This window comes from Streptomyces griseochromogenes (genome assembly GCF_001542625.1).
GTDB lineage: Bacteria > Actinomycetota > Actinomycetes > Streptomycetales > Streptomycetaceae > Streptomyces > Streptomyces griseochromogenes.
Genome location: NZ_CP016279.1, coordinates 2162287 through 2623659 on the forward strand (window position 1 = coordinate 2162287; position 461373 = coordinate 2623659).

The window sequence follows — 461373 nt, forward strand, 5'->3', positions numbered from 1 at the left end:
TGGACCACGGCCGCCTTCGCGGCGCCGTAGCAGAGCAGCCCGGGACCGCCGGTGTCGACCGCTCCGGATGCCATGGTGACGATGCTGCCCCGGGTGCCGTGGGCGAGCATCAGCCGGGCCGCCTCCTGGCAGGCGTACAGCACGCCCTTGAAGTTGACGTTCAGCACCCGGTCCAGGTCCTCGTCCCGGGTCTCCAGGACGGGGCTGCTGTGCATGATCCCGGCGATCGCCGCCATGACGTCCAGGTGCCCGCAGGAGCGCACAGCCGCCGCGAGCCCGGTCCGGTCGGTGACATCGAGGACGTGGGTGCGGACACTGCCGCCGCGGTCCTCGATCAGCTTGGCGGTGCCGTGCAGTCCGTCCGCGTCCCGGTCGGCGCAGTGCACCGTCGCGCCCGCCTCGGCGAGCAGCAGGGCCGAGGCCCTGCCGATACCGCCGGCGGCTCCGGTGACGAACGCGGTGCGTCCGGTGAGGTCGTACGCCTTGAGGGGCATACAGGGACGGTACGAGTGGATCTGACGGTCCGTCAATTAGTCGGGCGGGGAGAGTGGTTGCGCCATCGCTGCGCCGCTCCCGGCGCCGGAGCCGGGCCCGTCTGGCAGGCGGGGCACCAGTAGGTGGGGCGCTCCCGCGATCCGTCGCCCTGGTCGGCCACCCGGACCGAGGTGCGGCAGCGCAGGCAGGGGCGGGGTGCGCGACCGTACACGAAGAGGTCCTGCCGGTGCACGCCCGTGGTCTGCCGCACCGGGCGGTCGCGGTTCGCCTCCAGCAGCTTCTTGGCCAGCACGGGCAGTTGGGCGGCGCGGTCCGCGGGCAGGGCCCCCACCGGCAGCCAGGGAGTCACGCCGAGCAGGAAGCACAACTCGCTTTTGTAGACATTGCCGATACCGGCCAGATTGCGCTGGTCGAGCAGGGCCTCGCCGAGCGGGCGGGCGGGGTCCGAGAGGAGGTTGGCCAGGGCACGCTCGGGGTCCCAGTCCGGGCCGAGCAGATCGGGGCCGAGATGGCCGACGACGCGCTCCTCCTCACCCGTGCGCAGGAACTCCAGCACCTGGAGGCGGTAGCCGACGGCGGTGCGGTCCGTGGTGCCGAGGATCGCCCGGATCTGGTGCGCCGGTCCGCCCCGCCAGCGCTCGTCCGTGCCGTACACCTTCCAGGCGCCCTCCATGCGCAGATGCGTGTGCAGGGTCAGGCCGCCCTCGAAGCGGGTGAGCAGGTGTTTGCCGCGCGGGGTCGTGCCCAGGACCGTACGTCCGGTGAGGTCGATCGTCGCGTACTTCGGTACCCGGAAGTCGCTGCGGGTCAGCACCTTGCCCGCGAGGGCCTCGTGCAGCCGCCTCGCGGCCTGCCAGACCGTGTCACCTTCGGGCATGCGTCCAGGGTGCCACGGTGGTGTGAGGTCCGGCGGCCGGGCGCTCAGGGTCTCAGGCGCAGGCCGCGTGGGGTCGCGATGAAGCCCGCTCCTTCCAGAAGGGTGCCCAGGGGGGAGGTCAGGGCCTGGGCACCGTTGACCCGCTCCACCGTGACCGTGCCGAGGGAGCCCGCGCGGGCGGCCGCGGCCAGGGCCTCGGCCGCCGTGCGCAGGCGTGGGTCGTCGGTGGCGGCGGCGTCCGGTTCGGAGGGCCAGGCCAGCAGCGTCTTGCCGCCGCGCTCCATGTACAGCGTCAGCTCGCCCTCCACCAGCACGACGAGCGAGCCCGCCTTGCGGCCCGGCTTGTGTCCGGCCCCTGTGGGCGGCTCGGGCCAGGGCAGGGCAGCTCCGTAGGCGTTGGCGGGGTCGGCGGCGGCGAGGACCACCGCGCGGGGATCGGGAGCCGAGGGCCGCGCGCGCCGGTCGCCGAAGCCGGTGTGCGTGCCATAGCCGTAGGGGAAGGCGGAGCCACCGCTTCGGGGGCCGCCGTAGCCCGGGGAGGCGAAGGGGTCGTCGGCCGGAGCCGGGTCGCGGGGCGAGACCTGGTCACCCGGGGCGGCGGGGTGCTCCTTCGGCGGTCGGCCGAAGTCGCCGGGGTTCACCGGGGGCCAGGTGAAGTCGCCGTCGAGGCCCGGGTGGGCGAACGCGCCGTCGGCCGGGTCGAAGGACCCCGGGGTGGTGTGGCCGCCGTCGACGAAGAGCGACGGATGTGTGCCGCCGCTGCCGAAGCCGTCCGAGAGGGCCGGGGCGGACAGTCCCTCGCCTCGCTCTCGGGCGTTGGACACGGCGCGGAGACGGTCGACGGCTCCGTCCATCGCGAACTGGGCTGCGCCGAGGCCCTCGACCACGTAACCGCGCCTGGCCTGACCGCTGTCCTCGAAGGCGGACAGCACCCGGTACACCGCCGAGAAGCCGCCCTCCACGCCCTCCGCGACGACCGCTCCCCGGGTGACCACACCGTGCCGGTCGAGAAGGATGCGCGCCCGCGCGTGGGCGCGCACGGTGGCGTCCGGTTCGGGCGCCGGGAGCAGGGACCAGCGGCCCGCCACCGTCGGCGGGCCGGTGCGGGAGGCGGTGCGGGCGGCGGCGGTCAGGGAGCCGTAGCGCCCGCGCGGGACGGCGCGCTTGGCACGGTGGGCCGTCGAGCCCGCCGTGCGTCCCGAGCCCAGCAGGGAGCGCATCGGGGCGAGCGTGTCGTTGGTGAGCCGTCCCGACCACGCCAGGTCCCACAGGGCGTCGGCCAGTTGGGGATCGGTCACGTCGGGGTGGGTGGTGACGCGGACCTGGTCGGCGATCTGCCGGAAGAACAGGCCGTAGCCGCCGGAGAGCGCGTCCAGGGCGGACTGGTGGAGCGCGGTCAGCTCCAGGGGATGCGGCGGTGGCAGGAGCAGCGGGGCCGCGTCCGCCAGGTACAGGGAGACCCAGCCGTCCTTGCCGGGCAGGGCGCCCGCTCCGGCCCACACCACCTCGCCCGCCGCGGTCAGTTCGTCGAGCATCGCCGGCGTGTAGTTCGCCACGCGGGAGGGCAGCACCAGCTTCTCCAGGGCGGATGCGGGTACGGAGGCGCCCTGCAACTGCTCTACGGCGCGCACCAGTCCGTCGATGCCGCGCAACCCATGGCCCTTTCCGATGTGCTGCCACTGCGGCAGGAACTGGGCGAGAGCGGCCGGTGCGACGGGCTCCAGCTCGTGCCGCAGCGCCGCCAGGGAGCGGCGGCGCAGCCGGCGCAGTACGGCGGCGTCGCACCACTCCTGGCCGATGCCCGCCGGGTGGAACTCGCCCTGGACGACCCGGCCGTTCGCGGCGAGCCGCTGCAGGGCGCCCTCGGTGACCGCCACGCCCAGTCCGAAGCGTGCCGCGGCGGTGACCGACGTGAAGGGGCCGTGGGTGCGGGCATAGCGCGCGAGGAGGTCGCCGAGCGGGTCCTTCACCGGCTCGGTGAAGGCCTCGGGGACGCCGACCGGCAGCGCCGTGCCGAGCGCGTCGCGCAGACGCCCCGCGTCCTCGACGGCCGCCCAGTGGTCCTGGCCCGCGATCCGGACCTTGATGGCCCGGCGGGCGGCGGCCAGCTCCCGCACCCATGGCTGCTCCGCGCCCCGCTCGGCCAGCTCGGCGTCGGTCAGCGGGCCGAGCAGACGCAGGACGTCGGCCACGCCCTCCACGTCCTTGACCCGGCGGTCCTCCGTCAGCCACTGCAGCTCGCGTTCCAGCTCGGCGAGCACCTCGGCGTCGAGCAGCTCGCGCAGCTCCGCCTGGCCCAGCAGCTCGGCCAGCAGCCGGGAGTCCAGGGAGAGCGCGGCGGCGCGCCGCTCGGCGAGCGGGGAGTCGCCCTCGTACAGGAACTGGGCGACGTACCCGAACAGGAGGGAACGGGCGAAGGGGGACGGCTCCGGGGTGGTGACCTCGACCAGGCGGACCCTGCGGGACTCGATGTCGCCCATCAGCTCGACGAGCCCGGGGACGTCGAAGACGTCCTGGAGGCACTCGCGGACCGCCTCCAGGACGATCGGGAACGATCCGAACTCGCTCGCCACCTGGAGCAGTTGCGACGCCCGCTGGCGCTGCTGCCACAAAGGGGTGCGCTTGCCGGGGTTGCGGCGCGGCAACAGCAGCGCGCGGGCGGCGCATTCACGGAACCGGGAGGCGAACAGGGCGGAGCTGCCGACCTGGTCGGTGACCATCTGGTCGACCTCGCCCTTGTCGAAGGCGACGTCCGCCGCGCCGACCGGCGCCTGCTCGCTGTCGTACTCATTGCCGGCCTTCACGGGCTCCTGGTCGAGCAGGTCCAGGCCCATCAGGTCGGCGTCGGGCAGGCGCAGCACGATGCCGTCGTCGGCGTGCATCACCTGCGCGTCCATGCCGTACCGCTCGGAGAGACGGGCGCCCAGCGCGAGGGCCCAGGGGGCGTGTACCTGGGCGCCGAACGGGGAGTGGACGACGACCCGCCAGTCGCCCAGCTCGTCGCGGAAGCGCTCGACCACGATCGTGCGGTCGTCCGGTACGTGGCCGCAGGCCTCGCGCTGCTCTTCCAGGTAGGACAGCACGTTGTCCGCGGCCCACGCGTCCAGGCCCGCCGCGAGCAGACGCAGCCGGGCGTCGTCCTTGGACAGCGAGCCGACCTCGCGCAGGAACGCGCCCACCGCGCGCCCCAGTTCGAGCGGGCGGCCCAACTGGTCGCCCTTCCAGAAGGGCAGCCGGCCCGGCACACCGGGCGCGGGGGAGACCAGGACGCGGTCACGGGTGATGTCCTCGATGCGCCAGGAACTCGTGCCCAGCGTGAAGACGTCCCCCACCCGGGACTCGTACACCATCTCCTCGTCCAGCTCGCCGACCCGGCCGCCGCCCTTCTTGGGGTCGGAACCGGCGAGGAAGACCCCGAACAGACCCCGGTCGGGGATCGTGCCGCCGGAGGTGACGGCGAGGCGCTGGGCCCCCGGGCGGCCGGTGATCGTGCCCACCACGCGGTCCCACACCACGCGCGGGCGCAGCTCGGCGAACGCATCCGACGGATAGCGGCCCGCGAGCATGTCCAGGGTCGCCGTGAACGCCGACTCGGGCAGCGAGGCGAAGGGCGCCGCGCGGCGGACCGTGGCGAGCAGGTCGTCGAACTGCCAGGTGTCCAGCGCCGTCATGGCGACGAGCTGCTGGGCGAGCACGTCCAGCGGGTTCGCGGGGACCTTCAGGGACTCGATGGCACCGGTGCGCATCCGTTCGGTGACCACGGCCGCCTGGACCAGGTCGCCCCGGTACTTGGGGAAGACCACACCGGTGGAGACGGCGCCCACCTGGTGTCCCGCGCGGCCGACGCGCTGGAGTCCGGAGGCCACCGAGGGCGGGGACTCGACCTGGACGACGAGATCGACGGCACCCATGTCGATGCCCAGCTCCAGACTGGACGTGGCCACCACGGCGGGCAGCCGGCCCGCCTTCAGGTCCTCCTCCACCAGCGCGCGCTGCTCCTTGGACACCGAGCCGTGGTGCGCGCGGGCGATCACCGGCGGCGCGCCCTGAGCCGCGCCCGAGCCGCCCATCAGCTCGGCCGGGGCGTGATGCTCCTCCAGGGGCTCGCCGGTCGCCCGCTCGTAGGCGATCTCGTTGAGCCGGTTGCACAGCCGCTCCGCGAGACGCCGGGAGTTGGCGAACACGATCGTGGAGCGGTGGGCCTGGACCAGGTCGGCGATCCGCTCCTCCACATGCGGCCAGATCGACGGCTTCTCCGCCCCCTCGTTGCCGTCGGCCGCCGGGGAGCCGCCCAGCTCGCCCATGTCCTCGACCGGGACGACGACGGACAGGTCGAACTCCTTGCCGGACTCCGGCTGGACGATCTCCGCCTTGCGGCGCGGTGAGAGATACCGGGCCACCTCGTCCACCGGGCGCACGGTCGCCGACAGGCCGATCCGGCGGGCCGGCCTCGGCAGCAGCTCGTCCAGCCGCTCCAGGGACAGCGCGAGATGCGCACCGCGCTTGGTGCCCGCGACCGCGTGCACCTCGTCCAGGATCACCGTCTCCACGCCCGTCAGCGCGTCGCGCGTGGCCGACGTCAGCATCAGGAACAGCGACTCGGGGGTGGTGATCAGGATGTCCGGCGGGCGCGTGGACAGGGCGCGCCGCTCGGCGGCCGGGGTGTCGCCGGAGCGGATGCCCACCCTGACCTCGGGCTCGGGCAGGCCCAGGCGCACGGATTCCTGGCGGATGCCGGTCAGCGGACTGCGCAGATTCCGCTCGACGTCGACCGCGAGGGCTTTCAGCGGGGACACGTACAGCACCCGGCAGCGCTTCTTCGGGTCGGCCGGGGGAGGGGCGGATGCCAGCTGGTCCAGTGCGGCGAGGAAGGCGGCCAGCGTCTTGCCCGAGCCGGTGGGGGCCACCACCAGCACGTCCGAACCTTCCCGGATGGCCTGCCACGCACCCGCCTGGGCCGCGGTGGGCGCGGAGAACGCCCCCGTGAACCAGCCGCGGGTCGCGGGGGAGAAGCCGTCGAGGGCTCGGTGTGCGTGGCTGACCATGCGTCCATCCTGCACCCGGCCACTGACAATCGCGCTGACCTGGGAAATCAGGGCGAAGCACGCCGATGGGGGCGGCCTGCGGGCCGGACGGGGCATGGGAGTACGGCGGGTTGAGCGGGTCCGGTGTGTCCGGCGGAATGGGCCGATTCGGTTGAGCGGGCGGGTTCGGTTGAGAGGGGCGGGCACCGCGAGCGCCGGGGAGCGGCCGGTCGCCCCGGCGGCTCGCCGTCTTGCCGCCTGTCACTCGGCGGCTCGTCCCTGCTGCCCGTCACCCGGTGGTTCGCCTCGCTGTCGCTGTCGCTGTCGCCTGTCGTCTGCCTCCTGTCTCTGTCGCCCGTCGTCCGGCGTTCGCCGACTCGCTGCCCATCGCCGCCCCTGCCGCCTCACGGCCCGGCAGGTGCTCGGGGACGGACGCGGTCGTGCTGGACACCTGGACACCTGGACGCCCGGGCGGCAGGGCTCGGCGTGGCCGCCGATGCGCTGACGCCGCGCGCGGGCTTCCCGTTGATTGTCGCGGCGGCCGTGGTGGTGACGACGGGGCGCGGGTGACCGGCGGGTGAGGCGGAGCCGCGGCCGGTGTGCGCGGAGTGCTGGAGGCGAAAGATCGTCTCCGGGTCGAACAGGTGCGGCTCACCCTCGCGGCGGGTCAGCCCGTGAAACGGGCGTGCGCTCTCAGGGTACGCAGCGCCTCGATCGTCGCGATGGGGCGCGCCTCCAGCGCGGGAACCGGCGCCCACTGGTGTCGGCGGAGGGGCCAGCCGCCGTCGTCCTGCTGTTCGGCGGCGAGGAAGTCCAGGGAGCGCGCCATCTCCTCGTCCGTGAACCACGCGCGCGCGAGCGACTGCGGGCTCTTCGCGAAGTCGTGCGGGAAGTGGCGCTCGCCCGGGGCGTAGCCGGGCGGGACCGGGTAGGTGTCGAGGCGGTCCGGTTCCAGCACGGCCAGGCGCTGCTCGCGCACCAGGCGGCCGAGACGGTCGGCGGCTGCCTCCGCGCGTGGGCGGTCGGGTGCGGAGTCCAGGAAGGCCACGGCGGCCCGCACCTCGTAGGGGTGCGGCTTCTCCAGGGACTCCACCGCCTGCCAGCAGAAGTCGGTGGCCCGGAACAGCCAGGCGTGCCACACCTCGTTGCGGTGCAGCAGGCCCACCACCGGCCCGGTGGTGAGCAGTGAGCCATGGGCGTCTTCCCGGCCGAGCGTGTTCGAGGCCGGGAGAGGGCCCTCCACGACCGGGGCGAACGGCGCCACCGGGTACCCGCTGTGGCTGGGATGGATCGCCGGCAGGGCGCCGTCCGCGGTGGAGACGGAGGTCAGATAGCGGCACACACGCTCCACGCGCTGCCCGCCGCAGCGCCCGACCGCGTCCAGGACGCGCAGCGCGTGACCGGTGTGCGGGGTCCGGCTCACGGGGCCGCGCAGATCGGGCTCCAGCGCGTGGCCGTACCCGCCGTCCTCGTTGCGGTAGGCGTCCAGCGCCGCCTCCACCGGATCGGCGGCGCCGTTCAGGAAGTGGTACGCGAACAGCCGCTGCTCCAGCACGCGTGCGGCGAGCCAGACGAAGTGTTCGGCGCGGAAGAGCGGGGAGCGCGCCGGGGGCGTGGAGGGGAGCGGGCAAGCTCCTGTATCGGACATGCGACAGACCGTAGGACGGAAAGCGGTCTCGGCAAGCGGCCCCGGACGGGCCCCACCCCCACGGGCGGGATACTGGAGTCATGCGGTTGACGGTCTTCTGGCAGCGGATGGCGGAACACTTCGGTACGGGGTACTCCGACACCTTCGCGCGCGATCATGTGATGGCGGAGCTCGGAGGGCGGACGGTGAACGAGGCACTGGACGCCGGCTGGGAGGCCAAGGACGTGTGGCGCGTGGTCTGCTCGGTCATGAACGTGCCAGGGGAGAGGCGCTGAGCGGCCGCCAGGAACCCGGGCGGGCGACGGGCTGTCGGCGGCGTGGGCGACACTTGGCCCGTGGCACCCACTGACGACACCGAGCCGGCCGTCCGGCACGCTGCAACCCCGACCGCTACGACGCCGCACGCCCGGCCCTCGGCCGACGGCGCCGCCGCGCCGGGTGCGCGCATGCCCCGCTGGCTGCCGCGCGCCATGGTGCTCGCACTCGCGCTCATCGCCGCGTTCCAGCTGGGCAGCTGGGCCTTCCACCAGCTGACCGGGCTGCTGATCAACATATTGATCGCGTGCTTCCTGGCCCTCGCGATCGAGCCCGCGGTGAGCTGGATGGCCGCCCGCGGCATGCGCCGGGGACTCGCCACCTTCCTGGTCTTCCTCGGCCTGACGGTCGCCGTCGCGGGCTTCATCACGTTGCTCGGCTCGATGCTGGCCGGACAGATCATCAAGATGGTCGAGGGCTTCCCGGAGTATCTGGACTCGTTCATCCGCTGGATCAACGAGACGTTCCACACGGACCTCAGACGCGTGGACGTCCAGGAGGGCCTGCTGCACTCCGACTGGCTGCGCAAGTACGCGCAGAACAGCGCCGCCGGAGTGCTCGACGTGTCCGCCCAGGTGCTCGGCGGTCTCTTCCAGCTCCTGACGGTCTCGCTGTTCTCGTTCTACTTCGCCGCGGACGGCCCCCGGCTGCGGCGCGCCCTGTGCTCCGTCCTGCCGCCCGCGCGCCAGGCCGAGGTGCTCCGCGCCTGGGAGATCGCCGTCGACAAGACGGGCGGTTACCTCTACTCGCGCGGCCTGATGGCGCTCATCTCCGGGATAGCGCACTACATCCTGCTCCAGGCCCTGGGCGTGCCGTACGCGCCCGTGCTCGGTGTCTGGGTGGGCCTCGTCTCGCAGTTCATCCCTACCATCGGCACCTACCTGGCCGGTGCGCTGCCGATGCTGATCGCGTTCACCGTGAACCCCTGGTACGCGGTGTGGGTGCTGGTCTTCGTCGTGGTCTACCAGCAGTTCGAGAACTACATGCTGCAGCCCAAGCTGACCGCCAAGTCCGTCGACATCCACCCGGCGGTCGCCTTCGGCTCGGTGATCGCGGGCACCGCGCTGCTGGGCGCGGTCGGTGCGCTGATCGCGATCCCGGCGGTCGCCACGCTGCAGGCCTTCCTGGGGGCGTATGTGAAGCGGTACGACGTCACGGACGATCCCCGGGTGCACGGCCACCGCTCCCGGGGGCCTGGCTCCCCCGGGCTGATCACGCGGATACGACGGCTGGCGGAGCGGCGGCCCGGTGCGGAGGAGACCTCCTCCTAGGGCACCGGGAGACGGTCGCGAGCACGGCACCCGGGGCGGACCTCAGTACGTCAGTACCGCCCACACCCCGGCCGCGACGACGGCCGCCGCGTAACAGCCGGCCGCCGCGGCCACGATCCGTCGTCGCGTCCGCTCGCCGGCCGAGGTGCGGGACAGCAGCCAGGCAAGCAGCGGCAGGACCAGCACGGCGTGCAGGCTCACCCCGTGCAGTGGCTTCAGCGGCGCCGTCGAGTGGTAGGCGGCGTCCTGGTGGCCGGTCCGGGTGAGGACGACTCCGCGCGCGATCATCGCCGTGCCCGAGGCCAGCGCCACGAGCAGGAGCGCGAACCCGGTCCGCACGGCCGGCGCCATGCCGGCCGGGCCCGCCGGACGATGCCGGAACGACGCGACGGCGAAGACGGTGAGCAGCGCCACCAGGACACCCCCGCCGACCGCGAGCGTCATGGACACAGCGGTGTCGAAGGGCGTCGCCATGTTCAGGTGCGAGGGCACCCGGCGCCACGCCTGAAGGGTGATGCCGCCGACCTCCACCACACAGTCCGCGGCGAAGACGACGAGCAGGACGGTGCGCAGCCGCGCACCGACGCGCAGATACGACGTGACCCAGGTGACCGCGATCAGGGTCACGCCGAAGGAGAGCCCGAAGGTGACGGGCTTGCGCCAGGAGACGGGGCCGTCCCAGGGGCCGCCGTCGACGGCGAAGACCACCAGGTGGGCGAGGCCGGACAGGACGAGGAGCAGACCGGTCGCGTGGCACAGGCGCTCGGCGGGCCGCGGAATCTTCATGCGCCAAGGCTCCCGGGAGCCTCACCCGCGGTCGTCGTCCGGCCGCAGACATCCGTCGTACGCCGCAGGGAGTAGCGGCGCCGGACGACACCCCGGGCTCGCCCGGGCGGTGCCCGGGGTGTGCGATGCCGTCGGCCGCGGACGAGACCGTCGGCCACGGTGTTTCCGTCCGTCAGTGGACCTGGCCGGCCTGGTATTCGCCGGCGGGCTGCTGGGTGATGACGTTTCCACGGTTGAAGGCGTTGATGACGGCGATCTGGGTCACCAGGTCGGCGAGCTGGGCCTCGTCGTAGTACTTGGCGGCATTCGCCCAGGCCTCGTCCGTGACGCCGCCGGCCGCGTCGGCGATGCGGGTGCCCTGCTCGGCCAGCTCCAGAGCGGCGCGCTCGGCGTCGGTGAAGACCGTGGCCTCGCGCCAGGCGACGACCAGGTGGAGGCGCACCGCGCTCTCCCCGGCCGCGGCGGCTTCCTTGGTGTGCATGTCGATGCATCCGGCGCAGCCGTTGATCTGGCTGGCGCGGAGCATCACCAGTTCGCGCGTCGAGGCCGGCACGGTCGACTCCGCGAGAGCCCTGCCCGCGGCGATGATGTGCTTGAAGGCCTTGGCGGCGACCGGGCTGGCCATGACGTTCAACCGAGCTTCCACGGTGCACTCCTGTGTCGTTGTCGGTGGGTACACCTCTTAGACAGGACAGCCCCGCGAGCTGTGAGGCGGGAGAATGTGACCTGCATCACCATCCTCGGGAGGCTCCGGGCGGCGCGTGGTGCGCTTGACACAAAAATCGAACATCCATTCTTATGGAGTCTCGGGCGAGGCTCGCGGCGGGGATTTCGACACGGTTCGTGTGGTGATGTCCCCCCGTTGTCCACAGGCCGGGCCGACGTCGGGGCGCATTGTCAGTGGCAGGCGTTAGCGTCTTTGACGTGAAGCGATCGACTCAAGCAAACCGGGTGGAACCCATGGCAGGAACCGACCGCGAGAAGGCGCTCGACGCCGCGCTCGCACAGATTGAACGGCAATTCGGCAAGGGCGCGGTCATGCGCATGGGCGAGCGGTCGAGGGAGCCCATCGAGGTCATCCCGACCGGGTCGACCGCGCTCGACGTCGCCCTCGGTGTCGGTGGCCTGCCGCGCGGCCGTGTCGTGGAGATCTACGGCCCGGAATCGTCCGGTAAGACGACCCTGACCCTGCACGCGGTGGCGAACGCGCAGAAGGCCGGCGGCCAGGTCGCCTTCGTGGACGCGGAGCACGCCCTCGACCCGGAGTACGCGCGCAAGCTCGGCGTCGACATCGACAACCTGATCCTCTCCCAGCCGGACAACGGCGAGCAGGCGCTGGAGATCGTGGACATGCTGGTCCGCTCCGGCGCCCTCGACCTCATCGTCATCGACTCCGTCGCCGCGCTCGTCCCGCGCGCGGAGATCGAGGGCGAGATGGGCGACAGCCACGTGGGTCTGCAGGCACGGCTGATGAGCCAGGCCCTGCGGAAGATCACCAGCGCGCTCAACCAGTCCAAGACCACCGCGATCTTCATCAACCAGCTCCGCGAGAAGATCGGCGTGATGTTCGGCTCCCCGGAGACCACGACCGGTGGCCGGGCGCTGAAGTTCTACGCCTCGGTGCGCATCGACATCCGCCGCATCGAGACCCTGAAGGACGGCACGGAGGCGGTCGGCAACCGCACCCGCTGCAAGGTCGTCAAGAACAAGGTCGCGCCGCCCTTCAAGCAGGCCGAGTTCGACATCCTCTACGGCCAGGGCATCAGCCGTGAGGGCGGCCTGATCGACATGGGCGTGGAGCACGGCTTCGTCCGCAAGGCCGGCGCCTGGTACACGTACGAGGGCGACCAGCTCGGCCAGGGCAAGGAGAACGCGCGCAACTTCCTCAAGGACAACCCCGACCTGGCCAACGAGATCGAGAAGAAGATCAAGGAAAAGCTGGGCGTGGGTGTCCGGCCGGAGGAGCCCGCCGCCGAGCCCGGTGCCGACGCGGCGGTCACCACCACGGCCGACGACGCCAAGACGGCGCCCGCCCCGGCGGCCACCAAGGCCACCAAGCCCAAGGCCGCCACAGCCAAGAGCTGACCCGTGACACGACGAACCGACTGGGCCGAGTACGAGTACGCCACCCCCGGTGTCCCACGGGGGAGGGGCACCGGAGGCGACACGAGCTCCGGCATGGCCGGTGACGACGGGTACGGGGGCGAAGGGCACACCGGAGGCGGCGGGTACGAGGACGGCGGCACGCACCCGGACCGTGAGCCCCACGGGGGTGGCTCGTCCGGCCGGGATTCCCGTGGCACGGGACCGCGTGACGGGCGCGGGCGCGGCCGTGGCCGTCGGCGGGGCGGCTTCGGGGAGCCGCCCGGTGAGAGCGAAGGCGCCCCTTCCTCGTCGAGGGCCGAGCGGGGGGAGTCTTCGGGGGACCCGGCTGAGCAGGCGCGGGCGATCTGTCTGCGCCTGCTCACCGGGGCCCCACGCACCCGCAAACAGCTCGCGGACGCCCTGCGCAAGCGGGACATCCCCGAGGACGTGACCGAGGAGGTGCTGTCGCGGTTCGAGGAGGTCGGGCTCATCGACGACGGCGCGTTCGCGGATGCCTGGGTGGAGTCCCGGCACCACGGCCGGGGACTCGCCCGCCGCGCGCTCGCCCGGGAACTGCGCACCAAGGGCGTCGACTCGGCGGTGATCGACGAGGCCGTCGCCCAGCTCGACTCCGAGCAGGAGGAGGTGACCGCGCGTGATCTGGTCGCCCGTAAGCTGCGGGCCACGCGGGGCCTGGACCGCGACAAGCGGCTCCGGCGCCTCGCCGGCATGCTCGCCCGCAAGGGCTACCCCGAGTCCATGGCCCTGCGTGTCGTGCGCCAGGCCCTGGAGGACGAGGGCGAGGACACGGAGTTCCTGGAGGACGAAGGGCTCTGACAGCAGGGCACCGGGCCGAGAGCGGCTGCCCGGCCGGCGCCCAGGGGGAACCCGAGCCCGTGCTTCGGTGAACTGGCCGGAGACCAGCGCCACTTGAGGGCGTGCGTCGGCTTCTCAGCCCCGCGTCCGCCTCTCAGTCCTGCGCCGGCTCCACCGGCAGATCCTCCACCGGCAGGCCCTCCTTGCGCCACGCCTGGAAGCCGCCCACCAGGTCCGTCGCACGGTGCAGGCCCAGCTGATGGAGGGAAGCGGCCGCGAGGCTGGAGGCGTAGCCCTCGTTGCAGATGACGACGACGCGCAGGTCGTGGCCGGTGGCCTCGGGGACGCGGTGGCTGCCCTGGGGGTCGAGGCGCCACTCCAGTTCGTTGCGCTCGATGGCGAGGGCGCCGGGTATCACCCCGTCCCGCTCACGCAGAGCCGCGTACCGGATGTCGACCAGCAGGGCCTCGCCGGTCAGCGCAACCTCGTGCGCCTCCCGCGCCCCGATGCGCCGATAGCCCGCGCGAACCCGTTCCAGCAGGTCGTCGATGCCGACCGCCCGCACGTTCGTACCGCCGCTCACTGCCAGTCCTCCGGGCGCTCGACCTGCTCCAGGCGCAGCACCTGGCCCGTGCGACTGTAGCGCCGGATCCGCGGCAGCGGCGGGTAGTAGGCGTGGACCGAGATCGCATGCCGGTCGGGCGACTCGTTGAGCACCTCGTGCACATGGTGGTGGCCGAAGGTACGGCCCTGCCCGGCGGGCAGCCGGCGCTCGCGGTCCACGCCCTCGGTGAGTTCCAGCGTCTTCCAGCCGTCGGTGGGCAGCCTGGCGGCCAGCGAGCACTCCGTGAGTTCGCCCGAAGCGGTGAGGAAGGCGCCGACCGAGTCGGCGTGGTCGTGCCAGCCGGTGCCGGCGCCGGGCGGCCAGCCGATCAGCCAGGCCTCGCTGCCACCCGGGCCCTCCAGCCGCACCCAGGTGCGGCCCTGAGGGTCGAGCGGAAGCGAGGCGATCAACTCGGTGTCGGCGGCCGTGCGTCGTACGAAGTCGAGAAGGTCGGTCTGGGTCGGCGCCGAGCCGGCCGAGCGGGCGGCGGCAGGGGACGCGGTGGGGGAGACAGACACGTACACCGTCCTGAAGAAGGTTCGCCGAACGGACGCACGAGGCGTCCGGGAAAGAAAGGGGGAGCGAATTCAGCAGGACGGGCGACACACGCAGCCCGCATAGCGGACGAGGTCCATATGGACCCTCCGCCACAGGCGCACACAGGTGTCGGTCACGATCCGGAGTACAGCACGCTGCCGCACTCCGGTCAACTCACTGTCACCATCCGGACAGAGGGTGACAGTGCTCACGGTCAGCGGGCGCCGGAGCCGGCCTCCGCCTCCTTCTTCTCCCGCTCCTCCTCCTTCACGGCGCCGCCCAGCGTCGCCTCCGCCGCCGCGTACAGGTCGGCCGGGCGGACCCCGCTCAACGCGGTGACCAGGTGGCCGTCGGGGCGCACGAGCAGCACGCTGTGCGCCGGCGCTCCCGGATAGGTCTCCGCCACCAGCAGCTCGGCCCGGTGCGGGAGCGCCGTCACCGCGGCCGCGAGGCGGGGCATGACCCCGGCGGACATCCAGTGCTTGCGGTCCCACACCCCCGTACCCGGCGCGATCAGTACGACGAGCAGGGCGCCACGGCCCATCCGGTCGCGCAGCTGTACGAAGGAACCGTCCTCCGCCGTGACCCGCACATCGGCGACCGGCGCACCGACGGGCGTCTCGACCGTGATCTCCCCCTCCAGCTGCCGGGGCGCGAGCGGCGAGTCGGCGTACGAGCCCGGCCTGCCGACCGGGCCGCGCCCCAGGTGACCGTCCGTCAGCAGCGCGTCGTGGCCGCGGGCCGCGCCGGGGACGTAGTGGCGCAGGCCGCCCGAGCCGCGCAGTACCGGCAGCACCTGGTCGGCAGCGCGCAGCCGGGCGGCGACCGCGGCGCGCCGCTCGGTCTGGTAGCTGTTCAGCAGGGCCTCGTGCGGGCCGTTGTGCCAGGCCGTGGCCAGCTTCCAGGCGAGGTTGTCGGCGTCCCTGAGGCCCTCGTCGAGCCCCTGGGTACCGAGCGCGCCGAGCAGGTGGGCCGCGTCCCCGGCGACGAAGACCCGGCCGGCACGCCACCGCCGGGCCAGCCGGTGGTGCACCGTGTGGACACCTGTGTCCAGCAGGTCGTACGCCGGTGTGGACTCGCCCGTCCAGCCCGTGAGGGTCTCGCGGATCCGGGCCACCACGATCTCGGGCGTGACCAGCTCCTTGCCCGGCGGCAGCAGCCAGTCCAGGCGCCACACGCCGTCCGGGAGGGGGCGGGCGGTCACCTCCCCGGCCGAGGGCCCGGACGACCGCCACGGCGGCATCCGATGGAGCAACGCACGGCCCTCCAGGGGAAGTTCCACGCGCAGCGCGGCGACCGCGTGCCGCTCCACCGCCGTACGGCCCGGGAAGCGGATGTCCTGCAGCTTGCGGACGGTCGAGCGGGGCCCGTCGCAGCCGACCAGATAGCTGCCGCGCCACCAGATGCCCTGGGGACCACGGGTGTGCGCGGCGACGCCGGAACGCTCCTGCTCGATCGAGTCGAGCCGGCTGTCCACGGCGATCTTGACGCGCGGCTCCTCGGCGATGGCCGCGCGCAGGGCGGTGGTGAGGACGTGCTGGGCGATGTGCAGCGGGGCGGCGGGGTCCCCCTCGTCGAAGGCGATCTCGCCGATCACCTGCTTGCGCCGCACCGACCGCCAACCGGCCCATCGCACACCATGGTCACCGAGGGCGACTCCGGTCAGCCGCTCCAGCAGCGCGGCCGTGTCCTCGCGCAGGACGACGGTGCGCGCCGGGCGTACCTCGTCCTTGCCGGGGCCCTCGTCGAGGACGACGGCCGGTACGTCCTGGCGGGCCAGCGCGAGGGCGAGCGTGAGCCCGACGGGCCCCGCGCCGACGACGATCACCGGGTCCACGACGCGGCGCCCCCTGCCCGTAGCGGTGCCCTGACGGACATGGGTGAACAGGTAGGTGGAGCGGGGTGCACGATCACAGAACGTATGCAACCCATTGGCAGAGTTTGCGTCAAGTGACCAGAGGCAGTGGCGATCATGCCACTGCCTCCAGATGGGTCAAGCCGCTTGAGTGATCGTCACCTTTCGGCGCCGGTCGCCGCCGTCCCCGCTATCGCCGCCGCGTCCTGGACCCCGATCACCGCGCCGGTCGACTTCTTGCGCCGCCGCAGCCGTCCCTCCAGCCAGCTCGCGAACGAGGTGAGCGAGAAGTTGATGGCCACGAAGATGACGGCCACGACGGTGAAGGAGGCGATGGTGTTGGCGCCGTAGTAGCTGCTCATCGTGCTCGCCGAGGAGAGCAGTTCGGGGAAGGTGAGGATGGCGCCGCCGATCGCGGTGTCCTTCACGATCACGACGAGCTGGCTGACGATCGCCGGCAGCATCGTGGTGACGGCCTGCGGCAGCAGGATGAGCCGCATGACCTGCCCCTTGCGCAGGCCGATCGCCAGGGCCGCCTCGTTCTGCCCCTTCGGCAGGGCGAGGATGCCCGCGCGGACGATCTCCGCGAGCACGGAGGCGTTGTACAGCACCAGGCCGGTGACGACCGCGTACAGCGGACGGTCGTCAGAACTGACGTCCGTGTACTGGCTGTACAGCTCCATCCCGAAGATCATCAGGACCAGTACCGGGATCGCCCGGAAGAACTCGACCACGGCGGTGGCCGGAACCCGCACCCACGCATGGTCCGAGAGCCGGGATATGCCGAGCACCGCGCCCAGCGGCAGCGCGATGATCATCGCCAGCGCCGCAGCCTTCAGCGTGTTCTGCAGGCCGGGCCATATGTAGGTCGAGTAGGCCTCGGTGCCGCTGAGGTACGGCTTCCACAGCGCCCATTCCAGCTGGCCCTTGTCGTCGAGGGACTTGTAGACCCACCACACGACGGCCGCGAGGACGACCAGGAAGGCCGCCGTGTACAGGACGTTGCGCCGCTTGGCGCGGGGCCCTTGAGCGTCGTACAGGACCGAACTCATCGCTTCACCGCCACCTTCTTGCTCACCCGGCCGAGAAGCAGACCGGTCGGCAGCGTCAGGCAGCAGAACCCGAAGGCGATGACCGCGGAGATCGCCAGCAGCTGCGCCTCGTTCTCCAGCATCGTCTTCATCAGGACCGCCGCTTCCGCCACGCCGATCGCGGCCGCCACCGTCGTGTTCTTCGTCAACGCGATCAGCACGTTGGTCAGCGGGAGGACGGCCGCGCGGAAGGCCTGCGGCAGCACGATCAGACCCAGCACCTGGGTGAAGTTCAGGCCGATGGCCCGGGCCGCCTCCGCCTGGCCGACCGGCACTGTGTTGATGCCGGCGCGGATCGCCTCGCAGACGAAGGCCGAGGTGTAGACGATCAGGCCGAGCACGGCCAGCCGGAAGCTCTGCGTGTCGACCTGGTCCGAGCCCAGGGTGACGCCCAGCGTGTCCTTCAGGCCGAGCGAGGCGAACAGGATGATCACCGTGAGCGGGATGTTCCGCACGATGTTCACGTAGGCGGTGGCGAAACCGCGCATGAGGGGCACCGGGCCCACCCGCATGCCGGCCAGCAAGGTGCCCCAGATCAGGGAGCCCACGGCCGACAGCAGCGTGAGCTGTACCGTCGTCCAGAACGCGCCCAGCACGTCGTACTTGTCAAGAAAGTCGAACACGATCTCCCGCGCTTCCGCGTGTAGGGATGCCCCGGTGCGCCGCTCTCACGGACGGCGCACCGGCGGGCACTGCCTCAGCTCTTGATGTCGCCGATCTTCGGAGCGGGCTCGTTCTTGTAGTTGGCCGGGCCGAAGTTCTTCTCCACGGCCGTCTTCCAGGAACCGTCGGAGACCATCTCCTCCAGCGCCTTGTTGATCTTGGCCTTGAGGTCGCTGCCCTTCTTGACGCCGATGCCGTAGTTCTCGTTGGTCATCTTGAAGGCGCCGAGCTTGAACTTGCCCTTGAACTGGGGCTGGGCGGCGTAACCGGCGAGGATCGAGTCGTCTGTGGTCAGGGCGTCGATGGCCTTGCTCTGCAGACCGGTCAGGCAGGCCGAGTACGTCGGGTACTGCTGCAGCTGCGCCTTCGGGGCCAGCTTGTCGTGCACGTTCTGAGCCGACGTCGACCCCGCCACCGAACACAGCTTCTTCTTGTTCAGGTCCGACGGCGACTTGATGGTGCTGTCGTCCGCGCGGATCAGCACGTCCTGGTGGGCCAGCAGATACGGACCGGCGAAGTCGACCTTCTTCTGACGCTCCGGCGTGATCGAGTAGGAAGCGGCGATGAAGTCGACGTCACCGCGCTGCAGCATGGTCTCGCGGTCGGCGCTCTTCGACTGCTTCCACTCGATCTGCTTGGCGCTGTAACCGAGCTTCTTGGCGACATAGGTGGCCACGTCGACGTCGAAGCCCGTGTAGCCCTGCGGGGTCTGCTGGCCGATGCCCGGCTGGTCGTACTTGATGCCGATGGCGATCTTCTTGCCACCGCCGGAGGAGTCGTCGTTCTTCTTGCCGCCGCCGCACGCGGTGACGGACACGGCGAGGGCGAGGGTGACGGCCGAGGCGGCGGTGACCTTGCGGAGCTTCATGGTGAACATCCTTTGAGTGGTGAAAGACGAGGTCCGTGACGGACGGGTGGCCTCAGGTCGTCGGCAGGGCCGGGTGCGCCTCAGTGGTGCAGGATCTTCGAGAGGAAGTCCTTGGCCCGGTCGCTGCGCGGATTGCTGAAGAACTGCTCCGGCGCGGCCTGTTCGACGATCCGGCCGTCCGCCATGAAGACCACCCGGTTCGCGGCCGAACGAGCGAAGCCCATCTCGTGGGTGACGACGATCATCGTCATGCCCTCACGGGCGAGCTGCTGCATGACCTCGAGAACCTCGTTGATCATCTCGGGGTCGAGGGCCGAGGTCGGCTCGTCGAAGAGCATCACCTTCGGGCCCATCGCCAGCGCCCGCGCGATGGCGACGCGCTGCTGCTGGCCGCCGGAGAGCTGCGCGGGGTACTTGTCGGCCTGGGTGCCCACACCGACCCGGTCGAGCAGGGCCCGGGCCTTCTCCTCGGCCTGCTTCTTGTCCGTCCTGCGGACCTTGACCTGCCCCAGCATCACGTTCTCGAGCACGGTCTTGTGCGCGAAGAGGTTGAAGGACTGGAAGACCATCCCCACGTCCGCCCGCAGCCGGGCCAGTTCCCTGCCCTCGTGCGGCAGGGCCTTGCCGTCGATGGTGATGGCGCCCGAGTCGATCGTCTCCAGGCGGTTGATGGTGCGGCACAGGGTCGACTTTCCGGACCCAGAGGGCCCGATGACCACGACGACCTCGCCGCGGGCGATCGTCAGGTCGATGTCCTGGAGGACGTGCAACGCGCCGAAGTGCTTGTTGACGCTCTTCAGGACGACCAGTTCGTCGGTCGCGGCCGCGTTTTCCTTGGCCACCGATACTTCGGTCATCGCTCTCGGGCTCCGTCCTCCTCGGGTTTTCGAGGACAGTAGTGAGAGGCTGTGACCTGCGTCATCACATCTGAGGGAGATCTGAGCATCACGATCCGATAGCAATCGGACACGTGTCGTAGCACTTGTGCCCGGTGTGCATATCGGCCGGATAACGGAAGCGATCGGCAACCGGAACCCTCTTGACGCCGTCCTTGTCCATCGGCGTGACTTCCTTGGTGCACGCGCGCGTGCACACGAGATACAAGCCGAGCGAGAACCATGACCGTATGACCGATGAACCGGAGGGGGCCGGGATGAGGCTGCTGCTCGTCGAGGACGACAACCACGTCGCCGCGGCTCTGTCCGCCGTCCTCACGCGGCACGGCTTCGAGGTCACCCACGCGCGCAGCGGTGAGGAGGCCCTGCAGGCTCTCGTCCCCGAGGGCGCCGGTTTCGGTGTGGTCCTGCTCGACCTGGGCCTGCCCGACCAGGACGGTTACGAGGTCTGCGGCAAGATCCGCAAGCGCACCGGCACCCCGGTGATCATGGTCACCGCGCGCTCCGACGTCCGCTCCCGCATCCACGGTCTGAACCTGGGAGCCGACGACTACGTGGTGAAGCCCTACGACACCGGGGAGCTGCTGGCCCGCATCCACGCCGTCAGCCGGCGCACCGCCCACGAGGAACCCGCGCCCGGCGGCGAGAGCGCCCTGAACCTCGGTCCGGTCCGCATCGAACTGCCCACCCGGCAGGTCAGCGTGGACGGTTCGGTCGTCCAGCTGACGCGCAAGGAGTTCGATCTGCTCGCGCTGCTCGCCCAGCGCCCGGGAGTGGTCTTCCGGCGGGAGCAGATCATCAGCGAGGTGTGGCGGACCAGCTGGGAGGGCACGGGCCGCACCCTGGAGGTGCATGTCGCCTCCCTGCGCGCCAAGCTGCGCATGCCCGCGCTGATCGAGACCGTACGCGGCGTCGGCTACCGGCTCGTCGCCCCGGCCGCCTAGCGGGCACGGGTGCGCACACGGCTCCTGCCGCTGCTCATCGTCCTGATGGCGGCCGTACTCCTCGCCCTCGGCGTCCCGCTCGCCGTCAGTGTGGCCGCCGGCCAGCAGCAGACGGTGGTCGTCGACCGGATCGACGACACGGCGCGCTTCGCCGCGCTCGCCCAGTTCGTCACCGACGGGCCGAGCGGACCCCGCCATGGGGCTCCGGACGAACGCCAGGAGACGCTGCGGCGGGAACTGGACAGCTACTACGGCGTCTACGGCATCCGCGCGGGCGTCTTCTTCCGCAACGGCTCGGCCATGGGCAACGCCCCCGGCGACTGGTTCGTACCCGCGACCGGGGAGGTGCGGGAGGCGTTCGACGAAGCGCTGCTGAGCCGCCGCAGCCACGATCCCCGGCAGGTGTGGCCCTGGCAGCGCAGCCGGCTGGTCGTCGCCTCCCCGGTGATCCGGGACGGGGACGTCGTGGCGGTGGTGGTCACCGACTCGCCCACCGGACAGATGCGTTCGCGGATCCTGCGCGGCTGGCTGTTCATCGGGGCCGGCGAGATCGCCGCCATGCTGCTCGCCGTCGGCGCCGCGCTGCGGCTGACCGGCTGGGTGCTCAGACCGGTACGGGTTCTGGACGCCACCACCCACGACATCGCCACCGGGCGCCTCAAGTCCCGGGTCGCCGCCGCCGGCGGGCCGCCGGAACTCAGAAGGCTGGCCCGCTCGTTCAACGAGATGGCGGACAACGTCGAGGACGTGCTGGAGCAGCAGCGCGCCTTCGTCGCGGACGCCTCGCACCAGTTGCGCAACCCGCTCTCGGCGCTGCTGCTGCGCATCGAGCTGCTCGCCCTCGAACTCCCTGAGGGCAACGAGGAGATCGCCTCGGTCCGCACCGAGGGCAAGCGCCTCGCGCAGGTCCTGGACGACCTGCTCGACCTGGCGCTGGCCGAGCACGCCGAGGCCGACCTCGCCGTGTGCGACATCGGCGCGCTGGCCGAGGAGCGGGTGGCCGCCTGGTCACCGGCCGCCGCGGCCAAGGACGTCCGGCTGGCCGGCAACTGCCCGCCGACCACCGCCTGGGCCGACCCGATCGCCCTGTCCAGCGCGCTGGACGCGGTGATCGACAACGCCGTGAAGTTCGCCCCCGAGGGCGGCACGGTCGAGGTCGCCGTCACCTCCGACGGCGACACCTCTACGATCGTGGTCACCGACACCGGTCCCGGCCTCACCGATGAGGAACTCGCACGCGTGGGCGACCGTTTCTGGCGCAGCGGCCGCCATCAGAACGTGAAGGGCTCGGGCCTCGGCCTGTCCATCAGCCGCGCCCTGCTCGCCGCGGGCGGCGGCTCGATGACCTACGAGCACCACGAGCCGCGCGGGCTGCGGGTGACGGTGACGGTGCCGAGGCACGGGGAGCCGGGCCAGGCGCCGCCCGAGGAGCCTCGCTAGGGCTTGACCGACCGGTAGTAGCGACGGGCGCCCTCCTGCAGGGGCAGCGGGTCGGTGTAGATCGCGGTGCGCAGGTCGACCAGCTGTGCGGAGTGGACATGGGCCCCGATGCCGTCACGGCTCTTGATCACCGTGCGGGTGACCCACTCGGTCAGCCGGGGATCCATGTCCTTGCGGGTCATCAGCAGGTTGGACACCGCGATCGTCGGCACCGCGGAGCCGTGCTGTACGGACGGGTACGCCGACTCGGGCATGTTGGTGACCCGGTAGTAACGGGCCGCGTCCCCGGCGGCGTGCAGTTTGGTGACAAGGCCGCCGTCGATCGGCACGAACGTGAAGCCGGACCTCTTGGCCAGCTCGACCAGCCCCTTGGTGGGCAGCCCGCCCGACCAGAAGAAGGCGTCGATCCCGCCCCGCTCAAGACGGGCCGGCCCGGTGTCTATGCCGTCCGCGACCGCGGTGATGTCCTTGCGCGGGTCGATGCCCGCCGCCCTGAGCACCCGGGTCGCGATCAGCCGCACCCCGGAGTCGGGCAGACCGATGGCGACCCGCTTGTGCCGCAGGTCGGCGACGCTGCGGACCTTCGAGCCGCGCGGCACGACCAGCTGAAGGTAGTCGTCGTAGAGCCTGGCCACCCCGCGCAGCCGGCCGGCGCCGGCGCGGTCCTGCGTCTCGTACGCCTCCACGGCGTCGGCCGCCGCGATGGTGAAGTCGGCCTTTCCGGTCGCCACCCGCTGGACGTTCTCCTGCGAACCGGCGCTGTTCAGCAGCTTCACCGTCAGACCCGGCATGTCCCTGCTCAGCTCGGTGCGCAGCCGCTCGCCGTACTCCTGGTAGACCCCGCGCGGCGTGCCCGTGCTGAAGACGATCGTTCCGCTCGGCGGCTTCTCGCCCAGGGGCAGCAGCCACCACAGCAGCAGTCCGAGGGTCACGACACCGACGGCCGTGGCCTGCAGCGCGCGGCGGCCGCTGAGAGGGGGGAACACCTTGGGCATGCGGGCGATCCTGCCAGGCCGTGCACGGGGCTGACCAGGGCCGGGGTCACGGCGGGGCGCCGGGGTGAGCGGGGCGGCGCTGTCAGTGGCGGCCGTTAGAGTCGCCGTATGAGCCATTCACCCGCCCACCTCGTCCGTGAGTTCCACCGCACCTTCGGCCTCGACGCCCGCGCCACGCCGAGCGAGGTGAGCCCCGAACTGGCCGCGCAGCGCGGGGAACTGCTCGCCGAGGAGGCCGCGGAGGTCGCCGAGGTGTCGGTCGAGGGCCCGCTGGACCGGCTCGCGCACGAGCTGGCGGACGTGGTCTACGTGGCGTACGGCACGGCCCTGGTCCATGGCATCGACCTCGACGCGGTGATCGCCGAGATCCACCGCGCCAACATGAGCAAGCTCGGCCCCGACGGGGAAGTCGCCCGCCGTGCCGACGGCAAGGTCCTCAAGGGCGAGCACTACCGGGCGCCGGACGTCTCGGCCGTCCTGCGCCGCCAGGGCTGGATACCGGGCGGCGCGGCCTGACGTCCGCGACGGCGCCTACGACGACAGGGAGCCGCCCGCCAGTTTCCACTCGCGGTGCAGCGAGCCCAGCGGAAGGCTCCGCTGCAGGACCGGCGTGCCGAAGATGGACAACTGGAGCCGCAGGGTGCCGGACAGGTCGACACCGCCGTACAGCCCCCAGGTGCCCTTGGCCTGCACGCCGCCGGTGCCCGAGTCGGCGGTGACCGAGCCGGCGGCCTCGCCGCGCAGGTACGGTGCCAGGTCGGCGGTGACGCCGACGGCGCCGTAGAGGCCCACGGACGCCTCGGCACCGAGGGCCGTCTTCACGCTTCCGTCGGTGGTCAGGGAGGCTCGTACGGGCGTGCTCTTCATGTCCGCCGAGCTGACCGGAGTCCACCCCTTGGCCAGGCCGAAGGTCCCGCCCGCCTTGAAGTCGCCCTTCAGGCTCTGCTGGACGTCGACGGAGACGTGACCCTCGGCGCTGATCTGGAAATAGCAGGTCAGGTCGAGGTTGACGACCACGGGTACGGGCCCGACCTGCAGGACGGGGTCGGCGTGCAGCTTGGCGAACGGGATCCGCAGCGGGGCGCCCGTGGTCGCGGCGGCCCGGCCCTTCACGGCCCACCCGGAGGTCCAGTCGCCGGAGACGCCGAGGTACGCCGAGCCCGGAGCCGCGGCGCTCCCCGTACCGCCGTAGGTGAAGTCGACCTGCGGGGCCACCTGGACGAATCCGGAGACCGAGGCGGTCGCCGACGCCGGGGCGTCCTTGGACGTCGGTACTTCGGCGCCGACGTCCAGCCGGAGGCTGCCCAGCGGCACGGTCGCGCCCTTGGGACCGACGTGCACGTCACCGGCCTTGGACCAGGAGACCTTGACGTCGGGCAGCAGCTTGTCGACGGCGAAGGAGGACGGGTCGACCGGCACCGTGCCCTTCGCCGTGTCGTCGCCCAGCAGCGAGTTCAGGGCCGCCGGTTCGGTCTGCACCTCCGTGCCGCGGTCGGTCTCGCCGATCACCTTGGTGACCCTGGCGAGCAGCCCGCGCGGCGCTCCGGGCGCCGGGGCGCTGGCGATGACGTCGCCCACGGCGGCGTCGTGCGGTGCCGCAGGGGAAGCCGCGGAGGGGGTGGGCGACGCGGGCGACGCGGGGGAAGCGGGGGAAGCCGAAGGGTGCTGCGAAGTCCCGCCGCGGGCCGGCCCCTTGGAGATGACGGCACGCCGGGTCCGGCCGTCGTACGAGCTGATGCTGAGCTCGGTCTTGTGCGCCCGCCTGCCCGAGCCGGCCGGGCCGGCCGTGGCCGTCGCCGTGGCGGAGGGCTCGGGAGCGGCCGCGACGGTGAGCCGGTGGTCCGTGGGGCCGTCGGCGGCCCGGACGTCCCGGCCCTGGCCCGCCGCCGGACGTTCGGCGTGCGGCGCCGGCGAGGAACAGCCGGCGGCGAGGAGGAGGGCGGTCACGGCGAAAGCGGGCAGGAGGGCACGCCTGTGCCTCGTGCGTCTGCGCAAGGTCGGTCCTGTGGAAGTGGGGGGTGACAGTGAAGAGGCACCGACAGCAGCCGGTTCTACCAATGGGTAAAACCGGCTGGTAACTCGGTGGTGAGCCATGAGCATGCCATGGCTGCCCGCACTGATCCCTCACAATTCGGCCACATCGCAACGTGACCTGAACCACGGCGAGTTCAGGCCGTGTAATGGCTGGATTCCAGACAGGCTTGCGAGTGAGAGGCGGACGGGCCCCGGCTGTCGTGGCCCGCACCCCGAAAGAGGCCGGCGAGCCCCGGCCGCCGTGTCCCCCGGTCGCCGGGGCGGGTCAGCGCGGCGCGCCCCCGTGGCCGGGGAGGCCGGTGCCGCCGAGTCTGGTCAGCAGGGCGGACAGCAGGCCGAGCTCCTCCTCGCTCCACGCCCGACCGGCGAAGATCTCGGCGGCGGTCTCCTCGGCCGTGGCCAGCATCTCCTTCAGGCGCAGCCTGCCGGTCCCGGTCAGCGACGCATAGGCCACCCGCGCGTCACGGGCGTCCGACTCGCGGGTCACCAGCCCGATCCGCTCCAGGGGTGCAAGCCCGCGGGTCACCCCGGACGCGGTCAGTCCCAGGGCCTCGGCAAGGTCGACCCGGCGCATCCGGCCGCCCGGCGCCTGCCCGAGGCGCAGCAGCATGGTGAAGTCGGCCAGGCTCACGCCGTGCAGCCCGCCGAGCCGGGCGTCGAAGCGCCGCACGAGTGCCGCCTGTGCCCGAATCAGCCGCAGCGAGGCGTCGAGGGCGTCACTCACGTCCGTCTCCGCTCATGGCCACTCCCTCTCGCCCGCCGGCCGGTGGCCCATTCATTGTCATATCCTTGAGTGCTCAAGTTTATGACCCGCTCGAACGCACGGCTCGTCGCTGTCGCTTCCCCAGAGGCGCCTGGGAGAGGTCCTCCGCGCCGGACCTGAGGTTCTTGAAGCCGTAGCCGCGCCCGGTCAGCCACGCCCTCGCCGTCTCCTCGGCCCGTTCGGTCGCCTCCAGGATGTCCTCCTCTTCCTCCCCGGTGTCGGAGAAGCGGAAGACGAAGGCGGTGCGGGCGGCGATGTCGTAACTGAGGTGCCCCTCGGGGGTGTAGGCGGCGTGCAGCACGTCGTGTTCGGCGGCGTCGGCCAGCAGGTCGGCCCGCTGTGCGGCGCTGAGGCCGTCGAAGACGCCGCGGACGGTGATACGAAAGGTGCGGGTACTCATTGCGCGACCCTAGGCACATCGGGCGGCGGGCCTCCACCGGGTTTACCGCTCGCCTCCGGTGCGCGCGCCGGTGGAGGGGGCGCTGTGATCAGTCGACCGGAGCGGGTGAAAGTGATCGATCTGCCGTCGGCGTTCGTGCGGACCACCGTCGAGCGCGAAGGAGAGCCCGGAGCCGCGTGGCTCGCGGAACTGCCCGGGATCGTGGACGAACTGCTGACCCGCTGGGGATGCGTGCCCGACGGCGCGGTCCTGCACGGCGGCGTCGGCGTGATCGTCCCGGTGCGCCGGCCGGCGGACGGGGAGGCCGCCGTGCTGAAGGTGTCGTTCCCGCACCCCGGCAATGTGCACGAGCCGGACGCGTTCGCCGTCTGGGGCGGGCGCGGGGCCGTGCTGCTGCACCAGCGCGGCGACGACCGGTTCGCGATGCTGCTGGAGAGGGCCGGCACGTCGACCCTGGAGCAACTGGCGGACGGCGACGAACTGGCCGCGGTCGCGGGCCGGATCAACCGCCGGCTCGCCGTCCCCGCGCCGCCCGGTCTGCCCCGGCTGCGCGAGCAGGCCGACGCCTGGGAGGAGCGGCTGCGTGTGGACGCCGAGGAACTGTCCCACGCGCTGCCTCCGCACGTGGTGGGCGAGGCCCTGGCGACGGTCCGGGAGCTGGCCCGTGCCCAGCCCGACACCCTCGTCCACGGCGATCTGCACGCCCGCAACATCCTGCGCGCCCGCCGTGAGCCGTGGCTGGCCGTGGACCCCAAGGGGTACGCGGGCGACCCCGCCTACGACGGCGGCACCCTGCTCAAGGCGCACGCGGTGACGCTCGTCGAGGCCGACGACCTGCCGAAGGCCGTCCAGCGTGCCCTGGACGTCTTCGCCGAGAGCGCGGAGCTCGACCGCGAGCGCGTGCGCCGCTGGGCACAGCTGCATGTGGTCCGGGCCGCCTTCCGGGGCCGCCGCCACGGCTTCCGCCGGGCCCGCCGGGGACCCCAGCTGGACCGGATCCTCGAATTCGCCGATTTCCTCGCGGAGTTGCTCACGCGCCCGCCGGCCGGGGCATGACCCCGAGGAGGGCGGGGAGCGACGGCTGCCGGCCCCGCTCCTCCTGCGGTCCTCCGGCGGCACCGGGGCCGGGCGACTCACCGGCGGCGACGGCGCACCGCTACTAGACTTCTGAGGGAAGCCCGGCCTTCCGGTGGTGTGGCCGGTGCGGGAAGGCGGTGGCGTTCCGTGCCGTATGTGGCTGTGAGCGCGCTGAGCCATCCAGGGCTGCTGCGCGAACGGAACGAGGACAGCCTCGTCGTCGGGCCCTGGACGCTGTGCTCCACGGTGACCGAGAGCGCGCAGACCCTGTTCTTCCCGGTCGGAACGCCCCTGGTCGTCGCCGTCGCCGACGGACTCGGCGGCCACCCCGGCGGCAACGTGGCCAGCGCGCTGGTCGCCCGCCGCATCGCGTCGGCGGGAGCCGCCCTGAGCAGCGAGGACGCCGTCCGTGACACCTTGCAGGACTGCAACCGTGCCGTGTACCGGGCCGCGGGCGGCGACACGGGAAGCGACCTGGCCGCCATGGGGACGACCGTCGCCGGCATCGTCGTACGGTCCGGCTCGCTGCTGGTGTTCAACGTGGGCGACAGCCGGGTCTACGCGGTCTCGCCGGACGGACTGCGCCAGCTGAGCGTCGACGACAGCCCTCCGCTCGCACCCGGGCAGCGCACCACGTCCATCGTCACCCAATGCCTCGGCGGCAGCCCCACCTACCGCCCCGTCCGCCCCCATGTGGCAGCCGTGCCGTCGTCGCCCGGTGACCGCTACCTCGTCTGCACGGACGGTCTGACCGATCCCGTGCCGCCGGAGGCGCTCGACGACGTGCTGCGCAAGCACGACGACGGCCGGGCCGCCTTCGAGCTGTGGAAAGCCGCCATCGAGGCAGGCGGCCCGGACAACATCACGCTGGCCGTCGCACGCGTCGCGGACGAGTGAGCAAGGCCCCGTACGTCCGTTCCCCGGCGAAGAGCACCGGGTCAGGGGCTCCCTGGGGAGCGCCTACCCTGGAGGGCATGACCAGCAGCAGCGACCGGAGCCCCGCAGTGGACGTTCACGCACCCAAGAGCTACGAGATCCGCACCTACGGGTGCCAGATGAACGTCCACGATTCCGAGCGATTGGCCGGGCTGCTCGAAGACGCCGGGTACGTGCGCGCCCCCGAGGGCACGGACGGCGACGCGGACGTCGTCGTCTTCAACACCTGCGCCGTGCGCGAGAACGCCGACAACCGGCTGTACGGCAACCTCGGCCGGCTCGCGCCGAAGAAGGCCTCGCGGCCCGGGATGCAGATCGCGGTCGGCGGCTGCCTCGCGCAGAAGGACCGCGACACCATCGTGAAGAAGGCGCCCTGGGTGGACGTCGTCTTCGGTACGCACAACATCGGCAAGCTGCCCGTCCTGCTGGAGCGCGCCCGCGTGCAGGAGGAGGCCCAGGTCGAGATCGCCGAGTCCCTGGAGGCCTTCCCCTCCACGCTGCCGACGCGGCGCGAGAGCGCGTACGCGGCCTGGGTGTCGATCTCCGTGGGCTGCAACAACACGTGCACGTTCTGCATCGTCCCGGCCCTGCGCGGCAAGGAGAAGGACCGCCGCCCCGGCGACATCCTCGCCGAGGTCGAGGCGCTGGTCGCCGAGGGCGTCTCCGAGATCACGCTGCTCGGCCAGAACGTCAACGCGTACGGCTCCGACATCGGCGACCGCGAGGCCTTCAGCAAGCTGCTGCGCGCCTGCGGCAACGTCGAGGGCCTGGAGCGCGTCCGCTTCACCTCCCCGCACCCGCGCGACTTCACCGACGACGTCATCGCCGCCATGGCCGAGACGCCGAACGTCATGCCGCAGCTGCACATGCCGCTGCAGTCCGGCTCCGACACGGTCCTGAAGGCGATGCGCCGCTCCTACCGGCAGGACCGTTACCTCGGGATCATCGAGAAGGTCCGCGCCGCCATCCCGCACGCCGCGATCACCACCGACATCATCGTCGGCTTCCCCGGGGAGACCGAGGAGGACTTCGAGCAGACGTTGCACGTCGTCCGCGAGGCCCGGTTCGCGCAGGCCTTCACCTTCCAGTACTCCAAGCGGCCCGGCACCCCGGCCGCGACCATGGAGAACCAGATCCCCAAGGAGGTCGTCCAGGCGCGCTACGAGCGTCTCGTCGCCCTCCAGGAGGAGATCTCCTGGGAGGAGAACAAGAAGCAGGTCGGCCGGACCCTGGACCTGATGGTCGCCGAGGGCGAGGGGCGCAAGGACGGCGCCACCCACCGTCTGTCCGGCCGCGCCGCCGACAACCGCCTGGTCCACTTCACCAAGCCGGAGCAGGAGGTCCGCCCCGGCGACGTGGTCACCGTCGAGATCACCTACGCCGCACCGCACCACCTCCTGGCCGAGGGCGCCGTCCTCGACGTCCGCCGCACCCGCGCGGGCGACGCGTGGGAGAAGCGCAACGCGGCCGAGGCCGCGAAGCCGGCCGGTGTGCTGCTCGGCCTTCCGAAGATCGGCGTTCCGGAGCCGCTGCCCGCCGCCACCGGCGGCTGCGGCTGCGACTGAGGGCCGAACTCGTCGTCCTCGTCCTCGCGGCCACCGGCGTCACCGACGTGCCGGACGAGGACTGACGCGCGGCCGTGCTGCGGTTACGCTGCCGATCATGCTTGTCGCCGCAGCCGTCTGCCCCTGCCCGCCGCTGCTCGTGCCCGAGGTCGCCGCGGGTGCCGCCCCCGAACTGGACGCCGCGCGCTCGGCGTGCGCCGACGCGCTCGGCGTGCTCGCCGCCGCCCGCCCCGACCTGCTGGTGGTCGTCGGGCCCGCCGAGCGGAGCGGGCGCGGCACCCACCCGCAGGGCACCCCGGGCTCCTTCCGCGGCTTCGGCGTAGACGTCGGGGTACGGCTGGGTCCCGCCACCGGCGCAGTCACCGAGGGGGAGCTGCCGCCCTCGCTGTCCGTCGCCGCCTGGCTGCTGGAGCGGACCGGCTGGGCGGACGCCCCCATCGAGGGGCTCGGCGTCGGGGAACCGCTCGCACCCGAGCGGTGCGCCGGCGTCGGCAGGGACCTCGGCACCCGGGCCGGACGGGTCGCCATGCTGGTGATGGGGGACGCCAGCGCGTGCCGCACGCTCAAGGCGCCTGGATACCTCGACGAGCGGGCGGCGCCCTTCGACGCCGAGGTCGCGCGCGCCCTGGGCGCGGCGGACGTGGCGGGCCTCCAGGCGCTGGACGCCGAGCTGGCGTACGAGCTGAAGGCCTCCGGCCGCGCGCCCTGGCAGGTCCTCGCCGGGGCGGCCGAGGGCGCGGATCTGGCGGGCGCGCTGCTGTACGACGACGCGCCCTACGGCGTGGGGTACCTGGTCGCCACCTGGTCGTAGAAAGACCCGCGGGACCCGGCCGGAGCGGGCCGGGCGCGGACACGGCGGACGGCCGGGAGCGGTGGTGCTCCGCGGCCGTCCGCCGATCCGCGTGCCGTTCAGGAAGCCGGGGGCGGGCCCTCGGGCCGGGTCGGCGTCGCGGCGTCGCCGGTCTCCGGACCCTCCCTGTGCGCGAGCCGGTCCATCGCCCCCTTCGCCTTGTCCGTACCGGCGTGGATCTTCTCGCTGTACTTGCCCTTGGTCCGCTCGTCCACGGCCTTGGCGGCCTTGTCGATGCCGTGCTGGACCTTGTCGCCGTGCTGGCGCGCGAGGTCCGACACCTTGTCCTCGGCCTGGGCGAGCTTGGCCTTCACACTGTCCTTGAGACCCATGGTCCACCTTCCCTCACGGGGACAGTCAGGTGCGGGCGCCCTCGCCGGCCTCACGGTCGGCGGCCTCGTCCGCGGACTGCTGCTTGGGGATCTCGGCACCTTCGGCCGCTTCGGTCTCGGTGGACCCGGCCGTCGCCACGCCCTCCTGACCGCCCTCGGCCTGACCCTTCGCCTCGGCAGCCTCAGCCGCTTCCTCCGCCTCGGCCCCGTCCGGCTCGGCACCGGCCTGCGCCTCGGCGGCCGACGCCTCCGTTGCCGCCTTCGACCTGCCGAGGAGTCGTGCAAAAACGCCCATGTTCACTCCATACGTTACTCGTGCGGGCGAAATCCCGCGTCAAACGGTGCGTCCGTTTGCGCCACCCGGGTCTCCGCGTCCGGAACCGGCGGGCGGCACCTCGGTGCAACGACCCGGGATCCCTCCCGTCACGTAACTCGTTCGAGGCATGTCCCCGAGGTTTGCGAGACTGGTGCGGTGAGCAGTGCACCCTCCTCCCCCCGCGTCATCGCCGTCGTCGGACCCACCGCGGCCGGAAAGTCCGATCTCGGCGTCTTCCTGGCCCAGCAACTCGGCGGGGAGGTCGTCAACGCCGACTCCATGCAGCTCTACCGAGGGATGGACATCGGCACCGCCAAGCTGACGCCCGAGGAACGTTCCGGCATCCCGCACCATCTGCTGGACATCTGGGACGTGACGGTCACCGCCTCCGTCGCCGAGTACCAGAAACTGGCCCGCGCCCGCATCGACGCACTGCTCGCCGAGGGCCGCTGGCCGATCCTGGTCGGCGGCTCCGGCCTCTACGTCCGCGGGGCCGTCGACAATCTGGAGTTCCCCGGCACCGACCCCGAGGTCAGGGCCCGCCTGGAGGAGGAGCTGTCGCTGCGCGGCCCGGGTGCGCTGCACGCGCGCCTGGCCGCCGCCGACCCCGAGGCGGCCCGGGCGATCCTGCCCAGCAACGGCCGGCGTATCGTCCGCGCGCTGGAAGTGATCGAGATCACCGGCCAGCCCTTCACCGCCAACCTCCCCGGCCATGACTCGGTCTACGACACCGTCCAGATCGGTGTCGACGTCGCCCGCCCCGAACTCGACGAGCGCATCGCACGCCGGGTCGACCGGATGTGGGAGGCGGGGCTCGTGGACGAGGTGCGCGCCCTGGAGGCGCGCGGACTGCGCGAGGGGCGCACGGCGTCGCGTGCGCTGGGGTACCAGCAGGTGCTCGCGGCGCTCGCCGGGGAGTGCAGCGAAGCGGAGGCGAGGGACGAGACCGTGCGCGCCACCAAGCGCTTCGCCCGGCGCCAGGATTCCTGGTTCAGAAGGGATCCCCGGGTGCACTGGCTGAGCGGTGCCGTGACGGACCGCGGGGAACTTCCACGGCAGGCCCTGGCGTTGGTCGAACGACCGGTCACAGCCTGATCACGTCATGGCATCGGGATGCGCCGCCGGTCAACTCGGCCCGCGGCGCCGTGCCATCATCGAGCTGCGATCGACCAAGTGGAGTCCTAGTTGGGAGGGCGCGTGGCGATGGAGGCCGGCCCTCGCGACACCGCACCAAGCGCCGAGCACGTCGGCGGCGGCGGCGAACCGGAACAGGCCGAGGTCCGTCTGACCGACGACGGCCCGGACGACACCCCGGTCGGCGTGACCGACGACGGGCCGACGCCCGAGGAGATGTACGCGGGCGGCCCCGAGGTCGAGGTAGAGCTGCGCCCGCAGCGGCGGCTGCGCATCTGGCAGCTCGCGCCCATCGTGGCCCTGGCCGCGGGCGGCTCCCTGATGTTCGCCTTCCCGCTCGCCTTCGACTTCGGCGACAGCGGCGCGGTGATCGCCATGCTGGGCCTGCTGATCTGCTCCTGCGCGGCGGGCTGGGGCATGATGGCCGCCCGCCGGGTGGGCTACACCTGGCCGGGACTGCCCGCGCGCGGCTCGGGCCGCCGCCCGGACTGGCGCGTCGTGATCGGATACGTGCTGCTGGTGGCGGTGGTCGCGATCCTCGCCGTCTGGCGCGTGGCAAGGCTCCGCTGAGGCGTGCCCCGGAGGGGCCTCGGGGCCGTGTTCGATGTGCGGCCGCCGCCGCGTGGGCGCGATCAACCCCCAGCGGCCCGCACCGTCTCACCGACCGGCACCTCCCATCGGCCCTCCCCGGCGACGCGTACGATCGAGGAATGAGCACGCGCACGCGGATCCCCTTCCTCAAGGGCCACGGCACCGAGAACGACTTCGTGATCGTCCCGGACCCCGAGAACGCCCTCGACCTCACCCCGGCCGCCGTCGCCGCCCTGTGCGACCGCCGCGCCGGGATCGGCGCCGACGGGGTGCTGCATGTCGTGCGGTCCGCCGCGCACCCGGAGGCCCGGAAGATGGCCGCCGAGGCGGAGTGGTTCATGGACTACCGCAACGGCGACGGCTCGGTCGCGGAGATGTGCGGCAACGGCACCCGTGTGTTCGCCCGCTACCTCCAGCAGGCCGGACATGTGGGCGAAGGCGACCTTGCGATCGCCACGCGCGCGGGTGTGAAGACCATCCACATCGCCAAGGACGGTGATGTCACCGTCGGCATGGGCCGTGCACGCCTGCCCGAGGGGGACGTCACGGTCGGCGTCGGCGAGCGCGGCTGGCCCGCGCGCAACGTGAACATGGGCAACCCGCACGCCGTCGCCTTCGTCGAGGACCTCGCGCACGCCGGCAACCTGTTCGCCCCGCCGTCGGTCGGCCCGGCCGGCGCCTACCCGGACGGCGTGAACGTCGAGTTCGTCGTGGACCGCGGCCCCGGCCACGTCGCGATGCGCGTGCACGAGCGCGGCTCCGGCGAGACCCGCTCGTGCGGCACGGGCGCGTGCGCGGTCGCCGTGGCCGCGGCCCGGCGCGACGGCGCCGACCCGGCCGTCACCGGCACCCCGGCGACATACACCGTGGATCTGCCCGGCGGGCGCCTGGTCATCACCGAGCGGCCCGACGGCGAGATCGAGATGACCGGTCCCGCCGTGATCGTCGCCGAGGGCGAGATCGACGCCGAGTGGCTTGAAAACGCCCTTCGCTGACCTGGTGAAACATCGGCCGCGGCGGCCCGGTACGCTCTGATCGGCGGTTCCGGGCGGCCGGGTCCGTTCGAAACCGCGGCCGACTGCAGGGCAGTTGGCGCAAACTCTAAACCTCTTTCTCGTCGCTCGATTGGGTGATCCGTTTCACGGTCGGCGAGAGGCGGTCGGCCGCGCGTGCTGGGCTCGATAGCATCAAGCACCGGCACGGACGGGGGAACGTTGCCATCCCTGAGCCGCGCACGCCCTGGGCTCCTGGGCTCCGTCCGCCGGTCGACGAGCCGGAGGTGCCCATGAGTGCGGAGGCCACGAACCCTGCGACCCCTGGCCCGGTAGCGCCCACAGCGCCCGCAGTGGCCCGCAGGAAGTCCCGGGCCCGGATCGACCTGCGCCGGCTCGGCCGGGCCGCGCTGCTCGGCCCCACCGCCCGCGGCAAGCTGCCCGACGCGATCGGCCACGTCGTCGAGGCGCACCGCGCCCACCACCCCGACGCGGACCTCGAACCCCTGCGCCGTGCCTACGTCCTGGCCGAGTCCTCGCACCGCGGCCAGATGCGCAAGAGCGGCGAGCCGTACATCACCCACCCGCTCGCCGTGACCCTGATCCTCGCCGAACTCGGCGCGGAGACCACCACCTTGACGGCCTCTCTGCTCCACGACACCGTGGAGGACACCGATGTGACGCTCGATCAGGTGCGGGAACAGTTCGGCGAGGAGGTCCGTTATCTGGTCGACGGTGTCACCAAGCTGGAGAAGGTCGACTACGGGGCGGCGGCCGAGCCCGAGACCTTCCGCAAGATGCTCGTCGCCACGGGCAGCGACGTGCGGGTGATGTCGATCAAACTCGCCGACCGCCTGCACAACATGCGCACCCTCGGCGTGATGCGCCCCGAGAAACAGGCGCGGATCGCCAAGGTCACCCGCGACGTTCTCATCCCGCTCGCCGAACGGCTCGGTGTGCAGGCCCTGAAGACAGAGCTGGAAGACCTCGTCTTCGCCATCCTCCACCCCGAGGAACACGAGCACACCAGGGGCCTGATCGCCGCGAACGCGGCCCGCCCGGACGACACCCTCGCCGAGATCGCCGACGAGGTCCGCGGGGTGCTGCGCGAGGCCGACATCCCGGCCGAAGTCCTCATCCGCCCCCGGCACTTCGTCTCCGTCCACCGCGTGGCCCGCAAGCGCGGAGAACTGCGCGGCGCCGACTTCGGCCGCCTCCTGGTGCTGGTGAACGAGGACGCGGACTGTTACGGCGTCCTCGGCGAACTGCACACCTGCATGACGCCCGTCGTCTCCGAGTTCAAGGACTTCATCGCCGTACCGAAGTTCAACCTCTACCAGTCGCTGCACACCGCCGTGGCCCGTGCGGACGGCCAGGTCGTCGAAGTCCTCATCCGCACCCACCAGATGCACAAGGTCGCCGAGGCCGGAGTCGTCGCGCTCGGGAACCCGTACGCCCCCGGGGCCGACGACCCGGCCGACGGCGAGCGCGCCGACCCCACCCGCCCCGGCTGGCTCTCCCGTCTGCTCGACTGGCAGCAGGCCGCACCCGACCCCGACACCTTCTGGTCCACCCTGCGCGAGGACCTCGCCCAGGACCGCGAGATCACCGTCTTCCGGCCCGACGGCGGCACCCTGGGCCTGCCCGAGGGCGCCACGTGCGTCGACGCCGCCTACGCGCAGTACGGCGAGGACGCCCACGCCTGCATCGGCGCCCGCGTCAACGGCCGTCTGGCGACCCTCAGCACCGTCCTGAAGGACGGCGACAGCGTCCAGCTCCTGATGGGCCAGGACCCGGCCTCCGAGCCCTCCCGCGAGTGGCTGGAGCACGCCCACACCCCGGCCGCCCGCATCGCCATCCAGCGGTGGCTGGCGACGCATCCGGGCGGGGGAGCGGAGGGCGAGACGGACGGGACGCCCGGGACGGCCGGGGGCGCGGGAAGGGACGCCGCCGCGACGAGCGGCCGGGGCACGGCGAACGCGGCCGCTCCGGCGAGCGGCGCGGCCGCCCGGTCCACCGGATCCGCCCGCTCCTCCCGCCCCGCCCGGTCCGCCGGGCCCGCCGGCGCCCACGCCGTCCGCCCGCGCGGTGCCGCCGTCCTCGCGGACCGGCCCGGAGCCGCCGTGCGCCTCGCCGGGTGCTGTACGCCCGTACCGCCCGACGAGATCACCGGCTTCACCGTGCGTGGGGGCGTGGTGACCGTGCACCGGGCGGGATGCGCGGCGGTGACGCACATGAAGAGCCGTGGGCGTGCGGAGACCGGCGTGCGCTGGGGAGAGGCCGCCGGGTGCCGGGTGACGCTGGTCGCTGAATCGTTCGGCCGCCCGCACCTGCTCGCCGACCTCACCGAGGCGATCGCCCAGGAAGGCGCCGAGATCGTCTCCGCGACCGTGGAACCCCCCAGCCAGCAGCGGGTGCGCCACACCTACACCCTCGAACTTCCCGACGCCGCCCACCTCCCGGCGCTCATGCGCGCCATGCGCGACGTGCCCGGGGTGTACGACGTGACCCGGGCCCAGCACCAGGCGCCGACTTCCTGAAAAGGACGCCGCGGACCAACCCGTTCGAGTGGGCCGGGAGCGCGTCGTCGCCGCCGCGCACGCGCGCGCTGGTAGCCGTGATGCATGCTGCTCAACCCCCGCCCGTGCCCGCGACGCCGGCCCGCCCGGCGCTGGAGGGCCGCCCTCCTCGCCTCCGCCGTCTCCGTCTGCCTCCTCGCCGCCACCGCCCCGGCCCAGCCCCTGGGCGTCGGAGACCGGCTCTTCCCGTACCTGGGCAACCCGGGATACGACGTGGCGTCGTACGACCTCTCCCTCACCTATGGCGGCACCAACGACAAGCCGCTGGAGGCCGTCACCACCATCGACGCCTGGACCACCGCGGACCTGGACCGCATCAACCTCGACTTCGCCCACGGCACCGTCAAGTCCGTGCAGGTCGACGGCCGCCCCGCCACCTTCACCAGCGCGGGCGAGGACCTGGTCGTCACGCCGGACAGACCCCTGCACGAGGACAGCTGGACGCGGATCACCGTGAAGCACACCAGCGAACCCGTCGCCGCCAAGGACCAGGACGGCGGCTGGGTGCAGACCTCCGACGGCCTCGCCATGGCGAACCAGGCCGACGCCGCCCACCTGGTCTTCCCGTCCAACGACCACCCCTCCGACAAGGCGATGTTCACCTTCCGGGTCACCGCCCCGAACGGCTACACCGTCGTCGCCAACGGCGTCCCGGCCGGCAAGGACCGGGTCGGCGACTCCACGACCTGGACCTACCGCACCCAGCACCCCATGGCCACCGAACTCGCCCAGGTGTCCATCGGCCGCTCCGCCGTCGTGCGCCGCGAGGGACCGCACGGGCTTGTGCTGAGGGACGTCGTGCCCAGCGCCGACCGCAAGGCGCTCGAACCCTGGCTCGCGAAGACACCCGACCAGATCGCCTGGCTGGAGAGCAAGGTCGGCAGGTTCCCGTTCGAGACGTACGGCGTGCTCATGGCGCAGGCCTCCACCGGCTTCGAACTGGAGACACAGACCCTCTCGCTCTTCGAGAAACATGTGTTCACCGAGCCCGCCTACCCGCAGTGGTACATCGAGTCGATCATGGTGCACGAGCTGTCCCACCAGTGGTTCGGCGACAGCGTCAGCCCGCGCACCTGGTCCGACGTGTGGCTGAACGAGGGGCACGCCACCTGGTACGAGGCCCTCTACGCGCAGGAGAAGGCGCACAAGTCCCTGGACGACCGGATGAAGGCCGCCTACGGCTCCTCCGACCGCTGGCGTGAGGCCGGAGGCCCGCCCGCGATGCCCAAGGGGCCCGCGCCCGGCCAGAAGATCAGCATCTTCCGCCCCAACATCTACGACGGCGCGGCGCTGGTGCTGTACGCCCTGCGCCAGGAGATCGGCGGGCCGGCCTTCGAGCGCCTGGAGCGGACGTGGGTCCAGGAGCACCGGGACTCCACCGCGTCCACCGCCGACTTCGTCCGTCTCGCCTCGACCGTCGCCGGCCGTGATCTGAACGGCTTCTTCAAGGCCTGGCTCTACGGCGACAAGACCCCGCCGATGCCCGGCCACCCGGACTGGAAGCCCACGGAACCGGCCAAGGAGGCCAAGGCGGGCAAGGGCCGGGCCCGGAAATAAGGCGGTGACGAGACGGGCCGTGCCGTGCGACCATCGTCAGGTCGGCGCGGCACGGAGCACGGGAATCCCCCGGGGTGCTCGCGCGTTCTACCCTATGACCGCCTGAGCGGCATTCCCATCGACGTAAGGATCCAATGACCTCCTCTTCTTCCCCTTCCCAGGACACCAAGCGCCTCGCGCACGACTATCCCGAAGGTCTTCGGGCCGATGCCCTGATGGAAGAGGACGTCGCCTGGAGCCACGAGATCGACGGCGAGCGGGACGGCGACCAGTTCGACCGCTCCGAGCGCGCGGCCCTGCGCCGTGTGGCGGGCCTTTCCACCGAGCTGGAGGACGTCACCGAGGTCGAGTACCGACAGCTCCGCCTGGAGCGGGTCGTGCTCGTCGGGGTGTGGACCACCGGTACCGCGCAGGACGCGGACAACTCCCTCGCGGAGCTGGCCGCCCTCGCGGAGACGGCGGGCGCGGTCGTGCTCGACGGCGTGATCCAGCGCCGTGACAAGCCCGACGCGGCCACCTACATCGGCTCCGGCAAGGCGCTGGAGCTGCGCGACATCGTCATCGAGACGGGCGCCGACACGGTCGTCTGCGACGGTGAGCTGAGCCCGGGCCAGCTGATCCAGCTGGAGGACGTCGTCAAGGTCAAGGTCATCGACCGTACGGCCCTGATCCTCGACATCTTCGCCCAGCACGCCAAGTCCCGAGAGGGCAAGGCGCAGGTCTCGCTCGCGCAGATGCAGTACATGCTGCCCAGACTGCGCGGCTGGGGCCAGTCCCTGTCCCGCCAGATGGGCGGCGGCAAGGGCGGCGGCCTCGCCACCCGTGGTCCCGGTGAGACCAAGATCGAGACGGACCGGCGACGGATCCGCGAGAAGATGGCGAAGATGCGCCGGGAGATCGCGGAGATGAAGACCGGCCGCGAGATCAAGCGCCAGGAGCGCAGGCGCAACAAGGTGCCGTCCGTCGCCATCGCGGGCTACACCAACGCCGGCAAGTCCTCCCTGCTCAACCGCCTCACGGGCGCCGGCGTCCTGGTCGAGAACGCCCTGTTCGCGACCCTGGACCCGACCGTGCGCCGCGCGGAGACCCCGAGCGGCCGGCTGTACACCCTGGCCGACACGGTCGGCTTCGTCCGGCATCTGCCGCACCACCTGGTCGAGGCGTTCCGCTCCACCATGGAGGAGGTCGGCGACGCCGACCTGATCCTGCACGTGGTGGACGGCTCGCATCCGGTGCCGGAGGAGCAGCTGGCCGCCGTCCGCGAGGTGATCAGGGACGTCGGCGCCACCCACGTACCCGAGATCGTCGTGATCAACAAGGCGGACGCGGCCGACCCGCTGGTCCTCCAGCGGCTGCTGCGGGTCGAGAAGCGCTCCATCGCGGTGTCGGCCCGTACCGGCCTGGGCATCGAGGAGCTGCTCGCCCTGATCGACAGCGACCTGCCCCGCCCCTCGGTCGAGATCGAGGCGCTCGTACCGTACACGCACGGCAAGCTGGTCGCCCGCGCCCACACCGAGGGCGAGGTGATCTCCGAGGAGCACACCGCGGAGGGCACCCTGCTCAAGGTCCGGGTGCACGAGGAACTGGCGGCGGACCTGGCGCCCTACGCGCCCGCGTCCGCGGCCTGACCCCGCACGGCACGAAGGCCCGCCACCCTCTCCCGGGTGGCGGGCCTTCGTCATGCGGGTCGTACCCGAGGTGCGGGCCGTACCGGCACCGGTGCGGTCACCGGCCGCCGTACGTCCTGCTCATGTTCTGGTAGAGCGCCTCGGCCGTCCGCCCCAGCTGCGGGCCCGCCAGCCAGGTGTTGTCCGACGGACCGATGGAGGTGTTGGACACCAGCTCGGTCTTGCCGTTCACCACGCGGAACCAGCCGCCGCCGGAGGAGCCGCCGGTCATCGTGCAGCCGATCCGGTACATCGTCGGCAGCGTCGGGCTCAGCGAGAGCCGGCCCGGCCGGTCGATGCACTTGAACATCTTCAGCCCGTTGTACGGCGGAGCCGCCGGGTAGCCCCAGGCGCCCATGCTCGCCGCCGCGGCCGCGGACGGCGCCGAGAAGTCGACGTCGAGGGCAGCCCCGACCGTCTCCTCCAGCGACTTCGACCCGGCCTCGGGCTTCACATGCAGCACCGCGTAGTCGTACGCCGCGCCCGCGCCGCCCGTCTCCGAGCCGCCCTGGATCCACTGGTTCGACGTCGACGCCCAGTCCGCCCACCAGGTGCCGTAGGGGGCGACCTGCGAGGCGTTCGCGTTCGCCAGGTCCGCCTCGGACTTGCCGAGGTCGTTGTACGACGGCACGAAGGCGATGTTGCGGTACCAGCCACCGTCCTTTCCGGCGTGCACGCAGTGGCCCGCCGTCCACACCAGGTTGGACTTGCCCGGGTGGTTGACGTCCTTGATCACCGTGCCGGAGCAGACCATGTGGCCCTCGGGCGAGTCGAAGAAGACCTTGCCCACGGGTGCCGCGTTGTCGTGGTACGGCGTCTTCTCCGGCCGGGCCTGCACGGGCCGCGGCTCCGGGTCGCTGACGCCCTGGTCGGCGGCGGCGTCCTTGGCGGTGACCGTCTTGTTGGCCTCCTTCGCGGACTTCATCCGCTCCGGCTTCCACAGACCGGCGATCACCGGGTTGACGAAGTCCTTGGCCTCACTGAGCCACTTGTTCTTGTCCCAGTCCTTCCAGCCGCCGTGCTGCCACTTGTCGACATCGATCCCGTGCTGCTTCAGCTTGTTCGCGATGTCGGCGGGAATGCGGACCTTGCCGCCGTCGTCGGCCTGCGAGGCCGAAGCGCCCGGCCGGCCGCTCGCCTTGTCGTCGCCGGAGCCGTTGCAGGCGGTGGCGGTGAGTGCCAGGACCGCGACGAGACCGGTCGCGGCGAGGACGGTACGGCGCGGACGCGCCGAGGACCCAGGTGTGGAACGCATGGTGCGATGACCCCCGATGAAATGTTGCTGACACCCCACTATGCCCGTGGAGTTGGGGACGGACGGCGGCGAGGCGGTGAAGGTTTCCGTGAGGCGCCGCGCCGCCGCCCATCCCCCCGATGTGCGGGTGAACCGCTCAGGCGCCTACTGCCCGGCGAACTTCTTGCTCACCGACTGGTACACGTTCTTGGCCACATCACCCAGCCGGGGACCGGCCAGCCAGCCCGAGGACACCGGGCCGATGGACGTGTTGGACACCAGCGCGGGCTTGCCGTCCGCGCCCGCCTCCACCCAGCCGCCGCCGGAGGAGCCGCCGGTCATCGTGCAGCCGATCCGGTACATCGTCGGGTCGTTCTTGGCGATCGACAGCCGGCCCGGCTTGTCCTGGCACTGGTACGCCAGCTGACCGTCGTACGGGGGCGCCGCCGGGTAGCCGGTGGCCGTGATGCTCTTCACCTTCGGCACGGCCGGGGCGTTGAAGTTCACCGGAAGCGCGCCGCCGACCGTCTCCTCCAGCGACTTGCCGGCGTTGCCCTGCTCCGGCGTCACATGGATGACGGCGAAGTCGTACGAGGCGCCCTTGCCGCCGGTCTCGCCGCCCTGGTCGATCCACTGCTGCGAGGTCTTGGCCGCGTCGGCCCACCAGACGCCGTACGGGGCGACCTCGGACCGGGAGGCGTGCTGCAGCTCGGCGGCCGGCTTGCCCTGGTTGTTGTACGACGGCACGAAGGCGATGTTGCGGTACCAGCCGCCCTTCTGGCCGGCGTGCACACAGTGGCCCGCCGTCCAGATGAGGTTGGACTTGCCCGGGTGCGCCGGGTCCTCGACGACCGTCGCCGAGCAGACCATGGTGCCCTCGGGGGAATCGAAGAACACCTTGCCCGACGTGGCAGCATTGGTGTGGTACGGCGGCTGGACCGCCCGCGCCTTCACCGGCTGCGGCGTCGGATCCGTCACCCCCTGGTCACCGGAGATGTCGTTGTCGTCGACACCCTTGTCCTTGTCCGGGTCGTTGGCGCCCCGCATCCGGTCCGGGTCCCACAGACCCTTGATGATCGGGTTGATGAAGTCGTTGGCCTCGCGCAGCCAGTCGTCCCGGTTCCAGTTCTTCCAGGCGCCGTGCTTCCACTTGTCGATGTCGATCCCGTGCTCTTTGAGCTTGTTCTTGATGTCGTCCGGGATCTTGATCTTTCCGTCGCCGGACCCGCCGGCGGTCGCGCTCGCGGTCGGCTGACCGTTGGCGTTGTCGTCACCGTCGCCGTTGCACGCGGTGGCCGTCAGCGCGAGCGTGGAGACGAGAGCGACCGTCGCCAGCACGGGGGAGGTCCGGCGCGGCGCGCCCCTCCCTCGGCGAACGGTGAACGACGGCCGTATGGATCGCATGGTGGTGACTCCCCCTGCTGTAAAGGAACTCGGCGCTTCGGCCCTGACAACGGGACCACACACTATGTGGTCGCTGTGGGGGAGTTCCGACGGTACGGCAACGGTTCGGCTACAAGCCGTCTGACCAGCCCGTCATCCCGGGACTGTCCTCGTCGTCGGCCACCCGATACCATCGGCGGCGCGCGCCGGGGGCGCGCACAACGGGGTCAAGCTCGTGTAGTGGTGTCCAAGTTCTGTGGAAGTGTGGAAGTGGCTGTGGTTGCGGGTCGAGTGGTGCGTTTCGACAATGTGCGGGGTTATGGATTCATCGCCCCGGCGCACGGCGGAGAAGATGTTTTCCTCCATGTGAACGACTTGATGATTCCAGAGGAATACCTCCGTTCCGGTCTCCAGGTCGAATTCGAGATCGAAGAGGGTGACCGGGGTCTGCGGGCCACGTCGGTCCGGCTCCCCGAGGGTGTGGACCACAAGTCCCTGAAATCCGTGCCGGTGCAGCACGGCACCGTGGGAGACGACGGAGAACCGTTGTGTGATGTGTTCTCCCAGGAGGAACTCAGCCGGGAGATCACGGAACTGCTGCTGGCCGCGGCACCCACGCTCACCGCCGAGCAGATCCTGCTCATCCGGCGCCGTGTCGTGGAATTCGGGCGCGGCCACGGATGGGTCGAGGGCTGAACCGGCCCGCGGCCACCCCGAAGCACCCCCTCTTGAGAGCGTGTTCAACCTCGTCGGGATCGCACTGCGCCGTGAATGCGGACAACGTTGCCGTGTCACCCGGCCGTGGTGAATGAGGTGTTCAACTGGCGCAAGAACCGTGGTGATGTGCGTTGTTACGATCCAGCGCAAGGTGTTGGGCAAGGTGCCCGGAGTTAGGGGTTTTGGGGATGGCTGTCGGTCGAGTGATCCGGTTCGACGGGATGCGTGGGTATGGATTCATCGCGCCGGAGCAGGGCGGGGAAGACGTCTTCTTGCATGTGAACGATCTGCTCATTCCCGAGGCGACGGTGCGCTCGGGACTCACGGTGGAGTTCGAGGTCGAGGACGGTGACCGAGGGCTGAAGGCCTCTTCGGTCCGGCTCGCGGAGACGCAGAGTCCGTCGGTGCAGGCAGTGGTGCCCGGCCTGCGGACCCCCGCGCCGTCCGTGGGCACGGCGGGCGAATCGTCGTCCGCGGAGGGCCAGGAAACGATGTGCGACGTGCTCGGCTCGGCCGAGTACACACGAGAGGTGACCGAGCTTCTGCTGACCTCCGTCCCGGAACTGACGGGGCAGCAGATCCTCGCCATGCGCAAGCACCTCGTCCTGTTCGGCAAGCGCCACGGCTGGGTCGAGGACTGACAGGACGAACGGACGGCCCAGGCGTCCGCATGCAGACCAGGGCCGGGTGCACCCCCCGTTGCACCCGGCCCTTCCCTTTTCGGTGCGAGCGAATCAACCCATGGAGAGGGGAAATGCCATGACGGAGCTGCCCACAGCCGCCCCGCCGGGGCCGGCGGGCACCGGGGGCGGGCCGAGCGGTCGCCAGGCCCTCGCCGAGGAGAACCCGCGCGACCCGCTGATCCGGCTCGCGCGGCTGCTGGACGAGGGATCCCTCACGGTCGTCCACGACAGTGACGCGATCAGCACGGCGGTGGCCTCCGGCCGGGTCCACGGCGTGGACGTCATCGCGTTCTGCACGGACGCCCGCGTGATGGGCGGAGCCGTCGGGTTCGACGAGTGCCGCCGCATCGCGGACGCCATCGATCTCGCTCTGCGGGAGAGCCGCCCGGTCATCGGCCTGTGGCACTCCGGCGGAGCCAAACTCGCCGACGGCATCGAGGCGATGGACGGAATCGGCCGGATCTTCGCGGCGACCGTCCGTGCCTCGGGCCGGATCCCCCAGATCTCCGTGGTGCTCGGCGCGGCCGCCGGCGGCGCCGCATACGGGCCCGCACTCACGGACGTGGTCGTCATGGCACCCGCCGGCCGGATCTTCGTGACCGGCCCGGACGTGGTGCGCAGCGTGACCGGCGAGCAGATCGACATGGAAGGTCTGGGCGGAACGGAGGCGCACGGCCGCAAGTCCGGAGTCACACACATCGTGGCCGACTCCGAGGAGGACGCCTACGCGCGCACCCGGCATGTGACCTCCCTGCTCGCCGTCCCCGGAAAAGTCGACCTGGAAGCGGTGGGCCCGGACCGTGACCTGCGGGCGCTGCTGCCCTCCTCACCCCGGCGGGCCTACGACGTACGGCCGCTGGTGACCGGCATCCTCGACACCGACCCCGGGTATCCGGGCGGCGGCACGAGCGAGCGGGGCTCCTTCGAGGAGTTCCATGCCAAGTGGGCGCCGAACGTCGTGACCGGCCTCGGCCGGCTCGCCGGCCAGACCGTGGGAGTCGTCGCCAACAACCCGTTGCGCAAGGGCGGTTGCCTGGACTCGCTGAGCGCGGAGAAGGCCGCGCGCTTCGTACGGCTGTGTGACTCCATGGGGGTCCCGCTGCTCAGCCTGATCGACGTGCCCGGCTATCTGCCCGGTGTGGCCCAGGAGTGGGGCGGAGTCGTCAGGCGCGGGGCGAAACTGCTGTACGCCTTCGCCGAAGCGGTCGTACCCCGTGTCTCGGTGGTCACCCGCAAGTCCTACGGCGGTGCCTACATCGCCATGAACTCCCGTTCCCTCGGCGCCACCAAGGTGTTCGCCTGGCCCGATGCCGAAGTCGCCGTGATGGGCGCCGAGTCGGCCGTGGGCATCCTGCACCGCAAGGCCCTCGCCGCCGCGCCCGAAGCGGAGCGCGAGGAGCTGCGCGCGCGGCTCGTCGAGGAACAGAAACGACTCGCCGGCGGTGTCGACCGGGGACTCGCGCTCGGGGTGATCGACGAGGTCATCGCCCCGGCACGGACCCGGGCCGCGGTGGCGGAGGTCTTCGCCGCCGAGCCCTGCCGACGCGGTACGCACGGGAACATCCCGCTGTGAGAGTCCGGACGAAAGCTGGAACCCGCAAGTCCAGAGAGTGAGGATGATCATGGACGACAACGGTGCACCCAACGTGTTCCTCACCGGCGCCCCCGCCGCGGCGGTCGCCGGCGAGGAGCGGCTGCACTACCTCCCGGATCTCGACGTGAGCAAGGTCAAGATTCCGCGCGGCAACCGCTACGAGCACTTCGAGGCCAGTTCCGAGATCACTCGCGTCGACGACCGCGAACTGCGGGTCTTCGTGTGGACCCACAGCACCTACGTGGCCGAGTGACGCGCCGCACAGGCAATCGCGCACCCCAGGGAGCCGGTGGTGGAAGAGGTACGAGCTGAGATCGTCGCCGTCGTGAGCGAGGTGCTCACCGCGGCCGGAGACGCCATCGCGGAGGGCGAGGCGCTGGTCATTCTCGAATCGATGAAGATGGAGATCCCCGTTCTCGCCGAGAACGGCGGCCGGATCATGAAGGTTCAGGTCGCCCCCGGCGACACTGTGCAGGAGGGCGACCTCCTCGCGGTGATCGGCCAGTAGACGGGACGACCGGGGCACGGCCCCGCAGGAGCACGACCCTCACGCCGAAGCCGTGCACCGTCCGAGCCCTGGGCGGTGCACGGCTTCGGTGTGGGGCCTCAAGGACGCGGGGCCCTTTTCCGAGGGCCGGTTGTCCGGACCATTGCCGGTGTGTCAGATTTCGAAGGGGCGCGCGTGCTCGCACCCCTCACTCGACCAGAAAGGAACCCATGAGCACCGAGACGCTGGAGTTTCAGGCCGAAGCGCGGCAGCTGCTGCAGTTGATGGTCCATTCGATCTACTCGAACAAGGACATCTTCCTGCGCGAACTCATCTCCAATGCCTCCGACGCCCTGGACAAACGGCGCCTCGCCGGTCTCAAGGACGAGAGTCTCAGGGCCGACGACCTCCACATCGCCATCGAGACGGACAAGGACGCCCGCACGCTGACCGTGCGGGACAACGGCATCGGCATGTCGCGCGACGACGTCGTGGGGCTCATCGGCACGATCGCCCGGTCCGGTACCGCGGAGACCCTGCGCAAGCTGCGGGAAAGCCGGGAGAGCCGCGAGAACGGCCAGAACGGCGAGAACAGGGAATCGGCCGAGCTCATCGGCCAGTTCGGCGTCGGCTTCTACTCGACCTTCATGGTCGCCGACAACGTCACCCTGCTCACCCGCAAGGCCGGCGAAGAGGCGGGTACGCGCTGGGAGTCGGACGGCAGCGGCACATACACCATCGAGACCGTCGAGGACGCGCCGGAAGGCACGTCGGTCACCGTCCACCTGCGTCCCAAGGACGAGGAGGACGCGCTCTACGACTACACCGAGGACTGGAAGATCCGGGAGATCGTCAAGCGGTACTCGGACTTCATCTCCTTCCCCATCAGGATGGGGGACGACACCCTCAACTCGATGAAGGCCCTGTGGGCGCGGCCGCGTTCCGAGGTCGAGGACGAGGAGTACCGGGAGTTCTACCGCCACGTCACCCACGACTGGACCGACCCGCTGGAGATCATCCAGATGCGGGCCGAGGGCACCTTCGAGTACGAGGCCCTGCTCTTCATTCCCTCGCGCGCCCCGCACGACCTCTTCCAGCGTGACGGCAGCCACGGTGTCCAGCTGTACGTCAAGCGCGTGTTCATCATGGAGGACAGCCGCGAGCTGCTGCCCGACCACCTCCGCTTCGTCAAGGGAGTCGTGGACGCGGCCGACCTGTCGCTGAACATCTCCCGCGAGATCCTCCAGCAGGACCGGCACATCCAGCTGATCCGCCGCCGCCTCGCGAAGAAGGTCCTGTCGACCATCAAGGACCTCATGAAGAACGACGCGGAGAAGTACCGCACGTTCTGGCGCGAGTTCGGTCCCGCCGTCAAGGAGGGCCTGCTCAGCGGCACCGAGGACCACAAGGCGATCCTGGACATCGCGTCGTTCGCCTCCACCGCCTCCGACGAGCCGACCAGCCTGGCCGACTACGTGGCCCGGATGAAGGACGGCCAGGACAAGATCTACTTCATGACCGGCGAAAGCCGCGCACAGATCGAGAACTCCCCGCACATGGAGGCGTTCCGGGCCAAGGAGTACGAGGTCCTGCTGCTCACCGACCCGGTGGACGAGATCTGGGTCGAGGCGGTGCAGGCTTACGAGGGCAAGGAGTTCCAGTCGGTCGCGCGCGGCGCGGTCGACCTGCCCTCGGACGAGGAGCTGTCCGAGGAGAAGTCCGGTGCGTACGCCGCGCTGCTGACGTGGCTGAGCGAGGCGCTCGACGAAGTGAAGGACGTCCGGTTGACGACCCGGCTCACCAACTCGCCGGCGTGCCTGGTCAGTGATGTCGACGGCATGACGCCGACCCTGGAGAAGATGTACAGGGCGATGGGCCAGCAGGTCCCGCCGGTCAAGCGCATCCTCGAGCTGAACCCCGAGCACCCGCTGGTCAGCGGGCTGAGGTCCGCGCACGAGGAGCGCGCCGACGACCCGGCGCTCACCGAGACGGCCGAGCTGCTGTACGGCACCGCGCTGCTCGCGGAAGGCGGCGACCTGGCCGACCCGGCACGCTTCGCCAAGCTGCTGGCCGACCGCCTCGCCAGGACCGTGTGACGTCCTGACCGCCCGCGGTCCCGATATGCGGATGGCCCCGCAACCACCCGGAACGACCGGGTGGTTGCGGGGCCATGAAACGTGAAGGCGGCAGCGGCGGCCGCCGTCCGTCAGCCGACGGTGCGAGCGCGTTCGGCCTGGAAGTGCTGCTCCAGAACCTGGAGGACCTCTTTGCTCCGGTCGCTGATGAAGAAGTGCCCACCGGTGAACACACGCAGATCGAGTGATCCCGTCGTGTGCTGGGCCCAGGCCTTCGCCTCGTCCAGGGTCGTCTTGGGATCGCTGTCGCCGGTCAGCACGGTGATCGGGCAGTCCACGGTGACCCCGGGCTCACAACGGTAGGTCTCCACCGCCTTGTAGTCCGCGCGGAGCGCGGGCAGCGCGGCCCGCATCATCTCCTCGTCACCGAGCAGCGCCGACGCGGTGCCGCTCAGCCGGCGCACCTCGGCCAGGATCGTCTCGTCACTGCGATGCGTGTTCTCCTCCCGGTACGTCGAAGGCGCCCGGCGCCCGGAGGCGAACAGCCGCACCGGACCGTGCCCGTCGGCCTCCAGACGGCGGGTCAGCTCGAAGCCGAGAACGGCCCCCATGCTGTGACCGAGGAAGGTGAGCGGGAGCTCCGGCTGGCGGCGGAGCACCTCGTATATGCGGTCGGCGAGTATCGCGAGGTCCTCGACGGGCTGTTCCGTACGGCGGTCCTGCCGGCCGGGGTACTGGATGGCGACGACATCGACATCAGGGCTCAGCGCCGCCGCCACCGGGAGGTAGAAAGGAGCCGACCCGCCCGCGTGCGGGAGGCATACCAGCCGAGCAGCCGGGTTTTTGGCCGGGTGAAAACGGCGACACCACAGTTCATCTCCGGGCGAAGGCTGAGACATGCCACTCCAGAAAGTAGTCACACCGGATCATTAAGTGGTACCAGAACATAGCGAATTGCCGGAACGCCTGCAAGGACGACGGATCCCGCCCTATCTGCGGTTACGCGCTCAACTGCCAGAATGGCGCAGTTGAACGGAGACCGGACTGCGGCCTTGATGATAGTTATCTCATCGAGGGCATGTGGCCGCCTGTTGCGTCGTCCCATGAGCCTGGTTACTGTTCCGAATTACGTGGCGACATTGAGAGGTGACGTACGTGGGGCACAAATTCTCCCTGGTTCTCAGCCGGCAGATCACCGACGACGAGTCGGCAGTCCTGCAGGAGGCTGGATTCTCCGACGCGACTTTCGTGACTGACTCACTCCCGACCAATGCGGACGTCGCCGTCACGAAGATTGATTTCGATGACGCGGCCGCGCCCTCCCTGGCCGAGGCGATCGAATCGGCCCTCGAGACGGTGAAGAAGGTTCCGGACCTCACCGTGCCCGGCCTCACCGTCCCGGCCGTGCCGCAGGCTCCGGCCGACGACTCCCGTGTCGTGGTCGGCGAGGTGGTCGAGGGATCGGCCGTCGAGAAGGCGTCCGAGAGGAAGGCGCCCGCCAAGAAGCGCGGCACCAAGAAGGCCGCCGCAGCGGACGAGGCATAGCCCGCCGCCATCAGGTGACGGACCGCCAAGAGCGGTCGCCACGAACACAGCGAAGCTCCGGTTGCCGGGGCGACTGTCCGAAGTCGCCCGGAACAACCGGAGCTTCGCTGCGTTGTCATACATCTGTCATGATCTGCCCGGTTCGGCAGTGGCCGTTCAACCGATGTGGCACGACGGTTGAACGCGCATCGGCGCAGCCCGCGCTTTCCATCTCGGGGTTGAACAGCGGGCCCGGTTGAACGCTGCGTTCCGATCACCCCGTTTCCCATAGCATATGCGATGCGAGTTGCGCCCCTTGGTCATCGTCGGCCCCCTGCCCGCTTATCGCGAACGACACCCCCCACCACCCCCCGCTCAGTCGTTCCAGGGCCGTGTCGGCCCCTCGGCAACTTCCCCAGTTCAAAGAATCCGCACGAATTAGCAAACCTGTCAGCACTTTTTCTGTCATGCAGTCGGGAGAGGAACGAGGCAATGGACGTTTCATTGGTGGACCTGGCCTTGGGGTCCTGGATCTCGGCGGCAATCGGCGTCGCGGCCCGGCTCGGTGTCGCGGATGTCCTTGAAGAGGGGCCGGCCACGAGCGCCGAACTGGCCAAGGCCGTCGGCGTGCAGCCCGACTCGATCACGCCCGTCATGAAGGCGCTGGTCATGGTGGGAGTCTTCGCGCAGGACGAGGAGGGCCGCTACACCAACTCTCCCCTCTCCGAGCAGCTGCGAACCCGCCATCCCCAGTCCATGCGGCACATGTGCATGCTGCTCACCGGCCTGTACGCACAGGGCTGCGGCGCGCTGCTGGAAGCGGTGCAGACGGGGCAGGGGGCGCTCAACGCCCGGTTCGGTGTCGGTCTTTACGAGTATCTGGAACAGGACCCCGAGACCGCTCGCATCTTCGACCGCGCCATGCAGGAGGCGGCCCGTCCGGTCGCGGCGATGGTGGCCGAGCACTACCCGTTCGAGAACGTGCGCACGGTGATCGACGTCGGTGGCGGCAACGGCGAACTGCTCAAGGGAATTCTCGCGGCTCACCCGCATCTCAAGGGCATCTGCGTGGACCGCGAGGACACCTGCCGGCGGGCGGAGGCCGCGCTGCGCGAGTCCGGCGACGAGGATCTCGTCGAGCGGCTGACGTTCCGGCCCGCGGACATCTTCGAGGAGTGTCCCGGCGGCGGCGACCTCTACATCCTGAAGAACGTGCTGCACGACTGGAGTTCGGAGAGCGCCGTACGCATCCTGAGCAGCATCAGCGCGGCCATGCGGGCCGGCGACGGGGAGCGCACACCGACCCTGGTGGTGATGGACCCGGTGCGTGAACACGACCCGGGCGCCCCGCTGCGTCCCCTGATCAAGATGGTGATCGGCGAGAAGAACACGCGCGAGCGCAGCGAGGCCGACATCCGCCGGGAGGCGGCGGAGGCGGGCCTCCAGGTCGTGTCCATCACCCCGCTGCCGCCGGACCTGAGCGCGGTCGCCTGCACTCTGGCCCCCTAGGGCCGCGGCGACCCGGTACGCGTGAACGCGCGCGGGGGGCGGCGAGTTCAACGGTCGTTGACCGCCGCCTGCGCCGCCCGCGGCCCGCTTCCGGTTCCTCCCCGGATCGGAATGCACAGAAGCCTCCTGAGCACAGAACTGGCTGAAAGTGCTCGTTCATCGAGTCTCCACAGTTTCTCCATCTCGGAAAACTCGGGCCCCTCTGTCCGCATGACCAGAGGACATGGCCAGGATTCGATGGGGGACCCCGCCGGTTTGCCTCTCTTTGGCGTGACACACCGGCCGGGCGCACCCCGTCGTGTGGGTTGAACGGGTTAGACTCGAAGCGTCCGGATGAGCCCGCAGGTGATATCGCCAACGCGCAGATGATATATGCCCTGCGGAGTTCACGGTAATGCCACGGATCTGTTCCCTGCAGTTCCGCTCTGTTCCACCGGACATGAGCTGAGAGAAATAAGAATAGCGTCAGGACTCAGTACTACCGAGCGTAGTGCCGGACGGGCTCAATGTAAGTCATTAAAGAAGTCGCAAATCCGTAGGCATAGCTTCCGTGTCGGTAGAGCGGACTGCTAACCTGTAGATGGCATCTAACAATCTGATAATAGCCTGACCAGCTATTGACTTACGGGGGTTTCGCGCGACGTTTCACATGTGCCTTGCGGGTTCCAGGCATACGAGATGAGTCGGATGAAGCAGCCGCTGCTTCTTTGCTGCAAATAACTCGTCGTAGTTGTCATGGGGGTGCAGTATGGGCCTTGTTGGCCGCAGTACTATTTCGACTGGCGCGGAGGAATGCCAGGATGTCGGGCCGGGGATCGTCTCGGTTCCGATTATCCAGGTGTTACCGGGTGACTCTCCGCGCTTGAAGGGTGAGGACAAGGTCCATGTATTACGGCTGGCGGCGATAGAGACCGCGCTGCCGCCCATACTGGTCGATCGAAGAACTATGCGGGTGATCGATGGGATCCACCGCTTGATGGCAGCCTCTCTCAAGGGGCACAAAGTGATTGACGTCGAGTTCTTCGACGGCAGTCGCGAGGAAGCGTTTCTGAAAGCGGTCGAGGCGAACGTCGAGCACGGTCTCCCGCTGTCGCAGGCCGATCGCACCGCGGCGGCGCTGCGCATCCTCAAGTCGCACCCCACCATGTCGGATCGTGCCATAGCCAAGTCGACCGGTCTCGGAGCCCGGGCGGTGGCGGAACTGAGGCGCTCGTCCGACTCCGTGCCGCATTCGAATTTCCGGGTGGGCCGGGACGGCAAGGTCCGTCCGTTGAACGGCGCGAAGGGGCGGCTGCGGGTCGCGGAGCTGATCAGGGAGAACCCGCAGGCTTCACTGCGTCAGGTGGCCCGGACGGCGGGGGTTTCGCCCGCGACGGCGCTCGATGTGCGGCGGCGGCTGGAGCGCGGTGAAGAACCTGTCCCCAGCCAAGGGGGAACCGCAAGTGCCGAGACGGAAACCCCGAGGGATCCCATGCCGGTTCCGAACGCGTCGATGATGGGGCCTCCGTCGACCGCCACACTCGAAAAGCTCATGCGTGATCCCTCGCTGCGGCAGAGCGAGTTGGGCCGGCGTCTGCTGCGGATGTTCAAGGAGAACGTGCTCGGCGCCAAGGAGATGACGGATATCTGTGCCTCGGTGCCCTCGCACTGTCTTGAAATGATCATACAGCTCTCCCGCGCCAACTCTCAGATCTGGGAAGATTTCGCCCAGGAGTTGAACAGACGAGCACGGATCGTCAACCCCGAATAGTGTGCTGCCCGGGTCAGTTGGGCGGTGACCGGCTGAACGGGGGAGGAACGAGGCCAGAGTCCACACCTCGACCATGCGGACTCCGGCCTCGTTCTTGCCCGTTGCCCGGTGGTCGACGACCATGCGCGGGCTCGGCATCGAACAGTGGCTGGATTTGTATCCGTCAACGGCACGGTGACACATCGGTCTTGGCGATCGCTTGACGATTGGCCGATATCGGTGGGGATTTGTGTCCGGTGTGATCGTCGTTTCGCGTTACGGTGCCGTGCTTCATCAGCTAACGTGAGGATCGGTACCGCGATATCCCCCCGCACGTCATCAGGATGTGAACACATGACAGACGAGCAGTCTTTGTCAGGCGACGCCACCGGCCACCCCGGTTCCACACCGGACATGAGGGTTTCGCACGCGGACCGGGACCAGGTCGTGGACATCCTGCGCGACGCCGCGGGCGACGGCCGGATCACCGCCGAAGAGCTCGATGAGCGCGTGGAGGCGGCCCTGACCGCGCGCACCGTCAAGGACCTGGCCGCGCTGACCGCCGATCTGCCGGCTCCTCCCGCCGAGCCGAGCACCCAGTCCAAGGACCTGATCAAGATCGACCAGCGCCTTGGCACCGTCGAGCGCACGGGACCCTGGGTGGTCCCGCGCCGGATGGAGATCCGGATCACCGCCGGTGACGTGAAGCTCGACTTCACCGAAGCCGTGATCAACCACGACCAGCTGACGATCGATGTCGACCTGGGTATCGGCGCCGACCTGCTGCTGGTGACCAAGCCCGGCATCCTGGTGAACGCGGACGATCTGACCGTACGCCTGGGCGACTTCAAGATCCGCCAGTTCCGCGACGAAAGCAATGCGCCGGTCGTCCTGCGCGTGGAGGTGACCGGCCGGATCCGCGGCGGCGACATCGCGGTCAGGCCCCCGCGGCGGACACTCGGCCAGTGGATGCGCGGCGAAAGCGCCATCTGAATCCGTCCGGCCGGCATCGGCCGGCACCCGAAAACATTTGAGCGCGGCTCCGCCCCGACCAACCGGTCTCAGTGACCGAGGTCACGGCGGAGCCGCGCTCGTTCTTTACGTTCTGCCTGTTCCCTGCAATGCTGGGCTGCCGTATTCCATTCCAGCCCGCCGATCAGGTGTTCAACTGCTACGTTGCGGCCCCTGCGGAGATGAAGCTACGGTTCTGTTATTGGTGATCATTGGGAACGTAGCTTATGGCAATGTGAGGCGACGACTTATTACGGTTCTCGTGAAGTCGAACATCGTTGACGAGATTCCCCGTCGCCGGTCGCGGCGATCGAATCGGTCCTTGCCGCGATAGGAAAGTACTGGATCTCGTGTCGGTCCTGGGCGCTCCGCTTCGGTGCGCCCACGTGCCAGTCTGCGAATCTTTCTGCGGTAATACACCTCGTGGCGTGCGTGTCAATTTGGCATATCCTCGGCAATCTGGGATGGCGGAAATAAATGGCCAACGAAGATAAGCTCCGCGATTACCTCAAGCTGGTGACGGCTAATCTTCGCCAGACCCGCCGCCGTCTGGCTGAGGTCGAGGAACGGAGCCAGGAGCCCCTCGCGATCGTGGGGATGAGCTGCCGGTTCCCCGGCGGGGCTCAGAGCCCGGAGAAGCTGTGGGAGCTGTTGGCCACGGGGACGGACGCCATCGGAGCGTTCCCGCAGGACCGCGGCTGGGACATCGAGACCCTCTATGACCCCGACCCCGATCACCCGGGCACTTCGTACGCGCGCCACGGCGGATTCCTCTACGACGCCGCCGAGTTCGACGCCGGCTTCTTCGGAATCAGCCCGCGCGAGGCACTGATGATGGACCCGCAGCAGCGGCTGCTGCTGGAGGTGTCCTGGGAGGCGCTGGAGAAGGCGGGCATCGACGCCGCCTCACTGCGCGGCACCCAGACCGGTGTCTTCGCGGGCGGCTACACCTCCGGCTACGGCACGAACCCCTCGGCGGAGGCGGGCGGTTCCGAAGGCCATCTGCTGACCGGCATCGCGACCAGCGTCCTGTCGGGGCGCCTGGCGTTCACCTTCGGCCTGGAGGGCCCGGCGGTGACGGTGGACACCGCCTGTTCGTCGTCGCTGGTGGCCCTCCACCTGGCCTGCCAGGCGCTGCGCGCCGGGGAGTGCTCGCTGGCCCTGGTCGGCGGAGTCACCGTGATCGCCACCCCGGCCGTGTTCGTCGGGTTCTCCCGGCAGCGCGGTATGTCGGTGGACGGGCGGTGCAAGTCCTTCAGCGCCGAGGCCGAAGGGTCCGGCTGGGCCGAGGGCGCCGGCGTCCTGGTCGTGGAGCGGTTGTCCGACGCCCGCCGCAACGGCCACCGGGTGCTGGCCGTGGTCCGCGGATCCGCGATGAACCAGGACGGCGCGTCCAACGGCCTGACCGCCCCCAACGGCCCCTCGCAGCAGCGGGTCATCCGCGCGGCCCTCGCCAACGCCCAACTGTCGCCCGCGGACGTCGACGTGGTGGAGGCGCACGGCTCGGCGACCAAGCTCGGCGACCCGATCGAGGCCGAGGCGCTCATCGCCACCTACGGCCAGGACCGTCCGGAAGACCGCCCGCTGTGGCTGGGCTCGGTGAAGTCCAACATCGGACACGCCCAGGCCGCCGCAGGTGTCGCCGGTGTCATCAAGATGGTGCTGTCGCTGCAGAACGAGCGGCTGCCCCAGACCCTCCACGCGGAAGAGCCCACGCCGCATGTCGACTGGTCGGCCGGCGAGGTGCGCCTGCTGACCGAGTCGAAGCCGTGGGAGACGGACAGCCGAGTGCGCCGCGCCGGTGTGTCGGCGTTCGGCATGAGCGGCACCAACGTGCACATCATCCTGGAGGAAGCCCCCACCGACAGCGGTGTGCCGGCGCAGGACCCCGCCGAGGACGGCGAGGTGGCCGAGGCCGCAGCCCTGGACGAGCCGGCCGACGAGGTCGAGCGGACCGCCGTGCCCGCGGTGGTGGAGGCCGACGGGACCGGCGCGTGGCTGGTGTCGGCGCGTACGGCCGAGGGGCTGGTGGCGCAGGCGGGCCGGTTGCGGGAGTGGGTCGCTGCCCGGCCCGAACTGAACATCCCCGATGTGAGTTGGTCGCTGGCGGTGTCCCGCTCGGTGTTCGAGCACCGCGGCGTGGTGGTCGGCTCCGACCGCGAGGAACTGCTGACCGGCTTGGAGAAGCTGGCTGCCGGTACGTCCGCGGGTTCGGTGGCATCGGGTGTGGCTCGGCCGGGTTCCCGGACGGTGTTCGTCTTCGCGGGTCAGGGGGCTCAGTGGGTGGGGATGGGTCGTGAACTGGCTGTTTCCTCGCCGGTGTTCGGGGCTCGGTTGGCGGAGTGTGAGCGGGCGTTGTCGCCGTATGTGGAGTGGTCGCTGAGTGATGTGCTCGCGGGTGCTCCGGGGGTTCCTGGGCTGGACCGTGCGGATGTGGTGCAGCCGGTGTTGTGGGCGGTGATGGTTTCGCTGGCCGCGGTGTGGGAGGCGGCGGGTGTGTCGCCCGATGCGGTGGTGGGTCATTCGCAGGGTGAGATTGCTGCGGCGACGGTGGCGGGGATGTTGAGTGTGGAGGATGGCGCCCGGGTGGTGGCGGTGCGGTCGCGGGCGTTGTCGGGTCTGTCGGTGCAGGGCTCGATGGTGTCGGTGGTGATGCCGTCGCAGGCGGTGCGGGAGTTGGTGGGGCAGTGGGGTGAGCGTCTGTCGGTGGCGGCGGTGAACGGTCCGGCGGCGGTGGTGGTTTCTGGTGAGCCGGGGGCGTTGTCGGAGTTCGAGCGGGAGTTGTCGGCTCGGCATGTGTTGCGGTGGCGGATTCCGGAGACGGATTTTGTGGCGCATTCGCCGGCGGTGGAGCCGTTGGCGGTGGTGTTGGAGGGGGAGTTGGCGGGGATTGCGCCGCGGGCTGGTCGGGTGCCGATGGTGTCCACGGTGACTGGTGAGTGGGTGTCGGGTCCTGAGGTGGATGCCGGGTATTGGTATGCGAATCTGCGGCAGATGGTCCGTTTCGAGGAAGCGGTCCGTGTCCTGATCACTGGTGGGTACGGCGCGTTTGTGGAGGTCTCCCCGCACCCGGTGCTGACCGCCGCCGTGGCGGAAACCGCGGAGGACGCGGGCAACACCGATGTGGTGGTCGTAGGAACTCTGGAGCGTGACAACGGTGGTGCGGCGCGGCTGTTGTCCGTGTTCGGGCAGGCGTATGTCGGCGGGCTGAGCGTGGACTGGAAGGCTGTTCTGCCCGCCGCGGAACAGGTCGAGCTGCCCACCTACGCCTTCCAGCACCAGCGGTACTGGCTGCGGTCGGCGGCCGCGACCGTGGCTCTGGCCGGCGCGGACGGTGCGAGCACGGCGGCCGAGGCGCAGTTCTGGGCCGCTGTCGAGGGCGGTGACCTGGCCTCGATCGCGGACACGCTGGCGATCGAGGACCAGCGGTACCTGAGCGAGCTGCTGCCGGCGCTGGCGTCGTGGCGGCGCCAGGAGCGGGACCGGTCCGCGACAACGAGCTGGCGTTACCGGGTGACCTGGGCGCCGGTCGCCGAGCCCGACGCCCGGGCGCTGTCAGGGACTTGGCTGGTCGTGGCCGAGCGGTCCGGCGACGACCTGACGCAGTGGTGTGTGGAGGCGCTCGCCGCCCGGGGCGCCGAGGTGGTGGTCGCCGAGGTGCCGGCCGGGACGGTGGACCGTACCGAGGTGGCGAAGGTCCTCGGTCAGGTGTTGCGGGACGTCGAGCCCGGCGCGGTGGCCGGTGTGGTGTCGCTGCTCGCGCTGGACGAGACGCCCGTGCCCGCGCACCCGGTGGTGGCCCAGGGCGTGGCCGCGACCGTGGGCCTCGTGCAGGCGCTCGGCGACGCCGGAGTGGGCGCACCGCTGTGGGTGTCCACGCGCGGGGCGATCGCCACCGGCTCCGACGAGGCACTGGCCAGTGCCGTGCAGGCGCAGGTGTGGGGCCTGGGCCGGGTCGCAGCACTGGAACACCCCGACCGGTGGGGCGGGTTGATCGACCTGCCCGCCGTACTCGACGACCGCGCCGGAGTCCGGCTGACGGCCGTGCTCGCCCGGGGCGACGAGGACCAGGTGGCGATCCGCGCCTCCGGGATCCTGGCCAGGCGGCTGACCCGCGCCCCGCAGACCCGCGGCTCCGCGCGGCGCTGGGAGCCGCGCGGAAGCGCGCTGATCACCGACGGCACCTCCGCGATCGGCGGACACGTCGCCCGCTGGATGGCCGGCCGGGGTGCTCGCCGGCTCGTGCTGACCAGCCGGACCGGCCCCTGCGCCCCCGGTGTCGCCGCACTGGTGGCCGAGCTGGCCGCCCTCGGCACCCGGGTCGACGTGGTGGCCTGCGACGTGAGCGAGCGAGCTGACCTGGCCGGGACGATCGCCTGGACCGGAACGGACGGTCCGGCCCTGTCCGCGGTGGTGCACAACGCGGAGGCGATCGACGACGGCCCCCTCGACGGCCTCGATATCGCCGAACTCGCCGCGGTACTGGCGGCCAAGGCGGCCTCGGCGGCCTGGCTGGACGAACTCACCGCAGAACTGGACGCGTTCATCCTGTTCTCCTCGGTCGCCGCCATCTGGGGCGGCGGCCAGCAGCCGGCCTTCTCCGCGGCGAACGCCTTCCTGGACGCGCTGGCGGAGAGCCGCCTGGCCCGCGGCGAGACCGCGACCTCGGTGGCCTGGGGCCCCTGGAGCGGCGGCGCGATGAGCACCGGGGACGACGGAGCCCAGCTGGAGCGGCGCGGACTGCGGCTGCTCGCTCCCGACCTGGCCGTACAGACGCTGGCCCAGATCCTGGACGGCGGCGAGGGACCGGTGACGGTCGCGGACGTCGACTGGGCCCGGTTCGCCCCGCCGTTCACGCTGCGCCGGCCCAGCCCCCTGATCGAGGGCCTGCCCGAGGTCCGGCAGGCCCTGGACGACGCCGGATCGGACGCGGCCCAGGGCGGCGCGGACGTCGACCCGGACGCGGGCTCCACGCTGAAGCAGCAGCTGGCGGGGCTGCCGACCGCCGATCAGGACCGGACCCTGGTCAACCTGATCAGGGCCGAGGCCGCCGCCGTACTCGACTATTCCTCCCCGGAGGCCATCGGCAGCAGCCGGGCCTTCAGCGAACTGGGCTTCGACTCCCTGACCGCCGTCGAACTGCGCAACCGGCTCGGCGCGCGCACCGGGCTCAAGCTGCCCGCGACGCTGCTCTTCGACTATCCGAGCCCCGCCGTACTGGCCGGATACCTGCGCGACGAACTGCTCGGCGTCCAGGCCACGAGCGGGACCGTGCCGATGACCACGGCGGCCCCGACGGACGACGATCCGGTGGCGATCGTGGGCATGAGCTGCCGCTTCCCCGGCGGGGTCAGGACCCCGGAAGAGCTGTGGGAGCTGCTGGACTCGGGCACGGACGCGATCGGGGCCTTCCCGCAGGACCGGGGCTGGGACCTGGACAACCTGTACGACCCGGATCCCGATCAGACCGGGACGTCGTACGTGCGCCAGGGCGGGTTCGTCTACGACGCGACCGAGTTCGACGCCGGGTTCTTCGGGATCAGCCCGCGCGAGGCGGTGGCGATGGACCCGCAGCAGCGGCTGCTGCTGGAGGTGTCCTGGGAGGCGCTGGAACGGGCGGGCATCGTCCAGTCCGCGCTGCGCGGCAGCCAGACCGGGGTGTTCGCCGGCGCGAGCTTCGCCGGATACGGCGTCACCGGAGCCACCGAGAGCCTCGAAGCACACCTGCTGACGGGCACCACGACCAGCGTGCTCTCCGGCCGGGTGGCCTACACCTTCGGCCTGGAGGGCCCGGCGGTGACGGTCGACACGGCCTGCTCCTCGGCGCTGGTCGCGGTGTACCTGGCCGCGCAGGCGCTGCGGTCGGGCGAGTGCTCGCTGGCACTGGCCGGCGGCGCCTTCGTGGCGGCCACTCCCGATCTGTTCGTCTGGACCAGCAGGCAGCGGGGGCTCGCCCCCGACGGCCGGTCGAAGTCGTTCGGCGCCGCCGCCGACGGCATGGGCATCGCCGAAGGCGCGGGCATGGTGGTGCTGGAGCGCCTGTCGGACGCCCGGCGCAACGGACACCCGGTGCTCGCCGTGATACGCGGCTCCGCGGTGAACCAGGACGGCGCGTCCAACGGACTGACCGCCCCGAACGGCCCCTCGCAGCAGCGGGTCATCCGGGCGGCCCTGGCCAGCGGACGACTGTCCACCGCCGACGTCGACGTGGTGGAAGCCCACGGCTCCGGCACGGTGCTCGGCGACCCGATCGAGGCACAGGCGGTGATCGCCACCTACGGCCAGAACCGGCCGGAGGGACAGCCGTTGTGGCTGGGTTCGGTGAAGTCCAACATCGGACACGCCCAGGCCGCGGCCGGCATCGGCGGACTCATCAAGATGGTGCTGGCGCTGCGGAACAAGCGGCTGCCCGCCACCTTGCACTCGCAGGAGCCCTCGCCGCACGTGGACTGGTCGGCCGGTGAGGTACGACTGCTGACCGAGTCGCGGCCGTGGGAGACGGACGGCCGGCCGCGCCGCGCCGGTGTCTCCTCGTTCGGCGTCAGCGGCACCAACGCCCACATCATCCTCGAAGAGGCCCCCGAGCCGGACGACGAGGAGACCCCCGCGGCCGTCGAGGGAGCCGGTGCCCCGGACGCCCCCGCGGTCATCGACGCCTCTGAGGCCTCCGCCTGGACCGTGTCCGGGCGGACCGCCGAAGGCATGCGGCTGCAGGCTGCCCGGCTCGCCGAGTACGTGACCGCGCGACCGGAACTGGACCCCGCGGACGTGGCCCGCTCCCTGGCACGGACCCGTTCCGTGTTCGAGTACCGGGCCGTGGTGACCGGCAGCGACCGCGAGGACCTCACGGCGGGCCTGGCCGCGGTGGTGGCCGCGGAACCCCGGCCCGGGGTCGTCATCGGGACGACCGCGGCGGCCGAGGAGGGCCAGGCGGTCTTCGTCTTCCCCGGCCAGGGCGCCCAATGGGCCGGAATGGGCCGGGAGATGGCGGTCTCCTCGCCGGTGTTCGCGGCCCGGCTGGCCGAGTGCGAGCGGGCCCTGGCCCCGTACGTCGACTGGTCGCTCACCGACGTGCTGGCCGGCGCGGACGGCGCGCCCGAACTGGAGCGCGCCGACGTCGTCCAGCCGGCCCTGTGGGCGGTCATGGTCTCGCTGGCCGCGGTGTGGGAGGCGGCGGGCGTGACACCCGGCGCCGTGGTGGGCCACTCCCAGGGCGAGATCGCGGCGGCCACCGTGGCCGGGATCCTGTCGCTGCAGGACGCCGCCAAGGTCGTCGCGGTGCGCAGCCGGGCGCTGTCCGGGCTCGGCACCGGCGGCGGCATGCTCTCCGTCGTGATGCCCGTCGCGGCGGTGCGCGAACTGCTGGCCCCGTGGGGAGAGCGGCTCTCGGTGGCGGCGATCAACGGACCCGCGGCCACCGTGGTCTCCGGCGAGACGGACGCCCTGGCCGAGTTCGGGGCCGAACTCTCCGCCCGGCACGTCATGCGCTGGCCGATCCCCGTCACCGACTTCGTGGCGCACTCCGCCGGTATCGAGGACCTGGCCGGCGAACTCACCGCGAGCCTGGCCGGAATCCAGCCGGGAGCGGGACGCGTCCCGCTGTTCTCCACCGTCGAATGCCGCTGGATGAACGGCCCGGAGCTCGACCCCGAGTACTGGTTCGCCAACGTCCGCCGCACCGTCCGCTTCGACGAGGCGATCCGCGAACTGGCCACGGCCGGGAACCGGACCTTCATCGAGGTCTCCCCGCAGCCGGTGCTCACCACCGGCATCGCCGAGACGATCGAGGACCTGGGGACGGCCGCCCTCCCGGTGATCACCGGAACCCTGGACCGCGAGGACAGCGGCCCCCGCCGGCTGCTGACCGCGCTCGCCCAGGTGCACGTGGGCGGCACCACCGTCGACTGGCAGAAGGTACTGCCCGACGCCGCGCACACGGATCTGCCCACCTACGCCTTCCAGCACCAGCGGTACTGGATCGCGGCCGCCGACCCGGCCACCCCGGCCGTCGCCGGCGGGGACGGCGCGGGAACCGAGGCCGAGGCCCGGTTCTGGGCCGCCGTCGAAGGCGGAGACCTGCGACAGCTGGCCGACACCCTCGCGGTGGACGGACAGCGGTCCTTCAACGAGGTGCTCCCGTCGCTGGCGTCCTGGCGCCGCCGCGAACGGGAACGGGACGTCACCGGGAACTGGCGCTACCGCGTCACCTGGGCCCCGGTCACCGACCCGGCACCGGCCACTTTGGCCGGGACCTGGCTGGTCGCGATCCCGGCCCACCGGACCGGTGCCACCGCGGACCTCGCCCAGGCCTGCGTACGTGCCCTCACCAAGCGGGGCACCCGGATCGAGGTCGTCGAGGTCGAGGCGGGCACGGCACAGCGCGAACAGCTGGCCGCCCACCTCACCCGGGCCCTGCGCAACGGCGCCGACGAGGACACCCCCGCCCACGCGGCCGGGGTGGTCTCCCTGCTGGCGCTGGACGAGACGCCGGCCCCGGCCTGGCCCGTGGTGCCCGAGGGACTGACCGGCACACTGACCCTGCTGCAGGCGATGACCGACGCCGGGATCGTCGCACCCCTGTGGATGCTCACCCGCGGGGCGATAGCCACCGGACCCGGCGAGGTGCTCACCAGCCCCGTACAGGGACAGACCTGGGGACTCGGCCGCGTCGTGGCCCTGGAACAGCCGGACCGCTGGGGCGGCCTCATCGACCTGCCCGCCGTGTTCGACGACCGGGCCGCCGGCCGCCTGTGCGCCGTACTCGCCGGCTGCGACGAGGACCAGGTGGCGATCAGGCCCGCCGGAATCCTCGGCCGCAGGCTGACCCGGGCCCCGCAGCCCAGGGCCGGACGGGACTTCACGCCGCGCGGCACCGTCCTGATCACCGGCGGTACGGGTGCCATCGGCGGACACGTCGCCCGCTGGCTCGCCGGCCGCGATGCCGAACGGCTCGTCCTGGCCAGCCGGTCCGGACCCGGTGCGGCGGGTGCGGCCGCGCTGGCGGCCGAGCTGGCGACGGCCGGGACCCACGTCGAGATCAGCACCTGCGACAGCGGCCTGCGCGCCGACCTGTCCGGACTCATCGACCGCATCGCTGCGAGCGGACCGCCGCTGACCGCCGTCATGCACACCGCGGGCGTGCTCGACGACGGCGTGCTCGACCGGCTCGACGCCGAACGACTGACCACCGCGCTCTCGGCCAAGGCCGCCGGCGCCGCCTACCTCGACGAACTGACCGCGGACCTCGACCTCGACGCGTTCGTCCTGTTCTCCTCCGGCGCCGCCACCTTCGGCGGCGCGGGCCAGGCCAACTACGCCGCCGCGAACGCCTTCCTGGACGGACTCGCCGAGAACCGCCGCTCGCGCGGCCTGACCGCGATGTCGGTGGCCTGGGGCCCCTGGGCCGGCGAAGGCGTGTCCCAGGCCAGCGAGGCGGCCCGGCAGCGGCTGCGCCGCAACCGCTGGGAGGTCCTGATGGACCCGAAGCTGGCGGTCAAGGCACTGGGCGAGGCACTGGCAGGCCCGGACACCGTGCTGACCGTGATGGACCTCGACTGGCCCAAGCTCGCGGCCGCCCCCGGCGCCGCCGAGATCCTCGGCGTGCCGTTCCTGCGCGACCTGCCGGACGCCCAGCAGCTGAAGGCGGCGGCACAGGCCGACGGCAACGCGCCCCAGGCCGAAGGCGAACTGGCCCAGCGGCTGACCGGCCTGTCCCGCACCGAACAGGACCGGATGCTCGTCGACACGATCCGGGGCGAAGCCGCCGCGGTACTCGGCTACTCCGGCCCCGACGACGTGGAACCCAGCCGGGCCTTCAGCGAACTGGGCTTCGACTCCCTCACCGCCGTCGAGCTGCGCAACCGGATCGCCACGGTCACCGGACTCCGACTGCCCGCCACCCTGCTGTTCGACTACCCCTCCCCGACGGTGCTGGCCGATCACCTGCGCGTGACACTGCTCGGCGCCCTGGCCCAGAACACGGCCGCCCCGGAGGCCCCGGCCACCGCGCCCGTCGACGGCGAACCGATCGCCGTCGTGGCGATGAGCTGCCGCTTCCCCGGCGGCGTGAACAGCCCCGAAGAACTCTGGGAGCTGCTGGCCGCACGCGGCGAAGGCATCTCGGGCTTCCCGCAGGACCGCGGATGGGACACCGCCGCCCTGTTCGACCCCGACCCCGCCAACGCCGGGACCACCTACGCACGCGAAGGCGGATTCCTCCACCAGGCCGCCGAGTTCGACGCGGGATTCTTCGGCATCAGCCCGCGCGAAGCGGTGGCGATGGACCCGCAGCAGCGGCTGCTGCTCGAACTCTCCTGGGAGGCGCTGGAGTCCACCGGAGTGGACCCGGCCTCGCTGCGCGGCTCGCGCACCGGCGTGTTCATCGGCGGATACTCGTCCGGCTACGCGGCGGCCAGCATGCAGCTGGGCGCGCGGGACGGCGCCGCGCAGCTGGAAGGCCACCTGGTCACCGGCAACGCGACCAGCATCATCTCCGGTCGGGTGTCGTACGTGCTCGGCCTGGAGGGCCCGGCGGTGACCGTCGACACGGCCTGCTCGTCGTCCCTGGTGGCACTGCACATGGCCGCCCAGGCGGTGCGCTCGGGCGAATGCTCGCTGGCGCTGGTCGGCGGCGTCTCGGTCATGGCGACACCGTGGGAGATGGTGGGCTTCGCCCGCCAGCGCGGGCTGGCGGCGGACGGACGGTCCAAGGCCTTCTCCGCGACGGCCGACGGCATGGGCATGGGCGAAGGCGCCGGAATGATCGTGCTGGAGCGGCTCTCCGAAGCCCAGCGCAAGGGCCACCGGGTGCTGGCGGTGGTGCGTGGCTCCGCGGTGAACCAGGACGGCGCGTCCAACGGCCTGACCGCCCCCAACGGCCCCTCCCAGCAGCGGGTGATCCGCGCGGCCCTCGCCAACGCCCGGCTGTCGGCCGCCGACGTGGACGTGGTGGAGGCGCACGGTACGGGCACCCCGCTGGGCGACCCGATCGAGGCACAGGCCCTGCTCGCCACCTACGGCCAGGAACGCGCCGACGAACGGCCGCTGTGGCTCGGCTCGGTCAAGTCCAACCTCGGACACACCCAGGCAGCCGCGGGCATGGCCGGCGTCATCAAGATGGTGCTGGCCATGCGGCACGGAGAGCTGCCCGCGACCCTGCACGCGGACGAACCGTCGCCGCACGTGGACTGGTCCGCGGGCGAGGTACGGCTCCTGACGGAACCGGTGCCGTGGCCGGCCGGGGAGCGCGCCCGCCGGGCCGGTGTCTCGGCGTTCGGCATCAGCGGCACCAACGCGCACGTCATCGTCGAGGAAGCACCGGCCACCGAGGCCGGTGAGCTTGACGCCGATGAGTTTGAGAACGGCGCCGGTACGGCGTCCGTGGTGGCGGGCGCCGGCGCGTGGGTGGTGTCCGGCCGGTCGGCCGAAGGCCTGACCGCGCAGGCAGGACGTCTGCGGGACTGGGTCACCGCACGGCCTGACCTGGACGCGGCGGACCTGGGCTGGTCGCTCGCCTCGACGCGGTCGGTGTTCGAGCACCGGGCCGTGGTGGTGGGCGCCGACCGCGAGCAGTTGATGACCGGGCTGGAGAACCTGGCTGCCGGGGTGTCCGCGGGTTCGGTGGTGGCCGGGGTCGCGCGTTCGGGTGCGCGGGTGGGTTTGGTGTTCGCGGGTCAGGGCTCGCAGTGGGTGGGGATGGGGCGCGGCCTGTATGAGGGCAGTCCTGTCTTCGCCGAGGCCTTCGATCAGGCGTGCGGCCTGGTCGAGTTGGAGTTGGGGGTGTCGGTTCGGGATGTCGTCCTGGGTGCGGACGGTGTCGACGAAGGCTTGGTGGATCAGACGCTGTATGCGCAGGCTGGTCTGTTCGCGTTCGAGGTGGCGTTGGCGGCTGTGCTGAAGGCGGCCGGTGTCGTGGCGGACGCGGTCGTGGGTCACTCGGTGGGCGAGGTCGCGGCAGCCTACGTGGCAGGCGTGTTGTCGCTTGCGGATGCCAGCCGTCTGGTGGCGGCGCGTGCTCGTTTGATGCAGGCGTTGCCTGCGGGTGGTGCGATGGCGGCGATCGGTGCCTCGGAGGCCGAGGTGGAGCCCGGGCTGACGGAGGGTGTGTCGGTCGCGGCGGTCAACGGGCCGGAGTCTGTGGTGATCTCCGGTGAGACGGCAGCGGTTGAACAGCTGGTGGAGCACTGGCGGGAGAAGGGCCGTCGGGTTCGGCGGTTGCGCGTGAGCCATGCCTTCCATTCGGCGGCGATGGACCTGGTGCTGGACGAGCTGGGTGAGGTTGCGGCGGGGCTGGAGTACCACCGGCCGCAGTTGGTGTGGGCGGGTGCTCTCACCGGTGAGCTGGTGACCGAGTGCGAGGGTGGGTACTGGCCGGCGCAGACGCGTCGGGCGGTGCGGTTCGCGGACGCGCTGGGTGCGTTGGCGGCCGAGGGTGTGTCGGTGTTCATCGAGGTCGGTCCGGATGGTTCGCTGTCCGCGCTGGGCCCGGATGCCGTTGCCGGTATCGGCGGCGACGAGGGCGTGTTCGTCCCGCTCCAGCGGCGTAACGAGCAGGGTGTGACGGGCCTGGTTGCGGGTCTGGCGCGGGCGTTCGTCCAGGGTGCGGTGGTGGACTGGGCCGCGGTGCTGCCGACCGGGCAGCGGGTGGACCTGCCCACGTACGCGTTCCGGCACGAGCGGTACTGGCCCCAGGGAGTGCTGGCACTGCCGACCGCGGGGACGGTCGCGGGTGGCGATGGCGCTAGCACGGTGGCCGAGGCCCAGTTCTGGGCCGCGGTCGAGGGCGGAGACCTCGCGCACATCGCCGACACCCTGGCCATCGAGGACCAGCAGCATCTGAGCCAGGTGCTGCCGGCGCTGGCATCCTGGCGGCGGCAGGAGCGGGACCGGTCGGTGACCGCGAACTGGCGCTACCGAGTGACCTGGGCGCCGGTCGCCGAGCCCGACACCGCCGAACTGACCGGCGTCTGGCTGCTGGTGACCGCGGCCGGACAGGCCGACGACGACCTGACGCGGGAATGCGTCCAGGCGCTCACCGCCCGAGGCGCTGACGTGGCGGTCGTGGAGACCACGGAAACAGCCGACCAGGAACAGATGGCCGCGCAGATCGGCAAGGTGATTCCGGAGACCGGGGTCGCCGGCGTCGTATCGCTGCTGGCACTGGACGAGACTCCGCTGCCCGCTCACCCGACGCTGGCGAACGGCCTGGCCGGGACCCAGACGCTGGTCCAGGCCCTGATCGCCCTGGCGGTCCACGCGCCGCTGTGGATTCTCACCCGCGGCGCCGTCGCGGCCGCGCCGGGCGAGGTGCTGGCCAGCCCGGTACAGGCGCAGGCGTGGGGACTCGGCCGGGTCTCCGCCCTGGAGCACCCCGACCACGGCGGTGGCCTGATCGACCTGCCGTCCGAGTTCGACGAGCGGACCGCGACCCGGCTGTGCGCGGTGCTCACCGGATGCGGTGAGGACCAGGTGGCGATCCGCCAGGCCGGGATCCTGGGCCGCAGGCTGACCCGGGCCTCGCAGCCCGGCGGCTCGGCCGAGCCCTTTGTTCCGCGCGGGAGTGTGCTGATCACGGGTGGTACCGGTGCGATCGGTGGGCATGTGGCCCGCTGGCTGGCCGGCCGCGGTGCTCAGAGGCTCGTGCTGACCAGCCGGTCCGGAGCCGGTGCGGCGGGTGCGGCGGCGCTGGCGGCCGAACTGGCCACGGCCGGGGCGCGGGTCGAGGTGATCGCGTCCGACACGGCGGACGACGCTGCGCTGACCGCCCTGATCACCAGGATCGGGGCCGATGGCCCGCCGCTGACCGCGGTGATGCACGCCGCGGGCGTGGCCCAGGCCACCGCGCTGGACGAGACCTCGGTGGAGGAACTCGCCACGGTCCTGACGGCCAAGGCCGCGGGCGCCGTCACCCTCGACCGCGTGACCGCGGACCTGGATCTGGACCTGGACGCGTTCGTCCTGTTCTCCTCCATCTCGGCCACCTGGGGCAGCGGCCTGCAGGCCGGGTACGCGGCGGCCAACACCTTCCTGGACGCCCTGGCGGAGAACCGTCTGGCGCGAGGGCTGACGGCGACCTCGGTGGCCTGGGGCCCGTGGGGCGGCGGCGGCATGACCGACCAGGAGGACGCGGCCCAGATGCAGCGGCGAGGCCTGCACCTGCTCGAACCGGAGCAGGCCGTCCAGGCCCTGGCACAGGTGCTCGACGGCCGGGACGGTCTGGTGACGGTCGCGGATGTGGACTGGGCGCGGTTCGCGCCGCCGTTCACCGTGCGGCGGCCCAGCCCGCTGATCGAGAGCCTGCCGGAGGTCATCGAGGCCCTGGCCGCCACAGCCGACGACAGCGGCCCGGCGGACCCGGAGGCGGGCAGCGCGCTGGCCCAGCAACTGGCGGGCCTGTCGCGGGCGGAACAGGACCGGCTGCTGACCGACCTGGTCCGCGCCGAGGCCGCCGTCGTACTGGGCCACGCCGGTATCGAGGCGGTCGAGGCCGACCGGGCCTTCAGCGACCTCGGAGCCGACTCGCTGACCGCGGTGGAACTGCGCGACCGGCTGAGCGCCGTCACCGGCCTGCGCCTGCCCAGCACGCTCCTGTTCGACTACCCCACTCCCGCCGCACTGGCCGGCTACCTGAGGGCCGGCCAGATCGAGGAGACCAGCCCGGCCCAGCCCGTGCTCGCGGAGCTGGAAAAGCTGGAAGGCATGCTCGCCGCGATTACCGGCGACGAGGACTCCGCCCAGATCACGAACCGACTCGAAGTCGTCCTTTCTAAGTGGAAAGAGGCTCGCGAGCGGAACGGAGAGGTCGGAGTTGCGGAGAAGCTCGAATCGTCAACCGACGACGAAGTCTTCGATTTTATCGGAAAAGAACTTGGAATCTACTGACGAGGCGAACGCCGCGACTTCCTCGACGAGGTGACGTAAGTGAGCGAAGACAAGCTCCGCTACTTTCTCAAGCGGGTGACCGCTAATCTGCACGAGACCCGCCAGCGTCTGCAGGAAATGGAAGCGGCAAGCGACGAGCCGATTGCGATCGTGGGCATGAGCTGCCGGTTCCCCGGCGGTGTGCGCAGCCCCGAACAACTGTGGGACCTGGTGGCCACACGGACCGACGCGGTCGCCGGACTCCCGCGGGACCGGGGCTGGGACCTCGGCGATCCGGACGATCCCGGGTCCGGTGCGAAGGTGCAGGCGGGCGGCTTCATCTACGAGGCGCCCGAGTTCGACGCGGGATTCTTCGGGATCAGCCCGCGCGAGGCCGTCTCGATGGACCCGCAGCAGCGGCTGCTGCTGGAGGTGTCCTGGGAGGCGCTGGAGCGTGCGGGTATCGACCCCGTGTCGCTGCGGGGCTCTGCGACGGGCGTGTTCGCGGGTGCGTCCGCGTCAGGCTACGGCTGGGTCTCGGGTCGGCAGGGCGAGCTGGACGGTCATGTGATGACCGGCAACGCGACGAGCATCCTGTCCGGCCGGGTGTCCTACACGTTCGGTCTGGAAGGCCCGGCCGTCACGGTGGACACGGCGTGTTCGTCGTCGCTGGTCTCCCTGCACCTGGCCTGCCAGGCACTGCGATCCGGCGAGTGTGAACTCGCCCTGGTCGGCGGCGCGTTCGTGGCGGCCACCCCGGTCCTGTTCACCGACTTCAACCGCACGCTCGGGCTGTCCCCCGACGGACGGTGCAAGACCTTCGCCGCCTCCGCCGACGGCATGGGCGTGGCCGAAGGCGCCGGAGCCATCGTCGTGGAGCGGTTGTCCGACGCCCGCCGCAACGGCCACCGGGTGCTGGCGGTCGTGCGCGGCTCCGCGATCAACCAGGACGGCGCGTCCAACGGCCTGACCGCGCCTAACGGCCCCTCGCAGCAGCGGGTGATCCGCGCGGCCCTCGCCAACGCCCGGCTCTCGGCCAACGACGTGGATGTGGTCGAGGCGCACGGCACGGGCACCCCGCTGGGTGACCCGATCGAGGCCCAGGCGGTGATCGCCACCTACGGCCAGGACCGTCCGGAAGACCGCCCGCTGTGGCTGGGCTCGGTGAAGTCCAACATCGGACACACCCAGCAGGCCGCGGGCATGGCCGGTGTGATCAAGATGGTGCTGGCGCTGCAGAACCAGCAGCTGCCGGCGACCCTGCACGCGGAAGAGCCCACGCCGCACGTGGACTGGTCCGCCGGTGACGTGCGGCTGCTGACCGAGTCGAGGCCGTGGGAGGCGGACGACCGGGTACGTCGTGGCGGCGTCTCCGCGTTCGGGATGAGCGGCACCAACGTGCACATCATCCTGGAGGAAGCCCCGTCCGAGGACGACGAGAAGCCGGACACCGCTGCCGAGGACGACGGCGAGCTGGCCGAGGCCGTCGCCCTGGACGAACCGGCCGATGAGGTCGAGCCGGTCGTCGTGCCCGCGGTCCTGGAGCCCTACGGCGCTGGTGCCTGGCTGGTGTCGGGCCGGTCCGCCGAGGGGTTGGCGGCGCAGGCGGGCCGGTTGCGTGAGTGGGTGGCTGCTCGGCCGGAGTTGGAGCCGGCGGATGTGGGGTGGTCGTTGGCGGTGTCGCGGTCGGTGTTCGAGCACCGGTCCGTGGTTGTGGGCGGTGACCGCGAGGAACTGCTGACCGGTTTGGAGAAGCTGGCTGCCGGTACGTCCGCGGGTTCGGTGGTGTCGGGTGTGGCTCGGCCGGGTTCCCGGACGGTGTTCGTCTTCGCGGGTCAGGGGTCTCAGTGGGTGGGGATGGGTCGTGAACTGGCTGTTTCCTCGCCGGTGTTCGCGGCTCGGTTGGCGGAGTGTGAGCGGGCGTTGTCGCCGTATGTGGAGTGGTCGCTGAGTGATGTGCTCGCGGGTGCTCCGGGGGTTCCTGGGCTGGACCGTGCGGATGTGGTGCAGCCGGTGTTGTGGGCGGTGATGGTCTCGCTGGCCGCGGTGTGGGAGGCGGCGGGTGTGTCGCCCGATGCGGTTGTGGGTCATTCGCAGGGTGAGATTGCTGCGGCGACGGTGGCGGGGATGTTGAGTGTGGAGGATGGCGCCCGGGTGGTGGCGGTGCGGTCGCGGGCGTTGTCGGGTCTGTCGGTGCAGGGCTCGATGGTGTCGGTGGTGATGCCGTCGCAGGCGGTGCGGGAGTTGGTGGGGCAGTGGGGTGAGCGTCTGTCGGTGGCTGCGATCAACGGTCCGGCGGCGGTGGTGGTCTCCGGTGAGCCGGAGGCGTTGTCGGAGTTCGAGCGGGAGTTGTCGGCTCGGCATGTGTTGCGGTGGCGGATTCCGGAGACGGATTTTGTGGCGCATTCGCCGGCGGTGGAGCCGTTGGCGGTGGTGTTGGAGGGGGAGTTGGCGGGGATTGCGCCGCGGGCTGGTCGGGTGCCGATGGTGTCCACGGTGACTGGTGAGTGGGTGTCGGGTCCTGAGGTGGATGCCGGGTATTGGTATGCGAATCTGCGGCAGATGGTCCGTTTCGAGGAGGCGGTCCGTGTCCTGATCACTGGTGGGTACGGCGCGTTTGTGGAGGTGTCGCCGCATCCGGTGTTGACGGGTCCGGTGTCCGAGACGGCCGAGGACGTGGGCAACGCGGATGTGGTGGTCGTAGGGACGTTGGAGCGTGACAACGGTGGTGCGGCGCGGCTGATCACGTCGTTGGCGCAGGCGTATGTCAGTGGGCTGAGCGTGGACTGGAAGATGGTTCTGCCTGCCGCGGAGCAGGTCGAGCTGCCCACCTACGCCTTCCAGCACCAGCGGTACTGGCTGGAGACACCGGCCGTGGCCGCGATCCCGGCGGGCGGTGACGGTGCGAGCACGGTTGCCGAAGCACGGTTCTGGGCAGCTGTCGAGGGCGGAGACCTGGCTCATATCGCTGAGGTTCTGGAGATCGAGGACCAGCAGCATGTGGGTGAGGTCCTGGAGGCGCTGACGTCCTGGCGCCGCCGGGAACGGGACCGGTCCGCGACCGCCAACTGGCGTTACCGGGTGACCTGGGCGCCGGTCGCCGAGCCCGACGCCCGGGCGCTGTCAGGGACTTGGCTGGTCGTGGCCGAACGGTCCGGCGACGACCTGACGCAGTGGTGTGTGGAGGCGCTCGCCGCCCGGGGCGCCGAGGTGGTGGTCGCCGAGGTGCCGGCCGGGACGGTGGACCGTACCGAGGTGGCGAAGGTCCTCGGTCAGGTGTTGCGGGACGTCGAGCCCGGCGCGGTGGCCGGTGTGGTGTCGCTGCTCGCGCTCGACGAGACGCCTGTTGTGGCCCATCCGGTGGTACCGCAGGGCGTGGCCGCCACGCTGGCCCTGGTGCAGGCGCTGGGCGACGCCGAGGTGGGCGCACCCCTGTGGGTGGCCACACGCGGTGCGGCGGCCGCCGCACCGGGCGAGGCGCTGACCAACCCCGTGCAGACGCAGGTCTGGGGCCTCGGCCGGGTGGTCGGCCTGGAACTCCCGGACCGGTGGGGCGGGTTGATCGACCTGCCCGCCGCACTCGACGACCGCGCCGGAGTCCGGCTGACGGCCGTACTGGCCGGATGCGGTGAGGACCAGGTGGCGATCCGCCCGAGCGGGATCCTGGGCCGCAGGCTGACCCGCGCCCCGCAGCCCACTGGCTCGGCCGAGCTCTTTGTGCCGCGTGGGAGTGTGCTGATCACGGGTGGTACGGGTGCGATCGGTGGGCATGTGGCGCGGTGGCTGGCCGGCCGTGGTGCTCAGCGGTTGGTGCTGACCAGCCGGTCCGGAGCCGGTGCGGCGGGTGCTGCGGCGCTGGCGGCCGAGCTGGCCGCGGCCGGAGCGCGAGTGGATGTCGTGGCCTGCGACGCGAGCGACCGGGCGGACCTGGCCGGGCTGCTGGCCTGGACCGGCACCGACGGCCCCGCGCTGTCCGCGGTGATGCACACCGCCGGCATACCCCAGGAGACCGCCGTACAGGACGCCGACCTGGCCGAGGTGTCCGCGGTACTGGCGGCCAAGGCCGCGGGCGCGATCCACCTGGACGAGCTGACCGCCGGCATGGACCTGGACGCGTTCGTTCTCTTCTCCTCGATCTCGGCGACGTGGGGCAGCGGTCTGCAGCCCGCCTACGCCGCCGCCAACACCTTCCTGGACGGGCTCGCCGAGCACCGCAGGTCACAGGGGCTGCCCGCGACCTCGGTGGCCTGGGGCCCGTGGGGCGGCGGCGGCATGACCGACGAGGAAGGCGCCGCGCAGGGCGTGCGACGCGGCCTGATGGTCATGGAGTCGGACCAGGCGGTCCAGGCGCTGGCACAGATCCTGGACGCCGGCGAAGGACTGGTGACCATCGCGGACGTGGACTGGGCCCGGTTCGCCCCGCCGTTCACGCTGCGCCGGACCAGCCCGCTGATCGACAGCCTGCCCGAGGTCAAGCAGGTGCTGGCCGGCGCCGGCGCGGACACGGCCGGCGGCGACGCGGTCGTCGGCTCGGATTCGAGCACGGCCCTGAAGCAGCAGCTGGCGGGCCTGCCGCGGACCGAACAGAACCGGCTGCTGGTCACCTTGGTGCAGATCCAGGCGGCCGCGGTGCTGAACTACCCGTCGCCCGAGGCCGTAGAGGCCACCCGTGCCTTCAGCGACCTGGGCTTCGACTCGCTCACCGCCGTCGAACTGCGCAACCGGCTCAGCACTGCCACCGGCCTGCAACTGCCCGCCACCCTGCTGTTCGACGCGCCCACGCCCACGGCCGCGGCCGAGTTCCTCCTGTCGCAGCTGGGGGTCGGCACGGGCAACGCCGAGGCCGTCCCCGTCGCCGCGGCGGCCACCGACGAGCCGCTCGCGATCGTCGGCATGAGCTGCCGCTACCCGGGCGGCGCGGCGAGCCCGGACGAACTGTGGAACCTCGTGGCCGCCGGAACCGACGCCATCTCCGTCCTTCCGGAGGACCGGGGCTGGGTCCTGGAGGACCGGCCCGACGCCGACGAGGGCTACTCCGGCAAGCCCGTCCGATCCGGCGGATTCGTGTACGACGCGACCGGATTCGACGCGGGATTCTTCGGGATCAGCCCGCGTGAGGCCATGTCGATGGACCCGCAGCAGCGGCTGCTGCTGGAGGTGTCCTGGGAGGCACTGGAGCGCGCCGGAATCGACCCGGCGTCGCTGCGCGGCTCCGCGACCGGCGTGTTCGCGGGCGCGTCCGCCTCCGGCTACGGCTGGAGCGCCGGGCTGGAGGGCGAACTGGACGGGCACCTCGTCACGGGTGTCTCGACCAGCGTCGTGTCGGGCCGCGTGGCCTACGTCCTGGGCCTGGAGGGCCCGGCGGTGACCGTGGACACGGCGTGTTCGTCGTCGCTGGTCGCGCTGCACCTGGCCTGCCAGGCGGTGCGCTCGGGCGAGTGCACCCTGGCCCTGGCCGGCGGCGTCATGGTGGCGGCCAACCCGCTCCTGTTCAACCAGTTCAGCCGGCAGATGGGCCTGTCGCCGGACGGCCGGTGCAAGCCGTTCTCGGCGGCGGCCGACGGCATGGGCCTGGGCGAGGGCGCGGGCATGCTGGTCGTGGAGCGGCTGTCCGACGCGCAGCGGCTCGGACACCGGGTCCTGGCGGTGGTGCGCGGCAGCGCGACCAACCAGGACGGCGCGTCCAACGGCCTGACCGCCCCGAACGGCCCCTCGCAGCAGCGGGTGATCCGCGCGGCCCTGGCCAACGCCGGGATACGCGCCGACGAGGTCGACGTGGTGGAGGCGCACGGCACGGGCACCCCGCTGGGCGACCCCATCGAGGCACAGGCACTGCTCGCCACCTACGGCCAGGAGCGCGCCGAGCAGGGGCCGTTGTGGCTGGGCTCGATCAAGTCCAACATCGGTCACACGCAGGCGGCCGCCGGTGTCGCCGGTGTGATCAAGATGGTGCTCGCGTTGCAGAACGAGCAGCTGCCACGGACGCTGCACGCGGACGAGCGTTCGCCGCATGTGGACTGGTCGGCCGGCGAGGTACAGCTGCTGACCCAGGCAACGCCGTGGCCGACGAACGGCCGACCGCGCCGTGCGGGGGTCTCCTCGTTCGGCATGAGCGGCACCAACGCGCACGTCATCCTCGAAGAAGCTCCCGAGCCGGTGAACGACGAGGCCACCGGGTCGGCGATCGACGAGGCCCCCGCGCTGCTGGAGGCCGACGGGCTCGCCGCGTGGCCGGTGTCGGGCCGTTCGGCACAGGGCGTGGCGGCGCAGGCGGGCCGGTTGCGTGAGTGGGTGGCTGCTCGGCCGGAGTTGGGGCCGGCGGATGTGGCGTGGTCGTTGGCGGCGACGCGGTCGGTGTTCGAGCACCGGGCTGTGGTGGTCGGCGCCGAGCGTGAGGAGCTGGTGGCGGGCCTGCAGAGCGTGGCCGCTGGTACGCCTGTGAGGTCGGTTGTCTCCGGGGTCGCGCGTTTGGGTGCGCGGGTGGTGTTCGTCTTCGCGGGTCAGGGGTCTCAGTGGGTGGGGATGGGTCGTGAACTGGCTGTTTCCTCGCCGGTGTTCGCGGCTCGGTTGGCGGAGTGTGAGCGGGCGTTGTCGCCGTATGTGGAGTGGTCGCTGAGTGATGTGCTCGCGGGTGCTCCGGGGGTTCCTGGGCTGGACCGTGCGGATGTGGTGCAGCCCGTGCTGTGGGCGGTGATGGTCTCGCTGGCCGCGGTGTGGGAGGCGGCGGGTGTGTCGCCCGATGCGGTGGTGGGTCATTCGCAGGGTGAGATTGCTGCGGCGACGGTGGCGGGGATGTTGAGTGTGGAGGATGGCGCCCGGGTGGTGGCGGTGCGGTCGCGGGCGTTGTCGGGTCTGTCGGTGCAGGGCTCGATGGTGTCGGTGGTGATGCCGTCGCAGGCGGTGCGGGAGTTGGTGGGGCAGTGGGGTGAGCGTCTGTCGGTCGCTGCGATCAACGGTCCGGCGGCGGTCGTGGTCTCCGGTGAGCCGGAGGCGTTGTCGGAGTTCGAGCGGGAGTTGTCGGCTCGGCATGTGTTGCGGTGGCGGATTCCGGAGACGGATTTTGTGGCGCATTCGCCGGCGGTGGAGCCGTTGGCGGTGGTGTTGGAGCGGGAGTTGGCGGGGATTGCGCCGCGGGCTGGTCGGGTGCCGATGGTGTCCACGGTGACTGGTGAGTGGGTGTCGGGGCCTGAGGTGGATGCGGGGTATTGGTATGCGAATCTGCGGCAGATGGTCCGTTTCGAGGAGGCGGTCCGTGTCCTGATCACTGGTGGTTACGGCGCGTTTGTGGAGGTGTCGCCGCATCCGGTGTTGACGGGTCCGGTGTCCGAGACCGCGGAGGACGTGGGCAACGCGGATGTGGTGGTCGTAGGGACGTTGGAGCGTGACAACGGTGGTGCGGCGCGGCTGATCACGTCGTTGGCGCAGGCGTATGTCAGTGGGCTGAGCGTGGACTGGAAGATGGTTCTGCCTGCCGCGGAGCAGGTCGAGCTGCCCACCTACGCCTTCCAGCACCAGCGGTACTGGCTGCAGCCTCCGGCCACGGCGATGTCGGTCGCGGGTGGTGATGGTGCCGGTACGGCGGCCGAGACGCAGTTCTGGGCGGCTGTCGAGGGCGGTGATCTGGCCCGGATCGCCGACACGCTGGCCATCGAGGACCAGAAGCATCTCAGCGAGGTGCTGCCGGCGCTGGCGTCGTGGCGCCGCCGGGAGCAGGACAAGTCGGCGACCGCCAACTGGCGCTACCGGGTGAGCTGGTCGCCGGTCGCGGAGCCGGACCCGGGTGTGCTGTCCGGGACCTGGCTGGTCGTGACGTCGGCCGGATCGGTAGACCACGACCTGACACGGGGATGCGTCGGGGCGCTGACCGCTCGGGGCGCCGAGGTGGTCGTCATGGAGACCGAGGCGACGGCCGACCAGGAGTGGATGGCCGGGCAGATCCGTACGCAGGCGCCGGAAGCCGGCTTCTCCGGAGTCGTGTCGCTGCTGGCACTGGACGAGACGCCGTTGGCGGCGCACCCGGTGGTGCCCGGGGGCCTGGCCGCGACGCTGGCCCTGGTGCAGGCGCTGGGCGAGGCCGAGGTGGGCGCCCCGCTGTGGGCGGTGACCTCCGGTGCGGTGGCCGCCGGGCCGGGCGAGGCGCTGACCAACCCCGTGCAGACGCAGGTCTGGGGCCTGGGCCGGGTAGTGGGCCTGGAACTCCCGGACCGGTGGGGCGGGTTGATCGACCTGCCCGCCGCACTCGACGAACGCGCCGGAGTCCGGCTGGCAGCGGTGCTCGCCGGATGCGGCGAGGACCAGGTGGCGATCAGGCCGGCCGGAATCCTCGGCCGCAGGTTGACCCGTGCCGCGCAGCCCCGTGGCTCCTCGGAGCCCTGGGCCTCGTACGGCACCGCGCTGATCACCGGTGGCACCGGTGCGATCGGCGGGCGCCTGGCGCACTGGCTGGCCGGGCGTGGCGCCCAGCGGCTGGTCCTGACCAGCCGGTCCGGACCCGCTGCCGCGGGCGTCGCCGCGATGGCCGCCGAACTCGCTGCCCAGGGCACGCGCGTGGACGTGGTGGCCTGTGACGTGAGCGAGCGGGCGGACCTGTCCGGGCTGCTGGCCCGGATCGGGACCGACGGTCCCGCGCTGTCCGCGGTGATGCACACCGCGGGCGTCGGGCAGGCCACCGCGGTGCAGGAGACCGACCTGGCCGAAACGGCTCAGGTGCTGGCGGCCAAGGCCGCGGGCGCGGCTCTGCTGGACGAGCTGACCCGGGACCTCGACCTGGACGCGTTCGTGCTGTTCTCCTCGATCTCGGCGACGTGGGGCAGTGGTCTGCAGCCCTCTTACGCCGCGGCCAACACCTTCCTGGACGCGCTGGCGGAGAGCCGCCTGGCCCGTGGGGAGACCGCGACCTCGGTGGCCTGGGGCCCGTGGGGCGGCGGCGGAATGACCGACGCGGACGGCGCCGCGCAGATGGTCCGGCGCGGGCTGATGGTCATGGACCCGGAGCACGCCGTCCAGGCGCTCGCGCAGATCCTGGACGGTCGGGAAACCCTGGTGACGGTCGCGGACGTGGACTGGGCGCGGTTCGCCCTGCCGTTCACGCTGCGGCGGCCCAGCCCGCTGGTCGAGGGGCTGCCCGAGGTCAAGCAGGCCCTGGCGGACGCCGGCGCGGACGCGGCCGGAGCCGGAGCGGCGCTCGACCCGGACGCGGGCGCGGCCCTGAAGCAGCAGCTGGCAGGCCTGTCACGCGCCGAGCAGAGCCGGACGCTGGTCAACCTGGTCCGGGCACAGGCGGCCGCGGTGCTGGACTACGCGTCGGCCGACGCGGTCGAAGCCACGCGTGCCTTCAGCGATCTGGGCTTCGACTCGCTGACCGCGGTGGAACTGCGCAACCGGCTCAGCGCCGCCACCGGCCTGCAGCTGCCCGCCACCTTGCTGTTCGACTGCCCCACCCCGACAGCGCTGGCCGACTATCTCTGGAACGAGGAATTCCAGGACGATTCGGCCCCGATTTCCCTCGTCGAGGAAGTCGACCGGCTCGGGTCGTTGCTGACCGGAGCGACTCCGGACGAGAACACGTATCAAATGATCACTGATCGCCTGCAGGGACTTCTTTCCCAGTGGAGCAAGGTCGGCGCTTCCGCGGAGCGTCAGGCGGTCGCGGAGAAGATCGGGTCCGCATCGGACGACGAGATATTCGATTTCATCCACAAGGAACTCGGTCGATAAGGCCGACAAGGGTTCCTGAAATGCGGACAGCAAGCTTGAACTTTCAGAGATTGAGCGAGTGAGGTTCAGTGGCCGACGAAGAGACTCTCCGTGATTACCTCAAGTGGGTAACGACCAACCTGCACGAGACGCGTCAGCGCCTGCGCGAGGTCGAGGAACGCAGCCACGAACCGATCGCGATCGTCGGGATGAGCTGCCGTTACCCCGGCAGTGCTCAGAACCCGGAGGATCTCTGGGGGTTGCTGGCCGCAGGAGGAGACGCGATCTCGGGGTTCCCCACCGATCGCGGCTGGGACATCGAGGAACTGTACGAACAGGATCCGGACGGCACCTCGCATGTGCGCGAGGCCGGGTTCGTGCAGGACGCGAGCGGGTTCGACCCGGGGTTCTTCGGGATCAGCCCGCGTGAGGCGGTGGCCATGGACCCCCAGCAGCGTCTGCTGCTGGAGGTCTGCTGGGAGGCGCTGGAGCGGTCGGGCATCGATCCCACGTCGCTGCGCGGCAGCCAGACCGGGGTGTTCGCCGGCGCCTCGCTGTCCGGCTACGGCTTCGGTCCGGGCACGGACGAGGACATGGACGTCCACCTGATGACCGGCACCTCGACCAGCATCATCTCCGGTCGGGTGTCGTACTCACTGGGCCTTGAGGGCCCGGCGGTCACGGTGGACACGGCGTGCTCCTCGTCGCTCGTGGCGCTGCATCTGGCCGTCCAGGCCGTGCGGTCGGGGGAGTGCTCGCTGGCGCTGGCCGGCGGCGTGACCGTGATCGCCACCCCGATCATGTTCACCCAGTTCTCCCGGCAGCTCGGGCTCGCCCGGGACGGACGCTGCAAGGCGTTCTCGTCGTCGGCCGACGGCATGGGCATCTCCGAAGGCGCGGGGATGCTGGTGGTGGAGCGGCTGTCGGACGCCCGCCGCAACGGGCATCCGGTACTCGCGGTGGTGCGCGGCAGCGCGATCAACCAGGACGGTGCGTCCAACGGCCTGACCGCCCCGAACGGCCCCTCGCAGCAGCGGGTGATCCGCGCGGCCCTCGCCAGTGCGCGGCTGTCGGCCGCCGACGTGGACGCGGTGGAGGCGCACGGTACGGGCACCCCGCTGGGCGACCCCATCGAGGCACAGGCACTGCTCGCCACCTACGGTCAGGACCGGGCCGAGCAGGGGCCGTTGTGGCTGGGCTCGGTGAAGTCCAACATCGGGCACACGCAGGCGGCCGCCGGTGTCGCCGGTGTGATCAAGATGGTGCTGGCACTGCAGAACGAGCGACTGCCGCGCACGCTGCACGCGGACGAGCGTTCGCCGCACGTGGACTGGTCGGCCGGCGAGGTACAGCTGCTGACCGAGTCCGTGCCCTGGCCTGCGGGGGAGCGTCCGCGCCGCGCCGGTGTGTCCTCGTTCGGGATCAGCGGCACCAACGCCCACATCATCGTCGAAGAGGCTCCGTCCGAGGACGCCGAGCCGGCGGAGGCGGCGGACGAACCCGCCGACGAGAGCATCGAGAAGGCCGAACCGGCCGACAAGCCCGCGGTGATCGAGGCCGACGGCGCCGGTGTGTGGATCGTGTCGGGCCGCTCGGCGGAGGGCTTGACCGCACAGGCGGGACGGCTGCGGGAGTGGGTCACCGCGCGGCCTGAGCTGGACGCGGCGGACGTGGGCTGGTCGCTGGCGGTCACACGGTCGGTGTTCGAGCACCGGGCCGTGGTGAAGGGCGACGACCGAGGAGAGCTGGTGGCGGGCCTGGAGAGGCTGGCTGCTGGGGTGTCTGCGGGTTCGGTGGTGTCGGGGGTTGCGCGTTCGGGTGCGCGGGTGGGTTTGGTGTTCGCGGGTCAGGGCTCGCAGTGGCTGGGGATGGGGCGCGGCCTGTATGAGGGCAGTCCTGTCTTCGCCGAGGCCTTCGACCAGGCGTGCGGCCTGGTCGAGTTGGAGTTGGGGGTGTCGGTCCGGGATGTCGTCCTGGGTGCGGACGGTGTCGACGAAGGCTTGGTGGATCAGACGCTGTATGCGCAGGCTGGTCTGTTCGCGTTCGAGGTGGCGTTGGCGGCTGTGCTGAAGGCGGCCGGTGTCGTGGCGGACGCGGTCGTGGGTCACTCGGTGGGCGAGGTCGCGGCGGCCTACGTGGCGGGCGTGTTGTCGCTTGCGGATGCCAGCCGTCTGGTGGCGGCGCGTGCCCGTTTGATGCAGGCGTTGCCTGCGGGTGGTGCGATGGCGGCGATCGGTGCCTCGGAGGCCGAGGTGGAGCCCGGGCTGACACCGGGCGTGTCGGTCGCAGCGGTCAACGGCCCGGAGTCTGTGGTGGTGTCCGGTGAGGTCGCCGCCGTGGACCAGCTGGTGGAGCACTGGCGGGAGAAGGGCCGTCGGGTTCGGCGGCTGCGCGTGAGTCATGCCTTCCACTCGGCGGCGATGGACCCGGTGTTGGATGAGCTGGGTGAGGTTGCGGCGGGGCTGGAGTACCACCGGCCGGAGCTGGTGTGGGCGGGTGCTCTGACCGGTGAGCTGGTCAGTGAATGCGAGGGTGGGTACTGGCCGGCGCAGACGCGTCGGGCGGTGCGGTTCGCGGACGCGCTGGGTGCGCTGGCGGCCGAGGGCGTGTCGGTGTTCATCGAGGTCGGTCCGGACGGTTCGCTGTCCGCGCTGGGCCCGGACGCGGTTGCCGGTATCGGCAGCGACGAGGGCGTGTTCGTTCCGCTTCAGCGGCGTAAGGAGCGTGACGAGAAGGGCGTGACCGGTCTGGTGACGGGTCTGGCCCGGGCGTTCGTCCACGGTGCGGTCGTGGACTGGAGCGCGCTGCTGCCCACCGCGAACCGGGTCGGACTGCCCACGTACGCCTTCCGGCACGAGCGGTACTGGACACAGGGCGTTCTGGGGCAGCCGGGACCCGGGTCCGTCGTGGGCGATGACGGTGCGAGCACGCCGGCGGAGGCGCGGTTCTGGGCGGCCATCGAGAGCGGAGACCTCGCGCAGGTCGCCGACACGCTGGCGGTGGACGGCGGTCGTCCGTTCAGCGAGGTGCTGCCCGCGCTGGCGTCGTGGCGGCGCCAGGAGCGGGACCGGTCCGTGACCGCGGGGTGGCGTTACCGGGCCAGCTGGGCGCCGGTCGCCGAGCCCGACCCCCGAGCCCTGTCGGGGGTCTGGCTGGTGGCGGCTCCGGCGGAGTCGGCCGGGCCGGTCGGCGCCGAACTGGTGCGGGGGTGCGTGGCCGCGCTGACCGCCCGAGGCGCCGAGGTGGTCCTGGCCGAGGTCGCGGCCGGGGTCGTGGAGCGGGCCGAGGTGGCGGCCGTCCTCGGCCAGGCACTGCAGGACGTGGAGTCCGGTGCGGTGGCGGGCGTGGTGTCTCTGCTGGCGCTGGATGACACGCCGGTGCCGGCGCACCCGGTGGTGGCCGGAGGCCTGGCCGCGACGCTGGGCCTGGTACAGGCGCTGGGGGACACCGGCGTCGGTGCGCCGCTGTGGATCCTCACCCGCGGCGCCGTGGCCGCCGGGCCGGGCGAAGCCCTGACCAATCCCGTGCAGACACAGGTGTGGGGCCTCGGCCGGGTCGTGGCCATGGAACACCCCGACCGGTGGGGCGGATTGATCGACCTGCCCGCGGTGGTCGACGAGCGGGCCGGGACGCGGCTGGTCGCGGTGCTGGCCGGGTGCGGCGAGGACCAGGTCGCGATCAGGACGGCCGGCATCCTGGGCCGGCGCCTCGTCCGTGCCGCGCAGCCTCGCGGCTCCGAGGAGTCCTGGACACCGCGTGGAAGCGTGCTGATCACCGGTGGTACTGGTGCGATCGCCGGGCATGTGGCGCACTGGCTCGCCGGGCGTGGCGCGCCGCGGCTGGTGCTGACCAGCCGCTCCGGCCCCGCCGCGAAGGGCGTGGCAGCGCTGGCCGCCGAGCTCGCGGCCGCCGGATCCGCGGTCGACGTGGTGGCCGGCGACGTCGGCGACCGGTCGGACGTGGCCGGATTGGTGGCCTGGACCGGGACGAGCGGGCCCGCACTGTCCGCGGTGATGCACACGGCTGGTGTGCTGGACGACGGTGTGGTCGACCGGCTGTCGGCGGACCGGATCGCGACGGTACTGGCGGCCAAGGCGGGAGGCGCGGCCCTGCTGGATGAGCTCACCGCCGACCTCGACCTGGACGCGTTCGTGCTCTTCTCGTCGTCGGCGTCCACGCTGGGCGCCGCGGGTCAGGGCAACTACGCGGCGGCGAACGCCTTCCTGGACGCCGTGGCTGAGAACCGGCGGGCCCGTGGCCTTGCTGGTCTGTCGGTGGCCTGGGGCGCCTGGGCGGGCGGCGGCCTCGCCGGATCGAACGAGCTGGTACGGCACCGGACGGCACAGGGCCCCATGCCGGCGATGGCCCCGCAGCTGGCGGTGCGGGCACTGGGCGAGGCCCTGGAGGGGCCCGACCCGGTCGTGACCGTGATGGACGTGGACTGGGCACAACTGGCCTCGGCGCCCGGCGCGGCGGACATCCGCCAGATGCCGCTGGTACGGGACCTGCCCGAGATCCGCCGGCTGGCCGCCGCGGGCGTGAGCACCGAGGGTGTGGTGCGCGGCGAGGGCGAACTGGCCCGGCGACTGGCCGGGCTGGGCCGGGCCGAACAGGACCGCATGCTGACGGACGTGGTGCGGGCCGAGGCGGCCGCCGTCCTGGGCTACCCGTCCCACGAGGCCGTCGAAGCCGGGCGAGCCTTCAGCGAACTGGGCTTCGACTCACTGACGGCGGTCGAGCTGCGCAACGGGCTCAACGCCGCCACCGGGCTGCGGCTGCCCGCCACCTTGATCTTCGACTACCCCACCCCGGTGGTGCTGGCCGCGCACCTGCGGACCGAGCTCGCCGGGGAGCTGGGCTCGGGAACGGCGGCCCCGCTGCCGACCACGGTCCAGCCGGTGTCCGACGAGCCGTTGGCGATCGTCGGCATGGCCTGCCGGTTCCCCGGCGGCGCCGGCAGCCCCGAGGCGTTCTGGGACCTGCTGGCCGCGGGCGGGGACGCGGTCGGCGGAGTGCCGCAGGACCGTGGCTGGGACCTGGACAGCCTCTTCGACCCCGACCCGGATCAGGCCGGAACGTCGTACGCCCAGCAAGGCGGGTTCCTCACCGGAGCAGGGGACTTCGACGCCGGCTTCTTCGGCATCAGCCCGCGCGAGGCGGTGGCGACGGACCCGCAGCAACGGCTGCTGCTGGAGGTTTCCTGGGAGGCGCTGGAACGGGCCGGCATCGACCCCGTCTCGCTGCGCGGCTCCGCGACGGGCGTGTTCGCGGGCGGCTACGGGTCGGGTTACGGCATGGCCGTGGCACTGACGGGCGACGGGGCATCGGGGCTGGAAGGCCACCTGATGACCGGTAACGCGACGAGCGTGCTCTCGGGCCGGGTCTCGTATGCGCTGGGTCTTGAGGGCCCGGCGGTGACGGTGGACACGGCGTGTTCGTCGTCGCTGGTGGCACTGCATCTGGCCGCTCAGGCGGTGCGCTCCGGTGAGTGCTCCCTCGCGCTGGTCGGCGGTGTCACGATCATGGCGACACCGTGGGAGATGGTCGGCTTCTCCCGGCAGCGCGGCCTCGCGATGGACGGTCGCTGCAAGGCGTTCTCGGCGGCCGCCGACGGCATGGGCATGGGCGAGGGCGCCGGAATGCTGGTCGTGGAGCGGCTGGCGGATGCCCAGCGGCTGGGCCACCCGGTGCTGGCGGTGGTGCGCGGCTCCGCGGTGAACCAGGACGGCGCGTCCAACGGACTGACCGCGCCGAACGGTCCCTCTCAGCAGCGGGTGATCCGTGCGGCCCTCGCCAACGCGCGGCTGTCGGCAGCCGATGTCGACGTCGTGGAGGCGCACGGTACGGGCACCACGCTGGGCGACCCGATCGAGGCGCAGGCGCTGCTCGCGACCTATGGCCAGGAGCGGTCGGAAGACCGCCCGTTGTGGCTGGGCTCGGTGAAGTCGAACATCGGGCACGCCCAGGCGGCCTCCGGCGTGGCCGGTGTGATGAAGATGGTGCTGGCGCTGCAGAACGAGCAGTTGCCGCAGACGTTGCACGTGGAAGAGCCGTCGTCGCATGTGGACTGGTCGGCGGGTGAGGTGGAGCTGCTGGCCGAGTCCGTGCCGTGGCCGGTGAACGGGCGGGTACGGCGTGCGGGTGTGTCCTCGTTCGGGATCAGCGGCACCAACGCGCACGTCATCCTTGAGGAAGCTCCGGCTGGTGAGGTCGGTGAGCTTGAGGGGGGCGTGGGCTCGGGGCTGGTGGTTTCGGGTGCGGGTGCGGGTGCCCGTGCGTGGGTGGTTTCGGGGCGGTCGGCGGAGGGTTTGGTGGCTCAGGCGGGCCGGTTGCGGGAGTGGGTGAGTGGGCGGCCGGAGCTGGATCCGGTTGATGTGGGTTGGTCGTTGGCGGTGTCGCGGTCGGTGTTCGAGCACCGGGCTGTGGTGGTGGGCGCCGACCGCGAGCAGTTGATGACCGGCCTGGAGAGGCTGGCCGCTGGAGCGTCTGCGGGTTCGGTGGTGTCGGGGGTTACGCGTTCGGGTGTGCGGGTGGGTTTGGTGTTCGCGGGTCAGGGCTCGCAGTGGGTGGGGATGGGGCGGGGGCTGTATGAGGGCAGTCCCGTCTTCGCCGAGGCGTTTGATCAGGCGTGTGGGTTGTTGGAGTTGGAGTTGGGGGTGTCGGTTCGGGATGTCGTCCTGGGTGCGGACGGTGTCGACGAAGGCTTGGTGGATCAGACGCTGTATGCGCAGGCTGGTCTGTTCGCGTTTGAGGTGGCGTTGGCGGCTGTGCTGAAGGCGGCCGGTGTCGTGGCGGACGCGGTCCTGGGTCACTCGGTGGGTGAGGTTGCGGCGGCGTATGTGGCGGGGGTGTTGTCGCTTGGGGATGCCAGCCGTCTGGTGGCGGCGCGTGCTCGTTTGATGCAGGCGTTGCCTGCGGGTGGTGCGATGGCGGCGATCGGTGCTTCGGAGGCCGAGGTGGAGGCGGGGCTGACGGAGGGTGTGTCGGTCGCGGCGGTCAACGGCCCGGAGTCTGTGGTGGTGTCCGGTGAGGTCGCTGCCGTGGACCAGTTGGTGGAGTACTGGCGGGAGAAGGGCCGTCGGGTTCGGCGGTTGCGCGTGAGTCATGCCTTCCATTCGGCGGCGATGGACCCGGTGTTGGATGAGCTGGGTGAGGTTGCGGCGGGGCTGGAGTACCGGCGTCCGGAGTTGGTGTGGGCGGGTGCTCTGACCGGTGAGTTGGTGGCTGAGTGTGAGGGTGGGTACTGGCCGGCGCAGACGCGTCGGGCGGTGCGGTTCGCGGACGCGCTGGGTGCGTTGGCGGCGCAGGGTGTGTCGGTGTTCATCGAGGTCGGTCCGGATGGTTCGCTGTCCGCGCTGGGCCCGGACGCGGTTGCCGGTATCGGCAGTGACGAGGGTGTGTTCGTCCCGCTCCAGCGGCGTAAGGAGCGTGACGAGCAGGGTGTGGCGGGCCTGGTTGCGGGTCTGGCGCGGGCGTTCGTCCATGGCGTGACCGTGGACTGGAGTCTGCTGCTGCCGACTGGGAACCGCGTTGAACTGCCTACGTACGCCTTCCGACAAGAGCGGTACTGGCCCCAGGGCTTGCTGGCCCTGCCGACTGCGGGATCGGTCGCGGGTGGCGATGGCGCTAGCACGGTGGCAGAAGCGCAGTTCTGGGCAGCGGTCGAGGGTGGAGACCTGGCGCAGATCGCCGACACGCTGGCGATCGACGACCAGCAGTATCTGGGTGAGGTGTTGCCGGCGCTGGCTTCGTGGCGGCGTCGGGAGCGGGACCGGTCGGTCACCGGAAGCTGGCGCTACCGGGCGAGTTGGGCTCCGGTTGCCGAGTCCTCGGGTGTGTTGTCTGGGACCTGGTTGGTCGTGGCCGGACAGTCCGGCGGTGATTTGGCGCAGGGGTGTGTGTCGGCGCTGGCCGGTCGGGGTGCTGAGGTAGTGGTCGTCGAGGTGCCGGCCGGGATGGTGGACCGGGCCGACGTGGCTTCGCTCCTCGGTGTGGTGTTGCGGGAGATCGGGCCTGGTGCGGTGGCGGGTGTGGTGTCGTTGTTGGCGTTGGATGAGGTGCCGGTGTCGGCGTATCCGGTGGTGGCTGGGGGTGTGGCCGCGACGTTGGCGTTGGTGCAGGCGTTGGGTGATGTCGGTGTGGGTGCGCCGTTGTGGGTGGCTACGCGTGGGGCGGTATCGGCTGGGCCGGGTGAGGTGTTGGCCAGTCCGGTGCAGGCGCAGGTGTGGGGTCTGGGCCGGGTGGTGGGTCTGGAACTCCCGGATCGTTGGGGTGGGTTGATCGATCTGCCTGTCGTGTTCGATGAGCGTGCCGGGGCGCGGCTGGCGGCCGTGCTGGCGGGTTGTGGTGAGGACGAGGTGGCGATTCGTGCGGCGGGGGTTCTGGGTCGTCGGTTGAGCCGGGCTGGGCAGTCGCGTGTCTCGGCTGAGGGTTGGGTGCCGCGTGGGAGTGTGCTGATTACGGGTGGGACGGGTGCGATTGCCGGGCATGTGGCTGATTGGCTGGCTGGGCGGGGTGCTGGGCGTTTGGTGCTGACCAGCCGGTCCGGGCCTTCTGCTCCTGGCGTTGCGGCCTTGGTGGCTGGGTTGGCTGCTCAGGGTGCGCGGGTTGATGTGGTGGCGTGTGATGTCAGTGAGCGGGTGGATCTGTCCGGTCTGTTGGCCTGGACGGCGGTGGACGGTCCCGCTCTGTCGGCGGTGATGCACACGGCTGGGGTGCTGGATGACGGTGTGGTGGATCGTCTGTCGGCCGAGCGGCTGGCGACGGTGATGGGTCCGAAGGCTGCGAGTGCGGCTTTGCTGGACGAGCTGACCGCAGAGCTGGATCTGGACGCGTTTGTGTTGTTCTCGTCGGCCGCGTCGACGCTGGGTGCTGCGGGTCAGGGCAACTATGCGGCGGCGAATGCCTTCCTGGATGCCCTGGCGGAGAACCGGCGGGCTCGTGGCCTTGCTGGTCTGGCGGTGGCTTGGGGTGCGTGGGCTGGTGGTGGTTTCGCTGAGGCCAGTGAGGCGGTTCGTGCCCGCGTCAAGCGGGGGGCGACGCCGCCGATGGATCCGCAGCTGGCGGTGCGGGCGCTGGGCGAGGCCATCGAGGGTTCCGACGCCGTGTTGACGGTGATGGATGTCGATTGGGCTCAGCTCGCTTCGGCGCATGGTGGGGCCGACTTGCGGGAGATGCCGTTGGTGCGGGATCTGCCCGAGATCCGTCAGCTGGCCGCTGCGGGCGTGAGTACCGAGGGTGTGGTGCGTGGTGAGGGTGAACTGGCGCAGCGGCTGGCTGGGTTGGGGCGGGCCGAGCAGGACCGGTTGTTGACGGATGTGGTGCGGGCCGAGGCGGCCGCGGTGCTGGGGCATGCCTCGGCGGAGGCGGTTTCGGACAAGCGGGCGTTCAAGGACCTCGGCTTCGATTCGCTGACCGCGGTCGAGCTGCGCAACCGCCTGAATGCGGTGACCGGGCTGCGACTGCCCGCCACGCTGGTGTTCGACTACCCGACTCCGGTGGTCCTTGCCGAGTATCTCCGGGGTGAGCTGACCGGTGAGCAGCCGGGTGCCGGCGCGTCGGTGGTCGCCGTGGCGGCTGCGGATGAGCCGTTGGCCATTGTTGGCATGAGCTGTCGGTTCCCTGGTGGTGCGGGCAGCCCGGAGGCGTTCTGGGACCTGCTGGCCTCGGGTGGGGACGCGGTGGGCGGCTTCCCGACCGACCGTGGCTGGGACATGGACAGCTTGTACGACCCTGACCCGGACCATGCGGGTACCTCTTACACCCAGGCGGGTGCGTTCTTGCAGAATGCAGGAGACTTCGATGCCGGTTTCTTTGGCATCAGTCCCCGTGAGGCCCTTGCCATGGATCCGCAGCAGCGGTTGCTGCTGGAGGTGTCGTGGGAAGCGCTGGAACGTGCGGGCATAGATCCGGGGGCGCTGCAGGGCAGCTCGACAGGCGTCTTCGCGGGTGGCTTCGCGTCTGGTTACGGCATCGGCCTGGCTCTCGCGGGGCAGGACGCATTCGGTGTCGAGGGTCATTTGATGACTGGTAACGCGACGAGTGTGCTCTCGGGTCGGGTGTCGTATGCGCTGGGTCTTGAGGGTCCGGCGGTGACGGTGGACACGGCGTGTTCGTCGTCGCTGGTGGCACTGCATCTGGCCGCTCAGGCGGTGCGCTCCGGTGAGTGCTCGCTCGCGCTGGCCGGAGGCGTCACGATCATGGCGACCCCTGCCACGTTTATCGACTTCTCTCGGCAGCAGGGGCTGTCGGCGGACGGACGTTGCCGGGCGTTCTCGGCAGACGCCGACGGAACGGGATGGGCCGAGGGCGCCGGCGTGCTGGTGCTGGAGCGGCTGTCCGATGCCCGCCGTAACGGGCACCAGGTGTTGGCGGTGGTGCGGGGCACTGCCGTGAACCAGGACGGTGCGTCCAATGGCCTGACCGCCCCGAACGGTCCCTCGCAGCAGCGGGTGATCCGCGCGGCCCTGGTGAACGCCCAGTTGTCGGCGGCTGATGTCGACGTGGTGGAGGCGCACGGTACGGGCACGACGCTGGGTGACCCGATCGAGGCGCAGGCGCTGCTCGCGACCTATGGCCAGGAGCGGTCGGAAGACCGCCCGTTGTGGCTGGGCTCGGTGAAGTCGAACATCGGTCACACGCAGGCGGCGGCCGGCGTCGCGGGTGTGATCAAGATGGTGCTTGCGCTGCAGCATGGGGAATTGCCGGCGACGTTGCATGCGGAGGAGCCTTCGACGCATGTGGACTGGTCGGCGGGTGAGGTGCGGTTGCTGTCCGAGTCCGTGCCGTGGCCGTCGGACGGCCGGGTGCGCCGTGCGGGTGTGTCTTCGTTCGGTCTGAGTGGTACCAACGCGCACGTCATCGTCGAGGAGCCCCCGGCTGTGGAGGCCGGTGAGCTTGAGGGCGGTGTGGGCACGGCACCGGTGGTGTCGGGCGCCGGTGCGTGGGTGGTTTCGGGCCGGTCGACGCAGGGATTGGCAGCTCAGGCGAGTCGGTTGCGCGAGTGGGTGACCGGGCGGCCGGAACTGGATATGGCGGATGCCGCGTGGTCGTTGGCGGTGTCGCGGTCGGTGTTCGAGCACCGGGCTGTGGTGGTGGGCGCTGACCGTGAGGAACTGGTGGCCGGGCTGGAGAGGCTGGCTGCTGGGGTGTCTGCGGGTTCGGTGGTGTCGGGGGTTGCGCGTTCGGGTGTGCGGGTGGGTCTGGTGTTCGCGGGTCAGGGCTCGCAGTGGGTGGGGATGGGGCGGGGCCTGTATGAGGGCAGTTCTGTCTTCGCTGAGGTGTTTGATCAGGTGTGTGGGTTGTTGGAGTTGGAGTTGGGGGTGTCGGTTCGGGATGTCGTCCTGGGTGCGGACGGTGTCGACGAGGGTCTGGTGGATCAGACGCTGTATGCGCAGGCTGGTCTGTTCGCGTTCGAGGTGGCGTTGGCGGCTGTGCTGAAGGCGTCCGGTGTCGTGGCGGACGCGGTGGTGGGTCATTCGGTGGGTGAGGTTGCGGCGGCGTATGTGGCGGGGGTGTTGTCGCTTGGGGATGCCAGCCGTCTGGTGGCGGCGCGTGCTCGTTTGATGCAGGCGTTGCCTGCGGGTGGTGCGATGGCGGCGATCGGTGCTTCGGAGGCCGAGGTGGAGGCGGGGCTGACGGAGGGTGTGTCGGTCGCGGCGGTCAACGGCCCGGAGTCTGTGGTGGTGTCCGGTGAGGTCGCTGCCGTGGACCAGTTGGTGGAGTACTGGCGGGAGAAGGGCCGTCGGGTACGGCGGCTGCGCGTGAGTCATGCCTTCCATTCGGCGGCGATGGACCCGGTGTTGGATGAGTTGGGTGAGGTTGCGGCGGGGCTGGAGTACCGGCGTCCGGAGTTGGTGTGGGCGGGTGCTCTGACCGGTGAGCTGGTCAGTGAATGCGAGGGTGGGTACTGGCCGGCGCAGACGCGTCGGGCGGTGCGGTTCGCGGACGCGGTGGGTGCGTTGGCGGCCGAGGGTGTGTCGGTGTTCATTGAGGTCGGTCCGGATGGTTCGTTGTCGGCGCTGGGGCCGGATGCCGTTGCCGGTATCGGCAGTGACGAGGGTGTGTTCGTTCCGCTTCAGCGGCGTAAGGAGCGTGACGAGCAGGGCGTGACCGGTCTGGTTGCGGGTCTGGCCCGGGCGTTCGTCCACGGTGTGGTCGTGGACTGGAGCGCGCTGCTGCCCACCGCGAACCGGGTTGAGCTGCCCACGTACGCGTTCCGGCACGAGCGGTTCTGGCCTCAGGGATTGCTGGCGCTGCCCACCCCGGGAACGGCGGGTGGGGATGGTGCGAGCACGGTGGCCGAGGCCCAGTTCTGGGCTGCCGTTGAGGGTGGAGACCTCGCGCACATCGCCGACACCCTGGCTGTGGATGGCGGCCGTCCGTTCAGTGAGGTGCTGCCGGCCCTGGCTTCGTGGCGGCGCCAGGAGCGGGACCGGTCGGTGACCGCGAACTGGCGCTACCGAGTGAGCTGGGGGCCTGTCGCCGAGCCCGACCCTGGTGTGTTGTCTGGGACCTGGTTGGTCGTGGCCGGACAGTCCGGCGGTGATTTGGCGCAGGGGTGTGTGGCGGCGCTGGCCGGTCGGGGTGCTGAGGTGGTGGTCGCCGAGGTCTCGGAGGAGGCCGTGGATCGGGCCGGCATGGCTTCGCTCCTCGGTGTGGTGTTGCGGGAGATCGGGCCTGGTGTGGTGGCGGGTGTGGTGTCGTTGTTGGCGTTGGATGAGGTGCCGGTGTCGGCGTATCCGGTGGTGGCTGGGGGTGTGGCCGCGACGTTGGCGTTGGTGCAGGCGTTGGGTGATGTCGGTGTGGGTGCGCCGTTGTGGGTGGCTACGCGTGGGGCGGTATCGGCTGGGCCGGGTGAGGTGTTGGCCAGTCCGGTGCAGGCGCAGGTGTGGGGTCTGGGCCGGGTGGTGGGTCTGGAACTCCCGGATCGTTGGGGTGGGTTGATCGATCTGCCGGTCGTGTTCGATGAGCGTGCCGGGGCGCGGCTGGCGGCCGTGCTGGCGGGTTGTGGTGAGGACGAGGTGGCGATTCGTGCGGCGGGGGTTCTGGGTCGTCGGTTGAGCCGGGCTGGGCAGCCGCGTGTCTCTGCTGAGGGTTGGGTGCCGCGTGGGAGTGTGCTGATTACGGGTGGGACGGGTGCGATTGCCGGGCATGTGGCTGATTGGCTGGCTGGGCGGGGTGCTGGGCGTCTGGTGCTGACCAGCCGGTCCGGGCCTTCTGCTCCTGGCGTTGCGGCCTTGGTGGCTGGGTTGGCTGCTCAGGGTGCGCGGGTTGATGTGGTGGCGTGTGATGTCAGTGAGCGGGTGGATCTGTCCGGTCTGTTGGCCTGGACGGCGGTGGACGGTCCCGCTCTGTCGGCGGTGATGCACACGGCTGGGGTGCTGGACGACGGGGTGGTCGACCGGCTGTCGGCCGAGCGGCTCGCCACGGTGATGACGCCCAAGACCGCGAGTGCGGCTTTGCTGGACGAGCTGACCGCAGAGCTGGATCTGGACGCGTTTGTGTTGTTCTCGTCGGCCGCGTCGACGCTGGGTGCTGCGGGTCAGGGCAACTATGCGGCGGCGAATGCCTTCCTGGATGCCCTGGCGGAGAACCGGCGGGCTCGTGGCCTTGCTGGTCTGGCGGTGGCTTGGGGTGCGTGGGCTGGTGGTGGTTTCGCTGAGGCCAGTGAGGCGGTTCGTGCCCGCGTCAAGCGGGGTGCGATGCCGGCGATGGATCCGCAGTTGGCGGTGCGGGCGCTGGGCGAGGCCATCGTGGGTCCGGATGCCGTGTTGACGGTGATGGATGTCGATTGGGCTCAGCTCGCTTCGACGCATGGTGGGGCCGACTTGCGGGAGATGCCGCTGGTGCGGGATCTGCCCGAGATCCGTGAGCTGGCCGCTGCGGGCGTGAGCACCGAGGGTGTGGTGCGTGGTGAGGGTGAACTGGCGCAGCGGCTGGCTGGGTTGGGGCGGTCCGAGCGGGACCGGTTGTTGACGGATGTGGTGCGGGCCGAGGCGGCCGCGGTGCTGGGGCATGCCTCGGCGGAGGCGGTTTCGGACAAGCGGGCCTTCAAGGACCTCGGCTTCGACTCACTGACCGCGGTCGAGCTGCGCAACCGCCTGAATGCGGTGACCGGGCTGCGCCTGCCCGCCACGCTGGTGTTCGACTACCCCACTCCCGTCGCACTTGCCACCTGGCTACGGACCGAAGTCGTCCAGGACGAGACCGCTTCGGTGCCGATACTCGCTGAGCTGGACCGACTCGAGGTCGCTCTCCGGGCTGACCTGGCGGACGAACCGGTGCGGGACGAGATCACCGACCGGCTGCGTCGGCTTCTGGAGGCCGTGGGCGCCTCATCCGCTGAAATGAGCAGGAGTCGGCGTGAAGCCGAACTCGACACCGCGACCGACGACGAGCTGTTCGCCCTCGTCGATGAACTCGAATGACCCGCACGATCCCGACGGCTCCGTGCCGGCCGGGTTCCCCCGCCCGCTATGCGCGGCCCTCCTCTTACCACTGCTGGACATCACTTCTGGGAGCTGAACGTGTCTGACGAGGACAAGCTTCGTACATACCTGAAGCGGGCCATCGCGGACGCCCAGGATGCCCGCGCCCGGCTGCGTGAAGTGAAGGCGCGGGCGGCGGAGCCGGTGGCGATCGTCGGGATGAGCTGTCGGTTCCCTGGTGGTGCGGGCAGCCCGGAGGCGTTCTGGGAGCTGCTGGCCTCGGGTGGGGATGCGGTGGGCGGCTTCCCGACCGACCGTGGCTGGGACCTGGACGGTCTGTACGACCCTGACCCGGAGCATGCGGGTACCTCTTACACCCAGGCGGGTGCGTTCTTGCAGGACGCGGCGGGTTTCGATGCCGGGTTCTTCGGGATCAGTCCACGTGAGGCCCTTGCCATGGATCCGCAGCAGCGGTTGCTGCTGGAGGTGTCGTGGGAGGCGCTGGAGCGTGCGGGCATCGCCCCCGGAACGTTGCAGGGCAGCCCGACAGGCGTCTTCGCGGGTGGCTTCGCGTCGGGATATGGGCTTGGCGTGGCCCTTGCGGGGCAGGACGCGGCCGGTGTCGAGGGTCATTTGATGACCGGCAACGCGACGAGCGTGCTCTCGGGTCGCGTGTCGTATGCGCTGGGTCTTGAGGGTCCGGCGGTGACGGTGGACACGGCGTGTTCGTCGTCGCTGGTGGCACTGCACCTGGCCGCCCAGGCGCTGCGGTCGGGTGAGTGCACGCTGGCCCTCGCCGGAGGCATCACCGTCATGGCGACGCCGGGCACCTTCATTGACTTCTCCCGGCAGCAGGGGCTGTCGGCGGATGGGCGATGCCGGGCGTTCTCCGCGGACGCCGACGGGACAGGTTGGGCCGAGGGCGCCGGTGTCCTGGTGCTGGAGCGGCTGTCCGACGCCCGCCGCAATGGGCACCAGGTGTTGGCGGTGGTGCGGGGCACTGCCGTGAACCAGGACGGTGCGTCCAACGGTCTGACCGCGCCGAACGGCCCCTCTCAGCAGCGGGTGATCCGCGCGGCCCTGGTGAACGCCCAGTTGTCGGCGGCTGATGTCGACGTGGTGGAGGCGCACGGTACGGGCACGACGCTGGGTGACCCGATCGAGGCGCAGGCGCTGCTCGCGACCTATGGCCAGGAGCGGTCGGAGGAGCGGCCGTTGTGGCTCGGGTCGGTGAAGTCGAACATCGGTCACACGCAGGCCGCCGCCGGTGTCGCCGGTGTGATGAAGATGGTGCTGGCGCTGCAGAACCAGCAGCTGCCGCAGACGCTGCATGCGCAGGAGCCCTCGCCGCACGTGGACTGGTCGACGGGTGAGGTGCGCTTGCTGTCCGAGTCTGTGCCGTGGCCGGCGGATGGCCGGGTGCGGCGTGCGGGTGTGTCCTCGTTCGGGATCAGCGGTACCAACGCGCACGTCATCGTCGAAGAGGCTCCGTCCGAGGACGCCGAGCCGACGGAAGTGACGGGCGAACCTGCCGACGAGAGCACCGAGAAGGCCGAACCGGCCGACAAGCCCGCGGTGATCGAGGCCGACGGCCCTGGTGCGTGGATGGTGTCGGGCCGATCGGCGGAGGGTTTGACCGCGCAGGTCGGACGTTTGCGGGAGTGGGTGAGTGGGCGGCCGGAGCTGGATCCGGTTGATGTGGGTTGGTCGTTGGCGGTGTCGCGGTCGGTGTTCGAGCACCGGGCTGTGGTGGTGGGCGCCGACCGCGAGCAGTTGATGACCGGCCTGGAGAGGCTGGCCGCTGGAGCGTCTGCGGGTTCGGTGGTGTCGGGGGTTGCGCGTTCGGGTGTGCGGGTGGGTTTGGTGTTCGCGGGTCAGGGCTCGCAGTGGGTGGGGATGGGGCGGGGGCTGTATGAGGGCAGTCCTGTCTTCGCCGAGGTGTTTGATCAGGTGTGTGGGTTGTTGGAGTTGGAGTTGGGGGTGTCGGTTCGGGATGTCGTCCTGGGTGCCGATGGCGTCGACGAAGGCTTGGTGGATCAGACGCTGTATGCGCAGGCTGGTCTGTTCGCGTTCGAGGTGGCGTTGGCGGCTGTGCTGAAGGCGTCCGGTGTCGTGGCGGACGCGGTGGTGGGTCATTCGGTGGGCGAGGTCGCGGCGGCCTATGTGGCGGGCGTGTTGTCGCTTGCGGATGCCAGCCGTCTGGTTGCGGCGCGTGCGCGTTTGATGCAGGCGTTGCCTGCGGGTGGTGCGATGGCGGCGATCGGTGCTTCGGAGGCCGAGGTGGAGCCGGGGCTGACGGAGGGCGTGTCGATCGCGGCGGTCAACGGGCCGGAGTCTGTGGTGGTGTCCGGTGAGGTCGCCGCCGTGGACCAGCTGGTGGAGCACTGGCGGGAGAAGGGCCGTCGGGTTCGGCGGTTGCGCGTGAGCCATGCCTTCCATTCGGCGGCGATGGACCCGGTGCTGGACGAGCTGGGTGAGGTTGCGGCGGGGCTGGAGTACCACCGGCCGCAGCTGGTGTGGGCGGGTGCTCTGACCGGTGAGCTGGTCAGTGAATGCGAGGGTGGGTACTGGCCGGCGCAGACGCGTCAGGCGGTGCGGTTCGCGGACGCGGTGGGTGCGTTGGCGGCGCAGGGTGTGTCGGTGTTCATTGAGGTCGGTCCGGATGGTTCGTTGTCGGCGCTGGGGCCGGATGCCGTTGCCGGTATCGGCAGTGACGAGGGTGTGTTCGTCCCGCTTCAGCGGCGTAAGGAGCGTGACGAGCAGGGTGTGGCGGGCCTGGTTGCGGGTCTGGCGCGGGCGTTCGTCCATGGCGTGACCGTGGACTGGAGTGTGCTGCTACCGGCTGGGAACCGGGTTGAGCTGCCCACGTACGCCTTCCGGCACGAGCGGTTCTGGCCTCAGGGAATCCTGGCGCTGCCCACCCCGGGAACGGCGGGTGGGGATGGCGCTAGCACGGTGGCCGAGACCCAGTTCTGGGCTGCCGTTGAGGGTGGAGACCTGGCCCGGATCGCCGACACGCTGGCGATCGACGACCAGCAGCATCTGAGCCAGGTGCTGCCGGCGCTGGCTTCGTGGCGTCGCCAGGAGCGGGACAAGTCGGTGACCGCGAACTGGCGGTACCGGGCGAGCTGGTCTCCGGTCGGTGAACCGGACCCGGGTTTGCTTACCGGACCGTGGCTGCTGGTCACCACGGCAGGGTCAGCCGACGACGACCTGACACAGAGGTGTGCGCAGGCGCTGGCCGCCCGGGGAGCCGAAGTGGTGGTCGCCGAGGTCTCGGAGGAGGCCGTGGATCGGGCCGGCATGGCTTCGCTCCTCGGTGTGGTGTTGCGGGAGATCGGGCCTGGTGTGGTGGCGGGTGTGGTGTCGTTGTTGGCGTTGGATGAGGTGCCGGTGTCGGCGTATCCGGTGGTGGCTGGGGGTGTGGCCGCGACGTTGGCGTTGGTGCAGGCGTTGGGTGATGTCGGTGTGGGTGCGCCGTTGTGGGTGGCTACGCGTGGGGCGGTATCGGCTGGGCCGGGTGAGGTGTTGGCCAGTCCGGTGCAGGCGCAGGTGTGGGGTCTGGGCCGGGTGGTGGGTCTGGAACTCCCGGATCGTTGGGGTGGGTTGATCGATCTGCCTGTCGTGTTCGATGAGCGTGCCGGGGCGCGGCTGGCGGCCGTGCTGGCGGGTTGTGGTGAGGACGAGGTGGCGATTCGTGCGGCGGGGGTTCTGGGTCGTCGGTTGAGCCGGGCTGGGCAGTCGCGTGTCTCGGCTGAGGGTTGGGTGCCGCGTGGGAGTGTGCTGATTACGGGTGGGACGGGTGCGATTGCCGGGCATGTGGCTGATTGGCTGGCTGGGCGGGGTGCTGGGCGTTTGGTGCTGACCAGCCGGTCCGGGCCTTCTGCTCCTGGCGTTGCGGCCTTGGTGGCTGGGTTGGCTGCTCAGGGTGCGCGGGTTGATGTGGTGGCGTGTGATGTCAGTGAGCGGGTGGATCTGTCCGGTCTGTTGGCCTGGACGGCGGTGGACGGTCCCGCTCTGTCGGCGGTGATGCACACGGCTGGGGTGCTGGATGACGGGGTGGTGGATCGTCTGTCGGCCGAGCGGCTGGCGACGGTGATGGGTCCGAAGGCTGCGAGTGCGGCTTTGCTGGACGAGCTGACCGCAGAGCTGGATCTGGACGCGTTCGTGTTGTTCTCGTCGGCCGCGTCGACGCTGGGCGCTGCGGGTCAGGGCAACTACGCGGCGGCGAATGCCTTCCTGGATGCCCTGGCGGAGAACCGGCGGGCTCGTGGCCTTGCCGGTCTGGCGGTGGCTTGGGGTGCGTGGGCTGGTGGTGGTTTCGCTGAGGCCAGTGAGGCGGTTCGTGCCCGGGTGAGGCGGGGTGCGATGCCGGCGATGGATCCGCAGTTGGCGGTGCGGGCGCTGGGCGAGGCCATCGAGGGTTCCGACGCCGTGTTGACGGTGATGGATGTCGATTGGGCTCAGCTCGCTTCGGCGCATGGTGGGGCCGACTTGCGGGAGATGCCGTTGGTGCGGGATCTGCCCGAGATCCGTGAGCTGTCTGCCGCGGGCGTGAGTACCGAGGGTGTGGTGCGTGGTGAGGGTGAACTGGCGCAGCGGCTGGCCGGGTTGGGGCGGGCCGAGCAGGACCGGTTGTTGACGGATGTGGTGCGGGCCGAGGCGGCCGCGGTGCTGGGGCATGCCTCGGCGGAGGCGGTCCCGGACAAGCGGGCGTTCAAGGACCTCGGCTTCGATTCGCTGACCGCGGTCGAGCTGCGCAACCGCCTGAATGCGGTGACCGGGCTGCGACTGCCCGCCACGCTGGTGTTCGACTACCCGACTCCGGTGGTCCTTGCCGAGTATCTCCGGGGTGAGCTGACCGGTGAGCAGGCGGGTGCCGGCGCGTCGGTGGTCGCCGTGGCGGCTGCGGATGAGCCGTTGGCCATCGTTGGCATGAGCTGTCGGTTCCCTGGTGGTGCGGGCAGCCCGGAGGCGTTCTGGGACCTGCTGGCCTCGGGTGAGGACGCGGTGGGCGGCTTCCCGACCGACCGCGGCTGGGACCTGGACAGCTTGTACGACCCCGACCCGGAACACGGCGGAACGTCGTATGTGCAGCAGGGTGCGTTCTTGGAGGACGTGAGCGGGTTCGATGCCGGCTTCTTCGGGATCAGTCCGCGTGAGGCTCTTGCCATGGATCCGCAGCAGCGGTTGCTGCTGGAGGTGTCGTGGGAGGCGCTGGAGCGGGCCGGAATCGATCCCGGTGCGCTACGGGGCTCGGCCACAGGCGTGTTCGCGGGTGGCTTCGCGTCGGGATATGGCCTCGGCGTGGCCCTTGCGGGGCAGGACGCGGCCGGTGTCGAGGGTCATTTGATGACCGGTAACGCGACGAGCGTGCTCTCCGGTCGGGTGTCGTATGCACTGGGTCTGGAAGGCCCGGCGGTGACCGTGGACACGGCGTGTTCGTCGTCGCTCGTGGCGCTGCACCTGGCCGCTCAGGCGATCCGCTCCGGTGAGTGCTCGCTGGCACTGGCCGGAGGCGTCACGGTGATGGTGTCACCGGGGACGTTCGTCGAGTTTTCCCGGCAGCAGGGGCTGTCGATGGATGGGCGGTGCCGGGCGTTCTCGGCGGACGCCGACGGGACAGGTTGGGCCGAGGGTGCCGGTGTGCTGGTGCTGGAGCGGCTGTCCGAAGCCCAGCGGCTGGGCCACCCGGTGCTTGCGGTCATACGTGGCTCGGCGGTGAACCAGGACGGTGCGTCCAACGGTCTGACCGCCCCCAACGGCCCGTCACAGCAGCGGGTGATCCGGGCGGCCCTGGCGAACGCTCAGCTGTCGGCCGCCGACGTGGACGTGGTGGAGGCGCACGGTACGGGCACGACGCTCGGTGACCCGATCGAGGCGCAGGCGCTGCTCGCGACCTATGGTCAGGAGCGGTCGGAGGAGCGGCCGTTGTGGCTCGGGTCGGTGAAGTCGAACATCGGGCACACGCAGGCCGCCGCCGGTGTCGCCGGTGTGATGAAGATGGTGCTGGCGCTGCAGAACGAGCAGCTGCCGCGGACCCTGCATGCGCAGGAGCCCTCGCCGCACGTGGACTGGTCGGCGGGTGAGGTGCGGCTGCTGTCCGAGTCCGTGGCGTGGCCGGTGAACGGCCGGGTGCGGCGTGCGGGTGTGTCCTCGTTCGGTCTGAGTGGTACCAACGCGCACGTCATCGTCGAGGAAGCTCCCGAGCCTGCCGAGACCGGGGTCTCCGTGGACAGCGGAGCACCGGCGGCCCCCGCGCTGGTGGTGGCCGATGGGCTCGCCGCGTGGATGGTGTCGGGCCAGTCGGCGGACGGGCTGACGGCGCAGGCGGACCGGTTGCGTGAGTGGGTAGCTGCTCGGCCGGAGTTGGAGTCGGCGGATGTGGCGTGGTCGTTGGCGGCGACGCGGTCGGTGTTCGAGCACCGAGCCGTGGTGGTCGGTGCCGACCGTGAGGAACTGGTGGCCGGGCTGGAGAGTCTGGCTGGTGGCGTGCCTGCCGCGTCGGTCGTGTCGGGTGTGGTGCGGTCGGGTGCCCGGGTGGTGTTCGTCTTCCCGGGTCAGGGGTCTCAGTGGCTGGGGATGGGTCGTGAACTGGCTGAGTCCAGTTCGGTGTTCGCGGCTCGTCTGGCTGAGTGTGAGCGGGCGCTGGCCCCGTATGTGGACTGGTCGTTGAGCGATGTTCTTGCAGGCGCGCCGGGTGCTCCGGAGCTGGAGTCGGCGGATGTGGTGCAGCCGGCGCTGTGGGCGGTGATGGTCTCTCTGGCTGCGGTGTGGGAGGCGGCCGGTGTGACCCCGGATGCGTTGGTGGGTCATTCGCAGGGTGAGATCGCGGCGGCGACTGTGGCCGGGATGCTGAGCCTGGAGGACGGCGCGCGGGTGGTCGCGCTGCGCTCGCAGTCGTTGCGGGTGTTGTCTGGTGCCGGCGGCATGATGTCGGTGACCGAACCGGCCGCCCGGGTCGAGGAGCGCCTGGTGCGCTGGGACGGCCGACTGTCGTTGGCCGCGGTCAACGGCCCGGCGGCGGTGGTGGTTTCCGGCGAGCCGATGGCGCTGGAAGAATTGAAGCGGGAGCTGGAGGCCGAGGGCGTACGCGCCCGGATGGTCGCGGTGGACTACGCCTCGCACTCCGCGCAGGTGGAGCAGCTGGAAGCGGAGATCACCTCCGTGCTCGCCATGGTGGCTCCGCGTGCGGGCCGGGTGCCGATGGTCTCGGCGATGACGGGCGAGGTGCTGACCGGCACCGAGCTGGACGCCGGGTACTGGTATCGCAGCCTGCGGGCATCGGTGCAGTTCGACAGGGCGGTACGCACCCTGGCCGGCATGGGCCACCAGGTGTTCATCGAGGTCTCCCCGCACCCGGTGCTGCTCGCGGCGATGACCGAGACGCTGGAAGAGGCCGCGCTGGAGGCAGGTCCCGGCGCACAGGCGGGGATCGTGTCCGGCACGCTGCGCCGCGACGACGGTGGAGCGGCACGTCTGATCACCTCGCTCGCCGAGGCCTTCGTCCACGGTGCTCCCGTCGACTGGACCGCGCTCCTCCCCGCCAGGCAGCGGGTGGAGCTGCCCACGTATGCCTTCCAGCACGAGCGGTACTGGCCCCAGGGAGTGCTGGCCCTGATGACTGCGGGATCTGCTGCAGGGGGCGACGCGGTGTCGCTTGGACTGGGTGCGGTGGGTCATCCGCTGCTGGGTGCGGCGGTTGAACTGGCCGGGGGCGCGGGGTTGGTCTGCACGGGACGGCTGTCCGTGCGTACGCAGCCGTGGCTGGCTGACCATGTCGTAGGCGGCGTGATCCTGCTGCCGGGCACCGGGTTCGTGGAACTGGTTGTCCGAGCGGGTGACCAGGTCGGGTGCGGTCTGCTGGAGGAGCTGACGTTGCAGGCGCCGTTGGTGGTGCCCGCCGACGGTGGCGGGGTGCAGGTCCAGGTCGTGGTGGCGGCGGCCGACGCTGATGGACGGCGCGAGGTCGAGGTCTTCTCCCGTCCGGATGAGCCCGGCACCCAGCAGCCGTGGGTCCAGCATGCCAGCGGTGTGATCGCCCCCGCCGAAGCCGTGCAGGAGGCCGAGGAGGACTTCGCGCTCTGGCCGCCGCGGGATGCGACCGCAGTGGACATCGCGGATGTGTACGCGGTGCATCTGGCCGACGTGTACGGCCCGTCGTTCCATGGACTTCAGGCGGTCTGGCGTCGCGGTGAGGACGTCTTCGCCGAGGTGGCGCTGCCGGAGGGCGTGGCGCAGGAGGCCGGTTCGTTCGGCCTGCACCCGGCGCTGCTGGACGCGGCGCTGCACGCGGCGCTGCTGACGGAGGCGGACGCGGCCGGCGAGGGCCAACTGGGCGAGGTCCGGATGCCGTTCGCGTGGACGGGTGTGGAGCTGCACGCGAGTGGCGCGTCGGTTCTGCGGGCCCGGCTGCGGCGAAGCGCGCAGGGCAGTTTGACGCTGACGGCGGCGGACACCACCGGCGCGCCGGTGGTCTCGGTGGCGTCGCTGGTGAGCCGTCCGGTCTCGGCGGACCAACTGCAAACAACTCATCGCGGTGTGAGCGATGCGCTGTTCAGTGTGGATTGGGTCCCGGTGTCCGAGGCCTCGCTCCCGGCCGGGGACTGGGCGCTGATCGGCACCGATCACTTCGCCCTGGCCGACGCGCTGGACACGGCCGGGGTGCCGGTCCGGGCCTTTGCCGATCTGGCCGAGGTCGCTGTCGCCATCGAGGCGGGGGAGGTCGCCCCGCAGGTGGTGCTCGTCTGTGCGGACACGGAGAACACCGGTGATGCCGCCCTGGCTGCCCAGCGGGCTGCCGGATCGATGCTGGGCCTGGTGCAGGAGTGGCTGGAGGAACAGCGCCTGGAGTCGGCCCAGTTGGTGGTGGTCACCCGAGGTGCGGTGGCCACGGCCGCTGGTGAGGGCGTGACGGACCTGGCGGCAGCGGCCGTATGGGGTCTGCTGCGGTCGGCCCAGTCGGAGAATCCGGGGCGTCTGGTCCTGGCCGATCTGCCCGTCACCGGCGACCACGCGGCCGTACTGCCGACCGTGCTCGGCAGCGGTGAGCCGGAGTTGGCGATCCGCGACCACCACGCCTACGGGCGTCGGCTGACCCGCCCGAAGGGTGACCTGGTCGTACCGGAGCCGGACACCGACGCACCTTCACGCACGGTACTGGTGACCGGTGGGACCGGGACGCTGGGTGGGATGGTGGCCCGGCATCTGGTGGTGACCGGCCGGGCTGGTGGTGTGGTGCTGGTGAGCCGCTCGGGCCCGGGGGCTGCTGGTGTGGCGGCTTTGGCTGGGGAGTTGGCCGGGCTGGGGGCGTGGGTTCGGGTGGTCGTGTGTGATGTGGCCGACCGGGATGCGCTGGCCGGGCTGCTGGGTCAGATCCCGGCCGATTGCCCGCTGGGGTCGGTCTTCCATGCCGCGGGGATCATCGACGACGGTGTGATCGGGGCGCTTACCCCGGAGCGTCTGGCGGCGGTGATGCGGCCGAAGGTGGACGCGGCCTGGTATCTGCATGAGTTGACCCAGGGCTTGGATCTGGAGCATTTCGTTCTGTTCTCGTCGGCGGCGGCGACGTTCGGTGCGCCGGGGCAGGGCAATTATGTGGCGGCGAACGCGTTCCTGGACGCGCTGGCGGCCGAACGACGCTCGGCCGGGCTGGCCGGGACGTCGTTGGCGTGGGGTCCTTGGGTGCATGAGGCGGGGATCGGTCGGGATCTGGGTGAGCGGTTGTTGTCGCGGATCAGTCGGTCGGGGATTGCGGCGTTGGGTGCGGATGAGGGTTTGGTGGTGCTGGATGTGGCGTTGTCTCGTGGTGAGGCGTTGTTGGTTCCGGCTCGTTTGGATTTGGCGGGTTTGCGGGCTCAGGCGGTGCGTAGTGGTGAGGTTCCGCCGTTGTGGCGGGTGTTGGCGGGTGATGTGCCGGTTCGGCGTGTTGTTGCGTCGGGTTCTGGTGTGGGTGTTGGTGGTGCGGGTGAGGGGTTGCGGCGGCGGTTGGTGGGGTTGTCGGGTGTGGAGCGGGATCGGTTGTTGTTGGATGTGGTTCGGGGGAATGTGGCTGCGGTTCTGGGTCATGTGTCGGGGGATGCGATTGAGCCTGGGCGGGCGTTTTCGGATCTGGGTTTTGATTCGTTGATTGCGGTGGAGTTGCGGAACCGGTTGAACGCGGAGACGGGTTTGCGGTTGCCGGCGACGTTGGTGTTCGACTATCCGACGCCGGTGGTGTTGGCGAGGTTGTTGCGGGCGGAGTTGACGGGTGATCTGCCGGTGGATGTGGGTGGGGTGGTGGCTGCGCGTTCGGTGGTGGTTGATGAGCCGGTTGCGATTGTGGGGATGGCGTGTCGGTTCCCGGGTGGTGCGGGTAGTCCGGAGGAGTTGTGGCGGTTGTTGGCTGCGGGGGCGGATGCGATTGGGCCGTTTCCGGTGGATCGTGGTTGGGATATTGAGGGGTTGTATGACCCGGATCCTGAGCATGCGGGGACGTCGTATACGCAGGCGGGTGGGTTTGTTCAGGATGCCAGTGGGTTTGATGCGGGGTTCTTCGGGATCAGTCCGCGTGAGGCGTTGGCGATGGATCCGCAGCAGCGGTTGTTGTTGGAGGTGTGCTGGGAGGCGTTCGAGCGGGCTGGTATTGATCCTGCGAGTCTGCGGGGCAGCCAGACCGGCACCTTCGTAGGCGGATACGCATCCGGGTACGTGGGGATCAGCCTGGAGGGCGAGGGAGAGTTCGAGGGTGCCGAGGGGCACCTGATGACCGGTAACGCGACGAGCATTCTGTCGGGCCGGGTGTCGTATGTGCTGGGTCTTGAGGGTCCGGCGGTGACGGTGGACACGGCGTGCTCGTCGTCGCTGGTGGCCCTGCACCTGGCCGCCCAGGCCCTGCGGTCCGGCGAGTGCTCCCTGGCCCTGGCCGGCGGTATCACGGTCATGGCGACCCCCGATGGGTTCCTGGCGTTCTCCCAGGCGCGCGGCCTGGCGGCGGACGGGCGGTCCAAGGCGTTCTCGGAGCAGGCGGACGGCATGGGCATGGCCGAGGGCGTAGGCATGCTGGTGGTGGAGCGGCTGTCGGACGCCCGCCGCAACGGGCATCCGGTCCTGGCGGTGGTGCGCGGCAGCGCGATCAACCAGGACGGTGCCTCCAACGGTCTGACCGCGCCGAACGGTCCCTCTCAGCAGCGGGTGATCCGCGCGGCCCTGGCCAGCGCCCAGCTGTCGGCCGCCGACGTGGACGCGGTGGAGGCACACGGCACGGGAACCAAGCTCGGTGACCCGATCGAGGCGCAGGCGCTGCTCGCGACCTACGGCCAGGAGCGGTCGGAGGAGCAGCCGCTGTGGCTCGGCTCGGTGAAGTCCAACATCGGGCACACGCAGGCGGCCGCAGGTGTCGCCGGCGTGATGAAGATGGTGCTGGCGCTGCAGAACCAGCAGCTGCCGCAGACGCTCCATGTGGAAGAGCCGTCGTCGCATGTGGACTGGTCGGCGGGTGAGGTGGAGCTGCTGGCCGAGTCCGTGCCGTGGCCGGTGAACGGGCGGGTACGGCGTGCGGGTGTGTCCTCGTTCGGGATCAGCGGCACCAACGCGCACATCATCCTTGAGGAAGCTCCGGCCGTTGAGGCCGCCGAGCTCGACGACGAGGCACCTGAGGCGGGCGGTACCGGGGCACCGGTGGTGTCCGGTGCCGATGCGTGGCTGGTGTCGGGTCGGTCGGCGGACGGACTGGCGGCGCAGGCCGGCCGGTTGCGTGAGTGGGCCGTGGCCCGGCCGGACCTGGACGCGTCGGACGTCGGCTGGTCGCTCGCGGTGTCGCGGTCGGTGTTCGAGCACCGGGCCGTGGTGGTCGGCACCGACCGCGATGAGCTGGTGACCGGCCTGGAGAACCTGGCCCGCGGCGGGTCCGCCGCGTCGGTCGTGTCCGGCGTGGCGCGGTCGGGTGCCCGGGTGGTGTTCGTCTTCCCGGGTCAGGGGTCTCAGTGGCTGGGGATGGGGCGTGAACTGGCTGAGTCCAGTCCGGTGTTCGCGGCTCGTCTGGCTGAGTGTGAGCGGGCGCTGGCCCCGTATGTGGACTGGTCGTTGAGCGATGTTCTTGCAGGCGCGGACGGTGCTCCGGAGCTGGAGTCGGCGGATGTGGTGCAGCCGGCGCTGTGGGCGGTGATGGTCTCTCTGGCTGCGGTGTGGGAAGCCGCCGGTGTGACCCCGGATGCGTTGGTGGGTCACTCGCAGGGTGAGATCGCGGCGGCGACGGTGGCCGGGATGCTCAGCCTGGAGGACGGCGCGAAGGTCGTTGCCCTGCGCTCGCAGTCGTTGCGCGTGCTGTCTGGTGCCGGCGGCATGATGTCGGTGACCGAACCGGCCGCCCGGGTCGAGGAACGCCTCGGCCGCTGGGAGGGCCGTCTGTCGCTGGCGGCGGTCAACGGCCCGGCCGCAGTGGTGGTTTCCGGTGAGCCGATGGCGCTGGAAGAGCTGAAGCGGGAGCTGGAGGCCGAGGGCGTACGCGCCCGGATGGTCGCGGTGGACTACGCCTCGCACTGCGCGCAGGTGGAGCAGCTGGAGAAGGAGATTCTCTCGGTTCTGGCCGGGGTCGCTCCGCGTGCGGGCCGGGTGCCGATGGTCTCGGCGATGACGGGCGAGATGCTGACCGGCACCGAGCTGGACGCCGGCTACTGGTACGGCAGCCTGCGCGCGTCGGTGCAGTTCGATGGCGCCGTGCGGACCCTGGCCGGCATGGGGCACCAGGTGTTCATCGAGGTCTCCCCGCACCCGGTGCTGCTCGGGGCGATCACCGAGACGCTCGAGGAGGCCGCGCTGGAGGCGGGCCCGGGCACGAAGGCGGGGGTGGTGTGCGGCACGCTGCGCCGGGACGACGGCGGAGCGACCCGTCTGATCACCTCGCTCGCCGAGGCGTTCGTGCACGGCGCGGGAGTGGACTGGACGGCCGTGCTGCCCGCCGGACAGCAGGTGGAGCTGCCCACGTACGCCTTCCGGCACGAGCGGTACTGGCCCCAGGGAGCGTCGGCGCTGTTGGCCTCGGGATCGGTCGTGGGCGGCGATGGCGCGAGCACGGTGGCCGAGGCGCAGTTCTGGGCCGCTGTCGAGGGCGGAGACCTGGCGCAGGTCGCCGACACGCTCGCCATCGAGAACGAGCAGTATTTGGGTGAGGTGCTGCCGGCGCTGGCTTCGTGGCGGCGCCGGGAGCAGGACCGCTCCACGACCGCGAACTGGCGCTACCGGGTGGGCTGGGCGCCGGTCGCCGAGCCCGACCCGGGTGTGCTGACGGGCGTATGGCTGCTGGTGACCGCTGCCGGGCAGTCCGAAGACGATCTGACGCGCGGATGCGTGCGGGCGCTGGCCGCCCGAGGCGCCGACGTGGTGATGGTCCAGGTCCCGGCCGATGCCGTGGAGCGGGCTGAGGTGGCGGCGGTCCTCGCTCAGGCGCTGCGGGACAGGGAGCCTGGTGCGGTGGCGGGTGTGCTGTCACTGCTGGCGCTGGACGAGACGTTCGTACAGGAGCATCCGGCGGTGGCCCAGGGCGTGGCCACGACGCTGGGCCTGGTGCAGGCGCTCGGAGACTCGGATGTGGTCGCACCGCTGTGGGCGGCCACCCGCGGAGCGGTGGCGGCCGTGCCGGGTGAGGTGCTGAGCAACCCGGTGCAGGCGCAGGTGTGGGGCCTCGGCCGGGTGGTCGGCCTGGAACACCCGGACCGGTGGGGTGGGTTGATCGATCTGCCCGCCGTACTCGACGAGCGCGCCGGAGCGCGGCTGGCGGCCGTGCTGGCCGGATGCGGCGAGGACGAGGTGGCGATCCGCCAGGCTGGGATTCTGGGTCGTCGGCTGAGCCGGGCTGCGCAGCCGCGTGTCTCCGCCGAGGGCTGGGTGCCGCGTGGGAGTGTGCTGATCACGGGTGGTACGGGTGCGATCGGCGGGCACGTGGCGCGCTGGCTGGCCGGCCGTGGTGCTCAGCGGTTGGTGCTGACCAGCCGGTCCGGAGCCGGTGCTGCGGGTGCTGCGGCGCTGGCGGCCGAGCTGGCCATGGCGGGCGCGCGCGTGGATGTCGTGTCCTGCGATGTCGGTGAGCGGGCGGATCTGTCCGGGTTGCTGGCCTGGACCGGGACGGACGGTCCCGCACTGTCCGCGGTGATGCACACGGCCGGTGTGCTGGACGACGGCGTGGTCGACCGGCTGTCGGCGGAACGACTCGCCACGGTGATGGCGCCCAAGACCGCGAGCGCGGCTCTGCTGGACGAGCTGACCGCGGACCTCGACCTCGACGCATTCGTTCTCTTCTCCTCGGCCGCCTCCACGCTGGGCGCCGCCGGCCAGGGCAACTACGCCGCGGCGAACGCCTTCCTGGACGCCATGGCGGAAAGCAGGCGGGGCCGGGGTCTGGCCGGTCTCGCGGTGGCCTGGGGGCTGTGGGGCGGAGGCGGCCTGGCGGAATCCAACGAAGCCATCCGGGCCCGGATGCGTCGGCTGCCCATGCCCGCCATGGATCCGCAACTGGCGGTGCGAGCGCTGGGTGAGGCACTTGAACAGCCAGACCCGGTGCTGACGGTGATGGATATAGATTGGGCGCAGTTGGCCTCGGTGCCGGGCGCGGCGGATTTGCGCCAGAGGCCTCTGGTGAGGGACCTGCCCGAGGTGCGCCGACTGGCCGCCGCCGGCGGCGGTGCGGGCACCGAGGGTGTGGTGCGGAGTGAGGGTGAACTGGCCCAGCGGCTGGCCGGGTTGGGCCGGGCCGAGCAGGACCGGGTGCTGATCGATGTGGTGCGGGCCGAGGCAGCGGTGGTGTTGGGGCATGCCTCGGCGGAAGCGGTGCAGGACAGTCAGGCCTTCAAGGATCTGGGCTTTGACTCGCTGACCGGGGTCGAGCTGCGTAATCGGTTGAACGCGGCGACGGGGTTGAGGCTGCCGGCCACGCTGGTATTCGACTACCCCACCCCAGTGGTACTTGCCACCTGGCTCCGGACCGAGATCATCCAGGGCGAAACAACGTCGGTGCCGATACTCGATGAGCTGGACCGGCTCGAATCGAGCCTTTCGGGTATGGGTTCCGATCGGAATATGCGTGAAAGCGTCACGAGGCGGCTGCAGACCATCCTGTCGAAGTGGATCGAAGAGCAGGGCGGATCGGAGTCCGAGAGCGAGGCGGTCGAACTCCAGTCGGCAACACCCGACCAGGTGTTTGACTTCCTCGATAAAGAACTTGGATTGAGTTAATCCCCTCGGACTTATTGACGGCAAAGTTAATTAAGGGGTCCCCGTGGAGAACCAAGAAAAACTCTTCGATTACCTTAAGAAGGCTGCAGCCGAGCTTCAGGAGACTCGTAAGCGCCTGCGCAAGCTGGAGTCGGGCGAGCAGGAGCCTTTGGCGATCGTCGGGATGAGCTGCCGGTTCCCCGGTGGTGCGGGCAGCCCCGAGGAGTTCTGGGAGCTGCTGGCCGCGGGCGGGGACGCGGTCGGCGGTTTCCCCACCGACCGTGGCTGGGACACCGACAGCCTCTACGACCCCGACCCGGATCAGGCCGGGACGTCGTATGTCCAGCAGGGCGGATTCCTGCAGGACGCGGCGGGTTTTGATGCGGGATTCTTCGGTATCAGTCCGCGTGAGGCCCTTGCCATGGATCCGCAGCAGCGGCTGCTGCTGGAGGTGTCGTGGGAGGCGCTGGAGCGGGCCGGCATCGACCCCAAGGCACTGAAGGGGAGCCCCACCGGCGTCTTCGCGGGTGGTTTCGCGTCGGGTTACGGGCTCGGTGTGGCGCTTGCGGGACAGGACGCGGCCGGTGTCGAGGGCCACTTGATGACCGGTAACGCGACGAGTGTGCTCTCGGGCCGGGTCTCGTACGCACTGGGTCTTGAGGGCCCGGCCGTCACGGTGGACACGGCGTGTTCGTCGTCGCTGGTGGCACTGCACCTGGCCGGCCAGGCACTTCGGTCGGGCGAGTGCTCGCTGGCTCTCGCCGGTGGCGTCACGGTCATGGTGACACCGGGGACGTTCATCGAGTTTTCCCGGCAGCAGGGCCTCTCGCCGGACGGGCGGTGCCGGGCGTTCGCCGCGGAAGCGGACGGGACAGGTTGGGCCGAGGGCGCCGGTGTCCTGGTGCTGGAGCGGCTGTCCGACGCCCGTCGCAACGGGCATCAGGTGCTGGCCGTGATACGTGGCTCCGCGGTCAACCAGGACGGCGCGTCCAACGGCCTGACCGCCCCGAACGGCCCCTCGCAGCAGCGAGTGATCCGCGCGGCCCTCAGCAACGCGCGCCTGTCCGCCGGGGACGTGGATGTCGTCGAGGCACACGGCACCGGAACCAAGCTCGGCGACCCGATCGAGGCACAGGCACTGCTCGCCACCTACGGCCAGGACCGGGCCGAGCAGGAGCCGTTGTGGCTGGGCTCGGTGAAGTCCAACATCGGCCACACACAGGCCGCCGCTGGTGTCGCCGGTGTCATCAAGATGGTGCTGGCGCTGCAGCACGGGGAATTGCCGCAGACGCTGCACGCGCAGGAGCCGTCACCGCACGTGGACTGGTCGGCCGGTGAGGTACGGCTGCTGACCGAGTCCGTGGCGTGGCCCGCCGGGGAGCGTGTGCGCCGGGCCGGTGTCTCGGCGTTCGGCATCAGCGGCACCAACGTTCACCTCATCGTCGAAGAAGCGCCCGCCGCCGAGGCCACTGAACTCGAGGACGGCGTCACCGAGGCACCTGAGGCGGACGCCGAGAGCACGGCGCCGGTGGTGTCGGGTGCGGGTGCCCGTGCGTGGGTGGTGTCGGGGCGGTCGGCGGAGGGTTTGACCGCGCAGGTCGGCCGGTTGCGGGAGTGGGTGAGTGGGCGGCCGGAGCTGGATCCGGCGGATGTGGGGTGGTCGTTGGCAGTGTCGCGGTCCGTGTTCGAACACCGGGCCGTGCTTTTGGGAGACGAGCGCGATGAGTTGGTGGCCGGCCTGGAGAGGCTGGCCGCTGGAGCGTCTACGGGTTCGGTGGTGGCCGGGGTCGCGCGCCAGGGTGTGCGGGTGGGTTTGGTGTTCGCGGGTCAGGGCTCGCAGTGGGTGGGGATGGGGCGCGGCTTGTATGAGGGCAGTTCTGTCTTCGCTGAGGTGTTTGATCAGGTGTGTGGGTTGTTGGAGTTGGAGTTGGGGGTGTCGGTTCGGGATGTCGTCCTGGGTGCGGACGGTGTCGACGAAGGCTTGGTGGATCAGACGCTGTATGCGCAGGCTGGTCTGTTCGCGTTCGAGGTGGCGTTGGCGGCTGTGCTGAAGGCGTCCGGTGTCGTGGCGGACGCGGTCGTGGGTCATTCGGTGGGTGAGGTCGCGGCGGCGTATGTGGCGGGCGTGTTGTCGCTTGCGGATGCCAGCCGTCTGGTTGCGGCGCGTGCTCGTTTGATGCAGGCGTTGCCTGCGGGTGGTGCGATGGCGGCGATCGGTGCCTCGGAGGCCGAGGTGGAGCCCGGGCTGACACCGGGCGTGTCGGTCGCGGCGGTCAACGGGCCGGAGTCTGTGGTGATCTCCGGTGAGACGGCAGCGGTTGAACAACTGGTGGAGCACTGGCGGGAGAAGGGCCGTCGGGTACGGCGGCTGCGCGTGAGTCATGCCTTCCATTCGGCGGCGATGGACCCGGTGTTGGATGAGCTGGGTGAGGTTGCGGCGGGGCTGGAGTACCACCGGCCGGAGCTGGTGTGGGCGGGTGCTCTGACCGGTGAGCTGGTCAGTGAATGCGAGGGTGGGTACTGGCCGGCGCAGACGCGTCGGGCGGTGCGGTTCGCGGACGCGCTGGGTGCGCTGGCGGCGCAGGGCGTGTCGGTGTTCATCGAGGTCGGTCCGGACGGTTCGTTGTCCGCGCTGGGCCCGGATGCCGTTGCCGGTATCGGCAGCGACGAAGGTGTGTTCGTCCCGCTCCAGCGGCGTAAGGAGCGTGACGAGCAGGGTGTGGTGGGCCTGGTTGCGGGTCTGGCGCGGGCGTTCGTCCATGGCGTGACCGTGGACTGGAGCGCGCTGCTATCGGCTGGGAACCGGGTTGAGCTGCCCACGTATGCGTTCCGGCACGAGCGGTTCTGGCCTCAGGGATTGCTGGCGCTGCCCACCCCGGGAACGGCGGGTGGGGATGGTGCGAGCACGGTGGCCGAGGCCCAGTTCTGGGCTGCCGTTGAGGGTGGAGACCTGGCGCAGATCGCCGACACGCTGGCGATCGACGACCAGCAGTATCTGGGTGAGCTGCTGCCGGCGCTGGCTTCGTGGCGGCGTCGGGAACGGGACCGGTCGGTCACCGGAAGCTGGCGCTACCGGGTGAATTGGGCAGGCGTCGCCGAGCCCGACCCCGTCGTACTGACGGGCCCCTGGCTGGTCGTGGTCCCGGCCGGATCGGCCGACGACGATCTGACGCGGGGATGCGTGCGCGCGCTCGCCGCCCGCGGCGCGGAAGCCGTCGTCGCCGAGGTGCCGGCCGGGACGGTGGACCGTACCGACGTGGTCGCGATCCTCGACCGGGCGGTACAGGACACGGGCGCGGTGGCCGGTGTGCTGTCGCTGCTGGCAGTGGACGAGACACCTGTGCCCGCTCACCCGGTGGTGGCCCAGGGCCTCGCCGCGACGCTGGCCCTGGTGCAGGCACTGGGCGACGCCGGTGTGGTCGCACCGCTGTGGGTGGCCACGCGCGGAGCGGTGGCCACCGTGCCGAGCGAGATGCTGGCCGGCCCGGTGCAGGCGCAGGTGTGGGGCCTCGGCCGAGTGGTGGCCCAGGAACACCCGGACCGGTGGGGCGGGTTGATCGACCTGCCCGCCGTACTCGACGAGCGCGCCGGAGCGCGGCTGGCGGCCGTGCTGGCCGGATGCGGCGAGGACGAGGTGGCGATCCGCCAGGCTGGGATTCTGGGTCGTCGGCTGAGCCGGGCTGCGCAGCCGCGTGTCTCCGCCGAGGGCTGGGTGCCGCGTGGGAGTGTGCTGATCACGGGTGGTACCGGTGCGATCGGCGGGCACGTGGCGCGCTGGCTGGCCGGCCGTGGTGCTCAGCGGTTGGTGCTGACCAGCCGGTCCGGAGCCGGTGCTGCGGGTGTTGCGGCGCTGGCCGCCGAACTGGCCGCGGCCGGCGCGCGCGTGGATGTCGTGTCCTGCGATGTCGGTGAGCGGGCGGACCTGTCCGGGTTGCTGGCCTGGACCGGGACGGACGGTCCCGCACTGTCCGCGGTGATGCACACGGCCGGTGTGCTGGACGACGGCGTGGTCGACCGGCTGTCGGCGGAACGACTCGCCACGGTGCTGGCGCCCAAGGCCGCGAGCGCGGCTCTGCTGGACGAGCTGACCGCCGACCTCGACCTCGACGCGTTCGTGTTGTTCTCCTCGGTAGCCTCCACACTGGGTGCCGCCGGTCAGGGCAACTACGCGGCGGCGAACGCCTTCCTGGACGCCGTGGCGGAGCACCGGCGGAACAGGGGACTGCGCGGGCTGTCGGTGGCCTGGGGCACCTGGGGCGGTGGCGGTTTCGCCGAGGCCAGTGAGGCGGTTCGTGCCCGGGTGAGGCGGGGTGCGATGCCGGCGATGGATCCGCAGTTGGCGGTGCGGGCGCTGGGCGAGGCCATCGAGGGTTCCGACGCCGTGTTGACGGTGATGGATGTCGACTGGGCCCAGCTCGCTTCGGCGCCGGGCGCGGCCGACTTGCGGGAGATGCCGCTGGTGCGGGATCTGCCTGAGATCCGTCAGCTGCCTGCCGCGGGCGTGAGTACCGAGGGTGTGGTGCGTGGTGAGGGTGAACTGGCGCAGCGGTTGGCTGGGTTGGGGCGGGCCGAGCGGGACCGGTTGTTGACGGATGTGGTGCGGGCCGAGGCGGCCGCGGTGCTGGGGCATGCCTCGGCGGAGGCGGTGCAGGACAGGCGGGCGTTCAAGGACCTTGGCTTCGATTCGCTGACCGCGGTCGAGCTGCGCAACCGCCTGAATGCGGTGACCGGGCTGCGACTGCCCGCCACGCTGGTGTTCGACTACCCGACTCCGGTGGTCCTTGCCGAGTACCTGCGGGGTGAGCTGACCGGTGAGCAGGCGGGTGCTGGTGGGTCTGTCGTGGTTGCGGCGGCTACGGATGAGCCGTTGGCCATTGTTGGCATGAGCTGTCGGTTCCCTGGTGGTGCGGGCAGCCCGGAGGCGTTCTGGGACCTGCTGGCCTCGGGTGGGGACGCGGTGGGCGGCTTCCCGACCGACCGTGGCTGGGACCTGGACGGTCTGTACGACCCTGACCCGGACCATGCGGGCACCTCTTACACCCAGGCGGGCGCGTTCCTGCAAAATGCGGCGGACTTCGATGCCGGGTTCTTCGGCATCAGCCCGCGCGAGGCCCTCGCCATGGATCCGCAGCAGCGGTTGCTGCTGGAGGTGTCGTGGGAGGCGCTGGAGCGGGCCGGAATAGACCCCGGTGCGCTACGGGGCTCGGCCACAGGCGTCTTCGCGGGCGGTTTCGCATCGGGCTACGGATATGGCGTGGCGCTGGCCGGCGAAGCGGCATCGGGCCTGGAAGGGCACCTGATGACCGGTAACGCGACGAGCGTGCTCTCCGGTCGGGTGTCGTATGCACTGGGTCTGGAAGGCCCGGCGGTGACCGTGGACACGGCGTGTTCGTCGTCGCTGGTGGCGCTGCACCTGGCCGCTCAGGCGATCCGCTCCGGGGAGTGCTCGCTGGCACTGGCCGGCGGTGTCACGGTCATGACCAATCCGGGGACGTTCGTCGACTTCTCCCGGCAGCAGGGGCTGTCGGCGGACGGACGGTGCCGGGCGTTCTCGGCGGACGCGGACGGGACCGGATGGGCCGAGGGAGTCGGCATCCTGGTGCTGGAACGGCTGTCCGACGCCCGCCGCAACGGGCACCGAGTCCTGGCGGTGGTCCGCGGTTCCGCGGTGAACCAGGACGGCGCGTCCAACGGACTGACCGCGCCGAACGGCCCCTCGCAGCAGCGGGTGATCCGCGCGGCCCTGGCGAACGCCCAGTTGTCGGCGGCTGATGTCGATGTGGTGGAGGCGCACGGTACGGGCACCACGCTGGGCGACCCGATCGAGGCGCAGGCGCTGCTCGCGACCTATGGCCAGGAGCGGCCAGAAGACCAGCCCCTGTGGCTGGGCTCGGTGAAGTCCAACATCGGACACACGCAGGCCGCCGCCGGTGTCGCCGGTGTGATGAAGATGGTGCTGGCGCTGCAGAACGAGCAGCTGCCGCAGACGCTGCACGCGCAGGAGCCCTCGCCGCACGTGGACTGGTCGGCGGGCGAGGTGCGGCTGCTGTCCGAGTCCGTTGCGTGGCCGGTGAACGGCCGGGTGCGGCGCGCGGGTGTGTCCTCGTTCGGAATGAGTGGCACCAACGCGCACGTCATCGTCGAGGAAGCTCCGGCCGTTGAGGCCGCTGAGCTCCAGGACGACACACCTGAGACAGGTAACACCGAGGGCACGGCACCGGTGGTGTCCGGTGCCGGTGCGTGGCTGGTGTCGGGCCAGTCGGCGGACGGGCTGACGGCGCAGGCGGACCGGTTGCGTGAGTGGGTGGCTGCTCGGCCGGAGTTGGAGTCGGCGGATGTGGCGTGGTCGTTGGCGGCGACGCGGTCGGTGTTCGAGCACCGGGCCGTGGTGGTCGGCACCGGCCGCGATGAGCTGGTGACGGGGCTGGAGAATCTGACCGCGGGGGTGCCTGCGGGTTCGGTTGTGTCCGGCGTGGCGCGGTCGGGTGCCCGGGTGGTGTTCGTCTTCCCGGGTCAGGGGTCTCAGTGGCTGGGGATGGGTCGTGAACTGGCTGAGTCCAGTCCGGTGTTCGCGGCTCGTCTGGCTGAGTGTGAGCGGGCGCTGGCCCCGTATGTGGACTGGTCGCTGAGCGATGTTCTTGCCGGGGCGGACGGTGCTCCGGAGCTGGAGTCGGCGGATGTGGTGCAGCCGGCGCTGTGGGCGGTGATGGTCTCCCTGGCTTCGGTCTGGGAAGCCGCCGGTGTGACCCCGGATGCGTTGGTGGGTCACTCGCAGGGTGAGATCGCGGCAGCGACGGTGGCCGGAATGCTCAGCCTGGAGGACGGTGCCCGGGTCGTTGCCCTGCGCTCCCAGGCGCTGCGAGTCCTGCTGGGCGCCGGCGGCATGATGTCGGTGACCGAACCGGCCGCACGGGTCGAGGAACGCCTCGGCCGTTGGGACGGTCGTCTGTCGCTGGCGGCGGTCAACGGCCCGGCGGCGGTGGTGGTTTCCGGCGAGCCGATGGCGCTGGAAGAGCTGAAGCGGGAGCTGGAGGCCGAGGGCGTACGCGCCCGGATGGTCGCGGTGGACTACGCCTCGCACTCCGCGCAGGTGGAGCAGCTGGAAGCGGAGATCACCTCCGTACTCGCCACGGTGGCTCCGCGTGCGGGCCGGGTGGCGATGGTCTCGGCGATGACGGGCGAGGTGCTGACCGGCACCGAGCTGGACGCCGCTTACTGGTACGGCAGCCTGCGGGCATCGGTGCAGTTCGACAGGGCGGTACGCACCCTGGCCGGCATGGGCCACCAGGTGTTCATCGAGGTCTCCCCGCACCCGGTGCTGCTCGCGGCGATGACCGAGACGCTGGAAGAGGCCGCGCTGGAGGCAGGTCCCGGCGCACAGGCGGGGGCCGTGTCCGGCACGCTGCGCCGCGACGACGGTGGAGCGGCACGTCTGATCACCTCGCTCGCCGAGGCCTTCGTCCACGGTGCTCCCGTCGACTGGACCACGGTCCTCCCCGCCGGACAGTGGGTGGAGCTGCCCACGTATGCCTTCCGGCACGAGCGGTACTGGCCCAAGGGACTGCTGTCCCTGTCGGCCGCGGGGCTGGCCGGAGGCGGGGACGCGGCCTCGCTGGGACTCGGCGCGGTGGGTCATCCGCTGCTGGGTGCGGCGGTTGAACTGGCTGGTGGAGCCGGGTTGGTGTGCACGGGACGGCTGTCCGTGCGTACGCAGCCGTGGCTGGCCGACCACGCCGTCGGCGGAGTGATGCTCCTGCCCGGGACCGGGTTCGTGGAACTCGTGGTCCGCGCCGGGGACCAGGTCGGCTGCGCCCTGGTCGAGGAGCTGACGTTGCAGGCGCCGTTGGTGGTGCCCGCCGACGGCGGCGGGGTGCAGGTCCAGGTCGTGGTGGCCGAGGCCGACGCCGATGGACGGCGCGAGGTCGAGGTCTTCTCCCGTCCGGATGAGCCCGGCAGCGGGCAGGCGTGGGTCCAGCACGCCAGCGCGGTGATCGCCACCGCCGGCGCGGCGAGCCAAGCCGAGGAAGACCTGACGGTGTGGCCACCGCAGGACGCCACACCGCTGGACATCGCGGATGTGTACGCGGTGCAGCTGGCCGAGGTGTACGGCCCGTCGTTCCACGGTCTGCGGGCGGCGTGGCGGCGTGGCGAGGATGTCTTCGCCGAGGTGGCGCTGCCGGAGGACGTGGCGCAGGAGGCCGGTTCGTTCGGCCTGCACCCGGCGCTGCTCGACGCGGCATTGCACGCGGGGCTCCTGGCCGACGGCGAGGGTCAACTCGCCGAGGTCCGGATGCCGTTCGCGTGGACGGGTGTGGAGCTGTACGCCAGTGGCGCGTCGGTTCTGCGGGCCCGGCTGCGTCGTGACGCCCAGGGCAGTTTGACGCTGACGGCGGCGGACACCACCGGCGAACCGGTGGTCTCGGTGGCGTCGCTGGTGAGCCGTCCGGTCTCGGCGGACCAGCTGCAGCCGGCCCAGGGTGGTGTGGGCGACGCGCTGTTCAGCGTGGATTGGGTCCCGGTGTCCGAGGCAGCGGTCCCCGCCGGGGACTGGGCGCTGATCGGAGCGGACCGTTTCGCGCTGGTGGATGCGCTGGGAACGGCCGGGGTGCCGGTCCGGGCCTTTGCCGATCTGGCCGAGATCGCTGCCGCAACCGAGGCGGGGGAGGTCGCCCCGCAGGTGGTGCTTGCCTGTGCGGACACGGACAGCAGCGGTGATACGGCGGAGACGGCTCGGCGGGCCGCCGGTGCGGCCCTGGGCCTGGTGCAGGAGTGGATGGAGGAACGACGCCTGGAGTCGGCGCAGTTGGTGGTGGTCACCCGAGGTGCGGTGGCCACGGCTGCTGGTGAGGGCGTGACGGACTTGGCGGCAGCGGCCGTATGGGGTCTGCTGCGGTCGGCGCAGTCGGAGAATCCGGGGCGTCTGGTCCTGGCCGACCTGCCCGTCAGCGGTGACGGTGACTCCGTGGCCGTGCTGCCGAAGATGATGGGCAGCGGTGAGCCGGAGTTGGCGATCCGTGGCCGCAGTGCCTTCGGTCGGCGGTTGACGCGTCCGTCGGGTGATCTGGCGCCGGTGGAGTGGTCGCCGGAGCCGGGCGTGGGCAGGCGTACGTTGCTGGTGACCGGTGGGACCGGGACGCTGGGTGGGATGGTGGCCCGGCATCTGGTGGTGACCGGCCGGGCTGGTGGTGTGGTGTTGGTGAGCCGCTCGGGCCCGGGGGCTGCTGGTGTGGCGGCCTTGGCTGCTGAGTTGGCCGGGCTGGGGGCGTGGGTTCGGGTGGTCGTGTGTGATGTGGCCGACCGGGATGCGCTGGCCGGGCTGCTGGGGCAGATCCCGGCCGATTGCCCGCTGGGGTCGGTCTTCCATGCCGCGGGGATCATCGATGACGGTGTGATCGGGGCGCTTACCCCGGAGCGTCTGGCGGCGGTGATGCGGCCGAAGGTGGACGCGGCCTGGTATCTGCATGAGTTGACCCAGGGCTTGGATCTGGAGCATTTCGTTCTGTTCTCGTCGGCTGCGGCGACGTTCGGTGCGCCGGGGCAGGGCAATTATGTGGCGGCGAACGCGTTTTTGGACGCGTTGGCGGCGGAGCGTCGTGCGGCTGGGTTGGCTGGGACGTCGTTGGCGTGGGGTCCGTGGGTGCATGAGGCGGGGATCGGTCGGGATCTGGGTGAGCGGTTGTTGTCGCGGATCAGTCGGTCGGGGATTGCGGCGTTGGGTGCGGATGAGGGTTTGGTGGTGCTGGATGTGGCGTTGTCTCGTGGGGAGGCGTTGTTGGTTCCGGCTCGTTTGGATTTGGCGGGTTTGCGGGCTCAGGCGGTGCGTAGTGGTGAGGTTCCGCCGTTGTGGCGGGTGTTGGCGGGTGATGTGCCGGTTCGGCGTGTTGTTGCGTCGGGTTCTGGTGTGGGTGTTGGTGGTGCGGGTGAGGGGTTGCGGCGGCGGTTGGTGGGGTTGTCGGGTGTGGAGCGGGATCGGTTGTTGTTGGATGTGGTTCGGGGGAATGTGGCTGCGGTTCTGGGTCATGTGTCGGGGGATGCGATTGAGCCTGGGCGGGCGTTTTCGGATCTGGGTTTTGATTCGTTGATTGCGGTGGAGTTGCGGAACCGGTTGAACGCGGAGACGGGTTTGCGGTTGCCGGCGACGTTGGTGTTCGACTATCCGACGCCGGTGGTGTTGGCGGGGTTGTTGCGGGCGGAGTTGACGGGTGATCTGCCGGTGGATGTGGGTGGGGTGGTGGCTGCGCGTTCGGTGGTGGTTGATGAGCCGGTTGCGATTGTGGGGATGGCGTGTCGGTTCCCGGGTGGTGCGGGTAGTCCGGAGGAGTTGTGGCGGTTGTTGGCTGCGGGGGCGGATGCGATTGGGCCGTTTCCGGTGGATCGTGGTTGGGATATTGAGGGGTTGTATGACCCGGATCCTGAGCATGCGGGGACGTCGTATACGCAGGCGGGTGGGTTTGTTCAGGATGCCAGTGGGTTTGATGCGGGGTTCTTCGGGATCAGTCCGCGTGAGGCGTTGGCGATGGATCCGCAGCAGCGGTTGTTGTTGGAGGTGTGCTGGGAGGCGTTCGAGCGGGCTGGTATTGATCCTGCGAGTCTGCGGGGCAGCCAGACCGGCACCTTCGTAGGCGGATACACGTCCGGATACGGAATCGGCGTGCCCCTGGAGGACACGGGGGTTGTCGAGGGCCACCTGATGACCGGAACCGCGACCAGCGTGCTGTCGGGCAGGGTGTCCTACACGTTCGGCCTGGAAGGCCCGGCCGTGACCATGGACACGGCGTGCTCGTCGTCGCTGGTGGCGCTGCACATGGCGGCCCAGGCTGTGCGGTCCGGCGAGTGCTCCCTGGCCCTGGCCGGCGGTGTCACGGTCGCCGCGACCCCGGCCGTGTTCGTCGGCTTCTCCCAGGCGCGCGGTGTGTCGGTGGACGGCCGGTGCAAGGCGTTCGCGGCTTCGGCCGACGGCTCGGGCTTCTCCGAGGGCGCGGGCATGCTCGTGCTGGAGCGGCTGTCCGACGCCCGCCGCAACGGCCACCGGGTGCTGGCGGTGGTGCGCGGCTCCGCGATCAACCAGGACGGCGCGTCCAACGGCCTGACCGCCCCGAACGGCCCCTCTCAGCAGCGGGTGATCCGCGCGGCCCTGGCCAGCGCCCAGCTGTCGGCCGCCGACGTGGACGTGGTGGAGGCGCACGGTTCGGCGACCACGTTGGGTGACCCGATCGAGGCGCAGGCGGTGATCGCCACCTACGGCCAGGAGCGGCCGGAGAAGCAGCCGCTGTGGCTGGGCTCGGTGAAGTCCAACATCGGACACACGCAGGCGGCCGCAGGCGTCGCCGGCGTGATCAAGATGGTGCTGGCGCTGCAGAACCAGCAGCTGCCGCAGACGTTGCACGTGGAAGAGCCCACGCCGCACGTGGACTGGTCAGCCGGTGAGGTCCGACTGCTGACCGAACCGGTCCCGTGGCCCGTCGGAGAGCGCGCGCGTCGCGCCGGCGTGTCGGCGTTCGGCATGAGCGGCACCAACGTGCACATCATCCTGGAGGAGGCCCCGACCGCCGACGATGAGACGGCGGACGCCCCGGCCGAACCCGCCGGTGCGGGAACCGATGAGGTCGAGCCGGCCGCCGTGCCCGCGGTCCTGGAGCCCGACGGCGCTGGTGCCTGGCTGGTGTCGGGCCGGACGCCGGAAGGCCTGGCGGCGCAGGCGGGCCGGTTGCGTGAGTGGGTTGTGGCCCGGCCGGAGTTGGAGCCGGCGGATGTGGCGTGGTCGTTGGCGGCGACGCGGTCGGTGTTCGAGCACCGGGCTGTGGTGGTCGGCGCCGAGCGTGAGGAGCTGGTGGCGGGCCTGCAGAGCGTGGCCGCTGGTACGCCTGTGAGGTCGGTTGTCTCCGGGGTCGCGCGTTTGGGTGCGCGGGTGGTGTTCGTCTTCGCGGGTCAGGGGGCTCAGTGGGTGGGGATGGGTCGTGAACTGGCTGTTTCCTCGCCGGTGTTCGCGGCTCGGTTGGCGGAGTGTGAGCGGGCGCTGTCGCCGCATGTGGAGTGGTCGCTGACCGATGTGCTCGCGGGCGCCCCAGGGGCTCCTGGGCTGGACCGTGCGGATGTGGTGCAGCCGGTGTTGTGGGCGGTGATGGTCTCGCTGGCTGCGGTGTGGGAGGCGGCGGGTGTGACCCCGGATGCGTTGGTGGGTCATTCGCAGGGTGAGATTGCTGCGGCGACGGTGGCGGGGATGTTGAGTGTGGAGGATGGCGCCCGGGTGGTGGCGGTGCGGTCGCGGGCGTTGTCGGGTCTGTCGGTGCAGGGCTCGATGGTGTCGGTGGTGATGCCGTCGCAGGCGGTGCGGGAGTTGGTGGGGCAGTGGGGTGAGCGTCTGTCGGTCGCTGCGATCAACGGTCCGGCGGCGGTCGTGGTCTCCGGTGAGCCGGAGGCGTTGTCGGAGTTCGAGCGGGAGTTGTCGGCTCGGCATGTGTTGCGGTGGCGGATTCCGGAGACGGATTTTGTGGCGCATTCGCCGGCGGTGGAGCCGTTGGCGGTGGTGTTGGAGCGGGAGTTGGCGGGGATTGCGCCGCGGGCTGGTCGGGTGCCGATGGTGTCCACGGTGACTGGTGAGTGGGTGTCGGGTCCTGAGGTGGATGCCGGGTATTGGTATGCGAATCTGCGGCAGATGGTCCGTTTCGAGGAGGCGGTCCGTGTCCTGATGACCGGTGGTTACGGCGCGTTTGTGGAGGTGTCGCCGCATCCGGTGTTGACGGGTCCGGTGTCCGAGACGGCCGAGGACGTGGGCAACGCGGATGTGGTGGTCGTAGGGACGTTGGAGCGTGACAACGGTGGTGCGGCGCGGCTGATCACGTCGTTGGCGCAGGCGTATGTCAGTGGGCTGAGCGTGGACTGGAAGATGGTTCTGCCTGCCGCGGAGCAGGTCGAGCTGCCCACCTACGCCTTCCAGCACCAGCGGTACTGGCTGCAGCCTGCGGTGTCGACCACGACTCCGGCGGGCGGTGACGGCGCGAGCACGGCGGCCGAGGCCCAGTTCTGGGCGGCTGTCGAGGGCGGAGACCTGGCCCGGATCGCGGACACACTGGCGATTGACGACCAGCAGCACCTGAGCCAGGTGCTGCCGGCGCTGGCGTCGTGGCGCCGCCAAGAGCGGGACAAGTCGGTGACCGCGAACTGGCGCTACCGGGTGACCTGGGCGCCGGTCGCGGAACCTGCTCCGGGCGTGCTGTCGGGACTCTGGCTGCTGGTGACCGCCGCAGGATGGACCGACAGTGACCTGACCAGGGGATGTCTGCAGGCGCTGACCGCCCGGGGCGCCGAGGTCGTGGTCGCCGAGGTGCCGGCCGGAACGGTGGACCGTACCGAGGTGGCCGCCGTCCTCGACCAGGTGCTGCGGGACACGGAGTCCGGCACGGTGGCCGGAGTGGTGTCCCTGCTCGCGCTGGACGAGACGCCCGTGCCCGCGCATCCGGTGGTGGCCCAGGGCGTGGCCGCGACCCTGGCCGTGGTGCAGGGCCTCGGCGATGCCGGGGTGACCGCGCCGCTGTGGGTGGCCACGCGTGGTGCTGTGGTCACCGGACCGGGTGAGGCCCTGGCCGGCCCGGTGCAGACACAGGTGTGGGGACTCGGCCGGGTCGTAGCGCTCGAACACCCCGACCGGTGGGGCGGGTTGATCGACCTGCCCGCCGTACTCGACGACCGCGCCGGGGCACGCCTGACGGCCGTCCTCGCCGGATGCGGCGAGGACCAGGTGGCGATCCGCCCGACCGGGATCCTGGGCCGCCGACTGGCCCGCGCCCCGCAGCCCCGGACCGGCCAGGCCTGGACGACGCGCGGGAGCGTCCTGATCACCGGTGGAACCGGCGCGATCGGCGGGCACGTGGCGCGCTGGGTGGCCGGCCGGGGTGCTCGGCGACTCGTGCTGACCAGCCGGTCCGGCCCCTCCGTCGCGGGCGTCGCCGCGATGGCCGCCGAACTCGCCGCCCAGGGCACGCGCGTGGACGTGGTGGCCTGCGACGTGAGCGAGCGGGCGGACCTGTCCGGGCTGCTGGCCCGGATCGGGACCGACGGCCCCGCGCTGTCCGCGGTGATGCACACCGCGGGCTTGCTGGACGACGGTGTGATCGACCGGCTGTCGGCGCCGCGACTGGCGACGGTCCTGGCGCCCAAGGCCAAGGGCGCGACCCTGCTGGACGAGCTGACCACGGACCTCGACCTGGACGCGTTCGTTCTCTTCTCCTCGGTCGCGTCCACGTTGGGAGGCATGGGCCAGGCCAACTACGCGGCGGCGAACGCCTTCCTGGACGCCGTGGCGGAGAGCAGGCGGGACCGGGGACTGGCCGGGCTCGCCGTGGCCTGGGGCCCCTGGGCGGGCGGCGGCGTGTCGCAAGGCACCGAGGCCGCCCGGCAGCGGCTCAGCCGCAACCGGTGGGAAGTCCTCATGGATCCGGACCTCGCCGTCCGGGCCCTCGGCGAAGCCCTCGACGGTCCCGACACCGTGCTGACGGTGATGAACGTCGACTGGACCGAGATCATGTCGGCGCCCGAGGCGGCGGCGGACCTGCTCCAGATACCCGCCATGCGGGATCTGCCGGAGATCCGCCAGCTGGCCGCGGCCGTATCGGATGCCGCGGCGGCGCAGGCGGACGGTGATCTGGCACGACGGCTCGCGGGATGTCACGGGCCGAGCAAGGCCGGGCACTGACCGAGCTGGTCCGGGCCAAGGCCGCCTCCGTACTGGGCCATCCGTCGGCCGAGTCGGTCGAGGCCGCCCGCGCCTTCAGCGAGCTGGGCTTCGACTCGCTGACCGCGGTGGAACTGCGCAACCAGCTCAGCACCGCCACCGATCTCCGGCTGCCGGCCACCCTGCTCTTCGACTACCCCAACCCCGTCGCTCTGTCGGAGTACCTGCAGACGGAGCTGCTGGGCGCCCTGCCCGAGGACACCGCGCTCCCGGCGGTGGCGCCGGTTCAGGCGGTGGCCGACGAGCCGATCGCGATCGTCGGAATGAGCTGCCGGTACCCGGGCGGGATCGCCAGCCCCGACGGCCTGTGGGAGCTGCTGACCTCGGGCGGAGACGCGATCTCCGGGTTCCCGGACGACCGGGGCTGGGACCTGGAAGGCCTCAGCGACTCCGGCGCGGGGCAGGGGCGCACCTCGTACGTCCAGGCCGGCGGGTTCGTTCAGGACATGACCGGGTTCGACGCCGGCTTCTTCGGGATCAGCCCGCGTGAGGCCCTCGCCATGGATCCGCAGCAGCGGCTGCTGCTGGAGGTGTCCTGGGAGGCACTGGAGCGGGCCGGAATCGCCCCGGAGTCGCTGCGTGGCAGCCAGACCGGCGTCTTCGCCGGAGGCTACGCGTCGGGCTACGGCATCGGCGCGGACATCGAGGGTGAAGCCCACCTGATGACCGGGACCGTGACCAGCGTGCTGTCGGGCCGGGTCTCGTACGCCCTGGGGCTTGAGGGCCCCGCGGTGACGATCGACACGGCGTGCTCGTCGTCCCTCGTGGCGCTGCACCTGGCCGCCCAGGCGATCCGCTCCGGGGAGTGCACGATGGCCCTGGCCGGCGGTGTCACGGTCATGGTGACTCCCGAAGGCTTCCTGGGATTCAGCCAGCAGAGCGGCCTGGCGATGGACGGCCGGTGCAAGGCGTTCTCGGCCGAGGCCGACGGCATGGGCATGTCCGAGGGCGTGGGCATGCTCGTCCTGGAGCGACTCTCCGACGCCCAGCGGCTGGGCCACCCGGTCCTGGCGGTGGTGCGGGGCACCGCGGTGAACCAGGACGGTGCGTCCAACGGTCTGACCGCGCCGAACGGCCCCTCTCAGCAGCGGGTGATCCGTGCGGCCCTGGCGAACGCGCGGCTGTCGGCCGCCGACGTGGACGTGGTCGAGGCGCACGGTACGGGCACGTCGCTCGGCGACCCGATCGAGGCGCAGGCCCTGCTCGCGACCTACGGCCAGGAGCGGTCGGAGGAGCGGCCGTTGTGGCTCGGGTCGGTGAAGTCGAACATCGGTCACACGCAGGCCGCCGCCGGTGTCGCCGGTGTGATCAAGATGGTGCTGGCGCTGCAGAACCAGCAGCTGCCGCGGACCCTGCACGCGCAGGAGCCCTCGCCGCACGTGGACTGGTCGGCGGGCGAGGTGCGGCTGCTGTCCGAGTCCGTGGCGTGGCCGGTGAACGGCCGGGTGCGGCGTGCGGGTGTGTCCTCGTTCGGTCTGAGTGGTACCAACGCGCACGTCATCGTCGAGGAAGCTCCCGAGCCTGCCGAGACCGGGGTCTCCGTGGACAGCGGAGCACCGGCGGCCCCCGTGGTTGTGGAGACCGCTGGGGTCGGTGCGTGGGCGGTTTCGGCGCGGTCGGCCGAGGGGCTGGCCGGGCAGGCGGGCCGGTTGCGTGAGTGGGTGGCTGCTCGGCCGGAGTTGGAGTCGGCGGATGTGGCGTGGTCGTTGGCGGCGACGAGGTCGGTGTTCGATCACCGGGCCGTGGTGGTCGGCACCGGCCGCGATGAGCTGGTGACGGGTCTGGGGAATCTGACTGAAGGCGTGCCTGCCGCGTCGGTCGTGTCCGGCGTCGCGCGGCCGGGCGCCCGGGTGGTGTTCGTCTTCCCGGGTCAAGGGTCTCAGTGGCTGGGGATGGGTCGTGAACTGGCTGAGTCCAGTCCGGTGTTCGCGGCTCGTCTGGCTGAGTGTGAGCGGGCGCTGGCCCCGTATGTGGACTGGTCGTTGAGCGATGTTCTTGCAGGCGCGCCGGGTGCTCCGGAGCTGGAGTCGGCGGATGTGGTGCAGCCGGCGCTGTGGGCGGTGATGGTCTCTCTGGCTGCGGTGTGGGAGGCGGCCGGTGTGACCCCGGATGCGTTGGTGGGTCATTCGCAGGGTGAGATCGCGGCGGCGACTGTGGCGGGCATGCTGAGCCTGGAGGACGGTGCCCGGGTCGTCGCGTTGCGCTCGCAGTCGTTGCGCGTGCTGTCTGGTGCCGGCGGCATGATGTCGGTGACCGAACCGGCCGCCCGGGTCGAGGAACGCCTCGGCCGCTGGGACGGTCGTCTGTCGCTGGCGGCGGTCAACGGTTCGGCCGCGGTGGTGGTCTCCGGCGAGGTGGCCGCGCTCGAAGAACTGTCACAGGAACTGGAGGCCGAGGGCGTACGCGCCCGGATGGTCGCCGTGGACTACGCCTCGCACTGCGCGCAGGTGGAACGGCTTGAGCAGGAGATTCGCTCGGTCCTGGCCGGGGTCGCTCCGCGTGCGGGCCGAGTGCCGATGGTCTCCGCGATGACCGGTGAAGTCCTCTCCGGCACCGAGCTGGATGCCGGGTACTGGTACGGCAGCCTGCGCGCACCGGTCCACTTCGACCGTGCCGTACGAATCCTGGCCGGCATGGGCCACCAGGTGTTCATCGAGGTCTCCCCGCACCCGGTGCTGCTCGCGGCGATGACCGAGACCCTGGAAGAAACCGCACTGGACGCAAGTCCGGGCACGATGGCCGCAGTGGTCTCCGGCACGCTGCGCCGCGACGACGGCGGAACAACCCGCCTGATCACCTCGCTCGCCGAGGCGTTCGTGCACGGTGCTCCCGTCGACTGGACCGCGCTCCTGCCCGCCAGGCAGCGGGTGGAACTGCCCACGTACGCCTTCCAGCACGAGAAGTACTGGCCCAAGGCGGCCGCATCGGCCACCGGCGGGGACGCGGTGTCGCTCGGCCTGGGCGCGGTGGGTCATCCGCTGCTGGGTGCGGCGGTTGAACTGGCCGGGGGCGCCGGGCTGGTGTGCACCGGACGGCTGTCCGTGCGTACGCAGCCATGGCTGGCCGATCACGCTGTCGGCGGCGCGATCCTGCTACCGGGCACCGGGTTCGTCGAGCTGATCGTTCGAGCCGGCGACCAGGTCGGGTGCGCTGTGGTGGAGGAACTGACACTGCAGGCGCCGCTGGTGGTGCCCGCCGACGGCGGCGGGATGCAGGTCCAGGTCGTGGTGGCCGACGCCGACGCCGATGGACGGCGCGGTGTGGAGGTGTTCTCCCGCCCCGACCAGCCCGGCACCCAGCAGCCGTGGGTCCAGCACGCCAGCGCGCTGATCGCTCCCGCCACAACAGTCGGACAGGCCGACGAAGACTTCACGGTGTGGCCGCCGCGGGATGCGACCGCGGTGGACATCAGCGGCATGTACGAAGCCCTCGCCGCCGGCTCCTACGGTTACGGCCCGGCGTTCCAGGGCCTGCGGGCGGTCTGGCGTCGTGGCGAGGACGTCTTCGCCGAGGTGGCACTGCCGGAGGACGTGGCACAGGACGCCGGCGCCTTCGGACTGCACCCGGCGCTGCTGGACGCGGTGCTGCACGCCAGCGCGCTGACTGGCGAAACCGAGCCGGGCGAACAGGGCCAAGTGCGACTGCCGTTCGCATGGACAGGTGTGGAACTGCACGCGAGTGGAGCGTCGGTTCTGCGGGCTCGGCTGCGTCGTGACGCGCAGGGCAGTCTGACGCTGACGGCGGCGGACACCACTGGAGCACCGGTGGTCTCGGTGGCGTCACTGATCACCCGTCCCGTCTCCTCGGACCAGCTGCGGACGGGCGATACCGGCGTGGCCGACGCGCTGTTCAGCGTGGACTGGGCTCCGGTTGCCGAGATCGCGGTCCCCGCTGGGGACTGGGCGCTGATCGGAGCGGACCGTTTCGCGTTGGTGGATGTGCTGGGATCGGCCGGGGTGCCGGTCCGGGCCTTTGCCGATCTGGCCGAGGTTGCCGCCGCCACCGAGGCGGGGGAGGTCGCCCCGCAGGTGGTGCTCGTTTGCGCGGACACGGAGAGCAGCGGTGATGCGGCGCAGGCGGCTCGGCGGGCTGCCGGATCGATGCTGGGCCTGGTGCAGGAGTGGATGGAGGAACAGCGCCTGGAGTCGGCGCAGTTGGTGGTCGTCACGCGAGGTGCGGTGTCCGCCGTGCCCGGTGAGGGCGTGACGGACCTGGCGGCGGCCGCCGTATGGGGTCTGCTGCGGTCGGCCCAGTCGGAGAACCCGGGGCGTCTGGTCCTTGCCGACCTGCCCGTCACCGGCGACCACGCGACCGTACTGCCGACCGTGCTCGGCAACGGTGAGCCGGAACTGGTCATCCGCGGCCAGAACGTCTTCGGTCGGCGACTGATCCGTCCGTCGGGTGACCTGATGGCGCCTGAGGGTCTGTGGCGGCTGGAAGGTGACGAGGGCGGGTCCCTGGAGGGGCTGGTGCTGGCTGAGGTGCCGCAGGTGGGGGAGCGGCTGTCGGCCGGGCAGGTGCGGGTGGCGGTGCGGGCGGCCGGGCTGAACTTCCGGGACGTGCTGATCGGGCTGAACATGTATCCCGGTGGCGGTCTGATGGGCAGTGAGATCGCCGGTGTGGTGACCGAGACAGGTCCTGGAGTGTCCCATCTGGCGGTGGGAGACCGGGTGATGGGGATCGCCTCCGGCGGGTTCGGTCCGATGGTGGTCACCGACGCACAACAGATCGTGCCGATCCCGGCCGGATGGTCGTTCACAGCCGCGGCGTCGGTTCCGATCGCCTTCGTCACGGCGTGGTATGCGCTGGTGGAGTTGGCTGGTGCGCGTGCTGGGCAGCGGCTGTTGGTGCATGCGGGTGCTGGTGGTGTGGGTATGGCCGCGGTGCAGATCGCGCGGCATCTGGGTCTGGAGGTGTTCGCGACGGCGAGTCCGGCCAAGTGGCCGGTGCTGGCCGAGGCGGGTCTGGACGCGTCGCACATCGCTTCTTCCCGTAGCGCTGGTTTCGAGGCGGAGTTCCTGGCTGCCACGGGTGGGGCGGGGATGGACATCGTGTTGAACTCCCTGGCTGGGGAGTTGACTGATGCCTCGCTGCGGCTGTTGGCGCGTGGTGGTGCGTTCATCGAGATGGGCCGTACGGATCTGCGGGATCCGGAGGTGCTGGGCGGTGACTTCCCGGGTGTGATGTACCGGCCGTTCGATCTGGGTGAGGCCGGGTCGCAGCGGATGGGGGAGATGCTCGGCCGGGTGGTGGAGCTGATGGCGGCTGGTGAGTTGTCGTTGCTGCCGGTGCGGGTGTGGGATGTGCGGCGGGCGCGGGAGGCGTTCCGGTTCATGTCGCAGGCCCGGCATACGGGCAAGCTGGTTCTGGCGATTCCTGCTGGTGTGGTTGTGTCTGGTGGGGGTGGTCGGTCGGCGTTGGTGACGGGTGGTACGGGCACGCTGGGTGGGCTGGTGGCCAGGCATCTGGCGGCGACCGGCCGCGCGGACGCTGTGGTGCTGACGAGTCGTTCGGGTCCGGCTGCTGTGGGTGTGGCGGCTCTGGTGGCTGAGCTGGCCTCGTCGGGAACGCGGGTCGAGGTGGTGGCCTGCGACGCCGCCGAGCGCGACGCGCTGGCCACCGTCGTCGAGGCCGTCCCGGCCGACTACCCGCTGAGCACGGTGGTCCATACGGCGGGTGTTCTGGACGACGGTGTCATCGCGTCGCTGACGCCGGAGCGGGTCGCGGGGGTGATGCGGCCCAAGGCCGACGGCGCCTGGAATCTGCACGAGCTCACCAAGGACCTGGACCTGGAGCACTTCGTGCTCTTCTCCTCGGCGGCCTCGGTGTTCGGTGCGCCGGGTCAGGGCAACTACGTGGCGGCGAACGCGTTCCTGGACGCGCTGGCGGCCGAGCGCCGTGCGGCCGGGCTGGCCGGAACGTCGCTGGCCTGGGGCCTGTGGGCCGAGGCCAGCGCGCTGACCGGGCAGCTCACGGACGCCGAACGGGCCCGGATCAACCGCGGTGGCGTCGCCGCGCTGAACGCGGAGGACGGCCTGGCCCTGCTGGACCTGGCTCTGGCCCGTGACGAGGCCATGCTGGTGCCGGCCCGCCTGGATCTGGCCGGGCTGCGCGCCCAGGCCGCCCGTAGCACCGAGATCCCGCCGCTGTGGCGGGCTCTGGTCAGCGGTGGTCCGGGCCGGCGGACCGCGGCCTCCGGCACGGCCGTCGGGGCGGACTCGCTGCACCAGCAGCTGGCCGGCCTGTCCGGTCCGGACCGCGACCGGATGCTGACCGACCTGGTCCGCACCCATGTCGCCGCCGTACTCGGACACACCTCTGCCGACGCGATCGAAGCCACCCGGGCCTTCACCGACCTGGGCTTCGACTCACTCACCGCGGTCGAACTCCGCAACCGGCTCAACACGGCCACCGGACTGCGTTTGCCCGCCACGCTCGTATTCGACTACCCCAACCCGGCGGAGCTGGCCGAATTCCTGGGAGAAAAGCTCCTGCCGGAAATCGGGGACGAGGCGGACCCGGCAGAGGCGAAACTCCGGAACGCTCTCGCGTCCGTTCCGATTTCCAGGTTCCGCGAGGCCGGGCTGATGGAGGCATTGATGCAGCTCGCCGGTATCCAGGACGACGCCTTGGCGAAGGGCGGAAACGGAGAGGTCGAAGACATCGACACGTTGGATGCCGAAAGCCTGATTCGCCTGGCCCTGGATAGCGAGACGGACTGAAGTTGATGATGCTCTACGCGTGGAGGCAGCGATGACTCAACCGGCTGACAAGCTTCTCGAAGCGCTGCGCGCCTCCCTGAAGGAAACCGAGCGGCTACGGCAGCGGAACCGGCAGCTCGCATCGGCATCATCGGCACCGTTGGCGATCGTCGGAATGAGCTGCCGGTACCCGGGCGGAGTGTCGAGCCCGGAGGAACTGTGGGAACTGCTGGCCACGGGCGGGGACGCGATCTCGGGATTCCCGGCCGACCGCGGCTGGGACGCCGAGGACCTCTATGACCCGGACCCGGACCACCAGGGCACGTCGTATGTGCTCGACGGCGGATTCCTGCAGGGCGCGCCGGACTTCGACGCCGACTTCTTCGGGATCAGCCCGCGTGAGGCCCTCGCCATGGATCCGCAGCAGCGGCTGCTGCTGGAGGTGTCGTGGGAGGCGCTGGAGCGGGCCGGAATCGACCCGGCATCGCTGCGGGGTTCGCAGACCGGTGTGTTCGTCGGTGTCGCTCCCTCCGACTACATCGCGCACCCGTATCTGCAGAACATGGAAGGCCTCGAATGGCATCTCATGACCGGTGCCACGGGCAGCGTGATGTCGGGCCGTATTTCCTACCTGTTGGGGCTGCAGGGGCCCGCGGTGTCGATCGACACGGCGTGTTCGTCGTCGTTGGTCGCGCTGCACCTGGCCTGTCAGGCGGTGCGGTCGGGAGAGTGCTCGCTCGCGGTGGCGGGCGGGGTCACGGTCATGTCCTCCCCGGCCGGCTTCGTCGGATTCTCCCGACAGCGCGGCCTGGCGGAGGACGGCCGGTGCAAGGCGTTCTCGGCCGCTGCTGACGGCATGGGCATGTCCGAGGGCGTGGGCATGGTGGTGGTGGAGCGGCTGGCGGACGCCCAGCGGCTCGGACACCAGGTGCTGGCGGTGGTCCGTGGCTCCGCGGTGAACCAGGACGGTGCGTCCAACGGTCTCACCGCGCCGAACGGTCCCTCGCAGCAGCGAGTGATCCGCGCGGCCCTCGCCAACGCCCGCTTGTCGGCCAGAGACGTGGACGTGGTCGAGGCCCACGGCACGGGCACCACCCTCGGCGACCCCATCGAGGCCCAGGCGCTGCTCGCCACCTACGGCCAGGACCGGCCGGAAGAACGGCCGCTGTGGCTCGGCTCGGTGAAGTCCAACATCGGACACACCCAGCAGGCGGCCGGTGTCGCCGGTGTGATCAAGATGGTGCTGTCGCTGCAGAACCAGCAGTTGCCGCAGACCCTGCACGTGGACGAGCCGTCGCCCCATGTGGACTGGTCGGCGGGCGAGGTGCGGCTGCTGACCGAACCCGTCCTGTGGCCCTCCGGAGAGCGTGCGCGTCGCGCCGGTGTGTCCTCGTTCGGCCTGAGCGGCACCAATGTTCACCTCATCCTGGAGGAAGCCCCGACCGAGGACGGCGAGACGGCGGAGGCCCTGGACGAACCCGCCGGTGAGCGGTCGGCCGCACCCGCGGTTGTCGAGACCGACGGGATCGGTGCGTGGGTGGTGTCGGGCCGTACGGCGGGCGGGCTGGCCGCACAGGCGGAGCGGCTGCGGGACTGGGTTGCCGGCCGCCCCGGACTGGACCCGGCCGATGTGGGGTGGTCGCTGGCGGCGACGAGGTCGGTGTTCGATCACCGGGCCGTGGTGGTCGGCACCGGCGGCGATGAGCTGGTGGCGGGGCTGGAGAGTCTGGCTGGTGGAGTACCTGCGGGTTCGGTCGTCTCGGGCGTGGTGCGGTCGGGTGCCCGGGTGGTGTTCGTCTTCCCGGGTCAGGGGTCTCAGTGGCTGGGGATGGGTCGTGAACTGGCTGAGTCCAGTCCGGTGTTCGCGGCTCGTCTGGCCGAGTGTGAGCGGGCGTTGGCCCCGTATGTGGACTGGTCGCTGAGCGATGTTCTTGCTGGGGCGGGCGGTGCTCCGGAGCTGGAGTCGGCGGATGTGGTGCAGCCGGCGCTGTGGGCGGTGATGGTCTCTCTGGCTGCGGTGTGGGAAGCCGCCGGTGTGACGCCGGACGCGGTTGCCGGTCATTCGCAGGGTGAGATCGCGGCGGCGACGGTGGCCGGGATGCTGAGCCTGGAGGACGGCGCGCGGGTGGTCGCGCTGCGCTCGCAGTCGTTGCGGGTGTTGTCTGGTGCCGGCGGCATGATGTCGGTGACCGAGCCGGCTGCCCGGGTCGAGGAACGCCTCGGCCGCTGGGAGGGCCGTCTGTCGCTGGCGGCGGTCAACGGCCCGGCCGCGGTGGTCGTCTCCGGCGAGCCGATGGCGCTGGAAGAGTTGAAGCGGGAGCTGGAGGCCGAGGGCGTGCGCGCCCGGATGGTCGCGGTGGACTACGCCTCGCACTGTGCGCAGGTGGAGCAGCTGGAGAAGGAGATCCTGTCGGTTCTGGCCGGGGTGGCTCCGCGTGCGGGCCGGGTGCCGATGGTCTCGGCGATGACGGGCGAGACCCTGACCGGCACCGAGCTGGATGCCGCCTACTGGTACGGCAGCCTGCGCGCACCGGTGTACTTCGACCGGGCGGTCCACATCCTGGCCGATATGGGCCACCAGCTGTTCATCGAGGTCTCCCCGCACCCGGTGCTGATGGGGGCGGTGACCGACACCCTTGAGGTGGTCGCGCACGAGGCGGGCCCGGGCACGTTGGCCGGTGTGGTGTGCGGGACGCTGCGCCGGGACGACGGCGGAGCGGCACGTCTGATCACCTCGCTCGCCGAGGCGTTCGTGCATGGTGCGTCGGTCGACTGGGCTGCGCTTCTGTCTGCCGGACAGCGGGTGGAGCTGCCCACGTACGCCTTCCAGCACGAGCGGTTCTGGCCCAAGGCGGTGGGACCGGTCCTCGGCGGGGACGCGGTGTCGCTCGGCCTGGGTGCGGTGGGTCATCCGCTGCTGGGTGCGGCGGTGGAACTGGCCGGGGGAGCCGGGCTGGTGTGCACCGGACGGCTGTCCGTGCGTACGCACCCGTGGCTGGCCGATCACGCTGTCGGCGGCGTGATCCTGCTGCCGGGCACCGGGTTCGTGGAACTGGTTGTCCGAGCGGGTGACCAGGTCGGGTGCGGTCTGCTGGAGGAGCTGACGCTGCAGGCGCCGTTGGTGGTGCCCGCCGACGGCGGCGGGGTGCAGGTTCAGGTCGTGGTGGCGGCGGCTGATGCCGATGGACGGCGCGAGGTCGAGGTCTTCTCCCGTCCCGACGAGCCCGGCACCGAACAGCCGTGGGTCCAGCACGCCAGCGCGCTGATCGCTCCCGCCGTGCCGGTGACGGGAGTGGAAGAGGACTTCGCGGTGTGGCCGCCGCGGGATGCGACCGCGGTGGACATCAGCGGCATGTACGAGGCCCTGGCCGCGGCTTCTTACGGTTACGGCCCGGCGTTCCAGGGTCTGCGGGCGGTCTGGCGTCGTGGCGAGGACGTCTTCGCCGAGGTGGCACTGCCGGAGGACGTGGCACAGGACGCGGGCGCCTTCGGACTGCACCCGGCCTTGCTGGACGCGGTCTTGCAGGCGAGCGCGCTGGCTGGTGAGAGCGGCGAGACCGCGCAGGGTGAGGTGCGACTGCCGTTCGCGTGGGCGGGTGTGGAACTGCACGCGAGTGGAGCGTCGGTTCTGCGGGCTCGGCTGCGTCGTGACGCGCAGGGCAGTCTGACGCTGACGGCGGCAGACACCACCGGCGCACCGGTGGTCTCGGTGGCGTCACTCATCACCCGTCCCGTCTCCTCGGATCAGCTGCGGACGGGCGATACCGGCGTGGCCGACGCGCTGTTCAGCGTGGACTGGGCTCCGGTTGCCGAGATCGCGGTCCCCGCTGGGGACTGGGCGCTGATCGGAGCGGACCGTTTCGCGTTGGTGGATGTGCTGGGATCGGCCGGGGTGCCGGTCCGGGCCTTTGCCGATCTGGCCGAGGTCGCTGCCGCCACCGAGGCGGGGGAGGTCGCCCCGCAGGTGGTGCTCGTTTGCGCGGACACGGAGAGCAGCGGTGATGCGGCGCAGGCGGCTCGGCGGGCTGCCGGATCGATGCTGGGCCTGGTGCAGGAGTGGATGGAGGAACAGCGTCTGGAGTCGGCGCAGTTGGTGGTCGTCACGCGAGGTGCGGTGTCCGCCGTGCCCGGTGAGGGCGTGACGGACCTGGCGGCGGCCGCCGTATGGGGTCTGTTGCGGTCGGCGCAGTCGGAGAACCCGGGGCGTCTGGTCCTTGCCGACCTGCCCGTCACCGGCGACCACGCGACCGTGCTGCCGACCGTGCTCGGCAACGGTGAGCCGGAACTGGTCATCCGCGGCCAGAACGCCTACGGGCGTCGGCTGACCCGTCCGTCGGGTGACCTCGTCGTGCCCGATGGGGCCTGGCGATTGGAGCCTGATGAGGGCGGGTCCTTGGACGGGCTGGTGCTGGCTGAGGTGCCGCAGGTGGGGGAGCGGCTGTCGGCCGGGCAGGTGCGGGTGGCGGTGCGGGCGGCCGGGCTGAACTTCCGGGATGTGCTGATCGGGCTGAACATGTATCCCGGTGGCGGTCTGATGGGCAGTGAGATCGCGGGTGTGGTGACCGAGACAGGTCCTGGAGTGTCCCATCTGGCGGTGGGGGACCGGGTGATGGGGATCGCTTCGGGCGGGTTCGGTCCGATGGTGGTCACCGACGCACAACAGGTTGTCCCGATTCCCGAGGGGTTGTCGTTCACGGCCGCCGCCTCGGTGCCGGTCGCGTTCCTGACGGCGTGGTATGCGCTGGTGGAGTTGGCTGGTGCGCGTGCTGGGCAGCGGCTGTTGGTGCATGCGGGTGCTGGTGGTGTGGGTATGGCCGCGGTGCAGATCGCGCGGCATCTGGGTCTGGAGGTGTTCGCGACGGCGAGTCCGGCCAAGTGGCCGGTGCTGGCCGAGGCGGGTCTGGACGCGTCGCACATCGCTTCTTCCCGTAGCGCTGGTTTCGAGGCGGAGTTCCTGGCTGCCACGGGTGGGGCGGGGATGGACATCGTGTTGAACTCCCTGGCTGGGGAGTTGACTGATGCGTCGCTGCGGCTGTTGGCGCGTGGTGGTGCGTTCATCGAGATGGGCCGTACGGATCTGCGGGATCCGGAGGTGCTGGGCGGTGACTTCCCGGGTGTGATGTACCGGCCGTTCGATCTGGGTGAGGCCGGGTCGCAGCGGATGGGGGAGATGCTCGGCCGGGTGGTGGAGCTGATGGCGGCTGGTGAGTTGTCGTTGCTGCCGGTGCGGGTGTGGGATGTGCGGCGGGCGCGGGAGGCGTTCCGGTTCATGTCGCAGGCCCGGCATACGGGGAAGCTGGTTCTGGCGATTCCTGCTGGTGTGGTTGTGTCTGGTGGGGGTGGTCGGTCGGCGTTGGTGACGGGTGGTACGGGCACGCTGGGTGGGCTGGTGGCCAGGCATCTGGCGGCGACCGGCCGCGCGGACGCTGTGGTGCTGACGAGTCGTTCGGGTCCGGCTGCTGCGGGTGTGGCGGCTCTGGTGGCTGAGCTGGCCTCGTCGGGAACGCGGGTCGAGGTGGTGGCCTGCGACGCCGCCGAGCGCGACGCGCTGGCCACCGTGCTGGCCGGGATCCCCGAAGACCTCCCGCTGACCACGGTCGTGCACACCGCCGGAGTACTGGACGACGGCGTGATCGCGTCGCTGACGCCGGAGCGGGTCGCGGGGGTGATGCGGCCCAAGGCCGACGGCGCCTGGAATCTGCACGAGCTCACCAAGGACCTGGACCTGGAGCACTTCGTGCTCTTCTCCTCGGCGGCTTCGGCGATCGGTGCGCCGGGTCAGGGCAACTACGTGGCGGCGAACGCGTTCCTGGACGCGCTGGCGGCCGAGCGCCGTGCGGCCGGGCTGGCCGGAACGTCGCTGGCCTGGGGCCTGTGGGCCGAGGTCAGTGCGCTGACCGGGCAGCTCACGGACGCCGAACGGGCCCGGATCAACCGCGGCGGAGTGAGCGCGCTGAGCGCGGACGAGGGTCTGGCCCTGCTGGACCTGTCCATGGCGCGCGACGAGGCCGTGCTGGTCCCGACCCGATTCGACCTGGCCGGGCTGCGCGCCCAGGCCGCCCGTAGCACCGAGATCCCGCCGCTGTGGCGGGCTCTGGTCAGCGGTGGTCCGGGCCGGCGGACCGCGGCCTCCGGCACGGCCGTCGGGGCGGACTCGCTGCACCAGCAGCTGGCCGGCCTGTCCGGCCCGGACCGCGACCGGATGCTGACCGACCTGGTCCGCACCCATGTCGCCGCCGTACTCGGACACACCTCGCTCGACGCGATCGAACCCACCCGGGCCTTCACCGACCTGGGCTTCGACTCACTGACAGCCGTAGAGCTGCGCAACCGGCTCAGCACGGCCACCGGACTGCGCCTGCCCGCCACGCTCGTATTCGACTACCCCAACCCGTTCGCGCTCGCCGTGTACCTACGAGACCGGGTCATGGGCGATGAAGCACCAGCCGTCAGCGTGCCACGAGTCCCCTCGGCGACGACGGCCGTCGACGAGCCGATCGCGATCGTGGGTCTGGGCTGCCGGTACCCCGGCGAGGTGAACAACCCCGACGAGTTCTGGGAGTTGCTCGCCACCGGGACGGACGCCGTATCCGGGTTCCCGGACGACCGTGGCTGGGACGCGGAGGGACTCTACGACCCGGACCCCGACCACGCGGGAACCATCTACACCCGCTCGGGCGCGTTCGTCCACGACGCCAGCGGCTTCGATGCCGGGTTCTTCGGGATCAGCCCGCGTGAGGCCCTCGCCATGGATCCGCAGCAGCGGCAGTTGCTGGAGGTGTCGTGGGAGGCGCTGGAGCGGGCCGGAATCGACCCCGGATCGCTGCGCGGCAGCCCGACCGGTGTGTTCGTCGGCGGGTTCGCCTCGGGATACGGCTTCGGCGTGGCCATGGGCAGCGAGGGCTCCGAAGGGCACCTGACGACCGGCTTCGCGACGAGTGTGATGTCGGGCCGGGTGTCGTATGCGCTGGGTCTTGAGGGTCCGGCGGTGACGGTGGACACGGCGTGTTCGTCGTCGCTGGTGGCGCTGCACCTGGCTTGCCAGGCGATCCGCGCCGGAGAGTGCACGCTGGCCCTGGCCGGCGGAGCCACGGTGATTTCCACCCCTGATGGGTTCGTGGGGTTCAGCCAGCAGCGTGGCCTGGCAGTGGACGGACGCTGCAAGGCGTTCTCGGCCGAGGCCGACGGCATGGGCATGGCCGAGGGCACCGGCGTCGTGGTCGTGGAACGGCTGTCCGACGCCCGCCGCAACGGGCACCGAGTCCTGGCGGTGGTCCGCGGTTCCGCGGTGAACCAGGACGGTGCGTCCAACGGTCTGACCGCGCCGAACGGCCCGTCGCAGCAGCGGGTGATCCGGGCGGCCCTGGCCAACGCCCGGCTGTCGGCCGCCGACGTGGACGTCGTCGAGGCGCACGGTACGGGCACGACGCTGGGTGACCCGATCGAGGCGCAGGCGCTGCTCGCGACCTATGGCCAGGAGCGGTCGGAGGAGCGGCCGTTGTGGCTCGGGTCGGTGAAGTCGAACATCGGTCACACGCAGGCCGCCGCCGGTGTCGCCGGTGTCATCAAGATGGTGCTGGCGCTGCAGAACCAGCAGCTGCCGCAGACGCTGCATGCGCAGGAGCCCTCGCCGCACGTGGACTGGTCGGCGGGCGAGGTGCGGCTGCTGACCGAGTCCGTCCCCTGGCCTGCTGGGGAGCGTGCGCGCCGTGCCGGTGTGTCCTCGTTCGGCATCAGCGGCACCAACGTCCACCTCATCGTCGAGGAAGCCCCGGCCGAGGACGGCCAGGCGGCGCAGGCCCTGGACGAACCCGCCGGTGAGCGGTCGGCCGCACCCGCGGTTGTCGAGACCGACGGGATCGGTGCGTGGGTGGTGTCCGCGCGGTCGGCCGACGGGCTGACCGGGCAGGCGGGACGGTTGCGGGAATGGGCGACCGCCCGGCCTGAGGCGGACCTGGCTGATGTGGCGTGGTCGTTGGCGGCGACGCGGTCGGTGTTCGAGCACCGGGCCGTGGTGGTCGGCACCGGCCGCGATGAGCTGGTGACGGGTCTGGGGAGTCTGACTGAAGGCGTGCCTGCCGCGTCGGTCGTGTCCGGCGTCGCGCGGCCGGGCGCCCGGGTGGTGTTCGTCTTCCCGGGTCAGGGGTCTCAGTGGCTGGGGATGGGGCGTGAACTGGCTGAGTCCAGTCCGGTGTTCGCGGCTCGTCTGGCCGAGTGTGAGCGGGCGCTGGCCCCGTATGTGGACTGGTCGCTGACCGATGTTCTTGCAGGCGCGGACGGTGCTCCGGAGCTGGAGTCGGCGGATGTGGTGCAGCCGGCGCTGTGGGCGGTGATGGTCTCTCTGGCTGCGGTGTGGGAAGCCGCCGGTGTGACGCCGGACGCGGTTGCCGGTCATTCGCAGGGTGAGATCGCGGCGGCGACGGTGGCCGGGATGCTCAGCCTGGAGGACGGCGCGCGGGTCGTCGCGCTGCGCTCGCAGTCGTTGCGCGTGCTGTCTGGTGCCGGCGGCATGATGTCGGTGACCGAACCGGCCGCCCGGGTCGAGGAACGCCTCGGCCGCTGGGACGGTCGTCTGTCGCTGGCGGCGGTCAACGGCCCGGCCGCGGTGGTCGTCTCCGGTGAGCCGACGGCGCTGGAAGAATTGAAGCGGGAGCTGGAGGCCGAGGGCGTGCGCGCCCGGATGGTCGCGGTGGACTACGCCTCGCACTGTGCGCAGGTGGAGCAGCTGGAGAAGGAGATTCTCTCGGTTCTGGCCGGGGTGGCTCCGCGTGCGGGCCGGGTGCCGATGGTCTCCGCGATGACGGGCGAGATGCTGACCGGCACCGAGCTGGATGCCGGCTACTGGTACGGCAGCCTGCGGGCGTCGGTGCAGTTCGATGGCGCCGTGCGGACCCTGGCCGGCATGGGGCACCAGGTGTTCATCGAGGTCTCCCCGCACCCGGTGCTGCTCGGGGCGATGACCGAGACGCTGGAAGAGGCCGCTCTGGAAGCAGGTCCGGGCGCCCAGCCGGGGGTGGTGTGCGGGACGCTGCGCCGGGACGAGGGCGGAGCGGCACGTCTGATCACCTCGCTCGCCGAGGCGTTCGTGCATGGTGCGCCGGTCGACTGGGCTGCGCTTCTGTCTGCCGGACAGCGGGTGGAGCTGCCCACGTACGCCTTCCAGCACGAGCGGTTCTGGCCCAAGGCGGCCGTATCTGCCACCGGCGGGGACGCGGTGTCGCTTGGCCTGGGTGCGGTGGGTCATCCGCTGCTGGGTGCGGCGGTTGAACTGGCCGGTGGAGCCGGGCTGGTGTGCACCGGACGGCTGTCCGTGCGTACGCACCCGTGGCTGGCCGACCACGCTGTCGGCGGCGTGATCCTGCTGCCGGGCACCGGGTTCGTGGAACTGGTTGTCCGAGCGGGTGACCAGGTCGGGTGCGGTCTGCTGGAGGAGCTGACGCTGCAGGCGCCGTTGGTGGTGCCCGCCGACGGTGGCGGGGTGCAGGTCCAGGTCGTGGTGGCGGCGGCTGATGCCGATGGACGGCGTGGTGTGGAGGTCTTCTCCCGTCCCGACCAGCCCGGCACCGAACAGCCGTGGGTCCAGCACGCCAGCGCGCTGATCGCTCCCGCCACAACAGTCGGACAGGCCGACGATGACCTCGCTGTGTGGCCGCCGCGGGATGCGACCGCGGTGGACATCAGCGGCATGTACGAGGCCCTGGCCGCGGCTTCTTACGGTTACGGCCCGGCGTTCCAGGGTCTGCGGGCGGTCTGGCGTCGTGGCGAGGACGTCTTCGCCGAGGTGGCACTGCCGGAGGACGTGGCACAGGACGCGGGCGCCTTCGGACTGCACCCGGCGCTGCTGGACGCGGTGCTGCAGGCCGGCGCGCTGGCGGCCGATGAGAGCGGCGAGACCGCGCAAGGTGAGGTACGGCTGCCGTTCGCGTGGACGGGTGTGGAACTGCACGCGAGTGGAGCGTCGGTTCTGCGGGCCCGGGTGCGTCGTGACGCGCAGGGCAGTTTGACGCTGACGGCGGCGGACACCACCGGCGCACCAGTGGTCTCGGTGGAGTCACTCATCACCCGCCCGGTGTCGGCAGACCAGCTGCAGCCGACCCATGGCGGCGTGGCTGACGCGCTGTTCAGTGTGGATTGGGTCCCGGTGTCCGAGGCCTCGCTCCCGGCGGGGGAGTGGGCGCTGATCGGCACCGATCACTTCGCCCTGGCCGACGCGCTGGACACGGCCGGGGTGCCGGTCCGGGCCTTTGCCGATCTGGCCGAGGTCGCTGTCGCCATCGAGGCGGGGGAGGTCGCCCCGCAGGTGGTGCTCGTCTGTGCGGACACGGAGAACATCGGTGATGCCGCCCTGGCTGCCCAGCGGGCTGCCGGATCGATGCTGGGCCTGGTGCAGGAGTGGCTGGAGGAACAGCGCCTGGAGTCGGCGCAGTTGGTGGTGGTCACCCGAGGTGCGGTGGCCACGGCTGCCGGTGAGGGCGTGACGGACCTGGCGGCAGCGGCCGTATGGGGTCTGCTGCGGTCGGCCCAGTCGGAGAATCCGGGGCGTCTGCTCCTGGCCGATCTGCCCGTCACCGGCGACCACGCGGCCGTACTGCCGACGGTGCTCGGCAGCGGTGAGCCGGAGTTGGCGATCCGCGACCACCACGCCTACGGGCGTCGGCTGACCCGCCCGAAGGGTGACCTGGTCGTACCGGAGCCGGACACCGACGCACCTTCACGCACGGTACTGGTGACCGGTGGGACCGGGACGCTGGGTGGGATGGTGGCCCGGCATCTGGTGGTGACCGGCCGGGCCGGTGGTGTGGTGCTGGTGAGCCGCTCGGGCCCGGAAGCCGCTGGTGTGGCGGCCTTGGCTGCCGAGTTGGCCGGGCTGGGGGCGTGGGTTCGGGTGGTCGCGGGTGATGTGGCCGACCGGGACGCACTGGCCGCGCTGCTGGGTCAGATCCCGGCCGACTGCCCGCTGGGATCGGTCTTCCATGCCGCGGGGATCATCGACGACGGTGTCATCGGGGCGCTCACCCCGGAGCGTCTGGCGGCGGTGATGCGGCCGAAGGTGGATGCGGCTTGGTATCTGCATGAGTTGACCCAGGGCTTGGACCTGGAGCATTTCGTTCTGTTCTCGTCGGCGGCGGCGACGTTCGGTGCGCCGGGGCAGGGCAATTATGTGGCGGCGAACGCGTTCCTGGACGCGCTGGCGGCCGAACGACGCTCGGCCGGGCTGGCCGGAACGTCGCTGGCCTGGGGGCTGTGGGCCGAGGTCAGCGGGTTGACGGGGCAGCTGTCCGACGCCGAGCGGGCCCGGATGACCCGTAACGGAATCACCGCGCTGAGCGCGGAGGAGGGGCTGACCCTGCTGGACGTGGCTCTGGCCCGGGAGGAGGCCACGCTGGTTCCGGCCCGCCTGGACCTGGCGGGTCTGCGGGCCCAGGCGGCGCGCAGTGGTGAGATCCCGCCGCTGTGGCAGGTGCTGGCCGGTGCCCCGGCCCGGCGGACCGCCGCCTCCGGCAGCACCGCCGGTGCGGACTCGCTGCGGCAGCAGCTTGCCGCGCTGCCCGCCGCGGACGGTGACCAGATGCTGCTGAATCTGGTGCGCACCCATGTCGCGGCGGTTCTCGGTCACGCCTCGGCCGATGCGATCGAGCCCGGCCGGGCCTTCACCGACCTGGGCTTCGACTCCCTGACCGCCGTCGAGCTGCGCAACCGGCTCAACGCGGTGACAGGGCTGCGGCTGCCCGCGACCCTGGTGTTCGACTACCCCACCCCGACGGTGCTCGCGGCACACCTGCGGGCCAAGCTGGTCGGGCAGCGTGCCGCGGGCGCCGCCGCCCTGGCCCCGGTCGGCGCCGCCGCCCACGACGAGCCGATCGCGATCGTGGGGATGAGCTGCCGGTTCCCCGGCGGTGTGGCAGGCCCGGAGGATCTGTGGCAGATGCTCGCCACCGGGCAGGACGCGATCTCCGAGTTCCCCGAGGACCGCGGCTGGGACCTGGCCGGCCTGTACGACCCCGACGCGGCGCATGCGGGAACCTCGTACACCCGGGCTGGCGGGTTCGTGAAGGACGCCAGCGGGTTCGATGCCGGGTTCTTCGGGATCAGTCCGCGTGAGGCCCTCGCCATGGACCCGCAGCAGCGGTTGCTGCTGGAGCTGTCCTGGGAGGCCTTCGAGCGGGCCGGGATCGACCCGGTCAGCCTGCGCGGCAGCCAGACCGGCGCGTTCGTGGGCGGCTACACGTCCGGATACGAGATGGGCGTGCTGGCGGAGGGTGCCGAGGTCGAGGGGCACTTGATGACGGGCATCGCGACGAGCATCCTGTCCGGCCGGGTGTCGTACGCGTTCGGTCTCGAAGGGCCGGCGATGACGGTGGACACGGCCTGCTCGTCGGCGCTGGTGGCGCTGCACCTGGCCTGCCAGGCGATCCGTTCCGGCGAATGCGCGATGGCGTTGGCCGGCGGTGTGACGATCATGGCCACTCCGGGGACCTTCATCGAGTTCTCCCGGCAGCGCGGGCTGGCGCCGGACGGGCGGTGCAAGGCGTTCTCGTCCGACGCGGACGGCACGGGCTTCGCGGAGGGCGCCGGCATGCTCGTCGTGGAGCGGCTGTCGGATGCCCGGCGCAACGGGCATCGGGTCCTCGCGGTGCTGCGCGGCAGCGCGGTGAACCAGGACGGTGCGTCCAACGGACTGACGGCGCCCAACGGGCCCTCGCAGCAGCGGGTGATCCGCGCCGCCCTCGCCAACGCCCGGCTGTCGGCGGCTGAAGTGGACGTGGTGGAGGCGCACGGTACGGGGACCACGCTCGGTGACCCGATCGAGGCGCAGGCGATCATCGACACCTACGGGCAGGAGCGTGCGCAGGAGCGGCCGTTGTGGCTCGGCTCGGTGAAGTCCAACATCGGGCACACGCAGGCCGCCGCCGGTGTCGCAGGTGTGATCAAGATGGTGCTGGCGCTGCAGAACCAGCAGCTGCCGCAGACGCTGCATGTGCAGGAGCCTTCGCCGCACGTGGACTGGTCGGCCGGTGAGGTGCGGCTGCTGACCGAAGCGGTGCCCTGGCCGGTGAACGGGCGGGTACGGCGTGCCGGTGTGTCCTCGTTCGGGATCAGCGGCACCAACGCGCACATCATCGTGGAGGAGGCCCCCGAGGCCGAGGAAGCCGAGGCTCCCGCCGAGGCGCCGGCGCCGCCCGCGGTGCCGTGGGTGCTGTCGGGGCGGACGCAGGAGGCGCTTCAGGCGCAGGCCGGACGGCTGCGGGCGTTCCTCGTCGACCGGCCCGAACTGGACCCGGTGGACGTCGGGTTGTCGCTGGCCACGACCCGTTCGGGCTTCGACCGCCGGGCGGTCGTGCTGGGCGAGGACCGCGACGGCCTGCTCGCCGGGCTGGCCGTGGTCGCCGCGGGCGTGGAGACAGGGGACGTCCTGACCGGGACCGCGGCGGCGGAACAGAAGGCGGTGTTCGTCTTCCCCGGCACCGAGTCGGGCTGGGCCGGATCCGCCGCGCGACTGCTGGACGAGGCACCCGTGTTCGCGGCGCACATGGCCGAGTGCGAACGGGCCCTGGCCCCGTTCGTCGACTGGTCGCTGACCGAGGTGGTGCGGAGCGGACCGGAGGCCCGGGATTTCGAACGCCCCGACGTCGTGGGGCCGGTGCTGTGGGCGGTGATGGTGTCGCTGGCCGCGCTGTGGCGTTCGGCGGGCGTCCACCCGGCCGCCGTCACGGGCTACGACCTGGGCGAGATCGCCGCCGCGCAGGTGGCCGGTGTGCTGTCACTGGCCGACGCGGCCAAGGTGGCGGCGCTGACCAGCCGGGTGCCCGCCGGTGCGCAGCCGGGTCCCGAAGAGCTGGCCTCGATCCGCCCGCGACCGGGCAAGGTACCGATGCTCTCCACCCGGGACGCGGCGTGGGTCGCCGGAGCGGACCTGGACGCCGCCTACTGGTGCGGGAGTTCACGGGAGGCCGCGCCGTTGCGGGACGTGGTGCGCGCCCTGGCCGGAGACGGGTTCGGCGTCTGCATCGAGGTCAGCACCGACCCGGTGCTGACCACCGGGATCACCGAGGCCCTCGGCGAGACGGACCTGAAGAACGACGTCGTCACCGTGACCGGGACACTGCGCCGGGAGGATGCGGGCCTGCGGCGATTCCTGGCCGGCCTGGCCGCCGTCCACGTCCGCGGGACCACGGTGGACTGGGCCGCGGTGCTGGGCGGCGGGCGGAAGGTGGATCTGCCCACCTACGCCTTCCAACGCCAGCGGTACTGGCCGTCGGTGCCGGTCCGCGAGACCGTGGCGGCGCCGGGCGCCGAGAGCCAGTCTTCCCCGGGCGAGCGGCAGTTCTGGTCCGCGGTGGAGCAGGGAGACATGGCCGCGCTGGCCGGGATGCTCGGCCTCGCGGAGCCGCTCAGGGAGGACATGCCGCTCGGCACGATCCTGGCGTCGCTGTCGTCGTGGCGGCAGCGGGAGCAGGCCCAGCTCAACGGCGCCCCGGACAGCGAGGCCGACGCGGACTCCGCGGCGCCGGCCCTGGACTGGCTGCGGCAACTGGCCGAGGCGTCCCCGTCCGAGCGGCAGGAACTGCTGCGCGGGCTGGTCCGCGAGGAGATCGCCGCGATGCTCGGCTACGAATCCCTCGACCAGGTTCCCCTCGAAGGCGATGTCTTTGAGATGGGAATGACGTCGATGTCGGCTGTTCAACTGCGGGAGGCAATAATCGAGCACACTGGAGTGAAGCCGCCGGAGGGCTTCGTCTATGATTTCTATTCGCCAGCCGCGATCGCGGACTTCCTGTTGACCGAGCTGTCAGCGGGGCTTCCGGAAGGTGACTTGGGAGCCGTTTAGGGTTCCCCGGCCCCTGAGCTCGTGCTAGCGTCTGGCGCGCTATTAGGGGTGCGATCTGCCGTGAAAGAGCGGTTCAGGTAAGAAGCAGGATCCGGCGCAGGGAAACCGGCCGTCCGACTCCTATGATGGGATGAACAAGTGCCGAACGAAGGCTCGTGGAGCGTCATATCCACCCCCAAGTCGAACCGTATTATCCTCGCCGTTGATTTCCCCGCGGCCGGGCGCCGCGAGGCAGGTTTCGGGGATCTCGCGGCCAAGGTGGGGCCGGCCTGGTCCGACTACGGATTCCTGCAGACCACACCGCCTTCCGTGCGGCTGTCCGAGCGTCCTTCCGGCGACTTCTACACCGAGCACTGGATCCGGGGCGGCGAGTGGGAGAAGTACGAGGTGGTGGCCGTGCTCGGCTACTGCGTCGGCAGCGTCTACGCGGCGGAGCTCGCCCAGCGGCTGACCCGGTGGCAGAGCACCGAGCCCAAGGTCATTCTCTTCGACCCGCAGCTCACCGACAGCCAGCTGCTCGCCATGGAAATGCACAAGATGATCGGCATGGCCGGCCCGCTCTTCTCCGACGAGGAAGCCGAGCGGGCCAGGCAGAGTGCCACCGCGATCATCGAGACCCACGCGGGCGGCCTGGTGGACGCCGCCATCGAGATCGTCGGGCTCTACCGGGAGATGGCGACGATCGCCTTCAAGCGGCTCGGTCTCGCCGACTCCCGCCGGGACGAAGTGGTCCTGCTCTTCGAGTCGTACATGACCTGGCTCTCGGCCGCCGCACAGGTCGACCCGAGCACGGTGTGGCGGCGCTCCACCGCGATCACCTCGACCGACTGGGCCGCCATGGAGAGCCGCGGCGACACCACGGTCCTCAACGCCAGCAAGGTGATCGGCCGGAAGTTCCCGGTCGACATCGACCACGCCGACCTGATGCGCACGGATTCCGCCGTTCAGATACTCCTTGACGAAGGCGAATTCTGAGCGACATGAATGCGGAAAGCGGCACGCCCGTCGGGTCATTGAAACCAGCCACGGCTTCCCTGTCGGTCACCAACAAGGAAAAAGCCTTGTGGCTGCTGGAGAAGCTCGTTCCGGACACGGGTATCAACAACGTCGGGCTTGCTCTCCAGGTGAGCGGCCGGCTGCGCCCGGACGCGCTGAAAGCGGCCATGGCCATCATGCTCGGCCGGCACGAGGTCCTTCGGACGGTTTTCCGCGCCGACGGTACGGCGGACCTGGTCAAGGAGACCGTTCCGGCCGGTGAGTTCAAGGTGGACATCGAGCCGCTCGACCTGTCCGGCGGGCCGTTGCAGGAGCGGCTGACCGCATTCGTCGACCGCCCTTTCCGGCTCGACGGCCGGCCGCTGGTCAGGGCCGGGTTCGCCACGCACCCGGACGGTGACGTCCTGTGCGTGGGAGTGCACCACCTGGCGTTCGACATGGTCTCCATAGCCGTGTTCATGCGCGAGTTCATCCCGGTCTACGAGGCGCTGGCCACCGGCCGTCCGATACCGGCCGAGGCGGCGACGCGGGCCCCGCTCGTCACCGGGCCCGAACCGCAGCCGGCCGATCTCGCCTACTGGCGCGAGACCCTGAGCGGACTCACACCGGGCGGACTCGACCTGTGGTGCGGCGTGCCGCGTGGCCGGCAGCCCGTGATGACGGGCGAGAACGCGGGCCGCACCCTCTCCCCGGAGGCACAGCACGCCGTGCTGCACCTGCAGCGCGTGGCCAGAGCACCCGTCGCCGCCGTGCTGCTGGCCGCCTACAGCGCCCTGCTCGCCTCGCACGGTGCCGGACCCGACATCGTCATCGGCTCACCGGTCGACGTCCGCGGGACCAACACGTCCGCCATCGGCTACCACGTGAACGTCGTCCCGCTGCGCATCCGCGTGGACTTCACCGAAGGCTTCCGCGCCCTGGCCCGCAAGGCCCGGGACGCCTTCCTCGGCGCGATGGGACACGCGGGCGTCTCCGTCGACGACCTGAACGGCGAACTCCCCGGCTTCGGCTCGTCCTGGCAGACCGCGCTCTTCAGGCACATGTTCAACTTCCTGCCCGACACCTCCCCGGGCGAGCTGTCGATCGACGGAATGCCCGCCCGGCTGCTGACGATCGAGAACCCCTACAGCAAGTCCGACCTGGAGCTCGTCGGTACGCCGTCCAAGGCCGACGTCTGGTTCCGCTACTCCCGCGAGATCCTGGCCCGCGCCGACGTCGAGGCGATGCTGCGCCGGTTCGAAGCCCTGCTGATCGCGGCCGCCCAGGACGCCGACCGGCCGATCGGGGAGACAGCGGGCTGGAGCGACCTCGACCGCGAGGTCACCGACCGGGCCAACGAGACCGCGAGCCCGGCCGCACCCGAAACGGTGCCGGCGGCCTTCCGGTCGTGGGCGACGGCGTCACCCGAGGCTCCGGCCGTCGTCGACGGCGAACGCACCCTCACCTACCAGCAGGCGCACCGGGCCGCGCTCGAGATCCGGGACCTGCTGGCAACCGAGGCCGGTGTCCGCCCGGGCGACGTCGTGGCGGTGGCCGCGTCCCCGGGCGAGGCCGCCGTGGCCGCGCTCGGCATATGGCTCGCCGGCGCGGTCCACCTCCCCGTCGACGCGGGCCACGACGCCTCCTGGACGGCACGGCAGCTGACCCACTCCGGGGCGAAGGCGGTACTGACCGGGACCGGCGTCCGGTTATCCGCCGATGACCAGCCCCTTCCCGTCCTGTCCATGGACACCGCCCGGCCGGCCGCATCCGCCGAGCCGGGCCCGGCCGGCGAACCGGCCGACCCGCGATCCCCCGCCTGCCTGTTCTACGCGTCCGCGCCGGACGGAGAACCGGTCGCCACCACCCTGAGCCACGCGGGCATCGCCAACCTGGTCGCCCACGTCGCCACCGAACTGTCCGCCACGCCGGGCACGGGCACCCTGACACTCGCCGGCCTCACGTCGTACGAGTCGCTGGTCGACCTCTTCCTGCCGCTGACCTCGGGCGGGCGGCTCGTCGTCGCCCCCGACGAGGCCCGCGGCGACGGACCCGCACTGCGCGACCTGATCGACCGTCACGACGTCGGCATCGTGCGGATCCCGGCGGGCACCCCGGCCCGCATCCTTCAGGACGCGGCCGACCGGCTGCCGGGCCTGCGCGTCCTCGTCCGGGGCGAGGAGGTCTCCCGCGCGACCGCGGACCGGCTCCTCACGGCCGGATGCCGGCTGTACGGCGTCCACGGCGCCGCCGAGACCGGCGGCTGGGCCCTGTCCGCGCGGATCGACGACCCGGACGACCTGACCTCGGGACGCCCCCTCACGAACACCCGGGCCTTCATCACCGCCCCCGACGGCCGGGAACTGCCCATCGGACTGCGCGGCGAGCTGTGCCTGGCCGGAACCGGGCTCGCACCGGCGGGCCCCGACGACGCCCGGTTCTCGCACAACGAGCGCTACGGGCGCCACTACCGCACCGGAGAACTGGCCCGCCGCCGGCCCGACGGAACGATCGAACGGCTCGGCCACGGCAGCCGGCAGATCGTCACCGCCGACGGCCCGGTCGACCCGAGCGGGATCGAGGCGGTCCTGCTCGACCATCCCGCCGTACGCGCGGCCGTGGCCCTGGCCGTGACCTCGCCCGGCGAAGACCGCACCGTCGTCGCCTTCGCCGAGGTGACCGACACCGCCGAGCCGGCCGACGGCCCACTGCTGCGGGCGCACGCACGAGAACACCTGGCCCCACCCGCCGTCCCCCGGCAGGTCGTCCGTCTGACCGCGCTGCCCAGGAACGCCGACGGCCGGCCCGACCTCGACGCGCTCGCACGCCTCGCCGCGAAATCCCTCGAAGCGGGTCCCGACGAACACGACCCCGCCGCGGACGACAAACTCGTCCAGGAACTCGTCGAATTGTGGCGGCAGCTCCTCAATACCGAGGTGACGGCCCAGACGAGTTTCTTCGAAGCAGGCGGCCATTCACTGCTCGCCGCGGTACTGGCGCAAAAAATCGAGGAACTGACCGGGGTGTCCCTCGAACTCTCCGAAGTCTTCGAACACCCGACACCCGCCGCTCTCGCTGCGCGGGTGCGCGCGTAAACAACCCACGAAACCGCAGGGAATACATGATGAGTACTGATTTTGGTGAGCACCGTCTCGCCATTGTCGGGGCCGGCGTGATGGGTACGAACATCACGACGCTCGCCCTCGGCCACGGGGTCCCCGTCGTCCTGGTGGACGTCAGCGAGGCCGTACTGGAGCAGGCACGCGCCACCATCAAGCAGAAGCTGCGCCACGCCCAGCTCATGGGCGTCCTGCCGGCGGACCGCCCGCAGGGCGAGCTGACCACGAGCGTGTCCCTGGACGACATCGCGGACGCCACCACCGTCATCGAGGCGGTCACGGAGGTCGCCGAGGTCAAGGAGAAGGTCCTGACCGCGGCCTCGGCGATCGTCCGCCCGGGCACCACCCTCATCTCCAACACCTCGTGCATCCCGATCGACGAGATGGCCGCCTGGGTCGCACGCCCCGAGGAACTCGTCGGCGTGCACTTCATGAACCCCTCCTACCTGATCAAGATGGTCGAGGTCATCCGCGGCCCGCGCACCGACGCCGGCATCGTGGAAGCCGTCACCGGACTGCTGACCGTCCTCGGCCGCGAGTCGCTCGTCATCAACGACTCGACCGGCTTCGTGATCAACCGGCTGCTGCACCCGCTGATCAACACCGCGGCCATGCTCGTCCAGGAGGGCGTCGCCTCCGCCGAAGTCGTCGACGGCCTCCTCGAAGGCTGCCTCGGACACTCGACCGGGCCGCTGCGCACCGGCGACCTCATCGGCCTGGACAACCTGGTCGACTCGCTCAACGTGCTCTACGAGCGCCGCGGCGACGAAAGCTGCCGCCCCTGTGACCTGCTGCTCGCGAAGGTGCGGGACGGCCACCTCGGCCGGAAGTCCGGACGAGGGTTCTACGACTACGGAAAGGTCGCCTCATGACTGCCGAACTCTCTTCCCTCACGGCTGAGAGCATCCAGAAGGAACTCCTCGGATTCCTCAGCGAGCGCATCAAGACCGATGTGGAGCTGGACCAGGACCTCTTCAGCTCCGGCCTGGTCTCCTCCATGTTCGCGATGCAGCTGGTCGTCCACCTCGAAGAGGCCTACGACATCGCCATCGTCGGCCCGGACCTCAAGTTCGACAACTTCCGCACCGTCGAGTCCATGACCAGCCTCGTGCAGCGGCTGCGGGACGCGTCGGGTCCGGCCGAAGATGCCTGAGCGGCTCGCCGACGAGCACGCCTTCGTGGGCGAGCTTGTCGGCAACCGTCCGGACGCCTGGGACCGCTCGGGCGAACTGCCCATCGACCTGCTGCACAAGCTCGGCGCCCGCGGCCTGCTGTGCGCGGAGGTCCCGGCGTCCTACGGCGGCCTCGGCGCGAGCAGCCGGGACAACGGCGAGTTCACCGCCTACGTGGGCAGCCTGTGCAGTTCCCTGCGGTCCATCATGACCTCGCAGGGCATCGTCGCCCACACCGTCCGGCGCTTCGGCGACCGCACCCAACGACGCCAGTTCCTCGGAGAACTGACGAACGGGAAGCTCGCCGGGGTCGGATTCAGCGAGCCGGCCGCCGGCAGCGACCTGTCGGCCATGCGGACCCGGATCGAACCCGACGGCGACACCTTCGTCGTCAACGGGGAGAAGAAGTGGCTGACCGGCAGCCGGTACGCCGACTTCCTGCTGATCCTCGGACTGAACGGCGACGGCGCCGCCGCCGCTCTCATCCCCACGGACACACCGGGCCTGGACATCGAGCTGGTGGCCGACCCGATGGGCTGCCGGGCCGCCGGACACGCCAACGTCCGCATGGACGACGTACGCATCCCTGCGGCCAACGTCCTGGGCGGCGGCGGCCAGTCCCTGCCGATGCTGTTCACCACCGCGCTCTCCTACGGGCGCATGTCGATCGCGTGGGGCTGCGTCGGGATCATCCGCGCCTGCCTGAACGCCGCGGGCGCGCACGCCAAGACCCGCGAGCAGGCAGGCGTGCCGCTCTCCGAGCACCAGCTCGTGCGCAGGCACCTCGCCGAACTCCTGATCGCCGAACAGTCCTCGACCCGGGTCTGCGAGCACGCCAGCCAGGCCTGGGACTCCGCCTCGCCGGACATGGCCGTCCAGGCGGTCCTGGCCAAGCACGTCAGCGCCGGCCATGCCGCGCGCGGCGCCGCCACCGCCGTACAACTGCTGGGATCGGCGGGCGCCCAGGACGGGCACGTCGTCGCCCGGGCCTACCGGGACGCGAAACTCATGGAACTCATCGAGGGCAGCAACGAGATCTGCCAGCTGATCCTGGCAGAGCACGTCCTGTCCATTTCAGGATGACAGCACACCCTTAAACAACACCCTTAATCAAAAGTGGTGCCGGGGAGGACCCTGTGGCTGAGAAGCCCACCATAGTCAAGTGCCTGGTCTGGGACCTGGACAATACCGTCTGGGACGGCACGCTGCTGGAAGACTCTGAGGTCAAGCTGTTCCCGGGAATCCGTGAAGTGATCGTCGAGCTGGATTCCCGGGGCATTCTGCACTCGGTCGCCAGCAAGAACGATCACGACATGGCCTGGCAGCAGCTCGAGAAACTCGGCCTCGCCGAGTACTTCGTCCACCCGCAGATCAGCTGGGGACGCAAATCCGACGCGGTCAAGGAGATCGCCGAGCGGCTGAACTTCGCGCAGTCCACCATCGCCTTCATCGACGACCTGCCCACCGAGCGCGCCGAGGTGACCTTCCACTCGCCCGAGGTCCGCTGCTACGCCGCCGACCAGGCGACCTCGCTGACCGAACTCCCCGAGTTCAGCCCGGAGATCGTCACCGTCGACGCCCGGCGGCGCCGCGAGATGTACCAGGCAGGGTTCCGCCGGGAGGCCGAGAAGGAGTCCTTCAGCGGGCCCGACGAGGACTTCCTGCGCACCCTCGACCTGGTCATGGCGATCAAGCGGGCCGACGAGGAAGACCTGTCCCGGGTCGAGGAACTGACCCTGCGGACCAGCCAGATGAACGCCACCGGGGTGCACTACTCCGACGAGGCGCTGCGCGGTCTGCTGGCCGACCCCGACCACGAGGTCCTCACCGTCACCCTGACGGACCGCTTCGGCCCGCACGGCGCGGTGGGCGTCCTCCTGCTCAGGTACCACGAGAACGTGTGGAACCTGAAGCTGCTCGCGACCTCGTGCCGCGTGGTGACCTTCGGAGCCGGTGCGGTCATCCTCAACTGGCTGATCGACCAGGCCGCCAAGGCCGGCGTGGACCTGGCCGCGGACTTCCGGCCGACCGACCGCAACCGCATGATGGACATCGCCTACCGCTTCGCGGGCTTCACCAACGACTCGGCCGACAGCCTGGCCGAGCTCGACCCGCCCGCCGGCGAGGGAGTCCAGCGCCTGTACCTGGCCCCGACGCCGAAGAACGCGCCCACCACGATGCAGCTCAGCGCGCCCGAACTGGCCGCCGACCTCAGCCGCCGCACGGGCGGCGCGGCACGCGGTTGAGGCGACGCGGCGCCGCTCAACCGAAGCGCCTTTGCGTCGGTTGAACACATGGTCCATTGGCGTACCCTCTCCATAACCTGGCGTTGACGGCTCTGGCGCGCTTTATGAGTAGCCGTTTCCATTCCCTGCGGGAATGTTTTCGACCAGGTACAAGACTCAATCCCGGAATGCCGAGGGATCTGTGAACGAGACTGTTGAGCCAGCGACGGAACTCGCGGTAGCCGGTGCGGAGCCCCTGGCGATCATCGGCATGAGCTGCCGGTATCCCGGTGGGGTCCGCTCACCGGAGGCGCTGTGGAAACTGCTCGCCGATCGGCGGGATGTCCTCTCGGACTTTCCCGCCGATCGGAACTGGGACCTCGAGAACCTTTACAGCGAGGACCCGGCGAGCGCGGGTAAGACATATCTCACCCGGGGTGGTTTCCTTGAGGACGCCGCCGGTTTCGATGCCGGATTCTTCGGCATCCCGCCCCGCGAGGCCCTGTCGATGGAGCCTCAGCAACGTCTCCTGCTCGAAGCCTCCTGGGAGGCTCTGGAACACGCCGCCCTCACCCCGGCCGCCGTCCGGGACACCCGGACCGGCGTGTTCGTGGGCGCCGAGCCGCGAGAGTACGGTCCGCGGCTCCAGGACGCGCCGGAAAGCGTCAAGGGCTACCTGCTCACCGGCACGACCACCAGCGTGATGTCCGGCCGGATCTCCTACCTCCTCGGCCTGCACGGCCCTTCGCTCACGGTCGACACCTCCGCCTCCAGCTCCCTGGTCGCCATTCACCTCGCCGCACAGGCCCTGCGGCAGGGCGACTGCTCGCTGGCCCTCGCGGGCGGCGTCTCCGTGATGTCCACACCGGGCAACTTCGTCGCCTTCAGCGGACTGCGGGCACTGTCCCCCGAGGGCGTGTGCAAGCCGTTCTCCGCCTCGGCGGACGGCACCGTCTGGTCCGAGGGCGTCGGCCTGATCGTCCTGGAGCGCCTGAGCGACGCGCTCCGCAACGGCCACCGCGTACTCGCCGTGCTGCGCGGATCGGCGATCAACTCCGACGGCACCAGCGAAGGCCTGACCGCCCCGAACGGCCAGGCCCAGCAGGCGGTCATCCGCCGGGCCCTGTCCAACGCCGGCCTCACCGCCCAGGACGTGGACGCGGTGGAGGCGCACGGCACCGGGACCAGGCTCGGCGACCCGATCGAGGCCCAGGCGCTGCTCGCCACCTACGGCCAGGAACGGCCGGGGGAACGGCCGTTGTGGCTCGGCTCGGTGAAATCCAACATCGGGCACACCCAGGCGGCCGCCGGCGCGGCGGGCGTGATCAAGATGGTGCTGGCGCTGCGCAACCAGCAGCTGCCCGCGATGCTCCACGCGGACGAACCCTCACCACACGTGGACTGGTCGGCCGGGCAGGTGCGGCTGCTGACCGAACCGGTCCCGTGGCCCGCGGGGGAGCGCGCCCGCCGCGCCGGTGTGTCGGCATTCGGCCTGAGCGGCACGAACGTCCACCTCATCCTGGAGGAGGCGCCCGCGACCCAGGCCGCCGAACTCGCGGCCGACGAGGGTGCTCCGGCCACGACACCGGTGGTGTCGGGCGCGGAAGCCTGGGTGATCTCGGGCCGTTCGACGGACGGCCTGGCGGCCCAGGCCGACCGGTTGCACGAGTGGGTGGCCGCCCGCCCGGAGCTGGAACCGGCGGACGTGGCCTGGTCGTTGACGGCGACCCGGTCGGTGTTCGAGCACCGGGCCGTGGTGGTCGGCACCGACCGCGAGGACCTGCTCACCGGAATGCGGAGCCTGGCCGGTGGAGTGCCGGCCGGATCGGTCGTGTCGGGTGTGGCACGACCGGCCGCACAGGTCGCCTTCGTCTTCCCCGGCCAAGGATCCCAGTGGGCGGCCATGGGCCGCGAACTGGCCCTCTCCTCCCCGGTGTTCGCCGCCCGCCTGACCGAGTGCGAGCAGGCACTCGCCCCGTACGTCGACTGGTCCCTGACCGAGGTCCTGGCCGGCGCGCCGGGGGCTCCTGAGCTGGAGTCGGCGGACGTCGTCCAGCCCGTGCTGTGGGCCGTGATGGTCTCCCTCGCCGCGGTGTGGGAGGCGTCCGGCGTGACCCCGGACGCGGTAGTGGGCCACTCGCAGGGCGAGATCGCCGCCGCCACGGTGGCCGGCATGCTCGGCCTGGAGGACGCCGCGAAGGTGGTCTCCCTGCGCTCGCAGTCCCTGCGCGTCCTGTCGGGCGCCGGCGGGATGCTGTCGGTGACCGAGCCGGCCGCCCAGGTCGAGGAGCGCCTGGACCGCTGGGAGGGCCGCCTGTCGGTGGCCGCGGTCAACGGCCCGGCGGCCATCGTGGTCTCCGGCGAGGTGACCGCGCTGGAGGAACTGGCACGGGAGCTCGAGGCCGAGAGCGTACGGCACCGCATGGTCGCCGTGGACTACGCCTCGCACTGCGCCCAGGTCGAACGGCTCGAACAGGAGATCCTCTCGATCCTCGCCGGCCTCGCTCCCCGCCAGGGCCGCGTCCCGATGGTCTCCGCGATGTCGGGCGAGGTCCTGACCGGCACCGAGCTGGACGCCGCCTACTGGTACGGCAGCCTGCGCGCACCGGTCCACTTCGACCGTGCCGTACGCATCCTGTCCGGCATGGGTCACCAGGTGTTCCTGGAGATCTCCCCGCACCCGGTGCTCATGGGTGCCATGACCGACACCCTGGAAGAGGCCGCGCTGGAGGCGGGCCCGGGCACCATCGCCGGCGTCGTGTGCGGCACCCTGCGCCGGGACGAAGGCGGAGCGGCACGCCTGCTCACCTCGCTCGCCGAGGCGTTCGTCCACGGCGCACCCGTCGACTGGACGGCGGTCCTCCCGCCCCGGCGGCAGGTGGAACTGCCCACGTACGCCTTCCAGCACGAGCGGTACTGGCTCGACGGCGGCGCCCGCCCGGACATGGCCGAACTCCCGCTGTCGGCAGGCCTCCCGGCCACGTCTCCCGCGCCCAAGGCCGGCACCGGGGCGCTGCGGCACCTGGCGGAACTGCCGGAACCCGAACAACTGCAGACGATCCTCGACCTGATCCAGCGGCACGCGGCGGCGATCCTCGGCCACCCCTCGCCCCAGACGATCGAACCGGCCCACACCTTCAAGGAACTGGGCTTCGACTCCGTCACCGGCGTGGAGCTGCGCAACCGGCTGAGCAGCGCCGTCGCCCTGCAGCTCCCCACCACCCTGATCTTCGACTACCCGACCCCATCGGCGCTGACCGAGTTCCTGCGCGCCCAGGCGCTCGGGACCCCGGACGAGACGGCGCCCCGGCCCCGCACGGCCGCACCCACCGACGACCCGATCGCCATCGTGTCGATGAGCTGCCGGCTCCCCGGGGGCGTGCGCGCCCCGGAGGAGCTGTGGGCCCTGCTGGCCGAGGGCGGCGACGGGGTTGCCGAGCTCCCCACCGACCGCGGCTGGGACCTCGCGGAACTCTACGACCCCGACTCGACCCGCCCCGGAACCTTCTACGCCCGCGAGGGCGGGTTCATATCAGGCGCGGGCGAGTTCGACGCGGCGTTCTTCGGCATCAGCCCGCGCGAGGCGCTCGCGATGGACCCGCAGCAGCGGCTCCTGCTGGAGATGTCCTGGGAGGCCTTCGAACGGGCGGGCATCGACCCGGCACGGCTGCGCGGCTCGGCTACCGGCGTGTTCGTGGGCGCGGCCGCCTCCGGCTACGGCGCCGGCGCACCCGAAGGCCTGGAAGGCCATCTGCAGTCGGGCATCGCTCCCAGCGTGATATCGGGCCGGGTGGCCTACACCTTCGGCCTCGAAGGCCCCGCCGTGACCGTGGACACGGCCTGCTCGTCATCACTGGTGGCACTGCATCTGGCCACCCAGGCCCTGCGGTCCGGCGAGTGCTCGCTGGCGCTCGTCGGCGGCGTGACCGTACACGCCACCCCGGCATGGCTCGTCTGGTTCAGCCGACAGCAGGGACTGGCGGCCGACGGACGCTGCAAGGCCTTCTCGGACGAGGCCGACGGCATGGGCATGGCCGAAGGCGCCGGCGTCATCCTGCTGGAGCGCCTGTCGGAGGCACGGCGCCTCGGACACGAGGTGCTGGCGGTGGTCTCCGGCAGCGCGGTGAACCAGGACGGCGCGTCCAACGGACTGACCGCGCCGAATGGGCCGGCTCAGCAGCGGGTGATCCGTTCGGCGCTGGCCAGTGCGGGTCTGGGCACCGGTGACGTGGACGTCGTCGAGGGACACGGGACCGGGACCCCGCTGGGTGACCCGATCGAGGCGCAGGCGCTGATCGCCACCTACGGCCAGGACCGGCCGGAGGAACAGCCGCTGTGGCTCGGCTCGGTGAAGTCCAACATCGGCCACACCCAGTGGGCCGCCGGCGTGGCGGGGATCATCAAGATGGTCACCGCGATGCAGCACGGCGTCGTCCCGGCCACGCTGCATGCGGATGCTCCGACTTCGCACGTGGACTGGGACACGGGCGCGGTGCGGCTCGTGACGGAGACGATGCCGTGGCCGGACGCCGGACGTCCCAGGCGCGCGGGCGTGTCCTCGTTCGGCATCAGCGGCACGAACGCGCACGTGATCATCGAGCAGGCACCCGCCGACGACGCTGTGCAGGCCGACCCTGCCGATGGCGATGCGGGTCTGCCGCCGGTGGTGCCCTGGGTGGTGTCGGGACGCACTGCTGCAGGGCTAGCCGCACAGGCGGAAAAGCTCTCGGCCTTTGTCCAGAGCCGTGCGGATGCGGGTGTGGCCGGTGTGGGCCGGTCGCTGGTGGCGATGCGGTCGGCGTTGGAGCACCGGGCGGTGGTGCTGGGGTCCGACCGTGAGGAGTTGCTGGCGGGGCTGGACGCGCTCGCTGAGGGTCGTGAGGTCGCGGGCGTGGTGACGGGAGTGGTGGGCCCGGTCGGCAAGGTGGGTTTTGTGTTCACCGGTCAGGGTGCTCAGCGGCTGGGTATGGGCCGGGAGTTGTATGAGGCGTTCCCGGTGTTCGCCGGGGCGTTCGATGCGGTGTGTGCGGGTCTGGATGAGCATCTGAACGGTTCTGTGGCTGCCGTCGTCCGGGGTGAGGGTCTGCCGGACTGGGTGGGTGCGGGTCTGGTGGATGAGACGGTGTGGGCGCAGGCGGGATTGTTCGCGGTTGAGGTGGCGCTGTTCCGGTTGCTGGAGTCGTGGGGGATTGCTCCGCAGGTCGTTGCCGGCCACTCGATCGGTGAACTGGCGGCGGCCCACGTCGCCGGGGTGTGGTCGTTGGAGGATGCCTGTGCGGTTGTGGCTGCGCGTGGTCGGTTGATGCAGGAGTTGCCTTCGGGTGGGGCGATGGTCGCTGTCGAGGCCACGGAGGAGCAGGTCGCCGAAGCGATCCAGGGTCGTTCTTTGGTGGGGATCGCGGCGGTGAATGGCCCTCGGGCTGTGGTGATTTCTGGTGCTGAGGCTGAGGTGGAGGCGGTTGCGGAGGAGCTGGCCCGGGCAGGGGCGCGTACCAGGCGTTTGCGGGTGTCGCACGCGTTCCACTCCCCGTTGATGGAGCCGATGCTGGAGCGGTTCGCCGAGGTGGTCGGTTCGGTCGGCTATCAGGAGCCGCGGCTGGCTATGGTGTCGGCGCTGACCGGACGGTCGGTGACCAGTGAGGTCACCGACCCCGCGTACTGGGTGTCGCATGTCCGCGAAGCGGTTCGTTTCGCCGACGCCGTCTCTGCCCTGCGGGACAACGGCGTACGCACGTTCGTCGAGATCGGTCCGGACGGGGTCCTGTCGGGCATGGGCCCCCAGACCCGCAGTGCCGGTGACTCTGGTGGTGAGGTGTGGCTGCCGGTGCTGCGCCGGGGGCGTGGTGAGGTTCGGGCGCTGTTCACGGCGGTGGCCAAGGTCCATGTCCGGGGCCTGGCGGTGGACTGGGACCAGGTGTTCGCGGGGAGGGGTGCGGAGCGGGTCGACCTGCCTACGTATGCCTTCCAGCGTCAGCGGTACTGGCTGACCCCGGTCTCGGCGAGCCGGGCCGAGCACCTGGGTCTGGAGAGCTCCGGGCACCCGCTGCTGGGCGCGGCCGTCGAGCTGCCCGCCACTGGTGGCCTGGTGTTGACGGGTCGGTTGTCGTTGGCTGCGCAGCCGTGGTTGGCGGATCACGTGGTGTGGGGTCGGGTGGTGGTGCCGGGTGCGGCGCTGCTGGAGATGGTTGTGCGTGCTGGTGATGAGGCTGGTTGTGGGCTGGTTGAGGAGTTGCTTGTTGAGGCGCCGTTGGTGTTGGCGGGTCGTGGTGGGGTTCGGGTGCAGGTGACGGTGGAGGGGCCGGATGAGGCCGGCCGTCGGGTGGTTGGTGTTTATGCTCAGGCTGAGGATGCCGGGGTTGAGGGTGAGTGGGTGCGGCATGCTGTGGGTGTTGTGGCGCCTGCCGATGCCGATGCCGGTGCCGGTGTTGTTGGGGTTGAGGTTGATGGGTTGTCGGTGTGGCCGCCGGTGGGTGCGGTTGAGGTGGATCTGGCGGGGTTCTATTCGGGGCTGGCTGAGGTGGGTCTTGTGTATGGGCCGGTGTTTCGGGGGACGCGGGCGGTGTGGCGGCGTGGTGAGGAGTTGTTTGCTGAGGTTGCGTTGCCGGATGACGTGAGTGCGGGTGAGTTTGGTCTGCATCCGGCTCTGTTGGATGCTGCTTTGCATGTGATTGTGGGTGTTGGTGGGCGTGGGGAGTTGCCTGAGGTTCCGTTTGCGTGGGGGCGGGTGAGTCTGCATGCGGTGGGTGCGTCGGTGGCGCGGGTGCGGGTGAGGCCAGCTCCGAGTGGTGAGGGTGTGTCGCTTGTTTTGGCGGATGCTGTTGGTGGGTTGATTGCTTCGGTGGGGTCGTTGGTGTTGCGGCCGTTGTCCGCTGATGCGTTGGCTGGGGGCGGGCTCGGGACGGGTTGTTCCGGGTGGAGTGGGTGCCTGCCCTGTCTGCGGAGTCCGTCGAGTCTGTTGAGCAGGCGGATGGTGGGCGGTGGGTGTGGGTTGGTGTTGGTGGTGTGGGTGAGTTGGTGGCTGGGGTGGAGGCGGGTGGTGGGGTGCCTGAGGTTGTGGTGGTGTGTGTTGTGCCGGAGTCGGGGGTGGGTGTTGCGGAGGCGGCTCGGGGTGTGGCGGTGGGCGTGCTTGGTGTGGTGCGGGAGTGGTTGGCTGCGGATGTGTTGTCGGGGTCGCGGTTGTTGGTGGTGACGGAGCGGGCGGTGGACGCCGGCTCTGAGACGTTGGTCGAGGTTGCGGGTGCGTCGGCGTGGGGTCTCGTACGGGCCATCCAGTCGGAGAATCCGGGTCGTGTGCTGCTGGCTGACGTTGACGATGTGGCTGACGCTGGTGTGGAGGTGGTGTTGCGGGCGGGTGTTGCCTCGGGTGAGGCGCAGTTCGTGGTGCGTTCGGGTCAGGTGCGGGTTCCGCGTCTGGGGCGTGCGGTGCCGGGGTTGCGGGTTCCGGCGGAGGGTGGTTGGCGTCTTGGGTTCAGTGAGCGGGGCACGCTGGACAATCTGGTTCTGGCGCCTGCGGATGCGGGTGAGTTGGGTGTGGGTGAGGTGCGGGTGGGGTTGCGTGCGGCGGGGGTGAATTTCCGGGATGTGTTGAATGTGTTGGGGATGTATCCGGGTGAGGCGGGTTTGCTTGGTTTGGAGGGTGCGGGTGTGGTGTTGGAGGTGGGGTCTGGGGTGAGTGGGTTGCGGCCGGGTGATGCGGTGATGGGGTTGTTCTCGGGGGCGTTTACGGCGGAGGCGGTGACGGATGCGCGGTTGTTGGCGCCGGTTCCGGTTGGTTGGTCGATGGCGGAGGCGGCTGCGGCGCCGGTGGTGTTTTTGACGGCTTGGTATGCGTTGGTGGAGCTGGCCGGTTTGCAGTCGGGTGAGTCGGTGTTGGTTCATGCGGCTGCGGGTGGTGTGGGTATTGCCGCGGTGCAGTTGGCGCGTCATCTGGGTGCGGAGGTGTTCGCGACGGCGTCGCCGTCGAAGTGGGCGGCCGTGCGGGAGCTGGGTGTTGACGCTTCGCATATTGCTTCGTCGCGGACGACGGAGTTCGAGGCGGTTTTCCGTGATGTGTCGGGTGGGCGTGGTGTGGATGTGGTGCTGGACTCGCTGGCGGGTGAGTTCGTGGACGCTTCCCTGCGCCTGACCCGTCCCGGTGGGCGGTTTGTGGAGATGGGCAAGACTGATATCCGTGATCCTGAGGAGGTCGAGCGGCTGCATCGGGTGGCGTATCAGGCGTTTGATCTGTTGCAGCAGGACCCGGGTGTGATCGGGGCGATGCTGTCGTCGTTGACGGAGTTGTTCGCTCGGGGTGTGCTCAGGCCGTTGCCGGTGGCGTGCTGGGATGTGCGGCGGGCGGTGGATGCGTTCCGGTTCCTGAGTCAGGCTCGTCACATCGGCAAGGTCGTACTGACCGTTCCCGTGCGGGAGTCGGGGCGTGCCGGCACGGTGCTGATCACGGGTGCTTCGGGTGCGTTGGGCAGGCTGGTGGCCCGGCACCTCGTCGTGAGTGGTCAGGCGCAGCGGTTGTTGCTGGTCTCGCGCCGGGGTTTGGATGCGTCGGGTATGCCGGAGCTGGTGGCGGAACTGCATCAGTTGGGGGCTGAGGTCAGGGTTGCGGCTTGCGATGCCGCTGACCGTGACCAGTTGGCGGGTCTTGTTGCAGAGGTGCCGTTGACCGGGGTGGTTCATGCGGCGGGTGTGCTTGATGACGGGTTGGCTGTGTCGTTGACGCCTGAGCGGGTGGAAGCGGTGATGCGGCCCAAGGTTGATGCGGCCTGGCACCTGCATGAGTTGACTCGTCATGCCGGTCTGGAGTCGTTCGTACTGTTTTCTTCGATTGCTGGTGTCTGGGGTAATGCGGGTCAGGCGAATTATGCGGCTGCGAATACGTTCTTGGATGCGTTGGCTGCGTATCGGTGTCGTGAGGGTTTGTCTGGTGTGTCGTTGGCGTGGGGTCCGTGGGATGAGGGGATGGCTGGTGGGCTGACGGATGCTGATTGGCAGCGGATGGCTCGTCAGGGGTTGCGGCCGTTGTCGGGGCCGGAGGGTCTGGAGTTGCTGGACGCGGCTGCTGTTGAGGCGGTTGATCCGTTGCTGGTGGCGGCCCGGCTGGACCTTGCCGCGTTGCGTCGCTCGGGTGAGATCCCACCGCTCCTCTCGGCTCTCGTTCAGGCAGGCCGTGCGAACGCCCCGGCCCGCCGGACGGTCGGTGATTCTGCCGCTGGTGACAGTAATGCTCTGGCTTCTCGCCTTGCGGTGCTCACTTCTGATGAGCGGGCCGAATTGGTTCAGGATCTGGTGATGAGCCAGGCCGCTTTGGTGCTGGGCATGGCTGGGCCGGAGACGATCGATTCCGGTCGCACGTTCCGTGATGTCGGGTTCGATTCCCTGACGGCTGTTGAGCTGCGAAACCGGCTGAATACTGCCACGGGCCTCCGTCTGCCGGCGACCGTGATCTTCGACTACCCCACTCCCGCGGTACTGGCCGAGTTTGTGCTGGGTGAGGTGTTGGGTGATGTGGGTGGTGTGTCGGTGGGGGCGGTGATTCCTGCTGGTGGTGGGGTTGTGGTTGATGATGATCGTTTTGTGATTGTGGGTATGGGGTGTCGTTTTCCTGGGGGTGTGTCGTCTCCGGGGGAGTTTTGGCGGTTGTTGGTGTCGGGTGGGGATGCGGTGGGGGAGTTTCCGGTGGATCGGGGTTGGGGTGGGGATGTGTATGACCCGGATCCGGATGCGGTGGGGAAGAGTTATTCGGGTCGGGGTGGGTTTTTGTATGGTGCGGGGGAGTTTGATGCGGGGTTTTTCGGGATCAGTCCGCGTGAGGCGTTGGCGATGGATCCGCAGCAGCGGTTGTTGTTGGAGACGTCGTGGGAGGCGTTGGAGGATGCGGGGATTGATCCGGGTGGTTTGCGGGGGTCGGCGACGGGTGTGTTCGCGGGTTTGATCTATCACGATTATTTGCAGTTTGGTGCGGTGTCGGGGGATGTGGAGGGGTATTTGGGTACGGGTGGTTCGGGTGGGGTGGCGTCGGGGCGGGTGGCGTATGCGTTGGGTCTTGAGGGTCCGGCGGTGACGGTGGATACGGCGTGTTCGTCGTCGTTGGTGGCGGTGCATTTGGCGGTGCAGTCGTTGCGGTCGGGTGAGTGTTCGTTGGCGTTGGCTGGTGGTGTGACGGTGATGGCGACGCCGGGTACGTTCGTTGATTTTTCGCGGCAGCGGGGGTTGGCGGCGGATGGCCGGTGTAAGGCGTATGCGCAGGGGGCGGATGGTACGGGGTGGGGTGAGGGTGTGGGTGTGTTGGTGTTGGAGCGGCTTTCGGATGCCCGGCGTCTTGGTCATCGGGTTCTTGGGGTGGTGGCCGGGAGTGCGATGAATCAGGATGGTGCGTCTAATGGGCTGACGGCGCCGAATGGGCCGGCTCAGCAGCGGGTGATCCGTTCGGCGCTGGCCAGTGCGGGTCTGGGCACCGGTGACGTGGACGTCGTCGAGGGACACGGGACGGGGACGCGGCTGGGTGATCCGATCGAGGCGCAGGCGCTGATCGCCACGTATGGCCAGGACCGGTCGGTGGAGCGGCCGTTGTGGCTGGGTTCGGTGAAGTCGAACATCGGTCATACGCAGGCGGCGGCCGGTGTGGCGGGGATCATCAAGATGGTTGCTGCGATGCAGCATGGTGTGGTTCCGGCGACGTTGCATGTGGATGCTCCGTCTTCGCACATCGACTGGGATGCGGGTGCGGTGCGGTTGGTGACGGAGGCGGTGGCGTGGCCGGATGCCGGGCGTCCCCGGCGGGCGGGTGTGTCCTCGTTCGGGTTCTCCGGCACCAACGCGCACGTGATCATCGAACAGGCCCCCGCCGACGACACTCCCGGCACCGACCCCACGACCGGCCCTGCCGATGACACCGCCGGTGTGCTGCCGGTCGTGCCCTGGGTCGTGTCGGGACGCACGCCTGAAGGACTTGCCGCACAGGCGGAACGACTCACAGAACACATCCAGGACCACGAGGACGCTACCGCCACGGACGTGGGGTGGTCGTTGGCCAGGACCCGTTCGGCGTTGGAGCACCGGGCGGTGGTGTTGGGCGCTGACCAGGCGGAACTCCTGGCGGGGCTGGGTGCGTTGGCCGAGGGTCGTGAGGTCGCCGGTGTGGTCACCGGAGTGGTGGGCCCGGTCGGCAAGGTGGGCTTTGTGTTCACCGGTCAGGGTGCTCAGCGGCTGGGTATGGGCCGGGAGTTGTATGAGGCGTTCCCCGTGTTCGCCGAGGCCTTCGACGCCGTCTGCGCGGGTCTGGATGAGCATCTGAACGGATCCGTGGCCGCCGTCATCCGGGGTGAAGGCCGACCGGACTGGGTGGGCGCGGGTCTGGTGGATGAGACGGTGTGGGCGCAGGCGGGACTGTTCGCGGTCGAGGTGGCGCTGTTCCGGTTGCTGGAGTCGTGGGGGATTGCTCCGCAGGTCGTTGCCGGCCACTCGATCGGTGAACTGGCCGCCGCCCACGTCGCCGGGGTGTGGTCCCTGGAGGACGCGTGTGCGGTTGTGGCCGCGCGTGGTCGGTTGATGCAGGAGTTGCCTTCGGGCGGGGCGATGGTCGCTGTCGAGGCCACGGAGGAGCAGGTCGCCGAAGCGATCCAGGACCGCGCCCTCGTGGGGATCGCGGCGGTGAACGGTCCCCGGGCTGTGGTGATTTCCGGTGCTGAGGCCGAGGTGGAGGCGGTCGCGGAGGAGCTGGCCCAGGCAGGGGCACGCACCAGGCGTCTGCGAGTGTCGCACGCGTTCCACTCCCCGCTGATGGAACCGATGCTGGAACGGTTCGCCGAGGTGGTCGGTTCGGTCGGCTACCGGACACCCCAGCTGGCCATGGTGTCGGCGCTGACCGGACAGTCGGTGACCAGTGAGGTCACCGACCCCGCGTACTGGGTGTCGCATGTCCGCGAAGCGGTCCGTTTCGCCGACGCCGTCTCCGCCCTACGGGACAACGGCGTACGCACCTTCATCGAGATCGGTCCGGACGGGGTCCTGTCGGGCATGGGCCCCCAGACCCGCAGTGCCGGTGACGCTGGTGGTGAGGTGTGGCTGCCGGTGCTGCGCCGGGGGCGTGGTGAGGTTCGGGCGCTGTTCACGGCGGTGGCCAAGGTCCATGTCCGGGGCCTGGCGGTGGACTGGGACCAGGTGTTCGCGGGGAGGGGTGCGGAGCGGGTCGACCTGCCTACGTATGCCTTCCAGCGTCAGCGGTACTGGCTGCCGGCGAGTTCCGGCCTGATTGATGCGACCGGGCTGGGACAGTCTCCGGCGCGTCATCCGCTGCTGGGCGCGGCGGTGACCCTGCCCTCGAACGGTGGCCTGGTGTTGACGGGGCGGTTGTCGTTGGCTGCGCAGCCGTGGTTGGCGGATCACGTGGTGTCGGGTCGGGTGGTGGTGCCGGGTGCGGCGCTGCTGGAGATGGTTGTGCGTGCTGGTGATGAGGCTGGTTGTGGGCTGGTTGAGGAGTTGCTTGTTGAGGCGCCGTTGGTGTTGGCGGGTCGTGGTGGGGTTCGGGTGCAGGTGACGGTGGAGGGGCCGGATGAGGCCGGCCGTCGGGTGGTTGGTGTTTATGCTCAGGCTGAGGATGCCGGGGTTGAGGGTGAGTGGGTGCGGCATGCTGTGGGTGTTGTGGCGCCTGCCGATGCCGATGCCGATGCCGATGCCGATGCCGATGCCGGTGTTGTTGGGGTTGAGGTTGATGGGTTGTCGGTGTGGCCGCCGGTGGGTGCGGTTGAGGTGGATCTGGCGGGGTTCTATTCGGGGCTGGCTGAGGTGGGTCTTGTGTATGGGCCGGTGTTTCGGGGGACGCGGGCGGTGTGGCGGCGTGGTGAGGAGTTGTTTGCTGAGGTTGCGTTGCCGGATGACGTGAGTGCGGGTGAGTTTGGTCTGCATCCGGCTCTGTTGGATGCTGCTTTGCATGTGATTGTGGGTGTTGGTGGGCGTGGGGAGTTGCCTGAGGTTCCGTTTGCGTGGGGGCGGGTGAGTCTGCATGCGGTGGGTGCGTCGGTGGCGCGGGTGCGGGTGAGGCCGGCTCCGAGTGGTGAGGGTGTGTCTGTCACGTTGGCGGATGCGGTTGGTGGGTTGATCGCTTCGGTGGGGTCGTTGGTGTTGCGGCCGTTGTCCGCTGATGCGTTGGCTGGGGGGCGGGCTCGGGACGGGTTGTTCCGGGTGGAGTGGGTGCCTGCCCTGTCTGCGGAGTCCGTCGAGTCTGTTGAGCAGGCGGATGGTGGGCGGTGGGTGTGGGTTGGTGTTGGTGGTGTGGGTGAGTTGGTGGCTGGGGTGGAGGCGGGTGGTGGGGTGCCTGAGGTTGTGGTGGTGTGTGTTGTGCCGGAGTCGGGGGTGGGTGTTGCGGAGGCGGCTCGGGGTGTGGCGGTGGGCGTTCTTGGTGTGGTGCGGGAGTGGTTGGCTGCGGATGTGTTGTCGGGGTCGCGGTTGTTGGTGGTGACGGAGCGGGCGGTGGACGCCGGCTCTGAGACGTTGGTCGAGGTTGCGGGTGCGTCGGCGTGGGGTCTCGTACGGGCCATCCAGTCGGAGAATCCGGGTCGTGTGCTGCTGGCTGACGTTGACGATGTGGCTGACGCTGGTGTGGAGGGGGTGTTGCGGGCGGGTGTTGCCTCGGGTGAGGCGCAGTTCGTGGTGCGTTCGGGTCAGGTGCGGGTTCCGCGTCTGGGGCGTGCGGTGCCGGGTTTGCGGGTTCCGGCGGAGGGTGGTTGGCGTCTTGGGTTCAGTGAGCGGGGCACGCTGGACAATCTGGTCCTGGCGCCTGCCGGCTCTGGTGAGTTGGGTGTGGGTGAGGTGCGGGTGGGGTTGCGTGCGGCGGGGGTGAATTTCCGGGATGTGTTGAATGTGTTGGGGATGTATCCGGGTGAGGCGGGTTTGCTTGGTTTGGAGGGTGCGGGTGTGGTGTTGGAGGTGGGGTCTGGGGTGAGTGGGTTGCGGCCGGGTGATGCGGTGATGGGGTTGTTCTCGGGGGCGTTTACGGCGGAGGCGGTGACGGATGCGCGGTTGTTGGCGCCGGTTCCGGTTGGTTGGTCGATGGCGGAGGCGGCTGCGGCGCCGGTGGTGTTTTTGACGGCTTGGTATGCGTTGGTGGAGCTGGCCGGTTTGCAGTCGGGTGAGTCGGTGTTGGTTCATGCGGCTGCGGGTGGTGTGGGTATTGCCGCGGTGCAGTTGGCGCGTCATCTGGGTGCGGAGGTGTTCGCGACGGCGTCGCCGTCGAAGTGGGCGGCCGTGCGGGAGCTGGGTGTTGACGCTTCGCATATTGCTTCGTCGCGGACGACGGAGTTCGAGGCGGTTTTCCGTGATGTGTCGGGTGGGCGTGGTGTGGATGTGGTGCTGGACTCGCTGGCGGGTGAGTTCGTGGACGCTTCCCTGCGCCTGACCCGTCCCGGTGGGCGGTTTGTGGAGATGGGCAAGACTGATATCCGTGATCCTGAGGAGGTCGAGCGGCTGCATCGGGTGGCGTATCAGGCGTTTGATCTGTTGCAGCAGGACCCGGGTGTGATCGGGGCGATGCTGTCGTCGTTGACGGAGTTGTTCGCTCGGGGTGTGCTCAGGCCGTTGCCGGTGGCGTGCTGGGATGTGCGGCGGGCGGTGGATGCGTTCCGGTTCCTGAGTCAGGCTCGTCACATCGGCAAGGTCGTACTGACCGTTCCGGCTGGTGCCGGCCGGCAGATGGTGCACACGGGTACGGTGCTGATCACGGGTGCTTCGGGTGCGTTGGGCAGGCTGGTGGCCCGGCACCTCGTCGTGAGTGGTCAGGCGCAGCGGTTGTTGCTGGTCTCGCGCCGGGGTATGGACGCGTCGGGTATGCCGGAGCTGGTGGCGGAACTGCATCAGTTGGGGGCTGAGGTCAGGGTTGCGGCTTGCGATGCCGCTGACCGTGACCAGTTGGCGGGTCTTGTTGCAGAGGTGCCGTTGACCGGGGTGGTTCATGCGGCGGGTGTGCTTGATGACGGGTTGGCTGTGTCGTTGACGCCTGAGCGGGTGGAAGCGGTGATGCGGCCCAAGGTTGATGCGGCCTGGCACCTGCATGAGCTCACTCGTCATCTGGATCTGGATATGTTCGTTCTGTTCTCGTCGATTGCTGGTGTTACCGGTAATGCGGGTCAGGCGAATTATGCGGCTGCGAATACGTTCTTGGATGCGTTGGCTGCGTATCGGTGTCGTGAGGGTTTGTCTGGTGTGTCGTTGGCGTGGGGTCCGTGGGATGAGGGGATGGCTGGTGGGCTGACGGATGCTGATTGGCAGCGGATGGCTCGTCAGGGGTTGCGGCCGTTGTCGGGGCCGGAGGGTCTGGAGTTGCTGGACGCGGCTGCTGTTGAGGCGGTTGATCCGTTGCTGGTGGCGGCCCGGCTGGATCTTGCGACGTTGCGTCGCTCGGGCGAGATCCCGCCGTTGCTGTCCGGTCTGGCGCACACCGGGCCTTCGAACGCCCCGGCCCGCCGCACGGTCGGCGCCCCGGCCGCCGAAAGCAACAACGCTCTGGCTTCTCGCCTTGCGGTGCTCACTTCTGATGAGCGGGCCGAATTGGTTCAGGATCTGGTGATGAGCCAGGCCGCTTTGGTGCTGGGTATGGCTGGGCCGGAGACGATCGATTCCGGTCGCACGTTCCGTGATGTCGGGTTCGATTCCCTGACGGCTGTTGAGCTGCGAAACCGGCTGAATACTGCCACGGGACTCCGTCTGCCGGCGACCGCTGTTTTCGACTACCCCACCCCGACAGCCCTGGCCGAGTTTGTGCTGGGTGAGGTGCTTGGCGAAGCGGCCGACGAGACCGCTGACAGCCGGGATGGTCTGGTTCCGGTTAGCGGGTCGGATGATGATGATCGTTTTGTGATTGTGGGTATGGGGTGTCGTTTTCCTGGGGGTGTGTCGTCTCCGGGGGAGTTTTGGCGGTTGTTGGTGTCGGGTGGGGATGCGGTGGGGGAGTTTCCGGTGGATCGGGGTTGGGGTGGGGATGTGTATGACCCGGATCCGGATGCGGTGGGGAAGAGTTATTCGGGTCGGGGTGGGTTTTTGTATGGGGCGGGGGAGTTTGATGCGGGGTTTTTCGGGATCAGTCCGCGTGAGGCGTTGGCGATGGATCCGCAGCAGCGGTTGTTGTTGGAGACGTCGTGGGAGGCGTTGGAGGATGCGGGGATTGATCCGGGTGGTTTGCGGGGGTCGGCGACGGGTGTGTTTGCGGGTTTGATCTATCACGATTATTTGCAGTTTGGTGCGGTGTCGGGGGATGTGGAGGGGTATTTGGGTACGGGTGGTTCGGGTGGGGTGGCGTCGGGGCGGGTGGCGTATGCGTTGGGTCTTGAGGGTCCGGCGGTGACGGTGGATACGGCGTGTTCGTCGTCGTTGGTGGCGGTGCATTTGGCGGTGCAGTCGTTGCGGTCGGGTGAGTGTTCGTTGGCGTTGGCTGGTGGTGTGACGGTGATGGCGACGCCGGGTACGTTTGTTGATTTTTCGCGGCAGCGGGGGTTGGCGGCGGATGGCCGGTGTAAGGCGTATGCGCAGGGGGCGGATGGTACGGGGTGGGGTGAGGGTGTGGGTGTGCTGGTGTTGGAGCGGCTTTCGGATGCCCGGCGTCTTGGTCATCGGGTTCTTGGGGTGGTGGCCGGGAGTGCGATGAATCAGGATGGTGCGTCTAATGGGCTGACGGCGCCGAATGGTCCGGCTCAGCAGCGGGTGATCCGTTCGGCGCTGGCCAGTGCGGGTCTGGGCACCGGTGACGTGGACGTCGTCGAGGGACACGGGACGGGGACGCGGCTGGGTGATCCGATCGAGGCGCAGGCGCTGATCGCCACGTATGGCCAGGACCGGTCGGTGGAGCGGCCGTTGTGGCTGGGTTCGGTGAAGTCGAACATCGGTCATACGCAGGCGGCGGCCGGTGTGGCGGGGATCATCAAGATGGTTGCTGCGATGCAGCATGGTGTGGTTCCGGCGACGTTGCATGTGGATGCTCCGTCTTCGCACATCGACTGGGATGCGGGTGCGGTGCGGTTGGTGACGGAGGCGGTGGCGTGGCCGGATGCCGGGCGTCCCCGGCGGGCGGGTGTGTCCTCGTTCGGGTTCTCCGGCACCAACGCCCACGTGATCATCGAACAGGCCCCCGCCGACGACACCCCCGACACCGACCCCGCCGACGGTGATGCGGGTGCGCTGCCGGTGGTGCCCTGGGTCGTATCGGGTCAGTCGGCCATCGGACTGGGGGCGCAGGCGGAACGCCTCGCGGAATTCCTTCAGGACCGTGCAGATGTGCGTGTGGCGGACGTGGGGTGGTCGTTGGCCAGGACCCGTTCGGCGTTGGAGCACCGGGCGGTGGTGCTGGGCGCTGACCAGGCGGAACTCCTGGCGGGGCTGGGTGCGTTGGCCGAGGGGCGTGAGGTCGCGGGCGTGGTGACGGGAGTGGTGGGCCCGGTCGGCAAGGTGGGTTTTGTGTTCACCGGTCAGGGTGCTCAGCGGCTGGGTATGGGCCGGGAGTTGTATGAGGCGTTCCCCGTGTTCGCCGAGGCGTTCGACGCCGTCTGCGCGGGTCTGGATGAGCATCTGAACGGATCCGTGGCTGCCGTCGTCCGGGGTGAGGGTCTGCCGGACTGGGTGGGTGCGGGTCTGGTGGATGAGACGGTGTGGGCGCAGGCGGGACTGTTCGCGGTTGAGGTGGCGCTGTTCCGGTTGCTGGAGTCGTGGGGGATTGCTCCGCAGGTGGTTGCGGGGCATTCGATCGGTGAGCTGGCGGCTGCGTATGTGGCCGGGGTGTGGTCCCTGGAGGACGCGTGTGCGGTTGTGGCTGCGCGTGGTCGGTTGATGCAGGAGTTGCCTTCGGGCGGGGCGATGGTCGCTGTCGAGGCCACGGAGGAGCAGGTCGCCGAAGCGATCCAGGACCGCGCCCTCGTGGGGATCGCGGCGGTGAACGGTCCCCGGGCTGTGGTGATTTCCGGTGCTGAGGCCGAGGTGGAGGCGGTCGCGGAGGAGCTGGCCCAGGCAGGGGCGCGTACCAGGCGTCTGCGGGTGTCGCACGCGTTCCACTCCCCGCTGATGGAACCGATGCTGGAACGGTTCGCCGAGGTGGTCAGCGCGGTCGGCTACCAGACACCCCAGCTGGCCATGGTCTCCGCCCTGACCGGACAGCCCGTGACCAGTGAGGTCACCGACCCCGCGTACTGGGTGTCGCATGTCCGCGAAGCGGTCCGTTTCGCTGATGCGGTGTCGGCGCTGCGTGAGAGTGGTGTGCGGACCTTCGTCGAGATAGGTCCGGACGGGGTCCTGTCGGGCATGGGCCCCCAGATCCGCACCACCAGCGAGGCCGGTGACGCCGGCGAGCCGGGTAACGGTGAGGTGTGGCTGCCGGTGCTGCGCCGGGGGCGTGATGAGGTTCGGGCGCTGTTCACGGCGGTGGCCAAGGTCCATGTCCGGGGCCTGGCGGTGGACTGGGAGCAGATCTTCACGCGGACGGGCGCGCGTCGCGTCGATCTGCCCACGTATGCGTTCCAGCGTCAGCGGTACTGGCTGAACGCGGTCTCGGCGAGCCGGGTCGAACACCTGGGCCTGGAGAGCTCCGGTCACCCGCTGCTGGGCGCGGCCGTCGAGCTGCCCGCGACCGGTGGGCTGGTGCTGACCGGGCAGTTGTCCCTCTCCGCTCAGCCATGGCTGGCGGACCATGTGGTGGCCGGTCGGGTGGTGGTGCCGGGTGCGGCACTGCTGGAGATGGCCGTACGCGCAGGTGATGAAGCCGAGTGCGGGCGGATCGAGGAACTGCTCATCGAAACCCCCCTGACACTGCCGGAACGCGGCGGCGTCCGAGTCCAGGTGACCGTGGAGGGGCCGGACGAGGCCGGCCGTCGGGAGTTCGGTGTTTACGCCCAGGCCGAGGACGCGTCCGGAGGCGAGTGGACCCGCCATGCGACAGGTGTGGTGGCACCTGCCGATATGGGCGTCGATGAAGTTGTGGTTGGGGATGGGGAGTTGGCGGTGTGGCCGCCGGTGGGTGCGGTTGAGGTGGACTTGGCTGATTTCTATGGTGGGTTGGGTCGGCGTGGGTTGGTGTATGGGCCGGTGTTTCGGGGGACGCAGGCGGCGTGGCGGCGTGGTGAGGAGTTGTTTGCTGAGGTTGCGTTGCCGGAGGGGGTGACGGTTGCGGGGTTTGGGTTGCATCCGGCTTTGTTGGATGCGGCGTTGCATGTGGCTGGTTTGGGTGTTGGTGGTGAGGGGTTGGTGTTGCCGTTCGCGTGGGGTGATGTGGTGGTGCATGCGGCGGGTGCGGTGTCGGCGCGGGTGCGGATCGTTCCGGGGGTTTCGGGTGAGGGTGTGTCTGTCACGTTGGCGGATGCTGTTGGTGGGTTGATTGCTTCGGTGGGGTCGTTGGTGTTGCGGCCGATGTCCGCTGATGCGTTGGCTGGGGGGCGGGCTCGGGATGGGTTGTTCCGGGTGGAGTGGGTGCCTGCCCTGTCTGCGGAGTCCGTCGAGTCTGTTGAGCAGGCGGATGGTGGGCGGTGGGTGTGGGTTGGTGTTGGTGGTGTGGGTGAGTTGGTGGCTGGGGTGGAGGCGGGTGGTGAGGTGCCTGAGGTTGTGGTGGTGTGTGCTGTGCCGGAGTCGGGGGTGGGTGTTGCGGAGGCGGCTCGGGGTGTGGCGGTGGGCGTGCTTGGTGTGGTGCGGGAGTGGTTGGCTGCGGATGTGTTGTCGGGGTCGCGGTTGTTGGTGGTGACGGAGCGGGCGGTGGACGCCGGCTCTGAGACGTTGGTCGAGGTTGCGGGTGCGTCGGCGTGGGGTCTCGTACGGGCCATCCAGTCGGAGAATCCGGGTCGTGTGCTGCTGGCTGACGTTGACGATGTGGCTGACGCTGGTGTGGAGGTGGTGTTGCGGGCGGGTGTTGCCTCGGGTGAGGCGCAGTTCGTGGTGCGTTCGGGTCAGGTGCGGGTTCCGCGTCTGGGGCGTGCGGTGCCGGGGTTGCGGGTTCCGGCGGAGGGTGGTTGGCGTCTTGGGTTCAGTGAGCGGGGCACGCTGGACAATCTGGTTCTGGCGCCTGCGGATGCGGGTGAGTTGGGTGTGGGTGAGGTGCGGGTGGGGTTGCGTGCGGCGGGGGTGAATTTCCGGGATGTGTTGAATGTGTTGGGGATGTATCCGGGTGAGGCGGGTTTGCTTGGTTTGGAGGGTGCGGGTGTGGTGTTGGAGGTGGGGTCTGGGGTGAGTGGGTTGCGGCCGGGTGATGCGGTGATGGGGTTGTTCTCGGGGGCGTTTACGGCGGAGGCGGTGACGGATGCGCGGTTGTTGGCGCCGGTTCCGGTTGGTTGGTCGATGGCGGAGGCGGCTGCGGCGCCGGTGGTGTTTTTGACGGCTTGGTATGCGTTGGTGGAGCTGGCCGGTTTGCAGTCGGGTGAGTCGGTGTTGGTTCATGCGGCTGCGGGTGGTGTGGGTATTGCCGCGGTGCAGTTGGCGCGTCATCTGGGTGCGGAGGTGTTCGCGACGGCGTCGCCGTCGAAGTGGGTGGCCGTGCGGGAGCTGGGCGTCGAGACAACCCACATCGCTTCGTCGCGGACGACGGAGTTCGAGGCGGTTTTCCGTGATGTGTCGGGTGGGCGTGGTGTGGATGTGGTGCTGGACTCGCTGGCGGGTGAGTTCGTGGACGCTTCGCTGCGCTTGACCCGTCCCGGTGGGCGGTTTGTGGAGATGGGCAAGACCGATATCCGTGATCCTGAGGAGGTCGAGCGGCTGCATCGGGTGGCGTATCAGGCGTTTGATCTGTTGCAGCAGGACCCGGGTGTGATCGGGGCGATGCTGTCGTCGTTGACGGAGTTGTTCGCTCGGGGTGTGCTCAGGCCGTTGCCGGTGGCGTGCTGGGATGTGCGGCGGGCGGTGGATGCGTTCCGGTTCCTGAGTCAGGCTCGTCACATCGGCAAGGTCGTACTGACCGTTCCGGCTGGTGCCGGCCGGCAGATGGTGCACACGGGTACGGTGCTGATCACGGGTGCTTCGGGTGCGTTGGGCAGGCTGGTGGCCCGGCACCTCGTCGTGAGTGGTCAGGCGCAGCGGTTGTTGCTGGTCTCGCGCCGGGGTATGGACGCGTCGGGTATGCCGGAGCTGGTGGCGGAACTGCATCAGTTGGGGGCTGAGGTCAGGGTTGCGGCTTGCGATGCCGCTGACCGTGACCAGTTGGCGGGTCTTGTTGCAGAGGTGCCGTTGACCGGGGTGGTTCATGCGGCGGGTGTGCTTGATGACGGGTTGGCTGTGTCGTTGACGCCTGAGCGGGTGGAAGCGGTGATGCGGCCCAAGGTTGATGCGGCCTGGCACCTGCATGAGCTCACTCGTCATCTGGATCTGGATATGTTCGTTCTGTTCTCGTCGATTGCTGGTGTTACCGGTAATGCGGGTCAGGCGAATTATGCGGCTGCGAATACGTTCTTGGATGCGTTGGCTGCGTATCGGTGTCGTGAGGGTTTGTCTGGTGTGTCGTTGGCGTGGGGTCCGTGGGATGAGGGGATGGCTGGTGGGCTGACGGATGCTGATTGGCAGCGGATGGCTCGTCAGGGGTTGCGGCCGTTGTCGGGGCCGGAGGGTCTGGAGTTGCTGGACGCGGCTGCTGTTGAGGCGGTTGATCCGTTGCTGGTGGCGGCCCGGCTGGACCTTGCCGCGTTGCGTCGCTCGGGTGAGATCCCACCGCTCCTCTCGGCTCTCGTTCAGGCAGGCCGTGCGAACGCCCCGGCCCGCCGCACGGTCGGCGCCCCGGCTGCCGGCGGCGACCATGCCCTGGCCGGGCGCTTGGCTGCACTGAGCCCGGCCGAGCAGCAGGACGTGCTGCAGGACCTGGTCATGGAGCAAGCGGCTCTGGTTCTGGGGATGTCCGGACCGGACATCATCGAAGCCGGTCGCACGTTCCGTGATGTCGGGTTCGATTCCCTGACCGCGGTCGAACTGCGTAACCGGCTGAACAGCGCCACCGGTCTGCACCTGCCGGCAACGGCCGTCTTCGACTACCCCACCCCGACAGCCCTGGCCGAGTTCTTGGCGCAGGAAATGCTTGGTTCGACGACGGAGGAAACAACCGCCCTCTCGGCCTACTCCGGACTCGACAAGCTCGAAGCCTCGATCACCGAGATCATTGGCGATGACACTGCACGGACGCGGGTCACAGCACGGCTCAAGGACATTCTTACTCTGCTGAACGACGCCGGCGGACCCAGTGAAGTCGGGGACGACGGTGACTCGGTTGCCGACAAGATTCAGTCGGCCAGCGATGACGACATGTTCGATTTCATCGATAACCAGCTTGGAATCTGAGTACGCCGCTGTCTCGGCAGGCGTAACAAGGAAGGCGTTTTTGGATGGCGAACGAAGAGAAGCTTCGTGACTATCTCAAACGGGTCACCACTGATCTGCACCAGACCCGTGAACGCCTGCGTGAGATAGAGGACCGTCGGCAGGAGCCGATGGCAATCGTGGGTATGGGGTGTCGTTTTCCTGGGGGTGTGTCGTCTCCGGGGGAGTTTTGGCGGTTGTTGGTGTCGGGTGGGGATGCGGTGGGGGAGTTTCCGGTGGATCGGGGTTGGGGTGGGGATGTGTATGACCCGGATCCGGATGCGGTGGGGAAGAGTTATTCGGGTCGGGGTGGGTTTTTGTATGGGGCGGGGGAGTTTGATGCGGGGTTTTTCGGGATCAGTCCGCGTGAGGCGTTGGCGATGGATCCGCAGCAGCGGTTGTTGTTGGAGACGTCGTGGGAGGCGTTGGAGGATGCGGGGATTGATCCGGGTGGTTTGCGGGGGTCGGCGACGGGTGTGTTCGCGGGTTTGATCTATCACGATTATTTGCAGTTTGGTGCGGTGTCGGGGGATGTGGAGGGGTATTTGGGTACGGGTGGTTCGGGTGGGGTGGCGTCGGGGCGGGTGGCGTATGCGTTGGGTCTTGAGGGTCCGGCGGTGACGGTGGATACGGCGTGTTCGTCGTCGTTGGTGGCGGTGCATTTGGCGGTGCAGTCGTTGCGGTCGGGTGAGTGTTCGTTGGCGTTGGCTGGTGGTGTGACGGTGATGGCGACGCCGGGTACGTTTGTTGATTTTTCGCGGCAGCGGGGGTTGGCGGCGGATGGCCGGTGTAAGGCGTATGCGCAGGGGGCGGATGGTACGGGGTGGGGTGAGGGTGTGGGTGTGCTGGTGTTGGAGCGGCTTTCGGATGCCCGGCGTCTTGGTCATCGGGTTCTTGGGGTGGTGGCCGGGAGTGCGATGAATCAGGATGGTGCGTCCAATGGGCTGACGGCGCCGAATGGTCCGGCTCAGCAGCGGGTGATCCGGGCTGCGCTGGCCAGTGCTGGGGTGGGTGCGGACGGGGTTGATGTTGTCGAGGGGCATGGGACGGGGACGCGGCTGGGTGATCCGATCGAGGCGCAGGCGCTGATCGCCACGTATGGCCAGGACCGGTCGGTGGAGCGGCCGTTGTGGCTGGGTTCGGTGAAGTCGAATATCGGTCATACGCAGGCGGCGGCCGGTGTGGCGGGGATCATCAAGATGGTCGCTGCGATGCAGCATGGTGTGGTTCCGGCGACGTTGCATGTGGATGCTCCGTCTTCGCACATCGACTGGGATGCGGGTGCGGTGCGGTTGGTGACGGAGGCGGTGGCGTGGCCGGATGCCGGGCGTCCCCGGCGGGCGGGTGTGTCCTCGTTCGGGTTCTCCGGCACCAACGCGCACGTGATCATCGAACAGGCCCCCGCCGACGACACCCCCGACACCGACCCCGCCGACGGTGATGCGGGTCTGCCGCCGGTGGTGCCCTGGGTGGTGTCGGGACGCACGGCTGCAGGGCTCGCCGCACAGGCGGAAAGGCTCTCGGCCTTTGTCCAGAGCTGTGCGGATGTGGGTGTGGCCGATGTGGGTTGGTCCCTCGCGGCGATGCGGTCGGCGTTGGAGCACCGGGCGGTGGTGCTGGGCGCTGACCAGGCGGAACTCCTGGCGGGGCTGGACGCGCTCGCTGAGGGGCGTGAGGTCGCGGGCGTGGTGACGGGAGTGGTGGGCCCGGTCGGCAAGGTGGGCTTTGTGTTCACCGGTCAGGGTGCTCAGCGGCTGGGTATGGGCCGGGAGTTGTATGAGGCGTTCCCCGTGTTCGCCGAGGCCTTCGACGCCGTCTGCGCGGGTCTGGATGAGCATCTGAACGGATCCGTGGCCGCCGTCATCCGGGGTGAAGGCCGACCGGACTGGGTGGGCGCGGGTCAGGTGGATGAGACGGTGTGGGCGCAGGCGGGACTGTTCGCGGTCGAGGTGGCGCTGTTCCGGTTGCTGGAGTCGTGGGGGATTGCCCCGCAGGTCGTCGCCGGCCACTCGATCGGTGAACTGGCCGCCGCCCACGTCGCCGGAGTCTGGTCCCTGGAAGACGCGTGCGCGGTTGTGGCTGCGCGTGGTCGGTTGATGCAGGAGTTGCCTTCGGGTGGGGCGATGGTCGCTGTCGAGGCCACGGAGGAGCAGGTCGCCGAAGCGATCCAGGGTCGTTCTTTGGTGGGGATCGCGGCGGTGAATGGCCCTCGGGCTGTGGTGATTTCTGGTGCTGAGGCCGAGGTGGAGGCGGTTGCGGAGGAGCTGGCCCGGGCAGGGGCGCGTACCAGGCGTCTGCGGGTGTCGCACGCGTTCCACTCCCCGTTGATGGAGCCGATGCTGGAGCGGTTCGCCGAGGTGGTCGGTTCGGTCGGCTACCAGGAGCCGCGGCTGGCTATGGTGTCGGCGCTGACCGGGCAGCCTGTGACCAGTGAGGTCACCGACCCCGCGTACTGGGTGTCGCATGTCCGTGAAGCGGTTCGTTTCGCTGATGCGGTGTCGGCGCTGCGTGAGAGTGGTGTGCGGACGTTCGTCGAGATCGGTCCGGACGGGGTCCTGTCGGGCATGGGCCCCCAGACCCACACCACCAGCGAGGCCGGTGACGCTGATGCCGATGAGGCGTGGCTGCCGGTGCTGCGCCGTGGTCGTAATGAGGTCAAGGCGCTGCTCACAGCTTTGGCCAGGATCCATGTCCGGGGCCTGGCGGTGGACTGGGAGCAGATCTTCACGGGGACGGGCGCGCGTCGCGTCGATCTGCCCACGTATGCGTTCCAGCGTCAGCGGTACTGGCTTCCGGCGAGTTCCGGCCTGGTTGATGCGACCGGGCTGGGACAGTCTCCGGCGCGTCATCCGTTGCTGGGCGCGGCCGTTGAATTGCCCGCGAACGGTGGCCTGGTGCTGACCGGGCGGTTGTCCGTGGCTGCCCAGCCGTGGCTGGCAGACCATGTCGTGGCCGGTCGGGTGGTGGTGCCGGGTGCGGCACTGCTGGAGATGGCCGTACGCGCCGGCGACGAAGCCGAGTGCGCACGGATCGAGGAACTGCTCATCGAAACGCCCCTGACGCTGCCGGAACGCGGCGGCGTGCAGGTACAGGTCACCCTTGCTGAGCCGGATCACGAGGGTCGACGAGACGTGGCGATCTACTCCCGGCCCGAGGACGCCGTACCCGGAGAGCAGTGGACTCGACACGCCACAGGCGTGGCAACGCCTGCCGAAGTTGTAGTTGGGGATGGGGAGTTGGCGGTGTGGCCGCCGGTGGGTGCGGTAGAGGTGGACTTGGCTGATTTCTATGGTGGGTTGGGTCGGCGTGGGTTGGTGTATGGGCCGGTGTTTCGGGGGACGCAGGCGGCGTGGCGGCGTGGTGAGGAGTTGTTTGCTGAGGTTGCGTTGCCGGAGGGGGTGACGGTTGCGGGGTTTGGGTTGCATCCGGCTTTGTTGGATGCGGCGTTGCATGTGGCTGGTTTGGGTGTTGGGGGTGAGGGGTTGGTGTTGCCGTTTGCGTGGGGTGATGTGGTGGTGCATGCGGCGGGTGCGGTGTCGGCGCGGGTGCGGATCGTTCCGGGGGTTTCGGGTGAGGGTGTGTCTGTCACGTTGGCGGATGCGGTTGGTGGGTTGATTGCTTCGGTGGGGTCGTTGGTGTTGCGGCCGTTGTCTGCTGATGCGTTGGCTGGGGGGCGGGCTCGGGATGGGTTGTTCCGGGTGGAGTGGGTGCCTGCCCTGTCTGTGGAGTCCGTCGAGTCTGTTGAGCAGGCGGATGGTGGGCGGTGGGTGTGGGTTGGTGTTGGTGGTGTGGGTGAGTTGGTGGCTGGGGTGGAGGCGGGTGGTGGGGTGCCTGAGGTTGTGGTGGTGTGTGCTGTGCCGGATTCGGGGGTGGGTGTTGCGGAGGCGGCTCGGGGTGTGGCGGTGGGTGTGCTTGGTGTGGTGCGGGAGTGGTTGGCTGCGGATGTGTTGTCGGGGTCGCGGTTGTTGGTGGTGACGGAGCGGGCGGTGGACGCCGGTTTTGAGGTGCCGGTGGTGGGGGCTGCGTCGGTGTGGGGGTTGGTGGGTGCGGTCCAGTCGGAGAATCCGGGTCGTGTGCTGCTGGCTGATGTTGATGATGTGGCTGCTGTTGGTGTGGAGGGGGTGTTGCGGGCGGGTGTTGCCTCGGGTGAGGCGCAGTTTGTGGTGCGTTCGGGTCAGGTGCGGGTTCCGCGTCTGGGGCGTGCGGTGCCGGGTTTGCGGGTTCCGGCGGAGGGTGGTTGGCGTCTTGGGTTCGGTGAGCGGGGCACGCTGGACAATCTGGTCCTGGTGCCTGCCGGCTCTGGTGAGTTGGGTGTGGGTGAGGTGCGGGTGGGGTTGCGTGCGGCGGGGGTGAATTTCCGGGATGTGTTGAATGTGTTGGGGATGTATCCGGGTGAGGCGGGTTTGCTTGGTTTGGAGGGTGCGGGTGTGGTGTTGGAGGTGGGGTCTGGGGTGAGTGGGTTGCGGCCGGGTGATGCGGTGATGGGGTTGTTCTCGGGGGCGTTTACGGCGGAGGCGGTGACGGATGCGCGGTTGTTGGCGCCGGTTCCGGTTGGTTGGTCGATGGCGGAGGCGGCTGCGGCGCCGGTGGTGTTTTTGACGGCTTGGTATGCGTTGGTGGAGCTGGCCGGTTTGCAGTCGGGTGAGTCGGTGTTGGTTCATGCGGCTGCGGGTGGTGTGGGTATTGCCGCGGTGCAGTTGGCGCGTCATCTGGGTGCGGAGGTGTTCGCGACGGCGTCGCCGTCGAAGTGGGCGGCCGTGCGGGAGCTGGGCGTCGAGACAACCCACATCGCTTCGTCGCGGACGACGGAGTTCGAGGCGGTTTTCCGTGATGTGTCGGGTGGGCGTGGTGTGGATGTGGTGCTGGACTCGCTGGCGGGTGAGTTCGTGGACGCTTCGCTGCGCTTGACCCGTCCCGGTGGGCGGTTTGTGGAGATGGGCAAGACCGATATCCGTGATCCTGAGGAGGTCGAGCGGCTGCATCGGGTGGCGTATCAGGCGTTTGATCTGTTGCAGCAGGACCCGGGTGTGATCGGGGCGATGCTGTCGTCGTTGACGGAGTTGTTCGCTCGGGGTGTGCTCAGGCCGTTGCCGGTGGCGTGCTGGGATGTGCGGCGGGCGGTGGATGCGTTCCGGTTCCTGAGTCAGGCTCGTCACATCGGCAAGGTCGTACTGACCGTTCCCGTGCGGGAGTCGGGGCGTGCCGGCACGGTGCTGATCACGGGTGCTTCCGGAGCGTTGGGCAGGCTGGTGGCCCGGCATTTGGCGGTGACTGGCCAGGCGCAGCGGTTGTTGCTGGTCTCGCGCCGGGGTATGGACGCGCCCGGTATGCCGGAGCTGGTCACCGAGTTGGCCGGCTTTGGGGTCACGGCGCAGGCTGTGGCTTGTGATGCCGCTGATCGGGGCCAGCTTGCTGGTGTTCTGGCTGATGTGCCGGTTGAGGTGCCGTTGACCGGGGTGGTTCATGCGGCGGGTGTGCTTGATGACGGGTTGGCTGTGTCGTTGACGCCTGAGCGGGTGGAAGCGGTGATGCGGCCCAAGGTTGATGCGGCCTGGCATCTGCATGAGCTCACTCGTCATCTGGATCTGGATATGTTCGTTCTGTTCTCGTCGATTGCTGGTGTTACCGGTAATGCGGGTCAGGCGAATTATGCGGCTGCGAATACGTTCTTGGATGCGTTGGCTGCGTATCGGTGTCGTGAGGGTTTGTCTGGTGTGTCGTTGGCGTGGGGTCCGTGGGATGAGGGGATGGCTGGTGGGCTGACGGATGCTGATTGGCAGCGGATGGCTCGTCAGGGGTTGCGGCCGTTGTCGGGGCCGGAGGGTCTGGAGTTGCTGGACGCGGCTGCTGTTGAGGCGGTTGATCCGTTGCTGGTGGCGGCCCGGCTGGATCTTGCGACGTTGCGTCGCTCGGGCGAGATCCCACCGCTCCTCTCGGCTCTCGTTCAGGCAGGCCGTTCGAACGCTCCGGGCCGCCGCACGGTCGGCGCCCCGGCTGCCGGCGGCGACCATGCCCTGGCCGGGCGCTTGGCTGCACTGAGCCCGGCCGAGCAGCAGGACGTGCTGCAGGACCTGGTCATGGAGCAAGCGGCTCTGGTTCTGGGGATGTCCGGACCGGACATCATCGAAGCCGGTCGCACGTTCCGTGATGTCGGGTTCGATTCCCTGACCGCGGTCGAACTGCGTAACCGACTGAACAGCGCCACCGGTCTGCACCTGCCGGCAACGGCCGTCTTCGACTACCCCACCCCGACAGCCCTGGCCGAGTTTGTGCTGGGTGAGGTGTTGGGTGATGTGGGTGGTGTGTCGGTGGGGGCGGTGGTTCCTGCTGGTGGTGGGGTTGTGGTTGATGATGATCGTTTTGTGATTGTGGGTATGGGGTGTCGTTTTCCTGGGGGTGTGTCGTCTCCGGGGGAGTTTTGGCGGTTGTTGGTGTCGGGTGGGGATGCGGTGGGGGAGTTTCCGGTGGATCGGGGTTGGGGTGGGGATGTGTATGACCCGGATCCGGATGCGGTGGGGAAGAGTTATTCGGGTCGGGGTGGGTTTTTGTATGGTGCGGGGGAGTTTGATGCGGGGTTTTTCGGGATCAGTCCGCGTGAGGCGTTGGCGATGGATCCGCAGCAGCGGTTGTTGTTGGAGACGTCGTGGGAGGCGTTGGAGGATGCGGGGATTGATCCGGGTGGTTTGCGGGGGTCGGCGACGGGTGTGTTCGCGGGTTTGATCTATCACGATTATTTGCAGTTTGGTGCGGTGTCGGGGGATGTGGAGGGGTATTTGGGTACGGGTGGTTCGGGTGGGGTGGCGTCGGGGCGGGTGGCGTATGCGTTGGGTCTTGAGGGTCCGGCGGTGACGGTGGATACGGCGTGTTCGTCGTCGTTGGTGGCGGTGCATTTGGCGGTGCAGTCGTTGCGGTCGGGTGAGTGTTCGTTGGCGTTGGCTGGTGGTGTGACGGTGATGGCGACGCCGGGTACGTTCGTTGATTTTTCGCGGCAGCGGGGGTTGGCGGCGGATGGCCGGTGTAAGGCGTATGCGCAGGGGGCGGATGGTACGGGGTGGGGTGAGGGTGTGGGTGTGCTGGTGTTGGAGCGGCTTTCGGATGCCCGGCGTCTTGGTCATCGGGTTCTTGGGGTGGTGGCCGGGAGTGCGATGAATCAGGATGGTGCGTCTAATGGGCTGACGGCGCCGAATGGGCCGGCTCAGCAGCGGGTGATCCGTTCGGCGCTGGCCAGTGCGGGTCTGGGCACCGGTGACGTGGACGTCGTCGAGGGACACGGGACGGGGACGCGGCTGGGTGACCCGATCGAGGCGCAGGCGCTGATCGCCACGTATGGCCAGGACCGGTCGGTGGAGCGGCCGTTGTGGCTGGGTTCGGTGAAGTCGAATATCGGTCATACGCAGGCGGCGGCCGGTGTGGCGGGGATCATCAAGATGGTTGCTGCGATGCAGCATGGTGTGGTTCCGGCGACGTTGCATGTGGATGCTCCGTCTTCGCACATCGACTGGGATGCGGGTGCGGTGCGGTTGGTGACGGAGGCGGTGGCGTGGCCGGATGCCGGGCGTCCCCGGCGGGCGGGTGTGTCCTCGTTCGGGTTCTCCGGCACCAACGCGCACGTGATCATCGAACAGGCCCCCGCCGACGCCGCTGCGCAGGTCGATCCTGTCGATGGTGATGCGGGTGCGCTGCCGGTGGTGCCCTGGGTCGTATCGGGACGCACGCCTGAAGGACTTGCCGCACAGGCGGAACGACTCACAGAACACATCCAGGACCACGAGGACGCTACCGCCACGGACGTGGGGTGGTCGTTGGCCAGGACCCGTTCGGCGTTGGAGCACCGGGCGGTGGTGTTGGGCGCTGACCAGGCGGAACTCCTGGCGGGGCTGGGTGCGTTGGCCGAGGGGCGTGAGGTCGCCGGTGTGGTGACGGGGGTGGTGGGCCCGGTCGGCAAGGTGGGTTTTGTGTTCACCGGTCAGGGTGCTCAGCGGCTGGGTATGGGCCGGGAGTTGTATGAGGCGTTCCCCGTGTTCGCCGAGGCGTTCGACGCCGTCTGCGCGGGTCTGGATGAGCATCTGAACGGTTCTGTGGCCGCCGTCATCCGGGGTGAGGGTCTGCCGGACTGGGTGGGCGCGGGTCTGGTGGATGAGACGGTGTGGGCGCAGGCGGGACTGTTCGCGGTCGAGGTGGCGCTGTTCCGGCTTCTGGAGTCCTGGGGGATTGCCCCGCAGGTCGTCGCCGGCCACTCGATCGGTGAACTGGCCGCCGCCCACGTCGCCGGAGTCTGGTCTCTGGAAGACGCGTGCGCGGTTGTGGCCGCGCGTGGTCGGTTGATGCAGGAGTTGCCTTCGGGCGGGGCGATGGTCGCTGTCGAGGCCACGGAGGAGCAGGTCGCCGAAGCGATCCAGGGTCGTTCCTTGGTGGGGATCGCGGCGGTGAACGGCCCTCGGGCTGTGGTGATTTCCGGCGCTGAGGCTGAGGTGGAGGCGGTTGCGGAGGAGCTGGCCCGGGCAGGGGCGCGTACCAGGCGTTTGCGGGTGTCGCACGCGTTCCACTCCCCGTTGATGGAGCCGATGCTGGAACGGTTCGCCGAGGTGGTCGGCGCGGTCGGCTACCAGACACCCCAGCTGGCCATGGTCTCCGCCTTGACCGGACAGGCGGTGACCAGTGAGGTCACCGACCCCGCGTACTGGGTGTCGCATGTCCGTGAAGCGGTCCGTTTCGCTGATGCGGTGTCGGCGCTGCGTGAGAGTGGTGTGCGGACGTTCGTCGAGATCGGTCCGGACGGGGTCCTGTCGGGCATGGGCCCCCAGACCCGCAGTGCCGGTGAGGCCGGTGGTGACGCTGGTGGTGAGGTGTGGCTGCCGGTGCTGCGCCGGGGGCGTGATGAGGTTCGGGCGCTGTTCACGGCGGTGGCCAAGGTCCATGTCCGGGGCCTGGCGGTGGACTGGGAGCAGATCTTCACGGGGACGGGCGCGCGTCGCGTCGATCTGCCCACGTATGCCTTCCAGCGTCAGCGGTACTGGCTGACCCCGGTCTCGGCGAGCCGGGCCGAGCACCTGGGCCTGGAGAGCTCCGGTCACCCGCTGCTGGGCGCGGCCGTCGAGCTGCCCGCGACCGGTGGGCTGGTGCTGACCGGGCAGTTGTCCCTCTCCGCTCAGCCATGGCTGGCGGACCATGTGGTGGCCGGTCGGGTGGTGGTGCCGGGTGCGGCACTGCTGGAGATGGCCGTACGCGCCGGCGACGAAGCCGAGTGCGCACGGATCGAGGAACTGCTCATCGAAACCCCCCTGACACTGCCGGAACGCGGCGGCGTGCAGGTGCAGGTGACCGTGGGCGAAGCCGACCAGGAGGGACGCCGCGAGCTCGCGGTGTTCGCTCGGGCGGCCGAGGGAGCGTGGGTGCGGCATGCATCGGGAGCGCTGACCTCGGCCGAAACCGATGGGCAGGCCGGTGGGCAGGCGGGTGGACAGGCCGGTGGGCAGGCCGATAGGCAGGTCGGCGGGGAAGCCGCTGCGGAGGACACCGAGTGGGTCGCGCAGTGGCCGCCCGCCAAGGCCGTGGCCGTTGAGACGGGCGGGCTGTACGAAGGGCTGGCGGGCGCCGGGCTGGAGTACGGGCCGGTGTTCCGGGGAGTCCAGGCGGCGTGGCGGCGCGGGAATGAGCTGTTCGCCGAGGTCGCGCTGGCCGAGGGTACGGAGGTGTCCGGGTTCGGTCTGCACCCTGCGCTGCTCGACGCGGCTCTGCATGTCACGGAGCTGGAGTCGGTGGGCGGTGAGGGGCCGCTGCTGCCGCTCGAGTGGGGTGACGTAGCGGTGCACGCGGCGGGCGCGGTGGCGGCGCGGGTGCGGATCGCCCCGTCGGATTCGGGCGACGGAGTGTCACTCACCCTGGTCGACGCGGTCGGCGGGTTGATCGCTTCCGCGGAGTCGGTGGTGCTGGGGGCGCTGCCGGCCGGTGCCCTGGAGCCGGCGGCTGGTACGGCCGGCGACGCGTTCTTCCGGGTGGAGTGGATTCCGGCCGCCGCGGCGGCGGGATCCGAGGAAGTGGGCTGCCGGTGGGCGGTGCTGGGTGAGGACGGCGGGCTGGGAGTGCCCGGTGCCACGCTCTACACGGACGTGGCTGAGTTGGTGGCCGCGGTGGCGGCGGGCGCGGAGGTGCCCGACGTCGTGGTGGCCTGCTGCGTACCCGGCACAGGAGGCGGCGGTGACGCAGCCTCGGTCCGCTCCGGCGACTTGGCGGATGCGGCCCAGGAGGTCGTACTGCGGGTGCTGGGCGTGGTGCAGGAGTGGTTGGCGACGGGGGTGTTGGACGGATCGCGGCTCGTGGTGGTGACGGAGCGCGCCGTGGACGCCGGACCCGCGGTGGGCGTGCGGCTGGACGGCGCCGGTGTGGCCGGACTGGTGCGCGCGGCGGCGAACGAGCATCCGGAGCGGGTGGTGCTCGCGGATGTGGACGCACTGGTGGGCGCGGGAAGCCTGGTGCTCGGGGGCACGGAGCTGGGCGAGCCGGAGTTCGCGGTACGGGACGGACAGGTACGGGTGCCCCGGCTGGTGCGGGCGGTCGAGGACGGGCTGGCGGTGCCGGACGGTCGGCGCTGGCGCCTGGGATCGGCGCGGCAGGGGACGATCGAGGACCTGGTGCTGGAGGACCGGGGCGACGGAGGGCGGCCGCTGGAGCCCGGTGAGGTACGGGTGGCGGTGCGCGCGGCCGGGGTGAACTTCCGGGACGTGCTGAACGTCCTGGGGATGTATCCCGGTGAGGCGGGCCCGATGGGTCTGGAAGGTGCCGGTGTGGTGTCGGAGGTCGGGCCGGACGTGGCGGACCTGGCCGTCGGCGATGCGGTGATGGGGCTGTTCCCGGGGGCGTTCGGGCCGACGGTGGTGGCCGATGCGCGACTGGTGAGGCCAGTGCCGACGGGGTGGTCGTTGGCGCAGGCGGCCGCGATGCCGGTGGCGTTCCTGACGGCGTATCACGCGCTCGTGGAGCTGGCCGGTCTGCGACCGGGGGAGCGGGTACTGATCCACTCGGCGGCCGGCGGAGTGGGAATGGCGGCAGTGCAGTTGGCGCGCCATCTGGGTGCGGAGGTGTTCGCCACCGCGTCGCCGTCCAAGTGGGCGGCCGTGCGGGAGCTGGGCGTCGAGACAACCCACATCGCTTCGTCGCGGACGACGGAGTTCGAGGCGCTTTTCCGTGACGCGTCCGGTGGGCGTGGTGTGGATGTGGTGCTGGACTCGCTGGCGGGTGAGTTCGTGGACGCTTCCCTGCGCCTGACGCGTGCGGGTGGGCGGTTCGTGGAGATGGGCAAGACCGACATCCGTGATCCTGAGGAGGTCGAGCGGCTGCACCGGGTGGCGTATCAGGCGTTCGATCTGCTGCAGCAGGACCCGGGTGTGATCGGGGCGATGCTGTCGTCGCTGACCGAGCTGTTCGCCCAGGGTTCGCTCGTGCCGTTGCCGGTGGCGTGCTGGGACGTGCGGCGAGCGGCGGACGCGTTCCGGTTCCTGAGTCAGGCCCGTCACATCGGCAAGGTCGTACTGACCGTTCCGGCCGAACGGGAGGCCGGGCGCGGCGGTACGGTGCTGATCACCGGTGCCTCGGGTGCGCTGGGCAAGCTGGTCGCCCGGCACCTCGTCGTGACCGGGCAGGCGCAGCGACTGCTGCTGGTCTCGCGCCGTGGTCCGGCCGCGCCGGGTATGGCCGCGCTGGCCGCCGAGTTGCACGGGCTGGGCGCCGAGGTCACCCTGACCGCCTGTGACACGGCCGACAGGGACCAGCTCGCCGGTGTTCTGGCCGGCGTGCCGCTGACCGGGGTCATCCACACCGCGGGTGTGCTCGACGACGGGGTCATCGGGGCGCTGACCCGGGAGCGGCTCCGGCAGGTCATGCGGCCCAAGGTCGAAGCCGCCTGGCACCTGCACGAACTCACCCGTGATCTGGACCTGGACACCTTCATCCTGTTCTCGTCCGTCGCCGGTGTCATCGGCAACGCGGGTCAGGCCAACTACGCGGCTGCCAACACGTTCCTGGACGCCCTTGCCGCCCACCGCCGGCATCAGGGCCTGCCCGCCCTGTCGCTGGCCTGGGGTCCCTGGGAGGACGGCATGGCCGGTGGCCTCGCCGACGCCGACCGGCAGCGGATGGCCCGTCAGGGTCTGCGGCCGCTGGCCGGGTCCGACGGGCTCGCGCTGCTGGACTCGGCCGCGGACCGGGCAGCACCCATGCTGGTGACGGCACGGCTCGACCTGCCGGCCTTCCGCCGCCCCGGCAGTGCCGTCCCCGCCCTGATGACCAGCCTGGTCCGCCCTGGACGGCGTACCGCCGGGCGGCCCTCCTCGGACGGGGGCAAGAACCTGGCGAACCGCCTGGCCACCTTGCCGGTGGCCGAGCGGGAGAAGGAGATCCTGCAACTGATCCTGACCCAGGCGGCACTCGTCCTCGGCCTGCCCGGGCCGGACGCCATCGACCCCGCGCGGTACTTCCGTCAGCTCGGCTTCGACTCGCTGACCGCACTGGAGTTCCGTAACCGGATCAGCAACGCCGTCGGGTTGCGTCTGCCCGCGGCGGTGGTCTTCGACTATCCGACTCCCGCAGGGCTCGCCGGATATCTCGGGGAGAAGATCGCCGACCAGGAAATCGACTACCAGCCTGTGCTGAAAGAGCTCGACAAACTCGAGTCCCTGCTGTCCGTGATTGCCCAGCACAATGGCAAGAAGTTGAAGATCATCACCCGCCTCGAAACCATCATGGACGATTTCCGCACGGGGGCCGCGGACGATACGTCCGGCGACCAGGACATCGCAGAGGCGACGGACGATGAAATGTTCGATCTCATCAATAAAGAGCTGGGAATCTAGGTTGCCGGGTGGTCCTGTGTGGATTCCGGCGAACCGAACGGACTCGTGAAGGGGTAACGCCATGATCTCTTCGGAAGAGATTGTGCCTGCGGAACCGGGCGTTGATGTCGAAGTCTCTCCCAAGGAAGAGGCGCTGTGGATGCTCGAGTCGCTGGCGCCCGGCACACCGGTGAACAACCAGTCCGTAGCGTTCGCCGTGGCCGGGCAGCTGGATCCGGCGGAGCTGGAACGTGCCCTGTCCGTCCTGCTGCGCCGCCATGAGGCACTGCGTACGGTCTATCGCGGCGACGGCACGCGGTTGGTCAAGCGTGTGGTCGGCCCGGACGAGTTCGAGCTGGACATCGCCCAGGTCGTCCTCCCGCAGGAGCCGACCGAGGACGATCTCGCTTCGGTGACCGCCGCGCCGTTCGACCTGAACGGCCGGCCGATGCTGAGAGTGGCGCTCTTCCGCGGTCCCGGCAGGGACGTCTTCTGTGTGACGGCGCACCACTTGATTTTCGACGGGCTGTCCTCCGCCGTCTTTCTCGAGGAGTTCGCGGCCGCGTACGGGCATGTCGTCGAGGGACAGCCGGTGCTCGGAACCGTCCAGGCGGCGCCGAGCGGGCAGAGCCTCGCCTTCTGGAAGAAGGAGCTGGCGGGCGCGAGCGTCGACGACCTCGAGCTGGCGTGCGCGGCCCCCGAGCCCGACCGGCCGACGCTGGCCGGTGCGCAGATCAGCCGTAGCCTGTCGCCGCGGATCGTGGCCGCGGTCCGGAGGCTGGGCGGCGAACTGCGGGTTCCGGATTCCGCGATCCTGCTCGCCGCCTATTACGCGCTGCTGGAGGGGCACGGCGCCGGTCCCGATCTCGTCGTCGGCTCCCCGGTCGACGTCCGGCCCGAGCACGCGGCGCGCGCCATCGGATACCACGTCAACTACGTGCCGTTGCGGATGAGGGTGGATCAGGAGGAGCGCGTACGCGATCTGGTGCTCAGGAGCAACGAAACGCTGCTGACGGCCACGGCGCACGCCGACGTGCCCGTGGACGCGCATGCCGATCTCATGCCCAGATCGCGATCCGGCCGACGGGCCACGCCCTTTCGGTATGTTTTCCAGTACCGGACGGGTGACGATCTCGCCGAATTCCGTATCGGCAGTCTCGTGGCCCGGCCCTTTCTGCCCGGGAACGGATTCAGCAAGTTCGACGTCGATTTCTCCGCTGCTGTGACGGATGAATCCATCGAGGTGCGGGCCCGCTACCGTACCGAGCTTTTCGAATCGTCCGATGCCGAACTCCTGCTGGTGCGCTACGAGGCGGTGCTCTCCTCGTTCGCGGATGACGCCGACGGCAGGATCGGTGACGTACGGATGTGGAGCGCGCGCGACCGCGAGGTCATCGGGGAGGCCAACGACACCGCCCGGCCCGTCGAGCCCGCTTCCGTCCTGCGCGGCATTCAGGACCGCGTGCGGGAGACGCCCGACGCCGTCGCCGTCGTGGACGGCGAACAGCTCGTGAGCTACCGGCGCCTGTGGAACGCGGCGCACGGAATATGCGAGCTGATCCACGGCGCCGGCCTGGGCACCGGCGACGTGGTGGCCGTGGCCCTTCCGCGCGGCGCCGAACTGGCCGCCGCGGTCATCGGGACCTGGCTGGCCGGCGCGGCCTACCTGCCCATCGACTCGGCCCACCCCGAGGAGCGGATCAGGTACCAGCTCTCGGACTCGGCCGCGAAGGTCCTCCTGGCGACCGAGGACATGGCGCATTTCGCGGACGGCGAGCTCACGGTGCTGACCGTGCCGACGGCGGCCGACGCACCGGACAGCGACCTCGTCGGCACCCGGCCCGTGGTGGTCGATCCGGCGGCCTGCGCGTACCTGATCTACACATCCGGATCCACCGGCCGCCCCAAGGGCACACTGGTCAGCCACTCCGCACTGGCCAACCTCACCGCCCACTTCGTCGAGGAACTGGGGGCGGCGGCCACCGACACCATGCTGTGGCTGACCACGTTCGCCTTCGACATCTCCGGTCTCGAGCTGTTCGTTCCCCTGGTCTCGGGCGGCCGCCTGGTGCCCGCCCCCGACCCGGCCAGGAGCGACGGACGGGTCCTGCGCGAGCTGGTGGAACGCCACCAGGTGCGGTTCATCCAGGCGACACCGACGACCTGGCGCCTCGTCATCGACCGGGTCGAAGGCTGTCTCGGCGGCCGCAGCGTGCTGGCGGGCGGCGAGCCCGTGCCCGCCTGGCTGGCCCAGCGGCTGGTGGCCGCCGGCAGCGAGTTCCACCATGTGTACGGGCCGACCGAGACGACCATCTGGTCGACCTCGCGTGTCGTGTCCGACGAGTCCGAAGCGCGACTGGACGTCGGCCGGCCGATCCGCAACACCCAGGTCCTCGTCCTCGACCAGTACGGTCGTGAGCTCCCGATCGGCGTCCGCGGTGAACTGTGCATCGCGGGCGCGGGAGTGGCGATCGGATATCACGACCGGCCGGAACTCAACGCGCAACGCTTCGGCGAGCACCCCGAGTACGGCCGCTACTACCGCACGGGCGACGTGGCACGCTGGCGCGAGACCGGCGTGCTCGACCTGTTCGGCCGCAGCGACCGGCAGGTCAAACTCCGTGGGAACCGCATCGAACTCGGCGAGATCGAGGCCACGTTGCTGGCACACCCGGAGGTCGGCGCGGCCGCCGTGATCATGATCGGGGACCCGAGCGCGGACGCCGTGCTCATCGGCTGTCTGGAGCCCGCCGACGGTTCGCTGGACATCGAGAGCGTCTGGGCGCACGCCCGCGCGCACCTGTCCCGGTCGATGCTCCCCGGTGACTTCTTCACGATGGACGCGCTGCCGGTCAACGGGAGCGGAAAGGTCGACTACCCCGCGCTGACGCGGCAGGTCGGCGAACGGCGTGAGCACGCTGCCGGCGCGCGGCTGGACCTGGACCACCCGGACCTGGACGACGAGCTGACAGCGCAGCTGACGGCGCTGTGGCGGACCATCCTCAAACGCGAGGACATCACCGCCGACGCGGACTTCTTCGAGTGCGGGGGCAACTCCATGCTCGCCGCCTGGGCGATGCAGGAGCTCCAGAACATGAGCGGCATCTCGCTGAGCCTCGCCGAGATGTTCGAGAGGCCGACGCCGCGGGGCCTGGCCGTCCACGTGCGGGACACGGCGCGGCGGCAGCCGGCCGCTGGATGAGACGGCCGTACGAGGATCAGGGGCGGGACGTTCGCCGGACGCCCGCTCGGACGGCCGCGCCGCGTTCGCGTGCGAGGGGCCGCATGTCGGTGGCGGGCGTGCGCCACGGCGCATGTCTGCGCACCCCGTCGGCGCTCGTTGCGCCGATGGCGGTGATGGCTGTGCTGGACACGGAGGTTTCTCCCGGCGCGTTCGGGTGTGGTCGGCCTAGAGGGTGGCGGAACGCTTGTGGGCCATGGTGAGGAGTACGTCCTCCAGCGTGGCCTGGTCGACGCGAAGGTGTTCGGCCACGATCTGGTGGTGCGCCAGCAGACAGGTGACCGCGCCCAGCGCGTTGTGGTTGCCGGTCACCACGACATAGTCGCCTTGGCGGGTCACACCGCTCACATCGGGCAGCCGTGCCAGCAGAGCGTCGTTGAGCGGCGCGGAGGGACGGAACTGGATGCGCTGCTCGGTCTGGACCCGCTCGGCCAGCCCGGCGGGGGTGTCGGTGGCCGCGATGCGGCCCTTGTCGATCACGGCGATCCGGTCGCACAGGAGCTCGGCCTCTTCCACGAAGCGCGTGACCAGGAGGATGGTGACGCCGCTGTCGCGCACCGTTTTGATCAGCTCCCAGGTCTCGCGCCTGGACTGCGGGTCCAGTTCGGTGGTGAGCTCGTCGAGCACGGCCACCTGAGGATTTCCGACCAGGGCCAGTGCGACGGACAGACGCTGCTTCTGGCTGCCGGACAGCGCGCCGCAGGCGTTGCCGCCCTTGGAGCTGAGCCCGAGCGCGTCCATGAGATGCCGCCAGTCGGCAGGGTTGCGGTAGAAGGAGCTGTAGAGCGACAGCGCCTCCGCGACCTGCATCCGGTCGGGTAATTGGCCGTCCTGCAGCTGGACACCGAGCTGCTGGGTGATCTCGGCCCGCTCCTGCCGGGGGTCGAGACCGAGCACGTTGATCTCGCCGCCGTCGCGGTTCCGCAGCCCCTCGATGCATTCCACGGTCGTGGTCTTGCCCGCGCCGCTGGGGCCGAGAATCCCGAAGATCTCGCCTTCCTCGACGGAGAAGGAGACATCGTCGACCGCCACGAGGTCGCCGTACTTCTTGTGCAGGTTCTGCACCTCAATCACTGCGGACACGATCTGGCCCTTTCGTGCGCTCATTCAATTTGGCCGACGCTAGAAAATATACGCCCGGCCCGCTTGCGCCTGGTATCCCGCTATGCCCCGTGGGGGGTGGGGCTAGACCCACCGGGTTTCAGGCCTTTCGCGTTCAAACATTCATATGCCGATAAAGATCACGCCGAATGACCGAAGTTGTGCGTGAGTTGGCGAACAAATCGAGCATCGGGTTCGAAAGAGCCCGGAAAATGGCCGTACTTGGTGCAGCGGTTCGGTGTGGAACGGCTGAAACTGGCTGGTGAGGCAGGGTGATCGCGATGGCCGGCCGCCCGATGGGCGGCCGGCATGGCCGAATGAGGGTCCGGCCCGGCGAGAATCGGCCGTCGAATATCTCGACAGCGCGTGTCGGCCTTTGAAGCGGTATGTCATCGGAAGTGGTGCGTCATCCGAAGTGACGTGCGGTCTCCAGAATTCTCAATGGCTATCCGGAGAGCGATACGCATCGCCTGTCGCGCGGAGTTTGTCGCACGAACCTTGTCGCAGGAAAAGGCGAATATCCGGGCCGGTCGGCCGGTTTGGTCGGCCGACCTTCAAATCCCGGATATCACTGGTCGTCCTGTCCGCCCGCGCCGAGATAGGTGAGGACGGCCCGGACCCGGCGGTTGGTGTCGTCGTCGGCGGCAAGGCCCAGCTTGGCGAAGATCGTGGTCGTGTACTTGCTGATGGCGCCCTCGCTGAGGAACAGCCGGCCGGCGATCGCCGCATTGGACAGGCCCTCGGCCATCAGCGCGAGCACCGAGCGCTCCCGCTCGGTGAGCGTGGCGAGGGGATCGGCTCGCATGGGCCGGCCCAGCAGCTTCGCCACCACCGTCGGGTCGAGCGCCGTACCGCCGTCGGCGACGCGGTTGAGCGCGTCCATGAACTGGCCTGCGTCCAGAACGCGGTCCTTGAGCTGGTAGCCGACGCCACCGTGCCCGTCGGCGAGCAACTCCCGCGCGTACAGCTGCTCCACATGCTGCGAGAGGATGAGCACGGGCAGCCCCGGCAGCACCCGGCGCGCGGCGAGCGCGGCCTGGAGACCCTCGTCGGAGAACGTCGGTGGCAGCCGGACGTCCACGATGGCCACATCCGGCCGCTCGTTGACCAGAGCGTCGAGCGTGGCGGGCCCGGAGTCGACCGCCGCGACCACGGAATGCCCGTGCGCCTCGACGAGACGCACCATCCCGTCGCGGAGCAGGAACAGATCTTCGGCTACGACAACGCGCACGGTACCGCCACGGTGATGTGAGTAGGGCCGCCGGTGGGGCTCTCGATCTCCAGGCAGCCGCCGAACGCCGTCATCCGGCGTTCGATCCCGCTCAGCCCGGAGCCTTCCGACGCGGCGGCCCCGCCGACACCGTCATCGGTCACGGTCGCGGTGAGCGTCTCCTTGGCATAACCGAGTTCGACCGTCACCTCGGATGCCTGGGCGTGCTTGGCCACGTTCGCCAGAAGTTCCGCGACGGCGAAGTAGACCGCGGACTCGACCGGACGTTCGGGGCGGGAGGGCACCGCGCTGTTCACGGTGACCTCGACGGGAGCGTCCAGTGCCAGGGCCCGGACGGCGTCCACCAGGCCGCGCTCGGCGAGCACGGGCGGGTTGATGCCGCGGACCAGCGACCGCAGCTCGGCGAGCGCGGTGGCCGAGGTGGCACGGGCGTCGGCGAGGATCCGCTTCGCGGCCTCGGGATCGGTGTCGACCAACTGCTCGGCGGCCCCCATCGACATACCCATGGCGACCAGCCGGGCCTGAGCCCCGTCGTGCAGACCCCGCTCGATGCGCTCCAGCTCGGCCGCCTGGGTCTGGGTCAGGTCCGCTCGGATGGCCTCCAGCTCCTCCACCCGCCGGCCGAGCAGCGAGCGCGGGGCGGGCCCGAGGAACCGGGCCGCCAGGGGGCCGAAGATCCGCCATGCGAACGGGGCGCCGACGAGGCTGGCGGCCATGACGGCGATGCCGTAGCCGACAAGTCCCGAGGCCAACGTCATGTAGAGCCCGCCGACGAGCCCGACCAGCGGCAGGGCCGCGACCGGCAGCACGGCGCCTGCGGCGACCACGGCCCACAGTCCGTCCCACTGCAGTTGCGGATCATGGAACCGGGCGTTCATCCGAGCCCGGCGGCGTGCCTCCCGCTCGGACCGGTGGTACTCCTTGCCGTCCCACCAGTAGCCCGTGGCCATGCGGGTGATCGGCGGAACGGGGCGGTACTCGGCCTGGATCCGCATGCCGAGCCAGTGTTCGGCACGCTGCCTGGCGGCCTGGCTGAGGGTCCGGCTGACCAGCAGGTGCGTGATCCAGGCGGCCACGGCGATCCACACGATCACCATCAACGTCTCTCCGAGGGCCGCCAGCGCTCGGACGAACCAGGACGCCGTCGAACCGTCGGACCAGGAGTAGGCCACCTCGGAGCCGCCGAGACCGACGACCAGGCCGACCGCCGGGATGACGCCGGTGAGCCCGACCAGTACCGCGGACCGGTACAGCCCCAGCGCGGTCTCGGAGCACCAGCGCAGGGGACCACCTACCGCGGGCAACCTCATCCGCCTGATCCTTTCACCACGCCGACCATTGTGCCAGGCATACCCCGCCGGGGCAGGCCCCGTTGAGGGCAGACCACGCACCGAGGTACGCGCGGCGACGCCGGCGGTCGCCCCGACACATCCGTGCCGCCGGACTGGAGCTTTCTCACCGGACATGGTCATTTCCCTCACTGGTCGGATCGGCGTCGGCGGTCGGCGGGTGGCGGTCGACCGCTCGGCGGCCGGCCGGCGGCCCTCCGGGCCCGCCGCCGGTGGGTCGGAGCTGTCCTGTGGCTGGGCAGGCCGGTCGCCCGGGGGATGTAGCGACCGATGCCGGCCCAGCCGTCACCAGGACCGTGCCGGTGACCATCGGGGCGCGGGGGCTCAGGCGGTGCAGTGGGAGGGAGGTCAACCCCTTCTTGTCCCCTGCCCGGGTGAGGCCGATTCGCCCCTCCGACACCAAAGAACGTACGTTCGGCCCCCCTGTGCCCGGTATCCCGCTACACCCACGCGGGCGGTGGGCCTAGCCCCACACCATTCCGGCCACCCTCGTGCGCGGCATCCGTCGACTCCGACACGCGCCGGGTCCCTCACCGCAATGATCTTGTCCCCGACCCGTAACCCGCAGGCCGCTTCGCGGTTGGTAGCGGTGGGGGGCCTGCTGCCTGTGCCCGGTCCCCGCGGATCAATTCGCCTCTGGACAGCGGGGAGGACTCCGAGCCGTGGCCGTGACCGAATCGGTGGCTGAAGGTGCGTACGGGGGAGCGGGCGCGATGCACGAGGGGATCCTGCGGCGCCAGTCGGCCCGCGAATCCGCCGCGCGCACCTACGCCCGGGCCCTGCCCATCGTGCCCGTGCGGGCACGGGGCATGACCATCGAGGGCGCTGACGGCCGCCGCTATCTGGACTGCCTCTCCGGCGCCGGAACCCTCGCTCTCGGCCACAACCACCCGGTCGTCCTGGAGGCCATCCGCCGGGTCCTCGACTCCGGCGCCCCGCTCTCCGTCCTCGACCTCGCGACCCCCGTCAAGGACGCCTTCATCACCGAGCTGTTCCGCACCCTGCCGCCCGGGCTCGCCGACCGCGCCCGGGTCCAGTTCTGCGGGCCGGCCGGCACCGACGCCGTCGAGGCCGCCCTCAAACTGGTCCGGGCCGCGACCGGGCGCACCGGCATGCTCGCCTTCACCGGCGCCTACCACGGGATGACGGCCGGAGCCCTGGCCGCCTCCGGCGGCGCCGGCGACGTACGGGTCGCCCGCCTGCCCTACCCGCAGGACTACCGCTGCCCCTTCGGCGTCGGCGGCAACCGCGGTGCCGAACTCGCCGCCCGCTGGTGCGAGTCCCTCCTCGACGATCCCAAGTCGGGTGTACCGCTGCCCGCCGGGATGATCCTCGAACCCGTCCAGGGCGAGGGCGGAGTCATCCCGGCGCCGGACGACTGGCTGCGCCGCATGCGGCAGATCACGGCCGACCGGTCCATCCCGCTGATCGCCGACGAGATCCAGACAGGCGTCGGCCGGACCGGCTCCTTCTGGGCCGTCGAACACAGCGGTGTCACGCCCGACGTGATGGTCCTCTCCAAGGCCATCGGCGGCAGCCTCCCCCTGGCCGTCCTCGTCTACCGAGACGACCTCGACGTCTGGCAACCCGGCGCGCACGCCGGCACCTTCCGCGGCAACCAGCTCGCCATGGCCGCGGGCACCGCCACCCTGGCCCACGTCCGCGAGAACGGCCTCGCCGAACGAGCCGCCGCCCTCGGCTCCCGGATGCTGTCCCAACTGCGCGAATTCCAGGCCGGGTTCCCCTGCGTGGGGGAGGTCAGAGGACGCGGTCTGATGATGGGGGTCGAGCTGGTGGACCCCGAGAGCGAGGCGGCCGGGCCGGACCACAACCCCTGCGCCGACGATCACCGTGTCGCGACGAACGGCCCCGGACCCACCCGCACCCCTCATCCCGCCTACCCCGAGCTCGCCGCGGCCGTCCAACGCGAGTGCCTCCAGCGCGGCCTCATCGTGGAACTCGGCGGCCGTCACGGCGGTGTCGTACGGCTCCTTCCTCCCCTGACCATCAGCGACGAGCAGGCGGCAGCCGTGCTCGACCGCCTGACCGACGCGGTGGCCGCGGCGGCACGCCGTCAGCAGGACCATGGACGCCGTCACCGCCATGACGACGGCCCTGCCGAACGCAACGGCTAGCAGCCGCGCACACCCGGCCCCGCCGCCGAAGCCGGCGAACACGGCACGGCCCGCATCACACCCCAACTCAGCCACACCTCCGTCCAGAACTCCCTGTCCGACGCCGTCCCACTTCCACCACCCGACAGACACCCCGACCGCCCTCACAGTCCCGCCCGACGCGGCTCCGCTCCGCTCCGCTGCCGCCAGGACGCCCCATCGACGACGGCTCGACGACCGAGCGGACGACAGGACGAGAGACCACCCCCACAAGACCCAGCCCAGCCCCCGAGGAGCCGTCTTGAACGCCACCCCGACACCCGACGGCCGTTCCGGCAGCCCCGACGACCAGGGAGACACCGGCTCCCAGCCCTCGCCCATGCCGCTCGCCGAGGCGATTCCCCAGCAGAAGAAGCGAACCCCGGGCGCCACCCGACCGGGAGAGGCCGGCACCGACCCGCTGGAAGACCCCGACCCGCACACCGCCGCCCGGTCAGCCGCCGTCGAGAACCTCCTCCGCTGCTGGGTACGAGAGACGAACCTCGCCGCCTCGGCCACCAGCACCCTCCGCATCCCCCTGCCGGCCAGCGGCACCGCCCTGATCGCACCGGTCCGCTATTGCTCCCCGACGGGCTGGCACCGCTTCGGACCCCCTCGTCTCGCCGGTGCCCCCGAAGCGGCCCCGCCCCTCGACGCGGTCACCCTCGCGGCCCTGCTCACCCGGGAGACGCCCGGTGGCACGGCCGCCACCACCGGCACCCCGGCCCCCACCGGCGCCGGCGACGACGGAGACCTCGTCGCCAGGGTTGCCGACTCCCAGCGCCGCACCGTGACCTTCATCCGCGACCGGCGCGCCCACCCGGCCGACGGCCCCGACCTCTTCCTCGGCGCCGAGCAGTCCCTCCTCCTCGGCCACCCCCTGCACCCCACCCCCAAGAGCCGGGAAGGCCTGACCGAGGCCGAAGCACGGCGCTACTCACCGGAGTCGCGCGGTTCCTTCCTCCTGCACTGGATGGCAATCGCCCCCTCTCTGCTCGCGACCGACTCGGCCTGGACCGAGCGCGGCCGTCATGTCACCGCGGACCACCTCTCCCGACGGCTCGCCGAAGCGGTCCTGCCCTTGCCCGACGGGTACGCCGCCCTGCCCCTGCACCCCTGGCAGGCGCGCGAGGTCCGGCACCGGGAGGCCGTCGCCGCCCTCCTCGACTCCGGCCTGCTGCGCGACCTCGGCCCGCACGGCTCGCCCTGGCACCCCACCTCCTCCGTACGCACGGTCCACCGATCCGGTGCCCCCGCGATGCTGAAGCTGTCGCTGGGGCTGCGCATCACCAACTCCCGGCGGCAGAACCTCCGCAAGGAACTCCACCGTGGAGTCGAGGTGCACCGGCTGCTGCGCGCCGGCCTGTTGAAGCAGTGGCAGGCCGTACACCCCGGCTTCGACATCGTCCGCGACCCGGCCTGGCTCGCCGTCGACGACCAGGACGGCCGGCCCGTACCCGGCCTCGACGTCGTGATCAGGCACAACCCCTTCGCCCCGGCCGACGACGTCAGCTGCGTGGCCGGACTCGTCTCGCCCCGCCCCCTCGCCGAACCGGGCACCAACTCATCGCCCCAGACCAGCACTTGGACCCACAGGTCCCGACTGGCCCAGCTCGTCGCCCGGCTCGCCGCAGGCACCGGCAGGCCCGTCGGAGCCGTCGCCGCCGAGTGGTTCCTGCGTTACCTCGAGCAGGTCGTCCGACCTGTGTTGTGGCTGGACGGCGAGGCCGGAATCGCGCTGGAGGCCCACCAGCAGAACACGCTGCTCCTGCTCGACCGGGACGGCTGGCCCGCCGGCGGTCGCTACCGCGACAACCAGGGCTACTACTTCCGCGAGTCCCGGCGCGCCGAACTCGAAGCGCGGCTCCCCGGCATCGGCGAGCGCAGCGACACGTTCGTCTCCGACGAGATCACCGACGAACGCTTCGCGTACTACCTCGCCATCAACAACGTGCTCGGCCTGATCGGCGCGATCGGCTCCCAGCAACTCGCCGACGAGCGACTGCTCCTCGCGGCGTTCCGCCGCTTCCTCGCCGGCGTCGCCTCGGGGCCAGACCCCCTGCGCACCTCCCTGCCCGGTCTGCTGCTCGACTCACCGGTCCTGCGGTGCAAGGCCAACCTGCTGACCCGGCTGCACGGCCTCGACGAACTCGTCGGCCCGGTCGACACCCAGTCCGTCTACGTCACCATCGCCAACCCCCTTCACTCCTGAACGAACCGCACCGTCTTCCTCCATCTCCGAGGACCACGACCCCCTTCGTCTCCTGAGAGGAACGCACCGTGCCTCCCACCGACGCGACCGCCGGCACCGGTCCTGGAACCGGCCCCGTCCCCGTACACCCGGGCTGCTCCGGCCCCGGACACATCGCGGGTACGGAGGACACCGCCTCCTTCGAGGACGGTGAGGACACGCTGGAACTGCGCCTGCCCGACGAGTTCGTCGCCCACTTCGCCGGTGGGACAACCGACGTGCCGAGCGACGGAAGGGAGGCGGGGCAGGGGCCGGCCGGGGCCGGCTTCGTGGGGTTCGGCCGAGGTGAGGCGCGCCGCGCCGAGGTCAGGGACGATCTACTCGACCATGTCTCCGCCTGGGGATCGGCCGGCACCCCCGCGGGGTCTTTCCAACTGGTGCCCGCCCGCGTCGCCCACGACCTGCCGCTCATCCACCGCTGGATGAACGACCCCACCGTCACCGCGTACTGGAACCTGGCCGGTCCCCGCAGCAGGACGGAGAGTCACCTGCGCACTCAACTCGACGGCGACGGACGCAGCCTGCCGTGCCTGGGCCTGCTGGACGGCACCCCCATGAGCTACTGGGAGATCTACCGGGCGGACCTGGATCCACTGGCTCGCCACTATCCGGCCCGTCCACACGACACCGGCATCCACCTCCTCATCGGCGGTGCCGCCGACCGAGGGCGCGGAATGGGATCCGTCCTGCTCAGGGCCGTGGCCGACCTGATCCTGGATCGCCGCCCCGCCTGTGCTCGCGTCCTTGCGGAACCCGATCTTCGCAACACCCCCTCCGTGTCCGCGTTCCTCAGCGCCGGATTTCGGTTCGCGGCAGAGGTCGACCTGCCCGGGAAGCGGGCCGCCCTCATGGTCCGGGACCGAGTCCTACGCGATCTGATGTAACGCCGCGTGATTGCGCGCTCACATGTGGAACGCCCCGCGGTCTGATCCGGTTCCCACTCGCCCAGAAGAATTTCGGAGTCCGCCGACGGAGCCGTACGCCCGGCCCGACCCCGCCGCCGTGAGACCAAGCGGCACTCGCCGCCGTACCCCGCCACCGCGAGCGCCGGCAGCGGCGGACTGCAGCCCGGCCGGGCCGCGGCAGCGGCCCGAGTTCCGGCGAGGACGGTGTACCCGCCGCACCGCCCTCTCATCACCACAACGCATCCGCAGACCACATCGAGCCCATCCGCCCCCCCGTCCCGTCCCTCCCAGGAGTTCCGGCAGTGATCCCACCCCTCGTCCCAGCCTTGATCGCCCGTTTGTCAGTGCCGGGCCGTAGGGTGGTCGGGCTATGACGAAGCCCTCACTCCCCGAACTCCTGCATGCAGCCGTCACCGCCGTCGGCGGCACGGAGCGCCCCGGCCAGGTGACCATGGCCGAAGCGGTCGCAGAGGCGATCGACGACGGATCCCACCTGCTGGTCCAGGCCGGCACCGGCACCGGTAAGTCGCTGGGCTATCTCGTGCCCGCGCTCGCGCACGGGGAACGAGTGGTCGTCGCCACGGCCACGCTCGCACTGCAGCGCCAGCTCGTGGAACGGGACCTGCCGCGCACCGTCGACGCCCTGCACCCGCTGCTGCGCCGCCGCCCGGAGTTCGCCATGCTCAAGGGCAGGTCGAACTATCTGTGCCTGCACCGCCTGCACGAGGGCATGCCGCAGGACGAAGAGGACGGGCTCTTCGATCAGTTCGAGGCCGCCGCGCCCACCAGCAAGCTGGGCCAGGACCTGCTGCGGCTGCGCGACTGGTCCGACGAGACGGAGACCGGCGACCGCGACGACCTCACTCCCGGTGTTTCCGACCGTGCCTGGGCACAGGTGTCGGTCTCGTCCAGAGAGTGCCTGGGCGCGTCGAAGTGCGCCTACGGTGCGGAGTGCTTCGCCGAGATGGCCCGCGAGCGAGCCAAGCTCGCCGAGGTCGTCGTCACGAACCACGCACTCCTGGCCATCGACGCCATCGAGGGCGCCCCGGTACTGCCCCAGCACGAGGTGCTGATCGTGGACGAGGCGCACGAACTTGTCTCCCGTGTCACCGGCGTCGCCACCGGGGAACTCACGCCCGGCCAGGTCAACCGTGCCGTGCGCCGTGCCGCCAAGCTCGTCAACGAGAAGGCCGCCGACCAGCTCCAGACCGCCGCCGAGGGCTTCGAGCGGCTGATGGAGCTGGCCCTGCCCAGCCGGCTGGAGGAGATCCCGGAAGACCTCGGCTACGCCCTGATGGCGTTGCGGGACGCTGCCCGTACGGTCATCTCCGCGATCGGCGCCACCCGCGACAAGTCGGTCCAGGACGAGGACGCGGTCCGCAAGCAGGCGCTGGCCTCGGTGGAGACGGTGCACGACGTGGCGGAGCGCGTCCTGAACGGCTCGGAGTGGGACGTGGTCTGGTACGAGCGCCACGACCGCTTCGGCGCCTCGCTGCGGGTCGCCCCCATGTCGGTCTCCGGGCTGCTCAGGGAGAAACTCTTCGCGGACCGCAGCGTCGTCCTCACCTCGGCGACCCTCAAACTGGGCGGGGACTTCAACGGCGTCGGTGCCTCCTTGGGGCTGGGCCCCGAGGGCGTCGAGGGCGAGGACCTGCCGGAGTGGAAGGGCGTCGACGTGGGTTCGCCCTTCGACTACCCGAAGCAGGGCATCCTCTATGTCGCCAAGCACCTCGCCCGCCCCGCACGGGACGGCGATCGCGCCGACATGCTCGACGAGCTGACCGAGCTCATCCAGGCGGCCGGCGGCCGCACCCTCGGGCTGTTCTCGTCGATGCGGGCCGCCCAGCTCGCCGCCGAGGAGCTGCGCTCCCGGGTCCCGGAGTTCCCGATTCTGCTCCAGGGCGAGGAGACACTGGGCGAACTGATCAAGAACTTCGCGGCCGACCCCGCGACCTGTCTCTTCGGCACGTTGTCGCTGTGGCAGGGCGTCGACGTCCCGGGACCCAGCTGTCAGCTGGTCGTCATGGACAAGATCCCCTTCCCGCGCCCCGACGACCCGCTGATGAGTGCCCGCCAGAAGGCCGTGGAGGACGCCGGCGGCAATGGCTTCATGGCCGTGGCCGCCACCCACGCGGCCCTGCTCATGGCCCAGGGCGCCGGCCGCCTCGTACGGGCTTCCGGGGACCGAGGCGTGGTCGCCGTGCTGGACCAGCGGCTCGCCACCGCTCGGTACGGCGGGTATCTCAAGACGTCGCTGCCCGACTTCTGGTACACCACGGACCGCAACCAGGTGCGCAAGTCGCTCGCCGCGATCGACGCGGCTGCGAAGCAGGCCGAGGAGTAAGCCGCTCCCGCCCGGGGCGTTGGGCTGCATGTGGTTCAGCAGCGGGCAGCCCGACGCCGCAGCGAGCGGCCCGGCGGCTCCGGGAGGAGCCGAACGCACAGGACCCCGGAACCGGCGCAGGGGTCCCGGGGCCCGGTCAGGGGACGGGCCGCCCGGGCCTGTCCGCCGCAGCCGTCATACGCGCCGCAGCACTGCGACGACCTTGCCGAGGATGGTCGCGTCGTCGCCGGGGATCGGCTCGTAGGCCGCGTTGTGCGGAAGGAGCCAGACGTGGCCGTCCTCGCGCTTGAAGCGCTTGACGGTCGCTTCGCCGTCGAGCATGGCCGCCACGATGTCGCCGTTCTCGGCGACCGGCTGGCGGCGGACGGTGACCCAGTCGCCGTCACAGATCGCGGCCTCGATCATGGAGTCGCCGACGACCTTCAGGACGAACAGTTCGCCGTCGCCGACGAGCTGCCGGGGGAGGGGGAAGACGTCCTCGACCGACTCCTCCGCGAGGATCGGGCCACCGGCCGCGATGCGGCCGACCAGCGGGACGTACGACGCGGCGGGCTTGCCCGCGGTGTCCGTGGGCTGCACGGTCACGGCCTGGTCGGAGCCGCGTACCTCGTACGCGCGCGGGCGGTGCGGGTCGCGGCGCAGAAAGCCCTTGCGCTCCAGGGCCATCAGCTGGTGTGCGACCGAGGAGGTGCTGGAGAGGCCGACGGCCTGGCCGATCTCCCGCATCGACGGCGGGTACCCGCGCCGCTGCACGGAGTCCCTGATGACCTCGATCACCCGGCGCTGCCGGTCGGTGAGTCCGGAGCTGTCCGCCCGGATGCCTGGAGGTCGGCCCGGCAGGGAGCGCTTGTGTCCCTCGGGATTCGTGGCTTCGTTCATCGCATGTACCGGCTCGACTCGGCCCTGGGAGCGGTCCTGGGCAGTGATGGTGGCACTGTCTGCGGTGGTGGTCACGTCGGCCCCTCTCGATGGTCTCCCTGCTGGACAACGGTAGTTGCTTTCGAAAGGTTGCGCCAAACACACGTTCGAGTGAAAAAGTGCGATTCACCCGACGTGATCATGTGTCCGGGTGTATGGCTCACGCGACCCCTGGCGGGCAAAAGTGCCCATTGTTGTACCCTTCACCGCCGGGGCAGGCCACCTCGTGGGTTGCTTCTCCAGTCTGCCATCCGGAACCCCGCATACCGGGGACCGGGGCCTTTCTGTGCCGGAGTCCCACGTGTCCTCCGTGTGGCGCCCACGGTATCTCCGTAAGTACCACGGCGATACGGCTGTGCGTCCGCGTGTCCGGTGGGGCCTTTCCCGAGGTCCGGGGCCTGTCTTTCAGCAGCGACACGCGAGTCTGCCTCGGCGTATGAGTCGATCCCCACATCTAGTGGTTGGATGGCTACAGCGGCCCACAAGTTGTGTTTTTACGGGTCCCCCGGGTCTTCGGGACCTTGGCGATCGCCTATGCTTGGGGCTGCTTCGAGGGGCCCGTGAGGCCCAGCGGGGCTATTGAGTCTGCTGTGAGGAGGGTTGGAGATCATGCACTGCCCCTTCTGCAGGCACCCCGACAGCCGTGTGGTCGACAGTCGTACGACCGACGACGGCACGTCGATCCGCAGGCGCCGCCAGTGCCCCGACTGCTCCCGTCGTTTCACGACCGTGGAGACCTGCTCGCTCATGGTGGTCAAGCGGTCCGGAGTCACCGAGCCTTTCAGCCGTACCAAGGTCATCAACGGTGTGCGCAAGGCATGCCAGGGGCGGCCTGTCACCGAGGACGCGCTCGCCCAGCTCGGCCAGCGGGTCGAGGAGGCGGTGCGGGCCACCGGAAGCGCCGAGCTGACCACCCACGACGTGGGTCTGGCCATACTCGGCCCGTTGCAGGAGCTCGACCTCGTCGCCTTTCTGCGATTCGCCTCTGTCTACCGGGCGTTCGACTCGCTCGAGGACTTCGAGGCCGCCATCGCGGAGCTGAGGGATGCGACGCGCGGCCCCGCCGCGGACGACGAAGACGCGGGAGCGGGGAGCCAGGAAGACGATCGCGGGCCCGGAGGGACCACTGAGGTCCCCGTGCCCGCCCATGCCGCCGACTGATCAGCGGGCCGGAATCCGGTCGGAGACGCGGGTTCCGGCTGTGCGGCGGCGACCGAAGACCTGTTGCGGGCGGCAGCGTGAGGGATGCCCGCAACACCAGACAGAACACCGTGTCACGGGAACATCGTGGCATTTCAGGGCGTTTTAGCCCGTACAGGGAGGCGGCATGACAGAGACGGCGAGCGGTCCGGCACGAGGTTCCCGAACCAAGGGCGCCAAGGCCAGCAAGGGGCTGCGTATCGAGCGTATCCACACCACCCCCGGCGTACACCCGTACGACGAGGTTGCGTGGGAGCGTCGTGACGTCGTCATGACCAACTGGCGCGACGGCTCGGTCAACTTCGAGCAGCGTGGCGTCGAGTTCCCCGACTTCTGGTCGGTGAACGCGGTCAACATCGTCACCAGCAAGTACTTCCGCGGTGCCGTCGGCACCCCGCAGCGCGAGGTCAGCCTCAAGCAGCTGATCGACCGCATCGTGAAGACGTACCGGAAGGCCGGTGAGGACTACAAGTACTTCGCCTCGCCCGCCGACGCCGAGATCTTCGAGCACGAGCTGGCGTACGCCCTCCTGCACCAGATCTTCAGCTTCAACAGCCCCGTGTGGTTCAACGTCGGCACCCCGCAGCCCCAGCAGGTCTCCGCCTGCTTCATCCTGGCCGTCGACGACTCCATGGAGTCGATCCTCGACTGGTACAAGGAAGAGGGCATGATCTTCAAGGGCGGCTCCGGCGCCGGCCTGAACCTCTCCCGCATCCGCTCCTCCAAGGAACTGCTGTCCTCCGGCGGCAACGCCTCCGGTCCGGTCTCCTTCATGCGCGGCGCCGACGCCTCCGCCGGCACGATCAAGTCCGGTGGTGCCACCCGCCGCGCCGCCAAGATGGTCGTTCTCGACGTCGACCACCCCGACATCGAGGACTTCATCGAGACCAAGGTCAAGGAGGAGGAGAAGATCCGCGTCCTGCGTGACGCGGGCTTCGACATGGACCTGGGCGGCGACGACATCACCTCCGTCCAGTACCAGAACGCCAACAACTCGGTCCGTGTGAACGACGAGTTCATGAAGGCGGTCGGGGAGGGCGGCCAGTTCGGTCTGCGCGCCCGCATGACCGGTGAGGTCATCGAGGAGGTCGACGCCAAGGCGCTCTTCCGCAAGATCGCCGAGGCGGCCTGGGCCTGCGCCGACCCGGGCATCCAGTACGACGACACCATCAACAACTGGCATACCTGCCCCGAGTCCGGCCGGATCACCGCGTCGAACCCGTGCAGCGAGTACATGCACCTGGACAACACGTCCTGCAACCTCGCCTCGCTGAACCTGATGAAGTTCCTCAAGGACGACGGCAAGGGCAGCCAGTCCTTCGAGGCCGAGCGCTTCCAGAAGGTCGTCGAGCTGGTCATCACCGCGATGGACATCTCGATCTGCTTCGCGGATTTCCCGACCCAGAAGATCGGTGAGAACACGCGCGCGTTCCGCCAGCTCGGCATCGGCTACGCCAACCTCGGTGCTCTGCTGATGGCCACCGGCCACGCGTACGACTCCGACGGCGGACGCACCCTCGCCGGTGCCATCACCTCCCTGATGACGGGTACGGCCTACCGCCGCTCAGCCGAGCTGGCCGCGGTCGTCGGCCCGTACGACGGCTACGCCCGCAACGCCGAGGCCCACAAGCGCGTCATGAAGCAGCACGCCGACGCCAACGGCACGGCCGTCCGCATGGACGACCTGGACACCCCGGTCTGGGCCGCCGCCACCGAGGCATGGCAGGACGTGGTGCGTCTCGGCGAGCAGAACGGTTTCCGTAACTCCCAGGCCTCCGTCCTCGCCCCGACCGGCACCATCGGCCTCGCGATGTCCTGCGACACCACCGGTGTCGAGCCCGACCTCGCGCTGGTGAAGTTCAAGAAGCTGGTCGGCGGCGGCTCCATGCAGATCGTCAACGGCACCGTCCCGCAGGCCCTGCGCCGCCTGGGCTACCAGGAGGAGCAGATCGAGGCGATCGTCGCCCACATCGCCGAGCACGGCAACGTGATCGACGCCCCCGGCCTCAAGCACGCGCACTACGAGGTCTTCGACTGCGCCATGGGCGAGCGCGCCATCTCGCCGATGGGCCACGTCCGCATGATGGCCGCGATCCAGCCCTGGATCTCCGGCGCCATCTCCAAGACGGTCAACATGCCGGAGACGGCGACCGTCGAAGAGGTCGAGGAGATCTACTTCGAGGCCTGGAAGCTGGGCGTCAAGGCGCTCGCGATCTACCGCGACAACTGCAAGGTCGGCCAGCCGCTCTCCGCCAAGACGAAGGAGAAGGAGAAGACCGAGATCACGGAGAAGACCGAGGCGGTCATCCGTGAGACGGTCGAGAAGGTCGTCGAGTACCGTCCGGTCCGCAAGCGCCTCCCCAAGGGCCGACCGGGCATCACCACGTCCTTCACGGTCGGTGGCGCCGAGGGCTACATGACCGCCAACTCCTACCCCGACGACGGTCTTGGTGAGGTCTTCCTGAAGATGTCCAAGCAGGGCTCGACCCTCGCGGGCATGATGGACGCCTTCTCCATCGCCGTGTCTGTCGGCCTCCAGTACGGCGTGCCCCTGGAGACGTACGTCTCGAAGTTCACCAACATGCGCTTCGAGCCGGCCGGCATGACGGACGACCCGGACGTGCGGATGGCGCAGTCGATCGTCGACTACATCTTCCGCCGCCTGGCGCTGGACTTCCTGCCCTTCGAGACCCGCTCCGCCCTCGGCATCCACTCCGCCGAGGAGCGTCAGCGCCACCTGGAGACCGGCTCCTACGAGCAGTCCATCGATGACGACGAGGTCGACGTCGAGGGCCTGGCACAGTCCGCGCCGCGCGCCCAGGAGCTGAAGGCGGTCGCCACGCCGAAGGCCGAGGTCGAGGCGACCAAGCCCGCTCCGAAGCAGGCGCACACCAGCGCCGAGCTGGTGGAGATGCAGATGGGCATCCAGGCCGACGCCCCGCTGTGCTTCTCCTGCGGCACGAAGATGCAGCGGGCCGGCTCCTGCTACATCTGCGAGGGCTGCGGCTCGACCAGCGGCTGCAGCTGATGACAGCAGGTTCCTGAAGTAAGGGGCGCGGGCCATGGCCCGCGCCCCTTAACTTTTGTGACATGCTCGCCTTCCTGCGGCGCGTCCGCCACATCGGTACCGGGCGCTGCCCGGGAGATGCCCGCGATCGAGACCCCTGTGCGGCTGAACGTCAGGGCTGGGGCGCCCTGCCCATGACCCGGGTGAAGGTCGACGGATCCTCGTCGAAGCCGTGGACACCGGCGTGGAAGTTCCACCTGCCGGACTCGTCCCGCACGAACTCGGCGATCGTGGCCGCCGTGGCGGCGGGGACCGAGGCGAAGTCGTCCTCGGAGAGCACGGTGTAACCCTCGCGAACCCGCATCGCCGGATTGAGCACGTCGGCGAACGTCTTGTGCCCGGTCTGCTGTTGTATGACGACACCGACCACCACGCGCGCGTACTGGCTGCCGAGCCGGTCGAGTTCGAGCGTCATGACCTCGTCCCAGCCGAAGCCCCGCCCGTCCGTGCTGTCGCGGTTGAGGAAGATGGTGCCGTCCGGGGAACGGCTGTCGAAGTGCACTAGATAGGCCGGAGTTCCGTAGGCGTCGCCCGACACGAACGTCGCGGCGATGATGTCGAGATCGGTGGGCGGCCGGCCCGCGGGACTGGGGTCCCACTTGAGCCCGACCTCGACCTTGCGGTTTCCCTTGCTGAAGCCAGTCACCGGGCCTTCCCTTCCCCCTGAAGATCCCTCTTGTCCAACTCCCTTGGAGTCAGCACTCATTGTCCATCGTGCCACGCGCGCGGGGCGCGGGCGCGGGTGATCTCCGCTGGAGCGTGACCGGCGCCACGCCTGGTGGCCTTACGATGGCGCGGTGCTGGTCAAGTGGATTCGCTGCACCGTGGTGGACCGCCGCGGCTTCGAGCGGGGGCAGCGGAAATGGGCGGGGCTTCTGGGGGAGCCGGGATTTCGGGGACAGGGCGGAGGCTGGAGCCGGCAGCGGCCCGGGGTGGCGCACATCTTCGCCTTCTGGGAGAGCCGCGCCTTCTACGACTCCTTCATGGCCCGCTCCCACGACCGTCTGGCGGCCGCCCAGTTCGGCACGTTCAAGGACGCCCAGGTCAAGCTGTTCGAGTACCGCTTCGATGTGAAGACCGGATTCGAGCCCCGGTTCACGGACTCCGACCTGATCCGCGTGGCGCTCTGCCGGGTGCACGAGGAGCGTGTCGAGCACTTCACCCTCATGCAGGAGAAGGTCTGGAACCCCGCGATGGCCGGCTCGCCCGGCATGATCCGGGGCATGTTCGCCGAAGCGCCCGAGCAGGAGTTCCTGGTCCTGTCCATGTGGCGCTCGGCGGCCGAGCACGGCAAGTACCGCACCGAGCGAGTGGAACGCCTCGCCCTGCGCGCGCAGACGGAGGCGGACATCGCGGCCCTCTCGGGTGACATCGTGGATCTGGAGCCGTCCTGGACGGTGTGAGGCGACTCCGTGCGAGTTTGGAAAGCAAACGCTCGGATCGCATGTCCTGGAGCGGTCCTGGGGCAGATTTTCATGTGACATACGCTGTATGGAGCCCGTAAGAGTGCTCGACCGCCCCCAGCTCGATCTAGGGTCTTGGCATGGCACGACCACGGCGCATCGTTCTTGTCCGGCACGGCGAATCAACGGGCAATGTTGATGACACCGTGTACGAGCGGGAGCCCGACCACGCGCTCGCGCTGACCGAGCGCGGCCGACGGCAGGCCGAGGAGACGGGCAAGGAGCTCCGGGAGCTCTTCGGCCGGGAGCGCGTGAGCGTGTACGTCTCCCCGTACCGCCGTACGCACGAGACCCTGCGCGCCTTCCACCTCGACCCGGACCTCATACGGGTGCGCGAGGAACCCAGGCTGCGCGAGCAGGACTGGGGCAACTGGCAGGACTGCGACGACGTGCGCCTGCAGAAGACGTACCGGGACGCGTACGGCCACTTTTTCTTCAGATTCCCGCAGGGGGAGTCCGGGGCGGACGTGTACGACCGGGTCGGGGGCTTTCTGGAGAGCCTGTTCCGCAGCTTCGAGTCCCCCGACCATCCGCCGAACGTGCTCCTGGTGACGCACGGGCTCGCGATGCGGCTGTTCTGCATGCGCTGGTTCCACTGGACGGTGGCGGAATTCGAGTCGCTGTCGAATCCCGGGAACGCCGAGATGCGGATGCTCGTTCTCGGGGACGACGGCCATTACACCCTCAACCGGCCGTTCGAGCGCTGGCGGGACCCGGTGCCCTCCTGGGTCACCGGATAAAGTGGCAGAGCGATGACCGCTGACTCCTCTTCTGCCGCCCACGGGCGCCTGGACCGAGCCCTGGCCAGCCTGCGCGGACTGGCGGTGGGCGACGCGCTGGGCTCGCAGTTCTTCGTTCCTGCGAACTACCCCCTGCTCAAGCGCCGTGAGCTGCCCGCGGGCCCCTGGCAGTGGACGGACGACACGGAGATGGCCTGCTCCGTGGTGGCCGTCCTGGCCGCCCACCAGCGCCTGGACCAGGACGCTCTGGCCCAGTCCTTCGCCGAGCGCCACGATTTCGACCGGGGCTACGGCCCTGCCGTCAACCGGCTGCTGCGTCTCGTCCGGGAGGGCCAGGACTGGCGCGAGCTGGCCGCCGGGCTCTTCAACGGGCAGGGCTCCTGGGGCAACGGCGCGGCCATGCGCATCGCTCCCCTGGGCGCCTGGTACGCGGATGACCCGGAGCAGGCGACCCACCAGGCCGAGATCTCGGCCTACCCCACTCATCAGCACCGTGAGGCCGTGGTGGGCGCCATGGCCGTCGCCGCGGCCGCCGCGCTGGTCGCCTCGCCGGACGGCCCGCCCAGCCCCGAGGCGCTCCTCGACGGCGTCGTAGCCCTCGTGCCGAAGAGTGCCGTCGGCGCGGGTCTTCGCCGTGCCCGGGACATGCTCGACTACGGCGACGCGGTCACCGTCGCGGCCGTCCTGGGCTGCGGACGCCGTACGTCCGCCCACGACACCGTCCCGTTCGCCCTCTGGTCCGCCGCGCGGGCGCTCGCCGACTTCGAGACGGCGTTCTGGACGACCGCCCAGGTGGGCGGGGACGTGGACACGACCTGCGCGATCGTGGGTGGCGTGCTCGCGTCCGGCAAGGCGGGGGCGCCGCCCGCGGTGTGGGCGGAGCGGACCGAGGCGCTGCCGGACTGGGTGCCCGCGGGCCGCTGAAGACCGACTTCAAGCGGCTCTCGGGAAGCGCGCTTCTCTTCGCGGGCACAGGGGCCGTCGGCTCTTTCGGCCTCGGTGCCGTCCCGGCTTCGGCACCTCCGCATCGCCCCCTTCGGAAACTCTCCGTGTCTGATGGGAACTCTGCGTGATCGTCGGCCGTTCTTCCGTTGTCCGCACTCCCGTGGCGAGCCGCGGGTGCTCGGGCTGGCGGACGGGGGCAAAGACGAGGCGAGGGACGTCAGGGGGGTGTAAGGCGATGCCGTTCGCGCTGACTCTGTTGAGCGCGTTGATCGTGGTGGTGGTGCCGGCCGTGGTCATGGTGCGGCCGGCCGGACCACTGCTCTTGCCGTCTGTCCCCCGGCAGTGGTCCGGCCGGCCGCGGCTTCGCGCGGCTCTGGGCGGGTCAGCCGATACCCGGGCCCGCCGTGCCGGCGAGAGCCTCGAGGTCGCTCTTACGGACCTTGATCACCAGCCAGGCGGTGACGAACCCGAGCGCGGCCATCGCGGCAGCCGGGACGAAGGCGACGGATATGCCGTGGGCGAGCACCTCGTGGCCCCAGGGCCCCGGCAACTGGTGCGTCTTGGCGAACTGCGCCTTCTGCTCCGGCGAACCGCCGGCGAGGAACTTCGGCATCTGCTTCTTCGCCTCGTCCTTGCCGGCGGAGCCGAAGACGGTGGTCAGGATGGACAGGCCCAGCGAGCCGCCCACCTGCTGCATGGCGTTGAGCAGCCCGGAGGCCGCGCCGGCCTCGTGCGGGGCGACGCCCGAGACCGCCGTGACCGTGGCCGTCACGAAGTTCAGCCCCATGCCGAAGCCGAACACCAGCATGGGACCCAGCACCCCGCTGACGTAGGAGCTGTCCGGGGTGATGAAGGTCTGCCAGACCAGCCCGATCACCACGAGCGCCGAACCGCCCATCATGAAGGGCTTGGGCCCGAAAGCGGGCAGGAACCGCTGCGACAGACCCGCCCCGAGCGCGATCGCCACGGTCACGGGAAGGAAGGCCAGACCGGCCTTGATCGCGCTGTAGCCCAGCACGTTCTGCACGAACAGAACGATGTAGAAGAACATGCCGAACATCGCCGCGGCCAGGCTCAGCATGATCACATAGGTGCCCGACCGGTTGCGATCGGCGAACATCTTGAGCGGGGTGATCGGCTCCTTCGCCCTCATCTCGGTGAGGACGAAGGCGAGCAGCAGGACCGCCGCCGCGCCGAACGAGCCGAGGGTGAGCCCGTCGTGCCAGCCTTTTTCCGAGGCGCGGATGAAGCCGTAGACCAGCGAGGCCATGCCCGAGGTCGAAGTGAGTGCGCCCGCGATGTCGAATCGCCCCGGGTGTCGCTCGGACTCACTGATGTACAGCGGTGCGAGGGCGACGATCAGCAGGCCGATGGGCACATTGACGAAGAGCACCCACCGCCAGTTGAGCCAGTCGGTCAGCATGCCGCCCGCCAGCAAGCCGATGGCACCGCCACCCGCGGAGACGGCGGCGAACACGCCGAACGCCCGGTTCCGTTCAGGTCCTTCGGGGAACGTGGTGGTGATCAGTGCCAGCGAGGTGGGCGAGGCGATCGCGCCGCCCACACCCTGCAAGGCGCGTGCGGCCAGCAGCTGCCAGGGTTCCTGGGCGAGGCCGCCGAGCAGCGAAGCGAAGGCGAACAGCAGAATGCCGGTCATGAACACACGGCGGCGGCCGAGGATGTCTCCGGCCCGCGCACCGAGCAGCAGGAGGCCGCCGAAGGTGAGTGTGTAGGCGCTGACCACCCAGGTGAGGTCTGTGGTGCTGAACTTGAGAGCGTCCTGAATGTGCGGGAGGGCGATATTCACAATCGTCGCATCGAGTACCACCATGAGTTGGCAGGCCGCGATGACGGTGAGTGCGATACCGGGATGCCCCTCCCGGCGGGCCGCGCCCGGCTTCTGTTCCTGCAACAGCTGAGAGGTCGTCACTATGGGTCCCCCACGGAGGCGTTAGTGAACGCTTGCGTTCACTGTCGCGTCAACGGTAGTGAGTCCCCAACAGTGAACGCAAGCGTTCACTTGCTTCAGCGCCGCATATCGCGTCCCCCTTTGCCGCGGCGCGGAGCACCCCACCCCGGAATCCCCGCTTCCCCTTGCTCGCTGGAGAAACTCAGATGATGACCTCGCGCTGGACGGCTGCCCCTACTCGGACGGCCCCTCCTCGTCGGCGCGGTGCGGTGCTCGAGCGCGCGATCCTGGATGCCGCGCTGGAGCAGCTCAGTACGGTCGGCTGGAGCGGCCTGACGATGGAGCGCGTCGCGGCCGGGGCCCAGACCGGCAAGGCCGCGGTCTATCGTCGCTGGCCCTCCAAAGAAGACCTGGTCGCCGATGCGCTCCAGGCGGGGCTCCCTCGTTTGGAGGGGGAGTCCGACCTCGGGAGCGTGCGCGAGGATCTGCTGGCCCTGTGTCGGCGCGCGCGGGACGCCATGTACTCGCGCCCCGGTGTCGCCCTGCGCTCCGTGATTCACGAATGTGATCCTGCGCAGGCTGAACGCTTCCATGGGGTGATCTTCGAAGGAGTGGTAGAGCCGATGATCCGGCTGCTGCGAGGGATTGTCACCCGTGGAATAGAGCGTGGAGAGGTACGGTCCGACGCCGCCAACGGTTACGTCTTCGATGCCATCCCGGCGATGATGATGTACCGCTCCAAGATGTGCACAAGTGAATGGAATGACCGGGACCTCGCGGAGATGATCGACCAGTTGATGCTCCCGCTGCTGCGGTCGCACGGAGTCTGATCCCGGCCTCGGGTGACGTCGGCGCCGGACGGGGGGTCGGGGTGTCGCGGGAGGTCCCCGGCGTCGTAGGCTAAGGGCGCCATGCCGTACGAACCACCTACTCACACCGTCGAGCGCTCCGTGCGAGCCACGACCGGAGCGAAGGTCATTGCCGGTCTCGACGAGGTGGGGCGGGGCGCATGGGCCGGACCCGTCACCGTCTGTGCGGCGATCACCGGACTCCGTCGGCCGCCCGAGGGTCTGACCGACTCCAAGCTCCTGACCGTCAAGCGGCGTACGGAACTGGCCGAGATACTGCGGTCGTGGGTGACGGCCTATGCCCTGGGGCATGCTTCCCCCGAGGAGATCGACGACCTGGGGATGACCGCCGCGCTGCGGCTCGCCGCCGTCCGTGCCCTGGACACCCTGCCGGTCCACCCCGATGCCGTCATCCTCGACGGGAAGCACGACTATCTCGGAGCCCCGTGGAAGGTGCGCACGGTGATCAAGGGTGACCGGTCGTGCGTGGCTGTCGCGGCGGCATCGGTGATCGCCAAGGTTCAGCGCGACAAAATGATGGCCGAACTGGGTGTCGACCATGCAGACTTCGGATTTGCGGACAACGCCGGGTATCCGTCCCCCGTGCACAAGGCCGCACTGGCGGAGCGGGGGCCCACCCCGTACCACCGCTTGTCGTGGGCGTATCTTGATGCGCTGCCCCAGTGGCGGCACCTCAAGAAGGTCCGCAGCTCGGCGGACGGAAGCGTTCCGGAAATCGAGGGTCAGCTCGGCTTCGATTTCTGACGGTTCCGATCGCACTGATGCGCCACCCGGTCATCCGCGCCGCACCAACGTTTGATAAATATCAGCTCATGCCTCTCATTCCCGAGGAGCCTCAGATTCACGAGAGTGCCCAGGGTCCCCGCGCCACTCCGGCCAGCGGCCGCACCGCGCCGACCCCCCGTCCCGTACCCGGTCCCCGCCCCGCGGCTCCGTCCCGCCCCGGTCGTCCGGGCCCTCAGCGGCCCACGCCTCCGGTGCAGCGCACGCCGCGTGACGTGGCTCCGGCCAAGCCAGGCCCTTCGGGCCCGGCCGCTCCCGCCACCACGGCGGCGACCCCGCAGATCCAGTTGATCCCGGCCTCGGCCGAGGGCGCGCTCGACGCCGCCGAGGATGCGGTGGACCTGCTGCTGGACTCGGGTCGTGCCCCCGGCGACCTACTGGTGATCACCACCGGTGCCCAGCATCCGTGGGCCGAGCACGAACTGTCCTTCGGTGAGACCTCCTACTGGGCGCAGCACGACACCGGTGACGATGTCTTCTACGCGGACGCCGCCGTCGCCTCCCGTGCCGCGTCCCGCCCCGTGGTCGTCGTGGCAGTGAACGGCGGTCCCACGGCCGCTGCCGCGACCGCCCTCTCGCTGGCCCACTCCCGGGCCGGTGCGCTGCTGATCGTCTGCGGCGACCCGCAGCAGATCAACTCGGTGCTGGGCGCGGGCGTCTGAGTCACGTCCGGCACCCTGGGGCATCGGGGTGCCGACGGAGCCGCTCCGGCGGCATCCGCACGGTGCGGCTCTTGGCATGCCCGGATGACTGGCAGTGGCCGTTCCTCCTCGTGGGACGGCCGCCCGGCGGACTGAGGGATGCCATCCGGGGGGCAAGCGTGGGTGTCGCGGGAGTGCGCCCGCGGCCGGCCGGTGAGCCCTTGGCGTCGATAGGGCAGCCGTCCTGTCTCCTTCCGCGCACCGGTGGCGTGCAGGCCGTACTGCATCACGTGCGAGTCTCCTCGTCTCGTGACTCGTACGCGCCGTCCGTGACAGCCCGCGCGGTTTCCCGTCCCGCTCTCTGGCCGGCTCGCGGAGTCTTCGCTCAGGCAGCGCCGCCGCTTGTGCGAGGGATCCGGACCCCGAGCCGTGCTCTTCAGCGGGCGGCCACGCGGCGCATGACCTCGGAGACCGGGCCGCCGGTCCGGGGCGCCAGCGGCGGGGCTTGCGACATGGCGAAGGGCTCCGGTTCCGAGTGGGAGTTCGGACGGCGCCCGCCACGTCCCTCCCCGAGCACCTGCCAGCCGTCCTGGGTCAGCGTGATGTATGCCCCACAGCGCAGTCCGTGCAGTGTGCACGCGTCGCGCAGCCCCCACATCCAGGCGCCGTCCTCCTCGGTCCAACCCGCGTCGCCGTCGCGGCAGTAGAGCAGCACGGCCGTACGCACCGGGGTGCGGCGGCGCAGGTCGTGCGGAATGATCCGGCGCAACTGGGCGAGCAGCGCGTTGCGGAACATCCAGCCGTCGGCCGGGGCGGGACGGCGGTTGAACGAGGCGCTGGCGCACAGCCGTTCGTCGGGATCGAGAACGGCCACAATGGCCGTGGACGGCGTGGGACCATGGCGGGCGTGCAGCCCACTGACGACCTCACGGGGGCTGCGCAGCAGAGGGATTCCGGCGGCTGCCCACTCCGCGGGCTCGAGCAGGCGACTGGCGGAAGCGGACGTCGACACCGATGCCGCCGAGGACGAGGCGAATCCGAAGGTCACGTTCCTCCCTTCGGCTACGCGCCCACACTGCGGGCGAGGTCGGATTCGGGGGAGCGCGCACCGCAGCAAAGCCCAACCGGAACACGGACGAGCCGTGCGGGGAGCGGACTTCAATTCTTCCTGTCGAACTTGGATGCGGCAACGAGCAATTGGGGCCACCGACTGTTATCTGGTGGTGCGTGACTTATATCCCTACCCACAGGAGCCACTGATGACCCCTGGGGCGTTCGATCACGGCACGTTCGTGCGCCGTGACCAGTACCGACGCACCGCGGACGGTCGGGTGTCAGCCCTGGACGGCCAGCACCAGAGGCAGGACCCCACTGGCCCCGGCCCTTCTGAGCAGACGCGCCGCGACCGCGAGGGTCCAGCCGGTCTCCGTGAAGTCGTCGACCAGCAGGACCGGACCGCGAGCCTCGGAGAGTGCGGAGGCGAGAGCGGGCGGCACCGTCAGCGCACCGTCGAGGGCCTTCAGACGCTGGGCGCTGTTGCTGCGCGATACCTGCGGCGTTTCACCGTAGTACTCCACCGAGCCCAGCAGCGGTAGCCGGCCGATCTCGGCGATGCGGGCCCCCAGGGAGTGGATCAGCATCGGCCTGGTGCGCGAGGCGACGGTGACCACACCCTCGGGCCGGGGCTGGGCGTCGGCCGCCCCGGAGGCCCAGCCGCCCCGGCCCCTGGCCCAGTCGGCCAGCACGTCCACCACGGCTCGCGCCACGTCGTCCGGCACGGGTGCGTCCGGTGCCTGGAGCGCGAACAGGGGGCGCAGCCGGTTACCCCAGCCGATGTCCGAGAGCCGACCCAAGGCCCGCCCGGGGGAGGCCTGTTCACCGGCCGGAATACGTCCCTTGAGGTCGATGCCGATCGCCGGAAGGCCGGTCGGCCACATGCGGCGGGGCTCCACCTCGACCCCGGCACGGCCCAGGTCGACGCGGGCGGCGTCCACGGCCGCCGTCGAGGTGTCGGCGGTGAAGCGCGGCCCCGCGCAGTTGTCGCAGCGGCCGCAGGGCTTGGCGCCCTCGTCGTCCAGCTGGCGCCGGAGGAATTCCATCCGGCAGTCCGTGGCGGCCGCGTAGTCGCGCATCGCCTGCTGCTCGGCCGTGCGTTGCCGGGCCACCCACCCGTACCGCTCGGCGTCGTACGACCACGGCTGCCCCGTCGCGACCCAGCCGCCCTTGACGCGGTGCACCGCTCCGTCCACGTCGAGGACCTTCAGCATCGTCTCCAGCCGGGAGCGGCGCAGCTCCACCAGGGGCTCCAGAGCCGGCAACGAGAGCGGCCGGTCGGCCCGGGCGAGGACGTCAAGGGTCCGGCGTACCAGGTCTTCGGAGGGAAAGGCGAGCGAGGCGAAGTACTCCCAGATCGCCTCGTCCTCCTTGCCAGGCAGCAGCAGCACCTCGGCGTGCTCGACGCCACGGCCGGCGCGGCCGACCTGCTGGTAGTAGGCGATGGGGGAGGACGGCGAACCGAGGTGCACGACGAAGCCGAGGTCCGGTTTGTCGAAGCCCATGCCGAGCGCGGAGGTGGCGACCAGCGCTTTGACGCGGTTGGCGAGCAGGTCGTCCTCGGCCTGCTGCCGGTCGGCGTTCTCCGTCTTGCCCGTGTAGGAGGCGACGGTGTGCCCGCGCTGCCGGAGGAACGCGGTGACCTCCTCGGCCGCAGCCACGGTGAGGGTGTAGATGATGCCGGAGCCGGGCAGGTCGTCGAGGTGGTCGGCGAGCCAGGCCATCCGGTGCGCGGCGTCCGGCAGCCGCAGCACGCCGAGACTCAGGCTCTCCCGGTCCAGCGGTCCGCGCAGCACCAGGGCGTCCGAGGTGCCGCCGGTACCGAGCTGTTCCGCGACGTCGGCGGTCACGCGCGCGTTCGCCGTGGCTGTGGTGGCGAGCACGGGGACACCCGGCGGGAGGTCGGCGAGCATGGTGCGCAGCCGACGGTAGTCGGGGCGGAAGTCGTGGCCCCAGTCGGAGATGCAGTGCGCCTCGTCGACCACGAGCAGACCGGTCGCCGCGGAGAGTTTGGGCAGGACCTGGTCGCGGAAGTCGGGGTTGTTCAGCCGCTCAGGACTGACTAGCAGCACGTCGACCTCGCCGGCCGCGATCTGGTCCTGGACCGCCTCCCACTCCTCGGTGTTGGAGGAGTTGATGGTCCGGGCGTGGATGCCGGCGCGGGCCGCGGCCCCCACCTGGTTGCGCATGAGCGCGAGCAGCGGGGAGACGATCACCGTGGGTCCGCTGCCTCTGGACCGCAGCAGCGAGGTCGCCACGAAGTACACCGCGGACTTGCCCCACCCGGTGCGCTGCACGACCAGGGCCCGGCGCCGGTCGGCGACCAGCGCCTCGATCGCCCGCCACTGGTCCTCGCGCAGCCGGGCCTCGCCCGTGGTGTCCCCGACGAGCCGGGCGAGGACGGAGTCGGCCTGCGCCCGCAGGTCCGCGTTGCTCGTGTGCTCCATGCGTCCCATACAACAGGACGGAACTGACAACCGAGGGCGAGCGGACTGCCCGCGACGGTTCCCCTGTGGAAAAAGCACCGAGAACGGAAACCGGCTTGTCGTGTCCCTGATTCGACTTATCCACAGGCTCAAGCGGAATCTCAAGATCCGCGAGATCGTCTGCGCATGACGAATCACAGCGAAACGACCGGCCCCTTCGAAGACGGAGACATCGCGGGAGGAGAGCCACTGAACGAGCGGTCCACGCACGACACTCAGGTCACGTTGCGCACCCCCGCCGAGCTGGCCGACGCCCTGCCCTATCTGCTCGGCTACCGCCCCGAGGACAGCATCGTGCTGGTCGCCCTGCACGACCGGGGAGGCCGCGGCAGGTTCGGCGGCCGGGCCCGTCTGGGCATCCCCGCCGCCAAGGAGGACTGGGAGGCGGCCGCACGGCAGCTGATCCAAGGGCTGGTGACCGGCAGCGAGCGGCGCGGCACCCGGCCCAAGCAGATGGTTGCCTACGTCTGTCAGGAACCGGGCCGCGGCGAGACGGGCCGGGACGTCATGCTCCGGCTCCAGCCGCTCGCCCAGCTGCTGCGCATCGAGTGCGGCACGTTCGACGTGCCGGTGATCGAGGCACTGTGCATCTCGGACGGCCGCTTCTGGTCGTACTGCTGCCCCATCGAGGGATGCTGCCCCGAGGACGGGACGCCGATGGGCCTGCCCGGCACCTCGGTGCTGGCCGCAGCGGCCACCTACGCGGGCATCCAAGTGCGCGGAACACTGCGAGAGTTGCGTGTCAGGCTGCTGCCCTGGGAGACCACCGCGGCCCTGGAACAGGAGATCGCGCTTGACGCGGCCGGCATGTCCCTGGTGCCCCGCATCCTGGACGACGCGTCCCGCGCGAGCGTGGCCGAGGAGACTCTGGAACTCGCCGAGCGGATCATCCGCAGGTTCGCCGGGGCATCGCCGGTGTCCGGCACACACCCGGCCGACCTGCGCGACGACGACCTGCTCGCGGACGACGAGGCGGCGGCGCTGATCCTCGGGCTCCAGGACCGCACGACGCGCGACCGGGCAGCTGCGTGGATGGAGGGCGACGAGGCCGCTTCGGCCCTGCGGCTCTGGCGGGCACTGGCCCGCCGCTGCGTCGGGCCGTACGGCGAGCACGCCGCTGCTCCGCTGACCCTGGCGGGCTGGGTCGCCTGGTCGACCGGCGACGAGCTGGAGGCCCGGGAAGCCTTCGCCATGGCGCTGGGCGCGGACCCCGACTACCTGTTCGCCCGGCTGCTGCATCAGGCTTGCAACGAAGGTCTCGACCCCGAGTCGATCCGCCGCTGCCTGCGTGCGGATCGCGCGGGGCGAGCGCAGGCCGTGATCGAGGAGCGGACCGGATCGGCGGCCGAAGCAAACTCGGGCGCACCTTCGGGAACCGATGTCACGGATTCCGGAGCCTCGGCCCGAGCGGAGGGTTGCGGTGCCGACCCGGCTCCGGGGACCGGTGCTCGCCGACGGCGCCGAACGCGGTCCGCGGCGGGCAGGGACAGCGGTTCTCATCAGCATCGCGGAGAGGCCGGCCGGCGGCGCCCGAACGGCTCCCACCCCCAGGCGCCGGCCGCCGGACCCTCGCGCCCGGGCAGCAGCGCAAGGCAGGGCGGCACGCGCGCGCGTTCAGGTGACGGCACGAGCCGCGGCACCTCGGCCGGGAGCGGTCGTCTGGAGACGGAGGGAAGCGGATGAGCACCGAGTGGGGGAGCGGCGGCAGGGGCCAGAGCGGGATGCCGGCCGGCCGCACCGCGCCGGGACACGCCCCGGCAAGGCGGGAAAGAGCGAAGGAAGGCACGGCGCGTGGACGGGTGATGAGCCTCTTGAAGTGGGTGCGGAACTCCCGTGTGGGAGGCGCCTTCCGCAGCCCTGCCGGCTGTTTTGGTCTCCGTGGTCGCTTTGGTCTCACGGGCCGCTTTGGGAGCTTGGGCAGCTGGAGCCGGGTGCGCCCACTGAAGGTGCCGTCCGTCCTTCGGCCGCTCGCAGGGACGAGCGCCCCGCCGGCTGGGCGTCGCCTCCCACCGCGCGTCCATTCCGTGGGCTTCCCCGATGCGAGGCGTGACCCTGACGAGTTCCCCTCCGTTCACCTGAGTGGCGGAACGCCTGGTCGGGCGGTGCCGCCGTACGACCCTTGTCCCTCCGGACGCCCGGCAGGTCCGAGGCGCACCGAGCGCAGAGGAAGCCACGCCATGCATCAGCAGCCGACCCGGCCCTCCGCCGCTGACGACAACCGCCCGCCCCCAGGCGTGCGAGAGCCCTTCCCGCAAGCCGGTCCATCCACCAGCGCACATGAAACCGTCCGTGTCCTGCGTACGCCTTCGAATCCCCCGGCCGCCCACGGCACGATCAAGGCCCCGGCCCCGCCGACGAGCGGGCTCCGCCGCACCGCCACCGCGGCACCTTCCGGCGTGTCCGGACGCACTCCGTACCCGCCGCCCCGGCCCGCCCCTGAGCTGCCGCCCACGCACATCGCGCTGATCTGCGTCGCCCTGCCGGGACTCGCCATCTCAGGCGAGCAGGGACAACTGGCCGGCCGGGGGCTGGAGGGGTTCTACCGCGGCGGCAGGCGTCTGCTCTCGCGATGCCAGGTCCGCGTGGCCGGGCGCGAACCGCTCGTGGTGCAGGCCCGCATGATGGGAGCAGATCGAGCCCGATTCGTGGGAACGCTGCGTGCCTCCCCGGCGGCAGGCCCGGATCCCGACGTCGTCGTCGAGCGCACCCGTAGCGCCGACGGGACCGAACGCATCACGCTGCTCAACGCCACCCCGCGTCCCCTGCGCCTCCCCGTCGAGGTCGCTCTGGGCACGGACCTCGCCGACCTCGGCGCCATCGCCTCCGGCTCGACCGGCCCCGAACTGCCGGCCAGCGTCCATGACTCGGGTCTGCGCTGGTCCTCGGCGGGCGGCGGGGCCTGCGTCACCGCGCACCCGCCGCCCGCCGACGCGCTGGCCTCTGCCGGACTGCTGCGCTGGGAACTGGAACTGCCTCCGGGCGGAACGGCAGACGTGGAACTACGGGTACGCCCGGACGGAGCGAGAGCCACACCGCTGCGCTCCGTGCGACAGGCCGCCACCAGCCCCCTCGCACCGGCGCGGGCGGTAGGCGACGATCCTCGGGCGGCCGCACTGCTGCTGGCCGCCGTCGACGACCTCCAGGCCCTGCTGCTGCGCGACCCGGCGGACCCCTCCGACACGTACCTCGCGGCGGGCGCGCCCTGGCGCTGCGGAATGGCACCGGCCGAGGCGCTCGCCGCCGCCCGGATGGCGCTGCCCCTCGGTACCCGACTCGCCGCGGGCACGCTGCGTACCCTGGCCCGTACCCAGCTGCCCGGCCCGGGCCCGCGGGCCGGTCTCATCCCCGGTCCGCGACGTGACGCCGGCGGGCTCCTCCCGCCCGCGTGCACGGGCACGGAAGCGACGCTGCTCTTCCCCGTCCTGCTCGCCGAGGCCCGCAGATGGGGGCTCCCCGAGCAGGAGACACGGGAACTGCTGCCCGCGGCCGAGCGCTGTCTGACCTGGCTGCGGACCACCGCGGGCGACGGCCCCTACCTTGCCGACCCGCAGCCCGCAGGTCCTATCCGCTGCGAGACCCAGGCCCACTCCCAGCGGGCGGCCGTCCTAGGCGCCGATCTCCTCGACGCATACGACAGACCGGGCGGACCGGAGTTACGGCAGTGGGCTCAGGCCGCGCGGAGGGCGTTCCGGAAGGACTTCTGGGTCGAGGACCGGGGCGGCGGACGCCCTGCCGCGGCGCTGGCGCCGGACCGCCGTCCCCTCGCGCACCTCGGCTCCACCGCCGTGCACCTCCTCGACACCGGCCTGCTCGACGCGGGCGGGCTCGCCCCGGGCCTGCTCGACAAGGTGCAGACCGAACACCTCGCCCGGCTGCTCGGCGGCCCGGCGATGGACTCGGGATGGGGACTGCGCGGTCTTGGCACCAAGGAGGCCGGACACAATCCCTTCGGCCACCGCGGCGGAGCCGTCCGGGTTCAGGAGACCGCACTCGCCGTCGCCGGGCTGGCCGCCGCCGGCTACGAGAAGGAGGCGACCGGCCTGCTGCGGGGGCTGCTGGACGCGGCGGAGCACTTCGACCACCGGCTGCCGGAGATGTTCGCCGGGGAACAGCGCTCCGCGGGCAGCGCTCCGCTCCCGCACCCGGCAGCCTGCCGACCGGCAGCGACCGCCGCTGCCGCCGCGATCCTGGTCCTGACCTCGCTCGCGGGCATTCGCCCCGACGCCCCCGCTCGCACCGTCACCCTGCGCCCGATGCGGAGCGCCCCCCTCGGCGAGATCACTCTGACCGGGCTGCGCGTGGTCGGCGCTCCCTTCGCAGTGCGAGTCAGCAGGCTGGGCCTCGCCATGGTCGAGGACGCGGCGGACGGCCTGCAATTGGGGGTGTGACCTCGCACGACGCGACCGGCACAGCACATGGGCACCGACCCTGAAGCCCATACCGGAACGAAGCGGATCCGCCATCGATGCGGCTCACGAAGGGAGTGTTTATCGTCAGGCAGACGACTATGATCGCCGCATGCCCTACGACCCGTCAGCGTTTCCGCCCTTCGCCGTCACCGTGGACCTGGTCGTGCTGACCGTGCGCCGCCATGCCCTGTGTGCGCTGGCGGTACGCAGGGGCGAGCCGCCGTTCCAAGGGCGCTGGGCGCTGCCCGGCGGCTTCGTGCGGGCCGACGAAGACCTGTCCCAGGCGGCAGCGCGTGAGCTGGCCGAGGAGACCGGGCTGCGCGCCCACGACCCCTCGGTTCCCGCCCAGGACAACGGCGCCCACCTGGAACAGCTCGCCACCTACGGCGACCCGAAGCGGGACCCGCGGATGCGGGTGGTCAGCGTGGCGCACCTCGCTCTCGCCCCGGACCTGCCCGCGCCCCGGGCGGGCGGCGACGCCAGCAATGCGCGGTGGGCGCCGGTCGAGGAACTGCTCCAGCAGGGCGGATACGGCCGTGACGGCGAACCCGTGGCGCCGCTCGCCTTCGACCATGCCCAGATCCTCGCCGACGGAGTCGAGCGGGCACGATCCAAGATCGAGTACTCGTCGCTGGCCACCGCGTTCTGTCCGCCCGAGTTCACCGTCGGAGAGCTGCGCCGGGTCTACGAGGCGGTGTGGGGCGTGGCCCTCGACCCGCGCAACTTCCATCGCAAGGTCACCGGGACCCCGGGATTCCTCGTTCCGACGGGCGGCACGACCACCCGTCAGGGAGGCAGGCCCGCTCAGCTCTTCCGGGCCGGTGGCGCCACCCTGCTCAACCCTCCGATGCTCCGCCCCGAGGTCTGAGAGCCTGGACCCGGCGACGCCAGGCTGCCGCAACCGCAAGCCTGCCCCGAGGCTCGATCCGTCGAATGGCGGACACGAGTCCCTCTGACCTGGACGCCACCGCGCAGCAGGTCGGGTTATACCGGAAAAACCGGACATTGCGCGCTATCTTGCTGCAGGTGATCCAGGCCTTCGGACTGACCAGCAACGACCGCAAGGCGCACCCGCCCGCCGTCGACGATGTCTCCTTCGAGGCACGTGCCGGCCGTGTCACCGTGCTCCTCGGGGCGGCGGGGGCGGGCAAGACGACCGTGCTCAGACTGATGCTCGAACTCCAACAGGGTCGCGGCATCACCTACTTCAGGGGCCGGCCCCTGCACCGTATCGCCCACCCGTCGCGGGAAGTCGGCGTGCTTCTCGGTGACGTGCCCGGTCATCCGGCCCGCTCGGTCCGCGGTCACCTGCGCATGCTGTGCGCGGCAGCGGGCGTTCCTGCCCGGCGCGCCGACGAGGTCCTCGAAGCGGTCGGCCTCGTCGGCCTCCGTGAGGAACGCCTGGGCACCCTCTCGCGCGGCATGGACCGCAGACTCGGACTGGCCTGCGCCCTGCTGCCCGACCCGCACACGCTCGTGCTGGACGACCCCACCGACGGTCTCTCCACTCGTGAGGCGCGCTGGCTGCACGGCATGCTGCGGGCACACGCCGTCCAGGGCGGCACGGTGCTGTTCACGACGGCCGACACCAAAGAGGCCGCTCGCACGGCCGACCGGGTCGTCACGCTCGACGGCGGCAGGCTCGTCGCTGACCAGGAGGCCAGGGAGTTCGCCCGCACCCGGCTGCGTCCGCGTGTGGCCGTGCGCAGTCCCCACGCCCCCCGTCTCGCCGCCCTGCTGACCAAAGAGGCCCGTTCCGCCCGGCGCTCGGTCGAGGTCGTGCGGGAAGGCGGCAACCGCCTCTCCGTGTACGGCAGTACGACGGCCGATGTCGGCGAGATCGCGTTCCGCCACGGCATTCTCGTCCATCAACTCGCGGACGAGGTGGGGGACATGGGGCCGGGTGCGGAAGCGGGCTCCGGATGCGGGCCGGGCGCGGCCGGCGAGGCCGTGACGGTCGGACGGGAGAAGCTCGAACCGGAATCCGCGCGGGATGACCGGGCGCCAGCCGCACCCGGCTCCTTGCCGGAGGAGCGGGCCTCGGGGTGCGTGGAGGCGGCGCCTGGTGTCTCGGCTGAGGAGCAGGAGCAGGAGCGTGCGGTGTCCGGCGTCTCGACGTCAGAGGAGGAGCCGGATCCGGAGCAGAGCCTCGGCGGCGATGTGCCGTCGCTCGGGAGAGCCCGGGGCCATCAGACCGTGCCGGACCGCGAGGCGACCGATGCCACCCCCGCGGCCGGGCCGTCACGGCCCGACACCGCCTCCGATGCCGACCGCACGTCGTCCGACGGCGCCTGCGGCGTGGGCGCGGCAGACACCGGCGATGGCGCTGCTCCCGCCGACGTGCCCGCGATCGCAGCCGGCGGCCGGCCCGCTGCGGCCGCACCGGAGGCCGGTCTCCCCGGTGACGGTGGCGACCCCGAGCAGCGCCCCGGCACGACGCGTACTGCCGTCGGCGCCCGGGCGGCCGGCGCGACCGTTCCCGGCGCGCGGAATCCGGACGCCCGGAAGTCGGGCAGCCGTCAACCTCAGGCCGAACTCCCCTCGCGCCCCGAAGCGGCGCCTGTCCTCGACGACCTGTCCCCCCTCCCGCCCCCCATCACCGTCCGCCCTGCCCGCAGCCCCCTCCGCCCGCTGCGCTACGAACTGCGGCGCGCCACCGGGATCGGCACCGGCTTCCTCACCTGTGGAGCCGTGCTGGTGGTGTCCGCGCTCACCGCCGTAGTCCTGGCGCGGGTCGGTCACACCCCGCAGGCACGGTTGTTCGCGGCGTGGCCCCGGCAGCTGCCGCTGCCGCCCGCGGCCTTCGCGGCGGGGCTGCTTGGTGCGCTGGCCTTCGGAGACGAGTTCCGCCACCCCGCGCTGGCGGCGGACCGGGGCACCGTGCCCCGCTGGCTGGGGCTGCTCACCGCCAAGCTCCTCGTCTCCGGGACCACCGCCGTGATGCTGGCCTTCCTCACCGTGGGCTGCGACGCCGAAGCGCTCTATCTCGTCTACGGTCGGGAGCTCACGCAAGTTCCCTCGGACTGGCTTTCGCTGAGCGTGAGTTGGTTCGGGCTGGTGGTCGGCTGTGCCTGGGCCGGGGTTCTGGCGGCCGGCGTCTTCCGTTCCACCGCGGCGGGTCTCGCCGCCGTACTCGCCGTACCCGTTCTCGTCGTCCCCCTCGTGCACCTGGCGTTGCGGGGGCATGCCGTGCCGATGGCGGTCGGCTTGCCCCTGCGCATGAGGGAGCTCTTCCTCCTGCAATGGCCGTTCGGAGGTGAGCGCTATCTGCTCGGCGTGGCCCGGGTCGTCGCCCAACCCGTCGGCGGTGCGATGACGTTGTCGCTCGCCGCGCTGCTGTGCGCGTATGTGCTCACGACACTGCGCGCCAGAGTCCGATGACATCCGTCCGCACGCTTCGTAGCCCCGCTGTGTGCACAACTCCCCGGAGAAAGCCCGTTTCTTTCCGATAAGGCGTCAATTGCGACGGGGTGAGCGATCACCCTTTCGTGTGCTTTTCACCAAAGACCTCAAGGGAGTTGGAGGCGGCGCCGACAAAGGATCCGTGAGTACCCTTGCGCACACCATGATGACCGCCGCCCGCTCCGCAGACTCTGGTCTGACCGGCCCGGGCGAACTCGACCGCTACCCCTACGCCGAGGCATCGGTGGCCGACCGCGTCGGAGCGCCCGCCTGGGACGGAGCGGACCCCGAGCTGGGCCGCGTGGGCCGGCGCGCCGCGGGCAGCCGCGGACGCGGACTGCACGGCCAACTCGTCCAGCAGCTGGGTCAGATGATCGTCTCCGGAGACCTGGGGGCGGACCGCCCGCTGGTACCCGAGGAGATCGGCCAGCGCTTCGAGGTCTCCCGTACCGTCGTCCGTGAGTCCCTCCGCGTCCTGGAGGCCAAGGGCCTCGTCAGCGCCCGCCCGAACGTCGGCACCCGCGTGCGGCCCGTCAGCGACTGGAACCTCCTGGATCCGGACATCATCGAGTGGCGGGCCTTCGGGCCGCAGCGCGACGACCAGCGCCGCGAGCTGAGCGAGCTGCGCTGGACGATCGAGCCCCTCGCCGCCCGCCTAGCCGCCGGGCACGGACGCGAGGAGGTGCAGCAGCGCCTCTCCGACATGGTCGAGATCATGAGCCATGCCATGGCGCAGGGCGACACGCTGACCTTCTCGCGCGCCGACAACGAGTTCCACACCCTGCTCATCCAGATCGCGGGCAACCGCATGCTGGAGCACCTCTCCGGGATCGTCTCGGCCGCCCTCCAGGTCTCCGGCGGCCCGGTCACCGGCTGTGACCGGCCGAACGAGGGCTCTCTCGCGCTGCACGCACGGATCGTCGACGCGCTCGGCACCGGCGACGGGACGGCGGCGGAGTCGGCCATGCGCCAACTGCTCACCGTCCACCCCGAGGTGGAGCGCGTGGTTCCGGCCCCGCGCGAGCACTGAGCCGTACCGGACACGGAGCGGTCGCCGGTGTGCCGCGCTCTGGTGGTGCTCGTGGCAGCGCCGGGCGAGGGAACCGGCCGTCGCCGGGGCCCATCGGATCCTTGGAATCCGGTGGGGTCCGGCGACGTGGCGGGCCGCCGCGGTGGGCGGAGCGGCTGCGGTTGGTTCATCGGTGACCTTCTTTGCCTATATCTGACCGCTTTTGACCGCTTACGGGGTGTGACTCGGGCCACGAAGATTGGGCGTAACGCTCGTGGGAACAACGCGATGACCTAAGAGGTGACAGCCGCGGAGGGAATACGGACGCCATCACAGGCGCTGTGAATCTTCCCGGCACCCGCCCGCTCCGTCGGCCCATCCCCAGGCCGGTGGTCGGCTCCTGTCCACTGTGGACGGGGCCGGAAGCCGTTTTCCAACGTTCCGAGAGGTTGTTCGTGTCGGCCAGCACATCCCGTACGCTCCCGCCGGAGATCGCCGAGTCCGTCTCTGTCATGGCGCTCATTGAGCGGGGAAAGGCTGAGGGGCAGATCGCCGGCGACGATGTGCGTCGGGCCTTCGAAGCTGACCAGATTCCGGCCACTCAGTGGAAGAACGTACTGCGCAGCCTCAACCAGATCCTTGAGGAAGAGGGTGTGACGCTGATGGTCAGTGCAGCAGAGCCCAAGCGCACCCGAAAGAGCGTCGCAGCGAAGAGTCCGGCCAAGCGCACCGCCACCAAGACGGTCGCGGCGAAGGCGGTGACCACCAGGAAGGCCACCGCCACCACGGCTGCCCCGACTGCGCCCGCCGCTCCGCTCGCCGACGATCCCGCCGAGGAAGCCACACCGGCCAGGAAGGCCGCCGCCAAGAAGGCGACTGCCAAGAAGGCGGTCGCGAAGAAGACCGTCGCCAAGAAGACGGCCGCCAAGAAGACCACGGCGAAGAAGGACGACGCCGAGCTGCTCGAGGAAGAGGTCCTCGAGGAAACCAAGGTCACCGACGAGCCCGAGGGCGCCGAGAGCGCGGGCTTCGTCCTGTCCGACGAGGACGAGGACGACGCACCCGCCCAGCAGGTCGCCGCGGCCGGTGCCACCGCCGACCCGGTCAAGGACTACCTGAAGCAGATCGGCAAAGTCCCCCTGCTCAACGCCGAGCAGGAGGTCGAGCTGGCCAAGCGCATCGAGGCGGGTCTGTTCGCCGAGGACAAGCTGGCCAACGCCGACAAGCTGGCGCCGAAGCTCAAGCGCGAACTGGAGATCATCGCCGAGGATGGCCGCCGCGCCAAGAACCACCTCCTGGAGGCCAACCTCCGTCTGGTGGTCTCCCTGGCCAAGCGCTACACCGGCCGCGGCATGCTCTTCCTGGACCTCATCCAGGAGGGCAACCTCGGTCTGATCCGCGCGGTCGAGAAGTTCGACTACACCAAGGGCTACAAGTTCTCCACGTACGCCACCTGGTGGATCCGTCAGGCGATCACCCGCGCCATGGCCGACCAGGCCCGCACCATCCGTATCCCGGTGCACATGGTCGAGGTCATCAACAAGCTCGCGCGCGTGCAGCGCCAGATGCTCCAGGACCTGGGCCGCGAGCCCACCCCGGAGGAGCTGGCCAAGGAGCTCGACATGACCCCGGAGAAGGTCATCGAGGTCCAGAAGTACGGCCGCGAGCCCATCTCCCTGCACACCCCGCTGGGCGAGGACGGTGACAGCGAGTTCGGTGACCTCATCGAGGACTCCGAGGCCGTCGTCCCGGCCGACGCCGTCAGCTTCACGCTTCTGCAGGAGCAGCTGCACTCGGTTCTGGACACCCTGTCCGAGCGCGAGGCCGGCGTCGTTTCCATGCGTTTCGGTCTCACCGACGGTCAGCCGAAGACCCTCGACGAGATCGGCAAGGTGTACGGCGTGACGCGTGAGCGCATCCGCCAGATCGAGTCCAAGACCATGTCGAAGCTGCGCCACCCGTCGCGTTCGCAGGTGCTGCGCGACTACCTCGACTAGGTCCCGGTCGTACGACGGCGAAGGCCCGGCTCCCCTCGTGGGAGCCGGGCCTTCGTGCTGCGCGCAGCCGTGCCGTGGATGACTCTGGGTGTCCCAGCATCACCGCGGAGTGAGGAGTCTGCATGCGCCGTTCCGTTGTCCGGACACTGATCCGGCCGCTGGCTATGGCGGCCGCCATGACCGCCATACCCCTGATGGAAGCGGCCCCGGTGGCCGCCGACAGCGTGGTCGTCGGGGGGTACCCGATAGACGTCTCCCAAGCCCCCTGGACGGTGGCACTGACCAGCCGTACCCGGTTCGGAGGTACGCGGGCGGGGCAGTTCTGCGGTGGCGTGGCGGTCACGCGGACCGTCGTGCTCACCGCGGCCCACTGCCTGGCCGAAGAGGTCCTGGGGGCGCCACCGGACCGTGTGCGCGACCTCAAGGTCATCACGGGCCGTACCGACCTGCTCGGCTCCGAGGGCGCTGAGATCGCCGTACAGGGCGCCCGGGTCAACCCGCGCTACGACGCCTCGGCCAACTCCGGCGACTTCGCCGTGCTCACGCTCGCCGAGCCGCTGCCGCAGAGCGCCGTCGTGGCCATGGCGTCCTCGGGCGACGCGGCGTACGCACCCGGGACGGAGGCCTTGGTCTCCGGGTGGGGCGATACGACCGGCAACGGCGCCTACGCGCGCAGTCTTCACGCCGCACACGTCCATGTACTGGCCGACGATGTCTGTGCCCGTGCCTACCCGGGCGGCCCGGATGGCACCTTCCAGGCCGAGTCCATGCTCTGCGCCGGAGAGAGCGCGGGCGGGCCGGACGCCTGCCAGGGCGACAGCGGAGGTCCTCTGGTCGCCTCCGGACGGCTGATCGGGCTTGTGTCCTGGGGCAGCGGCTGCGGGCGGCCGGGCAGCCCCGGTGTCTACACGCGCGTGTCCGACGTCCTCCGTGTCCTGAAGCCGGCTGCCGCGGGTCGCCGGCAGCCCCACAGGAAGCCGTGAGTGGCTGTACGAGGGCACGAGCACGGGCGGCCGCTCCTTCTGAGGAGCGGCCGCCCGTTCACCGGCCTGTGCCGGCGCTGGCTCGTCGTGGGTGCGAGATTCAGCGCTCTTCTTCGGAAGCGATGCCCGGAACGGACGTCAGCCGCTCCGTCTCGTCCTGTATCTCAGCGGCGATCTTCTTGAGTTCCGGCTCGAACTTGCGACCGTGGTGGGCGCAGAAGAGCAGTTCTCCGCCGCTGAGCAGCACGACGCGCAGGTATGCCTGGGCGCCGCAGCGGTCGCAGCGATCGGCGGCCGTCAGTGGGCTCGCGGGGGTCAGAACAGTAGTCACGTCGCCTCTTCTCTAGCTCGACGAGCTGTCGTACCAGGGTCAACATCCAACCAGCCCGAAAACGTTCCCGCTCGTGGCATTTCCTCGGAAAAATCTTTCCGGGGGGGCTGTCTGCTGCCGGTTGGCGGCGAATGTGCCGTAGTGCGTGTCTTGTGTGCTTACGGTTTCGCGCTGTCTTCGGTTCACATCCTCCCGGCCGGGTTGCCGGTTGTTCATGAGGACGTGCCCGGAGCCTAAATGGTTCATGCGTCGAAGGGAACGTGATATGTACTTCACTCCATCGAGGGATCGAACGTGTATACGAGTCTGGACTAGGCTGAGTTCTCGACGAGGGTGGCGTTACAACGGCTCTACCAGGCCTCGGTACCCTCTGAACGGCTACCGAAGCCGCCCCCTTACCCAGAAGGGGGTCATCTGAAATTCAGCGAGGAGCGAACCGCGTGACCGCCGATACGTCCGTGCCGTCCACAGCGCTGCTGGCAGGAGCAGACCGGGACGGTTCCAACTACACCGCGCGGCACCTGCTCGTCCTCGAGGGTCTCGAGGCCGTGCGCAAGCGCCCGGGCATGTACATCGGCTCGACCGACAGCCGCGGTCTGATGCACTGTCTGTGGGAGATCATCGACAACTCCGTGGACGAGGCCCTCGGTGGCTACTGCGACCACATCGAGGTCATCCTCCACGACGACGGCTCGGTCGAGGTGCGGGACAACGGCCGTGGCATCCCCGTGGACGTGGAACCCAAGACCGGTCTGTCCGGCGTCGAGGTCGTCATGACCAAGCTTCACGCCGGCGGAAAGTTCGGCGGCGGTTCGTACGCCGCCTCCGGTGGTCTGCACGGAGTCGGTGCCTCCGTGGTCAATGCGCTCTCGTCCCGTGTCGACATCGAGGTGGATCGCGGCGGCCACACCCACGCCATCAGCTTCCGGCGCGGTGTGCCCGGCGTTTTCCAGGGCGAGGGTCCGAACGCGAAGTTCGAGGCCAAGAGCGGCCTGGCCAAGGCCAAGAAGATCCCCAAGACCCGAAGCGGCACCCGCACGCGGTACTGGGCCGACCGGCAGATCTTCCTCAAGGACGCCAAGCTCTCCCTGGAGACGCTGCACCAGCGCGCGCGGCAGACCGCGTTCCTGGTGCCGGGCCTGACGATCGTCGTCCGTGACGAGTTCGGGCTCGGTGAGGGCGGCAGCAAGGGCGAGGAGTCGTTCCGCTTCGACGGCGGCATCAGCGAGTTCTGCGAGTACCTGGCCAAGGACAAGCCGGTCTGTGATGTCCTCCGCTTCTCGGGGCAGGGCACCTTCAAGGAGACCGTCCCGGTCCTGGACGAACACGGCCAGATGACGCCCACCGAGGTCACGCGCGAGCTGGGCGTGGACGTGGCGATGCGCTGGGGCACCGGCTACGACACCACCCTGCGCTCCTTCGTGAACATCATCGCCACCCCCAAGGGCGGCACCCACGTGGCCGGTTTCGAGCAGGCCGTGACCAAGACGCTGCTCGAGTCGGTGCGCGCCAAGAAGCTGCTGCGCGTGGCCGAGGACGACATCGTCAAGGACGACGCCCTGGAGGGCCTGACCGCGGTCGTCACCGTGCGCCTGGCCGAGCCGCAGTTCGAGGGCCAGACCAAGGAGGTGCTCGGCACCTCGGCGGCCCGCCGCATCGTGCTCAATGTGATCTCCAAGGAACTCAAGGCGTTCCTGACGAGTACGAAGCGCGACGCGGCGGCGCAGGCGCGGGTCGTGATGGAGAAGGTGGTCGCCGCTGCCCGCACCCGCGTCGCGGCCCGCCAGCACAAGGACGCCCAGCGGCGGAAGACCGCACTGGAGTCCTCGTCCCTGCCGGCCAAGCTCGCCGACTGCCGCAGCGACGACGTCGACCGCAGCGAGCTGTTCATCGTCGAGGGGGACTCCGCGCTCGGTACGGCGAAGCTCGCGCGGAACTCCGAGTTCCAGGCGCTGCTGCCGATCCGGGGCAAGATCCTCAACGTGCAGCGGTCGTCGGTGACCGACATGCTCAAGAACGCCGAGTGCGGCGCGATCATCCAGGTCATAGGAGCCGGTTCGGGCCGTACGTTCGACATCGACCAGGCGCGGTATGGCAAGATCATCATGATGACCGACGCGGATGTGGACGGCTCCCACATCCGCTGCCTGCTGCTGACGCTGTTCCAGCGCTACATGCGGCCCATGGTCGAGGCCGGCCGTGTCTTCGCCGCGGTGCCGCCGCTGCACCGTGTCGAGATCGTCCAGCCGAAGAAGGGCCAGGACAAGTACGTCTACACGTACTCGGACCGTGAGCTGCGCGACAAGCTCATGGAGTTCCAGAGCAAGGGCATCCGGTACAAGGACTCCATCCAGCGCTACAAGGGTCTGGGCGAGATGGACGCCGACCAGCTGGCCGAGACCACCATGGACCCACGCCACCGCACCCTGCGCCGGATCAACCTCTCCGACCTGGAGGCCGCCGAACAGGTCTTTGACCTGCTCATGGGCAACGACGTGGCGCCCCGCAAGGAGTTCATCTCCGGCTCGGCGGCCACACTGGACCGGTCCCGCATCGACGCGTAGCCGTTGCGCCGGCTCGGGCCGACCTGACTGCTCACCGAGAGTGGCGCAGCAGGTCGGCCGGCGGATGTCGGGCGTGCTTCGGGATGGCGACGGGGCGCGTGAGCGGTACTCAGGGCTTGCCGTAGAGGTCGGGGGCTTCGACTGGCCGGTTGTGCGACTGGCTGGGAAGGGGCGACTGGATCGGGGCCTGACCGGGTGAGGGCGGCTGCGCCCGGAGGGCTCGGGTGGCGGGTCGGCGTCCGTGCTCCGATCTTGAGTGTGCGCTCGGCTGTTGCACGCGGAATCGGCGCTTGAGCGTTCGCCCGGCCCAGGCGCCGCCGTCTCGGCCTCGAGCCGGGGGTCGAACGGGCGGCCCTCGCCTCGTCCCGAGGGCCACATGCGTGGGTTGAGGCAGGGCGTGACACGTCTGAACCGGCCCCATGGCGAGCCGCTACGACCGGCTCGACCGGGGGCGCCCTTGCGGCGCCGCCCCTGGGGGGAATCCACCTGCCTTGGCTTCGGCTCCTGCCCCGGCAACGCAACCACTGGCCTTGGCCGCTGTCCTGGCTCGCCATGCCTCGGTTCGGGCCGGCCCCGTTCCTCGGCCCAGGCCGGCCCCATGCCCCAAACCAGGCCGACCTTTTCCCAGGCCGGCTCAGCCCAGCCCGGCGACTGGCGACGCCTGTCCCAGAGTCTGGCAACGCCCAGCCCTGATCCCACCGCGCAGCGCAACCGAGCACCGGCAGACGTGCGGCTCGCGCGGCCCACCGGCGGTGTCTCCACCCCTGGGTGGAGGCGGACAGTCCGCAGGGTTCCACCCGCGATCCACCCCGGCTCCGATCTTCTGACCTGCGAATTTCCGTAATTTCGAAGGTGTCGGCAGCGCTCGTTTCCGACATCCCTTCTCGCTCACGGAGGCAGCGATGTCCGGGCTCGTCAACGTGTTGGTGACAGTGGCCGTAGTCGCCATCGTGATCGTGCGGCAGTTCCGCGCCCGTGCGATCGACACCGACCGGCGCTGGTGGCTGCTGCCCGTGATTCTCGGGGTCGTGGCGCTGCGCGAGCCCGGCATACTCGACGCCCACCACCGCGTCGAATCCGCCGCGCTGCTGGCCGTGGAGATGCTCATCGGCTTGGCCACGGGCGCCGGCTGGGCCTGGACCACCCGGATCTGGACGGCACCGGACGGTGTCGTGTGGACCAAGAGCACCAAGGCGAGTGTCGGCGTATGGGCCGCGGGCATAGCCTTCCGGCTCGGTGTCTTCGCACTCGGCACTGTGATCGGCGTGCACCAGGACAGCTCGGCACTGATGCTCGGCCTTGCCGGCACCCTGCTGGTCCGGGCCGGGATCCTCGCCTGGCGCGCACAGTCCTTCGGCTCCGCGAGCCACCCTGCCTCGGCGTACGGTGACGACATGCGGTCGGTGGAGAAGGAGCACGCGTGACGGAGAACGCCTGGACGCGCTGGCCGTCGCGTGAAGCGCTCGGCCGCGCGGGCACCTCCCGCCCCCGGCGCCTGCTCGCCTGGGTCATCAGGGCGCTGGTGCTCGGGCTGCTCCTCTGGGGGGCCTTCAGCCAGAAGCACGTCGGCATCTGGGGTGCGCTCGCGGCCGCGGCCGGAGTCCTGCTGGCCGGTCTCGTCTCCTGGGCCTTCTTCCGCAGCACCTACGAGCACCGGCTGGTGCCCTCCATGGCACTCATGGGTGTACTGCTGGGCATCGCCGTCGTGGCCCAGGCCACGGGGTTCAGGGGACCGGCTCTGCTGATCTGGTGCGGCTGCGGGGTCTCCGCCCTGGAGCGGCTGCCCCTCGGGGCCGCCCTGCCCATGACATCGGTGGCACTGGCCTCGTACTCCGCGTTCAACAACGACGTGTGGCTGACCACGGCCGCCACGGTGGCGGGTATGGCCCTTGCCGGATACGTCCTGAGGCTGGACGCCGAGGCTCGGGGGAGTGCGCAGCGGCTGCTCGCACAGGAGAGGGCCGCGAGGGCCGCCGAGGCGGAGTCGGCGGCGCTGGCCGAACGGGCCAGGATCGCCCGGGAGATCCACGACGTGCTTGCCCACAGCCTCTCGGCGCAACTGGTGCACCTGGAGGCGGCACGGCTGCTGATCGAGCGCGGCGCCGGCCGGGAGCAGATCCTGGAGCGGGTGGTGGCCGCCCGGGGCATGGCCCGCGACGGCCTCGCCGAGACCAGGCAGGCGCTGTCCGCGCTGCGTGGTGAGCTGTCGCCCCTGGAGGAGTTCCTCACCGAACTCGTCAGCGCGGCCGAGGGCGCCGACGTCACCGTCACGGGTGAGCGCCGGCCTCTGTCGGCCGAAGCCTCACAAGCCGTGCGCCGGGTGGCACAAGAGGCGTTGACGAATGTCCGCAAGCACGCCCATGGCGCCAAGGTGCACCTGCGACTCGAATACGGCGGGCACGAAGTGACGCTGGACGTACGGGACTCGGGCGGTCGGCCGGGTGAACTGACGGGTGCGGGCGCCGGGTACGGTCTGCTGGGTATGCGGGAGCGCGCCGAACTGCTGGGCGGTTCGCTGGACGCGGGGCCGGACGAGGAGGGGTTCGTGGTGACGTTGAAGGTGCCTGTATGACGGAGACGGAGGGGGAGAGGAAGCCCGCGCGTGTGGTGGTCGCCGACGACCAGACGGTGGTCCGGGAAGGCATCGTGATGCTGCTCGGGCTGCTGCCCGGAGTGGAGGTCGTGGGTTCGGCGGGGGACGGCGAGGAGGCGGTGCGGCTCGTCGGGGAACTGGCCCCGGACGTGGTCCTGATGGATCTGAGGATGCCCCGCTGCGACGGTGTGGAGGCCACGCGGCGGATTCGGGCGGAGTATCCGGGGACACAGGTCGTGGTGCTCACCACGTACGCGGACGACGAGTCGCTGTTCCCCGCGCTGCGCGCGGGAGCCCGGGGGTATCTCACCAAGGACGCGGGCGGCGACGAGATCGTGCGCGCCGTGGAGAGTGTGCTGTCGGGGGAGGCCGGACTGTCGCCGAGTGTCCAGCGCCGGCTGCTGGAGAGGCTGTCGGAGCCCGAGCCCGCACCGGCGACAGCAGAGGCGCCCGACGGGCTGACCGCGCGGGAGACCGAGGTCCTGGTGCTGATCGCCGAGGGTCTGAGCAACCAGGAGATCGCCCGCACCCTGCATGTCTCGACCGCGACGGTGAAGACCCACATCAACAATCTCTTCGCCAAGACGGGCCTCAAGGACCGTGCGCAGGCGGTGCGCTACGCCTACGGGAAGGGGCTGGTGCGGCCGCCCGCGGAGTGAGTCACCTGATGGGGTGAAGAGCCAGGGGAAGAAGAATCAGGGATCTTACCGATCTGTCCATCCTTGGGCATGCAGTCAAGCGATGGCCGTTCCCGTGGAGCCGGCGACGATCCCGGGAGTTCGGCCGGCAAGCGGGAAGACCACGGCGCGGCCTCCCGCGACGTGAGATACGACGACCCCTGGTACGACGCGCTGGCCTCCGGCTGGGGCGAGCTGGATGGCACCGGGATGCCGGCACGGGCCGTACCGTCCGCGCGCGGGGAGCAGGACGGAACGGCTGTCCGTGCCCGCGACGTGTACCTGGAGGTGGCGCGCAGCGAGGCCTTCCAGGAGGTGCGCAGCAGGTACCGCAGGTTCGTGGTGCCGGGAGTCGCCGTCTTTCTCGTCTGGTACGTGGGGTACGTGGTCGCCGCGACGACCGCGCCCGGCCTCATGGCCCGTCCCGTGACCGGGGCGGTGAACGTGGCGATGCTCGCGGGGCTCGGGCAGTTCCTCAGCACGTTCCTGTTCACCTGGGCCTACGCCCGGCATGCGCGGCTGCGTCGGGACCGGGCCGCGCTGGAACTGCGCTGGGACACACAGGAACTGGCCCGCGGAGTCCAGGGAGATGCCTCGTGACCGGCGGACATCAGGCGCTGGCGCTGCTGTTGTTCAGCGGGTTCGTGGCCGTGACCCTGGGGATCACGACATGGGTGAGCCGCAGGCGGCAGGGCACGGCGGAGGAGTTCTATGCCGGAGGGCGGCTCTTCACCCCGATGGAGAATGGTTTTGCCATCGCGGGTGACTACATGTCGGCGGCCTCCTTCCTCGGGGTCACGGGGCTCATCGCGCTCTACGGCTACGACGGGCTGCTGTACGTGGTGGGCTTCCTCGTGGCCTGGCTGGTCGTGCTGTTCCTGGTGGCGGAACTGGTGCGCAACTGCGGGCGGTTCACCCTGGCCGACGTGGTGGCCGCGCGGATGAGCGAGAGGCCGGTGCGGATCGCCGCGGGAACTTCCTCGGTCACGGTGTCCGTTCTGTATCTGGTGGCGCAGATGGTGGGTGCGGGCAGCCTGGTGGCGCTGCTGCTGGGGCGGACGAGCGGTGCGGCCCAGGCCTGGACGGTCATCGGGGTGGGTGCCCTGATGGTGATCTATGTGTCGCTGGGAGGGATGCGGGCCACCACCTGGATCCAGATCGTGAAGGCGGTCCTGCTGCTCACCGGCACGGTCGTGCTGACCGTGCTGGTGCTGGTGCGGTTCCACGGCGACTTCGACCGGCTGCTGGTGGCGGCGGCGGACCGCAGCGGCCACGGGAGCGCGTTCCTGGCGCCGGGACTGAAGTACGGCGGGAGCTGGACCGCCCGCCTCGACTTCATCAGCCTGGGGCTCGCGCTGGTACTGGGCACGGCGGGGCTGCCGCACATCCTGTCCCGCTTCTACACCGTGCCGACCGCGCGGGCGGCCCGCCGTTCGGCGGTGTGGTCCATCGGGCTGATCGGCGGCTTCTATCTGATGACGATCGTCCTCGGGTTCGGGGCCGCAGCCGTGGTCGGGCCGCAGACCGTGCGCGGCTCGAACGCGGCCGGGAACACCGCCGTACCCCTGCTCGCCCTCGACCTGGGCGGCGGTGCTGGCTCCACTGGTGGAACGGTTCTGTTCGCCATCGTCGCCGCCGTCGCCTTCGCGACGATTCTCGCGGTGGTCGCCGGGATCACGCTCGCCTCCTCGGCCTCCGTGGCCCACGATCTGTACGCGTCCTTGCGGCGGTCGCACGCCAATACACGCAGCGAGGTGGCGGTGGCGCGCGTCGCGGCGGTCGGCATCGGCGTCGTCGCGATCGCGCTGGGCCTGTTGGCACGCGACCTCAACGTAGCCTTCCTGGTCGGCCTCGCCTTCGCCGTGGCCGCGTCGGCGAACCTGCCGGTGCTGCTGTACGCGCTGTTCTGGCGCGGCTTTACGACGCGCGGCGCGGTGTGGGCCGTATACGGCGGGCTGATTCCCGCGCTCGGGCTGGTGCTGCTCTCCCCGGTGGTCTCGGGCAGCCCGGACTCGCTCTTCCCGGACGTCGACTTCCAGTACTTCCCTCTGCAGAACCCGGGCATCGTCTCCATCCCGCTCGGCTTCCTCGCCGGCTGGCTGGGCACGGTCACCTCGGACGAGGTCGCCGACGAAGCCAAGTACGCGGAGACAGAGGTGCGGTCACTGACCGGGGCGGGGGCCGTGTAGCCGGCTCGGTAGGGTGCCGCGACGAGACCGGCCTTACGGTGCCACCCACGCGTACCGGTGCTCCGGGCGGCCGGTGTCACCGTACTTCAAGGAGAGGCGGAGGCGGCCCGCCTGTTCCAGGGTGCGCAGATAGCGCTGGGCCGTGGAGCGGCTCAGGCCGGTCTCGGCCGCGACTTCATGGGCCGACAGCGGGTGGTCCGCGCGGTGCAGGACGCCGCAGATGAGGTCGGTCGTGGGTTCCGACTGGCCGCTGGGCAGGCCCGGCGCGGACGGTGCGGGGGCCGTGCGCAGGGCACCGAAGATCCGGTCGACCTGCTCCTGGCCCGTCAGCCCCCGGCCGCCCACCCGGTCGACGGTGCGGCGCAGCGCGGCATAGGAGTCGAGGCGGGTACGCAGGGCGGCGAAGGTGAACGGTTTGACCAGGTAGTGCAGGGCGCCCAGGCGCATCGCCCGCTGCACGGTCGTCACGTCGCTGGCGGCCGTGATCATGATGACGTCGGTGCCGTGGCCCTGCTCCCGCATGCGGTGGACGAGTTCGAGGCCGGTCTGGTCCGGCAGATAGTGATCGAGCAGGACCAGATCGATGGCGCCGTGTTCGACGGCGGCCAGGGCCTGGGCGGCGCTGTGCGCGCGGGCGGTCACCCGGAAGCCGGGAACCTTTCCCACGTACTTGGCGTTTATCTCTGCGACGCGGAAGTCGTCGTCCACGACCAGGACGTCAATCATCAGGCCTCTCCTTCAAGGCCGGCGAGCGTTAAGCCCGTGTTTCGTGCTCCGCAGTTGTAGCGCGAGCAAAATGAGCACAACAGGCTCTTGCGAGCAAAAGAACGGCTTGTGGTCACAAGACTGCTGCCGTGGCCGGAACCGCACCTACCGTCCCGCCCCATGAGCGCAGACACCAGCCCCGCCATCGAGCTACGGGGCGCGAGCAAGACCTTCAGGACCCCGTCGGGGGGTCTGCACACCGCAGTCCGGGATCTGGACCTCACCGTCGGGCGCGGTGAGTTCGTGGCCGTCGTCGGCCCGACCGGCTGCGGCAAGTCCACCACGCTGACCCTGGTCAGCGGCCTGGAGGAGCCCACCGAGGGCGAGGTGCTGGTGGCCGGTGAGCCGGTCGACGGCGTCGGCGACAAGGTCGGTTTCGTCTTCCAGCAGGACGCCACCTTCCCCTGGCGGACGGTCCTGTCCAACGTCATGACGGGCCCGCGCTTCAGGGGCGTGCCCAAGGCCGAGGCCAAGCAGAAGGCGCGCGACTGGCTGACTCGGGTCGGTCTCGCGGCCTTCGAGGACCGCTACCCGCACCAGCTCTCCGGCGGTCAGCGCAAGCGCGTCGCCCTCGCCGCCACCTTTGTCAACGACCCCGAGATCCTGCTCATGGACGAGCCGTTCTCGGCGCTCGACGTACAGACCCGGGCGCTGATGTCGGACGAGCTGCTGGAGCTGTGGGAGGGCAGCGGCGCCTCGGTCGTCTTCGTCACCCACGACCTGGAGGAGTCCATCGCGCTGGCCGACAAGGTCGTCGTGATGACCGCGGGACCGGCGACCGTGAAACAGGTCTTCGACATCGACCTGCCCCGGCCGCGCAAGGTCGAGTCGGTGCGCCTGGAGCCGCGGTTCATCGAGATCTACCGCGAGATCTGGGAGTCCCTCGGCGAAGAGGTCCGCATCACCCGTGAGAGGGGTGCCGCCCATGTCGCCTGACGTCATGCCCGAGGCCCAGGTCGTGCTGACCACGACCGAACCCGGCGACAAGACGGACCGTACGCACTCACGCGCGCGTGCCGCCCGCAGACGCAAGATCGTTGTCATGGGCGCCCGCGTACTCCTCCTGGTCGCCGTCCTCGGCCTGTGGGAAGTGCTTTCCCGGGCCAAGGCCATCGATCCGTTCAACTTCTCGATGCCCTCGAAGATCTGGGACCAGATCTGGACCTGGGTGATGCACGGGACGGCCCAGGGATCCCTCGGCGAGCAGATCTGGTACACGGTCTACGAGGCGCTGCTCGGCTGGGTGCTCGGTGTGGTCGCCGGCGTCGTGTTCGGTATCGCCCTCGGGCGGATCACCTTCCTCGCCGACATCCTTGGTCCATACATCAAGGTGCTCAACTCGATACCCAGGATCGTCCTTGCCCCGATCTTCGTGATCTGGTTCGGACTCGGCCCCGCCTCCAAGGTCGCGTCGGCCGTCGTGCTGGTGTTCTTCCCGGTCTTCTTCAACGCCTTCCAGGGCGCCCGCGAAGTCGACCGCAATCTGGTCTCCAACGCCCGGATCCTCGGCGCGAGCGACCGCAGGGTGACGCTCCAGGTCGTCATCCCGTCGGCCACATCGTGGATCTTCACCAGCCTCCACGTCAGCTTCGGCTTCGCCCTCATCGGTGCCATCGTCGGCGAGTACATCGGCGCGACCAAGGGCATCGGCCTGCTCGTCGCGCAGTCGCAGGGCACCTTCAACGCGGCCGGGGTGTACGGCGCGATGGTCATCCTCGCCGTCGTCGCGCTCGCCGCCGAGGGTCTGCTCACCTTCGCCGAGCGCCGCATCTTCCGGTGGAAGCCGTCGGGCTCCGACAGCTGAACGCCCCTTTGAGCCACCCCCCGCTTCCCCGCACCGCCCTCATCACAAGGACGTGAACCGCCATGCGCAAGTCCGCGAGATACACCACCCTGGCCGCTGCCGGCCTGCTCGCCCTCTCCTCCCTCACCGCCTGTGCCAATGACGCGGCGAGCACCGCCTCCACGGGGGACGGCAAGGGCACGAAGGTCAAGATCATGGTCGGCGGCCTGGACAAGGTCATCTACCTGCCGGCGATGCTCACCCAGCGGCTCGGCTACTTCGACGCCGAGGGCCTCGACGTGGAACTGCTGAGCGAGCCCGCCGGTGTCCAGGCCGAGACCGCGCTCGTCTCCGGTCAGGTCCAGGGAGCCGTCGGTTTCTACGACCACACCCTGGACCTGCAGACGAAGGGCAAGTCCGTCGAGTCCGTCGTGCAGTTCTCGCACGCGCCGGGCGAGGTGGAGGTCGTCTCCCGGAAGGCGGCGGGGGACATCACCTCGCCCGAGGACTTCAAGGGGAAGAAGCTCGGCGTCACCGGCCTCGGCTCGTCGACCGACTTCCTCACCAAGTACCTCGCCGTCAAGAACGGCGTGAAGGTCAGCGAGTTCACGCCGGTCGCCGTCGGGGCCGGACCGACCTTCATCTCGGCGCTCCAGCAGGGCGCGATCGACGGCGGCATGACGACCGACCCGACCGTCGCCACGATCCTGGACAAGAAGGCGGGCAAGGTCCTCCTCGACATGCGCACGCCCGAGGGTTCGCGGGCTGCGCTGGGCGGACCGTACCCGTCGTCCAGTCTGTACATGCAGACGGACTGGGTGAACGGACACAAGGACACCGTCCAGAAGTTGGCCAATGCATTCGTCAAGACGCTCACGTGGATGTCCACCCACAGCGCGGACGAGATCGCGGCCAAGATGCCCGCCGACTACTCCCAGGGCGACAAGACGCTCTACGCGCAGGCCATCAAGAGCACGCTGCCGATGTTCACCAAGGACGGCGTCATGCCCGAGGGCGGTCCCGAGACCGTCGAGAAGGTCCTCAAGGCGTTCAACCCCAACATCAAGAACGCCGAGGTGGACCTGAGCAAGACGTACACGACCGAGTTCGTCAAGGCCGCCAAGTAACGCAAGAGGCCGCTCAGGCGCGGGTCGCCCACTCGTAACGGTGTTCCGGGCGGCCCGCGTCACCGTATTTCAGGGTCAGCCGGGCCCGTCCGGTGCGCTCCAGGAGCTTGAGATAGCGCTGGGCGGTCTGGCGGCTCACCCCCGTCCGCTCGGCGATCTCCTGGGCGGACAGCGGCCCGTCGGCACTCATCAGGGACTGGCGCACCAGCTCGGCCGTGGTGGGGGAGTGCCCCTTGGGCAGTCCGGGCTCCGACGGCGCGGACAGGGCGCCGAAGATGCGGTCCACCTCCGCCTGTTCGGCCTCGCCGCCGCCGTCCAGCGTGCGGCGCAGCTCCGCGTACGCCTCCAGCTTGGCGCGCAGCCCGGCGAAGGCGAACGGCTTCACCAGATACTGCAGCACGCCGTGCCGCAGGGCCGCCTGGACGGTCGACACGTCCCGCGCGGCCGTCACCATGATCACATCGGTCTGGTGGCCGCGGCGGCGCATCTCCTGGACGACCGCGAGCCCGGTCTCGTCGGGCAGATAGTGGTCCATGAGGACCAGGTCGAGCCGCGGCAGCGTCTCCAGCCGGTTCAGCGCCTCGGCCGCGCTGTGCGCCTCGGCGGCCACGTGGAAACCGGGCACCTTCTCGACGTAGGCGGCGTTGACCCGGGCGACCCGGGTGTCGTCGTCCACGACCAGGACCTCGATCATCGTGCCTCCTCCTCGGCAGCGGTCGGGACGGTGGAAGGGCCCGTCACGCCTGGCTCCGCGGACCCGGTGTGTGCGGGCTCCGGTTCCGGCTCGGTCAGCGCCTCCGGCAGGACGACGGTGAATTCCGCGCCTCCGCCGTCCGCCGCGCCCACCCTCGCGCTCCCGCCCTGCCGTTCGGCGAGCCGGCGCACCAGCGAGAGCCCGAGGCCCCGCTTGCCGTGCGCGGGCGGCTTCTTGGTCGACCACCCCTCGGTGAAGATCAACTCCCGCTGGTCCTCCGGGATTCCGGGCCCGGTGTCGCACACGCGGAGCACGACCGTACGTCCCTCGGCGCGCAACTCGACCTCCACGCGCGCGTGTGGGGTGCCCGCGACCGCGTCTAGGGCGTTGTCGACGAGGTTGCCCACGACCGTGACCAGGCCCCGGGGGTCGATCAACCGGTCGGGGAGCCGGGTGCGTTCCGACACCCACAGGGCGACGCCACGCTCGGCCGCGACGGTCGCCTTGCCGACCAGCAGGGCGGCGAGCAGCGGGTCCTGGATCTTCTCGGTGACCTGTTCGGCGGTGGCCCGGTGGTCCCCGACGACCTCGCCGACGAACTCCACGACGTCGTCGTACATCTCCAGCTCCAGCAGGCCGAGCAGGGTGTGCATACGGTTGGCGTGCTCATGGTCCTGGGCGCGCAGGGCGTCGATCAGACCGCGCGTGGAGTCGAGCTCGCGGCCCAGCTGCTCCAGTTCCGTGCGATCGCGCAGGGTCGCCACGGCGCCGCCGTCGTCCGTGGGCATGCGGTTGGCGACCAGGACGCGCTGGCCGCGCACGGTGAGCAGGTCGGTGCCGGTCACCCGGCCGGCCAGGACGTCCGTCGTACGGCCCTCGCCGAGCGCTTCGTCGGGGGACTGCCCGACGGCCTCGTCGCCGATGCCCAGCAGCCGCCGTGCCTCGTCGTTGAGCAGGCGGATGCGGCCGCCGCGGTCGAGGGCGACCACGCCCTCCCGGATGCCGTGCAGCATCGCCTCGCGCTCCGCGAGCAGCGCCGAGATGTCGGAGAAGGCCAGGTCCCGGGTCTGCCGCTGGACCCGGCGGGAGATGAGCCAGGCGGCCAGCGCGCCCACCGCCAGGGCGCCGCCGGCGTAGGCGAACAACCCCGGGATCGCGCTGATCAGCCGCGCGCGCACGCTGTCGTACGCGATACCGACCGAGACCGCCCCGATGATCCGGTGGTCGGCGTCGTACAGGGGCACCTTGCCGCGGGCCGAGCGGCCCAGGGTGCCCTTGTCGATCTCCATGACCTCCTTGCCCTTCAGGGCGTCTCTGGGGTCGGTGGAGACCCGGCGGCCGATCTCCCCAGGGGTGGGGTGCGACCAGCGCACCCAGTGCCGGTCCAGCACCACGACGTACTCGGCGTGGGTGGCGCGCCGGATCCGCTCGGCCTCCTTCTGCACGGGCCCGTTCCTGGTCGGCGGGGTGTTCAGGACGCCTTCGGCGATCTGCGGGTCCTGTGCCGTGGTCAGGGCGATGGCCAGCGCGCGGCGCATGGCCTCCTGATCCAGCTGCTTGCTCAGCGGCGCCAGGAAGAGCCCCGTCGCGAGCACCGCGACGCCCGCGGCGATCGCCACCTGCATCAGCAGCACCTGCGAGAAGACCCGCCGCGGCAGACCGAGGCGCAGACGGCGTGCGGGGGCAGCAGGGCTCATGTACACGACGGTACGGGGGCGGACGGTCGTCGGCGCAGGCGGTGTGGCGGGGATCTCTTGACCAATTCTTGAAGAAGTGGATGTGGGTGAGCCCAGGCTCAGCTCGCCAGCGCCGTCGTCCGCAGTTCGCGGACCGCCAGCACGTCCATGCGTGCCGGCGCGCCCAGCACGGCCGCGTCGCAGCTCTCCTGGCGCGGCGGCAAGGACGCGCCCTGCGCCACCGTGACCCGCCAGCGGCGGCCGTCGGCGTGGGCGACGGTGACCTCCCAGCGAGGTGCCCTGCCCTCGGTCCGTACGACGCTCAGCGCGGCCGCCGCGTACTCGTCCGCCGTCGAGCGCACGGCCAGCTCGGCCGCCTGGCCGGGCCGTTCCCAGGCGGAGCACCCCCGGCACCCCTCGACCACCACGCGCCCCTCCTGGACCCCGTGCAGGGCCGCCTTGATGGTGTGCGCCTCCGCCCGGCCGTACGCGTAGCCGTACGGCAGGACGAGCACCGTCGGCGAGAAGCGATGACCACCCAGATGGGTGACCTCCCAGACGCCCCGCACACCGGACGCGGCCAGCTCGGCGGCGAGCGGTCGGCCCAGAAGGGCACAGCACCGGTCGCGCTTGCCGTTGGTGCACACGAGCGCGAGCGGGTCGCCCGTGTGCGGCCGGCCGCCGAGCGCCGCGGCGAAGGAACGGTGGTCGCCCGCACCGAGAGCGGCGAAGTCGAGGCCGAGCAGCCGGCGCGGATCGCGGGTGGTGGCGCTGTGCAGCCACACGTTTCCGGGAACCGTGTGAGCCGCGTACACATGCCGGGGCGCCGGCGTGCCGAGGTCGGCGTGGCGGCCGGGGCGCCGGATGAGCGCGATACGGACGCCCGTTCCCTCGGCGGCGGCTTCCAGGGCACGGCCCAGCACCGGGTCGAGATGGCTCGAAGTGAGCGCCTTGGCACCCCAGGGACCGGGCTGTTCCAGCAGCAGCCACGTCGTCGCCGTGGCGGCCGTTCCGGGAACGGGCTCGTCAAGGCTCCGGGAGACGGTCGCGCACCTACTCACAGAGGTGAGCCTAACCTGACTTTTCCCAGGGCGACTTCCAGCCGTGATTCTGTCCTACTCCGGGAGGGGTTGCGGAGGCCGCGGACCGACGTACTGGCCGATGGGGCGCATCCGCATCGGGCGCTCGCCGTACTCCTCCAAGGCGTGGGCGATCCACCCCGCCGTCCGGGCCACGGCGAAGATCGTCTCGCCGGCTGTGGCGGGCATGCCGCAGGAGGCGGTGAACACAGCCAGTGCCAGGTCGACGTTGGCGTGCAGAGGGGTGTGACGGGCGGTCGTGGCGACGATGTCGCGTGCCGCCAGCAGGGCGGGCTCCGCGCGCGGTACCTGCTCCAGGAGGCCGAACAGCACCCGCGCGCGCGGGTCCTCGCCGACGTAGAGCCGGTGGCCGAGTCCGGGGATACGGCGGCCCGCGCGCAGCTCGTCCGCGATCACCGGAACCGCGGTCCCCTGGTCGAGCACGTCGAGCAGCAGCCGGTGGGCCAGGCCGCTGGAGGCGCCGTGCAGCGGGCCCTCCAGGACGCCGAGCCCGGCAGAGACGGCCGCGTAGGCGTGTGCGCGGGCCGAGGCGGCGACCCGGACGGCGAGCGTGGAGGCGGCCAGGTCGTGATCGGCGAGCAGGGCGAGGGCGGTGTCCAGGACGCGCAGCGAGGCCTCGTCGGCGGGGCGGCCGGTCAGCCGGGCCCACAGACGGTGGGACAGCGGGCCGCCGTCCTTGTGGGTGAGGCGGGCGGGCGGCAGCGCGGCGACGAGAGTCGGGATGAGAACCCGTGCCGTGCTCAGCACGGCCTCCTCGGACAGGTCGAAGCGCAGCGGGTCCTCGGCCGCCGCGGCGATCGCCGCCACCCGCAGCCGGTCGGTGGGGGAGGTGTGCTCGGGCAGGGCGTTCACGGCGTGGCGGGCGACCTCGACGGTGGCCTCCGGCGCGGTGAGGGTCACGCCCGGCGTCAGGCGGCCCGTCCACAGCCACTCGGCGACCTCCTCGTAGGAGTGGCGGGTGGCCAGCTCCGTGGCGTCCACGCCCCGGAAGTAGTACCGGTCCTTGTCGATCAGGGTGATCCGGGTCCGGACGGACAGGTCGCCGCCGGAGCCCGGGACCGCCGCGGCCTCGCGCCGGTTGCGCCGGGCGAGGGCCTCGACTTCCTTCGCGTCGAAGGTGCTGGCGCGGCCGCCGGGTTCACGCCTGCTGCTGAGCAGGCGGCGGCTCACGTAGGCGTACACGGTCTCCGGCTTCACGCCGAGCGCCTCGGCGGTCTCCTTGGTGGTCAGCCTTCGCCCGGGGCGGCCAGGAGCGGGTTCGTGATCGCGCATGGAGGTCACCGTAGCCGCCTCTGAACATATTGATAGCCCTACATTGATTCAATCAATATTGACAGGAATTAGTCAAGCATGGACAGTCGGATCAAGTCCAGGGAGGAACAGCATGTCCATCAACAGGGCCGCATCCGTCGTCGACGTACCTCGGGGCCTCGCGGGGGTCGTCGTCACCGACACCGAGGTCGGAGACGTCCGGGGGCTCGAGGGCTTCTACCACTACCGCCAGTACTCGGCCGTCGAACTCGCGCACACCCGCGGCTTCGAGGACGTCTGGCATCTCCTCGTCCACGGCGCACTCCCGGACGCGGAGCGTCGGGCCGCCTTCACCGCCGAGACCGCGGCGCTGCGCCGGCTGCCCGAGGAGGTCCGGTCCGCCCTTCCCGCCCTCGCGAAGGCGGGCCGTGACTCCGGCCCCCTCACCGGAATGCGCACCGCGCTGTCGCTGCTGGGCGCGGCGAAGGGGTTCCGGCCGGTGTACGACATGGACGCCGACCAGCGCCGTGCGGACACCGTCGCCGCATGTGCGGCCGTACCGACGCTGCTCACGGCGCTGTACCGGCTGGGGCGGGGACTCGGCCCCGTGGAGCCGCGCGAGGACCTGTCGTACGCGGCCAACTACCTCTACATGCTCACCGGCGAGGAACCGGAGCCGCGGCGGGCCAGGGCGGTCGAGCAATACCTGATCTCAACCATTGATCACGGATTCAATGCATCAACCTTCACCGCGCGGGTCATCGCGTCCACGGGCGCCGACGTGGCCGCCTGTCTCGTCGGGGCCGTGGGCGCGCTGTCCGGACCCCTGCACGGCGGGGCGCCCAGCCGTGCCCTCGACACGCTGGACACGATAGGAACGCCGGACCGGATCGACTCCTGGATCCGGGAACGGGTGCTCGCGGGTGACCGCATCATGGGTTTCGGGCACGCCGTCTACCGCACGGAGGACCCCCGTTCACGGATGCTGCGCGAGATCGCGCAGGGCTTCGGGGGCCCGCGCGTCGACTTCGCCGTCGAGGTCGAGCGGCACGTCGAGGCGATCCTGGCCGAGCTGAAGCCCGGCCGTGAGCTGCACACGAACGTCGAGTTCTACGCGGGTGTGGTCATGGAGCTGTGCGGCCTGCCCCGGGAGATGTTCACCCCCACCTTCGCGGCGGCCCGCGTGGTCGGCTGGAGCGCCAACATCCTGGAACAGGCGGCGGATTCGAAGATCATCCGCCCGGTCGCGCGGTATGTGGGACCGGAGCCGGAGCCGGCGGTGCCGACTCGGCCATGAGTCCCACCGGGGCGCCCGCTCTTATCCTGGTCCGGCAGTCGGTCCACGTAAGAGAGGGCGCCCGTTGGGCAACAGCCGCACCCCGCAGCAGATCCCCGTCGTCGTACTCGCCGGATTCCTCGGATCCGGGAAGACCACGCTCCTCAACCACCTCCTGCACCGCAGCGGAGGCAGCCGCATCGGAGCGATCGTCAATGACTTCGGGGCCATCGAGATCGACGCGATGGCCGTCGCCGGAGCCCTCGGCGACTCGACCGTCTCGCTCGGCAACGGCTGTCTGTGCTGTGCCGTCGACGCGAGCGAACTCGACCTCTACCTGGACCGGCTCGCCGCGCCCGGCGCGGGCATCGACGTCATCGTCATCGAGGCCAGTGGGCTCGCCGAGCCGCAGGAACTCGTGCGGATGGTCCTTGCCAGCGAGCACCCCGGCATCGTCTACGGCGGTCTCGTGGAGGTCGTCGACGCCGCCGAGTTCGACGACACCCGGGCCCGGCACCCCGAGATCGACCGGCACCTCGCCCTCGCCGACCTCGTCGTGGTCAACAAGCTCGACCGCGCGCCGGACGCCGACCGCGTCCTCGGTCTCGTCGGCTCGCTCACCGACCGCGCCGCCGTCGTGCCCGCCGCCTACGGCCGCATCGACCCGGAATTCCTCTTCGACTGCAGGCCGAGCGAGGAGCGCATCGGGCAGCTGTCCTTCGACGACCTGCACGAACACGGCGACGACGACCACCACGGCCACATGCACACCGGCTACGACAGCCTGTCCTTCACGTCCGACGTCCCGATGGAGCCCCGTCGGCTGATGCGGTTCCTGGACAGCCGTCCGGAGGGGCTGTACCGGATCAAGGGATACGTCGACTTCGGGCCGCACGACGCGGGCAACCGGTACGCCGTGCATGCCGTAGGGCGTTTCCTGCGCTTCTGTCCCGAGCCCTGGGCCGTCGCCGACGCCCGCCTCACCCAGCTCGTCCTGATCGGCTCCGGTATCGAGACGGACGCCCTCGGCAAGGAGCTGGAGGGGTGCAAGAACGACGCCCCACACGCCGACGAGCGGGGCATGTGGGGCGTCCTGCGGTACGTACAGGGCTCCGAGGAGGAACCCGACGCAGCGGCCTACGAGGTCTAGAACACCGGTCCCGCGACCACCGACACCGTCTTCGCCAGCGACGTGCCCGAGCCGTCCCGGCGCGGGTCCGCGTCGGGCAGCTCGGCCGGGGTGCCGTTCTTCTGCGCCGCCCGGGCCGGGACCGGGCCCGCCCAGGCCAGCGACAGGCAGTCCTCGCCCTTGAGGAACCGCTGGCAGCGCACGCCGCCGGTGGCCCGTCCCTTGCGCGGGTACTGGTCGAACGGGGTCAGCTTGGCCGTCGTCTGCACGGAGTCGTCCAGCGTGCCGCGCGAGCCCGCCACCGTGAAGACCACCGCGTCGGCCGCCGGGTCGACCGCCGTGAACGAGATGACCTTCGCGCCCTCGGCGACCTTGATGCCCGCCATACCGCCCGCCGGGCGGCCCTGCGGACGCACGATGGAGGCCTGGAAGCGCAGCAGCTGCGCGTCGTCCGTGATGAACACCAGGTCCTCCTCGCCGGTGCGCAGCTCCATCGCGCCGACGATCCGGTCGCCCTCCTTGAGCGTGATGACCTCCAACTCGTCCTTGTTGGACGGATAGTCGGGCACCACACGCTTGACGACACCCTGCTCGGTTCCGAGCGCCAGACCCGGGGACGACTCGTCCAGCGTGGTCAGGCACACCACCGTCTCGTCGTCCTCCAGGGAGACGAACTCCGCCAGCGGAGCCCCTCCGGAGAGGTTCGGCAGGGTCGCCGTCCGAGGCAGCTGCGGCAGATCGACCACGTTGACCCGCAGCAGACGGCCCGCCGAGGTCACCGCGCCGATCTCGCCGCGCGTGGTCGCCGGGACCGCGGAGACGATCACGTCGTGCTTGGTGCGATGCGCGTCGGCGTCCTCCGGGAACGGCTCGTCGCCCGCCGTGCGAGCAAGCAGGCCCGTCGAGGACAGCAGCACCCGGCACGGGTCGTCGGCGACCTGGAGCGGCACGGCGGCGACCGGGGCACCGGCCGACTCCAGCAGGACCGTGCGCCGGTCGGTGCCGAACTGCTTGGCCACGGCGGCCAGTTCGGCCGAGACGAGCTTGCGCAGCTCCGTGTCCGACTCCAGGATCCGGGTCAGCTCCTCGATCTCCTGGATGAGCCGGTCCTTCTCCGCCTCCAGCTCGATGCGGTCGTACTTGGTGAGTCGGCGCAGCGGCGTGTCGAGGATGTACTGCGTCTGGACCTCGCTCAGCGAGAACCGCTCCATCAAGCGCTGCTTGGCCTGCGCGGAGTTCTCGCTGGACCGGATCAGCCGGATGACCTCGTCGATGTCGATCAGCGCGGTCAGCAGGCCCTCGACCAGGTGCAGCCGGTCCCGGCGCTTGCCGCGGCGGAACTCGCTGCGGCGCCGCACCACGTCGAAGCGGTGGTCGAGGTAGACCTCCAGCAGCTCCTTCAGGCCCAGGGTGAGCGGCTGGCCGTCCACCAGGGCCACGTTGTTGATGCCGAAGGACTCCTCCATCGGGGTCAGCTTGTACAGCTGCTCCAGGATCGCCTCCGGCACGAAGCCGTTCTTGATCTCGATGACCAGACGCAGGCCGTGCTCACGGTCGGTGAGGTCCTTGACATCGGCGATGCCCTGGATCTTCTTCGCGTTGACCATGTCCTTGATCTTGGCGATCACCTTCTCCGGACCGACCGTGAAGGGCAGTTCGGTGACGACCAGGCCCTTGCGGCGGGCGGTCACGGTCTCGATCGAGACCGTCGCGCGCATCTTGAAGGTGCCGCGGCCGGTCGCGTACGCGTCGCGGATGCCGTCCAGGCCGACGACCCGGCCGCCGGTGGGCAGGTCGGGGCCCGGGACGTGCTTCATCAGCGCGTCCAGGTCCGCGTTCGGGTGTCTGATCAGGTGGCGGGCGGCGGCGATGACCTCGCGCAGGTTGTGCGGCGGCATGTTCGTCGCCATGCCGACCGCGATGCCCGAGGAGCCGTTCACCAGCAGGTTCGGGAAGGCGGAGGGCAGCGCCACCGGCTCCTGCTCCTGGCCGTCGTAGTTGGGCGTGAAGTCGACCGTGTCCTCGTCGATCGACTCGGTCATCAGGCTGGTCGCCTCGGCCATCCGGCACTCGGTGTACCGCATGGCGGCCGGCGGGTCGTCGTTGCCCAGCGAGCCGAAGTTGCCGTGGCCGTCGACCAGCGGGACGCGCATCGAGAACGGCTGGGCCATGCGCACCAGGGCGTCGTAGATCGACGCGTCGCCGTGCGGGTGCAGCTTGCCCATGACCTCGCCGACGACGCGCGCGCACTTCACATAGCCGCGGTCGGGGCGCACGCCCATCTCGTTCATCTGGTACACGATCCGGCGGTGCACCGGCTTGAGACCGTCGCGGGCGTCCGGCAGGGCGCGCGAGTAGATGACCGAGTACGCGTACTCAAGGTAGGAGCCACGCATCTCGTCCACGACGTCGATGTCGAGGATCTTCTCCTCGTACGAGTCGTCGGGCGGCGGGGTCTTCGTGCTGCGGCGGGCCATCCTGCCTGGCTCCTTGCTGAAGCGTTTGACGGATCTGACGCAGACCATTGTGGACCGAGGTACTGACAACCCGGGCCACGACCCGGTCTCCACGGCCGGGCCCGACTCCGGGAGCGGCTCGGCAGGGTGCCGGAAAGCCGTCCCGCGGCACCTGTCACGCGGGCCGCGCGATCCGCTGTGGGCGTACGTCCGGCGGGAACTTCGCCGATGCCTCGCGCGCTTGCATACAGTGGCAGGACCGGCAGGAAAACAGCGGTTTCTTTCGACCGCCTCCGCTCGCGAAGGGACGTACATGCCCATGGGTCACACGACCACAGCCGAGGCAGGCTCCGGGGGCCTGACAGCGACCGAGCACCGCCTGGCCAACGGTCTGCGCGTGGTGCTCTCCGAGGACCACCTGACCCCGGTGGCGGCGGTCTGCCTCTGGTACGACGTCGGTTCCCGCCACGAAGTCAAGGGGCGTACCGGCCTGGCTCACCTTTTCGAGCACTTGATGTTCCAGGGCTCGGCCCAGGTCGAGGGCAACGGTCACTTCGAGCTGATCCAGGGCGCCGGCGGCTCGCTCAACGGCACCACCAGCTTCGAGCGCACCAACTACTTCGAGACCATGCCCGCCCACCAGCTGGAGCTGGCCCTGTGGCTGGAGGCCGACCGCATGGGGTCGCTGCTGGCCGCCCTGGACGACGAGTCCATGGAGAACCAGCGGGACGTCGTCAAGAACGAGCGCCGCCAGCGCTACGACAACGTGCCCTACGGCACCTCCTTCGAGAAGCTGACCGCCCTCGTCTACCCCGAGGGGCACCCCTACCACCACACGCCGATCGGCTCGATGGCGGACCTGGACGCGGCCACCCTGGAAGACGCGCGCACGTTCTTCCGCACCTACTACGCGCCCAACAACGCGGTGCTCTCCGTCGTCGGAGACATCGACCCCGTGCAGACCCTCGCCTGGATCGAGAAGTACTTCGGGTCGATCCAGTCGCACGACGGCAAGCCCGAGCCCCGCGACGGCACCCTGCCCGAGACCGTCGGCGAGCAGCTGCGTGAGGTCGTCGTCGAGGAGGTCCCGGCGCGTGCCCTGATGGCCGCCTACCGGCTCCCGCACGACGGCACGCGCGCGGCGGACGCGGCCGACCTGGCCCTCACCGTCCTCGGCGGCGGCGAGTCCTCCCGCCTGTACAACCGGCTCGTGCGCCGCGACCGTACGGCCGTCGCGGCCGGCTTCGGCCTGCTGCGCCTGTCCGGCGCGCCCTCGCTCGGCTGGCTGGACGTGAAGACCTCCGGTGACGTCGAGGTGCCGGTGATCGAGGCCGCGATCGACGAGGAGCTGGCCCGGTTCGCCGAGGAGGGCCCCACGCCCGAGGAAATGGAGCGCGCCCAGGCCCAGTTGGAGCGCGAGTGGCTGGACCGGCTCGGCACGGTCGCCGGCCGCGCCGACGAACTGTGCCGGTACGCCGTCCTGTTCGGCGACCCGCAGCTGGCCCTCACCGCCGTACAGCGCGTCCTGGCGGTGACCGCCGAGGAGGTCCAGGAGGTCGCCAAGGCCCGCCTGCGCCCCGACAACCGCGCGGTCCTCGTCTACGAGCCGAAGTCCCCGGAGACCGTCCAGGACGCCGACGTCCCCGAGGACCCGGAGCACGAGGCGACCGTAGAGGCCGGCAACGACAACGAGGAGACGGCCAAGTGAGCGAGCTCGCCACCATGGACTTCCACCCCCAGCCGCAGCCCGGCGAGGCCAAGCCCTGGGCGTTCCCGGCCCCCGAGCGCGGCACCCTGGACAACGGGCTGACCGTTCTGCGCTGCCACCGCCCCGGCCAGCAGGTCGTCGCCGTCGAGGTGATGCTGGACGCGCCTTTGGACGCCGAGCCGGGAGGTATGGACGGCGTCGCGACGATCATGGCGCGGGCCTTCTCCGAGGGCACCGACAAGCACTCCGCGGAGGAGTTCGCCGCCGAGCTGGAGCGGGCCGGTGCCACGCTCGACGCGCACGCCGACCACCCCGGCGTCCGTATCAGCCTGGAGGTCCCGGTCTCCCGCCTGGCCAAGGGTCTCGGCCTGCTCGCCGACGCGCTGCGCGCGCCCGCGTTCGCCGAGAGCGAGGTCGAGCGGCTGGTCCGCAACCGCCTGGACGAGATCCCGCACGAGCTGGCCAACCCCTCCCGCCGGGCCGCCATGGAACTCTCCAAGGAGCTGTTCCCGGCGACCTCGCGCATGTCGCGCCCGCGCCAGGGCACCGAGGACACGGTCGAGAAGATCGACGCGGCGGCCGTACGCGCCTTCTACGACCGCCATGTGCGGCCCGCCACGGCCACCGTGGTGGTGGTCGGCGACCTCACCGGCACCGACCTGGACGAGCTCCTCGCCGACTCCCTGGGCGCCTGGACCGGCACCCCGGGCCAGCCGCGGCCCGTGCCACCGGTGACGGCCGACGACACCGGCCGCGTCGTCATCGTCGACCGGCCCGGCGCCGTCCAGACGCAGCTGCTCATCGGCCGGATCGGCCCCGACCGGCACGACCGGGTGTGGCCCGCCCAGGTGCTCGGCACGTACTGCCTCGGCGGCACCCTCACCTCCCGCCTGGACCGCGTCCTGCGCGAGGAGAAGGGCTACACCTACGGCGTGCGCGCCTTCGGGCAGGTCCTCCGCTCAGCCTCGGAGGGCACGGGCGCCGCGATGCTCGCCATCAGCGGCTCCGTCGACACCACGAACACCGGTCCCGCGCTCCAGGACCTGTGGACGGTGCTGCGCACCCTCGCGGCCGACGGCCTGACCGACGCCGAGCGCGACGTCGCCGTGCAGAACCTCGTCGGGGTGGCGCCGCTGAAGTACGAGACCGCCGCGGCCGTCGCCGGCACCCTGGCGGACCAGGTCGAGCAGCACCTGCCCGACGACTTCCAGGCGACGCTGTATCAGCAGCTCGCCGCCACCGGCACCGTGGAGGCCACCGCGGCGGTCATCAACGCCTTCCCGGTGGACCGCCTGGTGACCGTCCTCGTCGGTGACGCGGAGCAGATCAAGGCGCCGGTGGAGGCGCTCGGCATCGGCGAAGTCAGCGTCGTGGCGGCCGAGTAGCGACCGGACGGCGCGACGCGCGCGTGGGGGCCCTGACGACCGACGGATCGTCAGGGCCTCTTGCCGTGCATCACCCTTCACCAGATGTCCGAATTGGGCAGAGGCTGCCCGTCTGGCCTGTGGGATGCGCTACAAAAGCCCGGATCCGTTTGAGGATCGAAAGCCGGGCCCTTTAGCGTCTTCCGGGCTGTCCGTCAGGCAGTGCGCCGCGCCCGCGGCACCGGACAGTCATCGCCGAGTCCCCGTACGGCGCGAGCCAGGGGAGCCGGGGACCCAACCGCAGTCCCTGGGGTGAATCGGACGCCCGCGCGCGAGCGAGGGGGTCCGTAGGAGACCTTCCTGCTCCGAACCCGTCAGCTAACCCGGTAGGCGAGAGGGAAGGAAAGGACCAGCCACTTCATGGCGTTCATGTGCGCCACCGGGAAGCATCGCAAGCCCGGCCGGGCCAAGCGCACCACCGCTCAGGCGGCCGGTATCGCGGCCCTCACCAGTACCGGTGTCGTCGGCACCCTCGCGGCCACCCCGGCGCTCGCCGCGGACGACTCCGCCGAGCAGACCGGCCTCACCCCGGTCATCGCCGTGAGCGACACGCTCGCCCACCAGATCGACGAGCAGGCCTCCGCGCAGAAGGAGGCCGCCGAGCAGAAGGCGGCCGAGGAAGCCGCGGCCAAGGAGGCCGCCGCAAAGGTCAGGAAGGACCGCGAGGCGCGGGCGCGCGCCGCCCGCGAGGCCGAGCGCAAGCGCCTGAACGCCTTCGTCGCCCCGATCGCGAACTCGTACGTCTCCACCGGCTACAAGGCCAGCAGCTCCCTGTGGTCCTCCGGCTCCCACACCGGCATCGACTTCCACGCGGCCAGCGGCACGACCGTTCACGCGGTCGGCTCCGGCACCGTCGTCTCCACCGGCTGGGGCGGGGCGTACGGCAACCAGATAGTGATCCGGATGGCGGACGGCATGTACACCCAGTACGGCCATCTGTCGTCCATCGGTGTCACCGTGGGCCAGAAGGTCACCCCGGGCCAGCAGATCGGCCTGTCCGGCGCGACCGGCAACGTCACCGGACCGCATCTGCACTTCGAGGCCCGTACGACCCCCGAGTACGGCTCGGACGTCGACCCCGTCGCCTACCTCCGTGGGCACGGCGTGAACGTCTGACGACCGCACGCACGACATCCGAAAGCCCCGGCTCACACGCCGGGGCTTTCGTCGTTTCTCACCGAGCCCGCATCATCCGCTGTCCAAAAAATATCCATGGATTCCGGCCCGCCGTCGGAAATTCCGGCCGATTGCAATAGAGTCACGGAACACACGTCCATCGTCGACGTTTCACGGGGATTAATGCGGAGGTCGGTCATGCGTATTCCGGCGCACTCGGTATGCACGGCGATCCGGGACGACATCGTCGCGGGTGTCCACGAGCGCGGCGGCCGCCTGACCGAGGAAGTACTGGCCCGCCGCTACGGGGTCTCGCGCGTCCCCGTCCGTGAGGCTCTGCGCACCCTGGAGGCGGAGGGCTTCGTGGTGACCCGCCGGCACGCGGGCGCGTGCGTGGCCGAACCGACCGAGCAGGAGGCCGCGGACCTGCTGGAGATGCGCGTGCTGCTGGAGCCCCTCGGCGCCCTCCGGGCCGCCCAGCGGCGCACCGAGGCCCATCTGAAGGTGCTGCGCGGCCTGGTCAGGCTGGGCCAGGAGCGGGCCAGGCGGGGCAGCAGCGAGGATCTGCGCTCCCTGGGGGGCTGGTTCCACGAGACGCTCGCGCAGGCCTCCGGCAGCCATTCGCTGAGCTCGACGCTCACCCAGCTGCGGCACAAGATCGCCTGGATGTACACGGTGGACGCCCCGGCGAACCCCGTGGAGTCCTGGGCGGAGCACGGCGCCATCGTGGACGCGGTGGCGCGGGGCGACGGCGAGCGCGCGCGGGTGATCGCGTCGCATCACGTCGAGCGTGCGACGGCCGTGCACCGGTTGCGGGCCTCCCTGGGCGGTGGCCGGGTGGAGCGTGTGAGGAACTCGCAACATGCCGTAAACATGCCGAGCCTGCGGCATTAACATGGGCACCGTATACAAAGGGGGGGATATTTGGGTGCCAGGTATTTCCCGTTGCCCCGTTCGCCGAGTTTCGTGCATTCGCGATGGCGCGCCCTTCGCATGCCTGCGATAAACCCGGCGCGCCTGCGATAAACCAGTCCGGTCCCCTGCCGAAAACGCGGAAGCCGCGTCACCCTTCCGGACGACGCGGCTTCACGGCACGGCTCAGACCGTCTCGGGCAGCTCCTCGAGGCCTTCGGCGACCAGCTTGGCCAGACGGTCCAGGGCGGCGTCCGCGCCCTCGGCGTCGGAGGCGAGGACGATCTCCTCGCCACCCTGGGCGCCCAGGCTGAGGACGGCCAGCATGGAGGCCGCGTTGACGGGGCTGCCGTCAGCCTTGGCGATCGTCACCGGGACGCCTGCGGCCGTGGCGGCTCGGACGAAGATGGAGGCGGGTCGGGCATGGAGGCCCTCGGCCCAGCCGACGTTGACGCGGCGCTCAGCCATGTGTTGCTGCCCTTCACTGTTCAGGGTTGTCTAGACCAGTTTCCCATATCGCGAAGCATGCCCGGAGCGGTCCTTCGTCCCGCCCCGAGTGTCGCCGGACCGCGGCCTCGGTCCGGCTTCCGTCCTCCACAGACTGCCTCGCGCCGTTGTCGTACGCGAGCCGTACTCTGGGGCCCATGCAGAGCCCGGCGGACCGGCATGACCGGCACGAGTACCCCGCCCACTGGGAGGCGGACGTGGTGCTGCGCGACGGGGGTACCGCGCGCATCCGGCCCATCACCGTTGATGACGCCGACCGCCTGATCAGCTTCTACGAGCAGGTCTCCGACGAGTCGAAGTACTACCGCTTCTTCGCGCCGTACCCGCGACTGTCCGCCAAGGACGTCCACCGCTTCACGCACCACGACTTCGTGGACCGGGTGGGACTCGCAGCCACCATCGGCGGCGAGTTCATCGCCACCGTACGCTACGACCGCATCGGCGCCGACGGTCTGCCCGCCTCGGCTCCCGCCGACGAGGCCGAGGTCGCCTTCCTGGTCCAGGACGCCCACCAGGGCCGCGGGGTCGCCTCCGCCCTGCTGGAGCACATCGCGGCCGTCGCGCGCGAGCGCGGCATCCGCCGCTTCGCCGCCGAGGTGCTGCCCGCCAACACCAAGATGATCAAGGTGTTCACGGACGCCGGGTACACCCAGCAACGCAGCTTCGAAGACGGCGTCGTACGCCTGGAGTTCGACCTCGAACCCACCGACCGCTCCGTCGCCGTGCAGCACGCGCGGGAGCAACGCGCCGAGGCCCGCTCGGTACGGCGGCTGCTGGCACCGGGCTCCGTCGCGGTCGTGGGCGTCGGCCGCGCACCCGGCGGGGTGGGGCGCAGCGTCCTCGGCAACCTCCGGGACGCCGGCTACACGGGCAGCCTGCACGCCGTGAACCAGGCATTCCCCGAGGACCTCAAGGAGGTCGACGGGGTGCCCGCGTACCACTCGGTGCGGGACATCGAGGGCGCGGTGGACCTCGCCGTCGTCGCCGTACCGGCCGACCACGTGCCCACGGTGGTCTCCGAGTGCGGCGAACACGGGGTGCAGGGACTGGTCGTCCTGTCCGCCGGGTACGCCGAGAGCGGGCCCGAGGGGCGCGAGCGGCAGCGGGCCCTCGTCCGGCTCGCGCGCGCGTACGGCATGCGGATCATCGGACCGAACGCCTTCGGTGTCATCAACACCGCGCCCGACGTCCGCCTGAACGCCTCGCTGGCTCCCGAGATGCCGCGTCCCGGCCGTATAGGGCTGTTCGCGCAGTCCGGTGCCATCGGCATCGCGCTGCTGTCCCGGCTGCACCGGCGCGGGGGCGGGGTCACCGGGGTCACCGGCGTGTCCACCTTCGTGTCGGCGGGGAACCGGGCCGACGTCTCCGGCAACGACGTCCTCCAGTACTGGTACGACGACCCGGAGACCGACGTCGTCCTGATGTACCTGGAGTCCATCGGCAACCCGCGCAAGTTCACCCGCCTCGCCCGGCGCACCGCCGCGGCCAAACCGCTGGTGGTGGTGCAGGGCGTCGGTTCGGCGCCGCAGGGACACGCGGTACGGGCGACCCGGCTGCCGCACGAGACCGTCTCCGCGCTGCTGCGGCAGGCCGGGGTGATCCGGGTGGACACCATCACCGAGCTGGTCGACGCGGGTCTGCTGCTCGCCCGGCAGCCGCTGCCCGCGGGGCCTCGCGTGGCGATCCTCGGCAACTCCGAGTCGCTGGGCGTGCTGACGTACGACCGCTGCCTCGCGGAGGGGCTGCGGCCGTCGCATCCGCTGGACCTGACGACGGCGGCGACGGCGGAGGACTTCCACCGGGCGTTGTCGCGGGCGCTCGCGGACGAGACGTGCGACGCGGTGGTGGTCGCGGCGATTCCGGCGATCGGAGAGGGATCGCCGGGGGACGCGGAGCTGGCGGAGGCGCTGCGGTCCGCGGCCGCCGCGGTTCCGGGCAAGCCGGTGCTGGTGGTGCATGTGGAGCTCGGGGGGCTCGCGGAGGCGTTGTCGGCCGCGGCGAGTACTGCACCACAGGCCGTCGGGAAAGCGCCCGGCGCCGCAGGCGTTGCCCACCCTCACCCCCGCTCGGCTTCGCCCGAGCATCGCCTCGTGGAACGACTGCCCACCCCGGAGGCCGAGCGACCGCCCACCGCGGTAGCGGCCTCTGATGAGAGTCCCGAGAGCCCTACCCCCGAAGGAACCCGCCTCATCCCCGCCTACCCTGCCGCCGAACGCGCCGTGCGGGCCCTCGCCGAAGCCGTGAGGTACGGGCAGTGGCAGCGGGAGGCCGCTGATCCGGGCAAGGTGCCGGAGTACGACGACATCGACGAGAAGGGTGCCGCCCAGCTGATCGGAGGGCTGCTGGAGCGCGGGCAGGGGCTCAGCATCGGGGAGGCCGAGACCTGCGAGCTGCTGGACATGTACGGCATCCGCGTCCGCCGGGCGCTCCCCGCCCCCACCCCGGACGCCGCCGCCGAGGCCGCCCGCGCCCTCGGCTATCCGGTGGCTCTCAAAGCCACCGCCCCGCACCTGCGGCACCGCGCCGACCTGGGCGGCGTACGGCTCGACCTGGCGGACGAGGAGCAACTGCGCAGGTCCTACGCCGAGTTGACCGAGCTGTTCGGGCGGCCCGAGGAGCTGCGGCCCGTGGTGCAGGGTATGGCGCCCCGGGGCGTCGACACGGTCGTACGGGCGGTGATCGATCCGGCGGCCGGAGCCGTGCTGTCCTTCGGGCTCGCCGGGGCCGCCTCACAGCTGCTCGGGGACATGGCGCACCGGCTGGTCCCGGTCACCGACCGGGAGGCGACCTCACTGGTGCGGTCCATCCGCACGGCACCGCTGCTGTTCGGCTGGCGCGGCTCCACGCCGGTGGACACGCCCGCGCTGGAGGAGCTGCTGCTGCGTGTGTCCCGGCTGGTGGACGACCACCCCGAGGTCGTCGCCGTCACCCTGGAGCCGGTCGTGGTCGCCCAGCAGGGTGTGAGCGTCCTCGGCGCCACCGTACGGCTCGCCCCGCCGCCCGCCCGCGACGACCTCGGCCCGCGCACGCTGCCGGCCTACTGAGCGGCAAGGGGGGCACATGGAGATCGCCGGACGGGAACTGCCCGAGGGCAGCTGGTGGGACTGGGAGGTGATCGTCCAGGACGGCGGGCAGCTGCGGCTGGCCGCCGGATACGACCTCACGTATCACCACGGCCTGGAGCTGGTCTTCGTCGCCCCGTACTTCGTCTCCTGCCCGACCGGCTTCCAGGACCCCGTGTTCCGGGAGCCCACGGCCGAGGAGACGGCGCGCCTGGTGCGGATGCTGGGCGAACGGCCGCCCCTCGTCGTCGCGTTCGAGACGGACGCCGGCGGCCGCGATCCCGTCTCCTGTCTGGTCGCCGCCGAACGGCTGGACATCCTGCCGGGGCTCGTCCCGCGGCAGCCGCCCGCCGGTGCCGAAGCCGCCCCGGGTGCCCGCGACTGGCCCGGACCCCCCTTGCCCACGGATTAAGATGGACGCCATGGCCAAGACCAGTACGACGACCCAGGGGCTGCGCGCAGCGATCGAGCGCAGCGGCTACTACCCGGCCCTCGTGGCCGAGGCGGTGGAGGCCGCCGTGGGCGGCGAGCCCATCCGGTCGTACCTGGTCCACCAGGAGACCACCTTCGACCAGAACGAGGTGCGCCGGCACGTGACCGTCCTGGTCCTCACCGGCAACCGCTTCATCGTCAGCCACACCGACGAGCAGGCCGCCGACAGCACCTCCCCGACGCCCTACGCCACGACGTCCACGGAGTCCGTGAAGCTCGGCAGGATCTCGTCGGTCGTGGTCAGCAGGGTGGTCGCGAACCCTGAGCAGTACAAGCCGGGCACGCTGCCCCGCGAGGTCGTCCTGACGATCGGCTGGGGCGCGGTCAGCAGGCTCGACCTGGAGCCCGCCGCCTGCGGTGACCCCAACTGCGAGGCGGACCACGGCTACACGGGCAGCTCCACGGCGGACGACCTCAGCCTGCGCGTCAGCGAGGCCGGGGACGGCCCGGAGACGGTGCGCCAGGCGCTCGCCTTCGCGCAGGCCGTCTCCGAGGCGACCGCGGACGTCACGCGCTGATGTCCCAGCTCGCCTCCTGGGACCACCCGGAACCGCTCTCGCTCGACACCGCGCCGCTGCCCGAGTACGGCACCGGTTCGCTCGCCGACCTGCTGCCCACGCTGGCCGCCGGCCTCGGCGTCCCCGGTACGACCGCAACGATCACGGAACTGACCCCGGCCGACCGGGTCTGTGTCTTCCTGGTCGACGGGCTCGGCTGGGAGCAGCTCAGGGCGCACCCCGACGAGGCGCCCTTCCTGACCTCGCTGCTGCCCGGATCGCGCGGCGGCACCGGACGCCCGCTCACCGCCGGCTACCCGGCGACCACCGCGACCTCCCTCGCCTCGGTCGGCACCGGCCTGCCGCCGGGCGCCCACGGCCTGCCGGGCTACACGGCGCGCAACCCGGCCACCGGCGAGCTGATGAACCAGCTCCGCTGGCAGCCGTACACGGACCCGCGCCCCTGGCAGCCGTACCCCACGGTCTTCCAGCTGGCCCACGAGGCCGGCGTGCACGCCGCCCAGGTGTCCTCGCCCGCCTTCGAGCACACCCCGCTGACCAAGATCGCGCTCAGCGGCGGCACCTTCCACGGCCGGCTGACCGGCGAGGAGCGCATGGACCTCGCGGCCGAGCAACTGGCCGCCGGTGACCGCTCCCTCGTCTACACGTACTACGCCGAACTGGACGGCGCCGGGCACCGCTACGGCGTCGCCTCCGACACCTGGCGCGGCCAGCTCATGTACGTCGACCGGCTCGCCCAGCGCCTCGCCGAGCAGCTGCCGCCGCGCAGCGCGCTGTACGTCACCGCCGACCACGGCATGGTCGACATCCCGTTCGACGAGCAGCACCGCATCGACTTCGACGAGGACTGGGAGCTGCGTGCCGGCGTCGCCCTGCTCGGCGGGGAGGGGCGGGCGCGGCATGTGTACGCCGTGCCGGGCGCCGAGTACGACGTACTGACCGTCTGGCGCGAGGTGCTCGGCGAGCAGTTCTGGGTGGCCTCGCGGGACGAGGCGATCGCGGCGGGCTGGTTCGGACGGCCCGGTGAGTGCGACGAGCGCGTGTACGCGCGCATCGGGGACGTGGTCGCGGCCGCGCACGACGACGTCCTGATCATCGCCTCCGAGCGGGAGCCCAAGGAGTCGTCGCTGGTCGGCAACCACGGCTCGATGACCCCTGCCGAGCAGCTGGTACCGCTGCTCGAAGTACGCTCCTGACACCGCCTGCCCTCCGCCCCCTCGCCGAAAGGTGCTCAACCCCTCATGTCCGAGCTGGTGTTCTTCTCCGGAACGATGGACTGCGGGAAGTCCACGCTGGCTCTGCAGATCGAGCACAACCGCTCCGCGCGCGGCCTGGTCGGCGTGATCTTCACCCGGAACGACCGGGCCGGCGAGGGAAAGCTGTCCTCCCGGCTGGGCCTGGTCACCGATGCGGTGGAGGTCGAGGAGGGCCAGGATCTGTACGTGTACCTGGTCGAGCACCTCTCCCAGGGCGGGCGCGCGGACTATGTGATCGCGGACGAGGCACAGTTCCTCGCGCCCGAGCAGATAGACCAGCTCGCGCGCGTGGTGGACGACCTCGGCATGGACGTCTACGCCTTCGGGATCACCACCGACTTCCGTTCCAAGCTCTTCCCGGGCTCCCAGCGGCTGGTGGAGCTGGCCGACCGCATCGAGGTGCTCCAGGTCGAGGCGCTGTGCTGGTGCGGCGCCCGCGCCACGCACAACGCCCGCACGATAGGCGGCGCGATGGTGGTGGAGGGCGCCCAGGTGGTCGTCGGCGACGTCAACCACGCCGCGGGCGAGGTCGGCTACGAGGTGCTGTGCCGCCGCCACCACCGGCGCCGGATGACCGCCGCCTCGGCCCGCGCGGCGGTCCTGTCCCCGGACGTGCTGCCGGTGTCCACGGCCTGAGGCCGCCCGAGAGCGGCTCAGGCCGGGTTCTGGATCACCGAGAAGACCGCTCCCTCCGGATCCGTCACCGTGCCGACCCGGCCGTGCTCGCTGTCGTGGGCCGCCCTGAGCACCCGGCCACCCAGCTCGGCGGCCTGCCGCAGGGTCCGGTCGGCGTCCGCGACCTCGAAGTACGTCAGCCAGTGCGATCCGCGGTCCCGGGGCAGCCCATGGCCGACCCCATGGACACCGGCCACCGGATGGCCGGCTACGCGCAGGGTCACATAGTCGAAGCCGGCGGACAGCAGCGGCTCCTCCTCGTACCCGAACACGGTCTCGTAGAACTTGACGACGCTCTCGGTCTCGAAGGTGAGCAGTTCGTTCCAGGCCGGTGTGCCGGGGACGCCGCTGATCGCCGTGCCGAGGTGCGCCGTGCCCTGACAGATCCCGAACACCGCTCCGGAGGGGTCGGAGGCGATGGCCATCCGCCCGGCCTCGGCCGCGTCCAGCGGACCGACGGCCACCGTGCCGCCGCACAGCCGTACCGTGTCGGCCGTATGGTCCACGTCGTCCGAGGCGAGGTAGGGCGTCCAGGCGACCGGCAGCCGACGGTCCGGCGGCAGCTGGCCGATGCCCGCCACCTCGTGCCCGTCCAGCAGCGCCCGCACATAGGGGCCGAACTGATGCGGGCCCGGCCGGAACTCCCAGCCGAACAGCGCCTCGTAGAACTCCTCGGTCGCGGCCAGCCCGTGCGCCATCAGGCTCACCCAGCAGGGCGTGCCGGGCGCGCGCCGTGCGTGCGGGCCGGCCGACTCCCGTGCCTCGGTCATCGATCACTCTCTCCCCGGCCCCTCACGGTGGCCGTGTCGCTTCCGCTCCCCGCAGGGCTGTGCCGCTGGTGCGGGCACGCCCGTGCCGCTCCCCGGATCCTCCCGTGCGCCGCATGCCGTGCCGCGCCGTTGGCCCGGGCGGTACCCCCAGGGAGGATGTCCGGTCTGCCGCCTTACGCGGCTTCCTGACGATGGACGACTGGTGTCCGCCAGCTGTACAGCGTGTGCCCGATCCCGTACGCCGGGTGATCGACCCTGTACGGCGGAGCAGAGTAGCCGGACCTGGACGCCGCGGCCACCCCTGGCGTAAGGATGGACGTCATGACAGCCATCATCACCGCAACCGAACTGGCCCATGACCTCGCCGCCGAGGCCCCGCCCGTTCTGCTCGACGTCCGCTGGCAGCTGAGTGTGGCGAAGGCGGCGGGCGCCCCCGCCTTCGACGGCCGAGCCGAGTACACGGCCGGGCACATCCCCGGCGCGGTCTTCGTCGACCTGGACCGGGAGCTGGCTTCCGCCCCTGGGGAACGCGGCCGCCATCCGCTTCCGGACCTCGCGGAGTTCGGTGCGGCCATGCGCCGCGCGGGCGTGTCCGCCGCCCGGCCGGTCGTCGTCTACGACGGCGGGCAAGGCTGGGCGGCCGCGCGCGCCTGGTGGCTGCTGCGCTGGACGGGTCACCCGGACGTGCGGGTCCTCGACGGCGGATTGCCCGCCTGGCAGGGCCCGCTGTCGGCGGACGTACCGGTCACGGCCGAGGGAGACTTCGAACCGGCGCCGGCCGCGGCCGGGCGGCTCGACGCGGACGGCGCCGCCGCCCTGGCCCGCGCGGGCGTGCTGCTGGACGCGCGCGCGGGGCAGCGGTACCGCGGTGAGGTGGAGCCGATCGACCGGGTAGGCGGGCACATCCCGGGCGCGGTGTCGGCGCCGACGAACGAGAACGTGGGGCCGGACGGCCGTTTCCTGCCCGCGGTGGAACTGCGGGACCGCTTCAAGGCCCTGGGTGTTTCCGGCGACGCGGAGGTGGGCGTGTACTGCGGCTCGGGCGTCTCGGGCGCCCACGAGGTGCTGGCGCTGGCGGTCGCGGGCATCCCCGCGGCCCTGTACGTCGGTTCCTGGTCGGAATGGTCCTCGGACCCGACCCGCCCGGTCGCGGTGGGCGCGGACCCGCAGTAGGCAGCAGTAAGTGGGGGCACGCGCGCGTGCCCCCACTTCATACGGCCGTACGGCCGGTTTACTCCTGCTTCTTGCGCCGTGTGCCGAACACGATCTCGTCCCAGCTCGGCACGGCGGCCCGGCGGCCGGGGCGGACGCCGTCGGCCTCGGCCTGACGGTCGGTCGCGCCGATGAGCCGGTCGCGGTGGCTGCCCACCGAGCGGGGCATGAGCACGTCCGCGTAGGCGGAGCCGGCCGAGGCGGCGGGTGCCGGGGGCTCCTCCGCCTCGGGTTCTTCGACGGGCTCCTCCGGGGTCTCCGCCGGCCGTTCCGGGACCACCAGGTCGCCCCGGAAGCTCGGCACCGCCTCCAGGAGGCTGGTGAGCGAGTCGCGTTCGCCGGTGCTCTCCTCGGCGGCCTCGGACGGCGGAGCCGGCAGGCTCGGCCGCTCCCGGTCGCTCCGGTCGAGGCCGCGGTCCAGTGGACGGTCGCGCGGCAGCCGGGCGATGCGCGGGACGAACGGGAAGCTCGGCTCCGGCACGGCGAGGTCGTCGGACTCGCCGATCAGCGAGCGCGCCTCGTCGTCGACGGCCTGGACGAGCCGCCGCGGCGGGTCGTACGTCCAGCTCGCCGAGTGCGGCTCGCCCGCGACCCGGTAGACGAGGAGGACCTCCCACGTGCCGTCGTCGCGGCGCCAGGAGTCCCACTGCACGGAATCCTTCTCGGCGCCGCGCAGCAGCAGCCGCTCCTGGACGGCCTCGCCGAGCAGCGGGCCGGAGTTCTCGCCGGGCCTGCGGACCGGGGTCTTGCGGGCGCGCTCGGCCATGAAGGCGCGTTCGGCCAGCACGGGACCCTCGAAGCGCCGTACCCGGTCGACGGGGATGCCGGCGAGCTGGGCGACCTCTTCCGCGGTGGCGCCAGCGCGTATACGGGCCTGGATGTCACGGGGGCGGAGATGGCTCTCCACCTCGATCTCGATCTGGCCGAGGCGTGGCCGGTCGCCGCGCACGGCGGCACGCAGCCGTTCGTCGATCGGAAGCGTGTACTCCGTTGCGTCGGCAGCCTTCAGCACCAGTCGTGTGCCGTCATTCGAGACGGCCACGACACGCAGTTCGGGCATGGGGACCTCCCGGGTGGTGCCTGCCGACGTCACGTGCGTCGCTGCTTCCGCTAGTCGAGTGTGGCCTGCCCGGGTGCAGCCTGCCACAACCTTGCCGAGTTGCCCGGCGTGTCGGGCGCGGGCCCTGGGTCGCCGTTATGGCACGGTGACCTATTCGCAACGCTAAGTGACCAAAGCTGTCACCCTGTGCAACTAGCCCCCTCCCGGCGGTCCTTGAAGGCCGCGGACACCCTGGTGGGAGACCGGACCCAGGGCTCGCCACAGTACTCCATTTGGACCACGTACGTGGATCGGCGCGCCGCCCAACTTCTGGCAAGGGGCGCGACTTGGCGCCCGTAGCCGCATTTCGAGGATCATGAACGTGGTGAACTTCACGCAATCCCCAGAAACGGAACTAATGGTTTCGTCCGTACGTCCCTTTCTCGTGCAGTCGTTCGATCATGTCGTTCAGGTTCGGGAAAGGGAGGCAAGTTCCGGGTATGCGTGAAACGCCCGATGCGGGTCGCAGGCGGATCGATCTGAGCGTCCCTCAGGTCGCGGGCAGTGCCCTGGCGGCGGTGGTGGCGGCCAAGCTGGCCTCGTACTTCGGGGTGTACGGCACGATCCTCGGCGCCGGAATCGTCAGCATCGTCGCCACCTGCGGCGGCAGTCTCTTCCAGCACTTCTTCCGGCGGACGGGGGAGCAGATCCGGGAGGCCACGGTCACCGCCCGGCCCGCGGAGCGGGCGCCGTCGGCGCCGGACGGGTTCACCGAGGGCACCGTCTACCGCGCGCGGGTGAAGAGCTGGAAGCGCCCGGTCCTCGCCGCCTCCCTCGTCTTCGGCGTCACCATGGCCGGCATCACTGCGTACGAACTGGTGTCCGGAGGCAGTTTCAGTGGCGGCGGGGGGACGACGGTCGGGGACGCGGTCACCGGCCGGGGCCCGTCCCCGTCGAAGCCCGGTGACACCACGCCCTCCTGGTCCCCCTCGGACCTGCCCGCGAGCGGCGCCACGCCGTCCGGCGACAGCGCTACGACGCACTCGGCGACGCCCACACCCAGCGACTCCCCCGGCAGGGAGCCGGGCGGCGACGCGGCCACCCCGACGCCGCCCCCCACACCCACGCCCACGCCGGGTGAGTCCTCCGCGACGCCTACGCCCCCAGAACCCTCCGCAAGTAGTCGTTCTGGAACAGCCGTTCCGGGTCAAGGCGGTCCCGCAGAGCGGTGAACTCGCCGAAGCGCGGGTACACCTCGGCGAAGTACTCGGCGTCCCGCGTGTGCACCTTGCCCCAGTGCGGCCGTCCCTCGTGCGCCGTGAAGATGCGCTCGGCGGCGGTGAAGTAGGCCTGGTAGGGCGTGCCGCGGAACATGTGGACGGCGACGTACGCGCTGTCCCGGCCGGAGGCGGTGGACAGGGTGATGTCGTCGGCCGGGGCGGTGCGCACCTCGACCGGGAAGCTGACGCGCATCCCGGAGCGCTCGACCATGGCCTTCAGCTCACGCAGCGTCTCGGCCAGGGCCGCGCGCGGGACGGCGTACTCCATCTCCACGAAGCGCACCCGGCGCGGCGAAGTGAAGACCTTGTAAGGGATGTCCGTGTAGGTGCGCGCGGACAGCGCCTTGCTGGAGATCCGGGCGATCGCCGGAACGGCCGCGGGCGCGGCGCGGCCGACCCACTGGGCCACCTGGAAGACGCCGTTGGAGAGGAACTCGTCCTCGAACCAGCCCGCCAGCTGCCCCACCGGCTGTTCGGGGCCCGTGCTGCGGTTGTTGCGTTTGGTGTTGGTGTTGCCGGTGTGCGGGAACCAGTAGAACTCGAAGTGCTCGTTCTCGGCCCACAGCTCATCGAACTCGGCCAGCACCCGCTCGAAGGGCATCGGCTCCTCGCGCGCGGTGAGCAGGAAGAGCGGCTCCACGGCGAAGGTGATCGCGGTGACCACGCCGAGCGCGCCGAGGCCTGTCCGGGCGGCCGCGAAGACGTCGGCGTTCTCCTTCTCGGAGCAGGAAAGGACCGAACCGTCCGCCGTCACGAGTTCGAGTGCCCTGATCTGGGCGGCGATGGAGGCGGATTCCCGGCCGGTGCCGTGCGTGCCGGTGCTCGTGGCCCCGGAGACGGTCTGCTCCATGATGTCGCCCATGTTGGTGAGCGACAGTCCCTCGCGCGCCAGCGCCGTATTGAGTCTCTTGAGCGGGGTTCCTGCCTCGACCGTGACGGTCATGGCGTTCCGGTCAATGTTGCGGATCCCGGTCAACAGTTGAGGGCGGATCAAGACACCGTCGGTGGCGGCGATCGACGTGAAGGAGTGCCCGGTCCCGACGGCCTTCACCTTCAGGCCGTCCTCGGCGGCCCGGCATACCGCCGCGGCCAGCTCCTCCACCGAGGCAGGCGTGACCTGCCGGGCCGGGCGGGCGGAGACATTGCCGCCCCAGTTACGCCAGGTGCCGTTCTTCGCGCTCGCTGTGGTGCTCAACGGTGCCTCCCCGACCCGCGGCCGGCCTGCGGAGCCGGCGGTACCCGAGGAAACCGACCGCGACCGCGACGGCCCCGGACACGGCCGGAACCCCGTACCCGGCGCGCGCACCGGCTGCGTCGATCACCCAGCCGGCCACGGAGGAGCCGAGCGCGACCCCGACCGCGAGGCCGGTGCTCACCCAGGTCATGCCTTCGGTGAGCTTCGCGCGAGGTACGTGCTCTTCGATGAGGGACATCGTCGTGATCATCGTCGGCGCGATGGACAGCCCCGCAACGAACAGCGCCACGGCCAGAAGCGGCAAGTTTCCGACCAGTAGGAGGGGGATCATACTCACGGCCATCGCCCCCACGCCCAGCAACCAGCGACGTTCCGGTGCTCCCGCGAAGCGCAGCAGCCCGAAGACCACGCCCGCGACACAGGATCCCGCCGCGTACAGCGCCAGCACCACGCTCGCGGCGCCCTTGTGGCCGCGCTCGTCGGCGAAGGCGACGGTGACCACGTCGACGGAACCGAAGATCGCTCCCGTGGCCACGAAGGTCGCCACCAGCACCTGGAGCCCGGCCGAGCGCAGTGCGCTGCCGTCGTCGTGCCGCTCGCGCGGGTGCGGTTCGGGCTCGGTGGCGCGCTGTGCGGTCAGCCAGAAGACGCCGGCGGCCAGGAAACAGCCGGCCAGCAGGGGTCCCGCCTCCGGGAACCAGGCCGTGGACAGGCCGATGGAGATGATCGGCCCGAAGATGAAGCAGACCTCGTCGACGACCGACTCGAACGAGTAGGCGGTGTGGAGCTTGGGCGTGCCCCGGTACAGGGCGGCCCAGCGGGCCCGGATCATCGCGCCGAGGCTCGGCACCGAGCCGATGCCGGCCGCGCAGACGAACAGCACCCAGTCCGGCCCTCCCACGTGCGCCGCGAGCAGCAGCCCGGCGGCGGCCAGAAGTGCCACAAGGGTCGCGGGGCGCAGCACCCGGCGCTGGCCGTGCCGGTCCACCAGGCGGGATATCCGGGGCCCGATCGCGGCGGCGGACAGGGCGATGGTGGCCGACAGCGCGCCCGCGAGACCGTAGCGCCCGGTGAGCTGCGAGACCATCGTGACCACGCCGATGCCCATCATGGACAGCGGCATCCGGCCGAGGAATCCCGCGGCGGAGAAGCCCTTGGTGCCGGGCTCGGCGAACAGGGCGCGGTAGGGGCTGGGCACGTGGTCTCCGGGAGCGGTCGTAAGGCGCGAATGCGGCCGATACAGCTTACGAGTTAGGTGACCCTAATTGCACCCGGCCGGACGGCTGGAAATACCGGACTAAACCGCCTGGAACTCGACTCTTCACCCCGCTGTTGCCCGGCTGTCAGCACCGGGTGGCAGGATCGAGTCATGCCAGACGCGCTCGATGCCACCCCGTACGACGCCCTGCTCCTGCTCTCCTTCGGCGGCCCCGAGGGCCCGGACGACGTGGTCCCGTTCCTGGAGAACGTCACGCGCGGGCGCGGCATCCCCAAGGAACGCCTCAAGGAAGTCGGGCAGCACTACTTCCTGTTCGGCGGGGTCAGCCCCATCAACGACCAGAACCGCGCCCTGCTGGACGCCCTGCGCAAGGATTTCGCCGACCATGGCCTGGACCTGCCGGTCTACTGGGGCAACCGCAACTGGGCGCCGTATCTGACGGACACCCTGCGCGAGATGGCCGCCGACGGCCGCCGCCGCATCCTGGTGCTCGCCACCAGTGCCTACGCCTCCTACTCGGGCTGCCGCCAGTACCGCGAGAACCTCGCCGACGCGCTGGCCGCCCTCGAGGCCGAGGGCCTGGAGCTGCCCAAGGTCGACAAGCTGCGGCACTACTTCAACCACCCCGGCTTCGTCGAGCCCATGGTCGACGGGGTGCTGCGCTCCCTCGCCGACCTGCCCGAGGACGTCCGCGACGGTGCCCACATCGCCTTCTCCACCCACTCCGTCCCGACCGCCGCCGCCGACACCTCCGGCCCGGTCGAGGCCCACGGAGAGGGCGGCGCGTACGTCGAGCAGCATCTGGACGTGGCCGAGCTGATCGCCGGCGCCGTGCGCGAGCGGACCGGCATCGACCACCCCTGGCAGCTCGTCTACCAGTCGCGTTCCGGCGCCCCGCACATCCCCTGGCTGGAGCCCGACATCTGCGACCACCTGGAGGAGCGGCAGGCGGCCGGCGCCCCCGCCGTCGTGATGGCGCCCATCGGCTTCGTCTCCGACCACATGGAGGTCCTCTACGACCTCGACACGGAGGCCACGGCCAAGGCCGAGGAGCTCGGTCTGCCGGTGCGCCGCTCGGCGACCGTCGGCGCCGACCCGCGGTTCGCCGCGGCGATCCGCGAGCTGATCCTGGAGCGGGCCGCCGTGGAGCGCGGCCAGGAGGTCACGCCCTGCGCCCTGGGCGCGCTCGGCCCGAGCCACGACCTCTGCCCGGTCGGCTGCTGCCCGGCCCGTGCCCCCCGCCCGGCCGCCGCGGGCGCCGACAGCCCCTACGCGTGAGGAGACCCGTGACCGACGCCCTGCACAGGGAACTGCTCGACCTGGCCCGGGAAGCCGCCCGCCGCGCAGGCGAGCTGCTGCGCGACGGCCGTCCGGCCGACCTGGCGGTGGCCAGGACCAAGTCCAGCCCGATCGACGTCGTCACCGAGATGGACATCGCGGCGGAGAAGCTGATCACCGATCTGATCTCCGGCCGCCGTCCGGGCGACGGCTTCCTCGGCGAGGAGGGCGCCGACACCGAGGGCACCAGCGGCATCCGCTGGGTGATCGACCCGCTCGACGGCACCGTCAACTATCTGTACGGACTGCCCACCTGGGCCGTGTCCATCGCGGCCGAGCAGGACGGCGAGAGCGTCGTCGGGGTCGTCGCGGCCCCGATGCGCGGCGAGACGTACCACGCGGTGCGCGGAGGCGGCGCCTGGGCCACCGGTGCGGGGGAGGGCGAACGCGCGCTGTCCTGCCGCCCCGCGCCCCCGCTGGACCAGGCGCTGGTCTCCACCGGCTTCAACTACGTGGCCGAGGTCCGCGCCCACCAGGCCGAGCTGGCCGGGCGGATCATCCCGCTGCTGCGCGACATCCGGCGCAGCGGCTCGGCGGCGATCGACCTGTGCGACGTGGCCTCGGGCCGCCTGGACGGCTACTACGAGCGGGGACTCAACGCCTGGGACTTCGCCGCCGGGGACCTGATCGCGCGGGAGGCCGGTGCGCTGACCGGTGGACGGCCCGGAGAGCGCCCGTCACGCGATCTGACGGTCGCCGGTACCCCCGGCGTCTTCGAGCCCCTTCAGCGGCTGCTGGAGGACTTCGGGGCCTGGCACGACTGACCGGGGCCGCGCCGGAGGGCGCGGGCCCCGAGGCACGACAGGACCCCCGGCGCTGGATTCGCCGGGGGTCCTGCCGAGTGCGCTTCGGGCCGATCAGATCAGACGCGTGACGCGCCGACCTCCACACCGTGTTCGGCGGCGAGGCGGCGCAGGTCATCGAGCTCGGCCTGCTCCACCTCGACGAGGAAGTCGTCGCCCTCGTCACGAGCCCGCGACAGGTCGGACTCGGTCGCCCTTATGCGCTGCAGAAGTCCTGCGGTGAATGCGTCCATGCTGCGCCCCCTCGTCCTGGGTCGTGGGTCGGTGGCACGGGGGTGTGCCCATTCTGGGAGGGGCGATCACGTCTCTCGCGGGTGCCCGGCCCTGCCCTGCCGGGCGGCCACGGTGCCGGACTCCCACGCCCGCTCCGCGGAAGCGGAAGGCGAAGTACCGCATGGTGTTGCGGCACATGCAGAGCGTGATCGCGGGGTGTAAAGCCGTCCTCCCCCCGCTCCCTTCCACGGAAACCTAACCGGAGGAGAAAATCTCGTATTCCCCTCCCGGCGCCCCGATCCCTGCGGCCGGGCACCCGCCTTACAGCCGACTTATGGCCGAAAAGGGCAGGATGGAGCCCACCATCCCACGGACATCCCTGCCCGCGCGCACTCACTGTGCGCTACGCGGGTGGACACAGGAAGGACATGCGACGTGCGCGTACTCGTCGTCGAGGACGAGCAACTGCTCGCCGATGCGGTGGCCACCGGACTGCGCCGGGAGGCCATGGCCGTCGACGTCGTGTACGACGGTGCGGCCGCCCTGGAGCGCATCGGCGTCAACGACTATGACGTGGTCGTCCTCGACCGCGACCTCCCGCTCGTGCACGGCGACGACGTCTGCCGCAAGATCGTGGAGCTGGGCATGCCCACGCGCGTGCTCATGCTCACCGCGTCCGGTGACGTCAGCGACCGCGTCGAGGGCCTGGAGATCGGCGCCGACGACTATCTGCCCAAGCCGTTCGCGTTCAGTGAGCTGATCGCGCGTGTTCGTGCGCTCGGACGCCGTACGAGCGTGCCCCTGCCGCCGGTGCTGGAGCGCGCCGGCATCAAGCTCGACCCGAACCGCCGCGAGGTCTTCCGCGACGGCAAGGAGGTCCAGCTGGCCCCGAAGGAGTTCGCGGTCCTTGAAGTGCTGATGCGCAGCGAGGGCGCGGTCGTCTCGGCCGAGCAGCTGCTGGAGAAGGCCTGGGACGAGAACACCGACCCGTTCACCAACGTGGTGCGCGTGACGGTGATGACGCTGCGCCGCAAGCTCGGCGAGCCGCCCGTCATCGTCACCGTGCCCGGCTCCGGCTACCGGATCTGATCCCGATGGCCGCGACACCCGCGCCGCCGCAGGCGCCCCCGAAGCCCACCTGGGACCCCCGCAGGCCGCAGCCCCCTTTCCCGTGGCTGCGCCCGACCATCCGGATACGCCTCACGCTGCTGTACGGCGGCATGTTCCTGATCGCCGGCATCCTGCTGCTGTCGATCATCTATCTGCTGGCGGCACAGGCGATCACCACCGGAAACGCGACGCTTTTCAAGATCGTCAGCTTCCAGAACCTGCAGGTCGCCAGCGACAACTGCCCCGCGATCACCAACCACCTGCCGCTCGCGGACTTCAACGAAGCGATCAGCCGGTGCGCCGACCAGCAGCGTCAGACGGCCCTGGACAACCTGCTCAGCCGCTCGCTGCTGGCCCTGCTGGGCCTCGCCGTGATCGCCTTCGCGTTCGGCTACGCGATGGCGGGCCGGGTGCTGTCCCCGCTCGGCCGGATCACCCGCACCGCCCGCCAGGTGGCCGGTTCCGACCTGTCCCGCCGGATCGAGCTGGACGGACCGGACGACGAGCTGAAGGAGCTGGCGGACACCTTCGACGACATGCTGGAGCGGCTGGAGCGGGCCTTCACCGCGCAGCAGCGCTTCGTCGGCAACGCCTCCCACGAGCTGCGCACACCGCTCGCGATCAACCGCACGCTCCTGGAAGTGCACCTGTCCGACCCGAACGCGCCGGTGGAGCTGCAGCAGCTCGGCAAGACGCTGCTGGCCACCAACGAGCGCAGCGAGCAGCTGGTGGAGGGCCTGCTGCTGCTCGCCCGCAGCGACAACCAGATCGTCGAGCGCAAACCGGTCGACCTGGCCGAGGTGGCCACCCAGGCCATCGACCAGGTGCACGGCGAGGCCGAGGCGAAGGGCGTCAAGATCCGCGGTGAGCGCAAGCCCGCCGTGGTGCAGGGCAACGGCGTGCTGCTGGAGCGGATCGCGCTGAACCTCGTCCAGAACGCGGTGCGCTACAACGTGCCCGAGGACGGCTGGGTCGAGGTCGGCACGGAGGTCGAGCACCAGCAGGCGGTGCTGACCGTCACGAACACCGGGCCGGTCGTGCCGGCGTACGAGATCGACAACCTCTTCGAGCCCTTCAGGCGGCTGCGTACGGAGCGCACGGGCAGCGACAAGGGCGTGGGACTGGGCCTGTCCATCGTCCGGTCCGTGGCCCGCGCGCACGGCGGTCACATCGCCGCGCGGCCCCGCGAGGGCGGTGGTCTGGTGATGCGCGTCACCCTGCCGCTGTGATCAGGATCCGACACACCCGGAGGAAGTTCGCTTTGCGCGGAATTTTCCGGGCGCCCAGTTCGGTTGTTGTTGTGTGATCGATCACATGGACGGATTTCCAGACATGCACTCTCCGTGATCATGACAGGGGTCGCAAAGCCGGGAAAATCCTGGTTTTCGGGGCTCTTGATCACGGGAAGTACACGGTGAGGCGCCTTTGAGGTGCGGCATTCGAACCGTGTACGGTCCTCACCGCCATCCAAGTCGATCACTCTTGAGAGATCGGATTGGGTGTCGATTGAGTAACAGACCTTGATGTGAGGCAAAATCTCCGCCTCAGGTCGGGCACAAGTCCGGCCTCTCACGCGTTACGTGCGCTGGAGACACCGCAGACACCCAGAGGGGGAGAGCGACATGGCAACCGATTACGACACTCCACGCAAGACCGACGACGACGTCGACTCGGACAGCCTTGAAGAGCTGAAGGCCCGCCGGAACGACAAGTCCACCTCCGCGGTGGACGTCGACGAGTTCGAGGCCGCCGAGGGCCTCGAACTGCCGGGCGCCGACCTCTCGAACGAGGAGCTGGCCGTCCGTGTGCTGCCCAAGCAGCAGGACGAGTTCACCTGCATGAGCTGCTTCCTGGTGCATCACCGCAGCCAGCTGGCCCGGGAGAAGAACGGTCAGCCGATCTGCCGCGACTGCGACTGAGGACGGGTCGGCCGTGACTGGCTCGACCCCTCCTCGGAAGCGCCGCTTCTCTCTGCCGGGAGCGGACCAAGGGCCGTCCGGCGGCCCTCGCGGCACGCGTGACGACGAGCGGGGCTCATCCGGTGCGGGAGCCTCGCTCGAACCGGCGTCGGGCCCGGGCGGCCCGTCGGCGCAGCGGACCGCGCCCGTCGCACGGCGACGGGCCGCGGTGATCCGGGACAAGACCTGGCAGCTGGCCCGGGAAGGCGCCCGTATGGGCGGCAGCGGCGCCCGGGCGGGCCTGGCGTATCTCACGGACCGGATCATCGAGATCGCCCCGCGTGTCCCCGTACGCGACCTCGCGACGCTGCGCAGGCAGTTCCCGGGCCTCGGGCCCGAGCAGCTCGCCGACAAGCTGGTGGCGGGCGCGGCCGGCGCGACCTCCGCGGTCGGGGCCGGGGTCGGGGCGGCGGCGATGCTGCCGGTGCCGCCGGCCATGCCGGCGGAGCTGGCCGCGGAGATCACCGGGGTCGCCGCGATCGAGCTGAAGCTCGTCGCCGAACTGCACGAGGTGTACGGCTTGCGGCCGCCGGGGAATCTGATGGCCCGCAGTACCGCGTATCTGTCCTCCTGGTCGGGGGAGCGCGGGGTCGACGTGATGAAGCCGTCGACGATCAACACGGCCCTCGGGGGCCAGATGAAGCGCGAACTGCGTCAGCAGATCATGAAGCGGATGGTCCGGGACCTGCCCAGCCTGATGCCGTTCATGGTGGGTGCCGCGGTGGGGGCGGTCATGAACCGCCGCGACACGAAGAAGCTCGCCTCGCGGATCCGGGCGGACCTGCGCAAGATGCAGGTGCCGTGGGACCGGTTGACGGAGCTGCCGCCTCTGGAGAAGCCCGCGGACGCGCTCCGGATGGGCGAGATCGCCGAGGAGCAGTGGGACTGACGCCTCCCGCGCGGGCGGGTTGGGCACCGCCGGATCGCGCCGTCGTGGTCGGACGCCGGTCCGGCGGAGAAGCGACCTACTTCCGAGCCGCCTCGATCGCCGCAGCCAGCTGCTCCGGCTCGCGGGTCGACAGGTACAGGTACGGCGTCGGGTCCTCCGGGTCCGTGACCTCGACGCGCAGGGCCGTGGGGATGTAGGACCGCAGCAGCAGGAAGGCGCGGGTGTCGGCCTTGTAGGTGCGCCAGGCCCGGGCCTCCTCCGGGTCCAGGACCTCCGACGCACCGAGCGCCGACACCGGGATCTTCGCCTCGCCGGCGATCAGGGAGTCGCCCACGACGCGGATGCGCGGGGAGCCGTAGGCGCTGGCGACCACCGCGGCCGCGGCCGTGCCGCCCACCAGGCCGCCGAGCAGCGGCAGGGTGCCGAAGGGGAGCAGGATCAGGGCGAACGAGACGCCCACCAGGAAGCTGATCAGCCACCACGAGCGGGGGGCGGTGAGGCGTTCTTCGTAGGGGGTGGCGGAGAGCTGCATGGGGCCAAGCTTGGCACGGTATCCGTGTACGGCCGGAGTCGGGGCAGTCAGCGCGAAGCGCTGTCGGGGAGGGCGGTGGTGGGTGAAGGGCGGGCGGGTAAGGTCTGCGGCTGTGAGTGGTAGTTCCGCAGCTCTTCAGCCTCCCGCCGACGCCGTGACACCGGTGCGGCACCCCGACGCTCCCGCGCCCGGCGAGCTTCTCGGTGCCCACTACGAACACTGTTTCGGTTGTGGTCCCGAGCAGCCGCACGGGCTGCTCCTGGAGGCCCGCGCCGGTGAGGGTGTCTCGCTGACCGCCGAGTTCACCGTCCAGCCCGCCCACCAGGGCGCCCCGGGCCTCGCGCACGGCGGAGTGCTGGCCACCGCCCTCGACGAGACGCTCGGCTCGCTGAACTGGCTGCTGCGGACCATCGCCGTCACCGGGCGGCTGGAGACCGACTTCGTGCGGCCGGTCCCGGTGGGCACCACGCTGTACCTGGAGGCCGAGGTGACGGCCGTCGCGGGGCGGAAGATCTACTCCACCGCCACCGGACGCCTCGGCGGCCCCGACGGGCCCGTCGCCGTCCGTGCGGACGCCCTCTTCATCGAGGTGAAGGTCGATCACTTCATCGACCACGGCCGCACGGAGGAGATCCAGGCGGCCATGAGCGACCCGGACCAGATCCGGCGCGCCCGCGCCTTCGAGGTGAACCCGTGACCCCCGAGCATCCCGCGAGCCCCGACCACGACGACATGAGCGCCGACAACCCCGTGAACCCCGAAGACCTCGCGCACCCGCTGAGCCCTGGCCGCCGCGATCCCCTGAACGTCCTGATCCGCCGTGTCGACCCGGACGTACCGCTTCCGGCGTACGAGCACCCGGGGGACGCCGGGGCCGATCTGCGCACCACCGAGGCCCGCGGGCTGAAACCCGGTGAGCGGGCGGTGCTGCCCACGGGAGTGTCGATCGCCCTCCCGGAGGGGTACGCGGCCTTCGTGCACCCGCGTTCCGGCCTCGCCGCCCGCTGCGGTGTCGCGCTCGTGAATGCCCCGGGGACGGTGGATGCCGGGTACCGTGGGGAGATCAAGGTGATCGTGGTGAATCTCGACCCGCGCGAGGCCGTGCGGTTCGAGCGCTTCGACCGGATTGCCCAACTGGTCGTCCAGCAGGTCGAGAGGGTCCGCTTCCGGGAGGTGGCGGAGCTTCCCGGCTCGGCGCGGGCCGAAGGGGGCTTCGGGTCCACCGGAGGCCATGCCGCGGTGGGCGGTGAAAACGGCTCAAGCGGTCCTGCCGCCGTGGGCGGCAGGACGGGTGGGAATCGATACGCTTCGGTCGTATCCGACCGGGAAGGACAGTGACGTGTTCGGACGTCGCAAGAAGAAGGGTGCCGCCGAGGACGCGGCCGGCGAGGCCGAGCAGGTCGTCGACAGCGTCGACACCGAGGCGGACGAGGAAGAGGGCGAGGCCGAGCGCGATCGCGTCCGGCTGGAGCCGGGGCCCCGGCCCGACGGACCGTGGGACAGCGACGAGGTGCGCGACCCGGGTGAGGGGCGTGTCGACCTCGGCGGTCTTTTCGTGCCGGGCGTCGACGGCATGGAACTCAGGGTCGAGGTCGCCGGTGACGCGATCGTCGCGGCGACCGTCGTACTGCGCGACAGCGCCATTCAGCTCCAGGCCTTCGCCGCACCCAAGCGTGAGGGCATCTGGGGCGAGGTCCGCGAGGAGATCGCGGGCGGCATCACCCAGCAGGGTGGCATCGTCGACGAGGTCGAGGGCCCGCTGGGCTGGGAGCTGCGCGCCCAGGTACCGGTGCAGCTGCCGGACGGCACCGGCGGCTTCCAGGTCGTCCGGTTCGTCGGTGTGGACGGCCCGCGCTGGTTCCTGCGCGGTGTGATCTCCGGCCAGGGCGCGGTGCAGCCGCAGGCGGCAGGTCTGCTGGAGCAGATCTTCCGGGACACGGTCGTGGTCCGCGGCGAGGGCCCGATGGCGCCCCGTGACCCGGTCGTCCTGAAGCTGCCGAACGACGCGCAGATGGTTCCCGAGGGCGTCCAGCAGGAGGAGGGCTCGCGCTTCTCCGGCGGCATGGGCCAGCTGCAGCGCGGACCGGAGATCACCGAGGTCCGCTGAGTACGCCGCTCGGCAGAGCGATTCAAGGGCCGCACCCCTTCCCGGGGTGCGGCCCTTTCGCGTGCGCGACCCCTTGACGGGTGATTAGTCTGTACCTATGTTCTCCGGCCAACGGTGCGGCGGGTCCCTCGAGCTCGGGCTCGGACCGGTCACCGAGGTCGGCTACAACGCCCTGCACAACCGCCCGGCGGGCAGCAACAACCTCTTCGTCGCCTGGGAGACGCTCACCCACGGCGACAACCCGGACTGAACCGTTGAACGGCCGGGCGCCCCGCGGCGATACTGGCGCCCGGTCCACGGGGGACGCGGTGGGACACGGGGGAGGCGCAATGAGTCAGGTGCTCACCGAGGCCATGGTGCGCGTCGAGGACGTCCACAGGTCCTACGGGCGCGGCCCGGCCGCAGTCCATGCCCTGCGCGGAGTCTCCTTCGAGGTCCCGCGCGGCGAACTCGTCGCCCTCAAGGGACGCTCCGGCTCCGGCAAGACCACCCTGCTGAACATCGTCGGCGGGCTCGACACCCCCGACCGGGGACGGGTCGAGGTCGACGGGCGGGACCTGGCCGGGCTCGGCGAGAGCGGGCTGCTCGAGCTGCGCCGGGACCGGATCGGATTCGTCTTCCAGTCCTTCGGGCTCATCCCGATCCTCAGCGCCGCCGAGAACGTCGGCGTACCCCTCAGGCTGCGCCGGGCCGAGCCGCGCGAGCGCGAGGAGCGCGTCGAGCTGCTGCTGTCCCTGGTCGGGCTCGCCGATCACGCGGCCCAGCGGCCGGGCGAGCTGTCCGGCGGCCAGCAGCAGCGGGTCGCCATCGCCCGCGCCCTCGCCAATCGCCCCGCCCTGCTCATCGCCGACGAGCCGACCGGGCAGCTCGACGCCGAGACCGGCCACGCCGTCATGGAGCTGCTGCGGGACGTCGTCCGCGGCGAGCGAGCCACCGCCCTGGTCGCCACGCACGACGCCGCTCTGCTCGATCTGGCCGACCGGGTGCTGGAGCTGCGCGACGGCGAGATCGTGCACCACTGAGACCGCGCGGCACGGGGCCGCCGGGCTCTCGCCGAGGCCGTCCGGCGCCGTCAGAGTTGTGTCAAAGAGCCCTGTTGACCGGGCCCTCGTCCCGATTGTCCGCATCGCTGGCCGTAAGGTCGACGCTGCGTACGCAGCAGTTACGGGAAGACAATGGGGCCATGGCACGCGGCAAGCTTCGGATATACCTCGGCGCGGCACCCGGCGTGGGCAAGACCTACGCCATGCTGTCCGAGGCGCACCGCCGTATGGAGCGGGGCACTGATTGCGTCGTGGCCTTCGTCGAGCACTACGACCGCCCGCGCACCGAGGTCATGCTGCACGGCCTGGAGCAGGTGCCGCGCCGGCGGCTGGAGTACCGGGGCAGCACCTTCGGCGAGATGGACGTCGACGCGGTGGTGCGCCGCGCCCCCGCCGTCGCCCTCGTGGACGAACTCGCCCACACCAACATCCCCGGCTCCCGCAACGCCAAGCGCTGGCAGGACGTGGAAGAGCTGCTCGCGGCCGGCATCGACGTCGTCTCCACCGTCAACATCCAGCATCTGGAGTCCCTCGGCGACGTGGTGGAGTCGATCACCGGGGTGCGGCAGCGGGAGACGGTGCCCGACGAGGTCGTGCGGCGGGCCGACCAGATCGAGCTGGTCGACATGTCGCCACAGGCGCTGCGCCGCCGGATGGCGCACGGCAACATCTACAAGCCGGACAAGGTCGACGCGGCCTTGTCCAACTACTTCCGGCCCGGCAATCTGACCGCGCTGCGCGAGCTGGCGCTGCTGTGGGTGGCCGACCGGGTCGACGAGTACCTGACCGAGTACCGCAGCGAACACCGGGTCTCGAAGATCTGGGGCTCGCGCGAGCGGATCGTCGTCGGCCTGACCGGCGGCCCCGAGGGCCGCACCCTGATACGACGTGCCGCCCGGCTGGCCGAGAAGGGCGCCGGCGGCGAGGTCATGGCCGTCTACATCGCCCGCAGCGACGGGCTGACCTCGGCCTCCCCGAAGGAGCTGGCCGTCCAGCGCACCCTCGTGGAGGACCTCGGCGGCACCTTCCACCACGTCGTCGGGGACGACATACCGGCCGCGCTGCTCGACTTCGCGCGCGGCGTCAACGCCACCCAGATCGTGCTCGGCTCCTCGCGCCGCAAGGCCTGGCAGTACGTCTTCGGACCCGGCGTCGGCGCCACGGTCGCCCGGGAGTCCGGACCCGACCTCGACGTCCACATCGTCACCCACGGCGAGGTCGCCAAGGGCCGCGGGCTGCCCGTCGCCCGGGGCGCGCGCCTCGGCAGGGCGCGGATCATCTGGGGCTGGCTGGTGGGACTGGCCGGCCCGGTGATCCTCGCGGTGCTCCTGAACACCGTCGACCTCGGCCTCGCCAACGACATGCTGCTGTTCCTGTCGGTCACGGTCGCGGCGGCCCTGCTCGGCGGCCTGCTGCCCGCCCTGGCCTCGGCGGCCTTCGGCTCCCTCCTGCTGAACTACTACTACACCCCGCCCCTGCACCGGCTGACGATCGCCGACCCGAGGAACATCGTCGCCATCGCGATCTTCGTCGGGGTCGCCGTGTCCGTCGCGTCGGTGGTGGACCTGGCCGCCCGCCGCACCCACCAGGCGGCCCGGCTGCGCGCCGAGTCCGAGATCCTCTCCTTCCTCGCCGGGAACGTGCTGCGCGGCGAGACCGGCCTGGAGGAGCTGCTGGAGCGGGTCCGGGAGACCTTCGGCATGGAGTCGGCGGCCCTGCTGGAGCGCGCCGGCGACGTGTCGCCCTGGACCTGTGCGGGCCGCGCCGGATTCGGGCCGTCCCTGGAGCGGCCCGAGGACGCCGACGTCGACGTGCCGGTCGGCGACCACATGGCGCTCGCGCTCACCGGCCGGGTGCTGCCCGCCGAGGACCGCCGGGTGCTCGCCGCCTTCGCCGCCCAGGCCGCCGTCGTCCTGGACCGCCGCCGCCTCCAGGAGGAGGCCGACCAGGCCCGTGCGCTCGCCGAGGGCAACCGCATCCGCACCGCCCTGCTCGCCGCCGTCAGCCACGACCTGCGCACCCCGCTGGCCGCCATCAAGGCCGCGGTCAGCTCCCTGCGCTCCGACGACGTGTCCTGGTCCGAGGAGGACCAGGCGGAGCTGCTGGAGGGCATCGAGGAGGGCGCCGACCGGCTCGACCACCTCGTGGGCAACCTGCTCGACATGTCCCGTCTGCAGACCGGCACGGTCACGCCGATCGTCCGCGAGATCGACGTGGACGAGGTGGTCCCGATGGCCCTGGTCGGCGTGCCCGAGGACAGCGTCGAGCTGGACGTGCCCGAGACGCTGCCCATGGTCGCGGTCGACCCCGGACTGCTGGAGCGGTCCGTGGCCAACCTGGTCGAGAACGCCGTCAAGTACAGCCCGCCCGGACAGCACGTCCTGGTGTCCGCCAGCTCCCTGGTCGACCGGGTCGAGGTACGCATCATGGACCGCGGCCCCGGAGTGCCGGACGACGCCAAGGACCGCATCTTCGAGCCCTTCCAGCGCTACGGTGACGCCCCTCGCGGCGCCGGTGTGGGCCTCGGCCTCGCGGTGGCCCGCGGCTTCGCCGAGGCGATGGGAGGCACCCTGAACGCCGAGGACACGCCGGGTGGCGGACTCACCATGGTGCTCAGCCTCCGCGCGGCAGGATCACCTCCCGAGCCCCTCCCCCTCGGGGAGTTCAGCACAGAACCAGAAAGGCAGGCCCTATGACCCGGGTGCTCGTGGTCGACGACGAGCCGCAGATCGTGCGCGCCCTCGTGATCAACCTCAAGGCGCGCAAGTACGAAGTGGACGCGGCACCCGACGGCAGGACCGCCCTCGAACTCGCCGCCTCCCGTCACCCCGACGTGGTCGTCCTGGACCTGGGCCTGCCGGACATGGACGGCGTCGAGGTGATCAAGGGGCTGCGCGGCTGGACCAGGGTGCCGATCCTGGTGCTGTCCGCCCGCCACTCCTCCGACGAGAAGGTCGAGGCGCTCGACGCGGGCGCCGACGACTACGTCACCAAGCCCTTCGGCATGGACGAGCTGCTGGCCCGGCTGCGGGCCTCCGTGCGCCGGGCCGAGCCGGTCGGGCCCGGCGAGGACGATGTGACGACCGTCGAGACCGAGGGCTTCACCGTCGACCTGGCCGCGAAGAAGGTCAACCGTTCGGGCAAGGACGTCCGCCTCACCCCGACCGAGTGGCATCTGCTGGAGGTGCTGGTCCGCAACACCGGCCGCCTGGTCAGCCAGAAGCAGCTGCTGCAGGAGGTGTGGGGGCCGTCGTACGGCACGGAGACCAACTATCTGCGCGTCTACATGGCCCAGCTGCGAAGGAAGCTGGAGGCGGATCCGTCACACCCGAAGCACTTCATCACGGAGCCGGGGATGGGGTATCGGTTCGAGAGGTGAGGGGCAGAGTGGCCGGGGGGCCGGGGGTTGTCCCCCGGGGGACGCGGCATCACGGAGCCGGGGACGGGCGGTTCGAGCGGTCGGCGGTCAGCGGCGGGGCGGCCCGGGACGCGGGAAGTGAGCTGCGCTACGGCGCTGTGGGTGTGCCCCGGTACGCTTCACGTATGACTGCTGTTCCTCGCTCCGAAAAGCCGGCCGGCCGGTTCCGGCGCATGCTGGGCCGGCTCTCCTCCTCGCAGGAGGACCTGGAGTCCGAGGAGCTGCGGGAGGACGCCGAGACGGCGGGCTGTACCCGGATCGGTGACTGTCTGGACCGGCAGATCGTCACCGTAACTGGTACCTTGCGCACGGTCACCCTGCGTCCGCGTGCCGGAGTTCCGGCCCTGGAGGCGGAGCTGTTCGACGGCTCCGCCGCGCTGGACGTGGTGTGGCTCGGCAGGCGTTCCATCGTGGGCATAGAACCGGGGCGCAAGCTGATCGCATCGGGCCGGATCTCGATGAGCCGGGGCCGCCGGGTGCTCTTCAACCCGAAATACGAACTGCGACCCCTCGGACGGGAGTAGCCGGTGACGTCCCTCGACAAGCCGACCCAAGACACCGAACAGACCCGGCCCGACGAGACCCGCGACGCCCGCGCGGTCACCGAGGCCGCGCTGTTCGAGGCGTTCGGCGGTGTCCGCGGCATGGTCGAGACGGTCCTGCCCGGTCTCCTCTTCGTCGCGATCTTCACGGTCAACAAGGACCTGCACATCTCGGCGATCGCCGCACTGGCCGTGTCCCTGGTCCTGGTCGTCGTCCGGCTGGTGCGCAAGGACACCGTCAAGCACGCCTTCAGCGGTGTCTTCGGCGTGGCCTTCGGCGTCGTGTTCGCGATGTTCACGGGCAACGCCAAGGACTTCTACCTCCCCGGCATGCTCTACACGCTGGGCCTGGCGCTGGCCTACATCATCACGACGCTCGCGGGCGTGCCCCTGATCGGCCTGATCCTCGGCCCGGTCTTCAAGGAGAACCTCTCCTGGCGCACCCGCAACCCGGGCCGGAAGAAGGCCTATGCGAAGGCCAGCTGGGCCTGGGGCCTGATCCTGCTCGCCAAGTGCGCGATCCTCTTCCCGCTCTACTGGTGGTCCGACACCACCAAGCTCGGCTGGGTCCTCGTGGCCCTGAAGATCCCGCCGTTCCTGCTGGCGGTCTGGCTCACCTGGGTCTTCCTGGCGAAGGCGCCCGCGCCGATCGACGTCTTCGCCGAGATGGAGGCGGAGGAGAAGGCCGAGGAGGAGCGCAAGGCCGCGCTGGCCGCCGAGAGCGGCGACGCCACGGGCGGACGGCACCGCAGGCAGGCATAGACAGTCGTCGCACGACGAAAGGGGCGCCCTGTGACCAGGGCGCCCCTTTCGCGTGGGTTCAGCTTTCCTTCCGCACCGACAGCAGCTCCTCCAGCTGCTCCTCCCGGGCCTGCGCCGCCACGAAGAGGAGTTCGTCGCCCGCCTCCAGGGAGTCCTCCTTGGAGGGGGTCAGCACCCGGGTGCCGCGGATGATCGTGACCAGGGAGGTGTCCTGGGGCCACTCCACGTCGCCGACCTGGGTGCCGGCCAGGGCCGACTCCTCGGGCAGGGTCAGCTCGACCAGGTTGGCGTCCCCGTGGCTGAAGCGGAGCAGACGGACCAGGTCGCCGACGCTCACCGCCTCCTCGACCAGCGCGGACATCAGGCGCGGGGTGGACACGGCCACGTCGACGCCCCAGGACTCGTTGAACAGCCACTCGTTCTTGGGGTTGTTCACGCGGGCGACGACGCGCGGAACGCCGTACTCCGTCTTCGCCAGCAGCGAGACGACCAGGTTGACCTTGTCGTCGCCGGTCGCGGCGATCGCGACGTTGCAGCGCTGGAGCGCCGCCTCGTCCAGGGACGTGATCTCACAGGCGTCGGCCAGCAGCCACTCCGCCTGCGGCACCCGCTCCACCGAGATGGCGGTCGGGGCCTTGTCGATGAGCAGGACCTCGTGGCCGTTCTCCAGCAGCTCGCCCGCGATCGAGCGGCCGACGGCGCCGGCCCCGGCAATGGCGACCCTCATCAGTGACCGCCCTCCTCTTCCGGGCCGGAGGCGAACGCCGCCTCGACCTTGTCGACGTCGCTCGCGCGCATCATCACGTGCACGAGGTCGCCCTCCTGCAGCACCGTCTGCGAGGTGGGCAGGATCGCCTCGCCCAGGCGGGTCAGGAACGCCACGCGGACGCCCGTCTCGTCCTGCAGCCTGCTGATCTTGTGGCCGACCCACTTCGTGGAGGCGTGCACCTCGGCGAGTTGGACACCGCCGGTGGGGTCGCGCCACAGCGGCTCGGCGCCCGAGGGCAGCAGACGGCGCAGCATCTGGTCGGCGGTCCAGCGCACGGTGGCCACGGTGGGGATGCCCAGGCGCTGGTAGACCTCGGCGCGGCGAGGGTCGTAGATACGGGCGGCCACGTTCTCCACGCCGAACATCTCGCGGGCCACGCGTGCGGAGATGATGTTCGAGTTGTCACCGCTGGAGACGGCGGCGAAGGCGCCCGCCTCCTCGATGCCCGCCTCGCGCAGGGTGTCCTGGTCGAAGCCGACACCGGTGACCCGGCGGCCCCCGAATCCCGGGCCCAACCGGCGGAAGGCGGTGGGATCCTGGTCGATCACGGCGACCGTGTGCCCCTGTTGCTCCAGGGTCTGGGCCAGAGCGGAACCCACTCTTCCGCAGCCCATGATGACGATGTGCACGACCGTCCTTCCGGTGTCCGAAAAGTTGCTGCTGAGCATCAGGGTCTCAGACCGACGCACAAAGCTACACACGTGCGCTTCGGGCGGGGCACCCCTGTGCGGGGGTTTCCTGGATCATCGCGGCCGGTGGCCGTCGGCGCGTGATGCTGCGCACGCTGCACAGGGTCAGGATTCCGAGGCCGAGAAGAGTGACCGTCGCTCCGATCAGCTCTGCGGTCGCGGGCATGGGACCTCCGAAGTGCGGTGAAGGGCGGGGTCTGCCATCTAGACACGGGGGGCGCGCGGACCACGGAATCCGCAGTCCAGGGCGCCTGTGATTTCACTCGTGAGGCAGAACACGGACACCGGGTGGGCGGCTGCCTGTTCGAAGCCTTACGATCCTCTGTCGTGTCCAAACTGACCGACGTGCCCAAACGGATCCTGATCGGGCGCGCACTGCGCAGTGACCGGCTGGGCGAAACGCTCCTGCCGAAGCGCATCGCACTCCCCGTCTTCGCCTCCGACCCGCTGTCCTCCGTCGCCTACGCGCCGGGGGAGGTTCTTCTGGTCCTGTCCATCGCGGGCGTGTCGGCCTACCACTTCAGCCCGTGGATCGCCGTCGCGGTCGTCGTGCTGATGTTCACGGTCGTCGCCTCCTACCGGCAGAACGTGCACGCCTACCCGAGCGGCGGCGGCGACTACGAGGTGGCCACCACCAACCTCGGTCCCAAGGCCGGCCTCACCGTGGCCAGCGCGCTGCTCGTCGACTACGTCCTGACCGTCGCCGTCTCCATCGCCTCCGGCATCGAGAACCTCGGCTCCGCGGTCCCCTTCGTGGTCGAGCACAAGGTGCTGTGCGCGGTCGCCGTGATCGTTCTGCTGACGCTGATGAACCTGCGCGGCGTGAAGGAGTCCGGCAAGCTCTTCGCGATCCCGACGTACGTGTTCGTCGGCGGCGTCTTCATCATGATCGCGTGGGGTGCCTTCCGCGGCATGGTCCTCGGCGACACCATGCACGCCCCGACGGCCGACTACCACATCAAGGCCGAGCATCAGGGTCTCGCGGGCTTCGCCCTGGTCTTCCTGCTGCTGCGCGCCTTCTCCTCCGGCTGCGCCGCGCTCACCGGCGTCGAGGCGATCTCCAACGGCGTCCCGGCCTTCCGCAAGCCCAAGTCGAAGAACGCGGCGACCACGCTCGCGCTGATGGGCGGGCTTGCCGTCACCATGTTCTGCGGCATCATCGCCCTCGCCATGTCGACCAAGGTCCGCATGGCCGAGAACCCGGCCACCGACCTGATCCACAACGGCCACCCGCTCGGCTCCGGCTATGTCCAGAACCCGGTGATCTCCCAGGTCGCCGAGGCGGTGTTCGGCAAGGGCAGCTTCCTGTTCATCGTGCTCGCGGCGGCGACCGCCCTGGTCCTCTTCCTGGCGGCCAACACGGCGTACAACGGCTTCCCGCTGCTCGGCTCGATCCTCGCCCAGGACCGCTACCTCCCGCGCCAGCTGCACACCCGCGGCGACCGCCTCGCCTTCTCCAACGGCATCGTGCTGCTCGCCGGCGCGGCGGCCCTGCTGACGGTCGTCTACGGCGCCGACTCCACCCGCCTGATCCAGCTGTACATCGTCGGCGTGTTCGTGTCCTTCACGCTCAGCCAGACCGGCATGGTGAGGCACTGGAACCGCCACCTGGCGACGGAGCGGGACCCGGCCAAGCGCCGCCACATGATCCGCTCCCGCGCGATCAACGCGTTCGGTGCCTTCTTCACCGGCCTGGTGCTCGTCGTCGTCCTCGTCACCAAGTTCACGCACGGTGCCTGGGTGGCCCTGCTGGGCATGTGCATCTTCTACGCGACGATGACCGTGATCCGCAGGCACTACGACCGCGTCGCCGAAGAGCTCGCGGCCCCCGAGGGCCCGAGCGACGACAGCGTCCGACCCTCCCGTGTCCACTCGGTCGTCCTCATCTCCAAGATCCACCGCCCCACCCTGCGTGCCCTGGCCTACGCCAGGCTGATGCGCTCGGACACCCTGGAGGCGGTCACGGTCGGCGTCGACCCGGCGGAGACCAGGGCGCTGCGCGAGGAGTGGGAGCAGCGCGGCATCGACGTACCGCTGAAGGTCCTCGACTCGCCGTACCGGGAGATCACCCGCCCGGTGATCGAGTACGTCAAGGGCCTGCGCATGGAGTCCCCGCGGGACGCGATCTCGGTGATCATCCCCGAGTACGTGGTCGGCCACTGGTACGAGCACCTGCTGCACAACCAGAGCGCCCTGCGCCTGAAGGGCCGCCTGCTGTTCACGCCGGGCGTCATGGTGACCTCGGTGCCCTACCAGCTGGCGTCCTCCGAAGCGGCCAAGCTGCGGGCCCGCAAGCGGCAGGAGTGGAGCGCGCCGGGCGCGGTCCGACGCGGTCCGGCGGCCGAGCGGCCGAAGGAGCCGTCGACCGTCGAGGACTGAGGCGCGAGGGACTGAGCGCGGGAGAGAGGCCGTAGACTGGTGGGCTGTTGCCAGGCTCACCGGCTGCGGCCGCTTCCCTCCCCGATCTGGAGTCACCCCACCATGCAGGCAGAACCGACCAAGTCTCTGGTGGGCGAGGAGTACGAGGTCGAGATCGGCCCCGTCGCCCACGGCGGCCACTGCATCGCCCGTACCTCCGAGGGCCAGGTGCTGTTCGTCCGGCACGCGCTGCCCGGCGAGCGGGTGGTGGCCCGGGTGACGGAGGGCGAGGAGGGCGCCCGCTTCCTGCGCGCGGACGCCGTCGAGATCCTGGAGGCGTCCAAGGACCGCGTCCAGGCCCCCTGCCCCTACGCCGGCCCCGGCCGCTGCGGCGGCTGCGACTGGCAGCACGCCAAGCCGGGCGCCCAGCGCCGGCTGAAGGGCGAGGTGATCGCCGAGCAGCTCCAGCGGCTCGCGGGCCTCACCCCCGAGGAGGCGGGCTGGGACGGCACGGTGATGCCGGCCGAGGGCGACAAGCTCCCGGCGGGCGAGGTGCCGCAGTGGCGGACGCGGGTGCAGTACGCGGTGGACGCCGACGGCAACGCAGGACTGCGCCGCCACCGTTCGCACGAGGTCGAACCGATCGAGCACTGCATGATCGCCGCGCCCGGTGTGAGCGAACTCGGCATCGAGGACCGGGACTGGTCCGGCATGGCCTCCGTCGAGGCGATCGCCGCGACGGGATCCCAGGACCGCATGGTCATCCTGGAGCCGAGGCCCGGCGCCCGGCTGCCGCTCGTCGAGCTCGACAGGCCCGTCTCCGTCATGCGCGTCGACGAGAAGGACGGCGGCGTCCACCGCGTCCACGGCCGCGCCTTCGTGCGCGAGCGCGCCGACGACCGCACCTACCGCGTCGGCAGCGGCGGCTTCTGGCAGGTCCACCCGAAGGCCGCCGACACCCTGGTCAAGGCCGTGATGCAGGGCCTGCTGCCGCGTAAGGGCGAGATGGCCCTCGACCTCTACTGCGGCGTGGGCCTCTTCGCCGGCGCCCTCGCCGACCGCCTCGGCGAGAAGGGCGCCGTCCTCGGTATCGAGTCCGGCAAGCGGGCGGTGGAGGACGCGCGGCACAACCTGGCCGACTTCCCGCGGGTCCGCATCGAACAGGGCAAGGTCGAGTCGGTCCTCCCGCGCACCGGCATCACCGAGGTCGACCTCATCGTCCTCGACCCCCCGCGCGCGGGCGCGGGCCGCAAGACGGTCGCACACCTCGCCTCCCTCGGCGCCCGCCGCATCGCCTACGTCGCCTGCGATCCCGCTGCGCTGGCCCGGGATCTGGGGTACTTCCGGGAGGGCGGGTACCGGGTGCGGACGCTTCGGGCGTTCGATCTGTTTCCGATGACGTCGCACGTGGAGTGCGTGGGGATTTTGGAGCCTGCTGCAAAGGGGCTCTGACCTGCGGCTTTCTTGGGTTTTCCAGATGTGGTCGGTGGTGCTCGACCTGTTTCCCGAAGTTCACCGCGTGAAGCGTTTCGCAGGTGCACGGCATGGGTCTCACCTGTTTCTCGTAGCGGGACGCCGAGTGGGAGGTGCTCCCACGATCTTTCTGAGGCGGTTGGGGGAACGTCTTGACGCTCGTCCGACGCTGATTCCGGCGGAGTGTCATGACGTCTGCTCGGCCGACTCTCGATGCAAGGCGAAGGTCCCGTCATGGAGCAGCGGCGCTGCGGTGTCCTCAGGCTGGGCGGACCCGCGGTAGCCGTCCTGTTCTGCTCGCAGGTGCTGCGTCAGCGGCTCGGGCCGGCGTCGTCATCGCCGTTCGAAGGATTCCGCTGCCTCCCACTGTCCGGAGAGGAATTGTCCCCTTGCTCTCTCAACAGTTCGAGGAGTGCGGCATCCGCCCTTTTCTGATCTTCCTTCGTCAGCTCGACCGGTGCGTTGTTGTAGACGGTGTAGCGATCCGGATCGATGATGTTGGCGGCCCGCAGGGTGAACGTCAGCAGGCGGCGCCACCCCTTGCGGTGACCGACCCGCGCTTGCAACTGGACCTTGTAGTCACGGGCCTCCGGCATGAATCCGGAGAACGGTGCCTCGAACTCGATGAAGAGCTGTTGCGCTTCCCTGCCGGGCACGACGAAGCCCGCCGGCAGCTTCGCATCCTCGTCCGGCCCCGGCTGGAGGCGGGACGGTGAGGACAACCACAGAAGCGGCAGGTGAGAAGCGGGCTCGTCAGGAAAGGTCAGGATGAGGTCCTGTACGACGATCGGCTTGGGGCCGGTGTTGTGCAGCACGAGCGGAAGCCGCAGGCGGGTCGAGGATGAGTGGACGATCGCTGCGAAGGCGTGAGGCTCCCACGTCTTCAGCCGCCCTTGTCTGGCGTTGAGCCACCAGAACGATGCGACGGTGAAGAGCAGTGCGCAGACCGACACCACGCCGGCGCCTGTGAGTGATGAGGACGCGGCCTGATCCGCCGCGGTCATCAGCGGAACCACAGATTCAGTGTGCCAGCCGCGGCATGGGTTGGCAGGACTCAGGGGGCTCCGCCGCCTGCGGCCAGCAGCCGATGATCAGGAGGATTCCGCAGGTCACGGGGGGGCGAGCCATCGCTCGGCCCCTGTCACGAGCCGGCACCGGCAAGGAGCGAGAGATACCAGGTGACCAGTGCGGCGCACACCACTGCGGGGACGAGTTTCGGCAACCTGTCTCCCTTGCGTACGTGAGTGGTCACGGCACCGGCGAGCAGTATCAGGAGCCCGACGCCGGCCACCCCTCCGAGCAGCGGTAGGACCGGGCAGAGGGCCACGCCGATGGCGCCTGCCAGCTCCAGTGCACCGATCACCCGGTAGGCCGTGATGGTGAAGCCGACGTGGGCGGCCAGCTCGGGCATCGGGCCGAGGGCCAGGATCTTGGCTGCGCCCAGCAGGGCGAAGATCAGCACGATCGGACAGGCCAGGGCGGCGGAGGGGCTCATGGGGCGTCCTTGACGGTGTGCGGGTGACGGGCCTGGCGGCGTTCGGCTCCCAGGCCGGCGAAGTAGGCGACGAGGTCCGGGTTGTCGACCGCCGAGGGGTTGAGGACCTGTTCGGCGGGGGCGCCCTGGAGGAGGCGCTTGACCGGGACTTCGAGTTTCTTGCCGGTCCTGGTGTGCGGGATGGCCGGCACGGCGAGGATCTCGTCGGGGACGTGGCGGGGGGAGGCGCCGGTGCGGATGGCGTCGCGGATCTTCTCGCGCAGGGCGTCGTCCAGCGTGACACCAGGCGCGGGAACGACGAAGAGGGGCATCCAGTAGCCGCCGTCGGGTTCCTCCGCGCCGATGACCAGGGCTTCGGTGACCTCGGGGAGGCGTTCGACGATGTCGTGGATGTCGGCGCTGCCCAGGCGCACGCCGTTGCGGTTGAGGGTGGCGTCGGAGCGGCCGTGGACGATCACCGATCCGTGGGAGGTGAGGGTGATCCAGTCGCCGTGCCGCCACACGTCCGGGTAGGCGCCGAAGTAGGTGTCGCGGTAGCGGCTGCCGTCGGCGTCGTTCCAGAAGTACAGCGGCATGGAGGGCATGGGGCGGGTGACGACCAGTTCGCCGACCTGATCGACGACCGCCCGTCCCGCGCTGTCGTACGCCGCGAGCGCCACGCCGAGGTTGGGGGCGGACAGCTCGCCCGCCCATACGGGGGTGGTGGGGGCGCTGCCGGCGAAGGCGGAGACGATGTCGGTGCCGCCGCTGGTGGAGGCCAGCTGAATGCCCGCGCCGACGTGGTCGCGGACCCAGGGGTAGGCGGAGGCGGGCAGGGTGGAGCCGGTGCTGCCGATGGCGCGGATGGCCGACAGGTCGTGCGCGGAGGGTTCGATGCCCAGTTTGGCCGTGGCCAGCAGGTACTGGGGGCTGGTGCCGAACACGGTGACTTTGTGGCGGGCCGCCAGCTCCCACAGGATGTCCGGGCGTGTCACCGGCGCGGGGCTGCCGTCGTAGGTGCAGGTGGTGGCGCCGGTCAGCAGGGTGGAAACGACCAGGTTCCACATCATCCAGTGGGTGGTGGTGTACCACAGCAGGCGGTCGCCGGGGCCGAGGTCGGAGTGCAGGCCGAGGGTCTTGAGGTGTTCGAGCAGGACGCCGCCGTGCCCGTGGACGATGCCTTTGGGCAGGCCGGTGGTGCCGGAGGAGAAGACGATCCACAGGGGGTGGTCGAACGGCACCGGGGTGATGGTGAGGTATTCGGTGCGGGTGGCGGCGTCGTCCCAGGGGACCGTCAGGTTGGTGTGCCGGGTCTCGGGCCAGGTGAGGCCCAGGTGGTCCACGAGCATCGTGGCCCTCAGGGTGGGCAGGGCGTCGGCCAGTTCGAGGGAGGCGGCGCGGCGGTCGTGTCGGGTGCCGTTGAAGAGGTAGCCGTCCGCGGTGATGAGAACCGTGGGCTCCAGCTGGGTGAAGCGGTCGGCGGCGGCCTTGGGGGCGTAGTCCTGGCCGCACACCGACCACACCGCGCCCAGGCTGGCCGTGGCGAGGAAGGCGATGACGGCGTGGGGGGTGTTGGGCAGGTAGCCGACTACCCTGTCGCCCTGTCCGACGCCCAGGCCGCGCAGGGTGGCCGCAACGGAGGCGACCTGGGCGCGCAGCTGCCGGCCCGTGATCTCGTAGTCGGCTCCTGTCTCGTCCAGGGCGGTGATCGCGGGTGCGTCCAGGTGCAGGTTGCGCAGCGCGTGGTGGGCGTAGTTGAGGGTGGCGCCGGGAAACCAGCGGGCGCCGGGCATGGTCTCCTCGGCCAGCACCCGCTGGTACGGAGTGGCGGCGTCGATGTCGAAGTACTGCCACACCGCCGCCCAGAACCCCTCCAGGTCGGTGACGGACCAGTGGTGCAGGGCCCGGTAGTCGGTCGGGTCCTGGATCGTTTCGGCGCCCTGGTGCCGGGCGGCCCAGCGGGCGAAGTCCGCGATGCGGCTGCCGGCGGCAGTCTTCGGGTCGGGCGGCAGGAACGGTTCCGGACGCGGCGTGGGATGCGGGGTGGTCATGGCGTGGTGCTCCTGGTCAGGTGACGGGCCGGGCGTCGGCGGTACGGCGGGCCGTGTGGAGCAGGGAGGCCCAGATGGTGGGGTCCGGGAAGTGGCCGGCCCCGGCGGGGACGATGTCCATCACGACACGGTCGGGGCGCAGCAGGACGGCGTCCGCCCGGCCGCGTGCCAGCCAGGCGGCCAGTGTGCCGTCGTCGTCCAGGTCATCGACGTGGATCGTGGCTGCGTCGAGTGCCGTGGTCACGGCCGTCATGTGCGGGGTGGGCGGCACAGCGGTCAGGAGGGCGAAGGAGTCTCCGAGGACGTCGTCCAGGCGCGTCCGTCTGCCGTCGACGATCACCCAGGGCTGCGGGCAGAAGGTGCCGGTCAGCCCGCGTCCGATGAGCCCGGGACGGCGCGGTACCAGTGGGCCGGCGGTCAGCGCGGGGCTGAGGTCGCGGCTCACCGCCGTGGTCACGCCGGGGACGCGGCATGCCGCGCCGACGACGGCCCGGCGGAGTGCCGCGCCACGGTCCTGTCCACCCGTCATGGCCCAGCCGATGGCCACCGCGAGCCGGATCACGTAGCGGGCGTGCGGTTTGCGCTCGCGCTCGTAGGTGTCCAGAAGCCTGTCGTCCGCGCCCTGTCGGAGAACGCGGGCAAGCTTCCAGGTGAGGTTGCGGGCGTCGCGCAGACCAGCGCACAGACCCTGCCCGATGAAGGGCGGGGTGAGGTGGGCCGCGTCGCCCAGCAGGAAGACGCGTCCCTGGCGCCACCGGTCGGCGAGGCGGGCGCGGAAGGTGTACTGCGCCTGCCGGATCACCTCGAAGTCGTCGGCCCCCGCGACGCCGGACGGCACGTCCACCCAGGGGGCGACCAGCTCGCGCAGGCGTTCCCGCCCGTCCGGGCCGTCCAGGTGTACGTCGGCGGGCAGCCGGAACTCCCAGCGGTAGCGGTCCTCGCCGAGGCGCATGAAGGTGGCGGGCTGGGTGGGGCAGCAGATCTGGTCGACGCCCTCCCAGGTCCGCACCGGGCGGCTGGTGCGCACGTCGATGACCCGCCAGCTCTCCTCGAAGTGCAGGTCCTCCCATACGGCGCCGATGGCGTCGCGGGTGAGGCTGCCGGCGCCGTCGCAGCCGAGGACGGCGTCGGCCCAGACGTGCTCGTCCTCGTCGCTGCCGTCGCGGCGGAAGGTGACCCGGACCGGCGCCGTCCCGTCGGTGTCCTGGCTGACGGACACGACCTCCACCCCGCCCCACAGCTCAGACTCCGGGCGGCGCGCCAGAGCGTCGCGCAGCAGACGCTCCAGGTCCGGCTGATCGAACATGCTGGTCTGGGGGAAGCCGTGACGCCCGTGCAGGGATCGCGCGAATTCGGCGATCACCCGGTGCCGGGCGTCCAGCAGCCGCAGCCCGCGCGCCGGCCGGGCGAGGGCGGCGAACTCCTCATGGATGCCGACACTCTGCAGGATCCGGCGCACCTCGTCGTCCACGACGACAGCGCGTGGCAAGGGGTAGACGTCCCGGTGGCGTTCCAGGACGAGGCTGGGCACTCCGTGCCGGGCCAGCAGGAGCGCGGCCGTAACGCCCACGGGCCCCGCGCCGATGATCACCACCGGTCTCCGGGATGCGGTGCTCACGTCGCGTTCGCCACAGCGGTCCGCTGCTCGCCCAGGTCGATGTGCCCGTCGGGGGTGGCGATGGTGGCGGTGACGAGGTCACCGTTGCGCAGGTACAGGGGATTCTTGGCCTGGCCGTTGAAGAACGCCTTCCACTTCAAGGCGGGCGGCAGCAGAGCGGCGATCTTCTCGACCGGCTTGGGCGGGGCCTTCAGAGCGGTGCCGCCAGGTGTGCCGGTGAGCAGCAGGTCGCCCGGGTCGAGGGTCTGGAAGCGGGCGAGCAGGGTGAGTGCCTGCGCCGGTCGCACGATCATGTCGGCGAGTGTGCGGTCCTGGCGCGGTACGCCGTTGACGGACAGCCGCAGCCGCAGGTCGATCAGACGGGCGAAGTCCTCGGGCTCCAGCAGGGCCAGGTACGGCCCCGTCGGTGTGAAGGTCGGGTAGGACTTGCTCTCGTAGAACTGGGTCTTGGTCAGCTGGACGTCGCGGGCGCTGACGTCGTTGGTGAGGACGAGCCCGGCGACGTACGAAGGCAGGTCCCGCTCCTTCACAACAGTGCCCACGGGCAGCGGTGCGCCCATGACGAGGCCGAGTTCCACCTCGTAGTCGAGGAAGTTCACGTGCGCGGGGCGGACGATCGTCTCGTGCGGGCCGCTGATCGAGCCGGATGCCTTGCGGAAGAAAGTGGGCGGGATGTCGCCGGTGAAGCCCGAATCCTTGGCGTGGCTGCGGTAATTGACCATCTGGGCGACCACCCGGCAGGGGGTGGTGACCGGGGGCAGCGCCACCAGGTCGGCGACGGGCGTGCCGCTCTCGCCGGAGGCGGCGGCCTCGCGGACCGCGTCCCGGTCGGCGAGCAGTTCGGCGGTGGTGACCGCCTTGGTCTCGACGCGGACGGCGCGCTCGTCCCGGACGACCCACCAGCCGTCGGCGGTGCGCAGAACGTTGGTGCTCATGAGCTCATCGCTTTCATCAGGCCCAGCAGGCGTGCGGGGTCGAGTTCGTTGTCGTCGCGCAGGGCCGTCATGACCTCGCGCAGCTTGGCGGGAGAGGGGTTGGTCCCCAGGAAGTCGCGGGTGACCGGCGGGCCCCACTGGGCCAGGCCGCTCGCCGACATCGGTGCCCATCCGGGTTCGAGGTCGCAGGAGAACAGGTCGCCGTCGGCGAAGTGCTCCAGCATGAAGCGGTCGGGGTCGCGCCAGTAGTCGAAGAGCTGGCTGCCCTGGATGTGCCGGCCGATGCCCCAGCTGCGCTGGTAGCCGCGCTCGGCCAGGTACTCCCCGCCGGCGGCGATCGCGTCGAGGTCGGTGACCTGGTAGGCGGAGTGGACGTAGCCGGTACCGGGACCCAGGTGCAGGGCGAGGGTGTGGTGGTCCACGGGCAGGCTGCCCTGGTCGCAGCGGATGAACGCCATGGTCGGCCCGCGCCCGCGCTGCCCGTCCAGGAACAGGAAGTCGGACACGATCATCCCGAGGGTGTCCAGGTACCAGTCCAGGGTGCGGGCGAACGTCCGTGTCTCCAGCACCACATGGCCCAGGCGCTGGATGCGGGACGGCTCACGGGGCGGACGCTGGGTGGCGTTCGTACGGCGGGGTCGGGTGCCGGTGTTGAGGGGCAGCGGCGGCTGCTCGGGGAGCGCGGGCAGCGGTTCGGCGCAGTGCACCACCCGGACCGGGAGGCCCGAGGGATCAAACAGGGCGACCGACCGACCGCCGCCGGTGACGTCGATGTCCCGGACGGTGTGTCCGACGGCGGCGGCCAGCCGGTCCACATCGGCCCGTTCGGCCGCGCGAAACGCCGGCCCGAGGAAGCGGGAGGCGCGCCCACGCCGGATGACCATGCAGGGAGAGCCCGCGAACGTGCCACGCAGCCAGAGTTCGTGCGGAGTGCGGGCGGCGATCGCGAAGCCGAAGTCACGGGCGAACACCTCGGCCCGGTCCAGATCCGGCTTCTCGAACTCCAGCCAGGCCAGGTCCGCCACCCTGATCACGGGATTGCGGGCTCGTCCGGGATGCTCGCCACGCAGGGCGCCCTGCTCACTGTGGAGGTCTTGGTGGGGCGTCAGAGGACCGCCCTTGTTAACCGGGATGTGGGACATGGTGTCCTCCAAGCAACACTGCTGTAATGAGGAAATCATCAACTCTGCCGTTTCTCGTCGTCAATAGGCGTAGCGCAAATAATTGAGGATCTCATCAGTAATGGCAGAGTCATCGTGGCGGCGGTTACACTGAGCCGTATGCCGACGTCAGCCCCGCCCAAGAACCGCTTCGAGCGGCGCCGCGCCGAAACCCGTCAGGCCCTCGTCCGCGCGGCCCGGCAGATCCTCGCGGAGACCGGGGACACCAGCGCCAGCATCCAGGCCATCGCCGAGCGCGCCGATGTAGGTTTTGGATCCTTCTACAACCACTTCGAGTCCAAGACGGAGCTGTTCGACGCCGCGGTGACGGACGCCCTGGAGGAGTTCGGGCAGGTCATCGACACGCGAGTGGAAGGCGTCGACGACCCGGCCGAGCTGGTCGCGGCCGGCTTCCGGCTCACCGCCCGGATGGCCGACTCCCACCCGGAACTCATGCGGATCCTGCGCGACCGCGGCCTGTCCCACATCCACTCCGACACCGGCCTCTCCCCGCGCGCTCTGCGCGACCTGGAGATCGGCATCGCCTCGGGCCGCTTCACCTGCGGCAACGCGACCACCGCCCTGTCCGCCCTGGGCGGCACCCTGCTGTCCCTCGTGGCTCTCAGGCTGGACCGTCCGGACCTGGACGGCGATGAGGCCGCCTCTGACCTGGCCGAGATGGTCCTGCGCATGCTCGGCGTCCCGCCGGACGACGCCCATGAGGTCACCCGGCGCCCGCTGCCCGACCCCGCCTGACAACGTCCTGCACCTGGAGCGCAGCCGCCTGTGGTGCCACGCCGGCGGCTACGAGGAACGCAGTCGATGCAGCTTCACCCGTGGGGTCCGCCCACGGGCGCGCGGCGTTCTCCTCGGCGAGTGCCAGCACCAGTGCCTCCAGCGCCTGAGCGAGTACGGGTGCTGGAAGATGGTCCGCGAAGACGCCTTCGCGCTGACCACGTCGTAGGGTCGCGACGGCCTCTTCGCGGGCCGGTGCCACAGTGGCGCGGAACGCGTCCTCGCCCGGATGACGCCGCCCCAAGGCGATGAGCATGCGGTATTGATCGCCCACCGCCCATGCCGCCAGCACCATCCGCGTCATCGCCTCGATCGGGTCGGCATCCGTGGTACGGGCTGTGGCGAATGCCTGCCGGAGTTCATCGCCTGCTTCCTGAGTCAGGTCGGCGATCAGCGCATGTCGGCTGGGGAAGTGTCCGTAGAAGGTGCGCCGGGCGACGCCGGCCGCCTCAGCGATGCCGTCGAGACTCGCGGCGGGGTCCTCCTGCAGTTTCTGCCGGGCGGCCACGAGGATGCGTCTGCGGTTGGACTGAGCATCCCTGCGCTGCGGAGTACGGCCCAGGGCGTCGGTCGTCTGCATGGCTTCTGTCTCTTCACGGTTGCCGGAAAGCCGCGGGCGCCGGTGCTCCCTCACGCACCGGCGCCCGCTCACCCCTGCCCAGGGTGGCTTGATGTCCTGCTGACAGGCGTCAGGGGACGAGGATGAGGCGGATCGGGTCGCCGATCTTGTTCTCCAGACGGCTGACCGCGTCGGCCGCGTCCACCAGCGGGATGTGGTCCGTGATGGAGGGGGCCAGGTCGAGGCGACCTGCCGCGGTCAGCCGCACCAGCTCGGAGACCGACTCGGGGCTGCCGCCGTAGTGACCGCGGACCTGCTTGCACATGTAGTTGAAGGTCAGACCCTCGGTGATGGTGAGCGGCCTGGGGGTAATGCCCACCAGGATCAGGGAGCCGCCCAGGCCGAGCACGGCGGCGGCCTGCTCGCGGACGGCGGGTACGCCGGCGCAGTCGAAGGCGAAGTCCAGGCCCCGTCCTTCGGTGGCCGCGCGGACCTGGTCGGCGAAGTCGGGGGCGGCCGGGTCCAGGGCGTAGTCGGCGCCGAAGGCCAGGGCGCGCTCGCGGGCGCTGGGCAGCGGGTCGACGGCGATGATCGGGGCGGCGCCGACCAGGCGGGCGAGGCGTACGTTGTGGGCGCCGACTCCGCCCACGCCCCAGACGCCGACGGACTGGGCGGGACGGACGCCGGCGGTGGTGACGACGGCGGCGTAGGGCGTGGAGACCGCGTCGGGGATGATCGCGGCCTGGTCGAAGGGGAGGCTGTCGGGGATGGGGATGAGAGTGTCCTCGCGGGCGATCACGTACTCGGCCCAGCCGCCGTCATAGTCGATCCCGGCGGTGAGCATCTGGGTGCAGGGGCGGCGGCGCACGCAGCCGGCGCACTTACCGCAGGTCTTGCCGGCCTCCAGGGTGACGCGGGTGCCGACGGTCAGGCCGCGCTTGAGGTCGGGGCCGAGCGTGTGGACCACACCGGAGACCTCGTGGCCGACGGTGACCGTGTCGGAGGTCGCGAACAGCGGGACGAGGGAGCCGTCGAGCAGGTGGACGTCGGAGAGGCATACGCCGGCGGCCTTGACCTCGATGAGGACCTCGCCCGGACCCGGCACGGGGATCGGGACCTCTTCCACGGCGAACTTCTTGCTGTCCAGGTGGAAGCGGCCGGCGAGCATGGTGTCCATGGTGATCTGCTTTCCGTGAGCGGCACGGCCCGGTGGTTCGGGCCATGGGTGCCATGGGGTGTGTGAATGGCTGGTGGGGCCGGGAGGTGTGCGGGGGAAGCAGGACGTCCGCACGCCTCCCGGCGGCTGAGGGGGAGCGCGCCTTGACGGCGTGCGGCGGCGGTCAGGCGAAGACGTCCTGCTGGTAGCGCTCGTCGGCCTCGAGCTGGGCGAGCCACTGCTGGGCGGTCTCGTCGTCGCTGCCGGTCCGCTGGCAGTGGATGGCGGCGAGGGCCTCGCGGACGGCGGGGGCCATGCGGCGGCCGTCACCGCAGACGTAGATGTACGCGCCGTCCTCGATGGCCTGCCACACGGTGTCGGCGGCGTTGGCGATGGCGTTCTGCACGAACCGGGCCGGGTGGCCGGTCACCGCGGAGTAGGCGGTGTGGACCTGCGCGATCCCGGTCTGCTCCCAGTCCTGCATCTCCTGCTTGTAGAAGTAGTCGTGCTCCGGGTGGCGGCAGCCGACGAACACCTGAGACAGGCCCACCTGGGTGCCGTTCGCGTGCTGTGTCGCCCGCTCCTCCAGGAAGCCGCGCAGCGGTGCGATGCCGGTGCCGGGGCCGATGAGGATCAGCGGAGTGGCGGGGTCGGCGGGCGGGGCGAACGTCGGGGAGGGCACGCGGACGTAGCCGTACACGACGTCTCCGGGCTCGAGGCCGGCGATGTAGGAGGAGCAGGTGCCGCGGTACTGTCCGTCACCGGACATTGCCGGGCCCTCCAGCAGGCCGACGGTCAGGCGCACGTGGCGCGGGTTGGCCGACGGGGCGGAGGAGATGGAGTAGAAGCGCGGGCGGATCGGTCCCATCATCTCCAGGAACACCGCCAGCGGCAGCTCGATGGCCTCGAAGCGCTCCAGCAGGCCCAGCACCGAGATGCGCTTGCCGAGGATCTCCTTTTGGTAGTGCTCCTCGGCCTCCCGGGTGTCGGCCGTGTAAGCCTGGAGCTGCGGCCGGGTCCACGGGCACTGGGTGTACTCGGCGAGGGTCTGGATCTGGGAGCGGGTGGCGACGTCCTGCAGTTCCAGGAACTCGGTGAGCAGGATGCCGGCGGTGACCGGGGTGCCGACCGGCAGGTGGGTGCGGCCGCCGCCGGGCTGGTCGAGCCGGAGTACCTGGCCGTAGTCGACACCGAGTCGCCTCAGTGCGCGCTCGACCAGGGCGGCTTCGTTCTTGGCGAAGACGGCCAGGTGGTTGCCGGTGTCGTAGGTGACATTCTCGGGCAGCTCGACGGTGATGGACTTCGCGGACGGGCGCGGCGGCTCGATGGCGAAGTCCCACAGGCCGGTCGCGTCGGCCACGAGCTCCTCGTTGGCCACCACCGTGAGCGGGTATGCCTGCTCGGAGACGATGGCGGGGCGCACGTCGGACTCGGTGAGCAGCTGGACCTGGTAGCGGGGGCCGCTCGCCTGGGAGGTGTCGGCGGCGTACTCCTCGGCCAGGGTGGCCCACAGGATGTCCATCCACCGCGTGGCCATGCCGTCGAAGTCACCGGCGGCGTCCGCGATACCGCGCTCGACGACCGGGGTGGCGCCGGCCGCCAGCAGACCTTCCTCGATCCGCTTGGGGAATGCCTGGTAGGTGGCCACCCACTGGGTGTTGCCGGCGCCCAGCAGCGCGAACCGCACGTTCGCCAGTGAACCCTGGGGCAGCCCGGTGGCGAGCAGGTCGTCGAAGCGCTGGGCGTTGTCGGGAGCCTTGCCGTTGTAGCTGGCCGCCACGACGACGAGCAGGCCCTCGGTGGGCAGGTTGTCACCCAGTTCGTCCAGGCTCATCAGCGTGGTGCCGAAGCCGGAGCGCTCACCGCGGTCGGCGATGGTGCGGGCCAGGTCCTCGCACGAGCCGAGGCTGGAGCCGTAGGCCACGGTCAGGTTCACCCCGACACCGCTGACCGCTGCCTGCGACTGCGTGTCGCCGGTCCGCAGGTCGGCGGCGCCGAAGACGGTCCGCTGGTGCTCCTGACGCCTGCGGACGACCAGCTGGAAGTCGCCGGGCTTGCGCGTCAGCGCCTCGCGGACGTCCATCTTGTAGTCAGTGGTGTCGGAGAACCTGAACTTCTGCAGTACCAGTGCGAGGGCCAGGCGGGCCTCGGTGAGCGCGAACTGGCGGCCGATGCACGCACGCACACCGTTGCCGAACGGCTTGTAGGCGTGCGGGTGCTGCTCGGCGCGGTTCTCCGGCAGCCACCGGTCGATGTCGAACTCCTCCGGGCGGTCCCACGCCTTGGGGTGGGAGTGCAGTGCGCCCATGAGGATGTTGGCCCTGGTTCCCTTCTTCAGCTCGTACCGGTCGCCGATGACGGTGTCGTCGATGGGTGCCTTGGCGATCAGCGGGATGGGCGCCCACAGGCGCAGGGTCTCCTCCAGGATCCGCGGGATGACGTCGAGCTGCATGATGGTGTCGTAGTCCGGGACCGTGTCACCGGGTAGCAGGCGGTCCACCTCGGCGTACGCCTGCGCCAGGACGTGCGGGTTGCGCATCAGCGAGTACGTGGCGAACGACAGCAGGCCACTGGTCGTCTCGTGACCGGCGATCAGGAAGGTCACCACCTGGTCGCGGACGTTCTCGTCCGCGAGCAGCTCGCCGGTCTCCGGGTCGGTGGCCTCCAGCATCAGGCCCAGCAGGTCCTCCTCGCCGGTGCCCTTCCCCTCGCGGCGCTCCTTGATCACGCTCTCGACCAGGTCGCGCATCAGCTGGATGTTCTCGCGGTACTTCCTGTCGTCCGCCTTGCGGAGCCTGGTCATCATCGGCAGTTCCTGGGAGCGCCGCATCGACTCGATCAGCGCCTCCAGCAGCGAGTTGAGGAAGGGGTGCAGCTCCTCCTTGTCGAAGGACTGGAAGCGGTAGCCGAACCCGGACAGGGCGATGGTGTCCAGGGTGAGCCGGGTGTAGTCGTCGGTGATGGCGACCGGCTGACCCTCCCGGCTCTCCCACTTGCCGACGAGGTTCTGGGCGATCTCCAGCATCTGCCCGTAGTAGGTCTTCATGGCCCGCTGGCTGAAGGCCGGCAGCAGGATCCGGTGGGCCATGGCCCATTCCTCTTCGTGCTGGTGGGCTGTGAACAGGCCCGCCCCCGTGTAGTCCCGCACATGGCTCAGCGGCGTCTTCTCGATCTGCTTGAAGAACCGCGTCTCGTCGCACACCTCGGCCACCAGGTCCGGGTCGTAGACGAAGACCTGCTCGATGCCGGCGATGTCCATGCCGTAGATGCCCTCGGGGAACTGCTTGGACAGCTCGTTGAAGTACTCCACGGGGTTGGTGTCGGGGATCTGCGGCGTGTAGCCGAGCAGGGGGATCCCGCGCGGGGACCGGATGGGGCGAAGGCCGTTCGCGGAGTGCGTGGTCATGTCTTGCTCCTCTGCGCAGAGGGGGTGGAGGGGGGTGGGCAAGGGCGCGCTGTGCGGGTCGATGCTGTGGCGCCGTACAGAAACATACACTGTATGGAATTAGTACCGTACGAGGTATGGAAACCGGGCGCAACCCCGGCGTGCAGGCCAGTGCTGTGATTCAGGTCATTTCCATACGACGTACGGAACTGATATCGTACGCAGTATGGAAAAGAAGGTGAGGCGTCCCCCGCGGGGAACGAGGAAGAGGGACGTGCCTCTGACCGAGGCCGGGATCTATGCCGCCGCCCTGCGGCTGATCGACGCGGACGGTGTCGAGGCGCTCACCATGCGCAAACTCGCCACCGAGCTCGACGCGAACCCGATGTCGCTGTACCACCACGTGCCGAACAAGGAAGCGGTGCTGCGTGGCGTGACACGAATGGTCGGCGCCCAGTTCCGGACCGTGACGCTTGAGGACGCGCCTTGGCAGGAGCGCATCCGCCTGCTCGCGACGGACTTCCGTACGCTGGCGCACCGTCACCCCGAGCTGCTGGCCTACTCGTTCAGCCACCAGCCGGACTTCATTCAGCCCGACGACCCGTTCTGGACCACGCTCACCGCGATCGTGGAGGCTGCCGGGGTTCCGCAGTCAGATGTCTCGGAGATCGCGGCGCTGATAGTCGCCGTCGTCATCGGCGTCCTCGCCGCCGAACTCAACGGCTCGCTCCACCAGTGGTCGACCCTCAAGCCCCCCGGCTTTGGCGACGGTGAAGACGGTGACGGGGAGGCTGACCCCGATTCTGCGGACACAGCTCCTGAAGGCCCTGACCAGGACCACATGTTCCGCCTCGTGATGGACACGCTCATCACGGGCCTGGAAAGCCGGCTCACCGGCGATCGTGACGGCCCGGACGCCGGTGTTTGAGCCACACCTTCTGAGATGCGCGAGGTGTATCGGGAGACCGCCTCTTGGAGCTGCGTGCGGGGCGCGGGCTGCTGGTGATCGCGCTCGCACTGATCGTGGTCATCACCGTGACGGACCTCGGCATAGGCACCAGTGTTCATCTGGGCCCGTTGCTGCTCATCGCGCCGACACTGACTGCCTCCTTCGCCGGTCCGCGGCTGACCGCTCTGGTCGGGGCTCTGGCACAGGCAGCCCTGGTGATCATCTCGGTCTTCCAGGGCGGTCTGACCACGACGAATCACGTGGCGCAGCTCATCGCCCTGGCGGTGCTGTCGGCTCTGGTGGTCTTCATCACCTACGTGCGGGAGCCGCGTGCCCGGGAGCTGAGCCGGGTGCGGTCGGTGGCCGAGACGGCACAGCGGATGCTGCTGCGGCCTCCACCCCGACGGATCGGACCCTGGAGGGTGGCCTGGCTGTATCTGGCCGCCGAGGACGAGGCCCAGATCGGGGGAGACCTGTTGGCGGTCGCCCGCGCTGATCACCCCTGCACCCGGGTGCTCATCGGCGACGTGCGGGGCCATGGGCTGGCCTCCATCGGCGAGGCATCAGTGGTGATGGGCGCGTTCCGTGAGGGCGCTCAAACGGCCGCACCGACCCGTTCACCTTGGAACCGGGCGACATGCTGCTGCTCTACACCAACGGCGTGATCGAAGCCCGCTCACCGACCGGAGCCTTCTAGCCGCGCGCCGAACGGGGTCGCCTCCTTCCCCGCCTCAAGCCCCGACGCTCTGCTGCACCGCCTTCACCGCGACCTGCTCGAACACACCGGTGAGCAGCTCACCGACGACGCCGCGTTCCTGATCATCGAACGCACCCCCTCGCGCCATCTGCACCGGCCGCACCTCATGTCCCATGCCGGCGGATCTCTCCCGTCCACGACCGGCTGACCGTAACCGCCGTCCCCGCCGGGTGGCGCAGTCACGGGGAGCGCGAGCGTGGGCGAACCTGTCGTCCGGTCCCCTGAGCACGTTCTGCGGATTCGTCACCCTGCGAGCCGCATTTCGTCGGTTGTCGATGAGCGAACCGCCGTTGCGCGGTGCGCTGCGGCTGGATGGGCACCGGATCTCCTCGCCATCGTGATCGCCGTCCGTCGAGCCGTTCACCGTGCCCGAGAGCACTCTGGCTGTAGTGACCACATCCCGCGTGGCCGCCGCTCGGCTGACGGACCGACCGCCACCGCCGGCCTCGCCGACTGCGTCCAGGGACCCTGCCGACTGGTGCGCGCCTTGGCCGAGTGACGCGCGTCGGATGCCGGCGCTTTCGGCCGCGTCACTCGTCGCAGGACGGCCGTCAGCGCAAGGGCGAGTCCACGGTGGGCGTCAGCAGGATCTCGTCGAGGCCGACGATCTGGCCGATGTCGAAACCCTCCATGTCCGCGCGGAATTCAGGACTCGACAGGTACGCCTCCAGCCGCTCCCGCACGGCGTCGGCATCCCTGTAGGAAACGAGGGCGTAGAGCCGGGGGGTCTCGTTTCCGGGTGCTGCGGGCACCGTCCAGACGCCGTGGGTGGTGATCCGGTGCTTGGCCATACCGGGAATGTGCTGGGCCCAGATCTTCTCGTAGGCGGAGAGCGCGTCGGGGCTGCGCAGGGTGTAGACACGGAGCTGGTACTGGGGCATGACGCTGGTTCCTTTGCTTTGGAGATTGGATGGTCGGCGGTCAGCCGTGGGGGAGCAGGTGTGCCAGTTCGGCATCCCAGTCGATGTGTCCGGACTCGGTCCCCCGTGGCACCAGAGCCTCCGTGTCCTGAAGGAAGGCCGTGAGGTCCCGCACGGGGACCTCGAGCAAGGCGGTGCCGGCGGAGGACCCGAGGGCCATGTACATCGACTGGTCGCCCCGCCCCGCGGCCGACCAGATCCGGACGTCCGCGTGGCCTGCGGAGCCCTTCAGGCCATCAGTCAGGAGATCCCGCCCCAGAATCCATTCGACCGGCTCGTGACAGTCGACGAAGAAGCCGGCACGGACGACGTAGGGATCAGTGGGCTCGTACCGCAGACGTGCGCAGAGGGGCAATGAGTAGGCGTGCGAGACGACCAGCTCCACGGCCATCCGCCGCTCTACGGCCTTCAAGGACTTCTTCATGATGGACTTTCCGCTCCTGGGTGTGGTTCGGCGGCGCCTCACGCCGGCCTGTGGTGAAGGCGCAGCGGGGGCGGAGGCGGCGGTACAGCAGGCCGCGGGCGCCGGACGGCACCGGTGCACCGCACGATGAGTGGCGCGGGGCGGCACTCACTCGGCAGGCGGGCGAGGCGCCGGCCCACGGGACACCGGGCGTCTCCGTGCCGCCGGCAGGGACCGGGCCGAGGGCACGGCCCGATCCCACGGCCTCGGCCGGTACCCGTCTCACCGGTCGTCGCGGCTCAAGTCGTGGTGGTCCCAGCCCCGGCCGTCGTGCTCGTGGCGGTACCCGTCGTGAAGGTACGACCTGTCCGACTTCCAGCCGCCGTGTCCCTCGCCCTCCCAGCGGTAGAAGTGACCATCACGGTAGAAGAGACCGTCGCAGTCGTGCCGGGTCGAGTCGGTGCCGTTGTGGTCCTGGTGCCAGCCGCGGACCTCGTCGCAGGAGTAGCCCCGCTCGAGCAGGTAGCCGACACCGTGGTCCCAGCTGTAATCAGCGGCCACGCCCCCTACGGTCGGGCGCTGGGCGTGCGTGGACGCAAGGGACGCGGCCGATGCGGCGCCCCCGGCACCGAGGACGGCGACACCGGCGACCGCGACGGAGGAGACAGTGAGGGCGATGCGCTTCGTGAGCTTCTTCATGATCATTCCTTCCCGCGGGCGTGATAGGCCACAACGGCTGTTCCGTCAGGCGATGTGCGGCGCCTGAGATGGTCCGAACGAGCACTTCCATACACTGTATGGAATCTCCTGGTTCATTGGTACCATACGATGTATGGAAATGTCGATGTGGTGAGGACCACCACGTGCGACCGATAAGGTTTCTGGTGATCGCCGACGGCCTCACCGCTCGGATCTGGGCGGGAAAGTCGTCCGCACTGAAGCCCGTGCCCGACCCGCTCGGGCAACTGCGGGTGCGGGTGACCCCTCACGTGTACGACCGCAGCGACCAGGGACTGCCGATGCGTGAGTTGACTTGCACCGGGCGACGGCCCACACCGGCTTCTTCGTAAGCAGCTGACAGAAGGCGGCCGTGCTCCGGCCGCTGCCCGCACTGCATCTGCCCTGTCGCCGCTTGTTCTGCAGCAGCGGCGGGTTTGCGATCGCCGGAAGGCGGGACGACCATTCTTTTAGGGCTGTATCGACCAGGGCGCACCCTGATGCCGACGTCGTTGATGTATCGCCCTCTGCGGGCTGTGCCGCGCACGGCCGAGCGAGCGCCACCGTCAAGGCTGCGGCGCAGCGAACATGACCGAACCTGTTCAGTCGACGGCCGTGGACGGGTGATGGGTGGGACGTGCAGCCCGGTCGACTGACGGGACGGTCGAGATCGCCGCATGGCTTCCTGACCGGGGCGATGGGTCGATGGTCGCTGTGGGGCGGGAGGCAGAACGGAAGGAGTCTGCCCATGCGGATCGTCGTGGACCTGAATCGCTGCCAGGGATACGCACAGTGCGTGTATCTGGCACACGAGGTCTTCAGATTGCACGGTCAGGAGGCGCTCACCTATGAGCCGAACCCCGATGACGAGCGGCGCCTGCAGGTCGAGCGAGCCGCTGCGGCCTGCCCGGTGCAGGCGATCATGATCGACCGCGTGGAGGGCGCGGATCGGGGCGCGACGTCATGACCTTGCGGGCAACGGTCGAAGAGCTGGTGCGCGAGTTCCGGGCCAACGGCCGGATCGTGATCGTGGGTGCCTCCCTGGCCGGGCTGCGGGCCGCGGAAACCCTGCGCGCGGAGGGCTTCACCGGTTCGCTGACCATCATCGGGGACGAGCCGTACGAGCCCTACGACCGTCCCCCGCTGTCCAAGCAGGTACTCAAGGGCTGGGTGCCGGCCGACCACACCAAGCTGCCCCGCATGCGAGAAGTGGATGCGGACTGGCGGCTCGGGGTGGCCGCCACCGGGCTGGACCGGGACACCAAGCAGGTGCGCCTGGCCGACGGGGAGCAGGTGCCGTACGACCGGTTGCTGATCGCCACGGGCACCCGCGCGCGACAGTGGCCGAACCCGAGCGAGGCCGCCCTGTACGGAGTCCACACGATCCGCTCGCGTGACGATGCCGCACAGTTGCAGAAGGCACTGGCCGAGTCGCCATCGCGGGTACTGGTCATCGGCGCCGGGTTCATCGGCTCGGAAGTGGCCTCCGTCTGCCGGGAGCTCGACATCCCGGTGACCGTCGTCGAGCGGGGTTCGGCGCCGCTGGTCGGCGCGCTCGGCGGGGTGATCGGGGAGATCGCCGCGCAGATGCAGCGTGAGCACGGCGTGGACCTGCGCTGCGGGCTGGGCGTGTCGTCACTGGAGGGCGACTCCGGAGGGCACGTGCGGCGTGCGCATCTGTCGGACGGAACCACCGTCGACGCCGACGTGGTGGTGGCCTCGTTGGGGTCGATCCGCAACGTGGAATGGCTGGAGGGATCCGGGCTGGCGGCCGGTTTCTGGGGCGTCGGGTGCGACGCGGGTGGTCGGGCCTTCGACATCAACGGCGTGGTCACCGACAGCATCTACGTGGCGGGGGACGTGGCGCGTGCGCCGCACGTGCTGTACGAGTACCAGTTCCTGGCGATGGAGCACTGGGACAACGCCGTTCTCGGCGCCGAGGTCGCGGCGCACAACATGGTGAACCTCGAGCCCAACTATCGCCCGCATCTGCTGCTGCCCGGCTTCTGGTCAGGTCAGTTCGGCGTGAACATCAAGTCCGTCGGGGTGCCGCCATTCGGTGACGAGATCGTCTTCACCCAAGGGTCGGTCGAGGAGCGCCGTTTCGCAGCCGCCTACGGGCATGGGGGCCGCATCGTCGCGGCTGTCACCTTCGATCACGGGAAGTGGCTGGAGTACTACGGGAAGCTGATCGAGCAATCCGGTCCGTTCCCGCCTCCGCCGCCGGGGTGGGACCAGCCGCCCGACATGAAGCCGGTGCCTGCCGAGTTCCCGGACCCGAGGGTCCCGACGGCGATCCCCGACGTCGTCCTGACCGGACACGCCCCGAGCGAGCGGACGGCCGAGTTCCGGCCGCGACGTCACTGACGCGACCACGGGGGCAAGCCTGTAGGCGGACAGCATCGACAGGAAGAAGGAGGGAAGCCTCGTGGTCGAGGAAACCCCCTGGCAGCAGGCCCTCCGCTACGCCAACCGGGCCAATCCGTACCCGTTCTACGAGGAACTCCGCAGGACACCGGTGGCGCGGCAGCCGGACGGCACCTATGTCGTCAGTACCTACCAAGAGATCGTCGCGCTGCTGCACGACCCCCGGGTCAGTTCGGATGTCAGGAAGCTCCCCGTCCCGGTTGCGGCCCCGGCCGAGGGCTCGGCGGAAGCCGAGCCGATCACGGAGGCGGTCATCTCTTTGGAGCCGAACATCATCACCCAGGATCCACCCGAGCACGATCGAGATCGGCGGATGATGACGCCGCGTTTCGTCGGCCCTCCCCATTCCCCTCACCTGATCTCCGACCTTGAACCCGAGATCCGCCGCATCGTGGACGGCCTTCTCGACAACATGCAGGGCAAGACCCGGTTCGATGCCGTCGACGAGTTCGCCTACCCCCTGCCGGTGACCGTGATCTGCAAGGTCCTGGGCGTGCCACTGGAGGACGAGCCACGCTTCCACAGCTGGATCGAGACGGCCCTGGACGCTTTGGATTTCGGCCCCGAGGCTGCCTCGGAGGAGATGCAGAGCCGACTGGCCGGGGGGCGCCGGGCCGTGCAGGAGTTCGGGCAGTTCGCAGCGGATCTGCTCGACCGGTACGCCCGGCAGCCCGGTCCGGGCATGCTTTCGGCCATGGTGAACGAGGACGGCCCGGAGGAACGGATGTCCCAGGGCGTGCTCGCGAGCAATGCACTGCTCCTGATCTTCGCGGGACACGAAACCACGGTCAACCTCATCGCCCACAGCGTGCTCACCCTGCTGCGCCACCCTGACGCGCTCGAGAAGCTGCGCCGCCGGCCCGAGCTGATCGTGCCCGGTGTGGAGGAACTGCTGCGGTTCGAGTCGTCGGTGCAGTTCTGGCACACCCGCTCCGCCGTGGAAGACATCGACATCGCCGGCACCACCATCCCAAAGGGGGCGCCGATCTTCCTGGCGTACGGCTCGGCGAACCGCGACCCGCAACGGTTCACCGACCCCGACGAACTCGACCTCGAACGCTGCGACAACCAGCACCTCGGATTCAGCCAGGGCATCCACTTCTGCTTCGGCGCCCCGCTGGCGCGGCTCGAAGTCCAGGTCGCGGTCGGCGAGTTCGTCCGGCGGGTGCAGAACCCGCGGCTGGTCGAGGACCCGCCGCCGTACCGCCACAACCAGATCTTCCGCGGTCCGCGCCACGTCCTCGTCGACATCGACGGCATCCACGACTGACCCGGTGTGTGCGTAGAGGATCTCTATGCGAGCCTTTCAACTCGTCGGTTGGCGGCAACCGCCCGAGCTGCGCGAGGTGCCGGTGCCCGAGCCCGGCCCAGGCCAGGTCCTGGTGAAGGTCGCGGGTGCCGGTGCCTGCCACTCCGATCTGCACATCATGCAGGCACCCGGACCGCTGCCCGGCTTCACGAGTCCGCCCTTCACGCTCGGCCACGAGAACGCGGGATGGGTGGAGCGGCTCGGACCGGGCGTCACCGGTTTCGAGCTCGGAGACCCTGTGATCGTCTACGGCTCCTGGGGCTGCGGGGTGTGCGTCAACTGCCGTCAGGGCCGGGAGAACTACTGCCAAGACCTCGGTGGTCAGGGCCCGGGCCTGGGTGGTGGTCACGACGGCGGCATGGCCGAGTACCTGCTCGTCCCGGCCGCGCGCCACCTGATTCCGCTGGGCGCCCTCGACCCCTGCCAGGCCGCACCGCTCAGCGACGCCGGACTGACCAGCTATCACGCCGTCAAGCGGTCGCTGCACCTGCTGGGGCCGGGCTCCACCGCCGTGGTGATCGGGGCCGGCGGTCTTGGTCAGATGACCATCCAGATTTTGCGTGCGCTCAGTGCGGTGACCACCGTTGTGGCCGTGGATACCGACGCCGGCAAGCTGGAGACTGCCAAGCGCATGGGCGCAGACGAGGCTCTGCTCTCGGGCGACGAGGCGATCACCCGTATCAAGGACATGACGGCGCAGCAGGGCGCTCAGCTCGTGTTGGACATGGTCGGCACAGACCCGACACTGCGGATGGCTGCTCAGGCGGCCGGGATGCTCGGCCACCTGACCATTGTCGGCCTCGGGGGCGGGGCTCTGCCCGTGGGTTTCTCCAGCCTGCCGCACGAGTGCTCGGTCGCCTCCCCTTACTGGGGTTACCTCCCCGAACTGATGGAAGTGATCAGTCTCGCCCAGCAGGACAAGATCAGGATGCTGGTCGAGCACTTTCCCCTGCAACGCGCCAACGAGGCGTACGAGCTCTTGCACGACGGCAGGATCCAAGGACGCGCCGTCATCACCCCTCACGCGTGAATGCCGTCGTCAACCCGAACGGGACACCACGACTGTGCCTGGCCGCTGGCATCGGACGGTCCGGCGGAAACGCACCCCGGCTCCCGCAGGACGGAGGAGCTTGCCCGGAATACCTCATGCGCCACGGCCCCCTGCCCTTCCCGCCGAGCGACATGCGGCTGATCGGGTGACGATGGACATGTAGTGACGTGACCACGCTGCTCACAGAAGGAGGTAGGTGCCATGACATCTCCTTCCGATTCCCCCGGTTCCGTTCCGCCACGTGGCACCGAGCCAAAAGAGGGTCCTGCGGCCGAAGGCATCGCAGCCCTGGCGAACGTGGGCTGGCAGATCCTGCTCACCATGGGCCTCGCCACCGTCGCCCTGGGCGTCATCGCCCTGGTCTGGCCGGGCGAGACGCTGCGCGTCGTCGGCGTGCTCTTCGGCGTCTACCTGCTGGCCACCGGTGTCTTCCAACTCGCCGCCGCCTTCGGCACCCACGTCCCCCGGCATCTTCGCGTACTGCACTTCATCACCGGCGCGGCCTCCGTCCTGTTGGGACTGATCTGCTTCCGGGGCTCCCTCGAGTCGGTCTTTCTGCTCGCCCTGTGGATCGGCTTCAGCTGGCTGCTTCGGGGCACCTTGGAGACGGTCGCGGCGGCCTCTGATCAGACCATGCCGGCGCGCGGCTGGCACGTGGCCTTCGGCATCATCGGCACCATGGCCGGCATCGTGATGATCGTCATGCCGTTCGCCTCCATCGCGACACTCACGCTGGTAGTGGGCGTCATGGCCATTGTCGTCGGCCTGACAGAAGTGGTCCGCGCCATCAGGACACGCGTCGAGATCGGCCACCTCGCTGCCGGCACCGCCCCCCAGCGGCGCCCCCTGTTCCACGCAGGTCCGCACCCCCAGCACTGATCGGCGGAGCCAGAGCGACCGGACGCGGCGAGCGGCGACATCGCCACCTCCGCGGGCCGTCGGCCGACGAGCGGTCCTTCACGCTCGTCGCAGTGGGCGCGGCCGTGATGGCGACCCTGGCGTCGCGCGGCGCGCCCAACTGGCGGGGCAATCCCGGGCACCGACTCATCAGGGCCGCACTCACGCCCCGCCCGAGCCGGAGAACCGGAGAAGCCATCCCCGTGTGACCACCGCAGCGGCAACCGAGGTGTTCAGGCAGTTCGGCGTCCAGGGCCCGTTCGAACACCGCCCGGGTGAGGGCCGGTCAGCAGCGCGTCCTCTCCTAGCAGCGCGGCTCCCGAGGCGTCGGCACGGTCCATCGACCGCTCGACGACCTCATCCATCGGCTTGTCCTCCACCGGCTCTACACAGTCAGGTTCTCGCTGTCTGCCAGGTCTGTCCGTTCCTGCTGGTCAACGCCCTGCACCCCCCGACCGGCCTGTCAGCCTGGGGACGTACACGATCTTTCGCTTTACGGAGAAAGGCGTAGCCGTCGACCTGGGCGAACTCCTCGCTGCGCGTGTGGCGGCCGGATTCCAGGGGGACGTCATCCGGGCGCGTCGGACCGGTCGGTGTTCTCGGGGCTGTTGGCCGCCCGTGTCGCCAGTCCCAGTGGCCGACCGCCGCGGTGAGCCCAGATGTCACCGAGGATGACCTGGATGATGCCGGTGACGGGAATCGCCAGCAGGGCACCGAGGATCCCGGCGACTTCGGCGGCGATCAGGGTGGCCAGCAGCACGGTGAGGGGGTTGAGTTTCACCGTCCGAGACAGGATGACCGGTTGCAGGAGGTGGTTTTCAGCCTGCTGATAGACGATGAAGAAGACGACGGCTCCGATGCCGGCCGGCAGGGAGTGGACGAACGCCACTGCGGAGGCGACGACAGCTCCGATGGTGGCTCCCACCAGGGGGATGAGGTCGGTCACGGCGACGAAGAGGGCCAGCAGGCCGGCGAACGGCACTCCGGAAACCAGCAGCACGACGTAGGTCAGAAGCCCGCAGATGACGCTGATCAGCAAGTTCCCCGTCAGATAGCCGTTCACGGTACGGGCACACGCGGCTCCCACGCGGCGTATGCGGGCCGCGGGAGCCTCGTCCACGAGGGCTAGCGACCGGTCTATGGCCCTGGGGCCCTCCAGCACCATCAGATAGGCCAGGACGAAAATCGTGAGAGCGCCCGCCGCGGTGCTCGCGGCACTGCGGAGGAACTTCGCGACGGGCGTGCTCAGTCCGGTGGCGAACGCGCGGATCTGCGCCTGATGGTGCTGGACATACCGCAGAGCGTGCGCCCGCTCCAGCAGGTTGCCGACTGGCCCGCGGCCGGCCTGGGCGTCCTTGATCATCGCGGGCAGGCGACCGGCGAACCGGCCGCCCTCCTGGGCCAGGGGGATGACGAACAGGGCAACCACCGCGCCGACGGCCGCAGCCGCGGCCAGGAAGACCAGCAAGGCGGCCACCGACCGTCGGCACCGCGGCACCCGTCGCTGCAGTGCTTCGACCGCCGGATGAAGGGAGACGGCCAGGAACAATGCGATGACCGCCCAGATCAGGACCCGACGAGCCTGGACCACCAACTCGAGTACGACATAGGCGGCGAGCACCAAGCCGATGGTGGCGAGGATGGTTCGCACCGGAACCGGACGCGTCGCCATGGGTATCGGGTGCCCAGCCCCGGTCACGGGAAAACGAGGAGACCTCCTCGCCCGGTGGGCGATACTTCCCTGCGCTGTCGCACGTGACACCCTCTGGCACGGGCTGAGGCGGGTCGCCGTCGGCCGCCAGGGATGGAGACAGAGACAACCAATGGATGCCTCAGCCGTCCCCCGACGGATCGCTTCTGAGGCGGCCGCGTCCGTCACCTCCTGGGCGTTCTCGCCTCGTACGGCTGGCGCTGGAGAAGGCCCCGGCCGGGCGCTCATCCGTACGCCGTGGATGAAAAGCGCATCCTGGTCCGTGCGCCGTCCGACCAGGCCCGCATGTGGGGACGCGGCGTCGGCTCCGCGGTGGTGAGAGCGTTCTGGGCACCGCTGTATTCCAGGTGCGGATCCCCAGGCCGAGCTGCAAGCTGATGCCGTAGGCCATAACTGTCGAAGGAAGTGTCATGGTGGCGGTGGCCGCAGGCGCAATCGCCGGACCGTCGGCTCGGTTGCGGACGGAGCCGTCAATGAGGTGCGCCCGGCTGAGGCATGCGGCTTTCGGGTACGCGCCGTGACCGAGAACGCGCCGCGGCCGACGACCGGCGGCCCTATCTGATCGTGAATCCGCGTTCGGGGGGGGAGGGAAAGCGAGCCGGTTCCGGGTCGCGGAACGAGCGCGCACGTTCGGAGCCCAGGTGTCCCTGATCGATCATTCCCTGCCCCAGGACCTGGACCGTCGCCTGACGCGCGGTGGACGACGGTGCGGATCTGCTGGGCGTGGCCGGCGGAGAGGTACACAGGCGCTTGTCGCCGAGGTGGCCGCGGAGAGCGGCCTGCCCTTCGTGGTCGTTCCGGCGGGTACCCGCAACCACTTCGCCATGGATCTCGGCCTGGACCGTGAGGACCCTTGAGCCGCGCTGGAGGCCCTCACGGACGGCGTCGAGCTGCGCGTGGATCTGGGATACGCAGGCGAGCGGGCGTTCGTCAACAACGTCTCGTTCGGTGCTTATGCCACCCTGGTGCAGGACCCGGCTTATCGGGACGACAAGCTTGGCACGGCGGTGCGCATCCTTCCGGAATTCCTGGCCCGCCACGAGGGCCCGGAGCTGGTGGTCCGCACCGGGCTGCTCACCGTTGGCGGGCCGGATGCCGTGCTGGTGAGCAACGACCCTTACCAAGTGGATGACCCGGCCGGGCCCGGCAGGCGGGCGCACCTCGACTCCGGTCTCCTGAGAGTACTGGCCGTCAGGGCGGAGACGCCCGCCGAGACGGCCACGAGGCTGCGCAGCGGACAACCGCACGGCCTCACCCGTCTCGCCACGCCCGACGTCGTCGTCTACGCCGCCGTCCCGGCTCTCCCCGCCGGGCTGGACGGCGAAGCCGTCAGCCTGCCGACTCCCGTGCGCTGCCGCATCAGTCCTCGGGCGCTGCGGGTGTGGGTTCCCCGACACGGTCGCGGCGCCGGGCCCGCCGGACGACCGCCGGGCTGGGCCGCCATCCGGCGGGTGGTCTGAGCCTCGGGCGAGCTGTTCCTGGCCGCCACACCAAATGCCCCGACCACTCGGCGCCCATCCCGCGGACCGGTGTCTGCGGGATGCGGACCTTTTGAAGCCCCGTGAGCTGCAACCCGCATTTCTGATTGTTCGATCATGCATGAGGGTCTTGACGTCTAAGCGATTACATCTGATTATTTCATCAGAAATGGACGAATTGCTCTGATACGACACAAACCGCACCGTGTGCCGCTCACCGGGACATCGCCGTTCACCACGGCTGCACACAGGACCGCCGGGCCACATGCCGACGCTCTTACTTCCGCACCGATGGGACGGACCGCGATGACCAACACCGACCAAACCCTCCTCGCCGAGCCGGTGAGCCTTCCTGAGGTGCCCGATGCCGCGATAGCGATGATCGATGCCGAGGGCATCGTCGTGGGGTGGACGCACGCCGCTCAGCAGCTTGTCGGCTATGCGGCCGGGGAGGTGGTGGGCCGGTCCGTCGTACACGTGCTGCCGCCTCCCGAGGACGCCCGGAGGGCCTTGGCGTTCTCCGAGCAGTGCCGTGCGCGGGGCGGCTGGTCCGGCACCGCGGCCATACGCCACCGCGACGGTCACACGCTCAGGATGACGCTGCGGGTCTCGCTGCTGCGGGGACAGGACGCCGGCACCCGGTGGCTGGTGTCCGTGACGGACATAGGTTCCCTGTCCTCGGGGCCTGCCAACGGACCGGTGCGGGAGTCGCTCCTTGCCCGAGCCCCGATCGGCATCGTCGTCTACGACTCGCAGCTGCGCTGTGTCTGGGTGAACGACGCCATGGAGCGGCACGACGGCGTTCCTCGTCACCGACGCTTCGGGTGCGGTCTGAAGGACTCACTGCCCGCCGTCGAGGCCGAAGCGCTCGAGGTGGTGATGCGGCAGGTGCTGGAGAGCGGCACGACGACGGTGCACGAGTACCGGGCGTGGCCGCCTGAGGACCGGCCCCGTGAGCACGCGTTCTCCGCCTCGTTCTTCTGTCTCCAAGGCGCGGACGGCACGCCGCTGGGCGTGTGCTCCATGATCGTGGACGTCACCGGGAACCGGCGGGCGCGCGAGCGCCTGGCCATCCTCAGCGAGGCCAGCACACACATCGGGAGCACCCTCGACGTGATGCAGACCGCGCAGGAACTGGCAGAGCTCACCGTGCCCCTGCTGGCCGACCACGTCGTCGTCGACCTGGTGGAGTCGGTTCCGTTCGGACTCGAGCCGGCCGCACGGATCGGCACGACGAGCGGCCGCCGCCCCGTGCTGCGCCGTGCCGGGGTGGCCTCCGTCGACCAGGGTGTCCTGGAGTTGCCGGCGGTGCGTGAAGAGGTGATCCACGTCCCCCCGGCCTCGTCGTTCGCCGCCGTCCTGCGCACGGGCAGGTCTCACCTGGAACCGGTGCTGGACACCCATGCCGGCCCCTGGGTCGACCACGACCCGACGCGTGCGCAGAAGGTACGCGACAGCGGCGTCCACTCGCTGATGGTCGTACCCATCCGCGCGCGGCGCTGCGTACTGGGACTGGCGCTGTTCGGCCGCTCCGTGGAACAGACGCCGTTCCAGGAGGACGACCTGCTCCTCGCCGAGGAACTGGTCACCCGGGCCGCACTCTGCCTGGACAACGCGCTCCAGTACGCGCGTGAGCGCACTGCCGCCCTCACGCTGCAACGCGACCTGCTCCCTCACCGGGTGCAGGGCGGTGCCGCCGTCGAGGTCGCCTCGCGCTATGTGCCGGCCGACCTGGACCACGGTGTGGGGGGCGACTGGTTCGACGTGATCGAGCTGTCGGGCGCCCGGGTGGCCCTGGTCGTCGGCGATGTGGTGGGCCACGGCATCAACGCCGCGGCGACCATGGGAAGGCTGCGCACCGCCGTGCGCACGCTCGCGGACCTCGACCTGCCCCCGGACGCACTGCTGGCGCACCTCGACGACACGGTCCGTCGGCTGAACGACGAGGACGCCGACGACTCCGACCAGGTCTCCGCGGTGGTCGGTGCCACCTGTCTGTACGCCGTCTACGACCCGGTCTCCCGACGGTGCACGCTGGCGCGGGCTGGGCATCCGCCGCCCCTGGTCGTCGACGCGCAGGGCGGGGTCACCGTCCCCGACCTGCCCGCCGGGGCCCCGCTCGGCCTCGGTCTCGGCCTGGTGCCTTTCGAGTCCGTGGAACTGGACCTGCCCGAAGGAAGCGTGCTCGCCTTCTACTCCGACGGCCTGGTGGAGTCCCGCGGCGAGGACATCGACGTCGGCCTGCGGCGTCTGGGCGCCGCCCTGGCCCGGCCGGGCACGTCCCTGGAGGACCTGTGCTCGCGGGTGATGGAGACCTTGTCGCCGCAGGCACCGGCCGACGACGTCACCTTGCTCCTGGCGCGGACGCGCGCACTGCGACCCGCCCAGGTCGCCTCCTGGGATCTGCCGAACGAACTCGTCACCGTCCCGACGGCCCGGCATCTGGCCGCCCGCCAACTCCGTGAATGGGGTCTGGAGCGGCTTGTGACGCCCGTGCAGTCGATCGTCAGCGAACTGGTCACCAACGCGATCCGCCACGGCGACGGCCCGATCCGCCTACGGCTCATCCAGCACCGGGTCCTCACCTGCGAAGTCTCCGACACCAACACCGGTCAGCCGCGCCCCCGCCATCCCGGCACTCTCGACGAGCAGGGCCGCGGTCTTTACCTCGTTGCTCGGCTGTCGCGCAGGTGCGGTTCCCGCTCCGCGGCAGACGGCAAGGTCGTCTGGGCCGAACAAGACCTGCCGTCCCGAGCCGGCGCCCGCTGAACCCCGACAGCCGCCACAGGATCCCCTTCTGCCGTAGCCGCGGATCCACGTCATGGAAGCCAGAGACATGGACACATCGAATGCTGAAAACGCCGACCCGGCAGGCGCCTCCCAAGGAGCGACGAGCGTCTCCGGCGCCGGCCCCGGCGGCAGGCCGCCCGCCTTCGACGGGCTGGCCGCTGCCGTGCTCGACGACCGAGGCACGGTGGTGGGGTGGACCGGCACAGCACAGGAGCTGACCGGGTTCTGCGCCGACGAGGTCCACGGCCGCCCCGTGCGGGAACTCGTGGCCGACCTCCCGCTCGACCCGCGCAGGGCCACGCAATGGCCGGCGACCGGCCGGGTACGACTGCGACACCGGTGCGGCACCACGATCGAGGTCACGTTCCGGACCACACGGGTGAACGGCTCGGCGGACTTCCTCGTGCTCGCGGCCCCCACTCCTCACGTCGCCGACCACCAGCACGGCGCCGCGCTCCTGCGTGCACTGTCCGCACAGAGCGGGATCACGATCGCTCTGCACGACACGGATCTCACCACCGTGCAGACGAACGCCGTGCCGGACACTCCCGATCCCCGTCCCGTACAGCCGGGCGCCCGGCTGGGCGACGTGCTGTGCGCCGAGGACGCCCAGAGCATCGAGGCGGTACTGCGCCAGGTACTCGAAACGGGCATCCCGGTGCTCGGCAGGAACCAGCACGTGAGCTGGCGGCACCATCCGGTGCCGCGGCACGCGCTGTCGCTGTCCGCCTTCCGTCTGGAGGACGCGCGAGGACGCCCCGCCGGGGTCGCAGCCCTGTACATGGACGACACCGACCAACTGCGTGCCCGCCGCCACCTGGATCTCTCCCGCGAGGTTGCCGAACGCGTGGGAGAATCCCGGGACATCGTGCGCACCGCGCAGGACCTCGCGGACGTCCTCGTACCCGCCTTCGGCGATCTCGCAGCAGTCGACCTTGCGCGGGCCGTCTTCGACGGTGACGAACCCGGCGAACGGCTGGGCGGAGGAGATCTGCATCTGCGCAACGCGGCCCTGGCTCCCGCCACAGCTGCGTGGCCGCCTGGCATCCAGCGCGGCAACCTCGTCCCACCCCTGTCCGACCACCCCCTTCTGCGCCGCTTCCAACGCGGCGAGACGGTCGTCTACGGCCGGGACGACTACATCGCCCTGATCGGCAGCCCACAGCCGGCCGAGCAGCTCCTCCCGCACGACACCCACGCGGTGATGGTGGCACCGCTGCACGCCCGCGGCCTCACCCTCGGCGCGATCGTGGTCTGGCGCACCGTCCCGTCCGACCCGTTCACCGCGGACGAGACGGATCTCATGCGGCAGATCGCCTCACGGGGAGCGCTCGCCATCGACAACGCCCGCCGCTACACGCGCGAGCACAGAGCGGCCATGGCCCTGCAGCAAAGACTCCTTCCCCCGGCCACGACCGACACGCCGGCAGCCGAGACCGCCGGCGTCTACCTGCCCACAGGCCGTGGCGCGGGCACCAGAGGCGACTGGTACGACGCCATACCCCTGCCCTCTCTCCGGCTGGCCCTCGTCGCCGGAGACGTGATCGGCCACGGCATACCCGCCAGTGCCACCATGGGCCGTCTGCGCGCCGCCATCCAGACCCTCGCCGACCTAGAACCGGAACCGGACGAATTGCTCACCCGGATTGCCGACCTGGTCCAGCGCCTCGCGGCGGAAGCGCCACCCGGCGATCACGACGTCATGGGCGCCAGCTGCCTGTACGCGGTCTACGACCCGGTCACACGGCGCTGCGCCATGGCCAGTGCCGGGCATCCGCCGCCCGTGCTCGTGCGGCCCGACGGGAGTGCCGAAGCCGTCGAACTTCTCCCGGGGCCACCTCTTGCCGTCTGCGGCATGCCGTACGAGACCACGACGATCGAGCTCGAACCGGGCAGCGTCCTCGCGCTCTACACCGACGGCCTGGTCCACCGAGGCGCTCACGACGTCGGCGACGGGCTTGGGCGGCTGACCGATGCGCTCGCCACCTCCTGCCGCCCGGACCGCGCTCTGGACGAGACCGGCAGGGCGCTCCTCGCCGATCTGGTGGACGAAGCACCGCGTGACGACGCGACCCTGCTGCTGGCACGTACCCGCGCCGTACCGGGCGAGGACACCGCTCACTGGCAGATACCAGCCGATCCGGCTGCTGTCTCGGACGCCCGGGCATGGGCGACCCGCCAACTCACCGCATGGGGGTTGGACGCTCTTGTGATCACCACCGAACTCATCGTCAGTGAGCTGGTCACCAACGCGATCCGCTACGGTCGTCCGCCGGCGGAGCTGCGACTGATCCGCCACCACGTTCTGGTCTGTGAGGTCACCGACTCCAGCAGCGCCCAACCTCGCCTGCGCCGCGCCCGTACCACCGACGAGGGAGGACGCGGCCTGTTCCTCGTTGCCCAACTCGCCGAGCGCTGGGGCTGCCGCCATGGCCAGAACCGCAAGACCATCTGGTCCGAACAGCCCATCGCGTGCGCCCACTGATCACGCCCAGTGGCCATCACACTCGGCACATGCAAGGGAGTCGGAAGGCATGACTCCGTTGTGGCGGCCGGAGAATTGACCGCCGGCCGTGACGCTCGTTTGACGCTCTGGGCGCCCGCAAGCGGGACGGCCGACCGAAAAACTGGGCCTGACCTGGTCTTTTGCGTGCTCTGATCAAGTCAACATCTTTCCGATGACGCATCATGTGGAGTGCGTTGCCATTCTTGAACCTTCGGCAAAGGGCCTCTGACCTGTGCGTTCGTGGATCTGATAGGGCCTCTCGACCTCTTTTGGAGTCCCGGGCGGGTACACCGTGCGGAGTGCGGCGTGATGCCTGAATCCGCCGCAGCGAGTCGGTCGGCATGGTCGCCACCATGCCGATCGAACAGCGCTGTTCGACCTTCTCGATGAACAGCCGTGTGGGAGCGTTGGCCTCGGAGGCTTCCTCGACCGTCTGCGCGATCCGGGCGATCACGGAGTCCGAGGCGTCGCGTTCCACTGTGACCCGCAGTGCGCGGTGCCGTCGAGGGCGCCGGCGAACACCTCGTCACCCGGCTCCGCGCCGCCCGGGAGTGACTCACCGGTAGGTGGCCCGGTCGACCTCGCTCGCCCTGTCCAGCACGCGGTCGCGAAGGTGAAGATGAGCAGCGCGCCATCCATCACCTGGCCGATTCCCGCTCCGCAGACGGCCGCTCATGTGGCGGCGCGCGGCGGTGATGCGGTGTCAGTGGTGCTGGGTCATGTGGGCGAGGGTCTGGGTGGCGCTGTCGTGGGCGAAGGCACTGTTGATGCCTTCTGCGGCTCCTTCGGCTGCTGCGACGGAGCGCGGCTGCAGGAGGACTTCGTAGGCGTGGATGGCGTCGTCGATGGTGGGGCTCTTGACGAGGGCGTGGGCGAGGTCGGCGCCGTCGAGCATGGCGAGGTTGGCGCCCATGCCGGAGAAGGGGGACATGAGGTGGGCAGCGTCGCCGAGGAGGGTGACGCCGGGGGTGTGGGCCCAGGTGTGAGGGACGGGCAGGGCGAACAGGGGCCGGTTGGTGTAGCCGGTGTCGGTGCGGGTGATGAAGTCGAGCAGGTCGGGGCTCCAGCCGGTGAACTTCTTGAGGAGGGCCTCGCGTACGGCGGCGGTGTCGGTGAGGTCGAGGCCGGTCCGCTGGTGCCAGTCCTCTTCGGTGCGCATGCCGACGTAGACGCGGATGTGTCCGCCGCTGTTGCGCTGGGCGACGAAGCCCAGATTGTTGTCGAGGGCCATCATGGTGCCGTTGCCCGTGAGTTCGGCGAGGCGGAGGTGTCGGGTGTCGGCGTCGTTGAGGCCGGTCTCGACGAAGGTGACGCCGGTGTAGCGGGGCGTCGCGTCGGACAGGAGGCGGCGGACCTTGGACCAGGCGCCGTCGGCTCCGACGACGAGGTCGGCGTCGGTGCTGGTGCCGTCGGTGAAGTGCAGGCGGTGGGTGCCGTTGCCGAGGGCTTCGGCACGGATGAGTTTGTGTCCCCAGCGCACGGTGTCGGGCTTGAGGGAGTCGAGGAGGAGGTCACGGAGCTGTCCGCGGTCGATCTCGGGGTTGCCTTCGGTGGTGTCGGCCTCGGGCGGGATCGCGTCGAACAGGATGCGGCCGTCGCGGCCGACCAGGCGCATCTGCTTGCCTTCGGGACGGGCCTGGGTGAGGAAGGCTTCCCAGAGGCCGGCCTCGCGCAGGGCGTGCTGTCCGGAGTCGGGGTGCATGTCGAGGGTGCCGCCCTGGCTGCGGACAGTGCGGGAGGCGTCCAGGTCGTGGACGGCCGCGGTGATGCCGTGTTGCTGCAGGATGCGGGCGCAGGTCAGGCCGCCGGGGCCGGCGCCGATGATGGCGATGCGGGGGGTGGGCATGGCTGATCACACCTTTCGGGTGGAGGGGAGCGGCGGACGGGGGCGTGCCGGACGTCCGCCGCTCCAGAAGAGCACAACAACTCAATAAGTGCAACGAGGCAACTTTTTAAGTTGGTCAATCGATGGGGGTAGAGTCCTGGCATGACCGACACCGCGACCGGCACCGACGCGCGGGCGCCTGCGGGGCGCCGCGAGGCGGGGTTCCTTCCTGCGCCCGCCACCGGTACGCGCGGGTCGGTGTGCGGTCGGGCGCCGAACCGGCCGACGCCTGCGCCTATGCCTGCGGGGAGGGCAGTGGGTCCTGGCTCACCAGGCGGTGTCCGCGGGCGGCCGAGTCGCGCACGGCGTCGAAGCCGTACCCGAGCATCTCTTCCTCGTAGGCGTGCAGGGCCTCGGCGAGCGGCCGACCGCCGACGGCCTGGACGAGACGGCCGGTCAGGACGCGGGCGTCACGCAGTGCCGTGTTCGCGCCGACGCCGATGGCAGGGCTCATGACATGGATGGCATCGCCCAGCAGGGTGACCGCGGTCGTCTCCCAGGCGGCGACGGGCACACTGGTGCGCACCGAGACCGGGAAGATCGAGGCGGGATCCTGGCGGGACACGGTCTCGACCAGCCCAGGGTGCCAGCCCTCTACCAGGGACAACGTCAGCGCCTGTAGTTCCGCGCCGGTCATGGCGAACAACTCCGCGTCGCTGCAGGGGAACTGCTCCCGGCGAGCACCGAAGACGCACGCGAGGTAGTCGCTGTCGTCGCCGAGCTCGACGCCGGGCGCCAGCCGGGCCGTCACCTCGTGCATCGGCTCGCGGTACTGCACGGGGGCGAGTCCGACGAAGCGCCGTTCCGGACCGACCACGGTGGTCCACAGCCCGAGCAGCTCGGGCGGGACCGACACTCGGGCCTCGTCGGAGGCGAAAGGCACCTTGCCGTAGAGCAGCCGCAGTCCGGCATCGACGACCTGCGCCTTGGGCAGGTACTGCTTGCGGACCGCCGAGTTGACCCCGTCGGCACCGATCAGCACGTCGCCGGAGACACTGGTGCCGTCCGCGAAGTGCGCGGTCACCGAGCCCGAGGCGTTGTTGTCGTAGTGGGTGAGCCGGGCGCCGTAGTGCACGGCCTTGTCCAGGCCGGACAGCAGGATCTGGCGGAGCGTCATCCGGTTCACCGCCAGGTGACCGCCGCCGGGCAGGCCCGGGACGGGCGGGAGTGCCTGGGCGTGCAGCAGGTTCAGCTGGTGGTCGAAGGTGTCCATGCGCGGCCCGGGGGTTGCGGCGGTGGCCGCGAACACCTCGTACGCCTGCGGGGTCAGCACGGCCCTGAGGGCGGTGATGCCGTCGGAGTTGATCCGGATGCGGTAGCCCTGGTTGCGGAAACCCGGGCTGGGGTCCTTCTCGTAGACGGCGACGCTGATCCCCGCCTGGTGGAGGCCCTGCGCGAGGGCCAGGCCGCCCAGGCCGCCCCCAGCGATGATGACACGCAGATCCGACACAGTCGTGTCCCTTCTCGATCATGAAACGAAAAGGGACGCACCGGACGTGCCTCAACGGGCACCGTACGAGCGACTGTTCGCCATCCGGACTACCTACCGGACCGTGACTTTCGTACGTCCGCCAAAAACGCTAGCACAGGTTCATTGGCAAGCCCCCGGGTGGGCCAATACCCTCCGCCCCGCCGCGAAGTGGGCGGCGGGGCGGCCATCCGACCGGAGGTCCCTGACATCGACGTCCGCGCCAAGGCGGTGCTGAAGGCAAGGACGCCCTCCGCGGCAGCCAGTTCTGCGGTGGCGTCGTCGGCGCCGCGTACCTGGAGGGCGTCGGCGATAAGCACTGTTCGACCCCTGAGCCGGGCAAATCTTCAGCTCAGGGGTCGCAGACAGCCACTCACTCAGATTTCCGGACCACCGAACCAACGGCTGGCGGCCTGCTCAAACGCTTCACGATCAGGAGTGCGATCACCCGCCCAGACGACGACGCCGTCGGGTCGGACCAGCACGGCATCCAATCCGAGATCGTTTCTCGCCGGACCGGCCACATACCGCATCCGGCTCTCCCAGCCCACCGCTGAACCGCGCAGGCATCGGTCGGTGCTGAAATCGAGCGCGACGCCCCGTCCGTCCCGCATCAGGTCGCCGAGGCGAGGGCCGTTCGCGAGGCGAAAATCCGGGGCGTTGCGGCCGACCAGTGGATGCTCGCCGCCAAGGTCGTAACGGATCGACGATCCCGATGTCCTCTCGAACACGTACGTCGCTCCGTCACGGGTCCCGATCAGGTCGCGTATCACTCCTTGGATCGCTTGGGCATGTGGGTCCGGCCGCATGGCCGCCACCTGGGCGCGCGACCAGTCGAGCACCTTTTCGGCGATCGGACGGCGCTCGCTGGTGTAGGTGTCGAGAATCCCGTCGGGCGCGTACCCGTGCACCGTCGCCGCGAGCTTCCAACCCAGGTTCATGGCGTCGCCGATGCCGGTGTTGAGTCCCTGCCCGCCAAGGGGGGAGTGGATGTGAGCGGCGTCGCCCGCGAGCAGGACGCGTCCCTGCCGGTAGGTCGTCGTCTGCATCGCCCGATCGGTGAAGGTCGAGACGAGATGGACCTCGCTCAGTGTCACGTCGGTGCCGGACACACGGCGCAGAACCGCCTGGAGATGGTCGAGAGTCGGCGGCTGCGAGCGATCGAAGGCGCCGCCGTCGAAGTCCATCATGCCGATCTGCCCGTCGTTGGGCGGCTGGAGGTACATGCCCGTCGGCGTCAGATTGAACCCGGGGCGCAGCTTCTCGGGATCGGCGACGGTGGCGTGCATGCTGTAGCCGGTGAACTGCGGCTCGGTGCCGGCGAATTCGAAGCCGGCGAGCCCACGCACCGTACTGCGTCCGCCGTCGCAGCCGACGAGCCAGTGCGCCGCGTACTCGTCCGCGCCGGCCCCCGCGACCACGCCCTCGTCGTTCTGGGCGATGGCGGAGACCGTGACGCCGCGCTTGATCTCCACTCCGAGCTTGGACGCCTGCTCGGACAGCACGGCCTCGACCGATTCGAGGTAGGTCAACAGGCCCTGCGGTGCCGGGCTGGAAAGCCGGTACGGCAGGGCGGCCACGTCGACCTTGGCCGGATCGAGCACCATGCCGGCGAAGTGGCCACCGTGACGAGGGGCTGACGGCTCGTCCGCGTCGGGGTCCGCGCCGGGATCGTCGTGGACGCCCGACGCCGTCAGAACCTGGTGCAGCATCCCACGGCGGTAGAACGCCTCGACCGATGCGGCGGACAGGCCCCGCATCCCGAGCGGCTCCGCCTTGAACGGAGAGTGGGGTCCCGGCTCGCGCTCGAGCACCAGGACAGAGCAGCCCGCGAGGCCCAGCTCGCAGGCAAGGAACAGACCGACCGGGCCAGCGCCCACGATCACTACGTCATGCACAAGAGATCCCCTTCCCCAACCCACAGCCGGATGGGCACCCGGCAGGACCTCTCGAAACGTGCCAGACCCCACCGACATCGGACCGACAGCCCCCGATATGACACCGACACCACGGCTACGCCGCTCGATCCCCCCTGGTCAAAGCGCCGATCAGCCAGGAGGAGGCTTTACAGGTCCCAACCCCGGGGACTGTCCCGTTCGATTCCTGGCGTGAAGTCGGCTCTGCGACGGCCAAGCGATCACTGTCGTCACGGGGCGGGCAGCTCCGTCTTCTACGGCGACACCGACAAGCGCTGGAGCTGGGTCCATGTCGACGACCTCGCCGACGCCTACGTCCGCATCCTCGACAACCCCGCGGCTGTCGACGGGGAGACCTTCGTGATCGCCGACGAGCAACGGCTGAAGGCTCTTAGACGTGCAGCGCGCGGCCGTCCGTGCCGCCGGCAGACTGAGCCGATCGGTGCCGGAGCCCGCTCGGGCTCGCCCCGCCGGCTCCCCGTGGGCGGGGGAGACGGGGGCGGCCGATGCGGGCTACCGCCATCCCGGGCGCGTCGGCGTCCCGCAGCGCGAAGTGACCGCGGCGGCGTTCCGAGCGGCCGAGACATCCGAGGATTGCCGAATCGGCAAGGGATGGCGGGGCTCGCGGCGACGACGCTGAATCAGCTGGTGCAGCCCGTGATCGAGGTGTGCACGTTCTACGGCGTTCTGCCGTGGGAGCTGTCGTCTCGGCCACTGGACCAGTACTTCGCCGGGCCGGGCAGGCGGGGCCACACCACGATCCGCAAGAAGATCACCAGCGTCGACCAGTACTTCGCGTTCCTCGAACAGCGCTACGCCGACGAGATCCTGCGCCGGTTCGGGGCGGCGGTGGAGTCGCCGGTCGATGCCTTCAACCGGCCCCGTCATCGCGGGGACTTCGGGCTGCGGATCCCGCCGTCCCGGACGGAGATGAAGGCCTTCTTCACCTCATGGCGCCAAGAACTGTGCTCGGCGCGCAAGTACCCAGTGGCGGTCCGCAACTACGTGATGGCGAAGACCGCCTACATCTCGGGAGTACGTGCGACCGAGCTGTGCCTGGTCCGGCTCGGCGATCTGCACTGGGACAACGGCCAGTGGGGGCCGCTTCCTGGTGCGGGGCAAGGGGGCTCGCGGCTCGGGGCCGCGCGAGCGGGAGGCATTCATGTTCGCCGAGGGCCGTGAACTGCTGTGGTGGTACAGCGAGGAGATCCGGGGCCTTTTCCCCGACGACGCGCTGGACCCCTACGCTCCGCTGTTCCCGTCCGAGCGGTTGCCGTCCGCGCTCGGCGCGGACGTGGGGATCGCGCCGCCGATGCATGCCGATACCTTCCGGCGTGCGCTGCGCCGTGCCTCGCTCGCGCATTTGAAGGGCACGGTGACGGTGCTTTTCCCGCATCTGCTGCGGCATGCCTGTGCGACGCATAACTACGAGTCGGGATGCCGCTTTGGGATGTTCAGGTGCTATTGGGGCACGAGTGGCCGACCACAACGGTGGGTTACCTGGCTACCGCGAAGGGGGATCCGGAGCGGGCCAGCCTGGAGTCGTCCCGGCGTGCTGTACGTCGGCTGAGTGGGGAGACGTGACGGAGTGAAGTGGAATCTGCGCTGGGTGGCGGCCGGAAGGGACATCTGGCGGCCCAGTGATCTGAAGACCGCGTTTGAGGCGGTCGGGTTCACGCCGTCGCTGAGCAAGGTGTGTGCGCTGTGGTCGCAGGCGCCGGTGACTGTGCGGCTGGATGATCTCGACATGATCTGTGCCGGCCTGGAGTGCACGGTCGCGGACCTGATGGAGGCCGAGTCGCTCGCCACCGAGGAGAGCGGCAGGCAGGACGGGCAGCAGGCGGTCGGCGGGAGCCTGCGCTCGGGCAGCGGTGGCCGGCCGGTGCCGAAGCAGTCTGGTGGCAAGGGCGGTCTGCGTCGTCTGCCGCCGAACTGAGCATGGCGTCGCGGAAACCTGCCGGGTGGCGCCCGTTGTGCACGTTCACACGTGCTCACGGCAAGCTCATCCGTGGCCGCGCCATCCCTGACCTTGCCCAAGTCCAGACCGTGCTCGAGGAGATGGCCACCGAGCGCGGAGTCGGCGAGACGTGGCGCTTCCACACCAGTGAGGGTCTGCGGCTTGCGCTGGCCTCCCGACCGCCGGACGAGCGCCTGGTGCGTCCCGAGGCGCTCGTGGATCTGCCGCAGATGGGGCCCACCCTGCACGCGGCTCTGAAGCGGGCCGGGATGCTTGCGCCGCTCAGGCCGCGGCTGGTGCCCTTCTGGATGTCAGCGGATGTGGGGAACTGCCGCGAGTGCCTGGCCTGGACGAACGAGCGTGATCAGCGGTGTGCGTCCTGCCAGAACTGGGCGATCGGTCGGCCGACGGGCCCGTGCCACCGCTGCGGTCGAAAGCTGCCACTCAGGGACGATCACCGCCGAAGCTGTGTGCTGCTGATCGCCGAGACCGAGTACGACGTCGACGGCATCCTTCTCGACGGAGGCGACCAGCTCTGGTTCGGCGGCCCCTTCGCCCTGCACCTGATCTGTACACGCGCCCGTGAAGGCGGTCTGTACGGGCGCCGGCGCCTGCAGATCAAGCGGCGCGAAGCCGTGGCAGCGTCGCGGGCCGCTCGCCCCGTCTCCGTGCATCTCGCGCGGCCCGGCCAGCTGGAGTTGTTCCACCTGGCCCGCGACTGGAACCGGCTGGACGAACGCCGCCTTCCCGCCCTGACACCGGCGGCCAAGGAGGTGCTCGACGGCTTCGTCACCCACATCCGCGCCCGCGGCTGGACGATGCAGGCCCTGGGACCCAGCATCCGCACCCTACGTGTCCTGCTCGCCTACCTGGGAGGCGAAGCCCCGCTGCTGGAGGAGGATGTGCGCCTGCTGGCCCGCCGCAGCTGCTTCAGCGGCGCGCGGGTGATCAATTACTGGCGTCCGACCGGCCGTCTCGGCCCCAACCACAGGGCAAACGCGTACCTGGCCCGGGCCCGGCGCGCGGCTGATGACGCACCGGGCTCCTTCCGCCCCTTGGTACACCGGTGGATCGACGTCCTGTGCGGGCAGGCCTCTCAGCCCAGCTGGCCACTTGCGCCTTCCACGGTCTCCTCCCATGTGCGCCTGGCCGCACCTGTGCTGTGCGCGTGGTGCGCGGACGGCGTCATCGATCTGCGGGCCATCACACGGGAAGACATCGGGGCGGCACTCCAGCCGAAGCGGGGGCAGGCCGCATCGTCTCTGGCCACCGCACTGCGCTCACTGTTCCGTGCGCTCAAACGAGAAAGGCTGATCTTCCGCGATCCGGCCCGAGGCGTCTCCACCACGAGCGCCGTTACCCTGCCCGGGCCACTGCCCGACGACCGCCTGCGGGGCACGCTCGACCGCATGCCGTCAGTGCGTCACCAGCTCACTTTCGTCCTGGCCGCCGTGCACGCGCTGAGCGGCCATGACCAGCGCCATCTGCTCCTGGACGACCTCGACCTGAGTCGCGGCACGCTCCTCGTACGGCGCCGGGACAAGCCCGTTCACACCCTCTACCTCGACGACCTCACCTTCCGCCTGGCCCGACGGTGGCGGGCCGAACGCCATCGCCGTTGGCCGACCAGCACCAACCCCTACCTGCTCGTGACCGTGTGCACTGCCGTCGACGACACCCACCCCGCCGTCAGCCCCCAGGCGATCACCAAATCACTACGCCGGCTGGGCCTGCAGGTCGGACGCCTGCGGATGGACCGCATTCTCGACGAGGCCAAACACACTGCCGACCCCGTCCACCTCATCCGTCTCTTCGGCCTGTCCCCTTACACAGCCAGGCAGTACGTCCGAGCCGCGCACCCATACGGCGGAGGCCCGAGCCCACTGTGATCTGCCGAAGGCGGACCGTGTGTGGTCAACGTCCGCTCGCCAGACGGACCATCGAGAGATTGGCGCCGTCGACGCGGGCATCGGCTGGCTCGGTCGCACTGGGCGGTCTCCCAAGCTGACCAGACTATGGCGATCTCAGCGTGCGATCTCCTGACGGAGTTGGGTGAGGGCGCGGTGAAGTGTGCTTTTGACCGTTCCGGGGGCCATGCCGAGAGTGGCGGCGGTCTCGAACGTGGTCATCTGCTCGCAGTACCGAAGCACGACGACGCTGCGCTGCTTGGGGGTCAGACGCTTCAGGACTTCCGTCAACAAGGACCTGTCGGCGTGCTGGTCGCTGGTGTCCTTGACGGACGCCTCGGGTATGTGTGCGGTCGGAATTTCTTCCAGCTTCCGTGCCCGCCACCACTCCGTGCGCGTGTTGATCATGACGCGGCGCAGGTAGGCGTCCGCGAGCCGTTTGTCGGCGATGCGTCCCCACTGGCGGTACGTGCGTAACAGTGCGATCTGCAGGAGGTCCTGGGCGTCGAGTGGGTCGCCGACCAGGCGCCGGGCACTGCGCAGCAGAGCGTCGTGCCGGGTACGGACGTACTCCTCGAATTCCAGCACCGCGGTGCGATGCTTGCGGGGATCCATGCGTGGGCTCCTTTCACACGCGGGCATGAGCGGTCAGTACGTGCTGTGTGGCGGAGCGACACCGAGTGGGCAGGCCCGCCCGTCCCGGCGTCGGCTCAGGCTCGGTACCGTGCCGGCCGAGTCGTCAGGTCGCGGTGCCGTAGCAGTAGTCGCACGCGTAGCCGACGGTGGAGCGATAGGTGCAGGAATGAACGGCGGCAGCTTGCGGGGCCGACTTGGTCGCCTCGCTGCCGGCGGCGGCTTGAACAGCCATGACGGGTACGGTGACGAGCAGTCCCGTGGCCAGGACCAGGGCGCTGGCGGCGCGGGTGCGGTGGTACGGCACGGGCATGTCCGTCTCCTTGTGGGAAGCAGGGGTGGTTGGGGTTGGTGGCGGGCTGTCAGCAGCCCGGCAGATGGGGGACCTTGGGGGCCGCTCCCGCGTACGTAGTGGTTGCTCACCCAGGCCGGGTCGCTGCCGTGCAGCAGGGTGACCTTCGTCCACCACTTGTTTCCCGCAACCTTGGTGGTGTGCCGGTTGGTCTGGCAGAACGCCCGCAGGGTCGCATGGGACACCCGTGTGACAACCCGGCAACCCGTGCGCGGGCACTCCCGCAGGGCCACCTGAGTGCCCTTGATACGGATCTTCCTCACGCCGGCGGCCGAGGTGTTGTCGGACACCGGCACCAGGGTGGAGGTCTGGGCGGCCACATGCTGCGCGCCCTGCGCATCGGCGTGTGCGGAACCGGCCACGGCCAGGCCGCCGGCCAGAGCGAGGGCGGTCGCGGCCGGCGCGAAGCTGCTGCGCACAGTAGAGGACATTGCTGTACTCCTCTCACTGGCGCCGCACTTCGCGGCGCACTTGGGTCGTTACAGCGGCAGACCGGGCCGATCTTGGGGCGGTCCGTGACGGGTTTTGGGCAACGGCCTTCCGCCCGAACAGGGAGGAGGACCGGGCTGCTGGCCGCTCCCCTCGCGCCGGCCAGCAGCCCGGCCTCCGGAATTGACGGCCCGTCATGATGGGCCGCCTACCGGGGAGGTGGGTCAGTACGAGCGCCTAGTGGATCCTTTGGCAGCCGGTCAGTACGGCTCGCTCTGTCGTTTCTCGGACCCGTCGTCAAGTCCCATGACCACGTGGTAGCCAGGCCCGTCCCAGTACCAGGCGGTCTGATGGACCTTGTCCCTTCGCAGAACCCCGTGCGACAGAGTCTTGTACTCTCCGTGGCCCTTATTGCGCCACAGGTAGTAGGCGCAGATGCCGGCATCCGTCCTCTTGCGGAACGTGGCGACCACGAACCAGTGTCCGGGCGCCGTCTTCTTGGCGTCGAGTTGGGCCGTGCACTGAAGATTGGAGAAACGGATGTGCCGCACGTCGGAGTAGTACTCGATGACCGTCGGCGATGCGGGCCTTGCCTGAGCGGGTTGCCCTGAAGCCGCAGCGCCCGGCCCGCCGCTCAGGGCCAGGGCGGCCACGGCCAGGGCGATCGGCTTGCTGATGGTGGTGATCGACACCAGGTGCTCCTTCGAACGAGGGGCTGCTGCCTTCCGGAACGGCCGCGTGTGAGATGGCGGCCGGTGAACAGCCGGACCTGACGTGCAGATCCGGTGCCGTACGACCTCGACTTTCCCGGCCGCGCCATTGAATGGACAGCCGGAGCCGCCACCCTGATCAATGGCGACGTCACAGGTCACGGGCACGGCGCAGCACGCTGACCAAAAAGCGCGCGAGAGCCGTTGACGGCGTGGCGTCGGGAACGCCCTGCCAGGCGACGACTGTGGCAGCCAGGGGCTGTGGAGAAGCTGAAGGTTTCTGAAAGAAAGGCTCGTGCGCCAACTCCCGGACGGTGTCCGGCTCTTCAGGTTGGCCACAGGTGGATTCCCTCATGCTGGAGCCATGCGCGTACTGGTGGTTGAGGACGACCGGCGGATGGCGGAGCTGCTGCGGCGCGGCCTGGTCGGTGAGGGATGGGCGGTCGATGTCGTGCACGACGGACCGTCGGGGCTCGAGCGGGCGGGCGAGAACCCGTACGACGCGATCGTGCTGGACGTGATGCTGCCGGGCCTGAACGGATACGGAGTGTGCGGCCGGCTGCGTGAGGCGGGCATCTGGGCGCCGGTGCTGATGCTGACGGCGATGGACGGGGAGTACGACGAGGCGGAAGGCCTGGATGTCGGTGCGGACGACTACGTGACCAAGCCGTTCTCGTTCGTGACGCTCCTGGCCCGGCTGCGCGCGCTGATGCGGCGCGGACAGCCGCAACGCCCCGCCGTGCTGCGCGTCGGGGACCTGGAGGTGGACCCCGCGGCCCGGCACTGCCGTCGCGGCACGGTGCCGGTGGCCCTGACGGTGCGGGAGTTCTCGGTCCTGGAGTACCTGGCGCGGCGCGGCGGTCAGACGGTCACGAAGACGGAGATCCTGGAGCACGTCTGGGACGACCGGTTCGATGGAGACGTCAACGTGGTCGAGGTCTACGTCAGCGCCCTGCGCCGCAAGATCGACACCCCCTTCGGACGGCGGTCCATCCGCACCGTCCGGGGGGTCGGCTACCGGCTCGACGTTGCCCCGGAGGGCGCATGCTGAGGGCTCGTCGGGCCGGGCGAGCCGAGCGCGGTCTGCGCCTGGGCAGCGTGCGACTGCGGTTGACACTGGCCGCGACCGCCCTGGCCGCCGTCCTGCTGACGCTGGCCGCCGTCGCCAGCGCCGTCGCCGTGCGCAACTCGTTGGTGGCCTCGGCGATCGAGCGGGTCACCAACGGCACAAGCGCCGAGGTGGCCGAGTCGCCCGTGTGCGAAACCGGTCCCGACAACACGTCCTGCGTCGAACCGCCTCCCGACTCGTCCCCCGACCCGCGTGACACGCGCCCCCTGGTCCGAGGCGAACACCTGTCCCTGTGGCCATGGACCGACCCGCACGACGCCACGTTCGTCGCATCGGAACAGGCCGACGGGACGTTCCCGCCGGACGTCTGGGCGGACCAGCAACGCCTGAACACCACCGTGTGGCGGCTCGCCGGCGGCACGCTGGTGCTCACCCTGGTGACTGCCGGCGGGACATGGCTGGTCGTCAGCCGGGCCCTGAAACCGTTGGACGGAATCCGCAAACAGTTCGCCGCACTGAGCCTGAGCAGCCTCGACCAGCGCATACCGACGGCGCGCGGCGGCCGGGAGTTCACGCAACTGGTGGCGACGATGAACAACGCCCTGGACCGGCTCGATGAAGCGGCCGCCCGGCAACGGCAATTCACCTCCGACGTCGCCCACGAACTGCGCACCCCGCTCGCCTGTCTGCGCGCCGAACTCGAACTCGCGCTCGCCCCCTCCGGGAACGCCCACTGGCCCGACGCCGCCCGTGACGCTCTGCACGACACTCTTCATGTCCAGGACATCACCACGAACCTGCTGCTCCTGGCCCGCCTCGACGCCCAAGCCCCACACTCGAAGACCCTCCTGACCAAGCAAGTCGACCTGCCCGACCTGATCCGCGACGCGGTCGCCCGCCGTGACGTACCCGATCACCTGAGCCTGGTCGTCGCCGCACCCGACGAACCCGTGGCCGTGACCGGCCACCCGGGCCTGCTCGCCCGCGTCCTGGCCAACCTTCTCGGCAACGCCGAACGCCACGCGGCCACCACCATCGCCGTCGCGCTCACCCTGGACCACGAACGCCGACAAGCCGTACTCGACGTGGCCAACGACGGCCCGCCCATCTCGCCCGAACACCGGGAGACCATCTTCGAACGCTTCAGTCGGCTCGACGACGCCCGCACACGGGACGCCGGGGGCACCGGCCTCGGCCTGGCCATCGCCCGCCGCATCACCACACTCCACCACGGGACCCTCACCCTCGCCCCCAGCCAGGAAGACCAACCAGGCGCCCGGTTCACCGTACGACTGCCCCTCGCCCACGAGGACGTCCTGCCGCTGGTCACCGAACTCCTGCACGCTTGGGACCAGCCCGACGACATCCCCGAACTCTTCACCCACAACGCCGGACACCAGCCCCTCGAAGACGTCGTGCCCGACCTGGCACGCGCCCTCATCACAGCCGGACGCGACCACCACCTCCACGCACTGCTCCTCCACGTCGCCCGGAAGGCACCCGCCTGGGAAGTCACCGGCCTCGCCGACATCCTCCGCGACGAAGGCATGCCCGCAGCCGCCGACGAACTGCTCGCCGCCCGCACCGCACGTGTTCGTTGAACCGGCATGACCATGGGCTGACTTCGCGTCCTCGGGCCCGGCAGCAAGCGGCGCACGGGCACGGCGTGGACACGTCGACCACATGGCGGCGCCCACGACCGCTCGACCTTCGCTCCACGATGGGGGCCTGGCCACCCGTCGAGGGATGTGCGCGCATCTTGCTGCCGACGTCCGACTGCTGGTCAGCGCCGCCGCCCATGACTGCGCGTGGAGGTCTCAAGTACCCGCGGGCGCGTTCTTGCAAAATACGGGCGGAACGGCCCAGGATCCGCAGCGCGGTAGCCGGTGGCAGGACCGCGAGCTGGCCGATCGTTTCCACCCCGAGGCGCCGAAGTTCGACAGCCTGGCCTCGGCGGATGCCATAAAGGTCCTCGATCGCCTGTGGCGCCAGGAACTGCTCCGTTTCCGATGGCGCCACGTACTGGATGCCGCCCCTCCCCGGGCGGGCTGAAGCCATGGCCGCGACCGACCAGCACGGCCCGATGCCCACCACAGTGTCCAGCCCGAACCACGCCAGAGCCTGCAGCCGTATCCGTTGCGCGAGCTCGACCGGCCCTGCCGCAAACAGCCGGAGGGCACCACCAGCCTGAGCAACAGCAGCGCCAGGCGGCAACGCCTGCACGATCGGAGTGAACCGCCCCAACACGGTCATCAGCCCGGGTAGCCCGCCGCGCTGCCGCAGCAGAACATGAACGAACGCGGCGACCTCGGTCACCTCTTGATCACCTCCCCAGTCACTCGGCGAACCGGACGGCGCCTTGCCTCATCCGGCGGGGACCAGCCGGTGTGTTCACGAACTGCGGTGTGCGGGAATCTGCGAGCTGGTCGGATTCATCTGAGCCTCGGCCCGAAAGCTGCCGCCATCGCGGAACCCGTCGTGCGGCGGAGCCGGTTCAGTCCTGGTCGTTCGCGTTCTGTTCGGCGTGGCGGTGGCGGTAGGTGTCGATCTCGGCCATGTGTTCCTCGGCCCAGGACCGGAGCGCGGCGAGCGGCACCTCAAGAGACAGCCCCAGTGCGGTGATCCGGTAGTGCACGCGGGGAGGGACGGTCGGCTGGACTCGGCGGGTGACCAGGCCGTCGCGGGTGAGGTTTCGCAGGGTCGCCGACAGCATCTTCTGCGACACGCCGGGCATCCTGCGCTGGAGCTCGGCGAAGCGCACCTCCTCCGGGGCGGCCTCGGAGAGCACCTTGATCGCCATGGACGTCCATTTCGTGCCGATCCTGTCGAGCAGCCGGCGCGTCGGGCAGTCCGGTTCGAAGAGGTCCCCGCGTGCGGTGAGGGGACCCGTCGGGCGGGTGGTCACCTGGAGCTCACCGTCTTTCGTGAAAGTGCCGTCTTGGTACGTCAACTCTAGTCACCTAGGTTCAGGTTGTAACCAATGGTTATCGCTTGGAGTTGATGTGATGTCCCACGTGTCGCCCCCGCCGCCCGCCCGCCACGCCGCCGGTCCGGGCAAACATCCGGACGTGGAGATACGCACCGTCGCCGTCAACGGCGTGGCACTCAGGGTGGCCCTCGCCGGCGAGGGCCCCGCACTCCTGCTGCTGCACGGCTTCCCGCACACCTGGGAACTGTGGCGGGCGGTCATCGGCCCGCTGGCCCGACGCCACCGGGTGATCGCACCGGACCTGCGGTGGCTGGCCACCGGCCGAGAAGCGCCCGCGGGGGAGCCCACGGGAGCGGGATACGACGCCGCGACACTCGCACGGGACGCAGAGTGCCTGCTGGAAGCACTCGGCGCCACGCGCGCCGCTGTGGCCGGCATCGACGCGGGAGCCCCTCCCGCCTTCCTGCTCGCCCTGCGGCGCCCCGACCTCGTCCGGCGACTGGTGCTGATGGAGTCGCTCCTCGGCGGACTGCCGAGCGGCGGTACGGGCGACGGGTGGCCCGCGGCGGGCGGGCCCCGGTGGTGGTTCGGCTTCCACTCCGAGCCCGGTCTCGCGGAGTCCGTGCTGACCGGCCACGAGGACCGGTACATCGGCTGGTTCCTCGACCAAGGCACGCTCGGTCGCGGCGTCCCCACCGCGCTCCGCGAGGCGTTCATCACCGCCTACACCGGTGAGGACGTCCTGTGCCGCGCCTTCTCCTACTACCGCGCCCTGCCCGCCAGCGCCCGACAGCTCCAGGACGCCGCCGCCACGGCCCGGCTCACGATGCCCACCATGGCCGTCGGAGCGCACCCCATCGGTGCCGCGCTCGAACAGCAACTGCGCCCGATCGCCGACGACCTGATCGGCCATGTCCTCGAGGACTGCGGCCACATCATCCCGCTGGACCGCCCCGCGGCCCTGCTCGCACTGCTCCAGCCCTTCCTGGCGGCCGACATCACCACATGAGGGCGGCCATGGCCCTGACTCCGATCGAACCGGCCGCGCCGGCAGAGGGAGATGACGCAGCAGAGCCTCCAGGAGGCGAACACCCGGATGGAGGGCGTTGTCGAGGCGGCGTATGCCACGCCCGGCTCCGAGACGAAGTTCAAGCCGTACTGGGACGCGTACAGGACCAGCACCGACAAGGCCATCGAGGGCTTGCAGGGCGTCAGCGACGTGCAGCAGGTCTCGGACGCTTTCGTGGGCCCGACGACCGGACCGCCGGAGTAGCCGCCACCGGAGTGACCGCCGCCGTGGTGGTGGTTGCCGTGACGCGCGCCGTGGTGGCGGTTGTGCTCGCCGCGGTCGGCCCAGGCGCCGGGCCCCTTGTGGTCGCGTCGGCCGACAAGCGGGTCGCGTACGCCACTGCCGCGCGCACCCGGATGCGCTCCTCGGTGCTCATGGGCGTGCCCTGGACGGCGTGCCGTTCCAGCGCGGCGATGGTGTCGCGGGAGATGGCGAGGGCTGCCTCGATCGACATGCTGATCTCTCCGAGCTGGAACTGTGTCACCGGGCTTGTCGCCTGCCGAGCCGGGTTCTCGAACGACGTGGCGCGTTCGGGAGCACGCTCGACGAAGGACTCCAGTGCGCCCTGCGCGATGCCGATGGGGGTGCCCACGCTCGCGGAGAGCAGGAACGGGAAGACCGCATAGGAGTACTCGACGACTCCTGCGTTGGCCGCGGAGGCGTGGTCGCCTCGCAGCAGTCCGGGGAGAGGCAGGGCCCGGTCGTGCGGGACGAAAACGTCCCGGGCGACCGAGGTGCTGCTGCCCGTGCCCTGCATGGCACTCATGTGCCAGTCGTCGATGATCTCCATCTGGGTGGTGGGAACGACGGCGAGATACGGCTCGTTGGCGCCGTCCTCGTGGGCCAGGACGGCTGCCAGAACGTTCCACGTGGCGTGCAGGACGCCCGTGTTCCAGGGCCACCTTCCGGTCAGCAGGTAGCCGCCTTCGGTGGGTACGAGTGTTCCGCCCGGCGCTGACACTCCCGCGACGCGGGCTCCTGGGCCGCTGAACACCAGTTCCTGGACCGGGTCGGGGAACAATGCCGCCCAGTAGCCGCACACGGCGTACAACGCCATCACCCACGATGTCGATCCGCACGCACGGGCGATGGTGCGCACCACTTCGAACTCTGTCGCCGCGTTCACCTGAAGACCGCCGAAACGCCTGGGCACCGTGAGCCGGGTGATGCCAAGGGTTTCGAGAGCCTCGATGCCGGCCTCAGGCAGCCGCCGCAGCCGTTCGGCGTCGGCGGCGTTCTCACGCAGCATCGGGAGCAACTCCTCGACGGACCGGACCAAAGCGTGGTCGACACGGTCCGACAGCGTGCGGAACTCCGGCACGGTGGTGCTCACGTCTCCTCCAGAGGGGTTCGGCTCAGGAAACGCGGCACCTCCGCGTTGCCGAGCCTGCTGTGTCACCGGGTGCTGTCCGGCACCGCGGGCACTCGGCGGACCGTCATCCTGATCCGGTCGACTGCTCACCCGACAGGTCAATGACTGCTCGATCGGTGTCAGGACCGCCGTGGCCCGGGACCGGCTGCCGCCCGTTGCCCCGCGCCCGCCGCGTCGTCGCGGACCCGGACGTGCTCCAGGAGTTCGACGGGTGCGGCGATCAGGTTGGGGTCGGTGTGGGTGTAGTAGGAAGCGTCCGCGACGTACACCGTGTCGCCGCGGCGTGCGAGGGACGTGGGGTTCTGCAGCCCGTCGGCGGCGGTGAGCACCGCGGTGTGAGAGCCGTCGGGACGGATGAGTTCGACCCGGTTGCCGGCGTTGTCGGCGGCCAGCACGTCGTCGCCGTGGCCGGTGAAGGTGAAGTCGTCGACTGCTCCGAGTCCGGCGGCGACGGTGTGCACGGTGCCGGGGGTGCCATGGCGGCCGATGGGGACACGCAGCAGTGTGCCCTTGTCCATGGTGGTGACCCAGACGGCGTTGTCGCGGATCTTGAGTCCGTTGGCGCCGAATCCGCTCGGTGTGCGTGCGGCGAGCTCGGGCGCCTTCTTCCAGACCGCCGCGGCTGTGCCGTCCGGCGTCATGCGCCAGATGGCGCCCAGCGAGGAATCGGTGGCGTACAGGTAACCGCCATGCAGGGCAAGGCCGTTGGGGACGCTGTTCGCCGGCAGGGGGACCACCCGGCTGGGGACGTCGCCCGGGCGGAGCCTCCACAGGCCGGTGAGGTCAGCGGTGCCGGCGGAATAAAGGACGTAGAGGGTGCCGTCGGGGAGCCGGACGATGCCGCCGATGAAAGCACGGCCGGTCAGGGGTGCGTCGGTTCCGGTCGGAGGGGCCGGGAGCGTGCCCAGGACGTGCGTTCCGCGGTCCGCGGTGAGGCGGACGATCTGGTGCGCGAAGGACATGGTCACATCGAGGGAACCGTTCGGTTCGGTCGTCAGGTTCTCCGGCTGCTGGCCGGCCGCCAGGTCGAGGTGCCTGATGATGTGCGGGCTGCCGAGGCCGGGTGTCCCGGCGGACGCGGGCAGGGCGGCGCCGGCGAACGCGACGACCGTGGCCGTGGCGGTGATCCGTATTCTGCTGCTGATGCGCATTTCTGTTCTCCTGAGAACCGTCCTGGACGGACGGACGGACGGGTGCGGGACTGCGGGCTGTTGTGGCTGATGCTGTGGCCCGGCGCCGCACTGGTTCTTGCCGTGCGCGGCGATGGACAGCGGCTCCCACGCGCGCCACGTCGCCGAGGAAGAAGCGCAGCGGCGGGCGGGCCGCGTCTACGATCTGCGGTACGGCGTCCCGTGTCGCGACCGGATCGCCCTGCACGGCATTGCGCTCCCGCCGGGCTTCCTGGGCCTGCTCGCGGTGAACTGGGCGACCTCTTGAGCGAGTGACTGGCTGAACGTTTCCAGCGCCCACTTCGACGCGGCGTACATACCGACGTTCGGGAAGGCGCCGACGCCGCTGATCGAGCTGACCTGAACGATGTGCCCGGCGCGCTGTGCGCGCAGGAGGGGCAGCGCCGCCTGGGTCACCCACAGCGCACCGAACAGGTTGGTGTCCAACTGCGCGCGGGCCTCGGACTCGCTGATTTGGCGCCGATCGGATCGAGCAAGGGCTGCGAGCAGTAGAGGTTGGCCACGGTCAGCCCGCCACGCCACGGCCGGCGCGAGGGCCACCGTACGGCTCACCGCCTGTGGCACGGCCGATCCGGGCACACCCGCTGTCCTGTCCATGTTCTTCCTTCTCCGCCTCTCTGCGTCGCTACGAAGCCGGCGCCTCGTACGGAAACAGACGCTACGAACGCCGTGCCGGGCGGAGAAGGGTGTGCCGCACCCCCTCCCAGGCAGGGTGCGGTACACCCAGGCTCGGCGAGCGGACGACCTGGTTCGGGCCCACGACCCGCGTGAAGCGGGCAGCGTGCTGGGCGGCTCCAGCAGCATCAACGGTCTCGTGCATCTGCGCGGGCACCGGTCCAGCTACGACGCCTGGGCGCGGACGGCAACGGGAAGCAGACCGAGGGAGTGTCGTGGACCGGGACGAACGTGGTCGCCGGCCGGCGGCAGAGCGCGGCCGACGCCTGTCTGCGCCCGGTACTCTCCCGCCCCAACCTGACGTTGATCACCCGCGCACACGTCCAGCGGCTGGTGCTCGACGGGACCCGCTGCCGGGGATCGGGCCCGCGACGCATCCGCGGGATCTGGGGATCCCTGTGCGCGCCGACCTTCCCGGTGCCGGGGAGAACCTCCACGACCATGTACTGAGCTGGGTGTCGTACCGGACGAATTGGCACCGGCAGAAGGTCGCGGGCGTCGCCCCCGGGCCCGTCGTCCGTTCACAGCGCCGTGGGTGCCGCACACCCTCCCGGGCAGGGTGCAGCACACCCAGGTTCAGGACACGGCGCGCCGTTACGGTGGTGCGTATGACGAGGGACAACGAACTCGGTGACTTCCTTCGCGCACGCCGCGACCTGGTGTCGCCGGTGGACGCGGGCCTGCCGTGGCACACCTCCCGCCGGGTGCCCGGACTGCGCCGGGAAGAGGTCGCGCTGCTCGCCGGGGTCAGCACGGACTACTACACGCGGCTGGAGCAGGGCCGGGAACGGCACCCCTCGGAGCAGGTCCTGGAAGCCGTCGCCCGTGCCCTACGCCTGGACGGCGACGCCACCGGATACCTGTTCAGGCTCGCCCAACCGGCTCCGCGGACCGCGGTCACCGACCCGGCGCGGACGGTCAGCCCGGAACTGACCCGGCTGATGAACCACTTCCTGGACCTTCCTGCCTGCGTGGTCAGCCCCGCCCTGGACATCCTGGCCGCCAATCCCGCAGGTCAGCAGCTCTACAGCGGGTTCGACCGGATGGACAACCTGCTGCGCATGGTCTTCCTGGACCCCGCCGCCCGGCGGTTCTACCGGGACTGGGATCATGCCGCCCAAGGCGTCGTCGGCAACCTCCGGGCGCTGTCGGCCCCCTTCCCGAACGACCCGCGCGTCGCCCAGGTCGTCGGGGAAGTGTCGCTGCACAGCCCCGCGTTCGCGGCCCTGTGGGCCAGATACGAGGTCCGGCCCCGCACCAGCGAGGACAAACACCTGTGGCACCCGCTGGTGGGCGGGATGCGCCTGCACTACGAGGCGTTCACCGTCACCAGCGCGCCCGGCCAGCAGCTGTTCGTCTACTCCGCGGAACCGGGCACTCCCAGCGCCGACGCGCTGGTCCTGCTGCGGAGCCTGGCCGGTGACACGCTCGCCGAGCACTCTGCCCCCGGCGTCGAAAGCCGTACCGCCCGCTGACGCCTCGATCACGGAGAGCACGTACAGACGTGCCCCGGAGAGACGGGCATCGACTTCCCCGGCACTCCGGCAACGATGACCGGCGCTGCTCGGCGATATCGAACTCCCCGATCTGCATGAGGACCCTATCTGGGGGTGGCGCTTTCCCGGGCGGCGTCTTCTCGGTGATCGCCTTCGAGCGCCGGGCTGGTACCGGGTGATCACATCCGAGTACGACCACGTCATGGACCGCGACGAACCCGTGATGCTCGATCAGCTCCGGGAGCCGCTGGTCAGGCTCGCGGGGCCGCCCCGAAGTGAGCGCACTCGTCCGGCACGCCCTCCCGGACCAGTTCGGTAGGGGAATCGCCCGCGCGTACAGCTTTGGCCGATGCCTCCGTCAGGAATCCCCTTGCCCTCATTGCAGCGCAAGCGCAGTTGCCGCGGGGCGACGGCGTTCGGCCGGGGCCCTTCCGGCGTCTCTCCGCTCGGGAGACCAGGCCCTGGCGAGCCATTCGCACCGGCCCGTAACTGGCCGAACCCGAAATTCGTGCAGCCCCGTTTTACGGGCAACTCCTCGCCCATGGTGGCACAGAAGTCGGACAGAACTCAGGCACAACTCAGGCACAACTCAGTGGGATGCAGCTCCGGGCCGACGAACCAGGAGGCCAGCGGTCCTGCCCTTGTGGCGTTGGCGGTCGGGTCTTTAGCGTGGCGTCAGCATTTCAGGGTGGCTGCGGATGCCGGGTGTCCTGTCGACAGGACGACGCCGATCTGTGAACCCGCGCCGGCCCTGCGATTCCCCTTTCGAGTCATCCCGTGACGGATTAGGACGGTGGCAGTGAGCACGAACCCCTTTGACGACGAGGACGGCCGCTTCTACGTCGTGATCAACGATGAGGAGCAGCACTCCCTGTGGCCGGTGTTCGCCGAGGTGCCCGCGGGCTGGCGGGTGGTCTTCGGCGAGGCGGCCAGGGCCGAGTGCCTGGAGTACGTCGAGCAGAACTGGACCGACATGCGTCCGAAGAGCCTGCAGGAGGCCATGGCGGCGGACTGAACGCCGCTCGCATCCGACGGGGGAGTGGAACACGATGTCCGTATCTCGCCTGTGCCGAGCGCCCGGCGCAGAGCGGGGCGTCGAGCCGATGCGGCGGAATCCGTCGACATCGCTCACGGCCAACGGCGGTGACGCTCACGGGCCGGCCGGGAGCCGTGGGCCGGCCGGCGGCGGGCTCGCGGACCCGGCCGGGACGACGCTGCTCGGTCCCATGACGGCCGGCCGAAGTGGAGACGTCCCGTGAGAACCGCGAGCAGTCACACGGCGCGGCCGGTGGGCACCAGCAATGAGCCCGAGCGGCGCATCGGGACCAGCCTGCGCGAGTTCACGAACTCCTCGGCGTGGTGGCTCGGCGACCGGTACGCGTGGGCGGCGCGGTGGTTCGACACCACCGCAGACCGGAAGGCCTCGGCTTCGCCCACCACGCCGAGGTGACCCGCCTGTCGCCACCGGAGCAGGACCACTGATCGAGCGAGGCTCAGCAGCAGAGGCGGTCGCGCAACGAACTCCGCGGGGCGTTCGCGCCGGCCTCGCCGAGCAGGACCACTGGACCGCTGTTTCCCCGAGCGGCGGCAACGAGAACCAACGGGTGCCCCGACCGACCGATTCGGCGGGCGCCGACAAGCGCCGGCGAAAGGCCACCACGCTCACCATCGAGCGGGTGACCGAGGTGCTCGACGCCGCTGAGCGGCGCACCACCCCAAGCCTCACTGCCCAAAGGCTCACCGCCCCAAGGCGCCGGACAAGCCCCCGTCCCCGTGGTGCGCCGCCGGCTCGCCCGACCGGACACCATTCACATCGGAGTCAGTTGATGATTCTTCAGGGAAAACGGGTTGCCCTGCCCTCGGCGCCCGTCGTGCACAAGCAGTTCGAGGCGCACGTGAAGGCGACCCCCGACGCCGTCGCCGTCGTCTGCGCCGGACAGCGGGTGACGTACGCGGAACTGGACGCGAGGGCGAACCGGTTCGCGCACTTCCTCGCCGCGCGCGGACACGGCCGGGGCGCGAAGGTCGGCGTCTGCCTCGACTACTCGACCGACATGCTCGTCGCCATCCTCGGCACGCTGAAGGCGGGCGCGGCCTACGTACCGCTCGATCCGGCCTACCCGGCGGCGAGACTCCAACTGCTGCTGGGGCAGATCCCCGGCCTCGCCCTGATCGTGGCCTCCCCGGCGACGGCCGGGCTGGTGGAGTCGGCGGCCGCCGAGGTCGTCGATCCGCAGCAGCTCTCCGATCAGCCGGCCGGCCTCCCGACGACCTCTCCTGACGTCTCCGTCACCGGGGACGACGTCTGCTACGCGGTCTTCACGTCCGGGTCGACCGGGACACCGAAGTTGACCGCGGTGCGGCACGAGGGCTGGTTCAACCTGATGAACTGGCTGATGCTCGAGTACGGCCTGGACCGCGGGTCGCACAACCTGGTCGTCAGCGCGTTCGGGTTCGACCTCTCCCAGCGCAGCCTGATGACGCCGCTGTTCTGCGGTGCCACCCAGTACCTCATGGCGAGCCGGAACTTCGACGCACTGATGGCGTACCGCATGCTGACCGACCACGGGATACGCACGGTGCACTGCGCCTCCAGCACGCTGTACCTGCTGGTGGACTGGGAGACCGCACGCGGAGGTGAGGCGCTCACCCGGCTGGACTACGTGCTCTTCGGCGGGGAACCGCTGAAGGTCGAAAGGATCGCGGACTGGGCGCGGCGCGAGGGGAACAGGTGCACCCTGCTGCACCAGTACGGCGTCGCCGAGTGCACGGATGTCGCGACGTCGTACGACCTCGCCGAGTACCGTCCCGGCGAACATGACATCCCGCCGGTGGGCAGGCCGGTCCACAACACGGAGATCCACATCCTCGACGAGGGGATGCGTGGTGTCGGTGAGGAGGAGTACGGCGAGGTCTGCATCTCCGGCAGCAGTGTCGGCGCGGGCTATCTCAACGGCACGGGTCCCGAGTCCGAGAAGTTCACGACGGTCACGGTCGACGGCGAGCCGCGCAGGCTGTACCGCACGGGCGACCGCGGCTACGTGACCCGGGCCGGGGAACTCGTCGTCGTCGGCCGGATGGACGCGCAGGTGAAGGTGCGGGGCATGCGCATCGACCCCACCGACATCGAGCGCGCGCTCGGCAGGCTGGCCGGGGTCCGGGAGGCCGCCGTGGTGATCGGCCACACCGACGCCGGCGAGGTGGAACTGGTCGCGTTCATCGTCCCGTCGGAAGGCGAGCTCGCCGAGAGCGACGTGCGCGCCCGCCTCCTTCGGACGCTGCCGCGGAACATGGTTCCGGCCCGGTGCGTCAACATCCCCCGGCTTCCGTTGAGTCCGCACGGAAAAGTGGACCGCAAGGCGCTGGTCGACGCGTGCCGGAACGAGTTCGCCGTGCGCGGCACGACGGCGTAGCCGCCGGACCTTGATGACAACCGAGAGGACTGTGATGATTGCCGACAAGGTGCGTGCCATTTGGTGCCGCGAACTCCAGCGCGATGACATATCGGTCGACGACGATTTCTTCGCGCTGGGTGGCCAGTCCGTGATCATGGCCAAAATCCAGGGTGCTTTCATCGAAGAGCTGGGCGTCGAAGTCCCGGTGGACCAGATGTTCCTCAACCCGACGGTGGCTTCGATTTCTTCGTATATCGAGTCCATGGGTGCGGTGACCCCCTGACCTCAGGCGTCGTTGGCGCCCTTCCATGGTTGTCCGGCCATGACTGCGTTGGAATCCAAGAACCACTCGGTATAGAGAGGCGCCATGTACGACGTCATTGTCATCGGTGCCCGTTGTGCGGGTTCGCCGACGGCCATGCTTTTCGCGCGACAGGGTTATCGTGTCCTGCTCCTGGAGAAGGCGCGGTTCCCGCAGGACACGCTGTCCTCGCACTACATCCACACGGAGGGCGTGGCGCTGCTCAAACGGTGGGGGCTGCTCGACGCGCTCCGCGACGCGGGCTGCCGGCCGATCGACCACCAGAGCTACGAGGCGCCAGGTGTCCGCATCGACGGCTTCTCCCTGCCGATCGACGGTCAGCGGACGACATATGCGCCGAGGCGGTACGTGCTCGACCCGATCCTCGCGGGCGGTGCCGTGGCGGCCGGCGTGGAGTTCCGGGAGTCCTGCGCGGTCAACGATCTGGTGTTCGAGGGCGACCGGGTCGTCGGGGTGCGGTACACGACGCCCGGCGGCGCCGAGGCGACGGACCGGGCGCGCCTCGTCGTCGGCGCGGACGGCATGCGATCGCTGGTGGCCCGCAAGACCGGCGCGCCGAACGTCATCGAGCACCCGCGGATGACCTGCACCTACTACAGCTACTGGGCCGGGGTTCCCGCGCACTTCGAGCTGTACGAGCGGCAGGGGCGCTGGATCGGTGTCATACCCACCAATGACGACCTCGCGCTGCTCATGGCCTACTTCCCGCAGGACGAGTTCTCCGAGATCCGCAAGGCGGTGGAACCCGCCTACCTCGATGCCTTCCGCACGACGGCGCCCGAGCTGTACGAGCGGATGTCGGCGGGCGAGCGCGTGGAGCAGCTGTACGGCACCGGGCACCAGGAGAACTACTTCCGCAAGGCATTCGGGCCCGGGTGGGCGCTGGTCGGTGACGCGGTGAACCACAAGGACTCCATCACCGCCCGCGGCATCACCGAAGCCTTCGTCCAGGCCCAGTCGCTCACCGGCCACATCGGGGAGCGGTTGCACGACGACGCGGCGCTGGAGGACGCGCTGCGGCGCTACGAGGACGACCTCGACGACGACGCTCTCAGCCACTACCAGGGTGCGCTCAACGTGGCCGAGCTCAAGCCCGAGGGGCGGGCCGAGTTGCTGCGGAAACTGGTCGGTCACCAGGAGCTGATCGACCGGTACTTCTCGACGCTGTCGGGCGCCTGCTCCATCGACGACTTCTACAACACCGAACTCTTGACGCTGCTCGACCAGAGCTGAGTGACGGCTCACTCCCTGGTAGTTCTGCCGATATTGGAGACACAATGATCCCGTTGTCGTTCGCGCAGCGTCGACTGTGGTTCGTGGACCGGTTCGAAGGTCCTTCGCCGGCCTACAACGGCCCTCTCGCCCTGCGGCTGACCGGTGAGCTGAACGTAGGCGCACTTCAGGCGGCGGTCGGCGACCTCATCGACCGGCACGAAGCCCTCCGCACGGTCATCGTCGAGGACGACGACGGCGTCCCGCACCAGCGGGTGCTGCCCTCCGGTCAGAAGCGGTTCGGCCTGCGGGTCGTCGAGGCCGCGACGGAGGAGGAGCGGGCGGCGGCGGTCGACGAGGCGGCCACCGGGACCTTCGACCTGGCCGCCGACGTGCCGATCCGCGCCAGGCTGGTGCGGCGCGGACCGCGCGAGCACACCCTGGTGCTGGTGATGCACCACATCGCCGTGGACGGGGAGTCCTTCGGACCGCTGTGCCGCGATCTCATCACCGCCTACACGGCCCGCCAGGAGGGCAGGGCTCCGGCGTGGGAGCCGCTCCCGGTGCAGTACGCGGACTACACGCTGTGGCAGCGGGACGTACTCGGGGACGAAGCCGATCCGCACAGCCTGGCGGCCAGGCAACTGGAGTACTGGCGGCGGACGTTGGCCGACCTGGCGCAGCCGCTGGCGTTCCCCACCGATCGCCCGCGCCCGAAGACGATGAGCCACCACGGCGACATGGTCCCGTTCTCGATCGACCCCGGCCTGCTCCGGTCCGTGGAGAAGCTCGCCGCGCAGGCGGACACCACGGTCTCGATGGTCATGCAGTCCGCCCTGGCGGTCCTCCTGCACCACCTCGGCTGCGGTGACGACGTGCCCATCGGCGCACCGATCGCGGGTCGCACCGACGAGGAACTGCGCGAGCTCGTCGGGTTCTTCGTCAACACCTGGGTGCTGCGCGTCGACCTCTCCGGGAACCCGACCTTCCGCGAGCTGCTCCAGCGGGTGCGGGAGCGGGCCCTCGCCGCGTACGACAACCAGGACATGCCGTTCGAGCGGCTGGTGGAGCTGCTGAACCCGGACCGGTCCACCGCCTACAACCCCCTCTTCCAGGTGATGCTCGCCTGGCAGCCCCCCATACCGGAACCGGAGTTCCCCGGCCTCGACGTCCAGTCCGAGCGGCTCGAGACCGCAACAGCCAAGTTCGACCTGTTCTTCGACCTGATCCCGCACGGTTCGGGCGGGGCGCGGTGCCGTCTGGAGTACCGCACCGACCTGTTCGACAGGGACACCGTCGAGGGCATCGCGAACCGCTTCGTCCGTGTGCTGGGCCGGCTCGTGGCCGACGCGGAACGCAGGATCGGCGGCATCGACGTACTCGACGCGGCCGAGCGGGGCCGGCTGCTCACCCAGTTCAACGACACCGCCACGGCGGTGCCCGAGCTGACGGTTCCGGAGCTGTTCGAAAGCCAGGTCGCCAGGACGCCGGACGCACCGGCCGTCGTGTGCGACGACCGCACGCTGACCTACCGGGAGCTGGACGAGCGGGCAGACGGCGTCGCTCGGGAGCTGGTGCGCCGGGGTGCCGGGCCGGAGGACCTGGTGGTCCTCGCGCTGCCGCGCACGGAGGACCTGGTGGCCGGGCTGCTCGGCATCCTCAAGTCCGGTGCCGGGTACCTGCCGATGGACCCGCAGTACCTCGCCGGGCGGGCCGAGAGCGTGCTGGCCGAAGCACGCCCGCGCTTCGTGGTCACCGACACCAAGACGTCGCAGGACCTGCCGCCGAACGACATGTCGAGCATCTACCTCGATGACCGCGCGCAGTGGGACGCGCCCGTGAAGACGCCGGACGACGGGGGCCGGATCTCGCCGCCGCGCCCGGACAACCTGGCGTACGTGATGTACACCTCCGGCTCCACGGGCAAGCCCAAGGGCGCGGCGATCACCCACCGCAACGTCGTCAACGGAGTGCGGGAACTGAGTCGCGTCCTGGACGCGCCGCCCGGCTGGCGGATGCTGGCCGGCACCTCGGTGAACTTCGACGTCTCGGTCTTCGAGCTGCTGACCACCCTGTCCACCGGCGGCACCGCCGAGGTGGTGCCGAACGCGCTGGCGCTCGGCGAGCGGGACTCCTGGGACGGCCATGTGATCAGCGCGGTGCCCTCGGTGCTCGGGGAACTGGTCGGCCACCTGGAGAAGACGACGGACGTGCGCACGGTCGTGTTCGCGGGCGATGTCCTTCCGGCCCGGCTGGTGCGGCAGGTGCGCGAGGCCCTGCCCGGCGTGCAGGTGGTGAACTCCTACGGACAGAGCGAGAGCTTCTACGCCACCACGTTCGCCCTTCCGGCGTCCGAGGAGTGGGCGGAGAGCGAGGTCGCGCCGATCGGCACGCCACTGGGCAACATGCGGGCCTACGTGCTCGGCCCGGGACTCGCCCCGGTGCCGCAGGGCGCGGTCGGCGAGCTGTATGTGGTGGGGACCTGCCTCGGCCGCGGCTACCACGGCCGCCCGGGCCTGACCGCTGAGCGCTACGTGGCGAACCCGTTCGGCCCCGCGGGCGAGCGGATGTACCGCACGGGCGACCTGGCGCGCTGGAACGCGCGTGGCCGGCTGGAGTGCCTCGGCCGCGGCGACGGCCAGGTGAAGGTGCGCGGCTTCCGTATCGAGACGGCCGAGGTCGAAGCCGCGCTCACCGCGCACCCCGGGATCAGCGAGGCCGTGGTGATCAGCCGCGACGTGTCCCCGGGCGGGCGGCGGCTCGTCGCGTACGTGGTGCACGCCGGCGAGGGAGCCGTCGGTGACGACGGCGCCGGCGGCATCGGCGATGTGGACGTGCTGGCCGGTGCCTCGGCCGCCGAGCTGCGCACGTTCGTCGCGGCCCGGCTGCCCGACTACATGGTGCCGTCGGCCTTCGTGGCCCTCGACCGGATGCCGCTCGGGCCGACCGGCAAGCTGGACCGCTCGGCACTCCCCGAGCCGGAGTTCGTGGGCGAGGGCTACCGGGAGCCGCGTACCGAAGCCGAGGCGATCATCACCGTCGCGTACGCGGACGTGCTCGGTGTGGAGCGGGTCGGCATCGACGACGACTTCTTCGCGGTGGGCGGGGACAGCCTGCGCTCGATCCAGGTGGTGGCGCGGGCCCGGGCCCGCGGCCTGGACCTCACCACGCGGGAGATCTTCGAGTGCCGCACGGCGGCCCGCCTCGCCGAGGTGGCCTCCGCCCGCCAGGACCGGGCGCCCGCGCTCGCGGAGCTCGAGGGCGGCGGCGTCGGGCCGATGCCGTTGCAGCCGGTGGCGCGGCAGGTGTTCGAGCACGGCGGCGGGATGAACCGCTTCGCCATGTCGATGGTGCTCGAGCTGCCCGCGGGCATCGACGAGCGTGGCCTCGCCGCGACGCTGGACGCCGTGCTCGACCGGCACGACCTGCTGCGCGCGCGGCTGGTGCGCGGTGACGAGTTCTCCCTCGTCGCACAGCCCCAGGGCTCGGTGCGGGCGGCGGACCTGATCCGCCGGGTCGGCTGCGACGGCCGGTGGGACGACCCGTCCTCGCTGGAGGCGGCGAAGGCGGAGCTGGACGACGCTGTCGGGCGGCTCGACCCGGAAGCCGGGACCATGGCGGACTTCGTCTGGTTCGCCCCCGAGGCGGGGACGGGCCGGCTGCTCGTGGTCCTGCACCACCTGGTGGTGGACGGCGTGTCCTGGCGCATCCTCATGTCGGACTTCGCCGAGGCGTGGCAGCAGGTCCGGGCCGGCAGGACGCCCGAGCTGCCCGCCGTCGGCACCTCGGCCCGCCGCTGGGCGTCGGCCCTGGAGGACGAGGCGCTCTCCGCGGAGCGGGAAGCGGAACTGGCGTACTGGCGCGACCTGCTGGAGGTGCCCGACCCCGCACTGGGCACGCGGGTGTTCGACCCGGCGGTGGATGTGATGTCCACGGTCGACACCGTGCGGGTGCAGGTGCCCGCCGACGTCACCGAGGCGGTCCTGACCAGGCTTCCCGCGGCGTTCAAGGGCACCGGGACCGATGTGCTGCTCGCCGCGCTCGCCCTGGCGGTCAACCGGTGGCGCGGTGCGGACCGTTCGGCCCTGGTCCGTCTGGAGGGCCATGGGCGTGAGGAGGACGTCGTCCCCGGGGCCGACCTCTCCCGGACCGTCGGGTGGTTCACCAGCATGTACCCGGTCCGGGTCGACGTGTGCGGGGTGGACCTGGCCGACGTGCTGGCGGGCGGCTCCGCGGCCGGGAAGGCGATCAAGCTGGTCAAGGAGCAGTTGCGCCAGGTCCCGGACAAGGGCGTCGGGTACGGGCTGCTGCGGTATCTGAACCCGGAGACCGCCGCACAGCTCGCCGAGTACCCGGTGCCGCAGATCGGGTTCAACTACCTCGGCCGGATCTCCGACTCCGACGTCCCCGAGCACCTGCGCGCGGACGGATGGGGACCGGCGTCATGGTCCGCCGAGCTGATCGCCATGCCCGATCCGGATCTGCCCGCGCTGTCCGCGCTCGAGGTCGCCTCGGTCGCCACGGACACCGTGGACGGCACCCGGTTGCAGACGGCCTTCATGTTCCCCACCGGGCTGCTGTCCCGCGAGCGGATCTCCGAACTGGCCGAGCTGTGGGTGGAGGTGCTGCACGGCATGGCCGCGCACGCGGCACAGCCCAGGACCGGCGGCCTCACGCCCTCGGACGCCCCACTGGTCTCGGTGCGGCAGGACGAGATCGAGGCCTGGGAGACGCGCTACGGCCGGCTGACCGAGGTGTGGCCGCAGGCACCGGGGCAGTCCGGGATCCAGTTCGAGGCCGCGCTCGCCGACGGCTCCTTCGACGTCTACCACATGCAGTTCGTGCTCCACCTGTCCGGGCACGTGGACCCGGAGCGCATGCGGTCGGCCGGGCAGGCGCTCCTCGACCGCTATCCGAACCTGCGTTCCGCGTTCCTCGCCGCGGCCGGCGGCGACCCGGTGCAGGTCGTGGCGGACCACGTCGCCCTGCCCTGGCGGCACATCGATCTGACCGGTCGCGCCGCGGCCGAGCAGGACGCGGCGCTCGACCAGGCCCTCGCCGACGACCGGGCCGACCGGCTCGACCCCGGCAAGCCGCCGCTGATGCGCCTGGCCCTGCTCACCTGCGGGCCGCGGCAGGCGAAACTCATCATCACGGCGCATCACACCCTGTTCGACGGCTGGTCCTCGCCGTTGGTGATCAAGGATCTGATCCGGCTGTACTCCACGGCCGGCGGGCTCGGCCCGGTCCGCGGCTACGGGGACTATCTGACCTGGCTGTCCACGCGGGACCGGAAGGCGTCGGCCGCCCAGTGGGCCGCCGAGCTCACCGGATTCGACCAGCCGACCCTCGTGGCGCCGAACGCTCCCGTCCAGGAAGCCGCGTCCGCCCTCGGGCGGGTCGAGGTACCGCTGTCGATCGACAAGGGGCGCGAACTCGCCCGGCGCGCCGCGGAACTCGGCGTCACGCTGAACACGCTCCTGCAGGGCGCGTGGGGAATCCTGCTCTCGAAGCTGACCGGGCGGCAGGACGTGGTGTTCGGAGCCGCCGTCAACGGTCGTCCGGCCGAGCTGGCCGGTTCGGACGAGATGGTGGGCCTGTTCATCAACACCCTGCCGACCAGGGCGTCGTGCCGACCGGACCACAGCGTCGCGCAGGTCATCACCGATCTGCAGAACCGGCAGACCGCGCTGCTCGACCACCACTACTACGGGCTCGCCGACATCCAGCGCGACGTCGGGCTGCCCGCCCTGTTCGACACGATCGTCGTGTTCGAGAACTACCCGATCGACCGTGCGGGCATCGTCGACGCGAACACCGCGGCGGGATTCACGATCGACGCCATCCGGCCGTTCGCGGGCTCGCACTACCCGCTCACCCTCAACGCCTCCGACCCCTACCTGCGGACCTCCCTCGACTATCAGAACAACCTCTACGACCGCGAGGCGGCCGAGCTGATCGCCGCCCGGCTCGTCCGGGTCCTCGACCAGGTGCTCGACGACCCGACGGTGCCGGTCGGAGCCGTCGAGGTGCTGTCGCGGGAGGAGTGGGACCGGCTGGTGCGCCGGGTCAACGACACGGCGCGGCCGGTGGCCGCGGATACGCTGCCGGGCGCGTTCGAGGCCCAGGTGGCACGGGACCCCGACCGTGTCGCGTTGATCGGCGAGCGGGAGAGGCTGACGTACGGGGAGTTCGACCGGCGAGCCAATCAGCTGGCGCACTGGCTGGTCGAACAGGGCGCGGGACCCGAGCAGTTGGTCGCGGTGCGCATCCCGCGTTCCGTCGACCTGATGGTGGCGATCTACGCGGTGGTCAAGGCGGGCGCGGCCTATGTGCCGCTGGACACCGAGCTGCCCGAGGACCGGGTGCGGCATGTGCTGGACAGCGCCGAGCCGCTGCTGGTGCTCGACGGGACGCTTCCGGACGTGTCCGCGTACCCGACCACGAACCCCGAGCGGGTGCTGTCGCCGGACAACGCCGCGTACGTCATCTTCACCTCCGGCTCGACCGGCGGCCCGAAGGGCGTGCAGGTGTCGCACCGATCGATCATGAACCGGTTGAAGTGGGGCCTGGCGCACTTCGACGTCGGCACCGAGGACCGGGTGCTGCTGAGCACATCGGCGAGCTTCGACGTGTCGGTGCCGGAGCTGTTCGCGCCGTTGCAGGTGGGCGCCGCCGTGGTGATCGCGCGTCCGGACGGGCGGCGGGATCCGTCCTATCTGGCCGAGCTGATCCGGCGGGAGCGGGTGACCGGCGCGGACTTCGTGCCCTCCCTGCTGGAGGCGTTCGCCGGCGAGCCCGCGGCGAAGCGGTGCGACAGCCTGCGCTGGATCGAGGTCGCGGGTGAGGCGTTCCCGGCGGCGCTGGCGAACAAGGTCGTCGATCTGCTGCCGGACTGCGGTGTGCACAACCTCTACGGGCCCACCGAGGCGGCGGTGGAGGTCACGGCGTGGCAGCACGTGCCGGGGGCGGACCGGGTGCCGATCGGCGCGCCGGTCTGGAACACCCAGGTGTACGTGCTGGACGCGGCGCTGCGCCCGGTCGCGCCGGGAGTGGCGGGCGAGTTGTACCTCGCCGGTGCCGGCCTCGCGCGGGGCTACCTCGGCCGGAGCGCGCTGACCGCGAACCGGTTCGTCGCCTGCCCCTTCGGCCCCGCCGGGGCGCGGATGTACCGCACCGGAGACCTGGTGCGCTGGAACGAGGACGGCCAGGTCGAGTACATCGGCCGCACCGACTTCCAGGTCAAGGTCCGCGGATTCCGCATCGAGCTGAGCGAGGTGGAGTCGGCGCTGACCGCGCACCCGGACGTCGACAACGCGGTGGTCGTGGTACGCGAGGACCGCGCCGACGACCAGCGGCTGGTCGCGTACGTGGTGCCGGGAGGCGGCAGGGCGGATCCGTCCGGGCTGGATCTCGCGGCCCTGACGGATCTGGTCCGTGGGCGTCTGCCGGAGTACATGGTCCCCTCGGCGATCGTGCCGCTCGCCGCGTTCCCCACGACAGCGAGCGGGAAGCTCGACCGCAAGGCGCTCCCCGCCCCTGACCACACCGAAGCCACGGCCGGACGAGGGCCGCGCAACCACCACGAGGAAGTCCTCTGCCGGCTGTTCGCCGAGCTGCTCGGCGTGGAGGAGATCGGCATCGACGTCGACTTCTTCGACCACGGAGGGCATTCGCTGCTGGCCACCCGGCTGATCGGGCGCATACGCAGCGAGTTCGACGCCGACGTGAAGGTCACGACGGTGTTCCGCCATCCGACCGTCGCCCAGCTGGCCGAGCAGATCCAGAAGCTGGCCACGTCGAAACGTCCCCGGCTGCGACAGATGACCGTACAGGAGAACCGTCGATGATCCCGTTGTCCTTTGCCCAGAGCCGGATGTGGATCCTCCACAAGCTGGAAGGCCCGTCCGCGACCTACAACGTGCCGTTCGTGCTGCGCCTGGAAGGGGTACTGGACACGACGGCCCTGGCCACGGCGGTGACGGACGTCACGAACCGGCACGAGAGCCTGCGCACCCTGGTCGTCGAGGACGCGGGCGGCACGGCGTCGCAGCGGATCGTGACTCCTGAGGAGGCGGTCTTCCCCTTCCGTGTGGTCGACGTGGCCGCGGACGCGGTGGACGCGGCGATGCACGAGGTCGCGTGCGAGCCGTTCGACCTGGACACGGAGCTGCCCCTGCGGACGACCGTGCTGCGGATCGCTCCGCAGGAGCACGTCCTGGTGTTCGTGTTCCACCACATAGCCGCGGACGGGGCGTCGGTGGCGCCCTTCGTCAGGGACCTGGTGTCGGCGTACACGGCCCGCCATCGCGGCAGTGCACCGCAGTGGACGCCGCTGCCCGTGCAGTACAAGGACTACACGCTGTGGCAGCGGCAGCTCCTGGGTGACGAAACCGACCCGGAGAGCACCGCGGCGGAGCAGATCGCCTACTGGAAGAAAGAACTGGCCGAGGTGCCGCAGCCGCTGCAGCTCCCGCTGGACAGGCCACGGCCGACGGCGGCCAGCCACCGCGGCGGCGAGGTCCCCTTCGTGCTGGCACCGGAGCTGCTGTCCGGGGTGCAGAAGCTCGCCGCGGACCATGGTGCCACGGCGCCGATGGTGGCTCAGGCTGCGCTGGCGGTGCTGCTGCACAAGCTGGGTGCGGGGGAGGACGTGCCGATCGGCAGTCCGATCGAAGGGCGCGGGGATGAGCAACTCGACGATCTGATCGGGTTCTTCGTCAACACCTGGGTGCTGCGCGCCGATCTGTCGAGGAACCCGTCGTTCGCCGATCTGCTGGAGCAGGTGCGGGACAAGGCCCTCGCCGCGTACGACAACCAGGACATACCGTTCGAGCGGCTGGTGGAGCTGCTCAACCCGGACCGCACCACCGCTTACATGCCGTTGTTCCAGACGGCGCTGGGCTGGCAGTTCGTGTGGGGCGAGATCGAGATGCCGGGCCTGCGGGTCACCCCCATCCCCGTGGGCACCGGCACCGCGAAGTTCGACCTGCTCTTCAACATCGTCCCGAACGCGTCCGGGGGCACGCGCGGCCTGCTGGAGTACGCGACGGATTTGTTCGACCACACCACGGCCGAACGCATCGTCGACCGGTTCGTGCGCATCCTGGAGCAGGTGCTCGAGGACCCGGCGGTGCCGGTCGGCGCCATCGAGGTGCTGTCGGCGCAGGAGCAGGACTGGTTGCTCCGGGGAGCCACTGACACGGCGCTGTCGGTGCCGGAGCGAACCGTCGACGCGCTCTTCTCCGAGCGGGCCGCCGCGACGCCGGACGCGGTGGCGTTGGTGTGCGGGGACGTGACGCTGACGTATCGGGAGGTGGACGAGCGAGCCAACCGGCTGGCTCGGGTGCTGACCGAACGGGGTGTGGAGCCGGAGTCGGTGGTCGCGGTGGTGGTGTCCCGATCGCCGCAGTGGGTGGTCGCGCTCTTGGGAGTGATGAAGGCGGGCGGGGCGTATCTGCCGGTGGATCCGGCCTATCCGGCGGAGCGCGTGGCGTTCATGGTGGCGGATTCCGGCGCGGTGCTGGTGATCGGGGACGCGGTCTCGGCGGGACAGGTGCCGGAGTTGTCCGCGCCCATGATCCGCCTGGACGATCCGGACGTGGTCGCGGCGCTGGCCGGCGCCGACCCGGGCCCCGTGACCGACGCCGACCGGCGCGGTCCGGTGGCGGTGGCCAATACGGCGTACGTCATCTACACCTCGGGTTCGACCGGGACGCCGAAGGGAGTGGCGGTCAGTCACTCGGGGGTGGCCAGCTTGGCCGCGTCGCAGGCGGAGCGGCTCGCGGTGACGCCGGACAGCCGGGTGTTGCAGTTCGCCTCGCCGAGCTTCGACGCCTCGCTGTGGGAGTGGAGCATGGCGCTGCTGACGGGGGCCGCGCTGGTGCTGGCCGGCCCGGACGAGCTGGCCGCGGGTGACCCGCTGATCGAGACGATCGCCGCCCACGGGGTGACGCACGCGACGTTGCCGCCGGTGGTGCTGGCGGCGTTGCCGACGGGGGCGTTGCCGAGTGTGGAGACGCTGGTGGTCGGAGGTTCGGCGTCCTCGCCGGAACTGGTGGCCCAGTGGTCGGCCGGGCGGCGGATGATCAACGGCTACGGCCCGACGGAGATCACCGTGTGCGCCGCCATGAGCACGGCGATGGTGGGTGACGGCCGTACTCCGCCGATCGGCCGGCCGATCGCCAACACCCAGGCGTATGTGCTGGACACGGCGCTGCGCCCGGTCGCGCCCGGGGTCGCCGGTGAGCTCTACATCGCCGGCCCGGGGCTCGCCCGGGGCTACCTCGGGCGGACGGGCCTGACCGCGGACCGGTTCGTCGCCTGCCCCTTCGGCGCGCCGGGCACCCGGATGTACCGCTCCGGGGACCTGGTGCGCTGGAACCAGGACGGCGAGCTCGAGTACCTCGGGCGAACCGACTTCCAGGTCAAGATCCGGGGTTTCCGGATCGAGCTGGGCGAGATCGAGCACGCGCTGACGATGCACCCCGGTGTGGCGCAGGCGGCGGTCGTGGTGAATGAGAACCAGCTGGGCGACAAGCAGCTTGTGGGGTACCTGGTGCCCAAGCCGTACGCCGCCGCGGTGGCTGGTGCCGACGCTCAGGTGGATGAGTGGCGCCACCTCTACGACGACAGTTATGCCGATTCCAGCGATGAGGAGTTGGGCGAGGACTTCCAAGGGTGGAACTCCAGCTACACCGGTGAGCCGATCCCGCGTGAGCAGATGCTGGAGTGGCAGGACGCGGCGGTGGCACAGGTGTTGCGGTTCGAGCCGCGGCGGGTGCTGGAGATCGGTGTGGGTTCCGGTCTGCTTCTGGCGAAGATCGTCGACGAGGTCGAGGAGTACTGGGGCACCGACATCTCGGCCACGGTGGTGGACCGGGTCCGGGCGCAGGCCGCAGAGGCCGGATACGGTGACAGGGTCCGGGTGAGCGCCCAACCGGCCGACGACATGTCCGGGCTGCCTCGCGGCCGGTTCGACACCGTGGTGCTCAACTCGGTGGTGCAGTACTTCCCGAGCGTCGAGTACCTGGACCAGGTGCTGCGCCAGGTGATGGAACTCCTCGTGGCGGGCGGCCGCGTCATCGTCGGTGACGTCCGCAACGCCGCGACACGCACCCTCATGCAGACGGCGGTGCAGCGTACGGCACACCCGCACGCCTCGCACGACGAGTTGCGGACGCTGGTGAAGAGGGAGCTGCTCGCCGAGCGGGAACTGGCCATCGCCCCGGAGTGGTTCACCGAGTGGGCGGGAGACGACTCCGTCGCGGTCGACATCCGGCTGAAGCCCGGGCAGGCGCACAACGAGCTGACCCGGCACCGCTATGAGGTCGTCCTGTACAAGCGACCGGCTGACGTACTCGACCTGGCCGGTGTGCCGTCGGTGCCGTGGGGCCGGGAAGTGCACGACCTTGCCGATCTCGGCCGTTGTGCGGACCGGGCGGGCGGTCCGGTGCGGGTGACCGGGATACCCAACGCGCGTCTGGCCGAGGAGGCCGCACTGACGGTCGCGACGGGTCTCCTCGACCCGGCGCCCCGCTCCGGTGAACCGGTCGATCCGCAGGAACTGCTCCAGTGGGCACGCAAGGACGATCGGGACGTGGTTCTCACCTGGTCGGGGGAGGACACGCGGTGCTTCGACGCGGTGCTGCTGCCCGAGCGGCGGACCGGGCAGCCACATGTCTCGGGCTCGTTCGTTCCGAGCGGTGCGGGCGGGCGGGTCCGGGCGAACAACCCCGCGCTGGCCAGGTCGATCGGTCCGTTGCTCATCGAGCTGCCCGAGTACCTGCGTGAGCGTCTGCCGGACTACATGGTCCCTCCCGCGCTCGTGCCGCTTTCGGAGCTGCCGCTGACTCCGAACGGGAAACTGAACCACCGGGCGCTGCCCGCGCCGGACTACGGGCAGGCAGCGACCGGTCGGGCACCGCGCAATCAGGTCGAGGAGACCCTCAGCGCGCTGTTCGCCGAAGTGCTCGGCGTGGACAACGTCGGCATCGACAACGACTTCTTCGCCACCGGCGGGGACAGCATTCGCTCCATCCAGATCGTCGCGCGGGCCAGGGCGCGTGGCATCGAGGTGAGCACGCGGGAGATCTTCGAGCACCGTACGGTCGCCCGGCTCGCGGACCTGGTCGAAGGACGCGAGGAAGAACGCCTCACCCTGGCCGAGCTACCGGGTGGCGGCGTGGGATGGGCTCCGCTGATGCCGACGGCGAAGCACGTGCTCGCGCTCGGTGGCGGCCTTGGCCGGCTCTGCATGTCCATGATGTTGACCCTGCCCGAAGGCATCGACCGCGCCGGACTGGTGGCGACGGTGCAGACCGTTCTCGACCGGCACGACGTGCTGCGTTCCCGACTCGACCGGACGCGGCAGGGCCTGTCGATCGAGCCGGCCGGCAGCGTGGACGCCGGCGCGCTGCTGCGGGAAGTGCGCTACGGCGACGCCGACGCGCACGCCGAGCTGGACGCGGCCGCGGACCGGCTGGACCCGGACGCGGGCGTCATGGCGCAGTTCGTGTGGTTCACCTCGGACACGGACACGGACGCGGACCGGTTGCTGATCGTGCTGCACCACCTGGTCGTCGACGGGGTGTCGTGGCGGCTCCTCCTGCCCGACCTGGTCTCGGCCTGGAAGCAGGTCCGGGACGGCCGCACCCCGGAACCGGCAGGGCCGGGCACCTCGTTGCGCCGGTGGGCGCATGCCCTGGCCGACGAGGCGGCCCGTCCCGAGCGGGTGGCGGAGCTGCCCGTGTGGCGGCAGATCCTGCGTGGGGACGAGCCGGTACTCGGAGCACGGGAGCTGGACCCGGCGCGCGATGTCGCCGCCACCGTGGAAACGGTGCGCGTCCACGTGCCGGCGGATGTCACCGAGACCGTGCTGACCAAGGTGCCCGCGGTCTTCCGGGGCGGTGTCGACGACGGGCTGCTGGCGGCGCTGGCACTGGCGCTGACCCGCTGGCGTCGGACTCGGGGCGTTCCCGCTTCGTCGGCTCTGGTCCGGCTGGAAGGGCACGGCCGGGAAGAGGAGGCGGTGCCCGGCGCGGATCTGTCGCGCACGATCGGTTGGTTCACCACGATGTATCCGGTGCGCCTTGACCTGGCCGGCGTCGACGTGGCGGACGCCTTCGCCGGCGGTCCGGCCGCCGGCCGGGCGATCAAGACGGTCAAGGAGCAGTTGCGGGCGGTTCCGGGCGACGGTATCGGCTTCGGCCTGCTGCGCCACCTCAACCCGGAGACCGCCGCCGCGCTGTCCGCGGACCGGGAACCGCAGATCGGGTTCAACTACCTCGGCCGGACGTCCGGCACGGATGTCCCCGAGGAGCTGCGTGGCCAGGGCTGGGCACCGGACACCACACAGCGGGACCTGATCGCCGCGCCGGACGCGGACATGCCGGTGATGTCGGCGCTGGAGATCAACGCGGTGGCCACGAACACCGGCGCCGGTGACGAGCTGACCGCCTACTTCGGCTTCCCGACCGGTCTGCTCTCCCACGAGGAGGTGACCGAGCTGGCCGACCTCTGGGTCCAGGCACTGACCGCCCTGGCCCGGCACGCCGCGACACCCGACGCCGGCGGAATGACCCCGACGGACGCGCCCCTGGTCGACGTGAGCCAGCGGGAGATCGACACCTGGGAGGCTCGGTTCGGCCACCTGGCCGAGGTGTGGCCGGTGACCTCGGCGCAGTCCGGGATCCTCTTCCATTCGATGCTGGCCGGATCCTCGTTCGACGCCTACCACGTGCAACTGGTGTTCCACATCTCCGGTGACGTCGACCCCGAGCGGATGAGCCGGGCCGGGCAGATGCTGCTCGAGCGCCACACCAGCCTCCGTGCGGCGTTCGTCGACGGGGCCGACGGCGATCTCGTGCAGGTGGTGCCGGCGGCGGGGGTGACCCTGCCGTGGCGGTACCTCGACCTGACCGGGTACGGCGAGGCGGAGCGGACCGAGACGTTCGAGCGCTTCCTCGCCCAGGACCAGGCCGCCCACTTCGACGTGGGCACCCCACCGCTGATCCGGCTGGCACTCGTCGCCCTCGAGCCCGGCCGGGCCGAACTCGTGATGACCGTCCATCACTCGCTGGCCGACGGCTGGTCCTCGCCCTTGCTGCTGCAGGACCTGCTGCTGCTCTACGCATCCCACGGCGACGCGGCCGGTCTGCCCGGCACGCGGAGCTACGGTGAGTTCCTGGCCTGGCGCGCACGGCAGGACCAGGACGAGGCGGCACGGGCGTGGGCGGCCGAGCTCGACGGGGTCGATGAACCGACCCTGCTCGCTCCGGGAGCCACGGGCGGCGACGGACTCGACCAGGTCGAGGTCGCCCTCCCGCTGGACCTGTCCGGCGAACTCAACCGGTGTGCCTCCGTGTTGGGCGTCACCATCAACACCTTGGTCCAGGGCGCCTGGGCGCTGCTGCTCGGTCAGCTCACCGGCCGCCAGGACCTGGTGTTCGGCGCCACCGTCTCCGGTCGTCCGCCCGCCGTGACGGACGTCGAGACGATGGTCGGGATGTTCATCAACACCCTGCCCGTACGCGTGGAGTACGCGCCCGGCGACACCCTCGCCGAGGTCCTCACCCGGCTGCAGAGCCGGCAGGCCGGCCTGGTGGAGCACCACTACTACGGGCTCACGGAGATCCAGCAGTCCGTCGGCCTGCAGAACCTCTTCGACACGCTGGTCGTCTTCGAGTCGTACCCGGTCGACCGGGACGGCCTCAGCTCCGCCACCGACGCCGCGGACGGGATCGCCATCACCGGTCTGCGCCCGTCCAACGGCACCCACTACCCACTGGCTCTGATGGCGGCGGTCGACACGCACCTCCAGTTCCTCCTCCAGTACACGCCCGGTGTCTTCGACCGGGACACGGTGGAGGCGTACGCGGCCCGATTCGTGCGCATCCTGGAACAGCTGGCGGCCACCCCCGAACTGAAGACCGCGCAGCTCGATGTCCTGGAGCCGGCCGAACGCGACCGACTCCTCGTCGAGTTCAACGACACGGCCGTCCCGACTCCGGACGTCTCGGTCAACGCGCTCGTCGAGGCACAGGCGGCGCGGACCCCGGACGAGGTCGCCGTGGTCGCCGAGGGCGAGTCGCTCACGTACCGCGAGGTGAATGCCCGGGCCGACCGCCTGGCGTGCGAACTGGCCGCCCGCGGGGTGGGCCCGGAGTCGATGGTCGCGGTGTCGCTGCCGCGGTCGGCGGACCTGGTGGTCGCCCTGCTCGCGGTTTTGAAGGCGGGCGGCACGCATCTGCCGGTCGATCCCAGGTACCCCAGCCACCGCCTCGCGGCCATCTTCGAGGAGGCGCGGCCGCACCTCGTGCTGACGGACCAGGCGACGGTCGGCGTGCTGCCGGAGCACGACGCCCCGGATGTCCTCCTCGGCTCACTCGACCTGTCCGGAGACGTCACCGGTCTCGAAATCCCGTCCCACGCGGATCAGTTGGCGTACGTGATGTACACCTCCGGCTCCACGGGCAAGCCCAAGGGCGTCGCCATCACCCACGGATGCGTGGTCAACGCCGTGCTGCGGCTCGCCCCCATCGTCGGCATGGAGCCGGGCAAGCGGCTCCTCGCGGCCGCGTCGGTCAACTTCGACATCTCGGTGTTCGAGATCTTCACGACCCTCGCCACCGGCGGCGTGGTCGACGTGGTCCAGGACGTGCTGGTCCTGGGCGACCGGAAGGGCTGGAGCGGCAGCGTCATCCACACCGTGCCGTCCGCCTTCGCCGAACTCGTCGACGACATCGCCGACCGCACCAGCGTGGAAACGCTCGTCTTCGCCGGCGAGGCCCTGCCCTCGTCGCTCGTCGAGAAGACGCGGGATGCCTTCCCGGGCGTACGGATCGTCAACGCCTACGGGCAGACCGAGTCGTTCTACGCCACCACCTTCACCGTCGACGGTGAGAGGCCGGTCTCGGCGGGCAGCGCGCCCGCCGGCGCCCCGCTGGGCAACAATCGGGCCTACGTCCTCGGCCCCGGCCTGACTCCGGTGCCGCCGGGCGCGGTCGGCGAGATATACATCGGCGGGAACGTGGCCCGCGGCTACCACGGCCGCGCCGCGCTGACCGCCGAGCGCTTCGTCCCCGACCCGTTCGGCCCGACCGGTGCGCGCATGTACCGCACCGGTGACCTGGGCCGTTTCAATGGCGAGGGCCAGCTGGAGTACGTGGGCCGCGGGGACGCGCAGGTCAAGGTGCGCGGCTTCCGCGTCGAGCCCGCCGAGGTCGAGGCCGCGCTCAGCGCGCACCCCGGCGTCGCGCAGACCGCCGTCATCGCCCGCGACGGCCGCAGCACCGGCAAGCAACTGGTCGCGTATGTCGTGCCCGCCGTCACCGGCGACAGTACGACGACCGGTGACCCTCGTGGCCCGGAGACGAAGGAGCTGCACGACTTCGTCGCGGAGCGGCTGCCGGACTTCATGGTGCCGTCCGCCTTCGTGGTCCTCGACCGGCTGCCGCTCGCGACGAACGGCAAGCTGGACCGGGCCGCGCTGCCCGAGCCGGAGTACACCGGCGCCGCCTACCGGGCGCCCCGCACCGCCCGTGAGGAGTCCCTGGCCGCGCTGTTCGCCGAGGTGCTCGGCGTGGACCGGGTCGGCATCGACGACGGTTTCTTCGAGCTCGGCGGGCACTCCCTGCTCGCCACCCGGCTGATCAGCCGGGCCCGCGCCGAGATGGGGATAGAGATACCCATCCGCAAGATCTTCGACCTGCCGACGGTGGCCGCGCTCGCCGCGTGGTCGGAGGAATCGGCTGCTCCCCGTCGCCCCGGCCTGCGCAAGATGTTCGTAGAGGAGTAGAAGCAATGATTCCGCTGTCATTCGCACAACGCCGTATGTGGATTCTGCACCAGATGGAGGGCGGGTCGGAGAACTGGAACATGCCGGCGGCCTTCCGGCTGACCGGTGCCCTGGACCAGGCCGCCCTCACCGCGGCGATCCGCGACGTGGTCGACCGGCACGAGACCCTGCGCACCGTCTACGAGACGAACGACGACGGTGAGCTGTACCAGCGGATCCTCCCGACAGCGGAGGCCACGCCTGAGGTGCCGGTCATCGAGGTGGCGCCCGGGGACGTGTCCGGCACGATCGAGGAGGCCTTCGGGTACCGGTTCGACCTGGCGGCCGAACCCCCGCTGCAGGTACGCCTGTTCCGCTGCTCACCCCAGGAGCACGTCCTGGTCCTGGTCATCCACCACATCGCCACGGACGGCAGCTCGGTCGCGCCCCTGGTGCGGGACCTGGCCGCGGCCTACACCGCCCGCCGGGACGGCCGGGCGCCGGCGTGGGAGCCGTTGCCCGTGCAGTACAAGGACTACACGATGTGGCAGCGTGAGCTGCTCGGCGACGTGGCGGACCCGGACAGTCTCGCCGCGGCGCAGGTCGCGTACTGGCGCAAGGAACTGGCCGGGGTGCCGCAGCCGCTGAACCTGCCGCTGGACCGCCCGCGGCCCGTCCAGGCGAGCGGGCGCGGCTCCACGGTCGGCCTCATGGTGGAGCCGGAGGTGGCGAGCGGGCTGCAGAAGCTGGCCGACGAGCGCGGGGCGACCATGTCGATGGTCCTGCACGCCGCACTGGCGGTGCTGCTGCGCAAGCTCGGCGGCGGGGACGACGTGACGATCGGCAGCTCGATCGCCGGGCGGACCGAGGAGGCGCTGGCCGATCTGGTCGGGTTCTTCGTCAACACCCAGGTGCTGCGGGTGGACCTCTGCGGTGACCCGTCGTTCACCGATCTTCTCGCCCAGGTGCGACACAAGTCGCTGGCGGCCTACGAGCACCAGGACGTGCCGTTCGACATGCTGGTCGAGGCGATCAACCCCGAACGCTCCGCGGCCTACCAGCCGCTGTTCCAGGTGATGCTCGGCCTGCAGAACTACGAGAGGCCGGAACTCGAACTCGCCGGACTCACGTTGGAGGTCGAGCAGACCATCCCCTCGACCTCCAAGGTCGACCTGTTCTTCAACATGATCGTGGACGACTCGGGGGCGCTGCGGGGCGACATCTCCTACGCGACGGACGTGTTCGACCGGGAGACGGTCGAAGCCTTCGGGGCTCGGTTCGTGCGTGTCCTGGAGCAACTGGTCGGCGATCCGGGTATGTGCGTCGGGGATGTCGACGTGCTGAGCCCGGGGGAGCGGCAGCGGCTGGTGGTGGAGGTGAACGACACCGCCGAGCCGACCCTGGAGCTGGTGGAGGCGGTGCGCAGGCAGGTGAGGGCGACACCGGAGGCTCTCGCCGTCATCGGCGAGGAGGAGTCACTCACCTACCAGGAGCTGGAAGCGCGGTCGAACAGGCTGGCGCACTGGCTGGCCGACCTCGGTGTGCGGGCGGAGTCGCGGGTCGCCGTGTGCCTGCCCCGGACCGTGAACCTGGTGGTGGCGCTGCTTGCGGTGATCAAGGCCGGTGGAGCCTACGTTCCGATCGATCCGGAACACCCGCGTTCCCGGATCGACTACATCCTCGAGCACGCGGATCCGCTGCTGGTGCTCGACGCCGAGGCGCTGGCCGGTGTGGATTGGCCGGCGTATCCGGATGCGGCACCGGAGGTGGTCGTCCGGCCGGAGAACGCCCAGTACGTGATCTACACGTCGGGGTCGACGGGCAAGCCGAAGGGCGTGGCGATCCCGCGCGGCGCGGTGGCGAACTACCTGGCCACGACACAGCGGCGGTTCCCGCTGTCGTCCGCGGACCGGATGCTGTTCAGCACGACGGTGGCCTTCGACATGGCGAACACCGAGCTGTACCTCCCGTTCACCGCCGGCGCGACCATGGTGATGGCGGGCAAGGACACCGTCACCGACCCGTCGGCCGTGCTGGAGTTGATACGCCGCCACGGGGTCACCGCGGTGCAGGCCACGCCCGCCTTCTGGCAGATGCTGTTGATGCACGACCCGAACGCCGCGAAGGGTCTGCGGATCATCATCGGCGCGGAGGCCGTGCCGGTACGCCTGGCCGAGACCTTGGCGAAGCAGGCCGCCGAAGTGTTCAACATGTACGGCCCGACCGAGACGGTGACGTGGTGCACCGAGGCGCGCGTGGAGGTGGGGCAGGGTGCGCCGATCGGGAGGCCGGTCGGGAACACCCAGGTGTACGTGCTCGACTCGCGGCTGAGCCCGGTTTCGCGCGGGGTACCGGGCGAACTGTACATCGCCGGTGCCGGGATGGCCCGCGGGTACCAGGGTCGGCCGGAGCTGACCGCGGAGCGGTTCGTGGCGTGCCCGTTCGGTCCGGCCGGCGCGCGGATGTACCGCACCGGGGACCTCGTGCGCTGGGACGGGAACGGTCAGCTGGAGTACCTCGAGCGCACGGACTTCCAGGTGAAGATCCGGGGTTTCCGGATCGAGCTCGGGGAGATCGAGCACGTGCTGACCGGGCATCCCGGCGTGGCCCAGGCGGCGGCCGTGGTGCGGGAGAACCAGGACGGAGACAAGCGCATCGTGGGTTACGTGATACCTGAGCCCGATGCCTCGCAGGCCGACGGCGGTGTCCAGGCGCTGCTCGCCGAGCTGCCCGCCTACCTGCGGGGGCGTCTGCCGGACTACATGATGCCCTCCACGCTGATCCCGCTCTCGGAGGTCCCGCTGACCCCGAACGGGAAGCTCGACCGCGGAGCACTGCCGTCCGAGGACATCAACGCCGCGGTCAGTCGAGAGCCGCGCAACTCCCACGAAGAGAGGATGTGCGCCCTCTTCGGCGAGCTGCTCGGCATCGAGCGGGTCGGTATCGACGACGACTTCTTCGAGCTGGGCGGGCACTCGCTCCTGGCCACCCGGCTCAGCGCTCGCATCCGCGGCGAGTTCGACATCGAGATGCCCCTCAGGACGATCATCAAGTACCCCACGGCGGGCGAGTTGGCCGCGCTGTTGCTCGTCACCACTCCCGCGGAGTCCTCCGACCCGCTCGCGGTCGTGCTGCCGTTGAACAGCGATCCCGGTACGGGCAAGCCGCCGCTGTGGTTCTTCCACGGAGGAGGCGGCCTCGGCTGGACGTACTTCAGCTTCGCGTCGTACGTGCCGGACTGGCCCGCCTATGCCCTGCAGGCCCGTGGCTCCGACGGCGTGGACAAGCTGGCGGGGTCGGTGAAGGAGATGGTCGAGGACTACGTCACCGAGATGCTGAAGATCCAGCCGGAAGGGCCCTTCCACCTGATCGGCTGGTCCTACGGCGGCACGGTCGTGCAGGCCGTCGCGGAGGCGCTCGACCGGCGTGGGCACGAGATCGCCTTCGTGGCCATCCTGGACTCCCAGCCGGGTGGGCACGGGTTCACGGAGATCCATGCCGGCAAGGCCCTGCCGGACTACCGGTCCGAACTCGAGGAATTCTTCGGCCAGTACATCGGTACCGACAACCGGCAAGACTTCCTGGACGCCATGGCGAAGGTCCTGGCCAACAACCACACCCTCATGATGGATTTCGAATCGCCGGTCTACCGGGGCGATGTGCTGTTCTTCAGCGCGACCCTTCAGGAACGTTCGTACGCGCATCTGTGGCGGCCCTACGTCCTCGGTTCCATCGAGGTGCACGACGTGCGTGCCACGCACCACGAAATGAACATGCCCGCGGCCGTGGCCGAGGTCATGGAGGTCATCAAGCGCAAGCTGGCGGAGCTGACGGAATGACCGGACAGCGATCTCCCGGAATCGGTTCAAAGAACCATCGAATGGATGATTGGGGTTGGTCGTGGTGAAGGAACCCGGGATGTCCGCGGAAAACGGCGATCAGGTCACGCTGTTGTGCGTGCCGTTCGCCGGAGCAGGGCCTTCGTTCTTCTACCCGTGGCGGGAGTTGGCCGGCGACCGGTGGCGCGTGGTCTCGGTCGAGCTTCCCGGCAGGGAGAAGCGGCTCCTGGAGACGCCGTACCGGAATGTCGTCGAAGCGGCGAAGAACTCGGTCGACGACATTGTCGCGGAACTCGGCGCGGGGGCGCGGACCGTGCTGTTCGGGCACAGCCTGGGCGCGGTGCTCGCGTACGAGCTGGTGCACCTGCTGAGCACGCGTAACGTGCCCGTCGAGCGGCTGGTCGTCAGTGGTTCGCCGGGGCCGTGGACACAGCGAGAGAGGCGGGCGACGGGACTCCCGGACGAGGAGTTCCTCGCCCGGGTCGAGGAGTTCGCGGGGTTCCGGCACGAGGCCCTGGATCACCCCGAGATGCGTGAACTGATTCTCCCCGTGCTGCAGGCCGACTGCGAGATGCACGAGAACTACGTTCCGAGCACCGACGAACCGGTGTCGGTGCCGATCTGTTCGCTGCGGGGCGACTCCGACGGCCTGGTCACCGCGGAAGAGGCGCGGCAGTGGCGGGACGCGACTACGTCGAGTGAATTCAGTTATGTGGAGTTCCCGGGCGATCACATGTACCTGGTCGATCGCGGCCGGGAGGTGCTGGACGTGATAGAGGCGGAATCCGCCCGCAGTCGCTAGAAATCCTCGAAGACGCGCATCAGGTCTTGGCGTGATGCGAGACCGGGGCCCGAGGCCGCCCAAGGCCCGCACTCTAGTGGTGCGGGCCTCCGCCGGCGGCCCGAAAAACAGTCTCGACCAGCTCACCGCGCTGGTGAAGACGCGGCTGAAGCGGATGCGGTACCGCCCCTGCCTCCACGCCCGGGCAGGCAGGAATTCCCATCGGACGCGCCGCCGGCTCGGCCCGACAGGATGAGCCAGTCACGTACGCTGGCTGGGAATTCGTGTCCTGTCGGCGGGACATGAATGCATGCGCAAGGTCCGCATGTGCCTGCCCGTCATTCGGGACCGGTAGATGAAGCGCGAATACAAACTCCGTCACGCGCCCTCGCGAAAGATCGCAGGTAGCGCCCCGCGAAGACACCTCGAACGCGTAGAGAAACGGAGTCGCGCACCGGAAATCCTTGGTTGAACGGTGTCGGACGCGGTGGCATGCTCCTCAATGCGCCTGAAGGCCAGTCGATTTCCTGAACGGAAGGCAATCGTGATCACGCACATCGCTCTTTTCAAGCTCAAGGACGGCATCGAGCGCTCCTCTCCGTCCGTGGTCGAAGCCGAGAAGTTCGCCAGGGCAGTCGGCAGCCATGTTCCGGAACTCGTCGACTGGCGGGTGGGTTGGAATATGGTCGACCGGGACATTTCCTATGACTTCGCCGTGATCGGGGTGCTGCCAGATCTCGCCGCGCTGGAGAAATATCAGGCGAACGCGTTCCACCAGGAGTCCGTGCAGAAGTGGCGAGAGATATCCGACTGGGTCGTCGCCGACCTGGAAGACAGCTGAAGGAGGACTGGGTGTTCACGCAATACGACCCGGAATCCGCGGCGCTCACGGACGAGCTGCGCGGATTGTTCGACGAGTTCGGCAAGGGAAAGTGGACGGCTGACGAGCTGGAAACCCATCAGACCGCCAAGCTGCGCACGGTACTTGCCTATGTCCGCGCCAACTCGCCGTTCTACCGCGCCAAGCTGAACGGGATTTCGGACGAGACGCTCGCCGGACTGCACGTCAGCGATATCCGGAACCTTCCCTTCACCACCAAGGCGGATCTGCAGCAGGCGCAGTTCGACATGCTCTCGCTGCCCGTGTCCGACGCCTGGACCTTCTACGAGACCACCGGCACCACCGGAAAGCCCACCCCGTGCCCCCGCACCAATGGGGACACCATTCACAACAACACCGTGCTCACCGCCTATTACCAGGACATCTTCGCGCAGCACGGCAACCGGCAGGTCATCGGCATTTCCGGCCCCACGGAACTGCACGCCACCGGGGACACGTTCGGGGACGTGTGCCGCAACCTGGGGCACGCGGTGGCCAAGATGTGGCCGCACTCGCCGGTGATCGGATTCGACCGCGCCCTGGAGGTCCTGCGGCTGCTGCCGGTGACCGGGCTGTTCTGCACCCCGGGCATGGCCCTGCGGCTGGCCCAGAAAGCGGTCGAGGCGGGGCTGGACCCCCGGCGGGACTTCTCCCTCGACCTGCTCATGCTCACCGGCGAGCTGATGTCGCCCAGCCTCCGGGACAACATCGGCGCGCTCTGGGGGGCCGAGGCTCACAACTGCCTCTACGCGTCACAGGAGGCCTCCGTCCTCGCGGCGGCCACCTCCGACGGCACGCTGCGCATCGCTCCGCTGATCAACCACTACGAGGTGATCGACCCCGGTACCGGCGAGCCCGTGGCGCCCGACCCCGACGGGGTGCGCTACGGCGAACTCGTCGTCACGAACCTCTACACCGGCGCCAAGCCCCTCATCCGCTACCGCACCGGGGACCTGGTGCGGATGACGGAGGCCGGGCCCGGCGCCGCCGTACCGGCGCCGGCGCTGGAGCCCGTCGGACGTGTCCGCGACCGGCTCGGGCTCAACGGGCACCTCGTCAACGGCTACGACCTGGAGAACCTGCTGCTCCGTCGCTTCCGCGGCTACCTCGACTACCAGATCACCGTGACCCGTGACGACGCGGGCACGGACCTGCTTTCCCTGACGCTCAACGCCGACCCGGACCGGCACTGGGGAGACGACATCGAACGGGCCGTCGCGGACTGCCGAGAGGAACTGGACACCGCGCTGAGCGTGGCCTTCGGTGACCCCGGCCCCATCACCAGCACCGGAGCCATGGTGAGCTGGAAGGCCGCGCGCGTGGTGGACCTCCGCGACCCGGGCGCCGGGACCTCGGTCGAGTCCCGCTCGGCCGAGCGGATCGCCGGGGCGAGGGCATGACGGCCGGCCCGTCCCCCGCCGACCCGCCCCCCGTCGGCGCCTCCCCTCCGCGGCGACGGTCGCAGCTCGGCCTCGGGGCATGGGCGTACGACCGCGGCGAGTTCGTTTCGGCGCAGGCTCCGCGGCTGCCGCTCTCCACACAGGGCCTGCACTACGGGACCGCGGTGTTCGAGGGAATCCGTGCCTACCGCTCGCACGACGGGCTCCACCTGTTCCGGGCGCACGAACACTACGCGCGCATGCTGCGCGCATGCCGGATGCTGCGCATCACGGGCATCCCAGCGACGGTCGGGGAACTCGTCGACATCACTGTCGAGTTGCTGCGGATGAACGCGCACGACGGTGACGTCTACGTGCGTCCACTGGCGCACAAGCTCTCTCTGCTGCCTGGCACCCCGCCCGGGGTCTCGCTGGCCGGCGTGTCCGACGCGCTGTCCATCACCACGTTCGGCTATCCGACGGCCGGTGACGTCCAGGAGGTGCGCTGCGCCCTCAGCGCGTGGCGGCGCCCGCCCCGCGACACGCTTCCCGCGCAGGCGAAGATCGCCGGTGGCTATGTGACCAGCGCCCTCGCCTGCGACGAGGCCCGCGCGGCCGGATACGACGACGCCATCCTCCTGGACCGGTCCGGCAACGTCGCCGAAGCGACCACCGCGAACGTGTTCGCGGTCAGGGACGGCGTCCTCGTCACCCCGCCGGACACGGGCGACCTGCTGCCCGGCATCACCAGGGACACCGTGATCACCCTGTGCCGAGAGGCCGGGATGACGGTCCTGGAACGCCCCCTCAGCCCCGCGGACCTCTACACCGCCGAGGAGGTGTTCCTCACCTCGACCGGCAAGGAAGTGGCCTCCGTGGTCGCGCTGTCCGGCCGGGACATCGGAAGCGGCACCGCAGGACCGGTCGCGGCCCGCGTCGCCGCGCTGTACCGCACGGCCGTGACGGCTCAGGACGCTCAGGAGCCAGCCGGGGGCGAGAGCCGTCCGGAGTGGCTCACTCCCGTTCTGCCGTCTGAGTACCTCGGCGCGCGGCCGGCGCACGTTCCGCCGACGCCCCCGGAGTTTCCCCTCCCAACCGAACACCTACGCCAAGCAAAGGGACATGCGGATGACGCTGCATGACTTCATCTCACTCCTGCGCCCCGGCTCCGAACAGCCCTCGGCCGTCGGCACGCTCGGCCCGCCCGGCACGAGCAGCGAAGTGGCGGCGAAGCGGTACGCCGCCCAGATGTCCGGGCTCGACGGGCCAACCATCGACGTCCAGCTGTTCGACACCTACGAGAAGGCGGGAGAGGCGCTCCAGGCCCGTGATGTGACTCATGTCGTCGTGGCCAACGCCTACAAGGAAATCAACCCGTTCTACATGGACCCGGCCGTCGAGCTGGCCGGGGTGTTCGTGATGGATACCCCGCTGTACGGAATCGCCATGGCCCGCGGAGGCGGACCGGTGCCGGATGCCCCGACCGTCGCGAGCCACCCCTCGCCCGAGCCGATCATCGCGCAGCTCCTGCCGCGTCGCCACGCGACGTACAAGGTGATCCACCACGACTCCACCAGCGCCGCCGCCCGTGCCGTCGTGGAGGGAACCGCCGATCTCGCGCTGACCACCGTGCCGGCCGCGCAGCTGCACGACCTGGAGTTCATCTCGGGGACCCGGCCCATACGCATGGTCTGGTCGGTGTTCGGCAGGGCGGTGCCCACACGCAACAAGGAGACGAGCCCATGCTCCTCCTGAACGGAGACCAGGTACGAGAGGCCCTGCCGGTGGCCGAGGCGCACCGGGTGGTGGCCGAGGTGATGCGCCGTTACAGCGCGGGCGACGTCGTCCAGCCGGTGCGCACCGTGCTCGGATCCGGCCTGGACGCCTCGCTGTTCGCCGCCATGCCGTGCCATGTCGCCGGCGAGTCGGACGCGGGATACGGCATGAAGGCGGTGCTGCACGCGCCAGGCAACAGCGCCCGCGGCCTGCCGACACACGTGGGCATGGTGGTGGTGTTCGACCCCGAGACCGCGCAGCCCCTGGCCCTGATCAACGGTGCGGCCGTGACCGCGCTGCGCACGGCCGCGGCCTCCGCCGTGGCGACCGAGGCCCTGGCTGCCCCGGACGCCGGCGACCTGGCTCTGATCGGTGCCGGTACCCAGGCGCGCAGCCATCTGCTCGCGCTGCGGGACATTCGGCCGCTGCGCCGGGTGCGGCTGTGGAACCGGGGCCACGCGCGGGCCGAGGAGTTCGTGGCGTGGGCGCGTGCGGAGGCCGACGTCGGCGTCGAGCTGACATCCACGCCCGCGGACGCGCTGCGCGGCGCCGACCTGGTGTGCACGACGGTCGACACGGCCGAACCCGTGGTCCGCGCAGCGGACTTGGCGGACGGCGTGCACGTCAACGCCGTCGGCTCCTCCGTCCCGGGCAAGCGCGAGCTCGACTCGGGCGCGGTGGCCTCCTGCTCGGTCTTCGTGGACAGCAGAGAGGGAGCCCTGCGCGAGTCCTCCGAGATCGCGGCGCCCGTGGAGGAGGGGCTGGTGCCCGCCGACCGGCCGCTGCCCGAGATCGGCGAGGTGCTGCTGGGCAAGCACCCCGGCCGTACGAGCCCCGCCGAGCGCACGCTCTACAAGTCGCTGGGCATGGCCGCGCAGGACGTCGCCTCCGGATTCGCCGTCGTCCGTGCCGCACGGCGCCTCGGCATCGGCACCGAAGCCGACTTCACCTGCTGAGACCCCGCGTGAGAGGACACGGTATGACGGCACTACTGATTGGCAATGTCGGAGTCATCGGCGACGAGCGGCGCATGGCGGAGTACCGCGCGAAGGTGCTGGACACGCTGCGGCTCTACGGCGGAGGGTTCGTGATCCGGGGTGGGGAGTCCGAGGCACTGGAAGGCGACTGGCAGCCCGAGCACCTGTCGGTGATGGGGTTCCCCACGGCCGAGCACGCCCGCCGCTGGTACGACTCGCCCGAATACCGCGCCATTGTCCCGCTCCGTGACGGCACGCACATGGACCTGATCCTGGTCGAGGGTGAGGGCGAATGACGCCGCCGTCCCGCCGTCGGCGTTCCTTCTCGCAGGTGGACGTGTTCACCGAGGTCCCCTACCTCGGCAATCCCGTCGCCGTCGTCCTGGACGGCGACGGGATCTGCGACCGGGACATGGCCCGGATCGCGGAGTGGACCAACCTGTCCGAGACGACGTTCGTCGTCCCGCCCACCTCCGACGAGGCCGACTACGGGCTGCGGATCTTCACGCCGGGCGGTGAGATCCCGTTCGCCGGTCACCCCACTCTGGGCTCCGCACACGCCTGGCTGGAGGCCGGAGGCACTCCGAAGAAGCCCGGAGAGCTGACGCAGGAGTGCGGCCTCGGGCTCGTGAAGGTGCGACTCTCCGGCGACGGGCTGGGCTTCCGCGCCCCCGCCCTGCGCCGCAGCGGTCCCCTGGACGACGCGCACCTGGATCGCATCGCCCGCGGGCTGCGGATCGACCGCGCGCGGATCGTCGGCCACCAGTGGGTCGACAACGGGCCCGGCTGGGCCGCCGTACAGCTCGCCTCGGCCGATGAGGTGCTGGCCCTGGAGCCGGACGAGCGGCACATGCGCGAGCTGATAGTGGGTGTGGTCGGTGCCCACCCCGAGGGCTCACCCGTGCAGTTCGAGGTCCGCGCCTTCGCGCTGCCCAAGGGCGTGCGCGAAGACCCCGTCACCGGAAGCCTCACCGCGGGGCTCGCCCAGTGGCTCATCGGCAACGGGACGGCCCCGCGCGGCTTCCGGGTCGGCCAGGGCGCACGCCTGGGACGGCAGGGCGTGCTCACCGTGGAGGCGCAGGGCCAGGACATATGGGTCGGCGGCGCGAGCGTGACCTGCGTGCGGGGCGCCCTTCAGGCGTGAGACCGGCGGCTTCTTCCTGTCCGTGGGGTGTCCGCTGTCCCGCCGACGGGACAGCGGCACTCGCGCGACTCCGCACCACCGCGAACGAACGGTCCGCCTGTTTCGGGATGCCGTTTCGGGGAGTTCACGCTGTTGACCGAGAGGGTGACCCGACCAGGCAGACGATGGCAGACTGGCGGCGCATCGAGGCGCCATTGTTCAGGGCGATTTCTCATGAGAACCATGACTTTGAATCACCCCTGCCTTGGTAAGTGCGTGGACGCGATGGTTGTCACTTGTCGGATTCCGTGACGAGAATAGATGATTGATTCTGGCGGCGACTTGACCGCCATATGCGAATATGCCCTGGGGGCAGCGATGGTAAAGGAATTAAGCGCGCCGACGCCGGGCCGGCGGATTTACTCGCTCTGGGGTGGCGACGCCGATGCACGGTGCCTGCTCGAATCGTTGGCCGAGACCGCACGCACGCGAAGAGAAGATATCGCGGTACAGGACGAGACACATGAACTGACCTATGGGCGGCTCATGACGTGGGCGAGTAATATCGCCGACCTTCTCGCCGGCCACGGTATTCGTCCGGGCGACCGGGTGGCGGTCACGGGGCCTCGCGGTGCCGCAGTCGTAGCGGCGATGCTGGCCACGGTGAGCGCGGGAGCGACCTATGTGCCCCTCGACGTCGAGTATCCGGTCAGACGCCTCGAGCACATGGCCGCCGACAGCGAGGCCCGGCTGCTTCTGTTCAGCGGCGACGAACCGGCTTTCGACCTCAGGGCCCAGGCGGTCCGCATCCCCGACGCGCCGGACCTGAGCGACCAGGAGGCCATTGCGGCGCTGTCGCGGCTGTCCTGCCGGCCGGACCTCCCCGTGTACGTCATCTACACCTCGGGCTCGACCGGGCTGCCCAAGGGCGTCGCCCTGCCCCATCGCTGTGTCGACAACATGGCGGCCTGGCAGTGGCAACACTCGGTGCGCCCGGACCTGCGCACGGCCCAGTTCGCACCGCTCAACTTCGACGTGTGGTTCCAGGAAGTACTCGGAACGCTGTGCGGCGGAGGAACGCTGGTCGTCATGCCCGAGTTCCTCCGGCGCGACCCCATCGCCCTCCTGGACTGGCTCGCCGACCACCGCATCGAGCGCCTGTTCCTCCCGTACGTCGCCCTGCACATGCTCGCCGTGGCCGCGGAGGCCGCGGACTCGCTGGAGCACCTCGCCCTGGCGGAGGTGAACACCGCGGGCGAGCAGCTCGTGTGTACCCCCGCGGTCCGGGAGCTCTTCCGCCGCCTGCCCGGCTGTCGGTTGAACAACCACTACGGACAGAGCGAGTCCGCCATGGTGACGGTGCACACGCTCACGGGCTCCAGCGACGACTGGCCCGCGCTCCCCCCGATCGGACGTCCGCTGTCGGGCTGCGAGATCCTGGTCGACCCGACCGAGCCGGGTGAACCGTCGGTGGGCGAACTGCTGGTTGCCGGCGCACCGCTGTCCGTGGGCTATCTGCACCAGCCCGAGCTCAATGCCGAGCGGTACGTCACCCTCGACCGGACGACGCCGCAGGGGCACCGCCGCGCGTTCCGCACCGGGGACCTGGTGCGCGTCGAGGGGGACACGGTGCACCTCCTCAGCCGTATCGACAACGAGGTGAAGATCCGCGGGGTCCGGGTGAACCCCCTTGAGGTGGACGCCTGCCTGCTGGAGCAGCCGGGGATCGTCGAGGCGGTCACCGTGGTGGTGGACATCGCCCAGGGATCCCGGCAGCTGCGCGCCGCCGTGACGTCGGACGTCGGTGTGGGCGAGTTCGACGCCGCGAGGGTGCTCAAAGCGCTCACCGAGCTGCTTCCCGAGCAGTTCATACCGGTCTCGATCACCGTACTGCCGGAACTGCCGCACACCCCCAGCGGGAAGGCCGACCGGGCTGCCGTCGCCGCCGCGCTCGCGCCGTCGTCGCCATGACGCCGGACGAGTGGACTACCGAGGGGATCCAGACCTCGCTGAGAAGCCCACCCCGCTGATCCTTGGCGACCCGGCGCGCCGCCCGGCGGCGCACACCTCAGCGTGCCGGCGACCTGAAGGGACGTGTGCGCGGCGAGGAGACCCGCGACGTAGTCCGGGAATTCCCGGAGAAGCTGGATAAACGGAATCGATCCGAACAGGGGTGGCGCATGCAAGACAACGACTTCGGCACACCGACCGAGCGGCGGCTCGCGGACATCTGGGCCGACATCCTGCGGCTGGACAACGTCAAGCGTGACCAGGACTTCTTCGACGCCGGCGGAGACTCGTTGCTGGCTACGAAGGTCGTCCTACGGGTGTGCCGGGAATGGGACATCAAATTCACGGTCAGGGTCCTGAACGACGCGCCGGTCCTGGCCGACCTGGCTGAACGCATCGACCAGCGGGTGACGAAGTCGGGACAGCCGTCCGCGGGCGCACCCTCGCCGGCAGCCCGCGCGAGCCGGGCCGGAGCATGTTTGTGGGAGATGCGGCCGGGGACGGCGGGCGCCGGACAGGACACGTTGCTCCTCCTGCCCCATGCGGGAGGGTCGGCACAGAACTACGCCTCGTGGGCGGACTTCTTCCCCAAGGACCTGCGCATCCTCGCGGCCCAGTATCCCGGTCGGGCGGCGCGCGCCGACGAGCCGGCCGCGGCCGACCTCCATCACATCGTTGACGAGATCCTCGATGCGCTGGGCGATGTCGAAGGGCGGCTCTACGTCTTCGGCCACAGCATGGGCTCCTACGTCGGGTACGAACTCTGCTGGAGACAGCAGTTGGCGAGCCGCCCGCCCGTGGCCCTCTTCGCCTCCGGGGCCGTTCCTCCGCACAGGCACCGGCCGAACCCGGCGACCGAGGAGGAGATCACGGACGAGTGGCTCATGAAACTCCTGGACATGTACAACGGCGTTCCTGACGACCTCATGAATTACCCGGAGGTCATAAGCCAGGCGCTGGGCACGCTGAGATCCGACGTAGTGCTCTTCCGCAACTATTCGTACGGCGATCGGCGGCGTCGGTTGGAGATCCCGATCGTGGCGTTCGGCGGAGAACGCGACGACCTTGTGCCCGCCGCCGAGGTGGAACGCTGGCATGAACTGGGCGCAGCGGAATGTGCCACGCACATCATCCCGGGCGGGCATTTCTATTACCTCGACAATACGGCGACGGTCACGGCCGCCATGTCCAAGTATCTCGTGAGCGTTCATGACGGGCAGAAGGAATAGGAGATCGCGAGCATGTCCAGCCAAGAATTCTCCGGGATCACGGATGCCGGGACGGTCATGTCGGATCGCCGGAAGATCGTGCTGGTGGAACTTCCCACCTACGAGAACATCCTGCCGCTCGCCTCGGGCTACATCCAGGCGTACGCGCAGGCCGACGAGGCCGTCGCGGCGGACCACACGTTCGAGATCGTGTCCCTCCCGGTGTCCGCCGACCGGCGTCAGATGGTCCGGGAGCTCGCTGACAGGGACGCGTACCTCTATACGTTCAGCTGCTACATCTGGAACATGAAGCTGGTCCGCTGGCTGCTGAAGGAACTGCGCGCACTGCGTCCCGACGCTCACTACCTGCTGGGCGGGCCACAGGTGATGAACCACGCCGCGACGTATCTCAGCGACGGTGCGGAGAACGTCTACGTGTGCAACGGCGAAGGGGAGCGAACGTCCCTAGAGTTCATCCGGCAGCTCGGTTCGCAGACGCCGGACATGAGCCAGGTACCAGGGCTCAGCTTCTGGTCCTCGGGCGAACTCATCACCACCGAATCGGCGCCCAGGATCCAGAATCTGATGGACATTCCGTCGCCGTTCCTGAACGGCGTCTTCGAAGGTCACGAATTCAGCTTCGCCATCATGGAGACGAACCGCGGATGCCCGTTCCGCTGCACCTTCTGCTACTGGGGCGCGGCCACGAACTCCAAGGTCAACAAGTACGAAGAGGATCGGATCAAGGATGAGCTGAAGTGGATCAGCGAGCACGGGTACTCCGCGCTCATGATCGCCGACGCGAACTGGGGCCTGTCGCCCCGCGACGTCACCCTGAGCGAGTACATCGTCGAGTGCAGCGAGGAGACCGGCTACCCGCTGATCGTTCACATGGCCGCCGCCAAGAACCGGCCCGAGCGCATGGCGGAGATCACCGAGATCTTCGTGCGCGGTGGACTGATGGTGAGCCAGCCCATCTCGCTGCAGACGATGAACGAGTCGGCGCTGGAGATGGTGGACCGGAAGAACATCCGCGAGGACACCTACATCGGGCTGCAGCGCCTGCTCCGGGAGAAGCGGATCAGCTCGTACGTGGAAATGATCTGGCCGCTGCCCGGCGAGACCCTCGAGTCGTTCAAGGACGGGCTGACCAGGCTGTGCCGCTCGTACGCCGACACCATCATCGTCTACCCGCAGTTGTTCCTGCACAACACACCCATGTACGCACAGCGGGAAACCCTCGGCATCATGACCGCGGAGGCGGCCAGCGACGTGTCCGAGGCGGAGGTCGTGCTCGGCACGAAATGGGTGACCGAGGAAGACTGCTACGAGGGCTACTGGGTGAACCACGCGCTGTACACGCTGTACAACATGCGCGCCCTGTTCGTACTCTCGGGATATCTCGACGCGACCGGGATCATCTCCTACGGTGACCTGTTCGCCGAGATGTCCCGCTACTTCCGCAGCAGAACCGACTCGGAGGTGTGCCAGTTCTTCATTCAGTCGACGAAGGACCTGGCCAACTACGACCTGCTGAACACCGGTAAGACCGCGCACCTGATCCTCAGCTCGCATCGCGAGGAGTTCGACCGGTTGCTGGCCGACTTCGTCGCCGCCCAGGACTGGTGGGCCGACCCGATGGCACGCCAGGCGTTCGAAATGGACCTCCTCACACGGGCCTACATCTACCGTGAACCGGTGCGTACGCCGGACCACGAGTTCACCGAGATCGTCCTGCGCGGCCAGCCGGATTCACGGGGCTTCCTGGTCGAGGTGTCCGCGGAGCTGTTCCGCCTGCTGGTGGCACGGGAGATGCTCGAGGCCGTCGACGAGGAGTCGGAGCGGATCACCCTGCACATCGACCACCGCGGCAGGCAGAAGATGCCGTACCAGCCGCAGCGGAGCCTGGAGCACAACGCGAACTACTGCCAGGGCATGGTGCTGCGGTCCCGGGAGATCCTGCCCACCATTCAGGTCGCCTCGACAGAGGTTCCCGCCTCCGTCGCGTGAGCTACGGCGCCGGGGCGAGGCCGGATACCCCCTGCGGGGCGGTGACACCGGCCGTCGTCCCGGTGCCTTCTTCAGCGCAACACCTCAGGACCAGTCGTACACGCACCTGTGGCGGCCGTACATCCTCGGTGCGATCGAAATGCGCGATGCGTGCCACGCACCGCGAATGGACCATGCCCGCACCCGTGGCGGAATAGCCGGACCTCGATCAGCGGGCACCCCACACCGCGCGAGAGAGGAGAAAAAGCAATGATTCCGCTGTCATTCGCACAACGCCGTATGTGGATTCTGCACCAGATGGAGGGAGGGGCGGAGACCTGGAACATGCCGGCGGCCTTCCGGCTGACCGGATCCCTGGACCAGGCCGCCCTCACCGCGGCGATCCGTGACGTGGTCGACCGGCACGAGATCCTGCGCACCGTCTACGTGACGAACGACGACGGTGAGCTGTACCAGCGGATCCTCCCGACAGCGGAGGCCACGCCTGAGGTGCCGGTCATCGAGGTGGCCCCCGAGGACGTGTCCGGCGCCGTCGAGGAGGCCATGACGTACAGGTTCGACCTGGCGGTTATGTCCTCGGTTCCATCGTGGTGCGTGACGTGCACGCCCGGCACCACGAAATGAGCATGCCCGAACCCGTGGCCGAGGTCATGGAGGTCATCAACCGCATGCTGGCGGAGCCGGCGGAATGACCGGACAGTGATCTCCGGGGCCGTGGACACAGCGCGAGAGACGGGCGACGGGACTCCCGGACAAGGAGTTCCTCGCCCGGATCGAGCTCGGTCCTCGACGTGATCGAGGCTGTCGTCCGTGCACCGCTTGCACCGCTCTGACCAAGGGCGATGCGCGGGAACACCCGTGTCAGCGGTCGTGTCAGGAGTCATGACAGAGCGGTGACAGACGGGTGACAGACCTGGCCGCGACTGTGGAGGCATGAGAAGTACAGCGATTGCAGTTTCAGGGCTGCGGAAGGCATACGGAGACAAGACCGTGCTCGACGGCATCGATTTCGATGTCGCCGAAGGGTCGATCTTCTCCCTGCTCGGCCCGAACGGGGCGGGCAAGACGACGACGGTGAACGTCCTGGCGACGTTGCTGAAGGCCGACGCCGGGACGGTGCACGTCGCCGGGCACGACGTGGCGACCGCGACCAAGCAGGTGCGCGCCGCCATCGGCGTGACCGGTCAGTTCGCCGCAGTGGACGAGCTGCTCTCGGGCCGGGAGAACCTCCAGATGATGGCGGACCTGAAGCGCGTGCGCTCCGGCGAGGTCGTCACGCGGCTGCTGGAGCGGTTCGACCTGGTGGAGTCGGCGGACAAGATGGCGTCGACCTACTCCGGCGGTATGCGCCGGAAGCTGGACCTGGCGATGACGCTGGTCGGCAACCCGCGGATCATCTTCCTGGACGAGCCGACGACGGGTCTCGACCCGCGCAGCAGGCGCACGATGTGGGGGATCGTCCGCGAGTTGGTGGCCGACGGCACCACCATCTTCCTCACCACCCAGTACCTGGACGAGGCCGACGAGCTCGCCGACCAGATCGCGGTGCTGAGCGATGGCAAGCTCGTCGCCGAGGGGAGCGCCGAGGAGCTGAAGCGGCTCATCCCCGGCGGGCACGTGCGGCTGCGCTTCACCGACCAGGCCGCGTACCGGTCGGCCGCCTCCGCGCTGCGCGACGTCACCACGGACGACGACACGCTGTCGGTGCAGATCCCGAGCGACGGCACCCAGCGCGAGCTGCGCTCCATCCTCGACTGGCTGGACTCGGTCGGTATCGAGGCGGACGAGCTGACCGTGCACACTCCCGACCTCGACGACGTCTTCCTCACCTTGACCGAGCGCACGAGCAAGGAGGCGATCTCGCAGTGAGCGCTGTCTCGACGGCACTGGCCGACTCGGCGATCATGCTGCGTCGCAACCTGAAGCACACCATGCGGAACCCCGTCACGGTGTTCAACGCGATCCTGTTCCCGATCGTGATCATGCTCATGTTCGTCAAGGTGTTCGGCGGCGCCTTCAGCGTCGGTCAGCACTACATCGACTACGCGACGCCGGGCATGCTCGTGATGGCCGTCAGCTACGGCCTCGGGGCCACCGCGACGTCCGTGAACTCCGACATGACCAAGGGCATCATCAACCGGTTCAAGACCATGGACGTCTCCCGCGGAGCCATGCTGACCGGACACGTCGTCGTCACCACGGTGCGCTGCCTGGTGGCCGCCGCGGCCATCATCGGGGTGGCCTTCGCGATGGGATTCGACCCCCACGCGAGCGCCCTCGACTGGCTCGGCGTGCTCGGTCTCTTCCTGCTCCTCGCCGTCGGGGCCAGCTGGCTCACCGTCGCCATGGGCCTGGGCGCGAAGAGCGCGGAGTCGGCGGGCCTGGCCGCCGTGCCGCTGATCATGCTGCCGTTCCTGAGCAGCGCGTTCGTGCCCGCGGACACGATGGGGGCAGGGGTGCGGCAGTTCGCGGAGTACCAGCCCTTCACCCCGATCATCGAGACACTGCGCGGGCTGCTGTCGGGCCACCACGCGTCGACCGGCCACACGGTGTCGGCTCTTGCCTGGTGCATCGGGTTGGCGATCGTCGGGTACCTGTGGGCGGTCTCCACGTTCAAGAAGCGAGCGTGACCTCGACCAGCTGAGACCAGCTCGTGCGTGTCCCCTCCCGTGCCGCCTCGACGAACCCCGCGTCGCCGAGGCGGCGCCGCGCTGTCTGCTCGATCCGGGCCACGTCCGTATGGGAGCGGTCCGCCAGCCCGCGCACGCTGGTGCTGGCCGCGAGAAGCCGCGCGGCCTGCTCGGGCTGGTCGCGGCGAAGTGCCAGGTCCGCGACCCCGACGAGCGCCCGCGCGATCAGCGGCGCGTGTCCCGCCTCGGACGCCGCCGCGCAGGCCGCCGCGCGGTACGCTCGCGCCTCGCCGAGGTCGTCGGCGAGGTAGCCGAGCAGATCGTGGGTCACCGCGCGGATGTTCGCCTGCTCCGCGTCGTCGCCCAGCAGGGCCGTCGCGGCGCCGAGTTGCCTGCGTGCCTCCTCGGGGCGGCCGCCCCACCGGGCGAGTTCCGCCTTCGACAGGGCCAGCACGGCCAGTGCGCCCGGCCAGGCGACCCGCTCCGCATACCGCTGTGCCTCGGCGATGGCGGCCGCGCTGGCGTCCTCGTCGCCGAGCAGCCAGTACAACTGCGCCTGCCGTGACCGCATCTGGATGATGTCCTCGATGGCACCGACCTCGGTGACGACCGCGATCGCCTGCTCGTAGTGCTCGCACGCGGCGGTGAACTCGCCGCGCGCGGCGATCCGGTCCGCCAGCTCGGTCAGGGCGAACGAGATTCCGAACCGTTCGCCGATCGCCCGGAACTCGGCGAGTGCCCGCTCCAGGTGCGCGTCCACGTCCCGCCCGCCCTGGCCGAGCATGATCCGCATCTTGCCCAGATGCAGCCGGGCCAGCGCACGCGCCCAGGGGTCCTCGTCGTCGAGCAGCGGTTCGAACGCGGGCAGGAACGCGTCGGGCCCCTGCAGCATGCGTTTCAGCGGGGCGATGAACCCCATCAGCGGGTGGCTGCGCCGGCTGTGCCGACTGAACCGGTACGCCTTGTCGATCCACTCCGCGACCTGGTGTTCGTCCCCCGGCCCGGAGCTCAGGAAATGCACGACCAGCGCGTACATCACGGCCCGGACCTCGTCGGCCACCTCGCCGGGCATCCTGCTGGCCGCGGTGATCAGTTCCAGGCCCTCGGACCTGTGCCCGCCGAGCCACCAGTACCAGCCCGCGCCCGCCGCGAGCCGCATCGCCGCCTGCGCCTCGCCCGCCGCGAGCGCGCCGCGCATCGCCGCACCGATGTTGTCGTGCTCGGCCTCCAGCGTGGCCAGCCACTTCAGTTGCTCGGCGCGGCGCAGATGCGGCTCCGCGGTCTCGGCGAGCTCGGTGAAGCAGGCGAGGTGCGCGTGGCGTGCCAGCTCCGCTTCGCCCGCCTCCGCGAGCCGCTGCCCGGCGTACTCCTTGATCGTGCCGATCATGCGGTAGCGCGGGGCACTGTCGCCCTCGGCGCGCAGCAGCGACTTCTCGGTCAGCGAGGTGAGCAGCTCAAGCACCTGTTCCTGCTCAACCGCGGCGCCCGCACAGACCCGTTCGGCAGCGTCCAGACTCGCCCCGCCGGAGAACACCGAGAGCCGGCGCAGGACGAGCCGCTCGGCGTCGGTGAGCAGCTCCCAACTCCAGTCGACCAGCGCGCGCAGCGTCTTGTGCCGCGGCAGCGCGGTGCGGCTTCCGCTGGTCAGCAGGCGGAACCGGTCGTCGAGCCGGTGGGCGAGCTGGTCGATGGACATGGTGCGCAACCGGGCCGCGGCCAGTTCTATCGCCAGCGGCATTCCGTCGAGAGCCCGGCACACCCGCGCCATCGTGGCCAGCGTGCGGGCGTCGGACGCGAGATCCCGGCGCACCGCTCCGGCTCGGTCCCGCAGCAACCGCACGGCGGGTGCGGACTCGATCTCGTCCGGGCTCGCGCCCGGCTCCGGCAGGGCCAGCGGGTCGGCCTGCCACAGCGCCTCCCCGGTGATGCCGAGCGGTTCGCGGCTCGTCGCCAGGATCCGCAGCCGCCGGCACTCTCCGAGCACCCGGTGGGCGAACACCGCCGCGGACTCGACCACGTGCTCGCAGTTGTCCAGGATCAGCAGCGCCTCCCGCTCGCGGATCGCGGCGATGAGCCGGTCCGTCAGCTCCACGTTCGGGGCCCCGCCGAGCAGGGCGTCCCGCAGGCCGAGTCCGGCGAGCGTCGCCTGCGCCACGTCGGCCACGTCGCCGTCCGCGCCGATGGCGGCCAGCTCCACCAGCCAGGCCCCGTCCGGCAGATCGCCGAGCATCGCCCGCGCGGTCTCCGCAGCCAGCCTGGTCTTGCCCGCGCCGCCCGGCCCGATCACGGTGGTGAGCCGGTGCTCGGCGATGAGTTCGCGGACCGCGGCGACATCGGCGCCCTTGCCTATGAAGCTGGTCAGCTCGGCGCGCAGATTGGTCTTGCGGTTCCGCTCACGCGTCCCCAGCTCGCCGCGCAGCAGCGCGACGTGCAACGCGGACAGCTCCGGCGAGGGATCGACGCCCAGCGCGTCGGCCAGGGCCTCCTTCGCACGCTGGTACACAAGGAGCGCCTGGCTGTCGCTACCGGCCGCGACAAGGGCGCGCATCAGCGCGGCGACGAGCCGTTCCCGCAGCGGATGCGCGGCCACCAGGTCGGTCAGCTCCGTGACCAGCTCCGCACCGCGCCCGAGGGTGTTCTCCGCGTCGAACCACTCCTCCAGGGCGGTCAGGCGCAACCCGTCGAGCCGGACGACCGCGGCGTCGAACGCGGCGCTGTCCTGCGGGCCGCTGTCCTGCATGGCCGCACCGCGCCACAGCTCGAGGGCCTCGCGCAGCAGTTGCGCCCGCCGGGAGGCGTTCTCGGTGCGGGCCTGGCTCGCGACGACGAGGCGCTCGAACCGTACGGCGTCGACGGCGTCGGGTTCCACGATCAACCGGTAGCCATCCGTATGCCCCTCGACCGCTCCGTACGGCAGTGCCTTCCGCAGCCGGGAAACCAAGCGCTGCAGGGCATTCGTCGCGTCGGCGGGCGATTGCTCCCCCCAGATCCAGTCGACGAGCGACGCCTTCGGGACCACCTGACCGGGTCTGAGCGCGAGGGCGATCAACAGTCCGCGCAGCCGGGCGCCCGGCACGTCGACCCATACGCCGTCGTCCGTGCGCATCTCGAATGGACCCAGCATCGCGATCTGCACCCGCCGATTTTGTCATGGGCGCGTTTGGCGGGCAGCCAACTCGCTGACGTGTGCCGCCGTGCACGCGCGCGGCGGCCACGACCACGGTGATGCTCAGGCCGAGCACAACGGTGGCGATGCCTCTTGAATCGGATAACTCGCCGTCAAACACCATGAACCGCTTCGGGCGCGCGTGATGCCTGCTCGCGTCGGCGGCGTCGCCCGGCCGACTGTGTCGACGGACGGCAGCCGAAAAGGTTTTCACAGTCCAGATCGAACGGCGCAGATCAAAACAGAAATCAAGACTCGGCGGGCAGGTATCTGCCTTACTGTCCTGTCGGCGGGACAGCAGGTGCCCGGCAGGATGTCCGCACTGTCATCTCTTGCACTGGGTTTCCCTGGCCATTTACGTTGGCGTCGCGATGGCCCCTGGGCGCACCACCGAAAGCGGGACACGGCTGCTTTCCACCTCAGGACCGATGACACGCGACACGGGCCGACAGCGCTCTCACCCCTGCCCGGTCGGCGAGCACCGGACACCACCAGCACGGTGTGAGTTGAAAAGAACCACGAGACGCTCGTCCGGCCGGTCAATGGCGTGGGCGGGTATTCCCGTTCGGCGGAGAAGCGGAGAAAGGAAAGGCTGGCAATGCAGTCAGAATCAGAAGCCGCGCCTGCGGGTGCGTCGGAGTCGTTCGTACAAGAGGTCTCGGCGCTGTGGGGGGAATACCTCGACTCTCGTGAGGTCGGAGCGGACGACGACTTCTTTGAGCTCGGCGGCAATTCGCTGATCGGCATCAAGATCATCGATCGGGTGGCCCAGGACTACGGCGTCGAACTGTCCGTGCGCGACTTCTACCTGGCGCAGACCCCGGCCCGGGTCGCCGAGTTGATCGAGCGGGGAAGGGCGCGGACGTGAGGTTGACGCCGGGTCCCGCGCGCGACATCGACCTCGACCGCGTCGACCTGTTCGACCTGGACCTCTACACCTCGGGTGACCCGCATCCGATCTGGGACGCGATGCGGGCGAAGGCTCCTTTGCATCACCAAGTCCTTCCGGACGGGCGGGAGTTCTGGTCGGTGACCCGCTACGACGATGTCTGCCGGGTGCTCGGCGACCACCGGGAGTTCACGTCGGAGCGCGGCACGGTACCCACCCACCTGGGGACGGACGACGTCGCGGCCGGCGTGCTGCTGACGTCCACCGACCCGCCGCGGCACACCGAGGTCCGCAGGCCGCTCGGCGCCAAGCTCACCGCGCGGGCGGTGAAGTCCTGGGAGGACTCGATCCGGCGGTCGATCGTGCGCTTCCTCGAACCGGCGCTCGACGGTGGCACCTTCGACCTGGCCGAGAAGGCGTTGCTCCTCCCGGCGATGGTCACGGGCCCGCTCCTCGGGATCCCGGAGAAGGACTGGGAGGAACTCGTCCAGCTGACCGCGATGGTGACGGCTCCCTCGGACCAGCACTTCCAGCAGGGCAGCGAAGCCGCGACCCTGGCCATCGCCCACCACGAGCTCGTCTCCTACGTCAAGGAGTGGGTCAAGACGCGGCGGGCGGCCGGAGGCGAGGACGACAGCCTGCTCCACCACCTCATGAGCGTCCGCCCGGGAGGCGCGCCGCTGACCGACGAGGAGATCGCCCTCGACGGCTACAGCATTCTGCTGGGCGCCAACGTGACGACGCCGCACACCGTCTCGGGTACGGTGCAGGCCCTCATCGAGCGGCCCGAGCAGTTCGAGAAGGCGCAGGCCGACCCGTCGCTGATCCCGAACCTGGTCGAGGAAGGGCTGCGCTGGACGTCGGCCGCTTGTAACTTCATGCGGTACGCGGTGGACGACGTCCAGATCGGCGCAGGCACGATCCCGGCCCGTGGGGCGGTCGTCGCGTGGATCGGGTCGGCGAACCGGGACGAGTCCCAGTTCCCCGATCCGCATGTCTTCGACATCACACGGGACGGCGCGAAGCGCCAGGTCGCCTTCGGGTTCGGGTCGCACTTCTGCATCGGGGCGCCGCTGGCCCGGCTGACCCTGCGCGTCTTCTTCGAAGAACTGCTCCAGCGATTCGGCTCGGTCGAGCTCGACGGCGAACCGCAGCACCTGCGGTCGTACTTCATCGCCGGGATGACCCACCTGCCCATCGTCGCCCAGAAACGAAAGACGCCATGACATCCGGCTCCACCACCGCCACGTCGCCGTGGTTCGTCCGGCCGCCGTCCGCCGAGCACCCCGCCCGGCTCTTCTGCTTCCCGTTCTCCGGGTCCGGGGCCTCGGCCTTCAGCGCCTGGCCGGCCGCGATCGACGACGTCGAGGTCTGCCCGGTGCAGTTCCCCGGCCGCGAGAACCGCCTTGCCCACCCCCACTACGGCACCTACGAGAACCTCGCCGCCGACCTGGTCGAAATCCTGGTGCCGCGGCTCGACCGGCCGTTCGCGTTCTTCGGGCACTGCGCGGGCGCGCTGCCCGCGTTCGAGACCGTGGTCCGGCTCGCCGAACTGGGCCTGCCGGGGCCGCAGTGCCTCTTCGTGTCGGGCCAGCCCGCACCGCACGACGCCGCGAGCGACCGGATGCTCAGCATGACCGAGCCCGAGTTGCGCGCCGAGTTGGAGTCGTTCCTCCGTGGCCGGGGGATCGAACCGCGGCCGGACATGATCGATCTGGGCATGGTCGTGCTGCTCCGTGATCTCGACGCCGCGCGTGCTTACCGTCGGACGGAGCCGGTCGCGGTGCGGTGCCCCATCGTCGTGCTGAACTGGCAGGACGACCCCGACGTGAGCCTTGACGAGCTCGAGGGGTGGCGTCGGTACTCGGATTCGGTCGACATCCGGGTGGTCGACGGCGGCCACTACGACTTCATGAACGCGCCGGACGAGCTCCTGAAGCGGTTGACCTCCTGGCGGTGAAAGGCGGAAGCCGGCCTGGAAGGCCGCAGTGACAACGACCTTCACGAATTGATCGACCGCGGATAGCCGTGGCTACACCTGTTCTTCAGAGCAATTGTTGGGGGAGGCCCTGGTGGGGGACGTCGAGAACTTCCGGTCCTACGCGCGACGCGCCGTCGGTGACGAGCGGACGCCGCGCGAGGGGGCGCACGAGCTGGAGGAGTCCGCGCGCGAGCCCATCGCCGTCGTGGGTATGTCGTGCCGTCTGCCCAAGGCCCGCAATCCCCTCGCCTTCTGGGAACTGCTGCGCGACGGCAGGAGCGGCATCACCGACGTGCCGGCCGACCGCTGGGACGCGCACCGGCTGCTCGCGGCGGACGTCACGGCTCCCGGCAAGGTCACCACCACGCGCGGCGGCTTCCTGGACGACATCGCCGGTTTCGACGCCGACTTCTTCGGGATCGCCCCGAACGAGGCCGCGATGATGGACCCTCAGCAGCGTCTGATGCTGGAACTCGGCTGGGAGGCGCTGGAGGACGCCGGCATCGTCCCCGAGCACCTCGCGGGGACCCGCACGGGCGTCTTCGTCGGCGCCATCTGGGACGACTACGCGGTCCGGCTCTACAAGCACGGCACCCGGCGCATCGACCGCCACTCCGTGACCGGACTCCACCGCAGCATCATCGCCAACCGCCTTTCCTACACGCTCGGCCTCAACGGCCCCAGCCTCGCCGTCGACGCGGCCCAGTCCTCGTCGCTGGTGTCCGTGCACCTGGCCGCGGAGAGCCTCCGCGCCGGAGAGTGCACGCTCGCGCTCGCGGGCGGAGTCAACCTCACGATCGTCCCCGAGAGCACCATCGGCTCGACCAAGTTCGGCGGCCTGTCACCGGACGGACTGTGCAAGACCTTCGACGCCCGGGCCAACGGCTACGTCCGCGGCGAAGGCGGCGCCTACCTGGCGCTCAAGACCCTGTCCCGGGCGGTGGCGGACGGCGACCGGATCTACTGCGTGATCGAGGGCAGCGCCGTCAACAACGACGGCGCCACGCCCGGCCTCACGGTGCCCAGCGCACGCGCCCAGGAGGAGGTCATCCGCCGCGCGCACGACCGCGCCGGAACCCGTCCCGAGGACGTCCAGTACGTCGAGCTCCACGGCACCGGCACGCGCGTGGGCGACCCCATCGAGGCGGCCGCCCTGGGCGCCGCACTCGGCACCGGGCGCCCCGCCGACGCCCCGCTGCACGTGGGGTCCGCGAAGACCAACGTCGGCCATCTGGAGGGCGCGGCGGGCATCGTCGGCCTGCTCAAGACCATCCTCAGCATCTGGCACCGCGAGCTGCCGCCCAGCCTCAACTTCGAGACACCCAACCCCGACATCGCCTTCGACGAACTCCGCCTGCGTGTTCAGCAGGACCTCACCTCCTGGCCCCGGCCCGACCGCCCACTGATCGCCGGCACCAGCTCCTTCGGCATGGGCGGTACCAACTGTCACGTCGTACTGCGTGAGTGGACGGTCGACGACTGTGCGTCCGTGCAGGACGGACCGGCCGTCGTGACGGACGGGACGGTGCCGTGGCTGGTGTCGGCGAAGTCGCGGGCGGCGCTGGAGGAGCAGGCGCGGCGGCTCCTTGACCACCTGGACCGGCACCCGCGGGAAACGCCCGCTGAAGTCGGTCATGCGCTGGCGGTGGGCCGGTCGGTGTTCGATCACCGGGCGGTGGTGGTCGGCCGTGAACCGGCCGACTTCCGGGGCGCGTTGAGCGCGCTGGCCGAGGGGGAGCCTTCCGCGCAGGTGGTTACGGGTGCGGTGGCCGCCCGACCCGGCAAGACGGTGTTCGTCTTCCCGGGGCAGGGGTCGCAGTGGGTCGGTATGGGCGTGGAGCTCATGGCGTCCAGCCCTGTCTTCGCCGAACACCTGACCGCCTGTGCGGCGGCGCTGGAGCCGTACACCGGCTGGAACCTCATCGACGTCCTGGCCCAGGCGCAGGGTGCCCCCGCGCTTGAGGGCGACGATGTCATCCAGCCCGCGCTGTGGGCGGTGATGATCTCCCTGGCGCGGCTGTGGGAGCACCTGGGGATCACTCCGGACGCGGTGGTGGGGCACTCCCAGGGTGAGATCGCCGCCGCGCACATCGCCGGCGTGCTGTCGCTGGAGGACTCCGCGCGCATCGTGGCGTTGCGTTCGCAGGCTCTCGTCCAGATCGCGGGGCACGGCGGCATGGTTTCCCTGCCGCTGCCTTTGGCCGATGCTTCGGAGCTGATCGGACGGTGGGAGGGGCGGCTGGTCGTCGCCACGGTCAATGGGCCGTCGGCCACGGTGGTGGCCGGTGATACGGACGCGGTCGAGGAACTGCGAGCTCATTGCGAGAAGGAGGGCTTCCGGGCTCGTCGTGTCCCGATCGACTACGCCTCTCACACGTCTCACGTGCACCCTCTTCGCGACCGATTGCTGGATGTCCTGGCGCCGATCGAGCCGCGAGAGGCGAGCATCGCGTTCTATTCCACTGTCGCCGGTCATCTGGGCGGGCCGATGGCCGATGCCACGGTGATGGACGCCCGGTACTGGTACGACAATCTGGCCACCGCCGTGCACTTCCAGGCCGCCACCAGCGCTCTGCTGGACGACGGGCACACGCTGTTCATCGAGGCCAGCCCCCACCCCGTCCTCACCCACCCCCTGCAGGAGACCGTCGAGGATCACGCGAGCGGTGGCGAGGTCGTCGTCACCGGCACCCTGCGCCGGGACGACGGCACCTGGCAGCGCGTGCTGACCTCCCTCGCCACCGTCCACACCCACACCATCGCCCCCGTCGACTGGTCGGGCTTCTTCCCCGCCACCCGGCCCACCCACCTCGACCTGCCCACCTACCCCTTCCAACGGCGACGTCACTGGATCGACCTGCCGACGGACGGCGTTGCCGACGCCGATTCCGACGCGTCCGTCGATGTGGTCGCCGACGTGGTCGCCGACCGGCCCGAGGACACGGCTCCCCCTGCCGAGTCCGGCGCGTCGTCGCCGCTCCTCGACCGCCTCAGGAAGGCTTCCCGGACCCAGCGGGAACAGATCCTCACCGACCGGATCCGTGCCGAGGTCGCGGCCATCACCGGACGTGTCACCTCGGAGACGGTGGACGGCGACCGCACGTTCAAGGACTTCGGTTTCGACTCCTTCGCCTCCGTCGAACTGCGGAACCGCCTGAGTGCCCTCACCGGCCTGAAGTTGCCGACGACGCTGCTCTTCAACCACCCGACCCCCACCGCCGTCGCCCGCTATCTCCGGACCGAACTCCTGGGCTCCGAGGAGTCCGGCAGCATCGCCCACGGCTCCCCGCTCGCCGCCGCCAGCGCGGACGAACCGATCGCGATCGTGGGCATGGCCTGCCGTTATCCAGGAGACGTCCGCGCCCCCGAGGACCTTTGGCGCCTCGTCAGCGAGGGCGTCGACGCCATCACCGACTTCCCCGCCGACCGCGGCTGGGACACCGAGAAGCTCCTCGATCCCGACCCGGACCGACCCGGTACGTCGTATGTCACCAAGGGCGGATTCCTGTCCGAAGCGGCGGCGTTCGACCCCGCGTTCTTCGGGATCGGCCCGCGCGAGGCGACGGCGATGGACCCGCAGCAGCGGCTGCTCCTGGAGACCTCCTGGGAGGCGATCGAGCAGGCGGGCATCGACCCGGCCGCGCTGCGCGGCAGCCAGACCGGCGTGTTCGTCGGCGCCATGACCCAGGAGTACGGCCCCCACCTGCACGACGGCGTCGCCGGGTTCGACGGGTACCTCTTGACGGGCAACACCGCGAGCGTCGCCTCGGGCCGCATCTCGTACACCCTCGGTCTGCAGGGCCCGGCCGTGACGGTGGACACCGCCTGCTCCTCCTCGTTGGTCTCGATGCACATGGCGGCCCAGGCGCTGCGCAACGGCGAGTGCTCGCTGGCCCTGGCGGGCGGCGTCGCCGTCATGGCCACGCCGGGCATGTTCGTGGAGTTCAGCCGGCAGCGCGGGCTTGCGGCGGACGGGCGGTGCAAGGCGTTCGCCGAGGCGGCGGACGGCACGGCCTGGGCGGAGGGCGTGGGCCTGCTGCTGCTGGAACGCCTCTCCGACGCGCGGAGGAACGGCCATCAGGTGCTGGCGGTCGTACGCGGCTCGGCGATCAACCAGGACGGCGCGAGCAACGGCCTGACCGCCCCCAACGGGCCCTCGCAGGAGCGCGTGATACGCCAGGCCCTGGCCGGCGCGGGCCTGTCGGCGCAAGAGGTCGACGTCGTCGAGGCCCACGGGACCGGGACCGCCCTCGGCGACCCGATCGAGGCGCAGGCGCTGATCGCCACCTACGGCAAGGACCGGCCCGAGGACCGGCCGCTGTGGCTGGGCTCGCTGAAGTCGAACATCGGCCACTCCCAGGCCGCGGCGGGCGTGGGCGGCGTCATCAAGATGGTCATGGCCATGCGTCACGGCGTCCTGCCCCAGACCCTCCATGTGGACCAGCCGTCCTCGCACGTGGACTGGGCCGAAGGAGCGGTGGAACTCCTCACCGAGAACCGGACCTGGCCGGAGAGCGACCACCCGCGACGGGCCGCCATTTCGTCGTTCGGTATCAGCGGCACCAACGCCCATCTCATCGTCGAGCAGGCTCCGGAGGGCGAGGGTGCCGCCGGTGAGGGTGTGCCGGAGCCGGTGGTGGTGACGGACGGGACGGTGCCGTGGCTGGTGTCGGCGAAGTCGCGGGCGGCGCTGGAGGAGCAGGCGCGGCGGCTGCTGGACCATCTGGATCGTCACCCGGAGGCGACGCCCGTCGAGATCGGTCACGCGCTGGCGGCGAGCCGCTCCGTGTTCGATCACCGGGCGGTGCTGGTCGGCCGTGAACCGGATGATTTCCGGGGTGCGTTGACGGCGCTGGCCGCTGGTGAGCCCTCGGCCCGAGTGGTCGCCGGTACGGCTGCGGCGCAGCCGGGCAGGACGGTCTTCGTCTTTCCCGGGCAGGGCTCGCAGTGGGCCGGTATGGGTGTGGAGCTGATGCGGACCTCGCCGGTGTTCGCCGAGCACCTGACCGCCTGCGCGGCGGCACTGGAGCCGCACACCGGCTGGAACCTGGTTGATGTTCTGGCCCAGGAGCAGGGCGCTCCCGCCCTTGAGGGCGATGCGGTCATCCAGCCCGCTCTGTGGGCGGTGATGATTTCCCTGGCGCGGTTGTGGGAGCACCTGGGGATCACTCCGGATGCGGTGGTGGGTCATTCGCAGGGTGAGATCGCCGCCGCGCACATCGCCGGTGTGCTGTCGTTGGAGGACTCCGCGCGCATCGTGGCGTTGCGTTCGCAGGCTCTGGTTCAGATCGCGGGCCGCAGTGGCATGGTGTCTTTGCCTCTCCCTTCGGCCGGTGCCTCCGAGCTGATCGGCCGGTGGGAGGGGCGGTTGGTCGTGGCCACGGTCAACGGGCCGTCGGCCACCGTGGTCGCCGGTGACATCGCCGCGGTCGAGGAGCTGCTGGCTCACTGTGAGAGCGAGGGTCTTCGGGCCCGGCGTGTCCCGATCGACTACGCCTCTCACACGTCGCATGTGCACCCGCTGCGTGAGCAGTTGCTGGACACCCTCGCTTCTGTCGAGGCGCGCGCGGCCACTGTCGCGTTCTATTCCACGGTGGCCGGTCATCTGGGCGGGCCGATGGCCGATACGACGGTGATGGACGCCGAGTACTGGTACGACAATCTGGCCACCGCCGTGCACTTCCAGGCCGCCACCAGCGCGCTGCTGGACGACGGGCACACGCTGTTCATCGAGGTCAGTCCCCACCCCGTCCTCACCCACCCCCTCCAGGAAACCGCGGAAGACCACCCGACGGGCGAGCGGACCCTGGTCACCGGCACCCTGCGCCGCGACGACGGCACCTGGCAGCGCGTGCTGACCGCGCTCGCCACCGCCCACACCCACACCACCACCCCCGTCGGCTGGTCGGACTTCTTCCCCGCCACCCGGCCCACCCACCTCGACCTGCCCACCTACCCCTTCCAGCACCAGCGTTACTGGCTGGAGCGGCCCGAGAGCGCGGGGGACGCGGCCGCGGCCGGACAGGTGGGGGTCGAACACCCGCTGCTCGGTGCGGCGGTGGAGCTGGCGGGCACGGATGTCACCGTGCTGACCGGTCGGTTGTCGTTGCAGACGCACGGCTGGCTGGCCGACCACACGATCTCCGGCACCGTTCTGCTGCCCGGCACGGCCTTCGTCGAGATGGCGCTCCGCGCGGGTGACGAGGTGGGCGTTGACCACCTTGAGGAACTCGCCCTGCAGGCACCGCTCGTCCTGCCGGCGACCGGTGGCGTCCAGCTGCGCGTGGAGGCCGGTGAGCTCGACGACACCGGACGGCGTTCCGTGAGCGTGTACTCCCGGCCCGACGGCCAGGGGACAGGTGTGCCCTGGACCTGCCATGCCACCGGCGTGCTCGCCACCAGTGGCCCGGCGCCGTCCTCATGGGATCCCCGGGTGTGGCCGCCGGCCGGGGCGGTGCCGGTGGAGACCGATGAGCTGTACCCGTCACTGGCCGTCCTCGGCTATCAGTACGGCCCCGCATTCCAGGGGGTGCGGACGGTGTGGAAGCGGGGCGACGAGGTGTACGCCGAGGTGGTGCTGCCGCAGGAGCGGCACGCCGAAGTGGCCGCCTTCGGCATCCATCCCGCGCTGCTGGACGCGGCCCTGCACGCCGGGCTCGTCCCGGACCCGGTGGCCGGGTGGGAACCGGAGCCGCCGAGGCTGCCGTTCGTGTGGTCCGACGTGCGGCTGCACGCGACCGACGCCACGAACGTGCGGGTGCGGCTGGCCCCGGCGGGCCACGACGCCCTCGTGCTGGAGGTCGCCGACACCGAGGGCGCGCCTGTCGCGTCGGTCGGTTCCTTGATGATGCGTCCCGCTGACCCCGCGAAGCTGGGCGGGGCCCGGGACGGGCACCACGACGCGCTGTTCCGCATGGAATGGGTGAGCCGGGCGGTGCGGGTTGCCGACGGGACCCCGGTCGGCCCGTGGGCGCTGGTGGGCGACGACGGACTGGGGCTCGGCACCGTTCTGGACGCCGCACAGATGCGTCGCTACGCAGACCTGACCGCGCTCACCGGCGAGTTCGAGGAACTCGCCACCACCGACTCCGCAGACACTTTCGACGACTCCCGGCCCGAACTCGTCCTGTTCTGCCACCTGCCCGGGGAAGGCGCCGCCTCCGGCGATCCTGCCGCCGCCCGCGTCGAGCTGTTCAAGGCGCTGTCCCTGGTGCGGTCGTGGCTCGCCGACGAGCGGTTCGCCGGCACACGGCTGGCGGTGGTCACCCGTGGCGCGGTGGCGGCCGACGACGCGGAGCAGCCGGACCTCGCCTCCGCACCGGTGTGGGGCCTGCTGCGCACCGCGCAGACGGAGAACCCGGACCGTTTCGTCCTCGTCGACGTCGATGAGGACGAGCGTTCCCTCCGCGCCCTGCCCGCCGCGCTCGCCTGCGGTGAGCCGCAGTTCGCGGTGCGCGGGGGAGAGGTCCTGGTGCCTCGGCTCGTCCGGGCCGGGTCCGCGGCCGACGGCGCGCCGACACCTCCGCGGGAGCGGGCGGTGGGGCGGCCGGACGCGACCATGCCGTCCGTGTGGGATCCGGAGGGCACGGTGCTGATCACCGGCGGCACCGGCACGCTGGGCGGGCGCTTCGCCCGGCACCTGGTGACCGAGTACGGGGTGCGGCGGCTGCTGCTGGTCAGCCGGCGGGGGCCCGGCGCGGAGGGCGCCGCCGAGCTGGTGGAGCGGCTGGCCGGGCTCGGGGCGACGGCCACGGCGGTGGCGTGCGACGTCTCCGACCCCGAGGCGCTGTCCGGCCTGCTGGAGGCGATACCGGCCGAGCACCCGCTGACCGCGGTCGTGCACACGGCGGGTGTGCTGGACGACGGCCTGGTCTCCGCGCTGACGCCCGAGCGGATGGACGCGGTGCTGCGGCCCAAGGCGGACGCGGCATGGCACCTGCACCGGCTCACCCAGGGCCGGGACCTGAGGGCGTTCGTCCTGTTCTCCTCGGTGATGGGCGCGCTCGGCGGCGCGGGGCAGGGCAACTACGCGGCGGCGAATGTCTACCTCGACGCGCTGGCCGCACTCCGCCGGGCCCAGGGACTTCCCGCCACGTCGCTGGCCTGGGGCTTCTGGGACGAACGCAGCGAGCTGACGGGGGATCTGGACCAGGCGGACCTGGCCCGGATGGCCCGCGCGGGCCTGGTGCCCCTGCGGTCGGACGAGGGGCTCGCCCTGTTCGACACGGCCCTCGCCCTGGGCGAGCCCACGCTCGTTCCCGCACGCCTGGACACCACGCGGCTCGCTAAGGACGGGAACGGGCCGCTGCCCGCGGTACTCGGCGCCCTGGTGCGTCCCCGTGCCGCCCGGCGTACCGCCGCGGCCGGTTCGGCGGGCGGCGCCACGGGCGGACAGCGGTTCGCCGGGATGTCCGCGGCCGACGCGGAGCGCGAGCTCATGGAGGCGGTGCGCGCCCACACCGCGACCGTGCTGGGGCACGCGACGCCGGAGGCGGTCCGGCCGGACAGCAGGTTCAAGGACATCGGCTTCGACTCGCTGTCGTCGGTGGAGCTGCGCAACCGCCTGAGCGCGGCCTTCGGCCTGCGCCTGCCGGCGACAGCGGTCTTCGACCATCCGACGCCCGCCACGATGGCCCGCCACCTGCGCGGCGAACTGCTCGGCGAGGCGACGCCCGCCGCCGCACCCGTGGTCACGGCCGCCGCGCTGGACGAGCCCGTGGCCATCGTGGGCATGGGATGCCGGCTTCCCGGCGGCGTCACCTCCCCCGAGGAGCTGTGGGAGCTGGTCGCGTCCGGCAGCCACGGGATCTCGGGGCTGCCGACCGACCGCGGCTGGGACGTCGACGGGCTCTACGACCCCGACCCCGACCGGCGGGGCAAGAGCTATGTCCGTGAGGCGGGCTTCCTCTACGACGCGGGCGAGTTCGACGCCGACTTCTTCGGTATCGCGCCCCGCGAGGCGCTGGCCATGGACCCGCAGCAGCGGCTGCTCCTGGAGACCACCTGGGAGGCGTTCGAGCGTGCGGGCATCCGCCCGGAGTCGGTGCACGGCAGCCGGACGGGCGTGTTCGTGGGCGCCATGCCCCAGGAGTACGGCCCTCACCTGCACGATGCCACCGAGGGACTGGACGGCCTGCTGCTGACCGGCAATACGACCAGTGTGCTCTCCGGCCGCCTCGCCTACTTCCTCGGTCTTGAGGGCCCGGCCCTCACCATCGACACGGCGTGTTCGTCGTCCCTGGTGGCGCTGCACCAGGCGGCGCATGCGCTGCGCCAGGGGGAGTGCACCCTCGCGGTGGCCGGCGGCGTGGCCGTGATGGCCACTCCGGGAGTGCTCACCGAGTTCAGCAGGCAGCGCGCTCTCGCGCCCGACGGCCGGATCAAGTCGTTCGCGGCCTCCGCCGACGGCACGGGCTGGAGTGAGGGCGTCGGAATCCTCCTCCTGGAGCGGCTCTCCGACGCGCGGAAGAACGGCCATCAGGTGCTGGCGGTCGTGCGCGGCTCGGCGGTCAACCAGGACGGCGCGAGCAACGGCCTGACCGCCCCCAACGGGCCTTCCCAGGAGCGCGTCATCCGCCAGGCCCTGGCCAACGCCCGGCTCACCCCGGACGAGGTCGACGTGGTCGAGGCGCACGGCACGGGTACCAAGCTGGGTGACCCGATCGAGGCGCAGGCGCTGATCGCCACCTACGGTCAGAACCGGCCCGAGGACCGGCCGCTGTGGCTGGGTTCGCTGAAGTCGAACATCGGCCACAGCATGGCGGCCGCCGGCGTCTCCGGTGTGATCAAGATGGTGATGGCCCTGCGGCACGGGGTACTGCCCCGCACACTGAACGTGGACGAGCCGACCCCGCACGTCGACTGGCCCGCGGGCGCGGTGGAGCTGCTCACCGAGGAGCGGTCCTGGCCGGACCCGGGACGCCCGCGCCGCGCGGCGGTCTCCTCCTTCGGTATCAGCGGCACCAACGCCCATCTCATCGTCGAGCAGGCTCCGGAGGACACCGGCGTCACCCGTGAGGGTGTGCCGGAGCCGGAGGTGGTCACGGACGGGACGGTGCCGTGGCTGGTGTCGGCGAAGTCGGAAGCCGCGCTGGCAGAGCAGGCGCGACGTCTCCTCGACCACCTCGACCGTCACCCTGGGGTGACCCCCGCCGAGGTCGGCCACACGCTGGCGGCCAGCCGTTCGGTGTTCGATCACCGGGCGGTGTTGATCGGCCGTGAACTGGCCGACCACCGAGGCGCGTTGACCGCGCTGGCCGCTGGTGAGCCCTCCGCCCGGGTGGTCACCGGCACGGTGGCGGCGCAGCCGGGCAGGACGGTCTTCGTCTTTCCCGGGCAGGGCTCGCAGTGGGCCGGTATGGGTGTGGAGCTGATGCGCACCTCGCCGGTGTTCGCGGAGCACCTCACGGCGTGCGCGGCGGCGCTTGAGCCGCACACCGGCTGGAGTCTCATCGACGTCCTCGACCAGACGCAGGGCGCCCCAGATCTCGACCGCGTCGACGTCATCCAGCCTGCGCTGTGGGCCATGATGATCTCCTTGGCCCGGCTGTGGGAGCACCTGGGCATCACCCCGGACGCCGTAGTGGGCCACTCCCAGGGTGAGATCGCCGCGGCGCACATCGCCGGTGTGCTGTCGCTGGAGGACTCCGCTCGCATCGTGGCCTTGCGCTCCCGGGCCATCACCCACATCGCGGGCGACGGCGGGATGGTCTCCCTGCCCCTTGCCGTGGCGGACGCCGAGGAACTCATCGCCCGGTGGGAGGAGCGGGTGGTCGTGGCCGCGGTCAACGGGCCGTCGGCCACCGTGGTTGCCGGTGACGCCGACGCGCTGGCGGAGATCGTCACCCACTGCGAGGGCGAGGACATCCGGGCCCGGAAGATCCCGGTGGACTACGCCTCCCACTCCCCGCACGTCGAGGCGCTCCACGACGAACTGCTGGAGCTGCTGGCTCCGGTGCGCCCGCGGGAGGCGGAGGTGGCGTTCTACTCGACGGTGGGCGACCACGCCAAGGGCGCGATGAGCGACACGACGGCGATGGGTGCGGCGTACTGGTACGAGAACCTGCGCACCACCGTGGCCTTCGAGGCGGCCGCCCGCGCCCTGCTGGACGACGGGCACACCCTGTTCGTCGAGGTCAGCCCCCACCCGGTACTCACCCACCCCCTCCAGGAGACCGTCGAGGACCACACGGGCGCCGGCGAGGTCGCCGTCACCGGCACCCTGCGCCGCGACGACGACACCTGGCAGCGCGTGCTGACCGCGCTCGCCACCGCCCACACCCACACCACCGCCCCCGTCGACTGGTCGGGCTTCTTCCCCGCCACCCGGCCCACCCACCTCGACCTGCCCACCTACCCCTTCCAGCACCAGCACTACTGGATCCAGCAGACCACCACCGCGACCGATCCCCACACCCTCGGCCTGCACGCCGCCGACCACGGCCTGCTCGGTGCCGCCGTCGCCCTCGCGGACGGCGACGGACACGTGTTCACAGGGCACCTGTCGCTGCGCAGCCATCCCTGGCTGGCCGACCACGCCGTCCACGACACGTCCCTCCTGCCCGGCACCGCGTTCGTCGAACTGGCCCTCCACGCCGGTCAGGCCACCGACACCCCCCACCTGGAAGACCTCACCCTCGAAGCCCCCCTCACCCTCCCGGCCACCGGCGGCCTCCACCTGCAGGTGCACGTGGCCGCATCCGACGGCGACGGCCACCGGGCCCTCACCATCCACTCCCGACCCGACGACGCCACCCCCGACCTGCCCTGGACCCGCCACGCCAACGGCACTCTCGCCCCCCAGCCGTCCGGCGCGCCGGACCCGGCCGAGTGGGCGGAACTCGCGGCCTGGCCGCCGGCCGGCGCCACTCCCGTGCCCGCCGGCACTCTCTACGACCATCTCGCCGACCGCGGCTACCGCTACGGCACCACCTTCCAGGGCCTGACCGCCGTCTGGCGCCAGGGCGGCGCCCTCTACGCCGAAGTCACCCTCTCCGACGACACCGACAACGCCACCGCCGCCGACCACTACGGCATCCACCCCGCGCTCTTCGACGCCGCGCTCCACCCGATCGTCGGCGCCGGCCCCGAGCAGGACTCGGACCAGGTGCTGCTGCCGTTCGCCTGGTCGAACGTCCAGCTGCACGCCGTGGGCGCCCGGGCCCTGCGCGTCCAGATCAGCCCTGCTGACGCGGGGACGCTGCGCGTCAGGCTCGCCGATCCCACCGGGCAGCCGGTCGCCGAAGCGGCATCGCTGGCCCTGCGGCCCATCACCACCGAGCAGTTGGCGAAGGCCGTTGCGGCGGGAGGAGACGACCACCTGTTCCGCCTGGCCTGGACCCCCGCGTCCGTCACGGAGGAGCTCAAGACCGGCCGTGTGGCGTTCCTGGGAGCCGCCGTTCCCGAGGCACTGGTCACATCGCTGCCCGGCGATGTCGCGGTCGAGCGCCACGAGAAGCTGGCACCGCTGCTGGCGGACGACACCGCTCTCCTCCCGGACCTGGTCATCGCGACTGGCCTGCTGGAGCGTTCCCACTCGGGCGAGGACGTCCCCGGCCCCGCGCGCGAGGCCGTCCAGTACGCCTTGGACCTGGTCCAGGAGTGGTTGGCCGAGGAGCGGCTGGCCGGCAGCCGGCTCGTGTTCGTCACCAGGCGAGCCGTCGCGGTCCATGCCGACACCGAGTCGCCCAGCCCCGCGGACGCCGCTGTCTGGGGCCTGATCCGTACGGCTGAGGCCGAGAATCCGGGCCGCTTCACCCTGATCGACCTGGCGGACGAGAAGGCCATCGCATCCGAGTCGTTCCGCGCGGCGTTGGGAAGCGGCGAACCGCAGGTGGCCGTGCGTGACGGCGATCAGCGGCTGTACGTCCCCCGGCTCGTACGGGAGGTGCAGCCCGACGACACCGCCGTACCGGAGCCCGCCGCGGGCGGCACGGTGCTGATCACCGGCGGCACGGGCACCCTCGGCACACTGTTCGCCCGCCATTACGCGACGGCTCGGCAGGCCGGCCATCTGCTGTTGACCAGCCGACGCGGCCCGGACGCTCCGGGCGCGCGCGAACTCGCCGCCGAACTGACCGAACTGGGTGTGAAGGTGACCGTCGTCGCCTGCGACACCGCCGACCGCGGCGCCCTCGCCGCGCTCCTCGCGGCCGTCCCCGACGAACACCCCCTCACCGCCGTCGTGCACACCGCCGGCGTCCTCGACGACGGCACCATCACCTCCCTGACGGCGGAACGCGTCGAGCGCGTCTTCCGCCCGAAGGTCGACGCCGCCTGGCACCTGCACGAGCTCACCCGCGAGAGCGACCTCACCGAGTTCGTCCTCTTCTCCTCCGCGGCGGGCGTTCTGGGCACGCCGGGCCAGGGCAACTACGCCGCGGCGAACGTCTTCCTCGACGCGCTGGCCGAACGCCGTCGCGCCGACGGGCTGCCCGCCACCTCCCTGGCCTGGGGACTGTGGTCCGACAGCAGCGGCATGACCGGCCACCTGGACGACGTGGACCTGACCCGGATGGCTCGCCTCGGGATCAAGCCCATCACGGCGGAGGAAGGGGTGGCGTTGTTCGAGGCGGCCCGTGCCACGGGCGCCGCCTGCCTGGTCCCCGCCAAGATCGCCCCAGCCCTGCTCCGTCCCCACTTGGAGACCGGCACTCTTCCCGCCGTCCTCCAGGGCCTGGTGCGCGCTCCCGTCCGCAAGGCCACCGTGGCCACGGCGACCGACGGCGCCACCCTCCGCGATCGCCTGGCCCACCTGTCACCAGAGGAGGCCGAGGACACCCTCGCCACCCTCGTCCGCACCCACGTCGCCCTCGTCCTGGGCCACGACACGTCCGACACCATCAGTCTCGACAAGGCGTTCAAGGACCTCGGTTTCGACTCGCTGACCGCGGTCGAGCTGCGCAACCGTCTGGCGTCCTCGACCGGACTGAGCCTGGCAGCCACCCTCGTCTTCAGCTACCCGACCCCACGTGAACTGGGGCGGCACCTGCACGACCTGCTGCGTCCGGCAGCGGACACCGGCTCGGCCGAGGACGCGGGGATCCGGGAAGTGCTGCGGACCGTCCCGATCGAAAGGCTGCGGAGCGCGGGCATCTTGGAGCTGGTCCTGGCGTGCGCCGACCCGTCTCAGCCGAACGCCGACGGCCAGGCGGCGGACACGGACACCGGCGCGGACGAGCTGGCGGACTTGGACCTGGACGCACTCGTCGACCTTGTTCTGGATGAGAAGGGTGAGTGACATGACCAACTCCGCGGATCGCACAGCGGACGGCGCGGACCGGGTCCAACGGGCGCTCCGCACGCTGCTGGAGGAGCGCGACCGCCTCCGCCAGGAGAACGACGCCCTGAAAGCCGGGCGCGGCGAGCCGATCGCCGTGGTGGCCATGGCCTGCCGCTACCCGGGGGGCGTGTCATCGCCCGAGGAGCTGTGGAATGTCGTCCGCGACGGCCTGGACGTAGTGGGCGAGTTCCCGCAGGACCGCGGGTGGCGGGACATCTTCGACCCGGATCCCGACACGCTCGGCAGCTCGTACACGCGGCACGGAGGGTTCCTGACGGACGCGGCCGCCTTCGACGCGGGGTTCTTCGGCATCAGTCCGCGTGAGGCGCTGGCGGTCGATCCGCAGCAGCGCTTGCTGCTTGAGACGTCATGGGAGGTCTTCGAGCGGGCGGGCATCGTGCCCGCCGATGTGCGCGGGGCCGACGTCGGGGTCTTCTCCGGCGTGAGCTCCGCCGAGTACGGGACGCGTTTCGTGGAGGCGAGCGGGCACGACCTGGAGGGCTACCTGCTGCAAGGCAGCGTGCTGAGCATCGCCTCCGGCCGAGTGGCCTACGAATTCGGCCTGACCGGACCGGCGGTGAGCGTGGACACGGCGTGCTCGTCTTCGCTGGTGGCCGTGCACCTGGCGATGCAGTCACTGCGCTCGGGGGAGAGCTCGCTCGCGCTCGCGGGTGGGGCGGCGGTGATGGCGACGCCCGCGCTCTTCGTGGAGTTCTCCCGGCAGCGCGGTCTGTCCGCCGACGGCCGGTGCAGGTCCTTCGCGGACGCGGCCGACGGGACCGGCTGGGCCGAGGGCGTGGGGGTGCTGCTCCTGGAGCGGCTGTCCGACGCCCGCCGCAACGGCCACCCGGTGCTGGCCGTCCTGCGCGGTTCCGCGGTGAACCAGGACGGGGCCAGCAACGGGCTGACCGCTCCCAACGGCCGTGCCCAGGAGAAGGTGATCCGCAAGGCTCTGGCGAACGCGGGGGTCTCGGCCGCCGAGGTGGACCTGCTCGAAGCCCACGGCACCGGAACCACGCTGGGGGATCCCATCGAGGCAGGCGCTCTGCTGGCGACCTACGGACAGGGACGGGCCGAGGGCAGGCCGCTCCGGTTGGGGTCGCTGAAGTCGAACATCGGTCACTCCATGGCCGCCGCCGGGGTCGGCGGGGTGATCAAGGCCGTGATGGCCATGCGCCACCGGTACCTGCCGAAGACCCTGCACGTGGATCAGCCCTCACGCCACGTGGACTGGTCATCCGGTGCGCTCGAACTGCTGCTGGAGGGGCGTGAGTGGACCCGGGCGGGCGGCCCGCGGCGGGCCGCGGTGTCGTCGTTCGGCGTCAGCGGCACCAACGCACACGTCATCCTGGAAGAGGCCCCGCGGCAGGAACAGGCGGACGAGGGCGATCCGGACTCGGGCGTCGTCGGCGGCCTCGTGCCGTGGGCGCTGTCCGGCAAGAGCGCGGCGGCCGTGCAACAGCAGGCGCGTAAGCTGCGCGAATTCGCCGTCGCCGACCCGGGTCTCGATGTCGCCGATGTCGGCTGGTCGTTGACGTCGAGCCGGACCCGGTTCGGGCACCGCGCGGTGGTCCTGGGACACGACCGGGACGAGCTGTTGAGCGGCCTGACGGCGCTCGCTGCCGGCGAGGAGTCCGCCGCGGTGGTGCGCGGCACGGCCCGGGAGCTCGGCGGTACGGTCTTCATGTTCCCGGGACAGGGTTCGCAGTGGGTCGGTATGGGCCGTCAGTTGTACGACACCTTCCCCGTCTTCGCGCAGAGCCTCGACGCGTGCGCGGCCGCCTTGGCCGAGTGGGTCGACTGGTCGCTGCTCGACGTGGTGCGCGGCGTGGAGGGGGCACCGACGCTGGACCGGGTGGACGTGGTGCAGCCGGCGTTGTTCTCCGTGATGGTGTCCATGGCCGCCCTGTGGCGGTCCTGGGGTGTGGAACCGGCCGCGGTCGTGGGGCACAGCCAGGGCGAGATAGCCGCAGCCCACGTCTGCGGCGCCCTGTCACTGCGCGACGCCGCCAAAGTCGTGGCGCTCCGCAGCAAGGCTCTGGTGGATCTGATCGGTCACGGCGGGATGGCGTCGGTCGCGGAGTCCGCGGATGTCGTGGCGGAACGTCTCGCTCCGTGGAGCGACCGAGTGAGCATCGCCGTCGTCAACGGACCCCGCTCGGTGGTGGTGTCCGGGGAACCCGACGCCCTCGACGAATTCGTCGAGAAGATGAAGGCCGAAGGCGCTCAGGCCCGGCGAATAAAGGTCGACTACGCGTCCCATTCACATCACGTGGCCCGGGTCCGTGACCAGGTGCTCGGCCCGCTGTCCGACATGAGCCCGAAGACGTCGACGCTGCCCTTCTACTCGACCCTGTACGGCGAGGTCATCGACACCGCGCAGCTGAACGGCGACTACTGGTATACCAACCTGCGCGAGAAAGTCGTCTTCGAAACGTCCGTCCGACGGCTGGCCGACGACGGTTTCCGGGTGTTCATCGAGATGAGTCCGCACCCCGTGCTGACCGTCCCGGTGCAGGAGATCGTCGAGGACGTGGACGACGCGGTGGTCCTGTCGTCGTCGCGGCGGGATCGCGGGGAGGTGGAGGCCGTGCTCGGCTCGCTGGCCGGGCTCCACGTCCAGGGCGGGTCCGTGGACTGGGACGTTCTGTTCGGGACGCGTCGACGGGTGGATCTTCCGACGTACGCGTTCCAGCGGCAGCGCTACTGGCTGAACTCCGTGCACACGGGGGTGACGGCGGAGGTGTCCGCGCTGGAGCCGCCCGCGGCTGACGACGATCCCGTCGCCCTGCCGGACCTGATCGCCGACCTCTCCGACGACGAGGCGACGGCACTTGTCCTTGACCACGTCCTCACGAAGGTCGCCGTCGTGCTCGGACACCCCTCCAGCGAGGCCGTCGACCCCGACCAGGAATTCAAGGACATCGGATTCGACTCGCTGCTCTCGGTGCAGCTGAGCAAGGGCCTGGCCACGACGACCGGACTCAAGCTGAGGCCGAACCTGGTGCTGCGGCACCCGACACCGAGGCGGGTCGCCGGGTACCTCAAGACCTCGATGGCCGGTCGCGACCGGCGGTGAACCCACGGTGTACGGGGCGCCTGGGCCCCGCACACCGCCCAGCCGACGGACCGCGAGTCCGCCGGCGACCAGGCTCGTTCCGGCTTTCCTGAGAGGATGATCTCTGTGCGTTCGTTCGGTGCGTCGTCTGCGCACAAAGGGTTGTGGCGGGCGCAGGAAATGTTCCCCGACACACTGAACCATGCGCTCACCCTGTGGAACGTGGACGGTGAGCTGGACGCGGCCGTCATGGAATCCGCGTTCCTGCATGTGATGGGCGAGGCGGAAGTGCTGCGCGTCACCTTCGTCGACGACGGCGACGGGCTGCGCCTCGTGCCCAGGGAACTGGGCGACTGGCGGCCGTTCTTCCTGGACACCGGCGCCGAGGACGATCCGGAGCAGGCGGCGCGCGAAGCGCTGGCCGACATGGTGCGGCAGCCGTTCGACCTGGAGCGGGACCTGCTGTTCCGGCTGGGCGTGGTCAGACTCGCGGCGGCCCGCTCCGTGCTGGTGATCATCTACCACCACCTCATATCGGACGGGTTCGGCGCGGCCGGCCTGCTGTCGCGGCGCCTGGCCGAGGTGTACACGGCGCTGTCGCGGGGTGCGGACGTACCGGAGCTGCCGCACCCGTGGGATGCCGAGTCGTTCGCGACCGAGGCGGCGCAGTACAGCGCCTCCGAGCAGTTCGCCGAGGACACGGAGTTCTGGCGCGACTACCTGGCGGACGCGCCCGCCCCCGCCCGGATTCCGCGTGTCGCCCTGTCCGACGCGATGCGGTCCGCGCTCTCCGAACCGATGGGCAGCGCCGACCGCTGGGGGGAGTTGACCGAGCCCATCGGCATGGTGAGCCGCACGCTGACCGTTCCGCACGCCGATGCGCAGGCGTGGACCGAGGCCGCGAAGTCCATGGGCGTGTGGATGTCGTCGATGCTGACCGCGGCCGCGGCCGTGTTCCTCCGGCACCGCTGCGACCGTCCGGAGTTCCTCCTCTCGCTGGCCGTGGCCAATCGGGTCGGGGCGGCGAGCAGGACGCCCGGTCTGGCGGTGAACGTGGTGCCGGTGCGGGTGAAGGTTCCGCTCGGTGCGACCTTCACCGAGATCGCCGACGCGATCGGCGACGAGACGTACGAGATCTTCGATCACGCGGCCTGCCACTACTCGGAAATCCAGCGCGCGAGCGGAACCGTCCTCAACGATCGCGGCAGTTTCGGCGCCGTCGTCAACGTCGTCGAGTTCGCGGAACGCCTCCGCTTCGCCGACAGCCCGGCGCACTTCCTCGGCGGGACGACCGGGACCTTCGAAGAACTCGCGATCGGCGTCTACACCGACGGAACCGCCGACAGCGACCTGTTCATCCGGCTCGACGCCCCCGCGAGCCTGTACTCCCGCGCGGAGCTCCGTTTCATCGGCGAGGACCTGATCGCGCACATCCGCGCCGTGGTGGCCGCCGACGAACAACCGGTCGGCGCGCTGGACGTGGTGAGCGGTGCCGAGCGGGACCGGGTGCTCACGGCGCCGAACGACACGAATGTGCCGGTGCCGGGGCTGAGGGTTCCGGAGCTGTTCGCCCGCCAGGTGGACCGGGCTCCCGACGCCGTCGCGGTGGTGTCCGGGGACTCGGCGGTCTCGTACCGGGAACTGGACGAGCGCTCCAGCCGCCTGGCCGGGGCACTGCGACAGCGGCAGGTCGGACCCGAGACGGTCGTGGCGGTGGCGCTGCCCCGATCGGTCGACCTGGTCGTCGCTCTGCTGGGTGTGGTGAAGGCGGGCGGAGCCTACCTGCCGGTCGACCCGACGTTCCCGGCGGCGCGGATCGCGCCGGTGGCCCGCGACGCCTCGGTGCGCGCGTTGCTCACCGATATGGCGACAGCCGAAGCGCTCTCCGGCGATCTGGATGTGCCGGCGATCCTGTTCGACGACATCCGCCCGGACACCGCCGCCGACAGCGACGCTGCGACGGAGGTTCCGCTCCCGTCGCGTCAGGACGGCCTGCTGGCCGTGATGTACGGCTCCGGACCGACCGGTGCGGCCACAGGAGTCGCCGTGACGCACCGGAACATGGAGCGGTTCGCCCTGGACCGCCGCTGGCGGGAAGGCGGCCGAGACACCGTGCTGTGGCATGCGCCGCACACCTCCGACGCGCTTCCCCTCGAAGTGTGGGTGCCTTTGCTGAACGGCGGCCGCGTGGTCGTGGCCCCTCCGGGGGAGCTGGACATCGACGCGCTGACCGAGGTGCGAGCGGCGCACGAGATCTCCACGGTGTGGCTGCCCGCGGGCCTGTTCTCGGCGATCGCGGCAGAACGCCCCGAGCGTCTGGCCGGGTTGCGCGAGGTGTGGACCGGTGGTGAGCGTGTGTCCGCGGCCGCGGTGCGACGGGTGCGGGAGGCCTGCCCCGAGCTGACGGTCGTCACCGGCCACGGCCCGACGGAAACAACCGTGTTCGCCGCGTCCCACCGCATGGCCGCGGACGAACCGGTGCACCACGCGGGCGCGGTCGGCCGCCCGATGGACCACACGGCCCTCTACGTGCTGGGGCCGGGGCTGGCGCCGGTCCCCGTGGGCGTGGCCGGAGAGCTGTACGTGGCCGGGCCCGGCGTGACGCGTGGCTGCCCCGGGCGACCCGGGCCGACCGCGGAGCGGTTCGTACCCTGCCCGTTCGGTCCGGCCGGCGCGCGCATGTACCGGACCGGAGACCGGGTGCGGTGGAGTACCGACGGCCTCCTCGAGTACGTGGGCCGGGCCGGCGCCCGGGCCGACGTACGTGGTACCCGGGTCGAACTGGCCGAGGTCGAGGAAGCGCTGTCCGAACACACCAGCCTTGCACGGTCGGTGGTGGTCGTCAGCGAGGACACCTCCGGGCAGCAGCGCCTTGTGGCCTATGTGGTTCCGGTGGGCGGCCGGACCGTTGCGGGTGACGAACTGCGCCGGTTCGCCGCGGGGCGGCTGCCGGAGTTCATGGTCCCGTCGGTGTTCGTGGTGATGGAACGCCTGCCGCTGACCGCCGGCGGAAGGGTGGACCGGTATTCGCTGCCGGAGCCCACGTTCGATGACGACAAGTACCGGGCACCGCGCGACCACACCGAGCGGGTGCTGGCCGAGGCGTTCGCCGACGTGCTCGAGCTGGACCGGGTGGGGATCGACGACGACTTCTTCGACCACGGCGGCAACTCGCTGCGGGCGATCAGACTGACCGGCCTGATCCGGGCGGAGCTGAACCAAGAGGTGCCCATCCGCACGTTGTTCGCGGCGCGCACCATCGCCGGGCTGTCCGACTCGTGGAAGGAGCTCGCCCGGTCCAGCAGGCCGACTCTGCGCAGGAGGACGAAGGAAGGCGAAGCTCTGTAGGTGTTCCGCCGTCATCTTCGGCAGAGGCGAGATCCATACCGCCAGACACCCCGGTCGACCTGGCCGACCGGGGTGTCGCTCCGCTGCGGCCCACCCTCCGCGCACACGAACACACCGAGCCGGGCCCCTGGCCGGCTCCGCGACCCCCGCCCGGGCGGCAAGGTGTCGGCCCCGGAGAGGGAACCTAGCGGACTGCCTTCCGGGCGGCGGAGAGGTCTCGGACGGTGGCGGAGATGATGTCGTTGACCTCCTGACCGTGCTCGTCGAGGTAGAAGTGGCCGCCCTGGAAGACGTGCAGGGAGAACTCGCCCGTGGTGTGCTCCCGCCAGGCATCGGCCTCGGCGGTCGTGGTGTGCGGATCGTCGGTGCCGACCAGCATGGTGACGGGGCAGTCGAGCCGCACACCGATGACCCGGGGGTGGGTCTCGATGGCCGTGTAATCGCCACGGACGGCGAAGACGATGGACGCCCTCAGATGCTTGTTCTCCAGGTAGACGGGGTCGGTGCCGCCGACGGAACGCAGTTCGTCGATGATGCCGTCGTCGTCACGGCGGTGAACCGTTCCACCGCGCAGCAGGGAGGGCGGGGGGTAGCCGGAGGCGAGCAGCCAGGCGGGCGGAGCGCCGGTGTCGTCCTGGTAGCGGCGGGCCACCTCGAAGGCGAGGACGGAGCCCATGCTGTGGCCGAAGAAGACGGTGGGCCGGCCGTCCTCGGAGCGACGAAGTGCCGCGTAGGTGAGGTCGGCGAGTTCGGCGAAGTTCTCGACGCAGCCCTCGGCACGCCGGTCCTGCCGACCCGGGTACTGAACGGCGAGCACGTCCAATTCCGGTGAGAGAGCTTCCGACAGTGCGTAGAAGTAGCTCGCAGAACCCCCGGCGTGCGGGAAGCAGACGATTCTGAATTCGCTGTCGTCGGCGGGATGGAAGCGGTGTATCCACTCCCCGTCGAATTTCCCTGACCCTGTCATGCACGACCTTTCTGTGTGTTTACCGAATACGGCCCGCGGTGCGGGAGCGGTCCGAGCGTAGCGGAGCTGTTCGGAAAGGAACCGGCAACCCGAACAACCTCTTCTCCATGGGGAGCACACCGGGTTGTCCGGGGCGGAACTCGATGAGCGCATCGAATTCCGGCGGGCCCCGGTGGGTTCAGGCGGGCCGGTGGTCCAGGAGGGATGCCACGAGGCTGGTGTCGACGTTGCCGCCCGAGACCAGTACGCCGATGTCCCGCGCCTGGCCGTCGGCGGCCAGGCGCAGGGCGCCGGCCACGGCGGTGGCGGCGGCGGGCTCGATGAGCAGACGGGCGTGCACGAGGACCAGGCGCAGCGCCTGGGCGATGGCGCTCTCCTCGATGGTGAAGACCCCGGCGACGGTGTCGTGGGCCAGGTCGTAGGGGAGTTGGCCGATGCGGTCGGGGCGCAGTCCGTCGGCGATGGTGGGCCGGGCGTCCACGGTGACCGGCCCCCCGGCCTGCAGGGCCGCGGTCAGGGCGGGGACGGCGCTGGGCTCGGCGCCGTAGACGTCGATGTCCTGGCCCGTGGTGGCCAGGCAGGCGCCGGCCAGCGCGCTGCCGCCGCCCACGGGCAGCACCACCGCGTCCAGGCGGCCGTCAGCGGCGTCCACCTGGTGCAGCAGGTCCACGGTGGCGGTGGCCTGGCCGGCCACCACGTCCGGGTTCTGGTAGGGGTCGATCTCGTCCAGGCCGCGGGTGTGTTTCAGTTCCTCGACCACCGCGATGCGCTCGGCCAGGGTGGTTCCCACCTGGATCACCTCGGCGCCGGTGTCCCGGATGCGCGTCACCTTGGCCGGTGCGGCGTCGGTGGGCAGCACCAGTACGGCCGCAAGCCCGTACTGGGCGGCGGCCAGCGCCACGGCTATGGCGTGGTTGCCGGTGGACTGCGCGACCACACCAGGGCTTTTGGCCCCCGCCAGCCGCTCCACGGCAAGGAGCGCGCCACGCATCTTGAAAGAGCCGCCACGCTGGAGGTTCTCCGCCTTCAGCCACAGCCGGGCCCCGGCCAGACCCTCCAGCTCCTCGCTGCGCACCACGGGTGTGTGCACTACACGGCCGGCGATACGGCGCCGGGCATCGTGCACCCCGTCATGACTCAGCAGCGGCGGCTGCCCGGCGAAAGTCACGGCATTCGCGCCGACCGACATGAATACGTCTCCGCTTCTCTGCGACATCGAGGCGTCCTCGGGATGCAAGCCGCGCGCCGAAAAGAGCAAACCAACAGCATGTGCACGCGGCGGAGCTTCCATTCATGTCCTGTCGACGGGACACGAATGCACGGCCCGCGCGGATGCGCTGATACAGCGGTGCGCGTCGGCTGAGGGGGATTATTCAAACAGTTCATCGTGCCGTTCCACTTTGGCGGCGCCTCCGATGGAAATGCAAGCCCGCCCGGGCGTACGGACTTCCCGGAGCGGAAAAGCTCCCCTTTGTTCGAGGGCCTCAAGCAGCTTGATGCGATCGCACTGATGACCCCAGCCGGAACTCTGGAACGGCGAAGGCCCCCTCGTCGGTGAGGGGGCCTTCGTGTGGGGAGCGCCCGGCAGGCCTTGCACCTGCATTCCCCATCGGATGATGGGCGTCTTTCCTTGGACCACGGACGCTTGACTCCCGTGCCGTGCACCGGAGTTGGGTGAAGAGCGTACACGGTGTCGGACACGGTCGAAGCGGGGCGGCGTACGCCAACGCCGTGTCGGAGTACGCCGCCCTCGGTCGGGACGAGCTGGGGGAGGTGGTCGGCCAGGTCGTCCCGGCTACTTCGGGTCGCGGTTGTATACCGACTGTGCCCAGACGTAGCCGAGCGCGGAGAGGCCCAGGCACCAGGCGATCGAGAGCCACCCGTTGTGGCCGATCTCGGTGCCGAGCAGCAGGCCGCGCACGGTCTCGATGACCGGCGTGAACGGCTGGTACTCGGCGATCGGCTGGAACCAGCCCGGCATCGAGTCGATCGGCACGAACATGCTGGAGATGAGCGGGAGGAAGGCCAGCGGCATGGCGTTGTTGCTGGCCGCCTCGACGCTCGGACTGACCAGGCCCATTCCGACCGCGATCCAGGTGAGCGCCACGGTGAACAGCGTGAGCAGGGCGAATGCCGCGAGCCACTCCAGGGGCGTGGCGTCCTTGGACCGGAAGCCGATGGCCACGGCGATGGCGCCGACGAAGACCACGCTGATGATCGCCTGCAGCGCGCTGCCGATGACGTGCCCGATGAGCACGGAGCCGCGGTGGATCGCCATCGTGCGGAAGCGGGCGATGATGCCCTCGGTCATGTCGTTGGAGACGGACACCGCGGTGCCGACCATGGTGTTGCCGATGGTCATCAGCAACAGGCCCGGCACGATGTAGGCGATGTACGCGGAGCGGTCCGCGTGTCCGCCGCCGATGCCCGCGCTCATCACGTCGCCGAAGATGTAGACGAAGAGCAGCAACAGCAGGATCGGCGTGAACATCAGGTTCAGGGTGAGGGACGGGTAGCGCCGCGCGTGCAGGAGGTTGCGGCGCAGCATCGTGGACGAGTCGCGCACGGCGAGGGAGATCCCGGTCGGGCGGGCGGGAGCCAGGGGAGCGTTCATCGGACAGCCTCCTCGGCCTTGTCGGCGCCGCCGGTCAGGGCGAAGAACACGTCGTCGAGGTCGGGGGTGTGCACGGTCAGCTCATCCGCCTCGATGTCGGCGGAGTCCAGCCAGTCGAGGATGGAGCGCAGCTCGCGCTGGCCGCCGTCACTGGGAATCTGCAACGACAGCGCTTCGTCGTCCCGGGTGGCCTCGCGCAGCGCGAGGGCGGCGCTCTGATAGACGGACGGGTCGGAGAAGCGGAGCCGGACATGTCCGCCGGGGATCAGCCGTTTCAGCTCCTCGGCGGTGCCCTCGGCCGCGATCTGGCCGTTGTTGAGCACGGCGATGCGGTCGGCGAGCTGGTCGGCCTCTTCCAGGTACTGGGTGGTGAGGAAGATGGTGATGCCGTCGGACAGCAGCTCGCGGATGATGCGCCACATGTTGTGTCGTGAGCGGGGGTCGAGGCCGGTGCTGGGCTCGTCGAGGAAGATGATGCGGGGATTGCCGACCAGGGTCATGGCGATGTCGAGGCGGCGCTTCATGCCGCCGGAGTAGGTGGAGGCGGGCTTTTTCGCGGCCTCGACCAGGTCGAAGCGCTCGAGGAGCTCGGCGGCTGCCCGCCGTCCCTCGCTTCGTGGCAGGTGGTGCAGGTCCGCCATGAGGAGCATGTTCTCTTCGCCGGTGATCAGCCCGTCGACGGCGGAGAACTGGCCGGTGACACCGATCGCGGCGCGCACCCCCTCCGGTGACGTGGCGACGTCGTGGCCCGCGACCTGAGCCTGCCCGCCGTCGGCGCTGATGAGCGTGGACAGGATCTGCACGGTGGTGGTCTTGCCGGCGCCGTTGGGCCCGAGCAGCGCGAAGACCGAGCCGGCCGGGATGTGCAGATCGATGCCGTCGAGGACGGTCTTGTCGCCGTACGACTTGCGCAGACCGGTGGCGGAGATGGCGGCCGACGACGTGTGACCGTCGGCCAGCCCAGACGTGGGCATGACAAAAGAAGGCATGGTGCCCTCCGTTCGAAGGCTGAAGTGGGTGAGGGGCGGGGCCGGTTGACGGTGTGGCGCTCAGGCCGCGGCGCGGAGGATGTCGATGTTGCCGTGCTGGGTGCGGGCAATGACCTCGACCGTGTCCTCGGTCTTCTTCGGCGCCTCGGACACGGTGAGGGCGTTGCGCACCTGGCCGAAGCCCGAGCTGACGTCGAGCCAGGCGGCCGTGCCCTCACGGACGCCGACCTCGATGCCGCCGTAGGAGGTCTCCAGCTGAACGGTACCGCTGGCCACTTCACCGAGGCGCACGGCGCCGTTGGTGGTGGTGGCGGTGACCGAGGCCTCGGCCCGCCGGATCACGATGTCGCCGTGGACGCTGCTCGCCCGCAGCTCACCGATCGCGGCGTCGACGGTCGTGGCGCCGTGCGAGTTCTTCAGGACGGCGGGGCCGTCGACGAGGCCGACGCGCAGGCTGCCGGTGCTGGTGGTGATCTCGGCCCTGCCCTCGACCCGGTCCACGCTGATCGAACCGTTCGGCGTGGTCGCATGGAGCGGCCCGGTGGTGCCGAGGCGGACCTCACCGGCCGACGTCCTCACCCGGACCTCGCCGAACTGGCCCTCGGCGAGCACCTGGGCGGCGCCACCGGTCATGTCGATCCGTGAGCCCGTGGGCAGCTCGATCATCACGTCGATGATGCCGGTGCGGCCGAACAGACTGGCCTTGGGCGTCTTCACGGTCAGCACACCGTTCGCGTACGTGACCTCGGTCTGCTTGGCCGTCCGCAGGTCCTGGTCCTTCCCGGGCTCGTGGGGCCGCACCTCGACGACGGTGTCGAGGCGGTCGCCCGCGGTGAACTGGATGGAACCGGCTTCCACGTGCACCGTGGCAGAGATCGGTTCGGGGGTGTCGAAAGAAGGCATGGCTGTCCCGTCCTCTTGGGTCTCCGGGCCGTCCCTGCTGGTGGGACGTGGTATGGGTGAAGTGGTGCAGGCAGGGGCGCGGTTAGCGCACCCAGCCCGTCATGTTCTGTCCGACGGTCTGGGTCTTCCCCGTCGTACGCGGCCGGGCGCCGGCGTTGACCGCGGCCGACACGGTGCGCACCAGCCACGCGTTGACCGACAGACCCTCGCGGTTCGCGGCCTGTTCGGCGCGGGCCTTGAGGTGAGCCGGCAGACGCAGGTTGACGCGGGCGGTGCCGCCCTCGTCGCCGTCGGCGGGGGCTGGGAGCGGTTCGACGGGTGCGGTCGGCTCCGCGGGGGTGCCGCTGTCGGCGGGCGGCAGCGTCAGCACGAACTCGGGGTCGAGCCCGCGCAGCCGAATGTCGACCGAACCCGGGGCGAGTTCGCGGGTGATCTCGTCCATCGCGGCGGAGAGCACGTTGAGCATGGCCAGGTGGGTCGCCGACTCCAGAGGAGCGACGAGCCGCTCGGCCAGCTCGCGGGCGTCTTCCCCGCTGGCTTCAGCGGCCACCACCAGTTCGCGGCGGAGGGTGTCGATATGCGGGGTGAGGTCCATGACGTCATGATGGCAGCACTGTGGTGCCATGCGCAAGCCCGCGTGGCACCTTAGGCGAGAAGTGCCTCAATGCAACCGCTCTACCAGCGGAAACGTGAAGGGATCGCCCGGGTCATGGTGGTGCCACACGGGTGAAAGGTCGGCTGGGGAGCGCGGCATGGCGCCTGAGTGACATGGAGTGATGCCGTATGACGCCAAGCGGTGTCGCTCCGCGGTGCGCATGGCCGTGGTCACGGATCGACGTCGGCGAAACTGCCGCCTTCGTCCGCTGCGGCGGAAACGGGCCGCAGACGGTGCTGCTGCACGGCGCGCGATCCCGACATGGTGCGGGCCATGCGGGAGGGCTACCGCGCCGAACTCACGACCGACCGGCGGCGCGAGCGGGCCGACCGCGACGCCGTCGGGCGCATCGTTCGCCCGACGCCGATGCTCTTCTCGCTCCGGGATGACCTGGAGGACCCTTACGGCGACCCCGTCGCGATCCGGCGCCGGTGGGCCACCGAAGTGCGCGGGCACGGCACCGGAACTCATCGGCATCGACCGGCACGCCGTCGCACCGCCCGGCGGAGCCATCGTCCACGCCGGCGAACCCACCGGGCTGCTCCATGAGTGCGGCCAGGTCCTCGTTCAACCGCCCTCGGCGTCCTCCTCCTTGCCCGACGGCATGGCGAGCACCGCCGAGAAGTTCGCCCGCACCCTCACGGGCCTCGGCGACACGGGCGGCACCGATCCGCGCTGCCTTGCGACCCACGACATCAAGATCTTCGGCGACGGCGCCGTCCTGCAAGACGGCCTGGATGCACGGCGGCTGCGGCTCCCTGTGCGTGAACGGTGCCACCGACACCGAGCGCACCGCCGAGACCGACGCCGTGGTCCGGCACGCCCGCGCCGCCGGGCACCAGCCAGACGTCCACGTCACCGGCGACCGGGCCTGCCACACCGCCGCGGAGGCCTTCGCGGCGGCCCCGGGCACCCGCGCCCCGATGCCGCACCACGTCATCCTCGGCGACTTCCTGACCGCGCACAGCCTGGAGGTGCCGGCCGTGCACGGCTTCGGTGCCGACATGAACCCCCTGGTCGCGACAAGCGTCCGCGGCTCGGCGATCGTCGCGTCGTCGAGGTCGGCCGATCGTATGGAGGCCGGCTGTCCGGCGCATCGTCAGGCCGGACGGACAGGCCACCTCGCAGCCCTGGCGACGGGCGAAGCCAGTGGCAGGGCGCCGATGGAGGCGGCCTGGCCGACACCTACGAGGGCGGCGCCGTTTCCGGGCCGCAGCTCGGCGAAGACCTCGCGGAATGTGCGCTCGCTGTCGGGCAGCCGCTTGTCGAAGCTCTGCTTCCCGGCCGACATCGACCGGATTCATCGGACCGTCATGAACCGCACGGGCATTGACTTTAGTGTCGCTCCGTTATTCCTTTCTCACCGGGAACCGCTCCGGAATCGGTTCCGGAATGCTCGATGTCTTCCATCAGAGGGGAATAAAGGTGTCGCACACACAGTCGGAACGGACGGCGCACGAAGAACGAAAGGCATCGCCCCGGCGTTACCTGATGTGCCGTCCCATGTACTTCGACGTCACCTACTCGATCAATCCGTGGATGGACCCGGATCGCCCCACCTCGACACAGACCGGACTGGCCCAGTGGAAAGGGCTGTTCGACACCTTCGTCGACCTGGGCCATGACGTACAGCTGATCGAGCCCGTACCGGGACTTCCCGACATGGTCTTCGCCGCGAACGGCGCGATCGTCGTGGACGGCAAGGTGCTCGTCGCACGCTTCCGGCACCCCCAGCGCAGGGACGAGTCCGCGGCATACGAGGAGTGGTTCCGCCTCAACGGCTGGTCCACGGTCCAGCAGGCGGAGTACGTCAACGAGGGCGAGGGCGACTTCCTCTTCACGGGCGAGGAGTTCCTGGCCGGCACCGGCTTCCGCTCCGAATCGCGGGCCCACGACGAGGTGCGCGAGTTCTTCGGGCGCCCCGTGACCAGCCTGACCCTCGTCGATCCGCGGTTCTACCACCTCGACACGGCACTGGCGGTGCTCGGGGACGGGGAGATCATGTACAACCCCGTGGCGTTCTCCCCGCAGAGCCGGGCAGTGCTGGCCGAGCGGTTCCCGGACGCGATCCTCGCCGAGGACGCCGACGCCGCCGTGTTCGGCCTCAACGCGCTGTCGGACGGCCGCAACGTCGTCCTGCCCCGGAAGGCCGCCGGCCTCGCGGCGCAGTTGCGCGAGCGCGGCTACCACCCCATCGGCGCCGACCTGACCGAGCTGCTTAAGGCCGGAGGCAGCGTCAAGTGCTGCACGCTCGAACTCCGCGAATGAGGCGCGAAGCCATGTGAGGGCAGCGTGGACCGCGGGCTGTCCCGTCGACGGGACAGCCGCACCGGAACGCGCGAGAGAAACGATGACCATTCACACCGCATCTCAACTCGGACCATCAAAGCGGGGGTTCGGTAGTTCCATGCCGGGGTGAGGAACAACGGAACCGTAATTTGTGGTAGCACTAATTCCACGTGATCGACCCGGCCTTCGAGGGGGATGATTCGGCCAGGGCGGCGCGGCATGCACAAGCCGTCGGACGGCAAGGGGCTGAACTTGGGTGTGCATTCGTATCCCACCGACGGGACGCGAATGCACGGCCCGCACGGATGTGCTGGCACATCGGCGTGTATCGGCTGGTCCGGCGTACTTGAATTGGTTCATCGTGCCGGTCTACGTTGGCGGCGCGGCCGATGGAAATTCAATCCCGCCCGGACGTGGATCCTTCTGGGAGCGGACGATTACCGGTCGAAGATGTGAACAGCACATCGCACAGTCATGCCTGCGGGAGAGAATCTTCTATGAGTGATCGTGAACACGAGACCTATGACGTGGTCGGCATTGGGTTCGGTCCGTCCAACCTGTCACTCGCCATAGCCCTGGAAGAGTACCGGGCGAATGGTCCGGAGAATGAGATCAGTGCCCTCTTTCTGGAGCGTCAATCCGCGTTCGGCTGGCACCGCAACATGCTGTTGCCGTCGACGACCATGCAGATATCCTTCCTCAAGGATCTGGTCACTTTCCGCAATCCGACGTCGAGTTTCAGCTTCATCGCGTACTTGCACGCGTCGGGGCGGCTCCCGCAGTTCGTCAACAACCAGGATTTCTTCCCCACGCGCCAGGAGTTCCACCAGTACCTCGAGTGGGCGCAGGCACGGGTGGCCGATCGCGTCGCGTACGGCTCGGAAGTGACGTCGATCCGGCTGCCGCCGGGTGCCGATCCGGAGCGGTCGGACCGGCTGCGCCTCGAGGTGGCGGATGCCACCGGCCGCAACGGCCGCGTGGTCGAGGCACGGAACGTGGTGATCTCGACCGGCCTGGTCCCGAGCATGCCCGTGGGAACCGAGCGCGACGAACGGGTGTGGCACAGTTCGGAGTTCCTGGAGAAGTACCGCCGGATGAACCCCGCGGAACTGCGTCGGGTGGCGGTGGTCGGGGCGGGCCAGAGCGCCGCCGAGATCACCAGGTTCCTGTACGACGAGCTTCCGCACGCCGAGGTGTGCGCGGTCATCCCGTCCTACGGCTACTCCGTCGCGGACGACACCCCCTTCGCCAATCAGATCTTCGACCCCGGGGCCGTCGACGACTACTACTTCGGCACCGAGCAGACGCGGGAGGCGTTCTGGCGGTACCACCGCAACACGAACTACTCGGTCGTCGACGACGAGGTGATTCGGGATCTGTACCGCAGGTCGTACGACGACGAGGTACGGGGTGTGCGGCGCCTTCAGTTCCTCAACCTGACGAGGGTCACCAGTGTCAAGCGCGTCGGCGCCGAGACCCGCGTCTCCCTGCAGGTGGGCCCCGACGACGAGGTGCGCGAACTCGACTTCGACGCACTCGTCTGCGCGACCGGCTACAGCACGATGGAGCCCACGGACCTGCTCGGCGATCTCGACCGGCACTGCCTGCGCGACGAGGCGGGCCGATACCGGGTGGAGCGGGACTACCGCATCGTCACCGCCCCCGAGATGCGCTGCGGCATCTATCTCCAAGGTGGTACCGAGCACACCCACGGACTGACCTCCTCGCTGCTGTCGAACATCGCTGTACGAAGCGGTGAGATCGCCGACTCGATCGTCGCCGGCCGTGCGGGACGGAACGCCGAGCGGGCACTCCTCGCCGAGGTCGGCGGCGACACCCGCTGAAGGCCCGCAAAAGAAAGAACGGGACCGGGCGCCACACCCGCGACACCCGGTCCCGCATGTCTATGTCTCCTGCGAGGGACGGATCGGATCCCCGAGGAATATCCGGCATCCCGGAGGCGCGGCTTCGGGAGATTCGGTGATCGTGACGGATTCCCCGGTGGGCCGGGATTCCCAGGTATTTCCTTGTGTCACCGATCGTGCCGATCACTACATGTTTCCGGCGGACGGAAAGGGGGCTTCCGGATGAGGAGTCCGGTGGAAGAGCGGTGGGTACGCCGCTTCCGTGACGACGACGGGTGCGCGACGAAGCTCGTCTGTTTCCCCCATGCCGGCGGCTGGGCGAACGCGTACCGTACGTGGCATCTGGGACTGCCGTCGGACATCGGCGTACTCGCTGTCCGGTACCCGGGCCGGGAGGACCGGCTCAGCGATCCGTTCCCGTCCGGGCTGGAAGCCCTCGCGGACGACATAGCCGACGCACTCGGCGAGCTGACGCGGCATCGGCTGGTGCTGTTCGGCCACAGCATGGGAGCTTCGGTGGCACATGAGGTGGCGCTGCGCTTGCAGAAACGGGGATGTCCGCCGGCTGCCTTGTGCGTGTCCGGCAGACGCCCGCCCCATGCGCTGGACGGCCAGCGGCGGTTGTCCGGCACGGACGAGGAGATCGTCGCGGACGTCGTGCGCTTCGACGAGAGCAGGGCCCCGGTCTTCGCGGACCCTGACCTACGGGAGATCCTGCTCCCGGCGGTTCGCGCGGACTACCGGTTGGTGGACGACTACCGCGGTGGCCGCCGACCTCTGCTCGACTGCCCGGTGTACGGTTACGCCGGTGACGACGATTCCGAGGTGACCCCGAAGCAGATGCGCGACTGGGCGGACACGACGCACGACGCCTTCCGTCTCCGGGTGCTGCCCGGTGGGCATTTCTACCTCAGAGCCCAGGAAGCCGCGCTGCTGGCGGACATGAGAAACGTACTGGGTCGCATCAAGTCCCGTACGAGCGCCTCCTCATGAGGACTGCGCGCCCTGGATCGTAAGAACTCACCTTGCGGCGTACGGGACTCCGTCGCGGGCCAGATCCTCATCGAGAAGGCTGCCGCCGTACATCCAACGGTCCGAGAGACCCCGGTCGGCGGTGGCTACCGCACCCAGCCGTTGAACTGCTGCTTGCCGCGAGGGGTTCGCTTGCTGTTGGTCAGCGCCGCGGCGGAGGCTCGGACCATCCAGGCGTTGACCGAGATGCCCTGTCTGGACGCCGCCTCCTCGATCTGATCCTTCATCGCCTGCGGGGGTCGGAAGTTGATCCGAGCCGTCGTGCCGCTCATGGCGCCACTGAGCGCTCCGGCCGACCAGTCGCTCGCCGCGTCACCGGTCTCATCCGTGGTGTCCTCGGTGGGGCCGTCGTCGCCCGAGGGCGGAGTCACCACAAAACTGGGCTCCATCCCGCGCAGGCGCAGGTCCACCGAGCCGGGTGCCAGCTCCTGGGTGATCTCGTCGGCCGCGGCCGACAGAACCTTGAGCAACGTGAGCCGGACGGCCGACTCCAGCGGAGCGACGAGGCGCTCGGCAACCGCGCGGGTCTCGGCGTCTGCTGCCGCAGAGGTTGTGACCAGTTCGTCGCGCAGCGCATCGACGTACTCCCGTAGTTCCATGGAGACATCATGGCACACTGATTGCGCCGGTCGGCGCCTGCTTGGCCCATTCCCGCGCGACCCCCTTTGGCCAGGTGAAACGTGTGATGCCTCGACGAGTCGGCTGCCACTCTTGGACTTGGCGGCTCGACGTGGGGCCATAAGGGCGCCAGGTCATATGCCGCACGCGGAGTGCAGCCACGTGAGTGCCACCGCAGCGCGCGGATCAACCGCGGTCACGCGAGAGCGGGCCGAGGAGAAGGCGGTCGTATTCGGCCACGGCCATCACGCTGTTCTCCCGCCACCTCGCTGAGCCAGGTGTGGCGGGAGAGCTTCAGGGGGCGGTGTGGCAGGCGCGTGATGCCGTACGGGGCATGCCACGGACCCTTGCGTGCTACGTGGCTGCCTCGTACGCCGGCACCACGTGCAAAGGGGCAGGCCCCGGAGAGCGGGGGATTTTCCTCTCCGGGGCCCGCGAGGGCGGCACCGATGAACCGACGGGGGGACGGTGTCGGTGCCGTGATCGTGACCAGCGATCAGCTGGTGGTGCCGTCGGCCGCCGCGTCGGATGTCCTCGTCCCTGACCCTCGGGGCGGGGCGATGACGAAGGCCGGTTTCGGAACATCGGTCGCTCGGCGAGAGAGCCACTTCGTTCTCCGCCTCAGCGGCGACCGGGATCTTGCGCCACAGATTGTCACGTACTGCGACCGATCCGTGGCGCCAGTATGGCATCGCTTTGGCCCCCTTGCAAGTCTCGCGTCCTTTGGGTCGCAGTTGAAGAAGGAGGCCCTGCCGCTGGCAAGTCCCCCTGAGCGGCAGCGAGGTGCCGCTGGCGCCACGGGTGGGGGGATGTGGCGCCACGTCGCCCTCGGTGACATTCCACGTGCAGGCGCGGAGCCCGGCTGCGATCGGACTCATTCCGCGCAGGAACGCTCCACCACGACGTCGCCGATCACGGTCCGGGCCTGGACGCGCACGAACTCGTCGGCCTGCTCCCACGCTGCCAGGAGCGCGAGAGACGTGTAGACGGTGCCTGCGGCGGAGTCGAGGGACAGGCGGGCGCTGGTGGTCTCGGCCACGCCGATCCGGATGTTGCCGAACGTGGTGACGGCGACGACGGTTCCCCGCGCCACCTCTCCGATGTCGATGCCGCCCTGGGTCGTCCGGGCCTCCACGTCGGTGTGCGCCCGGCTGATCCTGATGGCCCCCTTCTCGGTGTGCATGCGGGCGACTCCGCGCACCTTTCCCACAGTGGCGTCGCCATCGCCCATCGCTCTGATCGTGGCCCAGCCCTCGACCTGCCTCAGGTGGACGTTGCCCCGGTTCGCCGTGGCCTCGACGCTGCCGGCCGCACGGCCGACCGTGATGTCACCCAGGGAGGAGGTCAGTTGCAGGCTGCCGGTACGGTCGAGCCCGATGCGCCCCAGGCCCGTGCTGAGTTGGCACTCGCCCAGCTCTCCCACCGCGAGGAAGTCCGCGGCCATGCCCCGCCCGTGCAGGCTCGATCCTGTCGGCACGGCTATCACCACGATGACCGCGCCCCCGCTGCCGCCGGGCTCCGGGACGTTCACGAGCAGCCAGCCGTCGGCGTATTCGATACGCAGCTGCTCGGCGGCTTGCACGTCGTCCTGGTCGTCGCTGTCGCGCGGATACGCCTCCACCGTCGTCTCGGCGCGGTCACTCGCGGCGATGCGGACCTGGCCGAACATCAGGTTGAGCACCACGCGGACAGGCGCGGGTGTGTCGAACGTCGGCATGGCGAGCCGCCTTCGGAATGTCTGAGGCCGCCGATCTGGTGCAGACGGCAGCCCGAACGACGCAGGTCGCTCTGTCACGGGGTTGGTCTCCGGTCTCGGGGTGCGAGCGACCGGGGGTACGGGCACGTACCGCTGGGGGACGCGGCGGGTTCTGGCCCGCCCTCGCCACGCCGGACACTTCGCCCTCCGCCCCGCGCGCGTCGCGTCCCGTGCCTGCCTGCCCTTTGTCGCCCACCGTCCGGGCTCTCCGGCCGGGGCCTTTCGACCCTGCCCGGAAGAGAACTGGTGGGGGCACCTTTCGGTTCGGAGCGTAATTCTCTGCTGACATCATGTGGTGCCACATTAGTGTCATAACGGGGTGTCCGGGCGGGGTGCGCCTCGGAACTCCATGTGACGGCGAGCGGAATCGGTCACAGACGTACGGGCGTGCCCCCCGGGATTCGAGTCGGGTCATCCAGCCGTCACCGAAGTCCGGAAGCGTGGGAACGCTCCCTCACCGATGTCGCCGATGTCGCCGACGCTCTGACGGACTGCCGGATGAAGAAGCGGGCCCCGGTGGTGCCATCTCCGCACCGGCTCTGCGACAGGCGGCACGGATCGCCTTGCGTCTCGGCCGGCCTCGCAGGGAGGTGCCGACATATTCCAGCCAATGTAAGGCTGTGGCCGACTGCTGTGCCGCCTGCCCCTCTGGGGCGTTCCGCAGGTCACGGTCGCGACGTCAACAGAGAGCCGGACGCCCGTATCCCGCTGTGACATGCTGCGCGCCAAGATGGCGTCGATTGACAGTAGACATGGCGCCACATGATGTCATCATGGCGCTATGACAGCTCTGCGATCGCTCTGCTTCCCGGGAGAGTTCCGCGCCGGCACTTACCGGCGCTTCACGGCGGCCCCCGACGCCCCCTCGCCCCGGGTGTCCGGAGCGCGGATGCCGCTCGGCAACGGGCGGCGCACCGAGCGGGGCGCGCCGTGAACCAGGCGGCGACCACCGCGGGGCCGCACCGGCCGCTCCCCGGACCGCACGGCCCCTCGGCCATCCAGGTCCGGGGACTGCGGAAGTCGTACGGAACGGAGACCGCCGTCGACGACCTCCATCTGGATGTCCCCCACGGCACCGCCTTCGGCCTGCTGGGGCCCGACGGCGCCGGCAAGACCACCGTGATGCGCATCCTCTCGGCGCGCGTCGCCGCCGACGCCGGCGAGATACGCATCGCCGGGTACGACCTCCCCACAGACGCCGACGCCGTACGCGCGGCCGTCGAACTCGTCGGCCGGACTTCGGCGGTGGACCCCCGCCTCACCGCCGAGAAGAACCTGCTGCGGACATCGGCCCTGTGCCGACTGCCGCCCCGCGAGGGCGGGTCGCGGGCAGCCGAACTCCTTGCGCGGCTCGATTTGTCACGGGTCGCCACCGAGCCTGCGGCTGCCTTGTCCAGCGGCCGGCGGCGTCGGCTCGATCTGGCGATGGTGCTGGCCGGGGATCCGGGCGTCGTCCTGATGGACGAGCCCACCGCGGGTCTCGACCCCGTGAGCCGCCGCATCGTGCGGGAGGTGGTGCGCGATCTCGTCGCCGACGGCATCACGGTGCTGTTCACCACCTGCTCGCCTCAGGAGGCGGGCCGGCTCGCCGACCGGATCGGGGTCCTGCGCCGCGGTCGGCTCGTCGCCGAGGGCACGCAGGACGCACTGCTACGGCTGGTCCCGGGCGGTCACATCCGTCTGTACTTCGCCGACACGGCCGAACTCGCCACCGCCGCCGCGCTGTTCCACCTGGACACGGTCGTCCGGGACGACACCGCGCTCAGCCTGCGGATCCCGGGCGACGGCAGCGTCGGCCTGATCCGCGCCGTCCTCGCCATTCTGGAGGAGGGCCGCGTGGAGCCTCGGCGGTTGGCGGTGCACAGTCCCGGACTGGAGGACGTTTTCACCGCGCTCGTGCACAACGGCCCCCAGGGTCCGCCACCCACCCACCGCGCCGTGCACTCGCCGGACGCCCCACTCGGGGAGGAAGCGCGTGACATCCGGTGGCTGTGGCGCGAGGTCCTGCCCGTCATGGCCGCGTTGCTGCTGCTCTGCGCGCATGTCGCGGAGGCCGGGCCCGCCGTCCTGCCCGGCGTGCTTCCGGCCGCCCTGGTGTGCGTGGCACTCGCGCTCGCCGGGCGCCGCAGACGTGCCGCCCCCCGTTCGCCGAAGCACCGCGGCCCTCACGCGTAGCCCCTGACCGCGTCGGCGCCGACCGTTGCGTCCCAAGTCCTTTCGACACACCTCGTCTTCGCTACGTACTAACGGGAGTTGGATCACATTGGCTACCTTGCTCTACAGGATCGGCCGCTTCGCCTTCCGGCGACGAGGTCTCACCGTCCTGCTGTGGCTCCTGGTCCTCGTCGGGGCCGGAGTCGCCGCTTCATCCGCGCCGCCCCCTCCCACCGACACCTTTTCCATGCCGGGCACACAGTCCCAGAAGGCCGTCGACCTGCTGAAGGAGAAGTTCCCGGCCGCAAGCGCCGACGGTGCCTCGGCCCGAGTCGTGGTCCGCGCACCGTCGAACCAGAAGATCTCGAACCCCAAGCCGAAGAAGAATGTGGCGGCTCTCGTCGAGGACCTGTCGAAGGCCCCGCAGGTCGTCGCGGCCTCCGATCCGTTCACCACGGGCGCCGTCAGTAAGGACGGCACGACGGCCTACACGATCGTCACGTACAAGGTCGCCGCCCTGAAGGTGTCCGACAAGGCGCATGACGCCCTGAGCAAAGCGGCCGCCGACGCCCGCGCGAACGGGCTCAGGGTCGAGATGGGCGGTGACGCGGTCCCCGTGAAGCAGGCGGCGGGCGGCTCCTCCGAGAGCGTCGGGATCGGCGTCGCCGCTCTGATCCTCCTGGTGACCTTCGGTTCGCTGGTGGCGGCGGGCATGCCGCTGCTCACCGCCGTCGTGGGAGTAGGCGTCGGCATCTCCGCGATCGGCGCCCTCGGCAGCACGCTCGGCCTGTCCTCGACCACCACGACCCTGGCCATGATGATCGGCCTGGCCGTGGGGATCGACTACGCCCTGTTCATCGTCTCCCGCTACCGCGCCGAGATGGCCGAGGGGCGACAGCGGGAGGAGGCCGCCGGCCGGGCGGTCGGCACCGCGGGCTCCGCCGTGGTCTTCGCCGGCCTCACGGTCGTCGTCGCCCTCGCCGGGCTCGCCGTCGTCAACGTTCCGATGCTGACAAAGATGGGTCTGGCCGCGGCGGGCACCGTCGCGATCGCCGTCCTGGTCGCCGTCACCCTTGTACCGGCGCTGCTGGGCTTCGCGCCGTTCAAGGTGTTGCGCCGCAGGGACCGCAAGCGGATCGCGGGCAAGCCGCTGTCCGGGCGTCAGCGTCGCAAGGCGGCGAAACGGGCGGCCCGGCAGCGGCCGAACCTGGGTGCCCGGTGGGCGAGCTTCGTCATGCGCCGTCCCGTCATCGTCCTGCTGTTCGGGGTCCTCAGCCTCGGCGCCGTCGCCGCTCCCGCGACCCGGCTGGAACTCGGCCTGCCCGGCGAGGGCACCATGGCCCCCGACACCACCCAGCGCAAGGCGTACGACATGCTGTCGGAGTCCTTCGGCCCCGGCTTCAACGGACCCCTGACGGTCACCGTCGAGGCCCACGACGCCAAGACCGTGGGCAAGGACGTCGCCGCCAAGCTGTCCGACGAGCCCGGCGTCGCCGAGGTGGGCTCCGTGACCCCGAACAAGGCGGGCGACACCGCGATCGTCAACGTCGTACCGGACAAGGGACCGACGGACGACAAGACGAAACTACTGGTCAAAAACCTGCGCGGCGACCTCGCCCGGGTCGGGCGTGTCCATGGCGCCGAAATCCTGGTGAGCGGGCAGACGGCCATGTTCATCGACTTCTCCAAGACCCTCAGCGACGCGTTGCTGCCCTATCTCGGTCTCGTGGTGGGTCTCGCTTTCCTGTTGCTGATCCTCGTCTTCAGGTCGTTCCTCGTGCCGTTGAAGGCCGCTCTCGGATTCCTGCTGTCGGTGTCCGCGGCGCTCGGTGCCGTTGTGGCGATCTTCCAGTGGGGCTGGTTCGCCGACATCGTGGGGGTGGACCAGCCTGGCCCGATCATGAGCACGATGCCGATCATCATGATCGGCGTGGTCTTCGGCCTCGCCATGGACTACGAGGTGTTCCTGGTGACCCGGATGCGCGAAGCCTATGTCCACGGGGAGTCGTCCCGGCAGGCGGTCGTCACCGGCTTCCGGCACGGTGGTCGCGTGGTCAGCGCGGCCGCGCTCATCATGACCAGCGTCTTCTCCGGATTCATCACACAGGACAACGTCTTCGTACGGATGATCGGCCTCGGCCTGGCCCTGGCGGTCCTCTTCGACGCTTTCGTCGTCCGCATGGCCATCGTCCCGGCGCTCTTCGCCGTCCTCGGCGACCGCGCGTGGTGGCTTCCCAAGTGGCTCGACCGCATGCTGCCCGACATGGATGTCGAAGGCGAGAAGCTGTCGCGCCGGCTCGCGGCCCCGCGGGACCTGCGCGCGGCGCGCGACCACGAGTACAGCCGCTGATGCGCGCCGTGGGGGCCGGTTCGATCCCGGAATCGGTCCCCACGGTCGAGAGGACGTCGCGCCGCGTCGCTACGGCACCCGCTGTGCCGTGTTGCGGCACGGCACGGCGGTGAGCCCGTGCAGGCGCTGGAAGGCGTACGCGGCGGAGACGAGTGCCATGTGGTGGTACCAGCCGGGGAACGAGCGTCCCTCGAAGTCCAGAAGCCCGAAGTCCTGCTCCATGGAACCGATCGCGTCCGTCGTCCCGCGGTGCAGTGAGGCGATCGAGGCGGCCTCCGCGAGGGGGTGGTGGGCGAGGCTGGTGAGCCACAGCAGGCCCGGTGAGCGGGCGGGGCCCACTTCGGTGAAGAGCCGGTAAGGAGGTCCGGGGGAGCGGCCCTGGGAGCCGCCCGCCAGATGGACGAGTGAGGTCTGGAGGTGTGTGATGCGCTGCTCTCCGCCGGGCAGGTGGACGAGGGCCGTCTCCGGGCTCTGTGCGGAGACCAGGGTTCTTGCGCGCGCTGGTACCGGGGCGCCCTCGCGGGCGGGCAGCACCGCCAGATGCGGTGGCACCGCGACGACGAAGTCGCGGCGGCGCTTGGCGAGTCCGTGCAGCAGATATCCCACATCGGGTTCGTCGCTCATGTCGACGAGAACGACCGAGGACGTGGAGTGCGTGCGGGCCGCCAGCCGGTCCACGAGTCGGAGCGTGTGTGCCCACTGCGGCCGGTACCGCTCGAAGTCCGGTATACGTACGTCCCTGCGCCGTTCGGGGTCCTGTGTCCAGGTCGTCGGCAGGTGCAGGCACCAGTCGACGGGAACGTGAGCGGTGTCCACGCACAGGAAGGATCCCAGTCCCAGCTGGCAGTTGAGCGTACGGCCCGAGGACAGGTCGAAATAGCGGTGGACACCCACCGACCGGTCACCACGCTTGGGCAGGACGGCCCGGCCGATGGACCACACGGGCTCGGGTCGACGGTCCGCCACCCAGTGGGTGAGTTCCTCCATGACCTCGTCGAAATCCCATGGGCTGAGACTCACGAATTGGCGCAGCGACTGCACGACGGACGGGTCGCGGGAGACCACGGTGGCGAGCCGGCGCACCGACTTCTTGCCCGAGGTGACGAGCAGCCCTTTCAAATAGGCGTGTGCCCACTTACGTTGATCGGTCCGGCGTAAGCCTTTGAAGATCGTGCTGCTAAACCGGTTCAGAGGCAATTCTGAATTGATGGCGCACCTAGCGCCTCGTGAAGTCGACGAGGTGTCCGCTTGGGTGGTATTCATGCCGCAATAACTCCCCCGATGTTACTGAGCGTTGTGATGGCAGAGTCTAGGTCCCGCTCCAGTGTGGCGCCACTGTAAGAGGTTGGTCGACCTGTTTTGGCGCCTCGATGGCGCACGGCCTCGGGGTCCTGGTGGCAGGATGACGGCTAGATTCAGCTCATCCCTTCATGGGGTGGGCCGCTGGCCCTCGTTGTCGGCGACAGTGTGTGGACTTCGCGATCACGGTGTGATGACCTGCGGGAATGTGGCGCTTGCGTACTCGATCGGGGCGGTGGCGAGGGGTGGAGGTGGCGCTTGAGGGGGCCGTGATGCATTGCGGCTCCTGATTCGGAGCGCCGCAGGCCCTGGGGGCGCACCTAGATCACGCCAAAGCAGTGGCCTAGACCACTGAATCAGAGGAGTGTTCGAACTCTGCAAAGTAGTGCTCGATGGCGCCAAGATCCTTGAACCGGCATCGATGTCGGGATCTACTCGGGAGCACGGCAGTTGGCCATCCCGACCTCAACGGGTAACCGTGCAATGGCTGGTTCATTCAGCCCGGCAGTACTCATCTGCGAGCGGTGGCCACTGCTCTTGGCATGCGTGCCAAAAAACGGGGTGAACGCTTTCGGCATCCGATGGGGAGCCACCGCGAACCCGCTTGGTCGATACGCGCATTTACGGGGAGGCGTGATGACGAATCAGGTCGAGGACTGCAAAGACTCCAAGGCGGTCATGTTCGGCAGAGCCGCGGAGGCTGTGCCGAGGAACCGAAGAGCCGGTGGGGTGGATTCGCGGGGTGATCAGGTACTCACCACGAAGGTGGGACTGCACATACCCATTGGACTCGCCTTCGAGGAGTGGGAACGCGCCGGGCGCCAGCTCTCCGGGCTGCTCAACTCCTCGTCCTGGTGGCTCGGGGACTGGCTCGTCTACGGCAAGGACCACTATGCGGACCGCTATGAGCGCGGCATCCGCGCTGCCGGGCTGCAATACCAGACGCTGCGCAACTACGCCTGGGTCTCCCGGCGCTTCGAGCTGCACCGGCGGCGGCCCGCGCTCAGCTTTCAGCACCACGCCGAGCTGGCGTCGCTGCCGCTCGACGAGCAGGAGGTCTGGCTCGACCGTGCCGAGCGGATGAAGTGGAGCACCAAGCAACTGCGCAACGCCATCCGGGCCCAGCGCGAGCCCATCCCGCAGCAGACGGACGCCGTGGCGACGACGAGCCGGCTCGCCGTGCCCGACAACCGGCTGCAGTGGTGGCACAAGGCGGCGGCCCATGCGGGCACCGAGTTGGGGGAGTGGGTGACGGCCACGCTCGACGCGGCCGCGGACCAGGTGCTGAAGGATGCCGACCGGCAACAGGATGCCGACCGGCAACTCACCCTCGAATGACCGGTTCATGAGAACCGGCCCGTAAGGCGGTCGCGTCGGGGACAGGCGGGGGTGTCCGGCCGGGGCGGTGAAAGTCACGGGGTCCGCACACGTCAAGGGGTGCGGACCCCGTGTCATGGGTGGAACCGTTACGGCAGACGGTTCATGAGATCCGCCGTCTGTACGTGCCGGGTGCATTCGCGCCCGGCGAATGACTGCACCACCCGCTCGCGAATCTCGGGACGCTGTTCCTGGCTGAGCTTGAACATTCCCTCGGCCTTGGTCACCCGGACACGGAAAGCGCCGACGCCGGTCACTATCTTGCGGAAATAGTCGACCGATTCGCTCATGTCCCAGCTGTCGCCGAATTCCCCCTCGAAGGCTTGCACGGTCGCCTGTACGACATCCAGGGTCTCCTCCGTCGACTCGATCTTCTCCACCACTCCGTGCACATGCACCGAGGTGAAGTTCCATGTCGGGGCGGCAGGCGTGACGTCGTAGACGGTGGGCGAGACGTAGGCGTGCGGACCGGTGAACGTCAGCAGGATCGCCGACCCGGTTTCCAGCGCCGCCCAGTGCGGATTGGCACGGTTCATGTGACCCAGCAGAGGCATGCCCGCCAGGTCCGCGGTGGGGCTGCCCTCCCACTGGGGGTCGGTGATGACCGGGAGGTGGGTGGCGAAAGGTCCGTCAGCGGGAGTTCCATTGCTGGCCATCAGTGCCAGCGGGTTCCCGCGCATCAGATCGACCATCCATGAGACGTCCGGTTCCCGGTAGTGGCTGGGGACGAACATACAGCACTCACCTTTCGTGGTGTGACGAAAACAGTGCCTGTCCGGCATCGAGGCCTTGAGACGCGGCAATGATGCGGCGAATGGTCGACGACATCGCCGTACTGTCCTGTTGGCAGGACAACGGGGTTCTCCATCGTGGCCCGTTGTCGTCTCCGGCGCAATGAAGGGACGAACCGGCATCAACGAATCGTCCGGCGGGAACGGAAAGAGGAAGCCCGGCGGTATCGAATCAGAACGGCGGTGAGTTTCCATGCCGCAGCCTGTACCTGGAAAAGGACCCCGTCAGCCCTCAGGAGGAATTCATGGAAAACGGGCAGGCGGTCCTGGCAGCTTCTCCGGAGGCGGCCGCTCGGCCACCCCGGCGTCCGGTCCGGATTCTGGTCAGGAGCTCGAAGCGACGGCGGCTTGCCGCACGCCGCGGGACTTGGTGTGATGCGGGTGTTCCCGAGAACATCGCCGAGCAGGGTGAACGCGCGGCCCCGTGCGGTGTTCAACTGCTCTGCCTCGGTGAACAACGAGGGCGGCCACACCGGGCCCGAGCCGGACCGCCCCGACCCATCCGGATCCGACCCCCGCGGCGGATGGGCCGGGGCACCCCTCGACGTTCCGATCTACGGGCTTCGGACCTGAGGCCTTGAGGAAGACGCGGATCTGGCGGGCACGGCTGGTCTCATGGAGGGATCGTCGCCCACGTGTGGTGCGGGGAACGGGGCGGTTCGTCGCCCGCACCTCCCACGCGCTCGGATCAGGCCGGGCGGCCGCGCCGTACCGCCTCGATGCCGGCCGCACCGTCGTGTGCCTCGTCGACGATCTCGATGTCCGGGGCCGAGCCGAGAATGGTGCGCAGGAACCCGCACACCATGGGCTCGTCGTCCACCACCACTACCCGGGCCACGCTCACACCGCCGATTCGGAGGTCGGGACGAACACGGGCAGCGTCGCCTCGACGCTGAACCCGCCGTCGGAACAGGGTCCGGCACGCAACGTGCCGTGCACGAGCTCGATGCGCTGCCGCAGTCGGGCGATCCCGAGACCTGAGCCGGTACCGGCCAGGGCGCCGCGAGGTCCACCGGTCGGTGGCGTGTCGCGGACCGTCAGCCGCAGCTGTGCCGTGTCGTACTCCACGCCCACGTTCACGCGGGCGCCGGGAGCGTGCTTGCGTACGTTGGTCAGCGCCTCGCGCAGCACGCGGTAGGCGGTGCGCCCGACCACCGGTGAGGCCATCGCCGGATCGCCTTCCTCGATCAGCTCGGTCGGTATCCCCACCGCCACGGACTCGGCGACCAGGCCGGCGAAGCCCGCCACCGAGGGCGTCCGGTCGCCCTCCGGCGCGGTGCGCAGAATGCCGACCAGGTCCCGCAGCTCCTCCAGCGCCTGGCAGCCCGCGGAGCGCAGTTCCTCGGCCGCCTGCCGGGTCGCCTCGTCGGGTGCCGTCACCCTCAGGGCACCGGCCTGCAGCACCATCAGGCTCACTCGGTGGGTGACCACGTCATGCATCTCACCGGCGAGCCGGGCGCGTTCTTCGGCGCGGGCCCGCTCCGCCAGCAGATGACGCTCCCGTTCGGCGCGCTCGGCGCGCTCGACCAGTGCCTGCATCAGCCTGCGGCGGGTGTCGAAGTACAGCGCCGGCAGCGGCCCGATCGTCCGTTACTACGGGCGATCCGCGCTCCAGTACTACGTGTCCACGGTCGCCTCCGTGTACTTCATGGGCCTGCTGGCGCACTGCGTGCTGGTGAGCGTCGTCGAGGTCCTGCTCATCACGGCGGTCGGCAGGCTTTACGGCGTCCCGTTGCCCGCCGCCTCGCGGTGGCCCGTGCTCGCGGTGTCCCTGGTGCTCGGCGCCGCCGGTCGTGCAACTGGTGCTGTTCCCGCTCGTGTTCATCTCGGGCACGTACGTGCCGATCCACTCCGCCCCGCTGAACGGCATCGCCGGTGCGCTGCCGGTGAAACCGTTCAACGACGCCCTGCTCCGCGCCTTCACCACGAACCACGCCGGCCTCCCCTGGCGGGACCACGGCGTCCTGCTGCTGTGGGGGGTGGCCGGTGCGGCGGTGGCCGTCCGGCGGTTCCGCTGGGATCCGCGTGCGCAGTGAGCGACCCGGCCCGGGACCATGCCCGCCCCGGGCACGAGGGCCGGGGCGGGTGCGAGGTGCCTACAGCTCCGTGCGTACCGTGCGGGCCGCGGTGACCAGGTTCTCCAGGGAGGCTCGGGTCTCCGGCCAGTCACGGGTCTTCAGGCCGCAGTCGGGGTTGACCCACAGCCGCTCGGCGGGGATCGCCTTCAGGCCGGTGCGCAGCAGGTCGGCAGCCTCCGCCGCGCTGGGCACGCGCGGCGAGTGGATGTCGTAGACGCCGGGTCCCGCCTCGCGCGGGTAGCCGTGGGCGGCGAGTTCACGGGCCACCTGCATGTGCGAACGGGCGGCCTCCAGGCTGATGACGTCGGCGTCGAGATCGTCGATGGCCTGGACGATGTCGCCGAACTCGGCGTAGCACATATGGGTGTGGATCTGGGTGTCCGGGCGGACGCCGCTGGTGGTCAGCCGGAAGGCCCGCGTGGCCCACTCCAGGTACGCGGGGCGGTCGGCGGCACGCAGGGGGAGGGTTTCGCGCAGGGCGGGCTCGTCGACCTGGATCACCGAAGTACCTGCCGCCTCCAGGTCGTTCACCTCCTCGCGCAGGGCGAGGGCCACCTGGCGGGCGGTGTCGGCGAGGGGCTGGTCGTCGCGGACGAAGGACCAGGCGAGCATGGTGACGGGACCGGTGAGCATGCCCTTGACCGGGCGGTCGGTGAGGGACTGGGCGTACGTCGTCCAGCGCACCGTCATCGGCTCGGGGCGCGAGATGTCGCCGGCCAGGATCGGCGGCCGGACGTAACGGGTGCCGTAGGACTGGACCCAGCCGTGCTGCGTGGCGAGGTAGCCGGTGAGCCGCTCGGCGAAGTACTGGACCATGTCGTTGCGTTCGGCCTCGCCGTGCACCAGGACGTCCAGGCCCGCCTTCTCCTGGAAGGCGATCACCTCGCGGATCTCCGCCCCGACGCGTTCCTCGTATCCGGCGGTGTCGATGCGGCCGGCCCTCAAGTCGGCGCGCGCGGAGCGCAGTTCGCCGGTCTGCGGGAAGGAGCCGATGGTCGTGGTGGGGAGCGCGGGGAGGCGCAGGTGGGCGCGCTGGGCCGCGGCCCGCTCGGGGTATGGCCGGCAGCGGCGCGCGTCGTCGTCCGTGACGGCGGCGGTGCGGGCGCGCACGGCCGGGTCATGGGTGATGGGCGAGTGTGCGCGGGAGGCCAGATCGGCCCGGTTCGCCGACAGCTGCGCGGTGATCGTGTCGGTGCCGCGGGCCAGGCCCTTGGCGAGGGTGACGATCTCGGCCGTCTTCTGCCGGGCGAAGGCGAGCCAGCGCAGGATCTGCGGCTCGATGTCCCGCTCGGCCGCCGCGTCGAGGGGGACGTGCAGGAGTGAGCAGGAGGCCGACACGTCGACCCGGTCGGCCAGGCCGAGCAGGGTGCCGAGCGTGGCCAGGGAGGCCGACAGGTCGTTGCCCCAGATGTTGCGGCCGTTCACGACACCGGCGACCAGCCGCTTGCCGGGCAGTCCGCCGACGGCCGCGAGCGCGTCCAGGTTGGCGGCGGCCGCCTCGGTGAAGTCCAGGGCCAGGCCCTCCACCGGTGCCTTGGCCAGCACCGGCAGGGCATCGCCGAGCCGGTCGAAGTAGGAGGCGACCAGCAGCTTGGGCCGGTCGGTGAGGGCACCGAGATCGCGGTAGGCGCGGGCGGCGGCGTTCAGTTCGGCCGGGGTACGGTCCTGGACCAGGGCCGGCTCGTCGAGCTGCACCCACTCGGCACCGGCCGCGCGCAGGTCGGCGAGGACCTCGGCGTACACCGGGAGCAGACGGTCCAGGAGGGTGAGCGGCTCGAAGTCCGCGGACACCCCGGGCGCGGGCTTGGCGAGCAGCAGGTAGGTCACCGGGCCGACCAGCACGGGACGTGCCGTCAACTCCAGGGCGAGGGCTTCCTTCAGCTCGGAGACCTGCTTGCCGGAGTCGGCCGCGAACCGCGTGTCCGGGCCCAACTCGGGCACGAGATAGTGGTAGTTGGTGTCGAACCACTTGGTCATCTCCAGTGGCGCGACTTCCTGCGTGCCGCGGGCCATGGCGAAGTAGCCTTCCAGCGGGTCGGCGGCGACGGCCGCCCGGTGCCGGTCGGGGATCGCGCCCACCATGACGGTGGTGTCCAGGACGTGGTCGTAGTACGAGAAGTCACCGGTCGGGACCTCGTCGACGCCGGCCTCCGCCAGCTGCCGCCAGTTGGTGCGACGCAGTTCGGCGGCGGCCGTGCGCAGGGCGTCGGCGGTGACCCGGCCCTTCCAGTGGCCCTCGATCGCCTTCTTCAGCTCCCGGCCCTGGCCCTGGCGGGGGTAGCCGTACACGGTGGCCCGTGCTGCCGCGGCTGCGGACTTGGTGGTCACGGAGATCTCCTTCGCGAGATGAATCCCTGAGATCCCGGGGACGGGACGAGAGCGCGAAGGGGTGACGTACCGGACGGCAGCGGCCGTCGGCCGTCCGTTCGGTCACGCACGCCGACCCGCCCTCGAGGTCACCGGGATTCCGCGCACGAGTCGTCCCGTACGCGGGCAGTTGGCAGGTCTTCGGACTCGCGGGCACGTCCTCATGGGGGAGGACACCTACTGGCCGTCGCTTCCCAGACCCTGTACATCGGGCCCAGTGCGTATGACGGCGGTCGTTCCCGCTCACCGCTGCGGGGCAGTCCCGGATTTCCACCGGGTTCCCTCTTACGACGCGTCCCGCCTGGCTGACGGGGCGAACCAGCTGCACCGGCCACCCTACGGGGTCGGGTCGTACATGTGGAATCCCCGACCGGCCTTGCGGCCCAGCAGCCCCGCTTCCACCATCCGCTGCAGCAGCGGGGGAGGGGCGTAGAGGGGTTCCCTGAACTCGTCGTACAGGGACTCGGCGATCGAGGCCACGGTGTCGAGCCCGATCAGGTCCGCCAGCTTCAGCGGGCCCATGGGGTGGGCGCAGCCCAGTTCCATGCCGGCGTCGATGTCGGCGGCGGTGGCGAAGCCGGACTCCGTCATACGGATCGCCGAGAGCAGGTACGGGACGAGCAGCGCGTTGACGACGAAACCGGCCCGGTCCCGGGAGCGGATGACCGTCTTGCCGAGCGTGAGCGCGGCGAACTCCTCGACGACGGCCGCCGCTTCGGGCGCCGTGTGCAGGGACGTCACGAGCTCCACCAGGGGCAGTACGGGGACAGGGTTGAAGAAGTGCAGACCTACGACCCGGTCGGCGCGGCTCGTGGCCATGCCGAGGCGCATGACGGGGAGGGAGGAGGTGTTCGTGGCCAGGACGGCCTCCGGGTCCTCGACGATCTTGTCGAGGGCCGCGAACACCTCCGCCTTGGCGTCGGCGTTCTCGACGACGGCCTCGACGACCAGCTGCCGGTCGGCCAAGTCCGCCGGCTCGCCGGTGAAGACCAGGCGGGCGAGGGCGTCCTGTGCGGCGGACCGCTCCAGCTTGCCCCGCCGTACGGCACGCTCCAGGGAAGCCGCCACCCGCTCCCGCGCGGCGTGGGCGGCCGTGGCGTCGGCCTCGCAGACGATCGTGTCGATCCCGGCCCGCGCGCACACCTCGGCGATGCCCGCGCCCATCTGGCCGCCGCCGACCACTCCGACACGCCGGATGCCGCCGCTCATGACCGGGCCTGCGTCCGGCGCACCAGGTGGCGGGCATAGGCGTCCGGGGTGAAGAAGAGCGGCAACTCACCGGTCAGTGCCGTGCGTTCGAAGAGGGCCCGGACCTCCTCCACGGGTGCCCACGGGTACTCGGCGCCCAGCGCCGCGAGTTCCTCGTCGAGCAGCCCGAGGACCGTCTCCCGGTCGATCACCCGGTGCCGCAGCCACTGCCAGATCTGCACCCGGGCGATCTCGGCGGTGGCCGCGTCCTCCATGAGGCCGCTCAGCGCGACGGCGCCCTGCCCGCGCAGCCAGGCGGCGAAGTAGCGCAGGGCGACCGAGATGTTGGTCCGCACGCCCTCCGCCGTGGGCGGCCCGCTGATCCGGCGCACCGAGAGCAGATCCGCGGCCGTCACCTCCACGTCGTCCCGCGTCCGGTCGAGCTGGTGCGGACGCTCGCCGAGGACACCGTCGAACACCTCGCGGCACACGGGTACGAGTGCGGGGTGCGCGACCCAGGAGCCGTCGAAGCCGTCCTCGGCCTCCCGCTCCTTGTCCAGCCGGACCTTGGCGAGCGCCGCCTCGTGGGCGGCCGGGTCCTTGCTCGGCACCTGCGCCGCCATACCACCGATGGCGTGGGCGCCGCGGCGGTGGCAGGTGCGCACGAGGAGTTCGGTGTACGCCCGCATGAAGGGCGCGGTCATCGTCACCTTGGCCCGGTCCGGCAGCAGGAAGTCGGTGCGGTGGCCGAAGGTCTTGATCAGGCTGAAGAGGTAGTCCCAGCGGCCCGCGTTGAGACCGGAGCTGTGCTCACGCAGCTCGTAGAGGATCTCCTCCATCTCGAACGCGGCGGTGATCGTCTCGATCAGGACGGTGGCGCGGATCGTGCCCCGGGGGATGCCGAGGAGTTCCTGCGCGGTGACGAAGACGTCGTTCCACAGTCGGGCCTCGTAGCGGTTCTCCAGCTTCGGGAGGTAGAAGTACGGGCCGTGACCCGCGTCGATCTGCCGCTGCGCGCAGTGGAAGAAGTACAGGCCGAAGTCGACGAGCGCGGCGGGCACGGGGCGTCCGTCGTACTCCAGGTGCTCCTCGTCGAGGTGCCAGCCGCGCGGCCGTACGACGACGGTGGCGAGCCGCTCCCGCCCGTCGAGCCGGTACTCCTTGCCGTCGTCGGCGGTGAAGTCGATGCGCCGCTCGATGGCGTCGAGCAGGTTCAGCTGCCCGTCGATCACATGGCGCCAGGTGGGCGCGGTGGCGTCCTCGAAGTCGGCCATCCACACCTGGGCGCCGGAGTTGAGGGCGTTGACCGTCATACGGCGCTCGGGCGGGCCGGTGATCTCCACACGGCGGTCGGTCAGGCCGGGGGCGGGCGGCGCGACGTGCCAGGTGGCGTCGGCGCGGACGGCGGAGGTGACCATGGGGAAGTCGAGCGGGGACCCGGCGGCCAGGCGCAGGGCCTGCCGGCGGCGTTCCCTCATCAGGTCCTGACGCCGCTTGCCGAAGGCCGCCGCCAGCCGGCCGACGAAGTCCAGGGCGGCGGGGGTGAGGATTTCATCATGGCGGTGCCCCGGGGCACCGAGGACGCGGACATGATGGGTCAGTGAACTGATGGACATCGGGTCTCCTGAAGAGGACGCAAACGAAGGGTGCGGACCGACCGTCATTCCGTCGAACACACCTGGGGGCGCGGGGCTGTATCGACACGCGGCCACCGCCGCGTGTGCGCGACCAGCCCCCACGCACCCGCAGTCGACGAACCGGACCTAGTGGAACTGCTCCTCCTCCGTGGACCCGGCCAACGCCGTGGTGGAAGAGGCGGGATTCACGGCAGTGGAGACCAGGTCGAAATAGCCCGTACCGACTTCACGCTGGTGCCTGACCGCCGTGAAGCCGTGCGCCTGCGCCGCGAACTCCCGTTCCTGCAGGTCGACATACGCGGTCATGCCGTGCTCGGCGTAACCGCGGGCCAGGTCGAACATGCCGTGGTTCAGGGAGTGGAACCCGGCCAGCGTGATGAACTGGAAGCGATAGCCCATCGCGCCCAGCTCCCGCTGGAACTTGGCGATCTGGTCGTCGTCCAGCGCGGCCTTCCAGTTGAAGGACGGCGAGCAGTTGTAGGCGAGCATCTGGTCCGGGTACCGGGCGTGGACCGCCTCGGCGAACTCCCGCGCCTGCGCCAGGTCGGGCGTACCCGTCTCGACCCAGATCAGGTCGGCGTACGGGGCGTAGGCCAGACCGCGCGCGATGACCGGCGCCATGCCGTTGCGGACCCGGTAGAAGCCCTCGGCCGTGCGCTCGCCGGTGACGAACTCGGCGTCGCGCTCGTCGACGTCGCTGGTGAGCAGGTTGGCGGCGAGGGCGTCCGTGCGGGCGACGACGAGGGTCGGCACATCGGCGATGTCGGCGGCGAGCCGGGCCGCGTTCAGGGTGCGGATGTGCTGCGAGGTCGGCACCAGCACCTTGCCGCCGAGGTGGCCGCACTTCTTCTCCGAGGCGAGCTGGTCCTCGTAGTGGATGCCTGCCGCGCCCGCCGCGATCATCGCCTTGGTCAGCTCGAAGGCGTTCAGCGGGCCGCCGAAGCCGGCCTCGGCGTCGGCGACGATCGGCGCCAGCCAGTCGGTCGTGTCGCCGGCGTCCTCGGCGGTGGCGATCTGGTCGGCGCGCAGCAGCGCGTTGTTGATCCGACGGACCACCTGCGGAACGGAGTTGGCGGGGTACAGGCTCTGGTCGGGGTAGGTGTGGCCGGCCTGGTTGGCGTCGGCGGCGACCTGCCAGCCGGACAGGTAGATCGCCTGCAGGCCGGCCTTGACCTGCTGGACGGCCTGGCCGCCGGTCAGGGCGCCGAGCGCGTGGATGTAGTCCCGCTCGTGCAGCTCGCGCCACAGCCGCTCGGCGCCGCGCCGGGCCAGTGTGTGCTCCTCGCGGACGCTGCCGGAGAGCCGGATCACGTCCTCGGCGCTGTAGGTGCGCTCGATGCCCCGCCAACGCGGGTCGGTGGCCCAGCGCCGCGCGAGTTCCTCGGCCGCCCGCGTCCTCGTCTCTGCCATGACTGTCATGTCTCCTCGGTCTGTGCCGGCTGCCAATCTCCCTGTCCGTAGGAACAGGTGTGGCACTGTGTGTCGCTTAGCTGGGATACGGCCCGCCGTCACGCCGTGGGACGGAGGTGAGCAACGCTGCCGGTGAACGACCCCGTCGGCGCCGGGATCTCCGACGTCAGGGCATGAATCGCGCCCCGGTTCCGGGCGGTGGTCGCCGGTGTCCGGCGGGCCGCACTGAGACTCTGACACTGGCACTGAGTGCCAACAACCGTGGACATCTGCCAACTTCTGCGAATCTTCTCGTCGCCGTTCGCCAAGTTTGCGAAGGGCACGGGAGCGGCCCGATGGCGTACGTTGGCCGCAGCCGGACACGGAGGATCACGGGGTGGGCAAGACGTACGCCGGGGCGCGCCTGCGGCACCTGCGCGAGGAACGACGCATGAGCCAGGCCGAGTTGGCCCGTGTCCTCGCCATCTCGCCCAGCTACCTGAACCAGATGGAGCACGACTCCCGGCCGCTCACCGTTGCGGTCCTGCTGCGTCTGACCGAGGCCTTCGGCGTCGACCCGGGCTTCTTCTCCGCGCGCGACACGACGCGTCTGGTGGCAGACCTCCGCGAGGCGCTGGCCGGGGAACTGGCCGAGGCCCGGGTCTCCGCCGCCGACCTGACGGACCTCGCCTCGCGGACACCCGAGGTCGCCCGGGTCCTGCTCGACCTCGGCCGCCGCAACCAACGGCTCGCCGAGCGCCTGGCCGGAGCCACGGACGGCCGCGGCCCGGGCCCGGAGCAGCCCGGCTCACCGCACGAGGAGATCAGGGACTTCTTCTACCGCCGCCAGAATTACCTCCACGACACCGACCTCGCGGCGGAGCGGCTCTCCCGGGAGATCGGCATCCGGCCCGGCGAGGTCCTACGGGCGCTGACCACGCGCCTCGCCGACCGCCACGGCATCCGGCTCACCGCCGAGCGCGGCGACCATCTGCACCACTACGACGAGCCGACCCGCACGCTTCACCTGTCCACCCGTCTGCGCCCCGGCCAGCGCGCCTTCCGCATGGCCACCCAGCTCGCCCTGCTCGAACACGGCGACGAACTCGACCGCGAGGCCGCCGAGGACTTCGAGCCCGGATCGCCCGCCCACGGCCTGGCCCGCATCGGCGTCGCCAACTACTTCGCGGCGGCCCTGATCCTGCCGTACGACGCCTTCCACACGGCCGCCGAGGAGGCGCGCTACGACATCGAGCGCCTCACCGACCGCTACGGCCTCGGCTACGAGACCGTCTGCCACCGGCTGAGCACCCTCCAGCGCCCCAGGCTGCGCGGCGTGCCCTTCTCCTTCGTCCGTGTCGACCGGGCCGGCAACATGTCCAAGCGGCAGTCGGCGACCGGCTTCCACTTCTCCCGGGCGGGCGGCACCTGCCCCCTGTGGAACGTCTACGAGGCGTTCGCCGTCCCCGGACGCATCCACGTCCAGATCGCCGAAATGCCCGACGGACAGCGCTATTTGTGGACCGCCCGCGCGGTGACCCGGCACCGCGGCGGCTGGGGTGAACCCGGCAAGACCTTCGCCATCGGCCTCGGCTGCGAGATCCGCCACGCCCACCGCGTCGTCTACTCCGACGGCCTCGACCTCGCGAACGCCTCCGCCGCCACCCCCATCGGCATGGGCTGCCGTGTCTGCGAACGCCTCGACTGCCCCCAGCGCGCCGCACCGCCCCTCGGCCACCCGCTGCGGATCGACCAGAACACCGGCACCTTCGTGCCGTACCCCGTCTCCGACGCCCGGAGTTGACGCGGTCGGCGGGAGAGGAAGATCACGGCGACCGAGGCGGTCTTGGCCATGCACGCCTGGCGCGGTACGGTCTGTCCGATATCGACGACGGCGAGACGGAAGCCGGTGGGAATCCGGCACGGTCGCGCCACTGTATGCGAGACGCCTTCCGGGGCGTCTGGTGAGTCAGACCCGTGGCCGTCGTCATGTGCACCACCGAGATGGGACGCGAACTCCCAGAGGAGGTTCTGCCATGGCGCAGACCGTCGCCCAGCCGACAGCCACCACCCCCGTCGTTCCCGCCACGCTGCCGCTGAAGGCGATTGCTCCCTGGGCGGTCTTCTTCGGCATCCTGATGCTGGTCCTGCTCTACTTCGTCGGCGCCGAGCAGGGCGCCACCTCCGTGTTCAACGGCACGGACGTCCACGAGTGGGTGCACGACGCCCGCCACCTGCTCGGCTTCCCCTGCCACTGACGCCAGGGACGCCGCACCCCCATGAACTCCGCAACGGTAAGAAACCTCCTCGTGCGGGGCATGCTCGCCGGCCTGGCCGCCGGCGTGCTCGCCCTGGTCGTCGCCTACCTGCTCGGTGAGCCGAACGTCGACAAGGCGATCAGCTTCGAGGACGCCCACTCCCACGAGCACGAGATGGAGGTCGTCTCCCGCTCCCTGCAGTCCACCGCCGGTCTCGCCACCGGAGTCCTGGTCTACGGGGTCGCCTTCGGCGGCATCGCCGCGCTCGCGTACTGCTTCGCGCTCGGCCGCGTCGGCCGGTTCGGCCCCCGGGCGACCGCGCTGCTGCTGTCCGGCTGCGCGCTGCTCGCCGTGTACGTCGTACCGTTCCTGAAGTACCCGGCCAATCCGCCGTCGGTCGGGAACCCCGACACCATCGGCAAGCGGACGACCCTGTACTTCCTGATGATGCTGCTCAGTGTGCTGCTGGCGGTCGCCGCCACCATCCTGGGCAAGCGGCTCGCGCCCACCGTGGGCACCTGGTGGGCGACCGTGGCCGCGGTGGCCGCCTTCGTCGTCGTGATCGGCCTGGCCTACGAGTTCCTGCCCGTCATCAACGAGGTGCCGAAGGACTTCCCGGCCACCCTGCTGTGGCGGTTCCGGCTTTCGGCGCTGGCCATCCAGACCGTCATGTGGACAGGTTTCGGGCTGCTCTTCGGCGAGCTGGCCGAGCGCCTGCTGAATCCCAAGCCCGCGACAGCCGCGTCCAGACGCGCGGTTCCCGCCTCGCACTGAACGCTTCCGGACAACGAGAGGGCCCTTCGGAACCATCCGAGGGCCTTCTCGCGTTTCCGGGACACCGGCGGAGGCGACGAGCGGAGGAGCCGAGTGGCCAGACACCACCCCCAGCCGCGTCACATCACCCTGGGCGGCCGAGAAGCGGTGGCCCTGACCGTGCGGGAGTACGAGCAACTGGTCGCCAGCCGACGCCAGATCGGCGGCCAGAGCGCACGGGTGCGGGTACTGGCCCAGCAGGTCAAGCGCGACGCGAGGCTGCTGCGGGAACTCGAGGCCCTGGTCGCCGACCCGGCTTCCCCCTTCGCCTGTCACGCGCCGGGCGCGGCAGCCGGGACACCGGACGCGGCCGGGTGCCCCGGCCACGACGGCACGGCCGACGGCATGGATCCTGCCTGTCTGCGGTGCGCCATCGCGGCGCTGCTGCGCCGCCACCGGGAGGAGAAGCCCTAGCCCCCGACCGCGGGCGCCGGTGTCAGTGACCCGGCGCGTCGCCCGGCGCGGCGAGGGCGGCTCCGAGACGCAGGTTCCACCGCCCTGACCGGCCGGTGACCTCCGTCGCGGTGAGCGGCGGGACGTCGACGCGCCAGAACGCGGCCTCGGGCGCGCCCAGCACCCCCACCACCACGGCCCGTACCACCTCCGGCTCCACCACGGCGAGGGTCCTGCCGTCCCCCAGCCGTTCCGTGTCCAGCCAGCGCGCGAGGCGGGCGCACAGCTGCCGCACGGACTCCCCGCCGTGCGGTGCGGCGCCTGGATCGGCCAGCCAGCCCGCCACCGCTTCGGGCTCGGCGGCGCTCACCTCGTCCAGGGTCCGCCCCCGCCATCTGCCCATGTCCAGGCCCGCGAGTTCCGGGTCCGCCGCGGCGTCGAGGCCGAGCGCCGCGGCCGTCTCACGACAGCGCACGCCGGGGGAGGCGACGACACGGACGGCGGCGGGCAGGGTCCCGGCCGTCGCTCTCGCCCGCGCCGCCGCGTCGGCCTCGATCGAGTCGCCGTCGTCGAAGCGTGCACGCCGCAGCGACGGTGTGATCGCCGCTGAGACGAAGGTGACACGACTGGTCACGCGGTTGTTCCTCCTGCTGGTGCCGCGGGCCGGCTCACTGCGCGCCGAACGCCCGCAGGATGCGTTCCGCGGCCAGGGTGGCCGTCAACGAGCCGTCCCTGACCTGTTGTTCGAGCGCGGGGGCGGCCTCGCGGACCGCGGGGTCCGCGTGCAGTCGGCCCAGCAGTTCGTCGCGGACCATCGACCAGGTCCAGCCGACCTGCTGGTCCCGCCGCTTGGCGGTGAGCCGCCCGGTGGAGTCGAGCAGTGTGCGGTGCTGTTCCAGGCGCTCCCACACCACGTCGAGGCCGATCGACTCACGGGCACTGCAACTGAGCACCGGCGGAGCCCAGAACACGTCCTTGCCGTGCATCAGCCTGAGCGCGCCCGCCAGCTCCCGTGCGGCCGCCCGCGCGTCGCGCTCGTGCGGGCCGTCCGCCTTGTTGACGGCGATCACGTCGGCCAGCTCCAGGACACCCTTCTTGATGCCCTGCAACTGGTCGCCGGTGCGGGCCAGGGTCAGCAGCAGGAAGGAGTCGACCATGTCGGCAACGGCGGTCTCGGACTGGCCGACGCCGACGGTCTCGACGAGGATCACGTCGTAGCCCGCCGCCTCCATGACCACCATCGACTCGCGCGTCGCCTTCGCGACCCCGCCCAGCGTGCCCGCGCTGGGGGAGGGCCGTACGAAGGCGTTCGGGTCCACCGCCAGGCGTTCCATCCGGGTCTTGTCGCCCAGGATGGAACCGCCGGTGCGTGTGGAGGACGGGTCCACGGCGAGTACGGCCACCCGGTGGCCCAGCGAGGTCAGCAGCGTGCCGAACGCGTCGATGAACGTCGACTTGCCCACGCCCGGCACCCCGCTGATGCCGATCCGCCGCGCCCGGCCGCTGTGCGGGAGCAGCTCGGTGAGCAACTCCTGCGCCAGCGCCCGGTGCTGGGGGCGGGTGGACTCGACGAGTGTGATGGCGCGGGCCACCAGGGCCCGCTTCCCGTCGAGCACACCCTTCACATATGTGTCGAGATCGATCGCTGCCATCGGCCGCTACAGATCGTGGCCGAGGTCGGCCGCGAGTCGTCGCACCAGGTCGTACGCCGCGTCCGGGATCACCGTCCCGGGCCCGAACACGGCCACCGCGCCCATCTCCAGCAGCGTCGGCACGTCCTGCGGCGGGATCACGCCGCCGACCACGATCATGATGTCCTCCCGGCCCTCCTCGGCGAGCTTCTCGCGCAGCGCCGGGACGAGGGTGAGGTGACCGGCGGCCAGCGAGGACACCCCGACCACGTGGACGTCCGCCTCGACGGCCTGCCGGGCGACCTCCTCCGGGGTCTGGAACAGCGGGCCGACGTCGACGTCGAAACCGAGGTCGGCGAAGCCGGTCGCGATCACCTTCTGGCCGCGGTCGTGGCCGTCCTGGCCCATCTTGGCGACCAGGATGCGCGGCCGGCGGCCCTCGGCCTCCTCGAACGCGTCCACCAGGGCACGGGTGCGGTCCACGGACGGGGACTCGCCTGCTTCGTTGCGGTACACGCCGGAGATCGTACGGATCTGGCTCGCGTGCCGGCCGTACACCTTCTCCAGGGCGTCGGAGATCTCACCGACGGTCGCCTTCGCACGGGCCGCGCGCACGGCCAGCTCCAGCAGGTTCCCGTCGCCGTCGGCGGCCCGGGTCAGCGCGTCGAGCGCGTCCCGGCACTCGGTCTCGTCCCGCTCCGCGCGCAGCCGCCGCAGCTTCTCGATCTGCTGGGCGCGCACCGAGGAGTTGTCGACCTTGAGGACCTCGATCTGCTCGTCGCTGTCCACCCGGTACTTGTTGACGCCGATCACCGGCTGCCGCCCGGAGTCGATGCGGGCCTGGGTGCGGGCCGCCGCCTCCTCCACGCGCAGCTTCGGGATGCCCGCGTCGATGGCCTGCGCCATGCCGCCGGCCTGCTCGACCTCCTGGATGTGTGCCCAGGCCTTCCGGGCGAGGTCGTACGTGAGCCGCTCCACGTAGGCGCTGCCGCCCCACGGGTCGATGACCCGGGTGGTGCCCGACTCCTGCTGGATGAGCAGCTGGGTGTTGCGGGCGATGCGCGCCGAGAAGTCGGTGGGCAGCGCGAGGGCCTCGTCCAGGGCGTTGGTGTGCAGCGACTGGGTGTGGCCCTGCGTCGCCGCCATCGCCTCCACGCACGTGCGCGTGACGTTGTTGAACACGTCCTGCGCGGTCAGCGACCAGCCCGAGGTCTGCGAATGGGTGCGCAGGGACAGCGACTTGGTGTTCTTCGGGTCGAACTGCGAGACCAGCTTGGCCCACAGCAGCCGGGCCGCCCGCAGCTTGGCGACCTCCATGAAGAAGTTCATGCCGATCGCCCAGAAGAACGACAGCCGCGGCGCGAACGCGTCCACGTCCAGGCCCGCCTCGCGCCCGGCGCGGATGTACTCGACACCGTCCGCGAGGGTGTAGGCCAGCTCCAGGTCGGCCGTGGCACCGGCCTCCTGGATGTGGTAGCCGGAGATGGAGATGGAGTTGTAGCGGGGCATCCGCTGCGAGGTGAAGGCGAAGATGTCGGAGATGATCCGCATCGACGGCTTCGGCGGATAGATGTAGGTGTTGCGGACCATGAACTCCTTCAGAATGTCGTTCTGAATGGTCCCGGCCAGCTTCTCGGGCGGTACGCCCTGCTCCTCCGCAGCCACGATGTACAGCGCCAGCACCGGCAGCACGGCGCCGTTCATCGTCATCGACACGGTCATCCTGTCCAGCGGGATCCCGTCGAACAGCTGCCGCATGTCGTAGATGGAGTCGATCGCCACGCCCGCCATGCCGACGTCGCCGGTCACGCGCGGGTGGTCGCTGTCGTAGCCGCGGTGCGTGGGCAGGTCGAAGGCGACCGACAGGCCCTTCTGACCCGCCGCCAGGTTGCGGCGGTAGAACGCGTTGGACTCCTCGGCGGTCGAGAAGCCCGCGTACTGGCGGATCGTCCAGGGCTGGTTGACGTACATCGTCGGGTACGGGCCGCGCAGATACGGCGTCATGCCCGGGTAGGTGCCGAGGAAGTCCAGGCCCTCCAGGTCACGGCCGGTGTACAGCGGCTTGACCCCGATGCCCTCCGGGGTCTCCCACACCGGTGCCTCGCCACCGGTCCTGTGCTTGACGGCCGTACGCCAGTCCGCGTCACCGCCCTCGGCGACCGGGGTCCCCAGCTCGATGCCGGAGAAGTCGGGGATTCCCATCAGGACACTCCCATGCGGTCGAGGGTCGCGGAGAGGACGTCCACGGCGTCACAGCCCGCGAAGACGTACGAGTCGATGCCGGAGTAGTCCCCGCGGCCCGCGAGGAACACCTGCCGGGCCCCGGCCGCGCGCAGCGACTCGGCGCTCTGGGCGGCCTGTTCGGCGTAGAGGGCGTCGCTGGAGCACAGCACGGCCTCGGTGGCGCCGCTGTCCTCGAAGCGGCCCTCGGTGACCGGCTCGATGCCGCCCGCCTGGAACAGGTTGGCGGCGAACGTCGCCCGCGCGGTGTACGCGGCGGCCGGGCCGAGCGTCGCCAGGAAGATCCGGGGCCGGGAGCCGGTCGCCGCCAGATGGGCGTCGGAGCGGGCGCGGAGGGCCTCGTACGCCTCGTCCCGGCGCACCCGGGGCAGTCCGCCGGACGGCGGCTCGGGCGCCGCCTCGCGCTCCACCGGCTTCTCGGCGAGCAGCGGGAACTCGCTCACGCCGGTGATGGGTTCGCGCCGCTTGGCGAGCTTCTTGGAGCGCTCGGCCCAGGTCGTCGCCAGGTCCGTACGGATCCGCCCGGAGCGCAGCACGGCCGCCTGGCCGCCGTCGCGCTCGATGGTCCGGAAGAACTCCCAGGCGGCCTGGGCGAGTTCGTCGGTGAGCCGTTCGACGTACCAGGAGCCGCCCGCGGGGTCGATGACCCGGGCCAGGTGGGACTCCTCGACGAGGATCGTGGAGGTGTTGCGGGCGATACGGCGGGAGAACGCGTCCGGCAGCCCGAGTGCGTGGTCGAAGGGCAGCACGGTGACCGAGTCGGCGCCGCCGACCCCGGCGGCCAGCGTCGCGACCGTCGTGCGGAGCATGTTCACCCACGGGTCGCGGCGGGTCATCATCACCGGCGAGGTCACCGCGTGCTGCACCTGCGCGCCCGCGCCGGGCGCCCCGGACACCTCGGCGACCCGCGCCCACAGGCGGCGTGCCGCGCGCAGCTTGGCGATGGTCAGGAACTGGTCGGCGGTGGCCGCGTAGCGGAACTCCAGCTGGGCGCAGGCCGCTTCGACCGTGAGGCCGGCCTCGGTCAGCTCGCGCAGGTAGGCCACACCGGTGGCGAGGGAGGCGCCGAGTTCCTGCGCGGCCGAGCCGCCCGCCTCGTGGTACGGCAGCGCGTCCACGGTCAGCGCGCGCAGGCCCGGGTAGCGCTCGGCACAGCGTGCGGCGAGCGCGGCGACGGGCGCGAAGTCCAGCGGGGTGCCGGTGCGGGCCTCGTGACCGAGCGGGTCCGCGCCCAGGTTGCCGCGCACGGCCTTCGGGTCGATGCTCCTGTCCTCGTACAGCCGCAGCAGCTCGGCCGCGGCGGCCTCGACGTCACGGCCGGCGTCCAGGACCACCGGGGCCAGGTCGAGATAGACGCCGTCGAGGGCGCGCGCGATGCCGGACACCGGGATGCCGCCCTGGCCCACGAGCAGCCAGAGCGAGGTGACGCCGTTCTCCAGGTCGGCGAGGACGGCGCCGTCGACCGGTGCCGCGTGCCGCTGCCGTACGTCCCAGCCGCCCGTGGTGTTGCCCTCGGGGCGGCCGCCGCGCACGAACGGGGCGAAGCCCGGCAGACCGGGGTCGGGCGCGCCGTCGCGCGCTGTGTACAGGGGCCGGGTGCGCAGCCCGTCCTCGAGCGTGGTGGACAGGGCGTCCTCAGCTGCCGTACCCGAGACTTCCTTGCCCGACTTGCGCAGCACACCCTCGACCAGGCGTTGCCACTGCTCGTGTGTCGCGTCAGGGAACTCGGCGGCCAGTGAGAGCCCGTCGTCAGGCAGGACCGTCATGGCTCGGATGCTAGGGCAGCAGCGTTGACTCAGAGCAGAGCCAGGCTTGTGACGTTTCCCTCCTTGCGTCAGTGACCTGGACCGCTCACGCCCTCAAGTGCCCGATTTCCTATGGTTCCTACGGCCTCCGGGGCTCGTCCGCGAGCTCGGGGACCAGCGCGGACAGGGCCTCGCGCTGTTCGGGTCCGACGAATCGGGAGAGCGCCTCGCGGACGGTGTCCGCGAGCGTGTCGGAGGCCTCCCGCAGCAGCCGCCGGGCCTTGTCGGTGAGTGCCACCTCGATGCCCCGTCGGTCCCCGCACACGGACTCGCGGGTCACCAGGCCGGATCGCTGGAGGCAGGCGATCTGGTAGGTGAGCCGGGTCTTGGGGCGGCCGAGGAGTTCCGCGATCCGGGTCATGCGCAGACCGCCCCGCGGCTGCTCGGCCAGCAGGCACAGGATGAGGAACTCGTCGTGCGAGACGTCGAGGGACTTCTTCACGACCGTCCGCAGCCGCTGTTCCACCGCGCCCGTCGCGGCCAGCAGGAGCATCCAGGCGCGCAGCTCGCCCGGGAGCAGCCCGCCGCCCCCGGAGGCGGGGCAAGGGGGCTGGTCGGCGGGGTGTTCGTCGCGGGCGGCCATGGCTTCGAGTCTACCTGTTGTCCAAATTTGGATAGTGGGCTAGCGTGAGGTCATCCAAATTTGAACCATTGAGTTCATCGCACCACCGCTCACCGGAACCGAAGAGGAGGACGGTCATGACCGTCGCCGTGGAGACAGGCACCTGGCAGCTCGACCCGGCCGCGTCCACCGTGGGACTGCGGCACAAGACCTTCTGGGGCCTGGTCACCGTCAAGGGCACGTTCGCCGCCGTCACGGGCGAGGGCCAGGTGCGCGCCGACGGCTCCGCCACCGGCACCGTGACCCTGGAGGTGGCCTCCCTGGACACCGGGAACGCCAAGCGGGACACCCACCTGCGCTCGGCCGACCTGCTGGACGCCGGCAACCACCCGGAGATCACCCTCGCCGTGCGCGGCGCCGACCGGCTCGACGGCGACGGCGTCCGGGTCACCGGTCAGCTGACCGTACGGGGCATCAGCCGGCCGCTGAACCTCAGCGCGCGCCTGACCTCGGCGACGGCCGAGGCGCTCACCCTGGAGGCCGAGTTCACCGTGGACCGCGAGCAGTTCGGGGTGACCTGGAACCAACTGGGCATGATGCGCGGCCTGACCACGGTGGCGGCCGCGCTGAAGTTCACCCGCGCGGCGGCCTGACGCCCAGCTCGGCCGGCTGGACGTCCCGGGTGGAGAGCGTCTGCGGATCCGCCGTGAAGGCGCGCAGCCGGATGTGGGTGCTCTTCTTGACGGACAGCGGGAACCGGCCTCCGGGCGCACGGAGTTCCACGGTCGCCGTGGCGTGCGCGGGGATCGTGGCCGGGCCGCGCCGCACGGACCAGTACTTGCCCATGCCCTGGCCCGTCGTGAGCATGTAGTGCGGGGTGAGCGGGGCGCTTCCGGTGTTGGTCACCCGCAGGATCAGCGCCGACAGCGTGTGCCCGGTGGTCTCGCGCGTCGTCCTGATGTCCATCCGCAGCGGCGGCCGGCCCGACACCGCCAGCGTCGCACTCACCAGCGCGGGCAGCACCAGCAGCGCGACCGCGCCGACCAGTGCCGGGCGGCGGCGCGGGCCGGTGAGCCACCGGGGGCGCGGCTGCCAGGCCCGCGCGAAGTCCGACAGGGGCACGGTGACCGCCGCCGCGAGCCACAGCGGCGTCATCATCAGGTAGTAGCCGTCCTGGGAGCGGGTCGCCAGGTAGAAGGCGCACCAGGGCAGCACGGTCGCCGCCGGGCCCAGCCGCCGCACGAAGAGCACGAACAGCCCCAGCAGGGCCGCGGCGAGCAGCACGCTCGCGTGGCCGTACCAGTCGAGCCGGTCGCTGCCGTGCGTGAAGTACAGCGAGATGTCCACCAGGCCCTGGCCGTGCAGCACCGCGCCCTGGGTCAGCGGCAGCGCGATCCCGCCGAGCCAGGGGCCCGGCTCATGCACGACGAAGTAGGCGTTGAGCAGCAGCCAGGACAGCGCGGCGATACCGAGGATCCGCAGCACCACCCCCCAGGCCGCCCGTCCGCCCAGCTCCCCGCGGCGCACGGCGTAGATGCCGGCCAGCAGGAACGGCATCACGAACCAGGGCAGCTGCTGGGCCGCGCACGCGGCACCCAGACACGCGGCCCGCGCGATCCCCGCGGCGCCGAGCCGGCCGCCGGCGCCGATCCGCGGCCAGGCCACCACCACCGGCACCAGCAGGGCCAGGGCGACGATGGCCGGGTAGCCCTGGCGGGCGTACGTCGGCAGGAAGCTGAAGCCCAGGCAGACCATCGTCGCCGCCGAGCGCCACGGCGTCGGCAGCATCCGCCACAGCACCACCGCGCCCGCGATCAGCGCGAGTGTCGCCGTCGCGGTCGCCGGAACGCCGCCGTGGCCCACCCACAGCAGGGGTGCGGTCAGCAGCGGGGCGAGCGGGGGATAGCCGTACGTGAAGTCGTAGCCGCCGTTTATCGTCGCCGTCAGCGCGACGCCCTTGGTGTGGAACAGCCAGGGCCACGGCTGCCCGTAGATCGGATGCCCGGCCACCATTTCCCGCGCGGCCTGTGTGGTGAGGACCGCCTCGTCACCGCCGGCGTGGTTCAGCGCCCAGGTGCACAGGGCGAGCGTGATCGCGGTCAGCAGCACCACAAGATCCAGACGGGCCAGCGAGCGCGCCCGCCGGACCGTCAGGGTGAGGACACCGCTGATCAGGATCGAGGCGTAGCAGACGGAGATCACCGCCGCGAGGACGAGCCGGTGGCTGGCCGCCTGGTTCCACACCGAGCGGGTGCCGATGAACAGGCTCACGTCCGCGAGCAGGGTCAGGACACGATGCCACTGCGCGGGAACCTCGGGGGCCGCCGCGGCGGCCGCGCGGGCCCCCGAGGCGGCGGACACCGCCGACTGCGTCCGCCGGCCGGGTGTCACCTGCTGTGTTTCTGCCAAGTGCACGTCACCGGACGTTATCGCCGGCCGGTGAGCGCGATGTGGCCGGGGGTGAAGAGTCAGGTGTGAGGGCGGTAAGAAACGGGCTTATTCGTACATGTACCCCGAGGTGGAGCGGAGGGGGAGGCGGACGGACCGGTGGCGCTTCGTGTCGCTGTTGGGCCGAACGGGTGACTTGGCGTAAGAATTGGCTGGTGCAGGCATTGAGTGCGAGTCAGGTCGGGGGGAACCGGTGAGCCGTTACGACGTCACCGACGAACAGTGGGAAGGGCTCGCCCAGGTCGTGCCGCTGCGGGGCCGGGACGCGTGGCCGTCCGCGGTGAACCACCGCTCGCTGCCCGACGCGGAGACCGAGACCCGGCGACGGTTCGTCGTCCTCAGGGTCAATGTCTTCGCGGACGCCAGGGAAGTCGCCGAGACGCTGATGGCCGGGGCGCCGGTCCTGCTCGACCTGTCGAACGCGGAGACCGAGGTCGCCAAGCGGGTCCTCGACTTCAGCACCGGCGTCGTCTTCGGCCTGGGCAGCGGGATGCACCGGGTCGACCGCAACGTGTTCCTGCTGACCCCGCCCGGCACGGAGGTCAGCGGACTGATGGAGAGTGCGGGGGTCTCCGGCGGCTGAGACCGCGCGCGGTGCGGGCGGGGTGGCCGGTGCGGGTGATGCGGCCGGTGCACGGCGGCCCGCCGTCCCCCGATCGTAGGAAGGCCCGGTGGGCAAAACGGTTCACCGGTCCTGTGCGCATCTACCGTCCGCATATGGCCGTGCCTTCCGCGTCCGCCGAGCCCTGCGCGTCTGCCAGGTCCTCCGCGGCCCCCGCCCCGCCGGTGCCCCCGGCATCCGCCGCGCCGACCCGGGCGGCGGTCCCATCCGTACGGGTACCGGAACCGGCGGGGCCGTGTGACGACCTCCTGCCCGCCCGGCCGCCACAGGCTGTCCGGGCGCCGGGGCACGGACGGCCCGCAGCACCACCCTCGCCACCCGGGCTCACTCCGGAGCGCGCCCCTGCTTCGCCGGATACGTGCGTCACGCCCGTCACACCAGTCATGCCTGGCGCATCCGTCACGCCCGTCACTCCGGGTGTCCCAGGCGCCTTGAGTACCTCGGGCATCCCCGGTACCTCCGGCAACCCGGATACCCCTGGCAGCCCGGTCACCCCAGGTACCCCCGGCATCCAGGGCACCCCCATCGACGTACGCCCGCGCATCACCGAGCTGCGGCTGTCCGCGTTCGCCGGGCATCGGCGGGCCGTGTTCGGGCTGGGGCCCGTCACCCTGTTCGCCGGGCCCAGCGGGTCGGGGAAGTCGACCGCGCTCGGTGCGTACGAGGCGCTCGCGCGGCTCGGGGGAGGGGCGCCGCTCGCGGAGGTGTTCCCGGATCCGCTCGCCTGTGTGCCGGACCGGGCGCGGCCCGACGGCGAGGGGCGGCGGGGGTTCCGGATCGGGTGCACGGCCGACGGCGCCGAGGGGCCCGTCCGGCTCGACGTGGCCGTCCAGGCCGAGCCGGAGCTGCGGATCGTGGGCGAGCGGCTGACGACACAGGGAGTCGTCCTGCTGGAGACGGCCCTGCGCGATCCGGGACGCCGGGCCGTGCAGGCCGCCTGGCACACCGCGGGCTCCGCCCCGGTGACCCGCGCCCCGCTGCCGGACGACCGGCTCGGCACCGCCCTCCTTCCGCTCAGGGTGGCCGGCAAGACGGACGGGCAGCGGCGGGTGCTCGCCGCCGCCGAGCAGATGGTCGTCGCGCTGCGCTCCGTCTTCGCCTGCGACCCGCGCCCCGAGTACATGCGCCTCCCCGTTCCCTCGGGTTCGGGACGGCTCATGCGCGGCTGCGACAATCTCGCCGACGTCGTGTGGCGCACCCGGTTCGAGTGCGGCCGCCGGCACGCCCAGCTGGTCGAGGTGGTGCGCGCGGGCTGCGCCGGCCCGGTGGCCGACCTGGTGGCCGAGCCGCTGGCCGACGGCACGGTCCGGGCGCTGCTGGACCGCGGCGACGGCCTGTACACCGCTCTGGCCCGGCTCGGCGACGGCGAGCTGCGCCATGTCGCGCTGGCGCTGGTGCTGCTCACCGGACCGGGTGTCCTGGAGGTGGACGCGCCCGGAGAGGTGCCCGACGCCCTGCGCAGCCTCACCGTGCTGGCCGACGGCCTGGACCGCGGCCTCGACCCCCGCCAGCGCCGGGAGATCCTGCGGACCGCGGTCCGGATGGGCGAGCGCGGCCACATCCGCTGCGTCGGCGCGGTGAGCGACGCCTCGTGGGCCAAGCGGACGCAGGGCGTCACAGTGGTACACCTGAACCCGTGACGGAACACCCTGACCTGGCCGGACTCCAGCGCAGGCTGGCCGAGTTCGCCGCCGCGCGCAACTGGCAGCCCTACCACACCCCCAAGAACCTCGTGGCCGCCCTCAGTGTGGAGGCCTCCGAACTCGTCGAGATCTTCCAGTGGCTGACCCCGGAGGAGTCGGCTCGCGTCATGGACGACCCCGGCACCGCGCACCGCGTCACGGACGAGGTCGCCGATGTCCTCGCCTATCTCCTCCAGCTCTGCGAGGTCCTCGGCATCGACCCGCTGACCGCCCTGTCGGCCAAGATCGACCGCAATGAGGACCGCTTCCCGGCGTCGGGGCCGGACGACACCCCCTGACGCCCGGGCGCGGCCTCAACGGCTGGAAGACTGCACTCCGTTATAACTCTTCGTAACCAAAAGCCCTACCGAATCCGAATTGTTGTCCACAGATTTCCGTCTTCCTCTGGCTTTTCGTCTCACAGGCCCTCACTCTGGGTAGTGGATAGGGGAGTTCAGGCGGACGTACGGGAAGCTTGACGGACGGGACGGGGGCAGCGCATGGATGCGGTGCGGCTCATAGTGGCGAGCAGGCGCGCGCTGGCGGACGGCGCCGACGTGCCCGAGACGATGGCGGAGGTGTGGCAGGCACAGGCCCTGGCCCAGGCGATAGGCAGCCGCCTCGCGGTGTCCGGCCCGCCGGAGCTGCGGGGCGAGGCGCTGGGGCTGACCGAGCTGGCGGGCCGTGGCTGCGGCGTCCTGGACCCTCCGGAACTCGACCCCGGAGACCTGCGCGCCGCCCAGCTCACCGAGCTGGCCGACGCCCGCCAGACCTTGCTCAGCCTCGACGGCCTGCTCGGCGAGGTCGGCATAGCCCTGGTCGGCATGGCCAGCGCGGCGGCCGACGAGGCGACGTACTGGCAGTGCATGGAGGCCATCGACGCGGCGGACGAATCCCGGGACCGGGTCCTGGAGATGCTGCGCAAACTGGCGGCGCGCGAGGAGGCGTTACCGGAGAACGCGAAGGACAGCCCCACCGGCGTGTGAAACGCCGGTGCATGAAACACCGGCGTAGGGTACAAGCGCCGCGCGAACCAGGCCGCTGAGGCCGGAGCGGGAGTCCGGGGGCGACTGCCCCCCAGTTGTGCGGAACGTCAGGCGAGCTCGCCCTCTGCGGCCGACGCCCGCTGCAGATCCGCGTCCAGGGCCGACAGATCCGCGTTCAACGCGGCCATCAGCTCCTCCATCTGCTCCAGCAGCCCCTTCGGCTGACCGGCGGAGCCACCCTGAGCGGGAACGGACTCTTCGGACATGACGGCCTCCTCGGCCCCCGGCCCCGGGGAGGACCGGGGCGATGACGCGCGACGGCGAGGACCGTGCGGCGCGGGTGCCGGACCGTCCGGCACCGACGGCCCAACGATCACCACCGTTGCCGGTCACTGGCCCGCCCGGCACCCCGTGCGCGCAGTGGGCGATTTTCACCCGACCGGGGACGGCCGCGCCCGGCGGTACCAATGAGGTTGACGGGGCATCGGCCGTGCAGGATGGATGTATGGACCTTCGAATCTTCACCGAGCCCCAGCAAGGGGCGACCTACGACACCCTGCTCACCGTGGCGAAGGCCACGGAAGACCTCGGCTTCGACGCGTTCTTCCGCTCGGACCACTATCTGCGCATGGGCAGCGTCGACGGCCTGCCCGGTCCCACGGACGCCTGGATCACCCTGGCCGGCCTGGCCCGCGAGACCAAGCGCATCCGCCTCGGCACCCTGATGACGGCAGGAACCTTCCGCCTCCCCGGCGTGCTCGCCATCCAGGTGGCCCAGGTCGACCAGATGTCCGGCGGCCGGGTGGAACTGGGCCTGGGCGCGGGCTGGTTCGAGGAGGAGCACAGGGCGTACGGCATCCCGTTCCCGAAGGAGAAGTTCGCGCGCCTGGAGGAGCAGCTGGAGATCGTCACCGGGCTGTGGGCGACCAAGGTCGGCGACACCTTCGACTTCCACGGCACGTTCTACGACCTCACCGGCTCCCCCGCGCTGCCCAAGCCCGCCCAGGGGAAGATCCCGGTGCTCATCGGCGGTCACGGCGCGACCCGCACCCCGCGTCTCGCGGCCCGGTACGCGGATGAGTTCAACATCCCGTTCGCCTCGGTCGAGGACAGCGAGCGGCAGTTCGGCCGGGTCCGCGCCGCCGCCGAGGAGGCGGGCCGCAGGGCGGACGACCTGACGTACTCCAACGCGCTGGTGGCGTGCGTCGGCAGGGACGAGCAGGAGGTCGCCCGGCGGGCCGCCGCGATCGGCCGTGAGGCGGACGAGCTGAAGGCCAACGGTCTGGCCGGCTCCCCGGCCGAGGTGGTCGACAAGATCGGCCGCTACGCCGAGGCCGGCTCGCAGCGGATCTACCTGCAGATCCTCGACCTGGACGACCTCGACCACCTGGAGCTGATCTCCTCCCAGGTCCAGTCGCAGCTGTCGTAACACCCCACACGGCGCACGGCTCCCTCCGGCCCGAGGGGAGCCGTGCGGCCTGTGACGGCCCTGTGACCGGAACTATGGCTTCCGTCATAGCCGGACCGGCGTCACCCTGGTGATCTCGTGCGATGCGTGAATCCGTGCTGGGCTCGTTCTTCTCTCTGCTGATCTTCCCCGCCGTCCTCGCGGTTCCGGTCTGGGTGATCGCGGTCGCCTTCAAACTCATCTCCGTGGCGGCGCCCGGCCGGCGTCCGGACTGGCGGCAGGACCTGCTGCGCTGGTCCGTGTGGATGACCGGCTCGGGCGCCGTGATCCTCTATGTGCTCGGCGCCGGGGCGGTCGGGCTCGCCGTGCACGAGTCCTCGTCCGGCGCGGACTCCACGCCGTCCCAGGAGTGCCGCGACGACTACCGGGCCGACCACTTGGTCGGGCAGACGGCCTCCTATGTGCCCCTGAGGTTCGACTGCGTCCTGGACGACGGCGGCACCTACCCGAGCAGCCCTGCCTACGCCTGGATCAACGCGCTGGTCGCCGCACTGGGCCTGGCCACGATCGCGCTCGTGGTGGCGAAGGGGTACGGAGCCGAACGCCGGGCCAGGGCGGACGCCGCGGGAGGAGAGCGATGAGCCACCCCTTCCAGGTGCTGAGGTTCCGTGAGGGCGAGCCGGTCGCGATGAAGGAGGCGGTGATCCGTGAGGTGCTGGGTCCGGTCACCGTGGGCGGCATGCCCGACCGGGGCCTGCCCGAGTGGTGGAACCTGCGGACCCCGGACGGCGGCGAGGCGGAGGTGTACGGCGATGCCTCCTGCCTGTCGTTCACCCGTGTCTCCGGTGGCCTCGTCCTCGACGCGATGGCCGAACTCGCCCTGCGCGCCGGCGCCGTGATCATGCCGCTGGACTGCCCCGTGCTTCTGCAACGGGAGCACGACCGGCGGCATCTGCCCGACGCCGAGATGCGCGCCCATGCGATCGTCGTACCGCCCACCGACTGGACGGGCCGGGCGATCGAACGGGTGGTCCGCCCCTTGCCGGAGCCCCGGCGGCCGGTCCTGCCCCGGTTCGCCTACCACTCGCGGGCCGGGGTGGTGGCGCCCACGGACGCGCCGTGCGTGTGCTGCGGACAGGAGCGCGGCTGGGTGTACACGGGACCGGTGTACGGGGCCGGGGCGCCGGACGCGGGCATCTGCCCGTACTGCATCGCCTTCGGCAAGGCCGCCGAACGCTACGGCGCCACCTTCAACGACCTCATCGACGGCGACGTCCCCGAGGAAGTGGCCCGGGAGATCCTGGAGCGCACACCGGGCATCCCGGCCTGGCAGTCCCCGCGCTGGCTGACCCACTGCGGTGACGGCGCCGAGTTCCTCGGGACGATCGGGGCCGAGGGGCTCGCGCACTTCCCGGACGCGGTGGAGACGCTCCGGCGGGAGTGGGCCGGCCGGGGCCGGCCCCCGGCACAGGTCGAGGAGTACCTCGGCGCGCTCGACGCGGCCGGCATGCCGACGGCGTACTTGTTCCGCTGCCGGGTGTGCGGCACCCATCTGGCGTACTCGGATTTCACCTGAGAGCACCGGGGAGCCGGCGAGCGCCGGGCGGACGGCGGCCCGCCCGGCCCTCACCGGCCGTCCCTCAGCCGCTCTGCGCGAAGCCGTAGTCGAGGATCTTCTTCGCGTCCTTGAGCCGCTCGTCCACCGACGTGTCCGCCAGCACCGTGCCCACGACCGTCCTGCCGTTGCGGGTCGCCGCGAAGACCAGGCAGAACTTCGCCTCCGGACCCGATCCGGTCTTCACGCCGATCGCGCCCCGATAGGTGCTCAGCAGCGTGTTGGTGTTCTCCCACTTCTCCATCGCGTGCGTGCCGCCACCGGGCCGGTACGACTTCATGTCGGGGTACACCTTGGTGCCGACGACCTTCTTGAACGTCTTGTTCTTCAACGCGACCCCGGCCAGCTTGGCCAGATCCCGCGGGGACGCGTGGTTCTTCCCGTTGGACACCCCGTCGAACGAGTCGAAGCGGGTGTGCGTCAGGCCCAGCTCGCGCGCCTCGTCGTTCATCTTCGCGACGAACGACTTCGTCCGCTGGGCCGTCGTCGACCCCGATCCGTACGTGTCCGCCAGCGCGTACGCCGCGTCGCATCCGGACGGCAGCAGAAGCCCGTACAGCAGGTCTCCCACGCTCATCGAGTCGCCCAGGATCAGCTTGGCGCTGGAGTACCGCTGGACGCCGGTCTTCGGATCGATGACGTAGTCGGTGTACTCCTTCTTGATCTTCACCTTGCGTCCGAGGTCCACGTTCCGCTGTGACAGCACCACGAGCGCCGTCATGATCTTCGTCGTGGAACCGGTCCGCAGCTCGGTGTCCGCCGCCTTGCCGAACAGCGCCCTGCCGGTGGCCGCGTCGATCGCGTACGCGCCCTGGGCCGACACGGTCGGCGCCGGCGGCGCTGCCGGCGCCGCCTGGGCGGGAGCGGCCGCGAGAACCCCCGTGGAGAGCACGGCGCCGGCCGTCACCGCGATCGCGGTCCGTCTGCCCAGGCGTACGCCTGTGGTGTTGCTCATCGTCATCCCCATTCCGTCAGTGGTCAGTTGACGGTTGGCCACTTCACCAGGTGCCGCACCGAAGGGCCATGGCGAAGATCACAGGGACCGGCGTCTTGTGCTCGTCCTGTGGACTTCCGGTGCCGGAACTGTGGGCTCCATCACGGCGCACATGATCAAGGCCTGATCGGATGACCGGGTGCGCAAAGTGCTCCCTCTCGTCGTCACCGGCCTGCTGGCCCTGTCGGCCTGCCAGTTCGCCGGCCACGACGATGCCGCGGACGAGGCCCGCGGCCTGAACACCATGGACGCGTTCCCGCTCCACCCCTACCTGCCGGACCCGTCGTCGGACCGGGGAAAGACCATCGCGACGGCGCAGTGGATCCTCGCGAAGAAGTGCATGGTCCGGCTCGACTTCGCCGGCTTCTCGACGCTGAACACGAGGACGGTCGAGTCGACGTACCCGGTCCGGCGGGGACACCTCGGGAGCAGCGGCACGGTCGGTGACGACAGCCCCTACGGGGTCGACGATCCCGACCGGGCCGCCGAACACGGCTACCGCAACCGGAAGCAGGAGGATTCCTCCCAGCCCCTGGAGTGGCCGGCCGACCAGTACGTCGCCCTCACCGGCACGTTCGACTCCGGCGACAGTCACCGTGCCCACGGGCACCCCATCCCCGAGGGCGGATGTCTGGGACAGGCCACGCGCAGGCTCTACGGCTCCCCGCCGAAGGCGGCGAAGGCCAACGGCGTCAGGCTCACCGGCACCTCCTCACTGCCCCTCGAACTGTGGTACGAGTCCTACAAGGCGGCGCGGAAGGACCCGGCCTGGAAGAAGGCCGAACGCACGTGGTCGGCCTGTATGAAGGAGAAGGGTTTTCGCTACTCCGACCCGGACGCGGCATCGCTCGACAGCGCCTGGTTCCGGACGCAGAAGCCGTCGGACAGGGAGAGGGAGACGGCGGCCGCCGATGCCCGGTGCAAGCTCGACAGCGACTACATAACCACCGTCCACGCCGTCGAGGCCCGCGCTCAGAAGACGGCCATCGGCAAGCACAAGAAGGATCTGGACGCCGTGCGCGCGGCGCAGGAGCGGGCCGTCGAGAATGCCCGGAAGGTCATCGCGCAGGCCTCATGAGCAGGGCGTTCCAAATCTGGTGGTCAGCGCGGTGCCGACCCCTGGATACTGGGACATGTGTTCCTGACGATATCCACGAGCGGCACCGCCGCCCTCCCGGCCACCGACCTCGGGTTCCTGCTGCACAAGCACCCCGAGAAGGCGCAGACCTTCTCCACCTCCTACGGCACCGCGCACGTCTTCTACCCCGAGGCGGACGCCGAGCGCTGTACGGCCGCGCTGTTGCTCGAGGTCGATACGGTTGCGCTGGTCCGCCGGGGCAAGGGCAAGGGCCGCGGCGGAGCACCCGACGCGGCACTCGCGCAGTACGTCAACGACCGCCCCTACGCGGCCTCCTCGCTGCTCGCGGTCGCCCTGAGCGGTGTGTTCTCCAGCGCCATCCGGGGCGTGTGCAACGCCCGCCCGGAGCGGGCCGCCGCGCCCCTGCCGCTGCGCATCGAGATACCGGCGCTGCCGGCCCGCGGCGGATCCGAGCTCGTACGGCAGCTCTTCGAACCGCTCGGCTGGGCGGTGACCGCCGAACCTGTCGCCCTCGACACCGAGTTCCCGGAGTGGGGCGCCTCGCGCTACGTCCGCCTCGTCCTGGAGTCCGAGGCGCTGACCCTCGCCGAGGCGCTGCGCCATCTGTACGTCCTGCTGCCGGTCCTCGACGACGCCAAGCACTACTGGGTCTCCTCCGACGAGGTCGACAAACTGCTGCGGGCCGGAGAGGGCTGGCTGCCCACGCACCCGGAGCAGAAGCTGATCACCAGCCGCTATCTGTCCCGCCGCTGGTCGCTGACCCGGCAGGCGATGGAGCGGCTGGAGCTGGTGCGCCTGGCCGAGGCCGACGACAGCGAGGTCGAGGCGATCGACAACGCGGTCGAGGAGGAGACGGAGGCGGAGGAGAAGCCGACCCCGCTCGCCGTGCGGCGCCGCGAGGCGATCGTCGCCGCCCTGAACGCCTGCGGTGCCGCCCGGGTCCTCGACCTCGGCTGCGGCCAGGGCCAGCTGGTGCAGGAGCTGCTCGGGGACGTGCGGTTCACCGAGGTCGTGGGCGTCGACGTGTCGATGCGCGCGCTCACCGTCGCCTCCCGGCGGCTCAAGCTGGACCGCATGGGCGAGCGGCAGGCCTCGCGCGTCAAGCTCTTCCAGGGCTCCCTCGCCTACACCGACAACCGGCTCAAGGGGTACGACGCGGCCGTGCTCAGCGAGGTCATCGAACACCTCGACCTGCCCCGGCTGCCCGCCCTGGAGTACGCCGTGTTCGGGCACGCGCGCCCGAGGACAGTCCTCGTGACCACCCCGAACGTGGAGTACAACGTCCGCTGGGAGACCCTGCCCGCCGGCCACGTCCGGCACGGTGACCACCGCTTCGAGTGGACCCGCGAGGAGTTCCGCACCTGGGCGGCCACGGTCGCCGAACGACACGGGTACGAGGCGGAGTTCGTACCCGTCGGGCCGGACGACCCCGAGGTCGGGCCGCCCACCCAGATGGCCGTGTTCCACCGTGACGACACCGAGAAGGAGGCGAAGGCGGCATGACCGAGACGCAGAACGAGGGACGGGTCCTGCCCGTCACCGACCTCTCCCTCGTCGTCCTCGTCGGCGCCTCCGGCTCCGGCAAGTCCACCTTCGCCCGCCGGCACTTCAAGCCCACCGAGGTGATCTCCTCCGACTTCTGCCGCGGTCTGGTCTCCGACGACGAGAACGACCAGAGCGCGACCAGGGACGCCTTCGACGTCCTGCACTACATCGCGGGCAAGCGGCTGGCCGCCGGCCGTCGTACCGTCGTGGACGCCACCAGCGTGCAGCAGGACAGCCGGCGCCAGCTCATCGAGCTGGCCAAGAAGTACGACGTGCTGCCCATCGCCATCGTGCTCGACACGCCCGAAGAGGTGTGCGCGGAGCGCAACGCGGCCCGCACCGACCGGGCCGACATGCCCCGCCGGGTCATC

General features: G+C 70.5%; 269 protein-coding genes, 13 pseudogenes and 3 riboswitches (2 of these 285 cut by a window edge). Of the genes and pseudogenes, 181 read left to right on the plus strand and 101 right to left on the minus strand.

The annotated features are described in order from the left end of the window. The 3 genes in view from AVL59_RS09845 to AVL59_RS09855 are tightly spaced (at most 44 nt apart) and all read right to left on the minus strand, a layout consistent with a single transcriptional unit that may run on beyond the window. On the minus strand, positions 1–494 hold the 5' portion of the coding sequence (locus AVL59_RS09845) for an SDR family NAD(P)-dependent oxidoreductase (RefSeq protein WP_067301670.1). 271 nt of this gene lie to the left of the window's left edge; 494 of the gene's 765 nt are visible here — the first part of the coding sequence; it begins with the start codon at positions 492–494; the stop codon falls past the left edge of the window. Between the two features lie 32 nt (positions 495–526). Further along, entirely contained in the window at positions 527–1372 is an 846-nt protein-coding gene (locus tag AVL59_RS09850; RefSeq protein WP_067301673.1) for an Fpg/Nei family DNA glycosylase, read from the minus strand. 44 nt (positions 1373–1416) lie between these two features. Beyond that, the gene (locus tag AVL59_RS09855) at positions 1417–6417 is read right to left on the minus strand and encodes an ATP-dependent helicase (RefSeq protein ID WP_067301674.1); all 5001 of its coding nucleotides are present in this window, start codon (positions 6415–6417) and stop codon (positions 1417–1419) included. Positions 6418–6692: 275 nt separating this feature from the next. Between AVL59_RS09855 and AVL59_RS56285 the strand changes: the two are divergent. Next, a pseudogene (locus AVL59_RS56285) lies at positions 6693–6966 on the plus strand (AzlD domain-containing protein). A 97-nt stretch (positions 6967–7063) separates the two neighbouring features. Here AVL59_RS56285 and AVL59_RS09860 read toward each other — a convergent pair. Beyond that, positions 7064–8044: a hypothetical protein gene (locus AVL59_RS09860; RefSeq protein WP_079146607.1), complete on the minus strand. Its 981-nt coding sequence runs from the start codon at positions 8042–8044 to the stop codon at positions 7064–7066. A gap of 80 nt (positions 8045–8124) precedes the next feature. Between AVL59_RS09860 and AVL59_RS09865 the strand changes: the two genes are divergently transcribed. After that, positions 8125–8319 (plus strand): DUF3046 domain-containing protein, encoded by a 195-nt coding sequence (locus AVL59_RS09865; protein ID WP_067301680.1) that lies wholly within the window; start codon positions 8125–8127, stop codon positions 8317–8319. A 60-nt stretch (positions 8320–8379) separates the two neighbouring features. Beyond that, positions 8380–9630 carry an AI-2E family transporter gene (locus AVL59_RS09870; RefSeq protein ID WP_079147374.1) on the plus strand — a complete coding sequence of 417 codons (1251 nt, stop codon included), beginning with the start codon at positions 8380–8382 and terminating at the stop codon, positions 9628–9630. Between the two features lie 42 nt (positions 9631–9672). Here the strand turns inward: AVL59_RS09870 and AVL59_RS09875 are convergent, their stop codons facing one another. After that, positions 9673–10416 (minus strand): hypothetical protein, encoded by a 744-nt coding sequence (locus tag AVL59_RS09875; protein WP_067301682.1) that lies wholly within the window; start codon positions 10414–10416, stop codon positions 9673–9675. Positions 10417–10588: 172 nt separating this feature from the next. Continuing rightward, complete coding sequence (locus AVL59_RS09880; RefSeq protein ID WP_067301684.1) at positions 10589–11062, minus strand: carboxymuconolactone decarboxylase family protein; 474 nt, start codon at positions 11060–11062, stop codon at positions 10589–10591. 314 nt (positions 11063–11376) lie between these two features. Here AVL59_RS09880 and recA point away from each other — a divergent pair, with 314 nt between their 5' ends. Continuing rightward, positions 11377–12501, plus strand: a complete 1125-nt coding sequence (gene recA, locus AVL59_RS09885; RefSeq protein WP_067301687.1) for a recombinase RecA — start codon at positions 11377–11379, stop codon at positions 12499–12501. Between the two features lie 3 nt (positions 12502–12504). Next, positions 12505–13338, plus strand: coding sequence for a recombination regulator RecX (gene recX / locus AVL59_RS09890; protein ID WP_067301689.1), 834 nt, complete (start codon positions 12505–12507; stop codon positions 13336–13338). Between the two features lie 133 nt (positions 13339–13471). Here the strand turns inward: recX and AVL59_RS09895 are convergent, their stop codons facing one another. From AVL59_RS09895 to AVL59_RS09925, 8 genes are all read right to left on the minus strand, one after another. Continuing rightward, the gene (locus AVL59_RS09895) at positions 13472–13900 is read right to left on the minus strand and encodes a rhodanese-like domain-containing protein (protein WP_208870341.1); all 429 of its coding nucleotides are present in this window, start codon (positions 13898–13900) and stop codon (positions 13472–13474) included. Next, complete coding sequence (locus AVL59_RS09900; protein WP_067317075.1) at positions 13897–14439, minus strand: cupin domain-containing protein; 543 nt, start codon at positions 14437–14439, stop codon at positions 13897–13899. The genes AVL59_RS09895 and AVL59_RS09900 overlap by 4 nt, the downstream gene beginning before the upstream one ends. Before the next feature lie 69 nt (positions 14440–14508). Next, on the minus strand, positions 14509–14556 hold the full coding sequence (locus AVL59_RS56290) for a hypothetical protein (protein WP_309506048.1): 48 nt from the start codon (positions 14554–14556) through the stop codon (positions 14509–14511). A gap of 116 nt (positions 14557–14672) precedes the next feature. Beyond that, positions 14673–16295, minus strand: coding sequence for an FAD-dependent monooxygenase (locus tag AVL59_RS09905; RefSeq protein ID WP_067301691.1), 1623 nt, complete (start codon positions 16293–16295; stop codon positions 14673–14675). A 176-nt stretch (positions 16296–16471) separates the two neighbouring features. After that, positions 16472–17365, minus strand: a complete 894-nt coding sequence (locus AVL59_RS09910; protein WP_067301694.1) for an amino acid ABC transporter permease — start codon at positions 17363–17365, stop codon at positions 16472–16474. Beyond that, positions 17362–18027, minus strand: a complete 666-nt coding sequence (locus AVL59_RS09915; protein WP_067301697.1) for an amino acid ABC transporter permease — start codon at positions 18025–18027, stop codon at positions 17362–17364. Before AVL59_RS09915 ends, AVL59_RS09910 begins: the two co-directional genes overlap by 4 nt. Before the next feature lie 74 nt (positions 18028–18101). Beyond that, a complete protein-coding gene (locus tag AVL59_RS09920) occupies positions 18102–18935 on the minus strand; it encodes a glutamate ABC transporter substrate-binding protein (protein ID WP_067301699.1) in 834 nt (277 codons plus the stop codon). 80 nt (positions 18936–19015) lie between these two features. Beyond that, positions 19016–19792, minus strand: coding sequence for an amino acid ABC transporter ATP-binding protein (locus tag AVL59_RS09925; protein ID WP_067301702.1), 777 nt, complete (start codon positions 19790–19792; stop codon positions 19016–19018). A 296-nt stretch (positions 19793–20088) separates the two neighbouring features. On the opposite strand from AVL59_RS09925, the gene AVL59_RS09930 reads away from it, so the two are divergent. Both AVL59_RS09930 and AVL59_RS09935 read left to right on the plus strand, forming a co-directional pair. Further along, positions 20089–20775 carry a response regulator transcription factor gene (locus tag AVL59_RS09930; protein ID WP_067317079.1) on the plus strand — a complete coding sequence of 229 codons (687 nt, stop codon included), beginning with the start codon at positions 20089–20091 and terminating at the stop codon, positions 20773–20775. Between the two features lie 9 nt (positions 20776–20784). Continuing rightward, positions 20785–22215, plus strand: a complete 1431-nt coding sequence (locus AVL59_RS09935) for a HAMP domain-containing sensor histidine kinase (protein WP_067301705.1) — start codon at positions 20785–20787, stop codon at positions 22213–22215. On the opposite strand, the gene AVL59_RS09940 is transcribed toward AVL59_RS09935, so the two are convergent. Next, on the minus strand, positions 22212–23210 hold the full coding sequence (locus AVL59_RS09940) for a TAXI family TRAP transporter solute-binding subunit (protein WP_067301707.1): 999 nt from the start codon (positions 23208–23210) through the stop codon (positions 22212–22214). The two genes, AVL59_RS09935 and AVL59_RS09940, sit on opposite strands and share 4 nt — an antisense overlap. Before the next feature lie 108 nt (positions 23211–23318). On the opposite strand from AVL59_RS09940, the gene AVL59_RS09945 reads away from it, so the two are divergent. After that, a complete protein-coding gene (locus AVL59_RS09945) occupies positions 23319–23726 on the plus strand; it encodes a pyrophosphohydrolase domain-containing protein (protein WP_067301710.1) in 408 nt (135 codons plus the stop codon). A 15-nt stretch (positions 23727–23741) separates the two neighbouring features. Here the strand turns inward: AVL59_RS09945 and AVL59_RS09950 are convergent, their stop codons facing one another. From AVL59_RS09950 to AVL59_RS09960, 3 genes are all read right to left on the minus strand, one after another. Then, complete coding sequence (locus AVL59_RS09950) at positions 23742–25157, minus strand: hypothetical protein (protein ID WP_237281467.1); 1416 nt, start codon at positions 25155–25157, stop codon at positions 23742–23744. Positions 25158–25509: 352 nt separating this feature from the next. Next, entirely contained in the window at positions 25510–25968 is a 459-nt protein-coding gene (locus AVL59_RS09955; protein ID WP_067301716.1) for a MarR family winged helix-turn-helix transcriptional regulator, read from the minus strand. Between the two features lie 79 nt (positions 25969–26047). Beyond that, positions 26048–26407, minus strand: a complete 360-nt coding sequence (locus AVL59_RS09960) for a DUF6204 family protein (RefSeq protein ID WP_067301717.1) — start codon at positions 26405–26407, stop codon at positions 26048–26050. Positions 26408–26518: 111 nt separating this feature from the next. Here AVL59_RS09960 and AVL59_RS09965 point away from each other — a divergent pair, with 111 nt between their 5' ends. From AVL59_RS09965 to AVL59_RS09980, 4 genes are all read left to right on the plus strand, one after another. Continuing rightward, complete coding sequence (locus tag AVL59_RS09965; protein ID WP_067301719.1) at positions 26519–27463, plus strand: aminoglycoside phosphotransferase family protein; 945 nt, start codon at positions 26519–26521, stop codon at positions 27461–27463. 168 nt (positions 27464–27631) lie between these two features. Further along, the gene (locus AVL59_RS09970) at positions 27632–28381 is read left to right on the plus strand and encodes a PP2C family protein-serine/threonine phosphatase (RefSeq protein ID WP_067317081.1); all 750 of its coding nucleotides are present in this window, start codon (positions 27632–27634) and stop codon (positions 28379–28381) included. A gap of 77 nt (positions 28382–28458) precedes the next feature. After that, positions 28459–29985 (plus strand): tRNA (N6-isopentenyl adenosine(37)-C2)-methylthiotransferase MiaB, encoded by a 1527-nt coding sequence (gene miaB / locus AVL59_RS09975; RefSeq protein WP_067301722.1) that lies wholly within the window; start codon positions 28459–28461, stop codon positions 29983–29985. Positions 29986–30082: 97 nt separating this feature from the next. Further along, positions 30083–30796 carry a class III extradiol dioxygenase subunit B-like domain-containing protein gene (locus AVL59_RS09980; protein ID WP_067301725.1) on the plus strand — a complete coding sequence of 238 codons (714 nt, stop codon included), beginning with the start codon at positions 30083–30085 and terminating at the stop codon, positions 30794–30796. Positions 30797–30894: 98 nt separating this feature from the next. On the opposite strand, the gene AVL59_RS09985 is transcribed toward AVL59_RS09980, so the two are convergent. Next, a complete protein-coding gene (locus AVL59_RS09985) occupies positions 30895–31167 on the minus strand; it encodes an antitoxin (protein WP_067301728.1) in 273 nt (90 codons plus the stop codon). A 25-nt stretch (positions 31168–31192) separates the two neighbouring features. After that, positions 31193–31462 (minus strand): hypothetical protein, encoded by a 270-nt coding sequence (locus tag AVL59_RS09990; RefSeq protein ID WP_067301730.1) that lies wholly within the window; start codon positions 31460–31462, stop codon positions 31193–31195. 177 nt (positions 31463–31639) lie between these two features. Between AVL59_RS09990 and miaA the strand changes: the two genes are divergently transcribed. From miaA to hflX, 6 genes are all read left to right on the plus strand, one after another. Further along, positions 31640–32578: a tRNA (adenosine(37)-N6)-dimethylallyltransferase MiaA gene (miaA, locus tag AVL59_RS09995; protein WP_067301733.1), complete on the plus strand. Its 939-nt coding sequence runs from the start codon at positions 31640–31642 to the stop codon at positions 32576–32578. A gap of 108 nt (positions 32579–32686) precedes the next feature. Beyond that, complete coding sequence (locus tag AVL59_RS10000) at positions 32687–33187, plus strand: hypothetical protein (protein ID WP_067301736.1); 501 nt, start codon at positions 32687–32689, stop codon at positions 33185–33187. 140 nt (positions 33188–33327) lie between these two features. Then, positions 33328–34203 (plus strand): diaminopimelate epimerase, encoded by an 876-nt coding sequence (gene dapF, locus AVL59_RS10005; protein WP_067301739.1) that lies wholly within the window; start codon positions 33328–33330, stop codon positions 34201–34203. Between the two features lie 290 nt (positions 34204–34493). Continuing rightward, complete coding sequence (locus tag AVL59_RS10010; RefSeq protein ID WP_079146608.1) at positions 34494–36740, plus strand: RelA/SpoT family protein; 2247 nt, start codon at positions 34494–34496, stop codon at positions 36738–36740. A gap of 84 nt (positions 36741–36824) precedes the next feature. Beyond that, a complete protein-coding gene (locus AVL59_RS10015) occupies positions 36825–38336 on the plus strand; it encodes a M1 family metallopeptidase (protein ID WP_067301741.1) in 1512 nt (503 codons plus the stop codon). A gap of 134 nt (positions 38337–38470) precedes the next feature. Next, complete coding sequence (gene hflX / locus AVL59_RS10020) at positions 38471–39964, plus strand: GTPase HflX (protein ID WP_067301743.1); 1494 nt, start codon at positions 38471–38473, stop codon at positions 39962–39964. A gap of 97 nt (positions 39965–40061) precedes the next feature. Here hflX and AVL59_RS10025 read toward each other — a convergent pair whose 3' ends face one another. Together AVL59_RS10025 and AVL59_RS10030 are read right to left on the minus strand one after the other, a co-directional pair. After that, positions 40062–41258: a trypsin-like serine peptidase gene (locus AVL59_RS10025; RefSeq protein WP_067301746.1), complete on the minus strand. Its 1197-nt coding sequence runs from the start codon at positions 41256–41258 to the stop codon at positions 40062–40064. Positions 41259–41402: 144 nt separating this feature from the next. Beyond that, positions 41403–42641, minus strand: coding sequence for a trypsin-like serine peptidase (locus AVL59_RS10030; protein ID WP_208870342.1), 1239 nt, complete (start codon positions 42639–42641; stop codon positions 41403–41405). 255 nt (positions 42642–42896) lie between these two features. On the opposite strand from AVL59_RS10030, the gene AVL59_RS10035 reads away from it, so the two are divergent. The 6 genes from AVL59_RS10035 to htpG all read left to right on the plus strand — a co-directional run bounded on the left by AVL59_RS10035 (position 42897) and on the right by htpG (position 48197). Next, positions 42897–43316 carry a cold-shock protein gene (locus AVL59_RS10035; protein WP_079146609.1) on the plus strand — a complete coding sequence of 140 codons (420 nt, stop codon included), beginning with the start codon at positions 42897–42899 and terminating at the stop codon, positions 43314–43316. A gap of 209 nt (positions 43317–43525) precedes the next feature. Further along, positions 43526–43978, plus strand: coding sequence for a cold-shock protein (locus AVL59_RS10040; protein ID WP_067301751.1), 453 nt, complete (start codon positions 43526–43528; stop codon positions 43976–43978). A 118-nt stretch (positions 43979–44096) separates the two neighbouring features. After that, positions 44097–45593 carry an acyl-CoA carboxylase subunit beta gene (locus AVL59_RS10045; protein WP_079146610.1) on the plus strand — a complete coding sequence of 499 codons (1497 nt, stop codon included), beginning with the start codon at positions 44097–44099 and terminating at the stop codon, positions 45591–45593. 49 nt (positions 45594–45642) lie between these two features. Further along, positions 45643–45867: a DUF5988 family protein gene (locus AVL59_RS10050; protein ID WP_237281468.1), complete on the plus strand. Its 225-nt coding sequence runs from the start codon at positions 45643–45645 to the stop codon at positions 45865–45867. A gap of 39 nt (positions 45868–45906) precedes the next feature. Then, complete coding sequence (locus AVL59_RS10055; protein WP_237281469.1) at positions 45907–46122, plus strand: biotin/lipoyl-binding carrier protein; 216 nt, start codon at positions 45907–45909, stop codon at positions 46120–46122. A 209-nt stretch (positions 46123–46331) separates the two neighbouring features. Continuing rightward, positions 46332–48197, plus strand: coding sequence for a molecular chaperone HtpG (gene htpG, locus AVL59_RS10060; protein WP_067301759.1), 1866 nt, complete (start codon positions 46332–46334; stop codon positions 48195–48197). Positions 48198–48307: 110 nt separating this feature from the next. On the opposite strand, the gene AVL59_RS10065 is transcribed toward htpG, so the two are convergent. Then, positions 48308–49075, minus strand: coding sequence for a thioesterase II family protein (locus AVL59_RS10065; protein ID WP_067301762.1), 768 nt, complete (start codon positions 49073–49075; stop codon positions 48308–48310). 256 nt (positions 49076–49331) lie between these two features. Here AVL59_RS10065 and AVL59_RS10070 point away from each other — a divergent pair, with 256 nt between their 5' ends. The 22 genes and pseudogenes from AVL59_RS10070 to AVL59_RS10165 all read left to right on the plus strand — a co-directional run bounded on the left by AVL59_RS10070 (position 49332) and on the right by AVL59_RS10165 (position 190188). After that, positions 49332–49721, plus strand: a complete 390-nt coding sequence (locus AVL59_RS10070) for a hypothetical protein (protein ID WP_208870343.1) — start codon at positions 49332–49334, stop codon at positions 49719–49721. 471 nt (positions 49722–50192) lie between these two features. Continuing rightward, a complete protein-coding gene (locus tag AVL59_RS10075; RefSeq protein ID WP_067301768.1) occupies positions 50193–51209 on the plus strand; it encodes a methyltransferase in 1017 nt (338 codons plus the stop codon). A gap of 862 nt (positions 51210–52071) precedes the next feature. After that, entirely contained in the window at positions 52072–52959 is an 888-nt protein-coding gene (locus AVL59_RS10080) for a ParB-like nuclease domain-containing protein (protein ID WP_208870344.1), read from the plus strand. A gap of 333 nt (positions 52960–53292) precedes the next feature. Beyond that, on the plus strand, positions 53293–53931 hold the full coding sequence (locus AVL59_RS10085; protein ID WP_208870345.1) for a DUF1707 SHOCT-like domain-containing protein: 639 nt from the start codon (positions 53293–53295) through the stop codon (positions 53929–53931). Positions 53932–54426: 495 nt separating this feature from the next. After that, positions 54427–68829 (plus strand): type I polyketide synthase, encoded by a 14403-nt coding sequence (locus AVL59_RS10090; RefSeq protein ID WP_067301771.1) that lies wholly within the window; start codon positions 54427–54429, stop codon positions 68827–68829. Positions 68830–68868: 39 nt separating this feature from the next. Further along, positions 68869–78525, plus strand: a complete 9657-nt coding sequence (locus tag AVL59_RS10095; RefSeq protein ID WP_067301774.1) for a type I polyketide synthase — start codon at positions 68869–68871, stop codon at positions 78523–78525. A 68-nt stretch (positions 78526–78593) separates the two neighbouring features. Beyond that, positions 78594–92933, plus strand: coding sequence for a type I polyketide synthase (locus tag AVL59_RS10100; RefSeq protein WP_067301776.1), 14340 nt, complete (start codon positions 78594–78596; stop codon positions 92931–92933). 126 nt (positions 92934–93059) lie between these two features. Continuing rightward, a pseudogene (locus tag AVL59_RS54015) lies at positions 93060–108140 on the plus strand (type I polyketide synthase); the annotation flags it as partial. Between the two features lie 43 nt (positions 108141–108183). After that, positions 108184–108261: pseudogene (locus AVL59_RS56820) on the plus strand (polyketide synthase docking domain-containing protein); the annotation flags it as partial. Positions 108262–108288: 27 nt separating this feature from the next. Then, positions 108289–122811: a type I polyketide synthase gene (locus AVL59_RS54025; protein WP_472573245.1), complete on the plus strand. Its 14523-nt coding sequence runs from the start codon at positions 108289–108291 to the stop codon at positions 122809–122811. Then, positions 122778–129572: pseudogene (locus tag AVL59_RS53535) on the plus strand (SDR family NAD(P)-dependent oxidoreductase); the annotation flags it as partial. The gene AVL59_RS54025 and the pseudogene AVL59_RS53535, both read left to right, overlap by 34 nt. A gap of 31 nt (positions 129573–129603) precedes the next feature. Further along, positions 129604–144318, plus strand: a pseudogene (locus tag AVL59_RS54035) (SDR family NAD(P)-dependent oxidoreductase); the annotation flags it as partial. A gap of 201 nt (positions 144319–144519) precedes the next feature. Next, entirely contained in the window at positions 144520–145356 is an 837-nt protein-coding gene (locus AVL59_RS10125) for a hypothetical protein (RefSeq protein ID WP_159399885.1), read from the plus strand. An 86-nt stretch (positions 145357–145442) separates the two neighbouring features. Beyond that, a complete protein-coding gene (locus AVL59_RS10130; protein ID WP_067301788.1) occupies positions 145443–148451 on the plus strand; it encodes a condensation domain-containing protein in 3009 nt (1002 codons plus the stop codon). A gap of 29 nt (positions 148452–148480) precedes the next feature. After that, positions 148481–149347 carry a 3-hydroxyacyl-CoA dehydrogenase family protein gene (locus AVL59_RS10135; RefSeq protein ID WP_067301790.1) on the plus strand — a complete coding sequence of 289 codons (867 nt, stop codon included), beginning with the start codon at positions 148481–148483 and terminating at the stop codon, positions 149345–149347. After that, positions 149344–149628, plus strand: coding sequence for an acyl carrier protein (locus AVL59_RS10140; protein WP_067301793.1), 285 nt, complete (start codon positions 149344–149346; stop codon positions 149626–149628). The genes AVL59_RS10135 and AVL59_RS10140 overlap by 4 nt, the downstream gene beginning before the upstream one ends. Then, positions 149621–150730 (plus strand): acyl-CoA dehydrogenase family protein, encoded by a 1110-nt coding sequence (locus tag AVL59_RS10145; protein WP_067301795.1) that lies wholly within the window; start codon positions 149621–149623, stop codon positions 150728–150730. Before AVL59_RS10140 ends, AVL59_RS10145 begins: the two co-directional genes overlap by 8 nt. 53 nt (positions 150731–150783) lie before the next feature. Next, positions 150784–151893 (plus strand): HAD-IIIC family phosphatase, encoded by a 1110-nt coding sequence (locus tag AVL59_RS10150; RefSeq protein ID WP_067301797.1) that lies wholly within the window; start codon positions 150784–150786, stop codon positions 151891–151893. 181 nt (positions 151894–152074) lie between these two features. Further along, positions 152075–159061 carry a type I polyketide synthase gene (locus AVL59_RS55825; protein WP_261340673.1) on the plus strand — a complete coding sequence of 2329 codons (6987 nt, stop codon included), beginning with the start codon at positions 152075–152077 and terminating at the stop codon, positions 159059–159061. Then, positions 158998–174141, plus strand: a pseudogene (locus tag AVL59_RS54050) (SDR family NAD(P)-dependent oxidoreductase); the annotation flags it as partial. The gene AVL59_RS55825 and the pseudogene AVL59_RS54050, both read left to right, overlap by 64 nt. A gap of 44 nt (positions 174142–174185) precedes the next feature. Further along, the gene (locus tag AVL59_RS50385; protein ID WP_067301803.1) at positions 174186–187007 is read left to right on the plus strand and encodes a type I polyketide synthase; all 12822 of its coding nucleotides are present in this window, start codon (positions 174186–174188) and stop codon (positions 187005–187007) included. A gap of 61 nt (positions 187008–187068) precedes the next feature. Then, a complete protein-coding gene (locus tag AVL59_RS10165) occupies positions 187069–190188 on the plus strand; it encodes a non-ribosomal peptide synthetase (RefSeq protein WP_079146615.1) in 3120 nt (1039 codons plus the stop codon). 16 nt (positions 190189–190204) lie between these two features. On the opposite strand, the gene AVL59_RS52035 is transcribed toward AVL59_RS10165, so the two are convergent. The 4 genes from AVL59_RS52035 to AVL59_RS10180 all read right to left on the minus strand — a co-directional run bounded on the left by AVL59_RS52035 (position 190205) and on the right by AVL59_RS10180 (position 193869). Further along, complete coding sequence (locus AVL59_RS52035; protein WP_159399886.1) at positions 190205–190360, minus strand: hypothetical protein; 156 nt, start codon at positions 190358–190360, stop codon at positions 190205–190207. 35 nt (positions 190361–190395) lie between these two features. Next, positions 190396–191310 (minus strand): ABC transporter ATP-binding protein, encoded by a 915-nt coding sequence (locus tag AVL59_RS10170; protein WP_308281803.1) that lies wholly within the window; start codon positions 191308–191310, stop codon positions 190396–190398. Positions 191311–191896: 586 nt separating this feature from the next. Further along, positions 191897–192559 carry a response regulator transcription factor gene (locus tag AVL59_RS10175; protein WP_067301814.1) on the minus strand — a complete coding sequence of 221 codons (663 nt, stop codon included), beginning with the start codon at positions 192557–192559 and terminating at the stop codon, positions 191897–191899. Then, positions 192544–193869, minus strand: coding sequence for a sensor histidine kinase (locus tag AVL59_RS10180; RefSeq protein ID WP_067301816.1), 1326 nt, complete (start codon positions 193867–193869; stop codon positions 192544–192546). The genes AVL59_RS10175 and AVL59_RS10180 overlap by 16 nt, the downstream gene beginning before the upstream one ends. A 701-nt stretch (positions 193870–194570) precedes the next feature. Here AVL59_RS10180 and AVL59_RS10185 point away from each other — a divergent pair. The 4 genes from AVL59_RS10185 (at position 194571) to AVL59_RS10200 (ending at position 201561) form a co-directional block, all read left to right on the plus strand. Next, positions 194571–196043, plus strand: coding sequence for a diaminobutyrate--2-oxoglutarate transaminase family protein (locus AVL59_RS10185; protein ID WP_418361203.1), 1473 nt, complete (start codon positions 194571–194573; stop codon positions 196041–196043). A 280-nt stretch (positions 196044–196323) separates the two neighbouring features. Then, on the plus strand, positions 196324–198273 hold the full coding sequence (locus AVL59_RS10190; protein WP_067301820.1) for an IucA/IucC family protein: 1950 nt from the start codon (positions 196324–196326) through the stop codon (positions 198271–198273). A gap of 68 nt (positions 198274–198341) precedes the next feature. Further along, positions 198342–199196: a GNAT family N-acetyltransferase gene (locus tag AVL59_RS10195; RefSeq protein WP_079146618.1), complete on the plus strand. Its 855-nt coding sequence runs from the start codon at positions 198342–198344 to the stop codon at positions 199194–199196. Between the two features lie 391 nt (positions 199197–199587). Continuing rightward, a complete protein-coding gene (locus AVL59_RS10200; RefSeq protein ID WP_067301823.1) occupies positions 199588–201561 on the plus strand; it encodes an ATP-dependent DNA helicase in 1974 nt (657 codons plus the stop codon). Between the two features lie 174 nt (positions 201562–201735). Here AVL59_RS10200 and lexA read toward each other — a convergent pair whose 3' ends face one another. Next, positions 201736–202515 carry a transcriptional repressor LexA gene (gene lexA / locus AVL59_RS10205; RefSeq protein WP_030750750.1) on the minus strand — a complete coding sequence of 260 codons (780 nt, stop codon included), beginning with the start codon at positions 202513–202515 and terminating at the stop codon, positions 201736–201738. A gap of 573 nt (positions 202516–203088) precedes the next feature. On the opposite strand from lexA, the gene nrdR reads away from it, so the two are divergent. Together nrdR and AVL59_RS10215 are read left to right on the plus strand one after the other, a co-directional pair. Then, a complete protein-coding gene (nrdR, locus tag AVL59_RS10210) occupies positions 203089–203640 on the plus strand; it encodes a transcriptional regulator NrdR (RefSeq protein WP_067317100.1) in 552 nt (183 codons plus the stop codon). 166 nt (positions 203641–203806) lie between these two features. Continuing rightward, positions 203807–206707 (plus strand): vitamin B12-dependent ribonucleotide reductase, encoded by a 2901-nt coding sequence (locus AVL59_RS10215; RefSeq protein WP_067301825.1) that lies wholly within the window; start codon positions 203807–203809, stop codon positions 206705–206707. Positions 206708–206858: 151 nt separating this feature from the next. On the opposite strand, the gene AVL59_RS10220 is transcribed toward AVL59_RS10215, so the two are convergent. Further along, positions 206859–207392 (minus strand): TerD family protein, encoded by a 534-nt coding sequence (locus AVL59_RS10220; RefSeq protein WP_067301828.1) that lies wholly within the window; start codon positions 207390–207392, stop codon positions 206859–206861. 151 nt (positions 207393–207543) lie between these two features. Between AVL59_RS10220 and AVL59_RS10225 the strand changes: the two genes are divergently transcribed. From AVL59_RS10225 to AVL59_RS10235, 3 genes are all read left to right on the plus strand, one after another. Then, positions 207544–208149 carry a YdbC family protein gene (locus tag AVL59_RS10225; protein WP_067301831.1) on the plus strand — a complete coding sequence of 202 codons (606 nt, stop codon included), beginning with the start codon at positions 207544–207546 and terminating at the stop codon, positions 208147–208149. Between the two features lie 140 nt (positions 208150–208289). Continuing rightward, the gene (locus tag AVL59_RS10230) at positions 208290–208949 is read left to right on the plus strand and encodes a histidine phosphatase family protein (protein WP_067301834.1); all 660 of its coding nucleotides are present in this window, start codon (positions 208290–208292) and stop codon (positions 208947–208949) included. Between the two features lie 12 nt (positions 208950–208961). Next, positions 208962–209873 carry an ADP-ribosylglycohydrolase family protein gene (locus AVL59_RS10235; protein ID WP_067301837.1) on the plus strand — a complete coding sequence of 304 codons (912 nt, stop codon included), beginning with the start codon at positions 208962–208964 and terminating at the stop codon, positions 209871–209873. A 403-nt stretch (positions 209874–210276) separates the two neighbouring features. Here the strand turns inward: AVL59_RS10235 and AVL59_RS10240 are convergent, their stop codons facing one another. Beyond that, positions 210277–211824, minus strand: a complete 1548-nt coding sequence (locus AVL59_RS10240; protein ID WP_079146619.1) for an MFS transporter — start codon at positions 211822–211824, stop codon at positions 210277–210279. Positions 211825–212009: 185 nt separating this feature from the next. Here AVL59_RS10240 and AVL59_RS10245 point away from each other — a divergent pair, with 185 nt between their 5' ends. From AVL59_RS10245 to AVL59_RS10255, 3 genes are all read left to right on the plus strand, one after another. Beyond that, complete coding sequence (locus AVL59_RS10245) at positions 212010–212633, plus strand: TetR/AcrR family transcriptional regulator (RefSeq protein ID WP_079146620.1); 624 nt, start codon at positions 212010–212012, stop codon at positions 212631–212633. Between the two features lie 81 nt (positions 212634–212714). Beyond that, positions 212715–213416, plus strand: a complete 702-nt coding sequence (locus tag AVL59_RS10250) for a ribonuclease HII (RefSeq protein ID WP_067301842.1) — start codon at positions 212715–212717, stop codon at positions 213414–213416. A gap of 68 nt (positions 213417–213484) precedes the next feature. Next, the gene (locus AVL59_RS10255) at positions 213485–214117 is read left to right on the plus strand and encodes a hypothetical protein (protein ID WP_099053036.1); all 633 of its coding nucleotides are present in this window, start codon (positions 213485–213487) and stop codon (positions 214115–214117) included. A gap of 415 nt (positions 214118–214532) precedes the next feature. Here AVL59_RS10255 and AVL59_RS10260 read toward each other — a convergent pair whose 3' ends face one another. Further along, positions 214533–215144: a hypothetical protein gene (locus tag AVL59_RS10260; RefSeq protein ID WP_067301848.1), complete on the minus strand. Its 612-nt coding sequence runs from the start codon at positions 215142–215144 to the stop codon at positions 214533–214535. Positions 215145–215430: 286 nt separating this feature from the next. Beyond that, positions 215431–217596 (minus strand): RecQ family ATP-dependent DNA helicase, encoded by a 2166-nt coding sequence (locus tag AVL59_RS10265; RefSeq protein ID WP_067301851.1) that lies wholly within the window; start codon positions 217594–217596, stop codon positions 215431–215433. Positions 217597–217761: 165 nt separating this feature from the next. Between AVL59_RS10265 and AVL59_RS10270 the strand changes: the two genes are divergently transcribed. The 7 genes from AVL59_RS10270 (at position 217762) to AVL59_RS10300 (ending at position 229435) form a co-directional block, all read left to right on the plus strand. Continuing rightward, complete coding sequence (locus AVL59_RS10270; RefSeq protein WP_067301853.1) at positions 217762–219318, plus strand: DUF4192 domain-containing protein; 1557 nt, start codon at positions 217762–217764, stop codon at positions 219316–219318. A 494-nt stretch (positions 219319–219812) separates the two neighbouring features. After that, the gene (locus AVL59_RS10275; RefSeq protein ID WP_237281471.1) at positions 219813–222023 is read left to right on the plus strand and encodes a glycogen debranching N-terminal domain-containing protein; all 2211 of its coding nucleotides are present in this window, start codon (positions 219813–219815) and stop codon (positions 222021–222023) included. A gap of 130 nt (positions 222024–222153) precedes the next feature. Next, the gene (locus AVL59_RS10280; RefSeq protein WP_067301855.1) at positions 222154–222912 is read left to right on the plus strand and encodes an NUDIX hydrolase; all 759 of its coding nucleotides are present in this window, start codon (positions 222154–222156) and stop codon (positions 222910–222912) included. 149 nt (positions 222913–223061) lie between these two features. Beyond that, positions 223062–225425 (plus strand): ATP-binding cassette domain-containing protein, encoded by a 2364-nt coding sequence (locus AVL59_RS50390; protein ID WP_099053037.1) that lies wholly within the window; start codon positions 223062–223064, stop codon positions 225423–225425. Positions 225426–225588: 163 nt separating this feature from the next. Beyond that, a complete protein-coding gene (locus tag AVL59_RS10290; RefSeq protein WP_067301858.1) occupies positions 225589–226476 on the plus strand; it encodes a FadR/GntR family transcriptional regulator in 888 nt (295 codons plus the stop codon). A gap of 434 nt (positions 226477–226910) precedes the next feature. Further along, entirely contained in the window at positions 226911–228452 is a 1542-nt protein-coding gene (locus tag AVL59_RS10295; protein WP_067317108.1) for an RNA polymerase sigma factor, read from the plus strand. A 122-nt stretch (positions 228453–228574) separates the two neighbouring features. Next, a complete protein-coding gene (locus AVL59_RS10300) occupies positions 228575–229435 on the plus strand; it encodes a serine protease (protein WP_067301860.1) in 861 nt (286 codons plus the stop codon). Between the two features lie 100 nt (positions 229436–229535). On the opposite strand, the gene AVL59_RS10305 is transcribed toward AVL59_RS10300, so the two are convergent. Next, entirely contained in the window at positions 229536–229766 is a 231-nt protein-coding gene (locus AVL59_RS10305) for a DUF7455 domain-containing protein (protein ID WP_067004125.1), read from the minus strand. 440 nt (positions 229767–230206) lie between these two features. Between AVL59_RS10305 and AVL59_RS10310 the strand changes: the two genes are divergently transcribed. The 6 genes from AVL59_RS10310 to AVL59_RS10335 all read left to right on the plus strand — a co-directional run bounded on the left by AVL59_RS10310 (position 230207) and on the right by AVL59_RS10335 (position 237789). Further along, positions 230207–232330 (plus strand): DNA gyrase/topoisomerase IV subunit B, encoded by a 2124-nt coding sequence (locus AVL59_RS10310; RefSeq protein WP_067301862.1) that lies wholly within the window; start codon positions 230207–230209, stop codon positions 232328–232330. Between the two features lie 902 nt (positions 232331–233232). After that, on the plus strand, positions 233233–233754 hold the full coding sequence (locus AVL59_RS10315) for a DUF1453 family protein (protein ID WP_067301865.1): 522 nt from the start codon (positions 233233–233235) through the stop codon (positions 233752–233754). Next, a complete protein-coding gene (locus tag AVL59_RS10320) occupies positions 233751–234902 on the plus strand; it encodes a sensor histidine kinase (protein WP_067301867.1) in 1152 nt (383 codons plus the stop codon). Before AVL59_RS10315 ends, AVL59_RS10320 begins: the two co-directional genes overlap by 4 nt. Further along, entirely contained in the window at positions 234899–235582 is a 684-nt protein-coding gene (locus AVL59_RS10325; protein WP_067301871.1) for a response regulator transcription factor, read from the plus strand. The genes AVL59_RS10320 and AVL59_RS10325 overlap by 4 nt, the downstream gene beginning before the upstream one ends. Positions 235583–235744: 162 nt before the next feature. Then, positions 235745–236200: a DUF485 domain-containing protein gene (locus AVL59_RS10330; protein ID WP_067317110.1), complete on the plus strand. Its 456-nt coding sequence runs from the start codon at positions 235745–235747 to the stop codon at positions 236198–236200. Continuing rightward, the gene (locus tag AVL59_RS10335; protein ID WP_067301873.1) at positions 236197–237789 is read left to right on the plus strand and encodes a solute symporter family protein; all 1593 of its coding nucleotides are present in this window, start codon (positions 236197–236199) and stop codon (positions 237787–237789) included. The genes AVL59_RS10330 and AVL59_RS10335 overlap by 4 nt, the downstream gene beginning before the upstream one ends. Positions 237790–237822: 33 nt before the next feature. On the opposite strand, the gene AVL59_RS10340 is transcribed toward AVL59_RS10335, so the two are convergent. Continuing rightward, a complete protein-coding gene (locus AVL59_RS10340; RefSeq protein WP_067301876.1) occupies positions 237823–238515 on the minus strand; it encodes a response regulator in 693 nt (230 codons plus the stop codon). 159 nt (positions 238516–238674) lie between these two features. Here AVL59_RS10340 and AVL59_RS10345 point away from each other — a divergent pair, with 159 nt between their 5' ends. The 3 genes from AVL59_RS10345 to AVL59_RS10355 all read left to right on the plus strand — a co-directional run bounded on the left by AVL59_RS10345 (position 238675) and on the right by AVL59_RS10355 (position 241464). Further along, complete coding sequence (locus AVL59_RS10345) at positions 238675–239490, plus strand: ABC transporter ATP-binding protein (protein WP_067301878.1); 816 nt, start codon at positions 238675–238677, stop codon at positions 239488–239490. Continuing rightward, a complete protein-coding gene (locus tag AVL59_RS10350) occupies positions 239480–240358 on the plus strand; it encodes an ABC transporter permease (RefSeq protein ID WP_067301880.1) in 879 nt (292 codons plus the stop codon). The genes AVL59_RS10345 and AVL59_RS10350 overlap by 11 nt, the downstream gene beginning before the upstream one ends. A 62-nt stretch (positions 240359–240420) precedes the next feature. Further along, positions 240421–241464 (plus strand): ABC transporter substrate-binding protein, encoded by a 1044-nt coding sequence (locus AVL59_RS10355; protein WP_067301883.1) that lies wholly within the window; start codon positions 240421–240423, stop codon positions 241462–241464. A gap of 13 nt (positions 241465–241477) precedes the next feature. On the opposite strand, the gene AVL59_RS10360 is transcribed toward AVL59_RS10355, so the two are convergent. The 4 genes from AVL59_RS10360 to AVL59_RS10375 form a co-directional block, all read right to left on the minus strand. Beyond that, a complete protein-coding gene (locus AVL59_RS10360) occupies positions 241478–242158 on the minus strand; it encodes a response regulator (RefSeq protein WP_067301886.1) in 681 nt (226 codons plus the stop codon). Then, entirely contained in the window at positions 242155–243855 is a 1701-nt protein-coding gene (locus AVL59_RS10365; protein WP_067301889.1) for an ATP-binding protein, read from the minus strand. The genes AVL59_RS10360 and AVL59_RS10365 overlap by 4 nt, the downstream gene beginning before the upstream one ends. Positions 243856–243953: 98 nt before the next feature. Then, entirely contained in the window at positions 243954–244895 is a 942-nt protein-coding gene (locus AVL59_RS10370) for a sucrase ferredoxin (protein WP_067301892.1), read from the minus strand. A gap of 54 nt (positions 244896–244949) precedes the next feature. Beyond that, a complete protein-coding gene (locus AVL59_RS10375; RefSeq protein ID WP_067317112.1) occupies positions 244950–246206 on the minus strand; it encodes a citrate synthase in 1257 nt (418 codons plus the stop codon). A 112-nt stretch (positions 246207–246318) separates the two neighbouring features. On the opposite strand from AVL59_RS10375, the gene AVL59_RS10380 reads away from it, so the two are divergent. Together AVL59_RS10380 and AVL59_RS10385 are read left to right on the plus strand one after the other, a co-directional pair. Then, positions 246319–247482, plus strand: coding sequence for a citrate synthase/methylcitrate synthase (locus AVL59_RS10380; RefSeq protein ID WP_067301895.1), 1164 nt, complete (start codon positions 246319–246321; stop codon positions 247480–247482). Positions 247483–247546: 64 nt separating this feature from the next. Beyond that, the gene (locus AVL59_RS10385; protein WP_067301897.1) at positions 247547–248611 is read left to right on the plus strand and encodes a CobW family GTP-binding protein; all 1065 of its coding nucleotides are present in this window, start codon (positions 247547–247549) and stop codon (positions 248609–248611) included. Here AVL59_RS10385 and AVL59_RS10390 read toward each other — a convergent pair. Further along, positions 248608–251067, minus strand: a complete 2460-nt coding sequence (locus AVL59_RS10390; RefSeq protein ID WP_067301900.1) for a DNA gyrase/topoisomerase IV subunit A — start codon at positions 251065–251067, stop codon at positions 248608–248610. The genes AVL59_RS10385 and AVL59_RS10390 overlap by 4 nt on opposite strands. Positions 251068–251359: 292 nt before the next feature. Between AVL59_RS10390 and AVL59_RS10395 the strand changes: the two genes are divergently transcribed. The 3 genes from AVL59_RS10395 to AVL59_RS10405 all read left to right on the plus strand — a co-directional run bounded on the left by AVL59_RS10395 (position 251360) and on the right by AVL59_RS10405 (position 255294). Then, on the plus strand, positions 251360–252754 hold the full coding sequence (locus AVL59_RS10395) for a M16 family metallopeptidase (RefSeq protein ID WP_067301902.1): 1395 nt from the start codon (positions 251360–251362) through the stop codon (positions 252752–252754). Then, positions 252751–254139: a M16 family metallopeptidase gene (locus AVL59_RS10400; RefSeq protein WP_067301904.1), complete on the plus strand. Its 1389-nt coding sequence runs from the start codon at positions 252751–252753 to the stop codon at positions 254137–254139. The genes AVL59_RS10395 and AVL59_RS10400 overlap by 4 nt, the downstream gene beginning before the upstream one ends. 222 nt (positions 254140–254361) lie before the next feature. Then, positions 254362–254526: riboswitch (cyclic di-AMP (ydaO/yuaA leader) on the plus strand. Positions 254527–254538: 12 nt separating this feature from the next. Then, positions 254539–255294, plus strand: coding sequence for a M23 family metallopeptidase (locus tag AVL59_RS10405; protein ID WP_067301906.1), 756 nt, complete (start codon positions 254539–254541; stop codon positions 255292–255294). Positions 255295–255326: 32 nt separating this feature from the next. On the opposite strand, the gene AVL59_RS52040 is transcribed toward AVL59_RS10405, so the two are convergent. After that, on the minus strand, positions 255327–255494 hold the full coding sequence (locus AVL59_RS52040; RefSeq protein WP_159399887.1) for a hypothetical protein: 168 nt from the start codon (positions 255492–255494) through the stop codon (positions 255327–255329). On the opposite strand from AVL59_RS52040, the gene AVL59_RS10410 reads away from it, so the two are divergent. Then, a complete protein-coding gene (locus AVL59_RS10410; protein ID WP_067301909.1) occupies positions 255493–256188 on the plus strand; it encodes a GntR family transcriptional regulator in 696 nt (231 codons plus the stop codon). The genes AVL59_RS52040 and AVL59_RS10410 overlap by 2 nt on opposite strands. 204 nt (positions 256189–256392) lie before the next feature. Here the strand turns inward: AVL59_RS10410 and AVL59_RS10415 are convergent, their stop codons facing one another. Continuing rightward, a complete protein-coding gene (locus tag AVL59_RS10415) occupies positions 256393–256674 on the minus strand; it encodes an HPr family phosphocarrier protein (RefSeq protein WP_067301914.1) in 282 nt (93 codons plus the stop codon). Positions 256675–256850: 176 nt separating this feature from the next. On the opposite strand from AVL59_RS10415, the gene AVL59_RS10420 reads away from it, so the two are divergent. From AVL59_RS10420 to AVL59_RS10440, 5 genes are read left to right on the plus strand one after another with little or no spacing between them, the layout of a single operon-like run. Continuing rightward, positions 256851–259757, plus strand: a complete 2907-nt coding sequence (locus tag AVL59_RS10420; RefSeq protein ID WP_208870346.1) for a bifunctional acetate--CoA ligase family protein/GNAT family N-acetyltransferase — start codon at positions 256851–256853, stop codon at positions 259755–259757. Between the two features lie 16 nt (positions 259758–259773). Next, positions 259774–260187 (plus strand): hypothetical protein, encoded by a 414-nt coding sequence (locus AVL59_RS10425; protein WP_067301917.1) that lies wholly within the window; start codon positions 259774–259776, stop codon positions 260185–260187. 1 nt (position 260188) lies between these two features. Then, positions 260189–260785, plus strand: coding sequence for a DUF5998 family protein (locus AVL59_RS10430; RefSeq protein ID WP_067301919.1), 597 nt, complete (start codon positions 260189–260191; stop codon positions 260783–260785). Then, entirely contained in the window at positions 260785–261981 is a 1197-nt protein-coding gene (locus AVL59_RS10435) for an alkaline phosphatase family protein (RefSeq protein WP_067301922.1), read from the plus strand. Before AVL59_RS10430 ends, AVL59_RS10435 begins: the two co-directional genes overlap by 1 nt. Before the next feature lie 45 nt (positions 261982–262026). After that, positions 262027–262677 carry a thymidine kinase gene (locus AVL59_RS10440; RefSeq protein WP_067301925.1) on the plus strand — a complete coding sequence of 217 codons (651 nt, stop codon included), beginning with the start codon at positions 262027–262029 and terminating at the stop codon, positions 262675–262677. Positions 262678–262694: 17 nt separating this feature from the next. On the opposite strand, the gene AVL59_RS10445 is transcribed toward AVL59_RS10440, so the two are convergent. Then, positions 262695–263486 carry a VOC family protein gene (locus AVL59_RS10445; RefSeq protein ID WP_067301927.1) on the minus strand — a complete coding sequence of 264 codons (792 nt, stop codon included), beginning with the start codon at positions 263484–263486 and terminating at the stop codon, positions 262695–262697. 321 nt (positions 263487–263807) lie between these two features. Here AVL59_RS10445 and AVL59_RS10450 point away from each other — a divergent pair, with 321 nt between their 5' ends. Beyond that, positions 263808–264659 carry a sulfurtransferase gene (locus AVL59_RS10450; protein WP_067301930.1) on the plus strand — a complete coding sequence of 284 codons (852 nt, stop codon included), beginning with the start codon at positions 263808–263810 and terminating at the stop codon, positions 264657–264659. 58 nt (positions 264660–264717) lie between these two features. Here AVL59_RS10450 and sepH read toward each other — a convergent pair whose 3' ends face one another. After that, positions 264718–265758: a septation protein SepH gene (gene sepH / locus AVL59_RS10455; RefSeq protein ID WP_067301932.1), complete on the minus strand. Its 1041-nt coding sequence runs from the start codon at positions 265756–265758 to the stop codon at positions 264718–264720. A 479-nt stretch (positions 265759–266237) separates the two neighbouring features. Here sepH and AVL59_RS47815 point away from each other — a divergent pair, with 479 nt between their 5' ends. Beyond that, positions 266238–266969, plus strand: coding sequence for a hypothetical protein (locus tag AVL59_RS47815; RefSeq protein ID WP_079146624.1), 732 nt, complete (start codon positions 266238–266240; stop codon positions 266967–266969). Here AVL59_RS47815 and AVL59_RS10470 read toward each other — a convergent pair. Next, on the minus strand, positions 266893–268212 hold the full coding sequence (locus tag AVL59_RS10470; RefSeq protein WP_067301940.1) for a D-arabinono-1,4-lactone oxidase: 1320 nt from the start codon (positions 268210–268212) through the stop codon (positions 266893–266895). The two genes, AVL59_RS47815 and AVL59_RS10470, sit on opposite strands and share 77 nt — an antisense overlap. Beyond that, a complete protein-coding gene (locus AVL59_RS10475) occupies positions 268172–269410 on the minus strand; it encodes an MFS transporter (RefSeq protein ID WP_067301941.1) in 1239 nt (412 codons plus the stop codon). Before AVL59_RS10475 ends, AVL59_RS10470 begins: the two co-directional genes overlap by 41 nt. A gap of 171 nt (positions 269411–269581) precedes the next feature. On the opposite strand from AVL59_RS10475, the gene AVL59_RS10480 reads away from it, so the two are divergent. After that, complete coding sequence (locus tag AVL59_RS10480; RefSeq protein WP_067301946.1) at positions 269582–270709, plus strand: ferrochelatase; 1128 nt, start codon at positions 269582–269584, stop codon at positions 270707–270709. An 8-nt stretch (positions 270710–270717) separates the two neighbouring features. Beyond that, positions 270718–271533: an inositol monophosphatase family protein gene (locus tag AVL59_RS10485; protein ID WP_067301950.1), complete on the plus strand. Its 816-nt coding sequence runs from the start codon at positions 270718–270720 to the stop codon at positions 271531–271533. A 98-nt stretch (positions 271534–271631) separates the two neighbouring features. Here the strand turns inward: AVL59_RS10485 and AVL59_RS53190 are convergent, their stop codons facing one another. After that, on the minus strand, positions 271632–271805 hold the full coding sequence (locus tag AVL59_RS53190) for a hypothetical protein (protein ID WP_023546087.1): 174 nt from the start codon (positions 271803–271805) through the stop codon (positions 271632–271634). A gap of 415 nt (positions 271806–272220) precedes the next feature. Here AVL59_RS53190 and AVL59_RS10490 point away from each other — a divergent pair, with 415 nt between their 5' ends. The 4 genes from AVL59_RS10490 to AVL59_RS10505 all read left to right on the plus strand — a co-directional run bounded on the left by AVL59_RS10490 (position 272221) and on the right by AVL59_RS10505 (position 275742). Continuing rightward, the gene (locus tag AVL59_RS10490; protein WP_003993508.1) at positions 272221–272874 is read left to right on the plus strand and encodes a response regulator transcription factor; all 654 of its coding nucleotides are present in this window, start codon (positions 272221–272223) and stop codon (positions 272872–272874) included. 5 nt (positions 272875–272879) lie between these two features. Continuing rightward, a complete protein-coding gene (locus AVL59_RS10495; RefSeq protein ID WP_067301951.1) occupies positions 272880–274124 on the plus strand; it encodes a sensor histidine kinase in 1245 nt (414 codons plus the stop codon). A 393-nt stretch (positions 274125–274517) separates the two neighbouring features. Further along, complete coding sequence (locus AVL59_RS10500; protein WP_005481602.1) at positions 274518–274814, plus strand: DUF4193 domain-containing protein; 297 nt, start codon at positions 274518–274520, stop codon at positions 274812–274814. 13 nt (positions 274815–274827) lie between these two features. Then, the gene (locus tag AVL59_RS10505; RefSeq protein ID WP_079146625.1) at positions 274828–275742 is read left to right on the plus strand and encodes a hypothetical protein; all 915 of its coding nucleotides are present in this window, start codon (positions 274828–274830) and stop codon (positions 275740–275742) included. 76 nt (positions 275743–275818) lie between these two features. On the opposite strand, the gene AVL59_RS10510 is transcribed toward AVL59_RS10505, so the two are convergent. Beyond that, entirely contained in the window at positions 275819–276274 is a 456-nt protein-coding gene (locus AVL59_RS10510) for a DUF3093 domain-containing protein (protein WP_067301954.1), read from the minus strand. Positions 276275–276386: 112 nt separating this feature from the next. On the opposite strand from AVL59_RS10510, the gene AVL59_RS10515 reads away from it, so the two are divergent. The 9 genes and pseudogenes from AVL59_RS10515 (at position 276387) to AVL59_RS10550 (ending at position 284146) form a co-directional block, all read left to right on the plus strand. Further along, positions 276387–276971 carry a PaaI family thioesterase gene (locus tag AVL59_RS10515; RefSeq protein ID WP_067301957.1) on the plus strand — a complete coding sequence of 195 codons (585 nt, stop codon included), beginning with the start codon at positions 276387–276389 and terminating at the stop codon, positions 276969–276971. 35 nt (positions 276972–277006) lie between these two features. Beyond that, positions 277007–277612, plus strand: a complete 606-nt coding sequence (dut, locus tag AVL59_RS10520) for a dUTP diphosphatase (RefSeq protein ID WP_067317118.1) — start codon at positions 277007–277009, stop codon at positions 277610–277612. Position 277613: 1 nt separating this feature from the next. Next, positions 277614–278381, plus strand: a complete 768-nt coding sequence (locus tag AVL59_RS10525) for a DUF3710 domain-containing protein (protein ID WP_067301960.1) — start codon at positions 277614–277616, stop codon at positions 278379–278381. Positions 278382–278496: 115 nt separating this feature from the next. Beyond that, positions 278497–278631 (plus strand): annotated as a pseudogene (locus AVL59_RS52045) (alginate lyase family protein); the annotation flags it as partial. Between the two features lie 79 nt (positions 278632–278710). Further along, a complete protein-coding gene (locus AVL59_RS10530; protein WP_067301963.1) occupies positions 278711–279403 on the plus strand; it encodes an ABC transporter ATP-binding protein in 693 nt (230 codons plus the stop codon). 161 nt (positions 279404–279564) lie between these two features. Next, positions 279565–282120, plus strand: coding sequence for a sensor histidine kinase (locus tag AVL59_RS10535; RefSeq protein WP_067301966.1), 2556 nt, complete (start codon positions 279565–279567; stop codon positions 282118–282120). Then, on the plus strand, positions 282117–282803 hold the full coding sequence (locus tag AVL59_RS10540; protein ID WP_067301968.1) for a response regulator: 687 nt from the start codon (positions 282117–282119) through the stop codon (positions 282801–282803). Before AVL59_RS10535 ends, AVL59_RS10540 begins: the two co-directional genes overlap by 4 nt. Positions 282804–282967: 164 nt before the next feature. Continuing rightward, on the plus strand, positions 282968–283366 hold the full coding sequence (locus AVL59_RS10545; RefSeq protein WP_079146626.1) for an OB-fold nucleic acid binding domain-containing protein: 399 nt from the start codon (positions 282968–282970) through the stop codon (positions 283364–283366). A gap of 3 nt (positions 283367–283369) precedes the next feature. Next, positions 283370–284146, plus strand: a complete 777-nt coding sequence (locus tag AVL59_RS10550) for a DUF3159 domain-containing protein (protein WP_067301974.1) — start codon at positions 283370–283372, stop codon at positions 284144–284146. A gap of 58 nt (positions 284147–284204) precedes the next feature. Here the strand turns inward: AVL59_RS10550 and AVL59_RS10555 are convergent, their stop codons facing one another. Both AVL59_RS10555 and AVL59_RS10560 read right to left on the minus strand, forming a co-directional pair. Beyond that, complete coding sequence (locus tag AVL59_RS10555; protein ID WP_067301977.1) at positions 284205–284873, minus strand: potassium channel family protein; 669 nt, start codon at positions 284871–284873, stop codon at positions 284205–284207. After that, entirely contained in the window at positions 284873–285544 is a 672-nt protein-coding gene (locus AVL59_RS10560) for a potassium channel family protein (RefSeq protein ID WP_067317120.1), read from the minus strand. The genes AVL59_RS10555 and AVL59_RS10560 overlap by 1 nt, the downstream gene beginning before the upstream one ends. 387 nt (positions 285545–285931) lie before the next feature. Here AVL59_RS10560 and AVL59_RS10565 point away from each other — a divergent pair, with 387 nt between their 5' ends. Together AVL59_RS10565 and AVL59_RS10570 are read left to right on the plus strand one after the other, a co-directional pair. Beyond that, a complete protein-coding gene (locus AVL59_RS10565) occupies positions 285932–287983 on the plus strand; it encodes an APC family permease (RefSeq protein WP_067301980.1) in 2052 nt (683 codons plus the stop codon). A gap of 102 nt (positions 287984–288085) precedes the next feature. Continuing rightward, positions 288086–289414 carry a class I SAM-dependent RNA methyltransferase gene (locus AVL59_RS10570; RefSeq protein ID WP_067301984.1) on the plus strand — a complete coding sequence of 443 codons (1329 nt, stop codon included), beginning with the start codon at positions 288086–288088 and terminating at the stop codon, positions 289412–289414. A 332-nt stretch (positions 289415–289746) separates the two neighbouring features. On the opposite strand, the gene AVL59_RS10575 is transcribed toward AVL59_RS10570, so the two are convergent. The 6 genes from AVL59_RS10575 to AVL59_RS10600 all read right to left on the minus strand — a co-directional run bounded on the left by AVL59_RS10575 (position 289747) and on the right by AVL59_RS10600 (position 296655). After that, a complete protein-coding gene (locus AVL59_RS10575) occupies positions 289747–290451 on the minus strand; it encodes a hypothetical protein (RefSeq protein ID WP_067301987.1) in 705 nt (234 codons plus the stop codon). A 125-nt stretch (positions 290452–290576) separates the two neighbouring features. Continuing rightward, complete coding sequence (locus AVL59_RS10580) at positions 290577–290930, minus strand: DoxX family protein (protein WP_067301989.1); 354 nt, start codon at positions 290928–290930, stop codon at positions 290577–290579. Then, positions 290927–292960 carry an acetoacetate--CoA ligase gene (locus AVL59_RS10585; protein WP_067301992.1) on the minus strand — a complete coding sequence of 678 codons (2034 nt, stop codon included), beginning with the start codon at positions 292958–292960 and terminating at the stop codon, positions 290927–290929. The genes AVL59_RS10580 and AVL59_RS10585 overlap by 4 nt, the downstream gene beginning before the upstream one ends. A 16-nt stretch (positions 292961–292976) precedes the next feature. Beyond that, positions 292977–294578: a bifunctional 3-(3-hydroxy-phenyl)propionate/3-hydroxycinnamic acid hydroxylase MhpA gene (gene mhpA / locus AVL59_RS10590; protein WP_067301995.1), complete on the minus strand. Its 1602-nt coding sequence runs from the start codon at positions 294576–294578 to the stop codon at positions 292977–292979. After that, the gene (locus AVL59_RS10595; RefSeq protein WP_067301996.1) at positions 294575–295513 is read right to left on the minus strand and encodes a fumarylacetoacetate hydrolase family protein; all 939 of its coding nucleotides are present in this window, start codon (positions 295511–295513) and stop codon (positions 294575–294577) included. Before AVL59_RS10595 ends, mhpA begins: the two co-directional genes overlap by 4 nt. Then, positions 295510–296655, minus strand: a complete 1146-nt coding sequence (locus AVL59_RS10600; protein ID WP_067317122.1) for a VOC family protein — start codon at positions 296653–296655, stop codon at positions 295510–295512. Before AVL59_RS10600 ends, AVL59_RS10595 begins: the two co-directional genes overlap by 4 nt. 138 nt (positions 296656–296793) lie before the next feature. On the opposite strand from AVL59_RS10600, the gene AVL59_RS10605 reads away from it, so the two are divergent. Continuing rightward, positions 296794–297429, plus strand: a complete 636-nt coding sequence (locus AVL59_RS10605) for a TetR/AcrR family transcriptional regulator (RefSeq protein WP_067301998.1) — start codon at positions 296794–296796, stop codon at positions 297427–297429. Here AVL59_RS10605 and AVL59_RS10610 read toward each other — a convergent pair. The 3 genes from AVL59_RS10610 to AVL59_RS10620 all read right to left on the minus strand — a co-directional run bounded on the left by AVL59_RS10610 (position 297398) and on the right by AVL59_RS10620 (position 302589). Then, positions 297398–298048: a TetR/AcrR family transcriptional regulator gene (locus AVL59_RS10610; protein ID WP_067302000.1), complete on the minus strand. Its 651-nt coding sequence runs from the start codon at positions 298046–298048 to the stop codon at positions 297398–297400. The two genes, AVL59_RS10605 and AVL59_RS10610, sit on opposite strands and share 32 nt — an antisense overlap. Before the next feature lie 109 nt (positions 298049–298157). Further along, positions 298158–299204: a zinc-binding dehydrogenase gene (locus AVL59_RS10615; protein ID WP_067302001.1), complete on the minus strand. Its 1047-nt coding sequence runs from the start codon at positions 299202–299204 to the stop codon at positions 298158–298160. Between the two features lie 163 nt (positions 299205–299367). Then, positions 299368–302589, minus strand: a complete 3222-nt coding sequence (locus AVL59_RS10620; protein WP_067302004.1) for a bifunctional cytochrome P450/NADPH--P450 reductase — start codon at positions 302587–302589, stop codon at positions 299368–299370. Between the two features lie 253 nt (positions 302590–302842). Here AVL59_RS10620 and AVL59_RS10625 point away from each other — a divergent pair, with 253 nt between their 5' ends. Genes AVL59_RS10625 through AVL59_RS55970 form a run of 3 tightly spaced genes read left to right on the plus strand, consistent with a single transcriptional unit; the run spans position 302843 to position 304214 of the window. Then, complete coding sequence (locus AVL59_RS10625; protein WP_079146627.1) at positions 302843–303496, plus strand: TetR/AcrR family transcriptional regulator; 654 nt, start codon at positions 302843–302845, stop codon at positions 303494–303496. Between the two features lie 44 nt (positions 303497–303540). Beyond that, on the plus strand, positions 303541–304182 hold the full coding sequence (locus tag AVL59_RS10630; RefSeq protein ID WP_308281802.1) for a hypothetical protein: 642 nt from the start codon (positions 303541–303543) through the stop codon (positions 304180–304182). Then, positions 304161–304214: a hypothetical protein gene (locus tag AVL59_RS55970; RefSeq protein WP_335743776.1), complete on the plus strand. Its 54-nt coding sequence runs from the start codon at positions 304161–304163 to the stop codon at positions 304212–304214. The genes AVL59_RS10630 and AVL59_RS55970 overlap by 22 nt, the downstream gene beginning before the upstream one ends. Before the next feature lie 34 nt (positions 304215–304248). Here AVL59_RS55970 and AVL59_RS55975 read toward each other — a convergent pair whose 3' ends face one another. The 4 genes from AVL59_RS55975 to AVL59_RS10645 all read right to left on the minus strand — a co-directional run bounded on the left by AVL59_RS55975 (position 304249) and on the right by AVL59_RS10645 (position 306296). Beyond that, positions 304249–304389, minus strand: coding sequence for a hypothetical protein (locus tag AVL59_RS55975; protein ID WP_308281801.1), 141 nt, complete (start codon positions 304387–304389; stop codon positions 304249–304251). A gap of 436 nt (positions 304390–304825) precedes the next feature. Then, complete coding sequence (locus AVL59_RS10635; protein WP_067302014.1) at positions 304826–305155, minus strand: NIPSNAP family protein; 330 nt, start codon at positions 305153–305155, stop codon at positions 304826–304828. A gap of 40 nt (positions 305156–305195) precedes the next feature. Next, entirely contained in the window at positions 305196–305618 is a 423-nt protein-coding gene (locus tag AVL59_RS10640) for an SsgA family sporulation/cell division regulator (RefSeq protein WP_067302017.1), read from the minus strand. Positions 305619–305879: 261 nt separating this feature from the next. Beyond that, complete coding sequence (locus AVL59_RS10645; RefSeq protein WP_067302020.1) at positions 305880–306296, minus strand: hypothetical protein; 417 nt, start codon at positions 306294–306296, stop codon at positions 305880–305882. A gap of 766 nt (positions 306297–307062) precedes the next feature. Between AVL59_RS10645 and AVL59_RS10650 the strand changes: the two genes are divergently transcribed. From AVL59_RS10650 to AVL59_RS10670, 5 genes are all read left to right on the plus strand, one after another. Beyond that, entirely contained in the window at positions 307063–307281 is a 219-nt protein-coding gene (locus tag AVL59_RS10650) for a ferredoxin (RefSeq protein ID WP_067302022.1), read from the plus strand. Further along, positions 307278–308681, plus strand: coding sequence for an NAD(P)/FAD-dependent oxidoreductase (locus AVL59_RS10655; protein ID WP_067302025.1), 1404 nt, complete (start codon positions 307278–307280; stop codon positions 308679–308681). The genes AVL59_RS10650 and AVL59_RS10655 overlap by 4 nt, the downstream gene beginning before the upstream one ends. A 61-nt stretch (positions 308682–308742) precedes the next feature. Further along, entirely contained in the window at positions 308743–310011 is a 1269-nt protein-coding gene (locus AVL59_RS10660) for a cytochrome P450 (RefSeq protein ID WP_067302027.1), read from the plus strand. Between the two features lie 25 nt (positions 310012–310036). Continuing rightward, positions 310037–311080, plus strand: coding sequence for an NAD(P)-dependent alcohol dehydrogenase (locus AVL59_RS10665; RefSeq protein ID WP_067302030.1), 1044 nt, complete (start codon positions 310037–310039; stop codon positions 311078–311080). Positions 311081–311302: 222 nt separating this feature from the next. After that, entirely contained in the window at positions 311303–311980 is a 678-nt protein-coding gene (locus tag AVL59_RS10670; RefSeq protein WP_067302033.1) for an HdeD family acid-resistance protein, read from the plus strand. Between the two features lie 237 nt (positions 311981–312217). Here the strand turns inward: AVL59_RS10670 and AVL59_RS56295 are convergent. Beyond that, positions 312218–312363: pseudogene (locus AVL59_RS56295) on the minus strand (IS256 family transposase); the annotation flags it as partial. Between the two features lie 203 nt (positions 312364–312566). After that, entirely contained in the window at positions 312567–313670 is a 1104-nt protein-coding gene (locus AVL59_RS10675) for an AI-2E family transporter (RefSeq protein WP_067302035.1), read from the minus strand. A gap of 935 nt (positions 313671–314605) precedes the next feature. On the opposite strand from AVL59_RS10675, the gene AVL59_RS55980 reads away from it, so the two are divergent. From AVL59_RS55980 to AVL59_RS10690, 3 genes are all read left to right on the plus strand, one after another. Next, complete coding sequence (locus tag AVL59_RS55980; RefSeq protein ID WP_067302037.1) at positions 314606–315169, plus strand: diacylglycerol/lipid kinase family protein; 564 nt, start codon at positions 314606–314608, stop codon at positions 315167–315169. A 324-nt stretch (positions 315170–315493) separates the two neighbouring features. Next, entirely contained in the window at positions 315494–317956 is a 2463-nt protein-coding gene (locus AVL59_RS10685; protein WP_067302040.1) for a SpoIIE family protein phosphatase, read from the plus strand. 67 nt (positions 317957–318023) lie between these two features. After that, the gene (locus tag AVL59_RS10690; protein WP_079146629.1) at positions 318024–320462 is read left to right on the plus strand and encodes an ATP-binding SpoIIE family protein phosphatase; all 2439 of its coding nucleotides are present in this window, start codon (positions 318024–318026) and stop codon (positions 320460–320462) included. A 370-nt stretch (positions 320463–320832) separates the two neighbouring features. On the opposite strand, the pseudogene AVL59_RS54055 reads toward AVL59_RS10690, so the two are convergent. From AVL59_RS54055 to AVL59_RS10705, 4 genes and pseudogenes are all read right to left on the minus strand, one after another. Next, positions 320833–321087, minus strand: a pseudogene (locus AVL59_RS54055) (P-type ATPase actuator domain-containing protein); the annotation flags it as partial. A 99-nt stretch (positions 321088–321186) separates the two neighbouring features. Next, a complete protein-coding gene (locus AVL59_RS10695) occupies positions 321187–322329 on the minus strand; it encodes an FAD-dependent oxidoreductase (protein ID WP_067302043.1) in 1143 nt (380 codons plus the stop codon). 274 nt (positions 322330–322603) lie between these two features. Next, positions 322604–323818, minus strand: a complete 1215-nt coding sequence (locus tag AVL59_RS10700) for an FAD-dependent oxidoreductase (protein WP_067302046.1) — start codon at positions 323816–323818, stop codon at positions 322604–322606. Positions 323819–324213: 395 nt separating this feature from the next. Beyond that, on the minus strand, positions 324214–325734 hold the full coding sequence (locus AVL59_RS10705; protein WP_067302049.1) for an FAD-dependent monooxygenase: 1521 nt from the start codon (positions 325732–325734) through the stop codon (positions 324214–324216). 30 nt (positions 325735–325764) lie between these two features. Here AVL59_RS10705 and AVL59_RS56300 point away from each other — a divergent pair. The 5 genes and pseudogenes from AVL59_RS56300 to AVL59_RS10725 all read left to right on the plus strand — a co-directional run. Next, positions 325765–326061: pseudogene (locus AVL59_RS56300) on the plus strand (hypothetical protein); the annotation flags it as partial. Between the two features lie 303 nt (positions 326062–326364). Then, on the plus strand, positions 326365–326934 hold the full coding sequence (locus AVL59_RS55985) for a site-specific integrase (protein WP_067302051.1): 570 nt from the start codon (positions 326365–326367) through the stop codon (positions 326932–326934). Next, positions 326915–327322, plus strand: a complete 408-nt coding sequence (locus tag AVL59_RS55990; RefSeq protein WP_067302054.1) for a hypothetical protein — start codon at positions 326915–326917, stop codon at positions 327320–327322. Before AVL59_RS55985 ends, AVL59_RS55990 begins: the two co-directional genes overlap by 20 nt. Positions 327323–327340: 18 nt before the next feature. Then, positions 327341–327688, plus strand: a complete 348-nt coding sequence (locus AVL59_RS10720) for a helix-turn-helix domain-containing protein (protein WP_067302057.1) — start codon at positions 327341–327343, stop codon at positions 327686–327688. Positions 327689–327798: 110 nt separating this feature from the next. Further along, the gene (locus tag AVL59_RS10725) at positions 327799–329598 is read left to right on the plus strand and encodes a site-specific integrase (protein ID WP_159399890.1); all 1800 of its coding nucleotides are present in this window, start codon (positions 327799–327801) and stop codon (positions 329596–329598) included. Between the two features lie 135 nt (positions 329599–329733). On the opposite strand, the gene AVL59_RS10730 is transcribed toward AVL59_RS10725, so the two are convergent. The 3 genes from AVL59_RS10730 to AVL59_RS10740 all read right to left on the minus strand — a co-directional run bounded on the left by AVL59_RS10730 (position 329734) and on the right by AVL59_RS10740 (position 331722). Beyond that, positions 329734–330231 carry a SigE family RNA polymerase sigma factor gene (locus tag AVL59_RS10730; protein WP_067302062.1) on the minus strand — a complete coding sequence of 166 codons (498 nt, stop codon included), beginning with the start codon at positions 330229–330231 and terminating at the stop codon, positions 329734–329736. Positions 330232–330355: 124 nt separating this feature from the next. Continuing rightward, entirely contained in the window at positions 330356–330562 is a 207-nt protein-coding gene (locus AVL59_RS10735; RefSeq protein WP_067302064.1) for a hypothetical protein, read from the minus strand. A gap of 728 nt (positions 330563–331290) precedes the next feature. Beyond that, positions 331291–331722 carry a hypothetical protein gene (locus tag AVL59_RS10740; RefSeq protein WP_067302067.1) on the minus strand — a complete coding sequence of 144 codons (432 nt, stop codon included), beginning with the start codon at positions 331720–331722 and terminating at the stop codon, positions 331291–331293. A 382-nt stretch (positions 331723–332104) separates the two neighbouring features. Between AVL59_RS10740 and AVL59_RS10745 the strand changes: the two genes are divergently transcribed. The 3 genes from AVL59_RS10745 to AVL59_RS10755 all read left to right on the plus strand — a co-directional run bounded on the left by AVL59_RS10745 (position 332105) and on the right by AVL59_RS10755 (position 334861). Further along, positions 332105–332791: a response regulator transcription factor gene (locus AVL59_RS10745; RefSeq protein WP_067302069.1), complete on the plus strand. Its 687-nt coding sequence runs from the start codon at positions 332105–332107 to the stop codon at positions 332789–332791. Beyond that, entirely contained in the window at positions 332785–334410 is a 1626-nt protein-coding gene (locus AVL59_RS10750) for a sensor histidine kinase (protein WP_067302071.1), read from the plus strand. Before AVL59_RS10745 ends, AVL59_RS10750 begins: the two co-directional genes overlap by 7 nt. Positions 334411–334555: 145 nt before the next feature. Then, positions 334556–334861, plus strand: coding sequence for a hypothetical protein (locus tag AVL59_RS10755; protein ID WP_067302074.1), 306 nt, complete (start codon positions 334556–334558; stop codon positions 334859–334861). Positions 334862–335303: 442 nt separating this feature from the next. Here AVL59_RS10755 and AVL59_RS10760 read toward each other — a convergent pair whose 3' ends face one another. Beyond that, positions 335304–335714, minus strand: coding sequence for a winged helix-turn-helix transcriptional regulator (locus AVL59_RS10760; protein ID WP_067317125.1), 411 nt, complete (start codon positions 335712–335714; stop codon positions 335304–335306). A 100-nt stretch (positions 335715–335814) separates the two neighbouring features. Here AVL59_RS10760 and AVL59_RS10765 point away from each other — a divergent pair, with 100 nt between their 5' ends. Next, positions 335815–336747, plus strand: coding sequence for an alpha/beta fold hydrolase (locus tag AVL59_RS10765; RefSeq protein ID WP_079146630.1), 933 nt, complete (start codon positions 335815–335817; stop codon positions 336745–336747). Positions 336748–336798: 51 nt separating this feature from the next. Beyond that, positions 336799–337011 carry a hypothetical protein gene (locus AVL59_RS10770; RefSeq protein WP_237281472.1) on the plus strand — a complete coding sequence of 71 codons (213 nt, stop codon included), beginning with the start codon at positions 336799–336801 and terminating at the stop codon, positions 337009–337011. Here the strand turns inward: AVL59_RS10770 and AVL59_RS10775 are convergent. Continuing rightward, positions 336950–338140, minus strand: coding sequence for an acyl-CoA dehydrogenase family protein (locus AVL59_RS10775; RefSeq protein ID WP_067302077.1), 1191 nt, complete (start codon positions 338138–338140; stop codon positions 336950–336952). The two genes, AVL59_RS10770 and AVL59_RS10775, sit on opposite strands and share 62 nt — an antisense overlap. A 158-nt stretch (positions 338141–338298) precedes the next feature. Beyond that, the gene (locus AVL59_RS10780) at positions 338299–339330 is read right to left on the minus strand and encodes an SMP-30/gluconolactonase/LRE family protein (RefSeq protein WP_067302080.1); all 1032 of its coding nucleotides are present in this window, start codon (positions 339328–339330) and stop codon (positions 338299–338301) included. Between the two features lie 112 nt (positions 339331–339442). On the opposite strand from AVL59_RS10780, the gene AVL59_RS54065 reads away from it, so the two are divergent. Then, entirely contained in the window at positions 339443–339616 is a 174-nt protein-coding gene (locus AVL59_RS54065) for a hypothetical protein (RefSeq protein WP_237281969.1), read from the plus strand. 44 nt (positions 339617–339660) lie between these two features. Here the strand turns inward: AVL59_RS54065 and AVL59_RS56305 are convergent. Beyond that, positions 339661–339966 (minus strand): annotated as a pseudogene (locus AVL59_RS56305) (SDR family NAD(P)-dependent oxidoreductase); the annotation flags it as partial. Between AVL59_RS56305 and AVL59_RS56310 the strand changes: the two are divergent. From AVL59_RS56310 to AVL59_RS10905, 25 genes and pseudogenes are all read left to right on the plus strand, one after another. Next, a pseudogene (locus AVL59_RS56310) lies at positions 339965–340167 on the plus strand (hypothetical protein); the annotation flags it as partial. The pseudogenes AVL59_RS56305 and AVL59_RS56310 sit on opposite strands and share 2 nt — an antisense overlap. A gap of 51 nt (positions 340168–340218) precedes the next feature. Next, complete coding sequence (locus AVL59_RS52960) at positions 340219–340494, plus strand: GMC family oxidoreductase N-terminal domain-containing protein (RefSeq protein WP_079146631.1); 276 nt, start codon at positions 340219–340221, stop codon at positions 340492–340494. 158 nt (positions 340495–340652) lie between these two features. After that, complete coding sequence (locus tag AVL59_RS10795; RefSeq protein WP_067302087.1) at positions 340653–341519, plus strand: helix-turn-helix domain-containing protein; 867 nt, start codon at positions 340653–340655, stop codon at positions 341517–341519. A gap of 820 nt (positions 341520–342339) precedes the next feature. Continuing rightward, positions 342340–342555 carry an MbtH family protein gene (locus AVL59_RS10800; protein ID WP_067302090.1) on the plus strand — a complete coding sequence of 72 codons (216 nt, stop codon included), beginning with the start codon at positions 342340–342342 and terminating at the stop codon, positions 342553–342555. Between the two features lie 240 nt (positions 342556–342795). After that, positions 342796–342990, plus strand: a complete 195-nt coding sequence (locus AVL59_RS52050; protein WP_159399891.1) for a hypothetical protein — start codon at positions 342796–342798, stop codon at positions 342988–342990. A gap of 376 nt (positions 342991–343366) precedes the next feature. Continuing rightward, positions 343367–344953 carry an amino acid adenylation domain-containing protein gene (locus AVL59_RS10810; protein ID WP_067302095.1) on the plus strand — a complete coding sequence of 529 codons (1587 nt, stop codon included), beginning with the start codon at positions 343367–343369 and terminating at the stop codon, positions 344951–344953. A gap of 34 nt (positions 344954–344987) precedes the next feature. Next, complete coding sequence (locus tag AVL59_RS10815) at positions 344988–345218, plus strand: phosphopantetheine-binding protein (RefSeq protein ID WP_067302098.1); 231 nt, start codon at positions 344988–344990, stop codon at positions 345216–345218. A gap of 84 nt (positions 345219–345302) precedes the next feature. Then, positions 345303–346490, plus strand: coding sequence for an NAD(P)/FAD-dependent oxidoreductase (locus AVL59_RS10820; RefSeq protein ID WP_067302101.1), 1188 nt, complete (start codon positions 345303–345305; stop codon positions 346488–346490). A 44-nt stretch (positions 346491–346534) separates the two neighbouring features. Next, positions 346535–354319 carry a non-ribosomal peptide synthetase gene (locus tag AVL59_RS10825; protein ID WP_067302103.1) on the plus strand — a complete coding sequence of 2595 codons (7785 nt, stop codon included), beginning with the start codon at positions 346535–346537 and terminating at the stop codon, positions 354317–354319. Next, positions 354316–363267 carry a non-ribosomal peptide synthetase gene (locus tag AVL59_RS10830; RefSeq protein WP_079146632.1) on the plus strand — a complete coding sequence of 2984 codons (8952 nt, stop codon included), beginning with the start codon at positions 354316–354318 and terminating at the stop codon, positions 363265–363267. Before AVL59_RS10825 ends, AVL59_RS10830 begins: the two co-directional genes overlap by 4 nt. A gap of 5 nt (positions 363268–363272) precedes the next feature. Next, positions 363273–367085, plus strand: coding sequence for a non-ribosomal peptide synthetase (locus AVL59_RS10835; protein WP_067302108.1), 3813 nt, complete (start codon positions 363273–363275; stop codon positions 367083–367085). Between the two features lie 79 nt (positions 367086–367164). After that, entirely contained in the window at positions 367165–367887 is a 723-nt protein-coding gene (locus AVL59_RS10840) for a thioesterase II family protein (protein WP_067302110.1), read from the plus strand. A gap of 523 nt (positions 367888–368410) precedes the next feature. Further along, positions 368411–368707, plus strand: a complete 297-nt coding sequence (locus AVL59_RS10845) for a Dabb family protein (RefSeq protein ID WP_067302113.1) — start codon at positions 368411–368413, stop codon at positions 368705–368707. A gap of 11 nt (positions 368708–368718) precedes the next feature. Beyond that, a complete protein-coding gene (locus tag AVL59_RS10850; RefSeq protein ID WP_067302115.1) occupies positions 368719–370146 on the plus strand; it encodes a phenylacetate--CoA ligase family protein in 1428 nt (475 codons plus the stop codon). Further along, positions 370143–371267 (plus strand): aminotransferase class IV, encoded by a 1125-nt coding sequence (locus AVL59_RS10855; RefSeq protein ID WP_079146633.1) that lies wholly within the window; start codon positions 370143–370145, stop codon positions 371265–371267. The genes AVL59_RS10850 and AVL59_RS10855 overlap by 4 nt, the downstream gene beginning before the upstream one ends. After that, the gene (locus AVL59_RS10860; RefSeq protein WP_067302117.1) at positions 371254–371880 is read left to right on the plus strand and encodes a type 2 periplasmic-binding domain-containing protein; all 627 of its coding nucleotides are present in this window, start codon (positions 371254–371256) and stop codon (positions 371878–371880) included. Before AVL59_RS10855 ends, AVL59_RS10860 begins: the two co-directional genes overlap by 14 nt. Continuing rightward, positions 371868–372857, plus strand: coding sequence for an ornithine cyclodeaminase family protein (locus AVL59_RS10865; protein WP_067302119.1), 990 nt, complete (start codon positions 371868–371870; stop codon positions 372855–372857). Before AVL59_RS10860 ends, AVL59_RS10865 begins: the two co-directional genes overlap by 13 nt. Before the next feature lie 23 nt (positions 372858–372880). After that, positions 372881–373174 (plus strand): DUF1330 domain-containing protein, encoded by a 294-nt coding sequence (locus AVL59_RS10870; RefSeq protein WP_067302122.1) that lies wholly within the window; start codon positions 372881–372883, stop codon positions 373172–373174. Beyond that, positions 373171–374022 (plus strand): PhzF family phenazine biosynthesis protein, encoded by an 852-nt coding sequence (locus AVL59_RS10875; protein ID WP_067302124.1) that lies wholly within the window; start codon positions 373171–373173, stop codon positions 374020–374022. The genes AVL59_RS10870 and AVL59_RS10875 overlap by 4 nt, the downstream gene beginning before the upstream one ends. 357 nt (positions 374023–374379) lie before the next feature. Further along, positions 374380–375972: an AMP-binding protein gene (locus AVL59_RS10880; RefSeq protein WP_237281866.1), complete on the plus strand. Its 1593-nt coding sequence runs from the start codon at positions 374380–374382 to the stop codon at positions 375970–375972. A 125-nt stretch (positions 375973–376097) separates the two neighbouring features. Next, positions 376098–377240, plus strand: a complete 1143-nt coding sequence (locus tag AVL59_RS10885) for a thioesterase II family protein (protein ID WP_159399892.1) — start codon at positions 376098–376100, stop codon at positions 377238–377240. 12 nt (positions 377241–377252) lie between these two features. After that, positions 377253–379229, plus strand: coding sequence for a B12-binding domain-containing radical SAM protein (locus AVL59_RS10890; protein ID WP_067302130.1), 1977 nt, complete (start codon positions 377253–377255; stop codon positions 379227–379229). Positions 379230–379478: 249 nt separating this feature from the next. Further along, complete coding sequence (locus AVL59_RS10895) at positions 379479–379853, plus strand: condensation domain-containing protein (RefSeq protein ID WP_079146634.1); 375 nt, start codon at positions 379479–379481, stop codon at positions 379851–379853. A 309-nt stretch (positions 379854–380162) separates the two neighbouring features. Continuing rightward, entirely contained in the window at positions 380163–381098 is a 936-nt protein-coding gene (locus AVL59_RS10900) for an ATP-binding cassette domain-containing protein (RefSeq protein ID WP_067302136.1), read from the plus strand. After that, positions 381095–381859, plus strand: coding sequence for an ABC transporter permease (locus tag AVL59_RS10905; protein WP_099053038.1), 765 nt, complete (start codon positions 381095–381097; stop codon positions 381857–381859). Before AVL59_RS10900 ends, AVL59_RS10905 begins: the two co-directional genes overlap by 4 nt. Here AVL59_RS10905 and AVL59_RS10910 read toward each other — a convergent pair. Next, the gene (locus AVL59_RS10910; protein WP_067302138.1) at positions 381843–384995 is read right to left on the minus strand and encodes a BTAD domain-containing putative transcriptional regulator; all 3153 of its coding nucleotides are present in this window, start codon (positions 384993–384995) and stop codon (positions 381843–381845) included. The two genes, AVL59_RS10905 and AVL59_RS10910, sit on opposite strands and share 17 nt — an antisense overlap. Before the next feature lie 628 nt (positions 384996–385623). Here AVL59_RS10910 and AVL59_RS10915 point away from each other — a divergent pair. The 6 genes from AVL59_RS10915 to AVL59_RS10940 all read left to right on the plus strand — a co-directional run bounded on the left by AVL59_RS10915 (position 385624) and on the right by AVL59_RS10940 (position 408582). Continuing rightward, positions 385624–385893, plus strand: a complete 270-nt coding sequence (locus AVL59_RS10915) for a phosphopantetheine-binding protein (RefSeq protein ID WP_067302140.1) — start codon at positions 385624–385626, stop codon at positions 385891–385893. Next, positions 385890–387140, plus strand: a complete 1251-nt coding sequence (locus AVL59_RS10920; protein ID WP_067302143.1) for a cytochrome P450 — start codon at positions 385890–385892, stop codon at positions 387138–387140. Before AVL59_RS10915 ends, AVL59_RS10920 begins: the two co-directional genes overlap by 4 nt. Beyond that, entirely contained in the window at positions 387137–387874 is a 738-nt protein-coding gene (locus AVL59_RS10925) for a thioesterase II family protein (RefSeq protein WP_067302145.1), read from the plus strand. The genes AVL59_RS10920 and AVL59_RS10925 overlap by 4 nt, the downstream gene beginning before the upstream one ends. Positions 387875–388067: 193 nt before the next feature. Then, positions 388068–402134, plus strand: a complete 14067-nt coding sequence (locus AVL59_RS10930; protein ID WP_067317133.1) for a type I polyketide synthase — start codon at positions 388068–388070, stop codon at positions 402132–402134. Position 402135: 1 nt separating this feature from the next. Beyond that, on the plus strand, positions 402136–405255 hold the full coding sequence (locus AVL59_RS10935) for a type I polyketide synthase (protein WP_067302148.1): 3120 nt from the start codon (positions 402136–402138) through the stop codon (positions 405253–405255). A gap of 96 nt (positions 405256–405351) precedes the next feature. Next, positions 405352–408582, plus strand: a complete 3231-nt coding sequence (locus AVL59_RS10940) for a non-ribosomal peptide synthetase (RefSeq protein ID WP_079146635.1) — start codon at positions 405352–405354, stop codon at positions 408580–408582. 184 nt (positions 408583–408766) lie between these two features. On the opposite strand, the gene AVL59_RS10945 is transcribed toward AVL59_RS10940, so the two are convergent. From AVL59_RS10945 to AVL59_RS10975, 7 genes are all read right to left on the minus strand, one after another. After that, positions 408767–409549, minus strand: a complete 783-nt coding sequence (locus AVL59_RS10945) for a thioesterase II family protein (protein ID WP_067302151.1) — start codon at positions 409547–409549, stop codon at positions 408767–408769. Positions 409550–409727: 178 nt separating this feature from the next. Then, a complete protein-coding gene (locus AVL59_RS10950; RefSeq protein ID WP_159399893.1) occupies positions 409728–410765 on the minus strand; it encodes a threonine ammonia-lyase in 1038 nt (345 codons plus the stop codon). A gap of 579 nt (positions 410766–411344) precedes the next feature. Continuing rightward, entirely contained in the window at positions 411345–412163 is an 819-nt protein-coding gene (locus tag AVL59_RS10955) for an ABC transporter permease (protein ID WP_067302155.1), read from the minus strand. Beyond that, the gene (locus AVL59_RS10960) at positions 412160–413137 is read right to left on the minus strand and encodes an ATP-binding cassette domain-containing protein (RefSeq protein ID WP_067302158.1); all 978 of its coding nucleotides are present in this window, start codon (positions 413135–413137) and stop codon (positions 412160–412162) included. Before AVL59_RS10960 ends, AVL59_RS10955 begins: the two co-directional genes overlap by 4 nt. 75 nt (positions 413138–413212) lie before the next feature. Further along, positions 413213–414055 (minus strand): DUF4097 family beta strand repeat-containing protein, encoded by an 843-nt coding sequence (locus AVL59_RS10965; RefSeq protein ID WP_067302161.1) that lies wholly within the window; start codon positions 414053–414055, stop codon positions 413213–413215. An 82-nt stretch (positions 414056–414137) separates the two neighbouring features. After that, a complete protein-coding gene (locus AVL59_RS10970) occupies positions 414138–414650 on the minus strand; it encodes a histidine kinase (protein ID WP_067302163.1) in 513 nt (170 codons plus the stop codon). Positions 414651–415809: 1159 nt separating this feature from the next. After that, entirely contained in the window at positions 415810–416001 is a 192-nt protein-coding gene (locus tag AVL59_RS10975) for a hypothetical protein (protein WP_067302166.1), read from the minus strand. A 101-nt stretch (positions 416002–416102) separates the two neighbouring features. On the opposite strand from AVL59_RS10975, the gene ddaH reads away from it, so the two are divergent. The 3 genes from ddaH (at position 416103) to AVL59_RS10990 (ending at position 419857) form a co-directional block, all read left to right on the plus strand. After that, the gene (gene ddaH, locus AVL59_RS10980; protein WP_079146637.1) at positions 416103–416978 is read left to right on the plus strand and encodes a dimethylargininase; all 876 of its coding nucleotides are present in this window, start codon (positions 416103–416105) and stop codon (positions 416976–416978) included. A gap of 518 nt (positions 416979–417496) precedes the next feature. Then, on the plus strand, positions 417497–418843 hold the full coding sequence (locus AVL59_RS10985) for a lysine N(6)-hydroxylase/L-ornithine N(5)-oxygenase family protein (RefSeq protein WP_067302171.1): 1347 nt from the start codon (positions 417497–417499) through the stop codon (positions 418841–418843). Positions 418844–419086: 243 nt separating this feature from the next. Continuing rightward, positions 419087–419857, plus strand: a complete 771-nt coding sequence (locus AVL59_RS10990) for a thioesterase II family protein (protein WP_067302174.1) — start codon at positions 419087–419089, stop codon at positions 419855–419857. A gap of 125 nt (positions 419858–419982) precedes the next feature. Here AVL59_RS10990 and AVL59_RS10995 read toward each other — a convergent pair whose 3' ends face one another. Further along, on the minus strand, positions 419983–420495 hold the full coding sequence (locus AVL59_RS10995; protein WP_067302177.1) for a histidine kinase: 513 nt from the start codon (positions 420493–420495) through the stop codon (positions 419983–419985). An 893-nt stretch (positions 420496–421388) separates the two neighbouring features. Then, positions 421389–422231, minus strand: a complete 843-nt coding sequence (locus AVL59_RS11000) for a DUF4097 family beta strand repeat-containing protein (RefSeq protein ID WP_067302180.1) — start codon at positions 422229–422231, stop codon at positions 421389–421391. 820 nt (positions 422232–423051) lie between these two features. Between AVL59_RS11000 and AVL59_RS54075 the strand changes: the two genes are divergently transcribed. The 3 genes from AVL59_RS54075 to AVL59_RS11010 all read left to right on the plus strand — a co-directional run bounded on the left by AVL59_RS54075 (position 423052) and on the right by AVL59_RS11010 (position 426774). After that, a complete protein-coding gene (locus AVL59_RS54075; RefSeq protein WP_237281475.1) occupies positions 423052–423204 on the plus strand; it encodes a hypothetical protein in 153 nt (50 codons plus the stop codon). Further along, positions 423201–424445, plus strand: coding sequence for an ABC transporter ATP-binding protein (locus AVL59_RS11005; protein WP_067302182.1), 1245 nt, complete (start codon positions 423201–423203; stop codon positions 424443–424445). Before AVL59_RS54075 ends, AVL59_RS11005 begins: the two co-directional genes overlap by 4 nt. 88 nt (positions 424446–424533) lie before the next feature. Further along, a complete protein-coding gene (locus tag AVL59_RS11010) occupies positions 424534–426774 on the plus strand; it encodes an MMPL family transporter (RefSeq protein WP_067302184.1) in 2241 nt (746 codons plus the stop codon). A gap of 69 nt (positions 426775–426843) precedes the next feature. On the opposite strand, the gene AVL59_RS11015 is transcribed toward AVL59_RS11010, so the two are convergent. Beyond that, on the minus strand, positions 426844–428037 hold the full coding sequence (locus tag AVL59_RS11015; protein WP_079146638.1) for an IS701 family transposase: 1194 nt from the start codon (positions 428035–428037) through the stop codon (positions 426844–426846). Between the two features lie 672 nt (positions 428038–428709). On the opposite strand from AVL59_RS11015, the gene AVL59_RS11020 reads away from it, so the two are divergent. Beyond that, a complete protein-coding gene (locus AVL59_RS11020) occupies positions 428710–429411 on the plus strand; it encodes an LmbU family transcriptional regulator (protein ID WP_237281477.1) in 702 nt (233 codons plus the stop codon). 128 nt (positions 429412–429539) lie between these two features. Here the strand turns inward: AVL59_RS11020 and AVL59_RS11025 are convergent, their stop codons facing one another. The 3 genes from AVL59_RS11025 to AVL59_RS11030 form a co-directional block, all read right to left on the minus strand. After that, positions 429540–430184: an FMN-binding negative transcriptional regulator gene (locus tag AVL59_RS11025; protein WP_067302185.1), complete on the minus strand. Its 645-nt coding sequence runs from the start codon at positions 430182–430184 to the stop codon at positions 429540–429542. Between the two features lie 745 nt (positions 430185–430929). Beyond that, positions 430930–431079, minus strand: coding sequence for a response regulator transcription factor (locus AVL59_RS50405; protein ID WP_372450337.1), 150 nt, complete (start codon positions 431077–431079; stop codon positions 430930–430932). Between the two features lie 2 nt (positions 431080–431081). After that, positions 431082–431780: a sensor histidine kinase gene (locus AVL59_RS11030; RefSeq protein ID WP_237281478.1), complete on the minus strand. Its 699-nt coding sequence runs from the start codon at positions 431778–431780 to the stop codon at positions 431082–431084. A gap of 52 nt (positions 431781–431832) precedes the next feature. On the opposite strand from AVL59_RS11030, the pseudogene AVL59_RS56315 reads away from it, so the two are divergent. Then, positions 431833–432277: pseudogene (locus tag AVL59_RS56315) on the plus strand (ABC transporter permease); the annotation flags it as partial. Positions 432278–432337: 60 nt separating this feature from the next. Here the strand turns inward: AVL59_RS56315 and metE are convergent. The 4 genes from metE to aceA form a co-directional block, all read right to left on the minus strand. Then, a complete protein-coding gene (metE, locus tag AVL59_RS11040; protein ID WP_067302191.1) occupies positions 432338–434647 on the minus strand; it encodes a 5-methyltetrahydropteroyltriglutamate--homocysteine S-methyltransferase in 2310 nt (769 codons plus the stop codon). Positions 434648–434813: 166 nt separating this feature from the next. Then, positions 434814–435011, minus strand: a riboswitch (cobalamin riboswitch). An 11-nt stretch (positions 435012–435022) separates the two neighbouring features. Next, entirely contained in the window at positions 435023–435895 is an 873-nt protein-coding gene (locus AVL59_RS11045; protein WP_067302193.1) for a 3-hydroxybutyryl-CoA dehydrogenase, read from the minus strand. After that, positions 435892–437490, minus strand: coding sequence for a malate synthase A (gene aceB, locus AVL59_RS11050; RefSeq protein WP_067302195.1), 1599 nt, complete (start codon positions 437488–437490; stop codon positions 435892–435894). The genes AVL59_RS11045 and aceB overlap by 4 nt, the downstream gene beginning before the upstream one ends. Before the next feature lie 147 nt (positions 437491–437637). Further along, on the minus strand, positions 437638–438921 hold the full coding sequence (gene aceA / locus AVL59_RS11055) for an isocitrate lyase (protein ID WP_067302197.1): 1284 nt from the start codon (positions 438919–438921) through the stop codon (positions 437638–437640). A 376-nt stretch (positions 438922–439297) separates the two neighbouring features. On the opposite strand from aceA, the gene AVL59_RS11060 reads away from it, so the two are divergent. From AVL59_RS11060 to AVL59_RS47835, 4 genes are all read left to right on the plus strand, one after another. Next, positions 439298–440704: a short-chain fatty acyl-CoA regulator family protein gene (locus AVL59_RS11060; protein ID WP_067302200.1), complete on the plus strand. Its 1407-nt coding sequence runs from the start codon at positions 439298–439300 to the stop codon at positions 440702–440704. Positions 440705–440749: 45 nt separating this feature from the next. Beyond that, positions 440750–440901: riboswitch (cobalamin riboswitch) on the plus strand. 35 nt (positions 440902–440936) lie between these two features. Beyond that, the gene (locus tag AVL59_RS11065) at positions 440937–441158 is read left to right on the plus strand and encodes a CbtB domain-containing protein (protein ID WP_031170427.1); all 222 of its coding nucleotides are present in this window, start codon (positions 440937–440939) and stop codon (positions 441156–441158) included. A gap of 21 nt (positions 441159–441179) precedes the next feature. Continuing rightward, a complete protein-coding gene (locus tag AVL59_RS11070; protein ID WP_067302203.1) occupies positions 441180–441932 on the plus strand; it encodes a CbtA family protein in 753 nt (250 codons plus the stop codon). A gap of 93 nt (positions 441933–442025) precedes the next feature. Continuing rightward, positions 442026–442385, plus strand: a complete 360-nt coding sequence (locus AVL59_RS47835; RefSeq protein ID WP_079146639.1) for a hypothetical protein — start codon at positions 442026–442028, stop codon at positions 442383–442385. A gap of 22 nt (positions 442386–442407) precedes the next feature. Here the strand turns inward: AVL59_RS47835 and AVL59_RS11080 are convergent, their stop codons facing one another. The 5 genes from AVL59_RS11080 to AVL59_RS11100 form a co-directional block, all read right to left on the minus strand. Then, positions 442408–442998 carry a histidine phosphatase family protein gene (locus tag AVL59_RS11080; RefSeq protein ID WP_067302206.1) on the minus strand — a complete coding sequence of 197 codons (591 nt, stop codon included), beginning with the start codon at positions 442996–442998 and terminating at the stop codon, positions 442408–442410. 34 nt (positions 442999–443032) lie between these two features. Beyond that, positions 443033–444016, minus strand: coding sequence for a methylmalonyl Co-A mutase-associated GTPase MeaB (gene meaB, locus AVL59_RS11085; protein WP_067302208.1), 984 nt, complete (start codon positions 444014–444016; stop codon positions 443033–443035). 6 nt (positions 444017–444022) lie between these two features. After that, positions 444023–446197, minus strand: coding sequence for a methylmalonyl-CoA mutase (scpA, locus tag AVL59_RS11090; RefSeq protein WP_067302210.1), 2175 nt, complete (start codon positions 446195–446197; stop codon positions 444023–444025). Then, positions 446197–448002, minus strand: coding sequence for a methylmalonyl-CoA mutase family protein (locus AVL59_RS11095; RefSeq protein WP_067302212.1), 1806 nt, complete (start codon positions 448000–448002; stop codon positions 446197–446199). The genes scpA and AVL59_RS11095 overlap by 1 nt, the downstream gene beginning before the upstream one ends. Before the next feature lie 118 nt (positions 448003–448120). Next, positions 448121–448624: a MarR family winged helix-turn-helix transcriptional regulator gene (locus AVL59_RS11100; RefSeq protein WP_067302215.1), complete on the minus strand. Its 504-nt coding sequence runs from the start codon at positions 448622–448624 to the stop codon at positions 448121–448123. A gap of 116 nt (positions 448625–448740) precedes the next feature. Here AVL59_RS11100 and AVL59_RS11105 point away from each other — a divergent pair, with 116 nt between their 5' ends. Beyond that, positions 448741–449256: a YceI family protein gene (locus AVL59_RS11105; RefSeq protein WP_067302218.1), complete on the plus strand. Its 516-nt coding sequence runs from the start codon at positions 448741–448743 to the stop codon at positions 449254–449256. Here the strand turns inward: AVL59_RS11105 and AVL59_RS11110 are convergent. Then, the gene (locus AVL59_RS11110) at positions 449237–450964 is read right to left on the minus strand and encodes a hypothetical protein (protein WP_067302221.1); all 1728 of its coding nucleotides are present in this window, start codon (positions 450962–450964) and stop codon (positions 449237–449239) included. The two genes, AVL59_RS11105 and AVL59_RS11110, sit on opposite strands and share 20 nt — an antisense overlap. Positions 450965–451244: 280 nt before the next feature. On the opposite strand from AVL59_RS11110, the gene AVL59_RS11115 reads away from it, so the two are divergent. From AVL59_RS11115 to AVL59_RS11130, 4 genes are all read left to right on the plus strand, one after another. Further along, positions 451245–451634, plus strand: a complete 390-nt coding sequence (locus AVL59_RS11115) for a cell division protein SepF (RefSeq protein ID WP_067302223.1) — start codon at positions 451245–451247, stop codon at positions 451632–451634. A gap of 422 nt (positions 451635–452056) precedes the next feature. Further along, positions 452057–453313 (plus strand): AAA family ATPase, encoded by a 1257-nt coding sequence (locus tag AVL59_RS11120; protein ID WP_079146640.1) that lies wholly within the window; start codon positions 452057–452059, stop codon positions 453311–453313. Next, positions 453310–453654, plus strand: coding sequence for a nucleotide pyrophosphohydrolase (locus tag AVL59_RS11125; RefSeq protein WP_067302226.1), 345 nt, complete (start codon positions 453310–453312; stop codon positions 453652–453654). The genes AVL59_RS11120 and AVL59_RS11125 overlap by 4 nt, the downstream gene beginning before the upstream one ends. Before the next feature lie 201 nt (positions 453655–453855). Further along, positions 453856–454341 carry a DUF6099 family protein gene (locus AVL59_RS11130; protein ID WP_067302228.1) on the plus strand — a complete coding sequence of 162 codons (486 nt, stop codon included), beginning with the start codon at positions 453856–453858 and terminating at the stop codon, positions 454339–454341. A 107-nt stretch (positions 454342–454448) separates the two neighbouring features. Here AVL59_RS11130 and AVL59_RS53200 read toward each other — a convergent pair whose 3' ends face one another. Continuing rightward, positions 454449–454607 carry a hypothetical protein gene (locus AVL59_RS53200; RefSeq protein ID WP_167549296.1) on the minus strand — a complete coding sequence of 53 codons (159 nt, stop codon included), beginning with the start codon at positions 454605–454607 and terminating at the stop codon, positions 454449–454451. Positions 454608–454846: 239 nt separating this feature from the next. On the opposite strand from AVL59_RS53200, the gene AVL59_RS11135 reads away from it, so the two are divergent. From AVL59_RS11135 to AVL59_RS54080, 3 genes are all read left to right on the plus strand, one after another. Further along, positions 454847–455770, plus strand: coding sequence for an LLM class F420-dependent oxidoreductase (locus AVL59_RS11135; RefSeq protein WP_067302230.1), 924 nt, complete (start codon positions 454847–454849; stop codon positions 455768–455770). Between the two features lie 122 nt (positions 455771–455892). Further along, a complete protein-coding gene (locus AVL59_RS11140) occupies positions 455893–456390 on the plus strand; it encodes a hypothetical protein (RefSeq protein WP_067302233.1) in 498 nt (165 codons plus the stop codon). After that, on the plus strand, positions 456387–457325 hold the full coding sequence (locus tag AVL59_RS54080) for a CbrC family protein (RefSeq protein ID WP_237281479.1): 939 nt from the start codon (positions 456387–456389) through the stop codon (positions 457323–457325). The genes AVL59_RS11140 and AVL59_RS54080 overlap by 4 nt, the downstream gene beginning before the upstream one ends. 64 nt (positions 457326–457389) lie before the next feature. On the opposite strand, the gene AVL59_RS11150 is transcribed toward AVL59_RS54080, so the two are convergent. After that, a complete protein-coding gene (locus AVL59_RS11150) occupies positions 457390–458319 on the minus strand; it encodes a D-alanyl-D-alanine carboxypeptidase family protein (protein ID WP_067317145.1) in 930 nt (309 codons plus the stop codon). Between the two features lie 178 nt (positions 458320–458497). Here AVL59_RS11150 and AVL59_RS11155 point away from each other — a divergent pair, with 178 nt between their 5' ends. The 3 genes in view from AVL59_RS11155 to AVL59_RS11165 are tightly spaced (at most 57 nt apart) and all read left to right on the plus strand, a layout consistent with a single transcriptional unit that may run on beyond the window. After that, the gene (locus AVL59_RS11155; protein WP_067302235.1) at positions 458498–459436 is read left to right on the plus strand and encodes a hypothetical protein; all 939 of its coding nucleotides are present in this window, start codon (positions 458498–458500) and stop codon (positions 459434–459436) included. A 57-nt stretch (positions 459437–459493) separates the two neighbouring features. Then, positions 459494–460960: a 3' terminal RNA ribose 2'-O-methyltransferase Hen1 gene (locus AVL59_RS11160; protein WP_067302238.1), complete on the plus strand. Its 1467-nt coding sequence runs from the start codon at positions 459494–459496 to the stop codon at positions 460958–460960. Next, positions 460957–461373, plus strand: partial view of a polynucleotide kinase-phosphatase gene (locus AVL59_RS11165; RefSeq protein ID WP_067302240.1) — the 5' portion only. It continues 2127 nt past the right edge of the window; the window shows 417 of its 2544 coding nt (coding positions 1–417); the start codon lies at positions 460957–460959; its stop codon lies beyond the right edge, outside the window. Before AVL59_RS11160 ends, AVL59_RS11165 begins: the two co-directional genes overlap by 4 nt.

Bases quoted from the DNA above. Each gene is read 5' to 3' on its own strand.
- AVL59_RS09850 (WP_067301673.1), bottom strand. From the start codon at position 1,372: ATGCCCGAAGGTGACACGGTCTGGCAGGCCGCGAGGCGGCTGCACGAG.
- AVL59_RS09855 (WP_067301674.1), bottom strand. From the start codon at position 6,417: ATGGTCAGCCACGCACACCGAGCCCTCGACGGCTTCTCCCCCGCGACC.
- AVL59_RS09860 (WP_079146607.1), bottom strand. From the start codon at position 8,044: ATGTCCGATACAGGAGCTTGCCCGCTCCCCTCCACGCCCCCGGCGCGC.
- AVL59_RS09865 (WP_067301680.1), top strand. From the start codon at position 8,125: ATGCGGTTGACGGTCTTCTGGCAGCGGATGGCGGAACACTTCGGTACG.
- AVL59_RS09875 (WP_067301682.1), bottom strand. From the start codon at position 10,416: ATGAAGATTCCGCGGCCCGCCGAGCGCCTGTGCCACGCGACCGGTCTG.
- recA (WP_067301687.1), top strand. From the start codon at position 11,377: ATGGCAGGAACCGACCGCGAGAAGGCGCTCGACGCCGCGCTCGCACAG.
- AVL59_RS09910 (WP_067301694.1), bottom strand. From the start codon at position 17,365: ATGAGTTCGGTCCTGTACGACGCTCAAGGGCCCCGCGCCAAGCGGCGC.
- AVL59_RS09920 (WP_067301699.1), bottom strand. From the start codon at position 18,935: ATGAAGCTCCGCAAGGTCACCGCCGCCTCGGCCGTCACCCTCGCCCTC.
- AVL59_RS09925 (WP_067301702.1), bottom strand. From the start codon at position 19,792: ATGACCGAAGTATCGGTGGCCAAGGAAAACGCGGCCGCGACCGACGAA.
- AVL59_RS09930 (WP_067317079.1), top strand. From the start codon at position 20,089: ATGAGGCTGCTGCTCGTCGAGGACGACAACCACGTCGCCGCGGCTCTG.
- AVL59_RS09940 (WP_067301707.1), bottom strand. From the start codon at position 23,210: ATGCCCAAGGTGTTCCCCCCTCTCAGCGGCCGCCGCGCGCTGCAGGCC.
- AVL59_RS09945 (WP_067301710.1), top strand. From the start codon at position 23,319: ATGAGCCATTCACCCGCCCACCTCGTCCGTGAGTTCCACCGCACCTTC.
- AVL59_RS09960 (WP_067301717.1), bottom strand. From the start codon at position 26,407: ATGAGTACCCGCACCTTTCGTATCACCGTCCGCGGCGTCTTCGACGGC.
- miaB (WP_067301722.1), top strand. From the start codon at position 28,459: ATGACCAGCAGCAGCGACCGGAGCCCCGCAGTGGACGTTCACGCACCC.
- AVL59_RS09980 (WP_067301725.1), top strand. From the start codon at position 30,083: ATGCTTGTCGCCGCAGCCGTCTGCCCCTGCCCGCCGCTGCTCGTGCCC.
- AVL59_RS09985 (WP_067301728.1), bottom strand. From the start codon at position 31,167: ATGGGTCTCAAGGACAGTGTGAAGGCCAAGCTCGCCCAGGCCGAGGAC.
- AVL59_RS09990 (WP_067301730.1), bottom strand. From the start codon at position 31,462: ATGGGCGTTTTTGCACGACTCCTCGGCAGGTCGAAGGCGGCAACGGAG.
- AVL59_RS10000 (WP_067301736.1), top strand. From the start codon at position 32,687: ATGGAGGCCGGCCCTCGCGACACCGCACCAAGCGCCGAGCACGTCGGC.
- dapF (WP_067301739.1), top strand. From the start codon at position 33,328: ATGAGCACGCGCACGCGGATCCCCTTCCTCAAGGGCCACGGCACCGAG.
- AVL59_RS10010 (WP_079146608.1), top strand. From the start codon at position 34,494: ATGAGTGCGGAGGCCACGAACCCTGCGACCCCTGGCCCGGTAGCGCCC.
- AVL59_RS10015 (WP_067301741.1), top strand. From the start codon at position 36,825: ATGCTGCTCAACCCCCGCCCGTGCCCGCGACGCCGGCCCGCCCGGCGC.
- hflX (WP_067301743.1), top strand. From the start codon at position 38,471: ATGACCTCCTCTTCTTCCCCTTCCCAGGACACCAAGCGCCTCGCGCAC.
- AVL59_RS10025 (WP_067301746.1), bottom strand. From the start codon at position 41,258: ATGCGTTCCACACCTGGGTCCTCGGCGCGTCCGCGCCGTACCGTCCTC.
- AVL59_RS10030 (WP_208870342.1), bottom strand. From the start codon at position 42,641: ATGCGATCCATACGGCCGTCGTTCACCGTTCGCCGAGGGAGGGGCGCG.
- AVL59_RS10040 (WP_067301751.1), top strand. From the start codon at position 43,526: ATGGCTGTCGGTCGAGTGATCCGGTTCGACGGGATGCGTGGGTATGGA.
- AVL59_RS10045 (WP_079146610.1), top strand. From the start codon at position 44,097: ATGACGGAGCTGCCCACAGCCGCCCCGCCGGGGCCGGCGGGCACCGGG.
- AVL59_RS10050 (WP_237281468.1), top strand. From the start codon at position 45,643: ATGGACGACAACGGTGCACCCAACGTGTTCCTCACCGGCGCCCCCGCC.
- htpG (WP_067301759.1), top strand. From the start codon at position 46,332: ATGAGCACCGAGACGCTGGAGTTTCAGGCCGAAGCGCGGCAGCTGCTG.
- AVL59_RS10065 (WP_067301762.1), bottom strand. From the start codon at position 49,075: ATGTCTCAGCCTTCGCCCGGAGATGAACTGTGGTGTCGCCGTTTTCAC.
- AVL59_RS10075 (WP_067301768.1), top strand. From the start codon at position 50,193: ATGGACGTTTCATTGGTGGACCTGGCCTTGGGGTCCTGGATCTCGGCG.
- AVL59_RS10085 (WP_208870345.1), top strand. From the start codon at position 53,293: ATGACAGACGAGCAGTCTTTGTCAGGCGACGCCACCGGCCACCCCGGT.
- AVL59_RS10090 (WP_067301771.1), top strand. From the start codon at position 54,427: ATGGCCAACGAAGATAAGCTCCGCGATTACCTCAAGCTGGTGACGGCT.
- AVL59_RS10135 (WP_067301790.1), top strand. From the start codon at position 148,481: ATGAGTACTGATTTTGGTGAGCACCGTCTCGCCATTGTCGGGGCCGGC.
- AVL59_RS10140 (WP_067301793.1), top strand. From the start codon at position 149,344: ATGACTGCCGAACTCTCTTCCCTCACGGCTGAGAGCATCCAGAAGGAA.
- AVL59_RS10145 (WP_067301795.1), top strand. From the start codon at position 149,621: ATGCCTGAGCGGCTCGCCGACGAGCACGCCTTCGTGGGCGAGCTTGTC.
- AVL59_RS50385 (WP_067301803.1), top strand. From the start codon at position 174,186: ATGGCGAACGAAGAGAAGCTTCGTGACTATCTCAAACGGGTCACCACT.
- AVL59_RS10165 (WP_079146615.1), top strand. From the start codon at position 187,069: ATGATCTCTTCGGAAGAGATTGTGCCTGCGGAACCGGGCGTTGATGTC.
- AVL59_RS10180 (WP_067301816.1), bottom strand. From the start codon at position 193,869: ATGAGGTTGCCCGCGGTAGGTGGTCCCCTGCGCTGGTGCTCCGAGACC.
- AVL59_RS10200 (WP_067301823.1), top strand. From the start codon at position 199,588: ATGACGAAGCCCTCACTCCCCGAACTCCTGCATGCAGCCGTCACCGCC.
- nrdR (WP_067317100.1), top strand. From the start codon at position 203,089: ATGCACTGCCCCTTCTGCAGGCACCCCGACAGCCGTGTGGTCGACAGT.
- AVL59_RS10215 (WP_067301825.1), top strand. From the start codon at position 203,807: ATGACAGAGACGGCGAGCGGTCCGGCACGAGGTTCCCGAACCAAGGGC.
- AVL59_RS10230 (WP_067301834.1), top strand. From the start codon at position 208,290: ATGGCACGACCACGGCGCATCGTTCTTGTCCGGCACGGCGAATCAACG.
- AVL59_RS10235 (WP_067301837.1), top strand. From the start codon at position 208,962: ATGACCGCTGACTCCTCTTCTGCCGCCCACGGGCGCCTGGACCGAGCC.
- AVL59_RS10245 (WP_079146620.1), top strand. From the start codon at position 212,010: ATGATGACCTCGCGCTGGACGGCTGCCCCTACTCGGACGGCCCCTCCT.
- AVL59_RS10250 (WP_067301842.1), top strand. From the start codon at position 212,715: ATGCCGTACGAACCACCTACTCACACCGTCGAGCGCTCCGTGCGAGCC.
- AVL59_RS10255 (WP_099053036.1), top strand. From the start codon at position 213,485: ATGCCTCTCATTCCCGAGGAGCCTCAGATTCACGAGAGTGCCCAGGGT.
- AVL59_RS10265 (WP_067301851.1), bottom strand. From the start codon at position 217,596: ATGGAGCACACGAGCAACGCGGACCTGCGGGCGCAGGCCGACTCCGTC.
- AVL59_RS10270 (WP_067301853.1), top strand. From the start codon at position 217,762: ATGACGAATCACAGCGAAACGACCGGCCCCTTCGAAGACGGAGACATC.
- AVL59_RS10275 (WP_237281471.1), top strand. From the start codon at position 219,813: ATGCATCAGCAGCCGACCCGGCCCTCCGCCGCTGACGACAACCGCCCG.
- AVL59_RS10280 (WP_067301855.1), top strand. From the start codon at position 222,154: ATGCCCTACGACCCGTCAGCGTTTCCGCCCTTCGCCGTCACCGTGGAC.
- AVL59_RS10300 (WP_067301860.1), top strand. From the start codon at position 228,575: ATGCGCCGTTCCGTTGTCCGGACACTGATCCGGCCGCTGGCTATGGCG.
- AVL59_RS10315 (WP_067301865.1), top strand. From the start codon at position 233,233: ATGTCCGGGCTCGTCAACGTGTTGGTGACAGTGGCCGTAGTCGCCATC.
- AVL59_RS10325 (WP_067301871.1), top strand. From the start codon at position 234,899: ATGACGGAGACGGAGGGGGAGAGGAAGCCCGCGCGTGTGGTGGTCGCC.
- AVL59_RS10340 (WP_067301876.1), bottom strand. From the start codon at position 238,515: ATGATTGACGTCCTGGTCGTGGACGACGACTTCCGCGTCGCAGAGATA.
- AVL59_RS10345 (WP_067301878.1), top strand. From the start codon at position 238,675: ATGAGCGCAGACACCAGCCCCGCCATCGAGCTACGGGGCGCGAGCAAG.
- AVL59_RS10350 (WP_067301880.1), top strand. From the start codon at position 239,480: ATGTCGCCTGACGTCATGCCCGAGGCCCAGGTCGTGCTGACCACGACC.
- AVL59_RS10355 (WP_067301883.1), top strand. From the start codon at position 240,421: ATGCGCAAGTCCGCGAGATACACCACCCTGGCCGCTGCCGGCCTGCTC.
- AVL59_RS10360 (WP_067301886.1), bottom strand. From the start codon at position 242,158: ATGATCGAGGTCCTGGTCGTGGACGACGACACCCGGGTCGCCCGGGTC.
- AVL59_RS10365 (WP_067301889.1), bottom strand. From the start codon at position 243,855: ATGAGCCCTGCTGCCCCCGCACGCCGTCTGCGCCTCGGTCTGCCGCGG.
- AVL59_RS10375 (WP_067317112.1), bottom strand. From the start codon at position 246,206: ATGCGCGATCACGAACCCGCTCCTGGCCGCCCCGGGCGAAGGCTGACC.
- AVL59_RS10380 (WP_067301895.1), top strand. From the start codon at position 246,319: ATGTCCATCAACAGGGCCGCATCCGTCGTCGACGTACCTCGGGGCCTC.
- AVL59_RS10390 (WP_067301900.1), bottom strand. From the start codon at position 251,067: ATGGCCCGCCGCAGCACGAAGACCCCGCCGCCCGACGACTCGTACGAG.
- AVL59_RS10395 (WP_067301902.1), top strand. From the start codon at position 251,360: ATGCCCATGGGTCACACGACCACAGCCGAGGCAGGCTCCGGGGGCCTG.
- AVL59_RS10405 (WP_067301906.1), top strand. From the start codon at position 254,539: ATGGCGTTCATGTGCGCCACCGGGAAGCATCGCAAGCCCGGCCGGGCC.
- AVL59_RS10410 (WP_067301909.1), top strand. From the start codon at position 255,493: ATGCGTATTCCGGCGCACTCGGTATGCACGGCGATCCGGGACGACATC.
- AVL59_RS52040 (WP_159399887.1), bottom strand. From the start codon at position 255,494: ATGACCGACCTCCGCATTAATCCCCGTGAAACGTCGACGATGGACGTG.
- AVL59_RS10415 (WP_067301914.1), bottom strand. From the start codon at position 256,674: ATGGCTGAGCGCCGCGTCAACGTCGGCTGGGCCGAGGGCCTCCATGCC.
- AVL59_RS10420 (WP_208870346.1), top strand. From the start codon at position 256,851: ATGCAGAGCCCGGCGGACCGGCATGACCGGCACGAGTACCCCGCCCAC.
- AVL59_RS10425 (WP_067301917.1), top strand. From the start codon at position 259,774: ATGGAGATCGCCGGACGGGAACTGCCCGAGGGCAGCTGGTGGGACTGG.
- AVL59_RS10430 (WP_067301919.1), top strand. From the start codon at position 260,189: ATGGACGCCATGGCCAAGACCAGTACGACGACCCAGGGGCTGCGCGCA.
- AVL59_RS10435 (WP_067301922.1), top strand. From the start codon at position 260,785: ATGTCCCAGCTCGCCTCCTGGGACCACCCGGAACCGCTCTCGCTCGAC.
- AVL59_RS10440 (WP_067301925.1), top strand. From the start codon at position 262,027: ATGTCCGAGCTGGTGTTCTTCTCCGGAACGATGGACTGCGGGAAGTCC.
- AVL59_RS10445 (WP_067301927.1), bottom strand. From the start codon at position 263,486: ATGACCGAGGCACGGGAGTCGGCCGGCCCGCACGCACGGCGCGCGCCC.
- AVL59_RS10450 (WP_067301930.1), top strand. From the start codon at position 263,808: ATGACAGCCATCATCACCGCAACCGAACTGGCCCATGACCTCGCCGCC.
- sepH (WP_067301932.1), bottom strand. From the start codon at position 265,758: ATGCCCGAACTGCGTGTCGTGGCCGTCTCGAATGACGGCACACGACTG.
- AVL59_RS47815 (WP_079146624.1), top strand. From the start codon at position 266,238: ATGCGTGAAACGCCCGATGCGGGTCGCAGGCGGATCGATCTGAGCGTC.
- AVL59_RS10480 (WP_067301946.1), top strand. From the start codon at position 269,582: ATGCCAGACGCGCTCGATGCCACCCCGTACGACGCCCTGCTCCTGCTC.
- AVL59_RS53190 (WP_023546087.1), bottom strand. From the start codon at position 271,805: ATGGACGCATTCACCGCAGGACTTCTGCAGCGCATAAGGGCGACCGAG.
- AVL59_RS10495 (WP_067301951.1), top strand. From the start codon at position 272,880: ATGGCCGCGACACCCGCGCCGCCGCAGGCGCCCCCGAAGCCCACCTGG.
- AVL59_RS10500 (WP_005481602.1), top strand. From the start codon at position 274,518: ATGGCAACCGATTACGACACTCCACGCAAGACCGACGACGACGTCGAC.
- AVL59_RS10510 (WP_067301954.1), bottom strand. From the start codon at position 276,274: ATGCAGCTCTCCGCCACCCCCTACGAAGAACGCCTCACCGCCCCCCGC.
- dut (WP_067317118.1), top strand. From the start codon at position 277,007: ATGAGCGCCGACAACCCCGTGAACCCCGAAGACCTCGCGCACCCGCTG.
- AVL59_RS10530 (WP_067301963.1), top strand. From the start codon at position 278,711: ATGAGTCAGGTGCTCACCGAGGCCATGGTGCGCGTCGAGGACGTCCAC.
- AVL59_RS10535 (WP_067301966.1), top strand. From the start codon at position 279,565: ATGGCACGCGGCAAGCTTCGGATATACCTCGGCGCGGCACCCGGCGTG.
- AVL59_RS10540 (WP_067301968.1), top strand. From the start codon at position 282,117: ATGACCCGGGTGCTCGTGGTCGACGACGAGCCGCAGATCGTGCGCGCC.
- AVL59_RS10545 (WP_079146626.1), top strand. From the start codon at position 282,968: ATGACTGCTGTTCCTCGCTCCGAAAAGCCGGCCGGCCGGTTCCGGCGC.
- AVL59_RS10555 (WP_067301977.1), bottom strand. From the start codon at position 284,873: ATGAGGGTCGCCATTGCCGGGGCCGGCGCCGTCGGCCGCTCGATCGCG.
- AVL59_RS10570 (WP_067301984.1), top strand. From the start codon at position 288,086: ATGCAGGCAGAACCGACCAAGTCTCTGGTGGGCGAGGAGTACGAGGTC.
- AVL59_RS10580 (WP_067301989.1), bottom strand. From the start codon at position 290,930: ATGAGCCCCTCCGCCGCCCTGGCCTGTCCGATCGTGCTGATCTTCGCC.
- AVL59_RS10585 (WP_067301992.1), bottom strand. From the start codon at position 292,960: ATGACCACCCCGCATCCCACGCCGCGTCCGGAACCGTTCCTGCCGCCC.
- AVL59_RS10595 (WP_067301996.1), bottom strand. From the start codon at position 295,513: ATGAGCACCAACGTTCTGCGCACCGCCGACGGCTGGTGGGTCGTCCGG.
- AVL59_RS10600 (WP_067317122.1), bottom strand. From the start codon at position 296,655: ATGTCCCACATCCCGGTTAACAAGGGCGGTCCTCTGACGCCCCACCAA.
- AVL59_RS10605 (WP_067301998.1), top strand. From the start codon at position 296,794: ATGCCGACGTCAGCCCCGCCCAAGAACCGCTTCGAGCGGCGCCGCGCC.
- AVL59_RS10610 (WP_067302000.1), bottom strand. From the start codon at position 298,048: ATGCAGACGACCGACGCCCTGGGCCGTACTCCGCAGCGCAGGGATGCT.
- AVL59_RS10615 (WP_067302001.1), bottom strand. From the start codon at position 299,204: ATGGACACCATGCTCGCCGGCCGCTTCCACCTGGACAGCAAGAAGTTC.
- AVL59_RS10620 (WP_067302004.1), bottom strand. From the start codon at position 302,589: ATGACCACGCACTCCGCGAACGGCCTTCGCCCCATCCGGTCCCCGCGC.
- AVL59_RS55975 (WP_308281801.1), bottom strand. From the start codon at position 304,389: ATGGGACATGAGGTGCGGCCGGTGCAGATGGCGCGAGGGGGTGCGTTC.
- AVL59_RS10635 (WP_067302014.1), bottom strand. From the start codon at position 305,155: ATGCCCCAGTACCAGCTCCGTGTCTACACCCTGCGCAGCCCCGACGCG.
- AVL59_RS10640 (WP_067302017.1), bottom strand. From the start codon at position 305,618: ATGAAGAAGTCCTTGAAGGCCGTAGAGCGGCGGATGGCCGTGGAGCTG.
- AVL59_RS10645 (WP_067302020.1), bottom strand. From the start codon at position 306,296: ATGAAGAAGCTCACGAAGCGCATCGCCCTCACTGTCTCCTCCGTCGCG.
- AVL59_RS10650 (WP_067302022.1), top strand. From the start codon at position 307,063: ATGCGGATCGTCGTGGACCTGAATCGCTGCCAGGGATACGCACAGTGC.
- AVL59_RS10655 (WP_067302025.1), top strand. From the start codon at position 307,278: ATGACCTTGCGGGCAACGGTCGAAGAGCTGGTGCGCGAGTTCCGGGCC.
- AVL59_RS10665 (WP_067302030.1), top strand. From the start codon at position 310,037: ATGCGAGCCTTTCAACTCGTCGGTTGGCGGCAACCGCCCGAGCTGCGC.
- AVL59_RS10670 (WP_067302033.1), top strand. From the start codon at position 311,303: ATGACATCTCCTTCCGATTCCCCCGGTTCCGTTCCGCCACGTGGCACC.
- AVL59_RS10675 (WP_067302035.1), bottom strand. From the start codon at position 313,670: ATGGCGACGCGTCCGGTTCCGGTGCGAACCATCCTCGCCACCATCGGC.
- AVL59_RS10685 (WP_067302040.1), top strand. From the start codon at position 315,494: ATGACCAACACCGACCAAACCCTCCTCGCCGAGCCGGTGAGCCTTCCT.
- AVL59_RS10690 (WP_079146629.1), top strand. From the start codon at position 318,024: ATGGACACATCGAATGCTGAAAACGCCGACCCGGCAGGCGCCTCCCAA.
- AVL59_RS10695 (WP_067302043.1), bottom strand. From the start codon at position 322,329: ATGCCCACCCCCCGCATCGCCATCATCGGCGCCGGCCCCGGCGGCCTG.
- AVL59_RS55985 (WP_067302051.1), top strand. From the start codon at position 326,365: ATGGCGGGGCTCGCGGCGACGACGCTGAATCAGCTGGTGCAGCCCGTG.
- AVL59_RS55990 (WP_067302054.1), top strand. From the start codon at position 326,915: ATGTTCGCCGAGGGCCGTGAACTGCTGTGGTGGTACAGCGAGGAGATC.
- AVL59_RS10730 (WP_067302062.1), bottom strand. From the start codon at position 330,231: ATGGATCCCCGCAAGCATCGCACCGCGGTGCTGGAATTCGAGGAGTAC.
- AVL59_RS10735 (WP_067302064.1), bottom strand. From the start codon at position 330,562: ATGCCCGTGCCGTACCACCGCACCCGCGCCGCCAGCGCCCTGGTCCTG.
- AVL59_RS10745 (WP_067302069.1), top strand. From the start codon at position 332,105: ATGCGCGTACTGGTGGTTGAGGACGACCGGCGGATGGCGGAGCTGCTG.
- AVL59_RS10750 (WP_067302071.1), top strand. From the start codon at position 332,785: ATGCTGAGGGCTCGTCGGGCCGGGCGAGCCGAGCGCGGTCTGCGCCTG.
- AVL59_RS10755 (WP_067302074.1), top strand. From the start codon at position 334,556: ATGTGCGCGCATCTTGCTGCCGACGTCCGACTGCTGGTCAGCGCCGCC.
- AVL59_RS10765 (WP_079146630.1), top strand. From the start codon at position 335,815: ATGTCCCACGTGTCGCCCCCGCCGCCCGCCCGCCACGCCGCCGGTCCG.
- AVL59_RS10770 (WP_237281472.1), top strand. From the start codon at position 336,799: ATGACGCAGCAGAGCCTCCAGGAGGCGAACACCCGGATGGAGGGCGTT.
- AVL59_RS10780 (WP_067302080.1), bottom strand. From the start codon at position 339,330: ATGCGCATCAGCAGCAGAATACGGATCACCGCCACGGCCACGGTCGTC.
- AVL59_RS54065 (WP_237281969.1), top strand. From the start codon at position 339,443: ATGGACAGCGGCTCCCACGCGCGCCACGTCGCCGAGGAAGAAGCGCAG.
- AVL59_RS10795 (WP_067302087.1), top strand. From the start codon at position 340,653: ATGACGAGGGACAACGAACTCGGTGACTTCCTTCGCGCACGCCGCGAC.
- AVL59_RS10810 (WP_067302095.1), top strand. From the start codon at position 343,367: ATGATTCTTCAGGGAAAACGGGTTGCCCTGCCCTCGGCGCCCGTCGTG.
- AVL59_RS10815 (WP_067302098.1), top strand. From the start codon at position 344,988: ATGATTGCCGACAAGGTGCGTGCCATTTGGTGCCGCGAACTCCAGCGC.
- AVL59_RS10820 (WP_067302101.1), top strand. From the start codon at position 345,303: ATGTACGACGTCATTGTCATCGGTGCCCGTTGTGCGGGTTCGCCGACG.
- AVL59_RS10825 (WP_067302103.1), top strand. From the start codon at position 346,535: ATGATCCCGTTGTCGTTCGCGCAGCGTCGACTGTGGTTCGTGGACCGG.
- AVL59_RS10830 (WP_079146632.1), top strand. From the start codon at position 354,316: ATGATCCCGTTGTCCTTTGCCCAGAGCCGGATGTGGATCCTCCACAAG.
- AVL59_RS10835 (WP_067302108.1), top strand. From the start codon at position 363,273: ATGATTCCGCTGTCATTCGCACAACGCCGTATGTGGATTCTGCACCAG.
- AVL59_RS10840 (WP_067302110.1), top strand. From the start codon at position 367,165: ATGTCCGCGGAAAACGGCGATCAGGTCACGCTGTTGTGCGTGCCGTTC.
- AVL59_RS10855 (WP_079146633.1), top strand. From the start codon at position 370,143: ATGACGGCCGGCCCGTCCCCCGCCGACCCGCCCCCCGTCGGCGCCTCC.
- AVL59_RS10860 (WP_067302117.1), top strand. From the start codon at position 371,254: ATGACGCTGCATGACTTCATCTCACTCCTGCGCCCCGGCTCCGAACAG.
- AVL59_RS10865 (WP_067302119.1), top strand. From the start codon at position 371,868: ATGCTCCTCCTGAACGGAGACCAGGTACGAGAGGCCCTGCCGGTGGCC.
- AVL59_RS10870 (WP_067302122.1), top strand. From the start codon at position 372,881: ATGACGGCACTACTGATTGGCAATGTCGGAGTCATCGGCGACGAGCGG.
- AVL59_RS10875 (WP_067302124.1), top strand. From the start codon at position 373,171: ATGACGCCGCCGTCCCGCCGTCGGCGTTCCTTCTCGCAGGTGGACGTG.
- AVL59_RS10880 (WP_237281866.1), top strand. From the start codon at position 374,380: ATGGTAAAGGAATTAAGCGCGCCGACGCCGGGCCGGCGGATTTACTCG.
- AVL59_RS10890 (WP_067302130.1), top strand. From the start codon at position 377,253: ATGTCCAGCCAAGAATTCTCCGGGATCACGGATGCCGGGACGGTCATG.
- AVL59_RS10895 (WP_079146634.1), top strand. From the start codon at position 379,479: ATGATTCCGCTGTCATTCGCACAACGCCGTATGTGGATTCTGCACCAG.
- AVL59_RS10900 (WP_067302136.1), top strand. From the start codon at position 380,163: ATGAGAAGTACAGCGATTGCAGTTTCAGGGCTGCGGAAGGCATACGGA.
- AVL59_RS10915 (WP_067302140.1), top strand. From the start codon at position 385,624: ATGCAGTCAGAATCAGAAGCCGCGCCTGCGGGTGCGTCGGAGTCGTTC.
- AVL59_RS10925 (WP_067302145.1), top strand. From the start codon at position 387,137: ATGACATCCGGCTCCACCACCGCCACGTCGCCGTGGTTCGTCCGGCCG.
- AVL59_RS10935 (WP_067302148.1), top strand. From the start codon at position 402,136: ATGACCAACTCCGCGGATCGCACAGCGGACGGCGCGGACCGGGTCCAA.
- AVL59_RS10940 (WP_079146635.1), top strand. From the start codon at position 405,352: ATGATCTCTGTGCGTTCGTTCGGTGCGTCGTCTGCGCACAAAGGGTTG.
- AVL59_RS10945 (WP_067302151.1), bottom strand. From the start codon at position 409,549: ATGACAGGGTCAGGGAAATTCGACGGGGAGTGGATACACCGCTTCCAT.
- AVL59_RS10950 (WP_159399893.1), bottom strand. From the start codon at position 410,765: ATGTCGCAGAGAAGCGGAGACGTATTCATGTCGGTCGGCGCGAATGCC.
- AVL59_RS10955 (WP_067302155.1), bottom strand. From the start codon at position 412,163: ATGAACGCTCCCCTGGCTCCCGCCCGCCCGACCGGGATCTCCCTCGCC.
- AVL59_RS10960 (WP_067302158.1), bottom strand. From the start codon at position 413,137: ATGCCCACGTCTGGGCTGGCCGACGGTCACACGTCGTCGGCCGCCATC.
- AVL59_RS10965 (WP_067302161.1), bottom strand. From the start codon at position 414,055: ATGCCTTCTTTCGACACCCCCGAACCGATCTCTGCCACGGTGCACGTG.
- AVL59_RS10970 (WP_067302163.1), bottom strand. From the start codon at position 414,650: ATGGACCTCACCCCGCATATCGACACCCTCCGCCGCGAACTGGTGGTG.
- AVL59_RS10975 (WP_067302166.1), bottom strand. From the start codon at position 416,001: ATGTCGGCCGGGAAGCAGAGCTTCGACAAGCGGCTGCCCGACAGCGAG.
- ddaH (WP_079146637.1), top strand. From the start codon at position 416,103: ATGCTCGATGTCTTCCATCAGAGGGGAATAAAGGTGTCGCACACACAG.
- AVL59_RS10985 (WP_067302171.1), top strand. From the start codon at position 417,497: ATGAGTGATCGTGAACACGAGACCTATGACGTGGTCGGCATTGGGTTC.
- AVL59_RS10990 (WP_067302174.1), top strand. From the start codon at position 419,087: ATGAGGAGTCCGGTGGAAGAGCGGTGGGTACGCCGCTTCCGTGACGAC.
- AVL59_RS10995 (WP_067302177.1), bottom strand. From the start codon at position 420,495: ATGGAACTACGGGAGTACGTCGATGCGCTGCGCGACGAACTGGTCACA.
- AVL59_RS11000 (WP_067302180.1), bottom strand. From the start codon at position 422,231: ATGCCGACGTTCGACACACCCGCGCCTGTCCGCGTGGTGCTCAACCTG.
- AVL59_RS54075 (WP_237281475.1), top strand. From the start codon at position 423,052: ATGACAGCTCTGCGATCGCTCTGCTTCCCGGGAGAGTTCCGCGCCGGC.
- AVL59_RS11015 (WP_079146638.1), bottom strand. From the start codon at position 428,037: ATGAATACCACCCAAGCGGACACCTCGTCGACTTCACGAGGCGCTAGG.
- AVL59_RS11020 (WP_237281477.1), top strand. From the start codon at position 428,710: ATGACGAATCAGGTCGAGGACTGCAAAGACTCCAAGGCGGTCATGTTC.
- AVL59_RS11025 (WP_067302185.1), bottom strand. From the start codon at position 430,184: ATGTTCGTCCCCAGCCACTACCGGGAACCGGACGTCTCATGGATGGTC.
- AVL59_RS11030 (WP_237281478.1), bottom strand. From the start codon at position 431,780: ATGCAGGCACTGGTCGAGCGCGCCGAGCGCGCCGAACGGGAGCGTCAT.
- AVL59_RS11045 (WP_067302193.1), bottom strand. From the start codon at position 435,895: ATGAGCGGCGGCATCCGGCGTGTCGGAGTGGTCGGCGGCGGCCAGATG.
- aceB (WP_067302195.1), bottom strand. From the start codon at position 437,490: ATGTCCATCAGTTCACTGACCCATCATGTCCGCGTCCTCGGTGCCCCG.
- aceA (WP_067302197.1), bottom strand. From the start codon at position 438,921: ATGGCAGAGACGAGGACGCGGGCGGCCGAGGAACTCGCGCGGCGCTGG.
- AVL59_RS11065 (WP_031170427.1), top strand. From the start codon at position 440,937: ATGGCGCAGACCGTCGCCCAGCCGACAGCCACCACCCCCGTCGTTCCC.
- AVL59_RS11070 (WP_067302203.1), top strand. From the start codon at position 441,180: ATGAACTCCGCAACGGTAAGAAACCTCCTCGTGCGGGGCATGCTCGCC.
- meaB (WP_067302208.1), bottom strand. From the start codon at position 444,016: ATGGCAGCGATCGATCTCGACACATATGTGAAGGGTGTGCTCGACGGG.
- scpA (WP_067302210.1), bottom strand. From the start codon at position 446,197: ATGGGAATCCCCGACTTCTCCGGCATCGAGCTGGGGACCCCGGTCGCC.
- AVL59_RS11095 (WP_067302212.1), bottom strand. From the start codon at position 448,002: ATGACGGTCCTGCCTGACGACGGGCTCTCACTGGCCGCCGAGTTCCCT.
- AVL59_RS11100 (WP_067302215.1), bottom strand. From the start codon at position 448,624: ATGGCCGCCCGCGACGAACACCCCGCCGACCAGCCCCCTTGCCCCGCC.
- AVL59_RS11105 (WP_067302218.1), top strand. From the start codon at position 448,741: ATGACCGTCGCCGTGGAGACAGGCACCTGGCAGCTCGACCCGGCCGCG.
- AVL59_RS11120 (WP_079146640.1), top strand. From the start codon at position 452,057: ATGCCTGGCGCATCCGTCACGCCCGTCACTCCGGGTGTCCCAGGCGCC.
- AVL59_RS11130 (WP_067302228.1), top strand. From the start codon at position 453,856: ATGGATGCGGTGCGGCTCATAGTGGCGAGCAGGCGCGCGCTGGCGGAC.
- AVL59_RS53200 (WP_167549296.1), bottom strand. From the start codon at position 454,607: ATGTCCGAAGAGTCCGTTCCCGCTCAGGGTGGCTCCGCCGGTCAGCCG.
- AVL59_RS11135 (WP_067302230.1), top strand. From the start codon at position 454,847: ATGGACCTTCGAATCTTCACCGAGCCCCAGCAAGGGGCGACCTACGAC.
- AVL59_RS11140 (WP_067302233.1), top strand. From the start codon at position 455,893: ATGCGTGAATCCGTGCTGGGCTCGTTCTTCTCTCTGCTGATCTTCCCC.
- AVL59_RS54080 (WP_237281479.1), top strand. From the start codon at position 456,387: ATGAGCCACCCCTTCCAGGTGCTGAGGTTCCGTGAGGGCGAGCCGGTC.
- AVL59_RS11150 (WP_067317145.1), bottom strand. From the start codon at position 458,319: ATGAGCAACACCACAGGCGTACGCCTGGGCAGACGGACCGCGATCGCG.